General features: G+C 51.2%; 434 protein-coding genes, 6 tRNA genes, 4 rRNA genes and 11 pseudogenes (2 of these 455 cut by a window edge). 288 read left to right on the top strand and 167 right to left on the bottom strand.

Features of this window, described 5'->3' with window-relative positions; all coding sequences use genetic code 11:
* The 3 genes and pseudogenes from HUZ68_RS22275 to HUZ68_RS22265 form a co-directional block, all read left to right on the top strand.
* Positions 1-174, top strand: partial view of an AraC family transcriptional regulator gene (locus tag HUZ68_RS22275; protein WP_033815103.1) — the end only. Its footprint begins 642 nt before the window's first position; only the last 174 of its 816 coding nucleotides appear in the window; its start codon lies beyond the left edge, outside the window; its stop codon occupies positions 172-174.
* 1 nt (position 175) lies between these two features.
* Positions 176-316, top strand: a pseudogene (locus HUZ68_RS22270) (IclR family transcriptional regulator C-terminal domain-containing protein); the annotation flags it as partial.
* 101 nt (positions 317-417) lie between these two features.
* Complete coding sequence (locus tag HUZ68_RS22265; RefSeq protein WP_001296520.1) at positions 418-891, top strand: 4Fe-4S binding protein; 474 nt, start codon at positions 418-420, stop codon at positions 889-891.
* Positions 892-1041: 150 nt separating this feature from the next.
* Here HUZ68_RS22265 and avtA read toward each other — a convergent pair whose 3' ends face one another.
* Both avtA and malS read right to left on the bottom strand, forming a co-directional pair.
* The gene (gene avtA / locus HUZ68_RS22260) at positions 1042-2295 is read right to left on the bottom strand and encodes a valine--pyruvate transaminase (protein WP_000144361.1); all 1254 of its coding nucleotides are present in this window, start codon (positions 2293-2295) and stop codon (positions 1042-1044) included.
* A gap of 177 nt (positions 2296-2472) precedes the next feature.
* Positions 2473-4503 carry an alpha-amylase gene (gene malS / locus HUZ68_RS22255; protein WP_069906567.1) on the bottom strand — a complete coding sequence of 677 codons (2031 nt, stop codon included), beginning with the start codon at positions 4501-4503 and terminating at the stop codon, positions 2473-2475.
* A 319-nt stretch (positions 4504-4822) separates the two neighbouring features.
* Between malS and HUZ68_RS22250 the strand changes: the two genes are divergently transcribed.
* Complete coding sequence (locus HUZ68_RS22250) at positions 4823-5647, top strand: protein bax (RefSeq protein ID WP_001297957.1); 825 nt, start codon at positions 4823-4825, stop codon at positions 5645-5647.
* A gap of 107 nt (positions 5648-5754) precedes the next feature.
* Here HUZ68_RS22250 and xylR read toward each other — a convergent pair whose 3' ends face one another.
* The 4 genes from xylR to xylF form a co-directional block, all read right to left on the bottom strand.
* Positions 5755-6933, bottom strand: coding sequence for a D-xylose utilization transcriptional activator XylR (xylR, locus tag HUZ68_RS22245; protein ID WP_069906568.1), 1179 nt, complete (start codon positions 6931-6933; stop codon positions 5755-5757).
* Positions 6934-7010: 77 nt separating this feature from the next.
* A complete protein-coding gene (xylH, locus tag HUZ68_RS22240; RefSeq protein ID WP_000045991.1) occupies positions 7011-8192 on the bottom strand; it encodes a xylose ABC transporter permease XylH in 1182 nt (393 codons plus the stop codon).
* Positions 8170-9711: a D-xylose ABC transporter ATP-binding protein gene (xylG, locus tag HUZ68_RS22235; protein WP_001146509.1), complete on the bottom strand. Its 1542-nt coding sequence runs from the start codon at positions 9709-9711 to the stop codon at positions 8170-8172. Before xylG ends, xylH begins: the two co-directional genes overlap by 23 nt.
* A 77-nt stretch (positions 9712-9788) precedes the next feature.
* Entirely contained in the window at positions 9789-10781 is a 993-nt protein-coding gene (gene xylF, locus HUZ68_RS22230; protein WP_239593976.1) for a D-xylose ABC transporter substrate-binding protein, read from the bottom strand.
* Positions 10782-11146: 365 nt separating this feature from the next.
* On the opposite strand from xylF, the gene xylA reads away from it, so the two are divergent.
* The 4 genes from xylA (at position 11147) to yiaA (ending at position 14988) form a co-directional block, all read left to right on the top strand.
* Positions 11147-12469 (top strand): xylose isomerase, encoded by a 1323-nt coding sequence (xylA, locus tag HUZ68_RS22225; protein ID WP_001149592.1) that lies wholly within the window; start codon positions 11147-11149, stop codon positions 12467-12469.
* Between the two features lie 71 nt (positions 12470-12540).
* Positions 12541-13995 (top strand): xylulokinase, encoded by a 1455-nt coding sequence (gene xylB / locus HUZ68_RS22220; protein WP_000275381.1) that lies wholly within the window; start codon positions 12541-12543, stop codon positions 13993-13995.
* A 168-nt stretch (positions 13996-14163) separates the two neighbouring features.
* Positions 14164-14505 (top strand): inner membrane protein YiaB, encoded by a 342-nt coding sequence (yiaB, locus tag HUZ68_RS22215; RefSeq protein WP_000858193.1) that lies wholly within the window; start codon positions 14164-14166, stop codon positions 14503-14505.
* A gap of 45 nt (positions 14506-14550) precedes the next feature.
* Positions 14551-14988, top strand: coding sequence for an inner membrane protein YiaA (gene yiaA, locus HUZ68_RS22210; RefSeq protein WP_001296808.1), 438 nt, complete (start codon positions 14551-14553; stop codon positions 14986-14988).
* A gap of 41 nt (positions 14989-15029) precedes the next feature.
* On the opposite strand, the gene wecH is transcribed toward yiaA, so the two are convergent.
* The gene (gene wecH / locus HUZ68_RS22205; RefSeq protein ID WP_001182640.1) at positions 15030-16025 is read right to left on the bottom strand and encodes an O-acetyltransferase WecH; all 996 of its coding nucleotides are present in this window, start codon (positions 16023-16025) and stop codon (positions 15030-15032) included.
* A gap of 174 nt (positions 16026-16199) precedes the next feature.
* On the opposite strand from wecH, the gene HUZ68_RS22200 reads away from it, so the two are divergent.
* From HUZ68_RS22200 to hokA, 4 genes are all read left to right on the top strand, one after another.
* Positions 16200-16499, top strand: coding sequence for a YsaB family lipoprotein (locus HUZ68_RS22200; protein WP_000980111.1), 300 nt, complete (start codon positions 16200-16202; stop codon positions 16497-16499).
* Between the two features lie 94 nt (positions 16500-16593).
* Complete coding sequence (gene glyQ, locus HUZ68_RS22195) at positions 16594-17505, top strand: glycine--tRNA ligase subunit alpha (protein WP_001168544.1); 912 nt, start codon at positions 16594-16596, stop codon at positions 17503-17505.
* 9 nt (positions 17506-17514) lie between these two features.
* On the top strand, positions 17515-19584 hold the full coding sequence (gene glyS, locus HUZ68_RS22190) for a glycine--tRNA ligase subunit beta (protein WP_001291788.1): 2070 nt from the start codon (positions 17515-17517) through the stop codon (positions 19582-19584).
* Positions 19585-19905: 321 nt separating this feature from the next.
* Entirely contained in the window at positions 19906-20058 is a 153-nt protein-coding gene (hokA, locus tag HUZ68_RS22185) for a type I toxin-antitoxin system toxin HokA (RefSeq protein WP_001135738.1), read from the top strand.
* On the opposite strand, the gene HUZ68_RS22180 is transcribed toward hokA, so the two are convergent.
* The 3 genes from HUZ68_RS22180 to HUZ68_RS22170 form a co-directional block, all read right to left on the bottom strand.
* Entirely contained in the window at positions 20035-20106 is a 72-nt protein-coding gene (locus HUZ68_RS22180; protein ID WP_212734940.1) for a hypothetical protein, read from the bottom strand. The two genes, hokA and HUZ68_RS22180, sit on opposite strands and share 24 nt — an antisense overlap.
* 139 nt (positions 20107-20245) lie before the next feature.
* Positions 20246-20458 (bottom strand): transcription antiterminator/RNA stability regulator CspE, encoded by a 213-nt coding sequence (gene cspE, locus HUZ68_RS22175; RefSeq protein WP_000014594.1) that lies wholly within the window; start codon positions 20456-20458, stop codon positions 20246-20248.
* Between the two features lie 280 nt (positions 20459-20738).
* The gene (locus HUZ68_RS22170) at positions 20739-21029 is read right to left on the bottom strand and encodes an HTH-type transcriptional regulator (RefSeq protein ID WP_000455798.1); all 291 of its coding nucleotides are present in this window, start codon (positions 21027-21029) and stop codon (positions 20739-20741) included.
* Between the two features lie 433 nt (positions 21030-21462).
* Between HUZ68_RS22170 and HUZ68_RS22165 the strand changes: the two genes are divergently transcribed.
* On the top strand, positions 21463-22173 hold the full coding sequence (locus HUZ68_RS22165; RefSeq protein ID WP_000190516.1) for a DUF3053 domain-containing protein: 711 nt from the start codon (positions 21463-21465) through the stop codon (positions 22171-22173).
* Positions 22174-22222: 49 nt separating this feature from the next.
* On the opposite strand, the gene ghrB is transcribed toward HUZ68_RS22165, so the two are convergent.
* Entirely contained in the window at positions 22223-23197 is a 975-nt protein-coding gene (gene ghrB, locus HUZ68_RS22160) for a glyoxylate/hydroxypyruvate reductase GhrB (protein ID WP_021557311.1), read from the bottom strand.
* A 103-nt stretch (positions 23198-23300) separates the two neighbouring features.
* Positions 23301-23960: an OmpA family lipoprotein gene (locus HUZ68_RS22155; protein ID WP_000747625.1), complete on the bottom strand. Its 660-nt coding sequence runs from the start codon at positions 23958-23960 to the stop codon at positions 23301-23303.
* Positions 23961-24112: 152 nt separating this feature from the next.
* Here HUZ68_RS22155 and bisC point away from each other — a divergent pair, with 152 nt between their 5' ends.
* A complete protein-coding gene (gene bisC / locus HUZ68_RS22150) occupies positions 24113-26446 on the top strand; it encodes a biotin sulfoxide reductase (RefSeq protein ID WP_000013945.1) in 2334 nt (777 codons plus the stop codon).
* Here bisC and HUZ68_RS22145 read toward each other — a convergent pair.
* Positions 26415-26855 (bottom strand): N-acetyltransferase, encoded by a 441-nt coding sequence (locus HUZ68_RS22145; RefSeq protein WP_000617485.1) that lies wholly within the window; start codon positions 26853-26855, stop codon positions 26415-26417. The two genes, bisC and HUZ68_RS22145, sit on opposite strands and share 32 nt — an antisense overlap.
* Entirely contained in the window at positions 26852-27415 is a 564-nt protein-coding gene (gene tag / locus HUZ68_RS22140) for a DNA-3-methyladenine glycosylase I (protein WP_000438948.1), read from the bottom strand. Before tag ends, HUZ68_RS22145 begins: the two co-directional genes overlap by 4 nt.
* A 157-nt stretch (positions 27416-27572) precedes the next feature.
* On the opposite strand from tag, the gene HUZ68_RS22135 reads away from it, so the two are divergent.
* From HUZ68_RS22135 to dppA, 10 genes are all read left to right on the top strand, one after another.
* The gene (locus HUZ68_RS22135) at positions 27573-28271 is read left to right on the top strand and encodes an autotransporter outer membrane beta-barrel domain-containing protein (protein ID WP_028132045.1); all 699 of its coding nucleotides are present in this window, start codon (positions 27573-27575) and stop codon (positions 28269-28271) included.
* Between the two features lie 228 nt (positions 28272-28499).
* The gene (locus tag HUZ68_RS22130; RefSeq protein ID WP_021578071.1) at positions 28500-29702 is read left to right on the top strand and encodes an L-lactate MFS transporter; all 1203 of its coding nucleotides are present in this window, start codon (positions 28500-28502) and stop codon (positions 29700-29702) included.
* 340 nt (positions 29703-30042) lie between these two features.
* Complete coding sequence (gene lpfA1 / locus HUZ68_RS22125) at positions 30043-30567, top strand: long polar fimbria major subunit LpfA1 (protein WP_000758163.1); 525 nt, start codon at positions 30043-30045, stop codon at positions 30565-30567.
* A 64-nt stretch (positions 30568-30631) separates the two neighbouring features.
* Positions 30632-31318: a long polar fimbrial biogenesis chaperone LpfB gene (lpfB, locus tag HUZ68_RS22120; RefSeq protein ID WP_000836896.1), complete on the top strand. Its 687-nt coding sequence runs from the start codon at positions 30632-30634 to the stop codon at positions 31316-31318.
* A 28-nt stretch (positions 31319-31346) separates the two neighbouring features.
* A complete protein-coding gene (lpfC, locus tag HUZ68_RS22115; protein WP_239593975.1) occupies positions 31347-33920 on the top strand; it encodes an outer membrane usher protein LpfC in 2574 nt (857 codons plus the stop codon).
* A 14-nt stretch (positions 33921-33934) separates the two neighbouring features.
* Positions 33935-34996 carry a fimbrial protein gene (locus HUZ68_RS22110; protein WP_239593974.1) on the top strand — a complete coding sequence of 354 codons (1062 nt, stop codon included), beginning with the start codon at positions 33935-33937 and terminating at the stop codon, positions 34994-34996.
* 4 nt (positions 34997-35000) lie between these two features.
* Complete coding sequence (gene lpfE, locus HUZ68_RS22105; protein WP_115444553.1) at positions 35001-35531, top strand: long polar fimbrial protein LpfE; 531 nt, start codon at positions 35001-35003, stop codon at positions 35529-35531.
* Between the two features lie 254 nt (positions 35532-35785).
* On the top strand, positions 35786-37477 hold the full coding sequence (gene eptB / locus HUZ68_RS22100; RefSeq protein ID WP_001269211.1) for a kdo(2)-lipid A phosphoethanolamine 7''-transferase: 1692 nt from the start codon (positions 35786-35788) through the stop codon (positions 37475-37477).
* Positions 37478-37568: 91 nt separating this feature from the next.
* Positions 37569-37645: transfer RNA gene (locus tag HUZ68_RS22095), tRNA-Pro, on the top strand.
* Between the two features lie 752 nt (positions 37646-38397).
* Positions 38398-40005: a dipeptide ABC transporter substrate-binding protein DppA gene (dppA, locus tag HUZ68_RS22090; protein WP_001222883.1), complete on the top strand. Its 1608-nt coding sequence runs from the start codon at positions 38398-38400 to the stop codon at positions 40003-40005.
* A 62-nt stretch (positions 40006-40067) separates the two neighbouring features.
* On the opposite strand, the gene HUZ68_RS22085 is transcribed toward dppA, so the two are convergent.
* A complete protein-coding gene (locus HUZ68_RS22085) occupies positions 40068-40295 on the bottom strand; it encodes a hypothetical protein (protein ID WP_032153267.1) in 228 nt (75 codons plus the stop codon).
* Between the two features lie 17 nt (positions 40296-40312).
* Between HUZ68_RS22085 and dppB the strand changes: the two genes are divergently transcribed.
* The 4 genes from dppB to dppF are packed head-to-tail and all read left to right on the top strand — an operon-like array spanning position 40313 to position 44239.
* Positions 40313-41332: a dipeptide ABC transporter permease DppB gene (gene dppB, locus HUZ68_RS22080; protein WP_000938853.1), complete on the top strand. Its 1020-nt coding sequence runs from the start codon at positions 40313-40315 to the stop codon at positions 41330-41332.
* A gap of 9 nt (positions 41333-41341) precedes the next feature.
* Complete coding sequence (gene dppC, locus HUZ68_RS22075) at positions 41342-42244, top strand: dipeptide ABC transporter permease DppC (protein ID WP_000084677.1); 903 nt, start codon at positions 41342-41344, stop codon at positions 42242-42244.
* A 10-nt stretch (positions 42245-42254) separates the two neighbouring features.
* Positions 42255-43238, top strand: a complete 984-nt coding sequence (dppD, locus tag HUZ68_RS22070; RefSeq protein WP_001196486.1) for a dipeptide ABC transporter ATP-binding protein — start codon at positions 42255-42257, stop codon at positions 43236-43238.
* The gene (dppF, locus tag HUZ68_RS22065) at positions 43235-44239 is read left to right on the top strand and encodes a dipeptide ABC transporter ATP-binding subunit DppF (protein WP_000107036.1); all 1005 of its coding nucleotides are present in this window, start codon (positions 43235-43237) and stop codon (positions 44237-44239) included. The genes dppD and dppF overlap by 4 nt, the downstream gene beginning before the upstream one ends.
* Positions 44240-44268: 29 nt before the next feature.
* On the opposite strand, the gene HUZ68_RS22060 is transcribed toward dppF, so the two are convergent.
* Positions 44269-45540, bottom strand: a complete 1272-nt coding sequence (locus tag HUZ68_RS22060) for an aromatic amino acid transport family protein (protein ID WP_001626220.1) — start codon at positions 45538-45540, stop codon at positions 44269-44271.
* A gap of 475 nt (positions 45541-46015) precedes the next feature.
* On the opposite strand from HUZ68_RS22060, the gene HUZ68_RS22055 reads away from it, so the two are divergent.
* The 3 genes from HUZ68_RS22055 (at position 46016) to HUZ68_RS22045 (ending at position 47089) form a co-directional block, all read left to right on the top strand.
* A complete protein-coding gene (locus tag HUZ68_RS22055; RefSeq protein ID WP_001295224.1) occupies positions 46016-46123 on the top strand; it encodes a type I toxin-antitoxin system toxin Ldr family protein in 108 nt (35 codons plus the stop codon).
* Between the two features lie 375 nt (positions 46124-46498).
* On the top strand, positions 46499-46606 hold the full coding sequence (locus HUZ68_RS22050) for a type I toxin-antitoxin system toxin Ldr family protein (protein WP_001295224.1): 108 nt from the start codon (positions 46499-46501) through the stop codon (positions 46604-46606).
* Between the two features lie 375 nt (positions 46607-46981).
* Complete coding sequence (locus HUZ68_RS22045) at positions 46982-47089, top strand: type I toxin-antitoxin system toxin Ldr family protein (RefSeq protein ID WP_001295224.1); 108 nt, start codon at positions 46982-46984, stop codon at positions 47087-47089.
* 86 nt (positions 47090-47175) lie between these two features.
* Here the strand turns inward: HUZ68_RS22045 and bcsG are convergent, their stop codons facing one another.
* The 3 genes from bcsG to bcsE are packed head-to-tail and all read right to left on the bottom strand — an operon-like array spanning position 47176 to position 50611.
* Positions 47176-48855, bottom strand: coding sequence for a cellulose biosynthesis protein BcsG (bcsG, locus tag HUZ68_RS22040; RefSeq protein WP_239593973.1), 1680 nt, complete (start codon positions 48853-48855; stop codon positions 47176-47178).
* Positions 48852-49043, bottom strand: a complete 192-nt coding sequence (gene bcsF / locus HUZ68_RS22035) for a cellulose biosynthesis protein BcsF (protein ID WP_000988308.1) — start codon at positions 49041-49043, stop codon at positions 48852-48854. The genes bcsG and bcsF overlap by 4 nt, the downstream gene beginning before the upstream one ends.
* The gene (bcsE, locus tag HUZ68_RS22030) at positions 49040-50611 is read right to left on the bottom strand and encodes a cellulose biosynthesis c-di-GMP-binding protein BcsE (RefSeq protein ID WP_001204906.1); all 1572 of its coding nucleotides are present in this window, start codon (positions 50609-50611) and stop codon (positions 49040-49042) included. Before bcsE ends, bcsF begins: the two co-directional genes overlap by 4 nt.
* 272 nt (positions 50612-50883) lie before the next feature.
* Here bcsE and bcsR point away from each other — a divergent pair, with 272 nt between their 5' ends.
* The 9 genes from bcsR to HUZ68_RS21985 all read left to right on the top strand — a co-directional run bounded on the left by bcsR (position 50884) and on the right by HUZ68_RS21985 (position 66625).
* A complete protein-coding gene (gene bcsR / locus HUZ68_RS22025) occupies positions 50884-51072 on the top strand; it encodes a cellulose biosynthesis protein BcsR (protein ID WP_001063318.1) in 189 nt (62 codons plus the stop codon).
* Between the two features lie 11 nt (positions 51073-51083).
* Positions 51084-51836, top strand: coding sequence for a cellulose biosynthesis protein BcsQ (gene bcsQ / locus HUZ68_RS22020; RefSeq protein ID WP_000279528.1), 753 nt, complete (start codon positions 51084-51086; stop codon positions 51834-51836).
* Positions 51833-54451, top strand: a complete 2619-nt coding sequence (bcsA, locus tag HUZ68_RS22015; RefSeq protein ID WP_000025892.1) for a UDP-forming cellulose synthase catalytic subunit — start codon at positions 51833-51835, stop codon at positions 54449-54451. The genes bcsQ and bcsA overlap by 4 nt, the downstream gene beginning before the upstream one ends.
* A 10-nt stretch (positions 54452-54461) precedes the next feature.
* Positions 54462-56801, top strand: coding sequence for a cellulose biosynthesis cyclic di-GMP-binding regulatory protein BcsB (bcsB, locus tag HUZ68_RS22010; RefSeq protein ID WP_001307454.1), 2340 nt, complete (start codon positions 54462-54464; stop codon positions 56799-56801).
* A 6-nt stretch (positions 56802-56807) separates the two neighbouring features.
* The gene (bcsZ, locus tag HUZ68_RS22005; protein WP_001307453.1) at positions 56808-57914 is read left to right on the top strand and encodes a cellulose synthase complex periplasmic endoglucanase BcsZ; all 1107 of its coding nucleotides are present in this window, start codon (positions 56808-56810) and stop codon (positions 57912-57914) included.
* Complete coding sequence (gene bcsC, locus HUZ68_RS22000; RefSeq protein WP_001225141.1) at positions 57896-61369, top strand: cellulose synthase complex outer membrane protein BcsC; 3474 nt, start codon at positions 57896-57898, stop codon at positions 61367-61369. Before bcsZ ends, bcsC begins: the two co-directional genes overlap by 19 nt.
* 81 nt (positions 61370-61450) lie before the next feature.
* Complete coding sequence (gene hmsP / locus HUZ68_RS21995) at positions 61451-63439, top strand: biofilm formation regulator HmsP (protein WP_001266306.1); 1989 nt, start codon at positions 61451-61453, stop codon at positions 63437-63439.
* Between the two features lie 182 nt (positions 63440-63621).
* Positions 63622-64908 carry a C4-dicarboxylate transporter DctC gene (gene dctA, locus HUZ68_RS21990; protein ID WP_000858214.1) on the top strand — a complete coding sequence of 429 codons (1287 nt, stop codon included), beginning with the start codon at positions 63622-63624 and terminating at the stop codon, positions 64906-64908.
* A 220-nt stretch (positions 64909-65128) separates the two neighbouring features.
* Positions 65129-66625, top strand: a complete 1497-nt coding sequence (locus tag HUZ68_RS21985; RefSeq protein WP_001163135.1) for a M16 family metallopeptidase — start codon at positions 65129-65131, stop codon at positions 66623-66625.
* Positions 66626-66720: 95 nt separating this feature from the next.
* On the opposite strand, the gene kdgK is transcribed toward HUZ68_RS21985, so the two are convergent.
* Positions 66721-67650, bottom strand: coding sequence for a 2-dehydro-3-deoxygluconokinase (gene kdgK / locus HUZ68_RS21980; RefSeq protein WP_032308534.1), 930 nt, complete (start codon positions 67648-67650; stop codon positions 66721-66723).
* Positions 67651-67881: 231 nt separating this feature from the next.
* Between kdgK and pdeH the strand changes: the two genes are divergently transcribed.
* Positions 67882-68649: a cyclic-guanylate-specific phosphodiesterase gene (pdeH, locus tag HUZ68_RS21975; protein WP_001295219.1), complete on the top strand. Its 768-nt coding sequence runs from the start codon at positions 67882-67884 to the stop codon at positions 68647-68649.
* A gap of 69 nt (positions 68650-68718) precedes the next feature.
* Positions 68719-70779 (top strand): AsmA family protein, encoded by a 2061-nt coding sequence (locus HUZ68_RS21970; protein WP_001315896.1) that lies wholly within the window; start codon positions 68719-68721, stop codon positions 70777-70779.
* Between the two features lie 233 nt (positions 70780-71012).
* On the opposite strand, the gene HUZ68_RS21965 is transcribed toward HUZ68_RS21970, so the two are convergent.
* The 3 genes from HUZ68_RS21965 to HUZ68_RS21955 all read right to left on the bottom strand — a co-directional run bounded on the left by HUZ68_RS21965 (position 71013) and on the right by HUZ68_RS21955 (position 74707).
* A complete protein-coding gene (locus HUZ68_RS21965; protein ID WP_001149003.1) occupies positions 71013-72335 on the bottom strand; it encodes an MFS transporter in 1323 nt (440 codons plus the stop codon).
* 410 nt (positions 72336-72745) lie between these two features.
* Entirely contained in the window at positions 72746-73759 is a 1014-nt protein-coding gene (gene yhjD / locus HUZ68_RS21960) for an inner membrane protein YhjD (protein WP_000191257.1), read from the bottom strand.
* A gap of 48 nt (positions 73760-73807) precedes the next feature.
* Positions 73808-74707: a LysR family transcriptional regulator gene (locus tag HUZ68_RS21955; protein ID WP_001307449.1), complete on the bottom strand. Its 900-nt coding sequence runs from the start codon at positions 74705-74707 to the stop codon at positions 73808-73810.
* A gap of 519 nt (positions 74708-75226) precedes the next feature.
* Between HUZ68_RS21955 and HUZ68_RS21950 the strand changes: the two genes are divergently transcribed.
* Positions 75227-75829, top strand: coding sequence for a helix-turn-helix transcriptional regulator (locus HUZ68_RS21950; RefSeq protein ID WP_001167676.1), 603 nt, complete (start codon positions 75227-75229; stop codon positions 75827-75829).
* Between the two features lie 50 nt (positions 75830-75879).
* Here HUZ68_RS21950 and HUZ68_RS21945 read toward each other — a convergent pair whose 3' ends face one another.
* Positions 75880-77529: an alpha,alpha-trehalase gene (locus tag HUZ68_RS21945; protein ID WP_000934218.1), complete on the bottom strand. Its 1650-nt coding sequence runs from the start codon at positions 77527-77529 to the stop codon at positions 75880-75882.
* 404 nt (positions 77530-77933) lie between these two features.
* On the opposite strand from HUZ68_RS21945, the gene ccp reads away from it, so the two are divergent.
* From ccp to gadW, 5 genes are all read left to right on the top strand, one after another.
* Positions 77934-79331 carry a cytochrome c peroxidase gene (gene ccp, locus HUZ68_RS21940; RefSeq protein WP_000784825.1) on the top strand — a complete coding sequence of 466 codons (1398 nt, stop codon included), beginning with the start codon at positions 77934-77936 and terminating at the stop codon, positions 79329-79331.
* A 210-nt stretch (positions 79332-79541) separates the two neighbouring features.
* The gene (gene gad, locus HUZ68_RS21935; RefSeq protein ID WP_000372240.1) at positions 79542-80942 is read left to right on the top strand and encodes a glutamate decarboxylase; all 1401 of its coding nucleotides are present in this window, start codon (positions 79542-79544) and stop codon (positions 80940-80942) included.
* A gap of 72 nt (positions 80943-81014) precedes the next feature.
* A protein-coding gene (locus HUZ68_RS21930; RefSeq protein WP_095033700.1) for an IS1-like element IS1B family transposase occupies positions 81015-81712 on the top strand; the annotation gives its coding sequence in 2 pieces (ribosomal slippage) (positions 81015-81264 and positions 81264-81712; 699 coding nt in all).
* Between the two features lie 376 nt (positions 81713-82088).
* Positions 82089-82913, top strand: coding sequence for an acid resistance transcriptional activator GadX (gene gadX / locus HUZ68_RS21925; protein ID WP_001191068.1), 825 nt, complete (start codon positions 82089-82091; stop codon positions 82911-82913).
* A gap of 367 nt (positions 82914-83280) precedes the next feature.
* Complete coding sequence (gadW, locus tag HUZ68_RS21920) at positions 83281-84009, top strand: acid resistance transcriptional activator GadW (protein WP_000149991.1); 729 nt, start codon at positions 83281-83283, stop codon at positions 84007-84009.
* Positions 84010-84371: 362 nt separating this feature from the next.
* Here the strand turns inward: gadW and mdtF are convergent, their stop codons facing one another.
* Both mdtF and mdtE read right to left on the bottom strand, forming a co-directional pair.
* Positions 84372-87485, bottom strand: coding sequence for a multidrug efflux pump RND permease MdtF (mdtF, locus tag HUZ68_RS21915; protein WP_000024892.1), 3114 nt, complete (start codon positions 87483-87485; stop codon positions 84372-84374).
* A gap of 24 nt (positions 87486-87509) precedes the next feature.
* Positions 87510-88619: a multidrug transporter subunit MdtE gene (mdtE, locus tag HUZ68_RS21910; RefSeq protein WP_306308513.1), complete on the bottom strand. Its 1110-nt coding sequence runs from the start codon at positions 88617-88619 to the stop codon at positions 87510-87512.
* 107 nt (positions 88620-88726) lie between these two features.
* Here mdtE and HUZ68_RS21905 point away from each other — a divergent pair, with 107 nt between their 5' ends.
* A complete protein-coding gene (locus HUZ68_RS21905; RefSeq protein ID WP_001205333.1) occupies positions 88727-89005 on the top strand; it encodes a hypothetical protein in 279 nt (92 codons plus the stop codon).
* Here the strand turns inward: HUZ68_RS21905 and gadE are convergent, their stop codons facing one another.
* Both gadE and hdeD read right to left on the bottom strand, forming a co-directional pair.
* Entirely contained in the window at positions 89006-89533 is a 528-nt protein-coding gene (gadE, locus tag HUZ68_RS21900) for an acid resistance transcriptional activator GadE (protein WP_000576690.1), read from the bottom strand.
* Between the two features lie 798 nt (positions 89534-90331).
* Positions 90332-90904 (bottom strand): acid-resistance protein HdeD, encoded by a 573-nt coding sequence (hdeD, locus tag HUZ68_RS21895; protein WP_000965672.1) that lies wholly within the window; start codon positions 90902-90904, stop codon positions 90332-90334.
* A 254-nt stretch (positions 90905-91158) separates the two neighbouring features.
* Between hdeD and hdeA the strand changes: the two genes are divergently transcribed.
* The 3 genes from hdeA to HUZ68_RS21880 all read left to right on the top strand — a co-directional run bounded on the left by hdeA (position 91159) and on the right by HUZ68_RS21880 (position 92644).
* A complete protein-coding gene (gene hdeA / locus HUZ68_RS21890; protein WP_000756550.1) occupies positions 91159-91491 on the top strand; it encodes an acid-activated periplasmic chaperone HdeA in 333 nt (110 codons plus the stop codon).
* 115 nt (positions 91492-91606) lie between these two features.
* Complete coding sequence (gene hdeB, locus HUZ68_RS21885; RefSeq protein ID WP_001298717.1) at positions 91607-91933, top strand: acid-activated periplasmic chaperone HdeB; 327 nt, start codon at positions 91607-91609, stop codon at positions 91931-91933.
* 63 nt (positions 91934-91996) lie between these two features.
* Positions 91997-92644, top strand: coding sequence for an MgtC/SapB family protein (locus HUZ68_RS21880; protein ID WP_001296814.1), 648 nt, complete (start codon positions 91997-91999; stop codon positions 92642-92644).
* A gap of 41 nt (positions 92645-92685) precedes the next feature.
* On the opposite strand, the gene HUZ68_RS21875 is transcribed toward HUZ68_RS21880, so the two are convergent.
* The 4 genes and pseudogenes from HUZ68_RS21875 to HUZ68_RS21860 form a co-directional block, all read right to left on the bottom strand.
* Positions 92686-93216 (bottom strand): helix-turn-helix transcriptional regulator, encoded by a 531-nt coding sequence (locus tag HUZ68_RS21875; RefSeq protein WP_000478621.1) that lies wholly within the window; start codon positions 93214-93216, stop codon positions 92686-92688.
* Between the two features lie 155 nt (positions 93217-93371).
* A complete protein-coding gene (slp, locus tag HUZ68_RS21870) occupies positions 93372-93938 on the bottom strand; it encodes an outer membrane lipoprotein Slp (protein ID WP_001057453.1) in 567 nt (188 codons plus the stop codon).
* Positions 93939-94291: 353 nt separating this feature from the next.
* Positions 94292-95407 (bottom strand): annotated as a pseudogene (locus tag HUZ68_RS21865) (hypothetical protein).
* 578 nt (positions 95408-95985) lie between these two features.
* On the bottom strand, positions 95986-96987 hold the full coding sequence (locus HUZ68_RS21860) for a permease (RefSeq protein ID WP_000100270.1): 1002 nt from the start codon (positions 96985-96987) through the stop codon (positions 95986-95988).
* A gap of 107 nt (positions 96988-97094) precedes the next feature.
* On the opposite strand from HUZ68_RS21860, the gene HUZ68_RS21855 reads away from it, so the two are divergent.
* The gene (locus HUZ68_RS21855; protein ID WP_001175589.1) at positions 97095-97391 is read left to right on the top strand and encodes an ArsR/SmtB family transcription factor; all 297 of its coding nucleotides are present in this window, start codon (positions 97095-97097) and stop codon (positions 97389-97391) included.
* Positions 97392-97513: 122 nt separating this feature from the next.
* Here HUZ68_RS21855 and arsC read toward each other — a convergent pair whose 3' ends face one another.
* From arsC to arsR, 3 genes are read right to left on the bottom strand one after another with little or no spacing between them, the layout of a single operon-like run.
* On the bottom strand, positions 97514-97939 hold the full coding sequence (arsC, locus tag HUZ68_RS21850) for a glutaredoxin-dependent arsenate reductase (protein WP_000065769.1): 426 nt from the start codon (positions 97937-97939) through the stop codon (positions 97514-97516).
* Between the two features lie 12 nt (positions 97940-97951).
* The gene (gene arsB, locus HUZ68_RS21845) at positions 97952-99241 is read right to left on the bottom strand and encodes an arsenite/antimonite:H(+) antiporter ArsB (protein ID WP_001324556.1); all 1290 of its coding nucleotides are present in this window, start codon (positions 99239-99241) and stop codon (positions 97952-97954) included.
* Between the two features lie 53 nt (positions 99242-99294).
* Positions 99295-99648 carry an As(III)-sensing metalloregulatory transcriptional repressor ArsR gene (arsR, locus tag HUZ68_RS21840; RefSeq protein ID WP_000008957.1) on the bottom strand — a complete coding sequence of 118 codons (354 nt, stop codon included), beginning with the start codon at positions 99646-99648 and terminating at the stop codon, positions 99295-99297.
* A gap of 508 nt (positions 99649-100156) precedes the next feature.
* Here arsR and dinQ point away from each other — a divergent pair.
* Positions 100157-100240, top strand: a complete 84-nt coding sequence (dinQ, locus tag HUZ68_RS21835; RefSeq protein WP_001295215.1) for a damage-inducible type I toxin DinQ — start codon at positions 100157-100159, stop codon at positions 100238-100240.
* 53 nt (positions 100241-100293) lie between these two features.
* Here dinQ and gorA read toward each other — a convergent pair whose 3' ends face one another.
* Both gorA and rlmJ read right to left on the bottom strand, forming a co-directional pair.
* Entirely contained in the window at positions 100294-101646 is a 1353-nt protein-coding gene (gene gorA / locus HUZ68_RS21830) for a glutathione-disulfide reductase (protein ID WP_000160808.1), read from the bottom strand.
* Between the two features lie 71 nt (positions 101647-101717).
* Entirely contained in the window at positions 101718-102560 is an 843-nt protein-coding gene (gene rlmJ / locus HUZ68_RS21825; protein WP_000954225.1) for a 23S rRNA (adenine(2030)-N(6))-methyltransferase, read from the bottom strand.
* 202 nt (positions 102561-102762) lie between these two features.
* Between rlmJ and prlC the strand changes: the two genes are divergently transcribed.
* Together prlC and rsmJ are read left to right on the top strand one after the other, a co-directional pair.
* A complete protein-coding gene (gene prlC, locus HUZ68_RS21820) occupies positions 102763-104805 on the top strand; it encodes an oligopeptidase A (protein ID WP_001295214.1) in 2043 nt (680 codons plus the stop codon).
* A gap of 7 nt (positions 104806-104812) precedes the next feature.
* Positions 104813-105565: a 16S rRNA (guanine(1516)-N(2))-methyltransferase RsmJ gene (gene rsmJ / locus HUZ68_RS21815; RefSeq protein ID WP_000686608.1), complete on the top strand. Its 753-nt coding sequence runs from the start codon at positions 104813-104815 to the stop codon at positions 105563-105565.
* 48 nt (positions 105566-105613) lie between these two features.
* On the opposite strand, the gene dtpB is transcribed toward rsmJ, so the two are convergent.
* Positions 105614-107083 carry a dipeptide/tripeptide permease DtpB gene (dtpB, locus tag HUZ68_RS21810; RefSeq protein WP_001098647.1) on the bottom strand — a complete coding sequence of 490 codons (1470 nt, stop codon included), beginning with the start codon at positions 107081-107083 and terminating at the stop codon, positions 105614-105616.
* Between the two features lie 165 nt (positions 107084-107248).
* Here dtpB and HUZ68_RS21805 point away from each other — a divergent pair, with 165 nt between their 5' ends.
* Positions 107249-107302 (top strand): hypothetical protein, encoded by a 54-nt coding sequence (locus HUZ68_RS21805; protein WP_212591402.1) that lies wholly within the window; start codon positions 107249-107251, stop codon positions 107300-107302.
* 98 nt (positions 107303-107400) lie between these two features.
* Here the strand turns inward: HUZ68_RS21805 and uspA are convergent, their stop codons facing one another.
* Positions 107401-107835 carry a universal stress protein UspA gene (gene uspA, locus HUZ68_RS21800; protein ID WP_000323571.1) on the bottom strand — a complete coding sequence of 145 codons (435 nt, stop codon included), beginning with the start codon at positions 107833-107835 and terminating at the stop codon, positions 107401-107403.
* A 390-nt stretch (positions 107836-108225) separates the two neighbouring features.
* Between uspA and uspB the strand changes: the two genes are divergently transcribed.
* Entirely contained in the window at positions 108226-108561 is a 336-nt protein-coding gene (gene uspB, locus HUZ68_RS21795) for a universal stress protein UspB (RefSeq protein WP_000626187.1), read from the top strand.
* 70 nt (positions 108562-108631) lie between these two features.
* On the opposite strand, the gene pitA is transcribed toward uspB, so the two are convergent.
* The gene (gene pitA, locus HUZ68_RS21790; RefSeq protein WP_000902780.1) at positions 108632-110131 is read right to left on the bottom strand and encodes an inorganic phosphate transporter PitA; all 1500 of its coding nucleotides are present in this window, start codon (positions 110129-110131) and stop codon (positions 108632-108634) included.
* 231 nt (positions 110132-110362) lie between these two features.
* Here pitA and HUZ68_RS21785 point away from each other — a divergent pair, with 231 nt between their 5' ends.
* The 8 genes from HUZ68_RS21785 (at position 110363) to HUZ68_RS21750 (ending at position 121685) form a co-directional block, all read left to right on the top strand.
* Entirely contained in the window at positions 110363-111565 is a 1203-nt protein-coding gene (locus tag HUZ68_RS21785) for a BaiN/RdsA family NAD(P)/FAD-dependent oxidoreductase (protein ID WP_000439182.1), read from the top strand.
* Positions 111566-111707: 142 nt separating this feature from the next.
* Complete coding sequence (locus HUZ68_RS21780; protein WP_000090707.1) at positions 111708-112550, top strand: TnsA endonuclease N-terminal domain-containing protein; 843 nt, start codon at positions 111708-111710, stop codon at positions 112548-112550.
* Positions 112537-114660, top strand: a complete 2124-nt coding sequence (locus HUZ68_RS21775; RefSeq protein WP_166488825.1) for a transposase — start codon at positions 112537-112539, stop codon at positions 114658-114660. Before HUZ68_RS21780 ends, HUZ68_RS21775 begins: the two co-directional genes overlap by 14 nt.
* Positions 114660-116108 carry an ATP-binding protein gene (locus HUZ68_RS21770; protein WP_001049180.1) on the top strand — a complete coding sequence of 483 codons (1449 nt, stop codon included), beginning with the start codon at positions 114660-114662 and terminating at the stop codon, positions 116106-116108. Before HUZ68_RS21775 ends, HUZ68_RS21770 begins: the two co-directional genes overlap by 1 nt.
* Positions 116109-116148: 40 nt before the next feature.
* Positions 116149-117705, top strand: a complete 1557-nt coding sequence (locus HUZ68_RS21765; protein WP_001324699.1) for a TnsD family Tn7-like transposition protein — start codon at positions 116149-116151, stop codon at positions 117703-117705.
* An 11-nt stretch (positions 117706-117716) separates the two neighbouring features.
* Positions 117717-118643 (top strand): hypothetical protein, encoded by a 927-nt coding sequence (locus tag HUZ68_RS21760; RefSeq protein WP_000262423.1) that lies wholly within the window; start codon positions 117717-117719, stop codon positions 118641-118643.
* A gap of 352 nt (positions 118644-118995) precedes the next feature.
* Positions 118996-119295 carry a helix-turn-helix domain-containing protein gene (locus tag HUZ68_RS21755; protein ID WP_001097216.1) on the top strand — a complete coding sequence of 100 codons (300 nt, stop codon included), beginning with the start codon at positions 118996-118998 and terminating at the stop codon, positions 119293-119295.
* A gap of 563 nt (positions 119296-119858) precedes the next feature.
* A complete protein-coding gene (locus HUZ68_RS21750) occupies positions 119859-121685 on the top strand; it encodes an AAA family ATPase (RefSeq protein ID WP_001239419.1) in 1827 nt (608 codons plus the stop codon).
* Between the two features lie 168 nt (positions 121686-121853).
* Here the strand turns inward: HUZ68_RS21750 and copM are convergent, their stop codons facing one another.
* The 4 genes from copM to silR all read right to left on the bottom strand — a co-directional run bounded on the left by copM (position 121854) and on the right by silR (position 125182).
* Complete coding sequence (gene copM / locus HUZ68_RS21745; protein WP_000647571.1) at positions 121854-122204, bottom strand: CopM family metallochaperone; 351 nt, start codon at positions 122202-122204, stop codon at positions 121854-121856.
* Between the two features lie 147 nt (positions 122205-122351).
* Positions 122352-122783, bottom strand: coding sequence for a silver-binding protein SilE (gene silE, locus HUZ68_RS21740; RefSeq protein WP_000790485.1), 432 nt, complete (start codon positions 122781-122783; stop codon positions 122352-122354).
* A 244-nt stretch (positions 122784-123027) separates the two neighbouring features.
* On the bottom strand, positions 123028-124509 hold the full coding sequence (silS, locus tag HUZ68_RS21735; RefSeq protein ID WP_000555736.1) for a copper/silver sensor histidine kinase SilS: 1482 nt from the start codon (positions 124507-124509) through the stop codon (positions 123028-123030).
* The gene (gene silR / locus HUZ68_RS21730; protein ID WP_000697968.1) at positions 124502-125182 is read right to left on the bottom strand and encodes a copper/silver response regulator transcription factor SilR; all 681 of its coding nucleotides are present in this window, start codon (positions 125180-125182) and stop codon (positions 124502-124504) included. The genes silS and silR overlap by 8 nt, the downstream gene beginning before the upstream one ends.
* Before the next feature lie 189 nt (positions 125183-125371).
* Between silR and silC the strand changes: the two genes are divergently transcribed.
* The 7 genes from silC to HUZ68_RS21695 all read left to right on the top strand — a co-directional run bounded on the left by silC (position 125372) and on the right by HUZ68_RS21695 (position 135041).
* Entirely contained in the window at positions 125372-126757 is a 1386-nt protein-coding gene (silC, locus tag HUZ68_RS21725) for a Cu(+)/Ag(+) efflux RND transporter outer membrane channel SilC (RefSeq protein ID WP_000475507.1), read from the top strand.
* A 27-nt stretch (positions 126758-126784) separates the two neighbouring features.
* The gene (gene cusF / locus HUZ68_RS21720) at positions 126785-127138 is read left to right on the top strand and encodes a cation efflux system protein CusF (protein WP_001246155.1); all 354 of its coding nucleotides are present in this window, start codon (positions 126785-126787) and stop codon (positions 127136-127138) included.
* Positions 127139-127251: 113 nt separating this feature from the next.
* Positions 127252-128544 carry a Cu(+)/Ag(+) efflux RND transporter periplasmic adaptor subunit SilB gene (gene silB / locus HUZ68_RS21715; protein WP_001381488.1) on the top strand — a complete coding sequence of 431 codons (1293 nt, stop codon included), beginning with the start codon at positions 127252-127254 and terminating at the stop codon, positions 128542-128544.
* 10 nt (positions 128545-128554) lie between these two features.
* Positions 128555-131701: a Cu(+)/Ag(+) efflux RND transporter permease subunit SilA gene (gene silA / locus HUZ68_RS21710; RefSeq protein WP_020219104.1), complete on the top strand. Its 3147-nt coding sequence runs from the start codon at positions 128555-128557 to the stop codon at positions 131699-131701.
* An 86-nt stretch (positions 131702-131787) separates the two neighbouring features.
* On the top strand, positions 131788-132228 hold the full coding sequence (locus tag HUZ68_RS21705) for a DUF411 domain-containing protein (RefSeq protein WP_000758229.1): 441 nt from the start codon (positions 131788-131790) through the stop codon (positions 132226-132228).
* Positions 132229-132325: 97 nt separating this feature from the next.
* Positions 132326-134803, top strand: coding sequence for an Ag(+)-translocating P-type ATPase SilP (silP, locus tag HUZ68_RS21700; RefSeq protein WP_001398208.1), 2478 nt, complete (start codon positions 132326-132328; stop codon positions 134801-134803).
* A 40-nt stretch (positions 134804-134843) separates the two neighbouring features.
* Positions 134844-135041 (top strand): DUF2933 domain-containing protein, encoded by a 198-nt coding sequence (locus HUZ68_RS21695; protein ID WP_000843494.1) that lies wholly within the window; start codon positions 134844-134846, stop codon positions 135039-135041.
* A gap of 33 nt (positions 135042-135074) precedes the next feature.
* Here HUZ68_RS21695 and HUZ68_RS21690 read toward each other — a convergent pair whose 3' ends face one another.
* Both HUZ68_RS21690 and HUZ68_RS21685 read right to left on the bottom strand, forming a co-directional pair.
* Positions 135075-135812, bottom strand: coding sequence for a peptidoglycan DD-metalloendopeptidase family protein (locus HUZ68_RS21690; protein WP_000287501.1), 738 nt, complete (start codon positions 135810-135812; stop codon positions 135075-135077).
* Between the two features lie 288 nt (positions 135813-136100).
* The gene (locus tag HUZ68_RS21685; protein WP_001023257.1) at positions 136101-136550 is read right to left on the bottom strand and encodes a copper resistance protein; all 450 of its coding nucleotides are present in this window, start codon (positions 136548-136550) and stop codon (positions 136101-136103) included.
* A gap of 234 nt (positions 136551-136784) precedes the next feature.
* Here HUZ68_RS21685 and pcoA point away from each other — a divergent pair, with 234 nt between their 5' ends.
* The 7 genes from pcoA to pcoE all read left to right on the top strand — a co-directional run bounded on the left by pcoA (position 136785) and on the right by pcoE (position 143636).
* Positions 136785-138602 (top strand): multicopper oxidase PcoA, encoded by a 1818-nt coding sequence (pcoA, locus tag HUZ68_RS21680; protein ID WP_000925240.1) that lies wholly within the window; start codon positions 136785-136787, stop codon positions 138600-138602.
* A gap of 5 nt (positions 138603-138607) precedes the next feature.
* On the top strand, positions 138608-139498 hold the full coding sequence (gene pcoB, locus HUZ68_RS21675) for a copper resistance outer membrane transporter PcoB (RefSeq protein ID WP_001378118.1): 891 nt from the start codon (positions 138608-138610) through the stop codon (positions 139496-139498).
* Positions 139499-139537: 39 nt separating this feature from the next.
* On the top strand, positions 139538-139918 hold the full coding sequence (gene pcoC / locus HUZ68_RS21670) for a copper resistance system metallochaperone PcoC (protein WP_020219105.1): 381 nt from the start codon (positions 139538-139540) through the stop codon (positions 139916-139918).
* Positions 139919-139973: 55 nt separating this feature from the next.
* Positions 139974-140852 (top strand): copper resistance inner membrane protein PcoD, encoded by an 879-nt coding sequence (gene pcoD / locus HUZ68_RS21665; RefSeq protein ID WP_229692861.1) that lies wholly within the window; start codon positions 139974-139976, stop codon positions 140850-140852.
* A gap of 54 nt (positions 140853-140906) precedes the next feature.
* The gene (pcoR, locus tag HUZ68_RS21660; RefSeq protein ID WP_001188930.1) at positions 140907-141587 is read left to right on the top strand and encodes a copper response regulator transcription factor PcoR; all 681 of its coding nucleotides are present in this window, start codon (positions 140907-140909) and stop codon (positions 141585-141587) included.
* Positions 141584-142984, top strand: a complete 1401-nt coding sequence (gene pcoS, locus HUZ68_RS21655) for a copper resistance membrane spanning protein PcoS (protein ID WP_001211180.1) — start codon at positions 141584-141586, stop codon at positions 142982-142984. Before pcoR ends, pcoS begins: the two co-directional genes overlap by 4 nt.
* A 217-nt stretch (positions 142985-143201) precedes the next feature.
* On the top strand, positions 143202-143636 hold the full coding sequence (gene pcoE / locus HUZ68_RS21650; protein ID WP_000723069.1) for a copper resistance system metallochaperone PcoE: 435 nt from the start codon (positions 143202-143204) through the stop codon (positions 143634-143636).
* A 659-nt stretch (positions 143637-144295) separates the two neighbouring features.
* Here the strand turns inward: pcoE and HUZ68_RS21645 are convergent.
* Both HUZ68_RS21645 and HUZ68_RS21640 read right to left on the bottom strand, forming a co-directional pair.
* Positions 144296-145081 (bottom strand): annotated as a pseudogene (locus HUZ68_RS21645) (DUF2776 family protein); the annotation flags it as partial.
* A gap of 15 nt (positions 145082-145096) precedes the next feature.
* Positions 145097-145794, bottom strand: a protein-coding gene (locus tag HUZ68_RS21640) for an IS1-like element IS1B family transposase (RefSeq protein ID WP_095033700.1) whose coding sequence is annotated in 2 segments (ribosomal slippage) — positions 145097-145545 and positions 145545-145794 — 699 coding nt in all. Because the reading frame shifts where the segments join, the coding sequence is not laid out codon by codon here.
* Positions 145795-146035: 241 nt separating this feature from the next.
* On the opposite strand from HUZ68_RS21640, the gene yhiY reads away from it, so the two are divergent.
* The 6 genes and pseudogenes from yhiY (at position 146036) to HUZ68_RS21610 (ending at position 151838) form a co-directional block, all read left to right on the top strand.
* Positions 146036-146149: a protein YhiY gene (yhiY, locus tag HUZ68_RS21635; protein WP_001296785.1), complete on the top strand. Its 114-nt coding sequence runs from the start codon at positions 146036-146038 to the stop codon at positions 146147-146149.
* 62 nt (positions 146150-146211) lie between these two features.
* Entirely contained in the window at positions 146212-147279 is a 1068-nt protein-coding gene (locus HUZ68_RS21630; RefSeq protein WP_000361485.1) for an HlyD family secretion protein, read from the top strand.
* The gene (gene rbbA / locus HUZ68_RS21625) at positions 147276-150011 is read left to right on the top strand and encodes a ribosome-associated ATPase/putative transporter RbbA (RefSeq protein ID WP_028132003.1); all 2736 of its coding nucleotides are present in this window, start codon (positions 147276-147278) and stop codon (positions 150009-150011) included. The genes HUZ68_RS21630 and rbbA overlap by 4 nt, the downstream gene beginning before the upstream one ends.
* Positions 150011-151135, top strand: a complete 1125-nt coding sequence (locus HUZ68_RS21620; protein ID WP_053289165.1) for an ABC transporter permease — start codon at positions 150011-150013, stop codon at positions 151133-151135. The genes rbbA and HUZ68_RS21620 overlap by 1 nt, the downstream gene beginning before the upstream one ends.
* Before the next feature lie 72 nt (positions 151136-151207).
* Positions 151208-151482 (top strand): annotated as a pseudogene (locus HUZ68_RS21615) (type II toxin-antitoxin system HicA family toxin).
* Positions 151479-151838, top strand: coding sequence for a type II toxin-antitoxin system HicB family antitoxin (locus HUZ68_RS21610; RefSeq protein WP_000593555.1), 360 nt, complete (start codon positions 151479-151481; stop codon positions 151836-151838). The pseudogene HUZ68_RS21615 and the gene HUZ68_RS21610 overlap by 4 nt, the downstream one beginning before the upstream one ends.
* Before the next feature lie 119 nt (positions 151839-151957).
* Here HUZ68_RS21610 and nikR read toward each other — a convergent pair whose 3' ends face one another.
* The 8 genes from nikR to HUZ68_RS21570 all read right to left on the bottom strand — a co-directional run bounded on the left by nikR (position 151958) and on the right by HUZ68_RS21570 (position 159082).
* Entirely contained in the window at positions 151958-152359 is a 402-nt protein-coding gene (nikR, locus tag HUZ68_RS21605) for a nickel-responsive transcriptional regulator NikR (protein ID WP_001190062.1), read from the bottom strand.
* A 5-nt stretch (positions 152360-152364) separates the two neighbouring features.
* Complete coding sequence (gene nikE, locus HUZ68_RS21600; protein ID WP_000173666.1) at positions 152365-153171, bottom strand: nickel import ATP-binding protein NikE; 807 nt, start codon at positions 153169-153171, stop codon at positions 152365-152367.
* A complete protein-coding gene (gene nikD, locus HUZ68_RS21595; RefSeq protein WP_001136236.1) occupies positions 153168-153932 on the bottom strand; it encodes a nickel import ATP-binding protein NikD in 765 nt (254 codons plus the stop codon). The genes nikE and nikD overlap by 4 nt, the downstream gene beginning before the upstream one ends.
* On the bottom strand, positions 153932-154765 hold the full coding sequence (nikC, locus tag HUZ68_RS21590) for a nickel ABC transporter permease subunit NikC (protein WP_001008963.1): 834 nt from the start codon (positions 154763-154765) through the stop codon (positions 153932-153934). The genes nikD and nikC overlap by 1 nt, the downstream gene beginning before the upstream one ends.
* Positions 154762-155706: a nickel ABC transporter permease subunit NikB gene (gene nikB / locus HUZ68_RS21585; RefSeq protein WP_000947068.1), complete on the bottom strand. Its 945-nt coding sequence runs from the start codon at positions 155704-155706 to the stop codon at positions 154762-154764. Before nikB ends, nikC begins: the two co-directional genes overlap by 4 nt.
* Entirely contained in the window at positions 155706-157280 is a 1575-nt protein-coding gene (gene nikA / locus HUZ68_RS21580; RefSeq protein WP_000953356.1) for a nickel ABC transporter substrate-binding protein, read from the bottom strand. The genes nikB and nikA overlap by 1 nt, the downstream gene beginning before the upstream one ends.
* 110 nt (positions 157281-157390) lie before the next feature.
* On the bottom strand, positions 157391-157978 hold the full coding sequence (gene acpT / locus HUZ68_RS21575) for a 4'-phosphopantetheinyl transferase AcpT (protein ID WP_000285784.1): 588 nt from the start codon (positions 157976-157978) through the stop codon (positions 157391-157393).
* A 54-nt stretch (positions 157979-158032) separates the two neighbouring features.
* Entirely contained in the window at positions 158033-159082 is a 1050-nt protein-coding gene (locus HUZ68_RS21570; RefSeq protein ID WP_001298713.1) for an AI-2E family transporter, read from the bottom strand.
* Between the two features lie 131 nt (positions 159083-159213).
* On the opposite strand from HUZ68_RS21570, the gene HUZ68_RS21565 reads away from it, so the two are divergent.
* Positions 159214-160431: an MFS transporter gene (locus tag HUZ68_RS21565; protein ID WP_001309018.1), complete on the top strand. Its 1218-nt coding sequence runs from the start codon at positions 159214-159216 to the stop codon at positions 160429-160431.
* A 3-nt stretch (positions 160432-160434) separates the two neighbouring features.
* On the opposite strand, the gene dcrB is transcribed toward HUZ68_RS21565, so the two are convergent.
* Together dcrB and HUZ68_RS21555 are read right to left on the bottom strand one after the other, a co-directional pair.
* Positions 160435-160992, bottom strand: a complete 558-nt coding sequence (gene dcrB / locus HUZ68_RS21560) for a phage sensitivity protein DcrB (RefSeq protein WP_001245295.1) — start codon at positions 160990-160992, stop codon at positions 160435-160437.
* 72 nt (positions 160993-161064) lie between these two features.
* Complete coding sequence (locus tag HUZ68_RS21555; RefSeq protein ID WP_001100467.1) at positions 161065-161730, bottom strand: 7-cyano-7-deazaguanine/7-aminomethyl-7-deazaguanine transporter; 666 nt, start codon at positions 161728-161730, stop codon at positions 161065-161067.
* Between the two features lie 220 nt (positions 161731-161950).
* Between HUZ68_RS21555 and tusA the strand changes: the two genes are divergently transcribed.
* Positions 161951-162196 (top strand): sulfurtransferase TusA, encoded by a 246-nt coding sequence (tusA, locus tag HUZ68_RS21550; RefSeq protein ID WP_000130621.1) that lies wholly within the window; start codon positions 161951-161953, stop codon positions 162194-162196.
* Between the two features lie 101 nt (positions 162197-162297).
* On the opposite strand, the gene zntA is transcribed toward tusA, so the two are convergent.
* Both zntA and HUZ68_RS21540 read right to left on the bottom strand, forming a co-directional pair.
* Positions 162298-164496, bottom strand: coding sequence for a Zn(II)/Cd(II)/Pb(II) translocating P-type ATPase ZntA (gene zntA, locus HUZ68_RS21545; RefSeq protein WP_033815666.1), 2199 nt, complete (start codon positions 164494-164496; stop codon positions 162298-162300).
* A gap of 73 nt (positions 164497-164569) precedes the next feature.
* Positions 164570-165196, bottom strand: coding sequence for a lysoplasmalogenase (locus tag HUZ68_RS21540; RefSeq protein WP_000964718.1), 627 nt, complete (start codon positions 165194-165196; stop codon positions 164570-164572).
* Between the two features lie 140 nt (positions 165197-165336).
* On the opposite strand from HUZ68_RS21540, the gene HUZ68_RS21535 reads away from it, so the two are divergent.
* Positions 165337-165696: a DUF2500 domain-containing protein gene (locus tag HUZ68_RS21535; protein ID WP_000042886.1), complete on the top strand. Its 360-nt coding sequence runs from the start codon at positions 165337-165339 to the stop codon at positions 165694-165696.
* A 2-nt stretch (positions 165697-165698) separates the two neighbouring features.
* Here HUZ68_RS21535 and HUZ68_RS21530 read toward each other — a convergent pair whose 3' ends face one another.
* Together HUZ68_RS21530 and rsmD are read right to left on the bottom strand one after the other, a co-directional pair.
* On the bottom strand, positions 165699-165968 hold the full coding sequence (locus tag HUZ68_RS21530; protein WP_001295207.1) for a DUF1145 family protein: 270 nt from the start codon (positions 165966-165968) through the stop codon (positions 165699-165701).
* A complete protein-coding gene (gene rsmD, locus HUZ68_RS21525; RefSeq protein ID WP_000743193.1) occupies positions 165958-166554 on the bottom strand; it encodes a 16S rRNA (guanine(966)-N(2))-methyltransferase in 597 nt (198 codons plus the stop codon). The genes HUZ68_RS21530 and rsmD overlap by 11 nt, the downstream gene beginning before the upstream one ends.
* Positions 166555-166703: 149 nt before the next feature.
* Here rsmD and ftsY point away from each other — a divergent pair, with 149 nt between their 5' ends.
* The 5 genes from ftsY (at position 166704) to livJ (ending at position 172397) form a co-directional block, all read left to right on the top strand.
* On the top strand, positions 166704-168200 hold the full coding sequence (gene ftsY, locus HUZ68_RS21520) for a signal recognition particle-docking protein FtsY (RefSeq protein ID WP_033815667.1): 1497 nt from the start codon (positions 166704-166706) through the stop codon (positions 168198-168200).
* A 2-nt stretch (positions 168201-168202) separates the two neighbouring features.
* On the top strand, positions 168203-168871 hold the full coding sequence (ftsE, locus tag HUZ68_RS21515) for a cell division ATP-binding protein FtsE (protein WP_000617723.1): 669 nt from the start codon (positions 168203-168205) through the stop codon (positions 168869-168871).
* Positions 168864-169922 (top strand): permease-like cell division protein FtsX, encoded by a 1059-nt coding sequence (gene ftsX / locus HUZ68_RS21510; protein ID WP_001042003.1) that lies wholly within the window; start codon positions 168864-168866, stop codon positions 169920-169922. Before ftsE ends, ftsX begins: the two co-directional genes overlap by 8 nt.
* A 244-nt stretch (positions 169923-170166) precedes the next feature.
* Complete coding sequence (gene rpoH / locus HUZ68_RS21505) at positions 170167-171021, top strand: RNA polymerase sigma factor RpoH (protein WP_000130217.1); 855 nt, start codon at positions 170167-170169, stop codon at positions 171019-171021.
* A gap of 272 nt (positions 171022-171293) precedes the next feature.
* Positions 171294-172397, top strand: coding sequence for a branched chain amino acid ABC transporter substrate-binding protein LivJ (gene livJ / locus HUZ68_RS21500; protein ID WP_001021996.1), 1104 nt, complete (start codon positions 171294-171296; stop codon positions 172395-172397).
* A gap of 199 nt (positions 172398-172596) precedes the next feature.
* On the opposite strand, the gene panM is transcribed toward livJ, so the two are convergent.
* Positions 172597-172980: an aspartate 1-decarboxylase autocleavage activator PanM gene (gene panM / locus HUZ68_RS21495; RefSeq protein WP_000778770.1), complete on the bottom strand. Its 384-nt coding sequence runs from the start codon at positions 172978-172980 to the stop codon at positions 172597-172599.
* 423 nt (positions 172981-173403) lie between these two features.
* On the opposite strand from panM, the gene livK reads away from it, so the two are divergent.
* The 11 genes from livK to ugpQ all read left to right on the top strand — a co-directional run bounded on the left by livK (position 173404) and on the right by ugpQ (position 184420).
* Complete coding sequence (livK, locus tag HUZ68_RS21490) at positions 173404-174513, top strand: high-affinity branched-chain amino acid ABC transporter substrate-binding protein LivK (RefSeq protein ID WP_001301528.1); 1110 nt, start codon at positions 173404-173406, stop codon at positions 174511-174513.
* Between the two features lie 47 nt (positions 174514-174560).
* The gene (gene livH / locus HUZ68_RS21485; RefSeq protein WP_001295111.1) at positions 174561-175487 is read left to right on the top strand and encodes a high-affinity branched-chain amino acid ABC transporter permease LivH; all 927 of its coding nucleotides are present in this window, start codon (positions 174561-174563) and stop codon (positions 175485-175487) included.
* Positions 175484-176761: a branched chain amino acid ABC transporter permease LivM gene (gene livM / locus HUZ68_RS21480; protein ID WP_033815668.1), complete on the top strand. Its 1278-nt coding sequence runs from the start codon at positions 175484-175486 to the stop codon at positions 176759-176761. Before livH ends, livM begins: the two co-directional genes overlap by 4 nt.
* Positions 176758-177525 carry a high-affinity branched-chain amino acid ABC transporter ATP-binding protein LivG gene (gene livG / locus HUZ68_RS21475; RefSeq protein ID WP_000082096.1) on the top strand — a complete coding sequence of 256 codons (768 nt, stop codon included), beginning with the start codon at positions 176758-176760 and terminating at the stop codon, positions 177523-177525. Before livM ends, livG begins: the two co-directional genes overlap by 4 nt.
* 1 nt (position 177526) lies before the next feature.
* Positions 177527-178240, top strand: a complete 714-nt coding sequence (livF, locus tag HUZ68_RS21470; protein WP_000416895.1) for a high-affinity branched-chain amino acid ABC transporter ATP-binding protein LivF — start codon at positions 177527-177529, stop codon at positions 178238-178240.
* Between the two features lie 118 nt (positions 178241-178358).
* Complete coding sequence (locus HUZ68_RS21465) at positions 178359-179105, top strand: tetratricopeptide repeat protein (protein WP_000558842.1); 747 nt, start codon at positions 178359-178361, stop codon at positions 179103-179105.
* Positions 179106-179464: 359 nt separating this feature from the next.
* Positions 179465-180781 carry a sn-glycerol-3-phosphate ABC transporter substrate-binding protein UgpB gene (gene ugpB, locus HUZ68_RS21460; RefSeq protein ID WP_000803204.1) on the top strand — a complete coding sequence of 439 codons (1317 nt, stop codon included), beginning with the start codon at positions 179465-179467 and terminating at the stop codon, positions 180779-180781.
* 97 nt (positions 180782-180878) lie between these two features.
* Positions 180879-181766 carry a sn-glycerol-3-phosphate ABC transporter permease UgpA gene (ugpA, locus tag HUZ68_RS21455; RefSeq protein ID WP_000099276.1) on the top strand — a complete coding sequence of 296 codons (888 nt, stop codon included), beginning with the start codon at positions 180879-180881 and terminating at the stop codon, positions 181764-181766.
* Complete coding sequence (ugpE, locus tag HUZ68_RS21450; RefSeq protein ID WP_000572164.1) at positions 181763-182608, top strand: sn-glycerol-3-phosphate ABC transporter permease UgpE; 846 nt, start codon at positions 181763-181765, stop codon at positions 182606-182608. Before ugpA ends, ugpE begins: the two co-directional genes overlap by 4 nt.
* Before the next feature lies 1 nt (position 182609).
* Positions 182610-183680, top strand: a complete 1071-nt coding sequence (gene ugpC / locus HUZ68_RS21445; RefSeq protein ID WP_033815669.1) for a sn-glycerol 3-phosphate ABC transporter ATP binding protein UgpC — start codon at positions 182610-182612, stop codon at positions 183678-183680.
* A complete protein-coding gene (gene ugpQ, locus HUZ68_RS21440; RefSeq protein WP_033815670.1) occupies positions 183677-184420 on the top strand; it encodes a glycerophosphodiester phosphodiesterase in 744 nt (247 codons plus the stop codon). The genes ugpC and ugpQ overlap by 4 nt, the downstream gene beginning before the upstream one ends.
* Here the strand turns inward: ugpQ and HUZ68_RS21435 are convergent.
* The gene (locus tag HUZ68_RS21435; RefSeq protein ID WP_112925139.1) at positions 184407-184847 is read right to left on the bottom strand and encodes a DUF2756 family protein; all 441 of its coding nucleotides are present in this window, start codon (positions 184845-184847) and stop codon (positions 184407-184409) included. The genes ugpQ and HUZ68_RS21435 overlap by 14 nt on opposite strands.
* Before the next feature lie 121 nt (positions 184848-184968).
* Here HUZ68_RS21435 and ggt point away from each other — a divergent pair, with 121 nt between their 5' ends.
* Positions 184969-186714: a gamma-glutamyltransferase gene (ggt, locus tag HUZ68_RS21430; protein WP_033814690.1), complete on the top strand. Its 1746-nt coding sequence runs from the start codon at positions 184969-184971 to the stop codon at positions 186712-186714.
* A gap of 368 nt (positions 186715-187082) precedes the next feature.
* Positions 187083-187499, top strand: coding sequence for a hypothetical protein (locus HUZ68_RS21425; RefSeq protein WP_000645170.1), 417 nt, complete (start codon positions 187083-187085; stop codon positions 187497-187499).
* On the opposite strand, the pseudogene HUZ68_RS21420 reads toward HUZ68_RS21425, so the two are convergent.
* Positions 187448-187844: pseudogene (locus tag HUZ68_RS21420) on the bottom strand (DUF4225 domain-containing protein); the annotation flags it as partial. The gene HUZ68_RS21425 and the pseudogene HUZ68_RS21420 overlap by 52 nt on opposite strands.
* 55 nt (positions 187845-187899) lie before the next feature.
* On the opposite strand from HUZ68_RS21420, the gene HUZ68_RS21415 reads away from it, so the two are divergent.
* Positions 187900-188597 (top strand): IS1-like element IS1B family transposase gene (locus HUZ68_RS21415; RefSeq protein ID WP_095033700.1). Its coding sequence is split into 2 segments (ribosomal slippage): positions 187900-188149 and positions 188149-188597, totalling 699 coding nucleotides; the frame shifts between segments, so codons are not numbered across the junction.
* Between the two features lie 15 nt (positions 188598-188612).
* Here HUZ68_RS21415 and HUZ68_RS21410 read toward each other — a convergent pair.
* Both HUZ68_RS21410 and yhhY read right to left on the bottom strand, forming a co-directional pair.
* Positions 188613-189137: pseudogene (locus HUZ68_RS21410) on the bottom strand (DUF4225 domain-containing protein); the annotation flags it as partial.
* 210 nt (positions 189138-189347) lie between these two features.
* A complete protein-coding gene (gene yhhY / locus HUZ68_RS21405; RefSeq protein WP_024257795.1) occupies positions 189348-189836 on the bottom strand; it encodes an N-acetyltransferase in 489 nt (162 codons plus the stop codon).
* A gap of 334 nt (positions 189837-190170) precedes the next feature.
* On the opposite strand from yhhY, the gene HUZ68_RS21400 reads away from it, so the two are divergent.
* The 7 genes from HUZ68_RS21400 (at position 190171) to HUZ68_RS21370 (ending at position 198693) form a co-directional block, all read left to right on the top strand.
* On the top strand, positions 190171-191208 hold the full coding sequence (locus tag HUZ68_RS21400; protein WP_033814692.1) for an oxidoreductase: 1038 nt from the start codon (positions 190171-190173) through the stop codon (positions 191206-191208).
* A gap of 122 nt (positions 191209-191330) precedes the next feature.
* Positions 191331-192026 (top strand): quercetin 2,3-dioxygenase, encoded by a 696-nt coding sequence (gene yhhW / locus HUZ68_RS21395; RefSeq protein ID WP_000639811.1) that lies wholly within the window; start codon positions 191331-191333, stop codon positions 192024-192026.
* 223 nt (positions 192027-192249) lie between these two features.
* On the top strand, positions 192250-193245 hold the full coding sequence (gene gntR / locus HUZ68_RS21390; RefSeq protein WP_000730247.1) for a gluconate operon transcriptional repressor GntR: 996 nt from the start codon (positions 192250-192252) through the stop codon (positions 193243-193245).
* A 138-nt stretch (positions 193246-193383) separates the two neighbouring features.
* On the top strand, positions 193384-193911 hold the full coding sequence (gene gntK / locus HUZ68_RS21385; protein WP_000108330.1) for a gluconokinase: 528 nt from the start codon (positions 193384-193386) through the stop codon (positions 193909-193911).
* 3 nt (positions 193912-193914) lie between these two features.
* A complete protein-coding gene (gntU, locus tag HUZ68_RS21380; RefSeq protein ID WP_000210111.1) occupies positions 193915-195255 on the top strand; it encodes a gluconate transporter in 1341 nt (446 codons plus the stop codon).
* Positions 195256-195394: 139 nt separating this feature from the next.
* Complete coding sequence (locus tag HUZ68_RS21375; protein WP_000410811.1) at positions 195395-197491, top strand: RecQ family ATP-dependent DNA helicase; 2097 nt, start codon at positions 195395-195397, stop codon at positions 197489-197491.
* The gene (locus HUZ68_RS21370) at positions 197398-198693 is read left to right on the top strand and encodes a DNA-processing protein DprA (protein ID WP_072686275.1); all 1296 of its coding nucleotides are present in this window, start codon (positions 197398-197400) and stop codon (positions 198691-198693) included. The genes HUZ68_RS21375 and HUZ68_RS21370 overlap by 94 nt, the downstream gene beginning before the upstream one ends.
* 45 nt (positions 198694-198738) lie before the next feature.
* Here HUZ68_RS21370 and yhgN read toward each other — a convergent pair whose 3' ends face one another.
* On the bottom strand, positions 198739-199332 hold the full coding sequence (gene yhgN / locus HUZ68_RS21365) for an NAAT family transporter YhgN (RefSeq protein ID WP_001002544.1): 594 nt from the start codon (positions 199330-199332) through the stop codon (positions 198739-198741).
* 191 nt (positions 199333-199523) lie between these two features.
* On the opposite strand from yhgN, the gene asd reads away from it, so the two are divergent.
* The 9 genes and pseudogenes from asd to HUZ68_RS21315 all read left to right on the top strand — a co-directional run.
* Positions 199524-200627: an aspartate-semialdehyde dehydrogenase gene (asd, locus tag HUZ68_RS21360; RefSeq protein WP_000799956.1), complete on the top strand. Its 1104-nt coding sequence runs from the start codon at positions 199524-199526 to the stop codon at positions 200625-200627.
* A 272-nt stretch (positions 200628-200899) separates the two neighbouring features.
* Positions 200900-203086, top strand: coding sequence for a 1,4-alpha-glucan branching enzyme (gene glgB, locus HUZ68_RS21350; protein WP_001283718.1), 2187 nt, complete (start codon positions 200900-200902; stop codon positions 203084-203086).
* Positions 203083-205056, top strand: a complete 1974-nt coding sequence (glgX, locus tag HUZ68_RS21345; protein WP_000192529.1) for a glycogen debranching protein GlgX — start codon at positions 203083-203085, stop codon at positions 205054-205056. Before glgB ends, glgX begins: the two co-directional genes overlap by 4 nt.
* A gap of 17 nt (positions 205057-205073) precedes the next feature.
* Entirely contained in the window at positions 205074-206369 is a 1296-nt protein-coding gene (gene glgC, locus HUZ68_RS21340) for a glucose-1-phosphate adenylyltransferase (RefSeq protein WP_000253975.1), read from the top strand.
* Entirely contained in the window at positions 206369-207802 is a 1434-nt protein-coding gene (gene glgA, locus HUZ68_RS21335; protein WP_001197646.1) for a glycogen synthase GlgA, read from the top strand. Before glgC ends, glgA begins: the two co-directional genes overlap by 1 nt.
* Positions 207803-207820: 18 nt before the next feature.
* Positions 207821-210268: a glycogen phosphorylase gene (glgP, locus tag HUZ68_RS21330; RefSeq protein WP_000993449.1), complete on the top strand. Its 2448-nt coding sequence runs from the start codon at positions 207821-207823 to the stop codon at positions 210266-210268.
* A 125-nt stretch (positions 210269-210393) separates the two neighbouring features.
* Complete coding sequence (locus HUZ68_RS21325; RefSeq protein WP_129468651.1) at positions 210394-211902, top strand: PstS family phosphate ABC transporter substrate-binding protein; 1509 nt, start codon at positions 210394-210396, stop codon at positions 211900-211902.
* 25 nt (positions 211903-211927) lie between these two features.
* Complete coding sequence (locus tag HUZ68_RS21320) at positions 211928-212920, top strand: PstS family phosphate ABC transporter substrate-binding protein (protein WP_239593972.1); 993 nt, start codon at positions 211928-211930, stop codon at positions 212918-212920.
* Positions 212920-213024 (top strand): annotated as a pseudogene (locus HUZ68_RS21315) (hypothetical protein); the annotation flags it as partial. The gene HUZ68_RS21320 and the pseudogene HUZ68_RS21315, both read left to right, overlap by 1 nt.
* 186 nt (positions 213025-213210) lie before the next feature.
* Here HUZ68_RS21315 and glpD read toward each other — a convergent pair.
* Positions 213211-214716, bottom strand: coding sequence for a glycerol-3-phosphate dehydrogenase (gene glpD, locus HUZ68_RS21310; RefSeq protein WP_001613989.1), 1506 nt, complete (start codon positions 214714-214716; stop codon positions 213211-213213).
* A 189-nt stretch (positions 214717-214905) separates the two neighbouring features.
* Between glpD and glpE the strand changes: the two genes are divergently transcribed.
* Genes glpE through HUZ68_RS21295 form a run of 3 tightly spaced genes read left to right on the top strand, consistent with a single transcriptional unit; the run spans position 214906 to position 216882 of the window.
* Entirely contained in the window at positions 214906-215232 is a 327-nt protein-coding gene (gene glpE, locus HUZ68_RS21305) for a thiosulfate sulfurtransferase GlpE (RefSeq protein WP_033814695.1), read from the top strand.
* Between the two features lie 44 nt (positions 215233-215276).
* Positions 215277-216107, top strand: coding sequence for a rhomboid family intramembrane serine protease GlpG (gene glpG / locus HUZ68_RS21300; protein ID WP_000928723.1), 831 nt, complete (start codon positions 215277-215279; stop codon positions 216105-216107).
* Positions 216108-216123: 16 nt separating this feature from the next.
* Positions 216124-216882 (top strand): DeoR/GlpR family transcriptional regulator, encoded by a 759-nt coding sequence (locus HUZ68_RS21295; RefSeq protein WP_000815099.1) that lies wholly within the window; start codon positions 216124-216126, stop codon positions 216880-216882.
* On the opposite strand, the gene rtcR is transcribed toward HUZ68_RS21295, so the two are convergent.
* Entirely contained in the window at positions 216864-218462 is a 1599-nt protein-coding gene (rtcR, locus tag HUZ68_RS21290; RefSeq protein ID WP_033814696.1) for a DNA-binding transcriptional regulator RtcR, read from the bottom strand. The two genes, HUZ68_RS21295 and rtcR, sit on opposite strands and share 19 nt — an antisense overlap.
* Positions 218463-218648: 186 nt before the next feature.
* Here rtcR and rtcB point away from each other — a divergent pair, with 186 nt between their 5' ends.
* Both rtcB and rtcA read left to right on the top strand, forming a co-directional pair.
* Positions 218649-219875, top strand: coding sequence for an RNA-splicing ligase RtcB (gene rtcB, locus HUZ68_RS21285; protein ID WP_239593971.1), 1227 nt, complete (start codon positions 218649-218651; stop codon positions 219873-219875).
* Positions 219876-219878: 3 nt separating this feature from the next.
* Entirely contained in the window at positions 219879-220895 is a 1017-nt protein-coding gene (gene rtcA / locus HUZ68_RS21280; protein WP_033814698.1) for an RNA 3'-terminal phosphate cyclase, read from the top strand.
* 42 nt (positions 220896-220937) lie between these two features.
* Here rtcA and malT read toward each other — a convergent pair whose 3' ends face one another.
* A complete protein-coding gene (malT, locus tag HUZ68_RS21275) occupies positions 220938-223643 on the bottom strand; it encodes an HTH-type transcriptional regulator MalT (RefSeq protein WP_000906970.1) in 2706 nt (901 codons plus the stop codon).
* Between the two features lie 610 nt (positions 223644-224253).
* Here malT and malP point away from each other — a divergent pair.
* Entirely contained in the window at positions 224254-226647 is a 2394-nt protein-coding gene (gene malP / locus HUZ68_RS21270; protein WP_112925135.1) for a maltodextrin phosphorylase, read from the top strand.
* Between the two features lie 9 nt (positions 226648-226656).
* A complete protein-coding gene (gene malQ, locus HUZ68_RS21265; protein WP_033814700.1) occupies positions 226657-228738 on the top strand; it encodes a 4-alpha-glucanotransferase in 2082 nt (693 codons plus the stop codon).
* Positions 228739-228782: 44 nt separating this feature from the next.
* Here malQ and gntT read toward each other — a convergent pair whose 3' ends face one another.
* The 3 genes from gntT to gntX all read right to left on the bottom strand — a co-directional run bounded on the left by gntT (position 228783) and on the right by gntX (position 231777).
* Positions 228783-230099, bottom strand: a complete 1317-nt coding sequence (gene gntT / locus HUZ68_RS21260; protein WP_001131758.1) for a gluconate transporter — start codon at positions 230097-230099, stop codon at positions 228783-228785.
* Between the two features lie 360 nt (positions 230100-230459).
* Positions 230460-231035 carry a Fe-S biogenesis protein NfuA gene (gene nfuA / locus HUZ68_RS21255; RefSeq protein ID WP_000619389.1) on the bottom strand — a complete coding sequence of 192 codons (576 nt, stop codon included), beginning with the start codon at positions 231033-231035 and terminating at the stop codon, positions 230460-230462.
* Positions 231036-231093: 58 nt separating this feature from the next.
* Positions 231094-231777, bottom strand: a complete 684-nt coding sequence (gntX, locus tag HUZ68_RS21250; RefSeq protein ID WP_033814701.1) for a DNA utilization protein GntX — start codon at positions 231775-231777, stop codon at positions 231094-231096.
* A 37-nt stretch (positions 231778-231814) separates the two neighbouring features.
* Here gntX and bioH point away from each other — a divergent pair, with 37 nt between their 5' ends.
* Positions 231815-232585 (top strand): pimeloyl-ACP methyl ester esterase BioH, encoded by a 771-nt coding sequence (gene bioH, locus HUZ68_RS21245; RefSeq protein WP_001060096.1) that lies wholly within the window; start codon positions 231815-231817, stop codon positions 232583-232585.
* Between the two features lie 26 nt (positions 232586-232611).
* On the opposite strand, the gene rpnA is transcribed toward bioH, so the two are convergent.
* From rpnA to greB, 6 genes are all read right to left on the bottom strand, one after another.
* Positions 232612-233490 carry a recombination-promoting nuclease RpnA gene (gene rpnA / locus HUZ68_RS21240; protein WP_033814702.1) on the bottom strand — a complete coding sequence of 293 codons (879 nt, stop codon included), beginning with the start codon at positions 233488-233490 and terminating at the stop codon, positions 232612-232614.
* Between the two features lie 202 nt (positions 233491-233692).
* Positions 233693-233929 carry a [Fe-S]-dependent transcriptional repressor FeoC gene (feoC, locus tag HUZ68_RS21235; RefSeq protein WP_001308098.1) on the bottom strand — a complete coding sequence of 79 codons (237 nt, stop codon included), beginning with the start codon at positions 233927-233929 and terminating at the stop codon, positions 233693-233695.
* Complete coding sequence (gene feoB / locus HUZ68_RS21230; protein WP_000737014.1) at positions 233929-236250, bottom strand: Fe(2+) transporter permease subunit FeoB; 2322 nt, start codon at positions 236248-236250, stop codon at positions 233929-233931. The genes feoC and feoB overlap by 1 nt, the downstream gene beginning before the upstream one ends.
* A 16-nt stretch (positions 236251-236266) precedes the next feature.
* Complete coding sequence (gene feoA, locus HUZ68_RS21225) at positions 236267-236494, bottom strand: ferrous iron transporter A (protein WP_001200455.1); 228 nt, start codon at positions 236492-236494, stop codon at positions 236267-236269.
* Between the two features lie 456 nt (positions 236495-236950).
* Positions 236951-239272, bottom strand: a complete 2322-nt coding sequence (locus HUZ68_RS21220) for a Tex family protein (RefSeq protein ID WP_028132024.1) — start codon at positions 239270-239272, stop codon at positions 236951-236953.
* A 96-nt stretch (positions 239273-239368) separates the two neighbouring features.
* Positions 239369-239845, bottom strand: a complete 477-nt coding sequence (gene greB, locus HUZ68_RS21215; protein WP_000856744.1) for a transcription elongation factor GreB — start codon at positions 239843-239845, stop codon at positions 239369-239371.
* A gap of 227 nt (positions 239846-240072) precedes the next feature.
* Here greB and ompR point away from each other — a divergent pair, with 227 nt between their 5' ends.
* Positions 240073-240792, top strand: coding sequence for an osmolarity response regulator transcription factor OmpR (ompR, locus tag HUZ68_RS21210; RefSeq protein ID WP_001157751.1), 720 nt, complete (start codon positions 240073-240075; stop codon positions 240790-240792).
* Positions 240789-242141, top strand: a complete 1353-nt coding sequence (envZ, locus tag HUZ68_RS21205) for a two-component system sensor histidine kinase EnvZ (RefSeq protein WP_001253696.1) — start codon at positions 240789-240791, stop codon at positions 242139-242141. Before ompR ends, envZ begins: the two co-directional genes overlap by 4 nt.
* Before the next feature lie 76 nt (positions 242142-242217).
* On the opposite strand, the gene pckA is transcribed toward envZ, so the two are convergent.
* Positions 242218-243840: a phosphoenolpyruvate carboxykinase (ATP) gene (gene pckA, locus HUZ68_RS21200; protein ID WP_001298201.1), complete on the bottom strand. Its 1623-nt coding sequence runs from the start codon at positions 243838-243840 to the stop codon at positions 242218-242220.
* Positions 243841-244218: 378 nt separating this feature from the next.
* Here pckA and HUZ68_RS21195 point away from each other — a divergent pair, with 378 nt between their 5' ends.
* On the top strand, positions 244219-245943 hold the full coding sequence (locus HUZ68_RS21195) for a DUF4153 domain-containing protein (protein ID WP_095716634.1): 1725 nt from the start codon (positions 244219-244221) through the stop codon (positions 245941-245943).
* Positions 245944-246005: 62 nt separating this feature from the next.
* Here HUZ68_RS21195 and hslO read toward each other — a convergent pair whose 3' ends face one another.
* The 4 genes from hslO to igaA form a co-directional block, all read right to left on the bottom strand.
* Positions 246006-246884 carry an Hsp33 family molecular chaperone HslO gene (gene hslO, locus HUZ68_RS21190; RefSeq protein ID WP_001135574.1) on the bottom strand — a complete coding sequence of 293 codons (879 nt, stop codon included), beginning with the start codon at positions 246882-246884 and terminating at the stop codon, positions 246006-246008.
* Positions 246885-246908: 24 nt separating this feature from the next.
* Positions 246909-247310 (bottom strand): ribosome-associated heat shock protein Hsp15, encoded by a 402-nt coding sequence (gene hslR, locus HUZ68_RS21185; RefSeq protein ID WP_000660483.1) that lies wholly within the window; start codon positions 247308-247310, stop codon positions 246909-246911.
* Between the two features lie 10 nt (positions 247311-247320).
* Entirely contained in the window at positions 247321-247989 is a 669-nt protein-coding gene (yrfG, locus tag HUZ68_RS21180) for a GMP/IMP nucleotidase (protein WP_001295168.1), read from the bottom strand.
* A gap of 64 nt (positions 247990-248053) precedes the next feature.
* Positions 248054-250189, bottom strand: coding sequence for an intracellular growth attenuator protein IgaA (gene igaA / locus HUZ68_RS21175; protein ID WP_000104522.1), 2136 nt, complete (start codon positions 250187-250189; stop codon positions 248054-248056).
* 319 nt (positions 250190-250508) lie between these two features.
* Between igaA and nudE the strand changes: the two genes are divergently transcribed.
* Positions 250509-251069, top strand: coding sequence for an ADP compounds hydrolase NudE (gene nudE, locus HUZ68_RS21170; RefSeq protein WP_000045739.1), 561 nt, complete (start codon positions 250509-250511; stop codon positions 251067-251069).
* A gap of 164 nt (positions 251070-251233) precedes the next feature.
* Here nudE and mrcA read toward each other — a convergent pair whose 3' ends face one another.
* Positions 251234-253786 (bottom strand): peptidoglycan glycosyltransferase/peptidoglycan DD-transpeptidase MrcA, encoded by a 2553-nt coding sequence (gene mrcA / locus HUZ68_RS21165; RefSeq protein WP_001301905.1) that lies wholly within the window; start codon positions 253784-253786, stop codon positions 251234-251236.
* Between the two features lie 119 nt (positions 253787-253905).
* Between mrcA and hofM the strand changes: the two genes are divergently transcribed.
* The 20 genes from hofM (at position 253906) to HUZ68_RS21065 (ending at position 271701) form a co-directional block, all read left to right on the top strand.
* Positions 253906-254685 carry a DNA utilization protein HofM gene (gene hofM, locus HUZ68_RS21160; protein ID WP_001315880.1) on the top strand — a complete coding sequence of 260 codons (780 nt, stop codon included), beginning with the start codon at positions 253906-253908 and terminating at the stop codon, positions 254683-254685.
* Complete coding sequence (hofN, locus tag HUZ68_RS21155; RefSeq protein ID WP_001069315.1) at positions 254685-255224, top strand: DNA utilization protein HofN; 540 nt, start codon at positions 254685-254687, stop codon at positions 255222-255224. Before hofM ends, hofN begins: the two co-directional genes overlap by 1 nt.
* On the top strand, positions 255208-255648 hold the full coding sequence (gene hofO, locus HUZ68_RS21150; RefSeq protein ID WP_001055763.1) for a DNA utilization protein HofO: 441 nt from the start codon (positions 255208-255210) through the stop codon (positions 255646-255648). Before hofN ends, hofO begins: the two co-directional genes overlap by 17 nt.
* Positions 255638-256042 (top strand): DNA utilization protein HofP, encoded by a 405-nt coding sequence (hofP, locus tag HUZ68_RS21145; RefSeq protein ID WP_001264141.1) that lies wholly within the window; start codon positions 255638-255640, stop codon positions 256040-256042. Before hofO ends, hofP begins: the two co-directional genes overlap by 11 nt.
* Complete coding sequence (gene hofQ / locus HUZ68_RS21140) at positions 255954-257192, top strand: DNA uptake porin HofQ (RefSeq protein ID WP_000815968.1); 1239 nt, start codon at positions 255954-255956, stop codon at positions 257190-257192. The genes hofP and hofQ overlap by 89 nt, the downstream gene beginning before the upstream one ends.
* 400 nt (positions 257193-257592) lie before the next feature.
* Positions 257593-258114: a shikimate kinase AroK gene (gene aroK / locus HUZ68_RS21135; protein ID WP_000818618.1), complete on the top strand. Its 522-nt coding sequence runs from the start codon at positions 257593-257595 to the stop codon at positions 258112-258114.
* A gap of 56 nt (positions 258115-258170) precedes the next feature.
* Positions 258171-259259 carry a 3-dehydroquinate synthase gene (gene aroB / locus HUZ68_RS21130; RefSeq protein WP_239593970.1) on the top strand — a complete coding sequence of 363 codons (1089 nt, stop codon included), beginning with the start codon at positions 258171-258173 and terminating at the stop codon, positions 259257-259259.
* A gap of 91 nt (positions 259260-259350) precedes the next feature.
* Positions 259351-260637, top strand: a complete 1287-nt coding sequence (gene damX / locus HUZ68_RS21125) for a cell division protein DamX (RefSeq protein ID WP_000343195.1) — start codon at positions 259351-259353, stop codon at positions 260635-260637.
* A 106-nt stretch (positions 260638-260743) separates the two neighbouring features.
* Positions 260744-261580 (top strand): adenine-specific DNA-methyltransferase, encoded by an 837-nt coding sequence (gene dam / locus HUZ68_RS21120; RefSeq protein ID WP_000742143.1) that lies wholly within the window; start codon positions 260744-260746, stop codon positions 261578-261580.
* Positions 261581-261597: 17 nt separating this feature from the next.
* Entirely contained in the window at positions 261598-262275 is a 678-nt protein-coding gene (rpe, locus tag HUZ68_RS21115) for a ribulose-phosphate 3-epimerase (RefSeq protein ID WP_000816280.1), read from the top strand.
* On the top strand, positions 262268-263026 hold the full coding sequence (gene gph / locus HUZ68_RS21110; RefSeq protein WP_000032688.1) for a phosphoglycolate phosphatase: 759 nt from the start codon (positions 262268-262270) through the stop codon (positions 263024-263026). Before rpe ends, gph begins: the two co-directional genes overlap by 8 nt.
* Positions 263019-264023, top strand: a complete 1005-nt coding sequence (trpS, locus tag HUZ68_RS21105; RefSeq protein WP_000165553.1) for a tryptophan--tRNA ligase — start codon at positions 263019-263021, stop codon at positions 264021-264023. Before gph ends, trpS begins: the two co-directional genes overlap by 8 nt.
* A gap of 268 nt (positions 264024-264291) precedes the next feature.
* Positions 264292-265197, top strand: coding sequence for a GntR family transcriptional regulator YhfZ (yhfZ, locus tag HUZ68_RS21100; RefSeq protein WP_001254820.1), 906 nt, complete (start codon positions 264292-264294; stop codon positions 265195-265197).
* Positions 265198-265213: 16 nt separating this feature from the next.
* Positions 265214-265576 carry a PRD domain protein gene (locus HUZ68_RS21095; RefSeq protein ID WP_001295165.1) on the top strand — a complete coding sequence of 121 codons (363 nt, stop codon included), beginning with the start codon at positions 265214-265216 and terminating at the stop codon, positions 265574-265576.
* An 83-nt stretch (positions 265577-265659) separates the two neighbouring features.
* Positions 265660-266823: a YhfX family PLP-dependent enzyme gene (locus HUZ68_RS21090; RefSeq protein ID WP_000497341.1), complete on the top strand. Its 1164-nt coding sequence runs from the start codon at positions 265660-265662 to the stop codon at positions 266821-266823.
* Positions 266823-268049 carry a phosphopentomutase gene (locus tag HUZ68_RS21085; protein WP_000090635.1) on the top strand — a complete coding sequence of 409 codons (1227 nt, stop codon included), beginning with the start codon at positions 266823-266825 and terminating at the stop codon, positions 268047-268049. Before HUZ68_RS21090 ends, HUZ68_RS21085 begins: the two co-directional genes overlap by 1 nt.
* A complete protein-coding gene (locus HUZ68_RS21080) occupies positions 268046-268924 on the top strand; it encodes a phosphotriesterase-related protein (protein ID WP_000007010.1) in 879 nt (292 codons plus the stop codon). Before HUZ68_RS21085 ends, HUZ68_RS21080 begins: the two co-directional genes overlap by 4 nt.
* Before the next feature lie 10 nt (positions 268925-268934).
* Positions 268935-269288: a DUF2620 domain-containing protein gene (locus HUZ68_RS21075; RefSeq protein ID WP_001297518.1), complete on the top strand. Its 354-nt coding sequence runs from the start codon at positions 268935-268937 to the stop codon at positions 269286-269288.
* Positions 269289-269299: 11 nt separating this feature from the next.
* Positions 269300-270604, top strand: coding sequence for a YhfT family protein (locus HUZ68_RS21070; protein WP_000366862.1), 1305 nt, complete (start codon positions 269300-269302; stop codon positions 270602-270604).
* Between the two features lie 11 nt (positions 270605-270615).
* Positions 270616-271701 (top strand): aminotransferase class I/II-fold pyridoxal phosphate-dependent enzyme, encoded by a 1086-nt coding sequence (locus tag HUZ68_RS21065; RefSeq protein ID WP_000847144.1) that lies wholly within the window; start codon positions 270616-270618, stop codon positions 271699-271701.
* 151 nt (positions 271702-271852) lie between these two features.
* Here HUZ68_RS21065 and frlR read toward each other — a convergent pair whose 3' ends face one another.
* The 11 genes from frlR to tsgA all read right to left on the bottom strand — a co-directional run bounded on the left by frlR (position 271853) and on the right by tsgA (position 284078).
* On the bottom strand, positions 271853-272584 hold the full coding sequence (gene frlR, locus HUZ68_RS21060; protein WP_001276847.1) for a DNA-binding transcriptional regulator FrlR: 732 nt from the start codon (positions 272582-272584) through the stop codon (positions 271853-271855).
* Positions 272585-272683: 99 nt separating this feature from the next.
* Positions 272684-273469, bottom strand: a complete 786-nt coding sequence (frlD, locus tag HUZ68_RS21055; RefSeq protein ID WP_000853361.1) for a fructoselysine 6-kinase — start codon at positions 273467-273469, stop codon at positions 272684-272686.
* The gene (frlC, locus tag HUZ68_RS21050) at positions 273466-274296 is read right to left on the bottom strand and encodes a fructoselysine 3-epimerase (protein ID WP_000847834.1); all 831 of its coding nucleotides are present in this window, start codon (positions 274294-274296) and stop codon (positions 273466-273468) included. The genes frlD and frlC overlap by 4 nt, the downstream gene beginning before the upstream one ends.
* Before the next feature lie 49 nt (positions 274297-274345).
* Positions 274346-275368, bottom strand: coding sequence for a fructoselysine 6-phosphate deglycase (gene frlB, locus HUZ68_RS21045; RefSeq protein ID WP_001315879.1), 1023 nt, complete (start codon positions 275366-275368; stop codon positions 274346-274348).
* Positions 275369-275388: 20 nt separating this feature from the next.
* Positions 275389-276726, bottom strand: a complete 1338-nt coding sequence (gene frlA, locus HUZ68_RS21040; RefSeq protein WP_000535505.1) for a fructoselysine/psicoselysine transporter — start codon at positions 276724-276726, stop codon at positions 275389-275391.
* Between the two features lie 294 nt (positions 276727-277020).
* A complete protein-coding gene (locus tag HUZ68_RS21035) occupies positions 277021-277188 on the bottom strand; it encodes a YhfL family protein (RefSeq protein ID WP_001031834.1) in 168 nt (55 codons plus the stop codon).
* 254 nt (positions 277189-277442) lie between these two features.
* On the bottom strand, positions 277443-278816 hold the full coding sequence (gene cysG, locus HUZ68_RS21030) for a siroheme synthase CysG (RefSeq protein ID WP_000349855.1): 1374 nt from the start codon (positions 278814-278816) through the stop codon (positions 277443-277445).
* A gap of 18 nt (positions 278817-278834) precedes the next feature.
* Positions 278835-279641 carry a nitrite transporter NirC gene (gene nirC, locus HUZ68_RS21025; RefSeq protein ID WP_000493556.1) on the bottom strand — a complete coding sequence of 269 codons (807 nt, stop codon included), beginning with the start codon at positions 279639-279641 and terminating at the stop codon, positions 278835-278837.
* A 126-nt stretch (positions 279642-279767) separates the two neighbouring features.
* Positions 279768-280094, bottom strand: a complete 327-nt coding sequence (nirD, locus tag HUZ68_RS21020) for a nitrite reductase small subunit NirD (protein WP_000084764.1) — start codon at positions 280092-280094, stop codon at positions 279768-279770.
* Positions 280091-282634, bottom strand: coding sequence for an NADPH-nitrite reductase large subunit (gene nirB, locus HUZ68_RS21015; protein ID WP_000049213.1), 2544 nt, complete (start codon positions 282632-282634; stop codon positions 280091-280093). The genes nirD and nirB overlap by 4 nt, the downstream gene beginning before the upstream one ends.
* Positions 282635-282896: 262 nt before the next feature.
* Entirely contained in the window at positions 282897-284078 is a 1182-nt protein-coding gene (tsgA, locus tag HUZ68_RS21010) for an MFS transporter TsgA (RefSeq protein ID WP_000185243.1), read from the bottom strand.
* Positions 284079-284348: 270 nt separating this feature from the next.
* Between tsgA and ppiA the strand changes: the two genes are divergently transcribed.
* The 5 genes from ppiA (at position 284349) to argD (ending at position 287686) form a co-directional block, all read left to right on the top strand.
* Complete coding sequence (gene ppiA / locus HUZ68_RS21005) at positions 284349-284921, top strand: peptidylprolyl isomerase A (RefSeq protein ID WP_000477225.1); 573 nt, start codon at positions 284349-284351, stop codon at positions 284919-284921.
* Between the two features lie 104 nt (positions 284922-285025).
* Complete coding sequence (locus HUZ68_RS21000; RefSeq protein WP_000736860.1) at positions 285026-285193, top strand: YhfG family protein; 168 nt, start codon at positions 285026-285028, stop codon at positions 285191-285193.
* Positions 285183-285785 carry a putative adenosine monophosphate-protein transferase Fic gene (locus HUZ68_RS20995; RefSeq protein WP_001280641.1) on the top strand — a complete coding sequence of 201 codons (603 nt, stop codon included), beginning with the start codon at positions 285183-285185 and terminating at the stop codon, positions 285783-285785. The genes HUZ68_RS21000 and HUZ68_RS20995 overlap by 11 nt, the downstream gene beginning before the upstream one ends.
* A gap of 31 nt (positions 285786-285816) precedes the next feature.
* A complete protein-coding gene (gene pabA / locus HUZ68_RS20990) occupies positions 285817-286380 on the top strand; it encodes an aminodeoxychorismate synthase component 2 (RefSeq protein ID WP_112925129.1) in 564 nt (187 codons plus the stop codon).
* A gap of 85 nt (positions 286381-286465) precedes the next feature.
* Positions 286466-287686, top strand: a complete 1221-nt coding sequence (gene argD, locus HUZ68_RS20985; protein WP_000963797.1) for a bifunctional acetylornithine/succinyldiaminopimelate transaminase — start codon at positions 286466-286468, stop codon at positions 287684-287686.
* 66 nt (positions 287687-287752) lie between these two features.
* On the opposite strand, the gene HUZ68_RS20980 is transcribed toward argD, so the two are convergent.
* A complete protein-coding gene (locus tag HUZ68_RS20980; RefSeq protein WP_001295162.1) occupies positions 287753-289843 on the bottom strand; it encodes a YccS/YhfK family putative transporter in 2091 nt (696 codons plus the stop codon).
* Positions 289844-289893: 50 nt separating this feature from the next.
* Entirely contained in the window at positions 289894-290526 is a 633-nt protein-coding gene (gene crp, locus HUZ68_RS20975; protein ID WP_000242755.1) for a cAMP-activated global transcriptional regulator CRP, read from the bottom strand.
* A 301-nt stretch (positions 290527-290827) separates the two neighbouring features.
* Here crp and HUZ68_RS20970 point away from each other — a divergent pair, with 301 nt between their 5' ends.
* Positions 290828-291232, top strand: a complete 405-nt coding sequence (locus HUZ68_RS20970; RefSeq protein ID WP_001148908.1) for an OsmC family protein — start codon at positions 290828-290830, stop codon at positions 291230-291232.
* Positions 291233-291286: 54 nt separating this feature from the next.
* Here HUZ68_RS20970 and HUZ68_RS20965 read toward each other — a convergent pair whose 3' ends face one another.
* Genes HUZ68_RS20965 through HUZ68_RS20950 form a run of 4 tightly spaced genes read right to left on the bottom strand, consistent with a single transcriptional unit; the run spans position 291287 to position 295357 of the window.
* Positions 291287-292156, bottom strand: a complete 870-nt coding sequence (locus HUZ68_RS20965; RefSeq protein WP_001274680.1) for a phosphoribulokinase — start codon at positions 292154-292156, stop codon at positions 291287-291289.
* Positions 292157-292209: 53 nt separating this feature from the next.
* Entirely contained in the window at positions 292210-292428 is a 219-nt protein-coding gene (locus HUZ68_RS20960; RefSeq protein WP_000907085.1) for a YheU family protein, read from the bottom strand.
* Positions 292422-293444, bottom strand: a complete 1023-nt coding sequence (locus HUZ68_RS20955) for a hydrolase (protein ID WP_000057379.1) — start codon at positions 293442-293444, stop codon at positions 292422-292424. Before HUZ68_RS20955 ends, HUZ68_RS20960 begins: the two co-directional genes overlap by 7 nt.
* Positions 293444-295357, bottom strand: coding sequence for an ABC transporter ATP-binding protein (locus tag HUZ68_RS20950; protein ID WP_033814714.1), 1914 nt, complete (start codon positions 295355-295357; stop codon positions 293444-293446). The genes HUZ68_RS20955 and HUZ68_RS20950 overlap by 1 nt, the downstream gene beginning before the upstream one ends.
* A gap of 130 nt (positions 295358-295487) precedes the next feature.
* On the opposite strand from HUZ68_RS20950, the gene kefG reads away from it, so the two are divergent.
* From kefG to slyD, 4 genes are all read left to right on the top strand, one after another.
* On the top strand, positions 295488-296039 hold the full coding sequence (gene kefG / locus HUZ68_RS20945; protein WP_001297514.1) for a glutathione-regulated potassium-efflux system ancillary protein KefG: 552 nt from the start codon (positions 295488-295490) through the stop codon (positions 296037-296039).
* The gene (gene kefB / locus HUZ68_RS20940) at positions 296039-297844 is read left to right on the top strand and encodes a glutathione-regulated potassium-efflux system protein KefB (RefSeq protein WP_000399122.1); all 1806 of its coding nucleotides are present in this window, start codon (positions 296039-296041) and stop codon (positions 297842-297844) included. The genes kefG and kefB overlap by 1 nt, the downstream gene beginning before the upstream one ends.
* A gap of 9 nt (positions 297845-297853) precedes the next feature.
* On the top strand, positions 297854-298054 hold the full coding sequence (locus HUZ68_RS20935; protein WP_001007730.1) for a YheV family putative zinc ribbon protein: 201 nt from the start codon (positions 297854-297856) through the stop codon (positions 298052-298054).
* 94 nt (positions 298055-298148) lie between these two features.
* Entirely contained in the window at positions 298149-298739 is a 591-nt protein-coding gene (gene slyD, locus HUZ68_RS20930) for a peptidylprolyl isomerase (RefSeq protein WP_000861334.1), read from the top strand.
* A gap of 48 nt (positions 298740-298787) precedes the next feature.
* Here the strand turns inward: slyD and HUZ68_RS20925 are convergent, their stop codons facing one another.
* Positions 298788-299006: a protein SlyX gene (locus tag HUZ68_RS20925; RefSeq protein WP_001153615.1), complete on the bottom strand. Its 219-nt coding sequence runs from the start codon at positions 299004-299006 to the stop codon at positions 298788-298790.
* 220 nt (positions 299007-299226) lie between these two features.
* On the opposite strand from HUZ68_RS20925, the gene fkpA reads away from it, so the two are divergent.
* From fkpA to bfr, 11 genes are all read left to right on the top strand, one after another.
* Positions 299227-300039: an FKBP-type peptidyl-prolyl cis-trans isomerase gene (gene fkpA / locus HUZ68_RS20920; protein ID WP_000838261.1), complete on the top strand. Its 813-nt coding sequence runs from the start codon at positions 299227-299229 to the stop codon at positions 300037-300039.
* 166 nt (positions 300040-300205) lie between these two features.
* Positions 300206-300928, top strand: coding sequence for a helix-turn-helix transcriptional regulator (locus tag HUZ68_RS20915; protein WP_000091472.1), 723 nt, complete (start codon positions 300206-300208; stop codon positions 300926-300928).
* Positions 300928-301314, top strand: coding sequence for a sulfurtransferase complex subunit TusD (gene tusD / locus HUZ68_RS20910; protein ID WP_001209705.1), 387 nt, complete (start codon positions 300928-300930; stop codon positions 301312-301314). Before HUZ68_RS20915 ends, tusD begins: the two co-directional genes overlap by 1 nt.
* Entirely contained in the window at positions 301314-301673 is a 360-nt protein-coding gene (tusC, locus tag HUZ68_RS20905) for a sulfurtransferase complex subunit TusC (protein ID WP_000820736.1), read from the top strand. Before tusD ends, tusC begins: the two co-directional genes overlap by 1 nt.
* A 7-nt stretch (positions 301674-301680) precedes the next feature.
* Positions 301681-301968: a sulfurtransferase complex subunit TusB gene (tusB, locus tag HUZ68_RS20900; RefSeq protein ID WP_000903377.1), complete on the top strand. Its 288-nt coding sequence runs from the start codon at positions 301681-301683 to the stop codon at positions 301966-301968.
* 125 nt (positions 301969-302093) lie between these two features.
* A complete protein-coding gene (gene rpsL, locus HUZ68_RS20895) occupies positions 302094-302468 on the top strand; it encodes a 30S ribosomal protein S12 (RefSeq protein ID WP_000246815.1) in 375 nt (124 codons plus the stop codon).
* Positions 302469-302564: 96 nt separating this feature from the next.
* Positions 302565-303035, top strand: a complete 471-nt coding sequence (gene rpsG / locus HUZ68_RS20890; RefSeq protein ID WP_001138043.1) for a 30S ribosomal protein S7 — start codon at positions 302565-302567, stop codon at positions 303033-303035.
* Between the two features lie 96 nt (positions 303036-303131).
* The gene (gene fusA / locus HUZ68_RS20885) at positions 303132-305246 is read left to right on the top strand and encodes an elongation factor G (RefSeq protein WP_000124700.1); all 2115 of its coding nucleotides are present in this window, start codon (positions 303132-303134) and stop codon (positions 305244-305246) included.
* Positions 305247-305316: 70 nt separating this feature from the next.
* Positions 305317-306501 carry an elongation factor Tu gene (tuf, locus tag HUZ68_RS20880; protein ID WP_000031783.1) on the top strand — a complete coding sequence of 395 codons (1185 nt, stop codon included), beginning with the start codon at positions 305317-305319 and terminating at the stop codon, positions 306499-306501.
* Between the two features lie 182 nt (positions 306502-306683).
* Positions 306684-306878 carry a bacterioferritin-associated ferredoxin gene (gene bfd / locus HUZ68_RS20875; protein WP_000289090.1) on the top strand — a complete coding sequence of 65 codons (195 nt, stop codon included), beginning with the start codon at positions 306684-306686 and terminating at the stop codon, positions 306876-306878.
* A gap of 72 nt (positions 306879-306950) precedes the next feature.
* Positions 306951-307427, top strand: a complete 477-nt coding sequence (gene bfr / locus HUZ68_RS20870) for a bacterioferritin (RefSeq protein WP_000675515.1) — start codon at positions 306951-306953, stop codon at positions 307425-307427.
* Here the strand turns inward: bfr and HUZ68_RS20865 are convergent.
* Complete coding sequence (locus HUZ68_RS20865) at positions 307424-307891, bottom strand: prepilin peptidase (protein WP_000381746.1); 468 nt, start codon at positions 307889-307891, stop codon at positions 307424-307426. The two genes, bfr and HUZ68_RS20865, sit on opposite strands and share 4 nt — an antisense overlap.
* Positions 307892-308269: 378 nt before the next feature.
* Between HUZ68_RS20865 and rpsJ the strand changes: the two genes are divergently transcribed.
* From rpsJ to arfA, 31 genes are all read left to right on the top strand, one after another.
* Entirely contained in the window at positions 308270-308581 is a 312-nt protein-coding gene (gene rpsJ / locus HUZ68_RS20860) for a 30S ribosomal protein S10 (protein WP_001181004.1), read from the top strand.
* Between the two features lie 32 nt (positions 308582-308613).
* Complete coding sequence (gene rplC, locus HUZ68_RS20855) at positions 308614-309243, top strand: 50S ribosomal protein L3 (RefSeq protein WP_000579833.1); 630 nt, start codon at positions 308614-308616, stop codon at positions 309241-309243.
* Positions 309244-309253: 10 nt separating this feature from the next.
* Positions 309254-309859: a 50S ribosomal protein L4 gene (gene rplD, locus HUZ68_RS20850; protein WP_000424395.1), complete on the top strand. Its 606-nt coding sequence runs from the start codon at positions 309254-309256 to the stop codon at positions 309857-309859.
* Entirely contained in the window at positions 309856-310158 is a 303-nt protein-coding gene (gene rplW / locus HUZ68_RS20845; protein ID WP_000617544.1) for a 50S ribosomal protein L23, read from the top strand. The genes rplD and rplW overlap by 4 nt, the downstream gene beginning before the upstream one ends.
* Before the next feature lie 17 nt (positions 310159-310175).
* Complete coding sequence (gene rplB / locus HUZ68_RS20840) at positions 310176-310997, top strand: 50S ribosomal protein L2 (protein ID WP_000301864.1); 822 nt, start codon at positions 310176-310178, stop codon at positions 310995-310997.
* A 16-nt stretch (positions 310998-311013) separates the two neighbouring features.
* On the top strand, positions 311014-311292 hold the full coding sequence (rpsS, locus tag HUZ68_RS20835) for a 30S ribosomal protein S19 (protein WP_001138117.1): 279 nt from the start codon (positions 311014-311016) through the stop codon (positions 311290-311292).
* 14 nt (positions 311293-311306) lie between these two features.
* Positions 311307-311639, top strand: a complete 333-nt coding sequence (rplV, locus tag HUZ68_RS20830) for a 50S ribosomal protein L22 (RefSeq protein ID WP_000447529.1) — start codon at positions 311307-311309, stop codon at positions 311637-311639.
* A 17-nt stretch (positions 311640-311656) separates the two neighbouring features.
* Positions 311657-312358: a 30S ribosomal protein S3 gene (gene rpsC / locus HUZ68_RS20825; RefSeq protein WP_000529945.1), complete on the top strand. Its 702-nt coding sequence runs from the start codon at positions 311657-311659 to the stop codon at positions 312356-312358.
* 12 nt (positions 312359-312370) lie between these two features.
* Positions 312371-312781: a 50S ribosomal protein L16 gene (gene rplP, locus HUZ68_RS20820; RefSeq protein ID WP_000941212.1), complete on the top strand. Its 411-nt coding sequence runs from the start codon at positions 312371-312373 to the stop codon at positions 312779-312781.
* Positions 312781-312972 carry a 50S ribosomal protein L29 gene (rpmC, locus tag HUZ68_RS20815; RefSeq protein ID WP_000644741.1) on the top strand — a complete coding sequence of 64 codons (192 nt, stop codon included), beginning with the start codon at positions 312781-312783 and terminating at the stop codon, positions 312970-312972. Before rplP ends, rpmC begins: the two co-directional genes overlap by 1 nt.
* Complete coding sequence (rpsQ, locus tag HUZ68_RS20810; RefSeq protein ID WP_000130100.1) at positions 312972-313226, top strand: 30S ribosomal protein S17; 255 nt, start codon at positions 312972-312974, stop codon at positions 313224-313226. The genes rpmC and rpsQ overlap by 1 nt, the downstream gene beginning before the upstream one ends.
* A gap of 164 nt (positions 313227-313390) precedes the next feature.
* Positions 313391-313762 (top strand): 50S ribosomal protein L14, encoded by a 372-nt coding sequence (rplN, locus tag HUZ68_RS20805; protein ID WP_000613955.1) that lies wholly within the window; start codon positions 313391-313393, stop codon positions 313760-313762.
* 10 nt (positions 313763-313772) lie between these two features.
* On the top strand, positions 313773-314087 hold the full coding sequence (gene rplX, locus HUZ68_RS20800) for a 50S ribosomal protein L24 (RefSeq protein WP_000729185.1): 315 nt from the start codon (positions 313773-313775) through the stop codon (positions 314085-314087).
* 14 nt (positions 314088-314101) lie between these two features.
* Positions 314102-314641 carry a 50S ribosomal protein L5 gene (rplE, locus tag HUZ68_RS20795; RefSeq protein ID WP_001096200.1) on the top strand — a complete coding sequence of 180 codons (540 nt, stop codon included), beginning with the start codon at positions 314102-314104 and terminating at the stop codon, positions 314639-314641.
* Between the two features lie 14 nt (positions 314642-314655).
* Complete coding sequence (gene rpsN / locus HUZ68_RS20790) at positions 314656-314961, top strand: 30S ribosomal protein S14 (protein ID WP_001118930.1); 306 nt, start codon at positions 314656-314658, stop codon at positions 314959-314961.
* A gap of 33 nt (positions 314962-314994) precedes the next feature.
* Positions 314995-315387: a 30S ribosomal protein S8 gene (gene rpsH / locus HUZ68_RS20785; protein WP_000062611.1), complete on the top strand. Its 393-nt coding sequence runs from the start codon at positions 314995-314997 to the stop codon at positions 315385-315387.
* A 12-nt stretch (positions 315388-315399) separates the two neighbouring features.
* Positions 315400-315933 carry a 50S ribosomal protein L6 gene (gene rplF, locus HUZ68_RS20780; RefSeq protein WP_000091945.1) on the top strand — a complete coding sequence of 178 codons (534 nt, stop codon included), beginning with the start codon at positions 315400-315402 and terminating at the stop codon, positions 315931-315933.
* 9 nt (positions 315934-315942) lie between these two features.
* The gene (gene rplR, locus HUZ68_RS20775; RefSeq protein WP_000358960.1) at positions 315943-316296 is read left to right on the top strand and encodes a 50S ribosomal protein L18; all 354 of its coding nucleotides are present in this window, start codon (positions 315943-315945) and stop codon (positions 316294-316296) included.
* A 14-nt stretch (positions 316297-316310) separates the two neighbouring features.
* Positions 316311-316814, top strand: a complete 504-nt coding sequence (rpsE, locus tag HUZ68_RS20770) for a 30S ribosomal protein S5 (RefSeq protein WP_000940121.1) — start codon at positions 316311-316313, stop codon at positions 316812-316814.
* Between the two features lie 3 nt (positions 316815-316817).
* Positions 316818-316997, top strand: coding sequence for a 50S ribosomal protein L30 (rpmD, locus tag HUZ68_RS20765; RefSeq protein ID WP_001140433.1), 180 nt, complete (start codon positions 316818-316820; stop codon positions 316995-316997).
* A 3-nt stretch (positions 316998-317000) separates the two neighbouring features.
* Positions 317001-317435, top strand: a complete 435-nt coding sequence (gene rplO / locus HUZ68_RS20760; protein WP_001238917.1) for a 50S ribosomal protein L15 — start codon at positions 317001-317003, stop codon at positions 317433-317435.
* Positions 317436-317442: 7 nt separating this feature from the next.
* Entirely contained in the window at positions 317443-318774 is a 1332-nt protein-coding gene (gene secY, locus HUZ68_RS20755) for a preprotein translocase subunit SecY (RefSeq protein WP_001118861.1), read from the top strand.
* A gap of 31 nt (positions 318775-318805) precedes the next feature.
* A complete protein-coding gene (gene rpmJ / locus HUZ68_RS20750) occupies positions 318806-318922 on the top strand; it encodes a 50S ribosomal protein L36 (RefSeq protein ID WP_000868187.1) in 117 nt (38 codons plus the stop codon).
* A 146-nt stretch (positions 318923-319068) separates the two neighbouring features.
* Positions 319069-319425 (top strand): 30S ribosomal protein S13, encoded by a 357-nt coding sequence (rpsM, locus tag HUZ68_RS20745; protein WP_000090775.1) that lies wholly within the window; start codon positions 319069-319071, stop codon positions 319423-319425.
* 16 nt (positions 319426-319441) lie between these two features.
* Positions 319442-319831 (top strand): 30S ribosomal protein S11, encoded by a 390-nt coding sequence (gene rpsK, locus HUZ68_RS20740; RefSeq protein ID WP_001029684.1) that lies wholly within the window; start codon positions 319442-319444, stop codon positions 319829-319831.
* Positions 319832-319864: 33 nt separating this feature from the next.
* Positions 319865-320485, top strand: coding sequence for a 30S ribosomal protein S4 (gene rpsD, locus HUZ68_RS20735; RefSeq protein ID WP_000135224.1), 621 nt, complete (start codon positions 319865-319867; stop codon positions 320483-320485).
* Between the two features lie 25 nt (positions 320486-320510).
* A complete protein-coding gene (locus HUZ68_RS20730) occupies positions 320511-321500 on the top strand; it encodes a DNA-directed RNA polymerase subunit alpha (RefSeq protein ID WP_001162094.1) in 990 nt (329 codons plus the stop codon).
* A 40-nt stretch (positions 321501-321540) separates the two neighbouring features.
* Positions 321541-321924: a 50S ribosomal protein L17 gene (rplQ, locus tag HUZ68_RS20725; protein ID WP_001216368.1), complete on the top strand. Its 384-nt coding sequence runs from the start codon at positions 321541-321543 to the stop codon at positions 321922-321924.
* Positions 321925-322030: 106 nt separating this feature from the next.
* Complete coding sequence (locus HUZ68_RS20720) at positions 322031-322399, top strand: DnaJ family domain-containing protein (protein ID WP_000266488.1); 369 nt, start codon at positions 322031-322033, stop codon at positions 322397-322399.
* 10 nt (positions 322400-322409) lie between these two features.
* The gene (gene zntR / locus HUZ68_RS20715) at positions 322410-322835 is read left to right on the top strand and encodes a Zn(2+)-responsive transcriptional regulator (protein ID WP_000285607.1); all 426 of its coding nucleotides are present in this window, start codon (positions 322410-322412) and stop codon (positions 322833-322835) included.
* A gap of 55 nt (positions 322836-322890) precedes the next feature.
* On the top strand, positions 322891-323109 hold the full coding sequence (gene arfA / locus HUZ68_RS20710) for an alternative ribosome-rescue factor ArfA (RefSeq protein ID WP_000092699.1): 219 nt from the start codon (positions 322891-322893) through the stop codon (positions 323107-323109).
* Here arfA and mscL read toward each other — a convergent pair.
* The 5 genes from mscL to def all read right to left on the bottom strand — a co-directional run bounded on the left by mscL (position 323106) and on the right by def (position 327850).
* A complete protein-coding gene (gene mscL / locus HUZ68_RS20705) occupies positions 323106-323516 on the bottom strand; it encodes a large-conductance mechanosensitive channel protein MscL (RefSeq protein WP_000022442.1) in 411 nt (136 codons plus the stop codon). The genes arfA and mscL overlap by 4 nt on opposite strands.
* Positions 323517-323645: 129 nt before the next feature.
* On the bottom strand, positions 323646-325022 hold the full coding sequence (trkA, locus tag HUZ68_RS20700) for a Trk system potassium transporter TrkA (protein ID WP_000691382.1): 1377 nt from the start codon (positions 325020-325022) through the stop codon (positions 323646-323648).
* A 21-nt stretch (positions 325023-325043) separates the two neighbouring features.
* Positions 325044-326333 (bottom strand): 16S rRNA (cytosine(967)-C(5))-methyltransferase RsmB, encoded by a 1290-nt coding sequence (gene rsmB / locus HUZ68_RS20695; protein ID WP_000744779.1) that lies wholly within the window; start codon positions 326331-326333, stop codon positions 325044-325046.
* 45 nt (positions 326334-326378) lie between these two features.
* Positions 326379-327326, bottom strand: a complete 948-nt coding sequence (gene fmt / locus HUZ68_RS20690) for a methionyl-tRNA formyltransferase (RefSeq protein ID WP_000004459.1) — start codon at positions 327324-327326, stop codon at positions 326379-326381.
* Between the two features lie 14 nt (positions 327327-327340).
* Entirely contained in the window at positions 327341-327850 is a 510-nt protein-coding gene (gene def, locus HUZ68_RS20685; protein ID WP_000114984.1) for a peptide deformylase, read from the bottom strand.
* A gap of 129 nt (positions 327851-327979) precedes the next feature.
* On the opposite strand from def, the gene dprA reads away from it, so the two are divergent.
* From dprA to HUZ68_RS20655, 6 genes are read left to right on the top strand one after another with little or no spacing between them, the layout of a single operon-like run.
* On the top strand, positions 327980-329104 hold the full coding sequence (gene dprA / locus HUZ68_RS20680; RefSeq protein ID WP_000228567.1) for a DNA-protecting protein DprA: 1125 nt from the start codon (positions 327980-327982) through the stop codon (positions 329102-329104).
* Positions 329076-329549: a DUF494 family protein Smg gene (gene smg / locus HUZ68_RS20675; protein ID WP_000460672.1), complete on the top strand. Its 474-nt coding sequence runs from the start codon at positions 329076-329078 to the stop codon at positions 329547-329549. The genes dprA and smg overlap by 29 nt, the downstream gene beginning before the upstream one ends.
* Positions 329550-329577: 28 nt before the next feature.
* The gene (locus HUZ68_RS20670) at positions 329578-330120 is read left to right on the top strand and encodes a DNA topoisomerase family protein (RefSeq protein WP_001129723.1); all 543 of its coding nucleotides are present in this window, start codon (positions 329578-329580) and stop codon (positions 330118-330120) included.
* A 4-nt stretch (positions 330121-330124) separates the two neighbouring features.
* The gene (tsaC, locus tag HUZ68_RS20665; RefSeq protein WP_033814715.1) at positions 330125-330697 is read left to right on the top strand and encodes an L-threonylcarbamoyladenylate synthase type 1 TsaC; all 573 of its coding nucleotides are present in this window, start codon (positions 330125-330127) and stop codon (positions 330695-330697) included.
* Positions 330698-330701: 4 nt separating this feature from the next.
* On the top strand, positions 330702-331520 hold the full coding sequence (aroE, locus tag HUZ68_RS20660; protein ID WP_033814716.1) for a shikimate dehydrogenase: 819 nt from the start codon (positions 330702-330704) through the stop codon (positions 331518-331520).
* Positions 331517-331774: a DUF1488 family protein gene (locus HUZ68_RS20655; protein ID WP_001070590.1), complete on the top strand. Its 258-nt coding sequence runs from the start codon at positions 331517-331519 to the stop codon at positions 331772-331774. Before aroE ends, HUZ68_RS20655 begins: the two co-directional genes overlap by 4 nt.
* Here the strand turns inward: HUZ68_RS20655 and HUZ68_RS20650 are convergent.
* A complete protein-coding gene (locus HUZ68_RS20650) occupies positions 331750-332304 on the bottom strand; it encodes a gamma carbonic anhydrase family protein (RefSeq protein WP_033814717.1) in 555 nt (184 codons plus the stop codon). The genes HUZ68_RS20655 and HUZ68_RS20650 overlap by 25 nt on opposite strands.
* A 472-nt stretch (positions 332305-332776) precedes the next feature.
* Between HUZ68_RS20650 and HUZ68_RS20645 the strand changes: the two genes are divergently transcribed.
* The 7 genes from HUZ68_RS20645 (at position 332777) to rrf (HUZ68_RS20615) (ending at position 338122) form a co-directional block, all read left to right on the top strand.
* Positions 332777-334318 (top strand): 16S ribosomal RNA (locus HUZ68_RS20645).
* A gap of 68 nt (positions 334319-334386) precedes the next feature.
* Positions 334387-334463 (top strand) — tRNA-Ile (locus HUZ68_RS20640).
* A 42-nt stretch (positions 334464-334505) separates the two neighbouring features.
* Positions 334506-334581 (top strand) — tRNA-Ala (locus HUZ68_RS20635).
* 183 nt (positions 334582-334764) lie between these two features.
* A 23S ribosomal RNA gene (locus HUZ68_RS20630) occupies positions 334765-337667 on the top strand.
* Positions 337668-337761: 94 nt separating this feature from the next.
* Positions 337762-337877, top strand: a 5S ribosomal RNA gene (gene rrf / locus HUZ68_RS20625).
* A 14-nt stretch (positions 337878-337891) separates the two neighbouring features.
* Positions 337892-337967, top strand: a tRNA-Thr gene (locus HUZ68_RS20620).
* Between the two features lie 39 nt (positions 337968-338006).
* Positions 338007-338122, top strand: a 5S ribosomal RNA gene (gene rrf, locus HUZ68_RS20615).
* The 16S, 23S and 5S rRNA genes sit together here with 3 tRNA genes alongside, the layout of an rRNA operon.
* A gap of 62 nt (positions 338123-338184) precedes the next feature.
* Here the strand turns inward: rrf (HUZ68_RS20615) and HUZ68_RS20610 are convergent.
* From HUZ68_RS20610 to HUZ68_RS20570, 9 genes and pseudogenes are all read right to left on the bottom strand, one after another.
* Positions 338185-338943: an amino acid ABC transporter ATP-binding protein gene (locus HUZ68_RS20610; protein ID WP_000078338.1), complete on the bottom strand. Its 759-nt coding sequence runs from the start codon at positions 338941-338943 to the stop codon at positions 338185-338187.
* Between the two features lie 7 nt (positions 338944-338950).
* Positions 338951-340054: an amino acid ABC transporter permease gene (locus tag HUZ68_RS20605; protein ID WP_001301413.1), complete on the bottom strand. Its 1104-nt coding sequence runs from the start codon at positions 340052-340054 to the stop codon at positions 338951-338953.
* Positions 340055-340063: 9 nt separating this feature from the next.
* Positions 340064-341245: an amino acid ABC transporter permease gene (locus tag HUZ68_RS20600; RefSeq protein ID WP_000019655.1), complete on the bottom strand. Its 1182-nt coding sequence runs from the start codon at positions 341243-341245 to the stop codon at positions 340064-340066.
* A gap of 67 nt (positions 341246-341312) precedes the next feature.
* Positions 341313-342338, bottom strand: a complete 1026-nt coding sequence (locus tag HUZ68_RS20595) for an amino acid ABC transporter substrate-binding protein (RefSeq protein WP_000738568.1) — start codon at positions 342336-342338, stop codon at positions 341313-341315.
* 430 nt (positions 342339-342768) lie between these two features.
* A complete protein-coding gene (locus HUZ68_RS20590; protein WP_000825639.1) occupies positions 342769-342990 on the bottom strand; it encodes a putative periplasmic lipoprotein in 222 nt (73 codons plus the stop codon).
* A 252-nt stretch (positions 342991-343242) separates the two neighbouring features.
* Positions 343243-346347, bottom strand: coding sequence for a multidrug efflux RND transporter permease subunit AcrF (gene acrF / locus HUZ68_RS20585; RefSeq protein WP_239593969.1), 3105 nt, complete (start codon positions 346345-346347; stop codon positions 343243-343245).
* 11 nt (positions 346348-346358) lie between these two features.
* Positions 346359-347300, bottom strand: a pseudogene (gene acrE, locus HUZ68_RS20580) (multidrug efflux RND transporter periplasmic adaptor subunit AcrE); the annotation flags it as partial.
* Between the two features lie 17 nt (positions 347301-347317).
* A protein-coding gene (locus HUZ68_RS20575; RefSeq protein WP_095033700.1) for an IS1-like element IS1B family transposase occupies positions 347318-348015 on the bottom strand; the annotation gives its coding sequence in 2 pieces (ribosomal slippage) (positions 347318-347766 and positions 347766-348015; 699 coding nt in all).
* Positions 348016-348071: 56 nt separating this feature from the next.
* A pseudogene (locus HUZ68_RS20570) lies at positions 348072-348293 on the bottom strand (efflux transporter periplasmic adaptor subunit); the annotation flags it as partial.
* 398 nt (positions 348294-348691) lie between these two features.
* Between HUZ68_RS20570 and acrS the strand changes: the two are divergent.
* Positions 348692-349354, top strand: a pseudogene (acrS, locus tag HUZ68_RS20565) (multidrug efflux transporter transcriptional repressor AcrS).
* A gap of 2 nt (positions 349355-349356) precedes the next feature.
* On the opposite strand, the gene HUZ68_RS20560 reads toward acrS, so the two are convergent.
* The 11 genes from HUZ68_RS20560 to acuI form a co-directional block, all read right to left on the bottom strand.
* Positions 349357-349536 (bottom strand): DUF2556 family protein, encoded by a 180-nt coding sequence (locus HUZ68_RS20560; RefSeq protein WP_001295275.1) that lies wholly within the window; start codon positions 349534-349536, stop codon positions 349357-349359.
* An 83-nt stretch (positions 349537-349619) separates the two neighbouring features.
* Positions 349620-350504 carry an adenine-specific DNA-methyltransferase gene (gene yhdJ / locus HUZ68_RS20555; protein ID WP_001258928.1) on the bottom strand — a complete coding sequence of 295 codons (885 nt, stop codon included), beginning with the start codon at positions 350502-350504 and terminating at the stop codon, positions 349620-349622.
* Between the two features lie 85 nt (positions 350505-350589).
* Positions 350590-350886: a DNA-binding transcriptional regulator Fis gene (fis, locus tag HUZ68_RS20550; RefSeq protein ID WP_000462905.1), complete on the bottom strand. Its 297-nt coding sequence runs from the start codon at positions 350884-350886 to the stop codon at positions 350590-350592.
* Positions 350887-350911: 25 nt separating this feature from the next.
* Entirely contained in the window at positions 350912-351877 is a 966-nt protein-coding gene (gene dusB / locus HUZ68_RS20545) for a tRNA dihydrouridine synthase DusB (RefSeq protein WP_001219652.1), read from the bottom strand.
* A 328-nt stretch (positions 351878-352205) separates the two neighbouring features.
* A complete protein-coding gene (gene prmA / locus HUZ68_RS20540) occupies positions 352206-353087 on the bottom strand; it encodes a 50S ribosomal protein L11 methyltransferase (protein ID WP_001145827.1) in 882 nt (293 codons plus the stop codon).
* Positions 353088-353098: 11 nt separating this feature from the next.
* The gene (gene panF, locus HUZ68_RS20535) at positions 353099-354550 is read right to left on the bottom strand and encodes a sodium/pantothenate symporter (protein ID WP_001175728.1); all 1452 of its coding nucleotides are present in this window, start codon (positions 354548-354550) and stop codon (positions 353099-353101) included.
* Positions 354540-354782 (bottom strand): YhdT family protein, encoded by a 243-nt coding sequence (locus tag HUZ68_RS20530; protein WP_033814974.1) that lies wholly within the window; start codon positions 354780-354782, stop codon positions 354540-354542. The genes panF and HUZ68_RS20530 overlap by 11 nt, the downstream gene beginning before the upstream one ends.
* A gap of 108 nt (positions 354783-354890) precedes the next feature.
* Positions 354891-356240, bottom strand: a complete 1350-nt coding sequence (gene accC / locus HUZ68_RS20525) for an acetyl-CoA carboxylase biotin carboxylase subunit (RefSeq protein WP_000884639.1) — start codon at positions 356238-356240, stop codon at positions 354891-354893.
* Between the two features lie 10 nt (positions 356241-356250).
* Positions 356251-356721, bottom strand: a complete 471-nt coding sequence (gene accB / locus HUZ68_RS20520) for an acetyl-CoA carboxylase biotin carboxyl carrier protein (protein ID WP_000354622.1) — start codon at positions 356719-356721, stop codon at positions 356251-356253.
* Between the two features lie 865 nt (positions 356722-357586).
* On the bottom strand, positions 357587-358417 hold the full coding sequence (locus tag HUZ68_RS20515) for a DUF1444 domain-containing protein (RefSeq protein WP_077896681.1): 831 nt from the start codon (positions 358415-358417) through the stop codon (positions 357587-357589).
* Between the two features lie 36 nt (positions 358418-358453).
* Positions 358454-359428 carry an acrylyl-CoA reductase (NADPH) gene (gene acuI, locus HUZ68_RS20510; protein ID WP_033814976.1) on the bottom strand — a complete coding sequence of 325 codons (975 nt, stop codon included), beginning with the start codon at positions 359426-359428 and terminating at the stop codon, positions 358454-358456.
* A 151-nt stretch (positions 359429-359579) separates the two neighbouring features.
* Between acuI and csrD the strand changes: the two genes are divergently transcribed.
* The 8 genes from csrD to tldD all read left to right on the top strand — a co-directional run bounded on the left by csrD (position 359580) and on the right by tldD (position 372238).
* Complete coding sequence (gene csrD / locus HUZ68_RS20505) at positions 359580-361520, top strand: RNase E specificity factor CsrD (protein WP_001241410.1); 1941 nt, start codon at positions 359580-359582, stop codon at positions 361518-361520.
* A gap of 304 nt (positions 361521-361824) precedes the next feature.
* Positions 361825-362868, top strand: coding sequence for a rod shape-determining protein MreB (gene mreB, locus HUZ68_RS20500; RefSeq protein ID WP_000913396.1), 1044 nt, complete (start codon positions 361825-361827; stop codon positions 362866-362868).
* Positions 362869-362933: 65 nt separating this feature from the next.
* Positions 362934-364037 carry a rod shape-determining protein MreC gene (gene mreC / locus HUZ68_RS20495; RefSeq protein ID WP_000802516.1) on the top strand — a complete coding sequence of 368 codons (1104 nt, stop codon included), beginning with the start codon at positions 362934-362936 and terminating at the stop codon, positions 364035-364037.
* Positions 364037-364525 carry a rod shape-determining protein MreD gene (gene mreD / locus HUZ68_RS20490; RefSeq protein ID WP_000179409.1) on the top strand — a complete coding sequence of 163 codons (489 nt, stop codon included), beginning with the start codon at positions 364037-364039 and terminating at the stop codon, positions 364523-364525. Before mreC ends, mreD begins: the two co-directional genes overlap by 1 nt.
* A gap of 8 nt (positions 364526-364533) precedes the next feature.
* The gene (gene yhdE, locus HUZ68_RS20485) at positions 364534-365127 is read left to right on the top strand and encodes a nucleoside triphosphate pyrophosphatase YhdE (protein WP_000203106.1); all 594 of its coding nucleotides are present in this window, start codon (positions 364534-364536) and stop codon (positions 365125-365127) included.
* Positions 365117-366586, top strand: coding sequence for a ribonuclease G (rng, locus tag HUZ68_RS20480; RefSeq protein WP_000123197.1), 1470 nt, complete (start codon positions 365117-365119; stop codon positions 366584-366586). The genes yhdE and rng overlap by 11 nt, the downstream gene beginning before the upstream one ends.
* 67 nt (positions 366587-366653) lie before the next feature.
* Complete coding sequence (gene yhdP, locus HUZ68_RS20475; protein WP_033814977.1) at positions 366654-370454, top strand: AsmA2 domain-containing protein YhdP; 3801 nt, start codon at positions 366654-366656, stop codon at positions 370452-370454.
* A gap of 338 nt (positions 370455-370792) precedes the next feature.
* The gene (gene tldD, locus HUZ68_RS20470) at positions 370793-372238 is read left to right on the top strand and encodes a metalloprotease TldD (RefSeq protein ID WP_000055909.1); all 1446 of its coding nucleotides are present in this window, start codon (positions 370793-370795) and stop codon (positions 372236-372238) included.
* A 127-nt stretch (positions 372239-372365) separates the two neighbouring features.
* On the opposite strand, the gene aaeR is transcribed toward tldD, so the two are convergent.
* Complete coding sequence (gene aaeR, locus HUZ68_RS20465) at positions 372366-373295, bottom strand: HTH-type transcriptional activator AaeR (RefSeq protein WP_000440317.1); 930 nt, start codon at positions 373293-373295, stop codon at positions 372366-372368.
* A gap of 182 nt (positions 373296-373477) precedes the next feature.
* Between aaeR and aaeX the strand changes: the two genes are divergently transcribed.
* The 6 genes and pseudogenes from aaeX to HUZ68_RS20435 all read left to right on the top strand — a co-directional run bounded on the left by aaeX (position 373478) and on the right by HUZ68_RS20435 (position 377735).
* Positions 373478-373651 (top strand): p-hydroxybenzoic acid efflux pump operon protein AaeX, encoded by a 174-nt coding sequence (gene aaeX, locus HUZ68_RS20460; RefSeq protein WP_239593968.1) that lies wholly within the window; start codon positions 373478-373480, stop codon positions 373649-373651.
* A gap of 28 nt (positions 373652-373679) precedes the next feature.
* A protein-coding gene (locus HUZ68_RS20455; RefSeq protein WP_095033700.1) for an IS1-like element IS1B family transposase occupies positions 373680-374377 on the top strand; the annotation gives its coding sequence in 2 pieces (ribosomal slippage) (positions 373680-373929 and positions 373929-374377; 699 coding nt in all).
* Positions 374378-374392: 15 nt separating this feature from the next.
* Positions 374393-374458 (top strand): annotated as a pseudogene (locus tag HUZ68_RS20450) (p-hydroxybenzoic acid efflux pump operon protein AaeX); the annotation flags it as partial.
* Positions 374459-374465: 7 nt separating this feature from the next.
* Positions 374466-375398: a p-hydroxybenzoic acid efflux pump subunit AaeA gene (gene aaeA / locus HUZ68_RS20445; RefSeq protein ID WP_033814978.1), complete on the top strand. Its 933-nt coding sequence runs from the start codon at positions 374466-374468 to the stop codon at positions 375396-375398.
* Positions 375399-375403: 5 nt separating this feature from the next.
* Positions 375404-377371, top strand: a complete 1968-nt coding sequence (aaeB, locus tag HUZ68_RS20440; protein ID WP_000510962.1) for a p-hydroxybenzoic acid efflux pump subunit AaeB — start codon at positions 375404-375406, stop codon at positions 377369-377371.
* 91 nt (positions 377372-377462) lie between these two features.
* Entirely contained in the window at positions 377463-377735 is a 273-nt protein-coding gene (locus tag HUZ68_RS20435) for a barstar family protein (protein ID WP_033814979.1), read from the top strand.
* A 55-nt stretch (positions 377736-377790) separates the two neighbouring features.
* On the opposite strand, the gene yhcN is transcribed toward HUZ68_RS20435, so the two are convergent.
* Entirely contained in the window at positions 377791-378054 is a 264-nt protein-coding gene (gene yhcN, locus HUZ68_RS20430; RefSeq protein ID WP_000695690.1) for a peroxide/acid stress response protein YhcN, read from the bottom strand.
* Positions 378055-378418: 364 nt separating this feature from the next.
* A complete protein-coding gene (argR, locus tag HUZ68_RS20425) occupies positions 378419-378889 on the bottom strand; it encodes a transcriptional regulator ArgR (RefSeq protein ID WP_001257846.1) in 471 nt (156 codons plus the stop codon).
* 434 nt (positions 378890-379323) lie between these two features.
* On the opposite strand from argR, the gene mdh reads away from it, so the two are divergent.
* The gene (gene mdh / locus HUZ68_RS20420) at positions 379324-380262 is read left to right on the top strand and encodes a malate dehydrogenase (RefSeq protein ID WP_001295272.1); all 939 of its coding nucleotides are present in this window, start codon (positions 379324-379326) and stop codon (positions 380260-380262) included.
* Positions 380263-380324: 62 nt separating this feature from the next.
* Here mdh and degS read toward each other — a convergent pair whose 3' ends face one another.
* The 3 genes from degS to zapG form a co-directional block, all read right to left on the bottom strand.
* On the bottom strand, positions 380325-381392 hold the full coding sequence (degS, locus tag HUZ68_RS20415; RefSeq protein ID WP_000497723.1) for an outer membrane-stress sensor serine endopeptidase DegS: 1068 nt from the start codon (positions 381390-381392) through the stop codon (positions 380325-380327).
* A gap of 89 nt (positions 381393-381481) precedes the next feature.
* Complete coding sequence (degQ, locus tag HUZ68_RS20410) at positions 381482-382849, bottom strand: serine endoprotease DegQ (RefSeq protein WP_001295271.1); 1368 nt, start codon at positions 382847-382849, stop codon at positions 381482-381484.
* 153 nt (positions 382850-383002) lie between these two features.
* Entirely contained in the window at positions 383003-383401 is a 399-nt protein-coding gene (gene zapG, locus HUZ68_RS20405; RefSeq protein ID WP_001295270.1) for a Z-ring associated protein ZapG, read from the bottom strand.
* A 193-nt stretch (positions 383402-383594) separates the two neighbouring features.
* Between zapG and zapE the strand changes: the two genes are divergently transcribed.
* From zapE to sspB, 5 genes are all read left to right on the top strand, one after another.
* Positions 383595-384722 (top strand): cell division protein ZapE, encoded by a 1128-nt coding sequence (gene zapE / locus HUZ68_RS20400; RefSeq protein WP_001192332.1) that lies wholly within the window; start codon positions 383595-383597, stop codon positions 384720-384722.
* Positions 384723-384940: 218 nt separating this feature from the next.
* A complete protein-coding gene (rplM, locus tag HUZ68_RS20395) occupies positions 384941-385369 on the top strand; it encodes a 50S ribosomal protein L13 (RefSeq protein WP_000847559.1) in 429 nt (142 codons plus the stop codon).
* A 15-nt stretch (positions 385370-385384) separates the two neighbouring features.
* Positions 385385-385777 carry a 30S ribosomal protein S9 gene (gene rpsI, locus HUZ68_RS20390; protein WP_000829818.1) on the top strand — a complete coding sequence of 131 codons (393 nt, stop codon included), beginning with the start codon at positions 385385-385387 and terminating at the stop codon, positions 385775-385777.
* A gap of 394 nt (positions 385778-386171) precedes the next feature.
* On the top strand, positions 386172-386810 hold the full coding sequence (sspA, locus tag HUZ68_RS20385) for a stringent starvation protein SspA (protein WP_000257293.1): 639 nt from the start codon (positions 386172-386174) through the stop codon (positions 386808-386810).
* A gap of 5 nt (positions 386811-386815) precedes the next feature.
* Positions 386816-387313 (top strand): ClpXP protease specificity-enhancing factor, encoded by a 498-nt coding sequence (sspB, locus tag HUZ68_RS20380; protein WP_000366126.1) that lies wholly within the window; start codon positions 386816-386818, stop codon positions 387311-387313.
* 42 nt (positions 387314-387355) lie between these two features.
* On the opposite strand, the gene dcuC is transcribed toward sspB, so the two are convergent.
* A complete protein-coding gene (gene dcuC / locus HUZ68_RS20375; RefSeq protein WP_000467020.1) occupies positions 387356-388723 on the bottom strand; it encodes an anaerobic C4-dicarboxylate transporter DcuC in 1368 nt (455 codons plus the stop codon).
* Positions 388724-389102: 379 nt separating this feature from the next.
* Between dcuC and nanR the strand changes: the two genes are divergently transcribed.
* From nanR to nanQ, 6 genes are all read left to right on the top strand, one after another.
* The gene (gene nanR / locus HUZ68_RS20370) at positions 389103-389894 is read left to right on the top strand and encodes a transcriptional regulator NanR (RefSeq protein ID WP_000523844.1); all 792 of its coding nucleotides are present in this window, start codon (positions 389103-389105) and stop codon (positions 389892-389894) included.
* 121 nt (positions 389895-390015) lie between these two features.
* Positions 390016-390909, top strand: coding sequence for an N-acetylneuraminate lyase (gene nanA / locus HUZ68_RS20365; protein ID WP_000224714.1), 894 nt, complete (start codon positions 390016-390018; stop codon positions 390907-390909).
* Between the two features lie 108 nt (positions 390910-391017).
* Positions 391018-392508 (top strand): sialic acid transporter NanT, encoded by a 1491-nt coding sequence (gene nanT / locus HUZ68_RS20360; protein ID WP_000108458.1) that lies wholly within the window; start codon positions 391018-391020, stop codon positions 392506-392508.
* A 47-nt stretch (positions 392509-392555) separates the two neighbouring features.
* A complete protein-coding gene (locus HUZ68_RS20355; protein WP_001308081.1) occupies positions 392556-393245 on the top strand; it encodes an N-acetylmannosamine-6-phosphate 2-epimerase in 690 nt (229 codons plus the stop codon).
* The gene (gene nanK, locus HUZ68_RS20350) at positions 393242-394117 is read left to right on the top strand and encodes an N-acetylmannosamine kinase (protein ID WP_000209065.1); all 876 of its coding nucleotides are present in this window, start codon (positions 393242-393244) and stop codon (positions 394115-394117) included. The genes HUZ68_RS20355 and nanK overlap by 4 nt, the downstream gene beginning before the upstream one ends.
* Entirely contained in the window at positions 394114-394578 is a 465-nt protein-coding gene (gene nanQ / locus HUZ68_RS20345) for an N-acetylneuraminate anomerase (protein ID WP_000979870.1), read from the top strand. Before nanK ends, nanQ begins: the two co-directional genes overlap by 4 nt.
* Positions 394579-394637: 59 nt before the next feature.
* On the opposite strand, the gene HUZ68_RS20340 is transcribed toward nanQ, so the two are convergent.
* From HUZ68_RS20340 to gltB, 3 genes are all read right to left on the bottom strand, one after another.
* Positions 394638-395765 carry a PDDEXK nuclease domain-containing protein gene (locus HUZ68_RS20340; RefSeq protein WP_000445143.1) on the bottom strand — a complete coding sequence of 376 codons (1128 nt, stop codon included), beginning with the start codon at positions 395763-395765 and terminating at the stop codon, positions 394638-394640.
* Positions 395766-395948: 183 nt separating this feature from the next.
* Positions 395949-397367, bottom strand: coding sequence for a glutamate synthase subunit GltD (gltD, locus tag HUZ68_RS20335; protein ID WP_000081693.1), 1419 nt, complete (start codon positions 397365-397367; stop codon positions 395949-395951).
* A gap of 12 nt (positions 397368-397379) precedes the next feature.
* Positions 397380-401840 carry a glutamate synthase large subunit gene (gltB, locus tag HUZ68_RS20330; protein ID WP_001388534.1) on the bottom strand — a complete coding sequence of 1487 codons (4461 nt, stop codon included), beginning with the start codon at positions 401838-401840 and terminating at the stop codon, positions 397380-397382.
* A gap of 674 nt (positions 401841-402514) precedes the next feature.
* On the opposite strand from gltB, the gene mnmL reads away from it, so the two are divergent.
* The 4 genes from mnmL (at position 402515) to mtgA (ending at position 407484) form a co-directional block, all read left to right on the top strand.
* Positions 402515-403444: a tRNA modification radical SAM protein MnmL/YtqA gene (gene mnmL / locus HUZ68_RS20325; protein WP_001299745.1), complete on the top strand. Its 930-nt coding sequence runs from the start codon at positions 402515-402517 to the stop codon at positions 403442-403444.
* Positions 403445-403539: 95 nt separating this feature from the next.
* A complete protein-coding gene (arcB, locus tag HUZ68_RS20320) occupies positions 403540-405876 on the top strand; it encodes an aerobic respiration two-component sensor histidine kinase ArcB (RefSeq protein WP_000809774.1) in 2337 nt (778 codons plus the stop codon).
* 229 nt (positions 405877-406105) lie between these two features.
* Positions 406106-406759, top strand: coding sequence for an isoprenoid biosynthesis glyoxalase ElbB (gene elbB / locus HUZ68_RS20315; protein WP_001302019.1), 654 nt, complete (start codon positions 406106-406108; stop codon positions 406757-406759).
* Positions 406756-407484 (top strand): monofunctional biosynthetic peptidoglycan transglycosylase, encoded by a 729-nt coding sequence (gene mtgA, locus HUZ68_RS20310; RefSeq protein WP_000047087.1) that lies wholly within the window; start codon positions 406756-406758, stop codon positions 407482-407484. Before elbB ends, mtgA begins: the two co-directional genes overlap by 4 nt.
* Here the strand turns inward: mtgA and yrbL are convergent.
* From yrbL to HUZ68_RS20250, 12 genes are all read right to left on the bottom strand, one after another.
* Positions 407481-408113 (bottom strand): PhoP regulatory network protein YrbL, encoded by a 633-nt coding sequence (gene yrbL / locus HUZ68_RS20305; protein WP_000620410.1) that lies wholly within the window; start codon positions 408111-408113, stop codon positions 407481-407483. The genes mtgA and yrbL overlap by 4 nt on opposite strands.
* 212 nt (positions 408114-408325) lie before the next feature.
* Complete coding sequence (npr, locus tag HUZ68_RS20300) at positions 408326-408598, bottom strand: PTS phosphocarrier protein NPr (protein WP_000216791.1); 273 nt, start codon at positions 408596-408598, stop codon at positions 408326-408328.
* Positions 408595-409449 (bottom strand): RNase adapter RapZ, encoded by an 855-nt coding sequence (gene rapZ / locus HUZ68_RS20295; RefSeq protein WP_000243741.1) that lies wholly within the window; start codon positions 409447-409449, stop codon positions 408595-408597. The genes npr and rapZ overlap by 4 nt, the downstream gene beginning before the upstream one ends.
* Before the next feature lie 45 nt (positions 409450-409494).
* Positions 409495-409986: a PTS IIA-like nitrogen regulatory protein PtsN gene (gene ptsN / locus HUZ68_RS20290; protein WP_000183676.1), complete on the bottom strand. Its 492-nt coding sequence runs from the start codon at positions 409984-409986 to the stop codon at positions 409495-409497.
* 117 nt (positions 409987-410103) lie between these two features.
* On the bottom strand, positions 410104-410391 hold the full coding sequence (gene hpf / locus HUZ68_RS20285) for a ribosome hibernation promoting factor (protein ID WP_001176599.1): 288 nt from the start codon (positions 410389-410391) through the stop codon (positions 410104-410106).
* A gap of 22 nt (positions 410392-410413) precedes the next feature.
* Complete coding sequence (gene rpoN / locus HUZ68_RS20280; RefSeq protein ID WP_000809051.1) at positions 410414-411847, bottom strand: RNA polymerase factor sigma-54; 1434 nt, start codon at positions 411845-411847, stop codon at positions 410414-410416.
* A 47-nt stretch (positions 411848-411894) separates the two neighbouring features.
* Positions 411895-412620, bottom strand: a complete 726-nt coding sequence (lptB, locus tag HUZ68_RS20275; RefSeq protein WP_000224099.1) for an LPS export ABC transporter ATP-binding protein — start codon at positions 412618-412620, stop codon at positions 411895-411897.
* Positions 412621-412626: 6 nt separating this feature from the next.
* Positions 412627-413184: a lipopolysaccharide ABC transporter substrate-binding protein LptA gene (gene lptA, locus HUZ68_RS20270; protein ID WP_000669785.1), complete on the bottom strand. Its 558-nt coding sequence runs from the start codon at positions 413182-413184 to the stop codon at positions 412627-412629.
* Entirely contained in the window at positions 413153-413728 is a 576-nt protein-coding gene (gene lptC / locus HUZ68_RS20265; RefSeq protein WP_000030537.1) for an LPS export ABC transporter periplasmic protein LptC, read from the bottom strand. The genes lptA and lptC overlap by 32 nt, the downstream gene beginning before the upstream one ends.
* Positions 413725-414291 (bottom strand): 3-deoxy-manno-octulosonate-8-phosphatase KdsC, encoded by a 567-nt coding sequence (gene kdsC, locus HUZ68_RS20260; RefSeq protein ID WP_000030005.1) that lies wholly within the window; start codon positions 414289-414291, stop codon positions 413725-413727. The genes lptC and kdsC overlap by 4 nt, the downstream gene beginning before the upstream one ends.
* A 20-nt stretch (positions 414292-414311) precedes the next feature.
* The gene (kdsD, locus tag HUZ68_RS20255) at positions 414312-415298 is read right to left on the bottom strand and encodes an arabinose-5-phosphate isomerase KdsD (protein WP_001295557.1); all 987 of its coding nucleotides are present in this window, start codon (positions 415296-415298) and stop codon (positions 414312-414314) included.
* A gap of 13 nt (positions 415299-415311) precedes the next feature.
* Positions 415312-416289: a calcium/sodium antiporter gene (locus tag HUZ68_RS20250; RefSeq protein ID WP_239593967.1), complete on the bottom strand. Its 978-nt coding sequence runs from the start codon at positions 416287-416289 to the stop codon at positions 415312-415314.
* A 209-nt stretch (positions 416290-416498) separates the two neighbouring features.
* On the opposite strand from HUZ68_RS20250, the gene mlaF reads away from it, so the two are divergent.
* The 7 genes from mlaF (at position 416499) to murA (ending at position 421329) form a co-directional block, all read left to right on the top strand.
* Positions 416499-417308 carry a phospholipid ABC transporter ATP-binding protein MlaF gene (gene mlaF, locus HUZ68_RS20245; protein ID WP_000438244.1) on the top strand — a complete coding sequence of 270 codons (810 nt, stop codon included), beginning with the start codon at positions 416499-416501 and terminating at the stop codon, positions 417306-417308.
* A 7-nt stretch (positions 417309-417315) separates the two neighbouring features.
* Complete coding sequence (gene mlaE, locus HUZ68_RS20240; protein WP_000925795.1) at positions 417316-418098, top strand: lipid asymmetry maintenance ABC transporter permease subunit MlaE; 783 nt, start codon at positions 417316-417318, stop codon at positions 418096-418098.
* 4 nt (positions 418099-418102) lie between these two features.
* A complete protein-coding gene (gene mlaD, locus HUZ68_RS20235) occupies positions 418103-418654 on the top strand; it encodes an outer membrane lipid asymmetry maintenance protein MlaD (RefSeq protein ID WP_001296448.1) in 552 nt (183 codons plus the stop codon).
* A gap of 18 nt (positions 418655-418672) precedes the next feature.
* On the top strand, positions 418673-419308 hold the full coding sequence (gene mlaC / locus HUZ68_RS20230; RefSeq protein WP_000476484.1) for a phospholipid-binding protein MlaC: 636 nt from the start codon (positions 418673-418675) through the stop codon (positions 419306-419308).
* Positions 419308-419601, top strand: coding sequence for a lipid asymmetry maintenance protein MlaB (gene mlaB, locus HUZ68_RS20225; protein ID WP_001325167.1), 294 nt, complete (start codon positions 419308-419310; stop codon positions 419599-419601). The genes mlaC and mlaB overlap by 1 nt, the downstream gene beginning before the upstream one ends.
* Positions 419602-419760: 159 nt before the next feature.
* The gene (gene ibaG, locus HUZ68_RS20220) at positions 419761-420015 is read left to right on the top strand and encodes a BolA family iron metabolism protein IbaG (protein WP_000429656.1); all 255 of its coding nucleotides are present in this window, start codon (positions 419761-419763) and stop codon (positions 420013-420015) included.
* A gap of 54 nt (positions 420016-420069) precedes the next feature.
* A complete protein-coding gene (gene murA / locus HUZ68_RS20215) occupies positions 420070-421329 on the top strand; it encodes a UDP-N-acetylglucosamine 1-carboxyvinyltransferase (RefSeq protein ID WP_000357259.1) in 1260 nt (419 codons plus the stop codon).
* Between the two features lie 47 nt (positions 421330-421376).
* Here the strand turns inward: murA and sfsB are convergent, their stop codons facing one another.
* Positions 421377-421655 (bottom strand): DNA-binding transcriptional regulator SfsB, encoded by a 279-nt coding sequence (gene sfsB, locus HUZ68_RS20210; RefSeq protein WP_000445413.1) that lies wholly within the window; start codon positions 421653-421655, stop codon positions 421377-421379.
* A 228-nt stretch (positions 421656-421883) separates the two neighbouring features.
* Positions 421884-422855, bottom strand: coding sequence for an octaprenyl diphosphate synthase (ispB, locus tag HUZ68_RS20205; protein ID WP_033814980.1), 972 nt, complete (start codon positions 422853-422855; stop codon positions 421884-421886).
* Positions 422856-423113: 258 nt separating this feature from the next.
* Between ispB and rplU the strand changes: the two genes are divergently transcribed.
* From rplU to cgtA, 4 genes are all read left to right on the top strand, one after another.
* Positions 423114-423425, top strand: a complete 312-nt coding sequence (gene rplU, locus HUZ68_RS20200) for a 50S ribosomal protein L21 (RefSeq protein ID WP_000271401.1) — start codon at positions 423114-423116, stop codon at positions 423423-423425.
* Positions 423426-423445: 20 nt separating this feature from the next.
* Positions 423446-423703, top strand: a complete 258-nt coding sequence (gene rpmA / locus HUZ68_RS20195; protein ID WP_000940595.1) for a 50S ribosomal protein L27 — start codon at positions 423446-423448, stop codon at positions 423701-423703.
* Positions 423704-423829: 126 nt separating this feature from the next.
* The gene (locus tag HUZ68_RS20190) at positions 423830-424795 is read left to right on the top strand and encodes a DMT family transporter (protein WP_000813037.1); all 966 of its coding nucleotides are present in this window, start codon (positions 423830-423832) and stop codon (positions 424793-424795) included.
* 15 nt (positions 424796-424810) lie between these two features.
* The gene (cgtA, locus tag HUZ68_RS20185; protein WP_000673561.1) at positions 424811-425983 is read left to right on the top strand and encodes an Obg family GTPase CgtA; all 1173 of its coding nucleotides are present in this window, start codon (positions 424811-424813) and stop codon (positions 425981-425983) included.
* A 39-nt stretch (positions 425984-426022) separates the two neighbouring features.
* On the opposite strand, the gene dacB is transcribed toward cgtA, so the two are convergent.
* Positions 426023-427456, bottom strand: a complete 1434-nt coding sequence (dacB, locus tag HUZ68_RS20180) for a serine-type D-Ala-D-Ala carboxypeptidase (RefSeq protein ID WP_001212619.1) — start codon at positions 427454-427456, stop codon at positions 426023-426025.
* Positions 427457-427703: 247 nt separating this feature from the next.
* On the opposite strand from dacB, the gene greA reads away from it, so the two are divergent.
* Entirely contained in the window at positions 427704-428180 is a 477-nt protein-coding gene (gene greA / locus HUZ68_RS20175) for a transcription elongation factor GreA (RefSeq protein WP_001148001.1), read from the top strand.
* Positions 428181-428335: 155 nt separating this feature from the next.
* Here the strand turns inward: greA and yhbY are convergent, their stop codons facing one another.
* The gene (yhbY, locus tag HUZ68_RS20170) at positions 428336-428629 is read right to left on the bottom strand and encodes a ribosome assembly RNA-binding protein YhbY (protein ID WP_001054420.1); all 294 of its coding nucleotides are present in this window, start codon (positions 428627-428629) and stop codon (positions 428336-428338) included.
* 125 nt (positions 428630-428754) lie between these two features.
* On the opposite strand from yhbY, the gene rlmE reads away from it, so the two are divergent.
* The 7 genes from rlmE (at position 428755) to HUZ68_RS20135 (ending at position 436431) form a co-directional block, all read left to right on the top strand.
* The gene (rlmE, locus tag HUZ68_RS20165; RefSeq protein ID WP_000145975.1) at positions 428755-429384 is read left to right on the top strand and encodes a 23S rRNA (uridine(2552)-2'-O)-methyltransferase RlmE; all 630 of its coding nucleotides are present in this window, start codon (positions 428755-428757) and stop codon (positions 429382-429384) included.
* A gap of 99 nt (positions 429385-429483) precedes the next feature.
* Positions 429484-431418, top strand: a complete 1935-nt coding sequence (ftsH, locus tag HUZ68_RS20160; protein WP_001107467.1) for an ATP-dependent zinc metalloprotease FtsH — start codon at positions 429484-429486, stop codon at positions 431416-431418.
* 89 nt (positions 431419-431507) lie between these two features.
* Positions 431508-432356 carry a dihydropteroate synthase gene (folP, locus tag HUZ68_RS20155; protein WP_000764731.1) on the top strand — a complete coding sequence of 283 codons (849 nt, stop codon included), beginning with the start codon at positions 431508-431510 and terminating at the stop codon, positions 432354-432356.
* Entirely contained in the window at positions 432349-433686 is a 1338-nt protein-coding gene (glmM, locus tag HUZ68_RS20150; RefSeq protein WP_000071137.1) for a phosphoglucosamine mutase, read from the top strand. The genes folP and glmM overlap by 8 nt, the downstream gene beginning before the upstream one ends.
* A 227-nt stretch (positions 433687-433913) precedes the next feature.
* Positions 433914-434246: a preprotein translocase subunit SecG gene (gene secG / locus HUZ68_RS20145; RefSeq protein WP_001295556.1), complete on the top strand. Its 333-nt coding sequence runs from the start codon at positions 433914-433916 to the stop codon at positions 434244-434246.
* 14 nt (positions 434247-434260) lie between these two features.
* Positions 434261-434347, top strand: a tRNA-Leu gene (locus tag HUZ68_RS20140).
* Positions 434348-434805: 458 nt separating this feature from the next.
* Entirely contained in the window at positions 434806-436431 is a 1626-nt protein-coding gene (locus HUZ68_RS20135) for a phosphoethanolamine transferase family protein (RefSeq protein WP_072686010.1), read from the top strand.
* Positions 436432-436438: 7 nt separating this feature from the next.
* Here the strand turns inward: HUZ68_RS20135 and argG are convergent, their stop codons facing one another.
* Positions 436439-437782 carry an argininosuccinate synthase gene (gene argG, locus HUZ68_RS20130; RefSeq protein ID WP_000207678.1) on the bottom strand — a complete coding sequence of 448 codons (1344 nt, stop codon included), beginning with the start codon at positions 437780-437782 and terminating at the stop codon, positions 436439-436441.
* 347 nt (positions 437783-438129) lie between these two features.
* Between argG and HUZ68_RS20125 the strand changes: the two genes are divergently transcribed.
* The 12 genes from HUZ68_RS20125 (at position 438130) to mtr (ending at position 451847) form a co-directional block, all read left to right on the top strand.
* Positions 438130-438206 (top strand) — tRNA-Met (locus tag HUZ68_RS20125).
* A 206-nt stretch (positions 438207-438412) separates the two neighbouring features.
* Entirely contained in the window at positions 438413-438865 is a 453-nt protein-coding gene (gene rimP, locus HUZ68_RS20120; RefSeq protein ID WP_033815079.1) for a ribosome maturation factor RimP, read from the top strand.
* A gap of 27 nt (positions 438866-438892) precedes the next feature.
* Positions 438893-440380: a transcription termination factor NusA gene (gene nusA, locus HUZ68_RS20115; RefSeq protein ID WP_001031057.1), complete on the top strand. Its 1488-nt coding sequence runs from the start codon at positions 438893-438895 to the stop codon at positions 440378-440380.
* Between the two features lie 24 nt (positions 440381-440404).
* Complete coding sequence (gene infB, locus HUZ68_RS20110; protein WP_000133044.1) at positions 440405-443077, top strand: translation initiation factor IF-2; 2673 nt, start codon at positions 440405-440407, stop codon at positions 443075-443077.
* Positions 443078-443241: 164 nt separating this feature from the next.
* Entirely contained in the window at positions 443242-443643 is a 402-nt protein-coding gene (gene rbfA, locus HUZ68_RS20105; protein ID WP_001040205.1) for a 30S ribosome-binding factor RbfA, read from the top strand.
* The gene (gene truB / locus HUZ68_RS20100) at positions 443643-444587 is read left to right on the top strand and encodes a tRNA pseudouridine(55) synthase TruB (protein ID WP_000089698.1); all 945 of its coding nucleotides are present in this window, start codon (positions 443643-443645) and stop codon (positions 444585-444587) included. The genes rbfA and truB overlap by 1 nt, the downstream gene beginning before the upstream one ends.
* A gap of 148 nt (positions 444588-444735) precedes the next feature.
* The gene (rpsO, locus tag HUZ68_RS20095; RefSeq protein ID WP_000059466.1) at positions 444736-445005 is read left to right on the top strand and encodes a 30S ribosomal protein S15; all 270 of its coding nucleotides are present in this window, start codon (positions 444736-444738) and stop codon (positions 445003-445005) included.
* A gap of 246 nt (positions 445006-445251) precedes the next feature.
* Entirely contained in the window at positions 445252-447387 is a 2136-nt protein-coding gene (gene pnp / locus HUZ68_RS20090; RefSeq protein WP_001298740.1) for a polyribonucleotide nucleotidyltransferase, read from the top strand.
* 108 nt (positions 447388-447495) lie between these two features.
* Positions 447496-448380, top strand: a complete 885-nt coding sequence (gene nlpI, locus HUZ68_RS20085) for a lipoprotein NlpI (protein WP_000802080.1) — start codon at positions 447496-447498, stop codon at positions 448378-448380.
* Between the two features lie 106 nt (positions 448381-448486).
* Positions 448487-448567, top strand: coding sequence for a protein YrbN (gene yrbN / locus HUZ68_RS20080; RefSeq protein WP_010723222.1), 81 nt, complete (start codon positions 448487-448489; stop codon positions 448565-448567).
* Positions 448560-450449, top strand: coding sequence for an ATP-dependent RNA helicase DeaD (deaD, locus tag HUZ68_RS20075; RefSeq protein ID WP_001301504.1), 1890 nt, complete (start codon positions 448560-448562; stop codon positions 450447-450449). The genes yrbN and deaD overlap by 8 nt, the downstream gene beginning before the upstream one ends.
* A gap of 153 nt (positions 450450-450602) precedes the next feature.
* Positions 450603-451847: a tryptophan permease gene (gene mtr, locus HUZ68_RS20070; protein WP_001603847.1), complete on the top strand. Its 1245-nt coding sequence runs from the start codon at positions 450603-450605 to the stop codon at positions 451845-451847.
* Between the two features lie 117 nt (positions 451848-451964).
* Here mtr and HUZ68_RS20065 read toward each other — a convergent pair whose 3' ends face one another.
* The 3 genes from HUZ68_RS20065 to ubiU all read right to left on the bottom strand — a co-directional run bounded on the left by HUZ68_RS20065 (position 451965) and on the right by ubiU (position 454935).
* Positions 451965-452972: a luciferase-like monooxygenase gene (locus HUZ68_RS20065; RefSeq protein ID WP_033814984.1), complete on the bottom strand. Its 1008-nt coding sequence runs from the start codon at positions 452970-452972 to the stop codon at positions 451965-451967.
* 80 nt (positions 452973-453052) lie between these two features.
* Entirely contained in the window at positions 453053-453931 is an 879-nt protein-coding gene (locus tag HUZ68_RS20060) for a U32 family peptidase (protein WP_033814985.1), read from the bottom strand.
* An 8-nt stretch (positions 453932-453939) separates the two neighbouring features.
* Entirely contained in the window at positions 453940-454935 is a 996-nt protein-coding gene (gene ubiU / locus HUZ68_RS20055) for a ubiquinone anaerobic biosynthesis protein UbiU (protein WP_001613907.1), read from the bottom strand.
* Positions 454936-455143: 208 nt separating this feature from the next.
* On the opposite strand from ubiU, the gene ubiT reads away from it, so the two are divergent.
* Positions 455144-455668 carry a ubiquinone anaerobic biosynthesis accessory factor UbiT gene (gene ubiT / locus HUZ68_RS20050; RefSeq protein WP_001295552.1) on the top strand — a complete coding sequence of 175 codons (525 nt, stop codon included), beginning with the start codon at positions 455144-455146 and terminating at the stop codon, positions 455666-455668.
* Positions 455662-456165, top strand: coding sequence for a GNAT family N-acetyltransferase (locus HUZ68_RS20045; RefSeq protein ID WP_000908554.1), 504 nt, complete (start codon positions 455662-455664; stop codon positions 456163-456165). Before ubiT ends, HUZ68_RS20045 begins: the two co-directional genes overlap by 7 nt.
* On the opposite strand, the gene yhbQ is transcribed toward HUZ68_RS20045, so the two are convergent.
* Positions 456152-456454 (bottom strand): DNA damage response exodeoxyribonuclease YhbQ, encoded by a 303-nt coding sequence (gene yhbQ, locus HUZ68_RS20040; protein ID WP_033814986.1) that lies wholly within the window; start codon positions 456452-456454, stop codon positions 456152-456154. The two genes, HUZ68_RS20045 and yhbQ, sit on opposite strands and share 14 nt — an antisense overlap.
* A gap of 50 nt (positions 456455-456504) precedes the next feature.
* Here yhbQ and HUZ68_RS20035 point away from each other — a divergent pair, with 50 nt between their 5' ends.
* A complete protein-coding gene (locus HUZ68_RS20035) occupies positions 456505-456948 on the top strand; it encodes a YhbP family protein (protein WP_000449041.1) in 444 nt (147 codons plus the stop codon).
* Here the strand turns inward: HUZ68_RS20035 and yhbO are convergent.
* Positions 456928-457446 carry a protein/nucleic acid deglycase gene (gene yhbO / locus HUZ68_RS20030; protein ID WP_033814987.1) on the bottom strand — a complete coding sequence of 173 codons (519 nt, stop codon included), beginning with the start codon at positions 457444-457446 and terminating at the stop codon, positions 456928-456930. The genes HUZ68_RS20035 and yhbO overlap by 21 nt on opposite strands.
* A 127-nt stretch (positions 457447-457573) precedes the next feature.
* Between yhbO and HUZ68_RS20025 the strand changes: the two genes are divergently transcribed.
* The gene (locus HUZ68_RS20025) at positions 457574-458209 is read left to right on the top strand and encodes an NAD(P)H-binding protein (protein ID WP_000084526.1); all 636 of its coding nucleotides are present in this window, start codon (positions 457574-457576) and stop codon (positions 458207-458209) included.
* A gap of 72 nt (positions 458210-458281) precedes the next feature.
* Positions 458282-459322, top strand: a complete 1041-nt coding sequence (locus tag HUZ68_RS20020) for a permease (protein WP_000147622.1) — start codon at positions 458282-458284, stop codon at positions 459320-459322.
* A gap of 113 nt (positions 459323-459435) precedes the next feature.
* On the opposite strand, the gene dolP is transcribed toward HUZ68_RS20020, so the two are convergent.
* The 4 genes in view from dolP to lpoA are tightly spaced (at most 19 nt apart) and all read right to left on the bottom strand, a layout consistent with a single transcriptional unit that may run on beyond the window.
* On the bottom strand, positions 459436-460011 hold the full coding sequence (dolP, locus tag HUZ68_RS20015) for a division/outer membrane stress-associated lipid-binding lipoprotein (RefSeq protein WP_033814988.1): 576 nt from the start codon (positions 460009-460011) through the stop codon (positions 459436-459438).
* 9 nt (positions 460012-460020) lie between these two features.
* Positions 460021-460611: a DnaA initiator-associating protein DiaA gene (gene diaA, locus HUZ68_RS20010; RefSeq protein ID WP_001158034.1), complete on the bottom strand. Its 591-nt coding sequence runs from the start codon at positions 460609-460611 to the stop codon at positions 460021-460023.
* A 19-nt stretch (positions 460612-460630) separates the two neighbouring features.
* A complete protein-coding gene (locus tag HUZ68_RS20005; protein ID WP_000246855.1) occupies positions 460631-461026 on the bottom strand; it encodes a YraN family protein in 396 nt (131 codons plus the stop codon).
* On the bottom strand, positions 460984-461373 hold the 3' end of the coding sequence (gene lpoA / locus HUZ68_RS20000) for a penicillin-binding protein activator LpoA (RefSeq protein WP_033814989.1). 1647 nt of this gene lie beyond the right edge of the window; only the last 390 of its 2037 coding nucleotides appear in the window; its start codon lies beyond the right edge, outside the window — the gene reads right to left on this strand; the stop codon is at positions 460984-460986. The genes HUZ68_RS20005 and lpoA overlap by 43 nt, the downstream gene beginning before the upstream one ends.

The raw sequence follows: 461373 nt of genomic DNA, 5'->3' as shown, positions 1-461373 counted from the left end.
CGGGTGCGCGAAGCCGAAAAGCTGTTAATTAGCGAAGCGCGATCGCTCACGGAAGTGGCGGCGTTGTGCGGGTTTAATGACGTTGGCTATTTCCGGCAGATTTTTCGCAAACACACCGGTTTAACGCCAGCAGCGTGGAAGCGGCGTTACAGCAAGGAACATATCAATTCGTAGTGCCGTGTCGATTTCGCTTTCGACATCACGTCTGAAACAGGTGGGAGAGAAAAATCTCCTGAAACCTCTGCGTGAAACCGCGCAGGCTATTTCTAATGAACTAGGGTTTACTGTCAGGGACGACCTGGGCGCGATCACATAACGCTTTGGACAAGTGCCAAAACTTTAACATTTCCTTCGTTGGATCAAAGCAGTAGGGGCGCGTTCTCTGGCACTCTGCTGTTTTAGTGCAAAGGGGTGATCATGAACCGGTTTATTATTGCGGATGCGACGAAATGTATCGGTTGCCGTACCTGTGAAGTGGCTTGCGCAGTGTCGCATCAGGAGAATCAGGATTGCGCTGCGTTGTCACCAGACGAGTTTATTTCCCGTATTCGTGTTATTAAAGACCACAGCTGGACCACGGCAGTAGCCTGTCATCAGTGTGAAGATGCACCGTGCGCGAATGTCTGCCCTGTTGACGCGATAAGCCGCGAACATGGGCATATTTTCGTTGAACAATCACGTTGCATTGGCTGTAAAAGCTGTATGCTGGCTTGCCCGTTTGGTGCGATGGAGGTCGTTTCTTCGCGCAAAAAGGCGAGGGCGATTAAGTGCGATCTGTGCTGGCATCGGGCGACGGGACCGGCCTGTGTTGAAGCCTGCCCGACAAAGGCGTTGCAGTGCATGGATGTCGAGAAAGTGCAGCGGCATCGGCTACGGCAGCAGCCTGTTTGAAACGTTTTCCTGCGTTTCTCAACGCCGGAATAGTGCGCTTTGTTTATGCCAGATGCGGCGTAAACGCCTTATCCGGCCTATAAATTCTTCCAAATTCAATATATTGCAGAAATCATGTAGGCCTGATAAGCGTAGCGCATCAGGCAATTTTTAGTGACTTTCAGCCCAGGCTCTTTCTATCTCTTCCGCCAGAATCTTCACCCCCGCCTCAATTTTCTCCGGCTCTGGTACGTAGTTCATGCGCATACATTGATGCGTATGCGGCCACGGTTTATCCAGCCCTGGGAAGAAGTTGTGCCCCGGCACCATCAGCACGCCGCGTGCTTTCAGGCGCTGGTAGAGCTGCTCGGTCGTAATGGGCAAATCCTTAAACCATAGCCAGAGGAAAATGGCTCCTTCCGGTTTATGAATCAGGCAGCGATTTTCCGGTAAATAGCGGCGAATGATGGCGATAGTTTCCTGAACACGCTGGTAGTAAAACGGTTTGATGACTGTTTCAGACAGGCGCAGCAGATCGTTACGCTTAATCATTTCACACATCATCGCCGGACCAATACCGCCAGGTGCCAGGCTGATAATGCCGTTCATATTGGTGATGGCGGTGATGATTTTTTCATTGGCGATGATAATGCCGCAGCGGGAGCCAGGTAGACCCAGCTTGGAAAGACTCATGCACAGCACGATATTCGGATTCCATAGCGGGCGCGCTTCACTGAAGATGATACCCGGGAACGGGACGCCATAAGCGTTATCAATCACCAGCGGAATGCCGTGTTGATTCGCCAGCGCGTCAAGCTTCAGCAACTCTTCGTCAGTAATCACATTGCCTGTTGGATTCGTCGGCCGGGAGACGCAAATCATCCCGGTTTCTTCGCCAATATGCAGATGCTCAAAATCGACGTGGTATTTAAACTGGCCTTCAGGCAGCAGTTCAATATTCGGACGCGCAGAGACAAACAGATCTTCTTCCAGTCCGGCGTCAGCGTAGCCAATGTATTCCGGTGCCAGCGGGAACAGCACTTTTTTGACCCGACCATCGGCACGGCGTCCGGCAAACAGGTTAAATAAGTAGAAAAACGCGCTCTGGCTGCCGTTTGTTAGTGCAATATTCTGTGGTTCGATATCCCAACCCAACTTCTCGCGCAGCATTCCGGCAAGCAGTGTGAGTAGCTCCGTTTTCCCCTGTGGACCGTCGTAGTTACACAGTGCATCAGTCGCTTTGCCACTTTCCAGCATGTCGGTCAGTAGCGTCTGGAAGTAGTCCTGCATTTCCGGGATCTGCGCCGGATTACCGCCGCCGAGCATAATCGCGCCAGGCGTGCGTAAACCGTCGTTCAGATCTTCCATCAGCAGCGTAATGCCGGAGTGGCGGGTAAATTTGTCACCAAAAAGGGAGAATGTCATAGCGGGATATCTGTCGAACTCTGTAGCAAGGAAGGTAACAATAACGCTACATTTGCTGGGGTGCAAATCAGTCTGTTGAAGAGTGAGCGGTGCTTTATCCTGCAACGCTGATTAGGGGTGACATTTTATCCTGGTTGGCGGCTTCCCGAGGTACTGACGAACGGGAAGCCGGAAAAGTCACTGTTGCCCAGCCCAGATGACCAGCACTTTATCGTCGCCATGCTCACGAACAAAGCCGTAGCCCTGCTTCAGCGAAAGTGTCGTTTGTTTGCCCGCGCCAATTGCGGGATGGCGGGCGCGGAACTGGCTGATTTTCTGCCAGTGCGCGACGCTGGTGGCAGATTTACCGCTAACATCCTGCCAGTTCATATCCGAACGCGTACCTTGCAGCGGATCAGAACCGGTGGGACCGAACGGACGCGAGGATTCATCACCATAAAAGATTTGTACCGCGCCTGGCGCTAATAGTAATAACTCTGCTGCTTTGTCGCCCCCTTCACGGAACAGGCGGGTATCATGCGACGAGAGGTAGCTCAACACGTTGAAACCCTGCAATTTCTCCGCCATTTGCTGCCAGGTCGTATCCATCTGCGCCAGACAATCGACTGCTTTCGCCGCCTGCTCCTGATAATCGAAATTGATCATCGCATCGAAGCCGTGGAGATAGTAGTCACTTTGCATCACGCCGTGGCCCCAGGCTTCACCGGTCATCCAGAAAGGTTTGTCATCTAATGCTTTGTCGGGGTTAGCTTTTTTCCATTCGCGAAGCGCGGCGCTGGCTTCGGTTTTCAGTTGCTGCCAGGCGGGCAACTCAACATGTTTAGCGGTATCGACCCGAAAACCATCAATCCCATAGTCGCGGACCCACTGACTTAACCAGTGGGTTAAGTAATCGCGAGGGGTAAAGCCGTCGATGACTTTAGCGTGGGTATCCGTTTTGTTTTTATAGAACACCGGCAGACCAGAAGCGGTCGTTGATTCGGTTTTGATATCCGGCAAAAAGGCCAGCGACATAGTGAGATCGTCAAATCCAGGATTGTCGTAATCGCCGATATCCGTTCTGATCCAGTTTTTTCCCCACCATTTATCCCAGCCTGTTTTGTCGCTGAAATTAATGTAATCGTTAAAGCTATGCCAGGTTTGCCCGGCGGCAGGTTTCCAGTCACTCCAGCGTTCACCCAGCGTTTTTTTCAGCTCGTCACCAGAAAGATATAACGCGCCAAACTGATACTCCTGCATATCCGCCAGCGTGGCATAGCCAGTGTGGTTCATCACGACATCAAAGAGAATACGAATACCGCGCTGATGCGCGCTATCAACCAGCGTCCGTAGATCGGCTTCGCTGCCCATATTGGCATCAAGATTCGTCCAGTCCTGTGTGTAATAACCGTGGTAGGCATAATGCGGGAAATCACCTTTTGTACCGCCGCCGACCCAGCCGTGAATTTGCTCAAATGGGGCGCTTATCCACAAAGCATTGACGCCCAGCTGCTGGAGATAATCCAGTTTGTTGGTCAGGCCGCGTAAATCGCCGCCGTGAAAAGTACCTATTTCCGCCATACCGTCTTTATGACGTCCGTAACTCTGGTCATTACTGGGATCGCCGTTTTCGAAACGATCTGTCAGCACAAAGTAAACCGTGGCGTTATGCCAGTCGAAAGGGGCAGGGACGTCAGTTTCTGCCCGTTCCAGCAGGAGTAAACCGTTGCTGGTGGCAGCGGGTTGTAACGTTATTTGACCGTTCTTCACTATCGCAATTTGCTGGCTGTAATAATCCCGTACGGCGGCTCCTTCCGGAAAAGTGGCGCTGACATCCAGCGTGAGCGGTAATCCATCCCATTTCGGGCATACACGGACCTGGCTTGCTACCGGTTCGGCGGCGTTCTGGATGGAAATCATCAATGTTGGCGTGCCGGAGCGGGTGTCTATTTGCAGCGTATATTCGCCGTCCCTGAACAATCGCCATTGAGGCGGCGTGTTGCTACAAGGTTGCAGGGAAAGCATCTGATTGAGTTTTATCGCATCCGCAGGCTGCCAGCACTGTTGGTCAAAATTTAGCGTTAGTGGACGCGTACCTTTGGGCAACTGCGCGTGGCTGACAAATGTTCCCGTTCCCTGTTCACTAAAGGCAGGGAACCCCGGAGAAGTCCAGCTGGCGGCAACGGCGAAGCCAGGAAGGAGTGTCAGAAAACAGGCGGCGAGTTTCATGGCGGATGAGTCCTTATTGCTGCGATTTCAGACAGTTTGCCAGCGATAAGCCAAACAAAACTCATCCCTGAGCGGTAAGTCCACAGGATGAGAAGCAAGGTTGAGCGATCTCGCGCAAAAAACGGCTGAATTTTGCGATAAACCCCACATTTTCTGCGATTTAGCGCCAATCTGAATCGTTAACACGTGACATAGTTTCAGATTTGGACTATTCCTTGGGGTGCTCTTGACAGCTATTTTTGATATGATTTGAGATTCAACTCTCAAATTTGTGAAAAATATAAGGTGTTGGAATGATTAAATCCGACCAGGAGACCTGATGATTTTGACTCCCATACGACGATATGGGGCGATGATTCTTATGTTACTCACTCTGGTGTTTTCGAGTGAGGTGTTAGCGAAGACGCACACAACAACAGCGAGTCAAAAGTCCCACTTAACTAAAGCTAGTAATAAACAGGTAAGCAGTAAACAAGAGTATTCTCGCAATAGTGCAAAGAGTAGTTCACTTCCTGATTTGCGAAAATACCCTTCCGGAACACCAAGGAAAAAGGCGTTTCTCCGGACCGTAATGCCTTACATTACCAGCCAAAATGCAGCCATTACTGCAGAACGTAACTGGCTGATTTCAAAACAGTATCAGGGCCAATGGTCACCTGCTGAGCGTGCGCGTCTGAAAGACATCGCCAAACGCTACAAGGTGAAGTGGTCTGGTAATACGCGAAAAATCCCGTGGAATACCTTGCTTGAACGCGTAGACATTATCCCTACCAGTATGGTGGCGACGATGGCTGCAGCAGAAAGCGGTTGGGGAACGTCGAAGCTGGCGCGCAACAACAACAATCTTTTCGGCATGAAATGCATGAAAGGACGTTGTACCAATGCGCCGGGTAAAGTGAAAGGGTACTCACAGTTTAGTTCTGTCAAAGAATCGGTGAGCGCCTATGTCACTAACCTGAATACGCATCCGGCTTACTCTTCGTTCCGTAAATCGCGTGCGCAGCTGCGTAAAGCTGATCAGGAAGTGACTGCCACAGCGATGATTCACAAGCTGAAGGGCTACTCGACCAAAGGGAAGAGTTATAACAACTACCTGTTCGCAATGTACCAGGATAACCAACGGTTAATCGCGGCGCATATGTAATTGTATTTCCTCGAGCCTTATCCGACTTGTCGGTCGGATAAGGCTTTTGATCGCATCAGGTGGTTGTGCTGAGTTACCTGATGCGACGCCGACAATTCTCATCATCGCTACAACATGACCTCGCTATTTACATCGCGATACTCTTTTGGCGTCGTGTCATATGCTTTTTTAAAAACAGAGTAGAAATATTGCAGCGATGGATAACCGCACATTTGCGATATCTCATTGATCGACAAGGTGGTTGAAATCAGCAGACTGCGCGCTTTCTCCAGCTTCTCGGCATGAATCATGGCATGGATGGTTTCACCCACCTCTTCTTTAAAACGCTTCTCAAGATTGGAGCGCGAGATCCCGACCGCATCGAGTACCTGATCCACTTTAATCCCTTTACAGGCGTGATTACGAATGTAATGCATGGCCTGAATAACGGCGGGATCGGTCAGCGAACGGTAATCTGTTGAGCGCCGTTCAATGACGCGAACTGGAGGGACCAAAATCCGCTGTAGCGGCATTTCTTCTTTATCTAATAATCGATGCAACAGTTTTGCCGCCTGATAGCCCATTTGCCGCGCGCCCTGAGCGACCGAAGAAAGGGCGACACGCGACAGATAGCGGGTCAGTTCTTCGTTATCGATGCCAATCACGCATAATTTTTCCGGTACGGGAATGTGTAGATGTTCACATACTTGCAGAATATGCCGCGCCCGGGCGTCAGTAACGGCAATAATCCCGGTTTGCGGTGGCAGCGTTTGTAGCCAGTCTGCCAGCCGATTTTGCGCGTGTTGCCAGTTCTCTGGTGCGGTTTCTAACCCCTGATAAACCACTCCGCGATACTTTTCTTCGGCGACAAGCTGACGAAATGCATATTCGCGTTCAGTGGCCCAACGTTTGCCGCTTGATTCCGGAAGACCATAAAAAGCAAAGCGGTTAACGCCTTTCTCTTTTAAATGCAAAAATGCGCTTTCAACCAGCGCATAGTTATCGGTGGCAATGTAATGAACGGGTGGGTAACTTTCTGCAAGGTGATACGAGCCGCCAACCCCAACAATGGGGACGTCGACATCAACCAGCGCTTGCTCGATTTGTTTGTCGTCGAAGTCGGCAATGACGCCATCTCCTAACCAGTCCTTGATTTTATCAATGCGGGCGCGGAAATCTTCTTCAATGAAAATATCCCATTCCGATTGTGACGCCTGTAAATATTCCCCTACGCCTTCTACTACCTGCCGGTCATAGGCTTTATTGGCATTGAACAGTAATGTGATGCGGTGACGTTTAGTAAACATGGTTCTTTTCCTGCTGAATCATGCAAAAACTCAAAACCGGTAATACATTACCGGCTTTGAGAAAATTTTTATCAAAATCAAGAACGGCGTTTGGTTGCGGAGTCCATCCATACTGCCAGCAACAGAATCGCACCTTTAACGATATACTGCCAGAAGGTCGGTACATCCATCATACTCATACCGTTATCCAGTGAAGCCATGATGAATGCCCCCATTACCGCTCCAGCCACGCTCCCGACGCCGCCTGCCAGACTGGTGCCGCCAATCACGCATGCTGCAATTGCGTCCAGCTCGGCGATATTCCCCGCAGAAGGTGAACCAGCGCCAAGTCGAGAACTGAGGATTAATCCGGCGATGGCTACCATTAATCCGTTAATAGCGAACACGGCAAGTTTGGTGCGTTCAACGTTAATCCCGGAGAGACGTGCTGCTTCCAGATTGCCGCCGATGGCATAAATGCGTCGTCCAAATGCTGTCCGCGTTGCCATAAACATTCCGCCGAGTAACAGCAACGTCAGCAGCAGAACAGGAGTGGGAACGCCACGGTAATCATTCAACAGCCAGATTGCGCCTAATACGATGATAGCGGTTAAAGCCTGGCGACCGACTACTGCGGTAGAGGCCGGAGACTGCAAACCCAAAGCCTGACGGCGCATTCTTCCGCGCCATTGCCAGCCAACAAAAGCCATTAAGCCAAGCGCGCCAATGATGAAGCCGGTGCTGGCGGGGAGATAGCTTTGCCCAATTTGTGACATCGCGGTGCTGGTGGGGGATACAGTCGTGCCGTTGGTGATGCCAATGAGTATGCCGCGAAATGCCAACATGCCCGCGAGAGTGACAATAAATGAAGGGACTTTGCGGTACGCGACCCACCATCCGTTCCAGGCACCGAGAAGCAGTCCCAGAACCAACGTCACAATGATGGTAAGTGGCAAAGGCCAGCCTAGCCAGACGTCACAAATCGCCGCGACGCCACCTAATAGCCCCATCATTGAGCCGACGGAAAGGTCGATTTCAGCAGAAATTATGACGAACACCATTCCTACCGCGAGGATGCCGGTAATCGCGGTCTGGCGTAACAGGTTGGAGACGTTACGGGCGCTTAAGTAGGCACCATCGGTGGTCCAGGTAAAGAACAGCATGATTGCGATGATAGCTGCAATCATCACGAAGACCTGCAAATTCAGTGATTTCAGCCCGGAGAAGCCACCGGATGTCGGTACGGCCAATTTCACTTCAGACGGATTGCTTTTCGACATGATGTTCGCTCCTCAATGCGGCTTCCATCACCTGCTCCTGAGTCAGGTTATGATTTATCAGGTTGGCTTTTAGTTTCCCTTCATGCATCACTAGTACACGATCGCTAAGGCCGAGCACTTCAGGTAATTCAGAAGAGATGACAATAACGGCAATACCCTGCTGGACGAGTTGGTTAATTAATTTGTAGATCTCGTATTTCGCGCCAATATCGATACCCCTGGTGGGTTCATCAAGAATGAGAATGCGCGGGTTAAGTAACAGACAGCGAGCGAGGATCGCTTTTTGCTGATTGCCGCCGCTCAAACGTCCAATAGCAAGGTCGGGGGACGACGTTTTAACTTTGAGTTGCTGGATTGATTCCAGAATACATTTTTGCTCTGCCGCGTCATCAAGCTGGCTAATGCCACCGGTAAATTTATTGAGTGCGGCGAGGGTAATATTTTTACCAACCGCCATTACCGGAACGATGCCGTCGCGCTTTCTGTCTTCGGGGACCATCGCAATCCCCTGGGCGATGGCTTGCTGACAGTTACGAATATCTACCTGTTTGCCATCAATATAAATTTTTCCTTCCCATTGTCCGGGCCACACACCAAACAGGCACTGAATGGTCTCGGTACGTCCGGCACCAACGAGTCCGGCAATACCCAGTATTTCGCCACGTTTCAGGGAAAACGAGACATCATTAACTCGTTTAATATGACGATTAACCGGATGCCATGCCGTCAGATGTTCAATACGTAATATTTCATCTCCGGTGGTATGTGGTTCATTAGGGTAAAGCGCGGTTAACTCTCGCCCGACCATCATGGTGATAATATCGTCTTCACTCATTCCGGCAGCATCACGCGTACCAATGTGCTGTCCGTCGCGAATAACGCAAATCGTATCGGAAATCGCTTTGACTTCGTTGAGTTTGTGCGAAATATAAATACAGGCGATACCGTGCTGTTGTAGATCGCGAATAATATCCAGTAAAACCGACGTTTCCTGCTCAGTTAATGAGGCTGTCGGTTCATCGAGAATTAACAAGCGCACCTGTTTATTAAGTGCCTTGGCAATTTCAACCAGTTGTTGTTGCCCAAGCCCTAAATCGCCAACGCGGGTATCAGGTGAAATGGATAAACTGACCTGTGCGAGCAGCTTCTGACAGCGTAGCGTCATCAGGTCATAATCCATAATGCCATTGTGGGTTATTTCGTTACCCAGGAAGATATTTTCCAGCACGGTCAATTCTTTCACCAGGGCCAATTCCTGGTGAATGATGGCGATACCTTTGCGTTCGGTATCGCGGATGTGACTCGCCTGAATCTCTTCTCCCGCAAAAATAATTTCGCCTTCGTAGGAGCCATGGGGATAAATACCACACAGCACTTTCATCAGCGTTGATTTACCAGACCCATTTTCCCCACAGAGTGAGACGATTTCGCCAGCATTCAACCGCAAGCTGACGTTATCAATCGCCTTCACACTGCCGAAGGTTTTGGTAATGTTCTTCATTTCAAGTAGATAAGGCATAACGACTCCACCTAAGCCAATTCATTCACGCGGCATGGAGAGAAATCACGCCCCCGCTCCGCGCTGGGGCGTAACGCTTACAGCTCGCTCTCTTTGTGGAATCCGTCTTTAATTACCGTATCTTTGATGTTGTTTTTATTCACATCGATCGGTGTCAGGAGGCGGGAGGGCACATCTTTCAGGCCATTATTCAGTGTGGTATCTGCTTTTGGTTCCTGACCATTGCCCAACTCAACGGCAATTTCTGCGGCAGTATTTGCCAGCAACGTAATAGGTTTATACACCGTCATAGTTTGCGTACCGGCAGCAATACGTTTAATACCTGCGAGATCCGCATCCTGGCCGGAAATTGCTACTTTCCCTGATAAACCTTGCGCGCTTAATGCCTGAATTGCCCCACCTGCGGTGGCATCGTTTGAGGCAACTACAGCATCAATTTTGTTATTATTGGCGGTTAGCGCGTTTTCCATAATTTTCAATGCGTTTTCCGGTAACCAGCCATCAACCCATTGGTCACCAACGACTTTAATTTTTCCGGAATCAACGTAAGGTTGTAACACTTTCATTTGTCCGGTGCGGAACAGCTTAGCGTTGTTATCTACCGGCGAGCCGCCCATCAGGAAGTAATTACCTTGCGGAACAATATCGACCAGGGCTTTTGCCTGCAGTTCACCGACTTTTTCGTTATCGAAAGAAATATAAAAATCGATATCCGCATCGTTAATCATACGGTCGTAAGCTAATACTTTAATGCCTTCTTGTTTGGCTTCTTTTACAACGTTACTTAATACCTGACCGTTATACGGAATAATGACAAGAACATCGACACCCCGGTTTATCATGTTTTCAATCTGCGACATTTGTGTTTCTTCATTGCCATTTGCAGACTGTACAAATACTTTCGCGCCGAGAGATTCTGCCTTTTTCACAAAAATATCTCGATCTTTTTGCCAGCGTTCAAGACGGAGATCATCAATCGCCATACCTATTTTGACTTCTTTGGCGTGTGCCGCAACGTTGGTAAGCAGAAGTGAGGTGCAAAGGGTGAGTAGAATGTTCTTTATTTTCATGGTGTAGGGCCTTCTGTAGTTAGAGGACAGCTTTAATAAGTAACAATCACCGCGATAAACGTAACCAATTTTTAGCAACTAAACAGGGGAAAACAATTACAGATTTTTATCTTTCGATTACGATTTTTGGTTTATTTCTTGATTTATGACCGAGATCTTACTTTTGTTGCGCAATTGTACTTATTGCATTTTTCTCTTCGAGGAATTACCCAGTTTCATCATTCCATTTTATTTTGCGAGCGAGCGCACACTTGTGAATTATCTCAATAGCAGTGTGAAATAACATAATTGAGCAACTGAAAGGGAGTGCCCAATATTACGACATCATCCATCACCCGCGGCATTACCTGATTATGGAGTTCAATATGCAAGCCTATTTTGACCAGCTCGATCGCGTTCGTTATGAAGGCTCAAAATCCTCAAACCCGTTAGCATTCCGTCACTACAATCCCGACGAACTGGTGTTGGGCAAGCGTATGGAAGAGCACTTGCGATTTGCCGCCTGCTACTGGCACACCTTCTGCTGGAACGGGGCGGACATGTTTGGTGTGGGGGCGTTTAATCGTCCGTGGCAGCAGCCTGGTGAGGCACTGGCGTTGGCGAAGCGTAAAGCAGATGTCGCATTTGAGTTTTTCCACAAGTTACATGTGCCATTTTATTGCTTCCACGATGTGGATGTTTCTCCTGAGGGCGCGTCGTTAAAAGAGTACATCAATAATTTTGCGCAAATGGTTGATGTTCTGGCAGGCAAGCAAGAAGAGAGCGGCGTGAAGCTGCTGTGGGGAACCGCTAACTGCTTTACAAACCCTCGCTATGGCGCGGGTGCGGCGACGAACCCAGATCCAGAAGTCTTCAGCTGGGCGGCAACGCAAGTTGTTACAGCGATGGAAGCAACCCATAAATTGGGTGGTGAAAACTATGTCCTGTGGGGCGGTCGTGAAGGTTACGAAACGCTGTTAAATACCGATTTGCGTCAGGAGCGTGAACAACTGGGCCGCTTTATGCAAATGGTGGTTGAGCATAAACATAAAATCGGCTTCCAGGGCACGTTGCTTATCGAACCGAAACCGCAAGAACCGACTAAACATCAATATGATTACGATGCTGCGACAGTCTATGGCTTCCTGAAACAGTTTGGTCTGGAAAAAGAGATTAAACTGAACATTGAAGCTAACCACGCGACGCTGGCAGGTCACTCTTTCCATCATGAAATTGCCACCGCCATTGCGCTTGGCCTGTTTGGTTCTGTCGACGCCAACCGTGGCGATGCTCAACTGGGCTGGGACACCGATCAGTTCCCGAACAGTGTGGAAGAGAATGCGCTGGTAATGTATGAAATTCTCAAAGCAGGCGGTTTCACCACCGGCGGTCTGAACTTCGATGCCAAAGTACGTCGTCAAAGTACTGATAAATATGATCTGTTTTACGGTCATATCGGCGCGATGGATACGATGGCACTGGCGCTGAAAATTGCAGCGCGCATGATTGAAGATGGCGAGCTGGATAAACGCATCGCGCAGCGTTATTCCGGCTGGAATAGCGAATTAGGCCAGCAAATCCTGAAAGGCCAAATGTCACTGGCAGATTTAGCCAAATATGCTCAGGAACATAATTTGTCTCCGGTGCATCAGAGTGGTCGCCAGGAGCAACTGGAAAATCTGGTAAATCATTATCTGTTCGACAAATAACGGCTAACTGTGCAGTCCGTTGGCCCGGTTATCGGTAGCGATACCGGGCATTTTTTTAAGGAACGATCGATATGTATATCGGGATAGATCTTGGCACCTCGGGCGTAAAAGTTATTTTGCTTAACGAGCAGGGTGAGGTGGTTGCTTCGCAAACGGAAAAGCTGACCGTTTCGCGCCCGCATCCACTCTGGTCGGAACAAGACCCGGAACAGTGGTGGCAGGCAACTGATCGCGCAATGAAAGCTCTGGGCGATCAGCATTCTCTGCAGGACGTTAAAGCATTGGGTATTGCCGGCCAGATGCACGGAGCAACCTTACTGGATGCTCAACAACGGGTATTGCGCCCTGCCATTTTGTGGAACGACGGGCGCTGTGCGCAAGAGTGCACTTTGCTGGAAGCGAGAGTTCCGCAATCACGAGTGATTACCGGCAACCTGATGATGCCCGGATTTACTGCGCCTAAATTGCTATGGGTTCAGCGGCATGAGCCGGAGATATTCCGTCAAATCGACAAAGTATTATTACCGAAAGATTACTTGCGTCTGCGTATGACGGGGGAGTTTGCCAGCGATATGTCTGACGCAGCTGGCACCATGTGGCTGGATGTCGCAAAGCGTGACTGGAGTGACGTCATGCTGCAGGCTTGCGACTTATCTCGTGACCAGATGCCCGCATTATACGAAGGCAGCGAAATTACTGGTGCTTTGTTACCTGAAGTTGCGAAAGCGTGGGGTATGGCGACGGTGCCAGTTGTCGCAGGCGGTGGCGACAATGCAGCTGGTGCAGTTGGTGTGGGAATGGTTGATGCTAATCAGGCAATGTTATCGCTGGGGACGTCGGGGGTCTATTTTGCTGTCAGCGAAGGGTTCTTAAGCAAGCCAGAAAGCGCCGTACACAGCTTTTGCCATGCGCTACCGCAGCGTTGGCATTTAATGTCTGTAATGCTGAGTGCAGCGTCGTGTCTGGATTGGGCCGCGAAATTAACCGGCCTGAGCAATGTCCCAGCTTTAATCGCTGCAGCTCAACAGGCTGATGAAAGTGCCGAGCCAGTTTGGTTTCTGCCTTATCTTTCCGGCGAGCGTACACCACACAATAATCCCCAGGCGAAAGGGGTTTTCTTTGGTTTGACTCATCAACATGGCCCCAATGAACTGGCGCGAGCAGTGCTGGAAGGCGTGGGTTATGCGCTGGCAGATGGCATGGATGTCGTGCATGCCTGCGGCATTAAACCGCAAAGTGTTACGTTGATTGGTGGCGGGGCGCGTAGTGAGTACTGGCGTCAGATGCTGGCGGATATCAGCGGTCAGCAGCTCGATTACCGTACGGGGGGGGATGTGGGGCCAGCACTGGGCGCAGCAAGGCTGGCGCAGATTGCGGCGAATCCAGAGAAATCGCTCATTGAGTTGTTGCCGCAGCTACCGTTAGAACAGTCGCATCTACCAGATGCGCAGCGTTATGCCGCTTATCAGCCACGACGTGAAACATTCCGTCGCCTCTATCAGCAACTTCTGCCATTAATGGCGTAAACGTTATCCCCTGCCTGACCGGGTGGGGGATAATTCACATCTATATATCTCAGCAATTAATTAATATTTAGTATGAATTTATTCTGAAAATCATTTGTTAATGGCATTTTTCAGTTTTGTCTTTCGTTGGTTACTCGTAATGTATCGCTGGTAGATATGGAGATCGTTATGAAAACCTCAAAAACTGTGGCAAAACTATTATTTGTTGTCGGGGCGCTGGTTTATCTGGTTGGGCTATGGATCTCATGCCCATTGTTGAGTGGAAAAGGCTATTTTCTTGGCGTGTTAATGACAGCAACTTTTGGCAACTATGCATATCTTCGCGCAGAAAAACTCGGGCAACTGGATAATTTTTTTACCCATATTTGCCAGTTAGTTGCGTTAATCACTATCGGTCTCTTGTTTATCGGTGTTTTAAATGCACCTATCAATGCTTATGAAATGGTGATCTACCCCATCGCCTTTTTTGTCTGCTTGTTTGGTCAAATGCGTTTGTTTCGCTCGGTATGAGCAACATAAAGCTCTTACACATTCAGGAATGAAAGGAATACTGTGATGGACAACAAAATATCAACCTATTCACCGGCCTTTAGTATTGTGTCATGGATAGCTCTCGTTGGTGGTATCGTTACCTATCTGTTAGGGCTATGGAATGCAGAGATGCAGTTAAATGAAAAAGGATATTATTTTGCCGTACTGGTATTAGGACTGTTTTCTGCGGCGTCTTATCAAAAGACCGTTCGGGACAAGTATGAAGGCATACCGACCACTTCCATTTATTATATGACCTGCCTGACTGTCTTTATTATCTCTGTTGCATTACTGATGGTAGGTCTGTGGAATGCGACATTATTACTCAGCGAAAAAGGTTTTTATGGACTGGCTTTCTTCTTAAGCTTGTTTGGTGCAGTAGCGGTGCAGAAAAATATTCGTGATGCCGGAATAAACCCACCAAAAGAAACACAGGTTACCCAGGAAGAATACAGCGAATAACTCACGTAAGCCCGGTCAGTCCAATGTGACCGGGCTTTTACTTAACTCACTAATCTGTTTCTGTCGATTCGTTGTACCAGCATAGAAAGTAACAAACTCGCTGCCAACGTCGCGCAAAAAATCCAAATAATATCCAGTATTGGCCAATTTTTAAGCTCAATTCCCCGGGTGCGCAGCGCATGAATAATCAAGGCGTGGAATCCGTATATACCCAACGAATGGCGGGAGATTAAGCCAAGTCCGCGAATGGTACGCGTATCCAGCGTGTTTTTAACCAGAGTCAATAGCGCGATTGCGCAGATAAAAACCATCGGCCCACAGTAAAGATACCAGGTATCGGCAAAATTTCCGCGCCACTGCAATTCATATAATGTCCCGCGAGAGATAATAAAAACTCCCGTCGCAAACAGTGCGGCGCTCACCCACGACAGTGCTTTATGCTGTGTGTCCATCATCCCTATAGCGCGGCCCAACATGCCATACAGAATGTAGTAAAAAGTATCGCCATTGATATATAAGTTAATTGGCAGCCATTCAAAACCGTCGATTTTCTGCGGCACGGTGTTTGGGTTAGCGATGATACCAATCACCACCATTAGCACCAGCAACATTTTTCCGCCGACGTTCTTCACCTGAATCAGCGGTGAAACCAGATAAATCACCGCAATCGCGAAGAAAAACCATAAGTGGTAAAACACTGGCTTTTGCAGCAGGTTTTTCAGCGCTAACTCCACATTAATGGAGGTAAACAGTGCAATGTAGAGCAGCGCGATTGCGCTATAAAAAAACAGACATAAGCCGATACGCAAGAAATGGCGCGGCTGGGCGCTGCGTTCGCCAAAAAAGAGATAGCCGGAAATCATGAAAAATAGCGGCACGCTGACACGAGAGGCAGAGTTCAGAACATTGGCGATATCCCAGGTGACGGGGCTAACACTATGAGCATTGGTCACATACCAGGTAGTGGTGTGAATCATCACCACCATTAAACACGCTATCCCTCGCAGGTTATCAATCCAGTAAATTTTGGGCTGCATCTGTGTCTCTGTATCTGGTTAAAAAAAGTCTGACCGATAAATCATTCAGTTGGCGCACTGGAATAATCTGAGTTTTAACACTACAGCTTATAGAGGCTTAAGGAAATTCGTAAGATATCAGCCACTATACCGATATAAATAATAAGACTCACCTGCAAACCAGACGGTAATTTAATGATGATGAACGCTTTCTTTCCGGCAATGGCGCTTATGGTGCTAGTGGGTTGTTCTACACCGTCACCCGTGCAGAAAGCACAACGGGTAAAGGTTGATCCTCTGCGTTCGTTGAATATGGAAGCGTTATGCAAGGATCAGGCGGCAAAACGTTATAACACCGGCGAGCAAAAAATCGACGTCACCGCCTTCGAACAGTTCCAGGGAAGCTATGAAATGCGCGGTTATACCTTCCGTAAAGAGCAGTTTGTCTGTTCTTTTGACGCAGATGGCCATTTTTTGCATCTTTCCATGCGTTAAGCCCTGCTTTTTCCCGTTTCATACTGTATATCTTCCATCCAGCGGGTATACTGATCCCTTCCTTTAAATCCACACGTATCCAGCACGAAATAATATGCAAAAGTTTGATACCAGGACCTTCCAGGGCTTGATCCTGACCTTACAGGATTACTGGGCTCGCCAGGGCTGCACCATTGTTCAACCATTGGACATGGAAGTCGGCGCGGGAACCTCTCACCCAATGACCTGTCTGCGCGCGCTGGGGCCAGAACCGATGGCGGCTGCTTATGTTCAGCCTTCTCGTCGCCCGACCGATGGTCGCTACGGCGAAAACCCCAACCGTTTACAGCACTACTATCAGTTCCAGGTGGTCATTAAGCCATCGCCGGACAATATTCAGGAGCTGTACCTTGGTTCTCTGAAAGAGCTGGGCATGGACCCGACTATCCACGATATCCGTTTCGTGGAAGATAACTGGGAAAACCCGACGCTGGGTGCCTGGGGACTGGGCTGGGAAGTGTGGCTAAACGGCATGGAAGTGACGCAGTTCACTTACTTCCAGCAGGTTGGTGGTCTGGAGTGTAAACCGGTTACCGGCGAGATCACCTACGGTCTGGAACGTCTGGCCATGTACATTCAGGGCGTAGACAGCGTTTACGACCTGGTCTGGAGCGACGGCCCGCTGGGTAAAACCACCTACGGCGACGTGTTCCATCAGAACGAAGTGGAGCAGTCCACTTACAACTTCGAATACGCGGACGTGGACTTCCTGTTCACCTGCTTCGAGCAGTACGAGAAAGAAGCGCAGCAGCTGCTGGCGCTGGAAAATCCGCTGCCGCTGCCAGCTTACGAGCGTATTCTGAAAGCCGCCCACAGCTTCAACCTGCTGGATGCGCGTAAAGCCATCTCCGTCACCGAGCGTCAGCGCTACATTCTGCGCATTCGCACCCTGACCAAAGCAGTGGCAGAAGCATATTACGCTTCCCGTGAAGCCCTCGGCTTCCCGATGTGCAACAAAGATAAGTAAGAGGCGGCTATGTCTGAGAAAACTTTTCTGGTGGAAATCGGCACTGAAGAGCTGCCACCAAAAGCACTGCGCAGCCTGGCAGAGTCCTTTGCTGCGAACTTTACTGCGGAGCTGGATAACGCAGGCCTCGCACACGGCACCGTTCAATGGTTTGCTGCTCCGCGTCGTCTGGCGCTGAAAGTAGCTAACCTGGCGGAAGCGCAACCGGATCGTGAAATCGAAAAACGCGGCCCGGCGATTGCCCAGGCGTTCGACGCTGAAGGCAAACCGAGCAAAGCGGCAGAAGGTTGGGCGCGTGGTTGCGGTATTACCGTTGACCAGGCTGAGCGTCTGACTACCGATAAAGGCGAATGGCTGCTGTATCGCGCCCATGTGAAGGGCGAAAGCACTGAAGCACTGCTGCCGAATATGGTTGCGACTTCGCTGGCGAAACTGCCGATTCCGAAACTGATGCGCTGGGGTGCAAGCGACGTGCACTTCGTGCGTCCGGTGCACACCGTGACCCTGCTGCTGGGCGACAAAGTCATTCCTGCAACCATTCTGGGCATTCAGTCCGATCGCGTGATTCGCGGCCACCGCTTTATGGGCGAGCCGGAATTCACCATCGATAACGCCGATCAGTATCCGGAAATTCTGCGTGAGCGTGGGAAAGTCATCGCCGATTACGAAGAACGTAAGGCGAAGATTAAAGCCGATGCCGAAGAAGCAGCGCGTAAGATTGGCGGTAACGCTGACTTAAGCGAAAGCCTGCTGGAAGAAGTGGCTTCGCTGGTGGAGTGGCCGGTCGTTCTAACCGCGAAATTTGAAGAGAAATTCCTCGCGGTGCCGTCTGAAGCACTGGTTTACACCATGAAAGGTGACCAGAAGTACTTCCCGGTGTATGCGAACGACGGCAAACTGCTGCCGAACTTTATCTTCGTTGCCAACATCGAATCGAAAGATCCGCAGCAAATTATCTCTGGTAACGAGAAAGTCGTTCGTCCACGTCTGGCTGATGCCGAGTTCTTCTTCAACACCGACCGTAAAAAACGTCTGGAAGATAACCTGCCGCGTCTGCAAACCGTGCTGTTCCAGCAACAGCTGGGTACGCTGCGTGACAAGACTGACCGCATCCAGGCGCTGGCTGGCTGGATCGCCGAACAGATTGGCGCTGACGTTAACCACGCAACCCGTGCGGGCCTGCTGTCTAAGTGTGACCTGATGACCAACATGGTCTTCGAGTTCACCGACACCCAAGGCGTTATGGGGATGCACTATGCGCGTCACGATGGCGAAGCGGAAGACGTAGCCGTGGCGCTGAATGAGCAGTATCAGCCGCGTTTTGCTGGTGATGACCTGCCGTCCAACCCGGTAGCTTGTGCGCTGGCGATTGCTGACAAGATGGATACTCTGGCGGGTATCTTCGGTATCGGTCAGCATCCGAAAGGCGACAAAGACCCGTTTGCGCTGCGTCGTGCCGCGCTTGGCGTGCTGCGTATTATCGTTGAGAAGAACCTCAACCTTGATCTGCAAACGCTGACCGAAGAAGCGGTGCGTCTGTATGGCGATAAGCTGACTAATGCCAACGTAGTTGATGATGTTATCGACTTTATGCTCGGTCGCTTCCGCGCCTGGTATCAGGACGAAGGTTATACCGTTGACACCATCCAGGCGGTACTGGCGCGTCGTCCGACTCGTCCGGCTGATTTCGATGCCCGCATGAAAGCGGTATCGCACTTCCGTACCCTGGAAGCAGCTGCAGCACTGGCGGCGGCGAACAAACGTGTATCTAACATCCTGGCGAAATCTGACGAAGTGCTGAGCGATCGCGTGAATGCCTCTACTCTGAAAGAGCCGGAAGAAATTAAACTGGCGATGCAGGTTGTGGTGCTACGTGACAAGCTGGAGCCGTACTTTGCGGAAGGTCGTTACCAGGATGCGCTGGTCGAACTGGCAGAGCTGCGTGAACCGGTCGATGCCTTCTTCGATAAAGTGATGGTCATGGTTGATGACAAAGAATTGCGTATCAACCGTCTGACCATGCTGGAGAAACTGCGCGAACTGTTCCTGCGCGTTGCGGATATTTCGCTGTTGCAGTAATAACGCCGTTATTAAAAAGCCTGCCATCTGGCAGGCTTTTTTTATCGCTAAATAATACAGCAACCTTTAATAATCTTCTGCTGAATAAAGATTATCTCATATATTAATTTTATGAGATTTTTTAGGATTATATCAAGGAGAAGAAACAAACTTATTAAGCTAGAATAGCCACGGGTGCTTGAGACTGTTTGTCTCAGGTATTCACCGAAAGGCAGACAGAGAAAAGCCCCACCTGACTATAAATCAAAGTGAGGCCCCTCTATGCATAGACACCATAAGGTTAGCCTCTTACTCGTTGGAAATCAACACAGGGGGCTGGGAATGCCGCAGAAATATAGATTGCTTTCTTTAATAGTGATTTGTTTCACGCTTTTATTTTTCACCTGGATGATAAGAGATTCACTGTGTGAATTGCATATTAAACAGGGGAGTTATGAGCTGGCGGCATTTTTAGCCTGCAATTTGAAAGAGTAAGAGTCTTCGGCGGGAAGTTATTCCCGCCTTTCTTACGGCGTTGCGCATTCTCATTGCACCCAAATTTATTTTTCACAAAAATAATACTAGATTTTATTACGCGATCGATTATTTATTTCCTGAAAAACAAATAAAAAAATCCCCGCCAAATGGCAGGGATCTTAGATTCTGTGCTTTTAAGCAGAGATTACAGGCTGGTTACGTTACCAGCTGCCGGGCCTTTAGCGCCGCTTTCGATGGTGAAGGACACTTTCTGACCTTCGTCCAGAGATTTGTAACCATCGTTCTGGATAGCAGAGAAGTGTACGAACACGTCTTTAGAGCCATCGTCAGGAGTGATGAAGCCGAAGCCTTTGTCAGCGTTGAACCATTTTACGATACCAGTCATTTTACCGGACATAGTGTATTACCTTTAATAATTAAGTGTGCCTTTCGGCGATATGGCGTGCTTTACAGATTTTGAAGCGTTAAAGGAATGTGCACTACGAGGGGTATCAACGATAACTCTTGAAGGGACTTGCCTTACTACACTGCTTTAATGGTCTGTACGTCAAACCGTTGATGTGCATTAAGCCACGCATTGGCGGGTGATGCAACAATTATTTTTCATATTTATGATTAATCGGTTGGAAAACGGTCCTGTCATCAGGACCGTAAACCGCAATAAAGTGGATAAAAGTCTATTCCATCAACTGCTTACTTAATGCCGGGTTGGCTTGAATCAAACGCATCAATTTTAGTTCGGCACTTGAAGGCTTCACGCGTCTGGATTCCCATTCCTTTACCATGGCGACTGATACGCCCAAAACCCGGGCGAAATCATCGATTTTTAATCCTGTCCCTTTTCGTAACTGCTCAATTTCGGTACAGGACGTTGTTCTGTGCGTCAGGGTAATTTTCTGCGTTTCATCTTTAAAAACAATCTGTTCCAGGCTGCTCAACAGCTCATGCATTGGATCTTTATATTCCATTGAAAACTCCTCAAATCACACTGCGGGATCGTGAATTGCATCGAAGCTCATTAAGAATAGTCGGGAAAAGCAGACACAGCGGGGTGAAGTCAGGGCATGCTCTGGCTATGATTCGATTCAGCCAGTCATTTAGCGTGACTTATAGCCACCTAACGATCTGATAAATGCCGATATATCTCTTACCACTCCTGGTTTGTAAAGATTTCGAAAATCTAACCTTCTGCGAAGGCGTAAATCTCTGGCTACAAAAAAGGCAACGGCAATATCATTTTTTAACAATGAAACAACAAATTAACCTTGTTTCATTTTCTCCATGATTTTACCAGGAAGATTACGTAGAAAGGGTATCCTGCAAGCCTGTCCTGGACTATTCTTGTCACGTCAGACACGCGTGTGTCGTTGTGCGCTTTTTTTGGGTGAAAGGAGTAAGAAAATGGCGACAGGAAAGTCCTGCTCTCGCTGGTTTGCGCCTCTTGCGGCGTTATTAATGGTAGTTAGCCTGAGTGGGTGTTTTGATAAAGAAGGCGATCAGCGTAAAGCGTTTATCGACTTCCTGCAGAATACAGTGATGCGTAGCGGTGAACGTCTACCAACCCTGACTGCCGATCAGAAAAAACAGTTTGGTCCTTTTGTCTCTGATTACGCGATTCTGTATGGTTATTCTCAGCAGGTGAATCAGGCGATGGATTCCGGTCTGCGCCCGGTTGTAGACAGCGTTAACGCAATTCGCGTACCGCAGGATTACGTTACGCAAAGCGGTCCGCTGCGTGAAATGAATGGTTCGCTGGGTGTGCTGGCGCAACAACTGCAAAATGCGAAGTTGCAGGCCGATGCTGCGCACTCTGCGCTAAAACAGAGTGATGACCTGAAACCGGTCTTTGATCAGGCATTCACCAAAGTGGTAACGACGCCAGCTGATGCATTGCAACCATTGATTCCGGCGGCACAAACTTTCACGCAACAACTGGTGATGGTTGGAGACTACATTGCCCAACAAGGTACTCAGGTGAGCTTTGTAGCAAATGGCATCCAGTTCCCGACTTCACAGCAGGCAAGTGAATATAACAAACTGATTGCGCCATTACCGGCACAGCATCAGGCGTTTAATCAGGCCTGGACTACAGCAGTTACTGCAACCCAATAAAGAGTAAAAGCCCGAGTGATTATCGGGCTTTACTCCACGCAGTCGCGGCTTAGTCCGCGACGTGCGGATTCACACAGTTCTTCTCAACCTTTCCTAGTAACGCATCAATCAAATTATCCACGGCACAGGCGGCCATGCCATAACGCGTCTCATGGGTGGCAGACCCAATATGCGGTACTGCGACGACGTTGGCCATTGAGAGCAACGGCGAATCTACGGAAAGTGGCTCTTGTTCGAAGACATCCAGCCCGGCGGCGTGAATTTCGCCTTTCTGCAATGCAGCAATCAGTGCATTTTCATCAACCACCGGGCCACGTCCGGCATTAATGAATATGGCGGAGGATTTCATTTTGGCGAATTGTTCTGCGCCAAATAGATGATACGTCTCATCAGTTAACGGCAGGATCAGGCAAACGAAATCTGACTCTTGTAACAGTGTATCCAAATCGCAGTAGCGGGCGTTGAAGCGTTCTTCTGCTTCTTTATGGTGGCGGCGCGCGTTATAGAGGATGGGCATGTTGAAGCCAAAGTGCGCACGTTGTGCCAGCGCCATACCGATCCGTCCCATCCCGACAATGCCCAGTGTTTTATGGTGAACGTCAGTGCCGTACCAGTCCGGGCCTATGCTCGCGGTCCATTCGCCTGCTTTTACCCGTTCTGCTACCTCCACAACCCGACGAGCGGTAGACAACATCAGCGCCATCAGCGTATCGGCGACGGTTTCTGTTAATACGGTTGGCGTGTGCATGAGCAGAATTTTTCGGGCGGTAAGCGCATCGACATCAAAATTGTCATAGCCGACGGAGATCGTTGATGTGGCACGCAGTTTCGGCATTTTTTCCAGCAATGCGGCATCTACATTCTCGTTTGAACCCAGTAAACCTTCAGCTTCGGCAAAAATTGCTGCATTTTGATCGACGGTTTGTGGGCTGAGGTTTGCCACCTGGTGAACGGTGAAATGCTCTTGCAGGCGTTGCAGTAAATCATCAGGTAAGGCTTTGTAGAGGATAACGGACGGCTTCATGCTTCTCTCCATTCACTGATAAGGCGATCACCTTAGCCTGAAATATGATGAAGGAAAACTGAAGAATGCCAGGTGATTTCTGCATCACCTGGCATGAAAGGGATTACAGCGGGCTTAAGGTAATTTCTACACGGCGGTTTTGCGCCTTACCTTCTGCGGTGCTGTTGCTGGCGATTGGGTTAGCCGGGCCAAGGCCCTGAGTACGGATGCGGCTGGCGTCCACGCCCTGGGTGATCAACGCGCTGGCAACGGAATCCGCACGCTGTTGGGAGAGACGCATGTTCAGATCGTGACCACCCGTGCTGTCGGTATAACCAATCACGTTAACCGCCGTTTTCGGATACTCTTTCAGCACCATTGCCACGCCGGTCAGGGTGTTAGCGCCCGCAGGTTTCAGGGTCGCGCTGCTGCTGTCGAAGGTCACATTGTTCGGCATATTGAGGATAATGTTATCCCCGCTGCGGGTTACACTAACACCAGTGCCGCGCATTTTGTCACGCAGCTTCGCTTCCTGCACATCCATGTAATAACCCACGCCGCCGCCCAGAGCTGCGCCTGCTGCTGCGCCAATCAGCGCGCCTTTACCGCGATCTTTCTTCGAAGAAGAGAGCGCACCAATACCCGCGCCCACGAGAGAGCCCAGACCTGCGCCGATAGCAGATTTACCTGCTTCGCGTTCGCCGGTGTAAGGGTTAGTTGTGCAGCCAGATACCGCCAGAGCGCCACTCACTACGGCGGCAATAAGATAAACACGTTTCTTCATTGTTAATCCTTAATAACCTTTTTATTCTTTGCCACGGGTTCCGTGGCGGGAGATTATGCCGCGTGAACATGAAGATTATTCCTGGGAATACTCGGAAATTTGTAAGTAATATTTAACTGCTCAATACATCTAACCTTTCAGGAGTCTTCGGTTTGGCCAACTCATCCTCACGATATTCCGTTCTGACTGCCGCCCATTGGGGGCCCATGCTGGTTGAAACCGACGGCGAAACCGTGTTTAGCTCGCGTGGCGCGTTAGCCACAGGAATGGAAAACTCCTTGCAGAGCGCGGTTCGCGACCAGGTTCACAGCAATACGCGGGTACGATTTCCAATGGTGCGCAAAGGCTTTCTCGCGTCACCGGAAAACCCGCAAGGCATTCGTGGGCAGGATGAATTTGTTCGCGTGAGTTGGGATGAGGCGCTGGATCTTATTCACCAACAACATAAACGCATTCGTGAGGCTTATGGTCCGGCATCGATTTTTGCTGGTTCCTACGGCTGGCGTTCAAACGGCGTGCTGCATAAGGCCTCGACATTATTACAACGCTATATGGCGCTGGCAGGCGGTTATACCGGGCATCTGGGGGATTATTCGACCGGCGCGGCACAGGCGATCATGCCGTATGTCGTGGGTGGTAGTGAAGTTTATCAACAGCAGACCAGTTGGCCGCTGGTGCTGGAACATAGCGATGTCGTGGTGCTGTGGAGTGCTAACCCACTCAATACGCTGAAAATTGCGTGGAATGCATCCGATGAGCAGGGGCTTTCTTACTTTTCTGCACTGCGTGACAGCGGGAAAAAGCTGATCTGCATTGATCCAATGCGATCGGAAACCGTCGATTTCTTTGGCGATAAAATGGAGTGGGTGGCACCGCACATGGGCACTGATGTTGCGCTGATGCTGGGGATCGCCCATACGCTGGTGGAAAATGGTTGGCACGACGAAGCGTTTCTGGCGCGTTGCACCACAGGTTATGCCGTCTTCGCCTCTTATTTGCTGGGCGAGAGTGACGGAATAGCGAAAACCGCCGAATGGGCAGCAGAGATTTGTGGTGTTGGCGCAGCGAAAATCCGCGAGCTGGCGGCTATTTTCCACCAAAATACCACCATGCTGATGGCTGGCTGGGGAATGCAGCGCCAACAGTTTGGTGAGCAAAAACACTGGATGATCGTCACGCTGGCAGCAATGTTGGGGCAAATCGGCACACCCGGCGGCGGTTTTGGTCTTTCTTACCATTTTGCCAATGGTGGTAACCCCACGCGGCGCGCTGCGGTACTCTCTTCCATGCAGGGCAGCTTGCCGGGTGGCTGCGATGCGGTAGATAAAATCCCTGTCGCCCGCATTGTTGAAGCACTGGAAAACCCCGGTGGCGCATATCAACACAACGGTATGGACCGACATTTCCCGGATATTCGTTTTATCTGGTGGGCGGGCGGTGCCAACTTTACTCATCATCAGGATACCAATCGCCTGATCCGTGCCTGGCAAAAACCGGAGCTGGTGGTGATCTCTGAATGCTTCTGGACGGCGGCGGCGAAACACGCGGATATCGTTCTGCCTGCGACTACCTCTTTTGAGCGTAATGATCTCACCATGACCGGTGATTATAGTAATCAGCATCTGGTGCCGATGAAGCAAGTGGTGCCGCCACGCTATGAAGCGCGTAATGATTTTGATGTTTTTGCCGAGTTAAGTGAACGCTGGGAGAAGGGCGGTTATGCACGTTTTACGGAAGGAAAAAGTGAGCTGCAATGGCTGGAAACGTTTTATAACGTTGCCCGACAGCGCGGGGCAAGCCAGCAGGTTGAATTGCCGCCATTTGCTGAGTTCTGGCAAGCCAATCAGTTAATTGAGATGCCGGAAAACCCGGACAGCGAGCGGTTTATTCGCTTCGCTGATTTTTGCCGCGATCCGCAGGCGCATCCATTAAAAACCGCCAGCGGTAAGATTGAAATCTTCTCGCAGCGTATTGCCGATTACGCTTATCCGGATTGCCAGGGGCATCCAATGTGGCTGGAGCCGGACGAATGGCAGGGTAATGCCGAACCGGAACAGTTACAGGTACTTTCTGCTCATCCGGCGCATCGTCTGCACAGCCAGCTGAATTACAGTTCTCTGCGCGAATTGTACGCGGTAGCAAACCGTGAGCCTGTGACCATTCATCCTGACGATGCTCAGGCGCGCGGCATACAAGATGGCGATACTGTTCGGCTGTGGAACTCACGCGGGCAAATTCTTGCCGGAGCGGTCATTAGCGAGGGAATTAAACCTGGCGTGATTTGCATTCACGAAGGGGCATGGCCGGATCTGGATTTAACCGCTGACGGTATTTGTAAAAACGGCGCAGTGAACGTGCTGACCAAAGATCTCCCCAGCTCGCGGCTGGGGAATGGCTGTGCGGGTAATACGGCGCTGGCATGGCTAGAAAAATACAACGGTCCGGAACTGACACTTACAGCGTTTGAACCACCGGCCAGCTCATAATCCAGGTGGGTAGTTGGGTTTCATCCTGCCATGCGCAATCGACAATGTGAAAACCCTGCGCCTGGTAAAAATCTATCGCCGGTTGATTTTTTTGATAAACCTCCAGCATCAGATGGGGATGGCGCTGTTGCACATACTGCATCAGCGCCTTACCAATACCGCGCCTGACGGCCTTCGGTGCGACAAACATCGCTGCCAGAAATCGGCCTTCCATAATGCTGACAAAACCAAGAAGCTTACTGTCTTCTTCCCAGACCCAGTTTTGTGCGTTGGCAAGATAGGCATCCCGCACCAGCGGAATGCACTCGCGCCAGTAATTCGCTTTTATAAAGGGATGGCCCCAGGTTGTACTTTCCAGCCACAGTTCGAGGATCGCGGGGAGTTCTGAACGTTGCGCTTCCCTAATCATGGTTTATTTCCCGGATAGCAACAGCAGCCAACCACATGATCATTCACCAGCCCACATGCCTGCATAAAGGAGTAACAGATTGTGGTACCGACAAACTTAAAACCACGTTTTTTCAGTGCCTTAGATAGGGCGTCGGAGGCGGGCGTAGATGTGGGGATTTCGCTCAACGTTGTGGCTTGTGTCACCTGTGGCTGATGATTTACAAACGACCAGACAAAGTCGGCAAACGGTTCGCCGTTCTGTTCCATTTGCAGGTACGCCCGCGCATTACCAATAATTGCCTGAATTTTCCCGCGATGGCGGATAATCCCGGCGTCCTGTACCAGTCTTTCGACATCCTCTTCCTGCATTGCGGCAACCTTCACCGGATCGAACTGATGAAAGCAGGCGCGATAGTTTTCGCGTTTTTTGAGGACGGTGATCCACGATAACCCAGCCTGCTGCCCTTCCAGGCAGATCATTTCGAACAGTTTTTTACTGTCAGTTTCAGGCACGCCCCACTCATTATCATGGTAGGCAATATAAAGCGGGTCCTGACTCACCCAGCCGCAACGTTCCATACTTTCCCTCGCTATGTACCCGATCGTAAAAATTTCAGCCGCTTTTCTTGACGCATCGGTGAAAAAGTCAATATTTAATACAGGGCTACTATGCCCGATATCCTTCATACAATGACAATAATATTGCCGAATTCGGCTCTTCCCTGGAGTCGTGTTAATGATCATAAAAAAAAGCGGTGGTCGCTGGCAGCTAAGCCTGCTGGCGAGTGTGGTAATCAGTGCCTTTTTTCTCAACACAGCTTACGCCTGGCAACAAGAATATATCGTTGATACGCAACCCGGGCATTCCACAGAGCGTTACACCTGGGATAGTGATCATCAACCTGATTACAACGATATTTTGTCGCAACGTATTCAAAGTAGCCAAAGGGTGCTGGGACTGGAAGTCAATCTGGCGGAAGAAACCCCTGTGGATGTGACCAGCAGTATGAGTATGGGCTGGAATTTTCCTTTATATGAACAGGTTACAACTGGCCCGGTCGCGGCATTACATTACGATGGCACAACCACCTCGATGTATAACGAGTTTGGCGACAGTACTACCACGCTGACCGATCCGTTATGGCATGCCAGCGTGAGTACCTTAGGCTGGCGTGTTGACTCCCAGCTTGGCGATCTCCGACCCTGGGCGCAAATCAGCTATAACCAGCAATTTGGCGAGAATATCTGGAAGGCGCAATCAGGCCTGAGCCGGATGACGGCGACAAACCAGAACGGCAACTGGCTGGATGTCACCGTAGGCGCTGATATGTTGCTCAATCAAAATATTGCCGCCTATGCCGCGCTATCTCAGGCAGAAAATACCACTAACAATAGCGATTATCTGTATACGATGGGGGTTAGTGCCAGATTTTAACGTAACAATTACAATTGAAACCATTGAGTAACAATGGTTGTGGCGATAGTGGGTGCTAACTTACCAAATAATAAATTTGGTGAATAATTGTCGCGTCATTCATTCCTGAACTAAGGCATTTCATTCCGTTCTGATGGCATTTCATGCCGTTTTTCCCCAGGCATAAAGTGCACTTCGTTATGGTTGTCGGCAGAGATTTTTCCTTTTTATTACTGCAGGAATACTGCCATGACACCTTCAAATTATCAGCGTACCCGCTGGCTGACACTCATCGGTACTATCATTACCCAGTTTGCGCTGGGGTCGGTTTATACCTGGAGCCTGTTTAACGGCGCGCTTTCCGCCAAGCTGGATGCGCCGGTAAGCCAGGTCGCTTTCTCTTTCGGCTTGTTAAGTCTGGGGCTGGCAATTTCGTCTTCTGTTGCGGGCAAATTGCAGGAACGTTTTGGTGTTAAACGCGTCACCATCGCTTCCGGCATTTTGCTGGGATTAGGGTTCTTCCTGACAGCGCATTCTGACAACCTGATGATGCTGTGGTTAAGCGCCGGTGTGCTGGTCGGTCTGGCGGATGGCGCGGGTTACCTGCTGACGCTCTCTAACTGCGTGAAATGGTTCCCGGAGCGTAAAGGTCTGATCTCCGCGTTCGCTATCGGTTCTTATGGTCTGGGTAGCCTGGGTTTCAAATTTATCGACACGCAGCTGCTGGAAACGGTCGGTCTGGAAAAAACCTTTGTGATTTGGGGAGCGATTGCGCTGGTGATGATTGTTTTCGGCGCAACGTTAATGAAAGACGCACCAAAACAGGAAGTGAAAACCAGCAATGGTGTGGTGGAGAAAGATTACACGCTGGCAGAGTCGATGCGTAAACCGCAGTACTGGATGTTAGCGGTAATGTTCCTGACTGCCTGCATGAGCGGCCTGTACGTGATTGGGGTAGCGAAAGATATCGCCCAAAGTCTGGCACACCTTGATGTGGTTTCTGCAGCCAATGCAGTCACTGTTATTTCCATCGCCAACCTTTCAGGTCGTCTGGTGCTGGGCATTCTGTCTGACAAAATCGCCCGTATCCGTGTTATCACCATTGGTCAGGTGATTTCGCTGGTGGGTATGGCGGCCCTGCTGTTTGCACCATTGAATGCAGTGACGTTCTTTGCAGCGATTGCCTGTGTGGCATTTAACTTTGGCGGCACTATTACCGTCTTTCCGTCACTGGTCAGTGAGTTCTTCGGCCTCAATAACCTGGCGAAAAACTACGGTGTGATTTACCTCGGTTTCGGTATCGGTAGCATTTGTGGTTCGATTATCGCCTCACTGTTTGGCGGCTTCTATGTGACGTTCTACGTCATCTTTGCTCTGCTGATTATTTCCCTGGCACTTTCCACCACCATTCGCCAGCCGCAGCAGAAAGTGTTGCGTGAGGCGCATATTTAATGAGATGGCGTTGGTTATTAACGAAGGGGCGAGAGAGCCCCTTTTTTTCGTTTAAAATAATAAGGAGATTACAAAACTCTATATATTTACAAAGTGAATATATATGGATTGATTAATTGATATTTTGTATTTGTTTTTTCCTAAAAATCATTCCTGATTTTTTATCCCGAAAGGCAACTTAGTGATTTAAATAAAAATTCACACTTTCTTAATTTATTGATATTTTATCCTCTTAATTTTCTTTTCCTTGTTTATTTGTATAATCCCGCCTTCAAAGTTGATGCAATGTTAAAGCATCACTATTTGCTAATTAATGTGATTTAATAAAATGGAGTTTTTCATGAAAAAGGTCGTTTTTGCCTTAACTGCACTGGCGTTAACCTCCGGCTCTGCATTTGCAGCAGAATCTGGTGACGGCACGGTTAAATTTACAGGCGAGATCGTGGATTCACCTTGCGTACTGTCCGTTGACTCTCAGAACCAGGAAGTTGTGTTGGGTCAGGTACAAAAATCTGTATTTGCTGCGGTTGGTGACAAATCCCCGGCAAAACCTTTCGAAATCAAACTGGAAGATTGCGATACCACCACGATGAAAAAAGCCAATGTGAGCTTTAGCGGTGTTGGTGATGCAGATCAATCTGATCTGATTTCTGTTAGTACTGAAGCCGGTGCGGCGAAAGGTGTTGGTATCGGTATTTATGATAACAGCAACACCCTAGTCGCTCTTAACGGTGGTAAAGCAAGTGTTGATCTGAGTAAAGGCCAGACGGTTCTCTACTTTACCGCCAACTACGTTTCAACTCTGGCAACGGTAACGACCGGTTACGGCAATGCGCAGGTCGATTTCAACCTGTCTTACGAGTAATCGTCTGTTTTACCCATGGCGGCGTAATTGCCGCCATTAGTCGTCAAAATTCATGGATCGAATGATGAAAAGTAAATTTGTTGCGTTGGCTCTGTCTCTGTTCCTCTCCCAGTCAGTTCTGGCGGGGGGCGTTGGGCTTAGTGCTACCCGTGTGATTTATGATGGCAGTAAGAAAGAAGCCTCGCTGACCGTACAGAATAAAAGTAAGACGGAAGAGTTTCTGATCCAGTCCTGGGTGGATGATGCCGCGGGCAGCAAAAAAACACCGTTTATAATTACCCCGCCGTTGTTCAGGCTCGATCCTGGAAAAAACAATATATTGCGTATTGTAAATACTACCCCTGGCCTGCCGCAGGATCGCGAATCGGTCTACTGGGTTAATGTGAAAGCCATTCCGTCTAAAAGTGACGACAGCGAAAACAAAAATGTATTACAGATTGCTGTTCGCACCCGCATCAAACTGTTTTATCGCCCGGCAGGGTTACAGGGTGATGTAAAAACCGCGCCAAACGAACTGCGATTTACGCGTAGCGGTAATCAGATCCGTGTCGATAACCCCACCGTTTTTAATATTACCTTTAATCAATTTTTTGCGAATGACAAAGAAATTGAAAAAGCCGGCATGGTACCCGCAAAAGGGTCATTAAATATTACATTACCCGCCGGGGCAGGTAGCGTTTCTAAAATTAAATATAACACTATCAATGACTTTGGATCGTCAGCGGAAATGATGACTAAAAATGTTGATTGATTAATACCTTTTCAGGAGAAATTGCTCAATGTCACGGAAGACCGTTTCACGTACTTTTTCTTCCTTTTCTATCTCTGTGGTGGCGGTTGCTGTTGCCAGCACGTTTTCTGCACATGCCGGAAAGTTTAACCCCAAATTCCTGGAGGACGTTCAGGGTGTGGGCCAGCATGTCGATTTAACGATGTTCGAAAAAGGCCAGGAACAGCAGTTACCCGGCATCTATCGTGTCTCTGTTTACGTCAATGAACAGAGAATGGAAACCCGCACACTGGAATTTAAAGAGGCCACAGAAGCACAGCGCAAAGCGATGGGGGAATCCCTTGTGCCTTGCCTTAGCCGGACGCAACTGGCAGAGATGGGCGTGCGCGTTGAAAGCTTTCCGGCCCTCAATCTGGTGCCTGCCGAAGCCTGCGTGCCGTTTGACGAAATCATTCCCCAGGCCTCAAGCCATTTCGACTTCAGTGAACAAAAGCTGGTATTAAGTTTCCCTCAGGCTGCGATGCACCAGGTGGCGCGCGGCACGGTGCCGGAATCTTTATGGGACGAAGGTATCCCGGCATTATTGCTGGATTACAGTTTTAGCGGGAGCAACAGTGAATATGACTCCTCGGGTTCTTCCAGCAGTTATGTCGATGATAATGGCACCGTTCATCATGATGATGGCAACGATACGCTAAAGAGCGACAGCTACTACCTCAACTTACGCAGCGGCCTGAACCTTGGCGCGTGGCGGTTACGTAATTACAGTACCTGGAGCCATTCCGGCGGCAAAGCGCAGTGGGATAATATCGGTACGTCGCTTAGCCGTGCCATCGTGCCTTTCAAAGCGCAATTAACAATGGGAGATACGGCGACCGCGGGGGATATTTTTGACAGCGTTCAGATGCGTGGCGCGATGTTAGCCTCCGATGAAGAGATGCTGCCCGACAGCCAGCGAGGCTTTGCACCTATCGTTCGTGGGATCGCCAAAAGTAACGCTGAAGTCAGTGTTGAACAAAACGGCTACGTTATTTATCGCACCTATGTGCAGCCTGGTGCCTTTGAAATAAACGATCTTTACCCTACCGCAAACAGCGGTGACCTCACGGTCATTATTAAAGAAGCGGATGGCAGCGAACAACGCTTTATTCAGCCATTCTCATCGGTGCCTATTTTCCAGCGTGAAGGCCATCTCAAATATAGCTTTGCCGCGGGTGAATATCAGGCCGGGAATTATGACAGCGGCTCGCCGCGTTTCGGGCAGCTTGATCTGATTTATGGTTTACCGTGGGGGATGACCGCCTACGGCGGCGCATTAATCTCTAACAATTACAATGCATTTGCGTTAGGAATAGGGAAAAACTTTGGTTATATCGGGGCGATTTCCATCGATGTGACGCAGGCGAAAAGCGAGTTGAATAACGATCGCAATAGCCAGGGACAATCTTATCGTTTCTTATATTCCAAGAGCTTCGAAAGCGGCACCGATTTCCGCCTTGCGGGCTATCGGTACTCTACCAGCGGTTTCTATACCTTCCAGGAAGCCACCGATGTGCGCAGTGACGCTGACAGCGACTATAACCGTTATCACAAGCGCAGCGAAATACAGGGTAACCTGACGCAGCAATTAGGGGCCTATGGCTCTGTTTATTTAAATTTAACGCAGCAGGATTACTGGAACGACGCAGGTAAACAGAACACGGTATCGGCGGGTTACAACGGACGTATTGGCAAGGTCAGTTACAGTATTGCATATAGCTGGAATAAAAGCCCTGAATGGGATGAAAGCGATCGCTTGTGGTCTTTCAATATTTCCGTTCCACTAGGCCGGGCCTGGAGTAACTATCGCGTCACGACCGACCAGGATGGTCGTACCAATCAACAGGTTGGGGTCAGCGGAACGCTGCTTGAGGATCGCAACCTGAGCTACAGTGTCCAGGAAGGCTACGCCAGCAACGGTGTGGGTAACAGCGGTAACGCTAACGTTGGCTATCAGGGTGGGTCCGGTAATGTCAACGTAGGCTATAGCTACGGGAAAGATTACCGGCAGCTCAACTACAGCGTTCGCGGCGGCGTGATAGTTCATAGCGAAGGCGTGACGCTTTCCCAACCGCTAGGCGAAACCATGACGCTCATCTCCGTACCCGGTGCGCGCAATGCCCGCGTGGTGAATAACGGCGGCGTTCAGGTTGACTGGATGGGTAACGCGATCGTGCCTTACGCCATGCCGTATCGTGAAAACGAAATCTCACTGCGTAGCGATTCGTTGGGTGACGATGTTGACGTTGAAAATGCGTTCCAGAAAGTGGTGCCAACGCGTGGAGCGATTGTCAGAGCGCGTTTTGATACCCGCGTTGGTTACCGCATATTAATGACGCTGCTTCGTTCCGCGGGCAGCCCGGTGCCCTTTGGAGCAACGGCAACGCTAATCACCGATAAACAAAACGAGGTGAGCAGTATCGTCGGTGAGGAAGGGCAGCTCTATATTAGCGGGATGCCAGAGGAAGGGCGGGTACTGATTAAATGGGGTAATGAGGCGTCGCAGCAATGCGTGGCTCCATATAAATTATCCCTGGAATTAAAACAGGGCGGAATTGTTCCTGTTTCAGCCAATTGCCAGTAAGCAAGGAGAGCGAAATGAAAGCGGCAATAGCATTATCTTTATTAGGATGCGTATTCGGATTTTCTGGCAAGGCATTGGCCGGAGGTTCCTGGGGGCCATGTACCCCTGTGGATGGCACGACCTATCACTATAACGTCGATGTGGATGTCGGTGTTCCCGATGCAAGTAAAAACGTCGCAGGGACGGTTTTAACGGATGTCCTTAACTGGTCGAATGGACAAAATGTATCGATAATTTGTGAATGTCCTGATAAGGGTGACTATAAAATTGAAAAAGATACGTTGATACAAGGGGTTAGTGGAATAGCGAATATGACCAGGGATATCGGTGGTTTTAAGTATTATTACTTAACCGATGAACTGTCTGTATCCACAAAGATTCAGGTAAGTTCGGGGCAATATGGTTTTGTCCCCTTTAAAGGTCAACAGGCGCTTCAGGTAACGGGCTGTAATGAAGTCATCACTACTCCTTATATGGGCGGAGGAGGATTACTTTCTTTCTTGATTACTAAACCCTTTATCGGCGATTCAGTCATTCCCCCTACATTAATTGCCGAACTGTATGCCTCCAAAACAAATAAAGATTACGGAACAATACCCATATCTTCCGTATCTATTCAGGGCCGCATCACCATAACTCAGGATTGCGAAATAAAGCCCGGCACGGTGCTGGATGTGCCATTTGGTGAATTCCCCTCCTCAGCGTTTAAAAACAGACAAGGGCAAATGCCTGAAGGTGCGACAGAGCAAGAAATTAACCTCGGCTTTGATTGCAACAATATCTCGGATGGTATCAAAGTCTCGTTGCGCCTTGAGGGGGCAACCAATGCTGACGATCCCCGAGCGGTGGATATGGGCAACCCCGATATTGGCGTACTGGTGAAAGATTCCAGCGGCAAAATTTTGGTACCGAATGATGCAAGCAGCACCACGTTATTAAATTTGAGCAGCCTGGATTCTAAAACTCACCGCAATGCCGCGATTCGACTGCTGGCTTTACCGATTAGCACGACGGGTAAAGCGCCTAAAGGCGGGACGTTTGAAGGCGTAACGACCATATATCTTGAAATGGAGTGATGCCATGAAATTCAATCTATTGCTGCATAGCGGCATCGCCAGTTTGAGTCTGTTTGCCTGCGGGGTGAATGCGGCGACGGATCTTGGCCCGGCAGGGGATATTCATTTCTCCATCACTATCACCACTAAAGCTTGCGAGATGGAAAAAAGCGATCTCGAAGTCGATATGGGAACAATGACGCTGCAAAAACCTGCGGCAGTCGGTACGGTGTTGAGCAAGAAAGATTTCACCATTGCACTCAAAGAGTGCGATGGGATATCCAAAGCGACCGTTGAGATGGACAGTCAGTCGGACAGCGATGATGATTCCATGTTTGCCCTTGAGGCTGGTGGCGCAACGGGTGTTGCGTTGAAGATAGAGGACGATAAAGGAACGCAGCAAGTTCCCAAAGGCTCCAGCGGAACGCCGATTGAATGGGCGATTGATGGCGAAACCACGTCGCTTCACTACCAGGCGAGTTATGTGGTCGTCAACACTCAGGCCACTGGTGGCACAGCGAATGCCCTTGTCAATTTTTCCATCACCTATGAGTAAGTTACTGGGCCAGCATCCTGGCCCAACCTATCTCTGAATAGTCGTTAATCCGTTAAAATGGTCTATTCCGGACTTGCACTTTTGTAAATTTGTGCTTCATGCACACTCTTTCCCCACACTTTTTCCCTTTGCTGTGGTCTACTTATTCGCGCGTGTAGATTTTACTTATCTGACTACCTCCGCACTTTTCCCCTGCTGGGCCTGAAAAGCCGCTAAGCAGGGTGTTATCACCTGTTTGTCCAGGGTTTGTTTGCATGAGATACATCAAATCGATTACACAGCAGAAGCTGAGCTTTTTGCTTGCAATCTATATTGGCCTTTTTATGAATGGCGCGGTTTTTTACCGCCGCTTCGGCAGCTATGCGCACGATTTTACCGTCTGGAAAGGCATTTCTGCTGTTGTTGAACTGGCCGCCACCGTACTGGTGACCTTCTTTTTACTACGTCTTCTTTCGCTGTTTGGCCGCCGCAGCTGGCGTATTCTGGCATCGCTGGTTGTGCTCTTTTCCGCAGGTGCCAGCTATTACATGACCTTCCTTAATGTGGTCATTGGTTATGGCATCATCGCTTCCGTCATGACCACCGATATCGACCTGTCAAAAGAAGTTGTTGGTCTGAACTTTATTCTCTGGTTAATCGCCGTTAGCGCATTGCCTCTTATCCTTATCTGGAATAACCGCTGTCGCTACACCTTGCTCCGACAACTGCGAACCCCAGGGCAGCGTATTCGCAGCCTGGCGGTCGTCGTACTGGCGGGAATTATGGTTTGGGCACCGATTCGTTTGCTGGATATCCAGCAGAAGAAAGTGGAGAGGGCGACCGGCGTTGATTTGCCGAGTTATGGCGGTGTCGTAGCGAACTCTTATCTGCCATCAAACTGGCTTTCTGCGTTGGGGCTGTACGCCTGGGCGCGGGTCGATGAATCTTCCGATAATAATTCATTGCTTAACCCGGCGAAGAAATTCACTTATCAGGCACCGCAAAATGTTAATGACACTTATGTCGTGTTTATCATCGGTGAAACTACGCGTTGGGACCATATGGGCATTTTCGGCTATGAGCGTAATACCACGCCGAAGCTGGCCCAGGAGAAAAATCTGGCGGCGTTCCGTGGTTACTCCTGTGATACCGCAACCAAACTCTCTCTGCGTTGCATGTTTGTACGTCAGGGGGGCGCGGAAGATAATCCGCAGCGCACATTAAAAGAACAGAACATTTTCGCGGTACTGAAGCAGTTAGGATTCAGTTCTGACCTCTACGCTATGCAGAGCGAAATGTGGTTCTACAGCAATACGATGGCGGACAATATTGCTTACCGTGAACAGATTGGTGCGGAGCCACGTAACCGTGGCAAGCCGGTAGATGATATGTTGCTGGTAGACGAAATGCAGCAATCGCTGGGGCGCAACCCGGATGGTAAGCATCTAATCATTCTGCATACCAAAGGTTCGCACTTTAACTACACCCAGCGTTACCCGCGCAGCTTTGCGCAGTGGAAGCCGGAATGTATTGGTGTTGATAGCGGATGTACCAAAGCGCAGATGATCAACTCCTATGACAACTCGGTGACCTATGTGGATCACTTTATCTCCAGTGTGATTGATCAGGTTCGCGATAAGAAAGCGATTGTGTTCTACGCAGCTGACCACGGCGAGTCAATTAATGAACGCGAGCACCTGCACGGCACGCCGCGTGAACTGGCACCGCCGGAGCAGTTCCGCGTACCGATGATGGTCTGGATGTCAGATAAATATCTGGAAAATCCGGTCAATGCGCAGGCGTTTGCGCAGCTGAAAAAAGCAGCCGACATGAAAGTGCCACGCCGTCACGTAGAGCTGTACGACACCATCATGGGTTGTCTTGGCTATACTTCACCGGATGGTGGAATTAACGAAAACAACAACTGGTGTCACATCCCGCAGACAAAAGAGGCAGCGGCTAACTAAGAGGCCTGCTGACTTTCTCGCCGATCAAAAGGCATTTTGCTATTAAGGGATTGACGAGGGCGTATCTGCGCAGTAAGATGCGCCCCGCATTCGGTGATTGGCGCAGCCTGGTAGCGCACTTCGTTCGGGACGAAGGGGTCGGAGGTTCGAATCCTCTATCACCGACCAATTTAGAAAAACCAGCCTACGGGCTGGTTTTTTGCTTTCTGCGACCTGAAGAGGATGAGAACCTCCGGGGGCAGGGAGGTTCGACTCGACGTAGGCCTGATAAGACGCGTCAGCGTCGCATCAGGCAACGGCACCGCACTCATTGTCGGATGCAGCGTACCCGTCTTATCCGACCTAAACGGCAGCACACCACACATTTCCCTGCCAAATTTGCGCCCCATATCTCACTATCCATTAACGGATTTGTGACAGAAACCATTGTCTTTTTTTATATTTGCTTAAATCTTTTTTTGCGTTACTTATGGCTGGCGCTGGCATTTTCCGCTGTGCGTTTTAGCGTTCATGGTATTAATCGCTCAGATATCCACCTTTTCCTCAGATTTTTTTCATTAAATGCATAAAACTTAATCACCAAATGTTGCTAAATATTAAGCTGATTGTTCTGGTCATGTTGGAGTAGCACAAATTTCTCTGCTGCAAATAGCTGTTTGAAGTTTTTTTAATCTTTGTTTGTGGATTCTCACCGTTGGTGTAAATCCCGGTTGGCTGTATTGACGTTTTCACATTCTGTTGACAGATTGTAGGTCACGAGGGGCATTTTATGGAGGAACCGCACTGTTACACTGATGTTAATTAGTACGGCATCCCCACCTCATAACGTTGACCCGACCGGGCAAAAAACAAAAAAGGTCAGGCAGCGACAACCCACTGCAAAGGGTTAAAACAACAAACATCACAATTGGAGCAGAATAATGCGTATTTCCTTGAAAAAGTCAGGGATGCTGAAGCTTGGTCTCAGCCTGGTGGCTATGACCGTCGCAGCAAGTGTTCAGGCTAAAACTCTGGTTTATTGCTCAGAAGGATCTCCGGAAGGGTTTAACCCGCAGCTGTTTACCTCCGGCACCACCTATGACGCCTCTTCCGTCCCGCTTTATAACCGTCTGGTTGAATTTAAAATCGGCACCACCGAAGTGATCCCGGGCCTCGCTGAAAAGTGGGAAGTCAGCGAAGACGGTAAAACCTACACCTTCCATCTGCGTAAAGGTGTGAAGTGGCACGACAATAAAGAATTCAAACCGACGCGCGAACTGAACGCCGATGACGTGGTGTTCTCGTTCGATCGTCAGAAAAACGCGCAAAACCCGTACCATAAAGTTTCTGGCGGTAGCTACGAATACTTCGAAGGCATGGGCTTGCCGGAGCTGATCAGCGAAGTGAAAAAGGTGGACGACAACACCGTTCAGTTTGTGCTGACTCGCCCGGAAGCGCCGTTCCTCGCTGACCTGGCAATGGACTTCGCCTCTATTCTGTCAAAAGAATATGCTGATGCGATGATGAAAGCCGGTACACCGGAAAAACTGGACCTCAACCCAATCGGAACCGGTCCGTTCCAGTTACAGCAGTACCAGAAAGATTCCCGTATTCGCTACAAAGCGTTTGATGGCTACTGGGGCACCAAACCGCAGATCGATACGCTGGTTTTCTCTATTACCCCTGACGCTTCCGTGCGTTACGCTAAATTGCAGAAAAATGAATGCCAGGTGATGCCGTACCCGAACCCGGCAGATATCGCCCGCATGAAGCAGGATAAATCTATCAACCTGATGGAAATGCCGGGGCTGAACGTCGGTTATCTCTCGTATAACGTGCAGAAAAAACCACTCGATGACGTGAAAGTTCGCCAGGCTCTGACCTACGCGGTGAACAAAGACGCGATCATCAAAGCGGTTTATCAGGGCGCGGGTGTATCAGCGAAAAACCTGATCCCGCCAACCATGTGGGGCTATAACGACGACGTTCAGGACTACACCTACGATCCTGAAAAAGCGAAAGCCTTGCTGAAAGAAGCGGGTCTGGAAAAAGGTTTCTCCATCGACCTGTGGGCGATGCCGGTACAACGTCCGTATAACCCGAACGCTCGCCGCATGGCGGAGATGATTCAGGCAGACTGGGCGAAAGTCGGCGTGCAGGCCAAAATTGTCACCTACGAATGGGGTGAGTACCTCAAGCGTGCGAAAGATGGCGAGCACCAGACGGTAATGATGGGCTGGACTGGCGATAACGGGGATCCGGATAACTTCTTCGCCACTCTGTTCAGCTGCGCCGCCTCTGAACAAGGCTCCAACTACTCAAAATGGTGCTACAAACCGTTTGAAGATCTGATTCAACCGGCGCGTGCTACCGACGACCATAACAAACGCGTTGAACTGTACAAGCAAGCGCAGGTGGTGATGCACGATCAGGCTCCGGCACTGATCATCGCTCACTCCACCGTGTTTGAACCGGTACGCAAAGAAGTTAAAGGCTATGTGGTTGATCCATTAGGCAAACATCACTTCGAAAACGTCTCTATCGAATAATTAAAAGCCATACAAGACTGATGGCAAAGGCAAAACTGCCTGATGCGCTCCGCTTATCAGGCCTACGAAAATTCTGCAATGTATTGAGTTTGCACGATTTTGTAGGCCGGATAAGGCGTTAACGCCGCATCCGGCATAAACAAAGCGCTCTTTGTCAACAATCTGCATACCCGGTGGTGCTGTGCCTCTGCGTGCAGCGCCATCCGGCAGCAATACTTCATTCCCTGCCCGACCTGGGCGGGAATTGATTTGTGAGCAATACAGACACGCAGTTCCAGGCTGCGGGTCACTACAGAGAATCCGGGTTATGTTGCAGTTTATTCTCCGACGTTTGGGACTCGTCATCCCCACGTTTATCGGTATTACCCTTCTCACATTTGCCTTTGTCCACATGATCCCGGGCGATCCGGTGATGATCATGGCGGGCGAACGTGGGATCTCCCCAGAGCGTCACGCGCAGTTGCTGGCTGAACTCGGCTTAGATAAACCGATGTGGCAGCAGTATCTCCATTACATTTGGGGCGTTATGCATGGCGATCTAGGCATTTCAATGAAAAGCCGCATCCCGGTATGGGAAGAGTTCGTGCCGCGCTTTCAGGCCACGCTGGAACTTGGCGTCTGCGCGATGATTTTTGCTACGGCAGTCGGTATTCCGGTTGGTGTGCTGGCTGCGGTTAAACGCGGTTCCATTTTCGATCACACAGCGGTTGGCCTGGCGCTGACAGGTTATTCAATGCCTATCTTCTGGTGGGGCATGATGCTGATCATGCTGGTTTCGGTGCACTGGAACCTGACACCCGTCTCCGGTCGCGTGAGCGATATGGTGTTCCTCGATGATTCCAATCCGTTAACCGGTTTTATGCTGATCGACACCGCCATCTGGGGTGAAGACGGTAACTTTATCGATGCCGTCGCCCATATGATCTTGCCCGCCATTGTGCTGGGTACTATTCCGCTGGCGGTCATTGTGCGTATGACACGCTCCTCGATGCTGGAAGTGCTGGGTGAAGATTACATCCGCACCGCGCGCGCCAAAGGGTTGACCCGCCTTAGGGTGATTATCGTCCATGCGCTGCGTAACGCGATGCTGCCGGTAGTGACCGTTATCGGCCTCCAGGTGGGAACATTGCTGGCGGGGGCGATTCTGACCGAAACCATCTTCTCGTGGCCCGGTCTGGGGCGCTGGTTGATTGACGCACTGCAACGCCGCGACTATCCGGTAGTGCAGGGCGGCGTATTGCTGGTGGCGACGATGATTATCCTCGTCAATCTGCTGGTCGATCTGCTGTACGGCGTGGTGAACCCGCGTATTCGTCATAAGAAGTAAGGGGACATCATGTCACAGGTTACTGAAAATAAAGTGATTAGCGCACCGGTGCCGATGACCCCATTACAGGAGTTCTGGCACTATTTTAAACGCAACAAAGGCGCGGTCGTCGGGCTGGTTTACGTCGTCATCGTGCTGTTTATCGCGATCTTTGCCAACTGGATTGCTCCCTATAACCCGGCGGAACAGTTCCGCGATGCACTGCTCGCCCCGCCAGCCTGGCAGGAAGGTGGCAGCATGGCGCACTTGCTGGGCACCGATGACGTAGGGCGTGATGTGCTGTCGCGCCTGATGTACGGCGCACGCTTGTCGCTGCTGGTTGGCTGTCTGGTGGTGGTGTTGTCGCTGATTATGGGCGTCATTCTCGGCCTGATCGCCGGTTACTTTGGCGGCCTGGTCGATAACATCATCATGCGCGTGGTCGATATCATGCTGGCGCTGCCAAGTCTGCTGTTGGCACTGGTGCTGGTGGCGATTTTCGGCCCGTCGATTGGTAACGCCGCGCTGGCGCTGACCTTCGTTGCCTTGCCGCACTATGTACGCTTAACCCGCGCCGCAGTGCTGGTGGAGGTGAATCGCGATTACGTTACCGCGTCTCGCGTGGCAGGTGCCGGGGCGATGCGTCAGATGTTTATTAACATCTTCCCGAACTGCCTTGCGCCTCTGATTGTTCAGGCGTCGCTCGGTTTCTCTAACGCCATTCTCGATATGGCTGCTCTTGGTTTCCTCGGCATGGGGGCGCAGCCGCCAACGCCGGAGTGGGGCACCATGCTCTCCGACGTGTTGCAGTTCGCGCAAAGCGCCTGGTGGGTCGTGACCTTCCCGGGTCTGGCGATCCTGCTGACGGTGCTGGCATTTAACCTGATGGGTGACGGTCTGCGTGACGCGCTCGATCCCAAACTGAAGCAGTAAGAGGTTCGAGATGGCGTTATTAAATGTAGATAAATTATCGGTGCATTTCGGCGACGAAAGCGCACCGTTCCGCGCCGTAGACCGCATCAGCTACAGCGTAAAACAGGGCGAAGTGGTCGGGATTGTGGGTGAGTCCGGCTCTGGTAAATCGGTCAGTTCGCTGGCGATTATGGGGCTGATTGATTATCCGGGCCGCGTAATGGCGGAAAAGCTGGAGTTTAACGGTCAGGATTTACAGCGTATCTCAGAAAAAGAGCGCCGCAACCTGGTGGGTGCCGAAGTGGCGATGATCTTCCAGGACCCGATGACCAGCCTTAACCCGTGCTACACAGTGGGTTTCCAGATCATGGAAGCGATTAAGGTGCATCAGGGCGGTAATAAGAGCACTCGTCGTCAGCGGGCGATTGACTTGTTGAATCAGGTCGGTATTCCCGATCCGGCTTCGCGTCTGGATGTTTACCCGCATCAGCTTTCCGGCGGCATGAGCCAGCGCGTGATGATTGCGATGGCCATTGCCTGTCGGCCAAAACTGCTGATTGCCGATGAACCAACCACTGCGCTGGACGTGACCATTCAGGCGCAAATCATTGAACTACTGCTGGAGCTACAGCAGAAAGAGAACATGGCGCTGGTGTTAATTACCCATGACCTGGCGCTGGTGGCGGAAGCGGCACATAAAATCATCGTGATGTATGCCGGTCAGGTGGTGGAAACGGGCGATGCGCACGCCATCTTCCATGCGCCGCGTCACCCGTATACTCAGGCATTGCTGCGTGCGCTGCCGGAATTTGCTCAGGACAAAGAACGTCTGGCATCGTTGCCTGGCGTTGTTCCCGGCAAGTACGACCGCCCGAACGGCTGCCTGCTTAACCCGCGCTGCCCCTATGCCACTGACAGATGTCGCGCTGAAGAACCGGCGCTGAATATGCTCGCTGACGGGCGTCAGTCCAAATGCCATTACCCACTTGATGATGCCGGGAGGCCGACACTATGAGTACGCAAGAGGCCACCTCGCAACAACCGCTGTTGCAGGCTATCGACCTGAAAAAACATTATCCGGTGAAGAAAGGTATGTTCGCTCCGGAACGTCTGGTGAAGGCGCTGGACGGCGTTTCGTTTAACCTTGAACGTGGCAAAACGCTGGCGGTAGTAGGTGAATCTGGCTGCGGTAAATCGACCCTCGGTCGGTTGCTGACGATGATTGAAACGCCCACCGGCGGCGAGCTGTATTACCAGGGGCAGGATCTGCTTAAGCACGATCCGCAGGCGCAGAAGCTGCGTCGGCAGAAAATCCAGATTGTCTTCCAGAACCCTTACGGTTCGCTGAATCCGCGTAAAAAAGTCGGGCAAATTCTTGAAGAGCCGCTGCTGATCAACACCAGCTTAAGCAAAGAACAGCGTCGGGAAAAAGCCCTGTCGATGATGGCGAAAGTCGGCCTGAAAACCGAGCACTATGACCGCTATCCGCATATGTTCTCCGGCGGACAACGTCAGCGTATCGCTATTGCCCGTGGTCTGATGCTCGACCCGGACGTGGTGATTGCCGATGAACCGGTCTCCGCGCTGGACGTCTCGGTGCGTGCACAGGTGCTCAACCTGATGATGGATTTGCAGCAGGAACTGGGGCTTTCTTATGTCTTCATCTCCCACGACCTGTCGGTGGTGGAGCACATTGCTGATGAAGTGATGGTGATGTACCTGGGCCGCTGCGTGGAGAAGGGAACGAAAGACCAAATCTTCAATAACCCGCGTCATCCGTACACTCAGGCGCTACTTTCCGCTACACCACGCCTGAACCCGGACGATCGCCGCGAGCGCATCAAACTCACCGGTGAACTGCCAAGCCCGCTGAATCCACCGCCGGGCTGCGCGTTTAACGCCCGCTGTCGTCGGCGCTTCGGCCCCTGCACCCAGTTGCAGCCGCAGCTAAAAGACTACGGCGGTCAACTGGTAGCTTGTTTTGCTGTTGATCAGGATGAAAATCCGCAGCGTTAACTCACAAAACCGGGGCCATGCGCTCCGGTTTACTCAATCAGCTTCAACAGTGGCGACAAGCATAGCAAAATGCCGTAAAGCAGAATCAGCCAGGCTTTAAATCCGCGAAGTTTTTCCAGTTGTGCGACTTTATAGATCAGGAAAAACGGAATGAGGCACGACACAATGCCATATAACGGGCTTCCCAACTGAAAGAACACCAGCACCGATACACGAAACGAAACCCAAATCGTCAACGTAATGACGATAAAAGTGCAGATCGCCAGAGTCAGCACGCGTGAGTTAATTTTCTTGGTATCAATAATTCGGCTTAACAGATTGAGAATAATGCCTTTAATGGCCTCGTGGAAACCGAGATAAATGCCAAAGAATGCGGTCAGTACGGCAAAGATATTCAGCACCGTAGAGGTGATATGAATGATATGCCCAGGGATCACCTGCGCGGCCAGTGCCAGTGCCGAGATATTTTGTTCAAAGGCAGAAACGGCTTCTTCGTGGCTAATTGAGAAGGTAAACGAAAAGGCAAAAAACAGTATCACCGCGATGAGCGTGATATAACTAATTCGGTGGGTACGCAGCGCGAGCCGGGTTGCCAGTACTTTATCCGCTTCCCGTTTACGATAGGCAATATTCATTGGGTTAAGTACCTGAATAAATACTGCAGAAAAGAAGCAAAATGGAATGGTAAGCAGGACATCGCGGAAAAAGACGGAGGCTTGCGGGAAGGCGGTTATATTGGCGAAATTCCAGTGCGGGATCATCGCAAAACCGAACACGACAATAATCCCTACTTTGACCACCACCATTGGCCCAGAAATCTTAAACAGTAATCGTTCACCACCAGACGCAATCGCTACCAGTACGGCGAAAATAGCGACTTTATAAAGTAGAGATTGTGAAAGATCGGCATCGGTTAAACCGAAGGTTTTCAGGTACGAGGCGCTGTCGAAAACCACGGAGAGAGAGTAGATAAAAATCCCGTGGATAATCATCAAAAAGTAGATAACCCCGAGGAAAATTCCCCAGTTCTTCCCCAGGTAATGACTGATAATATCGGTGTAGTCATTACAGGAATCGCTTTCAGAAAGGGTTTTTAAATAAATGTCCTGCACTACCCAGGTGGCAGGATAAGCAATGATCGCTGCGGTAATAAATACCCAAATTCCCTTCAAGCCAATTTGTACTGGCATCAGCACGGTTCCGGCACCAATCGCCATGCCTATGCATAATAAAACCCAGCCGAAGTCGTAGCGTGTAAACGGCAATTTCTGATCGTGTTTCGGTAGTGTGTTGTGCTGCATAAAGTCCTGTCCAGAAAGAAGTCGGCCTCGCAAAAATGAATAAACCCAGTTTCTCTTGCGCAACAGGTGGAGAAGTCGAATACGCAGTATGTAAAAAATGAGGCAACAGATTCACTGGGGAGGTCGCGAGGAGGCGCAATTCTACAAAATTGCGCATTTCACTACCAGTCTGGAGTCAGCCCGGATATGAACTGCAACTATTGCAAATTAAGAAATTAAGCTGGAAGGCATCACGCAATGAGGAAGATTGCCGAGTGCTGACAGTAAAAAGCAATCGTAAAATTAGCGGCAAGCCGGAAGGGTTCCGGTGAGGCGCAATGTTGCGGGGGCTTAATCCCTGGTGGCATTGGTTGCTGGAGAGAGAAAACCCCCGCACGTTGCAGGTATGCACCTGACAACACCACGGGGGCTAATCTTGAACCTAGACCACTCAAGAATAGCCGCGAAACGTTGTCATTACAACACAGGCGGCTATATGACGCTCGCAGAACTGGGCATGGCCTTCTGGCATGATTTAGCGGCTCCGGTCATTGCTGGCATTCTTGCCAGTATGATCGTGAACTGGCTGAACAAGCGGAAGTAACGTGTCATGCGGGCGTCAGGCTGCCGTAATGGCAATTTGCGCCCGGACCAGGCCGCAGGGGTGAAACTCTGCGGCCTTTTTCGTAAGAAAAATGCAACGATTGCAAGCGGATAATATTCTGCGGAATGCGCAGCACAGAGTGAAGATGAGACGGATTCCGGAACAGAAAAACAGTCGTAGAATCAGCGTCAAGCCGGAAGGATTCCGGTGAGGCGCAATGTTGCGGGGGCTTAATCCCTGGTGGCATTGGTTGCTGGAGAGAGAAAACCCCCGCACGTTGCAGGTATGCACCTGACAACACCACGGGGGCCATTCTTGCATCCAAACAATACAAGAATAGCCGCGAAACGTTGTCATTACAATACAGGCGGCTATATGACGCTCGCAGAACTGGGCATGGCCTTCTGGCATGATTTAGCGGCTCCGGTCATTGCTGGTATTCTTGCCAGTATGATCGTGAACTGGCTGAACAAGCGGAAGTAACGTGCCATGCGGGCGTCAGGCTGCCGTAATGGCAATTTGCGCCCGGATCAGGCCGCAGGGGTGAAACTCTGCGGCCTTTTTCGTAAGAAAAATGCAACGGTTGCAAGCGGATAATATTCTGCGGAATGCGCAGCACAGAGTGAGTAAGTGATGGATTCCGGAACAGAAAAACAGTCGTAGAATCAGCGTCAAGCCGGAAGGGTTCCGGTGAGGCGCAATGTTGCGGGGGCTTTATCCCTGGTGGCATTGGTTGCTGGAGAGAGAAAACCCCCGCACGTTGCAGGTATGCACCTGACAACATCACGGGGGCCATTCTTGAACCTGAACAACTCAAGAATAGCCGCGAAACGTTGTCATTACAACACAGGCGGCTATATGACGCTCGCAGAACTGGGCATGGCCTTCTGGCATGATTTAGCGGCTCCGGTCATTGCTGGCATTCTTGCCAGTATGATCGTGAACTGGCTGAACAAGCGGAAGTAACGTGTCATGCGGGCGTCAGGCTGCCGTAATGGCAATTTGCGCCCGGACCAGGCCGCAGGGGTGAAACTCTGCGGCCTTTTTCGTGCTTACTGCGGGTAAGGCACCCAGTCGCCGCCGTTCAGGCGAACGTACGGTTTATCCTGGTATTGAATAACTACTGCATTTGAGTTCTCGGAGACCGGTGCTGTTTGTGGCAACCCACTGGTGAGTTTTTTCCAGTCAACATTGTCTTCGGTGAAAATCTTGCCATCAAGAACGCGAACCACCAGATCGGAGATAGCCAGGAAGCTGCTCGGTTGGTCAATGACAATCGGTGCCCCCTGATGTGGTGCCTTCATGCCGAAGAATTTCACCCCAACGGGGACGTCTGTGATAGACGGGCTAGGGATATCACGTAGGCCAGATACCTGCATTCTGTCGCCCTTCAGCGCGCCGCCGAGTTCCGGCACCACGACCACCATCACTTTACGACCCGATTTCTCCAGTTCAGTAAAGAAGGCGTCCAGTTCATCAAAGAATTTCTGCGCCCGCGCTTTGTAATCCGCTGTTTTGCTGACCCCCGGATAATGGTTGCCGTCATGCAGTGGAAGCGTGTTGTAGAACGTGGCACTACGGCTATTTTTATCTTTTTCGGTAACGTCCAGCCAGCGGTTAAGCACGGCGGTATCGTCATAAACCGGCGAACCATCAAAGCCCAGCAAAATAACCGGCAGATTTGTTTGATCCATCAATTCAGTCTGCATGCCGCCATTTTCGCGAACTTCTTTCAAAAAACCGCCGAACTGGCCGTTATGCCCCATCATCAGGTGCTGGGTAAAGCCCAGTTTCGAAAGGTTATCAAACAGATAGCAGTCGTTATTTGCCGGTTGATACAGATTAGTGTGCGAAGTCTGCCCGCAGCTGGCGCGCAGTAAACGGATCGCCGCCGGGCCACTGTAGGAGGTGGCGGAGTTAAAGTTCTTGAACTCAATATCGAAATGCGACCACAGTGGATGCGACATCAACCCGGCGGCTTCTATATCCGACCAGGAAAGCGAACAGATGTTAATCACCAGTAGTTCAAATGGCTGAGCATCAGCGGGCAGCGAAGACGGGAAGGTCGATTTACGTTTCGCCTCCGCGTTATAGAAATTATTCAGCCAGGCGTTAAGGTTCGCCGTTGTTGGCGGTGCAGTTTGTGCGGGCATATCACCCACTACCGGTGCGCCACCCGTCGCCGCAACGGTTGCCGCTGCGTTACCACCCGTCGTTGTTACAGTGGTCGTCGGTTGTCCGGCTGGCCACAAGGAGAAACTTGGTCCCGCCAGGGTAAGTACGTTCAGCCATAGCAGTATGGCAACCACAAAAACGGTAATGCGAATCCATTGTGACAGGAATAACCAGGCCACTAATAAAACAAAAATGGCCCCAATCATCTGCCAGTTAATAAAGCGTGTGACAAGGTCGATTAAATAATCGGTACTGAACCCCGCCACCTGCGAACCCTGGCTCATTATGCTTTCCGGGCCAGGCAACCAGGTGTCATGCCAGAACAAAGCAAAGCCGATCGGCAGGGCAATCCAGTGGCGCAAGCGATGCAGGCTGTAGCGCGGAATGGGCATCAGCAGAAACGCGGCAAACACCAAATTGAGGAGCGGATGGAAGTTAAGATATCCCGCCCACAACAGGCCGAACTTAACCAGAAAATAGAAGTTCCAGCCGGAAAGGCCGCGCCAGTATTGCCAGAGGGAAGAAGGCATGGCGGTATTTTGTGTAAATTGAGTCATTTTTTGGTTGCCCTGGCTTTTTCCGTGCGGCGTAACGTCCCGGCCGGTTTAACATAACGAGGTTTAGCAAAGAACAAACGTAAGGTGTCGCGAATGCGTCGCAAAGAGTGCCGCGCCAGATAGCCCAGCGGGAAAAATATCAGTGCGCAAACGACAATAATTTCAATGATATCGCTGATGGTCATCATGATGAGCGCTCCACAGCATCATCTAACAGTCGCATGGGTTCTGGTATTCGTCGCCAGTGGCGACCATCGTGCTCGGCATTGATGACCGGTTTAGAACTTTGCGTTAAAGGCAGCGGCATGCCCCATTGTTCTGGGGCAAGCAAGCGCATCTGCACCAGCTCGGCACTGATTTGATCATCTTCAAACCAGACCATACGGTTTGAGAAAATGTCGCCAGTAGGCAATGGGAAAATATGATTCAACGCGGTATCCAGATCGTTAATCCGACAGAATGAGAGAAACAGCACCAGCCGATTACCGCCAATGGTCATGATATCGCCGGTACGGTTAGGGCGACACAGCGTCAGGGCTTGTTCAACGCGGATACCCGGTACCGGACGTAGGGCAACCAGAACGCCTTTACCGTGGGCAGGCAAGAGAGGGTTATTCATCATGTTGTTGACGGCATTACAGAACACATCCCACTTCTGGAAACCACGCAGTTTGAGCGGCTGGGTCATTGACAGCAAGGTAGTGATATCTTCCGGCACATAGCGACTAAACTTCTGCCCTTGCACGCTTTCGATCATCGTCAGACAACGGGAGAGTGGCGCATTCCACGGAATAACCATATTTGCACCGCAGGCCAATAACAAACGTTCATCGGTGGCGCGCAGGCTAGCGGTATTTTCCCGCACGAGGATTTTCATCGCACTACCGCGCTGGCGACGCAGGGTATGAATGCTGCGGGCCAGTGGCTCGATTTGCGCATTTTGCTGTAAAGAAAAGACCACCGTCGCCGCCTGAGCGGTACGGGCTTCATTGAACAGGACTTCGTTATTGTTGAACAGTTGCCAGTGTTCCGATAGCGGCGGCGCACCTTCCAGTACAGCAACATTACTCAGAATGCGTTTTTCGTCGCTGCGTGGTTGGATCTCCGCCTCTTCGCTTTGAACTAATGTCCAGATACCATTTTGTTGCTGAACGCTAAGCTGCTGACGGGCGCTGACCCCTTTTTCGTTGCACCAGAAGGCAATATCCAGCAAATGTTGGTCACCCTGAAAACGCAAACTGGCAAGACCAAAAAGTGAACGGTATTCCTCAAGCAACAATGAAAATTGTTTATCGTTATTATTTCCGGGATTAATTACCAAAAGCGAACAATGGTTTAACCTGCTCCATTTATTCATTTTATCCAACCATGAGCGAAGCCGCTCGGCAGGAATGTTTTGCCATGCGTTATTTGCGCAAACAAGAATAAAAAGGTAATTATGGGGATCAATAGAACACTGCAAATCACGGGTCAAATAGTATAGACCTTTTTCATGATTTAGCATTGAAAATAATTTTATTTTTTCCGGCCCTTGAGAATCATCTAATTGAAAGATTTTCGCCGGATCGCTGTCCATGCTAATGACCGCGACGTGTGCGGTTGCAGCCTGGGATGCAATTGTTTGATTCGCCAGACTGATAGCATCTTCATGGCGATCGACGTTAAACCACCAGACGCCGCCTGCTGGCATATGTCGCAGCTCATCCCATAATGATGAGATACCGATAGAGAATACAGGGTCCACAATGTCCCTCATGTCACCATTTTGTCTGATTATCAGTTTACTAGCGAAAGCTAAGAAATAAACCTACCATTGAAATTAAAACTTATCAGATTTAGCATGTGAATCAATTTAGAAGGTCACAAGACGTGTGATTTTAGTCTTTTCGTTTTTAACTTTTTCTGTTGCGTAACGGAAAGTCAAAAAGTGAGCAAATTCCCGTCTCGCCGTAAACAATAAACCGGCGAAATGCTCACGGTTAGAATTGTCTCATGAACGGTACGGTTATTTCATAGGGATCAAGCAAAATGAATAACAATGAACCAGATACTCTGCCTGATCCCGCGATAGGCTATATCTTCCAGAATGATATTGTGGCGTTAAAGCAGGCATTTTCACTGCCTGATATTGATTATGCCGATATTTCCCAACGCGAACAGTTGGCCGCGGCATTAAAACGCTGGCCGTTGCTGGCAGAGTTTGCGCAACAAAAGTAGGGGATTGGTGAATGGCCGTACTGGGATTGCAGGGGGTGCGGGGAGGCGTGGGGACAACAACCATCACCGCCGCATTAGCCTGGTCATTACAAATGTTGGGAGAAAATGTTCTGGTGGTCGATGCCTGCCCGGACAACTTGTTGCGCCTGTCATTTAATGTTGATTTTACCCACCGTCAGGGCTGGGCCAGAGCGATGCTGGATGGCCAGGACTGGCGTGACGCTGGGTTGCGCTACACCTCGCAGCTCGATTTGCTGCCTTTTGGTCAGTTATCCATTGAAGAACAAGAAAATCCACAGCACTGGCAAACCCGGCTGAGCGATATTTGCTCCGGCTTACAGCAACTAAAAGCCAGCGGGCGTTACCAGTGGATTTTAATCGACTTACCGCGTGATGCCTCGCAGATAACCCACCAGCTGCTGAGTTTGTGCGATCACTCGCTGGCAATCGTCAATGTGGATGCCAACTGCCATATCCGACTGCATCAGCAAGCGCTGCCGGATGGCGCACATATTTTGATTAATGACTTCCGTATTGGCAGTCAGGTTCAGGACGATATTTACCAGCTTTGGTTGCAAAGCCAGCGCCGATTACTGCCGATGCTCATTCATCGTGATGAAGCGATGGCTGAATGCCTGGCGGCTAAGCAACCAGTAGGTGAATATCGCAGTGATGCGCTGGCGGCTGAAGAGATACTGACGCTGGCGAACTGGTGCCTGTTGAACTACTCCGGGCTGAAAACGCCAGTCGGGAGTGCATCATGAGTATCCTGACCCGGTGGTTGCTTATCCCGCCGGTCAACGCGCGGCTTATCGGGCGTTATCGCGATTATCGTCGTCACGGTGCGTCGGCTTTCAGCGCGACGCTCGGCTGTTTCTGGATGATCCTGGCCTGGATTTTTATTCCGCTGGAGCACCCGCGCTGGCAGCGTATTCGCGCAGAACATAAAAACCTGTATCCGCATATCAACGCCTCGCGTCCGCGTCCGCTGGACCCGGTCCGTTATCTCATTCAAACATGCTGGTTATTGATCGGTGCATCGCGCAAAGAAACGCCGAAACCGCGCAGGCGGGCATTTTCAGGTCTGCAAAATATTCGTGGACGTTACCATCAATGGATGAACGAGCTGCCTGAGCGCGTTAGCCATAAAACACAGCATCTGGATGAGAAAAAAGAGCTCGGTCATTTGAGTGCCGGGGCGCGGCGGTTGATCCTCGGTATCATCGTCACCTTCTCGCTGATTCTGGCGTTAATCTGCGTTACTCAGCCGTTTAACCCGCTGGCGCAGTTTATCTTCCTGATGCTGCTGTGGGGGGTAGCGCTGATCGTACGGCGGATGCCGGGGCGCTTCTCGGCGCTAATGTTGATTGTGCTGTCGCTGACCGTTTCTTGCCGTTATATCTGGTGGCGTTACACCTCTACGCTGAACTGGGACGATCCGGTCAGCCTGGTGTGCGGGCTTATTCTGCTCTTCGCTGAAACGTACGCGTGGATTGTGCTGGTGCTCGGCTACTTCCAGGTAGTATGGCCGCTGAATCGTCAGCCGGTGCCATTGCCGAAAGATATGTCGCTGTGGCCGTCGGTGGATATCTTTGTCCCGACTTACAACGAAGATCTCAACGTGGTGAAAAATACTATTTACGCCTCGCTGGGTATCGACTGGCCGAAAGACAAGCTGAACATCTGGATCCTCGATGACGGCGGTAGGGAAGAGTTTCGCCAGTTTGCGCAAAACGTGGGGGTGAAATATATCGCCCGTACCACTCATGAACATGCGAAAGCGGGCAACATCAACAATGCGCTGAAATATGCCAAAGGCGAGTTCGTGTCGATTTTCGACTGCGACCACGTACCAACGCGATCGTTCCTGCAAATGACCATGGGCTGGTTCCTGAAAGAGAAACAGCTGGCGATGATGCAGACTCCACACCACTTCTTCTCGCCAGACCCGTTTGAACGCAACCTGGGGCGTTTTCGTAAAACACCGAACGAAGGCACGCTGTTCTATGGTCTGGTGCAGGATGGCAACGATATGTGGGACGCCACTTTCTTCTGCGGTTCCTGTGCGGTGATTCGCCGTAAGCCGCTGGATGAAATTGGCGGCATTGCTGTCGAAACTGTGACTGAAGATGCGCATACTTCTCTGCGTTTGCACCGTCGTGGATATACCTCCGCGTATATGCGTATTCCGCAGGCGGCGGGGCTGGCGACCGAAAGTCTGTCGGCGCATATCGGTCAGCGTATTCGCTGGGCGCGCGGGATGGTGCAAATCTTCCGTCTCGATAACCCGCTCACCGGTAAAGGACTGAAGTTTGCTCAGCGGCTGTGCTACGTCAACGCCATGTTCCACTTCTTGTCGGGCATTCCACGGCTGATCTTCCTGACTGCGCCGCTGGCGTTCCTGCTGCTTCATGCCTACATCATCTATGCGCCAGCGTTGATGATCGCCCTATTCGTGCTGCCGCATATGATCCATGCCAGCCTGACCAACTCGAAGATCCAGGGCAAATATCGCCACTCTTTCTGGAGTGAAATCTACGAAACGGTGCTGGCGTGGTATATCGCACCACCGACGCTGGTGGCGCTGATTAACCCGCACAAAGGCAAATTTAACGTCACCGCCAAAGGTGGACTGGTGGAAGAAGAGTACGTCGACTGGGTGATCTCGCGGCCCTACATCTTCCTTGTTCTACTCAACCTGGTGGGCGTTGCGGTAGGCATCTGGCGCTACTTCTATGGCCCGCCAACCGAGATGCTCACCGTGGTCGTCAGTATGGTGTGGGTGTTCTACAACCTGATTGTTCTTGGCGGCGCAGTTGCGGTATCGGTAGAAAGCAAACAGGTACGCCGATCGCACCGCGTGGAGATGACGATGCCCGCGGCAATTGCCCGCGAAGATGGTCACCTCTTCTCGTGTACCGTTCAGGATTTCTCCGACGGTGGTTTGGGGATCAAGATCAACGGTCAGGCGCAGATTCTGGAAGGGCAGAAAGTGAATCTGTTGCTTAAACGCGGTCAGCAGGAATACGTCTTCCCGACCCAGGTGGCGCGCGTGATGGGTAATGAAGTTGGGCTGAAATTAATGCCGCTCACCACCCAGCAACATATCGATTTTGTGCAGTGTACGTTTGCCCGTGCGGATACATGGGCGCTCTGGCAGGACAGCTACCCGGAAGATAAGCCGCTGGAAAGTCTGCTGGATATTCTGAAGCTCGGCTTCCGTGGCTACCGCCATCTGGCGGAGTTTGCGCCTTCTTCGGTGAAGGGCATATTCCGTGTGCTGACTTCTCTGGTTTCCTGGGTTGTATCGTTTATTCCGCGCCGCCCGGAGCGGAGCGAAACGGCACAACCATCGGATCAGGCTTTGGCTCAACAATGATGATAACGCGATGAAAAGAAAACTATTCTGGATTTGTGCAGTGGCTATGGGGATGAGTGCGTTCCCCTCTTTCATGACGCAGGCGACGCCAGCAACGCAACCACTGATCAATGCTGAGCCAGCTGTAGCCGCCCAGACGGAACAAAATCCGCAGGTGGGGCAAGTGATGCCGGGCGTGCAGGGCGCTGATGCGCCAGTCGTGGCGCAGAACGGTCCTTCGCGTGATGTGAAGCTGACCTTTGCGCAAATTGCGCCGCCGCCGGGCAGCATGGTGCTACGTGGCATTAACCCGAACGGCAGCATTGAGTTTGGTATGCGCAGCGATGAAGTGGTGACGAAGGCGATGCTCAACCTCGAATACACGCCATCGCCATCGTTACTGCCTGTCCAGTCGCAGTTAAAGGTTTATCTCAATGATGAGCTGATGGGCGTGCTGCCAGTGACCAAAGAACAGTTGGGTAAAAAAACGCTGGCGCAAATGCCCATTAACCCACTGTTTATTACCGACTTCAACCGTGTGCGGCTGGAGTTTGTCGGCCATTATCAGGACGTGTGCGAAAACCCGGCCAGCACCACGCTTTGGCTGGATGTTGGGCGGAGCAGTGGACTGGATCTGACCTATCAGACCCTGAATGTGAAGAATGACCTGTCACACTTCCCGGTGCCATTCTTTGATCCGCGTGATAACCGCACCAACACCTTGCCGATGGTCTTTGCGGGTGCGCCGGATGTTGGGCTGCAACAAGCCTCTGCCATTGTCGCCTCGTGGTTTGGTTCGCGTTCTGGCTGGCGTGGGCAGAACTTCCCGGTACTCTATAACCAACTGCCGGATCGCAATGCCATTGTCTTTGCAACCAACGACAAACGGCCGGACTTCCTGCGCGATCATCCGGCGGTAAAAGCCCCTGTGATTGAGATGATTAACCATCCGCAGAATCCTTACGTCAAACTGCTGGTGGTGTTTGGTCGTGACGACAAAGACCTGTTGCAGGCAGCGAAAGGTATCGCTCAGGGTAACATTCTGTTCCGTGGTGAAAGCGTGGTAGTGAATGAAGTGAAACCGCTGCTACCGCGTAAGCCGTACGATGCGCCGAACTGGGTACGTACCGATCGTCCGGTCACATTTGGCGAACTGAAAACCTATGAAGAACAGTTACAATCCAGCGGTCTTGAGCCAGCAGCGATTAACGTTTCGCTAAACCTGCCGCCGGATCTCTACCTGATGCGCAGTACCGGCATTGATATGGATATTAATTACCGCTACACCATGCCGCCGGTGAAAGACAGTTCGCGGATGGATATCAGCCTGAATAACCAGTTCCTGCAATCCTTCAACCTGAGCAGCAAACAGGAGGCGAACCGCCTGCTGCTGCGGATTCCGGTATTACAAGGTTTGCTGGATGGCAAAACAGATGTCTCTATTCCGGCGCTGAAACTGGGCGCGACCAACCAGCTGCGCTTCGACTTTGAGTATATGAACCCGATGCCGGGCGGTTCGGTGGATAACTGTATTACCTTCCAGCCGGTGCAGAATCATGTGGTGATTGGTGACGACTCCACCATCGACTTCTCGAAGTATTACCACTTCATCCCGATGCCGGATCTACGCGCCTTTGCTAACGCGGGCTTCCCATTCAGCCGGATGGCGGATCTGTCGCAAACCATCACCGTGATGCCGAAAGCGCCTAACGAAGCACAGATGGAAACGTTGCTGAATACTGTTGGTTTTATCGGCGCACAGACGGGCTTCCCGGCGATTAATCTGACGGTGACCGATGATGGCAGCACCATTCAGGGCAAAGATGCCGACATCATGATCATCGGTGGTATCCCGGACAAACTGAAAGACGATAAGCAGATCGACCTATTGGTGCAGGCGACCGAAAGCTGGGTGAAAACACCGATGCGCCAGACCCCGTTCCCCGGCATTGTGCCGGACGAGAGCGATCGCGCGGCAGAAACCCAGTCAACGCTGACCTCTTCCGGTGCGATGGCGGCGGTGATTGGCTTCCAGTCGCCGTATAACGACCAGCGCAGCGTGATTGCGCTGCTGGCAGATAGCCCACGCGGTTATGAAATGCTTAACGATGCGGTGAACGATAGCGGCAAACGCGCCACCATGTTCGGTTCGGTCGCGGTGATCCGCGAGTCCGGTATCAACAGCCTACGTGTTGGCGACGTTTATTACGTAGGTCATCTGCCGTGGTTCGAGCGCTTGTGGTATGCGCTGGCAAACCATCCGATTCTGCTGGCGGTGCTGGCGGCTATCAGTGTGATATTGCTGGCATGGGTACTGTGGCGTCTGCTGCGAATTATTAGTCGTCGTCGTCTTAACCCGGATAACGAGTAATTGAAGATGAATGTGTTGCGTAGTGGAATCGTGACGATGCTGCTGTTGGCTGCCTTTAGTGTTCAGGCAGCCTGTACCTGGCCTGCCTGGGAGCAGTTTAAAAAGGATTACATCAGTCAGGAAGGGCGCGTCATCGACCCCAGCGACGCGCGCAAAATCACCACCTCCGAAGGGCAAAGTTACGGTATGTTCTTTGCCCTGGCGGCTAACGACCGTGTAGCTTTCGATAATATTCTCGACTGGACGCAGAACAATCTCGCTCAGGGTTCTTTAAAAGAACGTTTGCCCGCCTGGCTGTGGGGCAAGAAAGAGAACAGTAAGTGGGAAGTGCTGGACAGCAATTCGGCCTCCGATGGTGATGTCTGGATGGCCTGGTCGTTGCTGGAGGCGGGGCGTTTGTGGAAAGAGCAGCGTTATACCGACATCGGCAGCGCGTTGCTAAAACGTATCGCGCGGGAGGAAGTGGTGACGGTGCCTGGGCTGGGTTCCATGTTGTTACCGGGCAAAGTGGGTTTTGCTGAGGATAACAGCTGGCGTTTTAACCCCAGCTACCTGCCGCCGACGCTGGCGCAGTATTTCACCCGCTTTGGCGCGCCGTGGACCACGCTGCGCGAAACCAATCAACGTTTATTGCTGGAAACCGCCCCGAAAGGTTTTTCGCCAGACTGGGTGCGCTATGAGAAAGACAAAGGCTGGCAGCTAAAAGCCGAAAAAACATTGATCAGCAGCTACGACGCTATCCGCGTTTACATGTGGGTAGGCATGATGCCTGACAGCGATCCGCAAAAAGCGCGGATGCTCAACCGGTTTAAACCGATGGCGACATTCACTGAGAAAAACGGTTATCCGCCGGAAAAAGTGGATGTGGCTACGGGGAAAGCGCAGGGTAAAGGACCGGTCGGTTTTTCTGCCGCCATGCTGCCCTTTTTACAAAACCGCGATGCGCAGGCCGTTCAGCGCCAGCGCGTGGCCGATAACTTTCCCGGCAGCGATGCCTATTACAACTATGTGCTGACCCTGTTTGGACAAGGCTGGGATCAACACCGTTTCCGCTTCTCGACAAAAGGTGAGTTATTACCTGACTGGGGCCAGGAATGCGCAAATTCACACTAAACATATTCACGCTTTCCCTCGGTCTGGCCGTCATGCCGATGGTCGAGGCAGCACCAACCGCTCAGCAACAGTTGCTGGAGCAAGTTCGGTTAGGCGAAGCGACCCATCGTGAAGATCTGGTGCAACAGTCGTTATATCGGCTGGAACTTATTGATCCGAATAACCCGGACGTCGTTGCCGCCCGTTTCCGTTCTTTGTTACGTCAGGGCGATATTGATGGCGCGCAAAAACAGCTCGATCGGCTGTCGCAGTTAGCGCCGAGTTCGAATGCGTATAAATCGTCGCGGACTACGATGCTACTTTCCACGCCGGATGGTCGTCAGGCACTGCAACAGGCACGATTGCAGGCGACGACCGGTCATGCAGAAGAAGCTGTGGCGAGTTACAACAAACTGTTCAACGGTGCGCCGCCGGAAGGTGACATTGCCGTCGAGTACTGGAGTACGGTGGCGAAAATTCCGGCTCGCCGTGGCGAAGCGATTAATCAGCTAAAACGCATTAATGCGGATACGCCGGGCAATACGGGCCTGCAAAACAATCTGGCGCTATTGCTGTTTAGTAGCGATCGGCGTGACGAAGGTTTTGCCGTCCTGGAACAGATGGCAAAATCGAACGCCGGGCGCGAAGGGGCCTCTAAAATCTGGTACGGGCAGATTAAAGACATGCCCGTCAGTGATGCCAGTGTGTCGGCGCTGAAAAAATATCTCTCGATCTTTAGTGATGGCGATAGCGTGGCGGCTGCGCAATCGCAACTGGCAGAACAGCAAAAACAGCTGGCCGATCCTGCTTTCCGCGCTCGTGCGCAAGGTTTAGCGGCGGTGGACTCTGGTATGGCGGGTAAAGCCATTCCCGAACTACAACAGGCGGTGCGGGCGAACCCGAAAGACAGTGAAGCTCTGGGGGCGCTGGGCCAGGCGTATTCTCAGAAAGGCGATCGCGCCAATGCAGTGGCGAATCTGGAAAAAGCCCTCGCACTGGACCCGCACAGCAGCAACAACGACAAATGGAACAGTCTGCTGAAAGTAAACCGCTACTGGCTGGCGATCCAGCAGGGCGATGCTGCGCTGAAAGCCAATAATCCTGACCGGGCAGAACGCCTGTTCCAGCAGGCGCGTAATGTCGATAACACCGACAGTTATGCAGTGCTGGGGCTGGGCGATGTGGCGATGGCGCGAAAAGATTATCCCGCCGCCGAACGTTATTATCAGCAGACCTTGCGTATGGACAGCGGCAACACTAACGCCGTGCGCGGGCTGGCAAATATTTACCGCCAGCAATCGCCAGAAAAAGCTGAAGCGTTTATCGCCTCGCTCTCTGCCAGTCAGCGGCGTAGCATTGATGATATCGAACGCAGCCTGCAAAACGACCGTCTGGCACAGCAGGCAGAGGCACTGGAAAACCAGGGCAAATGGGCGCAGGCGGCAGCACTTCAGCGGCAACGACTGGCGCTGGACCCCGGCAGCGTATGGATTACTTACCGACTTTCGCAGGATCTCTGGCAGGCCGGACAACGCAGCCAGGCCGATACGTTAATGCGCAATCTGGCGCAGCATAAGCCGAACGACCCGGAGCAGGTTTACGCTTACGGGCTGTACCTCTCTGGTCATGACCAGGACAGAGCGGCGCTGGCGCATATCAACAGCCTGCCGCGCGCGCAGTGGAACAGCAATATTCAGGAGCTGGTTAATCGACTGCAAAGCGATCAGGTGATGGAAACCGCTAATCGCCTGCGAGAAAGCGGCAAAGAAGCTGAAGCGGAAGCGATGCTGCGTCAGCAACCACCTTCCACGCGTATTGACCTCACGCTGGCTGACTGGGCGCAGCAGCGACGTGATTACACCGCCGCCCGCGCTGCATATCAGAATGTCCTGACGCTGGAGCCAACTAACGCCGATGCCATTCTGGGGCTGACGGAAGTGGATATTGCTGCCGGTGACACAGCGGCGGCACGTAGCCAGCTGGCGAAACTGCCCGCTACCGATAACGCCTCGCTGAACACACAGCGGCGCGTGGCGCTGGCGCAGGCGCAGCTTGGAGATACCGCAGCGGCGCAGCAGACGTTTAATAAGTTGATCCCGCAGGCAAAATCTCAGCCACCGTCGATGGAAAGCGCGATGGTGCTGCGCGACGGTGCGAAGTTTGAAGCGCAGGCGGGCGATCCAAAGCAGGCGCTGGAAACCTACAAAGACGCCATGGTCGCATCCGGTGTGACCACGACGCGTCCGCAGGATAACGACACATTCACCCGACTGACCCGTAACGACGAGAAAGATGACTGGCTGAAACGCGGCGTGCGCAGCGATGCGGCGGACCTCTATCGCCAGCAGGATCTTAACGTCACCCTCGAGCACGATTACTGGGGTTCGAGCGGCACCGGTGGTTACTCCGATCTGAAAGCGCACACTACCATGTTGCAGGTGGATGCGCCGTATTCTGACGGGCGGATGTTCTTTCGCAGTGATTTCGTCAATATGAACGTCGGCAGTTTCTCCACTAATGCCGATGGCAAATGGGATGACAACTGGGGCACCTGTACATTACAGGACTGTAGCGGCAACCGCAGCCAGTCGGATTCCGGTGCCAGCGTGGCGGTCGGCTGGCGAAATGACGTCTGGAGCTGGGATATCGGTACCACGCCGATGGGCTTCAACGTGGTGGATGTGGTCGGCGGCATCAGTTACAGCGATGATATCGGGCCGCTGGGTTACACCGTTAACGCCCACCGTCGGCCCATCTCCAGTTCTTTGCTGGCCTTTGGTGGGCAAAAAGACTCCCCGAGCAATACCGGGAAAAAATGGGGTGGCGTACGTGCCGACGGTGTGGGGCTAAGTCTGAGCTACGATAAAGGTGAAGCAAACGGCGTCTGGGCATCGCTTAGTGGCGACCAGTTAACCGGTAAAAATGTCGAAGATAACTGGCGCGTGCGCTGGATGACGGGCTATTACTATAAGGTCATTAACCAGAACAATCGCCGCGTCACAATCGGCCTGAACAACATGATCTGGCATTACGACAAAGATCTGAGTGGCTACTCACTCGGTCAGGGCGGTTACTACAGTCCGCAGGAATACCTGTCGTTTGCCATACCGGTGATGTGGCGGGAGCGCACGGAAAACTGGTCGTGGGAGCTGGGGGCGTCTGGCTCGTGGTCGCATTCACGCACCAAAACCATGCCGCGTTATCCGCTGATGAATCTGATCCCGACCGACTGGCAGGAAGAAGCTGCGCGGCAATCCAACGATGGCGGCAGCAGTCAGGGCTTCGGCTACACGGCGCGGGCATTACTTGAACGACGTGTTACTTCCAACTGGTTTGTTGGCACGGCAATTGATATCCAGCAGGCGAAAGATTACGCACCCAGCCATTTCCTGCTCTACGTACGTTATTCCGCCGCCGGATGGCAGGGTGACATGGATTTACCGCCGCAGCCGCTGATACCTTACGCCGACTGGTAAGTTTTCAGATAGCGCCTCTCTTAATGCCGCTGCGATCGGGTATACTCGGGCGGCAATCTGGGATTTCCGGGGGGAGACAATTTGCGCGTAAGTCGCTCGTTAACAATCAAGCAGATGGCAATGGTGGCAGCCGTTGTCCTGGTGTTCGTTTTTATTTTTTGCACCGTTTTGCTGTTCCATCTGGTCCAGCAGAATCGCTATAACACGGCTACGCAACTGGAAAGCATTGCTCGCTCTGTCCGCGAACCCTTATCTTCAGCTATTTTGAAAGGCGATATTCCCGAAGCGGAAGCTATTCTTGCCAGCATTAAACCGGCAGGCGTGGTCAGCCGTGCCGATGTAGTGCTGCCTAACCAGTTCCAGGCGCTGCGTAAAAGTTTTATTCCAGAGCGCCCGGTGCCGGTAATGGTTACTCGCCTGTTTGAGCTACCGGTTCAAATCTCGCTGGGCGTTTACTCGCTCGAACGTCCGGCAAACCCGCAGCCAATTGCCTATCTGGTACTACAGGCGGATTCCTTCCGTATGTATAAGTTCGTGATGAGCACCCTCTCAACGTTAGTGACCATTTACTTACTTTTGTCGCTTATCCTGACCGTCGCCATCAGCTGGTGCATTAACCGCCTGATTTTGCATCCGTTACGCAATATTGCTCGCGAACTTAACGCCATCCCAGCCCAGGAGCTTGTTGGTCACCAACTGGCATTACCGCGTCTGCATCAGGACGATGAAATCGGTATGTTGGTGCGCAGTTACAACCTCAACCAGCAATTGCTGCAGCGCCATTATGAAGAACAGAACGAAAATGCGATGCGCTTCCCGGTGTCGGATTTGCCGAACAAAGCCTTGCTGATGGAGATGCTGGAGCAGGTTGTCGCGCGTAAACAAACCACCGCGCTGATGATCATCACCTGTGAAACCCTGCGTGATACTGCGGGCGTGCTGAAAGAGGCGCAACGAGAAATTCTGCTGCTGACGCTGGTGGAAAAACTCAAATCGGTACTGTCGCCACGTATGATCCTCGCGCAGATTAGCGGTTATGACTTTGCTGTCATTGCCAACGGTGTACAGGAACCGTGGCACGCAATCACCTTAGGTCAGCAAGTGCTCACTATCATGAGCGAGCGCCTGCCGATTGAACGTATTCAACTCCGTCCGCACTGTAGCATTGGCGTGGCGATGTTCTACGGCGATCTCACCGCCGAACAGCTTTACAGTCGCGCTATTTCTGCGGCATTTACCGCTCGCCATAAAGGCAAGAATCAGATTCAGTTCTTTGATCCGCAGCAGATGGAAGCCGCCCAGAAGCGGTTGACGGAAGAGAGCGATATCCTTAATGCACTGGAAAATCATCAGTTTGCTATTTGGTTACAGCCACAGGTCGAGATGACCAGCGGAAAACTGGTCAGTGCGGAAGTGTTACTGCGTATCCAGCAACCGGATGGCAGTTGGGACCTGCCGGATGGCTTAATCGATCGCATTGAGTGCTGTGGGCTGATGGTTACCGTCGGTCACTGGGTGCTGGAAGAGTCCTGTCGATTGCTTGCAGCCTGGCAAGAGCGCGGCATTATGCTGCCCTTGTCGGTAAACCTCTCTGCGCTGCAACTGATGCACCCAAATATGGTGGCGGATATGCTGGAACTGTTAACCCGCTATCGCATTCAGCCGGGAACACTGATTCTGGAAGTGACAGAAAGCCGACGTATTGACGACCCTCATGCTGCGGTGGCAATCCTCCGTCCGCTGCGCAATGCCGGAGTTCGGGTGGCGCTGGATGATTTCGGCATGGGCTACGCAGGGCTGCGTCAGCTGCAGCATATGAAATCGTTGCCAATCGACGTACTGAAAATCGACAAAATGTTTGTTGAAGGCTTGCCGGAAGATAGCAGCATGATTGCTGCAATTATCATGCTGGCGCAGAGCCTGAACTTACAAATGATTGCCGAAGGCGTGGAGACTGAAGCACAACGCGACTGGCTGGCAAAAGCGGGCGTTGGTATTGCCCAGGGCTTCCTTTTTGCTCGCCCACTCCCTATTGAAATCTTCGAAGAGAGTTACCTGGAAGAAAAGTAGCTACCCCAAACTGATTACAAAACTTTAAAAAGTGCTGGTTTGTGCGAGCCAGCTCAAACTTTTTAACCTTTTTGTTTCAATTATGATCCAGGTACATTTCTGTGATGTTGTCTGGGTGTTATTTTAAGGCCGCAGGTACCCCATAACCTTACAAGACCTGTGGTTTTACTAAAGGACACCCTATGAAAACCTCTCTGTTTAAAAGCCTTTACTTTCAGGTCCTGACAGCGATAGCCATTGGTATTCTCCTTGGCCATTTCTATCCTGAAATAGGCGAGCAAATGAAACCGCTTGGCGACGGCTTCGTTAAGCTCATTAAGATGATCATCGCTCCTGTCATCTTTTGTACCGTCGTAACGGGCATTGCGGGCATGGAAAGCATGAAGGCGGTCGGTCGTACCGGCGCAGTCGCACTGCTTTACTTTGAAATTGTCAGTACCATCGCGCTGATTATTGGTCTTATCATCGTTAACGTCGTGCAGCCTGGTGCCGGAATGAACGTCGATCCGGCAACGCTTGATGCGAAAGCGGTAGCGGTTTACGCCGATCAGGCGAAAGACCAGGGCATTGTCGCCTTCATTATGGATGTCATCCCGGCGAGCGTCATTGGCGCATTTGCCAGCGGTAACATTCTGCAGGTGCTGCTGTTTGCCGTACTGTTTGGTTTTGCGCTCCACCGTCTGGGCAGCAAAGGCCAACTGATTTTTAACGTCATCGAAAGTTTCTCGCAGGTCATCTTCGGCATCATCAATATGATCATGCGTCTGGCACCTATTGGTGCGTTCGGGGCAATGGCGTTTACCATCGGTAAATACGGCGTCGGCACACTGGTGCAACTGGGGCAGCTGATTATCTGTTTCTACATTACCTGTATCCTGTTTGTGGTGCTGGTATTGGGTTCAATCGCTAAAGCGACTGGTTTCAGTATCTTCAAATTTATCCGCTACATCCGTGAAGAACTGCTGATTGTACTGGGGACTTCATCTTCCGAGTCGGCGCTGCCGCGTATGCTCGACAAGATGGAGAAACTCGGCTGCCGTAAATCGGTGGTGGGGCTGGTCATCCCGACAGGCTACTCGTTTAACCTTGATGGCACATCGATATACCTGACAATGGCGGCGGTGTTTATCGCCCAGGCCACTAACAGTCAGATGGATATCGTCCACCAAATCACGCTGTTAATCGTGTTGCTGCTTTCTTCTAAAGGGGCGGCAGGGGTAACGGGTAGTGGCTTTATCGTGCTGGCGGCGACGCTCTCTGCGGTGGGCCATTTGCCGGTAGCGGGTCTGGCGCTGATCCTCGGTATCGACCGCTTTATGTCAGAAGCTCGTGCGCTGACTAACCTGGTCGGTAACGGCGTAGCGACCATTGTCGTTGCTAAGTGGGTGAAAGAACTGGACCACAAAAAACTGGACGATGTGCTGAATAATCGTGCGCCGGATGGCAAAACGCACGAATTATCCTCTTAATCTCATCACTTATGCCCGCACTCCCTTCCCCGAGTGCGGGTGTTTGCGCATAATTGACCCCTGTGCCTGAACTTACCACCTGGGTGAGTTCAGGTTTATTTCACTTCTTCCGTGACATTTTCATGTTCTTGCGGTCTAACACGAAGTGTTTTTAACGTCATTTAGACTGACCGACAACGGGCAGTTTTTTTATTACCAGGATAGTTGATCAGGGGTTCACATGCAGGGCACAAAAATTCGACTTTTAGCGGGCGGTTTGCTGATGATGGCCACTGCTGGCTATGTGCAGGCAGATGCGCTCCAGCCTGATCCAGCATGGCAACAGGGGACGCTTTCCAACGGTTTACAGTGGCAAGTGCTGACCACCCCCCAGCGTCCCAGCGATCGTGTTGAAATTCGCCTGCTGGTTAATACCGGTTCGCTCGCCGAAAGTACACAACAGAGCGGTTACAGTCACGCCATCCCTCGTATTGCGCTAACGCAAAGCGGTGGCCTTGACGCAGCACAGGCGCGTTCATTGTGGCAGCAGGGGATCGACCCTAAACGCCCGATGCCGCCGGTAATTGTCTCTTATGACACCACGCTGTTTAATCTGAGTTTGCCCAATAACCGTAACGATTTGCTGAAAGAAGCGCTCTCTTATCTGGCAAATGCCACTGGCAAATTGACCATCACACCAGAAACCATCAACCACGCGCTGCAAAGTCAGGACATGGTGGCAACCTGGCCAGCCGATACTAAAGAGGGCTGGTGGCGCTATCGTCTGAAAGGGTCAACCTTGTTAGGTCACGATCCTGCCGATCCGCTGAAACAACCCGTTGAAGCGGAAAAAATTAAAGATTTCTATCAGAAATGGTACACCCCGGATGCAATGACGCTACTGGTGGTGGGAAACGTGGATGCGCGCTCGGTTGTCGACCAAATAAACAAAACGTTTGGCGAACTGAAAGGCAAACGTGAAACGCCAGCTCCGGTGCCGACGCTTTCTCCGCTGCGTGCGGAAGCGGTGAGTATTATGACTGACGCGGTGCGTCAGGACCGGTTATCTATCATGTGGGATACGCCGTGGCAGCCGATTCGTGAATCAGCCGCACTGCTGCGCTACTGGCGTGCGGACCTGGCCCGCGAGGCGCTGTTCTGGCATGTTCAGCAAGCGTTAAGCGCCAGTAACAGCAAAGACATCGGTCTTGGATTTGACTGCCGTGTGCTGTATCTGCGTGCGCAGTGTGCCATCAACATCGAATCACCAAACGACAAGCTGAACAGCAACCTTAATCTGGTGGCGCGTGAACTGGCGAAGGTTCGCGATAAAGGTCTGCCGGAAGAAGAGTTCAATGCGTTAGTGGCGCAAAAGAAACTGGAGCTGCAGAAACTGTTTGCCGCCTATGCGCGGGCTGATACCGATATTCTGATGGGTCAGCGGATGCGTTCGTTGCAAAATCAGGTCGTCGATATCGCGCCGGAGCAGTATCAGAAACTGCGGCAGGATTTCCTTAACAGCCTGACGGTGGAGATGTTAAATCAGGATCTGCGTCAGCAGTTGTCGAATGATATGGCGTTAATACTGCTGCAGCCGAAAGGCGAGCCGGAATTTAACATGAAAGCGTTGCAGGCGGCCTGGGATCAAATCATGGCCCCATCGACTGCTGCTGCCGCCACCTCTGTCGCCACGGATGACGTACATCCTGAAGTGACGGATATTCCACCTGCACAGTAATGCCTGATGGTGATGAGTTAGCACAACCATCAGGTATTTATGGATGAGCTGGATAGAGGGGTAACACTTTATCCAGCCTTTTGCATATGCTGCGTTTACGCTGGCATCGCCTCACGCGGGATAATCGCGCCGCGATACTGAATAACGGTACTTGCGGTCAGATGCCCGCGTTTCGCCGCGTTTTCCGCACTGCCGCCCGTCAAACGTACCGCCAGATAACCGGCGCTGAAAGAGTCGCCAGCTGCGGTGGTATCGATCACTTTTTCTTTCGGCAGTTTCACCGCCGGAACATCCACTAACCCTTCGCCAGCAATGGACACCAGGCAAGAATCCGCCCCGCGTTTCACCACCACTTCTTTCACGCCCGCGTTATGGGTGTGCGCAATGACGTCTTCCACCGGCTGTTGACCCCACAGCGCGTCTTCATCGTCCAGCGTCAGGAAGGCGATATCCGTGCATTCCAGCATTTGTTGGTACACCTGCTGTGTCTCTTCTTTGCTGGCCCACAGGCGCGGACGATAGTTATTGTCGAAAATCACTTTTCCGCCGTTGGCGCGGCATTCGCGCAGCAGGGAAAGCAGCTTTTCGCGGCTGGTCGGGCTTAAGATCGCCAGGCTAATCCCGCTCAGGTAGAGATAATCGAAATTCGCCAGCTCTTCGCAAATCGCCGCAGACTGCTCACTCTCCAGCCAGAATTTGGCGGCGGCTTCGTTCCGCCAGTAGTAGAACGTACGCTCGCCGGTGCTGTCGGTTTCAATGTAGTAAAGGCCCGGCAGACGGTTTTCCATCCGTTGGGTCAGGGAAGTATCAACGTTCTCGCCGTGCCAGGCGTCCAGCATTTGCTGGCTAAAACTGTCCGTTCCCAGCGCCGTTACGTAATGAACGGTTAATGCCGCAGGATCGACCTGACGGGCGATATAGACGGAAGTGTTCAGGGTATCGCCGCCGAAACCGCGCTTAACGTCCGCGCCTTTCTCGGAAAGCTCAATCATGCATTCGCCAATCACGGCAATCTTTTTGGACATAGTCGTGAACCTGATCTGTAAAAAATTAGCGTTAGTTTGCGCTGTGGTGGTTTGCTGGTCAACCATATTAAAACAGTGTTCCATTATTTTTTTGAGCTAGAACGTATTCCTGAAAGATTCCGTTGTGGAGTGAGGAAATTTACCCCGGCCAGGCGGTAAAGTTCTGCCCTTGCGCGCCGATAATCTTTGTCGAGTCCGGGCAGCATCACTTTTAAACACAGGACATCTTTGATGATAAGGCAGGTTATCCAGCGAATAAGCAACCCTGAAGCAAGCATCGAGAGCTTGCAGGAACGGCGTTTTTGGTTGCAGTGTGAGCGTGCTTACACCTGGCAGCCGATCTATCAAACATGCGGACGGTTAATGGCCGTGGAGCTATTAACGGTGGTCACGCATCCCTTGAACCCTTCGCAACGCCTGCCGCCGGATCGCTATTTTACTGAAATCACCGTCAGCCATCGGATGGAGGTTGTGAAAGAGCAGATTGATTTGCTGGCGCAAAAAGCCGACTTCTTTATAGAGCACGGCCTGCTGGCATCGGTCAATATTGATGGCCCTACGCTCATCGCCCTGCGTCAGCAACCAAAAATCCTGCGCCAGATTGAGCGTCTTCCCTGGCTGCGTTTCGAACTGGTGGAGCATATCCGTCTGCCGAAAGATTCAACCTTTGCCTCGATGTGTGAATTTGGCCCGCTGTGGCTGGATGATTTTGGTACCGGGATGGCAAATTTCTCTGCACTAAGTGAAGTGCGTTATGACTACATCAAAATCGCGCGAGAACTGTTTGTGATGCTGCGTCAGTCGCCGGAAGGACGCACACTCTTTTCTCAGCTTTTACATCTAATGAATCGCTATTGTCGCGGGGTGATTGTCGAGGGCGTAGAAACGCCGGAAGAGTGGCGTGATGTTCAGAACTCGCCCGCATTCGCCGCACAAGGCTGGTTTCTTTCACGCCCGGCACCGATAGAAACGCTGAATACGGCGGTTCTGGCGCTATAAGCTGCCTCATTTTCCGCCTGGCTGGACTATCTTTAGGACTGGCACAGGAAGAATATGAGGAAGCGAACGATGAGCAAGGCAGGCAAAATAACCGCTGCGATTTCAGTGGCTTTCTTGTTGTTGATTGTCGTGGCGATCATTTTGATTGCAACTTTTGACTGGAATCGACTCAAACCGACCATCAACCAGAAAGTCTCTGCGGAGTTGAATCGTCCGTTCGCTATCCGTGGCGATCTGGGCGTGGTGTGGGAGCGGCAAAAACAAGAAACTGGCTGGCGCAGCTGGGTGCCGTGGCCCCATGTACACGCGGAAGACATCATTCTTGGCAATCCACCGGATATTCCCGAAGTCACGATGGTGCATTTGCCACGCGTAGAGGCAACGCTGGCCCCGCTGGCGCTGCTGACCAAAACGGTCTGGCTGCCGTGGATCAAGCTCGAAAAGCCCGACGCGCGCCTGATTCGCCTCTCCGAAAAGAACAATAACTGGACGTTTAATCTCGCCAACGATGATAACAAAGACGCGAATGCAAAGCCGTCGGCATGGTCGTTTCGGCTGGATAATATTCTTTTCGATCAAGGGCGGATCGCCATTGATGACAAAGTAAGCAAAGCGGATCTGGAGATTTTTGTTGATCCGTTAGGCAAGCCGCTGCCGTTCAGCGAAGTTACTGGATCGAAAGGTAAAGCGGATAAAGAAAAGGTGGGCGATTACGTTTTTGGCCTGAAGGCGCAGGGACGTTATAACGGTGAACCGCTCACGGGTACGGGAAAAATAGGCGGTATGCTGGCGCTGCGTGGCGAAGGGACGCCGTTTCCGGTACAGGCTGATTTCCGCTCTGGTAACACCCGTGTTGCTTTTGATGGCGTCGTGAATGACCCAATGAAGATGGGCGGTGTCGATTTACGGCTTAAATTTTCTGGCGATTCACTGGGTGATCTCTATGAACTGACGGGCGTTCTGCTGCCCGATACCCCGCCATTTGAAACGGATGGTCGGCTGGTAGCGAAAATCGACACTGAAAAATCGTCGGTCTTTGATTATCGCGGTTTTAATGGGCGAATTGGCGATAGCGATATCCACGGTTCTCTGGTCTACACCACCGGAAAGCCACGACCAAAACTGGAAGGTGATGTCGAGTCGCGGCAATTGCGGCTGGCGGACCTGGGACCGTTAATTGGCGTTGACTCCGGGAAAGGGGCAGAAAAGTCGAAACGGTCTGAACAGAAGAAGGGCGAAAAAAGCGTTCAGCCTGCGGGCAAAGTGCTGCCTTATGACCGCTTCGAAACCGATAAATGGGACGTTATGGATGCCGATGTTCGCTTCAAAGGGCGGCGCATTGAGCATGGCAGTAGCCTGCCGATTAGCGATCTTTCTACTCATATCATCCTCAAAAATGCTGACCTGCGCCTGCAACCGCTGAAATTTGGCATGGCGGGCGGCAGCATTGCGGCGAATATTCATCTGGAAGGCGATAAAAAGCCGATGCAGGGGCGGGCAGATATTCAGGCTCGTCGACTGAAACTGAAAGAACTGATGCCCGATGTGGAACTGATGCAGAAGACGCTGGGGGAAATGAACGGTGACGCGGAACTACGCGGTAGCGGTAACTCGGTGGCAGCACTTTTAGGCAACAGTAACGGCAACCTGAAACTGTTGATGAATGACGGGCTGGTGAGCCGCAACCTGATGGAGATTGTTGGGCTGAATGTCGGCAACTACATTGTCGGTGCGATATTTGGTGACGATGAGGTGCGGGTGAACTGCGCGGCGGCGAATCTGAATATTGCCAACGGCGTGGCGCGCCCGCAGATTTTTGCTTTCGATACTGAGAACGCGTTGATTAATGTTACCGGCACGGCAAGTTTTGCTTCGGAACAGCTGGATTTGACTATTGATCCGGAGAGTAAAGGGATTCGGATTATCACACTGCGTTCGCCGCTGTATGTGCGTGGGACGTTTAAAAATCCGCAGGCTGGGGTGAAAGCCGGGCCGTTGATTGCCCGTGGTGCTGTTGCTGCGGCACTGGCAACGCTGGTAACACCGGCGGCGGCGTTACTGGCACTGATCTCACCTTCCGAAGGGGAGGCTAATCAGTGTCGGACGATATTGTCGCAGATGAAGAAGTGATGAGGTTGGATTGTGTTTGCTGGTGAGTTCGGGAGCAGCGTGTTCCCCTCACCCTAACCCTCTCCCCAAAGGGGCGAGGGGACTGTTTTGTGCGTGTTGAAACAACGAGTACCGCTTTTCCGTTCACTTTCTGGGGGAGGGCTGTTATGTTCGCGATATAACATCTCGCTCCGCTTTTCTCCCTCTCCCTTTCAGGGAGAGGGCTGGGGTGAGGGTGGCTGCCCACACGATACTTACAACGACTGATGTCGCGTCTCATGGGTCAGCAGCAGGGCGATTAACGTCAAGCCAGCCATCGCCGCCAGATATAACCCCACCGCACCTAACCCGTAGTTAGTCTGCAACCAGGCTGCGATATACGGCGCAACGGAAGCCCCGAGAATCGACGCTACGTTGTAAGAGAACGATGCTCCGGTGTAACGCACTTCTGTTGGGAACAGCTCTGGTAACAGCGCGCCCATCGGCCCGAAAGTCAGCCCCATCAGACTTAACCCCAGCAGCAGGAAGGCAAAAACCAGAATCGGGTTGCCAGAACCGAGCAGCGGGTTAAAGGCGAACAGCGCGAACAGGATGATCAGCGTGGTGATAATTACCATGCTTTTACGGCGACCAAAGGCATCAGCCAGTAATCCGGCGACTGGCACCATCACGCCAAAACCAATAACTGCCATCATCAGCATCCACAACACTTCGTTACGTGGCAGGCCAAGCCCAACTGGCGCGGCGGCGGTACTGAAGGTCATAGAGTAGACCGTCATGATGTAAAACAGCGTATATGTTGCCAGCATGATGAACGTACCCAGTACGGTTACGCGAACATGTTTGGTCAGCAGCGTACCCAGCGGGATCTTCACCTGTTTTTTCGCTTTAGCGACTTTCTCAAACACCGGCGACTCATGCAGCGACACGCGAACATACAGGCCGATAATGACCAGCACCGCCGAGAAGATAAATGGCACACGCCAGCCCCAGCTCATAAACTGCTCATCGGTCAGTAGCCAGGAAAGCAGCAAGAAAGTGCCGTTGGCAAAGAAGAAGCCAATCGGTGCGCCCAGCTGTGGGAAGGAGCCATACAGTGCACGTTTGCGCGGTGGGGCGTTTTCAGTCGCCAGCAGCGCCGCGCCGCCCCATTCACCGCCTAAGCCCAGACCCTGACCAAATCGAGCCAGCGCCAGCAGCAGCGGGGCGAAAATACCAATCGTGGCATAGCCCGGCAGCAGACCAATCACCACGGTCGAAATCCCCATCGTTAGCAACGAGGCGACCAGCGTCGCTTTACGCCCAACGCGATCGCCAAAATGACCAAAAACGGCAGAGCCAATGGGGCGCGCGACGAAGGCGATGGCGAAGGTGGCGAGCGACTGTAGCGTTGCTGCCGTTGGATCGCCCTGCGGGAAGAAGATATGCGGAAACACAATAACGGCCGCAGTGGCGTAAATGTAAAAGTCGAAGAACTCAATGGCCGTGCCAATGAGAGAGGCGACAAGGACTTTATTACGCGAGTTGATTGGCGTGTATTCTTGCTCGTGGTCGAGTGTTGTGGCTGTTGCTTGCATAATCTTTTCTTATTTTTTGGCTAACGAATAGCCATATTACGCACAGCAAAAGTGATATTTCAATGTGTAACAAATCGCGGAAATGGTCAAAAACCAGGCAAAAAGGGGATAATGTTTAGGCCAGTGATTTTTCTTCTATGAAATGCTTCACATAATTTTATAAATAGTGGATAAAACTGGTTTCAGGTTAAATAAAAGTTACCAACTGGATTTATATGCTGGGGTTATGAGTTGGAATGAAATTGTTTGCTCCCAAATAGATGGCTGAAGAGGCTCTGGGGAAGAGTTTCAAGAGGTTATGTGCGCATTATAGCCGGATGCGATGCTGGCGCATCTTATCCGGCCTACGGGGAGCCAGGCCGAATAAAATCGTATGCCGGATAAGGCGTTTACGCCGCATCCGGCCTATTTTAAGGCTGCGTTTTCCCTGGCATTCGCGGGTCGTCTTTATATTCGGCGGTGGCAATCCACGCCGCGCAAAACAGCGTCAAACGGGCGAAGAAGTAGAAAAATGCCATCAGCCCCAGCACGGAACCAAATGCTGCGCCAGAGGGGGATTTCATCAGCGATGGCAAGGTGTAGGTCATCACGATTTTAATCACTTCAAAACCAATAGCAGCCAGAAATGTTCCGCGAATCAGGGCTTTTTTGCGCGGACGGTGGCGCGGCAACCGCCAGAAGATCCAGAAGAAAAGCAGATAGTTGGCGAAGATGGAAATCGCCAGGCCAATCAACCGCCACGTCGGTTTCAGCCACTCAATGCTGTTCAGGTGCAGGGCGCTAATAATCATTTGCTGCGCCGAACCGGCAACCGAGGTGATCGACAGCGTCACAATCAGCGCAATTAACAAACCAATCAGTGAAATAAAATCACGCAGATATTTTACCCAGAACTTCTCCTGATCTTGCGGCGAGCGTTCCCAGACATCGCGCGACTGGGCGCGAATCGCTTCACGCAGGTTACCCATCCAGTTGATGCCGGAATAAAGCGCCACCGCCAGGCCGACAAGCCCTACAGTCGTACGCTGCTGAACGGCGGTGTTGATGGTGTTTTTCAACGTGGCGGCTAGCGTCGGATCGCTGATGTTTTGCAGAATTTTGTCGAAGATATCCTGTAGCAACATGGGATGGGAGGCCAGCACAAAGCCCCCTGCGGCAAACGACACCATCAAAATCGGGATCATCGACAAAAATGAGAAATAGGTGATAGCCGCACCAAACTGGTTACCCAGCCGATCATTAAAGCGTTCTGTCGCACGAATCAGGTGCGCAATAACCGGTTGGCGTTGGACTTTTTCGGCAGTGGTGGTGACGGTTTCCAGCGCCTGGCTAACTTTGCCGCCTTTCTCGCTATTATCCAACTGCTTAATCGGCTCGTGCTCCAGATCCTGGGTGGGACGTTTGATCTCGTTTTCCTGCGTCATCCGCTCTTTTGTCCTTCTGTCGTGGTCATTCTTAAAAAGTATAGTCGGTCAGTCCAGGTGCTCTTTCATTACGCCAGCCAGCCACTGCATAAACAGGTTTACACGCCGGGAAAGCTCCCGACGCTGCGGGTAAACCAGCGAAAGGGAGAGCGGCTCGGCACGGTAGCCTGGCAACACTTCAATAAGCCGCCCGGCACGCAGGGCTTCGCGCACGGCAATGCGCGGGATCTGAATAATCCCCAGACCGGCAAGACCGGCGGCGAGATAGTTTTCGCTACTGTTTACCGTCAACATGCCGCCAGACTTAAACCACTGGACGCCATTAACGCTGGCAACCTCAAAACCTAACGGATGTACACCCAGGTGCGGTGTATAACGCACTATTGCGTGTGAAGTCAGATCATCGGGGCTTTGCGGATAACCAAAGCGCGTCAGATAGTGCGGACTGGCACAGTTGACCATGGTCAGTTTGCCGAGGGGACGGGCGATAACGCCATCTTCCGGTAACGCGCCAGTGCGTATCACGCAATCAAAACCATCATGAAGAATATCTACCGGACGGTCATGGCTACTCAGTTCCAGCTCAATTCCCGGATGCAGATAGAGAAATTCCGACAGGCGCGGCAGTAACAGGCTTTTCGCGATTCCTGGCGGGATGTCGATGCGTAATTTACCGCTGATACTGGTGGCATCCTGTTGAAACAGACCGTCCAGTTCGCTGAGATTACTCAACACATCTTTTGCTCGTTGATAATAGGTCATGCCTTCTGGCGTGAGTTTGACCCGTCGCGTGGTGCGCTGGAGAAGCTGGGTGCCAAGTTGATGTTCCAGTGCCTGTATCTGGCGCGAAACACTTCCTTTTGGCAAAGCAAAGAAATCCGCCGCGCGGGAAAAACTTTCCAGCTCCGCGACTTTGATGAACAACTGCATTGCGTGAATTTTATCCATTTCTTTGACCGATTGTTGTTCACAGCGAAACAGTAACGCGCATATCGCATTGTTTATTGTTTTTTCTAACATCTAATGCCGGGTTTCACAATGTTGTCATGACGAATGTGGCGATTTCTCAGCAGGAAAAGGGCGGAATAGCTTTCTGAGAAAGGTGAATCCCCCTAAACAGAGCGTATTTTTCAGCGATTCCCTTTAAAGTGAATAGAGGACGTGTTGGCTATTTGTGCTTATTTTTGTCTCATTGCCGTTTGTTATTTTTGCTTGTGGTCGCGGAGTTTCATTTTTAATTGCATGCGTACTAACCACCAATATAAGGAAATCCTCAAAATTGTTTTAAATAGTGCCCTCGACATGTAATTTCAGGCGTTTAGCTGTAACTATTTATATCGGTAACTATTTTCTACGCGTCATCTCTGTAGAATGGCCACCGCCAAATGGCGAATTCTTATTTTTTCTCGCGGGTAATACCCTTCCACTACTTAAGTCTTTTTAACGTATTCAGGTGGAGATTCAGTTATGCAAATAGTCATGTTTGACAGGCAGTCAATATTTATTCATGGAATGAAAATCAGTTTACAGCAGCGTATTCCAGGAGTGAGTATTCAGGGGGCCAGTCAGGCAGACGAGTTATGGCAAAAGCTGGAAAGTTACCCTGAAGCCTTAGTTATGCTCGATGGCGATCAGGATGGTGAGTTTTGCTACTGGTTGCTGCAAAAAACCGTGGTGCAGTTTCCTGAGGTTAAGGTGTTAATCACGGCGACGGATTGCAATAAACGGTGGTTACAGGAAGTTATTCATTTTAATGTGCTGGCCATTGTGCCTCGTGATTCAACCGTCGAGACATTTGCGTTGGCGGTAAATAGTGCGGCGATGGGGATGATGTTTCTGCCTGGAGACTGGCGGACGACGCCGGAAAAGGACATTAAAGATCTCAAATCGTTAAGCGCCCGCCAGCGGGAGATTTTAACCATGTTAGCGGCGGGCGAATCAAATAAGGAGATCGGCAGAGCGCTGAATATCAGTACCGGAACGGTAAAAGCGCATCTGGAATCCCTGTATCGCCGTCTGGAAGTGAAAAATCGCACCCAGGCGGCAATGATGTTAAATATCTCCTCCTGAAGAGGATAATTTTACAGCCAGCAGGAAGTTAGCGGCTGGCTGTAAAAATATTATGGTTCGCCGTACAAACCAATTAAACGGCGTACCACACCGTTAGTCCAGCCAAACCCATCCTGCAACGGATACTCGCCACCGCCGCCTTCGCGGGGAACACCATCGGCAATATGGTATTTCTCGATCATTTTGTGCTGTTCCAGATAGAACTGATTCACCGTTTTCAGCCAGCTGCGCGCGATTTCATCACCCAGAAGGTCATCGCCATACATTTTAAATCCCTGAATTGCCATCCATTGTAACGGTGCCCAGCCATTGGGTTTATCCCACTGTTCACCGGTTTCGTACTCGCTTGCCAGAATCCCGCCAGGTGTCAGTAACCGGCTGCGTACGGCGTTTGCCAGACGATCGGCCTGTTCATGGTTCGCCATGCCGACATAGAGCGGCACAATGGCGGCAGCGGAAAACAGCGCCAGTTGTTCGCGTCGCCAGTCGTAATCGCGGTAGATGCCGTTTTCATCATCCCAGAGGTAACGGTTTACCGCATCGCGACGGGCACTGGCCTTCTGGCGGAACAGCGCTTCTGTCTCTTTCTCGCCTTTCAGCGCCGAGATGTTGGCGATGGCGCTCTCCAGTTTAAACAGGAAGGCATTCAGATCGATGGGGATGAACTGGGTGGTACGAATGCTCGCCAGACGACCAGTATCACGCAGCCAACGGGAAGAGTAATCCCAACCTGAGGCCGCTCCCGCGCGTAAATCGCGGTACACCTCGTTGGGCGGGCGACCAGAATGTTTCGCGGTTTCAACGTCCTCAAGCCAGGATTCGTCACGCGGCGTGTCGCGATCGTCCCAATAACGGTTGAGCAGCGATCCGTCCGGCATCCGCACAACATGGCGATAGGCCTGATTAGGGATCAACGATTCTGCACCGTCCATCCAGAAGGCATATTCCATTTTAAGGTGGTCGAGATAGCGGCGCGCACCGCGTACACCATCTTCTTCAAACAACTCCACCATCAGCGCAAAAACCGGTGGTTGCGATCGGCTCAAATAATAGGTGCGGTTGCCGTTGGGGATGTGACCATAGTTTTCGATCATCCAGGCGAAGTTATCGGCCATGCATTTCAGCAAATCTTCCCGACCACTTTCCGCCAGCCCCAGCATGGTGAAATAGGAATCCCAATAGTAGGTTTCGCTAAAACGGCCGCCCGGGACAATATATGACTGCGGTAGCGCCAGCAGAGAAGACCACGGAATGTGATCCTGTGGTTCGCGGGTTAGCACCGGCCACAGCTGGTCGATATGCTCTTTCAGGGAATTTTGCGGGTCCGATACATACTCGCTGGAGTAGACCTCCGGCAGCCAGAAGTGATTTTCAACAAACTTGCGCAAGTCAAAATCACGATGACGGCGCACTTTACGGTAGCGGATTAAAATATCCAGCGGGTCCATTTTGGGTGCGCAGTCGGGAAAGGTTTTACTGTCGGGGAAAATTTTCGCCGACTGAACATGCTCGAACAGTTCGAGATAGCGATCGGCAGGCGTCAGCGCATCAGAGGCGGGCAGCCCTTCAATCATCTCGGGTTCCGGTTCTGCCTCGATCATCTCATCCAGTTTTAATTCATACGGGTCCAGCTCATAGCAGAGATCGACTTCGATCATCAGTTCGTCTGGATTAGGGTTTTGAATTTTCTGATTGAGCATAAGGATCCAACCTCCGAAATTCGTCGCTAATTATCGGGCTTTTCTTTAAGGGTAGTCATTCGCTCCGCCTGGTGGGCGACAAAGCGTGCGGTGGATCACGTTTATTAACCTGTCAAAAAATATAACGCACTAATATCCATGGAATTTATAAAAATACGGATTTCGTGTTGTTTTTCATTTTCAGAACATTCAATCCTGCTCTCGCCGCAATCATGATATGCCATTCCTGATCTGGGTAATAGGCACAGGCTATCTTATTGATAGTTTATATTCATGTAATTGATTGATTCCTATCAAAAAGCGTATCTCACTGTTTTTTATGATGGCTTTGTCTCGCAGAGACGTTTGCAGCATTCTGGAAAATTTTCTGGGTCACAATAACTCACCACCGTGAGGGAAGAATAATGAAAATGGTCTCACGTATTACCGCGATCGGCCTGGCTGGCGTCGCGATTTGCTATTTAGGGTTATCTGGTTATGTGTGGTACCACGATAATAAACGCAGTAAACAGGCCGATGTTCAGGCATCTGCTGTCAGTGAAAATAATAAGGTTTTAGGCTTTCTCCGCGAAAAAGGATGCGACTATTGCCACACGCCTTCGGCAGAATTACCCGCCTATTATTATATTCCTGGCGCGAAACAGTTGATGGATTACGACATTAAGCTTGGATATAAATCTTTTAACCTCGAGGCCGTGCGTGCGGCACTGCTGGCTGATAAACCCGTTTCGCAAAGCGATCTGAATAAGATTGAATGGGTGATGCAGTATGAAACTATGCCACCAACGCGTTATACCGCGCTACACTGGGCGGGTAAGGTGAGTGATGAAGAGCGGGCGGAAATACTGGCCTGGATTGCAAAACAGCGCGCGGAATATTACGCCAGCAATGATACTGCTCCGGAGCATCGCAATGAACCGGTGCAGCCCATCCCGCAAAAATTGCCTACCGATGCGCAAAAAGTGGCGTTGGGCTTTGCGCTGTATCACGATCCCCGTTTATCGGCTGATAGCACCATTTCATGCGCTCATTGCCATGCGTTGAATGCGGGGGGCGTCGATGGCAGAAAAACATCGATTGGTGTTGGTGGCGCAGTTGGGCCGATTAACGCGCCGACGGTATTTAACTCAGTATTTAACGTTGAGCAGTTCTGGGATGGTCGTGCGGCAACATTGCAGGATCAGGCTGGTGGACCGCCGTTGAACCCGATTGAAATGGCGTCGAAATCCTGGGACGAAATTATTGCTAAGCTGGAAAAAGATCCGCAGCTTAAAGCGCAGTTCCTCGGCGTCTATCCGCAAGGTTTCAGTGGCGAAAATATTACTGATGCCATTGCTGAATTTGAGAAAACATTAATTACGCCGGATTCCCCATTTGATAAATGGTTGCGTGGAGATGAAAATGCGCTGACGGCGCAACAGAAAAAAGGCTATCAATTATTTAAAGATAATAAATGTGCAACTTGTCATGGTGGTATTATTCTCGGTGGACGTTCCTTTGAACCGTTGGGGCTGAAAAAAGACTTTAACTTTGGGGAAATTACGGCGGCGGATATTGGTCGTATGAATGTGACTAAAGAAGAGCGTGATAAATTGCGTCAGAAAGTACCCGGTTTACGTAACGTTGCTTTAACGGCACCGTACTTCCATCGCGGTGACGTGCCGACGCTGGACGGGGCGGTGAAACTGATGCTGCGCTATCAGGTAGGCAAAGAGCTGCCGCAGGAGGATGTGGATGATATCGTAGCTTTCCTGCACAGTCTGAACGGGGTGTACACGCCGTATATGCAGGATAAACAATAATTAATTTGATCGCCCGAACAGGAATGTTTGGGCGATTTTTATTACGATAATAAAGTCTGTTTTTAATATTATCATGTTAAATGTTTATATTATAAAAAGTCGTTTTTCTGCTTAGGATTTTGTTATTTAAATTAAGCCTGTAATGCCTTGCTTCCATTGCGGATAAATCCTACTTTTTTATTGCCTTCAAATAAATTTAAGGAGTTCGAAATGGACCAGAAGCTGTTAACGGATTTCCGCTCAGAACTACTCGATTCACGTTTTGGCGCAAAGGCCATTTCTACTATCGCGGAGTCAAAACGATTTCCGCTGCACGAAATGCGCGATGATGTCGCATTCCAGATTATCAATGATGAATTATATCTTGATGGCAACGCTCGTCAGAACCTGGCCACTTTCTGCCAGACCTGGGACGACGAAAACGTCCATAAATTGATGGATTTGTCGATCAATAAAAACTGGATCGACAAAGAAGAATATCCGCAATCCGCAGCCATCGACCTGCGTTGCGTAAATATGGTTGCCGATCTGTGGCATGCGCCTGCGCCGAAAAATGGTCAGGCCGTTGGCACCAACACCATTGGTTCTTCCGAGGCCTGTATGCTTGGCGGGATGGCGATGAAATGGCGTTGGCGCAAGCGTATGGAAGCTGCAGGCAAACCAACGGATAAACCAAACCTGGTGTGCGGTCCGGTACAAATCTGCTGGCATAAATTCGCCCGCTACTGGGATGTGGAGCTGCGTGAGATCCCTATGCGCCCCGGTCAGTTGTTTATGGACCCGAAACGCATGATTGAAGCCTGTGACGAAAACACCATCGGCGTGGTGCCGACTTTCGGCGTGACCTACACCGGTAACTATGAGTTCCCACAACCGCTGCACGATGCGCTGGATAAATTCCAGGCCGACACTGGTATCGACATCGACATGCACATCGACGCTGCCAGCGGTGGCTTCCTGGCACCGTTCGTCGCCCCGGATATCGTCTGGGACTTCCGCCTGCCGCGTGTGAAATCGATCAGTGCTTCAGGCCATAAATTCGGTCTGGCTCCGCTGGGCTGCGGCTGGGTTATCTGGCGTGACGAAGAAGCGCTGCCGCAGGAACTGGTGTTCAACGTTGACTACCTGGGTGGTCAAATTGGTACTTTTGCCATCAACTTCTCCCGCCCGGCGGGTCAGGTAATTGCACAGTACTATGAATTCCTGCGCCTCGGTCGTGAAGGCTATACCAAAGTACAGAACGCCTCTTACCAGGTTGCCGCTTATCTGGCGGATGAAATCGCCAAACTGGGGCCGTATGAGTTCATCTGTACGGGTCGCCCGGACGAAGGCATCCCGGCGGTTTGCTTCAAACTGAAAGATGGTGAAGATCCGGGATACACCCTGTACGACCTCTCTGAACGTCTGCGTCTGCGCGGCTGGCAGGTTCCGGCCTTCACTCTCGGCGGTGAAGCCACCGACATCGTGGTGATGCGCATTATGTGTCGTCGCGGCTTCGAAATGGACTTTGCTGAACTGTTGCTGGAAGACTACAAAGCCTCCCTGAAATATCTCAGCGATCACCCGAAACTGCAGGGTATTGCCCAGCAGAACAGCTTTAAACACACCTGATAACATAACGTTGTAAAGGTGATGCTGCCAACTTACTGATTTAGTGTATGATGGTGTTTTTGAGGTGCTCCAGTGGCTTCTGTTTCTATCAGCTGTCCCTCCTGTTCAGCTACTGACGGGGTGGTGCGTAACGGCAAAAGCACCGCCGGACATCAGCGCTATCTCTGCTCTCACTGCCGTAAAACATGGCAACTGCAGTTCACTTACACCGCTTCTCAACCCGGTACGCACCAGAAAATCATTGATATGGCCATGAATGGCGTTGGATGCCGGGCAACCGCCCGCATTATGGGCGTTGGCCTCAACACGATTTTCCGCCATTTAAAAAACTCAGGCCGCAGTCGGTAACCTCGCGCATACAGCCGGGCAGTGACGTCATCGTCTGCGCGGAAATGGACGAACAGTGGGGATACGTCGGGGCTAAATCGCGCCAGCGCTGGCTGTTTTACGCGTATGACAGGCTCCGGAAGACGGTTGTTGCGCACGTATTCGGTGAACGCACTATGGCGACGCTGGGGCGTCTTATGAGCCTGCTGTCACCCTTTGACGTGGTGATATGGATGACGGATGGCTGGCCGCTGTATGAATCCCGCCTGAAGGGAAAGCTGCACGTAATCAGCAAGCGATATACGCAGCGAATTGAGCGGCATAACCTGAATCTGAGGCAGCACCTGGCACGGCTGGGACGGAAGTCGCTGTCGTTCTCAAAATCGGTGGAGCTGCATGACAAAGTCATCGGGCATTATCTGAACATAAAACACTATCAATAAGTTGGAGTCATTACCCGTTGTAAAAACCGAATGCCCAGCCTTTAAAAAAACAGCTGGGCATTCGGTTGCTTATTAATCGCAATAATATATTGGCTGTCTATTCATCGTGTTGATAAGATATATGTTATATGAATGTTTATTAAATGTAGCGATTGCCTTTAATGTCACGAAAAGGGATTATTTGCTTGCTATTAATTTCACTGCGTTCTTAAACACGTTTTTGTATTATAAATCCAGTCATCCTGCCCGTAGAACATCACACATTATCATCCTGTTCTCCCGCTTCGTTTAAATTTATTTATCAATCAATTTGACTTAAGAGGGCGGCGTGCTACATTAATTAACAGTAATATGTTTATGTAATATTAAGTCAACTATGCAATCATTACATGGGAATTGTCTAATTGCGTACGCAAGACATAAATATATTCTCACCATGGTTAATGGTGAATATCGCTATTTTAATGGCGGTGACCTGGTTTTTGCGGATGCAAGCCAAATTCGAGTAGATAAGTGTGTTGAAAATTTTGTATTAGTATCAAGGGATACGCTTTCATTATTTCTGCCGATGCTCAAGGAGGAGGCATTAAATCTTCATGCACATAAAAAAATTTCTTCATTACTCGTTCATCACTGTAGCAGAGATATTCCTGTTTTTCAGGAAGTTGCGCAACTATCGCAGAATAAGAATCTTCGCTATGCAGAAATGCTACGTAAAAGAGCATTAATCTTTGCGTTGTTATCTGTTTTTCTTGAGGATGAGCACTTTATACCGCTGCTTTTGAACGTTTTGCAACCGAACATGCGAACACGAGTTTGTACGGTTATCAATAATAATATCGCCCATGAGTGGACACTAGCTCGAATCGCCAGCGAGCTGTTGATGAGTCCAAGCCTGTTAAAGAAAAAATTGCGCGAAGAAGAGACATCATATTCACAGTTGCTTACTGAGTGTAGAATGCAACGTGCTTTGCAACTTATTGTTATACATGGCTTTTCAATTAAGCGAGTCGCAGTGTCCTGTGGATATCACAGCGTGTCGTATTTCATTTACGTCTTTCGAAATTATTATGGGATGACGCCCACAGAGTATCAGGAGCGATCGGCGCAGGGATTGCCGAACCGTGACTCGGCGGCAAGTATTGTTGCGCAAGGAAATTTTTACGGCACTGACCGTTCTGCGGAAGGAATAAGATTATAGAATTTTACTCAGACATAAAAAAAACCCGGCATAGGGGACCGGGAAGAGGATAGTCTGCCGTCTCCAGACTAATAAACCGTTATAACACTCCCTGTTGGCACGGGAAACTTTGTGCTCTCAGTAAGTTAAATATAACTTTTACTGGAAATAAGATCAGCCATTTTTTTATAAACATAAGCTATACGCTGTGCGAAAATATATTCGTGCTGCATTTACTTATTATCAATTAACTGTTATGCAAAACTACTTTGTGGATAAATTTTGGTCCTACCAAATCTGGCAGTTTTTGCGCTAAGAAACAGTCTGGCAACATTTCATTAGTATACTGAAATTGAAATAATCGCAGTATGAAATATAAGGGATAATCATGACTCATGTCTGCTCGGTGATCCTCATTCGTCGTTCATTCGATATTTATCATGAACAGCATAAAATATCGCTGCATAACGAGAGTATCGTGCTGCTGGAGAAAAATTTGGCAGACGATTTTGCGTTTTGTTCACCGGATACGCGACGACTGGATATCGATGAGCTGACAGTTTGCCATTACTTACAAAATATTCGTCAGCTACCACGCAATTTAGGGTTACATAGCAAAGACCGTCTATTAATTAACCAGTCACCCCCCATGCCGCTGGTGACGGCGATTTTTGATAGCTTCAATGAATCCGGGGTAAATTCACCGATACTGAGCAATATGCTCTACCTTTCCTGTTTATCGATGTTTTCTCATAAGAAAGAACTGATCCCCTTACTTTTCAATAGCATCAGCACTGTTTCAGGAAAAGTTGAACGCCTTATTAGCTTTGATATCGCCAAACGTTGGTATCTGCGTGATATCGCGGAAAGAATGTATACCAGCGAGAGTCTCATCAAAAAAAAGTTGCAGGATGAAAATACCTGTTTCAGTAAAATATTACTCGCTTCCAGGATGTCGATGGCCAGACGATTACTCGAGTTACGTCAAATTCCTCTGCATACTATTGCAGAAAAATGTGGCTATAGCAGTACGTCGTACTTTATAAACACATTTCGACAATATTATGGTGTAACGCCACATCAGTTTGCGCAACATTCGCCAGGTACCTTTTCCTGACATATTTTGCATTTGAATATTGGTCAGGATCTCACACCTGCTTCATGTGAAACTCTTCCCTGATGATTTCTGCCGGGCTACCGGCTAGTTCTCTTTCGCAGTTTGCCAGGCGGTATAGGTATTTTCAGGAGGAAAAGACTCGGCATGTTTGGGATTATTAAGCTGACAATTCATACGATTACGGGAATGTGGGTCAGTATTGTGCTGTTCAAATTGATGACGAATGGCTGGAGTGGTTTCTACTTTCAGTGCTGTGTACTAAGCCTGGTATTCCTGACGGTTAGCTGGTTGTTGAGTGGTGAATGGTTAGCAGGAAAGAGTAAGGCTGAACCTTCACGTTCAACCTTACTCTCATTTACACGTTACGCTTTTTTAAAGCGGGCAAAGAGATGTTCCACTACAACGAAAAAGACCGGAACGAAGTAAATTGCCAGCACTGTTGCGGCAAACATCCCGCCCATCACGCCGGTACCTACCGCGTTTTGCGCGCCAGAACCGGCACCATGACTGATAACCAGCGGCAGCACGCCGAGAATAAAGGCCAGAGAGGTCATCAGGATTGGGCGTAAACGCATCCGCGCCGCTTCGATGATTGCCTCTATCGGCGTTTTCCCTTCTTTCTGCATCATCTCAACGGCAAATTCGACAATCAGGATGGCGTTCTTGGCGGAAAGCCCGATGGTGGTCAGCAAACCAACCTGGAAGTAGACGTCATTACTTAAGCCGCGCAGATCGGTGGCCAGTAATGCGCCAACGACGCCTAACGGAACAACCAACATCACCGAGAACGGAATTGACCAGCTCTCATAGAGTGCGGCGAGGGCGAGGAACACCACGACCAGTGAAATGGCATACAGTGCAGGAGCCTGGTTTGAGGATAACGCTTCCTGATACGACAGTCCGGTCCATGAGTAGCCGACGCCTGCCGGAAGTTTAGCGACCAGGTCTGCCATAAATTTCATAGCGTCACCGGTACTTTTCCCGGCCGCCGCTTCACCTAAAATCTCCATTGACGGGATGCCGTTGTAGCGTTCCAATCGCGGTGAACCATAGGTCCATTCGGTAGACGAGTAGGCAGAAAGCGGTGCCATCGTGCCAGAGGCGTTGCGTACATACCATTGGTTGATGTTATCCGGCAACATACGGAACGGCGTGCCTGCCTGGACATACACTTTTTTCACCCGCCCCTGGTTGAGGAAGTCGTTCACGTAGCTGCTGCCGAAGGCGGTGGAAATTGTCTGGTTGATATCAGACAGCGCCACACCCATTGCCTCAGCTTTCGCGGCGTTGACGTTCACTTTGAACATCGGCGTATCTTCCAGGCCGTTCGGGCGTACCCCGGTGACCTGGTCAGGCGATTGCGCTGCCAGTGATAACAGCTCGTTTCGTGCCTGGGTTAGTTTTTCGTGCCCCAGGTTACCGTTGTCCAGCAGTTCCATATCAAAACCTGACGCGGTACCCAGTTCAGCCACCGCGGGTAAGTTGAACGGGAAGACGACGGCTTTATTGATACTGCTTAACGCAATCATTGCCCGCTGAATGATCGCGGTAACCGAGTTTTCCTCACCGACACGTTCAGACCACGGCTTGAGACTGATAAACGCCAGGCCGTTGTTTTGCCCCTGGCCGCTGAAGCCAAAGCCGCCAACGGTAAACACCGACTGAACATTATCTTTCTCTTTTGTAAGATAATAATCCGTCACCTGTTGCAGCACTTTCGTGGTGTTAACCATGGTGGCACCGGAAGGTAACTGCGCGGTGGTCATAAATACCCCCTGATCCTCTTCTGGTAAGAAAGAGGTCGGTGTACGCAGGAACAGCACCGCCATCCCGGCGCAAATCAGCAGGTAGACCACCATGTAGCGACCGGTACAACGCAACAGCGAGCGGGTGCTATCGGTATAGTGCTGAGTTGATTTTTCAAACAGCGTGTTGAAGCGTGCGAACAGGGCGTTAGGTTTGTGACCGCCTTCCGGCGCGGCTTTCAGAATGGTGGCGCACAGGGCAGGGGTCAGGCTCATTGCCACAAATACTGAAAGCAGCATGGAGGAGATCAGCGTGATGGAGAACTGGCGGTAGATCTCCCCGGTTGCGCCGCTCATAAAGGCCATCGGCATAAACACTGCGGAAAGAACAACAGCAATACCGACCAGCGCACGTTGGATCTGCCCCATCGATTTATGCGTCGCTTCCTTCGGTGGTAGCTTATCTTCCGCAATGACACGCTCGACGTTCTCCACCACCACGATGGCGTCATCCACCAGTAGCCCTATCGCCAGCACCATCCCGAACATAGTTAACGTGTTGATGGTGAAACCGACCGCCGACAAGATCGCAAACGTCCCGAGAATAACCACCGGTACGGCAATCGTCGGGATGATTGTGGCACGGAAATTCTGCAAAAACAGATACATGACCAGGAAGACGAGGATGATAGCCTCAACCAGTGTTTTAAAAACTTCCTGAATAGAAATTTCGATAAACGGCGTGGTGTCGTAAGGATAAACCGTCTTCAGACTTGCGGGGAAATAGGCTGATAAGCGGTTCAGCTCCTCTTTGACTGCCCGCGAGGTATCCAGGGCGTTTGCTCCGGTAGCCAGTTTGATGGCGATCCCGGCAGCAGGTTTGCCGTTATAGCGCGCCACGGTGGAATAATCTTCCGCTCCAAGTTCGACGCGGGCGACATCACGCAGCAGCACTTGCGAACCATCTTGCTGAACTTTCAACAGGATTTTGCCAAATTCTTCCGGCGTTTGCAGACGCGTCTGCACAATGATCGAGGCGTTTAGTTGCTGGTCTGCCGCCTGTGGCATGCCACCCAGTTGACCACCGGAAATCTGGTTGTTTTGCACCTTAATCTGGGAAATAACATCGGAAGGTACCAGATTGTATTTATTGAGTTTTTGCGGGTCCAGCCAGATACGCATGGCGTACTCGGAACCAAAGAGCTGTACGCTACCAACGCCCGCGGTACGGCTTAGCGGGTCTTTGATATTAGACGCTACATAGTCCGCGATATCGTACTGGTTGAGGCTGCCGTTATCAGAAATAAACGCCGCTACCATCAGAATATTACTGCTCGACTTATCAACGCTAATCCCCTGCTGCTGCACCGCTTCAGGTAATGAAGGCATAGCGAGTTGCAGTTTATTTTGCACCTGAACCTGTGCGATATCAGGAGATGTCCCAGTCTCGAAGGTCAGAGTGATAGAGGCATTACCCGCCGCATCACTGGTTGAAGACATGTACATCAGGCCATCAAGCCCATTCATATTTTGCTCAATCACCTGAGTGACCGAGTCTTCTACCGTTTGCGCATCGGCACCTGGATAGGTAGCGCTGACGGTAATGGTCGGTGGCGCAATCTGCGGATACTGCGCAACCGGTAAGTTCATGATCGCCAGACCACCTGCAAGCATCATAATAATGGCAAGTACCCAGGCAAAAACCGGGCGATCAATAAAATAGTTAGCCATGAAAGTCCCCTTAAGCCTGCAACGTTATTGTTTCGATTCGGTGCTGGCGTTTTCCTGGCTGGAGGAAATTGCTCGTGCTTTGATACCCGGACGAATGCGTTGCAAACCGGAAACGATCACCCGATCGCCAGCCTGCAAGCCAGAGGTGACAACCCACTGGTCGCCGATGGCTTTGCTGGCTTCAATTTCGCGTAGCTGCACAACATCGTCTTTATCCAGAATGAGCGCCGTTGCTTTACCCTGGGCGTTGTGGGTGACGCCTTCCTGCGGCACCAGTAATACATTCTGGCGGCTACCTTCATCCACTAATGCCGTGACGTACATGCCAGGCAGCAAGTCACCATTTGGGTTGGGGAAAATCGCCCGTAACGTCACGGAGCCCGTGGTTTCATCCACCGTCGGGTCGGAGAATTTCAGCGTGCCGGTCTGGCTGTAGCGTTTACCATTTTCCAGATTGAGCTGTACTGGCGTACTGCCCTGAACCTGTTTGATTTGCCCACTGGCGACCTCTTCTTTCATGCGTAAGAAATCTTGCACCGACTGCGTGAGATCGACATAAATCGGGTCCAGACGTTGTACGGTAACCAGCGAATCTGCCTGATTAGCGGTAACGAGTGCGCCGACGGTCACCGACGATTTCCCGCTGACGCCCGTAATCGGCGAGGTGACATTCGCGTATTGCAGATTGATCGTCGCCTGTTCAACAGCCGCTTTGGCGACGGTGACATTGGCTTCTGCTTCATTCAACTGGGTGCGCGCGGTGTCGTAATCCTGACGGCTAACGTAGTTGGTCTTCAGCAACGATGCCTGGCGGTTAAAGGTGATGCGGGCATTGCTGGCGGTAGAGAGCGCTTTCGCCAGCGAGCCTTTGGCGGAGTTTAGCTCGGCCTGTAAAGGTGCAGGATCAATCTGATACAGCGAATCGCCCTGGTTCACTTTATCGCCTTCGATAAAGTTGCGTTTAATGATAATACCGCCCACCTGGGGACGTATCTCGGCAACTTCATAAGGAACGGTTCTACCGGGCATTTCGCTCAACACATTGACCGAACCGGGGGAGAGTGTGACGACACCGACCTCAGGCGTCATGGCGGCGGCGTTTTCCGCCGATTTGTCATCGCAGGCGGTGAGCATCGCGCCGCAGAATAACAACGGTATTAACAGCTTTCTTCTTCTGTTCATTTTAGTCCCTGAAAATTCTTGAGAAATAACGGTTCTTTAAATTGCGCGCGAGGAGAGATATGAGGGATTTACAGACCAGCGGCATAGTGGGGTTGTCAGCCAGTAAGGTGGGATACAGGTATAGTGATCGACATGGTGAGGTCAACGACAAAAAAAATGTTGCCGTTCTGCCAACAGTTCCTGCCAGCATTCGGGCAACGAAGGGTTCTACTGGTGGATACACATACCAGGGGAATAAAGTCGTTTTAGCCTCTCCTTTAGTAATCACCGGGGGTAATGAAATCAGCATCTGCATCCCTCGTCATGCCAGCCATCAATTTCAGTTGCTTATGTCCTGACTAAAAATAAGATGTGATACCCAGGGTGACGATGTCGCTCATACGTCTTAGTTTCAGCTTGTACATAATGTTGAATTTCTGAATCTTTAATGTTTGTTGCGAAATATTGAGCGTCGACGTGATATTGCTTTCATTTTTATTTTTCAGAATCAGTTGCATAATTTTGAACTGATTATGTGAAAAACATAATTGTGAATTCTTATGGGGCAAGTGTTTACCATAAGTAATCTCAAGAAGATTTTTGATACTTTCTTTGCGGCTAACAAAATAAATAGGCGCTTTAGCTTTTAGTTTACTGATGTGATAAGGTGCCAAAACAATAATTCTCTCGGCATCTAATTTCTCCAGAAATTTAATCGCTTCTTCATCAAGGATATGATTGTGATAGGTATCAATGATAACCTTGAAGGGTTTATTGCCTACTTTTTTGATCTCTGACAGGGAATTGATTTTTATCATTTCGTGATTATCTTTCAACTGCCAAAAGCCCTGTAAAAGAAAAGAATCTTTCGTCATGAGAAAAATCATAACTTGCTCCTTAGCCGTTATCGTTTCGAACATGTCATCCTTTTCATTATTTACATCCTTGTCCGAATCGTTGTTCAATATAGTAAACGCCTATAAGAACTTTGCCCTTCGTGAACTAATACGTCTATTAACACTAATCAATACTTCAGATTTATCCATCACGCACTCCATATATTGATCCTAAGTAAGATTCCTGGTTGTTATCAGTTTGTAAACAGTAAACAAAAAGTTAACGTTTGCGGATTACTGCCCAAGAATAAGTTATCAATAACCAGTTTGTGATCTCTGAAGAATATTACTAAAGTTAAAATGTAATCCGATTTAAATATCGAGTCTCCTTGTTTCGACTTAAGCTGGCAATTGGATTGCCAGCTTTCTTTTAACGCATTGAAATTACCTGAGTAAATAACGCATTCATGTCTTCAGGTTTTTATATAGCGTCTGGAGACACGGATATTTATGCAATGTAATCAATGCCAGTTGCAAAAAAATGAACCCGGATTACTTATTTAACCGCCCATAGCATCAACGCTTACGGAACTCTTTGTTCACTTTCCCACTGCACTTTTAAAACATTAAACCTGACTACGGAAAATATCAGCCATGATAATGTTTGAAATGGCTAATTTGCCATGGAGTGAAAAAAATTAGATGAAATTCAGTAGGTTGAAATAATCACTAGCAGGTAATTATTTCAATGATAGTGCGCAATTGATCTACAACGCTGCGTAGCGGTGAGAGTATTAATCGGATCATAGTCACATCAAGTGACTATGATCCGGGTGACATCCGGGATAATTATTGCTGCTTAACGAACAAACTGGCGAAGCTGAACAGGCTGGCGGCGCTAAATATCAGTTCAATTCCCACCAGTGTGGAAACCAGCGTTACAGACACCATCGGCGTTGCACCAAGGAATATCCAGGCAATGACGATATCCAGCACACCAATAACGAGCTGTAGCCAGCTGCCTTTCATTGAACGCTGACGATACCAACTCATCAGGCGAATAACCCCTGCAACACAGAACAAACCGGCAATAAATGCCGCAATGGCAAAAATGCCCAGCTCCGGTGCGCGGATGAAGAAATAGCCGATCAATAAATAGGCGACTGCGACGAGGAAACCGGATAATACCGGCCAGAAATTATGACTGCGGTTGCTGAATAACCCGACAATAAGCGCAATGCCCGAGCAGATTAATAATGCACCCACTACTGTGCTTAAAATATCGCCAGAGACGAACGGGAAACTGATACACAGCAACCCGACGATAAACAACAGCACGGCAATAAACTGGATTGCTCTGCGATGTTTTTTAAGCATCTCCAGATCAAACTTCAAAATTGTTGCCTTATCTATATATAACATAGAACCACCCTATAAAATTAAGAAGAAAATCCCCTGCTATCAATCTATGCCAAAAACGCGTCTAAGAATGCAGTCGATTTAATAAAAATTTCCTAATTACAGTATCTGATGCATCTGTAACTCATTGTATTGAAATAAAAATATCTGATTTTGATATTTTCTATCAACATGACATATACAGAAAACCAGGTTATAACCTCAGTGTCGAAATTGATTCGTGACGGCTCTTTCACTTTATAGTTGAGGATATTACGATGAAAAAAGTATTAGGCGTTATTCTTGGTGGTCTGCTTCTTCTGCCAGTTGTAAGCAATGCAGCGGATGCGCAAAAAGCAGCTGATAACAAAAAACCGGTCAACTCCTGGACCTGTGAAGATTTCCTGGCTGTGGACGAATCCTTCCAGCCAACTGCAGTTGGTTTTGCTGAAGCGCTGAACAACAAAGATAAACCAGAAGATGCGGTTTTAGATGTTCAGGGTATTGCAACCGTAACCCCAGCTATCGTTCAGGCTTGTACTCAGGATAAACAAGCCAACTTTAAAGATAAAGTTAAAGGCGAATGGGACAAAATTAAGAAAGATATGTAATTCCGGGAATGCGTTACATCGTACTTCCTTGCATATTGAACAGGCCGGAATATCTTCTTTAAAAGCAGCTATTCCTCCTGTTCATATATAATCTCTATATTGAATGGGTTACAAAATGAATATTTCATCTCTCCGTAAAGCGTTTATTTTTATGGGCGCTGTAGCGGCTTTGTCACTGGTGAACGCACAATCTGCGCTGGCAGCCAATGAATCCGCTAAAGATATGACCTGCCAGGAATTTATTGATCTGAATCCAAAAGCAATGACCCCGGTTGCATGGTGGATGCTGCATGAAGAAACAGTATATAAAGGTGGCGATACCGTTACTTTAAATGAAACCGATCTCACTCAAATTCCTAAAGTGATCGAATACTGTAAGAAAAACCCGCAGAAAAATTTGTATACCTTCAAAAATCAAGCATCTAATGACTTGCCGAATTAATGAGGTACAAGTAAAAAGGAGTAGCAAGTTGAGCCATCTTGCTGCTCCTTTTTGCATTTTTATATGACAGCAGAATTTATTATACGTCTTATACTTGCGGCAATTGCCTGTGGCGCTATTGGCATGGAAAGGCAAATGCGCGGCAAAGGAGCAGGGTTACGCACACATGTATTAATTGGCATGGGAAGCGCCCTGTTTATGATTGTTTCGAAATATGGTTTTGCTGACGTGCTGTCTTTAGATCACGTCGGACTCGACCCCAGCCGTATTGCTGCTCAGGTGGTGACGGGCGTCGGGTTTATCGGTGCAGGTAACATTCTCGTTCGTAACCAAAATATTGTAGGTCTGACGACGGCAGCGGATATCTGGGTGACCGCCGCCATAGGTATGGTTATTGGCAGCGGTATGTACGAACTGGGTATTTATGGTTCAGTGATGACCTTGTTGGTGCTGGAAGTCTTCCATCAATTAACCTTCCGCCTGATGAACAAAAATTACCATTTACAGCTGACATTAGTGAACGGTAATACGGTATCAATGCTCGACTGGTTTAAGCAGCAAAAAATAAAAACGGATTTAGTTTCGTTGCAGGAAAATGAAGATCATGAAGTGGTCGCCATTGATATCCAGCTTCATGCCACAACGTCGATAGAAGACCTGTTGCGATTATTAAAAGGTATGGCAGGGGTGAAAGGCGTTTCAATTAGCTAATCTGTGTGGCAGCGTAGCCAGACTCACCGTAAGCCTGAAATTCACACCAGATAATCAATATGCTGATGGCGTACCAGCTCATTGATCCGCTTAAGATTGAGGATCATCATGATATTGTGTTTATGGCAGTAGAACGTTTTTAGCGATATTTTCAGTTTCTCCAGAATATCTTCCGTTGTCATTTGATTCGCAATGCAGCTCAGAACCTGATGTTGCTTGCGCGAAAGTGACACATTCGCTTCAGGCACAGAGCAGTAACTGCCATTGATGAGTGCGACAAAATCAATGATAGTGATAGTCCGCGGAACAAAGGTCACCGGTACTTTCCCCAGACAGCGTTTAATATTAAAGGGGGAGAAAATAATCACATGGACAGGTTTTAATCGTTCAATTTGAGTGAGAAAATTAGAATGAAATACATTATTCATTAATGTATCAATAATGACGAAGGCATTCTGATGCAACATTACGTCGATCTCTTCTTCGTTCTGTATATGAACGACATTACCTTTACTCAGAATGTTTTTCATCGCGGTGAAGAACATCGTATCCCTGGTAATTATAAGAAACATAACCGACTCCTGGTGCGGACATTAACTTTATAATCAGTTTGCCAAAGGTAATTAACAGGACAGGGCTTATAATAATAATAGTTAGCTTACTGTATATTAATTTTATGTAATACATGATGCAGATGCTGAGAAAGCATCTGCATCTTTCGGTGGTGTTATTTGACCAGCTCAGGTGTTACCTGACTCACCGCATTGGTGTAGTAAGGCGCACCCCAGCCCGGTTCCGGCCAGAATGCACCATAGCCGTAATCCCACAGGTTATAGGTGGTATTAACCACTTCTCTCAAATGCCACACCTGGATGCCCTGCATATTCACTTCCAGGAAGTTATACGGGACTTTATTGATAAAGCCTGGTTGTTCACCCTGAATGGTACCGAGGATGGTAACAAAGTGATTACGATAGTTCACTGGATCAAGGAAGCCGCTTTGTCTGGCGAGCAGTCGGCCCTGATAGTTGGCTTCAATATCAGGCTTCGCATAGCTATCCAACGGTAATACAGCGATTTCTAACAACGTATCCGTTTTGCCATTGATAACGTTGATAACCTTCCCACCAAAGCGCGCTTGTTGACCAACATATAACCCCGGCTGGTTATGAACAGCAACAAAACTTTTTTGAATATCAGGTTGGTTATTGCCTTTGATATTTTGCGGAATTGAACTACATGCGGCAAGCAAAAATGAAAGGCTGAGGATGAGTGCACCTTTTGTCATGTTCATGTTACTATCCTTATCAACAAATATTAAAACCATAATAGATATTTCTTTATAGTTTTCATCTGATTCTGAGGTGATATGCCTGATAGTAACGTAAACCTGTCTGATGTTTATATCCCTTCTGTTTAGTTCAATTCCGTTATTTTGGGGCGTGGTATGAGTATCCATCGCCCAATAATATAACCCTTTGTTTTAAAATTACATAAAATCTATTTTTATTCAATAATTATAAAGTGCTAATAATCAATATTATGGTATTATATTCTGATAATGATTTGATAAGCGAATTCTTTTGCCAGATGGTATTTCTATTTCCACCCCATAATTTATATCTTTTTCATTAGGAAGTGGCCTCTTTAAATAAGGCGTGTGTGACATTTTTTTGGGGTTAAGCGTCTCGTATTGAAATACTTCGAACTGATATTCAGACATTTCTGCCCATGTTTGAATTTTATTGTATCGAGAGAGTGTCGCAAAGGCTTTAACTTGCTTATAACATTGTTTTTGGAATTCTTGCTGATATGTTAATATGTCATTGTATGAAAGATTGGTTATCCTAGCCTCTAAAAATTTAATTATTGTCGAAGCAATTTCCGCTTTTGCTCGTAAAAAGTTGTCATTAATGGTTAATAATGTTGAAAATAAACCTTCGATTTGTTTGTCAAGATATTGTCCATCTTTATATAATTTGGGGGTAGGGTGTTCTTTATGTAAAAAATAGTGTCACCTAAATTTGCGTCAGTGAAATTTATATTAAGTAGATCTTCGAAATAAAACCTTGACAAGGTTAGAACGAACCCGGACAGGTTCTGTCCTGTCATATTGAAATCAATAAAGTTGGTTCCGGCAAAGACTTTCATCCTGTTTTTATTTTCACTGTGCTCAATATATAACTTCGTCATTTTTTGATACAGGCTTTGAATATCTTTTATATTAGTTGGTAAGTCAGCTCGTTGTTCAGCAATAAAATTAGTATCTGAAAACATGGTTTGGACACTGAATGTTATGGGTATTCCCTCTTCTACGCTAATTTTAGTTATGATTGCCTTGTCGGGTTTAGGATTAGCGACAACAATGATTCGACATTCAGCACTTTTGTTTTTTTCATATCTAATGTTATTAATCTGATTAAGTATTGATTGTGTCTGTTGCGTAAGTGGTGTCGAACTTATCGTTTCAATGTTATTAATAAGACTTACAAGTTGAACCACAACTTTTGAGTAGTCTGCATTTGTATATGTGGTGTTCGTGTGGCATGCATTAATTTGTTGGAGTTGTTGTTGCGCTAAATCAAATTGTTCAGGGTTGTATCCTTCTCCAGAGAATGTGGAATTAATGGGGTGTTGTTCTTCCCGATTATCACAAGGCCACTTCGGTGTGTCTGGCGTTTTAACATCGTCGGTATTTGTTGTGCGGTTATAAATGTCACCGTTATATGTATTTATTATACCTGGGGTAAAGTCAATTGACATAACATTCCTTATTCATCATCTGTTTATGCTAGGATTTTTAAATTGGATAATTAGAACAGGAATGGATTTTCTTCTACACACAATAAATATAATGCGTCATATCTTCCTGATATAATTACCTTTGACTTCCCTTTTATCTCCACCCGGTAATATTTGTGTATAAAAAAGGGCAGTGATAGTATCGTAAAAGAATACGTTAATAACTATCAAAAAGCGCTCATTTTAAAAAGTTATTATGTTCTCCGATAGTGTGTAAAGTGATATTTTTGTGATGTTTTAGATGTGTAATAATGAACCAGGTTAAAGTGTATTTAAAAATGTGTTGTATTGGCGACTGAAATCTGCCCTTTAAAAGGGGGGATGGTACTGAGACAAAGAGACATTGCTTCTCCAATAAAATGTCAGAGAAGCATGATTACGTGGTTATTGTCTGCTGATGACTTACTGACCGAGCCGTCATCATTCTCAATGCATTAGTTAAAACATTTGTAATTTTTAAGGATTATCCTATCTATGATTTTCTACTTAGAAGGATATGGCACTAACTATGCATCTTATAGTTTACTGCTGGCATCTATTTAAAATAGCAATTGAGTCAAATAGCCCATCAAGATAGCCATACCTAATATAACCGTCAGGAATGCAGCTATCATCGGCATTCTGAACATTGATTTAAGTAATATCACTTCCGTCAGGCTTGCGCCGGCACTGCCGATGATTAATGCCATTAATGCTCCCAGACCCATTCCTTTTGTCATCAGAACAGATGCCAGAGGGATAACCGCCTCAGCCCGGATATACAGCGGAATACCGACAACGGCGCTTAATGGGATGGCGAAGGGATTATCTGCTCCTGCATGAGCGGCAATCCACGCTGAGGGAATAAAGCCATAAATAAAAGAGCCTATTAATACCCCTAACAAAAGATATGGCAGTACATCTTTAAACTGTTGCAACGCATCTTTGGTGGCTAGTTTTATGGGATTAATACTTACTACAGCTTTGGTACTGCAACAGGTAACTACGGGGTTCTCAATGGCTTTAGCCGCTGGACTACAACAACTCACTTTTATGGGCGTATATGTCGTTCCCGGCGAAGTTTTTGCTAGAGCACAACAATTTGCTGATGAGCTTTTACTGGCAATGATATGACGTTCAAACCCCAGAGAATCTAGGATAATACTGGCAAGAACGGAGACGCCGGCGGCGATAATCGCGTACAACAAGGTGACTTTCCAACCAAAGGTCATCCACATTAGTCCGACGATAATGGGATTAAGTAATGGTGAAACAAATAAAAAAGTGAGAGTCGGACCAAACCCGGCTTTCGCTGACAACAATCCACGTAACATGGGTATTGTCGAGCAACTACAGAACGGGGTAACGGCTCCCAACAGAGCAGCCAGGAGATAGCCTCTCCCTTTTCTGGCCCCCATCATCTGCTGGATTTTATGGTCTGGCACCTTTTGTCTTATCAGGCTGACACCGGCACTAATCACTATAAACAGCAACGAAAGCTCGACGGCGAGAAACACAAACATCTCTGCGGCATCTTGCAGCATCGCAAGCCAACTACTCATACGTAACCTCATTGGATAAATCTATATTTCCAGAATAATCGAAATGAAATTCAGATCAAGATATTTCTGGTATTATCGAAATATCAACCAGACAAAGGGGGTGTCATATGCAGTTGGAAGAAGTTGCTAAAGCGCTGAAAGAGCTAGGTCACCCGACCCGTTTGTTCATATTCAAACACCTGGTCAAAGCGGGGGAGCAAGGTTTGCCGGTCGGTGAGTTGCAAAAGCAGCTTGGGATACCCGGCTCTACACTCAGTCACCATATTTCAGCACTGGTATCGGTAGGGCTGGTTAAACAAAACCGTGAGAGTCGGACGCTGATGTGTGTTTCGCAATACGCAATGCTGGAAGCGATAATTGAATTCTTACGCGAGGAGTGCTGCGTAAATAGCAAAATTGCCTGATGCGCTACGCGCTACAGATTTCATGCCATGCACGGTTTTGTAGGTCGGATAAGACGCGTTAGCGTCGCATCCGACATAAACAAAGCGCACTTTACCAACTATGGGCAGTGGATATCGCCGCTTTATTTCAACCGCTTACCCGCTTCATCAACCACTTTCTCGCCATCTTCCTTGGAGAATGCGCCTTTTTGCGCATCTGGCAGAATTTCCAGCACCACTTCTGAAGGGCGGCACAGGCGAGTTCCCAGCGGCGTCACCACAATCGGGCGATTAATCAGAATCGGGTGCTGAAGCATAAAGTCGATTAACCGATCGTCAGTAAATTTATCTTCTGCAAGGCCCAGTTCCTCATACGGCTCGACGTTTTTACGCAACAGCGCGCGTACGGAAATCCCCATATCGGCAATGAGTTTTACCAGTTCATCGCGCGTTGGTGGTGTTTCCAGATAATGGATAATGGTCGGTTCTGTACCGCTGTTGCGGATCATCTCCAGCGTATTACGCGATGTGCCGCAGGCCGGGTTGTGATAAATGGTAATGTTGCTCATATCAGTATCTCATTACAAAGTGAAAGAGAGACGAAGCGCCAGCGCGACGAGTGTCACAAACAGCACAGGCAGGGTCATGATAATCCCTGTACGGAAGTAATATCCCCAGCTGATAGTCATATTCTTCTGCGAAAGTACGTGCAGCCAGAGCAGCGTAGCCAGGCTACCAATTGGGGTAATTTTCGGTCCCAAATCGCAGCCAATCACATTGGCATAAACCATCGCTTCTTTGATAACGCCAGATGCCGTGCTGCCATCAATGGACAACGCGCCAACCAGTACCGTCGGCATATTGTTCATAATAGAAGAGAGGAAGGCGGTGAGGAATCCGGTGCCGAGCGTCGCGGCCCACAGGCCGTTATCCGCCAGCACGTTGAGTACGCCAGAAAGATATTCCGTTAATCCGGCATTGCGCAGGCCATAAACCACCAGATACATGCCGAGCGAGAAGATGACAATCTGCCAGGGGGCACCGCGCAGGACTTTACCCGTATTAATCGCATGACCGCGTTTAGCGACGACAAATAATATCAGCGCGCCCACAGCTGCAATGGCGCTCACCGGAATGCCGAGCGGTTCCAGGACGAAAAATCCCACCAGCAGAAGCAGTAAAACAACCCAGCCAGTTTTGAACGTAGCAGGATCTTTGATCGCTTCTGCGGGAGATTTCAGCAGCGCCATATCGTAGTTCTGCGGAATATCTTTGCGAAAATAGAGATGTAACATCACCAGCGTGGCAACAATCGCGGCGATATCCACCGGCACCATCACCGAGGCGTATTCGCGAAAGCCGAGGCCAAAGAAATCAGCGGAAACGATATTCACCAGGTTGGAGACAATAAGCGGCAGGCTGGCGGTATCGGCAATGAATCCGGCCGCCATCACGAACGCCAGCGTAGTGCCTTTACTGAACCCTAAAGCCAGCAGCATGGCGATGACAATCGGTGTCAAAATAAGCGCCGCGCCATCATTGGCAAACAGGGCGGCAACGGCAGCACCGAGCAGGACAATCCAGGTAAACAGCAAGCGACCACGACCATTACCCCAGCGTGAGACGTGCAGCGCCGCCCATTCAAAAAAGCCGGACTCATCTAGCAGCAGGCTGATGATAATGACGGCGATAAACGCAGCCGTCGCGTTCCAGACGATATTCCACACCACCGGAATATCACCCGGATGGACCACGCCCGTAACTAACGCCAGTACTGCGCCGAGCGTTGCACTCCAGCCGATGCCTAAACCTTTCGGCTGCCAGATAACCAATACGATGGTCAGGACAAAGATAGCGCCTGCCAGTAACATAATGCCTCCCGGATAAAACACATCTGAAAATTCATATGTGTTTAGCTAAATTTTTAACTGCAAATGTTCTTACTGTCCCCGGAACAGTTTTGTCGAGCCAGGTTGCGGACAATCGCCTGAACCTTTTCCTGTTCACATCGCCAGGCCTCATCAATAATTTTCGCCGCCCATGCTGGAATATGCGGTGATAAGCGGTAATGAACCCACTTACCTTGCTTGCGGTCCAGCAATAGCCCGCTTTCACGCAGCAATGCCAGGTGGCGGGAGATCTTGGGCTGCGACTGGTCGAGAGCAGTGCAGAGATCGCAGACGCATAACTCTCCCAGTTCGCTGAGCAGTAAAACGATGCCCAGACGGGTTTCATCAGCAAGAATTTTGAACAATTGGATGGGTAACAGAAATGACATATTGCGCTCCTGATTGTTGCAGGTAGTGTCTCTCTTCGAAGCGGATAAGTCAAAAACATATATGACTTAACGAATGTGTAAGTGCAGAGGAAGGTAATAGGTGTGAATTTTGAGTTGGCTATTCATTTGAAAGGAGGTCTGAATCAGGACGTAAAAAAACCGACTTTGCGTCGGTTTTTTACTTTCCAGCCCTGAGTTGGTGGCACTGGCTGGAGTGAGAATGCCATTATCTAACGCATCAATGCTAATACCATACTGAAACTATTGCAAGGACATGCTGGTTTTATAACCTGAATGTACTGTATGATTATCCAGTTAGCTCTGAGGCATTTTCACTCTGGTAATGCGCATAAACGCTTTCAAAGTCCTGGTCAGAAGTACGGGTGGTGCCGTTAACTGATGCTCTGGCCGGAGTGAGAATGCCATTATCTAACAATAGGGCATGCGCCGTGACAGGCAGTGGATGAGTAAGCGGATGCATTCTCACTCCATCGCATGGAGAAAACGGGTGATTGATAAAGCAATCATCGTTCTTGGGGCGTTAATTGCGCTGCTGGAACTGATCCGCTTTCTGCTTCAGCTTCTGAACTGATAGCGGAAACGTAATTAAGGGCTAAGAGCACACTACTCTTAGCCCTTTAACATTTAACGCATTGTCACGAACTCTTCTGCCGCCGTTGGGTGAATGGCGACGGTATTGTCGAAGTCTTTTTTGGTTGCACCCATCTTCAGCGCCACCGCGAAGCCCTGCAACATTTCGTCCATACCAAAGCCAATGCCGTGAATACCGACAATCTTCTCTTCCGATCCAACGCACACCAGCTTCATGCGGCACGGCTGGCGGTGAGTGGTGACGGCGGTATACATCGCGGTGAAAGAGGATTTATACACTTTCACCTGATCGTCGCCATACTGCTCGCGCGCCTGCGGTTCCGTTAAACCAACAGTACCAATCGGCGGATGGCTGAAGACCACGGTCGGAATGTTGCTGTAATCCAGATGCTCATCCGGCTTGTTATTAAACAGGCGTTCAGAGAGACGGCGACCCGCTGCAACTGCCACCGGTGTCAGCTCCACTGCACCCGTGTTATCGCCCACCGCGTAAATACCTTCAATATTGGTGTTTTGATATTTATCGACGACGATATAGCCTTTTTCGTTAGTTTTAACGCCAGCGGCTTCCAGGTTGATGTTGTCATTGGCAGGCTCGCGACCAATCGCCCAAATCAGGCAATCCACCGTTTCACTGCGACCATCTTCCAGCTCCAGCGTCAGGCTACCATCGGCATTTTTCACTACCGCTTTCGGGATGGCGTTGGTGTGCAGCTGCGGGCCTTCGGCGTTCATCACTTCGACCAGCGTTTCGGAAATCATCGGGTCGAAGCTGCGCAGCGGCGCATGTTTACGCACAAACAGATGCGTTTTCGCGCCGAGGCCGTTAATCACGCCCGCCAGCTCAACGGCGATGTAACCCGCGCCAACAACCGCCACGCGCTCTGGCAAAGCAGGAAGGGCGAAGAAGCCATCAGAATCAATACCGTATTCCACGCCCGGAATATCCGGGTGGCTCGGACGACCGCCTGTGGCGATCAGAATATGATCGGCCGTGATGGTTTCGCCGTTTACCTCCAGCGTTTTGGCATCAACGAAGCGGGCAAAGCCTTTGATTACATCAACGTTATTTTTACCGAGCACGTTTTCATAGGAAGTATGAATACGGTCGATATAGGCGGTACGGCTGGCGATCAACGTTTCCCAGTTGAATTTATTGATAGTGGTATCAAAACCATAATCCGGGCCGTACATATGGATCGCTTCACGGATTTGCGCCGCGTGCCACATCACTTTTTTCGGCACACAGCCAACATTTACGCAGGTGCCGCCCAGCTCTTTGGCTTCAATCAGCGCACATTTCTGGCCGTACATAGCCGCGCGGTTGATGGAGGCGATACCGCCGCTGCCGCCGCCGATGGCGATGTAATCATAGTGTTTAGTCATGACAAAGTGTCCTTATCGTTGATTACCGCGATTGTAGCGCGAGACGTAATAGGTGCCAGCAATGGCTGCAATTACTCCGGCACGATCCAGCTTACGGTGGCGTGCCCGGTGCCTGCCGGAACCAGTTTGCTGTGCAGCCACGGCAGCACGTTATTCATCTGCTGTTCCAGTTTCCACGGCGGGTTAATCACAATCATGCCGGAAGCGGTCATGCCACGGCGATCGCTGTCTGGCAGTACCGCCAGTTCAATTTGCAGAATTTTGCGAATACCGGTCGCTTCCAGATCGTGGATCATGCGCTTAATTTGCTGACGCAGCACCACCGGATACCACAGTGCGTAAGTACCAGTGGCGAAACGTTTGTAACCTTCTGCTATCCCGCTGACCACCGCCTGATAGTCGGTTTTCATTTCATACGGCGGGTCGATAAGGATTAAACCACGGCGGGAAACCGGCGGCAGTTTGGCCTTAAGCTGCTGGAAACCATCGGCTTTTTCGACGCGCGCACGGCTGTCTTTCTGAAATTCAGAACGCAGCAACGGGTAATCGCTCGGGTGCAGTTCGGTCAGTTGCAGGCTGTCTTGTTCGCGCAGTAGCTGGCGAGCAATCAATGGCGAACCGGGGTAGTAACGCAACTGACCGCTACGGTTGAAGTGTTTTACCACATTGATGTACGCCTCCAGTTCTGCGGGCAAATCGTCCTGCTGCCAGATACGGGCGATGCCTTCGAGATATTCGCCGGTACGCTCGGCATGTTCGCTGCCTAACTGATAACGCCCGGCCCCTGCGTGGGTGTCGAGATAGAGAAACGGTTTATCTTTCTCTTTCAGCGACTCGATGATCAGGCTCTGAACGGTATGTTTAAGGACGTCGGCGTGGTTGCCAGCGTGAAAGCTGTGGCGATAACTGAGCATGGGTAAAGGTGTTCCGGTAAGTAAAAATCGGCCCGTATTCGGGGCGCACAAAAGCGTATCAGGACAGTATACCGAAAAGAGGCCGCCGCCGCGAAAGCGTAACGTTTCTCATTGAAATTCACTACACTTAACCCCATGCTACACACATTATGTAAAGCGCCTGTTGAGCGCTTCCTTAACCTCTTTAACCAGGACTGCGCGAATGACGAATCCGTTACTGACTCCCTTTGAATTGCCTCCGTTTTCTAAAATTCTCCCGGAACATGTCGTTCCAGCCGTGACTAAGGCGCTGAACGACTGCCGCGAAAATGTGGAGCGCGTAGTAGCGCAAGGAGCACCGTACACCTGGGAAAATCTCTGCCAGCCGTTGGCGGAAGTGGACGATGTGCTGGGGCGTATCTTCTCCCCGGTCAGCCACCTGAACTCGGTGAAAAATAGCCCGGAACTGCGTGAAGCGTACGAACAAACCCTGCCGCTGCTGTCGGAATACAGCACCTGGGTAGGGCAACATGAAGGGCTGTATAAAGCGTATCGCGACCTGCGCGATGGCGATCATTACGCCACGCTGAACACGGCTCAGAAAAAAGCGGTTGATAACGCACTGCGCGACTTCGAACTCTCTGGCATCGGTCTGCCAATAGAGAAACAACAACGCTACGGTGAGATTGCCACTCGTCTTTCCGAGCTGGGCAACCAGTACAGCAACAACGTCCTCGATGCGACGATGGGCTGGACCAAACTCGTTACCGACGAAGCGGAGCTGGCGGGGATGCCTGAAAGCGCGCTGGCTGCGGCAAAAGCCCAGGCCGAAGCGAAAGAGCTGGAAGGCTACCTGCTGACGCTGGATATCCCAAGCTACCTGCCGGTAATGACCTACTGCGACAACCAGGCCTTGCGTGAAGAGATGTATCGCGCTTACAGCACCCGCGCCTCCGATCAAGGCCCGAACGCCGGTAAATGGGATAACAGCAAGGTGATGGAAGAGATCCTCGCTCTGCGTCACGAACTGGCGCAACTGCTGGGCTTTGAAAACTACGCCTTTAAATCCCTTGCCACTAAAATGGCAGAAAACCCGCAGCAGGTGCTGGATTTCTTAACCGATCTGGCAAAACGCGCGCGTCCGCAAGGCGAAAAAGAGCTGGCACAACTGCGCGCCTTTGCCAAAGCCGAATTTGGCGTCGATGAGTTGCAGCCGTGGGATATCGCGTACTACAGCGAAAAACAAAAACAGCACCTCTACAGCATCAGCGACGAGCAGCTGCGTCCGTACTTCCCAGAAAACAAAGCGGTTAACGGCCTGTTTGAAGTGGTGAAACGTATTTACGGCATCACCGCTAAAGAGCGTAAAGATGTTGATGTCTGGCATCCGGATGTACGTTTCTTCGAACTGTATGACGAAAATAACGAACTGCGCGGCAGCTTCTACCTCGATCTGTATGCCCGTGAAAACAAGCGCGGCGGGGCGTGGATGGATGACTGCGTAGGCCAGATGCGTAAAGCTGATGGTTCGCTGCAAAAACCGGTCGCGTATTTGACTTGTAACTTCAACCGCCCGGTAAATGGTAAACCGGCGCTGTTCACTCACGACGAAGTGATCACCCTGTTCCACGAGTTCGGTCACGGCCTGCACCATATGCTGACCCGCATCGAAACCGCTGGTGTTTCCGGTATCAGCGGTGTGCCGTGGGATGCGGTCGAACTGCCGAGTCAGTTTATGGAAAACTGGTGCTGGGAGCCGGAGGCGCTGGCGTTTATCTCCGGTCACTATGAAACCGGCGAACCGCTGCCGAAAGAGTTGCTGGATAAAATGCTGGCGGCGAAGAACTACCAGGCGGCGCTGTTTATTCTGCGTCAGCTGGAGTTCGGCCTGTTTGATTTCCGCCTTCATGCCGAGTTCCGCCCGGATCAGGGGGCAAAAATCCTCGAAACTCTGGCAGAAATCAAGAAACTGGTTGCCGTGGTGCCATCTCCGTCCTGGGGCCGTTTCCCGCACGCTTTCAGCCATATTTTCGCCGGTGGTTATGCGGCAGGTTACTACAGCTACCTGTGGGCTGACGTACTGGCGGCAGATGCTTTCTCGCGCTTTGAGGAAGAGGGCATTTTCAACCGTGAAACCGGGCAGTCGTTCCTCGACAACATTCTGAGCCGTGGCGGTTCAGAAGAGCCGATGGATCTGTTCAAACGCTTCCGTGGTCGTGAACCGCAGCTGGATGCGATGCTGGAGCATTACGGCATTAAGGGCTGATCATTCAGTGAAAATCTGCTTAATTGATGAAACAGGCGCCGGAGACGGCGCCTTATCTGTTCTGGCGGCCCGCTGGGGGCTGGAGCACGATGAAGACAACCTGATGGCGCTGGTGTTAACGCCGGAACATCTGGAATTGCGCAAGCGTGATGAGCCAAAACTTGGCGGCATCTTTGTTGATTTTGTTGGCGGAGCGATGGCGCACCGACGCAAATTCGGCGGTGGTCGCGGTGAGGCGGTGGCGAAAGCGGTGGGCATTAAAGGCGATTATTTGCCGGATGTGGTGGATGCCACCGCAGGGCTGGGGCGCGATGCCTTTGTGCTGGCTTCAGTCGGCTGCCGCGTGCGGATGCTGGAGCGTAATCCAGTCGTTGCCGCATTGCTCGACGACGGCCTGGCGCGTGGTTATGCGGATGCGGAAATCGGCGGCTGGTTGCAGGAGCGGTTGCAGTTAATTCACGCCTCCAGCCTGACGGCGCTGACTGATATTACCCCGCGCCCGCAGGTGGTTTATCTCGACCCGATGTTCCCGCATAAGCAGAAAAGCGCGCTAGTGAAAAAAGAGATGCGTGTCTTTCAGTCGCTGGTGGGACCGGATCTTGATGCCGATGGATTACTGGAGCCTGCACGCTTGCTGGCGACCAAACGCGTGGTGGTAAAGCGCCCGGACTACGCGCCACCGCTGGCGAATGTCGCCACGCCAAACGCGGTAGTCACTAAAGGGCATAGGTTTGATATTTATGCAGGTACGCCAGTGTAAAAGTAAACCAGGGTAGCGATAACGCTACCCTGCTTTCTGCAAGAATAATTAATGGCTTTCCGGCGTCGCAATCATGCGTTTCAGCCACGGCACCATCAACAGCATCACTACTGCAACGCCCAGTGTGACCAGACCAATCTTACCAAACACGTTGGTATAGACGGGCAACGTCTCAAGCGGATCGGTAATGTTGTCCGGCACCGCGGTAAATGTTGCCACATAGCCGCCCAGCAAGAACGCGGCAGCCTGCGTCAGGAACCACATCCCGAGAATAAAGCCCATCAAATGCTGCGGCACCAGGGCAGCAATCATCGCCAGGCCAAGGGCGCTAATAAACAGTTCACCTAAGCTCTGGAATAAGTACACCAGCACGATAAACCATGGCGATGTCAGCCCCTGGGCATCCGCAAACCACATTCCCGCAGCTGCAGCCGTCAAAAAGCCCAGAGAGCACATAAACATGCCGAGAGTAAATTTCATCGGCATCGAGAGGTCTTTGCCTTTGTTACCCAGATGCGTGTAAATGCCTGCCAGTATTGGGCTGGCGAGTACCACCCAGAACGGGTTAAGCGCCTGGAAGCTGACCGGGTTGATGGAAAAACCGAGAATTTCATGATGCACGTTGTTGATGGCAAAGAAGTTCAGCGATGTTGGCATCTGGGCGTAGAGAATGTAAAACACCACCGCTTCGAGCATCAGGACAAAGGCGACAAACATTTTATTGCGCCCGGTTTTATCCAGCTTGAATGCCTGACGAAAGAAGATGATGGTGACGACGATGGAGAGAACAATCAGCACCAGATTGGCGACTTCTACGTTGTGCATCAGCCATGCACATACGAAGATCATCACCACGCTGCCAAGTAATACGTACAACAGTTTGCTGAAGCTCATCGGCTTGAAGTCGGGTTCAGAACCAATGTCTTTCACCATTCCACGACAGGCGATGTAAACCAGTAATGCGATAATTAACCCCGCCCCGCACAGGTTGTAGGTGACTGAATAACCGAATCTATCAGCGATCACAGGGGCCAGCGATAACGCTATCAACGAGCCGATATTGATCGACATATAGAACAGGGTGAATGCGCCATCAAGCCGCGGATCTTTCGGCGGATAGCACTTCGAAAGCAAGCTGGCTGGGTTAGCTTTAAACAGGCCGTTACCGACAGCGATAGTCCCCAGGGCGATGAAAATCAGGTCAGGCTTAAGTAGCGACATGCCGGTCATGAAGTAGCCAATCGCCAGCACAAGTGCTCCGAGAACAATGGTGCGTTTGGTCCCCAGCAGGTGGTCGCCGACATAGCCGCCAATGGAAATGAGGCCATAGACCAGCGCAGCAAAAGCACCAAAAGTGACAAAAGCCTGCTCTTGCGAGAATCCAAGCTGTTTAACGAAGAAAACCGCCAGTACGCCCTGCACGCCGTAGTAGCCGAATCGCTCCCATAACTCGACAAAAAAGATCATGAAAAATGGGCGAGGTTGCTGCAGCATCCCCATGGGTGTTGTTGTATTCATATTTATTAACCTTCCAATACCATCCTGAAAAGTATGAACGCGTAAGGGATAACGCGCGAAAAAGTTTACATCTGTCAGAGATTCTTAATATTGATGCGGTGAATAGATTAATGCACTATTACAACAGAAAATAACCAGCTGATCACACTAATGATGGAAAATATGATGGTGTTAAATGTTGTATTGGCAGGAGATTTTGATTGCGTACGCAGATCGTAGGCCAGATAAGGGGTTTACGCTGCATCAGGTAACAAGGCGCGCCAAAAAGCAAAACGCCCGCATATGCGGGCGTTCAGGAACACGTCGTGGAGGGATGATTATTCTTCTTCGTCGCGCAGCGGAACAATCAGCATATCAACGTGAACGGTGTTGATCAGCTGACGTGCGGAAGACATCAGTTTGCTCCAGAAGTCCTGGTGGTGACCACAAACCACCAGATCCATATCGTATTTCTTGATTGCATCGACCAGAACCTGGCCCAGGTCGCCGCTGCCGCTCAGGGTTTCAGTGATTGGGTAGCCTGCATTAGTGGAAAGCTCGGTCAGCGCATGATGTGTCTCTTCAGAGATGCGTTTCTGCATATCACCCAGATTCACATCAATAAGCCCGGTGTATAGGTCAGAGTAGTTTACATCTACGTGGATCAGAGAAACTTTCGCATTGTAGGGGCGAGCCATAGAGACTGCTTTCTCTACCAGAACTTTGCTTTCCGGGGAGAGATCGACTGCGATGAGAATGTGTTTATAAGCCATAGTGTTACTCCTTCCATAAAGTTGTCGATGACTGGCCAGCTAGCGTTTCTTGTGCCGTTACGTCACCCGCGTCCTGCGAACTACGTGCGCGGGGCTAACCCAGCCGTAAAGATTCAGTGTTAAGACCATCCTTACCTTATAGCGACCCGGATGATCCGTCAATCCGCCTTGCTTACCCGTTAGATAAACAAATTTTCGACATGAATATATTGATAGTGGTTAACCTTCTGGAAAAAAAACAACCTGATCTCCTACACTATCTATAGAGCCGCTCGGATGTTGGTCACCACAAAAGCGGTTTCTCCAGGACCTGGTGTTAACTGATTGGCAGCGTATCGGGAGCGGTAGCCCCGGGGTGGAACTCCGCGGGCAGGTCGCCGGGGAGGAGGTATGATAAGCACCGTCGCATTATTTTGGGCTTTATGTGTCGTTTGCATTGTTAACATGGCGCGCTATTTCTCATCACTACGCGCGTTGTTAGTGGTACTGCGTAACTGCGATCCATTGCTCTATCAATATGTTGATGGAGGGGGCTTTTTTACCTCACATGGCCAACCCAACAAACAGGTGCGTCTCGTTTGGTATATCTATGCCCAACGTTATCGCGATCATCACGATGATGAGTTTATTCGCCGCTGTGAGCGGGTGCGTCGGCAGTTTATTCTGACCAGCGCATTGTGTGGTCTGGTGGTGGTCAGCCTGATTGCCTTGATGATTTGGCATTAAGCACTTCAGCAATAATAACGCATAAAAAAAGCGGGCCAGTAAACTGACCCGCTCGTTTTGGTGCGTACGATTACAGGAACTGCAAGGAGAGCCAGTACAACCCGCCGGAAAGCAGTACCGCAGCCGGAAGGGTAAACACCCAGGCCATCAGAATACTGGTTACGGTTTTACGCTGTAAGCCGCCGCCATCTACCACCATCGTCCCCGCGACAGAAGAGGAGAGTACGTGAGTAGTGGAAACCGGCATCCCGGTATAACTCGCCAGGCCGATAGACACTGCCGCCGTCATCTGGGCAGACATCCCCTGAGCATAGGTCATGCCTTTCTTACCGATTTTCTCACCGATAGTCGTTGCCACACGACGCCAGCCAATCATCGTACCGATACCTAACGCCAGCGCGACCGCCATGATGATCCACACCGGTGCATACTCGATGGTGCTAAGCATGTCGGACTTCAGTTTCTTCAACAGGCGCTGATCGTCAGCACTCACGCCAGGCATCTTCACCACTTTGTCGATAGTGTCAGAAACGCACAGCATAATGCGACGCATCTGGCTACGTTGATCAAGCGACAGCTTGTCGTAGCTTTCCACATCGGTGGTCAACATGCCTTTCAGGCGGTTGAGCGCGTTAATGGTATTCGACGGATGGCAATGGAACTCCGCAGGTTGCGTTGCGCCAGCTTCCGGAGCCGGTACTAACTGATCAGCACCGGTAGCTTGTTTCAGCAGCGCAGGATGCTGCTCAAAGTAAGCTTCGACGTTGTTGATGGCATCACGGGTACGGGTGATTTCGTAGCCAGTGGCATTCATGTTCACTACGAAGCCTGCTGGTGCGACACCAATCAATACCAACATAACCAGACCAATGCCTTTCTGACCATCGTTTGCGCCGTGCGAAAACGCCACGCCGATAGCGGAAAGGATCAGCGCGATACGCGTCCAGAACGGCGGCTTTTTCTTGCCGTCTTTCTTTTCACGCTCCGCTGGGGTCAGGTGGATACGGGCGCGTTTCTTGGTGCCGCTCCAGTAGCGACGCAGCAAGAAAATCAGACCGCCAGCAAACACCAGGCCGACAATAGGGGAAACGATCAGAGAACCGAAAATACTTAATACTTTCGGGATATTGAGTGCATCCACCACTGACGTCCCGGTCATCAACGCATTGGTTAAACCAATCCCGATGATCGCGCCAATCAGCGTATGAGAGCTGGATGCAGGTAAACCAAAGTACCAGGTACCCAGGTTCCAGATAATCGCCGCCAGCAACATAGAGAACACCATGGCAAGGCCATGAGACGATCCCATATTAAGCAGCAGATCCGTCGGCAGCATATGCACAATGGCATAGGCAACACTCAGACCACCCAGCAAAACACCCAAAAAGTTGAACACCGCCGCCATAACCACGGCGAGCTGAGAACGCATCGCGCGGGTATAGATAACGGTTGCCACGGCGTTGGCTGTGTCATGGAAACCATTGATGGCTTCGTAGAACAGCACAAAAGCCAGTGCAAGCAATAATAACAGCCCGGTATGCAAATCCAGGCCAGCAAACAAATGTAGCATAGGACGTTACGCCATTTTGAGGACATGAACGCGGCGCATTATCAGTGACTTTCGCGGCGCGGGCAAAGTGAAATATAGACTTTTTTTGATTTGCCTCCTGTATGGATTTCACTCAAAAAATAATTATCTTATATAATTCAGGCAAATACTTCCTTTTAGTAATATTGATGCTGGTGCGACCACTGAGGAATCTTTACAATTCACGCCCGTTTTTTCTAAGAGGAGCGCAACGTGGAAAGGTTTGATGCCATTATTATAGGCGCTGGTGCGGCGGGTATGTTCTGTTCTGCGCTGGCAGGTCAGGCAGGACGCCGGGTTCTGCTGATCGATAATGGTAAAAAACCAGGGCGCAAAATCCTTATGTCTGGCGGTGGGCGCTGCAACTTTACCAACCTTTATGTCGAACCAGGCGCTTATCTGAGCCAGAATCCGCATTTTTGTAAGTCTGCACTCGCGCGTTTTACCCAGTGGGATTTCATTGATCTGGTCAATAAACACGGCATCGCCTGGCACGAGAAAACGTTAGGACAACTCTTCTGCGATGACTCCGCGCAGCAGATTGTCGACATGCTGGTGGATGAGTGCGAGAAGGGCAATGTAACCTTCAGATTGCGTAGCGAAGTGCTGAGTGTGGCGAAGGATGAAACAGGCTTCACGCTTGAACTGAACGGCATGACTGTCGGTTGCGAAAAGCTGGTCATCGCGACCGGTGGGCTGTCAATGCCGGGGCTGGGCGCGTCGCCGTTTGGTTATAAGATTGCCGAACAATTTGGCCTCAACGTGCTGCCGACCCGCGCGGGTCTGGTGCCATTCACTCTGCATAAACCGTTGCTCGAAGAGTTACAGGTGCTGGCGGGCGTGGCGGTGCCTTCCGTGATTACCGCTGAAAACGGCATCGTTTTCCGTGAGAACTTACTCTTCACCCATCGCGGCTTGTCTGGACCGGCGGTGTTGCAGATTTCCAGCTACTGGCAACCGGGTGAATTTGTCAGTATCAATCTGCTACCGGATGTGGATCTCGAAACCTTCCTGAATGAGCAGCGTAACGCACATCCGAATCAGAGCCTGAAAAACACACTGGCGGTTCATCTACCGAAGCGGTTGGTTGAACGCTTACAGCAACTCGGGCAAATCCCGGATGTTTCGCTAAAACAGCTCAACGTGCGTGACCAACAGGCACTGATTAGCACATTGACCGACTGGCGCGTACAACCCAACGGCACTGAAGGCTATCGCACTGCCGAAGTGACGCTCGGCGGCGTGGACACCAACGAACTCTCTTCACGGACGATGGAAGCGCGCAAAGTGCCTGGGCTGTACTTCATCGGCGAAGTGATGGACGTTACCGGCTGGCTGGGGGGCTATAACTTCCAGTGGGCGTGGTCGAGTGCGTGGGCTTGTGCGCAGGATTTGATTGCTGTCCGAGGACAATAAAGTTGTACACAAAGCACTAAAGTTGTAACCATTCTCAAAAAACGACGCTAATGTTGTATACTTACTGAATGTGTGGTTATAGGGTTGGAGACTATAAAATGCACATATAGGTACGTATCAATGTCGTTTTTAGGGTACGATCATGGCTAGGGGTAGGCGTCTCAAATCCTATTTGGATTATGAAAATGCGCTAGGTGACGGCATAGGAGTGGGCTATGGCCAAAGTTATCAGCCCTGGCTTAGAGCTCAGGACGTTAAATCCCGTGGAAACCGTTCGATAGTCTTTGGCCTTAAGACGTTTCGAAACCATCATCTCCTTTCTTCTGTCGAAAGTAACTTTTTCTATCTGGCTGAGTTTAATGACTCGGTGATTGATATCCGGGAACAATTCCCACTCTTTCCTCTCCGGCTTACCCAACAAATAGCAAATCATCTACATTTTCAACATCCTATGGTGAGGGGAGTAAGAGGAGTACCTGTCGAAGTTCTGAATGTTATGACAACCGATTTTTTACTGACCTTGAGAACTCCTGAAGGCGGACTTCGATACAAAGCTATAGCAGTAAAACATAACGAGAGCATACCTGAACGCGAAGCCCAAAAACTTGAAATAGAGAGGATGTTTTGGCAGTTGATTGATGTTGAGTTTCAAATTTATGTTGGCTCGGAACTCAATAACGTCGTCGGTAAAAACATTTGCTGGGCTACTTCTGTATTAAGAGATGGTTCTGAATTTTATGATAAATATCCTCTTGATAAAATCCTATGGAAGCTTAAACCAGATGTTTATCCCATAGTAGGACTACGTGCAATGATTTCATCAATCTTTGGGGTAGATGCACAAGAAGCGATGATGTTATTGCAGGCAATGATTGGATTAAAAATGATAAATGTTGATTTATCATATCCAATACTCGAAACCGGTCTGATAAAGATAATTTCCAATGACCACTATATAGGACTGAACGCAAATGGATATTATTAGGAATTCAGTCTGGCTCTCTCAAGGCACTGATTTGCTTGCAGAGGGACTTTACCGTGTTTTGGATTTTGACAGAAAGGTCGATTTGTTAATTTTGTTTAAAATAAAATCAGAAAGAACGGGTAAGCCAATCCCTTTCTCATTTTCAATGTTTAAATATTATATTGAATCAAATAGCATAACTTGTAAAGATTATATATATCCTTCATATATGTTAGTAGATGAGAAAGAATTAACAGATAAAGACAGAGGAAGGCGAGATGAAAATTACAATATCATTAAAGATCTTGTAGATGACAGAATGTTTCTGTTCGACTATGCATTACATAAAAAGTCGCACCTTTTAATGGATTACTCAAGAAATAAAAAAATATCACAATATACTATCAGAACGCTTCTGGCGTTGTATTGGCGACATGGGCAGGATATTTATGCATTGCTACCCGCATTCTCGAACTGTGGCGCCGCTGGGAAAAGTAGAATCAAACATGAAATTAAACTTGGGAATTCCAAAAAAAACAGAGCATTACCTAATGAACGATCACGTGTTTTCATTCTTAATGAAAGAGATATAAATAATATTAGAAAATCTCTCATTACGTATCATTATAAAGTTAACGGAGATACGATAAAGAAAACATTAGAGAGACATATTGATTTGTATTTTAGGGATGAAATTAAAACAGCAAACCTAGAAAATAGAGCTCCATATGTTCCTTCTTTAAAACAATTTTCATACTGGAATAAAAAACTCTTCACTAAAGATTTCTCGATAAATAAGAAGAACACGAAAAAAGAAATAGACCTCAAAATGCGGGCGCTTTTAGGTAGTGTGGCTAATACAACTGTTTTGCCGGGTGATGTTTTCGAAATAGACTCAACTGTCGCTGATGTACATCTTATTTCGAGTTTAAACAGACGAAAAGTCATTGGGCGTCCTACTATTTATACAGTGGTGGATCGTGCAACAAGAATGATTGTTGGCCTTCATGTTTCTTTATACCATGCTTCATGGCGAGCCGCCCGACAAGCGTTAGCAAATTGCTTTATGCCAAAAAAAGAATATTGTAGATTATTTGGAATCTCTATTACTGATGATGATTGGCCTTGTTCTCACATTCCATTAACATTGATGTGTGACAACGGGGAGATGATTGGTCTTAAACCTCAGGAAGAGATGACCCCCCTGACAAAACTTGAGTTTGCGCCAGTCGGTAGAGGCGACAGAAAAAGCATTGTTGAACGCTGTTTCGGCATTCTGAATGATGAGGTTATTCATAGGCTTATTGGAACAACACGAAGGGGAAAGATTGTTAAAGGAGAGCCAACACCGCAATCCAGGGCTTGTTTAACGATTCAGGAGGTCACGTCTTTACTGATTCGGGAGATACTTGCACATAATCAGAGAACGTATGAGGAACTGGCTTATATCAATCCCTTACTGATTGAAAATGATCTCGTAATATCACCAAAAAATAGTTGGATGATAAGCTTAAAGCACGGGAGATTCAGCGCAAGAGCCGTTGGGGCCGACGAAGTGATCGCACGATTGTTAATCCCTGTGAACGCTAACATTACCGCCGGTGGGATTCAGTACAATAATCTTTTTTATGAATGTGATCCTGAAATTGCATCAGGTGTCAGAGTATTTGGAAGAACCACTTGTGAAGCAAGAATAGATGACAATTGCGTAGATTATATATATGTAAGATTTGACAAAAATAGCATTTTCAAAAAACATTACCTACTTAAGAAAAGAGATGTATTTAAAGGGAAAGCTCATCTTGATACAGATGTAATGGCTGATTGGGTAGATACTCAAAAAGAAATTAATTTATTTACTCTGGATTCGCTCAGCAATATCAATAATAAAGATGAATTTAACAGGAAAGGTAACGAAAGATTAAATGAAATATACGAATCTCGCCGGGTACATGGTAAAAATATTAAAAAGAACAGGAAAAATGAACTTGATTCATTAGGGCGAACTCATGTTGCTAATGGAAGATCTGAACCCCTACTTCCTTCATCCAGTAATGTTCTGCTTTTGCCTGGCCGGGAGGAGAAACAAAGATGGTTAAAAGGTAAGAAGAAGACTGAGGACGCAGAATAATGAATCTTATACGGCGCGTTTCAGCGATATATAAAGAACAGGAGTTACCTGAGTATCGTGGCAATCCCTTAATTGAAGCACTTCCTGAAGCGCTTACGGAAGATGAAGTACTTCTGGAAATGAGTTATTTCCCCGAAATTGACGAAAAAATCCGCTGGACTGCCCCGGCGAATGTTAGAGAGCAGTATGTCGAACGTATAAAGAAATTCCGTTGCCCTCAAACCAATCTTATCCAGGCTTATAAGATGATCTTACGGGCACTTAGGGAAAGCTATGCAGCTCGTAATCCTTTAAAAAGCGGAACAATTCAATATCTTCATTACTATGGAAATGAGCGTCCTGATATTGAGCCAGAAAGTGGATATTTTAAATCCCAGGCTGAAACTATTACGATAGTTGGAATGAGTGGTTCTGGAAAAACTACCATGATTGAGCAAGTCATGGATCATTTCCCTCAGATTATAGAACACAGCAGCTATAAAGGAGTTTTTCCCGGCTTCAGTAAGCAAATTGTATGGGTAAAGATTAATTGTCCATACAATTCAAGTGTGAGAGACCTTTGTGAAGAGATTTTACAAAAATTAGATGATGCAATTGGTATTGAACGAACTACACCTGAGATTAGAAATGGTGCTCTGGCTCGCCAGATTGCACAAAGAATTAAATCATCATTTTTGGGTATCCTTGTTATTGATGAAATGCAGAGGCTTAAATTTTCAAGAACCGGGGGTGAGAGTAAGTTGATTGATTTTTTACATGAAATTGTAGATTCCATGGGGGTATCTATGGTTTTTTGTGGAAATCATCCTTTTGACGAGACGCTGACAAAGAAAATGAGAATTGCCAGGCGGGCAGAGTCTGGTGGTTACATGAAAATTAAGAATGTTAGATACGATTCACAAGACTGGCAATCGTTTATTCATTATTTATGGCCATTACAATGGACAAATGTTGAAACTCCATTAAATGATGAGTTAAACGAAAAATTATTCATTTTATCTAAAGGCAATATTGGATTGGCTCAGATGATTTATCGGGGGGCACAATTAAAGGTTATCGGTAGCGGCAATGAAATCATCACTGGCGCAGTCTTGTCGGCCTCTGTACCGGTACTCGTGAGTCATACGGAGGAATATAAGGATACTCCACTCCCGGGGGCCGCGACTGAAGATGAGGAAGCTAAATGGCTCTCTGCATCTAATGAGGGTGATGCTTCGGCTAAAATCATGGCAGAGAAGTCCCTAAAGTCTTTGATCCCTGGGGATATAGACAGGCCACAGCACAAGGAATTCGTAGGAAAAATAGACGAGGTTTTGCGCAATTTCGACGAGAAAATACTGTCTCTTGACCACGATCTTGTTATCAACAGAACAGCTGAAAAGAAAAATACCTACGATGCTCTTCAGCGTTGCGGGCTTATAAATATAGATCCACTTAATAAATTGTAATGAGGTAACAGTTCGTAACGGTCAAAGAGAGGTGTGGGAAATGAGAATGTTGCCTGTTTTGCCTGATGAATCCTTGTTCAGCCGGTTTTGTCGGACAACTACCGTGTACGGTATGTCCCCATCTTCTCTGTTAACGATCATTTTCAACAAACCTGATATGAACGTCCATCCAATTCTCAATTCAGGATTAAAGGCTATTTCTCTTCATACATCCGAAAGTGCAGATCAGCTCTGGCATGAACAGACTTTACTCCCTCTTTTTGCCTGGGCACTACCAATCAGTCGTAATGAAATTATGGATTTCAACACGACCCCTGCCAGGCTTAATCGATTGTGCCGCCTTAGTAATTTTTCACTAGGGCAGCGCACACTATTGAAGTTTTGCCCGGTTTGCGCTCGTGAAGATACTTTTCATTATGGTGTTACTTATTGGCATCTGGCGCATCAGCTTCATGGGGTTACAACCTGCCATCGGCATCCGGTAGCGCTTGAAAGCATCCATGTCCCTTCTTCACCGCACATACGTATTGGACTGATGCCTCCTGTTTCGTATACAGAACAACTTAGCAATGAGATAGACTTCGATTTTGCTAAGTTTTGTTATGAGTCCCTAAATATAATCAGAAGAAAAGATATTACACACCCCAATTACATGGATGTACTTAAAAAGTTGAATTTATTATCATTGGATGGAAATTTAAAGAAAAATGTATTCTACGCACATGTTTATGCTAAGTGCCAGTTATTTGGGGAGGGTTCATCGGGACTTATACCAACATCCCTAACTGATTATCATTACTGGGAGCCTATACTCAAAGACAAATGTTGTCAGCATCCCACAAAGCATCTTTTGCTTTGTTATTGTTTGTTAAATACTTGCTGGCCAACGTATGCAGGAAGTCGTACTAATAAAAAGAAAGAAATCTTTAAAAGTCATAAGAAATACAGTTTTCATATAGTTGAAAATAATACTAGTGTTAGCAACCTTGGGAAGGAATTTAGTCGCAGCAGATGTTACATTAAAACACTTATTTATAAAAAATACCTGAGGGCGTTTAAGCGAAACACAAAAATTAATATATTCACTGAATTGCTTATCAAGTCTATGGCTGTAAGGGGGTTTAGTCTGGCATCCATAGCTGAGAAAAACTCATTATCGGAAGGAGCTGTATCCTCTGTAATTTCATCTTGTTACGGTTTATGCTCATGGCGTAAAAAATGTAAAAAAGATTCTTTAAGACGGCGTCATAAGCAGAAAATATTAAGATTTATACATAATCAATCCGTTTCTATAACACGAAAGTTAGTCAAAGAAAGTTGTTATGCAAGTTTCTATTGGCTAAATAAACATGAATGTGACTGGCTTAATTCCTGTCTTCCTAAAACAATACGATGCTATAAAAATAAAAGAGTAGACTGGAGCGAGAGAGATATTATCTCATCATCATTAATAAATGATGTTTTATCTCAGGGGCAGTACTCGATGTCACTTACAAGTCTAGATGCTTTACTGGGAGGGCATGGCTGGCTTTTGAAATACAGAGATAAACTACCAATGACAATGATACTTCTCAGAAAAATGGAACTAATTAAATAAGAGGGAGTTATATGGTTTACGAAAATGAATTGTGGCACAGTTTTCTTCTGCGTTCACAGATAATGTATAACTTATCCAATTGCAGGAACATAATATCAAAGCATGGCGCACTAAGGTACGATGCCTTTCCTCGTTTCGAACTGATTGATATGTACAAATTGCATAGCTTGCAGGATATATATGACATTCTTGCCACTAGAAATGGTTATATACTAACTTCCAATATAGTGTCGTTATCTTCTGGTGTTTACGGGTATTTTAACGCTGTTGAAGATGCCTGTCGGAAAAATTTTCACATAACTAATTCATATCCATTGGTAAACATCTCAAACATTCGTTACTGTCACAAATGTATTGTTGAAGATATACACTCTAAAGGCATTGGTTATCTGCGTCATAGATGGTTGTTTGAATCTAAATGTGCAGTTCATAGTACCAGTTTATATGAGGTTTGTTTTGATAACTATTTGAATGCAGTGAAAGGACTTAGTGACTTAATTATAAGTGGAATAAATCCTCATGGTTATTGTTCCCTTGTGGTTGACGTTTCAAACCCTTTCAAAAATCCAGTGTATATATTACCATGTGCACGTAATAAAATTTTAAAATGGATTTCGGACAATAAAAATATGCTGATTTACTTTCTCTTTGATCTCTTCAAATGTAAGTCGCATTCAAGTTTATCTAAGGTTATCGAAGTCAAGATAATGCATGATAGATATATTTCTGCGGTGTTCAAGATGTTAAGTGAAGTTAATTTTTGTAATTTCAACTCATTTATTTCTGATATTTTTGAGGACGTAAGTTATGCCTCTATCGGACTTGATGATTATTCTGTTAATGTGCATTTTCTCAGGCTAAGGGCTGCAGATTGTAAATTTTGCCAGTTGAATGGTAAATATTTTTGCTCACTTTACAATGTAAAACTTCTTCGCTAATTTCACTTCATTTATAAAATACTAAGAAAGCTAGTTAGATAAGGTTTTATATTTTGACTGGGGCAGGAATAAATTATCACTCATAGAGTTTCCCTGGGGGTTACCACCTGTGTATGATGCCGGTTAGCAACAACGTCTAAAAGACCTGCGATCACGTGGGTCCCTCTCCAGCAAAGGGGCAAGGGGTGCTATATAACGGTGTACTGCTTACCCAATACGGCCTTGTATTTGAAAGATGCCGCATCTTGGCAGGATTCGTATTACAGCCTATAGTCTGTTAATGAGCATTACAGCCTATATGCTGTAAATCCCTGCGTTATGCTTGTTAACTCGTCGATACGGAAGGTCACTTATGAACACTCAATACGCTTTGAAGACTTTGAATCAGTTACGTCCTGTTTTAATCGGCTTTCGCAAAGCCAATGGACTGACGCAAAAAGATGTTTCTGAACGTTTGGGTATAACACAGCAAACTTATGCCCGACTAGAGGCCAACCCTGCAAGTGCGGGTTTTGAGCGTTTGTTTAGGGTGTTCAGCGTCCTTGGAGTGGAGATCGTACTTTCATCCAGGGAACCATTGTCAGATGCAAAGCCCGAATACGGAGCTATGCACAATTATTCTTCACTTCCAGCCAGGCGGGAGAAATGGTGACGCCTGGCGCTTCCCGGTCTAATTTTTCTTCAACAAGATTAACCCCTTAGCGGCCTGAAGTATCAGGTTGCGATAGAGCCTTTCATTTCTTCTGTTATGTTAAATACACCATTTTGAGCTATTTCGCTCGGCCTTAAATTATCTCTTCATTCTTCAGTGAAAATTTTATGTCGATCACATTATCGATGAATTTAGGAAATAATCCGTAAATGAAAATCTATCTTCTTTTAAATTCATCAGTGTCAGTAGCAAATATTACGCATAAAAGAATGGTTATTATTATCATTTAAATTATAAAGCTCATGAGTCAATTCCAAAAAATATAATAAGCATTGAAATCATTACCCGTGATTCTGGAGTTTTAACTTTGCCATGTAACCAACCACAAGTTAGTTTCCGGTGTTTTGAGGGGCAGTAAAGTTCTGAAAGCGCGACCAGATCATAATCCCGAAATGTCGTTAAGATATTCTGAATAACGGTTATCCCTGCTTGTTGGCAGGCATTTGAAAATATATTTTGTATTCAGGTTGCAGCAAAACGCTTTCTTACACACAGGACTTCATATGCGGCTCAGAAAATTAAAACTGAAAAACTTCAGAGGCTACAGAAACTCTACTGAAATCATTATTGATGAAAGCATGACGGGTATTGTCGGTCGTAATGACTTTGGGAAATCAACGCTTCTGGAAGCGCTGGCTATTTTTTTTGAAACAGAAGGAATGAAGGCTGACAAGAATGACATGAACTGTTTCAGCCTAAGAGAAGGGGACGGCCGTTTTGAAATAGCCTGTGAATTTGATGACCTGCCCGATTTTATCATGATCGACGACAGGGTGCAGACCACGCTCGCCTCAGAACATCTGCTGAATGAGGACGGCAATTTTGAAATCGTCAAAACGTTTAAAGCAACGACCTCAGGAAAACCGGAGCAGACCTGCATCCGCTGCATCCACCCGGATGAGGAGCCCCTGAGAAATTTACTGGGCATGAAAATTTCTGAGCTCAAGGCGGTGGGAAAAGAAGTTGAAAAAAATGTGGCGGATAAACGCACTGCATCGTTATGGCGTCAGGCCATCAGGGAAGCCGCAGCCCCCTATACCTGTTCGGAAATTATGCTGGATGTCGATAAAGAGTTCGGAACCGACACAAAATCATTATGGGGTAAGATCCTCGATTTGCTGCCCACGTATGCGATTTTCAAAGCCGACAGGGAAAGCAGCGACGGGGATTCCGAAGCTAAAAACCCCTTACAGCAGGCCGTAAAAGACGCTCAGGCTGCGCTGCAGGACAAAATTACAGCGCTGGAAAATGAGATTCAGGACAGCGTCCTGGATGTCGCACAGAGAACGCTGGATAAATTACGTGAAATGGCCCCCGAACTCGCCAGTGAACTGACTCCACGATTTAAGGAGAAACCCAAGTGGACCTTCAATTTCACCCTGGACGGGGAAAATGGCATCCCCATCAATAAGCGCGGCAGCGGGATAAGGAGGCTTATCCTGTTGAATTTTTTTCGGGCTGAGGCTGAAAAGAATGTCGCGGGGACGCCCAGAAATGTGATTTATGCCATAGAGGAGCCTGAAACGTCACAGCATCCGAACTATCAGATGATGCTGATGAAAGCGTTACTGGCACTGGCAGGCCAGCCGCACCGTCAGATTATCGTCACCACCCATGTCCCGGCGCTGGCCGGATTAATCCCTGTCGAAGGCGTACGTTATGTTACCCGAAATGAGGCGGGTGAACCCGTAGTAAAAATGCCGGATGACGCAGTGCTGAAGGAAGCCACTGAAAGCCTGGGGGTGCTGCCAGAGACCGGTATGGAAAGGGCGCAGGGGATTGTTCTGGTAGAGGGAAAGTCGGATGTTACTTTCCTGAGGCATGCGGCCAGTTCATTAAAACAGTCAGGTGCGCTGCCAGCCTCTCTGGAGGACGTGAAAATAGTGCCAGTCCTCATAGGAGGGTGTGGTAGCGTCAAACACTGGGTTACATTGAATCTGGCCAAAGATCTGGGGCTTCCCTGGTGCGTATTTCTGGACTCCGATATTGGGGGAGACCCTGCACAGGTTCTGTCCATCCAGAAGCGTAAAAAAGAAGTAGAGGAGGCCGGTAAGGTATTTTTCGCTACGCGCAAACGTGAGATAGAAAACTATCTGTGCCCGGATCTTATCGAGGAAATTACTGGTGTAGCCGTCACGTTTACGGACACCTGTGACGCTAAAAAAATAATCGGCCGGGCTGTGGGAATGAAACCCGATAATGTACTAGATAAATTCTGGCCTCAGATGACATCAGAAAGAATCATCTCAAGATCAACCTATCATGACGGAACGCAGGAGAGAAGCGAGCTGGTTGAGATCCTGAGCGACATTGTATCCATGACGAGATAATGTATTAAATAAGCATCTCAGGTGCATATATTCCGGTCCTCAACAAAGGACCGGAGTACAGAGTAGTAAAAACCCGAAATTAATCGGGTTTGAATTATATAAAGATTAACCGACTCCCGCGCCCAGGAACGATGTAAAATCACGCTTGTCGTGACATTTCTACAATGTTTACTTTTGACTATCAAGCCATTTATTCATCTGCTCAATTTCACCTTTTTGAGCTTTAATGATGTCCTGCGCGAGCTTTCTCATTTTCGGATCTTTTCCGTATTTGAGCTCGGTCTCAGCCATTGCTATTGCCCCTTCATGGTGCGCTACCATGCCTTTCGCAAAAGCCTTGTCGGGATCGGACTCATTTACGGCAGCCATCATTTTGTCATGCATGTCTTTCATGCCAGCCATATATTCCTGTGACGAAGCCGAGGTAGACATATCAGTCATTTTCATTTCTGAATGTTCTGCTGAAATCGCTGGCAGGGATAACATTAATACTGCAAATAAAGTGTTTCTGGCTTTCATAAAAAATATCCTTTTAGCGTTGATGCCCGTTAACTGTAGCAGAATCTGATAAAAATGCCCCCTGTAGGGGGCAAAGATGTTGCCATATATCCGGTTACGGAAAAATCTATCAAGGAAATAAGGACAGCACAGATACTTCCCTCGCCGTCAGCCTGCACTGAGCATGCGACGATGCGCTTCGGCCATGGCCTGATGTGGGCCAGACTGACCGTTATTCATAAATTCATGGGCAACTGCAGCTCTTTCATGCTCATTCATTGCCGCTAATGACTTCGACGGCCCGGTAGGGGAAACGGTCTGACTTCCCATCATCCTCTGATGACTTTCCACCATTTTCTGGTGCGCATCCGCCGACCCGTTCGTCATGGTTTCATGAGCAATAATGGCCTGTTCATGCTGGTCCATACCGGCCATACGAGGTGCAGTCCCCTGGATCCCGACAGGAGCCGCAGCAGACTGCATCTGGTGAGCAGGTGCCTGTGCATTGTTGACCCGCTCATGGATATTCACGGTTTCAGTGGCCCAGGCCGAAGAAATTAAGCCAAAGCCCAGCAAGGATGCTAATACGATATTTTTCATGATAACTCTCCATTTCTTAATTAGTGATGTCCGGGGGAGTACAACCGGTGTTTTCAGTTCCATAACTGAAACAGGTTCGGAAGTGTTTATTTCTCCGGGAGGGGACTGGATATTCATTTCCTGGCGTCCACTGACGCCGGATATTGATAAAGCAATCCAGCCTTCCTGATAAGTTGCACTAATTATATCGAATGGCTTCTGTTTGCTGCATGACAGGCTAATGACATCTTTGTCATTTAAATCTTTATTCCCAGCACTGGGTGTCCGGAATCATTTTCTCCAGTCTGGGCACGGATAAGATAAAACGCGTTGAGTGTACGTCCGATTCCACCTGCACTCTTCCGTGATGTGCTTCCACGATTGACTTCACAATCGCAAGGCCGATGCCGCTGCCTTCTCCTTTTCGTTGTCTGGACGGATCCACCCGATAAAAACGGTCAAACAACCTTGATAAATGCTCTTCAGGGATTGGTTTCCCCGGATTTTCAATCACAAGGTCAAAAAAGCTCTCCTGCTCTCTTATTGAGACGGTGATTGCCTGTCCCTCCGGGGTATAACGCAGGGCATTGGATAACAGATTATTGATCGCCCTTCTGAACATTTGTGGATCTCCCTCAACCAGGCAGGGCATCCCGTTAAATTTGAGCGTGATATTGCGTTCTTCGGCCCAGGCTTCGAAAAACTCGAAGACTTTCATGACTTCCGCTCTGAGGTCAAACATGACCCTGTCAGGTATCAGCTGATTATTATCTGCCTGTGCCAGGAACAGCATATCGCTGACCATTTTGGTCATCCGGTTATACTCTTCAAGACTGGAATAGAGGACATCCTCAAGTTCCCTCTGTGTTCGATCCTGACTCAGTGCGATTTCAGTCTGCGTCACCAGATTGGTGATGGGCGTTCTGATCTCATGCGCGATATCGGCAGAGAAATTGGCCTGGCGGGTAAAGACATCCTCAATCTTTCCAATCATATGATTGAACGAGATAACCAGTTGCTCCAGCTCAATGGGAACGCGTGTCGGTTCCAGTCGCGCATCAAGATTCTCGGAGGTGATGTTTTTAATGGCATTGCTGACATTACGAAGGGGCAGGTGCCCCTGACGGACAGCGATTCGAATGATCAGAACAATCAACAGGCTTATCACGACGGCAATCGCAATCAGGTTCTTTTTCAGCGCATCGAGGTAATGGAGATGGAAATTAATGGATAGGCCAGTCAGCATGACATAGTTCTGCTGTTTGCCCTGAAATATCGCCTGACCAGAGGAGGCGATAATCCTGTATGTTTCCATCTTCATTTCGGACCCGGTATCCATCGGTCCCGCAGGATCCTCCACCGTCCAGAGAAAGACATCCCGTGCGCGGCTGTGCTCGCTAAAATCTGCTGAATTCACTGCCGGGCGTAGTGCCGCCCCCTGAGCTGAGCTAAAGAGCACTTCCCCCCTGGGATTGAGGAGCAAAAGGGCAACGTTGCGGTAGCTGGCAATTGATTCCTTTATTTTGCTTATTTTTTTATCATCCGGATCCACCGGGGACTGCAGTATACGGTTCAGTGTGGTGCTGATTTGTTGAAGATCGCTGACATCCTGCTCGGCAAAATGATTTTCAACAGAATGCAGCATAAACCAGGTGAATGCGATAAAAGCCAGTATCGTGGACAGGCTGATAAAAAAGGTCAGCCGCAGAGCGAGTGAGAAAGGGCGTCTGGAAGGTTTGCTATGCATCCGGGACCTCCAGCATGTAGCCCACGCCCCGGACTGTCTGGATCAGCTTTGTCTCGTAATCGTTGTCTATTTTAGCGCGGAGTCGCTTTACTGCGACATCGATCGCATTAGTGTCGCTGTCAAAATTCATGTCCCAGACCTGAGAGGCAATCAGGGAGCGGGGAAGAACCTCTCCCTGATGGCGAATGAAGAATTCCAGCAGGCTGAACTCTTTACTGGTGAGCACAATGCGGTTTCCGGCGCGACTGACTTTTCTGGATACGAGATCAATCGAGAGGTCAGCCACCTTAAACTGGCTTTCCGTGATCATCGTGTTTCCCCGCCTCAGAAGGGTTCTCACCCGGGCGAGCAGTTCGGCAAACGCAAAGGGTTTAACCAGATAATCGTCCGCACCCAGTTCCAGTCCTTTGACCCTATGTTCGATCGTGCCGAGGGCTGTCAGCAGTAAGACCGGCATACCCTTTCCGGCAGTGCGCAGCATGCGGATGATATCCCAGCCGTTCACATCAGGTAGCATGATATCCAGAATGACTAAATCATACTCGGCTGTCATGGCGAGATGATATCCGGTAAGACCATTATCAGCGTGATCCACTACGAACCCTGCCTCTGTAAGCCCTTTGCTGAGATATTCACCTGTTTTAATTTCGTCTTCGACGATCAATATTTTCATCTTGCTCCCCGGCTGGCTGCTAATGTCATTCTATTGCGCCCACGATCGTTATCAACGGATTACAGCAAAAATGACAACATTGTCATTATCCTGTCACCCGGCAAACAGAGAGCGTTAGGTAAAGTACCCCTATCAATACTCTGGACTTCATTTGAACCATTTACCAGGTCTGCCTGGACGAGAAGCGTTATGTTCAAATTAAAATTACTCAGCATTAGCACGATATTCATCCTGGCAGGCTGCGTGTCGCTTGCGCCTGAATATCAGCGGCCCGCAGCACCGGTACCCCAGCAGTTTTCACTGTCCCATAACAGCCTGACGCCAGCGGTAAATGGCTATCAGGATACGGGCTGGCGTAACTTTTTTGTCGATCCCCAGGTTACCCGGTTGATCGGTGAAGCTCTGACTAATAACCGTGATTTGAGAATGGCTGCCCTGAAGGTTGAAGAGGCCCGAGCCCAGTTCAACGTCACGGATGCAGATCGTTATCCCCAGCTGAATGCCTCATCCGGGATAACATACAGCGGTGGTCTGAAAGGTGACAAGCCGACCACACAGGAGTACGACGCGAGACTGGAGCTCAGCTATGAGCTCGATTTTTTCGGCAAACTTAAGAACATGAGTGATGCTGATCGCCAGAACTACTTTGCCAGCGAAGAAGCCCGTCGGGCCGTACACATCCTGCTGGTATCCAACGTTTCACAAAGCTATTTCAGCCAGCAACTGGCGTACGAACAACTTCGTATTGCGCGGGAAACGCTGAAAAATTATCAACAGTCCTATGCTTTCGTTGAGCAGCAGCTCGTGACCGGGAGTACGAACGTTCTGGCACTTGAACAGGCGCGAGGACAAATCGAAAGTACCCGCGCCGAAATAGCCAAACGAGAAGGCGATCTGGCTCAGGCAAACAATGCCCTGCAACTGGTGCTGGGAACGTACCGCGCACTTCCGTCAGAAAAAGGGATGAAAGGCGGGGAGATAGCCCCAGTAAAATTGCCACCAAATCTGTCTTCACAAATTTTGCTGCAGCGACCGGATATTATGGAAGCGGAATATCAGCTGAAAGCGGCTGATGCCAATATTGGCGCAGCGCGAGCGGCCTTTTTCCCCTCAATTACCCTGACCAGTGGTCTTTCCACAAGCAGTACGGAGCTGTCCAGCCTGTTTACGTCAGGAAGTGGAATGTGGAATTTTATCCCTAAAATTGAAATTCCTATATTTAATGCTGGCAGGAATAAAGCCAATCTGAAGCTGGCTGAAATTCGCCAGCAACAGTCGGTGGTTAATTACGAACAAAAAATTCAGTCAGCCTTTAAGGATGTTTCCGACACGCTTGCGCTGCGCGACAGCCTTAGCCAGCAACTTGAGTCACAGCAGCGTTATCTTGATTCACTTCAGATAACTCTCCAGCGTGCCAGAGGATTGTATGCAAGTGGTGCTGTCAGTTACATCGAAGTGCTGGATGCAGAACGTTCCCTCTTCGCTACCCAGCAAACCATTCTCGATCTTACCTATTCCCGGCAGGTTAACGAAATTAATCTGTTTACCGCGCTGGGTGGCGGTTGGGTAGAGTAAATTTATTTAATTAATCAGGAAATTAAAATGCGTAATTCACTTAAAGCCGTTTTATTTGGTGCCTTCTCTGTCATGTTTTCTGCCGGTCTTCATGCTGAAACACATCAGCATGGCGATATGAATACTGCCAGTGATGCTTCGGTACAGCAAGTTATCAAGGGCACCGGTGTCGTTAAAGACATTGATATGAATACTAAGAAAATCACCATTTCGCATGAAGCAATTCCAGCGGTGGGCTGGCCTGCAATGACCATGCGCTTTACTTTTGTTAATGCAGACGATGCTATTAATGCCCTGAAAACAGGCAACCATGTCGATTTCTCGTTTATTCAGCAGGGCAATATCTCCTTACTCAAAAGCATTAACGTGACGCAGTCCTGATTGGCTGTCCGGAGCGATTACATCCTGTGCGCCTGTACATTCACATAGGTATATGTGTGAGTTAACCGTCAGGCGCATATGCCAGGTGTTTTGATTTTTTAGCGGAAAATTGTATGGCTTCTTTAAAGATAAAATATGCTGCAATAATTATCAGCAGCCTCATAGCAGGGGGGCTGATATCGGTTACTGCCTGGCAGTATGTAAACTCATCACAAAAAACAGTACAAACCGAACAAAAGGCACCGGAGCGAAAGGTACTTTTCTGGTATGACCCGATGAAACCGGATACCAAATTTGATAAACCCGGAAAATCGCCCTTTATGGATATGGACCTGGTGCCAAAATATGCTGATGACAGTGGCGATAAAAGCAGTGGCGGGATCCGTATCGACCCAACCCAGGTTCAGAATCTGGGATTAAAAACGCAAAAAGTCACGCGAGGAATGCTGAATTATTCTCAGACAATCCCGGCTAATGTCAGCTATAACGAGTATCAGTTTGTTATTGTGCAGGCGCGTTCTGACGGGTTTGTCGAAAAAGTCTACCCCATGACGATTGGCGATCATGTGAAGAAGGGGACGCCACTTATCGATATTACCATTCCGGACTGGGTGGAAGCACAGAGTGAATTCCTTCTGTTATCCAGCACCGGTGGTACTTCCACGCAAATTAAAGGCGTTCTGGAACGGCTTCGCCTGGCAGGTATGCCGGAAGAGGATATTCAGAGACTGCGTTCTACCCGGAGCATTCAGACCCGTTTTACCATTAAAGCACCTATTGATGGTGTCATTACTGCATTTGACCTGCGCACCGGCATGAATATTTCGAAAGATAAGGTGGTGGCTCAGATTCAGGGAATGGACCCGGTCTGGATCAGCGCTGCAGTGCCAGAATCTATCGCCTATCTGCTGAAAGATACGTCGCAGTTTGAAATTTCGGTACCGGCTTATCCGGATAAAACATTCCATGTCGAAAAATGGAATATTCTTCCCAGCGTGGATCAGACAACCCGTACGCTTCAGGTCCGTCTCCAGGTTTCTAATAAGGATGAGTTTCTCAAGCCGGGCATGAATGCCTATCTGAAACTGAATACCAGAAGCCAGGAGATGCTGCTGATACCAAGCCAGGCCGTTATCGATACCGGCAAAGAACAGCGCGTGATTACTGTTGATGATGAAGGCAAGTTTGTGCCGAAACAGATCCACGTTCTGCATGAGTCACAGCAACAGTCCGGCATCGGCTCCGGCCTGAATGAAGGCGATACCGTGGTGGTCAGTGGCCTGTTCCTCATTGACTCTGAAGCCAATATTACGGGCGCACTGGAACGTATGCGCCACCCTGAAAAAACAGAAAGCAGTATGCCAGCAATGTCTGACCAGCCTGTAAATATGCATTCAGGGCACTGAGGAGACGACGATGATTGAATGGATTATCCGGCGCTCTGTCGCCAACCGTTTCCTGGTCATGATGGGGGCCCTGTTTCTCAGCATCTGGGGCACATGGACGATTATTAACACGCCTGTCGATGCCTTGCCTGACCTGTCAGATGTGCAGGTCATTATCAAAACCAGCTATCCCGGCCAGGCCCCGCAGATTGTAGAAAACCAGGTCACCTATCCACTTACCACCACCATGCTGTCCGTGCCTGGCGCAAAAACCGTGCGTGGTTTTTCACAGTTCGGTGATTCGTATGTGTATGTCATTTTTGAAGACGGCACCGATCTGTACTGGGCCCGTTCCCGCGTGCTGGAGTACCTGAACCAGGTACAGGGAAAACTGCCCGCCGGTGTGAGTTCTGAAATCGGTCCGGACGCCACGGGGGTGGGCTGGATATTTGAATATGCCCTTGTCGATCGCAGCGGAAAACACGACCTTTCAGAACTGCGTTCTCTGCAGGACTGGTTCCTGAAATTTGAGCTGAAAACCATCCCGAACGTGGCTGAGGTCGCTTCGGTTGGCGGCGTGGTGAAACAGTACCAGATTCAGGTCAATCCGGTAAAATTGTCTCAGTATGGTATCAGCCTGCCCGAAGTGAAACAGGCCCTTGAATCGTCTAACCAGGAGGCCGGTGGCTCATCCGTTGAAATGGCCGAAGCTGAGTATATGGTCCGTGCCAGCGGTTATCTTCAGAGCATTGATGATTTTAATAACATCGTCCTGAAAACAGGCGAGAACGGCGTGCCGGTTTATCTGCGGGATGTTGCCCGCGTGCAGACCGGGCCTGAAATGCGGCGTGGTATTGCCGAGCTGAACGGCCAGGGCGAAGTCGCTGGCGGCGTGGTGATCCTGCGGTCGGGTAAAAATGCACGCGACGTTATCACGGCAGTGAGGGATAAACTTGAGACGCTGAAGGCCAGCCTGCCGGAAGGCGTTGAAATCGTGACCACCTACGATCGCAGCCAGCTCATCGACCGGGCGATTGATAACCTCAGTTCCAAACTTCTGGAAGAGTTTATCGTGGTGGCCATCGTCTGTGCCCTGTTCCTGTGGCACGTACGTTCTGCCCTGGTGGCGATTATCTCTCTGCCGCTTGGTCTGTGTATCGCCTTTATCGTCATGCACTTCCAGGGACTGAACGCCAATATCATGTCGCTGGGAGGGATAGCGATTGCCGTCGGTGCGATGGTGGATGCCGCCATTGTGATGATTGAGAATGCGCATAAGCGGCTTGAGGAGTGGGATCATCAGCATCCGGGTGAGCAGATTGACAACGCCACCCGCTGGAAGGTGATTACCGATGCCTCCGTTGAAGTGGGACCCGCACTGTTTATCAGCCTGCTGATCATCACCCTGTCCTTTATTCCTATCTTTACCCTGGAAGGTCAGGAAGGACGTCTGTTTGGCCCGCTGGCATTCACGAAAACGTACTCCATGGCGGGCGCGGCCGCGCTGGCCATCATCGTCATTCCGATTCTGATGGGATTCTGGATCCGGGGGAAAATTCCTGCAGAGACCAGTAACCCCCTGAACCGGGTACTGATCAAAGCGTATCATCCATTGCTGTTGTGGGTTCTCCACTGGCCAAAAACAACCCTGCTGGTTGCGGCCTTGTCCATTTTCACCGTTATCTGGCCGCTGAGCCAGGTGGGCGGTGAGTTTCTGCCGAAGATTAACGAGGGCGACCTGTTGTATATGCCGTCGACCCTGCCGGGTGTCTCTCCGGCTGAAGCTGCAGCGCTCCTGCAGACGACGGACAAGTTAATCAAAAGCGTTCCTGAAGTGGCCTCTGTATTTGGCAAGACCGGTAAAGCAGAGACCGCCACGGATTCCGCACCGCTCGAAATGGTTGAAACCACGATCCAGCTCAAACCTGAGGATCAGTGGCGTCCAGGCATGACGATTGACAAGATTATTGAAGAACTCGACAGGACCGTCCGTTTACCGGGGCTGGCAAACCTCTGGGTGCCGCCAATCCGTAACCGTATTGATATGCTCTCAACCGGGATCAAAAGCCCGATAGGTATCAAGGTGTCCGGAACGGTTCTGTCCGATATCGATGCAACGGCGCAGAGTATCGAAGCGGTCGCCAAAACCGTACCCGGCGTAGTGTCTGCTCTCGCAGAGCGACTGGAAGGCGGGCGCTACATTGATGTGGATATCAACCGGGAAAAAGCCTCCCGCTACGGAATGACGGTGGGCGATGTGCAGCTGTTCATCTCATCAGCCATCGGCGGCGCGACGGTAGGGGAAACGGTTGAAGGCGTGGCCCGGTACCCGATTAATATCCGCTATCCGCAGGATTACCGGAACAGCCCGCAGGCCCTGAAACAGATGCCGATCCTGACCCCGATGAAGCAGCAGATCACGCTGGGCGATGTTGCGGATATTAAGGTCGTTTCCGGGCCGACTATGCTGAAAACGGAAAATGCCCGTCCAGCCAGCTGGATTTACATTGACGCGCGCGGCAGGGATATGGTGTCGGTGGTTAATGACATTAAAACGGCGATCAGTCAGAAAGTGAAACTGAGACCGGGTACCAGCGTGTCATTCTCCGGACAGTTTGAACTGCTTGAGCATGCCAACAAGAAACTGAAGCTGATGGTGCCGATGACGGTGATGATCATCTTCATCCTGTTGTATCTGGCATTCCGCCGGGTTGATGAAGCCCTGCTGATCCTGATGAGCCTGCCGTTCGCCCTGGTTGGCGGGATATGGTTCCTGTACTGGCAGGGCTTCCATATGTCTGTCGCAACCGGAACGGGGTTTATCGCTCTGGCCGGGGTGGCAGCAGAGTTTGGCGTGGTCATGCTGATGTATCTGCGTCATGCCATTGACGCGCACCCGGAATTGTCCCGTAAAGAGACGTTCACACCGGAAGGCCTTGATGAAGCCCTCTATCATGGTGCCGTACTGCGTGTCCGGCCGAAAGCCATGACCGTGGCGGTGATCATTGCGGGTCTGCTGCCAATACTCTGGGGAACCGGTGCAGGTTCAGAAGTCATGAGCCGTATCGCGGCACCCATGATTGGTGGGATGATCACGGCTCCGCTGCTGTCCCTGTTCATTATTCCTGCCGCCTACAAATTAATCTGGCTGCGCAGACATAAAAAAAGCGTGTCCTGAACCTGAAAGGGCACCCCCTGTGGGTGTCCTTCTTTACTGATTCACCCTGACGTCAGGGTTTATATCGATAATATACAGAGGTGAGTATGAAAAAAGTGGTTCTAATGGCGCTGGCTCTCGGCCTTTCACTACCCGCGATGGCGAGTGAAAAAGTCATTGATATGTACAAATCTGAAAACTGTGGCTGTTGTTCCCTGTGGGGCAAAGCGATGGAAAAAGACGGGTTCGAAGTACGAACTCACGTCATGAATGATCAGGCGCTGTCAGCCCAGAAAGAAAAGCATGCTATTCCTGCAGGACTACGAAGTTGTCATACCGCGGTTGCCGGTAATTTGATCATTGAAGGCCATGTGCCTGCGACAACGATACATAAGGCAATGCAGTCTGGTTCGGGTATATACGGTCTCGCCACCCCCGGTATGCCAGCAGGAAGTCCTGGAATGGAGATGGGAGCCCGAAAAGAGGCTTACGATGTTATCGCATTCTCACCGGATGGAAGTAAAAAAGTCTTCCAGCGAATCGAATAGTCAGCGGAACGGCTGATAACGGGACGCCGGTAGCAGGCACTCCTGTGCCGGCGATATTCGTGGTAATCGCATCCATGACATACCCTGAAGACAGAAAATGCTTCAGATATGCATAAGGAGAGTTACAGTGAAAAATAACAATGCAGTGCAACACAACAACCAGACTGCTTCTGAGCAGACATTATCCCCGGACGAGGGCCACGTATTGCATAAGGTGAGAGATCCCGTGTGCGGGATGGCCATCCTGCCCGACAGGGCGCACAGCAGCATTCGATACCAGGACCATCAACTTTATTTCTGCTCCGCCAGCTGTGAGAGTAAATTTAAAGCCCATCCCGATCGTTATCTTACCGAAGATGCCAGTGAACATTCCCATCACCATCACCACGATCATCACGAAGTCAGCCCTGATCAGATAAAACAGCCTCACCACCAGGCGGAAAAAGAGAATTCTGAAGGTGTGTGGACATGTCCGATGCACCCGGAGATACGCCGCAGTGGTCCCGGAAGCTGTCCTGTCTGTGGAATGGCACTGGAGCCGCTCGTAGCTACGGCATCCACGGGGCCGAGTGATGAACTTCACGACATGACAAGACGCTTCTGGCTGGGGTTGTTGCTGGCGTTTCCGGTTCTGGTACTCGAAATGGGATCTCATCTGTTTCCCGACTTGAGGAATACAGTACCGCCACAGTACAACACATGGCTGCAGTTGCTTCTGGCCTCCCCTGTCGTGTTGTGGTGTGGCTGGCCATTCTTCGCCCGGGCCGGAATGTCGTTACGTAACCGCTCCCTGAATATGTTTACCCTTGTTGCAATGGGGACCGGCGTAGCCTGGGTTTACAGCGTCATTGCAACCGTCTTCCCCTCCTGGTTTCCTGCATCGTTCAGAAACATGGATGGCCTGGTGGCCGTTTATTTTGAAGCCGCAGCAGTTATTACGGTGCTTGTTCTGCTGGGACAGGTTCTTGAGCTGCGGGCACGGGAACAAACCTCAGGCGCCATTACTGCGCTTCTGAACCTTGCCCCCAAAACCGCCAGACGGCTGGATCATGACGGTCATGAAACGGATATTAATGCGGAAGATGTCCTGCCTGGCGATAAGCTCCGCATCAGACCTGGAGAGAGTATTCCGGTCGACGGTATCGTGATCGAAGGCAAAACAACCGTTGATGAATCGATGGTGACCGGGGAGTCTATGCCGGTTACCAAAACGAAGGATGACCCTGTCATTGGGGGGACGATTAATCAGACAGGGAGTCTTATCATCCGTGCAGAGAAAGTCGGTGATGAAACGATGCTCTCACGAATTGTTCAGATGGTCGCTGATGCACAGCGTTCGCGTGCCCCCATCCAGAGAATGGCTGACAGCGTTTCAGGCTGGTTTGTTCCTCTGGTGATACTTATCGCGGTTGTTGCTTTCGTGATCTGGTCTGTCTGGGGGCCCGAGCCCAGGATGGCGCACGGTCTGATTGCGGCTGTGTCGGTCCTGATTATTGCCTGCCCCTGCGCACTGGGGCTGGCCACACCGATGTCGATAATGGTGGGGGTAGGCAAAGGAGCCCAGGCCGGGGTGTTAATCAGGAATGCCGAAGCCCTTGAGCGTCTTGAAAAAGTGGACACGCTGGTTGTCGACAAAACAGGCACGCTCACGGAAGGTTCGCCTACGGTGACAGGGATTATCAGTCTCAATCCGGGTGGGGAAGCATCTCTTTTACGTGTAGCGGCCGCAGTGGAAAAAGGCTCGCAGCATCCGCTGGGTATGGCTGTAGTCCGGGCAGCCCAGCACAGGGGGATCATGATACCCGCAGTCAGTGATTTCAATGCTCCGTCGGGGAAAGGTGTTTCAGGCGATGTTGAAGGTCAACGGGTTGTTATTGGTAATGAACTGGCTATGCAGGAAAACAGTATCGTTATTGATAATCAAAAGGCCGTTGCGGATAAGTTGCGGATGGAAGGCGCTACCGTTATCTATGTGGCCACAGATGGGTACCTTGCAGGCCTGATAGCTATCTCGGATCCCGTGAAAGCAACCACGCCGGATGCGCTTAAAGCTTTGCGTCAGGCGGGGATCCGCATTGTTATGCTCACCGGGGATAACCAGCTTACTGCTGAAGCAGTCGCACGGAAACTGGGAATAGATGAGGTTGAAGCCGGGATTCTGCCGGATGGCAAAAAAGCAGTGATAACCCGACTGAAAGCGTCTGGCCATGTGGTTGCGATGGCCGGAGACGGTGTGAATGATGCCCCGGCGCTGGCAGCGGCTGACGTGGGAATAGCCATGGGAACGGGTACAGATGTGGCAATTGAAAGTGCCGGAGTCACCCTTCTCAAAGGCGACTTGATGATACTGAACAGGGCCCGTCATCTGTCAGAGATCACCATGAAAAATATCCGTCAGAATCTGTTTTTTGCATTTATCTACAACGCACTTGGCGTGCCTGTGGCTGCAGGTCTGCTTTATCCTGTGTATGGAATACTGCTGTCGCCAGTTATTGCGGCGGCGGCCATGGCTCTTTCCTCCGTCAGCGTCATTGTGAATGCGTTGCGTCTGAAAAGTGTCAGGCTCGGGAAATAACACTGAGTGAAGGGTCAGTTACGAACAGAAGGAGTCCAGTATGAAAAGTACCACCTATGCGCTTATTGCTGTCGCCGCGATCGCGGCATTTGCCCTCCTGCGCGAACACTGGTCACATGTGGCAGGTTACTGGCCATATCTGTTATTGCTGGTCTGCCCGCTAATGCATCTTTTCCACGGCCACGGAGGGCATGGAGATCATCAACATCACGGAAGTGAAAACGATAAAAAAAATTAATCCGGCAGACGGGGCCGCGTCGCGGTCCCGTTATCAGTCCAGGTATCGTTCGTAGTCTCTGGCATGCGCAAAGGCATGCTGTTCGAGTTTGTTATCAGCGGGTGCCGCTGCCCGGAACGCCAGAGAGTTAACAGGGTTGTTATTGATGACCAGCTCGTAATGCAGATGAGGACCGGATGAACGTCCGCTGTTACCGGATAACGCAATAGCACCTCCCCGTGTAACCCTGGCCCCTTTAGTAACGAGTATTTTATTGAGGTGGAGATAGCGAGTTTTAACACCGGCTTTTCCCGTTACTTCAACAAAATATCCCATGGTACTGTTGTATTCGGCCCGGGTGATTTTTCCGTCGATGACGCTGACTATTTTCGTGTTCATGGGCATGGAATAATCAATGCCATTATGGGGACTCACTTTTCCCGATACCGGGTTAAGTCTTGCAGGATTGAAAGGCGAACTGAGTCTTGCTGTGGCCGGTAACGGATAATCGAGACTGCCTTTCCCGGAAGTATCGGAAAGGTTATAGAACTTTTTATCTGATATACGATACGCCGTGTAATTAAATGAACCGGACGTAAATTTATAGGCCACGACACGTGATTTTCCCGCTTTCTTTTGCAGTACGAGTTTTAATGATTCATTTTTTTTCAAATGCCGCAGATTAAACCGGGAAGGCAAGGAGCGCTGAAGAGTAGCGATCTCGTTCGATTCCAGCCCCGAGCGGGTGGCTGAAAGGTAGGCATTTTCTTTTACGACATCGGTAGAATACATTTACTGGAATTCGCCGTTAGCATGAACACTGCGGCGTATGCTAGGGGTTTTCAGGAGGCGTGTCATCTGTCAGTTAATCGGGAGCACCGTTGATGGTCGTCATTTTTGTAACATATCTTGTTTCCCGTTTGCTCCTGAAGCTCTGGGAACTGTATGACCAGCCCGACGGTGATGATTAACGGGACTGAAACAGGTTACGGCAGAGCAATATGGGGCTCATGTCCTGCTACGTAACCCGTCAGTAAAGCCCTGCTGCGCACCTGACGCTAAGCACTAACCCGCCTGCAGTTACCTGGTCGAATACAGCCCGCGAAGCTTTCTTGCCTGCGTCTGATGTGCTTCCGCACCGGCATTATTGACCTGCTCATGCACGAGAGCGGCTTTTTCTCCGGCATTCAGTTCGTTAAAAGAAGAAGACGAGGTCTTTGAATTTGCGTCACTGCCGGACAGCATTTTTTTATGTTCCTCAATCATTTTCTGATGCGCATAGGACGCGCTGTTGTTCATAAATGAATGAGCAACAATGGCCCTTTCATGTTCATTCATTTCAGAGAATGAGGGCGTGTTGTTTTTATTAACCCTGTCCGGTAAGTTTTCATGCGTCGAGGAATTCACATGACTGACGGCTGAGGCATTATTAACAAATCGATGTGCTTCATGGGCAATATCACTGGACTGAGCAAAAGCTGCCCCACAAAATAAAGCTGTAAACGCAGTGGTCGTGATTAATATATTCATGTGTAATTACCTTCTGAGGTACATAAAAGATGTCCTTATGATCATATATAAAAATAATCAACCTGTGGGGAAGATGACGTAAATGTAATACAGCTATGTACATTACACGATTGTAATGAATTTGTTTCTTAAGGTGTGCTAGATTCATTTTATTGTAAGTGGATGAACCAGTAATTTAATTTAAATCGGTTCTCGAATTCTGTCAGTAACCATACTTTAAATAAGGGAATACGCATGCTGTTGAAAACGTCTCGACGAACTTTCCTGAAGGGGTTAACCCTCTCTGGCGTAGCCGGAAGTCTTGGCGTATGGAGTTTCAATGCGCGTTCCAGTCTGAGCCTGCCAGTTGCCGCATCCCTGCAGGGTACTCAGTTTGACCTGACCATTGGTGAAACGGCCGTCAATATCACGGGCAGTGAGCGTCAGGCCAAAACAATCAATGGAGGCCTGCCGGGGCCCGTTCTTCGCTGGAAAGAAGGTGACACCATTACCCTGAAGGTCAAAAACCGTCTTAATGAACAGACGTCCATTCACTGGCACGGCATTATTCTTCCGGCCAATATGGATGGTGTTCCGGGGCTGAGTTTTATGGGCATAGAGCCTGATGATACCTACGTTTACACCTTTAAGGTTAAGCAGAACGGGACTTACTGGTACCACAGCCATTCCGGTCTGCAGGAACAGGAGGGGGTATACGGTGCCATTATCATCGATGCCGGGGAGCCAGAACCGTTTACTTACGATCGTGAGCATGTGGTCATGTTGTCTGACTGGACCGATGAAAATCCTCACAGCCTGCTGAAAAAATTAAAAAAACAGTCGGATTACTACAATTTCAATAAACCAACCGTTGGCTCTTTTTTCCGCGACGTGAATACCAGGGGGCTGTCAGCCACCATTGCCGATCGGAAAATGTGGGCTGAAATGAAAATGAATCCGACTGACCTCGCGGATGTCAGTGGCTACACCTACACCTATCTCATGAACGGGCAGGCCCCGCTGAAAAACTGGACCGGACTGTTCCGTCCCGGTGAAAAGATACGCTTACGGTTTATCAACGGCTCGGCAATGACCTATTTCGATATCCGTATCCCCGGGCTGAAAATGACGGTCGTGGCTGCAGATGGCCAGTATGTAAACCCGGTTACCGTTGACGAATTCAGGATTGCCGTTGCCGAAACCTATGATGTCATTGTGGAGCCTCAGGGTGAGGCCTATACCATCTTCGCACAATCCATGGACAGGACCGGTTACGCTCGAGGGACACTGGCCACGAGAGAGGGGTTAAGTGCTGCCGTTCCCCCCCTCGATCCCCGTCCTCTGTTGACCATGGAAGATATGGGTATGGGGGGAATGGGACATGATATGGCAGGAATGGACCACAGCCAGATGGGAGGCATGGATAACAGCGGAGAGATGATGTCTATGGACGGTGCTGACCTTCCGGATAGCGGGACATCCTCCGCGCCCATGGATCACAGCAGCATGGCCGGTATGGATCATTCCCGGATGGCCGGAATGCCGGGTATGCAAAGTCATCCTGCGTCAGAAACGGATAACCCACTGGTTGATATGCAGGCGATGAGCGTCTCTCCGAAATTAAATGATCCGGGTATTGGTCTTCGAAATAACGGAAGAAAGGTTCTCACGTACGCGGATTTGAAAAGCCGCTTTGAGGATCCTGACGGACGTGAACCTGGCCGTACCATAGAACTGCATTTAACCGGCCACATGGAAAAGTTTGCCTGGTCATTTAACGGAATCAAGTTTTCAGATGCCGCACCGGTGCTGCTGAAATACGGTGAGCGGCTCAGGATCACGCTGATCAACGATACCATGATGACTCACCCCATTCACCTGCATGGTATGTGGAGCGATCTGGAAGATGAAAACGGTAATTTCATGGTTCGTAAACACACAATAGATGTTCCCCCTGGTACAAAACGCAGTTACAGAGTGACAGCAGATGCGCTTGGCCGCTGGGCGTATCACTGCCATTTGCTCTATCACATGGAAATGGGAATGTTTCGTGAAGTCCGGGTGGAGGAATGATGCGAATGAAGAGAAATTTGAAGGCCATACCTGTTCTGGTCGCCGGTTTGTTTACCTCACAGCTTTCTATTGCGGCGGGCTCCGTCTCTGCAGATCCCCACGCCGGGCACGACATGTCTGCCATGCAGATGCCAGCAGATGAGAATTTCACTGAGATGACGTCAATGGAGCCCATTGTAACTGAGAGCAGAACGCCAATTCCGCCTGTTACCGATGCCGACCGGAAGGCTGCATTCGGCAATTTACAGGGGCATGCGATTCACGACAGTGCGATTAATTATCTGGTTCTGCTGGATCAACTGGAATGGCAACGGTCGGATAACACCAACAATTTCAGCTGGAGTGTTAACAGCTGGATTGGAGGCGACACAGATCGGATTTGGCTAAAGAGTGAAGGTGAACGAAGCAATGGGGAAACGGAGGCGGCTGAAGCGCAGTTACTCTGGGGACATGCGGTTGGCCCATGGTGGGATTTGGTTGCGGGTGTCAGGCAGGATTTCAGACCTGCTTCTGCCCGGACCTGGGCTGCTGTCGGTTTTCAGGGGCTGGCACTCTATAATTTTGAGTCTGAAATTACGGGTTTTGTCAGTAATGGCGGAAAAGCAGCCCTTCGTCTGGGAGGAGAATACGACGTTTTACTGACTAACCGGCTCATACTCCAGCCATCCTATGAGGTGAATTTCTACAGTCAGGATGATGAATCGCGGGGTCGCGGCAGGGGACTGACTGACACAGAGCTGGGGCTCCGGCTGCGCTATGAAATACGCCGTGAGTTTGCACCCTATATAGGCGTTTCCTGGAATCAACTTTACGGGAAAACATCCGATATGGCGAAAAGAGAAGGTGAGAAAGACCATCAGGTAGTATTCCTGGCGGGAGCCAGAATCTGGTTTTAACGCACTGATATAAAACACTCAACTAAACAGGTAAATAAAATGTCGATTTTAAATAAAGCCATTCTTACAGGTGGCCTCGTTATGGGCGTTGCTTTCTCTGCTATGGCCCATCCGGAATTAAAAAGCTCTGTGCCACAGGCTGATTCAGCCGTAGCGGCCCCGGAAAAGATTCAGCTTAATTTCTCGGAAAATCTGACCGTGAAATTCTCAGGTGCAAAATTAACGATGACGGGTATGAAAGGCATGTCATCACATTCTCCGATGCCGGTCGCGGCAAAAGTGGCGCCAGGCGCTGACCCTAAATCGATGGTCATTATTCCGCGAGAGCCTTTACCCGCTGGCACTTATCGTGTTGACTGGCGCGCGGTTTCTTCAGATACGCACCTTATTACCGGTAATTACACCTTTACAGTGAAGTAATATTATGAACGACCTGATTATGATTGTTATTCGTTTTCTTCTTTATCTGGATTTGATGGTAATATTTGGATTGCCATTTTTTCAGATATATGGAATAAGCGGTGTCAGACATGAAACCTATAACCTGACTAATTTCAGGTCGTTTATAACTTTTGCTGTTGTTACAGGCATCATTCTTACTGGCATTAATATGCTCCTGGTATCTAATGCCATGAGTGGAGTAACTGACCTCAGAGAATTATCCATCCATGTTATCGAGATGGTGATAGAAGAAACTGATGTGGGTATTAGCTGGATTGTCAGGCTCTGTGCCCTGTTTACCACACTCGGTGCTTTGTTCCTTTACACTAATAAGAGAGTATTGTCCTGCCTGCTGATGACGATGAGTGGGGGCGTGGCGCTGGCTACACTTGCCTGGGGAGGACACGCCGTTATGCATGACGGTCTGCATTACTATCTCCATTTACTGAGCGATCTGACCCATCTCGGCGCTGCAGGTGCCTGGACAGGTGCTCTGGTTGCATTTGCTATCCTGCTGATGCGCAGAAACGAGCATAATGCACAGAGCGTCATTGTGATATCTGACTCCCTGGCAAAATTTGCCACGGCAGGAACGGTGATTGTTGTAGCCCTGATCCTGAGTGCGCTGGTCAACTATCTGTATATTGCTGAGGGTAACTTAACTCCCTTATTCAACAGTTCCTGGGGGAGGATATTGCTTGCCAAGACGGCTCTGTTTGTTCTGATGCTTCTTCTGGCTGCAGCAAACCGGTTTCACCTGGGTCCCCGGCTTGAAGTTATGGTCAGGGAAGGGAATTATGATCGCAGCGTTGCCCTGATGCGAAACAGCATCCTGACAGAATTCGTTGTTGCGATTATCATTCTGGGCGCCGTAGCGTGGCTCGGAATGCTTGCTCCGTCTCAGGTCAGCTAGGGGACAGCCAAAGCTCATGCGTGAGATTTTTACTTTCATATCAGCGAGTTGACCATGCAGCGTATTTTAATCGTTGAAGACGAACAAAAAACAGGTCGTTACCTGCAGCAGGGACTGGTTGAGGAAGGCTATCAGGCCGATCTCTTTAATAATGGCCGCGATGGTCTCGGGGCCGCGTCGAAGGGACAGTATGATTTGATAATACTGGACGTGATGCTGCCTTTCCTCGACGGGTGGCAAATCATCAGCGCACTGAGGGAGTCCGGGCACGAAGAACCGGTCCTGTTTTTAACCGCAAAGGACAACGTGCGGGACAAAGTGAAAGGACTGGAGCTTGGCGCAGATGACTACCTGATTAAGCCCTTTGATTTTACGGAGCTGGTTGCACGTGTAAGAACCCTACTGCGCCGGGCACGCTCGCAGGCCGCAACAGTCTGCACCATCGCCGATATGACCGTTGATATGGTGCGCCGGACCGTGATCCGTTCGGGGAAGAAGATCCATCTCACCGGTAAAGAATACGTTCTGCTTGAGTTGCTGCTGCAACGCACCGGAGAAGTGTTACCCAGGAGTCTTATCTCGTCCCTGGTCTGGAACATGAATTTTGACAGTGATACGAATGTGATTGATGTCGCCGTGAGACGTCTGAGAAGTAAAATTGATGATGACTTTGAGCCAAAACTGATCCATACCGTTCGCGGTGCCGGATATGTCCTGGAGATCAGAGAAGAGTGAGGTTCAAAATTTCCCTGACCACACGCCTGAGCCTGATTTTTTCTGCGGTGATGCTTACGGTATGGTGGTTATCAAGTTTTATCCTGATTAGCACCCTTAATGGCTATTTCGATAATCAGGACCGCGATTTTCTGACAGGTAAACTTCAGCTCACCGAAGAGTTTCTTAAAACAGAGACGTTCAGGAACAAAACGGATATTAAGTCATTATCAGAAAAAATAAACGATGCGATGGTGGGGCACAATGGCTTATTCATTTCTATAAAAAACATGGAAAATGAAAAAATTGTTGAACTCTATGCCAAAAATTCTGTTGTTCCAGCGGTCCTGCTTAATAAGTCGGGTGATATTCTCGACTATATGATCCAGACGGAAGAAAATAACACCGTGTACCGCAGTATCTCGCGGCGGGTTGCCGTGACGCCGGAACAGGGTAAAAGCAAACATGTCATCATTACGGTTGCCACGGATACTGGGTATCACACCCTGTTTATGGACAAACTCAGTACCTGGCTGTTCTGGTTCAATATCGGTCTGGTCTTTATTTCTGTTTTTCTGGGCTGGCTGACCACACGTATTGGTCTGAAACCGCTACGGGAAATGACCAGTCTGGCTTCCTCCATGACCGTACACAGCCTGGATCAGCGTCTAAATCCCGATCTGGCTCCGCCGGAAATCTCTGAGACCATGCAGGAGTTCAATAATATGTTTGATCGCCTGGAGGGGGCATTCCGGAAACTGTCAGATTTCTCGTCTGACATCGCGCATGAGCTGCGCACACCAGTCAGTAATCTGATGATGCAGACGCAGTTTGCACTGGCTAAGGAAAGGGATGTTTCGCATTACCGCGAAATTTTATTCGCTAACCTGGAAGAACTGAAAAGGTTGTCACGAATGACCAGTGACATGCTTTTTCTGGCACGTTCAGAGCATGGTCTGCTGCGGCTGGATAAACATGATGTGGATCTGGCAGCCGAACTGAATGAATTACGTGAGTTGTTCGAGCCCCTGGCAGACGAAACAGGAAAGACAATCACGGTTGAAGGAGAGGGCGTTGTTGCCGGAGACAGCGATATGCTCCGACGTGCTTTCAGTAACCTGCTTTCCAATGCAATCAAGTATTCTCCCGATAACACCTGTACAGCGATACACCTTGAGCGTGACAGTGACTGTGTGAACGTGATGATTACGAATACGATGTCCGGCCAGGTTCCCGCTAATCTGGAACGTTTGTTTGACCGGTTCTATCGCGCAGACTCATCAAGGTTCTACAACACGGAAGGCGCGGGGCTGGGATTATCAATTACAAGGTCGATCATTCATGCTCACGGCGGCGAGCTGTCAGCAGAACAGCAGGGGCGTGAAATTGTGTTCAAAGTGCGCCTGTTAATGGATTAATCCCGTTGTTCAGGAGAAACCTGGAAGGTGACAAAATTGTCATCATTCAGTCACGCGATAAACAGAGGCGGTTTTTTATAATTATTCATAAATCAGGAGCAGCGTGATAACACAATCACCTGGTTCCTGGAGTGATGATTAACCCGCCCTGAGATCAACTGCTTTCTCTGTTATAAGCCATTGATTGTTTGGGTATGTAAACACCGGAGACCCAACCATGAAAAAGATTCTCGTATCATTTGTTGCCATTATGGCTGCCGCTTCATCTGCCATGGCTGCAGAGACAATGAACATGCATGACCAGGTAAATAATGCACAGGCACCTGCCCACCAGATGCAGTCATCTGCTGAAAAAAGTGCAATTCAGGGAGACAGCATGACAATGATGGATATGAGCAGTCACGATCAGGCCGCAATGTCCCATGACATGATGCAAAACAGCAATTCTGCTGCCCACCAGGACATGGCTGAAATGCATAAAAAAATGATGAAAGCTAAACCCGGAGCTACCAACGAAACAGCAAAGTCATTTTCTGAAATGAGCGAGCATGAGAAGGCCGCAGCTGTACATGAGAAGGCGAATAATGGTCAGTCTTCCGTTGTTCACCAGCAGCAGGCTGATAAGCATCGCAGTCAGATCACCCAGAATTAACCCGCAGCTCCACTTGTTAGACCCTCATTTGACGCCGAAGTCACTGGCTTACGCTCCCGTCCGGGAGCGTTTTTTTTCCCATATATCAAACTTTAACTCTGAAGAGGTGGAAGTATCTGACCAACACTGTCACGTAACGCCAGATAACTACAAAAACACCTTTTTCCTCCTGTAAATTGCAGTTCCTGCAAGAACATCAAGGCATAATGTTGGAACAGCGTGTGATACACACTTAGCATCATGTTTTGTATGTGTTTTTTTAAAACTTTACAACTTTAAAGTCTTTTTCAGGTTAAAGGATACAACTTTAATGTCTCTACACAATTGCAGCGAAGTCGTCCTGACCTGTTACCTAAAGATGAAAATTATTAGAGCCGCATTAAAAATGAGCTAATTTTGATAGTGGCTATCTTGTGATTATTTTCTAATGAGCCCGTGAACTGAAACCCTCCAGGCTTAATATAAGGTGGAAGGAAAGGTGATTGAAAACTCACCCAGTGGCCAGATCTTTATAAAATATGAACAGGTTGAAAAAAACAGTAACTTTGTTGTTTTTTTATCCTTAACCACTATGCATTAATGCTGCGTTATTTCATGATGCCTAAGAAAAACCAGCGTTACGCAAATGGTCAACGCTGGTTTTATCCGGTACGTTGCAATTATTTTTTAGCAGAACCTGCTTCTAATATTGAAACGATTGAGAACAACGTAAAGCATACCGCTCCTAAACCGACCAAAACCCGCGAAGGAATAAAATATCCCATGTCGGTCTGCGCCATTTCCGCAAGAAACGATGCCAGGAAAAGGCAAAACAGGCAGGTGAAGACGGGAATCATCGGTATTCTGTTGGCTAACGAACAGGTACGTCTCCATACCAGTGCCAGTAGCCAGACTTTTGAGAATATGCTGTAACAGATCATTCCGAGGCAAATAAGAATAATGCCGGGAGCCAGTCGGGCGCTTGCATCGGAACTGACTAAGACGTATATCCCCTGCAGTACCGTGATTGAGCCGAGAAAAATAACCCAATAACACCACAGCCAGTGTTCTTTAGTTGAAAACGTATTACGTGTTTGATGGACAATTGTGGCAACAAGGCCAATTAGACAGGCACAGATTGCGGTTAACCCAAGCAATACGTGACCCGCGACATAATGCGGAGTTATGTCAGCACTACGTAACAGCGTAATAGACCAAATGAAACCGAGCAGGGTGAGTAAAACGGGAACGGCAATGAGGCAATTACCGATTAATGAAGAATAAGCCTGTACCGGCGTTCCATCGCTCTTGCTCCCCGCTGCATTTTTGGGAATGAGCAGAAAGTGACCGGATGACGCTGCCACCGTCGATACACAGGCGGCAATCATACCAACGCCGAAAATAACATGGCCGGCGACAAACTCGTCTGCCATCACATCATTGCCTGCTAACAGTGCCCAACCCCAGGTAATGACTCCAACTTATTGATAGTGTTTTATGTTCAGATAATGCCCGATGACTTTGTCATGCAGCTCCACCGATTTTGAGAACGACAGCGACTTCCGTCCCAGCCGTGCCAGGTGCTGCCTCAGATTCAGGTTATGCCGCTCAATTCGCTGCGTATATCGCTTGCTGATTACGTGCAGCTTTCCCTTCAGGCGGGATTCATACAGCGGCCAGCCATCCGTCATCCATATCACCACGTCAAAGGGTGACAGCAGGCTCATAAGACGCCCCAGCGTCGCCATAGTGCGTTCACCGAATACGTGCGCAACAACCGTCTTCCGGAGCCTGTCATACGCGTAAAACAGCCAGCGCTGGCGCGATTTAGCCCCGACGTATCCCCACTGTTCGTCCATTTCCGCGCAGACGATGACGTCACTGCCCGGCTGTATGCGCGAGGTTACCGACTGCGGCCTGAGTTTTTTAAATGGCGGAAAATCGTGTTGAGGCCAACGCCCATAATGCGGGCGGTTGCCCGGCATCCAACGCCATTCATGGCCATATCAATGATTTTCTGGTGCGTACCGGGTTGAGAAGCGGTGTAAGTGAACTGCAGTTGCCATGTTTTACGGCAGTGAGAGCAGAGATAGCGCTGATGTCCGGCGGTGCTTTTGCCGTTACGCACCACCCCGTCAGTAGCTGAACAGGAGGGACAGCTGATAGAAACAGAAGCCACTGGAGCACCTCAAAAACACCATCATACACTAAATCAGTAAGTTGGCAGCATCACCATAGACAACATGAATATTAATGTTACTATCTGGTTGAGACTGTTGATAAAACGTAAAAAGGAATGCTCTGTTCCTGCAACTGAACAGGCGTGAAACGCTATCCAACAGGATGGATACCGTTTTGTCAGCCAGTTTTATAGATCACACTTATGAGTATGCGTGTTTCATTTACGGCCAGGAATGCTGATGATGACAACATTACTACCCGTTTTCACTAAGCCTTCCCCGTTGGCGCTCAATGCTCTGCGCGCTGGTCGTATTTGCCGTTTCCTTCTTATCCCGGATGGAAGAATCCGCTGAACGTCGTTCGGCGGCAGTTGTAACACGCGTCGTTTGCTTACAGGGATTATGGCGGGTCGATTATGGATAAGAGTAAGCGCCATCTGGCGTGGTGGGTTGTCGGGTTACTGGCGGTGGCGGCTATCGTGGCGTGGTGGCTGTTGCGCCCGGCAGGTGTGCCGGAAGGCTTTGCTGTCAGCAATGGGCGCATTGAAGCGACGGAAGTGGATATCGCCAGCAAAATTGCCGGGCGTATTGACACCATTCTGGTGAAAGAAGGCCAGTTTGTTCGAGAAGGTGAAGTGCTGGCGAAGATGGATACTCGCGTGTTGCAGGAACAGCGACTGGAAGCCATCGCGCAAATCAAAGAAGCACAAAGCGCCGTTGCTGCCGCGCAGGCTTTGCTGGAGCAACGCCAAAGTGAAACTCGCGCCGCTCAGTCGCTGGTTAATCAACGGCAAGCTGAACTGGACTCCGTAGCCAAACGTCATACCCGTTCCCGCTCGCTCGCCCATCGTGGGGCTATTTCTGCGCAACAGTTGGATGACGACCGCGCCGCCGCTGAGAGCGCCCGAGCTGCGCTGGAATCGGCAAAAGCTCAGGTTTCGGCTTCTAAAGCCGCTATAGAAGCGGCACGCACCAATATCATTCAGGCGCAAACTCGCGTCGAAGCCGCACAAGCCACTGAACGGCGCATTGCCGCAGATATCGATGACAGCGAACTGAAAGCCCCGCGTGACGGACGCGTGCAGTATCGGGTTGCCGAGCCAGGCGAAGTGCTGGCGGCAGGCGGTCGGGTGCTGAATATGGTCGATCTCAGCGACGTCTATATGACTTTCTTCCTGCCAACCGAACAGGCGGGCACGCTGAAACTGGGCGGTGAAGCCCGGCTGATCCTCGATGCCGCGCCAGATCTGCGTATTCCTGCAACCATCAGTTTTGTCGCCAGTGTCGCCCAGTTCACGCCAAAAACCGTCGAAACCAGCGATGAACGGCTGAAACTGATGTTCCGCGTCAAAGCGCGTATCCCACCGGAATTACTCCAGCAGCATCTGGAATATGTCAAAACCGGTTTACCGGGCGTAGCGTGGGTGCGGGTGAATGAAGAACTTCCGTGGCCTGACGACCTCGTGGTGAGGTTGCCGCAATGACGCATCTGGAACTGGTTCCCGTCCCGCCTGTCGCGCAACTGGCGGGCGTGAGCCAGCATTATGGAAAAACCGTTGCGCTGAACAATATCACACTCGATATTCCGGCCCGTTGCATGGTCGGGCTGATTGGCCCGGACGGCGTCGGGAAGTCGAGCTTGTTGTCGTTGATTTCCGGTGCCCGCGTCATTGAACAGGGCAATGTGATGGTGCTGGGCGGCGATATGCGCGACCCGAAGCATCGCCGCGACGTCTGCCCGCGCATCGCCTGGATGCCGCAGGGGCTGGGCAAAAATCTCTACCACACCTTATCGGTGTATGAAAATGTCGATTTTTTCGCTCGCTTGTTCGGTCACGATAAAGCGGAGCGGGAAGTCCGAATTAATGAGCTGCTGACCAGCACCGGGTTAGCACCGTTTCGCGATCGTCCGGCAGGTAAACTCTCCGGCGGGATGAAGCAAAAACTGGGGCTGTGCTGCGCGTTAATCCACGACCCGGAACTGTTGATCCTTGATGAGCCAACAACGGGGGTTGACCCGCTCTCCCGCGCCCAGTTCTGGGATCTGATCGACAGTATTCGCCAGCGGCAGAGCAATATGAGCGTGCTGGTCGCCACCGCCTATATGGAAGAGGCCGAACGCTTCGACTGGCTGGTAGCGATGAATGCCGGAGAAGTGCTGGCAACTGGCAGCGCCGAAGAGCTGCGGCAGCAAACGCAAAGCGCCACGCTGGAAGAGGCGTTTATAAATCTGTTACCGCAAGCGCAACGCCAGGCGCATCAGGCGGTAGTGATCCCACCGTATCAACCTGAAAATGCAGAGATTGCCATCGAAGCGCGCGATCTGACCATGCGTTTTGGTTCCTTCGTTGCCGTTGATCACGTCAATTTCCGCATTCCACGCGGGGAGATTTTTGGTTTTCTTGGATCGAACGGCTGCGGTAAATCCACCACCATGAAAATGCTCACCGGACTGCTGCCCGCCAGCGAAGGTGAGGCGTGGCTGTTTGGGCAACCGGTTGATCCAAAAGATATCGATACCCGCCGTCGGGTGGGCTATATGTCGCAGGCGTTTTCGCTCTATAACGAACTCACCGTGCGGCAAAACCTTGAGTTACATGCCCGTTTGTTTCACATCCCGGAAGCGGAAATTCCCGCGCGAGTGGCTGAAATGAGCGAGCGTTTTAAGCTCAACGACGTTGAAGATGTTCTGCCGGAGTCATTGCCGCTCGGCATTCGCCAGCGGCTTTCGCTGGCGGTGGCGGTGATTCATCGCCCGGAGATGTTAATCCTCGATGAACCTACTTCTGGCGTCGATCCGGTGGCGAGGGATATGTTCTGGCAGTTGATGGTCGATCTCTCGCGCCAGGACAAAGTAACCATTTTTATCTCCACCCACTTTATGAACGAAGCGGAACGTTGCGACCGCATCTCACTGATGCACGCCGGAAAAGTGCTTGCCAGCGGTACACCGCAGGAACTGGTTGAGAAACGCGGAGCCGCCAGTCTGGAAGAGGCATTTATCGCCTATTTGCAGGAAGCGGCAGGGCAGAGCAACGAAGCCGAAGCGCCGCCCGTGGTACACGACACCACCCACGCGCCGCGTCAGGGATTTAGCCTGCGCCGTCTGTTTAGCTACAGCCGCCGCGAAGCGCTGGAACTGCGACGCGATCCAGTACGTTCGACGCTGGCGCTGATGGGAACGGTGATCCTGATGCTGATAATGGGTTACGGCATCAGTATGGATGTGGAAAACCTGCGCTTTGCTGTGCTCGACCGCGACCAGACCGTCAGTAGCCAGGCGTGGACGCTCAATCTCTCCGGTTCCCGTTACTTTATCGAACAGCCGCCGCTCACCAGTTATGACGAGCTTGATCGTCGGATGCGTGCGGGCGATATCACGGTGGCGATTGAGATCCCGCCCAATTTCGGGCGCGATATCGCGCGTGGTACGCCTGTGGAACTCGGCGTCTGGATCGACGGAGCGATGCCCAGTCGTGCCGAAACGGTAAAAGGTTACGTGCAGGCAATGCACCAGAGTTGGCTTCAGGATGTGGCGAGCCGACAATCGACACCCGCCAGCCAAAGCGGGCTGATGAACATTGAGACGCGTTATCGCTATAACCCGGACGTAAAAAGCCTGCCAGCGATTGTTCCGGCGGTGATCCCGCTTCTGCTGATGATGATCCCGTCAATGCTAAGCGCCCTTAGCGTGGTGCGGGAAAAAGAGCTAGGGTCGATTATCAACCTTTACGTGACCCCCACCACCCGTAGCGAATTTTTGCTTGGCAAACAGCTGCCGTACATCGCGCTGGGGATGCTGAACTTTTTCCTGCTCTGCGGCCTGTCGGTGTTTGTGTTTGGCGTACCGCATAAAGGCAGTTTCCTGACGCTCACCCTGGCGGCGCTGCTGTATATCATCATTGCCACCGGAATGGGGCTGCTGATCTCCACCTTTATGAAAAGCCAGATTGCCGCCATTTTCGGAACGGCGATTATCACATTGATCCCGGCGACACAGTTTTCCGGGATGATCGATCCGGTAGCTTCGCTGGAAGGGCCTGGACGTTGGATCGGCGAGGTTTACCCGACCAGTCATTTTCTGACTATCGCCCGCGGGACGTTCTCGAAGGCGCTGGATCTGACTGATTTGTGGCAACTTTTTATCCCGTTGCTGATAGCCATCCCGCTGGTGATGGGCTTAAGTATCCTGCTGCTGAAAAAACAGGAGGGATGATGCGCCATTTACGCAATATTTTTAATCTGGGTATCAAAGAGTTGCGCAGTCTGCTCGGTGATAAAGCGATGCTGACGCTGATTGTCTTCTCGTTTACGGTGTCGGTGTATTCGTCAGCGACCGTTACGCCTGGATCGTTGAACCTCGCGCCGATCGCTATTGCCGATATGGATCAATCGCAGTTATCGAACCGGATCGTTAACAGCTTCTATCGCCCGTGGTTTTTGCCACCGGAGATGATCACCGCCGATGAGATGGATGCCGGACTGGACGCCGGACGCTATACCTTCGCGATAAATATTCCGCCTAATTTTCAGCGTGATGTCCTCGCCGGACGCCAGCCGGATATTCAGGTGAACGTCGATGCCACGCGCATGAGCCAGGCATTTACCGGCAATGGGTATATCCAGAATATTATCAACGGTGAAGTGAACAGCTTTGTCGCGCGCTACCGTGATAACAGCGAACCGTTGGTATCGCTGGAAACCCGGATGCGCTTTAACCCGAACCTTGATCCCGCGTGGTTTGGCGGGGTGATGGCAATCATCAACAACATTACCATGCTGGCGATTGTATTGACCGGATCGGCGCTGATCCGCGAGCGTGAACACGGCACGGTGGAACACTTGTTGGTGATGCCGATAACGCCGTTTGAGATCATGATGGCAAAGGTCTGGTCGATGGGGCTGGTGGTGCTGGTGGTGTCGGGATTATCACTGGTGCTGATGGTGAAAGGCGTGCTGGGTGTACCGATTGAAGGCTCGATCCCGCTGTTTATGCTGGGCGTGGCGCTCAGTCTGTTTGCCACCACGTCAATCGGCATTTTTATGGGGACGATAGCGCGTTCAATGCCGCAACTGGGGCTGCTGGTGATTCTGGTGCTGCTGCCGCTGCAAATGCTTTCCGGTGGAGCCACGCCGCGCGAAAGTATGCCGCAGATGGTGCAGGACATTATGCTGACCATGCCGACGACACACTTTGTTAGCCTCGCGCAGGCCATCCTCTACCGGGGTGCCGGATTCGAAATCGTCTGGCCGCAGTTCCTGACGCTGATGGCAATTGGCGGCGCGTTTTTCACCATTGCACTGCTGCGATTCAGGAAGACGATTGGGACAATGGCGTAAGGAAGGGAAACTTGACTTCATAATGTGATGTCATACTATTGATGTCATAAAGTGAAGTCATAAGGACATGCCATGAGAACCAAGGTACAGGCTTTACGGAAGAAACAAAAAAATACATTGGATCAAATATTTAAAACTCCTGTTCCTCAAGGGATCAAGTGGTCTGATATAGAATCTCTGGTTAAAGCGTTAGGCGGAGAAATTAAGGAAGGTAGGGGGGGCGCTGTAAGTTCATACTAAATATGAGCGTTGCGTGTTTCCATCGGCCTCATCCGTCGCCAGATACCGATAAAGGCGCTGTAGAAAGCGTGCGTGACTGGTTACTAAGTATAGGGGTAAAACCATGATCAAACTGAAGACGCCAAACTCTATGGAGATTGCCGGGCAACCTGCAGTTATCACTTACGTGCCAGAACTGAATGCATTTCGTGGCAAATTCCTGGGCTTGTCAGGTTATTGTGATTTTGTCTCTGACAGCATTCAGGGGCTGCAAAAAGAAGGGGAACTTTCCCTGCGAGAGTATCTTGAGGATTGTAAAGCTGCGGGTATTGAGCCGTATGCGCGTACAGAAAAGATTAAGACCTTTACGTTACGCTATCCAGAATCGCTGAGTGAACGCCTTAATAATGCGGCTGCGCAGCAACAAGTCTCTGTTAATACCTATATTATTGAAACACTGAATGAGCGTTTGAATCATTTATAAATTTTAGCGGCGTACATTACGCAGAATATCTGCCTTTACAGGATCTATCTATGCAACTGAACTTAATTTTATAAATTAAGTTCAGTTAATATCTTTTCTTTCCTCGTTTCAGAAATAACTCAATCTTCCTTCGGCAAGCACTGCAAATGCCCGTGCCGCACGCCGCGCTGGGCGATAACGTCATCGGCAAAATGCTGCACGTCGCCCATATCACCTTTCAGCACGGCGATTTCCAGACAGTCGTCGTGATTGATATGCACATGCAGCGTGGCGACGGAGAGATCGTGGTGATGGTGCTGGGTGGAGACAATGCGGCTGGCTAAGTCGCGTTTTTCGTGTTCATACACATAGGAGAGCACCGCGAAACCTTGCGTGCCGTGCTGCTGAGTGGCCTCCTGGGCCAGGGCGCTACGCAGAATATCGCGGATAGCTTCGGAACGGTTGTTATAACCACGACGCTGGCTCAGGCTGTCCAGCGTCTCCAGTAAATCGTCATCAAGCGTGATGGTGACTCGTTGCATTTGCGTTAAACCTTTTCTGTGGTGCGACGGCGCACGGGGAATGCGGGTAATACCGCGTTTTGTAGCACACGTCCGGCGTCAGAGGAAAAGGTTAATTTATCTCCCACCACCTGGGTTTCGACGATTTGTCCGTTGTCCATCACCATCACCCGCTGACAGAAGCGTTCCACCAGGCGTAAGTCGTGGGTGATGAACAGGCAGGCGGTGCCAAACTGTTGTTGTAGCTTTTTCAGCAGGCGAATGACGCCCGCCTGTAACACGAGATCAAGGTTAGAAACGGCTTCATCCAGAATCAGTAGTTTCGGTTCGACCGCCAGCGCGCGAGCCAGGCAGACGCGCTGGAGCTGGCCGCCGCTTAACTGCGGTGGGCGTTTGTCGAGAACGCTGTCATCGAGATCGACCGCCTTCAGCATTTCGCTGGCGCGCGCCAGTTGTTCGGATTTTTTCAGTGATAGCAGGTGGCGCATCGGTTCACGCAGGATCTCGCGCACGGTTTTGCGCGGATTCACGGCGCTGATGGAGTCCTGAAATACCATCTGAATATCGCGGCGGAACGCTTTACGCTGGGCGCGATTGAGTTTCGCCAGCGGTTCGCCGCGCCAGCTAATATTCCCTTGTGAGGGAGACTCTAAGCCTACCAGCAGCCGCGCGAGGGTGCTTTTTCCGCAGCCGCTGCGTCCCAGCAGGGCGACGGTTTCGCCGCTTTTCAGGGTCAGGGAAACGTTATTCAGCACCGCCTGATGTTGATGTTTTCCGCTAAATCCACCGTGGGCATAGTGATGGGAAAGGCCGCAGACGTTAAGTAAGGTCATGATGCCAGCTCCATACCGTAGAGGGCGAGATGAGCGGAAACCAGGCTGCGCGTCACCGTATGTTTGGGGGCGTTAAACAGCGTTTCTACATCGCCCTGTTCGACAATTTTACCTTGTGACATCACCGCCACGTCATCCGCCAGACGCGCCACAACGCCCATATCATGGGTGACCAGCAGCATTCCCGGCGCTTGTTTTTGCATAATGCTTTCCAGCAGATCGAGGATGCGCGCCTGTGCTACCACGTCGAGGTCGGTGGTCGGTTCATCGGCGATGATAAACGGTGATTCACACAGCACCGCCATCGCAATCATCATGCGCTGCAACATGCCGCCGCTCATCTCGAACGGGTACAGCTTCAGCACGCGCGCGGCGTTTTCCAGCCCCACCGCTTCTATGGCAGCGGTAAGCGTAGCGTCATCGGCGGGTTTCCCTAACGCCAGGCAGGTTTCCCGCGCGTGGGTGTGCATGGTGTGCAGTGGATTAAAGGCGCTGCGCGGGTTCTGCATGATGGTGGCAATTTTGATGCCGCGCAGGGCGCAAGGCGAAACCGGTTTGCCATCGGCTAAAATTTCCCCCGCCGTCTGGCGAACGCCAGCGGGCAAAATGCCCAGCGTCGCGGCGCAGGTTAATGATTTCCCGCTGCCGCTACCGCCGACTAACGCCAGCACGCGCCCGCGTTGCAGGGTTAACGATACACCGTGTACCAGCGGCTGCGCGGCCTGTAGCGCGATATTACGTAGTTCAATCTGTTGCGGCATTAGTGTGCGTGCTCCGTCACCAGATGAGGATCCAGATGATCGCGCAGTGCGTCACCCACCAGGTTAAAGGCCATCACGCTGATAAACAGCGCCAGCCCCGGCCAGAACATTTGCAGCGGCTGGGTCCAGATATACTGGCGCGCGTCGTTAATCATCACGCCCCATTCGGCGGTCGGCGCGGTCACACCGAGGCCAAGGAAAGACATCCCCGCGACGTGCAGCATCATATGGCCGATATCCAGCGTTGCCAGCACCAGCAGCGAAGGGATCACCGCGCCTGCCAGATGATCGACAAACACCCGCACATGGCCCGCACCGGAAAGCCGTGACGCCAGCACAAACTCGCGTTGGCGTAGTGAAATCACCAGGCTGCGCACCATGCGTGCATACCACGCCCAGTGCGACAGGGCGATGGCGATAATTACGTTGGTCAGCCCGGTGCCGAGCACGCCAACCATAAAGAACGACAGAATCGAGGTCGGGAAGGTCATAAACATATCGGCGACGCGCATGGTGGCCTGATCAACGCGTCCGCCAATCAGTCCGGCGCTGCCGCCAATCACCAGCCCTAATGTCAGCACCAGCAGCAGGCAGGCCATTACCGAACCGAGCGACACGCGGGTCGCCGCCATCAGCCGCGAGAAAATATCACGCCCTAAGTGATCGGTGCCCAGCCAGTGCTGCGCATCCGGCGAAAGCAGGCGCGACGGCAGATCAATAGCCTGAGGGTCATACGGCAGCCACCACTGGCTGGTAAGCGCAATCAGCGCCAGCAGGGCGATAATGATCAGCGCCAGGCGTACCGACCAGCGGGAAGAGAGGAAAAAGTTCACGCGTGCGCTCCTTCATGACGACGAATGCGCGGGTCCAGCGCGGCGTTGAGCAAATCGACAATCAAATTACAGACCACAAAAACCACCACCATCATCAGCGTAAAGCACTGGATCACCGGATAGTCACGGTTAAAAATCGCCGACACCGCATAGCGCCCGACGCCCGGCCAGGCAAAGATGTTTTCGATAATCATCGTCCCGCCGATCAGTTCGCCGATGTGCATCCCCACGGCGGTGATCATCGGCAGCGAGGCATTGCGCAGGATGTGGCGACGTTCGGTCTGTTTGTCGTTCAGGCCGCGCAGACGCGCCCAGGTGACGTGACGCTGACCGGCGACGTCCAGCATACTGGCGCGCAGTAAACGCGCGTTAATCGCCAGCGACATAAAGGCAATGGAAACCGCAGGCAAAATGATGTGCTGCCAGCCGCCGTAACCCATCGCGGGTAGCCATTGCAGATACACCGAAAACGCCATCACCAGTAAAAACGCCAGCCAGAAGTTAGGCATCGACACGCCAAGAAACGCGATGAAACGTACGGCGAAATCCGGCAGACGGTCGCGGTGGCGCGCCGCCCAGATACCGAGCGGTACGGAAGTGAGCAGAATTAATACCAGCGCCGCACCTGCAAGTTCCAGCGTGGCGGGCAGGAAGTTCAGCATATCGTCCAGTACCGGGCGTTGGCTGGCGAATGAGATACCAAAGTCAAGATGCAGCGCCTTCCACAACCAGGTGCCGTACTGGACGTACAGCGGCTGATCCAGTCCCAGCATGGTGCGGGTAGAGGCCAGCATCTCCGGCGTCGGCGGCAGGTTAGACAGACGCAAATAATCGAGCGCCGGGTCGCCGGTACCGAGGCGCAGCATCAGAAAAATGATCACCGAGGCGGCGAGCACCATCGGGATCAGCAGCAGAAAGCGGCGTAATACGTAACGCAACATTAAGGTTTCACCGGTTTAATCTGTTCGAACGGAATTTCGGTGGCGATCGGCGCGTAGGGGATGTTACCCAGCTCCGGTTTTGATACCACCATCATCGAGATGTAGCTGATAGGCAGATAAACCGCCTCGTCATGCAGACGGGTCAGAATGTCGCGATACAGCGCCTGACGTTGCGTTTCGTCATGGGTCGCCAGCACTTCGCCGATCTCTTTATCAATCAGCGGCTTGTCGGCTAATCCTTGCTGTGCCTGGAAGTCAGCGTGCGACGGTACGCGCATTGAACTCAGGAAGGCGTGTGGATCGTATGGCGCGCCCCAGGTGCGGTGGAAAATCATGCCAAAACGACCGTCGCGCTGACGAGCATAGATACTGCTCTCTTCTTCGCCAATCAGCGAGACATCTGCGCCAATCTGGCGCATATCAGCCTGAATGATTTCCGCCATCGATTTGCTTAACGCATCGGTGCCGATGAACGACAGTTCAATGCGCAGCGGCTGACCATTTTTCTCGCGGATGTCTTTGCCCGCAGGCAGCGTCCAACCGGCTTTTTCCAGCAACTCTTTCGCTTTCTGCGGATCGTACTGGCGCGGTTTCAGGCCGAGATTAGCGTAAGGCACAGAAGGGGCAAACAGGGTGTCGGCGACCTGCTGGGTGCCATATAACGCGTTATCAATCAGCGATTTTTTGTTTACCGCGTAATTAAGAGCTTCACGTACTGCCAGCTCGTTGGTGGGGGCTTTGGCGGTATTGAGCGCCAGCATCACGGTTTCGATCGGCTGTGACAGTTGGGTGTGGTAAGCCGGATTCTGGCTAAAGCGGGCGAAGGTATCGAGCGGTAATAACCCTTCGTTTCCGTACAGCAGGTCGATATCGCCAGTTTCAAACGCCACCGCGCGGGTAGTCGGGTCCGGGATGACGTTAAAGGTGATCTTTTTAATCGCTGGCTTTTCGCCCCAGTAGTTTTCGTTACGGACGAAGACATCGTACTGATTCAGTTTCGATTCCTGCAAAATCCATGGTCCGGTGCCAATCGGCGCTTTAATTCCGTTCATGGTTTCATGGTTTTTAAACTGCGAGGGAGCGATAAAACGGAAAGGACGGGGCAGGGCCAGTTCTTGCAGGAAAGGATAGTAGGCGCTTTTCAGGGTAATTTGCAGCTCTGTTTTACTGAGTGCTTTAACATCAACAATCTGGTTTGCCAGCTCCAGCCAGGCGTGACGTTGACGGTTATCGAGCACTGCGCGGAAGTTTTCTGCCGCCGCCTCGGCATCGAACGGTTCACCGTTGGAGAATTTCACGTCATCACGCAGGGTGAAGGTCCAGGTTTTACCATCTTCTGAATGAGTCCAGCTTTTTGCCAGCCACGGGATCACCGAACCGTCTGCCTGATATTTCACCAATGGTTCATAAACCATGCTCTGGGCGAACATCTGGTTAGGCGTGTAAAGGTGCGGGTTTAGTGGCCCGACATTCACCGGCCAGGCGGTGGTGATTTCATCTGGTGCAGCGGCATGGACGATAAAAGACGCACAAGCCAGCAGCGCAAATAGAGTGCGGCGGAGTGTGGAGAGCATGGTAACCCCAATGGATTAAAATAGATGGCGGAAATAAGTATGACGATTTTAAGTATTCGTCATACTGATTACCTGTTCTGGATCAATAGATGGGCAGTCGGGTGGGCGGATCAGTTAACTGAATCGATCCATTGCACACTGTCGGCGGTGAGCGTAAAGGGAGTAGGGGTGCAGATCGCCAGGCTTAAATTTTCAAGCTGACAATGGCTGACTGACAGCGAGGAGTGATAGGTGCTGTCTACGCTGACGATTTGCCAGGCGCTGCCGCCACGCTGTTTAACGATGGCTTCTTTGCGCGTCCAGATGCGCCAGAACATTTCCAGTTGCTGATCAGGATGCACGGCGTCCATCTCAGCGTGTTCCCCGAGGCTGAATACGGCGTTCGCCAGCCAGCGCCAGTTGGCGCGCGGGCGAATCACTTCGATATCGCAGCCGACTTCGCCTTCATCACTCAACAGCAGGGCGATATCGTCACCGCTATGGCTTAAGTTGAACCATAGCGGCGTTTCCGGCGCAAATGCAGGTTTGCCTTGTTCGCCATAGATGATCTCCGGTAGCGGGGAAAGCGTGTGCGAAAGCAATGCACGCCCCGCCAGCCAGCGTTCGCGTCGTGGACCTTGCGGTGCTTGCTCGCGTAAACCCGGTGGCAGTGGAGCTGCGCTTAAGGTCGAAACTTTCCCCAGAACTATCCGATACATATCAGGGCCAACGTTTAATGGAAAATGAAAGTGCGTATCGTATCACTTGTCGCCTCATCCCGGTAACCGACTTTTCGGTCTGCCTGGCCCCAGTAAAATCGCCAGTTTGCTACCGCCTTTGGTGGTTTCCATCCAGATTTTACACACACTGGTTAATGGCACCGAAAGTAGCATCCCTACCGGGCCGAGCAGCCATCCCCAAATTAACAATGAAAGAAATACCACCATGGTGGACATCCCCAGGCGATGGCCCATCATCCGTGGCTCTAAAATATTGCCGATGACCATATGGACAACTAAAAACAATGCGCCGACCAGAATACATTCGTAAATACCATTAAACAGCAGCACCTGAATCATTGGCGGTACGGCGGAAATTACCGCGCCGATATTGGGCACGTAGTTAAGCAAAAACGCCAGTACTGCCCACATCAGCGCAAACTGTACCCCCATCAGCTCCAGCCCCAGCCAGACGATGACACCTGTCCATAAACTGAGTAGCGTCTTCAATGCAAGATAGTGCGAAACGCCTTTAAGTGCGCGGTGTAATCCCGCGATGTGAATCTGTGGATTATTCAGCGCAAAACGCATTTTGTAAGGGACGTGGCGCACTTCAAACAGCATAAAAACTACGGTCATCACCAGCAAAAGCACGCTCGCCATTGCCCCGGAAAGCCCGGTCATTAGCGCTGTGGTGAAGGTAACCACTTTTTCCGAGTCCATCCGCTGCAGCATTCGCTCCGGCGACATATGCAAATTAAGAAAAGGCAACATCTCCTGCAATTTAAAAAGTTTGCGCGTCAGCTCCTTATTAAACTTCGGCAGCATAGAGATAAATTCGTTAAACGATGCCGCCAGTACGCCGACCAGCGCAGTTAGTGCGATCAGCATCACCACCACCACAATCGTAATGGCAATGGGGCGTTGTACTCCCCGACGAATAAACCAGGTGACGAGCGGGTTGAGGACGATGGCAAAAAACAGCGCCAGTAACAGCTGCACAATGATATCTGCCGCTGCGTGAATGCCCGCGAGGATCACTACCAGCGAGGCCAGCTTGAGCAGAATGTGCATGCCCGTTTTATCGGGTTGAGGGGTTTCCATTGGGGCTTCCTTGTGACTTTTTGTATTAAGTGTAGCGGGAGTCACGCCAGCAATATTCTGATTCTTACTGCTGATTTTCACGTCAGCACGTGGTAAAAATGAAACACTGTTGTAAAAATGTGGTGATCCTCATGCCCGAACCCGTAGCCGAACCCGCGCTAAACGGATTGCGTCTGAATTTGCGCATTGTCTCCATTGTCATGTTTAACTTCGCCAGCTACCTCACCATCGGGTTGCCGCTCGCTGTATTACCGGGCTATGTCCATGATGTGATGGGCTTTAGCGCTTTCTGGGCAGGATTGGTTATCAGCCTGCAATATTTCGCCACCTTGCTGAGCCGTCCTCATGCCGGACGTTACGCCGATTTGCTGGGCCCCAAAAAGATTGTCGTCTTCGGTTTATGCGGCTGCTTTTTGAGCGGTCTGGGATATCTGACGGCAGGATTAACCGCCAGTCTGCCCGTCATCAGCCTGTTATTACTTTGCCTGGGACGCGTGATCCTTGGGATTGGGCAAAGTTTTGCCGGAACGGGATCGACCCTGTGGGGCGTTGGCGTGGTTGGCTCGCTGCATATCGGGCGAGTGATTTCGTGGAACGGCATTGTCACTTACGGGGCGATGGCGATGGGTGCGCCGTTAGGCGTCGTGTTTTATCACTGGGGCGGCTTGCAGGCGTTAGCGTTAATCATTATGGGCGTGGCGCTGGTGGCCATTTTGTTGGCGATCCCGCGTCCGACGGTAAAAGCCAGTAAAGGCAAACCGCTGCCGTTTCGCGCGGTGCTTGGGCGCGTCTGGCTGTACGGTATGGCACTGGCACTGGCTTCCGCCGGATTTGGCGTCATCGCCACCTTTATCACGCTGTTTTATGACGCTAAAGGTTGGGACGGTGCGGCTTTCGCGCTGACGCTGTTTAGCTGTGCGTTTGTCGGTACGCGTTTGTTATTCCCTAACGGCATTAACCGTATCGGCGGCTTAAACGTAGCGATGATTTGCTTTAGCGTTGAGATAATCGGCCTGCTACTGGTTGGCGTGGCGACTATGCCGTGGATGGCGAAAATCGGCGTCTTACTGGCGGGGGCAGGGTTTTCGCTGGTGTTCCCGGCATTGGGTGTAGTGGCGGTAAAAGCGGTTCCGCAGCAAAATCAGGGGGCGGCGCTGGCAACTTACACCGTATTTATGGATTTATCGCTTGGCGTGACTGGACCACTGGCTGGGCTGGTGATGAGCTGGGCGGGCGTACCGGTGATTTATCTGGCGGCGGCGGGACTGGTCGCAATCGCGTTATTACTGACGTGGCGATTAAAAAAACGGCCTCCGGAACACGTCCCTGAGGCCGCCTCATCATCTTAAAACTTACTGAATAACCAGCGTATTAATGATGTTTTCTGCGGTGGTCTGCGCTTTTTGCTGATCGTCAGCGGGCAGCGTAATTTGCATGGTCAGCAGTTGATTACCCACGTTACCCAGAATAACGGAAGAGTACGCCGTCTGGCCTTTCGCGGAGATAATACTGTCTAACTGCTGCATTTTGTGACCTTTCAGCTCAATGGCTTTATTGGTTACCACTTGCAGCTGCGGATCGCGGCTACGTTGCTGATCTTCCAGACGCTTCGCCAGCACCGCCAGATCTTCTTTCGGATCATCGCCCATGATGACGATGACTGCTTTCTGCCCGGTGGCGTCGGACCAGACATGCATGTTATTGGCCTGCGTTCCCAGCTTACCGCTCTGGTCGGTCATATCCGCTGGCAGCGAGAAACTTAACTTGCCATCAAGCAGGTTGACGGGATTCCCGGTAGCGTTACTTTCCGCGACCGAACCCTGCGCCGTAGCGTTAGTGTCTTTATCATCACAGGCCGCAAGCCCCATAACCAGCAGGCCAATTCCGACATATTTAACCAGATTGCGCATTGACTTCTTCCTTTCGATAAACGGCCATAACGGCTCATTCATCCATCTTATCACAACTCTGATAACGAACCTTTAACTCGCCTGCAAAGCGTTGATTTCGGATTTATCTGCCAGTCTTTTCAACAGCATATTGAGTAATACGCCATACATTGGCAGGAAGAAAACGATACTGATTAACACTTTGAAACAGTAATCGACCAGCGCGATTTCCATCCAGTGTTCAGCCATAAAGGCATCCGGGCTACGCCAGAAGGCAATGAAGAAAAAGGCCAGCGTGTCGCTGACGTTACCGAACAGTGTGGACGCTGTCGGTGCCAGCCACCAGCGGCGACTCTGACGCAGGCGGTTAAAAACGTGCACGTCGAGGATCTGCCCCAGCGCGTAGGCCATGAAACTGGCGGTGGCGATACGGGCGACAAACAGGTTGAAGTGGGCGAGTGCGCCGAATCCCTGCCAGGAACCCATATAGAATAGCGACGAGATGACGTAGGAGATCAGCAACGCCGGGATCATCACCGCAAAGATGATACGACGGGCCAGCGGTGCGCCAAAAATACGCACGGTCAGGTCGGTAGCAAGGAAAATAAACGGGAAGCTAAACGCGCCCCAGGTGGTATGGAAACCAAAAATGGAGACGGGAAGCTGAACCAGATAGTTACTGGAGGTGATCACCAGCAGATGAAATAACGATAACCAGAACAACGCCTTATAGCGTTGAGTTTGCGAGAAAACGTTCATATTGTACCTTTTTGATTAACCATTGGGGTGAGGGAACCCAATACGTACGACACGTCTGTTACCTTAACATAATAACGTGCTTACCCTTTTTTCGAGCCGCCGCATGATACTGCTTTACGTTGACAATGCAATGGTTAATTTTCACGCAATCGTTAACCTGGTTTGCTTACGGACTCACAGGGCGTAAACTAGCGCCGTTTTTTTATGTGATGAGAAGAAAATGACCGATCTCTTTTCCAGCCCTGACCACACACTCGACGCACTTGGCCTGCGCTGCCCGGAACCAGTAATGATGGTGCGCAAAACAGTGCGCAATATGCAGCCAGGTGAAACGTTGCTGATTATTGCTGACGATCCGGCGACGACCCGCGATATTCCTGGGTTTTGTACCTTTATGGAACACGAACTGGTTGCTAAAGAGACGGATGGACTGCCTTATCGTTATTTGATTCGTAAAGGCGGTTGATGGGGGCAGATTGGCTTCGATGCCGCCTTTTCCCCTCACCCTAACCCTCTCCCCAGAGGAGAGAGGGGACCGATCGCGCTCAATGTTGCGATCGGTTTGCCTTATCTCCTGCGCAACAATCTTAACGCATTCGCTGTCACCAGCACCGTCGCACCCGTATCTGCCAGCACCGCCAGCCATAGTCCGGTCATTCCTAACAGCGTGGTGACGAGGAAGATCCCTTTCAGCCCCAGCGCAATAGTGATGTTCTGGCGGATATTGGCGTGAGTGGCGCGTGCCAGTTCAATCATTTGCACCAGACCGCGCAGGTGGTTATGGGTTAATGCTGCGTCGGCGGTTTCCAGCGCCACGTCTGTGCCGCTGCCCATTGCAATCCCGATGGCGGCAGCTTTCATCGCTGGCGCGTCGTTAATACCGTCACCGACCATCGCCAGCGGCGCATGTTGATTCAGCTCGGTCACCGCTTTGACTTTATCTTCCGGCAACAGGCCCGCTTTAAACTCCAGCCCCAGCTCCCCGGCAATTGCCGCCGCTGCGCGTGGATTATCGCCGGTGAGGATCACCCCTTTGACGCCCAGCGCGTTCAGTTCACTGATGGCAGTTGCAGCATCGGCGCGCAGGGTATCCTGTAACGCAATGACACCAAGCACGTCATCGTTACGTACTACCAGCACTACCGTTTGCCCGGCGCTTTCCAGTTCGTTAATTAAACCAGCAAATGCATCAGCGGGATGTTTCCCGGCAGCGCAAATCAATACGCGCTCACCGTTAACCTGCGCTTCAATGCCAGACCCGACCAGCGCCCGCTGTGATTCGGCGGCGGGAATGGCGAGTGCAGCAACCTGTGCTTCGCGCACGATGGCCTGCGCCAGTGGATGCGTCGCGCCTTGCTCGACCGCCGCCGCCAGTGTCAGCAGTTCAGATTCACTAATACCCGTTGCCGGATGAATCGCGGTAACGCGCGGTTTACCGACGGTCAGCGTACCGGTTTTATCAAACGCCACCTGGGTAACACGACCTAGCTGCTCCAGCGCCGCACCGCCTTTAATTAACGCCCCACGACGTGCCGCTGCTGCCAGCCCGGAGGTAATCGCCGCGGGCGTGGAGATAACTAACGCACACGGGCAGCCAATCAGCAGCAGCGTCAGCCCTTTATAAATCCACTCCTGCCAGCTTGCGGCAAACAGCAGCGGCGGCACCAGCGTTACCAGCAGGGCGACGGCCATAATCGCTGGCGTATAAATACGGCTGAAACGGTCGATAAACCGCTCAATGGGCGCACGGCGCTCTTCGGCTTCTTCGATCAGTTTCAGAATCCGGTCAATGGCGCTGGCACCCGGTTCTGACAGCACTTCCAGCGTTACCAGACGGTCTACGCTGGTGGCTCCTGCAGGAACTTTATCGCCCGTTGCGCGCTCCACCGGAATGGATTCGCCGGTCAGGGCGCTTTCATCAAAACTGGCAAACGGTGAGAGCAGTTTACCGTCGGCAGGCAAACGTCCACCTGCGGCGACTTCAATCACATCTCCAGGGCGCAGGCTGTTAATCGCCACCTCTTCCCGCTCACCGTTACGCAGGTGCGTGGCGGTTTCTGGTTTCAGCGCCATTAACGCGCTAACGCCCTGACGCGCGCGGCTGGCGGCCCAGCCTTCCAGTCGTTCACCAATCAAAAACAGCAGCAACACCATCGCAGCTTCAGCCGTTGCGCCAATAAACAGCGCACCAATAGCAGCTACGCTCATTAAGGTTTCAATGGCGAAGTAACTGCCTGATTTGATCAGCCGTAATGCCTGACGAGCAATCGGGTACAGCCCAACCAGCGTGGTCGCGATAAACGCCAGTTGCCCGAACGGATGATTGAACTGCTCCAGACCCCAGCTGATTACCATCATCACGATTAGCGTAATCAGCGACAAATTCTCTTTCAGGCGTGATGCTTGCGGTTCTTCGGCGGACTGTTCATCGCGCAGGGAATAGCCCGCTTTTTGCACCGCAGATTCAACTTGTGCACGGATGTCATTGTCGGCATCGACCACCAGTTTTTCGGTGGCGAACAGTACCTGCACCTGATTCACGCCTGCAAGCTGGCGCACGGCATTTTCTACCTTGCGCGCACAGGCGGCGCAGTCCATGCCGCTGACTTTCCAGCTATAGCGGGTGCCGGAGACGTTTTCAGAGAGAGTTGGCGTGCTGGAACATGCGCCGTCGCAGCAACAGTCGTTGGCGTTCTGTACCGTGGTTAGCGGTTTGAACGCAGCAAATTGAGGGGCTTTCTTGCCGTGATTGTCAGGAGTCGACATGGCATCCTCCGGTTAAGTTTTTTCTCATTAACCGAAGGATACACTCTGGAGTCGACTCCAGAGTCAAGTTTTATCAGAGATACAGCGAGCGGACGATGAGGAAGTGACCGGCAAAGTAGCAGGCCGCAGCAATCGCGTTATCCGCACGGAAGCGTCGGCGATAGTGGCTACCCAGCCAGACAAAGTTACTGATAAACAGCAATGAAGCGCCGACAAACGCAGAGAGTGCCGGAGCGGTCGGACGGAAGAACCACAGTTCACCTGCCAGCCACACCATCACCAGCGTCATGCCGATAAACGTGCAGATGGGCCAACGATACTCTTCCAGCCGCGTCCAGATAATCGCCAGTAACAGCGCGCCCAGAACCAGCAACACCAGTGGCAGAGGCCAGAAGAAAGAGAGCGTCATCTGACTGGCGAAATAGATGGTGTACAGCAGGTGCGAGAGGAAAAACGCGCCGATGGCGTACATCAGACGTTGACGTGGCAACAGGGTTAGCGCATCGCCCAGCAGTGAGGCGCACAGCCCCGCCAGCACCAGATAGCTAATGGCGTCGAACATCGGCGCTTGCCAGGCCAGTAACAACAGGAGAAGAAGGGTTAACGGTTTAAACACCCAGCGTTGCCAGGTTGGCCCACGATACGATGCATCCACAGATAGCCATGCGGAAAGACAGACAGCGATAAACGACCAAAGCATCTTAGTTCCTTGAATTCGTTATTTTTTCGTAGGCGGAATGCCTACGGTCTTGCTTCCAGTTTAGTGGCGAGGGTGGACGGATGACAACACCATAACTGGCAGGGTATGCTTAATTCCGCATTTTCCGATGAGGGATAAAGATGAGCAAACCACCTCTTTTCTTTATTGTTATCATTGGCTTAATCATCGTCGCCGCATCGTTTCGTTTTATGCAACAGCGACGGGAAAAAGCTGATAATGATATGGCACCGCTCCAGCAAAAGCTGGTGGTGGTGAGCAACAAGCGGGAAAAACCGATTAACGATCGCCGTTCGCGTCAGCAGGAAGTGACTCCGGCAGGCACCAGTATGCGCTATGAGGCAAGCTTCAAACCGCAAAGCGGAGGAATGGAGCAGACGTTTCGCCTCGACGCCCAGCAGTACCACGCCCTGACAGTGGGCGATAAAGGTACGCTGAGCTATAAAGGAACGCGCTTTGTTAGCTTTGTTGGCGAACAATAAGGTTATTTTTTAACTTTAAATTTCTTCTGCCAGACCAGCAGTTCAAACACGCCGAAAAGGAAAATCCGCACCTTTTCGGCGGTGGTCATCTGCGGGCCATCTTTCGGTAAAGTGGATTTCAATAGCGCCAGCTGCATACCATGCATCAGCACGGTAAAAATCAGCGCCACGTTAACGAAAATATTCAGCGGGCGCGGGAAGGGATGCACCAGGTTGAGGATTAAAAATCCCCAAACGCAGAGCATTAACAAACGTCCAATATTAATCAGCATCACTTTCTCCTTGTGCTTCGCGTTGATACAGCCGATAAGCCACCTGACCCGCCACTTTTTCCCGATGCAATGACCAGTTTGCCGGAACAGTGGGCAGACCGTTTTCGACTTCGCTTTCGACATAAATCAGGGCTTCGTCAGCCAGCCAGCCGTTATCTTCCAGTAAATTTATCGTCTCTTCTAACAAGCCACGGCGGAACGGTGGATCGACAAACACGATATTATGCGGTGTGCCTTTTTGCGCCAGGAATGACATCGCGTTGCTGTTCACCACGCGTGCATTGCCTGCTTTTAGTGTCGCCAGATTCTTAATTAACTGCTGAGAAACTGCACGATCCATCTCAATCAACGTGGCCCCCGCAGCGTAGCGTGATAACGCTTCCAGCCCCAGCGCGCCGCTTCCGGCGAAGCAATCCAGACATTGGGCGTCAACAATGACCGGAGCCAGCCAGTTAAATAACGTTTCGCGTACGCGGTCGGTGGTGGGGCGCAGACCTGGGCTATCAGGAACCGGGAGTTTACGGCCTCGCCACTGCCCGCCAATAATGCGGATTTGGCCGCTGCCGGAATGATTCGGTTTTTTCATGATAAATTGCTCAATCCGCCAGATAACACATACTTGCAGGCGGTGATGTGAATTAAGTTAAGTGATAGACTATTTCATCATTTTTTTAGCTGCTATGTACATAGCGTTAACGCTGTGCCATGAAGCAACAGCGAGGAGTGTAGTCGCAAATGGCGAAAGAAAAAAAACGTGGCTTTTTTTCCTGGCTGGGCTTTGGTCAAAAAGAGCAGACCCCGGAAAAAGAGACAGAAGTTCAGAATGAACAACCGGTTGTAGAAGAAATCGTTCAGGCGCAAGAGCCTGTGAAGGCTTCTGAACAAGCCGTTGAAGAGCAGCCGCAGGCGCATACTGAAGCCGAGGCGGAAACTTTTGCTGCCGAAGTTGTGGAAGTCACTGAACAGGTTGCTGAAAGTGAAAAAGCGCAGCCTGAAGCGGAAGTCGTTGCACAGCCGGAACCGGTCGTAGAAGAAACGCCGGAGCCAGTGGCTATCGAACGTGAAGAGCTGCCGTTGCCGGAAGACGTCAACGCCGAAGAGGTTTCGCCAGAAGAGTGGCAGGCTGAAGCGGAAACCGTAGAGATTGTCGAAGCGGCGGAAGAAGAAGCGGCTAAAGAAGAAATTACCGACGAAGAGCTGGAAACACAGGCGCTGGCTGCCGAAGCGGCAGAAGAGGCGGTGATGGTGGTTCCTCCGGCAGAAGAAGAGCAGCCGGTGGAAGAAATCGCTCAGGAGCAGGAAAAACCGACCAAAGAAGGTTTTTTCGCGCGCCTGAAACGCAGCCTGTTAAAAACCAAAGAAAATCTCGGTTCCGGATTTATCAGCCTGTTCCGCGGTAAAAAAATCGACGATGATCTGTTTGAGGAGCTGGAAGAGCAGCTTTTGATCGCCGATGTGGGTGTGGAAACCACACGTAAAATTATCACCAATCTGACGGAAGGCGCATCCCGCAAGCAGCTTCGTGATGCCGAGGCGCTCTATGGCCTGCTGAAAGAAGAGATGGGCGAGATTCTGGCGAAAGTCGATGAGCCGCTGAATGTTGAAGGTAAAACGCCGTTCGTGATCCTGATGGTGGGCGTCAACGGTGTGGGTAAAACCACGACGATTGGTAAGCTGGCGCGTCAGTTTGAGCAGCAGGGTAAATCGGTGATGCTGGCGGCGGGCGATACTTTCCGTGCAGCAGCGGTTGAACAGCTTCAGGTCTGGGGTCAGCGCAACAATATTCCGGTTATTGCCCAGCATACCGGTGCGGATTCCGCCTCTGTTATCTTCGACGCCATTCAGGCAGCTAAAGCGCGTAATATCGACGTCTTGATTGCCGATACCGCCGGACGCCTGCAGAACAAATCGCACCTGATGGAAGAGTTGAAGAAAATCGTCCGCGTGATGAAGAAACTCGACGTTGAAGCGCCGCATGAAGTTATGCTGACTATCGATGCCAGCACCGGGCAGAACGCGGTAAGCCAGGCCAAACTGTTCCACGAAGCCGTTGGCTTAACCGGCATCACGCTAACGAAACTGGACGGCACGGCGAAAGGCGGGGTAATTTTCTCGGTGGCTGACCAGTTTGGTATCCCTATCCGCTACATTGGTGTCGGCGAACGTATTGAGGATTTGCGTCCGTTTAAGGCGGACGACTTTATAGAGGCACTTTTTGCCCGAGAGGATTAACAATGATTCGCTTTGAACATGTCAGCAAGGCTTATCTCGGTGGGAGACAGGCGCTGCAGGGCGTTACGTTCCATATGCAGCCGGGTGAGATGGCGTTTCTGACCGGTCATTCCGGCGCAGGGAAAAGTACCCTCCTGAAGCTGATCTGTGGGATTGAGCGGCCCAGCGCCGGGAAAATCTGGTTTAGCGGCCATGACATCACGCGTCTGAAAAACCGTGAAGTTCCGTTTCTGCGCCGCCAGATTGGCATGATTTTCCAGGATCACCATCTACTGATGGACCGTACTGTCTACGATAACGTGGCGATCCCGCTGATTATCGCTGGTGCCAGCGGTGACGATATTCGTCGCCGGGTGTCGGCGGCACTGGATAAAGTCGGGCTACTGGACAAAGCGAAGAACTTCCCTATTCAGCTTTCCGGCGGTGAACAACAGCGTGTTGGCATTGCCCGCGCGGTGGTGAACAAGCCTGCGGTACTGCTGGCGGACGAACCGACTGGTAACCTGGACGACGCGTTGTCGGAAGGGATTCTACGTCTGTTTGAAGAGTTTAACCGCGTTGGGGTAACCGTATTGATGGCAACGCACGACATCAACCTGATTTCGCGGCGTTCCTATCGCATGCTCACCCTGAGCGATGGTCACTTGCATGGAGGCGTGGGCCATGAATAAGCGCGATGCAATCAATCATATTCGGCAGTTTGGCGGGCGTCTTGATCGCTTCCGTAAATCGGTCGGCGGCTCAGGCGACGGCGGTCGTAACGCACCGAAACGCGCGAAATCCTCGCCAAAACCGGTAAATCGCAAAACCAACGTTTTCAACGAACAGGTGCGCTATGCCTTCCACGGCGCATTGCAGGATCTGAAAAGCAAACCGTTCGCCACGTTTTTAACGGTGATGGTTATCGCCATCTCCCTGACGCTGCCCAGCGTCTGTTATATGGTGTACAAAAACGTTAACCAGGCGGCGACGCAATATTATCCGTCACCGCAAATCACTGTTTATCTGCAAAAAACGCTGGACGATGACGCTGCTGCGGGCGTGGTGGCACAGTTGCAGGCCGAGCAAGGCGTGGAGAAAGTGAATTATCTTTCTCGTGAAGATGCACTGGGCGAGTTCCGTAACTGGTCTGGTTTTGGTGGTGCGCTGGATATGCTGGAAGAAAACCCGCTTCCGGCAGTGGCGGTGGTGATCCCGAAACTCGACTTTCAGGGGACGGAGTCTCTGAATACGCTGCGTGATCGTATCACGCAGATTAACGGCATTGACGAAGTGCGGATGGATGACAGCTGGTTTGCCCGTCTGGCGGCGTTGACCGGGCTGGTCGGGCGCGTTTCGGCGATGATCGGCGTGTTGATGGTGGCGGCAGTGTTCCTCGTCATCGGTAACAGTGTACGCCTGAGTATCTTTGCTCGTCGTGACTCCATTAACGTGCAGAAACTGATTGGTGCGACGGATGGTTTCATCCTGCGCCCGTTCCTGTACGGTGGCGCACTGCTGGGATTTTCTGGCGCATTGTTGTCACTAATTTTGTCAGAAATTCTGGTACTGCGTTTGTCATCGGCGGTTGCGGAAGTGGCACAGGTTTTCGGAACGAAGTTTGATATCAATGGCTTATCGTTCGATGAATGCCTGCTATTGCTGCTGGTATGCTCGATGATTGGCTGGGTGGCAGCGTGGCTTGCCACGGTACAACATTTACGCCACTTTACGCCTGAATAATAAAAGCGTGTTATACTCTTTCCCTGCAATGGGTTCCGTAGCAGGGAAAGAGACCCCGTTGTCTCTTCCCGGTATTTCATCTCTATGTCACATTTTGTGCGTAATTTATTCACAAGCTTGCATTGAACTTGTGGATAAAATCACGGTCTGATAAAACAGTGAATGATAACCTCGTTGCTCTTAAGCTCTGGCACAGTTGTTGCTACCACTGAAGCGCCAGAAGATATCGATTGAGAGGATTTGAATGACTGACAAAATGCAAAGTTTAGCTTTAGCCCCAGTTGGCAACCTGGATTCCTACATCCGGGCAGCTAACGCGTGGCCGATGTTGTCGGCTGACGAGGAGCGGGCGCTGGCTGAAAAGCTGCATTACCATGGCGATCTGGAAGCAGCTAAAACGCTGATCCTGTCTCACCTGCGGTTTGTTGTTCATATTGCTCGTAATTATGCGGGCTATGGCCTGCCACAGGCGGATTTGATTCAGGAAGGTAACATCGGCCTGATGAAAGCAGTGCGCCGTTTCAACCCGGAAGTGGGTGTGCGCCTGGTCTCCTTCGCCGTTCACTGGATCAAAGCAGAGATCCACGAATACGTTCTGCGTAACTGGCGTATCGTCAAAGTTGCGACCACCAAAGCGCAGCGCAAACTGTTCTTCAACCTGCGTAAAACCAAGCAGCGTTTGGGCTGGTTTAACCAGGATGAAGTCGAAATGGTGGCCCGTGAACTGGGCGTAACCAGCAAAGACGTACGTGAGATGGAATCACGTATGGCGGCACAGGACATGACCTTTGACCTGTCTTCCGACGACGATTCCGACAGCCAGCCGATGGCACCGGTGCTCTATCTGCAGGATAAATCATCTAACTTTGCCGACGGCATTGAAGATGATAACTGGGAAGAGCAGGCGGCAAACCGCCTGACCGACGCGATGCAAGGTCTGGACGAGCGTAGCCAGGACATCATCCGCGCGCGCTGGCTGGACGAAGACAACAAGTCCACGTTGCAGGAACTGGCTGACCGTTACGGTGTTTCCGCTGAGCGTGTGCGCCAGCTGGAAAAGAACGCGATGAAAAAACTTCGCGCCGCCATTGAAGCGTAATTTCCGCTATTAAGCAGAGAACCCTGGATGAGAGTCCGGGGTTTTTGTTTTTTTGGGCCTCTGCAATAATCAATTTCCCCTTCCGGCAAAACGCCAATCCCCACGCAGATTGTTAATAAACTGTCAAAATAGCTATTCCAATATCATAAAAATGGGGTATGTTTTAGCAGAGTATGCTGCTAAAGCACGGGTAGTCATGCATAAAACGAAATAAAGTGCTGAATCACAACACCACAACACACGTAATAACCAGAAGAATGGGGATTCTCAGGATGAATATAAAGGGTAAAGCGTTACTGGCAGGATGTATCGCGCTGGCATTCAGCAATATGGCTCTGGCGGAAGATATTAAAGTTGCGGTCGTGGGCGCAATGTCCGGTCCGGTTGCGCAGTACGGTGACCAGGAGTTTACCGGCGCAGAGCAGGCGGTTGCGGATATCAACGCTAAAGGCGGCATTAAAGGCAACAAACTGCAAATCGTAAAATATGACGATGCCTGTGACCCGAAACAGGCGGTTGCGGTGGCGAACAAAGTCGTTAACGACGGCATTAAATATGTGATTGGTCACCTCTGTTCTTCATCAACGCAGCCTGCGTCTGACATCTACGAAGACGAAGGCATTTTAATGATCACCCCAGCGGCAACCGCGCCGGAGCTGACCGCCCGTGGCTATCAGCTGATCCTGCGCACCACCGGCCTGGACTCCGACCAGGGGCCGACGGCGGCGAAATATATTCTTGAGAAAGTGAAACCGCAGCGTATTGCTATCGTTCACGACAAACAGCAATACGGCGAAGGTCTGGCGCGAGCGGTGCAGGACGGCCTGAAGAAAGGCAATGCTAACGTGGTGTTCTTTGATGGTATCACCGCCGGGGAAAAAGATTTCTCAACGCTGGTGGCGCGTCTGAAAAAAGAGAATATCGACTTCGTTTACTACGGCGGTTATCACCCGGAAATGGGGCAAATCCTGCGTCAGGCACGCGCGGCAGGGTTGAAAACTCAGTTTATGGGGCCGGAAGGCGTGGCTAACGTCTCGCTGTCTAACATTGCGGGCGAATCAGCGGAAGGGCTGCTGGTGACCAAGCCGAAGAACTACGATCAGGTTCCGGCGAACAAACCCATTGTTGATGCGATCAAAGCGAAAAAACAGGACCCAAGCGGCGCATTCGTCTGGACCACCTACGCCGCGCTGCAATCTTTGCAGGCGGGCCTGAATCAGTCTGACGATCCGGCTGAGATCGCCAAATACCTGAAAGCGAACTCGGTTGATACCGTGATGGGTCCGCTGACGTGGGATGAGAAAGGTGACCTGAAAGGCTTTGAGTTCGGTGTATTTGACTGGCACGCCAACGGCACGGCGACCGATGCGAAGTAATCATTAATCGGCAACTTTGGGTTGCCGCCAAATTGCTAATATCGAGTACGTTGCTTCATGCCGGATGCGGCGTAAACGCCTTATCCGGCCTACAAGATCCAAAGAAATCAGTAAATTGCAGCACACATTGTAGGCCTGATAAGCGTAGCGCATCAGGCAATTTCTCGTTGGTCATCACTTTTGAAATCAAACTTGACGATTAACGCTTCTCCCAGCCGCCCTGCTGTGCCGTAAATCCCAGTGCCTGCATAAACGCCGTCATCACACCGCGATCTTCTACGCCTGCATCCGCCATCCACCAGGATGAAACGCTGGCATTATCACTTAACACCTCTTCCAGCAGATATTGCCCCACGCCGCGACGTCGGGTGACTTCCCGCACGCGCAGAGAATCCAGTGCCCCCCCGGTGCCGCTCAAGGTTACGCGTACAGCAGCAAGCAGGCGCTCGTTGAAACGTGCGGCGTAGATGCGGTGGTTATCGTCAACCTGTAAAGAGGAAGGGGAATACTCCGGCCAGATCTTTTGCAGGTCAATCCGGTCCTGGTCGCTAAATTTTTCTAATCGAATGATGGTCAGCTTCATGGGTAACCCGTGTAAATCACAAAAGTGGAACCAGTGTAGCGAAATAATTTAATCGGAGGCTTTCTCTTTTTTATTTCTTTTGGCAGGTGATTAATTTTTTAACAGCAATAATTACAAAGTTAAAACATTAGAGAATGAAAAATACCCAGCATAATCCCCTGAATGGTAGTGAATTATTCCGCCCTTTGTGCCGTTATTTTATGCTGACAAAGGCACTTTTTTCTGTTTATCTATCAATAAATTCAGAATATTATCTGTTCTTAATCGACTGAAAAATAGGGACTTTAATCGCTATTATCACAAAATACTGCGCTAAACCCTTAATCAGACAGGCAAAAACAGTGCAGTATAAAAAAAGAACAGTCTGATTTGTTAACACATAAAAACAAAGCAACACAACATCACGAATGGGGATTTTTGACTATGAAACGGAATGCGAAAACTATCATCGCAGGGATGATTGCACTGGCAATTTCACACACCGCTTTAGCCGACGATATTAAAGTTGCCGTTGTCGGCGCGATGTCCGGCCCGATTGCCCAGTGGGGCGATATGGAATTTAACGGCGCGCGTCAGGCGATTAAAGACATTAATGCCAAAGGGGGAATTAAAGGCGATAAGCTGGTTGGCGTGGAATATGACGACGCCTGCGACCCGAAACAAGCCGTTGCGGTCGCCAACAAAATCGTTAATGACGGCATTAAATACGTTATTGGTCATCTGTGTTCTTCTTCTACCCAGCCTGCGTCAGATATCTATGAAGACGAAGGTATTCTGATGATCTCGCCGGGAGCGACCAACCCGGAGCTGACCCAACGCGGTTATCAACACATTATGCGTACTGCCGGGCTGGACTCTTCCCAGGGGCCAACGGCGGCAAAATACATTCTTGAGACGGTGAAGCCTCAGCGCATCGCCATCATTCACGACAAACAACAGTATGGCGAAGGGCTGGCGCGTTCGGTGCAGGACGGGCTGAAAGCGGCTAACGCCAACGTCGTCTTCTTCGACGGTATTACCGCCGGGGAGAAAGATTTCTCCGCGCTGATCGCCCGCCTGAAAAAAGAAAACATCGACTTCGTTTACTACGGCGGTTACTACCCGGAAATGGGGCAGATGCTGCGCCAGGCCCGTTCCGTTGGCCTGAAAACCCAGTTTATGGGGCCGGAAGGTGTGGGTAATGCGTCGTTGTCGAACATTGCCGGTGATGCCGCCGAAGGCATGTTGGTCACTATGCCAAAACGCTATGACCAGGATCCGGCAAACCAGGGCATCGTTGATGCGCTGAAAGCAGACAAGAAAGATCCGTCCGGGCCTTATGTCTGGATCACCTACGCGGCGGTGCAATCTCTGGCAACTGCCCTTGAGCGTACCGGCAGCGATGAGCCGCTGGCGCTGGTGAAAGATTTAAAAGCTAACGGTGCAAACACCGTGATTGGGCCGCTGAACTGGGATGAAAAAGGCGATCTTAAGGGATTTGATTTTGGTGTCTTCCAGTGGCACGCCGACGGTTCATCCACGGCAGCCAAGTGAAAATCCCACCGCCCGTGAAATGCGGGCGGGTTTAGAAAGGTTACCTTATGTCTGAGCAGTTTTTGTATTTCTTGCAGCAGATGTTTAACGGCGTCACGCTGGGCAGTACTTACGCGCTGATTGCCATCGGCTACACCATGGTTTACGGCATTATCGGCATGATCAACTTCGCCCACGGCGAGGTTTACATGATCGGCAGCTACGTCTCATTTATGATCATCGCCGCACTGATGATGATGGGCATTGATACCGGCTGGCTGCTGGTAGCGGCGGGATTCGTCGGCGCAATCGTCATTGCCAGCGCCTACGGCTGGAGTATCGAACGGGTGGCTTACCGCCCGGTGCGTAACTCTAAGCGCCTGATTGCACTCATCTCGGCAATCGGTATGTCCATCTTCCTGCAAAACTACGTCAGCCTGACTGAAGGTTCGCGCGACGTGGCGCTGCCCAGCTTGTTTAATGGTCAGTGGGTAGTGGGTCATAGCGAAAACTTCTCTGCCTCTATTACCACCATGCAGGCGGTGATCTGGATTGTCACCTTCCTCGCCATGCTGGCGCTGACGATTTTCATTCGCTATTCCCGCATGGGGCGCGCCTGTCGTGCCTGCGCGGAAGATCTGAAAATGGCGAGCCTGCTTGGCATTAACACTGACCGGGTGATTGCGCTGACCTTTGTGATTGGCGCGGCGATGGCAGCGGTGGCGGGCGTACTGCTCGGTCAGTTCTACGGCGTCATTAACCCCTATATCGGCTTTATGGCCGGGATGAAAGCCTTTACCGCTGCGGTGCTTGGTGGGATTGGCAGCATTCCGGGAGCGATGATTGGCGGGCTGATTCTGGGGATTGCGGAGGCGCTCTCTTCTGCCTATCTGAGTACGGAATATAAAGATGTGGTCTCATTCGCCCTGCTGATTCTGGTGCTGCTGGTGATGCCGACCGGTATTCTGGGTCGCCCGGAGGTAGAGAAAGTATGAAACCGATGCATATTGCAATGGCGTTGCTCTCTGCCGCCATGTTTTTTGTGCTGGCGGGCGTCTTTATGGGCGTACAACTGGAGCTGGATGGCACCAAACTGGTGGTCGACACGGCTTCAGATGTCCGTTGGCAGTGGGTGTTTATCGGCACGGCGGTGGTCTTTTTCTTCCAGCTTTTGCGCCCGGCTTTCCAGAAAGGGTTGAAAAGCGTTTCCGGACCGAAGTTTATTCTGCCCGCGATTGATGGCTCCACGGTGAGGCAAAAGCTGTTTCTCGTGGCGCTGCTGGTGCTTGCGGTGGCGTGGCCGTTTATGGTTTCACGCGGGACGGTGGATATCGCCACCTTGACCATGATCTACATTATCCTCGGCCTCGGGCTGAACGTGGTGGTAGGGCTTTCTGGCCTGCTGGTGCTGGGTTACGGCGGCTTTTACGCCATCGGCGCTTACACCTTTGCGCTGCTCAATCACTATTACGGCCTGGGCTTCTGGACCTGTCTGCCGATTGCCGGGTTAATGGCAGCGGCGGCGGGCTTCCTGCTCGGTTTTCCGGTGCTGCGCCTGCGCGGCGACTATCTGGCGATCGTTACCCTCGGTTTCGGCGAAATTGTGCGCATATTGCTGCTCAATAACACCGAAATTACCGGCGGCCCGAATGGTATCAGTCAGATCCCGAAACCGACTTTCTTCGGCCTCGAGTTCAGCCGTACCGCCCGTGAAGGCGGCTGGGACACGTTCAGTAATTTCTTTGGCCTGAAATACGATCCCTCCGATCGCGTTATCTTCCTCTACCTGGTGGCGTTGCTGCTGGTGGTATTAAGCCTGTTTGTCATTAACCGCCTGCTGCGGATGCCGCTGGGTCGCGCCTGGGAAGCGTTGCGTGAAGACGAAATCGCCTGCCGTTCGCTGGGCTTAAGCCCGCGTCGTATCAAGCTGACCGCCTTTACCATCAGCGCCGCGTTTGCGGGTTTTGCCGGAACGCTGTTTGCGGCGCGTCAGGGCTTTGTCAGCCCGGAATCCTTCACCTTTGCTGAATCAGCCTTTGTACTGGCGATAGTGGTGCTCGGCGGTATGGGCTCGCAATTTGCGGTGATTCTGGCGGCAATTTTGCTGGTGGTGTCGCGCGAGTTGATGCGTGATTTCAACGAATACAGCATGTTAATGCTCGGTGGTTTGATGGTGCTGATGATGATCTGGCGTCCGCAGGGCTTGCTGCCCATGACGCGCCCGCAACTCAAGCTGAAAAACGGCGCAGCGAAAGGAGAGCAGGCATGAGTCAGCCATTATTATCTGTTAACGGCCTGATGATGCGCTTCGGCGGCCTGCTGGCAGTGAACAACGTCAATCTTGAACTGTACCCGCAGGAGATCGTCTCGTTAATCGGTCCTAACGGTGCCGGAAAAACCACGGTCTTTAACTGCCTGACCGGATTCTACAAACCCACCGGCGGCACTATTTTACTGCGCGATCAGCATCTGGAGGGTTTGCCGGGGCAGCAAATCGCCCGCATGGGCGTGGTGCGCACCTTCCAGCATGTGCGTCTGTTCCGTGAAATGACGGTAATTGAAAACCTGCTGGTGGCGCAGCATCAGCAACTGAAAACCGGGCTGTTCTCTGGCCTGTTGAAAACGCCTTCTTTCCGTCGCGCCCAGAGCGAAGCGCTCGACCGCGCCGCCATCTGGCTTGAGCGCATTGGTTTGCTGGAACACGCCAACCGCCAGGCGAGCAACCTGGCCTACGGTGACCAGCGCCGTCTGGAGATCGCCCGCTGCATGGTGACGCAGCCGGAGATTTTAATGCTCGACGAACCTGCGGCAGGTCTTAACCCGAAAGAAACGAAAGAGCTGGATGAGCTGATTGCCGAACTGCGCAATCATCACAACACCACTATCTTGTTGATTGAACACGATATGAAGCTGGTGATGGGAATTTCGGACCGAATTTACGTGGTCAATCAGGGGACGCCGCTGGCAAACGGTACGCCGGAGCAAATCCGTAATAACCCGGACGTGATCCGTGCCTATTTAGGTGAGGCATAAGATGGAAAAAGTCATGTTGTCCTTTGACAAAGTCAGCGCCCACTACGGCAAAATCCAGGCGCTGCATGAGGTGAGCCTGCATATCAATCAGGGCGAGATTGTCACCCTCATTGGCGCGAACGGGGCGGGGAAAACCACCTTGCTTGGCACATTATGCGGCGATCCACGCGCCACCAGCGGGCGAATTGTGTTTGATGATAAAGACATTACCGACTGGCAGACGGCGAAAATCATGCGCGAAGCGGTAGCGATTGTCCCGGAAGGGCGTCGCGTCTTCTCGCGGATGACGGTGGAAGAGAACCTGGCGATGGGCGGCTTCTTTGCCGAACGCGACCAGTTCCAGGAGCGCATAAAGTGGGTGTATGAACTGTTCCCGCGTCTGCATGAGCGCCGTGTTCAGCGGGCAGGCACCATGTCCGGCGGTGAACAGCAGATGCTGGCGATTGGTCGCGCGCTGATGAGCAACCCGCGTTTGTTGTTGCTTGATGAGCCATCGCTCGGTCTTGCGCCGATTATCATCCAGCAAATTTTCGACACCATCGAGCAGCTGCGCGAGCAGGGGATGACTATCTTCCTCGTCGAGCAGAACGCTAACCAGGCGCTGAAGCTCGCTGATCGCGGCTACGTGCTGGAAAACGGCCATGTAGTGCTCTCCGATACTGGTGATGCGCTACTGGCGAACGAAGCAGTGAGAAGTGCGTATTTAGGCGGGTAAATTATCAATAACCCGGCAGCTAAGTTCTGCCGGGTTATTCGTCCGTATACAGACTTGTTTCAACTGACCGGGAGGATTAAAACCAGACCACTTATTTGCCACGGAAAGGTTCCCTCCCATGCATTATGCCGTTGTTGTCATGCTTGAACTGCTTTGCTGTATTCACGCTTACCGTACCGGACAAGAGCGGTACTGGATTTTTATCATTTTCTGTTTTCCGGTGATTGGCTGCGTGGCGTATTTCGTCATAGTGATGCTGCCTGAAACGGGCGCTGACCGTCACGGGCATACTTTGCTGATGCGCCTGCAGGACAAACTAAACCCTGAGCGCCACCTGCGCAAATTAACCGAAGAACTGGCGATTGCCGAGACGAATCAAAACCATTATGCGTTGGCTAATGAACTGGCGCGTCTGGGGCGTTATCACGAAGCTGTTCCCCATTATCAGCAGGCGTTAAGCGGGATATTCGCCCATGAAGCGGCAATGATGCTAAGCCTGGCGCAGGCACAGTTTGCTATTCAGGAGTTCGCCGCCTGTCAGCAGACGCTGGAAGATGTGATGCGTTATAACCCTGATTTTCAGTCGGCAGACGGGCATTTGTTATTTGCCAGAACGTTAGCCGCACAAGAAAAATACGCTGATGCGGAAAGCGAGTTTGAAGTATTGATTTCTTATTACCCCGGCCCGCAGGCGCGTATTTACTATGCGGAAATGTTGGCGAAAATGAGTCGGTTACGTGAAGCCAACGAGCAGTATGTTGCCGTGGTTGATACGGCTAAACGCTCAAGACCTCATTATAGAAAACACCACCGGGAATGGATTAAGACCGCCAATGAGCGGCTGAAGCAGAGTGTGGTGCAATGAAAATCTTCTTTGCCGTTAGACCAGTGTCGCGGCAATCTTTTGTTAAAATTGAAAAATGTAGCTCTCATCGGGCAGCAAAACTGGACGCAGAATTTGCTGCCATTTTTGCTCTTCATGGTAAGGAGTTCTGGCGATTAGCTGGCCGTTAATCGCCTCTTTTCAGTGCATTCTCGGGATATCCGTGCCCCATCTCCCATTTTCCCTTACCCGTACCGTCACCGCCTTGTCATCTTTCTGACACCTTACTATCTTACAAATGTAACAAAAAAGTTATTTTTCTGTAATTCGAGCATGTCATGTTACCCCGCGAGCATAAAACGCGTGAATTCGCGCATTCGGTACAACAAGAGAGATAAACGATGAAACCGTTACATTATACAGCTTCAGCACTGGCGCTCGGACTGGCGTTAATGGGGAATGCACAGGCAGTGACAACCATTCCGTTCTGGCATTCTATGGAAGGGGAACTGGGTAAAGAGGTGGATTCTCTGGCCCAACGTTTTAACGCCGAAAACCCGGATTACAAAATTGTACCGACCTATAAAGGCAACTACGAACAGAATTTAAGCGCGGGGATTGCCGCATTTCGTACCGGCAACGCTCCGGCTATTTTGCAGGTTTATGAAGTTGGCACCGCCACCATGATGGCGTCGAAAGCCATTAAACCGGTGTATGACGTGTTTAAAGAGGCGGGGATTCAATTCGATGAGTCGCAGTTTGTGCCGACGGTTTCAGGTTACTATTCCGACAGCAAAACCGGCCACTTACTCTCCCAGCCGTTCAACAGCTCGACCCCCGTTCTCTATTACAACAAAGACGCCTTCAAGAAAGCAGGATTAGACCCGGAACAGCCGCCGAAAACCTGGCAGGATCTGGCGGACTATTCTGCAAAACTGAAAGCCTCCGGCATGAAGTGCGGCTACGCCAGCGGCTGGCAGGGCTGGATCCAACTGGAAAACTTTAGCGCCTGGAACGGTCTGCCGTTTGCCAGCAAAAACAACGGCTTTGACGGCACGGATGCGGTGCTGGAGTTCAACAAGCCGGAGCAGGTGAAACACATCGCCATGCTCGAAGAGATGAACAAGAAGGGCGATTTCAGCTACGTCGGGCGTAAGGATGAATCCACCGAGAAGTTCTATAACGGTGATTGCGCGATGACCACCGCCTCTTCCGGTTCTCTCGCTAATATTCGCGAGTACGCCAAATTCAACTATGGCGTAGGCATGATGCCTTACGACGCCGATGCGAAAGATGCACCGCAAAACGCCATTATCGGCGGGGCCAGCCTGTGGGTGATGCAGGGCAAAGATAAAGAAACTTATACCGGCGTGGCGAAGTTCCTCGACTTCCTCGCTAAGCCAGAAAATGCTGCCGAGTGGCATCAGAAAACTGGTTATCTGCCAATCACCAAAGCGGCGTATGACTTGACTCGTGAGCAGGGCTTTTATGAGAAAAACCCAGGGGCGGATACCGCGACGCGTCAGATGCTGAATAAGCCGCCGTTGCCGTTCACCAAAGGGCTGCGTCTGGGCAACATGCCGCAGATCCGCGTGATTGTGGATGAAGAGCTCGAGAGCGTGTGGACCGGTAAGAAGACACCACAGCAGGCACTGGATACCGCCGTTGAGCGTGGAAATCAGTTGCTGCGCCGCTTTGAGAAATCGACGAAGTCTTAATCAGTGTAATGTCGGATGCGTTTCGCTTATCTGACCTGGCATCGCGTGTAGGCCGGATAAGCGAAGCGCATCCGGCACAGTTCAGGAATTAACCGTAATGTCATCATCCCGTCCGGTGTTCCGCTCGCGCTGGCTGCCTTATCTGCTGGTCGCGCCGCAGCTCATCATCACCGTTATCTTTTTTATCTGGCCTGCGGGCGAAGCGTTGTGGTACTCGCTGCAAAGCGTCGATCCGTTTGGTTTCTCCAGCCAGTTTGTCGGCCTGGATAACTTCGTCGCGCTGTTTCATGACAGCTACTATCTCGACTCCTTCTGGACGACGATAAAATTCAGCACCTTTGTCACCGTCAGCGGTTTGCTGGTATCGCTGTTCTTTGCGGCGCTGGTGGAGTACATCGTGCGCGGCAGTCGTTTCTATCAAACCTTGATGCTGCTGCCGTATGCCGTGGCTCCCGCCGTTGCCGCCGTATTGTGGATCTTCCTGTTTAACCCCGGTCGCGGGCTGATCACCCATTTTCTCGCTGAGTTCGGCTACGACTGGAACCACGCGCAAAACAGCGGTCAGGCAATGTTTCTGGTGGTGTTTGCCTCAGTATGGAAGCAAATCAGCTACAACTTCCTGTTCTTCTATGCCGCGCTGCAATCCATTCCCCGTTCGTTGATCGAAGCCGCAGCCATCGACGGTGCAGGGCCGATTCGCCGCTTCTTTAAGATTGCGCTGCCGCTTATCGCCCCGGTGAGTTTCTTCCTGCTGGTAGTGAACCTGGTGTATGCCTTCTTCGACACCTTCCCGGTGATCGACGCCGCCACGTCCGGCGGGCCGGTTCAGGCCACCACGACGCTGATTTATAAGATCTACCGCGAAGGCTTTACTGGACTGGATCTGGCTTCGTCTGCCGCACAGTCGGTGGTGTTGATGTTCCTCGTCATCGTGCTGACGGTGGTGCAGTTCCGCTATGTTGAAAGCAAGGTGCGTTACCAATGATTGAGAACCGTCCGTGGCTGACGATATTCAGCCATACCATGCTGATCCTCGGGATCGCGGTGATCCTCTTCCCGCTGTACGTGGCGTTTGTCGCGGCGACGCTGGATAAACAGGCCGTCTACGCCGCGCCGATGACGCTCATCCCCGGCACGCATCTGCTGGAAAACATCCACAACATCTGGGTAAACGGGGTAGGCACAAATAGTGCGCCGTTCTGGCGGATGTTGCTTAACAGCTTCGTGATGGCGTTCAGCATTACGCTCGGCAAAATTACCGTCTCGATGCTCTCGGCATTCGCCATTGTCTGGTTTCGTTTTCCGCTGCGTAACCTCTTTTTCTGGATGATTTTTATCACCCTGATGTTGCCGGTTGAAGTACGTATCTTCCCGACGGTGGAAGTCATCGCCAACCTGAAGATGCTCGACAGCTACGCCGGTTTAACGCTGCCGCTGATGGCCTCGGCGACCGCGACGTTTCTTTTCCGCCAGTTCTTTATGACCCTACCGGATGAACTGGTGGAAGCCGCGCGGATCGACGGCGCGTCGCCAATGCGCTTCTTTTGCGACATCGTTTTTCCGTTGTCCAAAACTAATCTGGCGGCGTTGTTTGTGATCACCTTTATTTACGGCTGGAACCAGTATTTGTGGCCGTTGTTAATTATTACCGACGTGGATCTCGGCACCACCGTGGCAGGGATCAAAGGGATGATCGCCACTGGCGAAGGCACCACAGAATGGAACTCAGTGATGGCGGCGATGTTGTTAACGCTTATCCCTCCGGTGGTGATTGTTTTAGTGATGCAGCGTGCCTTTGTGCGCGGCCTGGTCGATAGTGAGAAATAAGATGGCAGGACTGAAATTACAGGCAGTAACCAAAAGCTGGGATGGCAAAACCCAGGTGATTAAACCGCTGACCCTTGATGTGGCGGATGGCGAATTTATCGTGATGGTCGGGCCGTCTGGCTGCGGGAAATCGACGCTGCTGCGTATGGTTGCCGGGCTGGAGCGGGTGACGGAAGGCGATATCTGGATCAACAATCAGCGGGTGACCGAAATGGAGCCGAAAGATCGCGGGATTGCGATGGTGTTCCAGAACTACGCGCTTTATCCGCATATGAGCGTCGAAGAAAACATGGCGTGGGGGCTGAAAATTCGCGGCATGGGCAAGCAGCAAATTGCCGAGCGCGTTAAAGAAGCAGCGCGCATTCTGGAACTGGACGGTCTGCTTAAGCGCCGCCCGCGCGAGCTTTCCGGCGGTCAGCGTCAGCGTGTGGCGATGGGCCGCGCGATTGTGCGCGATCCGGCGGTGTTCCTGTTTGATGAGCCACTCTCTAACCTCGATGCCAAGCTGCGCGTACAGATGCGTCTTGAACTGCAACAGCTGCACCGTCGCCTGAAAACGACATCACTCTACGTTACTCACGATCAGGTTGAGGCGATGACCCTCGCCCAGCGAGTAATGGTGATGAACGGCGGCGTTGCCGAACAGATTGGCACACCAGTAGAAGTCTACGAAAAGCCCGCCAGCCTGTTTGTGGCGAGTTTTATTGGCAGCCCGGCGATGAATCTGCTGACAGGCCGCGTGAATAACGAAGGCACGCATTTCGAACTGGACGGCGGTATTGAGCTGCCGCTAAACGGTGGCTACCGTCAGTATGCCGGGCGTAAAATGACCCTCGGCATTCGCCCGGAACATATTGCGCTAAGCTCGCAGGCAGAAGGTGGCGTACCGCTGGTGATGTATACGCTGGAGATCCTCGGCGCAGATAACCTGGCGCACGGACGCTGGGGCGAACAGAAGCTGGTGGTACGGCTGGCGCATCAGGAGCGCCCGACGGCAGGCAGCACGCTGTGGCTGCATCTGCCGGAAAATCAGCTACATCTTTTTGATGGTGAAACAGGACAACGAGTATGAGTAACTGGCCTTATCCCCGCATCGTCGCCCACCGTGGCGGCGGTAAACTGGCCCCGGAAAACACCCTGGCGGCAATCGACGTCGGGGCAAGATACGGTCATAAGATGATCGAATTTGACGCGAAGTTATCGAAAGATGGCGAGATCTTCCTGCTTCATGACGACAATCTCGAACGTACCAGTAACGGTTGGGGCGTCGCGGGTGAACTGAACTGGCAGGATTTACTGCGCGTGGATGCAGGCAGTTGGTACAGCAAAGCGTTTAAAGGTGAGCCGCTGCCGTTGCTTTCGCAGGTGGCGGAACGCTGTCGCGAACACGGGATGATGGCGAATATCGAAATCAAACCCACCACTGGCACCGGGTCGTTGACGGGCAAAATGGTGGCGCTGGCGGCACGCGAACTGTGGGCCGGTATGACGCCACCGCTGCTGTCATCGTTTGAGATTGATGCTTTAGAAGCTGCACAACGGGCGGCACCGGAATTGCCGCGCGGTTTGTTGCTGGATGAATGGCGCGACGACTGGCGCGAACTGACCGCGCGGCTGGGCTGCGTCTCTATTCATCTCAATCATAAGTTACTCGATAAAGCGCGAGTGATGCAGTTGAAAGACGCCGGATTACGGATTCTGGTTTATACCGTCAATAAACCCCAGCGCGCGGCAGAGTTGCTGCGCTGGGGCGTGGATTGCATCTGTACTGATGCGATTGATGTTATTGGTCCGAACTTTACGGCCCAATAGTTTTCAGCGGAATGTCAGGCTGCGGCGTGCTGGGTGGATTCAGCATGTCGCCGTTTTTCCTCTGTTGCAGCATATGCTGCTGATTTAGCGAACTATCCGGATTATGGTTGTTGTTTAACATCCCGCCGTTGGTGTTGGGCAGCATTTGCTGCCGGGCGGGGTTTAGCTCCCCCGGCTGCGACTGCAATACCCGCTGAGAGTTGCTATTAATCTGATTTTCTAAATGCTGCTGTTGTAATTGCGTCTGCGTTTTCAGTTGCTGATTCAGCATCCCTTTTTGCTGGATTTGCTGAGTCTGCATCTGGGTTTGCATCCGCTGCTGGCTGGGGATCTGATATCCCGGCTGGTTGGGGTTATTCAGAGTATTAATGGGCTGTGCAAAGCCGACAAACGGCAGGAGTGCCGTCAAAAGCAGAAGTCGTTTCATCGCGTATCCTCCTCTGAAGATATCCTTTAAGTTTACTCTGTTCCCGGCGAAACGATGATTATTTCAGAGTTATACACCAGGCTTAAGTGGGGAAGGCCCCTCACATAACTGGAGAATAACGATGATAAAACCGACGTTTTTACGCCGGGCGGCGATTGCTACTTTGCTTTCAGGATGCTGTTTTAGTGCCGCCGCCGCGCCACCTGCGCCGCCGCCCGTTTCGTATGGCGTGGAGGAAGATGTCTTCCATCCGGTACGCGCGAAGCAGGGAATGGTAGCGTCTGTGGACGCCACTGCCACCCAGGTGGGGGTAGATATTCTAAAGGAGGGCGGGAATGCCGTTGATGCCGCTGTGGCAGTGGGGTATGCGCTGGCGGTAACACATCCGCAGGCAGGGAATCTGGGCGGCGGTGGTTTTATGCTGATCCGATCGAAAAATGGCAATACCACCGCTATCGATTTCCGCGAAATGGCGCCCGCCAAAGCAACACGCGATATGTTCCTCGATGACCAGGGCAACCCGGACAGCAAAAAATCACTCACTTCGCATCTGGCTTCCGGCACACCGGGTACGGTCGCGGGCTTCTCGTTGGCGCTGGAGAAGTACGGCACCATGCCGTTGAATAAAGTGGTGCAACCGGCGTTTAAACTGGCACGCGATGGTTTTATCGTTAACGATGCGCTGGCCGACGATCTCAAAACCTACGGTAGCGAAGTGTTGCCGAATCACGAAAACAGCAAAGCTATCTTCTGGAAAGAGGGGGAACCGCTGAAAAAGGGTGACAAGCTGGTGCAGGCGAACCTCGCAAAGAGCCTGGAGATGATTGCCGAAAACGGCCCGGACGAATTCTACAAAGGCACGATTGCGGAACAGATCGCCCAGGAGATGCAGAAAAACGGTGGCTTGATCACTAAAGAAGATTTAGCGGCCTATAAAGCGGTCGAACGTACACCGATTAGCGGCGATTATCGCGGGTATCAGGTTTACTCCATGCCACCGCCATCTTCCGGCGGGATCCATATCGTGCAGATCCTCAATATTCTGGAAAACTTCGATATGCAGAAATACGGCTTTGGCAGTGCCGATGCGATGCAAATCATGGCAGAGGCTGAGAAATACGCCTACGCCGACCGCTCGGAATATCTTGGCGATCCGGATTTTGTCAAAGTCCCGTGGCAGGCGCTGACCAATAAAGCCTATGCCAAATCTATTGCCGATCAAATCGATATCAATAAAGCGAAGCCATCCAGCGAAATTCGCCCTGGCAAGCTTGCGCCTTATGAGAGTAATCAAACTACCCATTACTCAGTGGTGGATAAAGACGGTAACGCGGTAGCGGTGACCTATACGCTGAACACCACCTTCGGTACGGGGATTGTCGCGGGCGAGAGCGGTATTTTGCTCAATAACCAAATGGATGATTTCTCCGCCAAACCGGGCGTACCGAACGTTTACGGGCTGGTGGGCGGTGATGCCAACGCCGTCGGGCCGAACAAACGCCCGCTGTCGTCGATGTCACCGACCATTGTGGTGAAAGACGGTAAAACCTGGCTGGTGACTGGCAGCCCAGGCGGGAGCCGGATTATCACCACCGTGCTGCAAATGGTGGTGAATAGCATCGATTATGGCATGAACGTCGCCGAAGCGACTAATGCGCCGCGTTTCCATCACCAGTGGTTGCCGGACGAGCTGCGTGTCGAGAAAGGATTTAGCCCGGATACGCTCAAGCTGCTGGAAGCAAAAGGTCAGAAAGTGGCGCTGAAAGAGGCGATGGGCAGTACACAAAGCATTATGGTTGGGCCGGACGGTGAGTTGTACGGCGCATCCGACCCGCGCTCGGTGGATGATTTAACTGCGGGGTATTAAGGTTAGCGGCCCTCTTCGTGGGAAGAGGGCTGTTTTCTTGAACAAGATAAATTAGTGTCTGGATTGCTTTTACTATTGCTCCGTAATATATAATCATAATTATCCTGAATGCTTTTAAGGGGCTTAGGTTATGCTTTCTTTTCAAGAGTATGCAGAATAGTTTTTCATTTACCGTGAAAATAGGACGTGTGATAATTACTTCCTGATATTCAGGAAAGGAATTAACTATGCTATTAAATAAACTGTAGTTATAGTTCATTTTAGAGTGTAATTTATTGATTTAAATATCACGATTTGTGTTGTTTATGTGCATAATGGCATTCATCATGACTTTGATCGATTTTGTAAAGTGTTTTTAAGGGGGCATAATGAAAGCAAAATACGTGATTCTCTCTGTGCTTAATAAACAAGAACTCTTCTATTTAAAATCAAGATACAAAGAAATGAAGAAACTTGCTAATAAGCATGAAGTCTCTCTCGTAGAACAAAATTTCATTGATGCTATTATTTCAATGGTGGGTTATTGCTCTTTGGGGTTTGGGTTGGTAAGTATAGTTAATGGGATATTGCTTGTATTCTCATTTTTTCAGGATAACATGTTGAAAAGTTTTTTTCTGTCTTCAATCGTTAGTATTGCCATGTTCGCTATTCTTATCATACACAGAAAACTGGATACTAAATTCTCTTACCAATTATGCCTCAAAATGTTTTATCTTAAAATTAAGTTATTCTGTTATTGTATTCCTGCACCAGTTGTAGTTCCTGATATATTCATTAATAATTGATGTGGCATATGATTATTGAGGCCATGTTTTATCCTCAAATTTGTATTTTTCATCATAAAATGTAACCTTGAATTTTTTTACAGTAGAACTAATTTGTATGATTTTTAAAGGGGTAGGTTTTAATGAGAATTTATTTTTAAAATCAACTGATGTGTAATGAAATAATCGTCCTGTACCAGGTCTATTTCCTAATGAAGGACGAATCAATCTATTATACTTAGGTACGATTTTCATGCCTGAATATCCACCATATGCAGTAATCGAAAAGTCCACGATGCTGTATGCATAATCAGCAGAATTAATATCACCTCCCATTTTTTTTGCTATTACTCTGTAGAGTTCACGGGTGATGCTGCCAACTTACTGATTTAGTGTATGATGGTGTTTTTGAGGTGCTCCAGTGGCTTCTGTTTCTATCAGCTGTCCCTCCTGTTCAGCTACTGACGGGGTGGTGCGTAACGGCAAAAGCACCGCCGGACATCAGCGCTATCTCTGCTCTCACTGCCGTAAAACATGGCAACTGCAGTTCACTTACACCGCTTCTCAACCCGGTACGCACCAGAAAATCATTGATATGGCCATGAATGGCGTTGGATGCCGGGCAACCGCCCGCATTATGGGCGTTGGCCTCAACACGATTTTCCGCCATTTAAAAAACTCAGGCCGCAGTCGGTAACCTCGCGCATACAGCCGGGCAGTGACGTCATCGTCTGCGCGGAAATGGACGAACAGTGGGGATACGTCGGGGCTAAATCGCGCCAGCGCTGGCTGTTTTACGCGTATGACAGGCTCCGGAAGACGGTTGTTGCGCACGTATTCGGTGAACGCACTATGGCGACGCTGGGGCGTCTTATGAGCCTGCTGTCACCCTTTGACGTGGTGATATGGATGACGGATGGCTGGCCGCTGTATGAATCCCGCCTGAAGGGAAAGCTGCACGTAATCAGCAAGCGATATACGCAGCGAATTGAGCGGCATAACCTGAATCTGAGGCAGCACCTGGCACGGCTGGGACGGAAGTCGCTGTCGTTCTCAAAATCGGTGGAGCTGCATGACAAAGTCATCGGGCATTATCTGAACATAAAACACTATCAATAAGTTGGAGTCATTACCGAGTTCACGTATTGGACCTGAATCATACTCGTTAAAAAATAAAGGTGATAAGCTTTCATAAAAATTATTCGCCCCATGAGCAACTAATGTGACGCCTATACCTTTTATTCGGTTTGAATGCACTACCTTACCAAATTTCAACGCGCCAACCCCGCCTACGACCTGTCCTACAGATGCAACAATATCGAAACTTAAGTTCACATATTTTATCAAACCATGTTCTTCGAAAATATCAGTAGTGATATATTTATCATAATTTTCTTGTCTGAAAAGTTGATATTCTTTTCTTGCTGTTTCTGACTCCATTTTTAATTCATTGATAAGTCGTGTTTTTTCATTGATGTCATATGAAGAATTGAATCTGTGAGTAATATCATTAATAGTATTTTCTATTTCTTGCAGATACTCGAATCTAACTAATGGGGACTCAATAAAAAATGTTGAAGCAAGTGTTGCGGTTTTGCGTAAAGAAAGGGCATATTTGTTAAGATCATATCGTAAATGACTTATAGCTGCTGTACCCATTAAGTAGACTCTCTATCCATAAACAAACAGTAATAACTATTGCTTGCGAAAATATGTTCTCTTTAATAAGAAATATTAACGAGTAATGATTCAAAAGTCTCTTGATGTTACAAATTATTTCAAAATGATGGTGGTAATATAAGGAAAAACTCAAATTAGATGAACAAAACTAATTATTCACATTGGTAACAGGCAATTTGAGAATATTCTTTACTTCACCCGCGCCATATAATACGCATCGACATATTCACCATTACGCAATGCGTACTTCTTACCAGTCCCTTCAATTTCAAAGCCGTATTTTTTATAGACCTTAATTGCCGGGGCGTTATCGACAAACACGGTTAGTTCAATGCGATCTACCCGCAACCAGTTGTCGCACATTTCAATCATCTCTCGCATAAGGGCGCTGGCGACGCCGCGATTCTTCCAACGGGAGTCGACACAGATACCAAAATCGGCAACATGACTGCGGCGTGGGCGCTGTTGCACGTCAATGGTGAGATGGCCCACGACGTCTCCATCAATACAGGCGACGAGTTGCTTGATGCCGGGACGATCGGCGAGTCGCTCCTGCCACATATGATCGGAAGGATGAGGCACCTGTAGTGTGTTGTAATACACCTCCGGCTGGGCGTGAATCTGCCTGATGGCCTCGTAATCGCGCGTTTCAGCATGGCGTATCACTATCTCACTCATTCCTTTGTCCTCTTTGGGGTAAATGTCCCTTTCAACATCATTGACTTTCGAATGCGAGTCAAATGCATTTTTTTGCAAAAAGTGTTGGACAAGTGCGAATGAGAATGATTATTATTGTCTCGCGATCAGGAAGACCCTCGCGGAGAACCTGAAAGCACGACATTGCTCACATTGCTTCCAGTATTACTTAGCCAGCCGGGTGCTGGCTTTTTTTTTTGATCTTTCGTTCTCAATTTATCCTCGGGAAGTGCTTGTGTTCGTTATGCGCACTCCAGTAGGAACCACGTCCGCTTTGCGCTAAGGTGTAAATAACCACCTTAAAAAGGACGAAATCATGGTCATCAACTGCGCCTTTATTGGCTTCGGCAAAAGCACCACCCGTTACCATCTGCCGTATGTACTTAACCGCAAGGATAGCTGGCATGTCGCGCATATTTTTCGCCGCCATGCAAAGCCGGAAGAACAAGCTCCCATTTACTCTCATATCCATTTCACCAGCGATCTCAACGAAGTGCTAAACGATCCCGATGTTAAGCTGGTTGTTGTCTGCACCCATGCGGACAGCCACTTCGAGTACGCGAAGCGCGCGCTGGAAGCGGGGAAAAATGTGCTGGTCGAAAAACCGTTCACTCCGACACTTGCGCAGGCGAAAGAGCTGTTTGCACTGGCGAAAAGCAAAGGGCTGACCGTCACGCCATATCAGAATCGTCGCTTTGATTCCTGCTTCCTGACGGCGAAAAAAGCGATTGAAAGCGGCAAGCTGGGAGAGATTGTCGAAGTGGAAAGCCATTTTGACTATTACCGCCCGGTGGTAGAAACCAAACCTGGACTGCCGCAGGATGGCGCGTTCTATGGCCTTGGTGTGCATACGATGGACCAGATTATTTCTCTGTTCGGTCGCCCTGATCACGTCGCTTATGACATCCGCAGCCTGCGTAATAAAGCCAACCCGGACGACACCTTTGAAGCGCAGTTGTTTTATGGCGATCTAAAAGCCATCGTCAAAACCAGCCATCTGGTGAAAATCGATTATCCGAAATTTATCGTTCACGGTAAGAAAGGTTCGTTTATTAAATACGGTATCGACCAGCAGGAAACCAGCCTGAAGGCTAATATTATGCCGGGCGAACCGGGATTCGCAGCGGATGATTCGGTCGGTGTGCTGGAGTATGTCAATGACGAGGGCGTGACGGTCAGAGAAGAGATGAAGCCGGAGATGGGCGATTACGGGTGCGTTTATGATGCGTTGTATCAAACCATCACCCACGGTGCGCCAAATTACGTCAAGGAATCTGAAGTTCTTACCAATCTGGAAATCCTTGAACGCGGATTTGAGCAAGCCTCTCCCTCCACCGTGACTCTCGCGAAGTAAGTTTGATGGCCCCTCGAATAGTTCAATTTTTTTGAACAGAGGGGTCAATTTTCACCCTCTATCATCCCAGGCAGATCGGGTCCACACTAAGCCCATCGAAATCATTCAGGGGGCGAATACAAATGATCTACTTACGCAAAGCAAATGAACGTGGTCATGCAAATCATGGCTGGCTGGACTCCTGGCATACTTTCTCTTTTGCCAACTATTACGATCCGAACTTTATGGGCTTCTCCGCGCTGCGCGTGATTAACGACGACGTGATTGAAGCAGGGCAGGGCTTCGGCACTCACCCGCATAAAGATATGGAAATTTTGACCTACGTGCTGGAAGGTACTGTTGAGCACCAGGACAGCATGGGCAATAAAGAGCAGGTTCCGGCGGGCGAGTTCCAGATTATGAGTGCGGGTACGGGTATTCGTCACTCAGAGTACAACCCAAGCAGCACCGAGCGTCTGCACCTGTATCAGATCTGGATCATGCCGGAAGAAAACGGCATTACGCCGCGTTATGAACAGCGTCGCTTCGATGCAGTGCAGGGCAAACAACTGGTGCTTTCGCCAGATGCGCGTGATGGTTCATTGAAAGTGCATCAGGATATGGAACTGTACCGCTGGGCGTTGCTGAAAGATGAGCAGTCGGTGCATCAGATTGCCGCTGAACGCCGCGTCTGGATCCAGGTGGTGAAAGGCAATGTCACCATTAACGGCGTGAAAGCCTCGACCAGCGATGGTCTGGCAATCTGGGATGAGCAGGCAATCTCCATCCATGCGGATAGCGACAGCGAAGTGTTACTGTTCGATCTGCCGCCGGTTTAAAACTCAACGGCATCTTTGAAGCCTGCCTTTTTGCAGGCTTCCTCGCTCGCTCCGGTCGCGTGCTGATGTACGCTTCCGGGGTTTTGCCGCGTCGTTAGCACAATGCGATGCAATTGATTTAGTGTATATCTAATAATTGTAAACAAGCACTGTTTTCCCCGGGAAGGTTCTGATGCGTCCGTGTTAAACTAAGAGAATCTATCTCTTTTGTACCTTCAGGACGATGAAAAAGAAAAGACCCGTACTTCAGGATGTGGCTGACCGTGTAGGCGTGACCAAAATGACGGTCAGCCGTTTTTTACGCAACCCGGAGCAGGTTTCCGTCGCTCTACGCGGCAAGATTGCCGCGGCTCTTGATGAACTGGGCTATATTCCCAATCGTGCGCCCGATATCCTCTCTAACGCCACCAGCCGGGCGATTGGCGTCCTGTTACCTTCTCTCACCAACCAGGTTTTCGCGGAAGTATTACGCGGAATCGAAAGCGTCACCGACGCGCACGGTTATCAGACCATGCTGGCCCACTACGGTTATAAACCGGAAATGGAGCAAGAACGTCTCGAATCAATGCTCTCATGGAATATCGACGGACTTATCCTCACCGAACGTACCCACACGCCGCGCACCTTAAAGATGATTGAAGTGGCGGGGATTCCCGTGGTGGAACTGATGGACAGCAAGTCGCCATGCCTCGATATTGCCGTCGGTTTTGATAACTTTGAAGCGGCACGCCAGATGACCGCCGCCATTATTGCTCGCGGGCATCGCCATATTGCCTATCTCGGCGCACGTCTCGACGAACGTACTATCATCAAACAGAAGGGATACGAACAGGCGATGCGGGATGCAGGCCTGGTGCCGTATAGCGTGATGGTTGAGCAATCTTCTTCTTACTCTTCCGGTATTGAACTGATTCGCCAGGCGCGGCGGGAATATCCGCAGCTGGATGGCGTGTTCTGTACTAATGATGATCTGGCGGTCGGCGCGGCGTTTGAATGTCAGCGTCTGGGGTTAAAAGTTCCTGACGATATGGCGATTGCCGGTTTCCACGGTCATGACATTGGTCAGGTGATGGAGCCACGACTTGCGAGCGTGCTGACGCCGCGTGAGCGGATGGGCAGTATTGGCGCTGAACGCCTTCTGGCGCGTATTCGTGGCGAATCTGTGACACCGAAAATGTTAGATTTAGGTTTCACCTTGTCACCGGGCGGATCTATTTAAGCCCACAAATTTGAAGTAGCTCACACTTATACACTTAAGGCACGGATGGATATTGCTTCTGATATTGTCCGGCCGGAGAATGTTACCGATAACAGTTACCCGTAACATTTTTAATTCTTGTATTGTGGGGGCACCACTTTGAGCACGACTAACCATGATCACCACATTTACGTCTTGATGGGCGTATCGGGCAGCGGCAAATCTGCGGTCGCAAGTGAAGTGGCGCATCAACTTCATGCCGCGTTTCTTGATGGCGATTTCCTCCATCCACGGCGCAATATCGAAAAAATGGCGTCTGGCGAACCGCTGAATGACGACGATCGCAAACCGTGGTTGCAGGCGCTGAACGACGCCGCGTTTGCTATGCAGCGCACTAATAAAGTGTCGCTGATCGTCTGTTCTGCATTGAAAAAACACTATCGCGACTTGCTGCGTGAAGGTAATCCGAATCTCTCTTTCATCTACCTGAAAGGCGATTTTGATGTGATTGAAAGCCGCCTGAAAGCGCGCAAAGGCCATTTCTTTAAAACCCAAATGTTGGTGACGCAGTTTGAAACGCTGCAGGAGCCGGGTGCGGACGAAACCGATGTACTGGTGGTGGATATCGATCAACCGCTGGAAGGTGTTGTGGCAAGCACCATTGAGGTTATTAAAAAAGGCAAATAAGTAGTGACTACATTAACGCTTGTTTTAACAGCAGTAGGGTCTGTTTTACTGCTGCTGTTTTTAGTCATGAAGGCGCGTATGCACGCTTTCCTGGCTTTAATGGTGGTGTCCATGGGGGCTGGCCTTTTTTCCGGTATGCCGCTCGATAAAATCGCAGCGACGATGGAAAAAGGGATGGGAGGCACCCTCGGCTTCCTGGCGGTGGTTGTCGCCCTGGGAGCTATGTTTGGCAAGATCTTACATGAAACCGGCGCAGTCGATCAGATTGCCGTCAAAATGCTTAAATCCTTCGGTCACAGCCGCGCGCATTATGCCATCGGCCTTGCGGGGCTGGTCTGTGCGCTACCGCTGTTCTTTGAAGTGGCGATTGTTCTGCTGATTAGCGTTGCTTTCTCAATGGCGCGCCACACCGGTACGAACCTGGTGAAGCTGGTAATCCCATTATTCGCAGGCGTGGCGGCAGCGGCGGCGTTCCTGGTGCCAGGGCCAGCGCCAATGCTGCTGGCATCGCAGATGAACGCCGATTTTGGCTGGATGATCCTGATTGGCCTGTGTGCGGCAATTCCGGGAATGATTATTGCCGGGCCGCTGTGGGGTAACTTCATCAGCCGTTACGTTGAGCTGCATATTCCTGACGACATCAGCGAGCCGCATCTCGGCGAAGGCAAAATGCCGTCCTTCGGATTCAGCCTGTCGCTGATCCTGCTGCCGCTGGTGCTGGTGGGGCTGAAAACCATTGCCGCGCGTTTTGTGCCGGAAGGCTCTACCGCTTACGAATGGTTCGAGTTTATTGGTCATCCGTTTACCGCGATTCTGGTTGCTTGTCTGGTAGCGATTTATGGCCTGGCAATGCGTCAGGGCATGCCAAAAGACAAAGTGATGGAGATTTGCGGTCACGCGCTGCAACCGGCGGGGATCATTCTGCTGGTGATTGGTGCGGGCGGCGTGTTCAAACAGGTGCTGGTTGACTCTGGCGTAGGTCCGGCACTGGGCGAAGCGTTAACCGGCATGGGCCTGCCGATTGCCATCACCTGCTTCGTGCTGGCCGCTGCAGTGCGCATCATTCAGGGTTCTGCAACCGTTGCCTGTTTAACGGCGGTGGGACTGGTGATGCCGGTTATTGAACAACTGAACTACTCCGGTGCGCAAATGGCGGCGCTGTCGATTTGTATCGCCGGTGGTTCGATTGTTGTCAGCCACGTTAACGACGCTGGTTTCTGGTTGTTCGGTAAATTTACCGGCGCGACCGAAGCCGAAACGCTGAAAACCTGGACCATGATGGAAACCATCCTCGGCACTGTCGGTGCCATCGTTGGGATGATTGCGTTCCAGCTGTTGAGTTAATTACTGCGACAAATTACTGCGAGCTTGCTCGCAGTAATTCATTTCTCTTTTCTCCTCTCTTCATCTTTTTGATCTCTCTCGCAAATTTACCTGCAAATAATCCGTTCTAATCACTGCCTAAAGATCGCAGGAGATAAAGATGGAAAAGCACGCAGCTGAATTGCTTTTACAGCGGATGTTAGGAAATACCACCGCTACTTTCAGGGAAGGGCAATGGGAAGCCATAGACGCGGTGGTGAACCAACGGCGAAAACTGCTGGTTGTCCAACGCACTGGCTGGGGGAAAAGTGCTGTGTACTTCATCGCCAGTAAAATCTTCCGCGATCGCGGCGCTGGCCCGACAATTATCATCTCTCCTTTGCTTGCCCTGATGCGTAACCAGGTTGCCGCCGCTGAACGGTTAGGTATTACGGCTGAAACGTTGAATTCTACAAACAGAGAAGAATGGCAGCGCATTAGCGATAAGTTGCTGCAAGGTGAGGTCGATTGCTTGCTGGTTTCCCCGGAACGTTTGGCAAACCAGGACTTTATCGAAACGGTTTTATATCCTATAGCCGATCGTATTGGCTTGCTTGTGGTCGACGAGGCGCACTGCATCTCTGATTGGGGCCACGATTTTCGCCCGGATTACCGACGTATATTAGATATTTTGCGCCAACTACCTGCGAATACCCCTGTTCTGGGTACAACCGCGACAGCGAATAACCGTGTCGTTGAGGATATCCGTCAGCAATTGGGTGACATTGTGATTCAGCGTGGAACGCTGGCTCGCGAAAGTTTGGCGCTTGATGCCTTAGTCTTAGGTGAACAGTCATCCCGTCTGGCATGGTTAGCAACGGTTATCCCTCAGTTTTCCAAATCGGGAATTGTTTATACCCTGACTACTCGCGATGCCGAACTTGTCGCCGAGTGGTTAAGGAAAAATGGTATCAGTGCATTTGCTTACTACAGCGGCGTGACTTGTGAAGGCGCGGAAGATTCTAATACTGCCAGGGAATATCTGGAGCAGGCGTTGCTGGCAAATAAAATTAAAGTGCTGGTTGCGACAACGGCGCTGGGAATGGGCTTTGACAAACCGGATTTGGGGTTTGTTATTCATTACCAGATGCCAGGTTCGATAGTTGGTTACTACCAACAGGTGGGGCGTGCCGGTCGCGGTATCGATTCTGCTGTTGGCATACTGCTTTGCGGCAGTGAAGACCGTGCTATTCATAAATTCTTCCGTGAAAGCGCCTTTCCTGCGGAGGCGCAAATTCATGAAATACTCAACGTACTTAGCGTGAATGACGGTCTTACCTTACGAGGCATTGAACAACGGACGAATCTCCGTTATGGGCAAATAGAAAAAGCACTGAAATTATTGGTAGCTGAAAATCCATCGCCTGTGGTGTATACCGAGAAATTATGGCGCAGAACAATTGTCAGTTTTTCTCCTGACCATGAACGAATTAACCATTTGATGAATCAGAGAAAAAGTGAGCTGGCAGACGTTGAAAGCTATATCACGACCAAGGAGTGCAAAATGCAATTTCTGCGCCGCGCACTCGATGAGCCAGGTGCCGAACATTGTGGTAAATGTAGCAGTTGTCTTCAGCATCCGTTGTTGTCGCCCGACATTGATAGCGGCTTACTCCATGCGGCAAACTTATTTATTAAACACGCTGACCTGCCATTAAATCTCAATAAACAGGTGGCAGCTGGGGCTTTTACGCAATACGGATTTAAAGGGAACTTGCCTGCGAGTTTACAAGGATCTACGGGGCGAATCCTTTCTCGTTGGGGAGATTCCGGGTGGGGAAAGCAGGTAGCACAGGAGAAAAAAACGGGGCGATTCAGTGATGAACTGGTGGAGGCATGTGCGGAAATGGTTCGCCAACGCTGGAATCCGCATCCTGAACCAACCTGGGTATGCTGCGTTCCTTCATTAAAGCACCTCGACCTGGTTCCTGATTTTGCCCGGCGACTGGCGGCGAAACTTGGCTTACCTTTTATTGATGCCATTGAAAAAGTCGTGGACAATCCACCGCAGAAAATGCAGCAAAACCGTTTCCACCAGTGTCAAAATCTCGACGGGGCGTTTGTTATTACCCCTCCTTTGATGCCTGGTCCGGCGTTGCTGGTTGACGATATCGTGGATTCTGCATGGACGCTGACAGTTCTGACAGCACTGTTACGCCAGGCAGGTTGCCCGACGGTTTATCCTCTTGCCCTTGCTTCTACCTCGGTAAAAAATTGATGAATCTTTCAGCCAATGCACAAGCAACTCTCCTGCTAACCAGCGATTTTTCTCGCGCGGCGGCGAGTGAGTATAAACCTCTTAGTAATAGTGAATGGGGGAAGTTTGCATTATGGCTGAAGCACCAACGTATCAGTCCCGCCGAGCTTCTGGTGCCGCAACCGCAAGAGAAACTTACAGGCTGGAGCGATCCGCGTATTTCTCAGGAGCGTATTCTTGGCTTGCTGGCGCGTGGTCATAGTCTGGCGTTGGCGGTAGATAAGTGGCAACGCGCCGGTTTATGGATCTTAACCCGCGGAGATGCTGATTATCCCGTTCGCTTGAAAAACCGATTGCGAACGGATGCACCTCCCGTTTTATTTGGCTGCGGGAATAAAGCATTACTGCAAGCGGAAGGTATGGCGATTGTTGGCTCGCGAGATGCTCCGACTGACGATTTGCGCTATACCCAACAACTGGCCGCGAAACTGGCCCAACAGGGGATTTGCGTTATCTCTGGTGGTGCGCGAGGTATTGATGAATGTGCAATGGCGTCGGCACTGGAGGCCGGGGGAACTGCCGTTGGCGTATTAGCTGATAGCTTGTTAAAAACGAGTACGTTAGTGAAATGGCGTGAAGGGCTTATAGCAGGCAACCTGGTGTTGATTTCGCCGTTTTACCCAGAGGTACGTTTCACCGTCGGCAATGCGATGGCGCGAAATAAATATATTTATTGCCTTGCTGAAAGCGCAATGGTTGTACGTGCGGGAATGACCGGTGGAACGATAACCGGGGCGATGGAGGCATTAAAACATCAGTGGCTGCCTGTGCAGGTTAAACCAAATCAGGATAAGCAATCAGCCAATTCACAATTAGTAGAAAATGGGGCGTCATGGAGTGCTGAACAGGCTGAGAATGTGACGATCAGACTGCCAGACGTTCCTGGGCTGATGTATGACAGAGCACTCCGTAACGCTCAACCAGAACTGTTTTCGCTACATGAAGATGACGCAAATTACGCAGTAATGCCCGCGTATACGCCTGTCGATTTTTATCAACTCTTTGTGGCGGAACTGGCGATCCTTGCAAAGGAATCGATAAGTATTGAAAGGCTGGCGTCTTGTACTGGTTTAACCATCGAACAAATTAGTGTGTGGCTGAACCGCGCAGAAGAAGAGGGAAGGGTTATCCGATTGGGCGAAGGTCATTATCAGTTCAGGTAATAAAACAGGTGCCGCGTCTGGTTGTGTGCGGCACCTGTTTGAACCTTACCCCTTCATCCACATTCGAATGCCGTCGAGGAACATCTGGGTTGCCATCATCACCAGAATCAATCCCATCAGGCGTTCAAGTGCGTTCACCCCTTTCTCGCCCAGCAGACGTAAAAATAGCGAAGACTGTAGCAGGATGACAAAGGTGCCGCCCCAGGCCAGCAGCAGAGCAATCACCAGATGTCCCATCTGATTCGGGTACTGATGAGACAACAACATCAGCGTGGCGAGAATAGTTGGCCCGGCGACCAGCGGAATTGCCAGCGGCACGATAAATGGCTCTTCACCTGCCGGAAGCCCGCTGCTATTTCCTGAAGCGCTGGGGAAAATCATCTTAATGGCAATTAGAAACAGAATGATGCCGCCAGAAATGGAGACGGTTTCTGCTCGCAGGCTGAGAAATGCCAGAATTTTCTCACCCGCAAACAGGAACACCAGCATCACCAGGAGAGCAATAAGCAACTCTCGCACCATGATTGCCCGCCGTCTTTTCGGTTCAGTATGTTTCAGTACGGACATGAAAATAGGTAGGTTTCCGAGCGGATCCATAATCAGGATCAATAAAACTGCTGCAGAAATGATTTCATTCATAACTCAAATTCCCTGATAATTGCCGCGGACTTTCTGCGTGCTAACAAAGCAGGATAAGTCGCATTACTGATGGCTTCGCTATCATTGATTAATTTCACTTGCGACTTTGGCTGCTTTTTGTATGGTGAAAGATGTGCCAAGAGGAGACCGGCACATTTATACAGCACACATCTTTGCAGGAAAAAACGCTTATGAAAAATGTTGGTTTTATCGGCTGGCGCGGTATGGTCGGCTCCGTTCTCATGCAACGCATGGTTGAAGAGCGCGACTTCGACGCCATTCGCCCTGTCTTCTTTTCTACTTCTCAGCTTGGTCAGGCTGCGCCGTCTTTTGGCGGAACCACTGGCACACTTCAGGATGCCTTTGATCTGGAGGCGCTAAAGGCCCTCGATATCATTGTGACCTGTCAGGGCGGCGATTATACCAACGAAATCTATCCAAAGCTTCGTGAAAGCGGATGGCAGGGTTACTGGATTGACGCAGCATCGTCTCTGCGCATGAAAGATGACGCCATCATTATTCTTGACCCCGTCAATCAGGACGTCATTACCGACGGATTAAATAATGGCATCAGGACTTTTGTTGGCGGTAACTGTACCGTAAGCCTGATGTTGATGTCGTTGGGTGGTTTATTCGCCAATGATCTTGTTGATTGGGTGTCCGTTGCAACCTACCAGGCCGCTTCCGGCGGTGGTGCGCGACATATGCGTGAGTTATTAACCCAGATGGGCCATCTGTATGGCCATGTAGCAGATGAACTCGCGACCCCGTCCTCTGCTATTCTCGATATCGAACGCAAAGTCACAACCTTAACCCGTAGCGGTGAGCTGCCGGTGGATAACTTTGGCGTGCCGCTGGCGGGTAGCCTGATTCCGTGGATCGACAAACAGCTCGATAACGGTCAGAGCCGCGAAGAGTGGAAAGGGCAGGCGGAAACCAACAAGATCCTCAACACATCTTCCGTAATTCCGGTAGATGGTTTATGTGTGCGTGTCGGGGCATTGCGCTGCCACAGCCAGGCATTCACTATTAAATTGAAAAAAGATGTGTCGATTCCGACCGTGGAAGAATTGCTGGCTGCGCACAATCCGTGGGCGAAAGTCGTTCCGAACGATCGGGAAATCACTATGCGTGAGCTAACCCCAGCTGCCGTTACCGGCACGCTGACCACGCCGGTAGGCCGCCTGCGTAAGCTGAATATGGGACCAGAGTTCCTGTCAGCCTTTACCGTGGGCGACCAGCTGCTGTGGGGGGCCGCGGAGCCGCTGCGTCGGATGCTTCGTCAACTGGCGTAATCTTTATTCATTAAATCTGGGGCGCGATGCCGCCCCTGTTAGTGCGTAATACAGGAGTAAGCGCAGATGTTTCATGATTTACCGGGAGTTAAATAGAGCATTGGCTATTCTTTAAGGGTGGCTGAATACATGAGTATTCACAGCCTTACCTGAAGTGAGGACGACGCAGAGAGGATGCACAGAGTGCTGCGCCGTTCAGGTCAAAAAAATGTCACAACCAGAAGTCAAAAATCCAATTGGATGGGGTGACACAATAAAACAGGAAGACAAGCATGTCCGATCGTATCGATAGAGACGTGATTAACGCGCTAATTGCAGGCCATTTTGCGGATCCTTTTTCCGTACTGGGAATGCATAAAACCACCGCGGGACTGGAAGTCCGTGCCCTTTTACCCGACGCTACCGATGTGTGGGTGATTGAACCGAAAACCGGGCGCAAACTCGCAAAACTGGAGTGTCTCGACTCACGGGGATTCTTTAGTGGCGTCATTCCGCGACGTAAGAATTTTTTCCGCTATCAGTTGGCTGTTGTCTGGCATGGTCAGCAAAACCTGATTGATGATCCTTACCGTTTTGGTCCGCTAATCCAGGAAATGGATGCCTGGCTATTATCTGAAGGTACTCACCTGCGCCCGTATGAAACCTTAGGCGCGCATGCAGATACTATGGATGGCGTCACAGGTACGCGTTTCTCTGTCTGGGCTCCAAACGCCCGTCGGGTCTCGGTGGTTGGGCAATTCAACTACTGGGACGGTCGCCGTCACCCGATGCGCCTGCGTAAAGAGAGCGGCATCTGGGAACTGTTTATCCCTGGGGCGCATAACGGTCAGCTCTATAAATACGAGATGATTGATGCCAATGGCAACTTGCGTCTGAAGTCCGACCCTTATGCCTTCGAAGCGCAAATGCGCCCGGAAACCGCGTCTCTTATTTGCGGGCTGCCGGAAAAGGTTGTACAGACTGAAGAGCGCAAAAAAGCGAATCAGTTTGATGCGCCAATCTCTATATATGAAGTTCACCTGGGCTCCTGGCGTCGCCACACCGACAACAATTTCTGGTTGAGCTACCGCGAGCTGGCCGATCAACTGGTGCCTTATGCTAAATGGATGGGCTTTACCCACCTCGAACTACTGCCCATTAACGAGCATCCCTTCGATGGCAGTTGGGGTTATCAGCCAACCGGCCTGTATGCACCGACCCGCCGTTTTGGTACTCGCGACGACTTCCGTTATTTCATTGATGCCGCACACGCAGCTGGTCTGAACGTGATTCTCGACTGGGTGCCAGGCCACTTCCCGACTGATGACTTTGCGCTTGCCGAATTTGATGGCACGAACTTGTATGAACACAGCGATCCGCGTGAAGGCTATCATCAGGACTGGAACACGCTGATCTACAACTATGGTCGCCGTGAAGTCAGTAACTTCCTTGTCGGTAACGCGCTTTACTGGATTGAACGTTTTGGTATTGATGCGCTGCGCGTCGATGCGGTGGCGTCAATGATTTATCGCGACTACAGCCGTAAAGAGGGGGAGTGGATCCCGAACGAATTTGGCGGGCGCGAGAATCTTGAAGCGATTGAATTCTTGCGTAATACCAACCGTATTCTTGGTGAGCAGGTTTCCGGTGCGGTGACAATGGCTGAGGAGTCTACCGATTTCCCTGGCGTTTCTCGTCCGCAGGATATGGGCGGTCTGGGCTTCTGGTACAAGTGGAACCTCGGCTGGATGCATGACACCCTGGACTACATGAAGCTCGACCCGATTTATCGTCAGTATCATCACGATAAACTGACCTTCGGGATGCTCTACAACTACACTGAAAACTTCGTCCTGCCGTTGTCGCATGATGAAGTGGTCCACGGTAAAAAATCGATTCTCGACCGGATGCCGGGCGACGCATGGCAGAAATTCGCTAACCTGCGCGCTTACTATGGCTGGATGTGGGCATTTCCGGGCAAGAAACTGCTGTTCATGGGGAACGAATTTGCCCAGGGCCGCGAGTGGAACCATGACGCCAGCCTCGACTGGCATCTGTTGGAAGGCGGCGATAACTGGCACCACGGTGTCCAGCGTCTGGTGCGCGATCTGAACCTCACCTACCGCCACCATAAAGCAATGCATGAACTGGATTTTGACCCGTACGGCTTTGAATGGCTGGTGGTGGATGACAAAGAACGCTCGGTGCTGATCTTTGTGCGTCGCGATAAAGAGGGTAACGAAATCATCGTTGCCAGTAACTTTACGCCGGTGCCGCGTCATGATTATCGCTTCGGCATTAATCAGCCAGGCAAATGGCGTGAGATCCTCAATACCGATTCCATGCACTATCACGGCAGTAATGCAGGCAATGGCGGCACGGTACACAGCGATGAGATTGCCAGCCACGGTCGTCAGCATTCACTAAGCCTGACGCTACCACCGCTGGCCACTATCTGGCTGGTTCGGGAGGCAGAATGACACAACTCGCCATTGGCAAGCCCGCTCCCCTCGGCGCGCATTACGACGGTCAGGGCGTCAACTTCACACTTTTCTCCGCTCATGCCGAGCGGGTAGAGCTGTGTGTCTTTGACGCCAATGGCCAGGAACATCGCTATGACTTGCCAGGGCACAGTGGCGACATTTGGCACGGTTATCTGCCGGATGCGCGCCCGGGTTTGCGTTATGGTTATCGCGTTCATGGCCCCTGGCAACCCGCCGAGGGGCATCGCTTTAACCCGGCGAAGTTGTTGATTGATCCTTGCGCGCGGCAAATTGACGGGGAGTTTAAAGATAACCCGCTGCTGCACGCCGGTCATAATGAACCTGACTATCGCGACAACGCCGCCATTGCGCCGAAATGCGTAGTGGTGGTTGATCACTATGACTGGGAAGATGATGCCCCGCCGCGCACGCCGTGGGGCAGCACCATCATTTATGAAGCCCATGTCAAAGGATTAACGTACCTGCACCCGGAGATCCCGGTCGAGATCCGTGGCACTTATAAAGCCCTCGGGCATCCGGTGATGATCAACTATTTGAAACAGTTGGGCATTACCGCGCTGGAACTGCTGCCGGTGGCGCAGTTTGCCAGTGAACCACGTCTGCAACGCATGGGACTAAGTAACTACTGGGGTTACAACCCGGTGGCGATGTTTGCGCTGCATCCGGCGTATGCCTGCTCGCCAGAAACGGCGCTGGATGAGTTTCGCGATGCAATCAAAGCACTGCATAAAGCGGGTATCGAAGTCATTCTTGATATCGTGCTCAACCATAGTGCGGAACTGGACCTCGACGGCCCGTTATTCTCGCTGCGTGGGATCGACAACCGTAGCTATTATTGGATAAGAGAAGACGGCGATTATCACAACTGGACCGGTTGTGGCAACACGCTCAATTTGAGTCACCCGGCGGTGGTGGATTATGCCAGCGCCTGCCTGCGTTATTGGGTAGAAACCTGCCACGTCGATGGTTTCCGCTTTGATCTGGCGGCAGTCATGGGCCGTACGCCAGAGTTCCGTCAGGATGCGCCGTTGTTTACCGCTATCCAGAACTGCCCGGTGCTCTCGCAGGTGAAGTTAATTGCTGAACCGTGGGATATCGCTCCTGGTGGTTATCAGGTGGGAAATTTCCCGCCGCTTTTTGCCGAGTGGAACGATCATTTCCGCGATGCTGCCCGTCGTTTCTGGCTGCATTATGATTTGCCTCTGGGGGCGTTTGCCGGGCGTTTTGCTGCCTCCAGCGATGTTTTTAAACGTAATGGTCGTCTGCCGAGTGCCGCGATTAATCTCGTCACCGCACATGACGGTTTTACGCTTCGCGACTGCGTTTGCTTCAACCATAAACACAATGAAGCAAACGGAGAAGAAAATCGCGACGGGACCAACAACAATTACAGTAACAATCATGGTAAAGAAGGGTTAGGCGGTACTCTTGATCTGGTTGAACGGCGGCGCGACAGCATTCATGCCCTGTTAACAACGTTGTTGCTCTCCCAGGGCACGCCGATGTTACTGGCCGGTGACGAACATGGTCACAGCCAGCATGGCAATAACAATGCCTACTGTCAGGATAACCAATTAACCTGGTTGGACTGGTCGCAGGCAAGCAGTGGTTTAACCGCATTTACCGCCGCGTTAATCCATCTGCGCAAGCGTATTCCCGCTTTGGTGGAGAATCGCTGGTGGGAAGAAGGCGACGGCAATGTCCGTTGGCTAAATCGATATGCTCAACCTTTAAGCACGGATGAGTGGCAAAACGGGCCGAAACAGCTGCAAATTCTGCTCTCGGATCGCTTTTTGATCGCAATTAACGCCACGCTTGAGGTAACAGAGATTGTTTTACCTGCTGGGGAGTGGCACGCCATTCCCCCATTCGCTGGAGAGGATAACCCAGTGATTACGGCTGTCTGGCAGGGACCTGCACACGGATTGTGTGTGTTCCAGAGATGATAAAAAAGGAGTTAGTCATGGTTAGTTTAGAGAAGAACGATCACTTAATGTTGGCGCGCCAGCTGCCATTGAAATCTGTTGCCCTGATACTGGCGGGAGGACGTGGTACCCGCCTGAAGGATTTAACCAATAAGCGAGCAAAACCGGCCGTACACTTCGGCGGTAAGTTCCGCATTATCGACTTTGCGCTGTCTAACTGCATCAACTCCGGGATCCGTCGTATGGGCGTGATCACCCAGTACCAGTCCCACACTCTGGTGCAGCACATTCAGCGCGGCTGGTCATTCTTCAATGAAGAAATGAACGAGTTTGTCGATCTGCTGCCAGCACAGCAGAGAATGAAAGGGGAAAACTGGTATCGCGGCACCGCAGATGCGGTCACCCAAAACCTCGACATTATCCGCCGTTATAAAGCGGAATACGTGGTGATCCTGGCGGGCGACCATATCTACAAGCAAGACTACTCGCGTATGCTTATCGATCACGTCGAAAAAGGCGCACGTTGCACCGTTGCTTGTATGCCAGTACCGATTGAAGAAGCCTCCGCATTTGGCGTTATGGCGGTTGATGAGAACGATAAAATTATCGAATTCGTTGAAAAACCTGCTAACCCGCCGTCAATGCCGAACGATCCGAGCAAATCTCTGGCGAGTATGGGTATCTACGTCTTTGACGCCGACTATCTGTATGAACTGCTGGAAGAAGACGATCGCGATGAGAACTCCAGCCACGACTTTGGCAAAGATTTGATTCCCAAGATCACCGAAGCCGGTCTGGCCTATGCGCACCCGTTCCCGCTCTCTTGCGTACAATCCGACCCGGATGCCGAGCCGTACTGGCGCGATGTGGGTACGCTGGAAGCTTACTGGAAAGCGAACCTCGATCTGGCCTCTGTGGTGCCGGAGCTGGATATGTACGATCGCAATTGGCCAATTCGCACCTACAATGAATCATTACCGCCAGCGAAATTCGTGCAGGATCGCTCCGGTAGCCACGGGATGACCCTTAACTCACTGGTTTCCGGCGGTTGTGTGATCTCCGGTTCGGTGGTGGTGCAGTCCGTTCTGTTCTCGCGCGTTCGCGTGAATTCATTCTGCAACATTGATTCCGCCGTATTGTTACCGGAAGTATGGGTAGGTCGCTCGTGCCGTCTGCGCCGCTGCGTCATTGATCGTGCTTGTGTTATTCCGGAAGGCATGGTGATTGGTGAAAACGCAGAGGAAGATGCACGTCGTTTCTATCGTTCAGAAGAAGGCATCGTGCTGGTAACGCGCGAAATGCTACGGAAGTTAGGGCATAAACAGGAGCGATAATGCAGGTTTTACATGTATGTTCAGAGATGTTCCCGCTGCTTAAAACCGGCGGTCTGGCTGATGTTATTGGGGCATTACCCGCAGCACAAATCGCAGACGGCGTTGACGCTCGCGTACTGTTGCCTGCATTTCCCGATATTCGCCGTGGCGTGACCGATGCGCAGGTAGTATCCCGTCGTGATACCTTCGCCGGGCATATCACGCTGTTGTTCGGTCATTACAACGGGGTTGGCATATACCTGATTGACGCGCCGCATCTCTATGATCGTCCGGGAAGCCCGTATCACGATACCAACTTATTTGCCTATACCGACAACGTATTGCGTTTTGCGCTGCTGGGGTGGGTTGGGGCAGAAATGGCCAGCGGGCTTGACCCATTCTGGCGTCCTGATGTGGTGCATGCGCACGACTGGCATGCAGGCCTTGCGCCTGCGTATCTGGCGGCGCGCGGGCGTCCGGCGAAGTCGGTGTTTACTGTGCACAACCTGGCCTATCAAGGCATGTTTTATGCACATCACATGAATGACATCCAATTGCCATGGTCATTCTTTAATATTCATGGGCTGGAATTCAACGGACAAATCTCTTTCCTGAAGGCCGGTCTGTACTATGCCGATCACATTACGGCGGTCAGTCCAACCTACGCTCGCGAGATCACCGAACCGCAGTTTGCCTACGGTATGGAAGGTCTGTTGCAACAGCGTCACCGTGAAGGGCGTCTTTCCGGCGTACTGAACGGCGTGGACGAGAAAATCTGGAGTCCAGAGACGGACTTACTGTTGGCCTCGCGTTACACCCGCGATACGTTGGAAGATAAAGCGGAAAATAAGCGCCAGTTACAAATCGCAATGGGGCTTAAGGTTGACGATAAAGTGCCGCTTTTTGCAGTGGTGAGCCGTCTGACCAGCCAGAAAGGTCTCGACCTGGTGCTGGAAGCCTTACCGGGCCTTCTGGAGCAGGGCGGGCAGCTGGCGCTACTCGGCGCGGGCGATCCGGTGCTGCAGGAAGGTTTCCTTGCGGCGGCAGCGGAATACCCCGGCCAGGTGGGCGTTCAGATTGGCTATCACGAAGCATTTTCGCATCGCATTATGGGCGGCGCGGACGTCATTCTGGTGCCCAGCCGTTTTGAACCGTGCGGCTTAACGCAACTTTATGGATTGAAGTACGGTACGCTGCCGTTAGTGCGGCGCACCGGTGGGCTTGCTGATACGGTTTCTGACTGTTCTCTTGAGAACCTTGCAGATGGCGTCGCCAGTGGGTTTGTCTTTGAAGATAGTAATGCCTGGTCGCTGTTACGGGCTATTCGACGTGCTTTTGTACTGTGGTCCCGTCCTTCACTGTGGCGGTTTGTGCAACGTCAGGCTATGGCAATGGATTTTAGCTGGCAGGTCGCGGCGAAGTCGTACCGTGAGCTTTACTATCGCTTGAAATAGTTTTCAGGAAACGCCTATATGAATGCTCCGTTTACATATTCATCGCCCACGCTTAGCGTAGAAGCTCTTAAGCACTCTATCGCTTACAAGCTGATGTTTACGATTGGAAAGGACCCGGTCGTCGCCAATAAACATGAATGGCTGAACGCAACGTTATTTGCTGTGCGCGATCGTCTCGTGGAGCGCTGGTTACGTTCAAACCGTGCCCAGTTGTCGCAAGAAACTCGTCAGGTTTACTACCTGTCGATGGAGTTTTTGATTGGCCGTACGCTCTCCAACGCCATGTTGTCGCTAGGAATTTACGAAGATGTACAGGGCGCACTGGAAGCGATGGGGTTAAATCTCGAAGAGCTGATTGATGAAGAAAATGACCCGGGCCTCGGTAACGGTGGCCTGGGACGTCTGGCGGCTTGCTTCCTCGATTCTCTGGCGACGTTAGGGTTGCCGGGACGCGGTTACGGCATCCGCTATGACTACGGTATGTTCAAGCAGAACATCGTTAACGGTAGCCAGAAAGAGTCGCCTGATTACTGGCTAGAATACGGTAACCCGTGGGAATTCAAACGCCACAACACGCGCTATAAAGTCCGTTTTGGTGGTCGCATTCAGCAGGAAGGTAAAAAAACGCGCTGGATTGAAACCGAAGAGATTCTGGGAGTCGCTTACGATCAGATAATCCCGGGTTACGACACCGACGCGACCAACACGCTGCGTTTGTGGAGTGCGCAAGCCAGTAGCGAAATTAACCTCGGTAAATTCAACCAGGGTGACTACTTCGCGGCAGTGGAAGATAAAAACCACTCCGAGAACGTATCTCGCGTACTGTATCCGGATGACTCCACCTACTCCGGGCGTGAGCTGCGCCTGCGTCAGGAATACTTCCTGGTTTCCTCGACCATTCAGGACATTTTAAGCCGCCATTATCAGTTGCATAAAACCTACGATAACCTGGCGGATAAAATCGCGATTCATCTCAACGATACCCATCCGGTACTGTCGATTCCTGAGATGATGCGTCTGCTGATCGATGAGCACCAATTTAGCTGGGACGACGCGTTTGAGGTGTGTTGTCAGGTCTTCTCCTACACTAACCACACGCTGATGAGCGAGGCGCTGGAAACCTGGCCGGTTGATATGCTGGGTAAAATTCTGCCGCGTCACCTGCAGATCATCTTTGAAATCAACGACTATTTCCTGAAAACCTTGCAGGAACAGTATCCGAACGATACCGACCTGCTGGGACGGGCGTCGATCATTGATGAATCCAACGGTCGTCGTGTGCGTATGGCCTGGCTGGCGGTTGTTGTGAGCCACAAAGTTAACGGTGTATCGGAACTGCACTCTAATCTGATGGTGCAATCGTTGTTTGCCGACTTTGCGAAAATCTTCCCGGGTCGTTTCACCAACGTCACCAACGGTGTGACGCCGCGTCGCTGGCTGGCGGTAGCGAACCCATCGCTTTCAGCCGTGCTGGACGAACACCTGGGCCGTAACTGGCGCACCGACCTTAGCCTGCTTAATGAGCTGCAACAACACTGTGATTTCCCAATGGTTAATCACGCTGTGCATCAGGCGAAGCTGGAGAACAAAAAGCGTCTGGCAGAGTATATCGCCCAGCAGCTGAATGTGGTGGTGAATCCAAAGGCGTTGTTCGATGTACAAATCAAACGTATTCACGAATACAAACGTCAATTGATGAATGTGTTGCATGTGATTACCCGCTATAACCGCATCAAGGCCGACCCGGATGCGAAGTGGGTACCGCGCGTGAATATTTTTGGCGGTAAGGCGGCTTCGGCCTATTACATGGCGAAGCATATTATCCATTTGATCAATGACGTAGCGAAAGTGATCAACAACGATCCGCAGATTGGCGATAAGCTGAAAGTCGTGTTCATCCCGAACTACAGCGTTAGCCTGGCGCAGTTGATCATTCCGGCGGCAGATCTGTCTGAACAGATTTCGCTGGCAGGGACGGAAGCTTCCGGCACCAGTAACATGAAGTTTGCGCTTAACGGTGCGCTGACTATCGGTACGTTGGACGGTGCGAATGTCGAGATGCTGGATCATGTCGGTGCTGACAATATCTTTATTTTTGGTAACACAGCGGAAGAAGTGGAAGAACTGCGTCGTCAGGGCTACAAACCGCGTGAATACTACGAGAAAGATGAGGAGCTGCATCAGGTGCTGACGCAAATCGGCAGCGGTGTATTCAGTCCGGAAGATCCGGGTCGCTATCGCGATCTGGTTGATTCGCTGATCAACTTCGGCGATCACTACCAGGTACTGGCGGATTATCGCAGCTATGTCGATTGTCAGGATAAAGTCGATGAACTCTACGAGCTTCAGGAAGAGTGGACCGCAAAAGCGATGCTGAACATTGCCAATATGGGCTACTTCTCTTCTGACCGTACTATCAAAGAGTACGCTGATCATATCTGGCATATCGATCCGGTGAGATTGTAAGTTCGCTAAAAAACAGAACGGGGCCACAAGGTCCCGTTTTTTTTCGCCTTTATTTCGGAAAAGTGTCCAGAGGGGGCGAGGGTTCTCGGGGAGTATAATTCCGTCATTCAGGAAGAATGGACAGAATGATGCCAAATAGAAAATGGATTTTGACCTCGCTGATAATGACTTTTTTCGGCATCCCCATACTGGCGCAATTTTTGGCAGCGGTTGTTGCTATGCTGGGTGTCGGACTTGCCGGTATTATTGAAGTTTGTAATATCCTTATCACGCCAACAATTTACCTTCTACTCAACGTCTTTATGCTGACGCTGGGGGCGATAATAATATTTTTCTCTGGTCGCGTGTGGGCCGGTGATAGCGCGCCAGAAAACAGAGAAATAGCCGTCTGGCGGCAATGCTTTTTTCTCTTACCCGCGCTATTAACCCTGGTTGGCTGGATAATCGCGCTGCATCTGGCAGATTATCAATTTCACCAGATGGGATCGGGTTGGTTGGCTGATCTTATGCTCCCCTGGCTGGGCGTTTTGTTAGTCTCAGTAGTCGGAGGTGAGTACTGGTGGATGGTCATTATTCCCGTTGGGGCGCATATCAGTTTTTCGCTGGGATACGCCTGGCCGACCAGATATCCTTTATCCGGCACGTCCGGACTACGTTGCCGTAACTTACTCCTGTTTCTACTTCTCTTACTTGGTATTGTCGCCGGGTATCAGGCCCATTTATATAAGCAGCAAAATCCTGGTGTCGGTGTACGCGAAAATATTGATATCTGGGCCTGGCGACCCGATAAACTCAATAATCGACTGACGCCGCTGCGTGGCAAACCGCAAATTCAGTTTAGGCAAAACTGGCCGCGAATCGATGGCGCCACGGCTGCGTACCCAATTTATGCTTCTGCATTTTATGCATTAAGTGTAATACCAGAGGATTTTCACGTTTGGGATTATCTGGAAAACTCTCGTACGCCAGAAGCATATAACAAAATCGTTAAGGGCGATGCTGATATTATTTTCGTGGCGCAACCTTCCGGTGGGCAAAAAAAACGTGCAAAGGAATCTGGTGTCACTTTGCTGTACACCCCCTTTGCCCGTGAAGCATTCGTTTTCATCGTCAATGCGGATAATCCGGTTAATTCCCTGACTGAACAACAGGTGCGTGACATTTTCAGTGGTGCAATTACCAACTGGCATACTGTTGGCGGTAACGATCAGGAGATCCAGACCTGGCAACGCCCGGAAGACTCTGGCAGCCAGACGGTGATGCAATCGCAGGTCATGAAAAATGTCCGTATGATCTCGCCGCAGGAAACCGAAGTGGCAAGCGTAATGAAGGGAATGATTAAAGTCGTTGCCGAATATCGTAATACAAACAACGCAATAGGTTACACCTTCCGTTATTACGCAACACAAATGAACGCCGATAAAAATATAAAACTGCTAGCGATTAACGGTATTACATCGACGGCGGAAAATATTCGCAACGGCAAATATCCCTATATCGTCGATGCCTTTATGGTAACGCGGGAAAATACGACGTCAGAGACACAAAAATTGGTGGAATGGTTTTTAACGCCGCAGGGGCAGAGTCTGGTGGAAGATGTGGGATATGTGCCGCTGTATCCAACAATGGAATAACGCTCGAGAGAAAGGAATCAGCGAGATGAATAAATTCACCGGTGTTTTACTATTAGGCACGGCGTTACTGGCGGGATGTGTCGACCGGGAAGGGTACTATAACAGCGTCAGGGAAGAAGAGAGCCATGGACTGACGTCTCTGCGGGGGCAACCTGCATTACGTTACAGCGATGATTGGTCAAGATGGCCGAGAGTGTACGGCGCTACAGCCTTATACCCGCTGTATGCCTCCGCGTATTATAAATTAGTACCCAAGCCAAAAGATAAGGATCGAACCTCGCTGGCCTGGCAGGCGTATGGTTTGCAGCAAATCCGAACAGCTGAAGCCTACGATAGTCTGATTAAAGGTTCCGCGACGGTTATTTTTGTTGCACAACCGTCGGAAGGACAGAAAAAACGTGCAAAAGAAGCGGGTGTTAAACTGAAATATACCGCTTTCGCCCGCGAAGCCTTTGTCTTTATCGTTGATATTAATAACCCGGTAAATTCTCTCTCTGAGCACCAGGTTAAAGATATTTTTAGCGGCAAAACTAGCCGCTGGAATAAAGTAGGTGGTAGTGACGAACATATAAAAGTCTGGCAGCGCCCTGAAGATTCTGGAAGCCAAACGATTATGAAGGGGTTGGTTATGCAAGACACCCCAATGCTGCCAGCTAAAAAATCCACTGTGATTGATCTTATGGGCGGTTTAATTACTGAAGTTGCCGACTATCAAAACACGCCATCTTCCATTGGGTACACCTTCCACTATTACGTCACTCGTATGAATGACAATATGCTCAAAATGCGCAAGCAGATTAAACTTTTGGCTATAAATGGCGTTGCGCCTACCGAGGAAAATATCCGCAACGGCACTTATCCATACATTGTGGATGCCTATATGGTGACGCGTGAAAATCCCACGCCGGAAACGCAGAAATTTGTTGACTGGTTTTTAAGTCCGCAGGGGCAACAGTTGGTAGAGGATGTGGGGTATGTGCCGCTGTATGAAGCATCCCCCGAATCATCAGGACAATAATGATGAATATAATCAGACTTTATATTTATCCGTTATTTCTTGGCTTTGTTATTGTGCCGTTGTTGGTGTGGCCGACGGTGGTTGCGCTGGCTGCTTGTATTATCGTTGACAAAGTGCACTTTGTTCATGCCTGATGCGGCGTGAACGCCTTATCAGGCCTACAAAATCATGCAAATTCAATATATTGTATAAACAACGTAGGCCAGATAAGCGTAGCGCATCTGGCAGTTTTTTGGTTTGTCATCAGTCTCAGGTCAGATTGAAATCTGACCTGGCCACCTTACATTAAATCACGACGCCAGTGACAGCTTCTGCTGCGTATACTCCACCAACCACTGACTCACACGAGATTGTTGTTCCGCACTTAGCCACATACCTTGTTTTGTGCGACGCCACAGGGCATCGTCGGCGCGGCGGACCCACTCGTGGTCGACCAGATATTTCAGCTCCGTTTCGTAGAACTCATGACCGAAATCTTCCCCAAGATCGCTTACCGCTCCCGCATTGCCGAGCAGCAGCTCGCTGTTGCTGCCATAAGTACGCGCGTAATGACGTGCCAGCGATTCGGTCAGGAACGGATAACGGCGGCGTAAGCGAGCGGCATAATCGTCGCGGTCGCCCTCGATGGCGCCACCCGGTAGCACGCTCTCTTTCGTCCATGCCGGGCCAATACCCTGATAATACGGCGTTAGTTTTTCCAGCGCATGTTCCGCCAGTTTTCGGTAGGTGGTCAGCTTACCGCCGAATACCGACAGCAGCGGTGCTTTGCCATTTTCATCATGAATATCAAGGGTGTAATCACGGGTAATAGCCTGCGGCGAGTCGGACTCATCATCACATAGTGGTCGCACACCGGAGTAGGTCCAGACGATATCGTCACGGCTTAACTGCTTTTTAAAGTGCGCGTTATACACATTCAGCAGGTAATTGATTTCACTCTCTTCAATCTTCACCGCTTTCGGATCGCCTTTGTATTCCACATCGGTGGTGCCGATGATGGAAAACTCGTCCATCCACGGGATCACGAACACAATACGTTTATCTTCGTTTTGCAGAATGTAGGCCTGCTTTTGGGTATGCACGCGCGGCACCACAATATGGCTGCCTTTGATCAGGCGAATGCCATAAGGCGAAGGCAGATGCATCCCCTCGTCGAAGAACTGTTTCACCCACGGGCCGGTGGCGTTAACCAGGCCGCGCGCTTGCCAGCTATATTTTTTGCCGGTATCGATATCTTCCGCTTCCACAATCCACAGGCCGTTTTCGCGACGAGCAGAAGTAGCACGAGTACGAGTAAGCACTTCGCCGCCTTTACGCACTACCATCTGGGCGTTGGCGAGCACCAGACGGGCATCGTCTACCCAACAGTCGGAATATTCGAATCCGCGCTTAATTTCCGGTTTTAACACTGAATTTGCGCCAAAACGCAAACCAGTTGATCCCGGCAGGCTGGTGCGTTTACCCAGATGATCGTACATAAACAGACCAATGCGAATCATCCACGCCGGGCGCAGATGCGGACGATGTGGCAGGCGAAAACGCATCGGGAAGGCGATATGCGGGGCCATTTTCAGCAGCACTTCACGTTCAGCCAGCGCCTCGCTGACCAGGCGGAATTCATAGTGCTCAAGGTAGCGCAGGCCACCGTGAATGAGTTTTGAACTGGCGGAAGAGGTCGCGCAAGCGAGATCCTGCGCCTCCAGCATCAGCACGGATAAACCGCGTCCAGCGGCGTCTGCCGCGATACCAGCACCATTGATGCCGCCACCTATCACAATCAGATCTTTGGTTTCCATGCTGCCCTCATTCACTTTCGTTAAAGCTCATAAATGTTCGTTATCGAACATATTAGCAAAGAATCGCGCTTTAGGTAACATTGAAAAAACATTTTAGAGTGATATGTATAACATTATGGCGTTTATCTGCCGCTTCGACGTAAACTGTGCGGTAAATTTGCCCACTTGTTTGTAAAGAAAGAGAGACGCATGGATCAGTTCGAATGTATTAACGTTGCCGACGCGCACCAGAAGTTGCAGGAAAAAGAGGTGGTGCTGGTCGATATTCGCGATCCACAGAGTTTCGCAATGGGGCATGCGGTGCAGGCTTTCCATTTAACCAACGACACACTGGGCGCGTTTATGCGTGATAACGACTTTGACACACCGGTGATGGTGATGTGTTACCACGGTAATAGCAGCAAAGGCGCGGCGCAGTATCTGCTGCAACAGGGCTACGATGTGGTCTATAGCATTGATGGCGGCTTTGAAGCCTGGCAACGTCAGTTTCCCGCAGAGGTGGCGTACGGCGCGTAACGCTTTATACTGTCCCCTTTTGTGTGGAATAAGCGACAGCAACGATGTTGATGATTACCTCTTTTGCTAACCCCCGCGTGGCGCAGGCGTTTGTTGATTACATGGCGACGCAGGGTGTTATCCTCACGATTCAACAACATAACCAAAGCGATGTCTGGCTGGCGGATGAGTCCCAGGCCGAGCGCGTACGGGCGGAGCTGGCGCGTTTTCTCGAAAATCCGGCAGATCCGCGTTATCTGGCGGCGAGCTGGCAGGCAGGCCATACCGGCAGTGGCCTGCATTATCGCCGTTATCCTTTCTTTGCCGCCTTGCGTGAACGCGCAGGTCCGGTAACCTGGGTGATGATGATCGCCTGCGTGGTGGTGTTTATTGCCATGCAAATTCTCGGCGATCAGGAAGTGATGTTATGGCTGGCCTGGCCATTCGATCCAACACTGAAATTTGAGTTCTGGCGTTACTTCACCCACGCGTTAATGCACTTCTCGCTGATGCATATCCTCTTTAACCTGCTCTGGTGGTGGTATCTCGGCGGTGCGGTGGAAAAACGCCTCGGTAGCGGTAAGCTAATTGTCATTACGCTTATCAGCGCCCTGTTAAGCGGCTATGTGCAGCAAAAATTCAGCGGGCCGTGGTTTGGCGGGCTTTCTGGCGTGGTGTATGCGCTGATGGGCTACGTCTGGCTACGTGGCGAACGCGATCCGCAAAGTGGCATTTACCTGCAACGTGGGTTAATTATCTTTGCGCTGATCTGGATTGTCGCCGGATGGTTTGATTTGTTTGGGATGTCGATGGCGAACGGAGCACACATCGCCGGGTTAGCCGTGGGTTTAGCGATGGCTTTTGTTGATTCGCTCAATGCGCGAAAACGAAAATAATTCCAGGGATTTAGAAATGAAACAAACACAACGTCACAACGGTATTATCGAACTGGTTAAACAGCAGGGTTATGTCAGTACCGAAGAGCTAGTAGAGCATTTCTCCGTCAGCCCGCAGACTATTCGCCGCGACCTCAATGAGCTGGCGGAGCAAAACCTGATCCTGCGCCATCACGGCGGTGCGGCGCTGCCTTCCAGTTCGGTTAACACGCCGTGGCACGATCGCAAGGCCACCCAGACCGAAGAAAAAGAGCGCATCGCCCGTAAAGTGGCGGAGCAAATCCCCAACGGCTCGACGCTGTTTATCGATATTGGCACCACGCCGGAAGCGGTGGCGCACGCGCTGCTTAATCACAGCAATTTGCGTATTGTCACCAACAATCTCAATGTTGCTAACACGTTGATGGTAAAAGAAGATTTCCGCATTATTCTCGCCGGTGGCGAATTACGCAGCCGCGATGGCGGGATCATTGGCGAAGCGACGCTCGATTTTATCTCCCAGTTCCGCCTTGATTTCGGCATTCTGGGGATAAGCGGCATCGATAGCGACGGCTCGCTGCTGGAGTTCGATTACCACGAAGTTCGCACCAAACGCGCCATTATTGAGAACTCGCGCCACGTTATGCTGGTTGTCGATCACTCGAAATTTGGCCGTAACGCGATGGTCAATATGGGCAGCATCAGCATGGTAGATGCCGTCTACACCGATGCCCCGCCGCCAGTAAGCGTGATGCAGGTGCTGACGGACCACCATATTCAACTGGAGCTGTGCTGATCCTGCAATGCTTCCCACGTCAGACCAAAACGCGCCAGGTATTTGCGTAGCCGATCCGCGTCGTTGACGCTGGCTTTGCCCTGGCGCGAAACATCAAAAAGCTGTCGTCCGGCTGCAGAAAGCGACTTTGCCTGGCGGCAGATAGCGATAACGTGTTCCAGTTGCATACGGTCGAAGAGATCGATGTTTTCTGCCTCTGCGCCCAGTAGCTGCGTAAGCGCGGAGGGGCGACTCTCCTGCCAGTTATAGCGCAGACGGTTTATCTCATCTTCCACCACTTCCAGAGTGATGCGTCCGCTAGTGGCAAAGGTAGCCATCCGCGTGACGCTGGCAGAAAGCTCGCGAAAGTTACCGCGCCATGTTGCCTGGGGAGATGTCGCAAAGGCCAGCCAGGCACGCCGCGCTTCGGTGTTAAAACGCACGCTGTCGCCAGTGAGTGAGGCGTGGCGCTCCACTTCATAATCCAGGTTCGGTTCAATATCTTCCTGACGCTGGCGCAGCCCCGGCAGGGTGAAGGTCCAGAGATTGATCCGCGCGTATAGATCTTCGCGGAATTTGCCTTCTGCAACCAGCTGGCGTAAATCGCGCACCGTTCCGGCGATGAGCTGAAAATTACTGCTCACCTGGCGATCGCTGCCAAACGGATAAAAGGTTTTTTCTTCAATGGCTTTAAGCAGCATTGCCTGTTCGTCTGCGCCCAGTTCGCCAATCTCATCAAGAAACAACATTCCGCCGTTGGCGCTGCGTAATAATCCTTCACGAGATTCCCGCGCCCCGGTAAACGCGCCTTTCACATGACCAAACAGCGTCGACATGGCGGTATCGCCGCGCAGGGTTGCGCAGTTCACTTCCACAAACGCGCCGCTAAACTGATGCCGCGCCTGTTTTAATTCAAATATACGTCGCGCCAGAAATGACTTGCCCGCACCGGTTGGGCCGTTTAGCAGGATCGGTGCGCGGGATTTAATCGCCACTTTTTCGATCTGTTCAATCATGCGGTTGAAGTGCGGGTTACGCGTGGCAATGCCGGACTTAAGAAAATCAAGCGTTTGCTGGCGTTCCTCGGCAAAGCGGCTGGCGATGGCGTTATAACGGCTTAAATCGAGATCGATAATCGTCACTTCACCTGGGCCGCGCGGCTGTTCTTTTTTGCGCGGAGGTGAAGATTGTATCAACCGGGCGGGCAGGTAACGCGCTTCCGCCAGCAGAAACCAGCAAATCTGCGCGACGTGGGTGCCGGTGGTGATGTGAATTAAATAGTCTTCTTTTTCTGGCTGAAACTCGTAACCACGGGCGAAATCATGCAGGCAGGCGTAAACCTCTTCGAAATCCCACGGGTTATGCAGTTCAATCTCAACGCTCACCACTTCTGTTTCTGGCGAAACGCTGGCGATATCGCGTTTAAGCGTTTCAAATAGCGAGCGCGAGCGGGCGTCATGCAATAATTCCAGTCGATCGATGACCAACGATTCTTGCTGGCATAAACAAAGCGTCGGACGCCATTTCGACCAGCGCTGACTGCCGCGCCCGGCATAATCCAGCACCGTTCCGACAAAGCCAAAAGCCACTGTTTTACGCATCTTAGATATCCTTATAAAAGACGATATTTCATTATCGGTAAATCGGCTTTGCGGGAAATCTCCGGTTACGGACGTAAAGATATAATCTTTTTTAAAACAATGAATTAAAAAATTAATCTGCTTATTTAATTTTCTGGCACGACGGTTGCAATTATCAGGACATACCAACGAAAAGAGAAAAACAAAATGAATTACGAATTACTGACCACTGAAAATGCCCCGGTAAAAATGTGGACCAAAGGCGTGCCGGTAGAAGCCGATGCGCGTCAGCAACTTATTAATACGGCGAAGATGCCGTTTATTTTCAAACATATTGCGGTAATGCCTGATGTACACCTGGGTAAAGGTTCCACCATTGGTAGCGTGATCCCGACCAAAGGGGCGATTATTCCGGCGGCGGTGGGCGTGGATATTGGCTGTGGAATGAACGCGCTGCGTACCGCGTTAACGGCGGCAGATCTGCCTGAAAACCTGGCGGAGCTGCGTCAGGCGATTGAAACTGCGGTGCCGCACGGGCGTACCACTGGCCGTTGTAAACGTGATAAAGGCGCATGGGAAAACCCGCCTGTTAACGTCGATGCGAAATGGGCTGAGCTGGAGGCCGGTTATCAGTGGTTAACGCAAAAATATCCGCGTTTCCTTAACACTAACAACTATAAACACCTGGGAACGCTGGGAACGGGTAACCACTTTATTGAAATCTGCCTTGATGAGTCGGAGCAGGTGTGGATTATGCTGCACTCCGGTTCACGCGGAATTGGTAACGCCATCGGGACTTACTTTATCGATCTGGCGCAAAAAGAGATGCAGGACCAACTTGAGACGTTGCCGTCACGTGATCTGGCGTACTTTATGGAAGGTACGGAATACTTTGATGATTACCTGAAAGCCGTGGCCTGGGTGCAGCTTTTTGCCAGCCTTAACCGCGATGCGATGATGGAAAACGTGGTAACAGCGTTGCAGAGCATTACGCAGAAAACGGTCAGACAGCCACAAACGCTGGCGATGGAAGAGATCAACTGTCACCACAACTATGTGCAAAAAGAACAGCACTTTGGTGAAGAGATCTACGTGACGCGTAAAGGCGCGGTGTCTGCGCGTGCTGGTCAATATGGAATTATTCCCGGTTCGATGGGGGCAAAAAGCTTTATCGTTCGTGGACTGGGAAATGAAGAGTCGTTCTGTTCGTGCAGCCACGGTGCCGGGCGGGTAATGAGCCGTACTAAAGCGAAAAAACTGTTCAGCGTGGAAGATCAAATTCGTGCCACCGCGCATGTAGAATGCCGTAAAGATGCCGAAGTGATCGACGAAATCCCGATGGCGTATAAAGATATTGATGCGGTGATGGCGGCACAAAGCGATCTGGTGGAAGTTATCTATGCCCTGCGTCAGGTGGTGTGTGTAAAAGGATAAATGATGAAAAGGATGATTGCGCTGGATGGCGCACAGGGCGAAGGCGGCGGGCAGATCCTGCGCTCGGCGCTGAGTCTGTCGATGATAACCGGCCAGCCATTTACCATCACCGGCATTCGTGCCGGGCGGGCAAAACCGGGACTGTTGCGCCAGCATCTGACGGCGGTAAAGGCGGCGACGGAAATTTGCGGGGCGACGGTGGAAGGCGCGGAGCTGGGGTCGCAGCGTCTGGTCTTCCGGCCCGGTACCGTGCGCGGTGGCGATTACCGCTTTGCTATCGGTAGCGCCGGAAGCTGTATGCTGGTGCTGCAAACGGTGCTGCCCGCGTTGTGGTTTGCCGATGGGCCATCGCGTGTTGAAGTGAGCGGCGGCACCGATAACCCGTCGGCGCCGCCTGCGGATTTTATCCGCCGGGTGCTGGAGCCGCTGCTGGCGAAAATGGGAATCCATCAGCAAACCACGTTATTACGCCACGGTTTTTACCCTGCCGGAGGCGGCGTGGTAGCAACGGAAGTCTCGCCCGTGACATCGTTTAACACCTTGCAACTTGGCGAGCGCGGGAACATTGTGCGGATGCGTGGTGAGGTGTTACTGGCTGGCGTGCCGCGGCATGTCGCTGAGCGTGAAATCGCTACGCTGGCGGCAAGTTTTTCCCTGCATGAGCAGAATATTCATAACCTGCCGCGCGACCAGGGGCCGGGTAATACCGTCTCGCTTGAAGTCGAAAGTGAAAATATCACCGAACGCTTTTTTGTCGTCGGTGAAAAGCGCGTCAGTGCCGAGGTGGTCGCGGCACAGTTGGTGAAAGAGGTGAAACGCTACCTGGCAAGCCCGGCGGCAGTGGGGGAATATCTCGCCGACCAGCTGGTGCTACCGATGGCGCTGGCGGGCGCGGGAGAATTTACGGTCGCCCATCCTTCATGCCATCTGCTGACCAATATCGCCGTGGTGGAGCGTTTCTTGCCGGTACGGTTTGGTTTGATAGAAACAGATGGCGTAACGCGGGTGAGTATTGAATGATATAAAGATGTAAGCCGGATCCAATGCATTATCCGGCTAAACTCACACCCCATAACCCATCATCTTCAGCAGTTTCTGCGCGTGCTGCACGGCAGCCTGACGGTGGGCGACGCCGAGTTTTTGGTACAGATTGCGGATATGCGTCTTGATGGTGGTCGCCGCCACTTCCAGTTCACCCGCAATTTGTTCGTTGCTGTAACCGGAGTAAATCAGCCCCAGGACCTGCCATTCACGTTGGGTCAATGGGCTGGTGCGGATCAGTTCTGGCACTTCTGGATGATTTAGCAGACGTTCAACGAAATTCTCATCGAAATGGGCGAATTTATGCCGATGATGTTGATTGATTTCTCGCAGAATACGCTGTGCGCGATGCTGTTCCAGTTCCGGCAGCGTATTGAGTTGAATCAGCTGGCGCAGTTGTTGCGCCATCGCTTCGCCTTCGATGACAAAATGACTGATAAATCCGGTGCGATTCGCCAGTTTTAATGCGTCCAGCAACACGCGCTGGGCGTCACTTTTACGTCCGGCCTGCCAGTACAGTTGATTTAGCAGCAACAGGTTACGATTGAGATCGCTCATCAACCGCAGACTGCGGGCATTTTCATTGAGTTCTTCGAGAACAATTTCTGCCGGTTCAAACTCGCCCAGCAAGATTTGTGCACGGGCAATGTTGCGCCATTGACCTTGCAGGAAGTGGTTGTTCGCAAACTCCGGTTTAGCCGTATGACGCAACCAGTTGGCAGCGGCGGCTTTATCGCCGGTCATTTGCCAGTAAATCACCCGGACTTTGTTGGCGTTAGAGATCCAGTCGCTGTGATATTTGCCATTCCCCAGCAGGTTTTCCAGACGGTTCAACTGGCTACGGGCGTTATCTAAATCACCACGGGCCAGCGAGCATTGAATCAACATTGCCAGGCACTGAAGCTGTTGCTGTGGCTGATAAGACGACAAGACTTCAATCCCGCTACGCGCCGACGCTTCGGCTTCATCCAGCCGTGCCCAGGCCCATAACAGTTGTGCTCGGATGCGCACCAGAAACTCATGCATCGGCAACTGTTCCAGATGCTGCTCGTTGATCAGCTGGAACGCTTTTTCCTGCGTTTCCCACGCGGTTTGCAGGAACCCTTGGGCAAACAGAATTTCACTTTGCTGAATTAAACTCCATAAGGCGTAGTGCCAGACGTCGTGCTGGCGTGCCATCTGTTCGGTTTGCTGCATTAGCGCCAGTGAGCGGGTCAATTCGCCTTTGCAGTGCAGCACTTCACCCAGCACCGAGGTTGCCACAATGCGGCTATAGAACCAGCCCGGCGGCAGCTCTTCCAGTGCCAGTTTTGCCAGCCGTTCCGCTTCATCCGGATTACCATCGTTAATCGCCACCTGGGCGCGCAGAGCGTTAAATTCTGCGTGCATGGTGCCTTCTCTGATGTCCTTGATTTCATGTTCAGCACGGGCTAGCAGGGTGTTAACTTCGCCGTAGCGATGTTGGCTTTGCATCAGCCACGCCTGCAATAACACCAACTGCGGATTTTCCAGCAAGCTGTCCCACGGCAGGGCCTTAAGCGACTCTTCCAGCAGCGACAGTTCGCTATGGTTGAACAGACTCCAGGCGTGATTAAGCAGAATATCGCGCAGCATCAGCGCATCGCCTGCCGCCAGCGCATGATGAATCGCTTCGCTGGGAAATCCCTGGGCCATCCAGCTTTCTGCGGCGGCACGGTGGATTTCCGGCAGCTCCGCCGCCAGTTCCCACTGGCAGCGCTGGCGCAGGAAGTTGCCAAACAGCGGGTGATAGCAGAACCACTCGCCGGTATCATCCATCCGCTGTAAAAACAGCCCCTGACGCTCAATCTCTTCGAGGCGCATTTGCCCGTTTTCTTCGCCGGTCACACGGGTGATGAGTGCATCGTTCATTGAGCGCAAAATGGCGCTTTTCAACAGAAAATGGCGCGTTGCGAGATCGACGTTATCCAGAACCTCATCGACCAGATAATCCGAAAGATGGCTGGCATTGATTCCCGCCAGGCGGCGTGCCGACTTATGGGCTGAGTGGGTATTCTGCCGGGCGGAGAGGGCGATTAGCTGTAGTGCCGTCGCCCAACCGGAAACGTCATCGCAAATCCGACTGCTTTCTGCGGCTTCAATCGGCGATGACAGACGGCAATCAAAAAACTGCTTCGCTTCCTGATGGGTAAATGCCAGTTGCTGACTGCCAATTTCCAGCAGTTGATCACGAACACGCAGATTGGCAATGCCCAGTTGCGGAAGGTTGCGTGACAACACCACCAGGGTGAGATTTTCTGGTTGATGGCGAATAAAGAAGCGCATTGACTCGTGGATCACTGGATTAGTGATCAGATGATAGTCATCGATGACCAGATAAAGTGGGCTATGCCATTCCGCCAGCTCAATGAAAAGCTGGGCGAAGAGTGACGTCAGGCTGGCATATTGCCGTTTTTGCGCCATCGTCTCACATATCGCACAGTGACCGTTGGTTGCCTGTTGCACGGCGGCAATGAGATAGCTGGCGAAACGCTCTTGCTGGTTATCACCTTCGTCCAGCGAGTACCAGCCGATATCGTTTTTGCCTGCCGCCCACTGGGAAATGAGCGTGGTCTTACCGTAGCCCGCAGGACTTGTGATCAGCGCCAGCCGGAAGTTGTTCGCGCCGGAAAGTTTAGCCAGCAGGCGCTCACGAACCACGGTATGGTCGAGTCGAACCGGACGACTTAATTTTGACGGAATCAGCATAGTTAATCACTTCACTGTGGAAAATGAGGAAATATTATTTTTTTGCGCTTCGTAATTAATGGTTATAAGGTCGGCCAGAAACCTTTCTAATGCAAGCGATGACGTTTTTTTATGTGTCTGAATTTGCACTGTGTCACAATTCCAAATCTTTATTAACAACTCACCTAAAACGACGCTGATCCAGCGTGAATACTGGTTTCCCTTATGTTCATCAGATTCATTTAAGCAAGGGTTTCTTCTTCATTCCTGATGAAAGTGCTATCTAAAAAGATGATCTTAATAAATCTATTAAGAATGAGATGGAGCACACTGGATATTTTACTTGTGAAACTGTTTCACTCCTTTACTTAATTTATAGAGTTACCTTCCGCTTTTTGAAAATACGCAACGGCCATTTTTTGCACTTAGATACAGATTTTCTGCGCTGTATGGCATTGATTTGCTGCTAATCCTGTGGTTTGCACTAGCTTTAAGTGGTTGAGATCACATTTCCTTGCTCATCCCCGCAACTCCTCCCTGCCTAATCCCCCGCAGGATGAGGAAGGTCAACATCGAGCCTGGCAAACTAGCGATAACGTTGTGTTGAAAATCTAAGAAAAGTGGAACTCCTATGTCACAACCTATTTTTAACGATAAGCAATTTCAGGAAGCGCTTTCACGTCAGTGGCAGCGTTATGGCTTAAATTCTGCGGCTGAAATGACTCCTCGCCAGTGGTGGCTGGCAGTGAGTGAAGCACTGGCCGAAATGCTGCGTGCTCAGCCATTCACCAAACCGGTGGCGAATCAGCGACATGTTAACTACATCTCAATGGAGTTTTTGATTGGTCGTCTGACGGGCAACAACCTGTTGAATCTCGGCTGGTATCAGGATGTACAGGATTCGTTGAAGGCTTATGACATCAATCTGACTGACCTGCTGGAAGAAGAGATCGACCCTGCGCTGGGTAACGGTGGTCTGGGACGTCTGGCGGCGTGCTTCCTCGATTCAATGGCAACTGTCGGTCAGTCTGCGACGGGTTACGGTCTGAACTATCAATATGGTTTGTTCCGCCAGTCTTTTGTGGATGGCAAACAGGTTGAAGCGCCGGATGACTGGCATCGCAGTAACTACCCGTGGTTCCGCCACAACGAAGCACTGGATGTGCAGGTAGGGATTGGCGGTAAAGTGACGAAAGACGGACGCTGGGAGCCGGAGTTTACCATTACCGGTCAAGCGTGGGATCTCCCCGTTGTCGGCTATCGTAATGGCGTGGCGCAGCCGCTGCGTCTGTGGCAGGCGACGCACGCGCATCCGTTTGATCTGACTAAATTTAACGACGGTGATTTCCTGCGTGCCGAACAGCAGGGCATCAATGCGGAAAAACTGACCAAAGTTCTCTATCCAAACGACAACCATACTGCCGGTAAAAAGCTGCGCTTGATGCAGCAGTACTTCCAGTGTGCCTGTTCGGTAGCGGATATTTTGCGTCGCCATCATCAGGCGGGGCGTAAACTGCACGAACTGGCGGATTACGAAGTTATTCAGCTGAACGATACCCACCCAACTATCGCGATTCCAGAACTGCTGCGCGTGCTGATCGATGAGCACCAGATGAGCTGGGATGACGCCTGGGCCATTACCAGCAAAACTTTCGCTTACACCAACCATACCCTGATGCCAGAAGCGCTGGAACGCTGGGATGTGAAACTGGTGAAAGGCTTACTGCCGCGCCACATGCAGATTATTAACGAAATTAATACTCGCTTTAAAACGCTGGTGGAGAAAACCTGGCCGGGCGATGAAAAAGTGTGGGCCAAACTGGCGGTGGTGCACGACAAACAAGTGCATATGGCGAACCTGTGTGTGGTTGGCGGTTTCGCGGTGAACGGTGTTGCGGCGCTGCACTCGGATCTGGTGGTGAAAGATCTGTTCCCGGAATATCACCAGCTATGGCCGAACAAATTCCATAACGTCACCAACGGTATTACCCCACGTCGCTGGATCAAACAGTGCAACCCGGCACTGGCGGCTCTGTTGGATAAATCACTGAAAAAAGAGTGGGCTAACGATCTCGATCAGCTGATCAATCTTGAAAAATTCGCTGATGATGCGAAATTCCGTCAGCAATATCGCGAGATCAAGCAGGCGAATAAAGTCCGTCTGGCGGAGTTTGTGAAAGTTCGTACCGGTATTGAGATCAATCCACAGGCGATTTTCGATATTCAGATCAAACGTCTGCATGAGTACAAACGCCAGCACCTGAATCTGCTGCATATTCTGGCGTTGTACAAAGAAATTCGTGAAAACCCGCAGGCTGATCGCGTACCGCGCGTCTTCCTCTTCGGCGCGAAAGCGGCACCGGGCTACTACCTGGCGAAGAATATTATCTTTGCGATCAACAAAGTGGCTGACGTGATCAACAACGATCCGCTGGTTGGCGATAAGTTGAAGGTGGTGTTCCTGCCGGATTATTGCGTTTCGGCGGCGGAAAAACTGATCCCGGCGGCGGATATCTCCGAACAAATTTCGACTGCAGGTAAAGAAGCTTCCGGTACCGGCAATATGAAACTGGCGCTCAATGGTGCGCTTACTGTCGGTACGCTGGATGGGGCGAACGTTGAAATCGCCGAGAAAGTCGGTGAAGAAAATATCTTTATTTTTGGTCATACCGTGGAACAAGTGAAGGCAATTCTGGCCAAAGTCTACGACCCGGTGAAATGGCGGAAGAAAGATAAGGTGCTGGACGCAGTATTGAAAGAGCTGGAAAGCGGTAAATACAGCGACGGCGATAAGCATGCCTTCGACCAGATGCTGCACAGTATCGGCAAACAGGGCGGCGATCCGTATCTGGTGATGGCGGATTTCGCAGCCTATGTAGAGGCACAAAAGCAGGTGGATGTGCTGTACCGCGACCAGGAGGCCTGGACTCGCGCGGCGATCCTCAATACCGCCCGCTGCGGTATGTTTAGCTCGGATCGCTCTATTCGCGATTATCAGGCTCGTATCTGGCAGGCAAAACGCTAAGGAAGCTCGATGGAAAGCAAACGTCTGGATAATGCCGCGCTGGCGGCGGGGATTAGCCCCAATTACATCAATGCCCACGGTAAACCGCAGTCGATTAGCGCCGAAACCAAACGGCGTTTGCTTGACGCGATGCATCAACGTACCGCCACGAAAGTGGCGGTAACGCCAGTCCCGAATGTCATGGTTTATACCAGCGGCAAAAAAATGCCGATGGTGGTGGAGGGCAGCGGCGAATATAGCTGGCTGCTGACCACCGAAGAAGGAACGCAGTACAAAGGCCATATAACGGGGGGCAAAGCGTTCAATCTACCGACGAAGCTGCCGGAAGGTTATCACACGCTGACGCTTACCCAGGAAGACCAGCGCGCGCATTGCAGGGTGATTGTCGCCCCGAAACGCTGTTACGAACCGCAGGCGTTGCTGAATAAACAAAAGCTGTGGGGTGCCTGCGTCCAGCTTTATACGCTGCGATCGGAAAAAAACTGGGGTATTGGGGATTTTGGCGATCTCAAAGCGATGCTGGTGGATGTGGCAAAACGTGGCGGGTCGTTCATCGGCCTGAACCCGATTCATGCGCTCTATCCGGCAAATCCGGAGAGCGCCAGCCCATACAGCCCGTCTTCTCGCCGCTGGCTGAATGTGATTTATATCGACGTTAACGCCGTCGAAGATTTCCATCTTAGCGAAGAGGCTCAGGCCTGGTGGCAGTTGCCGACCACGCAACAGACGCTGCAACAGGCGCGGGATGCCGACTGGGTCGATTACTCCACGGTTACCGCCCTAAAAATGACAGCATTACGAATGGCGTGGAAAGGTTTCGCGCAACGTGATGATGAGCAGATGGCCGCGTTTCGCCAGTTTGTTGCAGATCAAGGCGACAGCCTGTTCTGGCAGGCAGCCTTTGATGCGCTACATGCCCAGCAAGTGAAAGAGGACGAAATGCGCTGGGGCTGGCCTGCATGGCCAGAGATGTATCAGAACGTGGATTCACCAGAAGTGCGTCAGTTCTGCGAAGAACATCGCGATGACGTTGATTTTTATCTCTGGCTGCAGTGGCTGGCTTACAGCCAGTTTGCCGCCTGCTGGGAGATAAGCCAGGGCTATGAAATGCCGATTGGCTTGTATCGTGATCTGGCGGTTGGCGTAGCGGAAGGTGGGGCGGAAACCTGGTGTGACCGTGAACTGTATTGCCTGAAAGCGTCGGTTGGCGCGCCGCCGGATATCCTCGGCCCGTTGGGGCAGAACTGGGGATTACCGCCAATGGACCCGCATATCATCACCGCGCGTGCCTATGAACCGTTTATCGAGCTGTTGCGTGCCAATATGCAAAACTGCGGCGCATTACGAATTGACCATGTGATGTCGATGCTGCGTTTGTGGTGGATACCTTATGGCGAGACGGCGGATCAGGGGGCATACGTACACTATCCGGTGGATGATCTGCTCTCAATTCTGGCACTCGAAAGTAAGCGTCATCGCTGCATGGTGATTGGTGAAGATCTCGGTACCGTACCGGTAGAGATTGTCGGCAAGCTGCGCAGCAGCGGTGTTTACTCCTACAAAGTGCTCTATTTCGAAAACGACCACGAGAAGACGTTCCGTTCACCGAAAGCGTACCCGGAGCAGTCGATGGCGGTTGCGGCGACACACGACCTGCCAACGCTGCGTGGTTACTGGGAGAGCGGGGATCTAACTCTGGGCAAAACCCTGGGGCTGTATCCGGATGAAGTGGTACTGCGCGGTCTGTATCAGGATCGCGAACTGGCGAAGCAAGGGCTGCTGGATGCACTGCATAAATATGGTTGTCTGCCAAAACGTGCCGGGCATAAGGCATCGTTGATGTCGATGACGCCGACGCTGAACCGTGGTTTGCAGCGCTACATTGCCGACAGTAACAGTGCTCTGTTAGGACTACAGCCGGAAGACTGGCTGGATATGGCCGAACCGGTGAATATTCCTGGCACCAGTTACCAGTATAAAAACTGGCGACGCAAGCTTTCCGCAACGCTTGAGACGATGTTTGCCGATGATGGCGTGAACAAGTTGCTGAAGGATTTGGACAGACGGCGCAAAGCGGCAGCGAAGAAGTAGAGTGCGGTTGATGCCGGATGCGATGCATCCGGCAGTCAGTGTTATCAAATCACCATATTCAGCAGCAGACAGCCTACCAGACCGCACACCGAGATAATGGTTTCCAGCATCGACCAGGATTTGATGGTCTCGCCGATAGTCAGGTTAAAGTACTCTTTGAACAGCCAGAAGCCCGGATCGTTCACATGAGAGAAAATCACACTACCGGAACCCACCGCAATAACCATCAGCTCCGGGCTAACACCCGTCGTTGCAATCAGCGGTGCCGCGATACCACCCGCAGTGATTGCCGCAACGGTTGCGGAACCCAGCGCGATACGCAGTACGGCAGCAATCGACCAGGCCATCAGCAGCGGAGAAATGTTGGTTTCGTGCATCATGGAAGCAATGTATTTGTCCACGCCGCTGTCTACCAGCACCTGCTTGAACGCACCGCCACCACCGATGATCAACAGCATCATCGCAATGATTTTGATGGAAGAAACCAGCGTGTCGTTAATCTGATCCATTGAACGACCACGGTTTAGACCAAAGGTGAACATCGCAATCAGCACGGCAATCAGCGTAGCCATTACCGGGTCACCGAGGAACTCCGCTACCGGCAGGAAAGCGTGACCTTTCGGCAGGATCATTTCGGCAATCGCACGCATCGCCATCAGTACTACCGGCACCAGAGAGGTCCAGACGCTGACGCCAAAGCTCGGCATCTCTTCTTCGCTGAAGGTTTTCGCGCTGTAGAGACCTTCCGGAATTGGCTTATCGATACCTTTCAACACGCGAGCGTAAACCGGACCGGCGAGAATCACGGTCGGGATTGCCAGAATAGTACCGTACAGCAGGGTTTTACCCATGTCGGCATTGAAAATGGTGGCAATCGCAGTCGGGCCCGGATGCGGTGGCAGGAAGCCGTGGGTCACAGACAGTGCAGCTGCCATTGGTACACCAACATACAGCAGTGGAATATTCGCAGAAGCCGCGATGGTAAACACCAGCGGCAGCATCAGCACAAAGCCCACTTCATAGAACAGGGCAAAACCAACGGTAAAACCGGTCAGTACCACCGCCCACTGGATGTGTTTTTTACCAAATTTGGCAATCAGCGTGGTGGCGATACGTTGTGCGCCACCGCAGTCTGCCAGCATTTTGCCCAGCATTGCGCCAAAACCCATGATCAGGGCAAGGCTACCGAGCGTCCCGCCGACACCGGCTTTGATGGAGCCAATAACTTTATCCAGCGGCATTCCTTGCATTAATCCAACAGCAAGCGCCACGAGGACGAGAGCGATGAAGCCGTTCATTTTGAAGCGGATCATCAGGAGCAACAACAAGATTACACCGATAGCAACAATGACTAATGGCATGATTTACCTGGCCTTTCATTTGTTATGGGTAACGTCAATTTTCTGACGACAAACTCTAATTATCCCAATCGGGAACAGAGATATTGCGGCACCACGACTGATACCCACTAAAACTAATTATTGTAGTCAGATGTCAGGAGTATGTTTGGTACCCATGTGAATGATACGGGTAACATCTGGCGTTTGAGAATCACCAGAGCGGGGTAAATTTAAATTATGAGAGGTTGGTCATATTATCGCGGGGAAACGAAGGGAGGGATTTGCCAAAGCAATGCTGCGCCAACGTCTGGCACATGTTCAACGTAGGCCCGAAATGACGCTTTAGCGTCGCATCGGGCAATCTACAAAAGAGGGGATAACTTAGTAGTAGGAGTGTTCGCCGCGCTGGTGTTCGGTGAGATCGCGCACACCTTTCAGCTCCGGGAATTCGTTTAGCAGCTGCTTCTCGATCCCTTCTTTCAGCGTCACATCGACCATGGAACAACCGTTACAGCCGCCGCCAAATTGCAGAATGGCGTAACCGTCTTCGGTGATTTCCATCAGTGAAACGCGACCACCGTGACCAGCAAGCTGTGGGTTGATCTGCGACTGCAGCATATACTCCACGCGCTCCATCAGCGGTGCATCGTCTGCCACTTTACGCATTTTGGCGTTAGGCGCTTTCAGTGTTAGCTGAGAACCCAACTGGTCGGTAACAAAATCGATCTCTGCATCTTCCAGGTATGGTGCGCTTAACTCATCAACATACGCGGTCAGCAGGTCAAATTTCAGGGCAGTGTCGGTGGCTTCCACGGCATCCGGCGGACAATAAGAAACACCACATTCAGCGTTAGGCGTGCCAGGGTTAATCACAAATACGCGGATTTGTGTCCCTTCTTCCTGGTTTGCCAGCAGTTTGGCAAAGTGCGCTTGTGCAGCATCGGAAATACGGATCATAGTAATGGCCTAATAGTTGACTATTTTAGTTGGTTATAATACGCCCATCATCGAGGCTCTACAAGGTTCGACAAAGGCACCAGACCTGGACAGTCGCCGCACCATTGCGTAAAAGCAACTGCGCAATCTCTGCGACGGTACTTCCGGTGGTAACGACATCATCCACAATCACCATATGGCGACCTTGCACGGGCAATTCAAGACGAAAGGCATTTTTCAGGTTGCGCTTGCGTAGCCGGGCACTGAGAAAATGCTGGGTCGCAGTGGCCCGTGTTCGTGTGACGGCTTCGCTATCCCATCGGCAGTGCAACCAGCGTGATAACGGCTGACACAGCAAATCGCTCTGATTAAATCCCCGACGCCAGTGACGCCGCTGCCATAACGGAACGCTGATGATGCGATCCGGCAATTGCAACCCGGTGGTGCGACGAGCGTATAAGACCTCCAATAGTAACAGACGTGACAGGGCGCTGGCGATTTCGCTGCGCCGGGAAAACTTAAGCTGGTGGATTAGCGGGCTTAACGGCGGCGCATAGTCGGCAACCGTGACCAGTCTTTGCCAGGGCGGTGGTTTTTGCAGGCAGCGACCGCAGGGAAGATGTGAGTGTGTGGCGGGTAATCCACATTGTGGGCATAACGTTTTATCTGTACGGGCGGCGCGTGAGCAGACCGAACAAATCCCCCAATGACCTAACGCCAGCGGCATTCGGCATAGCCAGCATAATCCTGGTACTGTTAGCATATGTTCATCCTTGTAAGTCAAAAGAGAACAATAGCGGATGAATAACATCTGGTGGCAGACCAAAGGTCAGGGGAATGTTCATCTTGTGCTGCTGCACGGATGGGGACTGAATGCCGAAGTGTGGCGTTGCATTGACGAGGAACTGAGCTCGCATTTTACGCTGCACCTTGTTGACCTGCCCGGCTTCGGGCGTAGCCGGGGATTTGGTGCGATGTCACTTGCTGATATGGCCGAAGCCGTGCTGCGACAGGCACCTGATAAAGCCATTTGGTTAGGCTGGAGTCTGGGCGGGCTGGTGGCAAGCCAGATTGCGTTAACCCATCCCGAGCGTGTTCAGGCGCTGGTCACCGTGGCGTCGTCACCTTGTTTTAGTGCTCGTGACGAGTGGCCGGGGATAAAACCGGACGTGCTGGCGGGATTTCAGCAGCAACTCAGTGATGATTTTCAGCGTACGGTGGAACGGTTCCTTGCGTTACAAACCATGGGTACTGAAACGGCGCGTCAGGATGCGCGGGCGTTGAAGAAAACCGTTCTGGCATTACCGATGCCGGAGGTTGACGTGCTCAATGGTGGGCTGGAAATCCTGAAAACGGTCGATCTCCGCCAGCCGCTGCAAAACGTACCCATGCCGTTTTTGCGACTGTATGGTTATCTCGACGGTCTGGTGCCGCGCAAAGTGGTGCCGATGCTGGATAAACTCTGGCCGCACAGCGAGTCGTATATCTTCGCCAAAGCGGCCCATGCGCCGTTTATTTCGCATCCGGTCGAGTTTTGTCACCTGCTGGTGGCGTTGAAGCAGAGGGTGTAGGCACTTTTGAATGGCGAGACAGAACTTTACTGACTCGCCGCAGCCAACTCTTCCTCTGACAGCCCGGTAAATCGCAGAACGTCCTCAAGAGGGACTCCGGATTCAAGCATTATTTTGGCTATATGCAGGGCTTTGGATTGTTCCCCCTCCTGCCGCAATCTTTCCGCAATAGTCATTAAACTCTCCTTGTGTTTCGGTGATCGTTCGGCAACGCCGTCGATAAAATCGTTAAAACGTACCGCATCGCCGGTTTGCAGTATGTAATTAAACAGCCCTTTGATTTGTCTGTCATTAGCGTATCCACTACTTAATAAGCAGGCCATTTGCTCTACCAGCCCCATCAGGTCGCGTTGACGAATATGTTTTTGAATTAACTCCAGCAGCGCCATGCGTCGGTGCTGCATGATTTCATCATCAGGCATGACGGTGATATCAATCAGCGGAAATGCGGAGGCATAAAGCTGCCTTGCCAGTTTGGGATCGGCGAAACAATCCAGCCAACACAGCGAATAGGGATAGGGGCTTTCAATACCGTGGTAAAACAACAATGGCACCACCATCGGCAACGTTTTGTATCCGGCATCAAGGTGATTTTGCATTGCGGCAATAGCGTAACGCATCATGCGAAATGCGATCAGTTTGTTTGAGGTGCTTTGATGTTCAATCAGACAATAGATGTATCCTGGTCCTTGTTCTGTTTTCACCGACCACAGCACATCGGAATAGCTTTCACGCAGATCGTCATCAATAAAGCTGCTCGACTCCAGCTTGAGGGTTTTCATATCACAGAGCGCGTGAATGGGTGCCGGTAAATGAAACGCAAGAAAATCGCGTGCCGTCTCCGGTTGGCGTAAAAAGAGTTTGAACAGCGCATCGTGTGGGGTGGAACTCTGCTTTTTGCTCATGGCGTTCCTTCACCTGTTGTTTGAATGCCGCGACTCTACGCGCCACTCCACACCTGTGCATTAGCCAGTTTTCATCCCTGCGAGACGCTTTCAGAGGAACTTACGTCGCGCTGCAAGAATTGCATTTTTATGGAAAGCCGCACGCAAAAAAGCCCGGATGCAAACGCATACCGGGCTTTTCAAAACAGGCGATGGAGTATGGTTAACGCAGCGCCCACCACTCGCGCAGACAGGCTTTTCCTTCCGGGCAGCTTTTACAACTGCCGGAGAGGCAGCCGTCAGGTTCTTCCTGAATCCGCACGGCTTTGCCCATACTTTCCAGTTGTTGCAGCATGGCGTTAATCATTGGCTGTGGAGTGTTCAATGTCTTGCTTATCTGGGCCGCTTCCATACGGCCCCGTAACGCCAACAAATCACGCACCTGAATAAGTGAAGCCATTAATGGCAATCACCGGTGGTGCTGGCTGCGCAGCAACTACTTACCGACTTGCGGGTTGCCAGCAGTTCGATATCCACCCGGCTACGCGCGCGGCGCAGCAGACCGATAACCACGATGTTAAACAGGATAACCGCCAGAATGCACACCAGGCTGTAAGTTGGATGCTGGCTGTAGCTGGCGACTTGATAGAACAATGTTGCCAGCGAGTAAGCGATATTCAGCCCCCACAGGATGGAGAAGCCCATCCAGCCACGGCTTGATTCACGGGCGATGGCTCCCATCACCGAGATGCACGGTACATACAGCAGGACGAAAATCAGGTAGCTGTATGCGGCAGCTGCGCTACCGAATTTCTGATCCATCACACCCATCGCCCCGGTACCCATTTCGCCGTCGCCTTTGCTAGCTTCAATGGGGTTCATCAGTACGCTAAGGCTGAAGGTGTCTTTCAGGCTCTGCCAGGTTTCATCTACCGCGCTGAACAACTCTTCACCGAGGTTAAATTCCGCCGGATTGAACTCTTCGTCCTGAATATTTTCTGCGGTGTAGAGGGTGTTGAGCGTACCCACCACCACTTCTTTCGCCATTGCACCCGTAAACAGGCCAACTGTTGCCTGCCAGTTATCTTCATGCACGCCAATCGGCTTGAAGACCGGGGTGATCACCCGGCTGACGGAAGCCAGCGCCGAGTCGTTGATGTTATCGACGATTTTCCCGCTCAACGAGAAGCTGTTGAAAGCGCTCAGGAAAATGCTGACGATGATAATCACTTTACCAGCACGCAGAACGAAGCCTTTCAGACGCTGCCAGGTCTGGATAATCAGGCTTTTAACGTGTGGTACATGGTAGACCGGCAGCTCCATGACAAACGGCGTCGCTTCACCGCGCATGATGGTGTACTTGAGCATCAGGCCAGTCAGCACCGCCATCACGATACCGAGCATATACAGCGAGAAGACCGCCAGCGCACCGTTCTGCCCGAAGAAGGCAGCCGCGAATACTGCGAAGATAGCCAGACGCGCGCCGCAGGACATAAACGGTGCCATCATGATGGTCATCAGACGTTCACGCGGTGCATCAAGTGTACGTGCACCCATTACCGACGGTACGTTACAACCGAAACCGACGATCAGCGGCACAAAGGATTTCCCCGGCAAGCCCAGCGCCTGCATCAGGCGGTCCATCACAAACGCTGCACGCGCCATATAGCCGGAGTCCTCAAGGAAGGAGAGGAACAGGTACATCATGCCGATCTGCGGCACCAGTGGCAGCACGGTGTTAATACCGCCACCCAGGCCCTGGGCGAGGAAGATAGTCAGCCAGTCCGGGAAGTGGAGCGTGTAGCCAATCCATTGAATACCATGCACAAATAGCGCCACGGAGCCGACGTCAAACAGCGGCTGTAACGCCCCGCCGATGTTGATAGCCAGCAGGAACATCAGGTACATCACAAAGAGGAAAATCGGCAGACCGAGGAAACGGTTGAGCACGATTTTATCTACCGCAGTGGTGAAACGGCTGGGTTCTGCCGTCAGGGTGTTGCTTACCACATCACAGATGGCAGCAATGCACTGGTAACGCGCATCGGCAATGTGCAGCGCCGGATCGTCCATCTCATTACGCAGACGGGCGAGGGCGGCATCAAGATGCTGCGACGCTTCACCGGCGTAGGCGCGGCTGTAGATATCGCCTTCCAGCATTTGCAGGCCCAGCCAGCGACGTTGTTTCAGCGGGATGTCGGAAGGCATCACTTTTGCCAGTGAATCTGCTTCGTTGAGCAGCGGCTGTGCGTAATGCACCAGTTCCACATTCTCGTTAGCTTTATAGCGATCAATCGCCAGCTTGAGCGCTTCAATACCGCGACCACGGGTTGAAACCAGCGGGATCACTGGGCAGCCAAGACGCGCCGACAGAGCATCAATTTCAATACGAATATTTTGCTTCTCGGCAATGTCGAGCATGTTCAGTGCCACGATGCAGGGAATGCCGAGTTCCAGCAGTTGTAGCGTCAGGTACAGGTTACGCTCAAGGTTAGACGCATCCACCACGTTAATCAGCAGGTCGGCGTCGCCACTCAAAATGTAGTGACAGGCGATTTGCTCATCGAGCGAGGTCTGCGATGAGATGGTGGTCAGAGAATAGGTGCCGGGCAGGTCCACCAGCGTGACCTGATGATCGGTGGTGGAGAATTGCCCTTCTTTACGTTCGACGGTAACGCCAGCCCAGTTACCTACACGCTGACGTGCGCCAGTGAGCTGGTTAAATAAGGTTGTCTTGCCAGAATTTGGATTACCAATTAAGCCTATGGTTAATTTTTTCATTGTTGTTATCACCGTATTAACAGGAAACCGCTTCCACTTCTAATAAGGCCAGATCTTTTTTGCGTAATACCAGGCTCACACGACGGGTTTCGATATGAATGGGGTCGCCGAGTGGAGCGACGCGCACCACATTAAAAGAGGAGCCAGGTAACATGCCAAGAGAAAGCAGTTTTTGGCGATATGCCGGGCTGATTTCACGGGAAAAGCCAGTGATTTTCCACGCAGTATCTGGAGTGTATTGCATAGGTGCCTACTTGTTTCTCATTAACTGGATAACTACCTCATGGGGCGTTTGACAGCGACATGAGACCAGATGATTTGCCAACGAAGGAGAGATTAAATAATCAACAGTACAATGATAATGAGAATGGTTTCTATCAGCAATACTTAAAATGTGTGCGAATGTTGGTTTGAATAATAATCTGACTCAATGTTGATGTGGCTCAAGGTTATATCGCAGCGAAAATATAATTCGAATAGCGAATTACCAGGACTGGCTAATGTTTAATTAAGGTTTCAGTTGTTAATGAAGTGATAAATATTAACGAAATATATTGTGAGTTTGGCTGTGGAATAAATATGCCGGAGATACTCTCCGGCACTTTTATGTCAGGCAAGGCGTTCGTTGCCAGATGCGGCGTGAACGCCTTATCTGCCCTACGATTTCGTGCAAATTCGAACCGTAGGCCAGTCCGGGCGTTTAACGTTTTTTACCCATCGCTGCCGCCAGCGCGTCCATCATCGCGCTATTACCGGCAGGCTGCGCTTCACGACCGCGTGGTTTGGCTGCCGGGCGGTTGTTTTGCGGGCGATCGTTACCGCCGCCGCGACGAGAGTTGGTTTCGCCAGGCTGCTCGTCCAGACGCATAGTCAGGGCGATACGTTTACGCTGAAGATCCACTTCCAGCACTTTCACCTTCACAATGTCGCCCGCTTTCACCACGGTATGCGGATCTTCCACAAACTTGTTCGACAATGAAGAGATGTGAACCAGGCCGTCCTGATGCACGCCGATATCGACAAACGCGCCAAAGTTGGTGACGTTGGTGACAGCGCCTTCGAGGATCATACCCGGTTGCAGGTCGTTCATTGTCTCGACGCCATCGGCAAACTGAGCGGTTTTAAATTCCGGACGCGGATCGCGACCCGGTTTTTCCAGCTCTTTAATGATGTCAGTTACTGTCGGCACACCGAATTTTTCATCAGTAAAGTCAGACGCTTTCAGGTTACGCAGTTCGCTGCTGTTACCCATCAGATCTTTCAGTGCCTGCTGTGTTGCTGCCAGAATGCGTTCCACCACCGGATAGGCTTCCGGGTGAACGGTAGACGCGTCCAGCGGGTTATCACCGTGGTTAATGCGCAAGAAGCCCGCGCACTGCTCGAAGGCTTTCGGCCCCAGACGGCTCACTTTTAACAGTTGCTGACGGTTCTGGAACTGGCCGTTCTCATCGCGCCAGGCTACGATGTTTTGCGCCATCATGCGCGTCAGGCCCGCCACGCGGGTTAACAGCGGAACAGAAGCAGTGTTGAGATCGACGCCAACGGCGTTTACGCAGTCTTCTACTACTGCGTCCAGTTTGCGGGCCAGTTGCGTCTGGCTAACGTCATGCTGATACTGACCTACGCCGATAGATTTCGGATCGATTTTCACCAGCTCCGCCAGCGGATCCTGCAAACGGCGGGCGATAGAAACCGCGCCACGCAGCGAAACGTCGAGATCCGGGAACTCCTGCGCTGCCAGCTCGGAAGCCGAGTAAACCGACGCGCCAGCTTCGCTGACGATCACTTTCTGTGCGGTCACTTTCGGGAACTGCTTCTGCACGTCGAGATAGAAACGTTCGGTTTCGCGGGAAGCTGTACCGTTGCCGATCGCCACCAGTTCAACGTTATGCTTTTCACACAGCGCAGCAACAGTCATCGCTGCTTTTGCGGCTTGTCCGGTGTGCGGGTAAATGGTATCGGTCGCTACCAGTTTGCCAGTGGCATCGACCACCGCCACTTTTACCCCAGTACGCAGACCCGGATCGAGGCCCATCGTTGCACGCAGTCCGGCAGGGGCCGCCATCAGCAGATCGTGCAGGTTACGGGCAAAGACGTTGATTGCTTCATCTTCCGCGCGTTCGCGCACGGTGCCCATCAGTTCGGTTTCCAGATGCATCAGCACCTTGATGCGCCAGGTCCAGCTCACCACGCCTTTGCGCCAGCTATCCGCCGGAGCATTGTTCAGGCGCAGGCCGAGATGATCCATGATGATTTGCTCGCAATAGCTCTCTTTTGGCGGCTCATCGAACTGCGGATCGGCATTCAGCGAAAGCTGGAGTACGCCTTCGTTACGCCCACGGAACATCGCCAGCGCGCGGTGAGAAGGCACCGTTGACAGCGGTTCGTGATGATCGAAATAGTCGCGGAATTTCGCCCCTTCCTCTTCTTTACCGCTCACCACCGTAGAAACCAAATGCGCGTTCTTCCACAGATAATCACGCACTTTCGCCAGCAGCGCGGCATCTTCGGCAAACCGTTCCATCAGGATATAGCGCGCGCCGTCCAGCGCGGCTTTGGTATCTGCCACGCCTTTATCTGCATCAATATATTGCGCAGCGGCGACTTCTGGCGTGTGTGACGGATCGCTCCACAGCAGGTCAGCCAACGGCTCAAGCCCTGCTTCAATGGCGATTTGCCCGCGGGTGCGGCGTTTAGGTTTGTAGGGCAGGTAGAGATCTTCGAGTTCGGTTTTGCTTAAGGTGGCGTTGATGGCCTTCGCCAGATCATCGGTGAGTTTGCCTTGCTCGGAAATGGACTTGAGGATCGCCTGACGTCTCTCTTCCAGCTCGCGCAGATAGCTCAGACGCGTTTCCAGATTACGCAGCTGCGTGTCATCCAGACCGCCGGTGATTTCCTTACGATAACGTGCAATAAAAGGCACGGTATTCCCTTCGTCAAGCAGGCGAACGGCAGCGTCAACCTGTTCCGGGCGCGCCTGAATTTCACCCGCAATAATGCGGCAGAACGAATCATTCATCATGGTTTGAGTTCATCTTTTCGGATCAAAAATCAGGGGATAGTTATACGGACTGGCTGGCAAAAATGCCAGCCATCGGCAGGAGGTTAAGACTCTTCCTTACGGTTTCACGTACTCGATAGCATTAACATACCAGCTCGCTTCCCCGGCAGGAGTATTCACCACAGCCAGATCGCCGACTTCTTTTTTCAGCAATGCGCGGGCCATCGGGGAATCGATAGAGATGTAATCTTTACGGCCAAAAATTTCATCGTAGCCGACAATACGGAAACGGTGAGTCACGCCATCGTCGTTTTCAATCTCCACCCACGCGCCAAAAAAGACTTTGCCTTCCTGCTGAGGGGAGTAATCGACGATTTTGAGATTTTCCATGCATTTAGTGAGATAGCGCACGCGACGGTCGATTTCACGCAGACGCTTTTTATTATACTGATAGTCAGCATTTTCGCTGCGGTCGCCCAGACTTGCGGCCCAGGTCACCTTTTTTGTGACCTCCGGGCGTTCTTCACGCCAGAGATAATTAAGCTCTTGTTTGAGTTTTTCATACCCTTCCCGGGTAACCAGGGGCGTTTTCATCTCGTTGATTCCCTTTGTCTGTTTGATAATGCGCACATTGGGTATAACGTGATCATATCAACAGAATCAATAATGTTTCGCCGAATAAATTGTATACTTAAGCTGCTGTTTAATATGCTTTGTAACAATTTAGGCTGAAATTCATACCAGATTTAGCTGGTGACGAACGTGAGCTTTTTTAAGAATACACGCTTACAAATTGTTGCGAACCTTTGGGAGTACAAACAATGCAAGAGAACTACAAGATTCTGGTGGTCGATGACGACATGCGCCTGCGCGCGCTGCTGGAGCGTTATCTCACCGAACAAGGCTTCCAGGTTCGAAGCGTCGCTAATGCAGAACAGATGGATCGCCTGCTGACTCGTGAATCTTTCCATCTTATGGTACTGGATTTGATGTTACCTGGTGAAGATGGCTTGTCGATTTGCCGACGTCTTCGTAGTCAGAGCAACCCGATGCCGATCATTATGGTGACGGCGAAAGGGGAAGAAGTGGACCGTATCGTTGGCCTGGAGATTGGCGCTGACGATTACATTCCAAAACCGTTTAACCCGCGTGAACTGCTGGCCCGTATCCGTGCGGTGCTGCGTCGTCAGGCGAACGAGCTACCAGGCGCACCGTCACAGGAAGAGGCGGTAATTGCTTTCGGTAAGTTCAAACTTAACCTCGGTACGCGCGAAATGTTCCGCGAAGACGAGCCGATGCCGCTCACCAGCGGTGAGTTTGCGGTACTGAAGGCACTGGTCAGCCATCCGCGTGAGCCGCTCTCCCGCGATAAGCTGATGAACCTTGCCCGTGGTCGTGAATATTCCGCAATGGAACGCTCCATCGACGTGCAGATTTCGCGTCTGCGCCGCATGGTGGAAGAAGATCCAGCGCATCCGCGTTACATTCAGACCGTTTGGGGCCTGGGCTACGTCTTTGTACCGGACGGCTCTAAAGCATGAGGCGATTGCGCTTCTCGCCACGAAGTTCATTTGCCCGTACGTTATTGCTCATCGTCACCTTGCTGTTCGCCAGCCTGGTGACGACTTATCTGGTGGTGCTGAACTTCGCGATTTTGCCGAGCCTCCAGCAGTTTAATAAAGTCCTCGCGTACGAAGTGCGTATGTTGATGACCGACAAACTGCAACTGGAGGACGGCACGCAGTTGGTTGTGCCTCCCGCTTTCCGTCGGGAGATCTACCGTGAGCTGGGGATCTCTCTCTACTCCAACGAGGCTGCCGAAGAGGCAGGTCTGCGTTGGGCGCAACACTATGAATTCTTAAGCCATCAGATGGCGCAGCAACTGGGCGGCCCGACGGAAGTGCGCGTTGAGGTCAACAAAAGTTCGCCTGTCGTCTGGCTGAAAACCTGGCTGTCGCCCAATATCTGGGTACGCGTGCCGCTGACCGAAATTCATCAGGGCGACTTTTCTCCGTTATTCCGCTATACGCTGGCGATAATGCTGTTGGCGATAGGCGGGGCGTGGCTGTTTATTCGTATTCAGAACCGCCCGCTGGTCGATCTCGAACATGCTGCTTTGCAGGTCGGTAAAGGGATTATTCCGCCGCCGCTGCGTGAGTATGGCGCGTCCGAGGTGCGTTCCGTTACCCGCGCCTTTAACCATATGGCGGCTGGTGTTAAGCAACTGGCGGATGACCGCACGCTGCTGATGGCGGGGGTAAGTCACGACTTGCGTACACCGCTGACGCGTATTCGCCTGGCGACCGAGATGATGAGCGAGCAGGATGGCTACCTGGCAGAATCGATCAATAAAGATATCGAGGAGTGCAATGCCATCATTGAGCAGTTTATCGACTACCTGCGCACCGGACAGGAGATGCCGATGGAAATGGCGGATCTCAACGCAGTACTCGGTGAGGTTATTGCTGCCGAAAGTGGCTATGAGCGGGAAATTGAAACCGCGCTTTACCCCGGCAGCATTGAAGTGAAAATGCACCCGCTGTCGATCAAACGCGCGGTGGCGAATATGGTGGTCAACGCCGCCCGTTACGGCAATGGCTGGATCAAAGTCAGCAGCGGGACGGAGCCGAATCGCGCCTGGTTCCAGGTGGAAGATGACGGTCCGGGAATTGCGCCGGAACAACGTAAGCACCTTTTCCAGCCGTTTGTTCGCGGCGACAGTGCACGCACCATTAGCGGCACGGGATTAGGGCTGGCGATTGTGCAGCGTATCGTGGATAACCATAACGGGATGCTGGAGCTTGGCACCAGCGAGCGGGGCGGGCTTTCCATTCGCGCCTGGCTGCCTGTGCCGGTAACGCGGGCGCAGGGCACGACAAAAGAAGGGTAAATAAAACGGGAGGCGAAGGTGCCTCCCGTTTTGCTTTCTATAAGATACTGGATAGATATTCTCCAGCTTCAAATCATTACAGTTTCGGACCAGCCGCTACCAGCGCGGCACCCGCTGGGGTGTCAGTGTATTTATCGAAGTTGTCGATAAACAGTTTCGCCAGGGTTTCGGCTTTTTCCTGCCACTGTTCCGGGGAAGCGTAGGTGTTACGCGGATCGAGAATCTTCGTGTCTACGCCCGGCAGTTCGGTTGGGATCGCCAGGTTAAACATCGGCAGAGTGAAAGTTTCTGCGTTATCCAGCGAACCGTTGAGGATGGCGTCGATAATAGCGCGGGTATCTTTAATCGAGATACGTTTGCCAGTGCCGTTCCAGCCAGTGTTAACCAGATAAGCCTGCGCGCCCGCCGCCTGCATACGTTTCACCAGCACTTCTGCGTACTGAGTCGGGTGCAGCGACAGGAATGCCGCGCCGAAGCAAGCGGAGAAGGTTGGCGTCGGTTCGGTGATGCCACGCTCAGTACCGGCCAGTTTGGCGGTGAAGCCAGAGAGGAAGTGGTACTGGGTTTGATCGGCAGTCAGACGAGAAACCGGCGGCAGCACACCAAAGGCGTCTGCGGTCAGGAAGATAACTTTCGTTGCGTGGCCCGCTTTGGAAACCGGCTTAACGATGTTATCGATGTGATAGATCGGATAAGAAACGCGGGTGTTCTCGGTTTTTGAACCATCATCAAAGTCGATAGTGCCATCTTCACGCACGGTGACGTTTTCCAGCAGCGCATCGCGACGGATAGCGTTGTAGATTTCAGGTTCCGCTTCTTTCGACAGCTTGATGGTTTTCGCGTAGCAGCCGCCTTCGAAGTTAAACACACCGTCATCGTCCCAGCCGTGTTCGTCATCGCCAATCAGGCGACGTTTCGGGTCGGTGGAAAGGGTGGTTTTACCAGTGCCGGAAAGGCCGAAGAACACCGCAACATCGCCTTTCTCGCCAACGTTGGCGGAGCAGTGCATAGAAGCGATACCTTTCAGCGGCAGCAGGTAGTTCATCATCGAGAACATCCCTTTCTTCATTTCGCCGCCATACCAGGTGCCGCCAATCAGCTGCATGCGCTCGGTCAGGTTAAAAGCCACGAAGTTTTCGGAATTCAGACCCTGTTCTTTCCACTGCGGGTTAGTGCACTTCGCGCCGTTCATAACGATAAAGTCTGGTTTGAAACCTGCCAGCTCTTCATCGCTCGGGCGAATAAACATGTTTTTGACAAAATGCGCCTGCCAGGCCACTTCGGTGATGAAACGGACGGAAAGACGAGTATCCGGGTTCGCACCACAGAAGGCGTCGACAACGAACAGACGTTTGCCGGAAAGCTGTTTGGTCACCAGGCCTTTCAGATGCTGCCAGGTTTCCGGAGAGAGAGGTTTGTTATCGTTCTTACCTTTGCCTTTGTCTGCCCACCAGAAAGTATCGCGAGTGGTATCGTCACGGACGATATACTTATCTTTTGGTGAACGACCGGTGAAGATCCCGGTATCGACGGCAACGGCACCCAGATTAGTTAACACCCCGCGCTCATAACCTGTCAGGCTCGGATCGAGCTCTTCCTGATACAGCAGGTCGTAGCTTGGGTTGTAAACGATATCATGTACGTCACTGATACCATAAGCCTCGAGTTCTTGCGGGGTCAAACCATTGTTAACGCGCATTTCACTGCTCCTTAGCCAATATGTATTGCCTGAATAGTAAAGTCTTTTTGGGGGTGTTAACCGCGACAAGGCTCATAGATTTACGTATCTGGAGAAATTCATATTTGACAAAAAACTCCGTGATTCCTGTCACGAAACGGTTGCTATTATCGCAGAAATAGCATTTTAGGTGTGGAAAATGTTCTCAAAAGGTTAAATCTTGGTTTATATGGCGGGAATATTGTGAGTGGAATCGCATTCCTGAATGAAATTGATGCAAATTCAACCGGTAAAGTATCGATTCACCACGCTAACTTTTTTTGATTATTTTCTGAAAAAAGCAAAATACTACTTCCCGGATGCGATAATTAACCCACCTTTTGATTCTGGATAACCAACATGGATAACGTTGAACTTTCACCCGCAACACGCTGGGGGATGATTGCTACCGGATTACTTCAGGGGCTGGTTTGCTACCTGCTGATCGCCTGGTTTGCCGGAAAAAATCACAGTTGGATTGTTTATGGCGTGCCTGCGACCGTCGCGTTTTCATCCGTTTTACTCTTCTCCGTGATCTCTTTTAAACAGAAGCGCCTTTGGGGATGGCTGGCGCTGGTGTTTATTGCCACGCTGGGGATGAGCGGTTGGCTGAAGTGGCAAACTGATGGCATGAACCCCTGGAGAGCTGAAAAGGCGCTTTGGGATTTTGGCTGCTATCTGCTGCTGATGGCAATATTGTTGCTACCGTGGATACAACAAAGCCTTCGTATCCGCAATGACAGTAGCCGCTATCGCTATTTTTACCAGTCAGTATGGCATAACGTACTTATATTACAGGTTATTTTTCTCGCCAATGGCCTGACGTGGCTGGTGCTTTTACTGTGGGGTGAGTTGTTTAAACTTGTTGGCATCACGTTTTTCAATACGCTCTTTTTTGCAACCGACTGGTTTATGTATCTTACATTAGGTCTGGTTACCGCGCTGGCGGTGATCCTCGCGCGAACACAGTCACGTTTAATCGACTCTATTCAAAAGTTGTTCACGTTAATCGCCACGGGGTTGCTGCCGTTAGTATCATTGCTAACCCTGATGTTTATCATCACCCTGCCGTTTACAGGCCTGAGTGCGATTTCTCGCCACATCTCCGCCGCTGGGTTGCTGTTAACGCTGGCCTTTTTGCAATTGATCTTAATGGCTATTGTCCGCGATCCGCAAAAAGCGTCTCTTCCCTGGACGGGGCCGTTGCGTTGCCTGATTAAAACCGCTTTGCTGGTTGCTCCGCTGTATGTGTTCGTCGCCGCCTGGGCGTTATGGCTGCGGGTCACTCAGTACGGCTGGACTGTCGACCGCTTGCAGGGCGCGCTGGCGGTGCTGGTGTTACTGGTATGGTCGCTGGGGTATTTTGTCAGTATCGTCTGGCGGAAAGGGCAAAATCCCCTTGTTCTTCAGGGCAAAGTGAACCTTGCGGTTTCGTTATTCGTGTTGGTAATACTGGTGCTTCTTAATTCGCCGGTGCTGGACAGTATGCGCATTAGCGTGAACAGTCATATGGCGCGTTATCAGAGTGGCAAAAACACGCCAGACCAGGTAACTATCTACATGCTCGAACACAACGGTCGCTATGGACGTGCGGCGCTTGAGTCGCTGAAAAGCGATGCCGAGTATATGAAAGACCCGAAACGCGCGCGGGATCTGCTGATGGCGTTAGATGGAGAGCAACAACTTCATGAACAGGTATCGGAAAAAGTATTAGCCGATAATGTGTTAATTGCCCCTGGTTCTGGTAAACCGGATGCGACATTCTGGTCGGCTTTAATCCAGGATCGCTATAACGTGATGACCTGCATTGAAAAAGACGCCTGCGTACTGGTCGAGCAAGATCTGAATAGTGATGGCAGGGCAGAGCGGATCCTCTTTGCCTTTGATGATGAAAGATACATTGTCTATGGCTTTGATCCTGACAAGAAAGAATGGCAAGAGCTTACGATGAGTTTACTTCCGCGTGATATAACGAAAGAAAAATTACTCACAGCTGCGAAGGATGGAAAACTGGGAACGAAGCCTAAAGCGTGGCGCGATCTTGTAGTGGATGGTGAAAGGCTGGATGTGAATCTGAATGAGTGACAAAGCGCATCAGGTGTATTAGTCGTAAAATCCGGCAGAGCCCTCTCAGCCGGACATACTCATTAATGAACTTGCGGATCTGCCGGAGACGCGTTGTTGCGGATTTCAGCAATATCCATCGCATTGAACAGATAGTGGTTACCGCAGTAATCACAATGCATGTCAATTTCGCCATCTTCCGCCAGGATGCTATCAACTTCTTCATCAGGCAGCGTTTTCAGCGCATCGGCGCAACGTTCACGCGAGCAGGTGCATTTGAACTCCACATCCTGCGGATCGTAAACCGTCACCTCTTCTTCGTGATACAAACGCCACAACACTTCGTTTGCCGGTAAGGTCAGCAGTTCTTCGGTTTTGATGGTTTCGGTTAGCGTCGCCAGGTGGTCGAAGTCGTCCTGCTGGGCATTTTGCGCAGGCATTACCTGCAACAACATACCGCCCGCAGCCGGTTTGCCGTCTACGTCGCCGGTGCGAATAAACAGGCGCGTCGGCAGCTGTTCAGAACGCATAAAGTAATCTTCCAGGCAGGCCGCCAGGGTATCTCCTTCCAGACCCACCACGCCCTGATAGCGCTCACCTTCGCTCGGGGTAATGGTGATCACCACGTAACCATTGCCGACCAGCGTTTTCAGGTCGGCATTTTCTGGAATTTCGCCCTGCACGCGCGCCACACCGCGCATCTGCTGGTTGTTGTTACCGTTAATAACCGCCAGATTCATCGGACCGTCGCCTTGCAGCTGTACGGTGATATCACCATCAAACTTCAGCGTAGCGGTTAACAGGCTGGTCGCAACCAGCAGTTCTGCCAGCACGTTTTTAACGGGCTGCGGATAATCGTGGTTCTCAAGGATCTGTTGCAGGGTTTCCGAAACGGTTACCAGTTCGCCGCGAACGGCAAAATTTTCAAACAGATAGCGATGTAATTGGTCATGTTGCGGCATAATCATCTCTCTTGCAGGTAACAGTTATTCACTGTCGCCGTGTTTAAATCGTAACAGGTCGCGGCGCTCTTTTTTGTCCGGGCGTCGGTCCGGGTGCGGCATGGTTAAGGCATTAAGTTTACGTGCCAGCGCCATTTTTTCGCGTTTCTCTACACTTTCCGCAGTCTCTTCATACAGCAAGGCTGCCTCGCTGGCGGGGCGACGCTGTTCAGTAATCGCCTTTACAATCACCGTGCGTTCGTCATTTCCCTGGCGCAGAGTGAGCGTGGCATTCAGCTCGACGATTTTGCTCGGCTTGCTGCGCTGCCCGTTGTAATGCACCTTACCGCCTTCAATCATTTCACGGGCCAGCGCGCGGGTTTTATAAAAACGGGCAGCCCATAGCCATTTATCCAGTCGAACCTCAACAGCAGGTTTTTCTTTCATGGCGTCTCCTTCACATTAGCGAGGGGATCAGGCGGCGGTAGTCATTCAGTGACGGATGGCGTTGATACTGTTTCTCGGCAATCCCTGAGTCAGGATTAGTCACGCCGAGGCAGTAACGAATACCAAATTGCGCGGCAGCATCGAGAATCGCTTCGCTGTCATCAATAAACAGCGTTCTTTCAGCTTTCAGACCCGTAGCTTCGGCCACCGCATGCCATAACCGCTGATCCTCTTTCGGATAACCAAATGTGTGGGTGGAAAGTAATAAATCAAGGTGTGCGTCCAGACCGGTATGCTCAAGTTTTACCGCCAGGTTGTGCGGATGCGCATTGGTGAGCAAAATTCGCTGCTTACCGCTGGCTTTCAGTGCCTCAAGAAACGGAATGGTATCTTCACGCAGTACGGCACGCGGTCCCATCTCGGTGGTCATCGCACAGATATCCAGACCCAGTTGCTCACTCCAGTAATCAAGACAGTACCAGTTTAGCGTATGCTGTACGTCGTGATATTGCTGGCGCATATATTCCATCGCTTCCTGTGGCGTAACCCCGTTTTTCGCGCCCCATGTTTCAGGCACCAGCTTTTGCCAGAAATAGTTATCGAAGGCGAGGTCGAGCAACGTGCCGTCCATATCCAGCAGAACGGTATCTACGTCCTGCCAGGCAATGTTGATATGCATGAGGGAAATCTCCAGAGTGAAGCAATTTGCGCGACAGGGTAGCATAACCTGCCGCGCAAACGTGTTATTCGATAAGGCTTTCTGAAGGGGTGATCAGTTGCGGGTTCAGGCAGCTTTCATAATAGGCCTGAATCTTCATCATGCGAGTGCGATGACGCTGGTAACGCCGCCAGGCCTGTACGCCATTATAAATGGCGCTACCCAGCATCGTCAGTAGCAGCAGTGTGGTGCTGAGATAGCGCCACAGGCCGGAACGATCCGGGATCGGATGAAGGCCTATATGCTGCGTACCATTGGCGTCAGTGAAGATTTTTGTGACGATACCCTCGGCGTTAAACGGCGTATGCATCAGCATTTGTGCCAGTTTCTGGAAAGCGTTCCACTGTTCTTGCGGCGGGTAGTCGTAAAGTGATGCCGAAGGCCAGGGCTGATCAACAAAATCGCTGCCTTCGTCGCTGACAATCAGGAATCCACCGGGGGCCGGACTGTTTAGTGATTGTGCCGCTCGCGCCGTTTCATGCGTGATAAACGGCGCGGTGGAGGTTGCCACCAGGTTATCCAGCGATTCCGCACTCACCGGGCGTAATAACACATTCACGCCATCGAGCTTCCCAGCGTTGGCGCGTTTTACCAGCGCGTCCCAGTCTTTACTGTTGCCGAGATTGACCAGCGCATTTTTCAGTCGCACACAGTCATCTTTGGCAGAACATAAATCCGCTGTCTTCAGTACAATGTCGCCAAAATCATCAAGCAATACCATGCCGGATTTTTGAATCGCTGAACGTAATGAGGCACTGACGCGAGATTCATCTTCCGGTTTAGGGTGCAGCTGGCGATTAACTGCTTCAGTCAATGCCGTCGCTTTGTTGACCAGCTCAGATTCTGGTAATGGTAATGAGCGGGCGTCATTCCAGATGATCTGCGAGCAGTCAAACGGTAAAAAAGGTGAATTGGTTTTCGCGCTCCAGGTTCCGGAAGTGCGAATATTACACATTCCCGTACCGCTAATACGCAATGTATCGCCTACCCGCACGCCAGCGTCAGCCAGTTGTTTTACGCTGGTGGCTTCAATGGTCTGCGCGCCTTTCATCCATGAGAGAGTGAATTTCAGCGGCATATCCAGCGGGATCCAGAATAACAGCATAAACAGCACCAGCAGCGAGCCCGCAGCGATAATCGTACTGCGCAGCCAGTGCTGTAACGGAAAGTTTTTTACTTCATCATGCAGCGAAAGATATCGTCCCTGACGCACTACGTGGCGGTCGAGATAGATATCAATATCGGTTTGTTGACCGAGATCCTGAGCAATGTATGGCTGCCAGTGTGCGGGATAGACCAGGTCGATAATACCGAGTGAAATATTGTTGATCTGTTCCTGATCGTTTTCGCCAAACAATCCCCAACGACGGGGTGTACCGCGCAGACAATGAATTTCCCGCAGGGAGGATTTTGCCGGGGGGGCGAATAGCCCCCACAGACCAGCGCCCAGCAGCAGTAACGCGCCGCCTGCCAGCCACGGAACAAATACATCCGGGGTGATCAGGCAGAAAAAGAACATCAGGAAGGAGGCGACAATCAGCAACGCTTCGCGCAGCCCGCGCGGACGACTCAGCGCATACTCTTCGTGCGTTTCTTTGCGAATATTGAGTAGCTCGATTTGCTCACTCTCTTCCCCGCGAATCGACGCCTGCGTGGACGGAACAGGTTGCAAGGCATAGCCGCGCGTTTCCTGCATGTACTCCTGCAGCGTATGACCGTTGAGTGAAATAACCAGTGGCAGCGAATCGGTATGAATCAATTCAACGGTATTCTCATCATTGATGTACTGCTCCCAGAAAGGGGGCAGGTGCACTTCTACCGAATCGAGGTAGTAACGCCATTTATTCGGATCGTCGGTAGAGATGCCGTAACGCGTGATAGCGTGTGTCAGCATCATGACGTTGTTGCTTTCGGCATTCAGCGCCAGAGAGATCGGTGCCGCGCTGGCTCCCGTTGGGCCAGGCACCTGTAATACCTGCGTCAGGCTCTCAAGATAATTTTCAACGGCGCTACGTTCTTCAGGTGTGAGTTTACGCGTTTGCGCATCCGCGAAGGCGTTGGTCCAGGGCAGCTGACGCCGTCTGGATCGCACTTTTATCAGCCATCCCGCAAGTAGTGAGCAGGCCAGCAAAGCAGCTAAAAAAATCACAATGGTGCTCATGCTTTCCCCATCTTACTTAGTCTGTCAGGCGTGGTCAGTCGCACCGGACACAATACATGATTCTGCGGTTGGCTATCGGCAAGCGTGGAGTTTAACTTGAGCATCATTAAGCACATCACAGTAACCGCTGATCATAGCAAACCCTCTGAAGGCGGAATATCAGCAAATTCCTGGAGTTATTTCAACCTATTGACTTTTAATTTGATTTGAGGACGATTATTTATTAAGTTACATAAATGTAAATAACATGCAATTCACATTGCCGAAAGCGTGTCCGATATCGCACAATAACCGCTGATTTCACAGCATAGATCCCACGATGAGCAAATCATTACAAAAACCCACCATTCTGAATGTTGAAACTGTAGCCCGTTCCCGACTGTTTACCGTCGAGAGCGTGGATCTGGAGTTCAGCAATGGCGTGCGGCGTGTTTATGAACGAATGCGTCCAACCAACCGGGAAGCAGTGATGATTGTGCCGATTGTGGACGATCACCTGATCCTGATCCGCGAATATGCAGTGGGAACTGAATCCTACGAATTAGGTTTTTCGAAAGGATTAATTGATCCGGGTGAAAGCGTCTTCGAAGCCGCTAACCGCGAGCTAAAAGAAGAGGTTGGATTTGGTGCGAACGATCTGACTTTTTTGAAGAAGCTCAGCATGGCACCGTCTTACTTTTCCAGCAAAATGAATATCGTGGTAGCGCAAGATCTCTACCCGGAATCGCTGGAAGGCGATGAGCCAGAGCCGCTACCACAGGTGCGCTGGCCGCTGGCGCATATGATGGATTTGCTGGAAGACCCTGACTTCAACGAAGCGCGTAATGTCAGCGCGCTGTTCCTCGTGCGCGAATGGTTGAAAGGGCAGGGGCGAGTGTAAATGCGTGAAGTTTGCCTGATGCACAACGCTTATCAGGCTTATGGGGTTCCTGCAATATATTGAGTTTTCACGATTTTGTTAGCCGGATAACGCGTTCACCCGTATCCGGCATAAACAAGTGCACTTTGTCAGCAAACTGAAAAGGCGCCGAAGCGCCTTTTTAATCAGAACAATTCCTGTGCCTCGCCATTATCGATAATGGTCGTTCCCACCTCGTGCACCGCTTGTTGTGTCGGCTGCGTACCTTCGATGAAATACTCTTCGCGGCTGTTGCCACCATTAGCTAACTGCCCGGTGCTGCGATCGATATTCACCGTCACAATACCCGGCGGCGGCGTCAGCGGCTGCTCCGGCACACCTTCAAGAACGGCTTTCATATAAGCGTCCCATGCAGGCTGGGCACTCTTGGCACCGCCTTCGTAACCTGAGATCTGATCTTTAATCGCTCCGGAAGCCGTTGTATGACCGAGATTACGACGGTGATCATCAAAGCCAATCCAGACCGAGGTCACAACGCCCGGACCGTAACCCGAGAACCACGCATCTTTCGAACTGTTAGTGGTACCGGTTTTCCCGCCGATATCGCGACGCTGCAAATCACGACCTGCACGCCAGCCGGTACCCTGCCAGCCTGGCTCACCAAAGATATTGGTGTTCAAAGCACTCTTAATCAGGAATGCCAGCGGAGTGTTGATGACGTGCGGTGCGTACTCCTGCGCGCCAGTCTTTGCAACTAACGCCTGATTTGCCTGCTCCAGCTGCGGCATTGGTACAGAAACATTCTGCTGCTCGCGGGAGATAGCGACATCTTCAACATCGTTATTTTCCAGCACGTTCGATTTCTGCGTATCACCGTAAATCACCGGAATATCACATTCCGGGCAAGCTACTTTCGGTTTCGCTTCGAAAATCACGCCGCCCTGATCGTTTTCAATTTTGCTGATAAACCACGGGTCCACCAGGAAGCCGCCGTTCGCCATGACCGCGTAGCCACGCGCCACCTGCATTGGGGTGAAGGACGCTGAACCCAGCGCCAGCGATTCGGTGTGGACAATGTTTTGCGCCGGGAAGCCGAAGCGTTGCAGATATTCTGCAGCGTAGTCGACGCCCATCGCCCGCATTGCGCGTACCATCACCACGTTTTTCGACTGACCCAGCCCCTGACGTAAGCGAATTGGACCGGCATACTGCGGTGGTGAGTTCTTCGGCTGCCAGTCAGAACCGGCACCTGCATCCCAGCGAGAAATTGGCACATCGTTCAACATACTTGCCAGCGTCAGACCTTTATCCATCGCCGCGGTGTAGAGGAACGGTTTGATGTTGGAACCTACCTGACGCAGTGCCTGGGTGGCGCGGTTAAACTTGCTCTGATTGAAATCAAAGCCACCGACCAACGCCATAACGGCACCGTTTTGCGGATTGATCGACACCAGTGCCGAGTTCACTTCCGGCACTTGTGCCAGCCACCATGCATCGCCAACCTGACGAACCCAGATTTGCTGACCCGTTTGCAGAACATCAGTCACTTTACGCGGCGTCGGTCCCTGCTGAGTATCCGAACGGTAAGGACGCGCCCAGCGAACGCCTTCCATACTCAATGCGACGGTCGACCCGTCCGCCAGCATTGCCGTCGCTTCCTGAGGATTGGCGCTGGTGACTGCGGCAGGCAGCAGCGGACCATAGGTCGGCAGCGCCTTCAGCGTATCGGTAATCTTGTTGTTATCCCACGCCGACTCGCCCACTTTCCACAGCACATTTGCCGGGCCGCGATAGCCGTGGCGCATGTCGTAGTCCAGCACGTTATTACGTACCGCCTGCTGCGCGGCCTGCTGCACTTTGCGGGTGATGGTGGTGTAAATGCGATAACCGTCTTCATAGGCACTTTCGCCATAACGGTTATACATCTCCTGGCGCACCATTTCGCTCAGGTACGGCGCAGAGAAAGCAATCTCCGGCGCGTGATAGTTAGCGTTAATCGCCTCAGTGCGTGTCTGATCGAACTGTTGTTGGGTGATATACCCTTCATCCAGCATCCGCGACAGTACGACGTTACGCCGCGCGACGGCACGATCCATTGAGTAGAGCGGATTAAAGGTGGAAGGCGCTTTCGGCAGCCCGGCGATCACAGCCATTTCGTTCAGCGTCAGTTGGTCGACCGTTTTACCGAAATAGACTTGTGCCGCAGCACCGACACCATAGGCGCGGTAACCGAGGTAAATCTTGTTCAGATAAAGCTCGAGGATCTCGTCTTTCGTCAGCAACTGTTCAATGCGAATCGCGAGGAAGACTTCCTTAATCTTACGCATCAGCGTGCGTTCTGGACTGAGGAAGAAATTTCTCGCCAGCTGCTGGGTAATGGTACTCGCCCCTTGTGACGCGTGGCCGGAGAACAGCGCCACACTTGCCGCACGGAAGATCCCCACTGGGTCAACGCCGTGATGCTCGTAGAAGCGGCTGTCTTCCGTCGCGATAAAGGCTTTCACCATCTCCGGTGGGATTTGATCCAACGTAACCGGAATACGACGTTTCTCACCGTATTGAGCAATCAGCTCGCCATCGGCGCTGTAAATCTGCATCGGAATTTGCAGGCGAACATCTTTTAATGTCGCCACATCCGGCAGTTGTGGCTCGATGTAGCGGTATAGGCCATAAATCGAGCCTGCTCCCAGCAGAATGCAACAGACTGCAAGGATCAAAAAATACTTTACGAACTTCACTGGAAATTTCCCATTTAGTTTCATTTGGGCAGTTTATAAACAAACGCGCGGTAGTATAAAGGCAAGCCAGACGCATTGATATACCCGTCAGAGTGACGGGTGATAAGGAGATCATCACAATGGCATTTAAGATCTGGCAAATTGGTTTGCATTTACAACAGCAAGAAGCGGTAGCGGTTGCGATCGTGCGGGGAGCAAAAGAATGCTTTTTGCAACGCTGGTGGCGGTTGCCGCTGGAGAACGACATTATCAAAGATGGGCGGATTGTTGATGCGCAGCAGCTGGCTAAAACGTTGTTACCGTGGAGTCGCGAACTGCCGCAGCGTCATCACATTATGTTGGCGTTTCCCGCCAGTCGCACATTACAGCGGTCATTTCCGCGCCCGTCGATGTCCCTTGGTGAGCGGGAGCAAACGGCCTGGCTGTCAGGGACGATGGCCCGCGAGCTGGATATGGATCCGGACTCCCTGCGCTTCGATTACAGCGAAGACTCACTCAGCCCCGCCTATAACGTGACTGCCGCGCAAAGCAAAGAGCTGGCAACGCTACTTACTCTGGCAGAAAGGTTGCGTGTTCATGTGAGCGCGATCACCCCGGATGCCAGTGCATTACAGCAATTCCTGCCTTTTTTACCTTCTCATCAGCAATGTCTGGCCTGGCGTGATAACGAACAGTGGCTGTGGGCGACACGCTGTCGCTGGGGGCGCAAACTGGCGGTGGGGATGACTAGCGCGAAGGAGCTGGCGGCAGCGTTATCCGTTGATCCCGAAAGCGTCGCGATATGTGGCGAAGGCGGATTTGATCCCTGGGAGGCCGTTTCTGTTCGTCAGCCGCCGCTACCGCCGCCAGGTGGAGACTTTGCCATCGCGCTGGGGCTGGCGCTTGGGAAGGCGTACTGATGAACCCGCCAATTAATTTTTTGCCCTGGCGACAGCAACGCCGGACCGCTTTTCTGCGTTTCTGGTTGCTGATGTTCGTTGCGCCTCTGCTGCTGGCCGTCGGGATAACGCTAATACTGCGTCTGACAGGCAGCGCCGAAGCGCGCATAGACGCAGTTTTGCTTCAGGCGGAACAACAACTCGCCCGCAGCTTACAGATAACGAAGCCACGTTTGCTGGAGCAACAGCAGTTACGCGAACAGCGTTCGCAACGGCAGCGCCAGCGACAATTTACCCGCGACTGGCAATCTGCGCTGGAAGCACTGGCGGCGCTTTTACCCGAGCACGCCTGGCTGACAACGATAAGCTGGCAGCAGGGAACGCTGGAGATCAAGGGGCTGACAACAAGCATTACCGCGTTAAACGCACTAGAAACGTCACTCCGCCAGGATGCGTCTTTTCATCTCAATCAGCGGGGAGCCACGCAGCAGGATGCGCAGGGACGCTGGCAATTTGAGTATCAGTTAACAAGGAAGGTTAGCGATGAACATGTTCTTTGACTGGTGGTTCGCCACATCACCCCGCCTCCGCCAGCTTTGCTGGGCAGTCTGGTTGCTGATGTTAGTTACGCTCATTTTTCTATCATCGACACACCATGAAGAGCGCGACGCATTAATTCGACTACGGGCAAGTCATCACCAGCAGTGGGCCGCACTGTATCGCCTGGTAGACACCACTCCCTTCAGCGAGGAAAAAACGCTGCCCTTTTCGCCACTGGATTTTCAGTTATCCGGCGCGCAACTGGTTTCCTGGCATCCATCCGCGCAGGGAGGCGAGTTGGCGTTGAAAACGCTGTGGGAAGCAGTGCCGTCGGCATTTACACGGCTGGCAGAGCGCAACGTCAGCGTGAGCCGTTTTTCGTTAAGCGTGGAAGGTGATGATCTTTTGTTCACGCTACAACTGGAGACGCCGCATGAGGGTTAAACGCTGGTTGTTGGCAGGTATTGCATTGTGCCTTTTAACCGGTATGCGTGACCCTTTTAAACCGCCGGAAGATCTATGCCGGATTAGCGAACTTAGCCAGTGGCGCTATCAGGGGATGGTAGGGCGAGGCGAGCGCATCATCGGTGTAATAAAAGACGGGCAAAAGAAATGGCGACGGGTGCAGCAAAACGATGTGCTGGAAAACGGCTGGACAATTTTACAGCTGACGCCAGACGTACTAACGCTGGGTACCGGGACAAACTGCGAACCGCCACAATGGTTGTGGCAACGGCAAGGAGATACAAATGAAGCAATGGATAGCCGCACTACTGTTGATGCTGATACCCGGCGTACAGGCGGCAAAGCCGCAAAAAGTGACGCTGATGGTGGATGACGTTCCGGTAGCTCAGGTGTTGCAGGCGCTGGCTGAACAGGAGAAGTTGAACCTGGTCGTGTCGCCAGACGTCAGCGGTACGGTGTCGTTACATCTAACAGATGTTCCCTGGAAGCAGGCACTACAAACTGTAGTGAAAAGCGCCGGACTGATAACGCGGCAGGAAGACAACATTCTCTCAGTGCATTCCATTGCCTGGCAGAATAACAATATCGCCCGCCAGGAGGCGGAGCAGGCGCGGGCGCAGGCAAATCTGCCGCTGGAAAATCGCAGTATAACCCTGCAATACGCCGACGCGGGAGAACTGGCGAAAGCGGGGGAGAAGCTACTGAGTGCCAAAGGGAGTATGACCGTCGATAAACGCACCAATCGCCTTTTGCTACGAGATAACAAAACGGCGTTAAGCGCGCTTGAACAGTGGGTAGCGCAAATGGATCTGCCGGTCGGGCAGGTTGAGCTGTCGGCGCATATTGTCACCATTAATGAAAAAAGTTTGCGTGAGTTAGGCGTGAAATGGACGCTGGCCGATGCGCAACACGCTGGTGGCGTTGGGCAAGTCACCACGCTTGGTAGCGACCTCTCCGTAGCGACGGCGACAACGCATGTCGGTTTTAACATTGGGCGCATCAACGGACGCTTGCTGGATCTTGAGCTTTCTGCGCTCGAACAAAAACAGCAGCTGGATATTATCGCCAGTCCGCGTCTGCTGGCCTCACATCTTCAGCCTGCCAGCATTAAACAGGGGAGCGAAATTCCATATCAGGTTTCCAGCGGGGAAAGTGGCGCGACGTCGGTGGAATTTAAAGAGGCCGTCCTGGGGATGGAGGTCACGCCCACGGTGTTACAAAAAGGTCGCATCCGGCTGAAATTACACATCAGCCAGAACGTTCCGGGGCAGGTGCTACAGCAGGCCGATGGCGAAGTGCTGGCGATTGATAAGCAGGAGATCGAAACGCAGGTCGAGGTCAAAAGCGGAGAAACGTTGGCGCTGGGCGGCATTTTTACCCGTAAAAATAAATCGGGTCAGGATAGCGTACCGTTGCTTGGCGACATTCCCTGGTTCGGGCAATTATTTCGTCATGACGGAAAAGAAGATGAACGACGCGAGTTAGTGGTGTTTATCACGCCACGACTGGTTTCCAGTGAGTAAACAGCCGTAAAAGCGGTAATGTTTTTATGCTGAACGTGTTTCATCTATTTGACGCGCGCAGGTATTTAGCATACAAGGAGTACCGATTTGAGAGTTGGTGCTCTTCGCTGCCTGCGTTCCATGATGATGATTTATCATTCAGGCGGCATTTTGCTGTCTTTTTTACGCTAATCTTACCCGGTGATTTATCGCCAGAGCGGTGGTAGCAAGGCAGCGCGCTTGCAGCGACCAGATATGCAGAGGGATGGGTGATTTATTCAGTTGCCAAACCCGCTGGAGTATTGAGATAATTTTCAGTCTGACTCTCGCAATATCTTATGAGGTTTCAGTTCATGTCCTGCGGCGCTCTCTGAGCGAAGCGGGTTTATCATTAACGAATAGTCTTAGTAGTACCGAAAAAATGGCAGAGAAACGCAATATCTTTCTGGTTGGGCCTATGGGTGCCGGAAAAAGCACTATTGGGCGCCAGTTAGCTCAACAACTCAATATGGAATTTTACGATTCCGATCAAGAGATTGAGAAACGAACCGGAGCTGATGTGGGCTGGGTTTTCGATTTAGAAGGCGAAGAAGGCTTCCGCGATCGCGAAGAAAAGGTCATCAATGAGTTGACCGAGAAACAGGGTATTGTGCTGGCTACTGGCGGCGGCTCTGTGAAATCCCGTGAAACGCGTAACCGTCTTTCCGCTCGTGGCGTTGTCGTTTATCTTGAAACGACCATCGAAAAGCAACTTGCACGCACGCAGCGTGATAAAAAACGCCCGTTGCTGCACGTTGAAACACCGCCGCGTGAAGTTCTGGAAGCGTTGGCCAATGAACGCAATCCGCTGTATGAAGAGATTGCCGACGTGACCATTCGTACTGATGATCAAAGCGCTAAAGTGGTTGCAAACCAGATTATTCACATGCTGGAAAGCAACTAATTCTGGCTTTATATACACTCGTCTGCGGGTACAGTAATTAAGGTGGATGTCGCGTTATGGAGAGGATTGTCGTTACTCTCGGGGAACGTAGTTACCCAATTACCATCGCATCTGGTTTGTTTAATGAACCAGCTTCATTCTTACCGCTGAAATCGGGCGAGCAGGTCATGTTGGTCACCAACGAAACCCTGGCTCCTCTGTATCTCGATAAGGTCCGCGGCGTACTTGAACAGGCGGGTGTTAACGTCGATAGCGTTATCCTCCCTGACGGCGAGCAGTATAAAAGCCTGGCTGTACTCGATACCGTCTTTACGGCGTTGTTACAAAAGCCGCATGGTCGCGATACTACGCTGGTGGCGCTTGGCGGCGGCGTAGTGGGCGATCTGACCGGCTTCGCGGCGGCGAGTTATCAGCGCGGTGTTCGTTTCATTCAAGTCCCGACGACGTTACTGTCGCAGGTCGATTCCTCCGTTGGCGGCAAAACTGCGGTCAACCATCCCCTCGGTAAAAACATGATTGGCGCGTTCTACCAGTCTGCTTCAGTGGTGGTGGATCTCGACTGTCTGAAAACGCTTCCCCCGCGTGAGTTAGCGTCGGGGCTGGCAGAAGTCATCAAATACGGCATTATTCTTGACGGTGCGTTTTTTAACTGGCTGGAAGAGAATCTGGATGCGTTGTTGCGTCTGGACGGTCCGGCAATGGCGTACTGTATTCGCCGTTGTTGTGAACTGAAGGCAGAAGTTGTCGCCGCCGACGAGCGCGAAACCGGGTTACGTGCTTTACTGAATCTGGGACACACCTTTGGTCATGCCATTGAAGCTGAAATGGGGTATGGCAATTGGTTACATGGTGAAGCGGTCGCTGCGGGTATGGTGATGGCGGCGCGGACGTCGGAACGTCTCGGGCAGTTTAGTTCTGCCGAAACGCAGCGTATTATAACCCTGCTCAAGCGGGCTGGGTTACCGGTCAATGGGCCGCGCGAAATGTCCGCGCAGGCGTATTTACCGCATATGCTGCGTGACAAGAAAGTCCTTGCGGGAGAGATACGCTTAATTCTTCCGTTGGCAATTGGTAAGAGTGAAGTTCGCAGCGGCGTTTCGCACGAGCTTGTTCTTAACGCCATTGCCGATTGTCAATCAGCGTAACAACAAGAAAGGTCAGGCCGCTTATCAAGCGGTCTATTAGCTTCAGGTTAATTGCAACGTGGTAAGCATTAACCTTTTAGTGGGGTGTTAAATGGATGAATTCAAACCAGAAGACGAGCTGAAACCCGATCCCAGCGATCGTCGTACTGGTCGTTCTCGTCAATCTTCTGAACGTTCTGAGCGTACTGAACGTGGCGAACCGCAGATCAATTTTGATGATATTGAACTTGATGACACTGACGATCGCCGTCCGACTCGTGCGCAAAAAGAGCGCAATGAGGAACCGGAAATCGAAGAAGAAATTGACGAATCCGAAGATGAAACCGTGGATGAAGAGCGCGTAGAGCGTCGTCCGCGTAAGCGCAAAAAAGCAGCCAGTAAACCCGCTTCTCGTCAGTATATGATGATGGGCGTCGGCATTTTGGTTCTACTGCTGTTGATCATCGGTATCGGTTCTGCGCTAAAAGCCCCCTCGACCTCTTCCAGCGATCAAACCGCGTCTGGCGAGAAGAGTATTGATCTTGCAGGCAATGCGACCGATCAGGCGAATGGGGTGCAGCCAGCGCCGGGAACCACGTCTGCGGAAAATACTCAGCAGGATGTTTCTCTGCCACCGATCTCTTCTACGCCGACTCAAGGGCAAACCCCGGCGGCAACGGATGGTCAACAACGTGTTGAAGTGCAGGGTGACCTGAACAATGCGCTGACCCAGCCACAAAATCAGCAACAGTTGAACAATGTGGCGGTCAATTCTACATTGCCGACTGAACCAGCAACTGTCGCGCCAGTACGCAATGGCAATGCATCGCGTGACACGGCGAAAACGCAAACTGCTGAACGTCCGGCCACTACGCGTCCAGCTCGTCAGCAGGCGGTGATTGAACCGAAAAAACCGCAAGCAACCGTGAAAACGGAACCGAAGCCGGTAGCACAGACGCCGAAGCGTACTGAACCAGCTGCTCCTGTGGCGAGCACGAAGGCACCGGCTGCGACTTCTACGCCAGCACCAAAAGAGACGGCGACTACGGCTCCAGTACAGACGGCATCCCCGGCGCAAACCACGGCAACACCAGCCGCTGGAGGGAAGACCGCAGGTAATGTGGGTTCGTTGAAATCGGCACCGTCCAGCCATTACACTCTGCAGCTGAGCAGTTCCTCTAACTACGACAACCTGAACGGTTGGGCGAAGAAAGAGAATCTGAAAAACTACGTTGTCTATGAAACGACGCGTAATGGTCAGCCGTGGTATGTCCTGGTTTCTGGCGTGTACGCTTCGAAAGAAGAGGCGAAAAAAGCGGTATCTACATTGCCAGCAGATGTCCAGGCCAAAAACCCGTGGGCGAAACCGCTGCGTCAGGTACAGGCCGATCTGAAGTAATCAAGGTTATCTCCCGCAATGGTTTATCGTTGCGGGAGTTGCCTGAAGCGCTGGATGCTGTCGGAGCTTTCTCCACAGCCGGAGAAGGTGTAATTAGTTAGTCAGCATGAAGAAAAATCGCGCTTTTTTGAAGTGGGCAGGGGGCAAGTATCCCCTGCTTGATGATATTAAACGGCATTTGCCCAAGGGCGAATGTCTGGTTGAGCCTTTTGTAGGTGCCGGGTCGGTGTTTCTCAACACCGACTTTTCTCGTTATATCCTTGCCGATATCAATAGCGACCTGATCAGTCTCTATAACATTGTGAAGATGCGTACTGATGAGTACGTACAGGCCGCACGCGAGCTGTTTGTTCCCGAAACAAATTGCGCCGAGGTTTACTATCAGTTCCGCGAAGAGTTCAACAAAAGCCAGGATCCGTTCCGTCGGGCGGTACTGTTTTTATATTTGAACCGCTACGGTTACAACGGCCTGTGTCGTTACAATCTGCGCGGTGAGTTTAATGTGCCGTTTGGCCGCTACAAAAAACCCTATTTCCCGGAAGCAGAGTTGTATCACTTCGCTGAAAAAGCGCAGAATGCCTTTTTCTATTGTGAGTCTTACGCCGATAGCATGGCGCGCGCAGATGATGCATCCGTCGTCTATTGCGATCCGCCTTATGCACCGCTGTCTGCGACCGCCAACTTTACGGCGTATCACACAAACAGTTTTACGCTTGAACAACAAGCGCATCTGGCGGAGATCGCCGAAGGTCTGGTTGAGCGCCATATTCCAGTGCTGATCTCCAATCACGATACGATGTTAACGCGTGAGTGGTATCAGCGCGCAAAATTGCATGTCGTCAAAGTTCGACGCAGTATAAGCAGCAACGGCGGCACACGTAAAAAGGTGGACGAACTGCTGGCTTTGTACAAACCAGGAGTCGTTTCACCCGCGAAAAAATAATTCTCAAGGAGAAGCGGATGAAACAGTATTTGATTGCCCCCTCAATTCTGTCGGCTGATTTTGCCCGCCTGGGTGAAGATACCGCAAAAGCCCTGGCAGCTGGCGCTGATGTCGTGCATTTTGACGTCATGGATAACCACTATGTTCCCAATCTGACGATTGGGCCAATGGTGCTGAAATCCTTGCGTAACTATGGCATTACCGCCCCTATCGACGTACATCTGATGGTGAAACCCGTCGATCGCATTGTGCCTGATTTCGCTGCCGCTGGTGCCAGCATCATTACCTTTCATCCAGAAGCCTCCGAGCATGTTGACCGCACGCTGCAACTGATTAAAGAAAATGGCTGTAAAGCGGGTCTGGTATTTAACCCGGCGACACCTCTGAGCTATCTGGATTACGTGATGGATAAGCTGGATGTGATCCTGCTGATGTCCGTCAATCCTGGTTTCGGCGGTCAGTCTTTCATTCCTCAAACACTGGATAAACTGCGCGAAGTACGTCGCCGTATCGACGAGTCTGGCTTTGACATTCGTCTGGAAGTGGACGGTGGCGTGAAGGTGAACAACATTGGCGAAATCGCTGCGGCGGGCGCGGATATGTTCGTCGCCGGTTCGGCAATCTTCGACCAGCCAGACTATAAAAAAGTCATTGATGAAATGCGCAGTGAACTGGCAAAGGTAAGTCATGAGTAAGTTTGAAGATATTCGCGGCGTCGCTTTTGATCTCGACGGTACGCTGGTGGACAGTGCTCCCGGTCTTGCTGCTGCGGTAGATATGGCGCTGTATGCGTTGGAGTTACCCGTCGCAGGTGAAGAACGCGTTATTACCTGGATTGGTAACGGCGCAGATGTTCTGATGGAGCGTGCATTGGCCTGGGCGCGTCAGGAACGTGCGACTCTGCGTAAAACAATGGGTAAACCGCCCGTTGATGACGACATTCCGGCAGAAGAACAGGTACGTATTCTGCGTAAACTGTTCGATCGCTACTATAGCGAGGTTGCCGAAGAGGGGACGTTTTTGTTCCCGCACGTTGCCGATACGTTGGGCGCGTTGCAGGCTAAAGGCCTGCCGCTAGGCCTGGTCACCAACAAACCGACGCCGTTCGTCGCGCCGCTGCTCGAAGCCTTAGATATTGCCAAATACTTTAGCGTGGTTATCGGCGGCGATGATGTGCAAAACAAAAAACCGCATCCGGACCCGCTGTTACTGGTGGCTGAGCGGATGGGAATTGCCCCACAAGAGATGCTGTTTGTCGGCGACTCACGCAATGATATTCAGGCGGCAAAAGCGGCAGGTTGCCCATCAGTTGGCTTAACCTACGGATATAACTACGGCGAGGCTATCGATCTCAGCCAGCCTGATGTAATTTATCAGTCTATAAATGACCTTCTGCCCGCATTAGGGCTTCCGCATAGCGAAAATCAGGAATCGAAAAATGACTAAGCCCATCGTTTTTAGTGGCGCACAGCCCTCAGGTGAATTGACCATTGGTAACTACATGGGTGCGCTGCGTCAGTGGGTAAACATGCAGGATGACTACCATTGCATTTACTGTATCGTTGACCAACACGCGATCACCGTGCGCCAGGATGCACAGAAGCTGCGTAAAGCGACGCTGGATACGCTGGCCTTGTATCTGGCTTGTGGTATCGATCCTGAGAAAAGCACCATTTTTGTTCAGTCCCACGTACCAGAACATGCGCAGTTAGGCTGGGCACTGAACTGCTATACCTACTTCGGCGAACTGAGCCGCATGACCCAGTTTAAAGATAAATCTGCGCGTTATGCCGAGAACATCAACGCTGGTCTGTTTGACTATCCGGTGCTGATGGCTGCGGACATCCTGCTGTATCAAACTAATCTGGTACCGGTGGGTGAAGACCAGAAACAGCACCTGGAACTGAGTCGCGATATCGCCCAGCGTTTCAACGCGCTGTATGGCGAGATCTTTAAGGTGCCGGAGCCGTTTATTCCGAAATCTGGCGCGCGCGTAATGTCGCTGCTGGAGCCGACCAAGAAGATGTCCAAGTCTGACGATAACCGCAATAACGTTATCGGCCTGCTGGAAGATCCGAAATCGGTAGTGAAGAAAATCAAACGCGCGGTCACTGACTCCGACGAGCCGCCGGTAGTTCGCTACGATGTGCAGAACAAAGCGGGCGTTTCCAACCTGCTGGATATCCTTTCTGCGGTAACGGGCCAGAGCATCCCAGAACTGGAAAAACAGTTCGAAGGCAAGATGTATGGTCATCTGAAAGGTGAAGTGGCTGATGCCGTTTCCGGTATGCTGACTGAATTGCAGGAACGCTATCATCGTTTCCGCAACGATGAAGCCTTCCTGCAACAGGTGATGAAAGACGGCGCAGAAAAAGCCAGTGTACACGCTTCCCGTACGCTGAAAGCGGTGTACGAAGCGATTGGTTTTGTGGCGAAGCCGTAATATCAAAACGCTCGGACGGTCCCCTCGCCCCTTTGGGGAGAGGGTTAGGGTGAGGGGAGCAGGCAAGCGCCAGTGGGAATTACCCTTTGCTCGCATTGTCGAATAAATCACTTCGTCATCACTCTGAAACCGGGGAAACCCGGTTTTTTTATCCTCATTTGCAATAATCCGAAAAAATGTGAAGCGCCTCGCCGTTTCCACATCTCACAGTTGCCACTTATCTTCATTTTAATGAAGATATAAACATTCATTTTATTGAAAATATATTATGCGTCGAACGTTTATCAAAAAAGAAGGCGTCGTTATCACGACGCTGGCCCGTTATTTGTTGGGTGAAAAATGCGGTAATAGGTTGAAAACCATAGATGAGCTGGCAACTGAATGCCGTTCATCGGTTGGCCTGACGCAGGCCGCGTTGAAAACGCTGGAATCAAGCGGAGCGATACGGATTGAACGCCGTGGGCGCAATGGCAGTTATCTGGTCGAGATGGATAACAAAGCATTGCTGAGTCATGTGGATATCAACAACGTGGTATGTGCGATGCCTTTGCCCTATACCCGCTTGTACGAAGGTTTAGCGAGCGGGCTGAAAGCTCAGTTTGATGGCATTCCTTTTTACTATGCGCATATGCGCGGCGCGGATATTCGCGTGGAGTGTTTACTTAACGGCGTGTATGACATGGCGGTGGTTTCCCGACTGGCGGCGGAAAGTTATCTCACGCAAAAAGGGTTATGCCTCGCGCTGGAGTTGGGGCCGCACACCTACGTTGGCGAGCACCAGTTGATTTGCCGTAAAGGCGAGTCCGCAAACGTGAAGCGCGTGGGGCTGGATAACCGTTCGGCGGATCAGAAAATCATGACCGATGTTTTTTTTGGCGGTAGTGATGTGGAACGAGTCGATCTCTCTTATCACGAGAGTTTACAACGCATTGTTAAAGGCGATGTCGATGCGGTGATCTGGAACGTGGTGGCGGAAAACGAACTGACCATGCTGGGATTAGAGGCGACGCCGCTCACAGACGATCCGCGATTTTTACAGGCCACCGAAGCCGTGGTCCTGACGCGAGTCGATGATTACCCAATGCAACAACTGCTGCGTGCCGTTGTAGATAAACACGCCCTGCTCGCCCATCAACAACGGGTAGTGAGTGGGGAACAGGAACCGAGTTATTAAACGAAAGGCATCTGATATGGAAACCAGACTCAACCTGCTTTGCGAGGCAGGCGTTATTGATAAGGACATCTGCAAAGGCATGATGCAGGTCGTCAACGTACTGGAAACAGAGTGCCATCTGCCGGTGCGCAGTGAGCAAGGAACGATGGCGATGACACATATGGCGAGTGCACTGATGCGCAGTCGCCGTGGTGAAGAAATAGAGCCGCTGGATAACGAATTGCTGGCAGAGCTGGCGCAATCCAGCCACTGGCAAGCCGTTGTGCAATTGCATCAGGTGTTGTTGAAGGAATTCGCACTGGAAGTTAACCCGTGTGAAGAAGGCTATTTGCTGGCCAACCTTTATGGATTATGGATGGCTGCTAACGAAGAGGTTTGAAGCTCCTGACAAATCCACGTCGCACAACCTAAATATTCAAAAAAATGAATATTTAATTCAAGGAACAGAAACGAGGCAACAAGATGTTTGTAGAAGCATTGAAACGCCAGAACCCGGCGCTGATTTCCGCCGCACTAAGTTTGTGGCAGCAGGGCAAAATCGCCCCGGACAGCTGGGTGATCGACGTGGATCAGATACTGGAAAACGGTAAGCGGCTGATTGAGACGGCGCGGCTTTACGGCATTGAACTGTATCTGATGACCAAACAATTCGGTCGTAACCCATGGCTGGCGGAAAAACTGCTGGCGTTGGGCTACAGCGGCATTGTGGCGGTGGATTACAAAGAGGCGCGAGTCATGCGCCGCGCTGGTTTGCCGGTGGCGCATCAGGGGCATCTGGTACAAATCCCTTGTCATCAGGTTGCTGACGCCGTTGAACAGGGCACCGACGTCATCACCGTGTTTACTCTCGACAAAGCGCGGGAAGTTTCTGCGGCGGCGGTGAAGGCCGGGCGAATCCAGTCTGTGCTGCTCAAAGTTTATAGCGACGATGATTTTCTTTATCCGGGGCAGGAGAGCGGTTTTGTACAGCATTCGCTGCACGAGGTGGTTGCTGAAATTAAGAAACTGCCGGGGCTGCATTTGGCGGGACTAACCCATTTCCCTTGCCTGCTTTGGGATGAGGCTGCCGGGAAAGTTTTGCCGACACCGAATCTTCACACGCTGGTACAAGCACGGGATCAACTGGCGAAATCTGGTATTGCGATTGAGCAACTGAACGCGCCTTCAGCGACCAGCTGCACTTCGCTGCCATTGCTGGCGCAATACGGTGTGACTCATGCCGAACCCGGTCATGCGCTGACGGGCACTATTCCGGCAAACCAGCAGGGCGATCAGCCTGAACGTATCGCGATGCTCTGGTTAAGTGAAATCTCCCATTTTTTCCGTGGCGACAGCTACTGCTACGGCGGCGGTTACTACCGTCGTGGTCACGCGCAACATGCGCTGGTGTTTACGCCAGAAAATCAAAAGATTACTGAAACCAATCTCAAAACTGTGGATGACAGCAGTATCGACTACACCCTGCCGCTGGCAGGCGAGTTTCCGGTAAGCAGTGCAGTAGTGCTCTGTTTTCGCACGCAGATTTTTGTCACCCGCAGTGATGTGGTGCTGGTGTCTGGTATTCATCGTGGCGAACCGGAAATCGTCGGTCGTTATGACAGTCTTGGAAACTCTCTGGGGGCGTAATGGCGCGATTTGTGGTGTTAGTGATTGATAGCTTTGGCGTAGGGGCAATGAAAGATGTCACGCTGGTGCGCCCGCAGGATGCCGGGGCGAATACCTGTGGTCACATCCTGAGCCAGTTGCCGCATTTGCAGCTACCAACGCTGGAGAAGCTGGGGCTAATCAACACATTGGGTTATGCGCCAGGCGATATGCAGCCGTCAGACTCCGCAACCTGGGGCGTGGCAGAGCTGCAACATGAAGGTGGCGATACCTTTATGGGGCATCAGGAAATTTTAGGCACGCGCCCGTTACCGCCGCTGCGGATGCCTTTTCGCGATGTGATTGACCGTGTTGAGCAGGCATTAGTATCCGCCGGTTGGCAGGTGGAGCGCCGTGGCGATGATCTGCAATTTCTGTGGGTCAATCAGGCGGTTGCGATTGGCGATAATCTCGAGGCGGATTTAGGCCAGGTCTATAACATCACCGCCAATCTCTCTGTGATCTCTTTTGACGACGCAATCAAAATTGGTCGTATCGTGCGTGAGCAGGTACAGGTCGGTCGGGTCATTACATTTGGCGGCCTGTTAACCAACAGTCAGCGTATTCTCGATGCCGCAGAAAGCAAAGAAGGGCGCTTTATTGGTATTAATGCGCCGCGTTCTGGCGCTTATGACAACGGTTTCCAGGTCGTGCATATGGGCTACGGTGTTGATGAAAAAGTGCAGGTGCCGCAAAAACTGTATGAGGCGGGCGTGCCAACCGTGCTGGTGGGTAAGGTGGCAGATATCGTCAGCAATCCTTATGGCGTGAGCTGGCAAAACCTGGTGGATAGCCAGCGGATTATGGATATCACCCTCGACGAATTTAACACGCATCCGACGGCGTTTATTTGCACCAATATCCAGGAAACCGACCTCGCTGGTCATGCAGAAGACGTCGCACGTTATGCCGAACGTTTGCAGGTCGTTGACCGTAACCTTGCCCGGCTTGTTGAGGCGATGCAGCCAGATGACTGCCTGATCGTCATGGCGGATCACGGTAACGATCCGACCATTGGTCACAGCCACCATACCCGCGAAGTGGTGCCAGTGCTGGTTTATCAGCAAGGCCTGGCTGCTACTCAGCTAGGTGTTCGCACCACGCTTTCTGATGTGGGGGCTACCGTGTGTGAATTTTTCCGTGCGCCACCGCCACAAAATGGTCGCTCTTTTCTTTCCTCCCTCCGGTTTGCAGGAGACACCCTATGAGTTTTGATCCGACGGGTTACACCCTCGCCCATGAGCATCTGCATATTGATCTCTCCGGCTTTAAAAACAACGTGGACTGCCGCCTTGATCAGTATGCGTTCATTTGCCAGGAGATGAACGACCTGATGACCCGGGGCGTGCGTAATGTGATTGAGATGACCAACCGTTACATGGGGCGCAATGCGCAATTTATGCTTGATGTAATGCGCGAGACGGGGATCAACGTGGTGGCCTGTACCGGTTATTACCAGGACGCGTTTTTCCCGGAACATGTGGCGACCCGCAGCGTGCAGGAACTGGCGCAGGAGATGGTCGATGAAATTGAACAGGGTATCGATGGCACGGAGCTGAAAGCCGGGATCATCGCGGAGATCGGCACCAGCGAAGGAAAGATTACGCCGCTGGAAGAGAAGGTATTTATTGCCGCTGCGCTGGCGCATAACCAGACCGGACGCCCGATCTCCACGCATACTTCGTTCAGCACCATGGGGCTGGAACAACTGGCTCTGTTGCAAGCCCACGGAGTTGATCTTTCGCGCGTCACCGTTGGTCACTGCGATCTGAAAGACAATCTCGACAACATTTTGAAGATGATCGATCTCGGCGCGTACGTGCAGTTCGACACCATTGGTAAGAACAGTTACTACCCGGACGAAAAGCGCATTGCGATGCTCCACGCGCTACGTGACCGTGGGTTGCTGAACCGCGTCATGCTGTCGATGGATATTACGCGCCGCTCCCATTTAAAAGCCAATGGTGGTTATGGCTATGACTATTTATTGACCACCTTTATTCCGCAATTGCGCCAGTCAGGATTCAGTCAGGCCGATGTGGATGTGATGTTACGTGAAAATCCCTCTCAATTTTTCCAATAAGGACAGACTCATGAAAAAGATTGGCGTTGCAGGCTTACAGCGTGAGCAGATTAAAAAAACCATTGAAGCGACGGCTCCTGGCAGTTTTGAAGTTTTCATTCACAACGACATGGAAGCGGCAATGAAAGTGAAATCCGGGCAACTGGATTACTACATCGGTGCGTGTAATACCGGTGCGGGCGCGGCATTGTCGATTGCCATCGCGGTGATTGGCTATAACAAAAGTTGCACCATTGCCAAACCAGGCATTAAAGCGAAAGACGAGCATATCGCCAAAATGATCGCTGAAGGGAAAGTGGCGTTTGGCCTTTCCGTTGAGCACGTCGAACACGCGATTCCGATGCTGATTAACCATCTGAAATAAAAGGCACGACTATGGATCTGTATATTCAGATTATCGTGGTGGCGTGCCTGACGGGTATGACATCGCTTCTGGCGCATCGCTCGGCGGCTGTTTTTCATGACGGCATCCGCCCGATCCTGCCGCAACTGATTGAAGGCTATATGAATCGTCGCGAGGCGGGGAGTATCGCTTTTGGTCTGAGCATTGGTTTTGTGGCCTCGGTGGGGATCTCTTTTACCCTGAAAACCGGGCTGCTCAACGCATGGTTACTCTTTCTTCCTACCGATATCCTCGGCGTACTGGCGATAAACAGCCTGATGGCGTTTGGTCTTGGCGCTATCTGGGGCGTGTTGATCCTTACTTGCCTGTTGCCAGTAAACCAGCTGCTGACCGCGCTGCCGGTGGATGTATTAGGTAGCCTGGGGGAATTAAGCTCGCCGGTGGTTTCAGCTTTTGCACTGTTCCCGCTGGTGGCGATTTTCTACCAGTTTGGCTGGAAGCAAAGTCTGATCGCCGCCGTGGTGGTACTGATGACCCGTGTGGTAGTCGTGCGCTATTTCCCACATCTTAACCCTGAATCCATCGAAATCTTTATTGGCATGGTGATGCTGCTGGGGATCGCGATAACTCACGACCTGCGTCATCGTGATGAAAATGACATTGATGCCAGCGGGCTTTCGGTGTTTGAAGAACGCACGTCACGGATTATCAAAAACTTACCCTATATCGCCATCGTGGGAGCATTGATTGCCGCCGTTGCCAGCATGAAGATTTTTGCTGGCAGTGAAGTGTCGATCTTCACACTGGAGAAAGCATATTCCGCAGGCGTAACGCCGGAACAATCGCAAACGCTGATTAATCAGGCGGCTCTGGCAGAATTTATGCGCGGACTGGGGTTTGTGCCGTTGATTGCCACCACCGCGTTAGCAACGGGTGTGTATGCAGTTGCGGGCTTTACCTTTGTTTATGCGGTGGGCTATCTCTCGCCGAATCCGATGGTTGCAGCGGTATTAGGTGCAGTGGTTATTTCGGCAGAAGTTTTATTGCTTCGTTCGATCGGCAAATGGCTGGGGCGCTATCCGTCGGTGCGTAATGCGTCGGATAACATCCGTAACGCCATGAATATGCTGATGGAAGTGGCGCTGCTGGTCGGTTCGATTTTCGCAGCAATTAAGATGGCGGGTTATACCGGATTCTCTATCGCGGTTGCCATTTACTTCCTCAACGAATCCCTGGGCCGTCCGGTACAGAAAATGGCGGCACCGGTCGTGGCAGTAATGATCACCGGTATTCTGCTGAATGTTCTTTACTGGCTTGGCCTGTTCGTTCCGGCTTAAGGAAGGCACCTATGAAGACGTTTCCTCTGCAAAGCCTGACGATTATTGAGGCGCAGCAAAAGCAGTTTGCGCTGGTGGATAGCATTTGTCGCCATTTCCCCGGCAGCGAGTTTCTTACTGGCGGTGATTTAGGCTTAACGCCAGGACTGAATCAACCGCGCGTTACCCAGCGTGTGGAACAGGTGCTGGCTGATGCATTTCACGCACAGGCTGCGGCGCTGGTGCAGGGCGCGGGGACTGGCGCGATTCGCGCCGGGCTGGCGGCTTTGCTCAAACCGGGGCAGCGTCTTCTGGTGCATGACGCGCCTGTTTACCCGACGACACGGGTTATTATTGAGCAGATGGGGCTGACGCTTATTACTGTTGATTTCAATGACCTGTCGGCACTGAAGCAGGTCGTCGACGAGCAACAACCGGATGCGGCGCTGGTGCAGCATACGCGCCAGCAGCCGCAGGACAGCTACGTGCTGGCAGATGTGCTGGCAACGTTGCGCGCGGCAGGTGTTCCAGCGTTAACCGATGACAACTATGCGGTGATGAAGGTGGCGCGAATCGGCTGTGAATGCGGCGCGAATGTCTCGACATTTTCCTGCTTCAAGCTATTTGGGCCAGAGGGTGTTGGTGCAGTGGTCGGCGATGCTGATGTTATCAACCGTATTCGCGCCACGCTTTACTCCGGCGGTAGCCAGATCCAGGGCGCACAGGCGCTGGAAGTATTGCGTGGTCTGGTGTTTGCGCCAGTGATGCACGCGGTGCAGGCAGGGGTATCTGAACGGTTGCTGGCTTTGCTTAACGGTGGTGCGGTGCCGGAAGTGAAAAGCGCGGTGATTGCTAATGCGCAGTCGAAGGTGTTGATTGTCGAGTTTCATCAGCCGATTGCCGCCAGAGTGCTGGAAGAGGCGCAAAAGCGCGGTGCCTTGCCTTACCCGGTGGGTGCAGAGTCGAAATATGAAATCCCGCCGCTCTTTTATCGCCTTTCCGGAACGTTTCGCCAGGCGAATCCACAATCAGAACATTGTGCGATTCGCATTAACCCGAATCGCAGCGGTGAAGAGACGGTGCTGCGGATTTTGCGTGAGAGTATTGCCAGTATTTAATGCTGGATAGCACCGTCAAGCTAAATTCCGTACTGAACGGTCCCCTCGCCCCTTTGGGGAGAGGGTTAGGGTGAGGGGAACGTACGGGATGTAAAATTCAACGCGCCAGCATCGCCGGATGCGATGCTGGCGCATCTTATCCGGCCTACGGTTAATGTCTTTTATTATCAATCGTTAAGGTGATGCGATTGGCGCGGCAGAAGAGTTCGGAGACGTGCACCGGTTTGTCATTCTGATCAAAGGCGATTTTGCTGATGCGAAACAACGGTTCGCCCAGTTCGCATTTCAGCCATTTTGCCTGCGGGCGGGTGGCGGCAAAGATATCGATGGTCTTTTTGTCGCTGACCACTCGCGTGTCGAAACGCTCCTGAAATAACTGATAAGTGGAGCTTCCTTCAACGTAAATCTCATCAAAGTCAGGATAACGCGACAGTGGGATCCAGGAACTATCAATAAACAGCGGCTCTTTATCGAGATACATCACCCGGCAAAGATGGAACACTTCGCTGTTGCCAGGGATGTTCAGCTTTTCGCAAAACGGCGCGGCGCTGACTCGTTCCTGCTCGATCACTTTCTCTTTCGTCGCCTTGCCTTGTGAGACGCCAAAATCGGTAAAACCACTGACGGTCAGCAGGGCGTTTTCGACCTTCTGGCTTTGTACAAAGGTGCCTTTGCCCTGCCAGCGGATCAGTACGCCGTCTGCCACTAAGTCGCTGATAGCTTTGCGAATAGTAATGCGGCTGACGTTATATTGCGTACAAAGCTCGTTTTCGGTAGGGATCTGTTGCCCGGCCTGGTAAACCCCCTGCGCGATATCATCCAGCAGTCGCTGGCGGACGGTAGCGTAGAGGAGTTGATGAGAGTAGCGGTCCGTAGCTGACATAATCGACCCTGAAATAAAGAATGAATTACTCGGATTATAGGGTCGTTTTCCGGCAAGTAACAGCACGTTGGCGTGAAGATGCTCACGCCAACGTTATACCTACCAGGCACCGTGGTACTGAATGGTTTTCGCCGCGCACGCCGTTCCCTGCGCCATCGCCTGCGGTAATGTCATCCCCGCAGACCAGCCGCAAAGGAATCCGGCAATGAACGAATCTCCGGCACCCATGGTGTCGATAACCGTCACCGGTTCAGGAGCCTGACGCCAGAACTGCGCGCCATCCCAGGCAATGCTGCCGTTTTCACCCAGCGTGACAATCACCACGCCTGCGCCACGGGCAACAATCGCTTTCATCTTCAGACGCAGCGCTTCGTCTTCTTGCGGTGCGGAGGCAAAGGCAAAATCGAGATGCGGCACCAGTGTCTGCCAGAGCGAGCTGTCCCACTTGTCGGAGAAGTCGAAAGCGGTAAGTTTGCCCGCAGCGTGCAGCTGTGGGAATGCGTCTTCCGCATGTCCCCAGATTGCCGCGTGCACAATGTCATACTGCGCCAGCCAGGCGTAATCCTCTTCACTCAGGGCAAAGTCGGCCATCACGCCTTCGGTGTAGTCGCCAAAAACGCGATCATTGTCGTGCAGTTCCACCTGAGTTTGTGCGGTAACGCCGTGTTTCGTATGGACATGGCTGATATCGACGCCCATGCGGGCGAGATCCTGCTTCAGCTTTGTGCCGTAGTCATCGTCACCCACCCAGGTAATGCATCCCGGCTGTATGCCGTAGCGAGTGCAGTACACCGCCACATTGACCGCATTACCGCCAGAAAACGCTTTATTCAGTTGCGGGTAGATATCGACGCAGTTATCGCCGATTGTCGCCAGGGTTTTCATCTCTCATCCTCCGGCAGCAGCGCGCGAAAGCGTTCCAGCGCCTGGCGGGCATAGAGTCTGGGCTCGTTCATATACATCGTCACCAGCTCCACCGTACAGTAACCCTCATAGCCCCGGTCGATAATATCGCGCATCAGTTCCCTCAGCGGCATTTTGCCTTCTCCAGGAATGTAATGCGTGTCGCTGGCCCCGTCGCTGTCGACAATATGCAGATGACGTAATTTATCGCCCAGTTTGTCGAAATAACTCATCACCGGTTCCGCCTGGACATACGGCGCGCAAATGTCGACCATGCTGAACAGGCGCGGCGAAGGCACCAGCGCCAGCGCATGAAGCACATCATTAGCATTACACACGACGTTCGATTCATACGGCGTTAACGGTTCGAGGATTAGATCCATGCCGATGTTTTCCGCGTACTCACACAGTTCGCTTAGGTTCTCTGCCAGCCGTCCCCAGATAACATTAGGTGGCGTGAGATAGCCCGCGTGGGCCGCGGAAATCAGCGTATAACCCGCGTTCATCTCTTTTGCCATATCCATCGCCAGCTTGATCATGTCGAGGCTTTCGCGACGCATATGTTCATCGCCCAGCATCATGTTATACGGATAGCCGTTGGTTTCTGGCGTATAGCCGATAATCGGCATCTGATACGTCTGCGCCAGCGCCTTGATTTGTTTGATGCCGCCCGCTTTTAAGTCCGGCGCGAACGCGTGCGGGCGACCGCCCCAAATTTCGATGCCGTCGTAACCCAGCTCGCTTGCATCACGAAATGCGTGTTCAATAGGCAGCCGCTGGTGGCCGCAGGTAAACATACCTGTTTTCATCGGGTAACTCCTTGCGTAAATTCGGCCCGTTGCCGGGCCGGGAGAGGGATTAATATTCCACCAGACCACCGTAATAGCGGCGTTCATCCGGGTTGTGATCTTTGTAAATAGACAGGTAGTAGCAGAGCCACTCCATTGGCACGAACATCAGGAACGGTGCCAGCCACGGGTGCAGCCCTTGCGAAATTTCGGCGTAATCGATGACGATCACGTTGTCAGTACGCTGTTTAACAAAGTTAATGGCGCGTTCGGTGGTGTGGCGACTTTCATCATTGCCGAGCAGGAACAGGAACGGAACGCCCGGTTCGACAATCTCCAGCGGGCCATGGCGGAACTCTCCGCTCTCAATCACGCAGCCGTGCGTCCAGGTAAATTCCATCAGCGTTACAATGCCTTCTTTGTAACCCAGCGGACGCAGCGGACCCGCAGCAACGGTATAAATCATCGGCCACTGGCTGGCCAGTTCACCAAGCTGGCGGCCTTTTTCTTCCCAGGTGCGTACCAGATGACCGAGCGCATTCGGCAATTGCTTGAGATCGTTTTTGATCTTGCCGATTTCCGCGTTCGGCGCGAGGCGGGTGATCATCTCCAGCACCACGCTGTAGCAGAGCAGCAGGTGAATTTCCCAGATACAGTCGGCCTGATAATCAATGCTAAATTCCGCCGCCGAGGTAATCGGGCTGTCCGCGCGTTTGGTGAACGCCGCAGTGAGTGCGCCGCAGGCCCGGCCCAGCTCCAGCGCTTTGATTACCTCTTCCGTTTTACCGTAGTCAGAAACGCCAATCACCGCGCAACGATCGTCGAGGCGATACGGGGTGTTATCGCAGAACTCCCAGCCGGAAATGGCGTAGACCTGAAGATCGGAAAAGCGATCCGCCAGATGTTTCGCCGTTTGCGCCGCGTTGAGTGGCGATCCGCAGGCAACGAAATAAATACGATCAATGTCGCGCTTCACCATCTCTTCCACGATGGTGTGCACCAGCGGAACGTCATGGCTGAGAACTTTTTCCACTTCCTGAACCATATTTTCGGTGACCAGAAAGTCCACGGTGCTTTTATCAATATCCAACATTTTATTTTCTCCAGATAACATTACGACAAAGCGTTGAGCTGGCGGCTACGCTTCGCCCAGAAGGCGTAAGCAGGCAGACCAGTAGCAATAACGATGACGGCGCAGATAAGGCCGGGAATCGGTGCCCAGACAAAGGTTGAGGCGACCAGAATGAGGCTTGACGCAATGGCGAGGGTGGTCATCAGCCCGAAAGCCGGAGTACGCCACAGCGGTTTGTAATCGTCGCGTTTACGACACCAGATGATGGAGCCGAAGGTGAGGGTATTTTTGAAACACATCACCAGGGTGAAATAACCCAGCAGGCTGGTGAGATCGGAAACGAAGATGAAGAAGATCCCCAGCGCCCCTTGCAGGATGATGGAGACATCCGGCGTGTTGTATTTCGGATGCACATGGCCGAAGCATTTAAAGAACAGGTTGTCTTTCGCCATCGCGTATTCCAGCCGCGGCTGGTACATCACGCAGCTGGAAAGCGAACCAAGAATGACGATCATCGCCGTGATGGCAACAAAGATCCCAGCGGTGCTGCCGAGTGCGGGGATCCAGGTCAGGGCGTCGGAAATCGGCGTTTCAGAATTGGCGAGTTTGTCGAAGGGCATCAGGCCGGAAATCACCAGCGCCAGCAGGGTGTAGAGCACCAGAACCAGCAGACAGGAACCAATCAGCGCTCGTGGCATGGTTTTTCCGGGGTTTTTAATTTCGCCGGTCATATAACAGATAGAGGCCATGCCGGTATACGACCAACTGGTGGCAGAGATCCCCGCCAGCAGCGCCATAAAGCTGCCCGTTGCGCCAATCGCAGTGGTGGTAGGGGCGGCAAAATTCTCCGCTTTAAACCAGAAGATCCCAAGGCCAATGACGATAGTGAACGGGATAATTTTGGCGATGGTAATTAGCGTCTGAAACGCTGCGCCGCCTTCAACGGAGCGCAGGTGTAGCAACATAAAGGCGATAATTAATCCGGCGGCGATAAATTTACCGAGCAACGGATCGATAGGCGTTAAAAAGCCAAGATTGCTGACAATCGCCAGCGCCATAATCGACAATGACGGCGCATCGTTGGCCCAGAAGCTGGCCCAGCCGGAGAGGAAAGCCAGCGGTCGGCTTCCGGCATTTTTCAGATAAACATAATCTGCGCCATTTTCCGGATAAGCGGTGGATAGTTCCGCATAGACGCACATTTGCGGGATCACAATTAACCCGCCAATGACAAACGCGAGCACCGTAAGCCACGGCGTGCCCGCTGCTTTTGCCACTTCACCCACAGATACAAAAATACCGGAGCCGACGGTTGTCCCGACGGCGATTGCAAGAACGGCCCAAAATCCGAGCTTGCGTTGGAGTTCCTGGCTTCCCATAGCGATACCTTTTTCTTGTCCAATACGTTGTAGGGGAGAGTTTGCAGTCATTTAAAAGGTAACATGACAATGCATGATGAATATAACAACATATGATGTTATGTAATGTGGAGGAAGATCACAAAATTTCGCACAGGATCGCGCTGTGGCTAATGGATGTATTTATCAAATTGAATTTAAAGTGAAAATATTTTTACGGGCGGGGGCAAGAAGGACATAGAAACAAATACGCCCTCGGAAAATCCAGAGGGCGTCGGGCAATTAAACCGGTGTTAGCCGATTTCTGTCAGAGACTTACTGTGCAGTAGGACCGCAACCGCCAATGATTTTAGAAATAGAAATTGCCGGGTGCAGCAGGTAGTCGTAAGAGCAGTTCTTATCACGGTTTTCAATATGACCAGTACATGCAGTTAACGTAGCCAGTACCGCACCTACCAGTGCAACTTTAATAAATTTGTTCATTTACATTCCCTATGTATTATATATTGATTAATATTCATTGATTATATGAATATAAGTAGACTGCTCATTAAGAACGATACAGGAATATTTAATCGGCGTCAGTGAGTGAATGACTTAATTTTGTAAGTCGCTGTAACGGTGAATATAACGGGGCAAAAACAAATGATTTTTGTTAATGAGTTATATTTTTATCTGCTGAATATATAAAGAGAGTTGTAAACGAAAAAGGCCAGAATTCTCTGGCCCTGATTAAATTAATGGTTGGAGAACCAGTTCAGTTTATCGCGCAGGCCAACAACCCGACCAATAATAATTAGCGATGGACTGTTCATTTGCTGCGCCAGTTCGCCCAGTTGTGTGAGCGTACCGTCAATCACGCGCTGCGTGACTGCTGTTCCGTTTTCGACAATTGCTACCGGCATTTCGCCAGGCATACCGTGTTCAATCAGCTTTTGCTGAATAGTCGCAGCCTGATTCAGCCCCATATAGAACACCAGCGTCTGTTTTTCTGCCGCCAGGTTTTCCCAGTCCAGCTCGCCACCGGTTTTTAAGTGTCCGGTAATTAAGCGCACGCTCTGGGCATAATCGCGATGCGTGAGCGGAATACCCGAATAGGCAGAGCAACCAGAAGCTGCGGTAATACCCGGAACCACCGAGAACGGAATACCCGCGTTGCACAGTGTTTCCAGCTCTTCGCCACCACGGCCAAAAATAAACGGATCGCCACCTTTCAGCCGCACCACGCGTTTGCCTTTTTGCGCTTCCCGCAGCAGGATCTGGTTAATCTCTTCCTGCGGTACACAGTGGTATCCCGCGCGTTTGCCGACGAAAACGCGATCAGCATCGCGGCGTACCAGATTCATAATATCGTCAGAAACCAGACGGTCGTAGACCACCACATCTGCCTGCTGAATTTGTTGCAGTCCTTTCAGCGTCAGCAGCCCGGCATCGCCCGGACCTGCACCAACCAGCACCACTTCACCGCGATGGTCGAGCGGTTCGTTGATTAACTGTTCGGTGGTTTCAGTAATGGCTTTCTGATCGTTGTTCGCCAGCGACTGCGCCAGACGGTCGTTAACGAACAGTTTTTCCCAGAAGCGGCGGCGTTCACCCATCGTGGCGAACTGTTGTTTTACCCGACCGCGTAACTGCCCGGCGTATTTCGCTACCTGGCCCAGATGCAGCGGCAGCAGTGATTCGAGTTTTTCGCGCAACAGGCGCGCCAGAACCGGAGAAGTACCGCCAGAGGAAACCGCCACCATCAGCGGTGAGCGGTCAATAATCGACGGCATAATGAAGCTGGCAGCTTTCGGCGCATCGACCACGTTACAGAAGATGCGACGAGCTTCAGCGGCTTCGCTGACGCGCTGGTTAAGCGCGTCATCATCCGTCGCTGCAATCGCCAGCCAGCAGGTGTCGAGAAGGCTTTCATCAAATGGCCCTTCGACGAGGGTTAACATGCCTGCATCTGCCCATGCGGTGAACTGTGGAATAAACGCTAATGCATTCACCGTTAAGCGAGCGCCTGCGTCTAACAGCAACCTTGCTTTGCGTTCCGCGACATCACCACCGCCGACAATCAGACAGTCGCGATCGCGTAATTGGCAAAATATAGGCAAATGATCCACGTAAAAACCCCTTAGTAATTAACCGGCAGCCGTTTCAGTTTGATTAAATTTGTCCGCAACCGGACGATTCGCTTTCGGCGTAGCATACCAATAACCCAATCCCATGAATACGGCACCTGATAAAGTATTACCCAGCGTCACCCACAGCAGGTTATGACCAATACCCGCCAGCGTGTAGGCTTCGCTGTGGTTGCCGAACCAGGAGAGCGCGAACAGCGTCATGTTAGCGATGGAGTGCTCGTAGCCGGACGCGATAAATGCCAGCAGACACCACCAGATAGCGATAAATTTCGCCGCCCCTTCAGTGCGCAGCGCCATCCAGATAGCCAGGCAAACCAGCCAGTTACACAATGCACCTTTGAAGAACAGTACCATTGCCGGTGCAGTGGTTTTAGCCAGCGCGACGGAGTGAACGATGCTGGTATCTACCGGCAGCAGGCTACCGCCACCCCAGCTATAGAGCATGGCAACGAAGACGGAACCGACCAGGTTACCCAGCCAGGTTTGCGGCAGGATTGCCCACATTTGCCCGTGGCTGATGCTGCCCGCTTTTACCCCAAAGGTGAGGAACATGGTGTGTCCGGTGAACAGTTCAGAACCGGCGATAATCACCAGCGTTAAGGCGATACCAAAGGTCGCGCCCATCACCAGCGGACGTACGGACGGGTCGAGCAAATTACCGAGCGTGAAAATCAAGATGATCCCAAGACCCACATACGCGCCCGCCATGGCGGAGCTGACCCAAAAGCCGAGCGGGTTATTTGCCGACAGGCGTGCAATGCGCGCAGCGTTAGCCGCACACTTATTAATAGTGTCTGTAAACATTTGATTATCCTTTAAAAAATAAAAACAAAAAAATAAAACAAAAAGTTTAAAAAATGTCCTGCAATATACCGAAGGTCATTACAGGACCATGCAAAAAGGGGAGGCATTGCGCCTCCCGTTAAAACATTAACCGCGCAGCTGCACCACGCCGTCTTTCACTCGCGCTTCGTAATGTTTGACGGAAAACTGTTCGTCTTCCATGCACAAGCCATCACTTAAGCGAAAACGCTGTTTTTTCAGCGGGCTGGCGACCCACAGCTCGCCCTGGTGCTCCGCAATCAGCCCGCGTGACAGCACGCTGGACTCGAAGAACGGGTCGATGTTGCTGATCGCAAACACCTGATCGCTGTGATACGGGCGGAAAATCGCGACCTGCTCGTCACCTAACAGCGCGCAGACGCCGGTTTCAGGCAGGATGTCATCGATTTTGCAGATGTCTTTCCACTGGCTCATGCGTTGTCCTCCACCAGAGTTACTGGGATACGTTCATACGGCGTTGCCGGACGGTGCTGTTCGCGCTCTGGCACCATCTGCACGTTCGGGTCACGCTTGTCGCTGTTGATGAAGTGTTTGAAGCGAGTCTGCGCAGACGGCGTATTGACCGTTTCAGTCCACTCACACACTACCGCTTCACGCAGGCGCGCCATCTCTTCTTCCAGATGTGCGTTCAGCCCCAGTTTGTCGTCAATGATCACCGCTTTCAGGTAATCGATGCCGCCTTCGAGGTTTTCTAACCACGGCGCGGTACGAGTCAGTTTGTCGGCAGTACGGATGTAGAACATCATGAAGCGGTCGAGATATTTGATCAGCGTTTCGCGATCGATATCCGCCGCCAGCAGATCCGCATGACGCGGTTTCATGCCGCCGTTACCGCAAACATACAGGTTCCAGCCTTTTTCGGTGGCGATAATACCCACGTCTTTACCCTGAGCTTCTGAACATTCACGGGTACAGCCGGAGACACCGAACTTCATTTTGTGCGGCGTACGGATGCCTTTGTAGCGGTTTTCCAGTTCCACGCCGAGGCCGACGCTGTCGCCAACGCCGTAGCGGCACCAGGTGCTACCCACGCAGGTTTTCGCCATACGCAGTGCTTTCGCATATGCATGACCGGTTTCGAAACCGGCTTCAATCAGCTGACGCCAGATTTCCGGCAGATCGTCTTTCTGTGCGCCAAACATCGCCAGGCGCTGGGAGCCGGTGATTTTGGTGTAGAGATTAAATTCACGCGCGATACGACCCACTGCCATCAGCCCTTCCGGGGTGATTTCACCGCCCGGAGAGCGCGGGATCACCGAGTAGGTGCCGTCTTTCTGGATGTTAGCGAGGAAGTTATCGTTAGAATCCTGCAGCGGAGTATGTTCCGGCTTCAGAATGTATTCGTTCCAGCAGGAGGCCAGCAGCGAACCGACGGTCGGTTTACAAACTTCACAACCGTAGCCTTTGCCGTGTTTCGCCAGCAGTTCTTCGAAGGTTTTAATGCCTTCAACGCGGATCAAATGGAACAGTTCCTGACGCGAATAAGCAAAGTGTTCGCACAGGTTGTTGTTAACTTCGATGCCCTGTTTCGCCAGTTCCGCGTTCAGTACCTGAGTAACCAGCGGGATACAGCCACCGCAGCCAGTACCCGCTTTGGTTTCAGCTTTCAGCGCCGCAACGGTGTGGCAGCCTTTGTTGATGGCAGCAATCAGATCACCTTTGGTGACGTCGAAGCAGGAGCAGATTTGCGCGCTGTCCGGCAGTTTATCAACACCGATAGACGGCTTACCGCTACCCGAGTGCGCCGGCAGAATCAGAGAATCCGGGTTTTCCGGCAGCTCGATAGCATTCAGCACCAGTTGCAGCAGGTTGCCGTAGTCGCTGGTATCGCCCACCAGTACCGCACCGAGCAGGGTTTTGTTGTCTTCGCTGACAATAAGGCGTTTGTAGATCTCTTTGCTTTCGTCGAGGTAAACGTAGCTACGTGCGCCTGGTGTGCGACCGTGCGCATCACCAATACCGCCTACGTCTACGCCCAGCAGTTTCAGCTTGGCGCTAAGGTCAGCACCTTCAAAGGCGTTTTCGCTACCGAGAATATGGTCAACGGCGACCTGCGCCATTTTGTAGCCTGGTGCTACCAGACCAAATACACGGTTGTTCCAGCTTGCACATTCACCGATGGCGTAGATATCCGGATCGGAAGTCTGGCAGGAATCATTAATGACAATACCCCCACGCGGAGCAACGTCCAGACCACACTGGGTTGCCAGCTTATCGCGCGGACGGATACCGGTAGAGAAGACGATAAAGTCGACTTCCAGTTCGCTGCCGTCGGCAAAACGCATGGTTTTACGCGCTTCGACACCTTCCTGCACAATCTCAAGGGTGTTTTTGCTGGTGTGAACGCGCACGCCCATACTTTCGATTTTGCGACGCAGCTGCTCGCCACCCATCTGATCAAGCTGTTCCGCCATCAGCATAGGGGCAAATTCGATAACGTGGGTTTCAATACCTAAGTTTTTCAGCGCGCCAGCGGCTTCCAGACCTAACAGGCCGCCACCAACAACGGCACCGCGTTTGCTGCGACGGGCGCAGGATTCAATGGCGTTGAGGTCTTCAATAGTGCGATAGACAAAGCAGTCCTGAGTATCAGAACCTTTGATTGGCGGGATCCACGGGTAGGAACCGGTCGCCATGATCAGCTTGTCATAAAAAACGGTGCGCCCGGCGCTGGAGTGAATCACCTTCTCCTGACGGTTGATGGTGATAGCGCGTTCGCCGACCAGAACTTTGATGCCGTGTTTCTCGTAGAAGCCTTCGCGCACCAGCGACAGCTCTTCGGCGGTGTGGTGAGAGAAGTAAGACGAGAGGTGTACGCGGTCATAAGCGATGCGCGGTTCTTCACAGAAAACGGTAATATCAAAGTTGGCCGCATCAGATTTATCAAGAAGATCTTCGATAAAGCGATGGCCGACCATACCGTTACCGATAATTGCGAGTCTGACTTTGCTCATTTTTGCCTCGATTTCTTTTCTATTACCGCCTACCTTAACGATTCAGCAACCCCGCTTATTGATGTAAATCAAATTCACCTTTATATACTCCTTAAGGGGTATATTGCTGATTTGTATAAATTTTCTTAAGTCACGGAATTGTCTGACATTTCATGTTTGTGCAAAAAATAGACAAAATGAACGGGTTTATAGAAATAGATGCACGTAGCGGGGGTAAGAGAGGAAAAGGCAGGACGACGATAGTGCCGTCCGGCATGAGCAATTAATGAGAGGTCAGGGTGTTATGCTGACGGTGACGGCTGACGAAACCTAACAGGAAGCACATCACAAAGACGACAGCGTACAGACCGTTTGCTGTAAGCAGTGCCGCCTGCGGACCGCTATGTTCAACAATCGGGCCGGTAACTACGAAGGTCAACATAGTACCGATGGTCCCGCAGGTCAGGACAAAGTTAACCAGTTTTGGCGACGGTACTTTGGTCTGCTGTGAACCCAGGGTGATGATGGTGGTATAGATCGCGCTGGAGAAGAAGCCCAGGGCGAGAATTGACCACGCCATATGTGCCGGTGTTCCGGTGTTAAAGACGTACATCAGAATCGCAGCCAGACCAGCCAGTACGGTCAGGATACGTTGCAAATCAAAGAAGCGAAGAATAAAGCTGAACGCCCACATGCCGACCATGTATGACATCCAGAAGTTACTCACCAGTGTGCCCGCGTCGTTCAGGCTCATGCCCAGGCCTTTGGCATACTCAGGCACCCAGGAGATAAAACCTAACTGACCGAGGATGTAGCACAGCGCCGCAACAGAGAGAAACAGTACGCCGATCCCCCACTTTTCTTTCGCTACCGGAGCATCCGTTTTTGGCGCATGTTTGCCCAGCGCCGGGAACTCACAGCCGAAAGTCAGAATAAAAATAGCGACATACACCAGCCCGATGCAGGCATAAACCCAGTACCACTCAATGCTGCGCGCCAGTAGAAACGCGGCGATCATTGGGAAAATCATCCCAGCCATACTGAAGAAGGAGTCGGTAAATAACAGGCGGGAACCGCGCTGACGCCCTTCATACATTTGTGTTACCAGGAATGTACCAATCGACATGGTGATGCCGCTGACCACCCCGAGAATGAACATCGCCGCCGAGAACAGCGCCAGGCTGTGGCTGAACATCAAACCGGCAACCGCCAGCACCATCAGGAGAAAGCCAAAACGTAACTGCGTTTTCAACGGGACGATTTCCATCAGCCAGGCATTGAGGAAGATAGAGATTAAAATGCCGGCGTTGAGGAAGGTGAAGGTGTTACTCATACTGGAAACAGGCAGATTGAAATAATCGGCGATATTTCCCATCACCATCCCGGTGACAATAACCAACGCACCAGTCAGTGCGTAGGAGAGAAAGCTAATCCATGTGAGCTTGATGCGATTGCTGTTAGTCATGATTGGCCTGCGTTCAAAAATAAAATGGCATAGCGGGATATGCCGCGAGCGGGCGATTTTAGGTGATTTTGTGATCTGTTTAAATGTTTTATTGCAATCGGTTGCTAAATTGCATTTTAAGAGGTGATTTTTATCACGGAATAAAAAGTGATCGTCAGGTTACATATATTTCAGATACGTAAAATTAGGTAAAGGGATGGCCTTGTTCTTGAAGGCTATTTAGAATCTCTTCACTTGCTTTTTTTCTGCTCTGTTTGTTAAGGAAATCTCATGTTCAAATCGACCCTGGCGGCGATGGCTGCTGTTTTCGCTCTTTCTGCTCTTTCTCCCGCAGCAATGGCAGCGAAAGGGGACCCGCACGTATTGTTGACAACCTCAGCTGGTAACATCGAACTGGAGCTGGATAAACAAAAAGCGCCAGTGTCTGTGCAGAACTTTGTCGATTATGTGAACAGCGGTTTTTATAACAACACTACCTTTCACCGCGTCATTCCTGGCTTTATGATTCAGGGCGGTGGTTTCACCGAGCAGATGCAGCAGAAAAAACCAAACCCGCCAATCAAAAATGAAGCCGATAACGGCCTACGCAACACGCGTGGCACCATCGCGATGGCGCGTACCGCTGACAAAGACAGCGCCACCAGCCAGTTCTTTATCAACGTTGCCGATAACGCCTTCCTTGACCATGGTCAGCGTGATTTCGGTTACGCGGTATTTGGTAAAGTGGTGAAAGGCATGGACGTTGCCGATAAGATTTCCCAGGTGCCGACTCATGACGTTGGTCCGTACCAGAATGTGCCGTCAAAACCGGTAGTTATCCTTTCCGCTAAAGTCCTGCCGTAATGATTTCTCGCGCGGGCAATCTTGCCCGCGCTTCTGCTCTCCCGGCGTAACCCGGATTTGCCGCTTATACTTGTGGCAAATGGACACGTTCAGGGAGGCATCAAGTGAAGAAACTCACCGATAAGCAAAAGTCCCGTCTCTGGGAGCTTCAGCGTAATCGTAATTTTCAGGCCAGTCGCCGTCTTGAAGGCGTCGAGATGCCTTTAGTCACTCTTACTGCCGCAGAGGCTTTAGCGCGCCTTGAAGAGCTGAGGAGGCACTATGAGCGATAAATTCGGCGAAGGGCGCGATCCGTATCTTTATCCAGGCCTTGATATCATGCGTAACCGGCTGAACATCCGCCAGCAGCAGCGGCTGGAACAGGCCGCTTACGAAATGACGGCGCTGCGTGCTGCGACCATTGAGCTTGGTCCGCTGGTGCGCGGTTTACCGCATTTGCGCACTATCCATCGCCAGCTGTATCAGGATATTTTCGACTGGGCAGGGCAACTGCGTGAAGTTGATATTTATCAGGGCGATACGCCGTTCTGCCACTTTGCTTATATCGAAAAAGAGGGCAATGCCCTGATGCAGGATCTGGAGGAAGAAGGTTATCTGGTTGGCCTGGAGAAAGCGAAGTTCGTCGAGCGGCTGGCGCATTACTATTGTGAAATCAACGTGCTGCATCCCTTCCGGGTGGGAAGTGGTCTGGCACAGCGGATCTTCTTCGAGCAACTGGCGATTCATGCCGGATATCAACTGAGCTGGCAGGGTATCGAAAAAGAGGCCTGGAATCAGGCAAATCAGAGTGGGGCAATGGGGGATCTCACCGCACTGCAGATGATATTTAGCAAAGTGGTAAGCGAAGCCGGGGAATCTGAGTAAAATAGCGCGGTTCTTTCGTACCGGAGCCGCCATGATCCTGCTTGTTGATAACTACGATTCTTTTACCTGGAACCTCTACCAGTACTTTTGTGAACTGGGGGCGGATGTGCTGGTTAAGCGCAACGATGCGTTGACGCTGGCGGATATCGACGCCCTGAAACCGCAAAAAATTGTCATCTCACCCGGCCCCTGTACGCCAGATGAAGCCGGGATCTCCCTTGACGTTATTCGTCACTATGCCGGGCGCTTGCCGATTCTTGGCGTCTGCCTCGGTCATCAGGCAATGGCGCAGGCATTTGGCGGCAAAGTTGTGCGCGCCGCAAAGGTCATGCACGGCAAAACCTCGCCGATTACACATAACGGTGAGGGCGTATTTCGGGGGCTGGCAAATCCACTTACCGTGACACGCTATCATTCGCTGGTGGTGGAACCTGGCTCATTACCAGCATGCTTTGACGTGACGGCCTGGAGCGAAACCCGCGAGATTATGGGGATTCGCCATCGCCAGTGGGATCTGGAAGGTGTGCAGTTCCATCCAGAAAGTATTCTTAGCGAACAAGGACATCAACTGCTGGCTAATTTCCTGCATCGCTGATTTCTGATTGCCATTCAATGATTTTTTATGCATATTTTGTGATTATAATTTCACATTTATTTATGCGTAACAGGGTGATCATGAGATGGCAATTGAACAAACAGCAATTACACGCGCGACTTTCGATGAAGTGATCCTGCCGATTTATGCTCCGGCAGAGTTCATTCCGGTAAAAGGTCAGGGCAGCCGAATCTGGGATCAGCAAGGCAAGGAGTATGTCGATTTCGCGGGTGGCATTGCAGTTACGGCGTTGGGCCATTGCCATCCTGCGCTGGTGAACGCGTTAAAAACCCAGGGCGAAACTCTGTGGCATATCAGTAACGTTTTCACCAATGAACCGGCGCTGCGTCTTGGGCGCAAACTGATTGAGGCGACGTTTGCCGAACGCGTGGTGTTTATGAACTCCGGCACGGAAGCTAACGAAACCGCCTTTAAACTGGCACGCCATTACGCCTGTGTGCGTCATAGTCCGTTCAAAACCAAAATTATTGCCTTCCATAACGCTTTTCATGGTCGCTCGCTGTTTACCGTCTCGGTGGGCGGGCAGCCAAAATATTCCGACGGCTTTGGGCCAAAACCGGCAGACATCATCCACGTTCCTTTTAACGATCTCCACGCAGTGAAAGCGGTGATGGATGATCACACCTGTGCGGTGGTGGTTGAGCCGATCCAGGGCGAGGGCGGTGTGACGGCAGCGACGCCAGAGTTTTTGCAGGGCTTGCGCGAGCTGTGCGATCAACATCAGGCATTATTGGTGTTTGATGAAGTACAGTGCGGGATGGGGCGGACCGGCGATTTGTTTGCTTACATGCACTACGGCGTGACGCCGGATATTCTGACCTCTGCGAAAGCGTTAGGCGGCGGCTTCCCGATTAGCGCCATGCTGACCACGGCAGAAATTGCTTCTGCATTTCATCCTGGTTCTCACGGTTCCACCTACGGCGGTAATCCTCTGTCCTGTGCAGTAGCGGGCGCGGCGTTTGATATCATCAATACCCCTGAAGTGCTGGAAGGCATTCAGGCGAAACGCCAGCGTTTTGTTGACCATCTGCAGAAGATCGATCAGCAGTACGATGTGTTTAGCGATATTCGCGGTATGGGGCTGTTGATTGGCGCGGAGCTTAAGCCACAGTTCAAAGGTCGGGCGCGTGATTTCCTGTATGCGGGCGCAGGGGCTGGCGTAATGGTGCTGAATGCCGGACCGGATGTGATGCGTTTTGCACCGTCGCTGGTGGTGGAAGATGCGGATATCGATGAAGGGATGCAACGTTTCGCCCACGCGGTGGCGAAGGTGGTTGGGGCGTAAATACGAAGCATCAGGCAAAAGATGTCGGATGCGGCGTGAATGCCTTATCCGATGGTTTAGCCTGCATTACGCCTTCGAATCCCGCAACTTGCGACTCAGCCAAATCCCGTGATGCGGTCGCTGACGCCATGCCATCGACGAAATGGTGTGCATGGTGTTCAGATGACCAATAACCCGCTGTAAATGCTGCTCCAGCGTACCTGCCGCGCCTTCGTGCGGCTGCATCTCCGGCGCATCCATGATATTGGCATCGCCAGAACTACCCGGTTCGTCATACTCCAGTCGCTGCTGACAACGCTGAATGGCGATTTCACAAGACTGTAAATACTCTTGTGCCAGTTCAGGTGGCAATGCCCGGTGTTCCCGCGCCAGCGTGGTCATGGCATTAATATGCTCAACAATAAACTGGCTGTGCGTTACCCACAGTTTCATATCTGCCAGATAATGGCTGTTGAACGCTGGTTCCTGCATCGCCTGATTCAATGAGTTATACAGAGTGTTATGTGCCTGATTTACCCGCATTCGCTGCCAGGCCAGTGGCGTAGGTTGCGGATCCTCGCTCAGAATCAAGCGAATCGCTTCCTGATAGGCTTCTAAAGCGTCATGGGCGTTTTTACGCAATAACCCGCTCTGCCACTGCGGCCACAGCCAGACGGTACCACCGAAAGCAATTAAACAACCAATAATGGTATCGATAAGACGCGGAAGGATGTACTGCTCACCGTTCAGCCACAACAGTTGCAGGGTATACACTGCGGTAATAGTAAAACCGACCGTCGCCCAGCCGTAGTTTTTGCGCAATATCAGGTAGCTGGCAAGGGTGGTAATCAGCATCAAGGTCAGGGTGTAACCTTCGGGAATTTTAAAGTGCAGCGCCACGCCCGCAATGATTAACCCGACCACGGTTCCCACGGAGCGATTCACAATCCTCAGACGGGTTGCACCATAGCCATTTTGCGTCACCAGCAATACCGTCATCAGGATCCAGTACGACTTCGGCAGATGCAGCGCGGTGCCCATCAGGCTGGCAACGCTTAACATCACACTGAGTCGTCCGGCATTGCGTAGCGCCGGAGACTTTAGTGACAGATAACTTTTCAGCGCCGGAAGTAACGGCATTCGCCGCTGTTTATCGGCCAGTAAGTCACGGGCATAGAGCGGTTTTTGGGTGCGCAGCACGCGGGCGATGCGGCTGAAATGCCAGTAGCAGAATTGCCCAACCGGATTATCCGGATGCTGGCGGGCGATTTTTTCCAGTGCGCCAATTTGCTTTTCCATCGTAAAACGCGTTGGCAGGCGATGGTAAAGAATGTCATCAGCCAGCACGCGCAGGCGAGCGGCGACGGTTTGCGCATTCCAGCGGATAACTTCTTCCGCATGGCTACGCTCGACCAGCTTTTGCACCTCTTCCGGCTGATGCAAACTGACCGAAATATGTTCCTGTAAATCCAGCGCCTCCTGGAAAATACGCAGCATCCGCTTGTAATCAGTATTATTTTGCGCGGAAAGCATATGCATTTGCTGATAGCACTGGGTAATTAGATCGACCGCTTTTTGCTGGCGCACCAGCAGCGGCGGCAGCGCTTTTTCAGGGTCGGTGTGCTGGGTAAGCAGGCTGTATTTGGCTTCACAATAATCTGCCAGTTCACGGTACAGCAGACTTAGTGACTCGCGCAGCGGTTGTTCGCGCCAGATCCAGAACCAAAACCAGTTAAACAATCCGTACCAGAGAGTGCCCAACGCATAGATGAGCAACGGTTCCCAGACCGGCATGTATCCCGCCAGACTGAGGGTAAAAATGGCTGCCAGCAGCGATGCGGGAAGCAATTTTGCGTGCAATGGCCCCAACTCAGCAGTGACGCCAAGTACCAGCGTTAATCCGGTCAGCAAAAAGGGCAGGGGAACATCTTTTGCCAGTAGCAGCTGTGTCAGTAAGCTACAGGTGGCAAACAGCGACGCACCAATGATTAAGCGTTTGAAAAAACGTTTATGAGGCGTATCAAGGCCCGCAATATTGCAACAGGCAGGAACGAGAGAGAAGAGCAGACCGAATCGTAATTCGCCAAGCATTAACCCAACGGCCACGGGCAAACATAGCACCAGCGTTTGTCGAAGTGCATAGTTGATATCGGGGTGATAAATCAGTCTGCGCCACATCGGGGGAAACAAAATGGCGCGCTACCAGGTAACGCGCCACTCCGACGGGATTAACGAGTGCCGTATACGACGATGGTTTTACCGTGTGCGGAGATCAGGTTCTGATCTTCAAGCATCTTCAGAATGCGTCCCACGGTTTCACGAGAACAGCCGACAATCTGACCGATTTCCTGACGGGTAATTTTGATTTGCATACCGTCCGGGTGAGTCATAGCGTCTGGTTGTTTTGCCAGATTCAGCAGAGTCTGTGCAATGCGGCCCGTCACGTCGAGGAACGCCAGGTTGCCTACTTTCTCTGAAGTGACTTGCAGACGACGCGCCATCTGTGCAGACAGACGCATCAGAATGTCCGGGTTTACCTGAATCAATTGGCGAAATTTTTTGTACGAAATTTCAGCCACTTCACAGGCGGTTTTCGCACGTACCCATGCGCTACGTTCCTGGCCCTCTTCAAACAGGCCCAGTTCGCCAATAAAATCACCCTGATTCAGATAGGAGAGGATCATTTCTTTACCCTCTTCGTCTTTGATCAGCACTGCCACAGAGCCTTTAACGATGTAGTACAGCGTTTCCGCTTTTTCACCCTGGTGAATAAGCGTGCTCTTGGATGGGTACTTATGAATGTGGCAATGAGACAAGAACCATTCGAGAGTCGGGTCTGTTTGCGGTTTGCCAAGCACCATGCGCGGTTATCCTCTGTTATAAGCTTTCTCCAGAGCCAGATAACGCCGCTGTCTCTGGATTGCCGAAATATGCTTCCCGCTACCTGGGAAGGGGCTATCAACTGTACTGCACGGTAATGTGACGTCCTTTGCATACATGCAGTACATCAATGTATTACTGTAGCATCCTGACTGTTTTAGCATAGCTTTCGCTTTGTGTCTCCTGGTGTCTCGCTTCAGCATGACCCAGGTCGCCTTCCGTTGCGCGATTTGGTTAGTACGCGTACTCTGTCAGGAAAATTGACGCAGTGGAGTAGCAAAAATGCAAGCGCGAGTGAAGTGGGTCGAAGGGTTAACTTTTCTGGGCGAATCCGCCTCTGGTCATCAGATTTTAATGGACGGCAACTCAGGCGATAAAGCACCAAGTCCGATGGAAATGGTGTTGATGGCGGCGGGTGGTTGCAGTGCCATCGATGTGGTTTCGATCCTGCAAAAAGGGCGTCAGGATGTGGTCGATTGTGAAGTAAAATTGACCTCTGAACGCCGCGAAGAGGCACCACGCCTGTTTACGCACATTAATCTACATTTTATCGTCACCGGTCGCGACCTGAAAGACGCAGCGGTTGCGCGTGCGGTTGATCTCTCTGCCGAGAAATATTGTTCAGTGGCGTTGATGCTGGAAAAAGCGGTGAATATTACTCACTCGTATGAAGTGGTTGCCGCGTGATTTAACTATCCCGTTGTGAAGCCGGATAGTATTTTATCCGGCGTAATAGCAGAGTTACTCGATTTTCTTTCCTTCCATCAATCGTTGCACCAGCGGCAGCATAATTAATTCCATTGCCAGACCCATTTTGCCGCCGGGCACCACTAACGTATTGATGTGGGAAATGAATGAGCCTTGCAACATCGCCAGCAGCCAGGGGAAATCGATCCCTTCCAGATTACGAAAATGGATCACCACAAAGCTTTCATCCAGCGACGGGATACCTTTTGCCGCGAACGGGTTTGAAGTGTCGACGGTGGGAACGCGCTGGAAGTTAAGATGGGTGCGGGAAAACTGCGGTGTGATGTAGTTGATATAGTCTTCCATTGAACGCACTACTGAGTCCATCACTGCTTCTCGTGAGTGCCCGCGCTCGCTGGTGTCGCGGATCAGTTTTTGAATCCACTCAAGGTTAACGATAGGCACCACGCCGACCAGTAAGTCCACATGCTGCGCAACGTTATGCTGTGGCGTGACTACGCCGCCGTGTAAACCTTCATAAAACAGTACATCAGTGGGTTCTGGTAAAGGTTGCCAGGGGGTGAATGTTCCCGGTACCTGATTCCAGGGTACGGCTTCATCGTAGGTATGCAGATATTTGCGAGATTTCCCTTTGCCGCTCTGACCGTATTCAATGAAGGTTTGTTCCAGCAGGCCGAAGTCGTTCGCTTCGGGGCCGAAGTAGCTGATATGCCGCCCGGCGTCGCGCGCTTTGCGGATCGCCATGTCCATTTCCGGGCGGGTGTAACGGTGAAAACTGTCGCCTTCCACCTCGGCTGCATGCAGATTTAACTGGGCGAATATTTTACGAAACGCGAGGCTGGTGGTGGTGGTCCCCGCGCCGCTGGATCCTGTTACCGCAATGACCGGATGTTTGGCAGACATAGTAACTCCATGACTTAGCTATCATTATTATCTCGTCCGCCGACGGTTGCAGGTTATTCGCGAAACTGACTGCGCGGCATGATATTGACCGTTTCGTGCAGCTCTGACCATACCAGCACCGCTTCTCCGCACTGTAGCTGGCGTTTGACGTCGGCGACTTTCTGTTCAAGTGTACGCTCATGTTCACCATAATCGGTGCCTTCACGTAACACAAAGCTTTCAATTAAATTTTCCAGCGTTTCGGGGGAGAGGTCTTGCCACGGAATCAACATGATTTCGCCTCCAGATACGTTGTTAACCAGTCAGGAATGCGTGACTCCAGCCACATTTGCGGATGAAGTAATGTACCGCCAATAAAGCCAACATGACCGCCATGTTCAGTCAGTTGATACTCCACCTGCGGGGGGAGACTTTCCGGTTTCGGGATCACCTGATGATCCATAAACGGATCGTCTTTAGCGTGAATAATCAGCGTCGGTTTGGCGATCCGGTTCAGCATCGGCATGGCGCTACACTGACGATAATAGTCGATAGCGTCAGCGTAGCCGTGAATCCTGGCGGTGATGAGATCGTCAAATTCACGGATGCGACGTACCGATTTTAATTGCGCGAGATTTATCGGCAGCGTTCCGGGGTAGGCAGCCAGCTTGCGTGCGGCATTGGCTTTTAACAGGTTCAGCAAGTAACGCTGATAAACGCGGGAAAAGCCCTTTTCCATATGATAGCTACAGGCTTCCAGCATAAACGGCGCAGAGACAATCACCGCCGCATCAACCGGGAGATCATTGCCTTCCTTTGCCAGCAAACAGGCCAGCATATTACCGCCGAGCGAATAGCCGACGGCAGCCGTTGGCGCATGACCAAATTCGCGTTGCAGCCAGCGTAAAAACCAACTGGCGTCTTCGGTTTCGCCCGAATGGTAAATGCGGTGCATACGGTTTGGTTCACCGCTGCATCCGCGAAAATGCATCACCACGCCCAGCCAGCCGCGCTTTTGCGCCGCCTCAACCAGACCGTGGGCGTAAGGGCTATTGAGACTGCCTTCCAGCCCGTGAAATACCACTAAACGCGGTTTATGCCGTGCCTGTGCAGGGGCTTCACTCCACGCGAGATCGACAAAATCGCCGTCGGGCAACTCCAGCCGCTGCCAGTACGGGGTGAATTTCACCTTGCGACGAAACAGACGCGGCAGCATGGTTTGCAGATGACAATTGCTAAAGCCGCGCATAGGGGTGAATTCAGCACTGCTGCTGAATTCATTGGCATCGGTCGTCGTTATCTGCGCCATCAGTTGCTTTGGCCTTCCAGCAACATCTGCTCAAGCTGCTCCTGGGCTTCCAGCCATGCCATTTCGCACTCTTCCAGGCCGGATTTGGCGCTGGCTTGCTGTTGCAGGCAGGCGGTCAACTCCGCTTTACGGCTCTGGTCATACAGTTCGCTGTCGCCGAGTTTCTCTTCTGCCTGCGCCAGTTGCGCGTTCAGCTTCTCCATCTCTTTTTCCAGACGGGCAATCTCTTTACGCAGTGGCTGGGTTTGCGCACGCAACTCCGCTTCCCGACGCTTCTGATCTTTACGTGCCTGGGCGCTGTTCGCGTTCTCTTTTGGCGCGTCGTCGGTCTGGTTTTCCTGCTTTTGTACGTCGCTCAACCACTGTTGATAATCTTCCAGATCGCCGTCGAACGGCTCGACTTTACGATCGTGAACCAGGTAGAGGTCGTCAGTGGTGGAACGCAGCAAATGACGGTCGTGCGAAACGACAACCAGCGCGCCTTCAAACTCGATTAATGCTTCGGTGAGTGCCTGACGCATGTCGAGGTCAAGGTGGTTAGTCGGTTCGTCGAGCAGCAGCAGATTCGGCCGCTGCCAGACAATTAATGCCAGCACCAGGCGGGCTTTTTCCCCACCGGAGAAGCGGCGCGTTTCTTCGGTTACTTTATCGCCCTGGAAACCAAAGCCGCCGAGGTAGTCACGCAGTTTTTGCTCCAGTTCCTGCGGCGCTAAACGTGCCAGATGTTGAATAGGCGATTCGTCGGCGCGCAGGTATTCAAGTTGATGCTGGGCGAAGTAGCCGAGCTTGATCCCTTTTGCCAGGCCTATTTCACCACTGACTGGCGCAAGTTCACCGGCTAACAGTTTGATTAATGTCGATTTACCCGCGCCGTTGCGGCCTAACAGACCAATGCGCGAACCGGGGACCAGATTCAGTTTAATCGAGTCGAGAATAATGCGATCGCCATAGCCTGCGCTGACCTTTTCCATCTTCAGTAACGGATTTGGCAGGCTTTCCGGCGCGCGGAAGCTAAAGCGGAACGGGTTGTCGACGTGCGCGGGGGCAATCAGCTCCATACGCTCGAGCATCTTAATGCGGCTCTGGGCCTGCTTCGCTTTGGTGGCTTTGGCACGGAAACGGTCGATATAACTTTGCAGATGCGCTACGCGTTCCTGCTGGCTTTCGTACATCGCTTGTTGCTGCGCCAGACGGGTGGCGCGCTGTACTTCAAACGAACTGTAGTTGCCGGTGTACTCGAACATGCTTTGTTGTTCGATATGAATAATTTTATCGACGATCGGATCGAGGAAGTCGCGGTCGTGAGAGATCAGGATCAGCGTGCCCTGATAGCTCTTCAGCCATTTTTCCAGCCAGATAACGGCATCGAGATCGAGGTGGTTAGTCGGTTCGTCGAGCAGCAGCAAGTCTGAACGGCAAATCAGCGCCTGGGCAAGGTTAAGACGCATACGCCAGCCACCAGAGAAATCACTTACCGGGCGCTCCAGTTGTTCATTGCTGAAACCGAGGCCGTGCAGCAGGCTGGCGGCACGGGAGCGAATACTCCATGCGTTAATAGCATCCAGCTTGCCATGAATGGTCGCAATGGCGTGCCCGTCGTTACGTTCGTTGGCGTCGTGCAGCTGCGCTTCCAGTTGACGATATTCACGGTCGCCGTCAATGACATATTCCAGCGCCGCTTGCGGTAACGCCGGCGTTTCCTGATTCACCCACGCCAGTTGCCAGCTTCCCGGAAAGGTGTAGCTGCCGCCGTCGGCGCTGATTTCATTTTTCAGCAATGCCAGCAGGGTAGATTTACCACAGCCGTTTTTACCCACCAGGCCGACTTTCTGCCCGGGGTTGATGGTGGCGGTGGCATTATCCAGCAGGACGCGCACGCCGCGACGAATTTGTAACGAGGAGAAAACAATCATAAGGTGCCGTATGTTCAGACTATGTTAACTTATCATTATGATAATGTAATGTATGGGCGAGCTGCCGCACCGGGCGCAATGGTAGCCCAAAACAGCGACTATACACAAAAACCATACCGGGAGGGGGATGATGTCTCAGCCAGCGAAAGTTTTGCTGCTGTATGCCCATCCGGAATCTCAGGACTCGGTGGCAAACCGGGTACTGCTTAAACCGGCCACGCAGCTCAGCAATGTTACCGTGCACGACCTTTACGCGCACTATCCCGATTTTTTTATTGATATCCCCCGTGAGCAGGCATTACTGCGCGAGCACGAGGTGATTGTCTTTCAGCATCCTCTTTATACCTATAGCTGCCCGGCGCTACTGAAAGAGTGGCTGGACCGGGTATTAAGCCGTGGTTTTGCCAGCGGGCCGGGAGGAAACCAACTGGCGGGAAAGTACTGGCGTAGTGTGATTACCACCGGCGAGCCGGAAAGTGCTTACCGTTATGACGCGTTGAATCGCTACCCGATGAGCGATGTCCTGCGCCCCTTTGAACTGGCGGCGGGCATGTGCCGGATGCATTGGTTAAGTCCCATCATTATTTACTGGGCGAGACGGCAAAGCGCACAGGAGCTGGCGAGCCATGCCAGAGCCTACGGTGACTGGCTGGCAAATCCGCTGTCTCCAGGAGGCCGCTGATGGAAGGTTCCGATTTTTTACTTGCAGGAGTGCTGTTTCTCTTCGCGGCGGTGGCTGCGGTGCCGTTGGCATCGCGGCTGGGTATTGGCGCTGTGTTGGGATATTTGCTGGCAGGGATTGCAATTGGCCCGTGGGGGCTGGGGTTTATTAGCGACGTCGATGAGATCCTCCACTTTTCGGAACTCGGCGTGGTGTTCCTGATGTTTATCATCGGCCTTGAGTTGAATCCCTCCAAGCTTTGGCAACTGCGGCGTTCGATTTTTGGCGTAGGCGCGGCACAGGTGCTGTTAAGCGCAGCGTTGCTGGCGGGATTATTGATGCTGACGGATTTCGCCTGGCAGGCGGCGGTGGTCGGTGGCATTGGCCTTGCGATGTCTTCAACTGCAATGGCGTTGCAATTGATGCGTGAGAAAGGGATGAATCGCAGCGAATCCGGCCAGTTAGGTTTCTCGGTACTGCTGTTTCAGGATCTGGCGGTGATCCCGGCACTGGCGTTAGTGCCGTTGTTGGCGGGTTCGGCAGACGAACATTTCGACTGGATGAAGATCGGCATGAAGGTGCTGGCGTTTGTCGGCATGCTGATTGGCGGGCGCTATTTATTGCGTCCGGTATTCCGTTTTATTGCAGCTTCTGGCGTGCGGGAAGTGTTCACCGCCGCGACGCTGCTGCTGGTATTGGGTTCCGCATTGTTTATGGACGCGCTGGGGCTGTCGATGGCGCTCGGTACGTTTATTGCGGGCGTGCTGCTGGCGGAAAGTGAATATCGCCATGAACTGGAAACGGCTATCGATCCCTTCAAAGGCTTGCTGCTCGGTTTGTTCTTTATCTCTGTCGGCATGTCGCTCAACCTCGGGGTGCTTTATACCCATCTGTTGTGGGTAGTGATAAGCGTGGTTGTGCTGGTGGCGGTGAAAATTCTCGTGCTGTATCTGCTGGCGCGATTGTATGGCGTGCGTAGCTCAGAGCGGATGCAGTTTGCTGGCGTGTTGAGTCAGGGCGGTGAGTTTGCCTTTGTCCTCTTTTCTACCGCTTCTTCACAACGCTTATTCCAGGGCGACCAGATGGCGCTGTTGCTGGTGACGGTGACGCTTTCCATGATGACCACGCCGCTGCTGATGAAGCTGGTAGATAAATGGCTATCCCGCCAGTTTAACGGACCGGAGGAAGAAGACGAAAAACCATGGGTCAACGATGATAAACCGCAGGTGATTGTGGTCGGTTTCGGGCGTTTTGGGCAGGTGATTGGTCGTTTGCTGATGGCAAATAAAATGCGCATTACCGTGCTGGAGCGGGATATCAGCGCCGTTAACCTGATGCGCAAATATGGCTACAAAGTTTATTACGGTGATGCCACGCAGGTCGATCTTTTACGTTCTGCGGGTGCAGAGGCCGCTGAGTCTATCGTCATTACCTGTAACGAGCCGGAAGACACCATGAAGCTGGTGGAAATATGCCAGCAGCACTTTCCGCATTTGCATATTCTTGCGCGAGCGCGCGGACGTGTGGAAGCGCATGAGTTATTACAGGCAGGGGTGACGCAGTTTTCCCGTGAAACATTCTCCAGTGCGTTAGAGCTGGGGCGCAAGACGCTGGTCACGCTTGGCATGCATCCGCATCAGGCACAGCGGGCGCAACTGCATTTTCGCCGCCTGGATATGCGGATGCTGCGAGAGCTCATCCCAATGCATGCCGATACCGTACAAATTTCTCGCGCCAGGGAAGCCCGACGCGAACTGGAAGAGATTTTCCAGCGTGAAATGCAACAAGAACGACGCCAGCTGGACGGCTGGGATGAATTTGAGTAGAGGGTAAAGATGGCAATCCGAAAACGTTTTATTGCGGGCGCAAAATGCCCGGCCTGTCAGGCGCAGGATTCAATGGCGATGTGGCGCGAAAATAATATTGATATTGTTGAATGCGTTAAGTGCGGACATCAGATGCGAGAAGCAGACAAAGAAGCCCGCGATCACGTTCGCAAAGATGAGCAAGTGATCGGGATTTTTCATCCGGACTAGCGATATGCGCCGAGTTTTTTTAAGCTAGTGAGTACACGGCTGCAGAATTCCGCTACAATCTGCGCCACTATTCTTCCCATGCTCAGGAGATATCATGAAAGTAGCAAAAGACCTGGTGGTCAGCCTGGCCTATCAGGTACGTACAGAAGACGGTGTGTTGGTTGATGAGTCTCCGGTGAGTGCGCCGCTGGACTACCTGCATGGTCACGGTTCCCTGATCTCTGGCCTGGAAACGGCGCTGGAAGGTCATGAAGTTGGCGACAAATTTGATGTCGCTGTTGGCGCGAACGACGCTTACGGTCAGTACGACGAAAACCTGGTGCAACGTGTTCCTAAAGACGTATTTATGGGCGTTGATGAACTGCAGGTAGGTATGCGTTTCCTGGCTGAAACCGACCAGGGTCCGGTACCGGTTGAAATCACTGCGGTTGAAGACGATCACGTCGTGGTTGATGGTAACCACATGCTGGCCGGTCAGAACCTGAAATTCAACGTTGAAGTTGTGGCGATTCGCGAAGCGACCGAAGAAGAACTGGCTCATGGCCACGTTCACGGCGCGCACGATCATCACCACGATCACGACCACGACGGTTGCTGCGGCGGTCATGGCCACGATCACGGTCATGAACACGGTGGCGAAGGCTGCTGTGGCGGTAAAGGCAACGGCGGTTGCGGTTGCCACTAATACCGAAAAGGTGACAAAAAAGCGGGGAATCCCCGCTTTTTTTACGCCTCAATAATGTGGCGGTGGCGTTTCTTCAGCCTGCGACGCGATGTTCGACGGCTGGCTGGCTTTTAACTTCTCGGTCAGCAGACGCAGATGATCGCGCAGTTTCGCCATCTCCATTTCATGAGCGGTCACCGTGACGTTCAGTTCTTCAATGGTGATTTCCTGAAAAGCCAGTCGGCTCTCCAGCTCTGCCAGGCGTGCTTCCAATGATAAATCCTGCATGATTCACCTCTTTTGTCGAATGGTCGCCGCGGATTCTACTTAACTTTGCTGCCCGAGACAGCACTCATTTCGCGGTCATCGAAACTAATTTAAACAAAAAGAGTCTGAAAATAGATGATAATAGGGCGTGTCTGTATGTAGATTTGTTCGACAACGCTTTATAGTACCCTTCTGATAATAGTTAACCCTGGGGTGAGATGCCCCGATCCTGGAGATATGGATGAAATCACTGTTTAAAGTAACGCTGCTGGCGACCACAATGGCCGTTGCCTTGCATGCACCAATCACTTTTGCTGCTGAAGCTGCAAAACCTGCTACAACTGCTGACAGCAAAGCAGCGTTCAAAAATGACGATCAGAAATCAGCTTATGCACTGGGTGCCTCGCTGGGTCGTTACATGGAAAACTCTCTAAAAGAACAAGAAAAACTGGGCATCAAACTGGATAAAGATCAGCTGATCGCTGGTGTTCAGGATGCATTTGCTGATAAGAGCAAACTCTCCGACCAAGAGATCGAACAGACTCTGCAAGCATTCGAAGCTCGCGTGAAGTCTTCTGCTCAGGCGAAGATGGAAAAAGACGCGGCTGATAACGAAGCAAAAGGTAAAGAGTACCGCGAGAAATTTGCCAAAGAGAAAGGTGTGAAAACCTCTTCCACTGGTCTGGTTTATCAGGTAGTAGAAGCCGGTAAAGGCGAAGCACCGAAAGACAGCGATACTGTTGTCGTGAACTACAAAGGTACGCTGATCGACGGTAAAGAGTTCGACAACTCTTACACCCGTGGTGAACCGCTCTCTTTCCGTCTGGACGGTGTTATCCCGGGTTGGACAGAAGGTCTGAAGAACATCAAGAAAGGCGGTAAGATCAAACTGGTTATTCCACCAGAACTGGCTTACGGCAAAGCGGGTGTTCCGGGGATCCCACCGAATTCTACCCTGGTGTTTGACGTAGAGCTGCTGGATGTGAAACCAGCGCCGAAGGCTGATGCAAAGCCGGAAGCTGATGCGAAAGCCGCAGATTCTGCTAAAAAATAAGCATTAAGAACCGCCGCCTGACCAGGCGGCGGTTTTTTTATTACAGGCCGGATATAATTAGTGCTGGAAAGCGGAACCTCCGCTGTATTAATTTAGTTACCCGCATCATTAATGAGCCTGCCCTGAAAAGTTAACGACAGGCTCCTGAAAAGGAGTGTTTTTTTTCATGTCCAGGTCGCTTTTAACCAACGAAACCAGTGAGTTGGATTTACTGGATCAACGTCCTTTCGAGCAGACCGATTTTGATATTCTGAAATCCTACGAAGCGGTGGTGGACGGGTTAGCGATGCTTATTGGCTCCCACTGTGAAATCGTTTTGCACTCTTTGCAGGATCTAAAATGTTCAGCCATTCGCATTGCTAACGGTGAACATACAGGCCGGAAGATTGGTTCGCCAATTACTGACCTGGCGCTACGTATGCTGCACGATATGACGGGAGCGGATAGCAGCGTTTCTAAATGCTACTTTACTCGCGCCAAAAGCGGCGTATTAATGAAGTCCCTGACTATCGCGATTCGTAACCGCGAACAGCGTGTAATTGGTCTGCTGTGCATCAATATGAATCTTGATGTTCCCTTCTCGCAGATTATGAGCACCTTTGTGCCGCCAGAAACCCCGGATGTCGGTTCAAGCGTCAACTTTGCCTCTTCTGTTGAAGATCTGGTTACCCAAACGCTGGAGTTCACCATCGAAGAAGTGAATGCCGATCGCAATGTTTCTAATAACGCCAAAAATCGTCAGATCGTGCTGAATCTCTACGAGAAAGGGATCTTCGATATTAAAGATGCGATCAACCAGGTTGCTGACCGCCTGAACATCTCCAAACACACTGTCTATCTCTACATCCGCCAGTTCAAGAGCGGTGATTTCCAGGGGCAAGATAAGTAATGCGTTTTGCCATCGTGGTGACCGGGCCAGCATACGGTACGCAACAGGCGAGTAGTGCTTTTCAGTTTGCGCAGGCGCTGATAGCAGAAGGCCATAAGTTAAGCAGCGTCTTTTTCTATCGGGAAGGGGTCTATAACGCTAACCACTTGACCTCACCGGCAAGCGACGAATTTGACCTTGTGCGCGGCTGGCAACAGTTGAATGCGCAACATGGTGTGGCGCTGAATATCTGCGTAGCGGCAGCATTACGCCGTGGCGTTGTTGATGAAACGGAGGCCGGAAGACTGGGGCTGGCTTCGTCAAACCTTCAGCAGGGATTTACCTTAAGCGGACTTGGCGCGCTGGCGGAAGCCTCGCTGACCTGTGACAGGGTGGTACAGTTCTGATGAAACGAATTGCGTTTGTTTTTTCTACTGTGCCTCATGGTACCGCTGCCGGGCGGGAAGGTTTAGATGCTTTACTGGCAACTTCCGCGTTAACTGACGAGCTGGCCGTCTTCTTTATTGCTGATGGCGTTTTTCAGCTACTGCCAGGACAAAAGCCCGATGCAGTGCTGGCGCGTGATTACATTGCCACTTTTAAATTGTTGGGTCTGTACGACATTGAACAGTGCTGGGTTTGTGCGGCTTCACTGCGCGAACGCGGGTTAGATCCGCAGACCCCCTTTGTTGTCGAAGCCACGCCGCTCGAAGCAGATGCCTTACGCCGCGAACTCGCCAACTACGATGTTATTTTGAGGTTTTGAGGCGTTTATGCTGCACACGTTACATCGTTCACCCTGGCTGACGGATTTTGCTGCGCTGCTGCGTCTGCTCAGTGAAGGCGACGAACTGCTATTATTGCAAGATGGCGTAACTGCCGCAGTTGACGGTAACCGCTACCTTGAAAGTCTGCGTAATGCCCCCATTAAGGTCTATGCCCTGAACGAAGACCTTATTGCCCGCGGTTTGACTGGTCAAATTTCGAACGACATCATTCCCATTGACTATACTGATTTCGTCAGACTTACGGTTAAGCACTCCAGCCAGATGGCCTGGTGATGGCGGGATCGTTGTATATTTCTTGACACCTTTTCGGCATCGCCCTAAAATTCGGCGTCCTCATATTGTGTGAGGACGTTTTATTACGTGTTTACGAAGCAAAAGCTAAAACCAGGAGCTATTTAATGGCAACAGTTAACCAGCTGGTACGCAAACCACGTGCTCGCAAAGTTGCGAAAAGCAACGTGCCTGCGCTGGAAGCATGCCCGCAAAAACGTGGCGTATGTACTCGTGTATATACTACCACTCCTAAAAAACCGAACTCCGCGCTGCGTAAAGTATGCCGTGTTCGTCTGACTAACGGTTTCGAAGTGACTTCCTACATCGGTGGTGAAGGTCACAACCTGCAGGAGCACTCCGTGATCCTGATCCGTGGCGGTCGTGTTAAAGACCTCCCGGGTGTTCGTTACCACACCGTACGTGGTGCGCTTGACTGCTCCGGCGTTAAAGACCGTAAGCAGGCTCGTTCCAAGTATGGCGTGAAGCGTCCTAAGGCTTAATGGTTCTCCGTTAAGTAAGGCCAAACGTTTTAACTTAAATGTCAAACTAAACTCGTAGAGTTTTGGACAATCCTGAATTAACAACGGAGTATTTCCATGCCACGTCGTCGCGTCATTGGTCAGCGTAAAATTCTGCCGGATCCGAAGTTCGGATCAGAACTGCTGGCTAAATTTGTAAATATCCTGATGGTAGATGGTAAAAAATCTACTGCTGAATCTATCGTATACAGCGCGCTGGAGACCCTGGCTCAGCGCTCTGGTAAATCTGAACTGGAAGCATTCGAAGTAGCTCTCGAAAACGTGCGCCCGACTGTAGAAGTTAAGTCTCGCCGCGTTGGTGGTTCTACTTATCAGGTACCAGTTGAAGTCCGTCCGGTTCGTCGTAATGCTCTGGCAATGCGTTGGATCGTTGAAGCTGCTCGTAAACGCGGTGATAAATCCATGGCTCTGCGCCTGGCGAACGAACTTTCTGATGCTGCAGAAAACAAAGGTACTGCAGTTAAGAAACGTGAAGACGTTCACCGTATGGCCGAAGCCAACAAGGCGTTCGCACACTACCGTTGGTAATCCCTTCGGAGTTTTAGTCACCAGGCGGGCGCTTCCAGTAAGCAGCCCGCTTTGGGCTACTTAAATTGAACGCCTAAAAGATAAACGAGGAAACAAATGGCTCGTACAACACCCATCGCACGCTACCGTAACATCGGTATCAGTGCGCACATCGACGCCGGTAAAACCACTACTACCGAACGTATTCTGTTCTACACCGGTGTAAACCATAAAATCGGTGAAGTTCATGACGGCGCTGCAACCATGGACTGGATGGAGCAGGAGCAGGAACGTGGTATTACCATCACTTCCGCTGCGACTACTGCATTCTGGTCTGGTATGGCTAAGCAGTATGAGCCGCATCGCATCAACATCATCGACACCCCGGGGCACGTTGACTTCACAATCGAAGTAGAACGTTCCATGCGTGTGCTCGATGGTGCGGTAATGGTTTACTGCGCAGTTGGTGGTGTTCAGCCGCAGTCTGAAACCGTATGGCGTCAGGCAAACAAATATAAAGTTCCGCGCATTGCGTTCGTTAACAAAATGGACCGTATGGGTGCGAACTTCCTGAAAGTTGTTAACCAGATCAAAACCCGTCTGGGCGCGAACCCGGTTCCGCTGCAGCTGGCGATTGGTGCTGAAGAACATTTCACCGGTGTTGTTGACCTGGTGAAAATGAAAGCTATCAACTGGAACGACGCTGACCAGGGCGTAACCTTCGAATACGAAGATATCCCGGCAGACATGGTTGAACTGGCTAACGAATGGCACCAGAACCTGATCGAATCCGCAGCTGAAGCTTCTGAAGAGCTGATGGAAAAATACCTGGGTGGTGAAGAACTGACTGAAGCAGAAATCAAAGGTGCTCTGCGTCAGCGCGTTCTGAACAACGAAATCATCCTGGTAACCTGTGGTTCTGCGTTCAAGAACAAAGGTGTTCAGGCGATGCTGGATGCGGTAATTGATTACCTGCCATCCCCGGTTGACGTACCTGCGATCAACGGTATCCTGGACGACGGTAAAGACACTCCGGCTGAACGTCACGCAAGTGATGACGAGCCGTTCTCTGCACTGGCGTTCAAAATCGCTACCGACCCGTTTGTTGGTAACCTGACCTTCTTCCGTGTTTACTCCGGTGTGGTTAACTCTGGTGATACCGTACTGAACTCCGTGAAAGCTGCACGTGAGCGTTTCGGTCGTATCGTTCAGATGCACGCTAACAAACGTGAAGAGATCAAAGAAGTTCGCGCGGGCGACATCGCTGCTGCTATCGGTCTGAAAGACGTAACCACTGGTGACACCCTGTGTGACCCGGATGCGCCGATCATTCTGGAACGTATGGAATTCCCTGAGCCGGTAATCTCCATCGCAGTTGAACCGAAAACCAAAGCTGACCAGGAAAAAATGGGTCTGGCTCTGGGCCGTCTGGCTAAAGAAGACCCGTCTTTCCGTGTATGGACTGACGAAGAATCTAACCAGACCATCATTGCGGGTATGGGCGAACTGCACCTCGACATCATCGTTGACCGTATGAAGCGTGAATTCAACGTTGAAGCGAACGTAGGTAAACCGCAGGTTGCTTACCGTGAAACTATCCGCCAGAAAGTTACCGATGTTGAAGGTAAACACGCGAAACAGTCTGGTGGTCGTGGTCAGTATGGTCATGTTGTTATCGACATGTACCCGCTGGAGCCGGGTTCAAACCCGAAAGGCTACGAGTTCATCAACGACATTAAAGGTGGTGTAATCCCTGGCGAATACATCCCGGCCGTTGATAAAGGTATCCAGGAACAGCTGAAAGCAGGTCCGCTGGCAGGCTACCCGGTAGTAGACATGGGTATTCGTCTGCACTTCGGTTCTTACCATGACGTTGACTCCTCTGAACTGGCGTTTAAACTGGCTGCTTCTATCGCCTTTAAAGAAGGCTTTAAGAAAGCGAAACCAGTTCTGCTTGAGCCGATCATGAAGGTTGAAGTAGAAACTCCGGAAGAGAACACCGGTGACGTTATCGGTGACTTGAGCCGTCGTCGTGGTATGCTCAAAGGTCAGGAATCTGAAGTTACTGGCGTTAAGATCCACGCTGAAGTACCGCTGTCTGAAATGTTCGGATACGCAACTCAGCTGCGTTCTCTGACCAAAGGTCGTGCATCATACACTATGGAATTCCTGAAGTATGATGAAGCGCCGAGTAACGTTGCTCAGGCCGTAATTGAAGCCCGTGGTAAATAAGCCTAAGGGTTAATACCAAAGTCCCGTGCTCTCTCCTGAAGGGGAGAGCACTATAGTAAGGAATATAGCCGTGTCTAAAGAAAAATTTGAACGTACAAAACCGCACGTTAACGTTGGTACTATCGGCCACGTTGACCACGGTAAAACTACTCTGACCGCTGCAATCACCACCGTACTGGCTAAAACCTACGGCGGTGCTGCTCGTGCATTCGACCAGATCGATAACGCGCCGGAAGAAAAAGCTCGTGGTATCACCATCAACACTTCTCACGTTGAATATGACACCCCGACCCGTCACTACGCACACGTAGACTGCCCGGGGCACGCCGACTATGTTAAAAACATGATCACCGGTGCTGCTCAGATGGACGGCGCGATCCTGGTAGTTGCTGCGACTGACGGCCCGATGCCGCAGACTCGTGAGCACATCCTGCTGGGTCGTCAGGTAGGCGTTCCGTACATCATCGTGTTCCTGAACAAATGCGACATGGTTGATGACGAAGAGCTGCTGGAACTGGTTGAAATGGAAGTTCGTGAACTTCTGTCTCAGTACGACTTCCCGGGCGACGACACTCCGATCGTTCGTGGTTCTGCTCTGAAAGCGCTGGAAGGCGACGCAGAGTGGGAAGCGAAAATCCTGGAACTGGCTGGCTTCCTGGATTCTTATATCCCGGAACCAGAGCGTGCGATTGACAAGCCGTTCCTGCTGCCGATCGAAGACGTATTCTCCATCTCCGGTCGTGGTACCGTTGTTACCGGTCGTGTAGAACGCGGTATCATCAAAGTTGGTGAAGAAGTTGAAATCGTTGGTATCAAAGAGACTCAGAAGTCTACCTGTACTGGCGTTGAAATGTTCCGCAAACTGCTGGACGAAGGCCGTGCTGGTGAGAACGTAGGTGTTCTGCTGCGTGGTATCAAACGTGAAGAAATCGAACGTGGTCAGGTACTGGCTAAGCCGGGCACCATCAAGCCGCACACCAAGTTCGAATCTGAAGTGTACATTCTGTCCAAAGATGAAGGCGGCCGTCATACTCCGTTCTTCAAAGGCTACCGTCCGCAGTTCTACTTCCGTACTACTGACGTGACTGGTACCATCGAACTGCCGGAAGGCGTAGAGATGGTAATGCCGGGCGACAACATCAAAATGGTTGTTACCCTGATCCACCCGATCGCGATGGACGACGGTCTGCGTTTCGCAATCCGTGAAGGCGGCCGTACCGTTGGCGCGGGCGTTGTAGCTAAAGTTCTGGGCTAATTACACGTTAATTAGTTTTGAATTGAAAAGGGCGCTTCGGCGCCCTTTTTGCTGCCCGTAATTTGAGCTCGAAATATTTAGTCGTAATTTTGCTCGCTGAACTATGGAGCAAATAAAACTGTGCTATTGTAATCATAACTATTCTCATTTACACTTTGCGCAGAATTTGAACGGGAGCAATCATGTACGTTTGTTTGTGTAATGGTGTAAGTGACAAAAAAATTCGCCAGGCAGTCCGTCAGTTTCATCCGCAATCTTTCCAACAATTGCGTAAGTTTATTCCTGTGGGAAATCAATGTGGTAAGTGCATTCGCGCCGCGCGCGAAGTGATGCAGGACGAGTTGATGCAGATGCCAGAATTTAAAGAGATTGCCTGAAGCCCACGCTTATTTTTTGACATCCCGCTAGCCCCATCTACGCTCTAATAGTGGAAGCGGAGGGACTATAAAATGAAAGGTGATGTTAAAATCATAAATTATCTCAATAAACTATTGGGAAATGAGCTTGTCGCAATCAATCAGTATTTTCTCCATGCCCGGATGTTTAAAAACTGGGGACTGATGCGTCTTAATGACGTCGAATACCATGAATCCATCGATGAGATGAAACACGCTGATAAATATATCGAGCGTATTTTGTTTTTAGAAGGAATCCCCAACTTACAGGATTTAGGTAAGCTAGGGATCGGTGAAGATGTCGAAGAGATGCTGCAATCCGACCTGCGATTAGAGCTGGAAGGTGCGAAGGATCTGCGTGAGGCTATCGCGTATGCCGACAGCGTTCATGACTATGTTAGCCGCGATATGATGATCGAGATCCTTGCCGATGAAGAAGGTCATATTGACTGGCTCGAAACAGAGTTAGATCTCATTGGCAAAATTGGCCTGCAAAATTACCTGCAATCACAAATTAAAGTTAAAGATTAACGGCCTATCAGCAAACTATCCCAGCCTATAACGAAACCCGCAGCCGCCAGAAATGGCCCAAAAGGCAGCGGGTTTTTTAATGATTCTTTTCCTCTCATGAGCAGACCAATAACTACGGCTCCGCAAGCGAATGAGGCAGCAAGGAAAACCAGTCGTGGTAAGAAGGCCCATGAATGCCAGGCGCCAAGGGCGGCGAGAAACTTCACATCACCATAGCCTAATCCTTCTTTATGGCGCAGTATGCGATACCCCCAGTAAATGACAGCGAATGTGCCGTAACCAATAATTGCCCCCCATAACGCATCGGCTAAACCATCAGGATGACAAACTTGATAGAACAAAAGACCTGACCAGAGTAACGGGCACGTAAATCTGTCAGGTAACAAGCCATGCTTTGCATCCCAGAAAAAAAGTAGGGCTGATAAACAAGCGTACAAAATTAGAAAGGGAAGGGTAGTGTCCATAAAACATCCTCTGTAATTGGAGTATCACCATCGAATAACTCCGGATGCTCAGCAACAGAGAGAGCGCTGATTTGTTAACCTGATTCCGGTGAAAAACGCTATCTTCACAACCTTACAAATTTCGTGGAATGCAGCTCGCAATCTGCGCGTTGCGATTAATTTCTACCCGATGCTTGCGTCAGGCTCAGATTTGCGTATAATGCGCGGGCTTGTCGTAGTTGACAGCAGGTTCAATCTGAACCTCAGTTAGCCGAATTTGGCTACCTAACAATGCTCCCAATCGGGGAGCTACGTAAGAACGGTTACACTCTCCCATCAATCGTAATGGGTCTGAGGAGTAATCATTTTCGTTTATAAAATAATTGGAGCTCTGGTCTCATGCAGAACCAAAGAATCCGTATCCGCCTGAAAGCGTTTGATCATCGTCTGATCGATCAAGCAACCGCGGAAATCGTCGAGACTGCCAAGCGCACTGGTGCGCAGGTCCGTGGTCCGATCCCGCTGCCGACACGCAAAGAGCGCTTCACTGTTCTGATCTCCCCGCACGTCAACAAAGACGCGCGCGATCAGTACGAAATCCGTACTCACTTGCGTCTGGTTGACATCGTTGAGCCAACCGAGAAAACCGTTGATGCTCTGATGCGTCTGGATCTGGCTGCCGGTGTAGACGTGCAGATCAGCCTGGGTTAATCAGGTCATTGAGCGATTGAGAGGTTGAAACAATGATTGGTTTAGTCGGTAAAAAAGTGGGTATGACCCGTATCTTCACAGAAGACGGCGTTTCTATCCCAGTAACCGTAATCGAAGTTGAAGCAAACCGCGTTACTCAGGTTAAAGACCTGGCTAACGATGGCTACCGTGCTATTCAGGTGACCACCGGTGCTAAAAAAGCTAACCGTGTGACCAAGCCTGAAGCTGGCCACTTCGCTAAAGCTGGCGTAGAAGCTGGCCGTGGTCTGTGGGAATTCCGCCTGGCTGAAGGCGAAGAGTTCACTGTAGGTCAGAGCATTAGCGTTGAACTGTTTGCTGACGTTAAAAAAGTTGACGTAACTGGCACCTCTAAAGGTAAAGGTTTCGCAGGTACCGTTAAGCGCTGGAACTTCCGTACCCAGGACGCTACTCACGGTAACTCCTTGTCTCACCGCGTTCCGGGTTCTATCGGTCAGAACCAGACTCCGGGCAAAGTGTTCAAAGGCAAGAAAATGGCAGGTCAGATGGGTAACGAACGTGTAACCGTTCAGAGCCTTGACGTAGTACGCGTTGACGCTGAGCGCAACCTGCTGCTGGTTAAAGGTGCTGTCCCGGGTGCAACCGGTAGCGACCTGATCGTTAAACCAGCTGTGAAGGCGTAAGGAGATAGCAATGGAATTAGTATTGAAAGACGCGCAGAGCGCGCTGACTGTTTCCGAAACTACCTTCGGTCGTGATTTCAACGAAGCGCTGGTTCACCAGGTTGTTGTTGCTTATGCAGCTGGTGCTCGTCAGGGTACTCGTGCTCAGAAGACTCGTGCTGAAGTAACTGGTTCCGGTAAAAAACCGTGGCGCCAGAAAGGCACCGGCCGTGCGCGTTCTGGTTCTATCAAGAGCCCGATCTGGCGTTCTGGTGGCGTGACCTTTGCTGCTCGTCCGCAGGACCACAGTCAAAAAGTTAACAAGAAGATGTACCGCGGCGCGCTGAAAAGCATCCTGTCCGAACTGGTACGTCAGGATCGTCTGATCGTTGTCGAGAAGTTCTCTGTAGAAGCGCCGAAAACTAAGCTGCTGGCACAGAAACTGAAAGACATGGCTCTGGAAGATGTGCTGATCATCACCGGTGAGCTGGACGAAAACCTGTTCCTGGCTGCGCGCAACCTGCACAAGGTTGACGTACGCGATGCAACTGGTATCGACCCGGTTAGCCTGATCGCCTTCGACAAAGTCGTAATGACTGCTGATGCTGTTAAGCAAGTTGAGGAGATGCTGGCATGATTCGTGAAGAACGTCTGCTGAAGGTGCTGCGTGCACCGCACGTTTCTGAAAAAGCGTCTACTGCGATGGAAAAATCCAACACCATCGTACTCAAAGTTGCTAAAGACGCGACCAAAGCAGAAATCAAAGCTGCTGTGCAGAAACTGTTTGAAGTCGAAGTCGAAGTCGTTAACACCCTGGTAGTTAAAGGGAAAGTTAAACGTCACGGACAGCGTATCGGTCGTCGTAGCGACTGGAAAAAAGCTTACGTCACCCTGAAAGAAGGCCAGAATCTGGACTTCGTTGGCGGCGCTGAGTAAGTCGGAGGAGTAATACAATGGCAGTTGTTAAATGTAAACCGACATCTCCGGGTCGTCGCCACGTAGTTAAAGTGGTTAACCCTGAGCTGCACAAGGGCAAACCTTTTGCTCCGTTGCTGGAAAAAAACAGCAAATCCGGTGGTCGTAACAACAATGGCCGTATCACCACTCGTCATATCGGTGGTGGCCACAAGCAGGCTTACCGTATTGTTGACTTCAAACGCAACAAAGACGGTATCCCGGCAGTTGTTGAACGTCTTGAGTACGATCCGAACCGTTCCGCGAACATCGCGCTGGTTCTGTACAAAGACGGTGAACGCCGTTACATCCTGGCCCCTAAAGGCCTGAAAGCTGGCGACCAGATTCAGTCTGGCGTTGATGCTGCAATCAAACCAGGTAACACCCTGCCGATGCGCAACATCCCGGTTGGTTCTACTGTTCATAACGTAGAAATGAAACCAGGTAAAGGCGGTCAGCTGGCACGTTCCGCTGGTACTTACGTTCAGATCGTTGCTCGTGATGGTGCTTATGTCACCCTGCGTCTGCGTTCTGGTGAAATGCGTAAAGTAGAAGCAGACTGCCGTGCAACTCTGGGCGAAGTTGGCAATGCTGAGCATATGCTGCGCGTTCTGGGTAAAGCAGGTGCTGCACGCTGGCGTGGTGTTCGTCCGACCGTTCGCGGTACCGCGATGAACCCGGTAGACCACCCACATGGTGGTGGTGAAGGTCGTAACTTTGGTAAGCACCCGGTAACTCCGTGGGGCGTTCAGACCAAAGGTAAGAAGACCCGCAGCAACAAGCGTACTGATAAATTCATCGTACGTCGCCGTAGCAAATAATTTTAGAGGATAAGCCATGCCACGTTCTCTCAAGAAAGGTCCTTTTATTGACCTGCACTTGCTGAAGAAGGTAGAGAAAGCGGTGGAAAGCGGAGACAAGAAGCCCCTGCGCACTTGGTCCCGTCGTTCAACGATCTTTCCTAACATGATCGGTTTGACCATCGCTGTCCATAATGGTCGTCAGCACGTTCCGGTATTTGTAACCGACGAAATGGTCGGTCACAAACTGGGTGAATTCGCACCGACTCGTACTTATCGCGGCCACGCTGCTGATAAAAAAGCGAAGAAGAAATAAGGTAGGAGGAAGAGATGGAAACTATCGCTAAACATCGCCATGCTCGTTCTTCTGCTCAGAAGGTTCGCCTTGTTGCTGACCTGATTCGCGGTAAGAAAGTGTCGCAGGCTCTGGATATTCTGACCTACACCAACAAGAAAGCGGCTGTACTGGTCAAGAAGGTTCTGGAATCTGCCATTGCTAACGCTGAACACAACGATGGCGCTGACATTGACGATCTGAAAGTTACGAAAATTTTCGTAGACGAAGGCCCGAGCATGAAGCGCATTATGCCGCGTGCAAAAGGTCGTGCAGATCGCATCCTGAAGCGCACCAGCCACATCACTGTGGTTGTGTCCGATCGCTGAGACTCTGGAGACTAGCAATGGGTCAGAAAGTACATCCTAATGGTATTCGCCTGGGTATTGTAAAACCATGGAACTCTACCTGGTTTGCGAACACCAAAGAATTCGCTGACAACCTGGACAGCGATTTTAAAGTACGTCAGTACCTGACTAAGGAACTGGCTAAAGCGTCCGTATCTCGTATCGTTATCGAGCGTCCGGCTAAGAGCATCCGTGTAACCATTCACACTGCTCGCCCGGGTATAGTTATCGGTAAAAAAGGTGAAGACGTAGAAAAACTGCGTAAGGTCGTAGCGGACATCGCTGGCGTTCCTGCACAGATCAACATCGCCGAAGTTCGTAAGCCTGAACTGGACGCAAAACTGGTTGCTGACAGCATCACTTCTCAGCTGGAACGTCGCGTTATGTTCCGTCGTGCTATGAAGCGTGCTGTACAGAACGCAATGCGTCTGGGCGCTAAAGGTATTAAAGTTGAAGTTAGCGGCCGTCTGGGCGGCGCGGAAATCGCACGTACCGAATGGTACCGCGAAGGTCGCGTACCGCTGCACACTCTGCGTGCTGACATCGACTACAACACCTCTGAAGCGCACACCACTTACGGTGTAATCGGCGTTAAAGTGTGGATCTTCAAAGGCGAGATCCTGGGTGGTATGGCTGCTGTTGAACAACCGGAAAAACCGGCTGCTCAGCCTAAAAAGCAGCAGCGTAAAGGCCGTAAATAAGGAGCGTCGCTGATGTTACAACCAAAGCGTACAAAATTCCGTAAAATGCACAAAGGCCGTAACCGCGGTCTGGCGCAGGGTACGGATGTTAGCTTCGGCAGCTTCGGTCTGAAAGCTGTTGGCCGTGGTCGTCTGACTGCCCGTCAGATCGAAGCAGCACGTCGTGCTATGACCCGTGCAGTTAAGCGTCAAGGTAAGATCTGGATCCGTGTGTTCCCGGACAAACCGATCACTGAAAAGCCGCTGGCAGTGCGTATGGGTAAAGGTAAAGGTAACGTGGAGTACTGGGTTGCCTTGATTCAGCCGGGTAAAGTCCTGTATGAAATGGACGGTGTTCCGGAAGAGCTGGCCCGTGAAGCATTCAAGCTGGCAGCAGCGAAACTGCCGATTAAAACCACCTTTGTAACTAAGACGGTGATGTAATGAAAGCAAAAGAGCTGCGTGAGAAGAGCGTTGAAGAGCTGAACACCGAGCTGCTGAACCTGCTGCGTGAGCAGTTCAACCTGCGTATGCAGGCTGCAAGTGGCCAGCTGCAACAGTCTCACCTGTTGAAGCAAGTGCGTCGCGATGTCGCACGCGTTAAGACTTTACTGAACGAGAAGGCGGGTGCGTAATGACCGATAAAATCCGTACTCTGCAAGGTCGCGTTGTTAGCGACAAAATGGAGAAATCCATTGTTGTTGCTATCGAACGTTTTGTGAAACACCCGATCTACGGTAAATTCATCAAGCGTACGACCAAACTGCACGTACATGACGAGAACAACGAATGCGGTATCGGTGACGTGGTTGAAATCCGCGAATGCCGTCCGCTGTCCAAGACTAAATCCTGGACGCTGGTTCGCGTTGTAGAGAAAGCGGTTCTGTAATACAGTACACTCTCTCGATACGAATAAACGGCTCAGAAATGAGCCGTTTATTTTTTCTACCCATATCCTTGAAGCGGTGTTATAATGCCGCGCCCTCGATATGGGGATTTTTAACGACCTGATTTTCGGGTCTCAGTAGTAGTTGACATTAGCGGAGCACTAAAATGATCCAAGAACAGACTATGCTGAACGTCGCCGACAACTCCGGTGCACGTCGCGTAATGTGTATCAAGGTTCTGGGTGGCTCGCACCGTCGCTACGCAGGCGTAGGCGACATCATCAAGATCACCATCAAAGAAGCAATTCCGCGTGGTAAGGTCAAAAAAGGTGATGTGCTGAAGGCGGTAGTGGTGCGCACCAAGAAGGGTGTTCGTCGCCCGGACGGTTCTGTCATTCGCTTCGATGGTAATGCTTGTGTTCTTCTGAACAACAACAGCGAGCAGCCTATCGGTACGCGTATTTTTGGGCCGGTAACTCGTGAGCTTCGTAGTGAGAAGTTCATGAAAATTATCTCTCTGGCACCAGAAGTACTCTAAGGAGCGAATCATGGCAGCGAAAATCCGTCGTGATGACGAAGTTATCGTGTTAACCGGTAAAGATAAAGGTAAACGCGGTAAAGTTAAGAATGTCCTGTCTTCCGGCAAGGTCATTGTTGAAGGTATCAACCTGGTTAAGAAACATCAGAAGCCGGTTCCGGCCCTGAACCAACCGGGTGGCATCGTTGAAAAAGAAGCCGCTATTCAGGTTTCCAACGTAGCAATCTTCAATGCGGCAACCGGCAAGGCTGACCGTGTAGGCTTTAGATTCGAAGACGGCAAAAAAGTCCGTTTCTTCAAGTCTAACAGCGAAACTATCAAGTAATTTGGAGTAGTACGATGGCGAAACTGCATGATTACTACAAAGACGAAGTAGTTAAAAAACTCATGACTGAGTTTAACTACAATTCTGTCATGCAAGTCCCTCGGGTCGAGAAGATCACCCTGAACATGGGTGTTGGTGAAGCGATCGCTGACAAAAAACTGCTGGATAACGCAGCAGCAGACCTGGCAGCAATCTCCGGTCAAAAACCGCTGATCACCAAAGCACGCAAATCTGTTGCAGGCTTCAAAATCCGTCAGGGCTATCCGATCGGCTGTAAAGTAACTCTGCGTGGCGAACGCATGTGGGAGTTCTTTGAGCGCCTGATCACTATTGCTGTACCTCGTATCCGTGACTTCCGTGGCCTGTCCGCTAAGTCTTTCGACGGTCGTGGTAACTACAGCATGGGTGTCCGTGAGCAGATCATCTTCCCAGAAATCGACTACGATAAAGTCGACCGCGTTCGTGGTTTGGATATTACCATTACCACTACTGCGAAATCTGACGAAGAAGGCCGCGCTCTGCTGGCTGCCTTTGACTTCCCGTTCCGCAAGTAAGGTAGGGTTACTAAATGGCTAAGCAATCAATGAAAGCACGCGAAGTAAAACGCGTAGCTTTAGCTGATAAATACTTCGCGAAACGCGCTGAACTGAAAGCGATCATCTCTGATGTGAACGCTTCCGACGAAGATCGTTGGAACGCTGTTCTCAAGCTGCAGACTCTGCCGCGTGATTCCAGCCCGTCTCGTCAGCGTAACCGCTGCCGTCAAACAGGTCGTCCGCATGGTTTCCTGCGGAAGTTCGGGTTGAGCCGTATTAAGGTCCGTGAAGCCGCTATGCGCGGTGAAATCCCGGGTCTGAAAAAGGCTAGCTGGTAATTGTCACCAATTGAATCACGGGAGTAAAGACAGATGAGCATGCAAGATCCGATCGCGGATATGCTGACCCGTATCCGTAACGGTCAGGCCGCGAACAAAGCTGCGGTCACCATGCCTTCCTCCAAGCTGAAAGTGGCAATCGCCAACGTGCTGAAGGAAGAAGGTTTTATTGAAGATTTTAAAGTTGAAGGCGACACCAAGCCTGAACTGGAACTTACTCTGAAGTATTTCCAGGGCAAAGCTGTTGTAGAAAGCATTCAGCGTGTCAGCCGCCCAGGTCTGCGCATCTATAAACGTAAAGATGAGCTGCCGAAAGTTATGGCGGGTCTGGGTATCGCAGTTGTTTCTACCTCTAAAGGTGTTATGACTGATCGTGCAGCGCGCCAGGCTGGTCTTGGTGGCGAAATTATCTGCTACGTAGCCTAATCGGAGGAAAAAATGTCTCGTGTTGCTAAAGCACCGGTCGTTGTTCCTGCCGGCGTTGACGTAAAAATCAACGGTCAGGTTATTACGATCAAAGGTAAAAACGGCGAGCTGACTCGTACTCTCAACGATGCTGTTGAAGTTAAACATGCAGATAATACCCTGACCTTCGGTCCGCGTGATGGTTACGCAGACGGTTGGGCACAGGCTGGTACCGCGCGTGCCCTGCTGAACTCAATGGTTATCGGTGTTACCGAAGGCTTCACTAAGAAGCTGCAGCTGGTTGGTGTAGGTTACCGTGCAGCGGTTAAAGGCAATGTGATTAACCTGTCTCTGGGTTTCTCTCATCCTGTTGACCATCAGCTGCCTGCGGGTATCACTGCTGAATGTCCGACTCAGACTGAAATCGTGCTGAAAGGCGCTGATAAGCAGGTGATCGGCCAGGTTGCAGCGGATCTGCGCGCCTACCGTCGTCCTGAGCCTTATAAAGGCAAGGGTGTTCGTTACGCCGACGAAGTCGTGCGTACCAAAGAGGCTAAGAAGAAGTAAGGTAACACTATGGATAAGAAATCTGCTCGTATCCGTCGTGCGACCCGCGCACGCCGCAAGCTCCAGGAGCTGGGCGCAACTCGCCTGGTGGTACATCGTACCCCGCGTCACATTTACGCACAGGTAATTGCACCGAACGGTTCTGAAGTTCTGGTAGCTGCTTCTACTGTAGAAAAAGCTATCGCTGAACAACTGAAGTACACCGGTAACAAAGACGCGGCTGCAGCTGTGGGTAAAGCTGTCGCTGAACGCGCTCTGGAAAAAGGCATCAAAGATGTATCCTTTGACCGTTCCGGGTTCCAATATCATGGTCGTGTCCAGGCACTGGCAGATGCTGCCCGTGAAGCTGGCCTTCAGTTCTAAGGTAGAGGTGTAAGATGGCTCACATCGAAAAACAAGCTGGCGAACTGCAGGAAAAGCTGATCGCGGTAAACCGCGTATCTAAAACCGTTAAAGGTGGTCGTATTTTCTCCTTCACAGCTCTGACTGTAGTTGGCGATGGTAACGGTCGCGTTGGTTTTGGTTACGGTAAAGCGCGTGAAGTTCCAGCAGCGATCCAGAAAGCGATGGAAAAAGCCCGTCGCAATATGATTAACGTCGCGCTGAATAACGGCACTCTGCAACACCCTGTTAAAGGTGTTCACACGGGTTCTCGCGTATTCATGCAGCCGGCTTCCGAAGGTACCGGTATCATCGCCGGTGGTGCAATGCGCGCCGTTCTGGAAGTCGCTGGGGTTCATAACGTTCTGGCTAAAGCATATGGTTCCACCAACCCGATCAACGTGGTTCGTGCAACTATTGATGGCCTGGAAAATATGAATTCTCCAGAAATGGTCGCTGCCAAGCGTGGTAAATCCGTTGAAGAAATTCTGGGGAAATAAACCATGGCAAAGACTATTAAAATTACTCAAACCCGCAGTGCAATCGGTCGTCTGCCGAAACACAAGGCAACGCTGCTTGGCCTGGGTCTGCGTCGTATTGGTCACACCGTAGAGCGCGAGGATACTCCTGCTATTCGCGGTATGATCAACGCGGTTTCCTTCATGGTTAAAGTTGAGGAGTAAGAGATGCGTTTAAATACTCTGTCTCCGGCCGAAGGCTCCAAAAAGGCGGGTAAACGCCTGGGTCGTGGTATCGGTTCTGGCCTCGGTAAAACCGGTGGTCGTGGTCACAAAGGTCAGAAGTCTCGTTCTGGCGGTGGCGTACGTCGCGGTTTCGAGGGTGGTCAGATGCCTCTGTACCGTCGTCTGCCGAAATTCGGCTTCACTTCTCGTAAAGCAGCGATTACAGCCGAAGTTCGTCTGTCTGACCTGGCTAAAGTAGAAGGCGGTGTAGTAGACCTGAACACGCTGAAAGCGGCTAACATTATCGGTATCCAGATCGAGTTCGCGAAAGTGATCCTGGCTGGCGAAGTAACGACTCCGGTAACTGTTCGTGGCCTGCGTGTTACTAAAGGCGCTCGTGCTGCTATCGAAGCTGCTGGCGGTAAAATCGAGGAATAAGTAGCAGATGGCTAAACAACCGGGATTAGATTTTCAAAGTGCCAAAGGTGGCTTAGGCGAGCTGAAACGCAGACTGCTGTTTGTTATCGGTGCGCTGATTGTGTTCCGTATTGGCTCTTTTATTCCGATCCCTGGTATTGATGCCGCTGTACTTGCCAAACTGCTTGAGCAACAGCGAGGCACCATCATTGAGATGTTTAACATGTTCTCTGGTGGTGCTCTCAGCCGTGCTTCTATCTTTGCTCTGGGGATCATGCCGTATATTTCGGCGTCGATCATTATCCAGCTGCTGACGGTGGTTCACCCAACGTTGGCAGAAATTAAGAAAGAAGGGGAGTCTGGTCGTCGTAAGATCAGCCAGTACACCCGCTACGGTACTCTGGTGCTGGCAATATTCCAGTCGATCGGTATTGCTACCGGTCTGCCGAATATGCCTGGTATGCAAGGCCTGGTGATTAACCCGGGCTTTGCATTCTACTTCACCGCTGTTGTAAGTCTGGTCACAGGAACGATGTTCCTGATGTGGTTGGGCGAACAGATCACTGAACGAGGTATCGGCAACGGTATTTCAATCATTATCTTCGCCGGTATTGTCGCGGGACTCCCGCCAGCCATTGCCCATACTATCGAGCAAGCGCGTCAAGGCGACCTGCACTTCCTCGTGTTGCTGTTGGTTGCAGTATTAGTATTTGCAGTGACGTTCTTTGTTGTATTTGTTGAGCGTGGTCAACGCCGCATTGTGGTAAACTACGCGAAACGTCAGCAAGGTCGTCGTGTCTATGCTGCACAGAGCACACATTTACCGCTGAAAGTGAATATGGCGGGGGTAATCCCGGCAATCTTCGCTTCCAGTATTATTCTGTTCCCGGCGACCATCGCGTCATGGTTCGGGGGCGGTACTGGTTGGAACTGGCTGACAACAATTTCGCTGTATTTGCAGCCTGGGCAACCGCTTTATGTGTTACTCTATGCGTCTGCAATCATCTTCTTCTGTTTCTTCTACACGGCGTTGGTTTTCAACCCGCGTGAAACAGCAGATAACCTGAAGAAGTCCGGTGCATTTGTACCAGGAATTCGTCCGGGAGAGCAAACGGCGAAGTATATCGATAAAGTAATGACCCGCCTGACCCTGGTTGGTGCGCTGTATATTACCTTTATCTGCCTGATCCCGGAGTTCATGCGTGATGCAATGAAAGTACCGTTCTACTTCGGTGGGACCTCACTGCTTATCGTTGTTGTCGTGATTATGGACTTTATGGCTCAAGTGCAAACTCTGATGATGTCCAGTCAGTATGAGTCTGCATTGAAGAAGGCGAACCTGAAAGGCTACGGCCGATAATTGGTCGCCCGAGAAGTTACGGAGAGTAAAAATGAAAGTTCGTGCTTCCGTCAAGAAATTATGCCGTAACTGCAAAATCGTTAAGCGTGATGGTGTCATCCGTGTGATTTGCAGTGCCGAGCCGAAGCATAAACAGCGCCAAGGCTGATTTTTTCGCATATTTTTCTTGCAAAGTTGGGTTGAGCTGGCTAGATTAGCCAGCCAATCTTTTGTATGTCTGTGCGTTTCCATTTGAGTATCCTGAAAACGGGCTTTTCAGCATGGAACGTACATATTAAATAGTAGGAGTGCATAGTGGCCCGTATAGCAGGCATTAACATTCCTGATCATAAGCATGCCGTAATCGCATTAACTTCGATTTATGGCGTCGGCAAGACCCGTTCTAAAGCCATCCTGGCTGCAGCGGGTATCGCTGAAGATGTTAAGATCAGTGAGCTGTCTGAAGGACAAATCGACACGCTGCGTGACGAAGTTGCCAAATTTGTCGTTGAAGGTGATCTGCGCCGTGAAATCAGCATGAGCATCAAGCGCCTGATGGATCTTGGTTGCTATCGCGGTTTGCGTCATCGTCGTGGTCTCCCGGTTCGCGGTCAGCGTACCAAGACCAACGCACGTACCCGTAAGGGTCCGCGCAAACCGATCAAGAAATAATCGGGGTGATTGAATAATGGCAAAGGCACCAATTCGTGCACGTAAACGTGTAAGAAAACAAGTCTCTGACGGCGTGGCTCATATCCATGCTTCTTTCAACAACACCATCGTGACTATCACTGATCGTCAGGGTAACGCGTTGGGTTGGGCAACAGCCGGTGGTTCCGGTTTCCGTGGTTCTCGCAAATCCACTCCGTTTGCAGCTCAGGTTGCAGCAGAGCGTTGCGCTGACGCCGTGAAAGAATACGGCATCAAGAATCTGGAAGTTATGGTTAAAGGTCCGGGTCCAGGCCGCGAATCTACTATTCGTGCTCTGAACGCCGCAGGTTTCCGCATCACTAACATTACTGATGTGACTCCGATCCCTCATAACGGTTGTCGTCCGCCGAAAAAACGTCGCGTATAACGCCTCGTTTTCCAGGTTTGTTGGAGAAAGAAAATGGCAAGATATTTGGGTCCTAAGCTCAAGCTGAGCCGTCGTGAGGGCACCGACTTATTCCTTAAGTCTGGCGTTCGCGCGATCGATACCAAGTGTAAAATTGAACAAGCTCCTGGCCAGCACGGTGCGCGTAAACCGCGTCTGTCTGACTATGGTGTGCAGTTGCGTGAAAAGCAAAAAGTTCGCCGTATCTATGGTGTGCTGGAGCGTCAGTTCCGTAACTACTACAAAGAAGCAGCACGTCTGAAAGGCAACACCGGTGAAAACCTGTTGGCTCTGCTGGAAGGTCGTCTGGACAACGTTGTATACCGTATGGGCTTCGGTGCCACTCGTGCAGAAGCACGTCAGCTGGTTAGCCATAAAGCAATTATGGTAAACGGTCGTGTTGTTAACATCGCTTCTTATCAGGTTAGTCCGAATGACGTTGTAAGCATTCGTGAGAAAGCGAAGAAGCAGTCTCGCGTGAAAGCCGCTCTGGAGCTGGCTGAGCAGCGTGAAAAGCCAACCTGGCTGGAAGTTGATGCTGGCAAGATGGAAGGTACGTTTAAGCGTAAGCCGGAGCGTTCTGATCTGTCTGCGGACATTAACGAACACCTGATCGTCGAGCTTTACTCCAAGTAAAGCTTAGTACCAAAGAGAGGACACAATGCAGGGTTCTGTGACAGAGTTTCTAAAACCGCGCCTGGTTGATATCGAGCAAGTGAGTTCGACGCACGCCAAGGTGACCCTTGAGCCTTTAGAGCGTGGCTTTGGCCATACTCTGGGTAACGCACTGCGCCGTATTCTGCTCTCATCGATGCCGGGTTGCGCGGTGACCGAGGTTGAGATTGATGGTGTACTACATGAGTACAGCACCAAAGAAGGCGTTCAGGAAGATATCCTGGAAATCCTGCTCAACCTGAAAGGGCTGGCGGTGAGAGTTCAGGGCAAAGATGAAGTTATTCTTACCTTGAATAAATCTGGCATTGGCCCTGTGACTGCAGCCGATATCACCCACGACGGTGATGTCGAAATCGTCAAGCCGCAGCACGTGATCTGCCACCTGACCGATGAGAACGCGTCTATTAGCATGCGTATCAAAGTTCAGCGCGGTCGTGGTTATGTGCCGGCTTCTACCCGAATTCATTCGGAAGAAGATGAGCGCCCAATCGGCCGTCTGCTGGTCGACGCATGCTACAGCCCTGTGGAGCGTATTGCCTACAATGTTGAAGCAGCGCGTGTAGAACAGCGTACCGACCTGGACAAGCTGGTCATCGAAATGGAAACCAACGGCACAATCGATCCTGAAGAGGCGATTCGTCGTGCGGCAACCATTCTGGCTGAACAACTGGAAGCTTTCGTTGACTTACGTGATGTACGTCAGCCTGAAGTGAAAGAAGAGAAACCAGAGTTCGATCCGATCCTGCTGCGCCCTGTTGACGATCTGGAATTGACTGTCCGCTCTGCTAACTGCCTTAAAGCAGAAGCTATCCACTATATCGGTGATCTGGTACAGCGTACCGAGGTTGAGCTCCTTAAAACGCCTAACCTTGGTAAAAAATCTCTTACTGAGATTAAAGACGTGCTGGCTTCCCGTGGACTGTCTCTGGGCATGCGCCTGGAAAACTGGCCACCGGCAAGCATCGCTGACGAGTAACCGGATCACAGGTTAAGGTTTTACTGAGAAGGATAAGGTCATGCGCCATCGTAAGAGTGGTCGTCAACTGAACCGCAACAGCAGCCATCGCCAGGCTATGTTCCGCAATATGGCAGGTTCACTGGTTCGTCATGAAATCATCAAGACGACTCTGCCTAAAGCGAAAGAGCTGCGCCGCGTAGTTGAGCCGCTGATTACTCTTGCCAAGACTGATAGCGTTGCTAATCGTCGTCTGGCATTCGCCCGTACTCGTGATAACGAGATCGTGGCAAAACTGTTTAACGAACTGGGCCCGCGTTTCGCGAGCCGTGCCGGTGGTTACACTCGTATTCTGAAGTGTGGCTTCCGTGCAGGCGACAACGCGCCGATGGCTTACATCGAGCTGGTTGATCGTTCAGAGAAAGCAGAAGCTGCTGCAGAGTAATCTGAAGCAACGTAAAAAAACCCGCCCCGGCGGGTTTTTTTATACCCGTAGCATCCCCACTTATCTACAATAGCTGTACTCTTTTTGTTCATCCCCTGGAGTATTTATGTGGTTACTTGACCAGTGGGCAGAGCGCCATATAGCAGAAGCGCAAGCGAAAGGTGAGTTTGATAACCTGGCAGGTAGCGGCGAACCATTGATACTGGATGATGATTCTCATGTGCCACCGGAATTACGTGCGGGGTATCGCTTGCTGAAGAATGCCGGTTGCTTACCTCCAGAACTTGAGCAACGGAGGGAAGCAATTCAGCTTCTGGATATCCTCAAAGGTATCCGTCACGATGATCCGCAATATCAAGAGGTTAGCCGTCGATTGTCATTACTGGAATTGAAGCTGCGACAAGCTGGATTGAGTACCGATTTTTTACGCGGCGATTATGCTGACAAGTTGTTGAATAAAATCAACGATAACTAGTGGAGTATGTATGTATCGCATTGGTGAGCTGGCAAAAATGGCGGAAGTAACACCCGACACGATTCGTTATTACGAAAAGCAGCAGATGATGGAGCATGAAGTGCGTACTGAAGGTGGGTTTCGCCTGTATACCGAAAGCGATCTCCAGCGATTGAAATTTATCCGCCATGCCAGACAACTAGGTTTCAGTCTGGAGTCGATCCGCGAGTTGCTGTCGATCCGTATCGATCCTGAACACCATACCTGTCAGGAGTCAAAAGGCATTGTGCAGGAAAGATTGCAGGAAGTCGAAGCACGGATAGCCGAGTTGCAGAGTATGCAGCGTTCCTTGCAACGCCTTAACGATGCCTGTTGTGGGACCGCCCATAGCAGTGTTTATTGCTCGATTCTTGAAGCTCTTGAACAAGGGGCGAGTGGCGTTAAGAGTGGCTGTTGATTTTTTGCACTGGCAGGATTACACTCGCGCCGTTAAATAACCAACTGGAGTTTTTATGAGCCGATATCAGCATACTAAAGGGCAGATAAAGGATAATGCGATAGAAGCATTACTACATGATCCCTTATTCCGACAGCGAGTAGAGAAAAATAAGAAAGGGAAAGGCAGTTACATGCGAAAAGGAAAACATGGCAATCGGGGGAACTGGGAGGCTAGTGGCAAGAAAGTAAATCACTTTTTTACCACTGGCCTTCTGCTTTCAGGTGTTTGTTAAGAGCGGTTATTCTGCTCTTTCAGCAAATCACGAATTTCTGTCAGTAATACTTCTTCTTTAGTTGGTGCTGGTGCGGCTGCTGGTTCTTCTTTTTTCCGATTCAGTTTGTTGATTAGCTTAATCGCCATAAAGATGGCAAAGGCTACAATCAGAAAATCAAAGACGTTTTGAATGAAGACACCGTAATGCATCACAACAGCAGGGATATCCCCCTGCGCATCGCGTAGCGTGACAGCAAACTGTTTAAAGTCGATCCCGCCAATTAATAAGCCCAGTGGTGGCATGATGATATCGGCAACCAGTGAAGATACAATCTTCCCGAATGCCGCACCGATAATGACACCCACCGCCAAATCCACCACGTTCCCGCGCATCGCAAATTCGCGAAATTCTTTAATAATGCTCATGTTATTCTCCCTATGAATCCGACAACCATAAGTCTAACAAATGTTAAGCCATTTTCCTGCCAGGAATGAATTTAATTAATCCTTGATAATCAAAGGGAAATAATAAGGCGTCATTAGACGCCTTATTAATTACAAGAAGAAAGGGCTTGGCTGGAAGAGTCTTTCGACGTCGGTAATAAACTTTTTATCTGTGAGGAACATAATTACGTGATCGCCTTGCTCAATGCGCAGATTGTCATTGGCAATCATCACGTCGTTTCCACGTACCACCGCTCCAATAATCGTTCCTGGCGGTAGCTTGATTTCGTCAATGACTCTGCCGACAACGCGTGAGGTGCTTTCATCACCGTGAGCAACGGCTTCAATAGCTTCTGCTACGCCGCGGCGCAATGAGGAAACACCAACAATATCTGCTTTTCGCACATGGCTAAGCAACGCAGAAATAGTTGCTTGTTGTGGTGAAATCGCAATATCGATCACGCTCCCCTGAACCAGATCCACATAAGCGCGACGCTGGATCAATACCATCACCTTTTTCGCACCCATACGTTTGGCAAGCATGGCGGACATGATATTGGCCTCGTCATCGTTGGTGACGGCAATAAACAGATCAACTTGATCGATATGTTCTTCAGCCAGCAGTTCTTGATCCGACGCATCACCAAAAAAGACGATCGTATTCTGCAACTTTTCCGCCAGTTCGGCAGCGCGCTGCTGATTACGTTCGATGAGTTTAACGCTGTAATCTTTTTCCAGACGACGCGCCAGCCCTGCACCGATATTACCGCCACCAACCAGCATGATCCGCTTATACGGTTTTTCCAGTCGCTGTAATTCACTCATCACCGCGCGGATATGCTGTGAAGCGGCAATAAAGAACACTTCATCACCAGCCTCAACAATGGTCGAACCTTGCGGACGAATGGGGCGATCGTGGCGGAAAATTGCTGCCACACGAGTATCGATATGGGGCATATGTTCGCGCATGGTCGAAAGTGCATTACCAATCAGCGGGCCGCCATAATAGGCTTTAACCACAGCCAGGCTGACTTTACCCTCAGCGAAGTTCACCACCTGCAATGCGCCGGGATACTCAATCAGTCGGTAAATATTATCGATAACCAACTGCTCTGGTGCGATCAGATGATCAATCGGCACAGCATCTGAATGAAATAGCTTATCGGCATCGCGCACGTAGTCTGGTGAGCGGATACGAGCGATGCGATTAGGGGTGTTGAAAAGTGAGTAGGCTACCTGGCAGGCAACCATATTGGTTTCATCTGAACTGGTTACAGCAACCAGCATATCGGCGTCGTCGGCACCTGCCTCCCGCAATACGCGTGGATGAGAGCCATGCCCCTGCACGACCCGCAGGTCAAATTTATCCTGTAAGGTCCGCAGACGCTCACCGTTGGTATCGACAACAGTAATATCGTTGTTCTCGCCAACCAGGTTTTCCGCCAGTGTGCCGCCAACCTGGCCGGCACCCAGAATGATAATTTTCATCAGTCGCGACCCGTTATCTCATCACTTTTTGATTAGCTTAGCGTAAAAGAAGCCGTCGCCCTCTTCGGCACCAGGCAGATTTTGTTTACCCGGTTGCTCTGGTGTTCCTGTTTCGCAAAGTTCGGCATCAGCGGTACGTTGCAAAAAGGCTTTAATCTGCAGGCTATTCTCTTCCGGTAACACCGAACAGGTGGCATAGACCAGGGTTCCACCGGATTTTAAATGCGGCCAAATGGCGTCGAGAATTTCAGACTGCAATTGCGCGAGTTCTGGGATATCGCGATCGCGACGTAACCATTTAATATCCGGATGGCGACGAATCACACCGGTTGCTGAACAAGGCGCATCTAATAAAATGCGATCAAACTGTTGCTCGCCACACCATTGAGAAGGGTAACGGCCATCACCTTGTTTCACGGTCGCCTTCATACCAAGGCGTTTTAAATTGTCGTAAACCCGAGAGAGGCGCTGTTCGTCGATATCAACCGCAACAACCTGCGCTTCTGGTGCCACCTCAAGGATATGCGTTGTTTTACCGCCGGGGGCGGCACAAAGATCCAAAATGTGTTCACCGTTTTGTGGCGCAAGCCAGGTCATGCAACCTTGTGCTGATGCATCCTGAACGGTAACCCATCCGTCTTCAAAACCAGGTAGCGCATGAACAGGTGCAGGTGTTTCCAGACGTACAGCATCAGGGTAATCCGCATGCGGGAAACCTTTCATTCCTGCTTCATCCAGCAATGCAAGCCAGCTGTCGCGGGAATGATGCGTACGATTAACGCGCAGCCACATTGGCGGACGCTGGTTATTGGCTTCGACGATGGATTGCCACTGCTCTGGATACGCTTTTTGCAGACGCTTCAGCAACCAGGAAGGATGCAGATAACGTGCATCACTGGCATTAAACTCGGCTAATAACTCTTCTTGCTGACGCTGGAACTGGCGTAATACACCGTTTATCAACCCTTTAAGTTGCGGACGCTTAATTGCGATAGCGCCTTCAACCGTTTCAGCCAGCGCAGCATGAGGTGGAATGCGGGTATAAAGCAGTTGATACAAACCAACCATAATCAGGTAATGCACGGTCCGCTGTTTGCCGGTCATCGGACGGGCCATTAACTTATTAATCAGCCAGTCTAACTGCGAAAGCGTACGCAGTACGCCAAAGCACAACTCTTGAAGAAGTGCTTTGTCTTTATCGGAAACTTTTTGCTGGAGCGGTGGCAGAATGTTGCTTAATGATTGCCCTTGCTCGACGACTTGTTCAACGGCCTGGGCCGCCATGCTACGTAAATTACGTTGTTTTTTCATAAGTATAAAAATGCCCGGCAAGACCGGGCTTAGAAGAGTGGACTATCAGACCAGACGGTTGCCCGGAACAAACCATTCCCGACGAGAGTTCAGGAGGTCTTGCGCGCTCATCGCTTTCTTACCCGCAGGTTGTAACGAGAGCAGGTTCAGGATGCCATCACCCGTCGCAACCTGAATGCCTTGTTTGTTGGCTTCAAGGATCGTTCCTGGTGCAGCGTTGGTTGCCGTATCAATGACCGATGCTTTCCAGACTTTAACCGGCTGTCCTTCAATTTCTACCCAGCTCATTGGCCATGGATTGAAAGCGCGAATGCAGCGTTCAAGCTGTGCTGCCGAAAGTGACCAGTCAATACGCGCTTCTTCTTTACTCAACTTCTCGGCGTAAGTGACAAGAGTTTCGTCCTGAACTTCTGGTTTCGCCGTGCCGTCTGCCAATTGTTTCAACGTGGTGATAAGCCCTTGTGGGCCAAGCTCTGCCAGCTTGTCGTACAGCGTACCACTGGTATCTTCTGCAGTAATCGGGCAGGAGAGCTTATAGAGCATGTCACCGGTGTCTAAACCAACATCCATTTGCATAATGGTCACACCAGTTTCTGCATCACCCGCCCATAGTGAGCGTTGGATTGGTGCAGCACCGCGCCAGCGTGGCAGCAGTGAACCATGAACGTTGATACAGCCAAGACGCGGCATCTCCAGCACTGCTTTAGGCAGAATTAAGCCATAGGCGACGACAACCATAACATCAGCCTGTAGATCGGCGACCAGTTGCTGGTTTTCTTGTGGACGCAGGGAAACAGGTTGAAAAACGGGCAGACCTTTTTCCTCAGCCAGAACTTTAACCGGGCTGGGCATCAGTTTTTTACCGCGTCCTGCCGGTCGGTCTGGCTGGGTGAACACGCCAACGACGTTATGACCAGAAGACAACAGCGCGTCGAGATGACGCGCTGCAAAGTCAGGTGTACCCGCAAAAATAATACGTAGTGATTCTGACACGTTAGTTCTTATCCTTAAGCCCGGGCTTTCAGACGATCCAGTTTTTCAACTTTCTGACGAATACGTTGTTGTTTCAGCGGTGACAGATAATCCATAAACAGTTTGCCGACCAGGTGATCCATCTCATGCTGAATACAGATGGCTAACAGACCATCTGCTTCCAGTTCAAATGGTTTACCGTCGCGGTCCAGGGCGCGAATTTTAACTTTCTCTGCGCGTGGCACTAAAGCACGTTGTTCAGGGATCGACAGGCATCCTTCTTCAATGCCTGTTTCGCCGCTTTTTTCTAAAAGCTCCGGATTGATTAACACCAGCCGTTCGTCACGGTTTTCCGAAACATCAATAACAATGATACGTTGATGGATATCAACCTGGGTTGCCGCCAGGCCAATACCTTCTTCTGCGTACATCGTCTCGAACATATCATCGACGATACGCTGAATTTCTGCATTCACTTCTTCTACCGGTTTAGCAACTTTGCGAAGCCGCTCGTCCGGAATATGTAACACTTGCAAAACTGACATAAATCTCCAGAGATGTGTTCAGGAGTTAGAAAGATTATTTCTTCTATTCTAGACAAATCCCCCTCTGATTGACAGCATCACTGACCAATCGCAAAGATTGCTAAGGCTGCTTATGGCAGGGAGATAAGGATGGTCGATACAGAAATTTGGCTGCGTTTAATGAGCGTCAGCAGCTTGTACGGCGATGATATGGTCCGTATCGCTCACTGGCTGGCAAAACAGTCGCATATTGATGCGGTTGTATTGCAGCAAACAGGGCTTACATTGCGGCAGGCACAACGCTTTCTTTCATTTCCACGAAAGAGTATCGAAAGCTCACTTTGTTGGTTGGAGCAACCCAACCATCATTTAATCCCTGCGGACAGCGAATTTTATCCTCCTCAACTTCTGGCGACGACAGATTACCCCGGCGCACTGTTTGTTGAAGGAGAACTGCACGCGCTGCATTCATTTCAGCTTGCCGTAGTGGGGAGTCGGGCGCATTCATGGTATGGCGAGCGATGGGGACGATTATTTTGCGAAACTCTGGCGAAGCGTGGAGTGACAATTACGAGTGGACTGGCGCGTGGAATCGATGGTGTGGCGCATAAAGCGGCCTTACAGGTAAATGGCGTCAGCATTGCTGTATTGGGGAATGGACTTAATACCATTCATCCGCGTCGCCATGCCCGACTGGCTACCAGTTTGCTTGAACATGGTGGGGCACTTGTCTCGGAATTTCCCCTCGATGTTCCACCCCTTGCTTACAATTTCCCACGAAGAAATCGCATTATCAGTGGTCTAAGTAAAGGTGTACTGGTGGTGGAAGCGGCTTTGCGCAGTGGTTCGCTGGTGACAGCACGTTGTGCGCTTGAGCAGGGGCGTGAAGTTTTTGCCCTGCCAGGTCCATTAGGGAATCCGGGAAGCGAAGGGCCTCACTGGTTAATAAAACAAGGTGCGATTCTTGTGACGGAACCGGAAGAAATTCTGGAAAACTTGCAATTTGGATTGCACTGGTTGCCAGACGCCCCTGAAAATTCATTTTATTCACCAGATCAGGAAGACGTGGCATTGCCATTTCCTGAGCTCCTGGCTAACGTAGGAGATGAGGTAACACCTGTTGACGTCGTCGCTGAACGTGCCGGCCAACCTGTGCCAGAGGTAGTTACTCAACTACTCGAACTGGAGTTAGCAGGATGGATCGCAGCTGTACCCGGCGGCTATGTCCGATTGAGGAGGGCATGCCATGTTCGACGTACTAATGTATTTGTTTGAAACCTATATTCACACAGAAGCTGAGTTGCGTGTGGATCAAGACAAACTTGAACAGGATCTTACCGACGCAGGATTTGATCGAGAAGATATCTACAATGCCCTGCTTTGGCTGGAAAAGCTTGCGGATTATCAGGAAGGACTGGCAGAACCGATGCAACTGGCCTCTGATCCACTCTCCATGCGTATTTATACCCCTGAGGAGTGTGAAAGACTGGATGCCAGCTGTCGTGGTTTTCTGCTTTTCCTTGAGCAAATTCAGGTGCTTAACCTTGAAACCCGTGAAATGGTGATAGAGCGAGTGCTCGCGCTGGATACCGCAGAGTTCGACCTGGAAGACCTGAAATGGGTAATCCTGATGGTGTTGTTCAATATTCCGGGCTGCGAAAATGCGTACCAGCAAATGGAAGAATTACTCTTTGAAGTGAATGAAGGTATGCTGCATTAATCATTTCTTTAATTCAGCATAAGTTGTTATGGCGAAATCAGCACTGTTCACGGTGCGTAATAATGAGTCCTGCCCAAAGTGCGGGGCTGAACTGGTTATTCGATCCGGGAAACACGGTCCGTTTCTTGGATGCTCACAGTATCCGGCGTGTGACTACGTCCGTCCTCTGAAATCTTCAGCGGATGGACATATCGTCAAAGTTCTGGAGGGGCAGGTTTGCCCTGCATGTGGCGCAAATCTGGTATTACGCCAGGGACGCTTTGGTATGTTTATTGGTTGCAGTAACTACCCTGAATGCGAACATACCGAACTTATCGATAAACCGGACGAAACAGCAATTACATGTCCCCAATGCCGGACGGGCCATCTGGTCCAGCGCCGCTCCCGTTATGGCAAAACATTTCACTCCTGTGATCGCTACCCGGAGTGTCAATTTGCCATTAACTTCAAACCCATAGCTGGAGAATGCCCTGAGTGTCATTATCCGCTACTCATCGAAAAGAAAACCGCGCAGGGTGTAAAACACTTTTGTGCCAGTAAACAATGTGGAAAGCCGGTTTCGGCGGAATAATAACGTGAATAATAACCTGCAAGGAGACGCTATCGCAGCTGCGATAGATGTCCTCAATGAAGAACGTGTCATCGCCTATCCAACGGAAGCCGTTTTCGGTGTTGGGTGCGATCCTGATAGCGAAACAGCAGTGATGCGACTGTTGGAGTTAAAACAGCGTCCGGTTGATAAGGGGCTGATTTTAATCGCAGCAAATTACGAGCAGCTTAAACCCTATATTGATGACACCATGTTGACTGACGTGCAGCGTGAAACCATTTTTTCCCGCTGGCCAGGTCCTGTCACCTTTGTCTTTCCCGCGCCTGCGACAACACCGCGCTGGTTGACGGGCCGCTTTGATTCGCTTGCTATACGAGTCACCGACCATCCGTTGGTGGTTGCTTTGTGCCAGGCTTATGGTAAACCGCTGGTTTCTACCAGTGCCAACTTGAGTGGATTGCCACCTTGTCGAACAGTAGACGAAGTTCGCGCACAATTTGGCGCGGCGTTCCCGGTTGTGCCTGGTGAAACGGGGGGGCGTTTAAATCCTTCAGAAATCCGCGATGCCCTGACGGGTGAACTGTTTCGACAGGGGTAACATAATGGAAACCTATGCTGTTTTTGGTAATCCGATAGCCCACAGCAAATCGCCATTCATTCATCAGCAATTTGCTCAGCAACTGAATATTGAACATCCCTATGGGCGCGTGTTGGCACCCATCAATGATTTCGTCAACACACTGAACGCTTTCTTTAGTGCTGGTGGTAAAGGTGCGAATGTGACGGTGCCTTTTAAAGAAGAGGCTTTTGCCAGAGCGGATGAGCTTACTGAACGGGCAGCGTTGGCTGGAGCAGTTAATACCCTCAAGCGTTTAGAAGATGGACGCCTGCTGGGGGACAATACCGATGGTATAGGCTTGTTAAGCGATCTGGAACGTCTGTCTTTTATCCGTCCTGGTTTACGTATTCTGCTCATCGGCGCTGGTGGAGCATCTCGCGGCGTACTACTGCCACTTCTTTCCCTGGACTGTGCGGTGACAATCACCAATCGAACGGTATCCCGCGCGGAAGAGTTGGCTAAATTGTTTGCGCACACTGGCAGTATTCAGACGTTGAGTATGGGCGAACTGGAAGGTCATGAGTTTGATCTCATTATTAATGCCACATCCAGTGGCATCAGTGGTGATATTCCGGCGATCCCGTCATCGCTCATTCATCCAGGCATTTATTGCTATGACATGTTCTATCAGAAAGGAAAAACTCCTTTTCTGGCATGGTGTGAGCAGCGAGGCTCAAAGCGTAATGCTGATGGTTTAGGAATGCTGGTGGCACAGGCGGCTCATGCCTTCCTTCTTTGGCATGGCGTTCTGCCTGATGTAGAACCAGTTATAAAGCAATTGCAGGAGGAATTGTCCGCGTGAATCAGGCCATCCAGTTTCCGGACAGAGAAGAGTGGGTCGAGAATAAAAAATGTGTATGTTTTCCCGCTCTCGTGAATGGCATGCAACTGACATGTGCGATCTCTGGCGATAGCCTGGCGTATCGCTTTACTGGAGATACGCCAGAGCAGTGGTTAGCGAGTTTTCGTCAGCATCGCTGGGACCTGGAAGAAGAAGCGGAAAACTTAATTCAGGAACAAAGTGAAGATGATCAAGGTTGGGTCTGGTTACCCTGATCCAGGTATTCGTCTTTCCATTTCACGTAATTATTCGCGGAATAACGTAACCCAGCCTTCTCTTCATCACTTAACGGGCGGATCTGTTTGACGGGACTACCGAGATACAGATATCCGCTCTCCAGCCGTTTATTTTGTGGGACCAGGCTACCCGCACCAATCATCACATCATCTTCTACTATTGCGCCATCAAGTAAAATTGAGCCCATCCCAACCAAAACTCGATTGCCAATGGTGCAGCCGTGGAGCATCACCTTGTGACCAACAGTGACATCTTCGCCAATGGTTAATGGGTTGCCATCTGGGTTGTACGAGGATTTATGAGTGACATGCAACATACTGCCATCCTGGATATTGGTGCGTGCTCCGATCTGTACATAATGTACATCTCCACGAATCACAACGAGCGGCCAGATCCCCACATCATCAGCCAGACGAACGTCACCAATCACGACACTGCTACCGTCGATCATTACGCGCTGACCGATTTGTGGAAAAAGATCGCGGTATGGGCGTAAAATATCAGACATACTTACCTCAACAATAAATGATTTACTAATGACTTTGGGTACATTATTGGCCTTGTGCAAGTCTTTTAGTATGCAAAAAAGCACCGTTTTGTGTGCGAATGCAGCAAAAAGGGTGAAAAAACAACAAACAGAAAAAAAGATCAAAAAAGTACTTGTGCAAAAAATTGGGATCCCTATAATGCGCCTCCGTTGAGACGACAACGTGAAACACTTCACAAGATGGTCGTAACAACGAAGAGAAAAAATTCTGAAATTCAGGGTTGACTCTGAAAGAGGAAAGCGTAATATACGCCACCTCGCGACAGTGAGCTGAAAGCCGCGTCGCAACTGCTCTTTAACAATTTATCAGACAATCTGTGTGGGCACTCGAAGATGCGGATTCTTAACGTCGCAAGACGAAAAATGAATACCAAGTCTCAAGAGTGAACACGTAATTCATTACGAAGTTTAATTCTTTGAGCATCAAACTTTTAAATTGAAGAGTTTGATCATGGCTCAGATTGAACGCTGGCGGCAGGCCTAACACATGCAAGTCGAACGGTAACAGGAAACAGCTTGCTGTTTCGCTGACGAGTGGCGGACGGGTGAGTAATGTCTGGGAAACTGCCTGATGGAGGGGGATAACTACTGGAAACGGTAGCTAATACCGCATAACGTCGCAAGACCAAAGAGGGGGACCTTCGGGCCTCTTGCCATCGGATGTGCCCAGATGGGATTAGCTAGTAGGTGGGGTAACGGCTCACCTAGGCGACGATCCCTAGCTGGTCTGAGAGGATGACCAGCCACACTGGAACTGAGACACGGTCCAGACTCCTACGGGAGGCAGCAGTGGGGAATATTGCACAATGGGCGCAAGCCTGATGCAGCCATGCCGCGTGTATGAAGAAGGCCTTCGGGTTGTAAAGTACTTTCAGCGGGGAGGAAGGGAGTAAAGTTAATACCTTTGCTCATTGACGTTACCCGCAGAAGAAGCACCGGCTAACTCCGTGCCAGCAGCCGCGGTAATACGGAGGGTGCAAGCGTTAATCGGAATTACTGGGCGTAAAGCGCACGCAGGCGGTTTGTTAAGTCAGATGTGAAATCCCCGGGCTCAACCTGGGAACTGCATCTGATACTGGCAAGCTTGAGTCTCGTAGAGGGGGGTAGAATTCCAGGTGTAGCGGTGAAATGCGTAGAGATCTGGAGGAATACCGGTGGCGAAGGCGGCCCCCTGGACGAAGACTGACGCTCAGGTGCGAAAGCGTGGGGAGCAAACAGGATTAGATACCCTGGTAGTCCACGCCGTAAACGATGTCGACTTGGAGGTTGTGCCCTTGAGGCGTGGCTTCCGGAGCTAACGCGTTAAGTCGACCGCCTGGGGAGTACGGCCGCAAGGTTAAAACTCAAATGAATTGACGGGGGCCCGCACAAGCGGTGGAGCATGTGGTTTAATTCGATGCAACGCGAAGAACCTTACCTGGTCTTGACATCCACAGAACTTTCCAGAGATGGATTGGTGCCTTCGGGAACTGTGAGACAGGTGCTGCATGGCTGTCGTCAGCTCGTGTTGTGAAATGTTGGGTTAAGTCCCGCAACGAGCGCAACCCTTATCCTTTGTTGCCAGCGGTCCGGCCGGGAACTCAAAGGAGACTGCCAGTGATAAACTGGAGGAAGGTGGGGATGACGTCAAGTCATCATGGCCCTTACGACCAGGGCTACACACGTGCTACAATGGCGCATACAAAGAGAAGCGACCTCGCGAGAGCAAGCGGACCTCATAAAGTGCGTCGTAGTCCGGATTGGAGTCTGCAACTCGACTCCATGAAGTCGGAATCGCTAGTAATCGTGGATCAGAATGCCACGGTGAATACGTTCCCGGGCCTTGTACACACCGCCCGTCACACCATGGGAGTGGGTTGCAAAAGAAGTAGGTAGCTTAACCTTCGGGAGGGCGCTTACCACTTTGTGATTCATGACTGGGGTGAAGTCGTAACAAGGTAACCGTAGGGGAACCTGCGGTTGGATCACCTCCTTACCTTAAAGAAGCGTACTTTGCAGTGCTCACACAGATTGTCTGATGAAAATGAGCAGTAAAACCTCTACAGGCTTGTAGCTCAGGTGGTTAGAGCGCACCCCTGATAAGGGTGAGGTCGGTGGTTCAAGTCCACTCAGGCCTACCAAATTTGCACGGCAAATTTGAAGAGGTTTTAACTACATGTTATGGGGCTATAGCTCAGCTGGGAGAGCGCCTGCTTTGCACGCAGGAGGTCTGCGGTTCGATCCCGCATAGCTCCACCATCTCTGTAGTGATTAAATAAAAAATACTTCAGAGTGTACCTGCAAAGGTTCACTGCGAAGTTTTGCTCTTTAAAAATCTGGATCAAGCTGAAAATTGAAACACTGAACAACGAGAGTTGTTCGTGAGTCTCTCAAATTTTCGCAACACGATGATGAATCGAAAGAAACATCTTCGGGTTGTGAGGTTAAGCGACTAAGCGTACACGGTGGATGCCCTGGCAGTCAGAGGCGATGAAGGACGTGCTAATCTGCGATAAGCGTCGGTAAGGTGATATGAACCGTTATAACCGGCGATTTCCGAATGGGGAAACCCAGTGTGTTTCGACACACTATCATTAACTGAATCCATAGGTTAATGAGGCGAACCGGGGGAACTGAAACATCTAAGTACCCCGAGGAAAAGAAATCAACCGAGATTCCCCCAGTAGCGGCGAGCGAACGGGGAGGAGCCCAGAGCCTGAATCAGTGTGTGTGTTAGTGGAAGCGTCTGGAAAGGCGCGCGATACAGGGTGACAGCCCCGTACACAAAAATGCACATACTGTGAGCTCGATGAGTAGGGCGGGACACGTGGTATCCTGTCTGAATATGGGGGGACCATCCTCCAAGGCTAAATACTCCTGACTGACCGATAGTGAACCAGTACCGTGAGGGAAAGGCGAAAAGAACCCCGGCGAGGGGAGTGAAAAAGAACCTGAAACCGTGTACGTACAAGCAGTGGGAGCCTCTTTTATGGGGTGACTGCGTACCTTTTGTATAATGGGTCAGCGACTTATATTCTGTAGCAAGGTTAACCGAATAGGGGAGCCGAAGGGAAACCGAGTCTTAACTGGGCGTTAAGTTGCAGGGTATAGACCCGAAACCCGGTGATCTAGCCATGGGCAGGTTGAAGGTTGGGTAACACTAACTGGAGGACCGAACCGACTAATGTTGAAAAATTAGCGGATGACTTGTGGCTGGGGGTGAAAGGCCAATCAAACCGGGAGATAGCTGGTTCTCCCCGAAAGCTATTTAGGTAGCGCCTCGTGAATTCATCTCCGGGGGTAGAGCACTGTTTCGGCAAGGGGGTCATCCCGACTTACCAACCCGATGCAAACTGCGAATACCGGAGAATGTTATCACGGGAGACACACGGCGGGTGCTAACGTCCGTCGTGAAGAGGGAAACAACCCAGACCGCCAGCTAAGGTCCCAAAGTCATGGTTAAGTGGGAAACGATGTGGGAAGGCCCAGACAGCCAGGATGTTGGCTTAGAAGCAGCCATCATTTAAAGAAAGCGTAATAGCTCACTGGTCGAGTCGGCCTGCGCGGAAGATGTAACGGGGCTAAACCATGCACCGAAGCTGCGGCAGCGACACTATGTGTTGTTGGGTAGGGGAGCGTTCTGTAAGCCTGTGAAGGTGTACTGTGAGGTATGCTGGAGGTATCAGAAGTGCGAATGCTGACATAAGTAACGATAAAGCGGGTGAAAAGCCCGCTCGCCGGAAGACCAAGGGTTCCTGTCCAACGTTAATCGGGGCAGGGTGAGTCGACCCCTAAGGCGAGGCCGAAAGGCGTAGTCGATGGGAAACAGGTTAATATTCCTGTACTTGGTGTTACTGCGAAGGGGGGACGGAGAAGGCTATGTTGGCCGGGCGACGGTTGTCCCGGTTTAAGCGTGTAGGCTGGTTTTCCAGGCAAATCCGGAAAATCAAGGCTGAGGCGTGATGACGAGGCACTACGGTGCTGAAGCAACAAATGCCCTGCTTCCAGGAAAAGCCTCTAAGCATCAGGTAACATCAAATCGTACCCCAAACCGACACAGGTGGTCAGGTAGAGAATACCAAGGCGCTTGAGAGAACTCGGGTGAAGGAACTAGGCAAAATGGTGCCGTAACTTCGGGAGAAGGCACGCTGATATGTAGGTGAAGTCCCTCGCGGATGGAGCTGAAATCAGTCGAAGATACCAGCTGGCTGCAACTGTTTATTAAAAACACAGCACTGTGCAAACACGAAAGTGGACGTATACGGTGTGACGCCTGCCCGGTGCCGGAAGGTTAATTGATGGGGTCAGCGCAAGCGAAGCTCTTGATCGAAGCCCCGGTAAACGGCGGCCGTAACTATAACGGTCCTAAGGTAGCGAAATTCCTTGTCGGGTAAGTTCCGACCTGCACGAATGGCGTAATGATGGCCAGGCTGTCTCCACCCGAGACTCAGTGAAATTGAACTCGCTGTGAAGATGCAGTGTACCCGCGGCAAGACGGAAAGACCCCGTGAACCTTTACTATAGCTTGACACTGAACATTGAGCCTTGATGTGTAGGATAGGTGGGAGGCTTAGAAGTGTGGACGCCAGTCTGCATGGAGCCGACCTTGAAATACCACCCTTTAATGTTTGATGTTCTAACGTTGACCCGTGATCCGGGTTGCGGACAGTGTCTGGTGGGTAGTTTGACTGGGGCGGTCTCCTCCTAAAGAGTAACGGAGGAGCACGAAGGTTGGCTAATCCTGGTCGGACATCAGGAGGTTAGTGCAATGGCATAAGCCAGCTTGACTGCGAGCGTGACGGCGCGAGCAGGTGCGAAAGCAGGTCATAGTGATCCGGTGGTTCTGAATGGAAGGGCCATCGCTCAACGGATAAAAGGTACTCCGGGGATAACAGGCTGATACCGCCCAAGAGTTCATATCGACGGCGGTGTTTGGCACCTCGATGTCGGCTCATCACATCCTGGGGCTGAAGTAGGTCCCAAGGGTATGGCTGTTCGCCATTTAAAGTGGTACGCGAGCTGGGTTTAGAACGTCGTGAGACAGTTCGGTCCCTATCTGCCGTGGGCGCTGGAGAACTGAGGGGGGCTGCTCCTAGTACGAGAGGACCGGAGTGGACGCATCACTGGTGTTCGGGTTGTCATGCCAATGGCACTGCCCGGTAGCTAAATGCGGAAGAGATAAGTGCTGAAAGCATCTAAGCACGAAACTTGCCCCGAGATGAGTTCTCCCTGACCCTTTAAGGGTCCTGAAGGAACGTTGAAGACGACGACGTTGATAGGCCGGGTGTGTAAGCGCAGCGATGCGTTGAGCTAACCGGTACTAATGAACCGTGAGGCTTAACCTTACAACGCCGAAGCTGTTTTGGCGGATGAGAGAAGATTTTCAGCCTGATACAGATTAAATCAGAACGCAGAAGCGGTCTGATAAAACAGAATTTGCCTGGCGGCCTTAGCGCGGTGGTCCCACCTGACCCCATGCCGAACTCAGAAGTGAAACGCCGTAGCGCCGATGGTAGTGTGGGGTCTCCCCATGCGAGAGTAGGGAACTGCCAGGCATCAAATTTAGCGTGCTGATATGGCTCAGTTGGTAGAGCGCACCCTTGGTAAGGGTGAGGTCCCCAGTTCGACTCTGGGTATCAGCACCACTTTTTAGGTTAAAGTTCGGCAGATTAGAAAAGAATTTGTCTGGCGGCAGTAGCGCGGTGGTCCCACCTGACCCCATGCCGAACTCAGAAGTGAAACGCCGTAGCGCCGATGGTAGTGTGGGGACTCCCCATGCGAGAGTAGGGAACTGCCAGACATCAAATCAAGCGAAAGGCCATCCGAAAGGATGGCCTTTATGCTTTTCGAACTAACATTCAATTAATGGATTACCTGCGATAAAAATGCCCTCGTACGCTCTGACTTAGGATGCGCAAAAAACTCATCCGGTGCAGCTTGCTCCACTATTTCGCCACGATCCATAAAAATCACCCGGTCAGCGACGGTTCGCGCAAACCCCATCTCATGCGTTACACACAACATTGTCATACCCGATTGCGCCAGCCCAATCATCGTATCCAGCACCTCTTTCACCATCTCCGGATCGAGCGCCGATGTGGGCTCATCAAACAACATAATTTTCGGCTTCATACACAGCGAGCGCGCAATGGCAACGCGTTGCTGCTGACCACCTGAAATCTGTCCGGGAAACTTATGCGCATGTTCGGCAATTCTCACCCGCTCAAGGTAATGCATCGCCAGAGCTTCAGCCTCTTTCTTTGGCATCTTGCGTACCCAAATCGGTGCCAGGGTACAGTTCTGTAGAACGGTCAGATGAGGGAAGAGATTGAAATGCTGAAAGACCATTCCCACTTCCTGCCTGACGCGCTCAATATTGCGGATATCTTCATTAAGTTCGATGCCATCTACCACGATCCGTCCCTGTTGATGTTCTTCCAGATGATTAATACAACGAATGGTTGTCGATTTACCGGAACCTGAAGGGCCACACAGAACGATCCGTTCTCCCGGTTGCACGGTTAAATTTATATTTTTCAAAACATGGAATTGTCCATACCATTTATTGACGTTTTCCAGCGTAATCATCGCGTTAGCAGGTTGCAGTAAAATTTGGCTCATAGTGTCCTCAATGCGGTGTACGCCCGGTGTTAAAACGTTTTTCCAGATGCTGGCTATAGCGCGACATGCTGAAACAGAAGATCCAGTAGATCAGCGCGGCGAAAACATACCCTTCCGTCGACATACCCAACCAGGCGGGATCAACGGTTGCCTGCTGAACGCTACTGAAAAGATCGAACAAGCCGATGATGATCACCAGGCTGGTATCTTTGAAGAGTGCGATGATGGTATTTACCAGCCCAGGAATTACCAGCTTCAACGCCTGTGGCAGAATAACCAGCCCCTGAGTTTTCCAGTAACCCAACGCCAGCGACTCTGCCGCTTCATATTGCCCTTTAGGCAGCGCCTGTAATCCGCCTCGCACGACTTCCGCAACATATGCTGACTGAAACAGGATCACGCCAACCAGCGCGCGGATCAGTTTGTCGATACTGGTGCCTTCTGCCATAAACAACGGCAGCATGACCGAAGACATAAACAATACGGTAATCAGCGGTACGCCGCGCCAGAACTCGATAAAAATGACCGATAAGATACGCACAATCGGCATATGGGAGCGGCGACCTAACGCCAGTAAGATCCCCCACGGTAGCGCCCCCGCAATCCCAACTGATGCAATAATTAAAGTTAGCGTCAGCCCGCCCCATTGCCGGGTTTCAACCCGCTCAAGAGCAAAAAAACCGCCATACATCAGCCACCAGACAATCAGTGGGTAAATCACCGCCCAGGCCGCAATATAGCGACCGCGATGCGGGAGTATTTTCCAGAACATTGGTGCGATCGACACAAGCCCAATCAGTAATGCGAGGTTAATTCGCCAGCGTTGGTCGTGTGGGTAAAGCCCATACATAAACTGACCAAATCGTTCGTGGATGAAGACCCAACAGGCACCGGCTTTTGTGCAGTCGGCACGCGTTGAGCCAACCCAGTTAGCCTGCAAAAATGCCCAGTTCAGCAACGGTGGGATCAGTTCCCACATCAACCATATGCAGCCAATAGTCAGCAGGCTATTGCTCCAGCTGGAGAACAGATTTTTTCGCACCCACACCATCGCGCGGTTTGAGTTATGGCTCGCCGGGCGCGGGGGATGAGACAGCAATACTTTTGTCATCATGACTCCTTAGCGTTCAACGATCGCGATGCGGCGGTTATAGATATTCATCAGCAGCGAGATAGTCAGGCTGATAATCAGATAGACCGACATGGTCATGGCTATCGTCTCGATGGCTTGCCCCGTCTGATTCAGCACGGTGCCGGCAAACAGCGAAACCATATCGGGATAGCCAATAGCGGCGGCAAGAGAGGAGTTTTTGACGATGTTGAGATACTGGCTGGTTAACGGTGGAATAATCACCCGCAATGCTTGGGGAATAATGACCTGGCGTAGCGTAACCGGGTTGGGTAATCCCAGTGACCGAGCCGCTTCATGTTGACCATAAGGCACTGCCTGGATCCCAGCGCGGATAATCTCGGCGATAAATGCAGATGTATAAACCGAAAGTGCCAGCGTTAAGGCTGCCAGTTCAGGAATTAAAACCATCCCGCCGCGGAAGTTAAAGCCTCGTAGGGCTGGGACATCCCAGTGTAGTGCTGCGCCAAAAAGCCATTGCGCCAGTAAAGGCAAACCAATGATCAACACTGCGGCGATCGGCCAGGTGCGGCGCAGTTGTCCGGTCTTTATCTGGTATGTTTTATTAAAGCGGAATAGCCCAACAGAAAGGACTATAGCCATAACAACAGCCAGGATAAACGCAATAAATCCGTCTCCCAGCTGCGGTGACGGAATATAAAGCCCACGATTGCTCAAAAAGGCCAGATCAAACGCGCTCACAGCCTGGCGTGGTCCGGGCAAATTGCGCAACACGGCAAAGTACCAGAAGAAGATTTGCAGCAGCGGGGGAATATTACGGAAGATCTCAATATAAATTGTGGAAAGCTTTCGTAGCAGCCAGTTATCCGAAAGTCTCGCCAGACCGATAAAGAAGCCCAAAACAGAAGCGAACACAATACACAATGCAGAAACCAGTAGCGTATTGAGTAAGCCGACAATAAAAACGCGTCCGTAGGTGTCGCCCTGCTGGTAATCGATCAAATGCTGGACAATACCGAAGCCAGCGCCGCGATCCAGAAAGGCAAAACCTGAAGTAATGCCACGATTATTGAGATTCGTTACAGTGTTGTGAAATAACCAACCAACAATGCCGACAACAGCAACAACGGCAAGGATCTGGAATAACCAGGCACGAACCGTAGGGTTGGCAAAGGAGAGTGAGCCTTTAACGGTTGAGCGGCGATGAGACATAGAAACCTCGGAAAGCATAACGCTGAAGAGAGCGCCGCCGTAGCGACGCTCGTTACCTCACACCGACTTAACGCACGGGCGGCGCGTACTGAATACCGCCGTTATTCCAGAGATTATTTTGCCCACGTTTAATTTTCAGCGGGCTTTCTGAACCTACGTTACGCTCAAAAATTTCCGAGTAGTTACCCACCTGTTTGATGATGTTATAGGCCCATTTATTATCCAACTTCAGATCCTTGCCGTAATCGCCTTCTTTACCCAGCAGATGTGCCATATCAGGCGTTGCTGGATTAGCCGCTTTTTCATCGACGTTCTGGGAATTGATGCCCATCTCTTCAGCATTTAGCATGGCGAAAAGCGTCCAGCGTACAATCGAGAACCATTCATCATCGCCACGACGAACTACCGGCCCAAGCGGTTCTTTAGAGATAACCTCCGGTAAGACAATCCATTCAGCCGGGTTGCTTAATTTGATGCGCAGGGCATACAGTTGGGATTGATCCGAAGCCAGCGTATCGCAGCGACCAGATTCCAGTGCCTTCGCTGATTCGTCAGAGCGATCGAAAGTCACTGGTGTGTACTTCATATTGTTTGCCTTGAAATAGTCGGCGACGTTGAGTTCGGTATCAGTACCCGCCTGAATACAGACGGTAGCGCCATCCAGTTCTTTCGCGCTTTTTAGCCCCGCTTTATCGTGCGTCAGGAAGCCAATGCCGTCGTAATAAGTGACGCCAGTAAATGCCATTCCCATCCCGGCATCGCGAGATGAAGTCCAGGTCGTATTACGGGAGAGCAAATCCACCTCCCCTGACTGTAAAGCGGTGAAGCGTTCTTTTGCAGTGAGCGGGGTATATTTCACTTTCGTGTCGTCACCAAATACAGCAGCGGCAACACCACGACAAATATCAACATCAATACCTGAAAATTTACCGTCAGCATCGGCATAAGAGAACCCAGGTAATCCATCACTGATCCCGCATTGCACAAAACCTTTTTTCTGTACGGCATCAAGCGTCGCGCCAGCATGCGCCTGATTAGCAACGGCAAGCAGCACGCTGGCGGCAGCCAGTGTGGCTATCATCATCTTTTTCATAATGCTTCCTGTGAGGCGAAAATTATCGTTATAGGACGTTTGGGAAACGTCTTTTACCTGTCTGTGGCCATCCTCTTATAAGCAAAAGTAGTGCCAGCTTTTGCGCACGATTTCGCGTCGCAATAAGCTGAGTGTAGACAGGAAATAATAAAAACAGCGCCCCGCAATGGTGCGAAAATGAAACATGCGCCACATTTTGGCGCAAAATATTTACGCGTGTTTTACTAAGCAGAATAATGATTGTTAGCGTGAGTATATTTCTGGTGGGAAGTGCGAAAGTTAAATTGATGCGTTATTTCGAAAGCAGCGAAATAACGCGATATAACATGCTAAATCAGCAGAGAATTAGCCAGCAGAATATAGCAATATTTTATCTTATGTAAAGATACTGTATCGTTAAACAGAGCGCGAAACTCCGCGCCCTGTTCAGTTATTTCGACAGAGCGATGATCCCCATCGTCAGGCCAGCAACAGCTGCTGCTCCGCCAGCAATAGCCCCAGCCGTTTCCCAGTTATCCTGAGTTGTGCCTTTCATACAGGTATTGGTGTGAACCAGACGCCCCTGATCGTCATAAACCGGAACGCAGGGCGAATCGTGAGCACAGCCCGCCAGCAATGCGGTGAGCAATGCCACAGGAATTAATCTTTTCATGGTGTTACCTCAGTAATAAACGCTAACGCTTAATAAGTTAACTCTCTTATTAACGAGCTGAATGCCATTTTATCACCGGAGGTTATAAATCTTACGGAATGAATAATGACAAATTATGTGAATTGTAAAAATAGTGAAGGGAGCGGGAACTATAGAAAGCTTTTAAAGAGTGAGCAAAAGAATATCTTATTAATTTTTATGGGTTTCACTGAAAATAATAAAGGCACCCGAAAGCGCCTTTATGTTTCAGATTTATCCTTTAAAGCAACGGCGGATCACCACAAAGAACACTGGTACGAAGAAGATTGCCAGCAACGTTGCAGAGACCATTCCGCCCATTACCCCGATACCCACTGCGTTCTGCGCGCCACTGCCGGCACCGTTACTGATAGCCAGCGGTAATACGCCGAGAATAAAAGCGAGAGAGGTCATCAGGATAGGACGCAGACGCATACGTACTGCCATTAGTGTCGCTTCAACAACACCTTTACCCTCTTTCTCCATGAGATCTTTAGCGAACTCAACAATCAAAATAGCGTTTTTGGCCGACAAGCCAATTGTCGTTAGCAAGCCCACCATAAAGTAGACGTCATTTTTTTGATTAAAGAGTGTCGCCGCCAGCAGCACGCCGACAATCCCTAACGGCACGACCAACATAACCGAGACAGGAATTGACCAGCTTTCATAGAGTGCAGCAAGGCACAGGAAAACAACCACAAAGGAAATTGCTACCAGAGCGGGAGCCTGGTTTCCCGATAAGCGTTCCTGATACGACATACCCGTCCAGTCATAACCAATGCCCGCAGGTAATTTTGACGCTAGGTTTTCCATCAACGCCATGGCATCGCCGGAACTGGTTCCTGGCGCGGCTTCCCCCTGAATCTCCATTGACGGCAGACCGTTGTAGCGTTCCAGTCGCGGAGAGCCATACACCCAATGTGAAGTGGTAAAGGCAGAGAATGGCACCATTTCGCCGTTGGCGCTGCGGACATAAAGTTTATCGACATCTTCTGGCAGCATACGGAATTTGGCATCCGCCTGAACATACACCTTTTTCACGCGACCACGGTCGATGAAGTCGTTAACGTAAGTCCCACCCAGCGCCGTTGAAATGGTCTGATTGATGTCAGAAAGTGAAACACCTAATGCCTGCGCCTTTTCCTGGTCAACTTCCAGTTTAAACTGCGCGGTGTCTTCCAGGCCATTAGGACGCACGCTGACTAAGCTGGCAGGATGTTGCGCCGCCATACCAAGCAACTGGTTACGGGCCTGGGTTAGGGCATCGTGACCCAGCCCAGCCTGATCAATTAACTCAAAGTCGAAACCCGTTGCCGTGCCCAGTTCAACAATGGCTGGCATATTGAATGGAATGACAAAACCGTCGCGGATCTTGCCCAACTCCATTTTGGCACGATGGATTACCGCTTCCGCACTGTTTTCGTCACCACTACGCTCTTCCCACGGTTTCAGACTGACGAAGGCCATACCGGCGTTTTGTGCCTGGCCGCTGAAGCTAAAGCCGTTAACCGTAAAGACACTTTCAACGTTTGCTTTCTCGTTCTTCAGATAGTAATCCGTCACTTGATCCAACACTTTTTGCGTCCGCTCTTGCGTCGCGCCAGCGGGTAACTGAATCATGGTCAGAAAGACACCCTGATCCTCTTCAGGTAAGAAGGAAGACGGAAGACGTAAAAACAACACCACCATTCCTGCAACAATCAGCGCATAGATCAGTAAATATCGTCCTGTGGAACCGAGGATTTTGCCGACGCTGTTGGTGTAGTGGTTAACGCTATGATCGAAGGTGGTATTAAACCAGCCGAAGAAACCACCCTTATTTTCGTGATGCTCAGCTGAGGTGGGTTTGAGCAGTGTTGCACATAACGCAGGGGTAAGAATCAATGCCACCAGAACAGAAAGCGCCATTGCCGAAACGATGGTGATAGAGAACTGACGATAAATTGCCCCAGTAGAACCGCCGAAGAATGCCATCGGAATAAATACCGCTGACAGCACCATCGCGATACCCACCAGTGCGCCCTGTATTTGCGACATTGATTTTTCCGTCGCTTCTTTTGGCGGGAGCTTATCCTCCATCATCACGCGCTCGACGTTCTCCACCACCACTATCGCATCATCGACGAGCAGCCCGATGGCAAGCACCATCCCGAACATCGTTAGTGTGTTGATGGAGTAACCAAAAGCGGCGAGGATGGCAAACGTCCCTAACAACACCACGGGTACCGCAATGGTGGGGATCAGCGTTGCTCGCATATTCTGCAAGAACAGATACATCACCAGGAACACCAGCATAATAGCTTCGAACAGTGTTTTTACCACTTCGTGAATAGAAAGCTGGACGAATGGCGTGGTGTCATAAGGGTAGAGAACCTTCATTCCCTGCGGGAAGAATGGCTGTAACTCCGCCAGTTTTGCCTTAATGGCTTTCGCGGTATCGAGAGCGTTCGCACCGGTTGCCAGCTTAATACCCAGGCCCGCCGCCGGTTTTCCGTTGATGCGAGCGATAACGTTATAGTTTTCACCGCCAAGTTCAACCCGTGCGACATCTTTCAGACGCACCACCGAGCCGTCACTGTTTACGCGCAGGGTCACTTTGCCGAATTCTTCCGGATTTTTTAACCGCGTCTGAGCAATAATCGAGGCATTCAACTGTTGCCCTGGTAACGCTGGCGTTCCGCCCAACTGTCCGGCAGCGATCTGATCGTTCTGTACCTTCAACTGGTTAATCACATCAACCGGTGTCAGTTTATATTTGTTTAGCAGATCGGCGTCCAGCCAGATACGCATCGCATACTGTGCGCCGAAAAGCTGTACGTCACCGACGCCATTCAGACGGCTAAGCGTATCTTTAACGTTAGAGGCCACATAGTCCGAGATATCGTCCTGTGTGGTGTCTGGGTTATCAGAGACAAAGCCCGCCACCATCAAATAGCTGCTACTGGACTTTTCAATACTGATCCCCTGCTGCTGAACCTCCTGCGGCAGCAACGGCGTGGCGAGCTGGAGTTTGTTCTGCACCTGCACTTGCGCGATATCAGGATCGGTCCCGGACTGGAAGGTAAGGGTAATTGTCACGCTACCGGCGGAATCGCTGGTGGAGGACATATACATCAGGTTATCGATACCATTCATATTCTGTTCGATAACCTGCGTCACCGTATCCTGCACGGTCTGCGCATCAGCACCCGGATAGTTTGCTGAAACAGAAACCGCAGGCGGTGCAATGGTTGGATACTGAGCGACGGGCAATTGTAGGATCGCCAGTGCGCCCGCCATCATCAGAATAATGGCCAGCACCCATGCAAATATCGGTCGTCGAATAAAAAAGTTTGCCATGTCAGATTACCTTACTTCGATGCAGTATCTGCGGGGGTATCGGTAGTGGCTTTAACCTGCTCTCCCGGACGCGCTTTTTGCAGGCCGCTGACAATGACTTGATCGCCAGATTTCAGACCTTCGCTAATCAACCATTTATCGCCAATCGCCTGACTGGCAACGACAGGGCGCGCTTCAACCTGACTTTTATCGTTAACAATCAGCACGGTTGCATCACCACGCGGTGTGCGGCTAACGCCTTGTTGCGGGATAAGAATGGCGTCAGGTTGGACGCCTTCATCAATCCGTGCACGCACAAACATACCCGGCAAAAGCGTATGTTGCGGGTTAGGGAAGACAGCACGTAGGGTTATGGAGCCGGTGCTTTCATCAACGGTCACATCGGAGAATTGCAGCGTACCTTTCAGGGGATAGGTTTGACCGTTTTCCATGACCAACTCTACGTTGCTGGTGGCGTTTTCCTTATGCAAATTTCCTTGCTCTACTGATTGCTTCAGCCTCATAAAATCGTTGCTGGATTGGGTCACATCAACGTAGATAGGATCGAGCTGCTGGACAGTCGCCAGTTCAGTCGTTTGCCCATTAGTGACAAGAGCGCCTTCGGTCACAGTCGATTTGCCGATACGTCCGCTAATTGGCGCAGTCACTTTGGTATAAGCAAGATTGATGCGAGCGCTTTCGACTGTGGCTTTTGCGGCAATCACGGCGGCATCGGCCTGGCGAGCATCAGCAATGGCCTGGTCGTACTCCTGCTGGCTGATGTATTTCGTACCCACGAGCGGAACGTAACGTTTTACCGTCAAATGCGCGATGGCGGCGGCGGCTTCACTTTTCGCCAGTTCGCCTTTCGCGCTGTCATAATTTGCCTGATAGGTCGCGGGATCGATCTGGTACAGGGACTGGCCTGCTTGCACATCGCTGCCTTCAGTGAAATTGCGATTCAGTACGATCCCGCGGTAATGACTCCAACTTATTGATAGTGTTTTATGTTCAGATAATGCCCGATGACTTTGTCATGCAGCTCCACCGATTTTGAGAACGACAGCGACTTCCGTCCCAGCCGTGCCAGGTGCTGCCTCAGATTCAGGTTATGCCGCTCAATTCGCTGCGTATATCGCTTGCTGATTACGTGCAGCTTTCCCTTCAGGCGGGATTCATACAGCGGCCAGCCATCCGTCATCCATATCACCACGTCAAAGGGTGACAGCAGGCTCATAAGACGCCCCAGCGTCGCCATAGTGCGTTCACCGAATACGTGCGCAACAACCGTCTTCCGGAGCCTGTCATACGCGTAAAACAGCCAGCGCTGGCGCGATTTAGCCCCGACGTATCCCCACTGTTCGTCCATTTCCGCGCAGACGATGACGTCACTGCCCGGCTGTATGCGCGAGGTTACCGACTGCGGCCTGAGTTTTTTAAATGGCGGAAAATCGTGTTGAGGCCAACGCCCATAATGCGGGCGGTTGCCCGGCATCCAACGCCATTCATGGCCATATCAATGATTTTCTGGTGCGTACCGGGTTGAGAAGCGGTGTAAGTGAACTGCAGTTGCCATGTTTTACGGCAGTGAGAGCAGAGATAGCGCTGATGTCCGGCGGTGCTTTTGCCGTTACGCACCACCCCGTCAGTAGCTGAACAGGAGGGACAGCTGATAGAAACAGAAGCCACTGGAGCACCTCAAAAACACCATCATACACTAAATCAGTAAGTTGGCAGCATCACCCGATCCCGCTAACCTGTGGGCGAACTTCGGCTATACGATAAGCATTGGTGCGGCCTGGTAATTCAGTCTTAACTTCTAACGGGGCCGTTTTTACAATATGAACGGTAACCTGCGGTTCACCGACGTGAGCTTTCTCTTCTCCCTTATCGTTACAACCGGCGATTAAAGCCGCGGAGATCAGAATAAAGGAGGGCAGGAGGAAAAACCTGGCATGTTTCGTCATTACTATTCCTCAAAAAACCAAAAGCGCGTTATTTACCCAAAAAGGCAACGCGTTAACTCGCAGAAAGAAAAATACAGTTCGCTATCCTACAAATTATCATTCGTCGATGTAAGGAATAGTTATGAATACAGGCGTCTCAAGGCACATAAACACAAAAAAAGATTAATATTCTACTGTTTTATTTTGACGCGGGTTGAAAGAGGCAGAATTAAAACCTCGTAAATTGAAATATATATTGATGTAGTGAATGTATCTTAGGTAAATAATATATATTATTTATTTAACGATCTATAGCAACTCAATATTAGCCTCTCGTATAAATACACATTAGGTGATAGATTAACCTTCGCTATTTTCTCACTCTGTGTCGAATATATTTATTTCCTGAATAATTAATCATGGCAAAAAGAACCAAAGCCGAAGCTCTGAAGACCCGGCAAGAACTGATTGAAACTGCCATCGCCCAGTTTGCGCAGCATGGCGTAAGCAAGACGACGCTCAACGACATTGCCGACGCCGCTAACGTTACGCGTGGCGCTATCTACTGGCACTTCGAAAACAAGACTCAACTGTTTAATGAGATGTGGTTGCAACAGCCTTCATTGCGGGAGTTAATCCAGGAACACTTGACGGCTGGATTAGAGCATGACCCGTTTCAACAATTGCGTGAAAAATTGATTGTCGGCTTGCAATATATTGCCAAAATTCCCCGCCAGCAGGCGTTGCTGAAAATCTTATATCACAAATGTGAATTTAATGATGAGATGCTGGCCGAGGGAGTGATACGCGAAAAGATGGGCTTTAATCCGCAGACTCTCCGCGAAGTATTGTAGGCATGTCAGCAACAAGGTTGTATAGCAAATAATCTCGATTTAGATGTTGTGATGATTATTATTGATGGTGCCTTCAGCGGAATTGTTCAAAACTGGTTAATGAATATGGCGGGTTATGATCTTTATAAACAAGCACCCGCACTGGTCGATAACGTATTAAGAATGTTCATGCCAGATGAAAACATAACGAAATTAATTCATCAAACGAATGAATTAAGTGTCATGTAAATTCACATTCTGTCCTGAAAATTCAGTTCGTCACAGTTAACCAGTTTTAGTGGATTAACTGAGTTCATATTGCGGCATTTGTCTGTTTCTGTTGCCAGCAGTTCAATCCACTGCATCAGTAAAGTATCAAACAGAAAAACGAAGACAGCGAAAACGACGAGCCACCAATACTTGCGAATCATTACCTGAGCCTGTGCATGTTTAACCAAGTCTGGCAGGAAATATACACGAAATGAATAATCTGAAAACCAGGCTTACACTTCCTTTACTTTGCAATGAGATCGGGGTCAACTTCGCTTAACCGACTTCGTTTTGACAGGTTGCCGGTCTTTCTTTTTTTCACTTTCGCCAGTTCTTCCGCAGAGTAATGCGACGCGACATCCAGCCGTCGAAGCCCCATTTTGATGTACTCGCTGTTGATCTCAATACCAATGAATTTTCGCCCGCTGGAGACGGCTACGGCACCGGTAGTAAAGCTACCGGCAAACGGGTCGAGAACGATATCGCCTGGGTTGGAAGAGGCGAGAATAATGCGTTTCAGTAAGGCTTCCGGTTTTTGCGTCGGGTGGTTCTCATATTCATCCATCAAATAACGCACGCGCGGAAAATCCCAGACGTTACCCGGTACTTTTTGATGATTGTAAGGCTGTGGAGGATTTTTGCGATAATCGATCAACGCGCGCTGCGATCCGGTTTTGGCTTCTACCAGAATAGCATCACCGTTGAATGTGTAGTTCTTTGCGTCTTTCACCATCATCAGGATGGGTTCGTACATGGAGCCGTAGTGTTTTTTCGCCTGCACTCCAGAACTGTCATATGACCAGACGATGCGACTTTTGATGGTAAAAAGCTTGCGGCACTGGAGATCGATAAAGGGCATGTTTTCCGTACTGTTCATGATGTACATGCTGCCCTGCTTTTTCAGAACGCGGTGGCACTCTGCAATCACTTCTAACAGCCAGTCGATAAACAGATCTTCTTTCCAGGCTTCGATCAGACCATCAAAATTTTTACCGATGTTATACGGTGGGTCGGCAAAGATCAGATCGACGCTTTCAGTAGGTAGCTTTTTAAGTTCGGCAAGGGCATCACCGTGAATAATGGTCTTAGCTTCATTACCAAACCGGGTCGGTTCACATCCTGTTCTCATGGTCACTCCCTTTGTGACACCTATAAAAAAGGCGCTTCCCCATGCCGAGTAGCGCCTTTTTAATCAAGCATTTAGCTAACCTGAATTAGTTCATGCCGTATTTTTTCAATTTTTTACGCAGCGTACCACGGTTGATGCCCATCATCAGCGCAGCACGGGTCTGGTTACCACGGGTGTATTGCATCACCATGTCCAACAGGGGCTGTTCTACTTCAGCCAGTACCAGCTCATAGAGGTCATTCACATCCTGACCATTCAGTTGAGCAAAATAGTTCTTCAGTGCCTGTTTAACCGAGTCACGCAGGGGTTTTTGGGTTACCTGATCCTGAGAGTTAACGGTAGAAACGGTCAGTACGTCAGAATTTACGCGTTGTTCGAACATAGTTCTGTCAGCTCTTTATTTCTGTTTACGCAAAATTTTCGAAGTATGCCTCCAACGCCTCCAGCTGTTCGCTGGCATCCTCAATGGCGTTGAATGTGCGCCGAAACTGGTCATTTGGAGCGTGTTCCTGGAGATACCAGGAAACGTGTTTACGTGCAATTCGGTACCCTTTTGCCGGACCATAAAAGTCATGCAGTTCCCGAACGTGCGCGCAAAGCAAGCGCTTAACCTCTGCCAAAGGCAGCGGGGGCAGCAACTCCCCAGTGTCCAGATAATGCTGGATTTCCCGAAAGATCCAGGGTCTTCCCTGAGCTGCGCGGCCTATCATCAGGGCATCCGCCCCTGTATAGTCGAGCACAGCTCTGGCTTTAAGCGGGTCAGTAATGTCGCCATTCGCGATAACCGGAATGGAAACTTTCTGCTTAACTGCCCGAATACTGTCGTACTCAGCTTCTCCATTGAACAAACAGGCGCGTGTACGGCCATGAATGGTCAGAGCCTGAATGCCACAGTCTTCAGCCAGTTGGGCAATCTCTTCGCAGTTACGGTGTTCCGGTGCCCAGCCGGTGCGAATCTTCAGGGTAACAGGAACGTCCACTGCATTGACGACCTCGGTAAGGATCGATTTAACGACATCCGGGTACTGCAAGAGGGCTGAACCTGCGAGCTTGCGATTCACTTTTTTAGCCGGGCAACCCATATTGATATCAATAATCTGGGCACCGCTTTCCACGTTAATACGTGCTGCATCTGCCATTTCTTTCGGATCGCTACCAGCAATTTGCACGGTGCGAATACCGGGTTCATCAATGTGCACCATCCGTAAACGAGATTTGTCGCTTTCCCAAACCTGTGGGTTAGAAGACATCATCTCGGATACTGTCAATCCGGCTCCCATCTCGTAGCACAACGTCCGAAAAGGTCTGTCTGTAATGCCAGCCATGGGCGCTGCGATCAGGCGATTTCTGAGCTGATATTGTCCGATGCGCATGAGTTAAGAAATGACCATACTGTGACTGCAAGGCGGCGTATATTACGCATTTTTTGCACGAGATGAAAGGCCAAACTTTGACCAATCCTCTGAGATGGATCAAAGAATTGCATTTAAAATGAGCGTGGTGCGATAATTACTCATAAAAATCATCATATTAGAAAATAGTGACTAAAATTTACACTCAAAGAAATTTGAGTAAGTTCTCAATTTTTCTTTATGAATGAAAATTTTGGCACGCAAATTTGCGTAAATAATCGGCAAATTTACGTGCCTTTTGTGAGCTTGCTCGCACTTCGCCCCGCGTCACCCTACGGCGATGCGAAGGTTAATTCTTACGACCGGTAATACGGCACCACTCTTCTTTTTCCACGACCGGGTCCAGTGCGAAGCTGTCGGCATAAGCTTCACAAACGCTCTCTGCCTGGCTTGCCAGAATACCGGAAAGGCCCAGCAAACCGCCTGAAACCGGCAGGACGCTGATTAACGGTGCCAGTTCACGTAATGGGCCTGCAAGGATGTTAGCGACCACCACGTCGGCTTTCATTTCTTCTGGCTGATCTTTCGGTAAGTAGAGTTCCAGACGGTCAGAAACGCCATTACGTTCGGCGTTATCGCGGCTGGCCTGAATCGCCTGCGGATCGATATCAATACCAATGGCTTTTGCTGCACCCAGTTTCAGCGCCGCGATCGCCAGAATGCCGGAACCACAGCCAAAGTCGATGACTGTTTTACCGGTTAAATCGAGGCTGTCGAGCCATTGCAGGCACAGAGAGGTGGTTGGATGGGTACCCGTACCAAACGCCAGCCCTGGATCTAACATCACGTTGACGGCGTTTTCGTCCGGCACATCACGCCAGCTAGGGCAGATCCACAGTCGTTCACCAAAGCGCATCGGGTGGAAATTATCCATCCATTCGCGCTCCCAGTCTTTATCTTCTAGTTGTTCGATTTTATGCGCGAAGCCTGCGCCGAGCAGCGGATGGTTTTCCAGAATCGCCACCACGTCGTTCATATCGGTTTCAGCGTCGAACAGACCAATCACATCGGTGTCGCCCCACAGGCGCGTTTCGCCCGGCAGCGGCTCAAATACTGGCGTATCGTGGGTATCCTGAAAAGTGATAGAAACGGCACCCGCTTCCATCAGCGCATCGCTAAGATCTTCCGCGTTCGCGCCGGTGGTGTTCAGTTTCAGTTGGATCCAAGGCATGGCAAAACTCTTTATTTATCAGTAGTCAAAACGGTAGCTTGCGGGACGGATGTACCGAAACGGTTTCCGACCAGGAAAGCCAGCAAACTTAGTAGTAACGAGGGCACGATAGGGTGGAAGCCCAGGTACTGAATATTCAGCGTCGCGAGTACGGCATACAGCACGCCGCCAACGATCATCGCACTTAGCGCGCCTTTGGCGTTGGCGCGTTCCCAGTAAAGACCCAGCACCAGCGGCCACAGGAAAACGGCTTCCAGCCCACCGAAGGCCAACAAATTCAGCCAGATGATCATTTCTGGCGGCTTCCAGGCGGCAAGCAGCAGCAACGCGCCGAGAACTAACGTAATTACCGCCGACATCCGCTTCAGACGCGTCTCGTTTTGCATTTGATCCGGACGGATATTCAGATAGAGATCTTTAATGATCGTAGCGGAACTTTGTAGCAATTGGGCGTTAATTGTCGACATGATCGCAGCCATAGGTGCAGCCAGAAAGATCCCGGCAGCAAACGGTGGCAGCACTTTTACCATTAACGTCGGGATCACCAGATCCGGTACGGTGAGATCGGGGATCACTGCACGACCTAACGCTCCGGCCAGGTGCATACCGAACATCAGGATTGCGACTACAATCGTACCGATGATGATCCCCCGGTGTACTGCTTTGCTGTCTTTATAAGAGATACAGCGCACCGCAGTATGCGGCAGGCCTATAACGCCAAAGCACACCAGTACCCAGAACGACGTCATAAAGGCAGGCGACAGAATATCGTCAGCGCCTTGTGGCGTAACCAGTTGCGGATCGATGGTTTGCAAGGTCTGTACTGCGTTGCTTAAGCCGCCAGCGGCATGTACCACGCCAATAAGCAGCACAACGGTGCCAATCAGCATCACAAGCCCTTGCATGGTGTCGTTCAGCACGCTGGCGCGAAAGCCACCAAAGGCGGTATATAACGCAATGCTGATACCAAAAATCAGCAGCCCGGTTTCATAAGGAATACCCGCCGCGGTTTCCAGCAGGCGCGCACCGCCGATAAACTGCACGGTCATCGCACCAACGAACGCAACCAGCAAACTCAAACTCGCCAGCCACACCAGAAGACGACTCTGGTAGCGGGCAAACAGCATATCGTTCAGCGTCACTGCATTGTAGCGGCGCGCAAGAATCGCAAACTTCTTGCCGAGAATACCGAGTGAAAGCCAGACTGCAGGAAGCTGAATCATCGCCAGCAATACCCAGCCAAGGCCGTATTTGTAAGCAGCTCCAGGCCCGCCGATAAACGAACTGGCACTGATATAAGTCGCGGTGAGCGTCATCGCCAGCACAATACCGCCCATAGAGCGGCTGCCGAGGAAATACTCATTAAGGAAGGTGCCGGTGCTCCGTTTACGCATCGCATAAACCGAGATACCGAACACCACCACCAGATAGGCGACCAGCGGTAGAATTACTTCAAGCTGCATCGTCATCCTCCAGTGGGATATCGCGATAGATAAATTTCACCATCGCACAGCACAGTCCAATAAACAGCAGCGGCGTCAGGATGCAGGCCATCTCAAACCAGCGCGGAAAGCCGGTAAAACCGGGGGCAACGCCAGGTAAGTAAGCGGCTACTAACCAAACTGCCAGATACAAAAGGGTCAGCCCCAGCGCCCAGCGCGCCTCTTTATGGGCCTGAACAAAACGAGTGTCCATTTTTTGTCCCTGATGGGTGAAGAAAGCGAGGATTGTACCTTATGGGGGTTGTCGATCCCCAGTAATAAAAAAGGCCGGAAAATCCGGCCTTTTGACGCTTTTGCAGTCTTATTTTTCCTGAAGACCGAGTTTTTTCTCCAGATAGTGGATGTTAGTGCCACCATGCTGGAAGTTCTCGTCATTCATGATGCGGATCTGCAGATCAACGTTAGTTTTGATACCGTCGATGATCAGCTCCTGCAGCGCATTTTTCATGCGAGCAATCGCCACGTCACGGTTTTCACCGTAGCAAATCAGCTTACCGATCATTGAGTCATAGTACGGCGGTACGGTGTAGCCCGCGTAGATATGAGACTCCCAACGTACGCCAAAACCGCCAGGTGCGTGGAAACGGGTGATTTTGCCCGGGCTTGGCAGGAAGGTGTTCGGATCTTCGGCGTTGATACGGCATTCCACCGCATGGCCGCGAACGTGAACTTCTTCTTGCTTGATCGACAGCGGTTGACCGGCAGCGATACGCAGCTGTTCTTTGATCAGGTCAACGCCGGTGATCATTTCTGTAACCGGGTGTTCTACCTGAATACGGGTGTTCATTTCGATGAAATAGAACTCGCCGTTTTCGAACAGGAACTCGAAAGTACCTGCACCGCGATAGCCGATATCAACACACGCTTTAGCGCAACGTTCGCCGATGTAGCGACGCAGTTCCGGGGTAATGCCCGGTGCTGGTGCTTCTTCGACCACTTTCTGGTGGCGGCGCTGCATGGAGCAGTCACGTTCCGCCAGATAGATAGCGTTGCCCTGACCGTCAGCCAGTACCTGAATCTCGACGTGGCGAGGATTTTCCAGGTATTTCTCCATGTAAACCATATCGTTGCTGAAAGCAGCTTTCGCTTCCGCACGGGTCATGGAGATGGATTGTGCCAGTTCAGCGTCGCCGCGCACTACGCGCATACCGCGACCACCGCCGCCGCCGGAGGCTTTGATAATCACCGGATAACCAATGCGTTTAGCAATGGCACGGTTTTTATCCATATCGTCGCCCAGCGGGCCGTCAGAACCTGGTACACAAGGGACGCCCGCTTTTTTCATCGCCGCGATTGCGGATACTTTGTCGCCCATCAGGCGAATGGTTTCTGCTTTCGGGCCAATGAAGATAAAGCCGGAGCGTTCAACCTGCTCGGCAAAGTTGGCGTTCTCGGAGAGGAAGCCGTAACCCGGATGGATTGCTACTGCGCCGGTGATTTCAGCGGCGCTGATGATTGCCGGGATGTTCAGATAACTTTTTACTGACGGAGCAGGGCCAATACAGACCGTTTCATCTGCCAGTAATACGTGTTTTAGATCGCGATCCGCGCTGGAGTGCACAGCGACAGTCTTGATGCCCAGTTCTTTACAGGCACGAAGAATACGCAATGCAATCTCGCCGCGGTTGGCAATAACAATTTTATCCAGCATGTTCGCCTCGTTACTCGATGACGACCAGCGGCTCGTCAAATTCTACCGGTTGTCCACTTTCGACCAGAATTGCTTTCACGGTACCGGATTTGTCCGCTTCGATCTGGTTCATCATTTTCATGGCTTCAACGATGCACAGGGTATCGCCCACGTTGACTTTCTGACCCACTTCGATGAACGCTTTTGCGTCCGGGCTTGGGGTGCGGTAGAAAGTACCAACCATCGGGGAACGTACGATGTGACCACTGATTTCCGCTGCTGCTGGCGCTTCCATGGAAGGAACGGTCGCCGGAGCGGCTGCGTTAGATTGAGCTGGCTGCTGCATCATTGGTGCAGCGTAAGCTTGTTGCATCACAGGGAAACTTGCGGCAGGAGCTGCACGGCTAATGCGTACTGACTCTTCGCCTTCAGAAATTTCCAGTTCGGAGATGCCTGATTCTTCAACCAGCTCGATCAGTTTTTTAATCTTACGAATATCCATGAGTGGGTTCCGTACTCTTTGTTTAGTGTGATTGTGACAGGCGTTTCACCGCCGTCTGTAAAGCGTATGCCCCGACAGCTGTATGCATAGCGATAAATTCCAGCAGGCCGGGACGCCGGTCTATTTTGCCCCAGAGTGTCAATGTTAGACTTGACGGACATTGTGCAGCGATCTGCTGCTATCCTCCGGCAAAAAACAAAATATACCTTCGTTGCGCCAATGTCACCTTTTCCGCAGCGCAAAAACTGCGTCAGGGAGGACGAGGTCGCACATTATAACGATTTCGTAGCAATTGGCAGCTAAATACTGGTCTTATCAGGGAAGATAATCAACAGCTAACATGTAAATAACCTTCAACACCGTGTAATTTGCAACAAGCCGCACAATTCACGAAATTAGCGCCATCATCGACGGAACTTCTTATAACGTAAGGTGAAAAGCTGTAAAGCCAGCCCTGCGAAGATGAGGGGCTGCAATGAGATAATCTTCACAGACCACAAATAATGTAGGGATGCCAGGATCGCGACAAGATAGACGACATTACGCAGCGGTTGCTGGGGATTACCCAATTTTCACTGCATCGTCTGGATAGATGTGAATGCTAAAGCACGCAAAATCAACCGACTGACAATGCTCAGCATTAAATACGTTCGAGTGGTTAATTTGTAGGCAAATAAAATCAGATTATTCCCCCCATTTTGCAGAAGGTAAACTGTTTTGTCAGGTGGCAGTACTGCTATCTGATGCATTTAGAATTTGCCGCGAGACAATAAAAAAGCCGATTATGTAGCAAAATCGGCTTCGGTGAGTTTGCAGTTTTCATCACACACTCCGACAAGCTTTTTCAAGCATGACGGAGGTTGCGTTAATGCAAGGTTTCTACCCAGGGATAAAAGTGACCGTTACGGCGGATGAATATCTGTGTTGTCAGAGGATGGTCATCCTCACGGAAGCATTGTTCTGTTAACTGTCGTAATGCGCTGAGATTTGCTGGCTGATCATTGTGGGTGAAAAACAGTTTTCCTCGGGAGGGAACAGTCACTAACAGGTCGCCGCATTCAGGATCGGGTGATTGCACCCAAAGATCGTCAATGAGCATCAGACTGGGCTCATAAGTACCCCCAGCAGAGATAACGGCAACTTTTCCATCGTTTGCGCCTGTATCAACGATTTCAGCCGAAACTTCCGGCAATATTTGCTTCAAATTATTGATGGCTTGTTCGCGGTCAATGGTCACTTCGTAGCGCATCAGATAGCGCATGGTTTCGCTACCATCTTCAGCAAACAAGATAATTAACTCATCGTTAAAGTCTTCCCAGGCAAAATCCAGCGAGGCGTTGAGGACCTCTGGATCAGACTCATACTGGCTAAGCTGTTGGCGAACGGTATCCAGCCAGGCTTTTTCTTTAATCACCGGAACAATACAGCGCCCGGTCGGCAGCATTTCTGCAAGCTGTTTCAGCATATCTGCAGCCACTTCTTCCAGCGGGTCTGGTGCGGCTTGATAACGTTTGTAGGCATCATCAAGGGTGATTTCCACCGTTTGGTGACCCGTATCAATGCGCATCAATTTATGGTCAGTCGAAATCATGACTTTCCAGTTTGGATGATGTTGTACAACTTCATGACCAAGATGTTCGACGAAAGCTGTCCGGCTAACCGCTTTTCCCGTTAATCGATTGAATAATGATTTCAAAATGAGTTCCCTCTCTTATTAATCCTTGCTAAATGGTTAGTTAACCTTCACCAGCGTGCGACCCTGGATCTGGTTATTAATGATGGCCTCGGCAAAGTTCGGTGCCTCTGACAGAGATATCTCTTTTGCCGCCTGGGTATAGAATGATTCCGGTAAATCGGCGACCAGTCGCTGCCAGGCTTGTGCGCGGCGTTCTGGTGGCGTCATTACTGAATCCACCCCTTGCAAACGGACATTACGCAGAATAAATGGCATGACCGTGGTTGGCAGAGTAAAACCACCCGCCAGACCACAGGCCGCCACGCAGCCGCCGTAATTCATTTGCGCCAGCACTTTTGCCAGCACTTTGTCGCCAACAGTGTCAATTGCCCCAGCCCAGACTTGTTTTTCCAGAGGACGGGATTCGGCAAACTCATCACGAGGGAGAATACGGCTGGCACCTAAACTTTTCAGATATTCATGGGTACTTTCGCGACCGGAAACGGCAACGACCTGATAACCCAACTTATGCAGCAGCGCCACGGCGGTACTGCCGACGCCACCACTGGCACCCGTCACGACAATCTCCCCGTCCTGCGGGCGAACACCGGCATCTTCCAGCGCCATCACACACAGCATGGCGGTAAAACCGGCAGTACCGATAATCATTGCTTTACGCGCGTCCAGCCCTTGCGGCATGGCAACCAGCCAGTCACCTTTCACTCGCGCCTGCTCCGCCAGCCCACCCCAGTGGTTTTCACCAACGCCCCAGCCAGTGAGTAACACCTCCTGACCGGCATGAAAACGCGGATCTTCGCTGGTGCATACAGTTCCGGCAAAATCGATCCCAGGAATCATCGGAAAATTACGGATGATTTTTCCCTTACCGGTAATCGCCAGCGCATCTTTATAGTTCAGGCTCGACCAGTGAACATCGACCGTGACATCGCCCTCCGGCAGGCGACTTTCGTCCAGAGTCTGTACTGATGCGAGAGTTTTGCCGTCCTGCTGTTCTAAAAGTAACGCCTGCATAAGTGGTCCTCATGTGCATGATGGATTGGAAAATAATTTCTGAAGACTATACTCGCTAATGGAAAAGCAAAGCCGATGAAGCGCAATAAATTGCGAGATAAATCTGATTTGCTAGTATGCCCGCTTCCTCACTATCGGAGTTAACACAAGGATGAGATTAACGACGAAATTTTCGGCCTTTGTTACGCTGCTCACCGGGTTAACAATTTTTGTGACTTTGCTGGGCTGTTCGCTAAGTTTCTACAACGCCATTCAGTATAAGTTTAGTCATCGCGTTCAGGCGGTGGCGACGGCGATTGATACCCACCTTGTGTCGAATGACTTCAGCGCATTAAGGCCACAAATTACCGAATTAATGATGTCGGCAGATATCGTTCGTGTAGACCTGCTCCATGGTGATAAGCAGGTTTATACCCTGGCCAGAAATGGTAGTTATCGTCCGGTTGGCACCAGCGATCTGTTTCGTGAACTGAGCGTTCCGTTGATAAAGCATCCGGGGATGTCGTTGCGTCTGGTTTATCAGGATCCGATGGGCAACTATTTCCATTCGTTGATGACCACCGCGCCGCTCACAGGGGCGATTGGCTTTATCATTCTTATGCTCTTTCTGGCGGTACGCTGGTTACAACGGCAACTTGCCGGGCAAGAATTGCTGGAAACCCGGGCTACTCGTATCTTAAACGGTGAGCGTGGCTCTAATGTGTTGGGAACCATCTATGAATGGCCGCCCAGAACCAGCAGTGCGCTGGATACGCTGCTTCGTGAAATTCAGAACGCACGCGAACAACACAGCCGTCTTGATACGCTGATCCGCTCTTATGCCGCCCAGGACGTGAAAACCGGCCTCAATAACCGACTCTTTTTCGATAATCAGTTAGCAACGTTACTGGAAGATCAGGAGAAAGTAGGTACCCACGGGATCGTGATGATGATTCGTCTGCCGGATTTCAATATGTTGAGCGATACCTGGGGGCACAGCCAAGTTGAAGAACAGTTCTTCACTCTAACGAATCTGCTGTCGACATTTATGATGCGCTACCCTGGCGCACTGCTGGCGCGTTACCACCGCAGTGATTTTGCTGCGCTGTTACCGCACCGGACGTTAAAAGAGGCAGAGAGCATCGCCGGTCAGTTAATCAAAGCCGTCGATACCTTGCCGAACAATAAAATGCTCGATCGCGACGATATGATCCACATTGGTATCTGCGCCTGGCGTAGTGGTCAGGATACCGAGCAGGTAATGGAACATGCAGAGTCTGCCACGCGTAATGCGGGATTGCAGGGCGGCAATAGCTGGGCTATTTACGATGACTCGTTGCCTGAAAAAGGACGCGGTAATGTTCGCTGGCGTACGCTTATCGAGCAAATGCTCAGTCGCGGCGGCCCGCGCCTTTATCAAAAACCGGCGGTTACTCGCGAAGGTCAGGTTCATCATCGCGAACTCATGTGCCGCATCTTCGATGGTAATGAAGAGGTTAGCTCGGCGGAGTATATGCCGATGGTCTTGCAGTTTGGCTTATCGGAAGAGTATGACCGTCTGCAAATCAGCCGTCTTATTCCACTATTGCGTTACTGGCCAGAGGAAAATCTGGCGATTCAGGTTACCGTTGAGTCGCTGATTCGCCCGCGTTTTCAGCGTTGGCTGCGCGATACGTTAATGCAATGTGAAAAATCACAACGAAAACGCATAATTATTGAACTTGCAGAGGCCGATGTAGGTCAACATATCAGTCGTTTACAACCTGTTATTCGTTTAGTGAATGCTTTAGGGGTACGGGTAGCCGTCAACCAGGCTGGTTTGACGCTGGTAAGCACCAGTTGGATCAAAGAACTTAATGTTGAGTTACTCAAGCTCCATCCGGGGCTGGTCAGAAACATTGAGAAGCGAACGGAGAACCAGCTGCTGGTTCAAAGCCTGGTGGAAGCCTGCTCAGGGACCAGCACCCAGGTTTACGCCACCGGTGTGCGTTCGCGAAGCGAGTGGCAGACCCTGATTCAGCGCGGTGTTACAGGCGGGCAAGGGGATTTTTTCGCGTCCTCACAGCCACTTGATACTAACGTGAAAAAATATTCACAAAGATACTCGGTTTAACCTGCCGTTTAATCCGTTTTCACGTAGAATAACGCGCGCTGCGTCTCATGGGAGTGTGCTTGTCTGCTCGCCAGATTGTTGCAGCACATATGCAGATGAATGACCTTACGCGGTTGCAAACAGGCGAGGAATGCTGCTGATGCATTAAGCCTTTCTGGACTCAGGCAGAGATTTGTAACAAAGGAAACGAACTGCACTAATTTTCACCGTAGCAGATGATTTTTGCGCCTTGTCGCTGCTGCGTGTGGTTGGTAAAGTAAGCGGATTTTCTTTTCCGCCCCAGCTTTCAGGATTATCCCTTAGTATGTTGAAAAAATTTCGTGGCATGTTTTCCAATGACTTGTCCATTGACCTGGGTACTGCGAATACCCTCATTTATGTAAAAGGACAAGGCATCGTATTGAATGAGCCTTCCGTGGTGGCCATTCGTCAGGATCGTGCCGGTTCACCGAAAAGCGTAGCTGCAGTAGGTCATGACGCGAAGCAGATGCTGGGCCGTACGCCGGGCAATATTGCTGCCATTCGCCCAATGAAAGACGGCGTTATCGCCGACTTCTTCGTGACTGAAAAAATGCTCCAGCACTTCATCAAACAAGTGCACAGCAACAGCTTTATGCGTCCAAGCCCGCGCGTTCTGGTTTGTGTACCGGTTGGCGCGACCCAGGTTGAACGCCGCGCAATTCGTGAATCCGCGCAGGGCGCTGGTGCCCGTGAAGTCTTCCTGATTGAAGAACCGATGGCTGCCGCAATTGGTGCTGGCCTGCCGGTTTCTGAAGCGACCGGTTCTATGGTGGTTGATATCGGTGGTGGTACCACTGAAGTTGCTGTTATCTCCTTGAACGGCGTGGTTTACTCCTCTTCCGTGCGCATTGGTGGTGATCGTTTCGACGAAGCTATCATCAACTATGTGCGTCGTAATTACGGTTCTCTGATCGGTGAAGCCACCGCAGAACGTATCAAGCACGAAATCGGTTCGGCTTACCCGGGCGATGAAGTCCGTGAAATCGAAGTTCGTGGCCGTAACCTGGCAGAAGGTGTTCCACGCGGTTTTACCCTGAACTCCAACGAAATCCTCGAAGCACTGCAGGAACCGCTGACCGGTATTGTGAGCGCGGTAATGGTTGCACTGGAACAGTGCCCGCCGGAACTGGCTTCCGACATCTCCGAGCGCGGCATGGTACTCACCGGTGGTGGCGCACTGCTGCGTAACCTTGACCGTTTGTTAATGGAAGAAACCGGCATTCCAGTCGTTGTTGCTGAAGACCCGCTGACCTGTGTGGCGCGCGGTGGCGGCAAAGCGCTGGAAATGATCGACATGCACGGCGGCGACCTGTTCAGCGAAGAGTAATCGGATGCAGGCAGGGGAAGCGTCTGTTTACCCTGCCTGGTCTGATACGAGAATACGCATAACTTATGAAGCCAATTTTTAGCCGTGGCCCGTCGCTACAGATTCGCCTTATTCTGGCGGTGCTGGTGGCGCTCGGCATTATTATTGCCGACAGCCGCCTGGGGACGTTCAGTCAAATCCGTACTTATATGGATACCGCCGTCAGTCCTTTCTACTTTGTTTCCAATGCTCCTCGTGAATTGCTGGATGGCGTATCGCAGACGCTGGCCTCGCGTGACCAACTAGAACTTGAAAATCGGGCGTTACGTCAGGAACTGTTGCTGAAAAACAGTGAACTGCTGATGCTTGGACAATACAAACAGGAGAACGCGCGTCTGCGCGAGCTGCTGGGTTCCCCGCTGCGTCAGGATGAGCAGAAAATGGTGACTCAGGTTATCTCCACGGTTAACGATCCTTATAGCGATCAAGTTGTTATCGATAAAGGTAGCGTTAATGGCGTTTATGAAGGCCAGCCGGTCATCAGCGACAAAGGTGTTGTTGGTCAGGTGGTGGCCGTCGCTAAACTGACCAGTCGCGTGCTGCTAATTTGTGATGCGACCCACGCGCTGCCAATCCAGGTGCTGCGCAACGATATCCGCGTAATTGCAGCCGGTAACGGTTGTACGGATGATTTGCAGCTTGAGCATCTGCCAGCGAATACGGATATTCGTGTTGGTGATGTGCTGGTGACCTCCGGTCTGGGCGGTCGTTTCCCGGAAGGCTATCCGGTCGCGGTTGTCTCTTCCGTAAAACTCGATACCCAGCGCGCTTATACTGTGATTCAGGCGCGTCCGACGGCAGGGCTGCAACGTTTGCGTTATCTGCTGCTGCTGTGGGGGGCAGATCGTAACGGCGCTAACCCGATGACGCCGGAAGAGGTGCATCGTGTTGCTAATGAACGTCTGATGCAGATGATGCCGCAGGTATTGCCTTCGCCAGACGCGATGGGGCCAAAGTTACCTGAACCGGCAACGGGGATCGCTCAGCCGACTCCGCAGCAACCCACGACAGGAAATGCAGCTACTGCGCCTGCTGCGCCGACACAGCCCGCTGCTAATCGCTCTCCACAAAGGGCTACGCCGCCGCAAAGTGGTGCTCAACCGCCTGCGCGTGCGCCGGGAGGGCAATAGTGGCGAGCTATCGTAGCCAGGGACGCTGGGTAATCTGGCTCTCTTTCCTCATTGCGCTTTTGCTGCAAATCATGCCCTGGCCGGATAACCTGATTGTTTTCCGGCCAAACTGGGTGTTACTCATCTTGTTGTATTGGATCCTGGCCTTGCCCCATCGCGTAAATGTGGGCACAGGTTTTGTGATGGGTGCCATACTGGATCTGATCAGCGGCTCGACGCTTGGCGTACGCGTATTGGCGATGAGCATCATTGCTTACCTGGTGGCGCTGAAATACCAGCTTTTCCGTAACCTCGCATTATGGCAGCAGGCGCTGGTCGTCATGTTGCTTTCGCTGGTGGTGGATATTATTGTTTTCTGGGCAGAGTTTTTAGTGATTAACGTCTCTTTCAGACCGGAAGTGTTCTGGAGTAGTGTAGTCAATGGGGTGCTCTGGCCGTGGATTTTCTTGCTGATGCGTAAAGTCCGTCAGCAGTTTGCAGTGCAATAAAGGTTTCTATGACTTCTCTGTATTTAGCTTCCGGTTCTCCGCGTCGTCAGGAGTTACTTGCGCAACTTGGTGTGACCTTTGAACGTATTGTTACGGGCATTGAGGAACAGCGTCAGCCGCAGGAGAGCGCGCAGCAGTATGTTGTGCGTCTGGCGCGCGAGAAAGCACGGGCAGGTGTCGCGCAAACGGCGAAGGATCTCCCGGTGCTGGGTGCGGATACTATCGTTATCCTGAACGGAGAAGTGCTGGAGAAACCGCGCGACGCAGAGCATGCGGCGCAGATGTTGCGCAAATTATCGGGTCAGACCCATCAGGTGATGACGGCAGTGGCGTTGGCCGACAGCCAGCACATTCTCGATTGCCTGGTGGTCACCGATGTGACTTTCAGAACGTTAACAGACGAAGACATCGCGGGCTATGTCGCCAGCGGTGAACCGTTAGATAAAGCAGGTGCATACGGTATTCAGGGGCTGGGTGGCTGTTTTGTCAGGAAGATAAATGGCAGCTATCACGCCGTAGTCGGCTTACCGCTGGTTGAAACGTATGAATTATTAAGTAATTTTAACGCACTGCGTGAGAAAAGGGATAAACATGACGGCTGAATTGTTAGTAAACGTAACGCCTTCGGAAACGCGAGTGGCGTATATTGATGGCGGTATTCTGCAGGAAATTCATATTGAACGTGAGGCGCGACGCGGAATAGTAGGCAATATCTACAAGGGTCGTGTAAGTCGTGTACTTCCGGGTATGCAGGCGGCTTTTGTAGATATTGGGCTGGATAAAGCCGCGTTTCTTCATGCATCTGACATCATGCCGCACACCGAATGTGTGGCGGGTGAAGAACAAAAGCAATTCACGGTGCGCGACATCTCGGAACTGGTTCGTCAGGGGCAAGATCTGATGGTGCAGGTGGTGAAAGATCCGCTTGGCACTAAGGGGGCGCGCCTGACCACCGATATCACGCTGCCTTCTCGCTATCTGGTCTTTATGCCAGGGGCTTCTCACGTTGGGGTTTCCCAACGAATTGAAAGCGAATCAGAACGTGAACGCCTGAAAAAAGTGGTCGCAGAGTATTGCGACGAGCAGGGCGGGTTTATCATCCGTACCGCAGCGGAAGGTGTTGGCGAGGCTGAACTGGCCTCCGATGCCGCTTATCTGAAACGCGTCTGGACCAAAGTTATGGAGCGTAAAAAACGCCCGCAGACCCGTTATCAGCTGTACGGCGAACTGGCGCTGGCGCAGCGTGTTCTGCGTGATTTCGCCGATGCCGAACTGGACCGCATTCGCGTTGACTCACGCCTGACTTACGAAGCATTACTTGAGTTCACCTCGGAGTACATTCCCGAGATGACCAGCAAGCTGGAGCATTACACCGGACGTCAGCCGATTTTCGATCTCTTTGATGTCGAAAACGAAATCCAGCGAGCGCTGGAACGCAAAGTAGAACTGAAATCTGGTGGCTATCTGATTATCGACCAGACCGAAGCGATGACCACCGTGGACATCAATACCGGGGCGTTTGTCGGTCATCGCAATCTTGACGACACCATTTTCAATACCAATATTGAAGCGACGCAGGCTATCGCTCGCCAGTTACGGTTACGCAATCTGGGCGGGATTATCATTATTGATTTCATCGATATGAATAATGAAGATCACCGCCGCCGAGTGCTGCACTCGCTGGAGCAGGCGTTGAGCAAAGACCGGGTGAAAACCAGCGTTAATGGTTTTTCGGCGCTGGGGCTGGTGGAGATGACGCGTAAACGCACCCGCGAAAGCATTGAGCACGTACTGTGTAACGAATGCCCAACCTGCCACGGTCGCGGAACGGTGAAAACCGTGGAAACGGTATGCTATGAAATCATGCGCGAGATTGTTCGTGTCCACCATGCTTACGACTCCGACCGTTTCCTGGTCTATGCTTCTCCGGCAGTAGCTGAAGCCTTGAAAGGCGAAGAGTCACACTCGCTGGCGGAAGTGGAAATTTTCGTTGGTAAACAGGTTAAAGTACAAATTGAACCGCTCTATAACCAGGAGCAGTTTGACGTCGTAATGATGTAAACAGATGCTGGGCCGCCATCCGGCAAAGGGTTTTTGAGTCACATATTTAGCAGACAAGGAGTGACGGGTGAGGCGATTGCCGGGGATTTTACTGCTTACTGGAGCCGCGCTCGTTGTGATCGCTGCCCTGCTGGTTAGCGGCCTGCGTATTGCTTTACCGCATCTTGACGCCTGGCGTCCGGAAATCCTCAACAAAATAGAATCCGCGACTGGCATGCCGGTAGAAGCCAGTCAGCTCTCAGCCAGCTGGCAGAATTTTGGCCCGACGCTTGAAGCACACGACATCCGTGTAGAACTAAAAGATGGCGGCGAATTTTCGGTTAAACGCGTTACTCTGGCGCTGGATGTCTGGCAGAGCCTGTTACATATGCGCTGGCAGTTTCGCGATCTCACTTTCTGGCAGCTGCGCTTTCGCACCAACACTCCTATCACCAGCGGTGGTAGCGATGACAGTCTGGAAGCCAGTCACATCAGCGATCTGTTTCTTCGTCAATTTGACCATTTCGATCTCCGCGACAGTGAAGTCAGTTTCCTGACGCCATCCGGTCAGCGCGCCGAGCTGGCGATCCCACAACTCACCTGGCTGAACGATCCTCGTCGACACCGTGCGGAAGGCCAGGTAAGCCTCTCCAGCCTTACCGGACAGCACGGCGTAATGCAGGTGCGCATGGATTTGCGCGATGATGAGGGGTTGTTAAGCAATGGTCGCGTCTGGCTCCAGGCGGATGACATCGACCTGAAGCCGTGGCTCGGTAAATGGATGCAGGACAATATTGCGCTGGAAACGGCGCAGTTCTCCCTTGAAGGCTGGATGACGATCGATAAAGGCGATGTAACCGGTGGCGACGTCTGGCTGAAACAGGGCGGTGCCAGCTGGTTGGGCGAGAAGGAAACGCATACGCTGTCGGTGGATAATCTGACCGCGCATATTACGCGTGAAAATCCGGGATGGCAGTTCTCTGTTCCCGATACACGGATCACGATGGACGGCAAACCCTGGCCGAGCGGAGCATTGACGCTGGCCTGGATACCGGAACAGGACGTTGGCGGCAAAGACAATAAACGCAGTGACGAACTCCGGATTCGCGCCAGTAATCTGGAGCTGGCAGGCCTGGAGGGCATACGCCCGCTGGCCGCGAAACTTTCACCTGCACTGGGTGATGTTTGGCGCTCCACACAACCGAGCGGCAAGATTAACACGCTGGCGCTGGATATCCCGCTTCAGGCGGCAGACAAGACCCGTTTTCAGGCATCGTGGAGCGATCTGGCCTGGAAGCAATGGAAATTATTACCGGGTGCGGAACACTTCTCCGGGACGCTTTCCGGCAGCGTTGAAAATGGTTTGCTTACCGCGTCGATGAAGCAGGCAAAGATGCCTTACGAAACGGTATTCCGTGCGCCACTGGAAATCGCCGACGGCCAGGCAACTATAAGCTGGCTGAACAATGACAAAGGTTTCCAGCTGGATGGGCGTAATATTGACGTTAAAGCCAAAGCCGTCCATGCGCGCGGCGGTTTTCGTTACCTGCAACCTGCTAACGATGAACCCTGGCTGGGTATTCTGGCTGGCATCAGTACCGATGATGGTTCACAAGCCTGGCGCTATTTCCCGGAAAACTTGATGGGTAAAGACCTGGTTGATTACTTAAGTGGCGCGATTCAGGGCGGTGAAGCGGATAACGCGACGCTGGTTTATGGTGGCAATCCGCAACTCTTCCCCTATAAACACAACGAAGGTCAGTTTGAAGTGCTGGTGCCGCTGCGCAACGCGAAGTTTGCCTTCCAGCCGGACTGGCCTGCATTAACTAACCTTGATATTGAACTGGACTTTATTAACGACGGTTTATGGATGAAAACCGATGGCGTTAATCTGGGCGGCGTGCGCGCGAGTAATCTCACCGCAGTGATCCCTGACTACTCGAAAGAAAAACTGCTGATTGACGCTGACATTAAAGGTCCGGGTAAAGCCGTTGGCCCTTACTTTGATGAGACACCGCTGAAAGATTCTCTGGGTGCGACCCTGCAAGAACTCCAGCTCGACGGCGATGTGAATGCTCGCTTACATCTTGATATCCCGCTGAACGGCGAACTGGTAACCGCGAAAGGTGATGTGACGCTGCGTAATAACAGTCTGTTTATCAAACCACTCGACAGCACCCTGAAAAATTTGAGCGGTAAATTCAGCTTTATCAATGGCGATCTGCAAAGTGAACCACTGACAGCAAGCTGGTTTAATCAGCCGTTGAACGTGGATTTTTCCACCAAAGAAGGGGCAAAAGCCTACCAGGTCGCGGTGAATCTCAACGGTAACTGGCAACCAGCGAAAACCGGCGTTCTGCCTGCAGCGGTGAACGAAGCATTGAGTGGCAGCGTGGCGTGGGATGGTAAAGTGGGCATTGATCTGCCTTATCATGCTGGCGCGACCTATAACGTAGAGCTGAACGGCGATCTGAAGAATGTGAGCAGTCACTTACCTTCACCGTTAGCCAAACCTGCGGGTGAACCACTAGCGGTAAACGTTAAGGTTGATGGCAATCTCAACAGCTTTGAATTAACCGGACAGGCTGGTGCGGATAACCATTTCAATAGCCGCTGGTTGCTCGGTCAAAAGCTGACGCTCGATCGTGCTATTTGGGCGGCAGACAGTAAAACGCTCCCGCCGTTGCCGGAACAAAGTGGTGTTGAACTCAATATGCCGCCGATGAATGGTGCCGAGTGGCTGGCCCTGTTTCAGAAAGGTGCGGCGGAGAGTGTCGGTGGTGCAGCGAGTTTCCCACAACACATAACGTTACGTACGCCTATGTTGTCGCTGGGAAATCAGCAATGGAATAACCTGAGTATTGTTTCGCAACCGACGGCAAATGGCACCCAGGTTGAGGCGCAAGGGCGTGAAATCAACGCCACGCTGGCGATGCGTAATAACGCGCCGTGGCTGGCGAATATCAAATATCTTTATTACAACCCGAGCGTGGCGAAAACTCGTGGTGATTCAACACAGTCATCACCTTTCCCGACAACGGAACGCATTAACTTCCGTGGCTGGCCGGACGCCCAAATACGATGCGCAGAGTGCTGGTTCTGGGGGCAAAAATTCGGGCGCATTGACAGTGATATCACCATTTCTGGCAATACATTAACGCTTACTAATGGACTGATTGATACTGGTTTTTCGCGGCTCACTGCCGATGGTGAATGGATTAACAATCCGGGGAATGAACGTACCTCGCTGAAAGGAAAACTGCGCGGGCAGAAAATTGATGCCGCCGCAGAATTTTTTGGTGTCACGACGCCCATACGGCAGTCGTCATTTAATGTGGATTACGATTTACACTGGCGTAAAGCACCGTGGCAGCCAGATGAGGCGACGTTGAATGGCATCATTCATACTCAACTGGGTAAAGGCGAAATTACCGAAATCAATACCGGACATGCCGGGCAATTGCTGCGCTTATTGAGCGTAGATGCCCTGATGCGTAAGCTGCGTTTTGATTTCAGAGACACTTTTGGCGAAGGGTTCTATTTTGACTCCATTCGCAGCACCGCGTGGATTAAAGACGGCGTTATGCACACCGACGACACGCTGGTGGATGGCCTGGAGGCGGATATCGCCATGAAAGGGTCGGTAAATCTGGTACGTCGCGACCTGAATATGGAAGCGGTTGTCGCACCAGAGATTTCTGCGACGGTGGGCGTGGCTGCGGCTTTTGCGGTTAACCCCATTGTTGGCGCGGCAGTGTTTGCCGCCAGTAAAGTGCTGGGGCCGCTGTGGAGCAAAGTCTCCATTTTGCGCTATCACATTTCGGGTCCGCTGGACGATCCGCAAATCAACGAAGTGTTGCGCCAACCGCGTAAAGAAAAAGCGCAATGATTTGACGAGGGCGCGTAATTGCCCCAATCTCATAAGATAATCGTTGCCAAAGGCCAACGAGCCAGAACATAACCGTAGGCCGGATAGGGCGTTTACGCCGCATCCGGCAGCCGTTGCCTGATGCGACGCTGTGCGTCTTATCAGGCCTACAAACGGAACATAACCGTAGGTCGGATAAGGCGTTTACGCCGCATCCGACAGCCGTTGCCTGATGCGACGCTGTGCGTCTTATCAGGCCTACAAACCGGAACATAATCGTAGGCCGGATAAGGCGTTTACGCCGCATCCGGCAGCCGTAAAAAATCCTCTACTGCAGTAACTAACGAGTAGCAAAAACGATGAGTCTGAACCTGGTAAGTGAACAATTGCTAGCGGCGAACGGCCTGAAACATCAGGACTTGTTCGCGATCCTCGGTCAACTGGCCGAACGTCGCCTTGATTATGGCGATCTCTATTTTCAGTCGAGCTATCACGAATCCTGGGTTTTAGAAGACCGTATTATTAAAGATGGTTCTTACAACATCGATCAGGGCGTTGGCGTGCGTGCAATCAGCGGTGAAAAAACCGGATTTGCTTACGCTGACCAAATCAGCCTGCTGGCGCTGGAACAGAGTGCGCAAGCGGCGCGCACCATCGTCCGTGATAGTGGTGATGGCAAAGTACAGACGCTGGGCGCGGTAGAGCATAGCCCGTTGTATACCTCGGTAGATCCGCTGCAAAGCATGAGCCGTGAAGAGAAGCTGGATATCCTACGTCGCGTCGATAAGGTTGCCCGCGAAGCGGACAAGCGCGTACAGGAAGTGACTGCCAGCCTCAGTGGTGTCTATGAATTAATTCTGGTTGCGGCCACCGACGGCACGCTAGCGGCGGATGTCCGTCCGCTGGTGCGTCTTTCCGTGAGCGTTCTGGTCGAAGAAGATGGCAAACGCGAACGCGGTGCCAGTGGCGGCGGCGGTCGTTTTGGTTATGAGTTCTTCCTTGCCGATCTTGACGGCGAAGTCCGTGCGGATGCATGGGCAAAAGAAGCAGTGCGTATGGCGCTGGTCAATCTTTCTGCCGTTGCTGCACCAGCGGGCACCATGCCGGTAGTACTTGGCGCAGGTTGGCCGGGCGTGCTGTTGCATGAAGCGGTAGGTCACGGTCTGGAAGGCGACTTCAACCGCCGTGGCACTTCAGTATTTAGTGGACAGGTCGGGGAGCTGGTGGCTTCAGAACTGTGTACCGTGGTTGATGATGGCACGATGGTCGATCGCCGAGGTTCGGTGGCGATTGATGACGAAGGTACGCCAGGCCAGTACAACGTGCTGATTGAGAACGGCATTCTGAAAGGCTACATGCAGGATAAACTCAACGCGCGTTTGATGGGGATGACGCCGACTGGCAACGGTCGCCGTGAATCCTACGCCCATCTGCCCATGCCGCGTATGACCAACACCTATATGCTGCCGGGTAAATCGACCCCGCAGGAAATTATTGAATCCGTTGAGTACGGTATCTATGCACCGAACTTTGGTGGCGGTCAGGTGGATATCACCTCCGGCAAATTCGTTTTCTCCACTTCAGAAGCATATCTGATTGAAAACGGTAAAGTAACGAAGCCGGTGAAAGGCGCAACGTTGATTGGTTCCGGTATCGAAACCATGCAGCAGATTTCGATGGTTGGCAACGACCTGAAACTGGATAACGGCGTGGGTGTCTGCGGTAAAGAAGGGCAAAGTTTGCCGGTTGGTGTGGGCCAGCCGACGTTGAAAGTCGATAACCTGACTGTTGGCGGTACTGCGTAATAATTTCATTATTTTCAGAAGGATAATTAATCTTTCTACGTGCACGAACGGTCCCCTCGCTCCTCTGGGGTTAGGGTGAGGGGAACCCGTTGGCACAGGTTTGTACAACGTAACAGTACAATATGAATTACTTCTCTTTCCCGCGCCCGTGCATCTCCTGAAACAATTTACCGACCTCAACAAAATAATCCGTCAGCGAGTTGATCACGACCTGTACCTTCAGCGGCAGCTTATCTTTTTCGGTATATAACGCATAAACCGGGCGTGGATCTGACTGATAACGCGGCAGCAGGATCTCCAGCTCCCCACGATTGATCTCGTTGATCACCCACATCAGCGGCACGTAGGCGATCCCGGCCCCCGCCGTTAGCCAGCGCACCAGCGTCATCGGATCATTAGTCACAAATCTCCCTTGCGGGATCAGGCGAGTCGAGATCCCTTCCGGTGCAATCAGTTCAAATTCATTGTCGGGCCGCACGCTGTATTCAAGCCATGAATGGCTACTTAAATCGGCGGGTTTTTCCGGTATGCCGTATTGTGTGAGATAGCTTTTCGCGGCGCACACCACCATTGGCATCGCGCCAAGACGGCGGGAAAACAGGCTGGAATCCTGCAACGCGCCGACGCGGATCACCACATCCAGACCGTCGGCAATCAGGTCGGGGGCTGGAATTCCGGTAACCAGATTGACGCTCAAACCTGGGTATTCTTTCAGCATTTTGGCTGTCAGCCCGGCGAGAACATTTTGTGCCATAGTTGAAGAACAGCCAATGCGTAGCGTCCCGATGGGGGTGTTATTGAAGGCATACAGTTGCTCATGAACATCCTGCACTTCATGAAGCATACGACGGCAGCCCTGGTAGTAAATTCTACCGGCTTCGGTCAGGCCAATGCTGCGTGTGCTACGGTTTAACAGCTTTACCTGCAACTCATCTTCCAGTTTTGACACCGTCTGACTGATGGACGAAACGCTCATCTGTAGCTGTCTGGCGGCGGCGGTAAAAGAGCCAAATTCAACTACTTTGGCAAACACCGACATGCGTTTTAGTCGTTCCATTATTCACTCTGACTTAAAAGTGATTTAGATCACATAATATAGATAACAGCATAACAGTTACGCTAATATATTAAATATCAATCTACAGCAATGTTGCTCTCGCCCGGCTTTCCATGCCCTTCTCTGCGGCGACAGATGCTGAAAATAATAACGCCTGCTCTCTCTATACAACCAAGGTCAACATGAGTCTGTTTCCCGTTATCGTGGTGTTTGGGCTGTCCTTCCCACCGATATTTTTTGAATTGCTTTTATCACTGGCGATTTTCTGGCTGGTGCGCCGGGTACTTGTGCCAACAGGTATCTACGACTTTGTCTGGCATCCGGCGTTGGGTGATGCTGCCAACTTACTGATTTAGTGTATGATGGTGTTTTTGAGGTGCTCCAGTGGCTTCTGTTTCTATCAGCTGTCCCTCCTGTTCAGCTACTGACGGGGTGGTGCGTAACGGCAAAAGCACCGCCGGACATCAGCGCTATCTCTGCTCTCACTGCCGTAAAACATGGCAACTGCAGTTCACTTACACCGCTTCTCAACCCGGTACGCACCAGAAAATCATTGATATGGCCATGAATGGCGTTGGATGCCGGGCAACCGCCCGCATTATGGGCGTTGGCCTCAACACGATTTTCCGCCATTTAAAAAACTCAGGCCGCAGTCGGTAACCTCGCGCATACAGCCGGGCAGTGACGTCATCGTCTGCGCGGAAATGGACGAACAGTGGGGATACGTCGGGGCTAAATCGCGCCAGCGCTGGCTGTTTTACGCGTATGACAGGCTCCGGAAGACGGTTGTTGCGCACGTATTCGGTGAACGCACTATGGCGACGCTGGGGCGTCTTATGAGCCTGCTGTCACCCTTTGACGTGGTGATATGGATGACGGATGGCTGGCCGCTGTATGAATCCCGCCTGAAGGGAAAGCTGCACGTAATCAGCAAGCGATATACGCAGCGAATTGAGCGGCATAACCTGAATCTGAGGCAGCACCTGGCACGGCTGGGACGGAAGTCGCTGTCGTTCTCAAAATCGGTGGAGCTGCATGACAAAGTCATCGGGCATTATCTGAACATAAAACACTATCAATAAGTTGGAGTCATTACCCCGGCGTTGTTCAACACCGCGCTCTATTGCTGCTTGTTTTATTTGATATCGCGACTGTTCGTTTGAGGTTGAAGTGAAAACACTAATAAGAAAATTCTCCCGTACGGCCATCACGGTCGTATTAGTCATTCTGGCCTTCATCGCAATTTTTAATGCCTGGGTCTATTACACCGAATCCCCCTGGACGCGTGACGCGCGCTTTAGCGCTGACGTCGTTGCGATCGCGCCGGACGTTTCTGGACTCATTACCCAGGTGAATGTTAATGATAACCAGCTGGTGAAAAAAGGACAGGTTCTGTTCACCATCGACCAGCCGCGCTATCAAAAGGCGCTTGAGGAAGCGCAAGCCGATGTTGCTTATTATCAGGTACTGGCACAGGAGAAACGCCAGGAGGCCGGACGTCGTAACCGTCTCGGTGTGCAGGCGATGTCTCGCGAAGAGATCGACCAGGCCAACAACGTACTACAAACGGTTCTGCATCAGTTAGCGAAAGCGCAGGCGACCCGCGATCTGGCAAAACTGGATCTTGAACGCACGGTGATCCGCGCGCCAGCAGATGGCTGGGTGACCAACCTCAACGTCTATACCGGTGAGTTTATTACTCGTGGATCAACGGCGGTTGCGCTGGTGAAACAGAACTCTTTCTATGTACTGGCCTATATGGAAGAAACTAAGCTGGAAGGGGTGCGCCCTGGGTATCGTGCAGAGATCACGCCGCTTGGCAGTAACAAAGTGCTGAAAGGGACTGTTGATAGTGTTGCCGCTGGGGTCACCAACGCCAGCAGCACGCGTGACGACAAAGGGATGGCGACCATCGACTCTAACCTTGAATGGGTGCGTTTGGCGCAACGTGTTCCGGTTCGTATTCGTCTCGACAACCAGCAAGAGAACATCTGGCCTGCGGGCACCACTGCTACAGTGGTGGTCACTGGCAAACAAGATCGCGACGAAAGCCAGGATTCGTTCTTCCGTAAAATGGCCCATCGCCTGCGTGAGTTTGGTTAATCACGATGGGTATTTTCTCCATTGCTAACCAACATATTCGCTTTGCGGTAAAACTGGCGACCGCCATTGTACTGGCGCTGTTTGTTGGCTTTCACTTCCAGCTGGAAACGCCACGCTGGGCGGTACTGACAGCGGCGATTGTTGCCGCCGGTCCGGCCTTTGCTGCGGGAGGTGAACCGTATTCTGGCGCTATTCGCTATCGTGGCTTTTTGCGCATCATCGGCACATTTATTGGCTGTATTGCCGGACTGGTGATCATCATTGCGATGATCCGCGCACCATTATTGATGATTCTGGTGTGCTGTATCTGGGCCGGTTTTTGTACCTGGATATCCTCGCTGGTACGAATAGAAAACTCGTATGCGTGGGGGCTGGCCGGTTATACCGCGCTGATCATTGTGATCACCATTCAGCCGGAACCATTGCTTACGCCGCAGTTTGCCGTCGAACGTTGTAGCGAGATCGTTATCGGTATTGTGTGTGCGATTATGGCGGATTTGCTCTTTTCTCCGCGATCGATCAAACAAGAAGTGGATCGAGAGCTGGAAAGTTTGCTGGTCGCGCAATATCAATTAATGCAACTCTGTATCAAGCATGGCGATGGTGAGGTTGTCGATAAAGCCTGGGGCGACCTGGTGCGACGCACCACGGCGCTACAAGGCATGCGCAGCAACCTGAATATGGAATCTTCCCGCTGGGCGCGGGCCAATCGACGTTTAAAAGCGATCAATACGCTATCGCTGACGCTGATTACCCAATCCTGCGAAACTTATCTTATTCAGAATACGCGCCCGGAATTGATCACTGATACTTTCCGCGAATTTTTTGACACGCCGGTAGAAACCGCGCAGGACGTCCACAAGCAGCTCAAACGCCTGCGAAGAGTTATCGCCTGGACCGGGGAACGGGAAACGCCTGTCACCATTTATAGCTGGGTCGCGGCGGCAACGCGTTATCAGCTTCTCAAGCGCGGCGTTATCAGTAACACAAAAATCAACGCCACCGAAGAAGAGATCCTGCAAGGCGAACCGGAAGTAAAAGTAGAGTCAGCCGAACGTCATCATGCAATGGTTAACTTCTGGCGAACCACACTTTCCTGCATTCTGGGAACGCTTTTCTGGCTGTGGACGGGCTGGACTTCCGGCAGTGGTGCAATGGTGATGATTGCGGTAGTGACGTCACTGGCAATGCGTTTGCCGAATCCACGCATGGTGGCGATCGACTTTATCTACGGGACGCTGGCCGCGCTGCCGTTAGGGCTGCTCTACTTTTTGGTGATTATCCCTAATACCCAACAGAGCATGTTGCTGCTGTGTATTAGCCTGGCAGTGCTGGGATTCTTCCTCGGAATAGAAGTACAGAAACGGCGACTGGGCTCGATGGGGGCGCTGGCCAGCACCATAAATATTATCGTGCTGGATAACCCGATGACTTTCCATTTCAGTCAGTTTCTCGACAGCGCATTAGGGCAAATCGTCGGCTGTGTGCTCGCGTTCACCGTTATTTTGCTGGTGCGGGATAAATCGCGCGACAGGACTGGACGTGTACTGCTTAATCAGTTTGTTTCTGCCGCTGTTTCCGCGATGACTACCAATGTGGCACGTCGTAAAGAGAACCACCTCCCGGCACTTTATCAGCAGCTGTTTTTGCTGATGAATAAGTTCCCAGGGGATTTGCCGAAATTTCGCCTGGCGCTGACGATGATTATCGCGCACCAGCGCCTGCGTGATGCGCCGATCCCGGTTAACGAGGATTTATCGGCGTTTCACCGACAAATGCGCCGCACAGCAGACCATGTGATATCTGCCCGTAGCGATGATAAACGTCGCCGGTACTTTGGCCAGTTGCTGGAAGAACTTGAAATCTACCAGGAAAAGCTACGCATCTGGCAAGCGCCACCGCAGGTGACGGAACCGGTACATCGGCTGGCGGGGATGCTCCATAAGTATCAACATGCGTTGACTGATAGTTAAGTCAAAACCGACGCCAAAAGCGTCGGTTTTTTCATGGCTATACTTAGCGATGCACGGCAGAACTCGCCGCGAAACGTGACGGTGGCAACAGATGAATATTTATACCTTTGATTTTGATGAGATTGAGAGTCAGGAGGATTTTTATCGTGACTTTAGCCAAATCTTTGGTCTGGCGAAAGATAAGGTACGCGATCTCGACTCACTATGGGATGTGTTAATGAACGATGTCCTGCCGCTACCACTTGAGATTGAATTTGTTCATCTGGGAGAGAAAACGCGTCGCCGTTTTGGCGCGTTAATATTGCTGTTTGATGAGGCAGAGGAAGAGCTGGAAGGGCATTTGCGTTTTAATGTTCGTCATTAGCGCAAAAAAAAGCCCCCGAACCGGGGGCAATATCGTCGGACAAGACGATGAGGGTTTATTTGTACAGTTCAGCCGTAGCGTGCCAGGTGTCACCGCTACGAGCTTCAGTAATCTGGTAGGCCGTTGCGCCTTTCTCTTCCGCTTTTTTGTTCAGCATTTCACGCATATCCATTGGCGAAGACGCCACACCACTTACGGATACGGTCCCGATTGCTTCACGATTTTGTGCTTGTGCAGCATCAATGGAGTCGGCAGCGAATGCACCGAAAGAGAGAACAGAAAGTACGCTTAATGCAGCAACAGTGGTTTTGATTTTCATGATATTTACCTCAACATAATCTTTTTGCTGGGTCTTTGTTTCGTGACCCTTATCACAAAATCAAGTATACACTAATTATTGGACTAATTAATACCACGCTAACTGTTTCTGTTGATACTAAGTGTTAAAAATGTGAATTTTAATAACAAAAAAGAATTGAAAATACGGTTATTTATCATTAATTCTAGTATTTTCAATTAGATAATGAATTTTGCATAATGTGCTTTTTTTACCGTATGTATTCATTGTGTGAATGACATGTCGCAGTAAAACGCACTATTCGTTAAATTAATCGCAGGGGAAAGCAGGGGGTTGAGAGGGATAAGCAACATTTTCCCCGCCGCCAGAAGCGACGGGGCAGAGATTAAAGCTCCTGGTCGAACAGCTCTAAAATCGCTTCGTACAGGTCTTTGACAGTGAAACCGTTAGCAGGGGTGGTAAAGATGGTGTCATCGCCAGCGATGGTGCCCAGAATACCTTCTGCTTTGCCCAGTGAGTCCAGCAGGCGAGCAATTAACTGCGCCGCGCCAGGGCTGGTATGAATCACGACAACTGCATCGTTGTAGTCGATATCCAGCACCAGATTCTTCAATGGACTGGAGGTGGTTGGTACACCCAGTTCAGCTGGCAGGCAGTAAACCATTTCCATTTTGGCATTGCGTGTACGTACAGCACCAAACTTGGTCAACATCCGCGAGACTTTAGACTGATTAATATTGTCAAAGCCTTGCTCCTGCAACGCGGCGACGATTTCGCCCTGGGAGCTAAATTTCTCTTCTTTAAGTAATGCTTTAAATGCTTTAACTAGTTCTTCTTGCTTAGCCGAGCTTCGCATAAGTCACCCGATATGGTGGTTGATACAACATTATTGTGCATACAGATGAATTTTTATGCAAACAGTCAGCCCTGAAGAAGGCTGAAATAATGTTATGAAAGAGCGGGATTTTATCAAATTTCGTTATTGAGAAACATGCCTGCGTCACGGCATGCAAATTCTGCTTAAAAGTAAATTAATTGTTATCAAATTGATGTTGTTTTGGCTGAACGGTAGGGTATATTGTCACCACCTGTTGGAATGTTGCGCTAATGCATAAGCGACTGTTAATTACGTAAGTTAGGTTCCTGATTACGGCAATTAAATGCATAAACGCTAAACTTGCGTGACTACACATTCTTGAGATGTGGTCATTGTAAACGGCAATTTTGTGGATTAAGGTCGCGGCAGCGGAGCAACATATCTTAGTTTATCAATATAATAAGGAGTTTAGGATGAAAGTCGCAGTCCTCGGCGCTGCTGGCGGTATTGGCCAGGCGCTTGCACTACTGTTAAAAACCCAACTGCCTTCAGGTTCAGAACTCTCTCTGTATGATATCGCTCCAGTGACTCCCGGTGTGGCCGTCGATCTGAGCCATATCCCTACTGCTGTGAAAATCAAAGGTTTTTCTGGTGAAGATGCGACTCCGGCGCTGGAAGGCGCAGATGTCGTTCTTATCTCTGCAGGTGTAGCGCGTAAACCGGGTATGGATCGTTCCGACCTGTTTAACGTTAACGCCGGCATCGTGAAAAACCTGGTACAGCAAGTTGCGAAAACCTGCCCGAAAGCGTGCATTGGTATTATCACTAACCCGGTTAACACCACAGTTGCAATTGCTGCTGAAGTGCTGAAAAAAGCCGGTGTTTATGACAAAAACAAACTGTTCGGCGTTACCACGCTGGATATCATTCGTTCCAACACCTTTGTTGCGGAACTGAAAGGCAAACAGCCAGGCGAAGTTGAAGTGCCGGTTATTGGCGGTCACTCTGGTGTTACCATTCTGCCGCTGCTGTCACAGGTTCCTGGCGTTAGTTTTACCGAGCAGGAAGTGGCTGATCTGACCAAACGTATCCAGAACGCGGGTACTGAGGTGGTTGAAGCGAAAGCCGGTGGCGGGTCTGCAACCCTGTCTATGGGCCAGGCAGCTGCACGTTTTGGTCTGTCTCTGGTTCGTGCACTGCAGGGCGAACAAGGCGTTGTCGAATGTGCCTACGTTGAAGGCGACGGTCAGTACGCCCGTTTCTTCTCTCAACCGCTGCTGCTGGGTAAAAACGGCGTGGAAGAGCGTAAATCTATCGGTACCCTGAGCGCATTTGAACAGAACGCGCTGGAAGGTATGCTTGATACGCTCAAGAAAGATATCGCCCTGGGCGAAGAGTTCGTTAATAAGTAATTGATTAGCGGATAATAAAAAACCGGAGCACAGACTCCGGTTTTTTGTTTTGAGCGCACGACTCAATTGGTTGCCGGATATTCCTGAATGGTGACCTGCAGCGTTAACTGCTTATCATCACGCATCACTACAACCGGGATCACCGAACCAGGGCGAATTTCTGCCACCTGATCCATCGTCTCCAGAGCAGAGATGGCCGGTTTGTTATCCACCGAAATAATCAGATCGTTGACCTGAATACCCGCATTCGCCGCCGGGCCGTCAGGTGACACTTCATTAACCACGATCCCTTGCAGTTGATCTATACCACCGCCCTGCGCGTGCAGTGGTGCGATCTCGCGTCCGCCGATACCAATGTAGCCGCGGATCACGCGACCATCGCGGATCAGCTTATCCATAATTTTGGTTGCTAACTGGAAAGGAATCGCAAAGCCGATACCTTCCGGCGTTTCGCCATCGTTACTCTTATCAAACGACAGCGTGTTAATGCCCATCAGTTCACCCAGCGAGTTCACCAGCGCGCCGCCAGAGTTACCGTGGTTAATGGAAGCATCGGTTTGTAGGAAGTTTTGCCGCCCGGTCGGGTTCAGACCGATTCGACCCGTGGCACTAATAATCCCCTGGGTAATGGTCTGCCCGAGGTTGTACGGGTTACCGATCGCCAGTACCACGTCGCCAATGTGCGGTACGCGACGTGCATTGATCGGAATGGTAGGTAAACCGCCAGTGGCATTAATTTTAAGTACCGCCAGATCGGTTAGAGAGTCAGATCCCACCAGCAATGCTTCAAATACACGTCCATCCTGTAAGGCGACGATGATCTGATCGGCGTCGTTGATGACGTGTTTATTGGTGATGATATAACCGCGTTGATCCATGATTACACCGGATCCCAGGGTGCGGATCTCAAGCTGGTTGTGAGAGTTGGTGTTCAAACCACGGTTGTAAACGTTAACCACCGCTGGCGCGGCGCGGCGAACCGCCAGATTATAACTGGCAGGCGTCTCATCGGTACTGTCAAATTGCGGAGTGGAAAGCGGGTTAAGGCTGCGCAGCGAAGGCATGGCAACCAGCAGAATAGCGCCGACAATTAATCCAATCGCAACGGAACGTAAGAGCTTCACAAACATGATGGAGGCGTCATTAAAAAAGGGAACGGCAGCAGCATACCACGAGTTAACCGGACATCACACGTCAGCCTGATGCCCGGTTTACGACATTAACGCATCAGCAGATAGATGCTTTCATTGCCGCGTACAATTTGCAGGGCGATGATGGCCGGTTTTGCCGCCAGCACTTTACGCATTTCAGCAATCGAGTTCACCCGATCGCGGTTGACGCCAATGATCACATCGTCTTTTTGCAAGCCAGCCTGAGCAGCTGGGCTTCCTTTGACAACTTCATCGATTTTAATACCTTTGCCGCCATCTTTTAGCTGACCATCGCTCAACGTTGCACCTTCCAGCGCTGGCGTGATCATTTCAGCGCTGGCCGACGAAGAGGTGCTGGTATCGAGCGTCACTTCTACTTCCAGTGGTTTGCCGTTACGCAGCAGGCCAAGCTTCACTTTCGTGCCCGGCTCGGTGGTCGCGATACGAGAGCGCAACTCAGCAAAGCTATTCAGCGGTTTGCCGTTGAGGCTGGTAATAATATCGCCCGCTTTGACGCCCGCTTTCGCCGAGCCAGAACCTGGCAACACTTCGCTGACAAACGCGCCACGCTGCACGTCAAGGTTGAAGGCTTTGGCGATATCGGCACTCATCTCGGTGCCTTTGATGCCTAACAAACCGCGTTTGATTTCACCAAAGTCGATAAGCTGCTGCGCCAGTGTTCGCGCCATATTACTGGGGATGGCAAATCCAATTCCGACGCTCCCGCCGCCAGGCGCAAGGATTGCAGTGTTGATGCCAATTAACTCACCGTTAAGGTTTAACAGTGCACCGCCGGAGTTACCGCGGTTAATGGAAGCATCTGTCTGGATAAAGTTTTCCAGACCTTCAAGATTCAACCCGCTGCGTCCTAATGCGGAAACAATGCCAGAGGTGGCGGTTTGCCCAAGGCCAAATGGGTTACCGACCGCCACGGCAAAATCACCGACGCGCAATTTATCGGAGTCGGCAATAGCGATTTGCGTTAATTTGCTCGGGTTTTGAATTTGCAACAGGGCGATATCGCTCTGGTCATCGCTACCAATCAGTTTTGCATCAAACTCGCGCCCATCATTGAGCTGAATACTGATTTTCTGTGCCTGATTAATCACATGGTTGTTGGTCAGCACATAGCCTTTACTGGCGTTGATGATGACACCGGAGCCTAAACCTTCGAAGGGTTGTGCAGGTTGATCCGGTAAATCATCACCAAAAAACTTTTTGAATTCTTCCGGGATTTTCTGTCCCTGACTGGCCGTTCCTTCCACCCGTACGCTCACCACTGCCGGAAGCACTTTTTCCAGCATTGGAGCCAGACTGGGGAGGGGGGCCTGATCGGCAACCTGGCCTGGAATCGACGCGACGGCCTGAAATGACGCCGAGAGAGTTAACCCGACACTTAACGCTAATGCACTCAACAGCTGGGTTTGTTTTTTCATTATTCCTGCTCTCGTACCTGAATGATAAGAAAAGAGATTCAAAACAGTTTGATGTTATTGAATTTTCAGACGGCTAACAATGAGACACCAGATTAAATGATAGTCGGGGAGGGAGAGAAGAGGAGGGCGCAATGGCTGCGCCCGAAAAATAAATTAGTCGCGCTTCGCGCCAGTACGCAGCAGGCCGGATGCGCCTTCAGAATAGTCGCGAGGCATCTGCACCGGTGCCTGATCGTTGCTGGCTTCAGACTCTGCCAGACGATTACGGAACGGGTTTGCTTCAGCAGACAGTTCCGGCAGCAGGCTGCTGGAGCTTTTCGCCATGTGCTGATACAGCTGGCGATAGTCGTGCGCCATGGTATCCAGTAATTCCGCGCTGCGGGCAAAGTGGCTAACCAGCTCTTCGCGATACTCGTCCAGTTCAGCTTTATTCTTTTCCAGTTCGTACTGCAACGCCTGTTGCTGGCGTAGTTTACGATTACCAAAACGCATGGCCACAGCACCAATAATGATGCCGACGACTAACCCAATTAGCGCATATTCCCAGGTCATGAACATCTCCCGTTGTCTTTTGTTTCCGTAGGGTGTTGGCTTCAGGCTCCATGCCTGCGGCTGATTATGCCACTATAACCGTTAATTCCACAGAAGTGGAATCCCGACTGCATATCGCGTAGTGTAGAACGGCCTTTTTTTCGTCAACCGTGAACAACGGCGCACCGATTATTCAAGGAATAACAATAAGATCATGCAAAGCGTTACCCCAACATCGCAATACCTGAAGGCGCTCAATGAAGGCAGCCATCAACCCGACGACGTTCAAAAAGAGGCCGTCAGCCGCCTGGAAATTATTTATCAGGAACTCATCAATAGCACGCCACCAGCCCCCAGGACGAGTGGGCTAATGGCGCGGGTCGGTAAGCTGTGGGGTAAACGCGAAGACACAAAGCATACGCCAGTGCGTGGCTTATATATGTGGGGCGGTGTAGGACGCGGGAAAACCTGGCTGATGGACCTTTTCTATCAAAGCCTGCCGGGAGAGCGGAAACAGCGCCTGCACTTTCACCGTTTTATGCTGCGGGTGCACGAAGAGCTAACTGCCTTACAGGGGCAGACCGATCCGCTGGAAATTATTGCCGATCGCTTTAAAGCCGAAACTGACGTGCTCTGTTTTGACGAATTTTTTGTTTCTGATATTACCGACGCCATGCTACTTGGCGGTCTGATGAAAGCCCTGTTCGCCCGCGGTATTACCCTGGTAGCGACGTCAAATATTCCGCCGGATGAACTTTATCGAAATGGCCTGCAACGTGCGCGTTTTCTGCCTGCAATCGATGCCATTAAACAGCATTGTGATGTAATGAACGTGGACGCTGGTGTTGATTATCGACTGCGTACACTCACTCAGGCGCATCTGTGGCTTTCGCCACTCCACGATGAAACCCGGGCGCAAATGGATAAACTATGGTTGGCGCTGGCGGGGGGGAAACGAGAAAATTCACCGACGTTAGAAATCAACCATCGGCCATTAGCGACAATGGGCGTCGAGAACCAGACGCTGGCGGTCTCTTTTACTACGCTGTGCGTCGACGCCCGCAGTCAGCATGACTATATTGCGCTCTCACGTCTCTTTCATACGGTCATGTTGTTTGATGTACCAGTTATGACGCGGTTGATGGAGAGTGAAGCGCGGCGCTTTATTGCGCTGGTGGATGAGTTTTACGAGCGCCATGTCAAATTAGTGGTGAGTGCAGAAGTGCCGTTGTATGAAATTTATCAGGGCGATCGGCTGAAGTTTGAGTTCCAGCGTTGCCTGTCACGTCTGCAAGAGATGCAAAGCGAAGAGTATCTGAAGCGCGAGCATTTGGCGGGTTAAAACCTGTCACAAATCACAAAAAGGGGTCGATCTTTGACCCCGACTTCTCTATAATCCTGCGACCCCACGTTACAAGAAAGTTTTTTTCCCAAAACTTTTTGTGTGCTGGCATAGGCTATTCGAAGGGGTAGGTTTGCCGGACTTTGTCGTGTGAACCTCAACAATTGAAGACGTTTGGGTGTTCACCAACGTGTAACTATTTATTGGGTAAGCTTTTAATGAAAACTTTTACAGCTAAACCAGAAACCGTAAAACGCGACTGGTATGTTGTTGACGCGACCGGTAAAACTCTGGGCCGTCTGGCTACTGAACTGGCTCGTCGCCTGCGCGGTAAGCACAAAGCGGAATACACTCCGCACGTAGATACCGGTGATTACATCATCGTTCTGAACGCTGACAAAGTTGCTGTAACCGGCAACAAGCGTACTGACAAAGTGTACTATCACCACACCGGCCACATCGGTGGTATCAAACAAGCGACCTTTGAAGAGATGATTGCTCGCCGTCCTGAGCGTGTGATTGAAATCGCGGTTAAAGGCATGTTGCCAAAAGGCCCGCTGGGTCGTGCTATGTTCCGTAAACTGAAAGTTTACGCGGGTAACGAGCACAACCACGCGGCACAGCAACCGCAAGTTCTTGACATCTAATCGGGATTATAGGCAATGGCTGAAAATCAATACTACGGCACTGGTCGCCGCAAAAGTTCCGCAGCTCGCGTTTTCATCAAACCGGGCAACGGTAAAATCGTAATCAACCAACGTTCTCTGGAACAGTACTTCGGTCGTGAAACTGCTCGCATGGTAGTTCGTCAGCCGCTGGAACTGGTCGACATGGTTGAGAAACTGGACCTGTACATCACCGTTAAAGGTGGTGGTATCTCTGGTCAGGCTGGTGCGATCCGTCACGGTATCACCCGCGCTCTGATGGAATACGACGAGTCCCTGCGTTCTGAACTGCGTAAAGCTGGCTTCGTTACTCGTGACGCTCGTCAGGTTGAACGTAAGAAAGTCGGTCTGCGTAAAGCACGTCGTCGTCCGCAGTTCTCCAAACGTTAATTGGCTTCTGCTCCGGCAGAAAACAATTTGCGAAAAAACCCGCTTCGGCGGGTTTTTTTATGGCTAAAATCTGAATCAGCGTAAAAAATGGAAAGTTGCTTTTTGCTGCCGTCTGACAGACAGGCAAAACAAAAACCACATCGCCAATAAGGGACTAAGTCAACTATTTCAGACTAAAGCGCATCTCTTTTTCCCCATTTCCGGCATCGACTCACCACAAAGGTCGCAAAATCTGGTAAACTATCATCCAATTTTCTGCCCAAATGTCGGGTATTGCTCATTTTTTGTTTGATTTTCGAACAAAGAGAGTCGTTCCTTACTGGGTAACACAACTTCTGACTGGCCACCTGGTGGCTGGTAGCAGTAAAAATTCTGACTATACCTGGAGGTTTTCATGGCTGTCGCTGCCAACAAACGTTCGGTAATGACGCTGTTTTCCGGTCCTACTGACATCTATAGCCATCAGGTCCGCATTGTGCTGGCTGAGAAAGGTGTAAGTTTCGAGATCGAACACGTGGAAAAGGACAATCCGCCTCAGGATCTGATTGACCTCAACCCGAATCAGAGCGTTCCGACCCTGGTGGATCGTGAGCTGACCCTGTGGGAATCTCGCATCATTATGGAATATCTGGATGAGCGTTTCCCGCATCCGCCACTGATGCCTGTTTACCCGGTAGCTCGCGGTGAAAGCCGTCTGTACATGCATCGCATCGAAAAAGACTGGTACACGCTGATGAACACCATCATCAACGGTTCTGCTTCTGAAGCAGATGCCGCACGTAAGCAACTGCGCGAAGAACTGCTGGCGATTGCGCCGGTCTTCGGTCAGAAGCCGTACTTCCTGAGCGATGAGTTCAGCCTGGTCGATTGCTACCTTGCTCCGCTGCTGTGGCGTCTGCCGCAACTGGGTATCGAGTTCAGCGGCCCGGGTGCGAAAGAGCTGAAAGGCTATATGACCCGCGTCTTTGAGCGTGACTCTTTCCTTGCTTCTTTAACTGAAGCAGAACGTGAAATGCGTCTGGGCCGGAGTTAATCTGTATGGATTTGTCACAGCTAACACCACGTCGTCCCTATCTGCTGCGTGCATTCTATGAGTGGTTGCTGGATAACCAGCTCACGCCGCACCTGGTGGTGGATGTGACGCTCCCTGGCGTGCAGGTTCCTATGGAATATGCGCGTGACGGGCAAATCGTACTCAACATTGCGCCGCGTGCTGTCGGCAATCTGGAACTGGCGAATGATGAGGTGCGCTTTAACGCGCGCTTTGGTGGCATTCCGCGTCAGGTTTCTGTGCCGCTGGCTGCCGTGCTGGCTATCTACGCCCGTGAAAATGGCGCTGGCACGATGTTTGAGCCTGAAGCTGCCTACGATGAAGATGCCAGCATCATGAATGATGAAGAGGCATCGGCAGACAACGAAACCGTTATGTCGGTTATTGATGGCGATAAGCCAGATCACGATGATGACACTCATCCTGACGATGAACCACCGCAGCCACCACGCGGTGGTCGACCGGCATTACGCGTTGTGAAGTAATACAAAAACAGGCCCTGGCGGCCTGTTTTGTCTTTTAATGACTTAATAAAATAGCGTGATTGTGGCAATCATATTCACCACGAAACCGACTGCCATGGGGATCGCTGTCCGCTTCACCACCGCAAAAGGCGAAACGCCTGCAATTCCTGACGTAACGACTACCACCGCAGTAATCGGCGAAACCGCGCGCGCTAGCGTCGTGGCAAAATGCATCGGCATAATCATTACAACCGCTGGTACATGTAGTCCGGCTGCGATATTCGGAATAAGACTGGCAAATGACATAAACGGCGCATTGCCAGAGCCCATCACAATGGCACAAATGGCAATGACCAGCGCCATAATAATCATCACGCCAATACCGCCCAGACCAGAATGCTCCGCACCCCTGATAACCGCATCGACAGTGCCAATCGTCGTTAAGCCTTTCGCAAATATTTCACCCGCGACCACCAGCGTTACCACGTTGGCAAACTGCGTACCCATGCCGTCAAAAAACGCCTGCACATCGTCCATTGTTTCGCGTAATTTATGCTTGCGGAAGAACTCAACAAACATCGTCACCGTCAAACTCAGTAACATCACCACCACCAGATGCAGTTCTGACTGCATCAGCCCGATGTGGGCAAGGAATAGCGAGCCGAGCATCAGGATTAACGGCATCACAGGTAAAATGGCGTAATAGAGCGGCGGGACATTATCGAGAGTTTTTTGCTCTGCCTGTTCGTGATTGATATTTTTATCTTTTTTGTCAAAAGCGCGTTGCACGAAAAAGTGGGAGATCGCCACCGAGATAATGACGCAAGAGGCGACCGGAAGCTGGTAGTGGAAGAAGTAAGTGGCAATTTTCATTCCCGCGACCTGGGCTGCAAAAATGGAGTTCGTTTCCAGAATCCCCCACTCAATGGACATCGTGGTTGCGATAACCGCCACCGCAGAGAGGCGACTTACTCCCAGACTCACCAGCGTCGGAAATAAGGTGACCATCAGCAACATACCCAGACCGGAGGCGCTGGTAATAAACTGCGCCATGATTTGGCCGATGACGTAAGTTGCCGACAGAATAATATACGGCGAGCGAATGAGTTTTAACGGGCGGCTTAACAAGCTCACCATCGCGCGACTGGCCCCTATGCGCTCCATGTAGCGGGCATAACCGCCCACCGCCATAATCGACAGCCCCAATCCGGCAATGCGGTTGGACAGCATGCGCAGGATTTCATTATAAATATCGACGATCAAGTAGCCGCTGCTTTTGGTGGGATCGAGTACACCACCGAACCCTAACCAGACACCGCACATCATCAGGAAGATACCTGCGGCAGCCAGCACCACCTGAGGTTTGTAGTTTTTCAGGATCAAATAGCCCATCGTAATTAATACGATGACAGATATAATTATGCCGAACATTGTTGAACTCCGTGTCAAAAGAAAACGGTCAATCCCATAAATGGCAGATTGAAAACAATGATGTTATATTTTTTGCAAGTCTATTTATGGTGCTGATGTCGTGTTTTTAATTGTAGGTGAGGTGATTTTTCATTAAAAAATATGCGATTATGATTATTTTGTAAGAACACATTCATAATATTCATAATGCTCGTGAATAGTCTTGTAAATAATTCAATCGGGATGTTTTTATCTGCGTTACATTAATTTTTCGCAATAGTTAATTATTCCGTTAATTATGGTAATGATGAGGCACAAAGAGAAAACCCTGCCATTTTCCCCTACTTTCAATCCTGTGATAGGATGTCACTGATGATGTTAATCACACTGACCTTACAGAATGGGCCTTATGAACGCATTTGATTCGCAAACCGAAGATTCTTCACCTGCAATTGGTCGCAACTTGCGTAGCCGCCCGCTGGCGCGTAAAAAACTCTCCGAAATGGTGGAAGAAGAGCTGGAACAGATGATCCGCCGTCGTGAATTTGGCGAAGGTGAACAATTACCGTCTGAACGCGAACTGATGGCGTTCTTTAACGTCGGGCGTCCTTCGGTGCGTGAAGCGCTGGCAGCGTTAAAACGCAAAGGTCTGGTGCAAATAAACAACGGCGAACGCGCTCGCGTCTCGCGTCCTTCTGCGGACACCATCATCGGTGAGCTTTCCGGCATGGCGAAAGATTTCCTTTCTCATCCTGGTGGGATTGCCCATTTCGAACAATTACGTCTGTTCTTTGAATCCAGCCTGGTGCGCTATGCGGCTGAACACGCCACCGATGAGCAAATCGATTTGCTGGCAAAAGCACTGGAAATCAACAGTCAGTCGCTGGATAACAACGCGGCATTCATTCGCTCAGACGTTGATTTCCACCGCGTGCTGGCGGAGATCCCAGGTAACCCAATCTTCATGGCGATCCACGTTGCCCTGCTCGACTGGCTGATCGCCGCACGTCCAACCGTGGCTGATCAGGCTCTGCACGAGCATAACAACGTTAGCTATCAACAGCATATTGCGATCGTTGACGCGATCCGGCGTCATGATCCTGACGAAGCCGATCGTGCGTTGCAATCGCATCTCAACAGCGTCTCTGCTACCTGGCACGCCTTCGGTCAGACCACCAACAAAAAGAAATAATGCCACTTTAGTGAAGCAGATCGCATTATAAGCTTTCTGTATGGGGTGTTGCTTAATTGATCTGGTATAACAGGTATAAAGGTATATCGTTTATCAGACAAGCATCACTTCAGAGGTATTTATGGCAACGAATTTACGTGGCGTAATGGCTGCACTCCTGACTCCTTTTGATCAACAACAAGCACTGGATAAAGCGAGTCTGCGCCGCCTGGTTCAGTTCAATATTCAGCAGGGCATTGACGGTTTATACGTGGGTGGTTCGACCGGCGAAGCCTTTGTACAAAGCCTTTCCGAGCGTGAACAGGTACTGGAAATCGTCGCCGAAGAGGCGAAAGGTAAGATTAAACTCATCGCCCACGTCGGTTGCGTCAGCACCGCCGAAAGCCAACAACTTGCGGCATCGGCTAAACGTTATGGCTTCGATGCCGTCTCCGCCGTCACGCCGTTCTACTATCCTTTCAGCTTTGAAGAACACTGCGATCACTATCGGGCAATTATTGATTCAGCGGATGGGTTGCCGATGGTGGTGTACAACATTCCAGCCCTGAGTGGGGTAAAACTGACCCTGGATCAGATCAACACACTTGTTACGTTGCCTGGCGTCGGTGCGCTGAAACAGACTTCTGGCGATCTCTATCAGATGGAACAGATCCGTCGTGAACATCCTGATCTGGTGCTCTATAACGGTTACGACGAAATCTTCGCTTCCGGCTTGCTGGCAGGCGCTGATGGTGGTATCGGCAGTACTTACAACATCATGGGCTGGCGCTATCAGGGGATCGTGAAGGCGCTGAAAGAAGGCGATATCCAGACCGCGCAGAAACTGCAAACTGAGTGCAATAAAGTCATTGATTTACTGATCAAAACGGGCGTATTCCGCGGCCTGAAAACTGTTCTGCATTATATGGATGTCGTGTCTGTGCCGCTGTGCCGCAAACCGTTTGGTCCGGTAGATGAAAAATATCTGCCAGAACTGAAGGCGCTGGCCCAGCAGTTGATGCAAGAGCGCGGGTGAGTTGTTTCCCCTCGCTCGCCCCTACCGGGTGAGGGGAAATAAACGCATCTGTACCCTACAATTTTCATACCAAAGCGTGTGGGCATCGCCCACCGCGGGAGACTCACAATGAGTACTACAACCCAGAATATCCCGTGGTATCGCCATCTCAATCGTGCACAATGGCGGGCATTTTCCGCTGCCTGGTTGGGATATCTGCTTGACGGTTTTGATTTCGTTTTAATCGCCCTGGTACTCACCGAAGTACAAGGTGAATTCGGGCTGACGACGGTGCAGGCGGCAAGTCTGATCTCCGCAGCCTTTATCTCTCGCTGGTTCGGCGGCCTGATGCTCGGCGCTATGGGTGACCGCTACGGGCGTCGTCTGGCAATGGTCACCAGCATCGTTCTCTTCTCGGCCGGGACGCTGGCCTGCGGCTTTGCGCCAGGCTACATCACCATGTTTATCGCTCGTCTGGTCATCGGCATGGGGATGGCGGGTGAATACGGTTCCAGCGCCACCTATGTCATTGAAAGCTGGCCAAAACATCTGCGTAACAAAGCCAGTGGCTTTCTGATTTCAGGCTTCTCTGTGGGGGCCGTCGTTGCCGCTCAGGTCTACAGCCTGGTGGTTCCGGTCTGGGGCTGGCGTGCGCTGTTCTTTATCGGCATTTTGCCAATTATCTTTGCTCTCTGGCTGCGTAAAAACATCCCGGAAGCGGAAGACTGGAAAGAGAAACACGCAGGTAAAGCACCAGTACGCACAATGGTGGATATTCTCTACCGTGGTGAACATCGCATTGCCAATATCGTAATGACACTGGCGGCGGCTACTGCGCTGTGGTTCTGCTTCGCCGGTAACCTGCAAAATGCCGCGATCGTCGCTGTTCTTGGGCTGTTATGCGCCGCAATCTTTATCAGCTTTATGGTGCAGAGTACGGGCAAACGCTGGCCAACTGGCGTAATGCTGATGGTGGTCGTGTTGTTTGCTTTCCTCTACTCATGGCCGATTCAGGCGCTGCTGCCAACGTATCTGAAAACCGATCTGGCTTATAACCCGCATACTGTCGCCAATGTGCTGTTCTTTAGTGGCTTTGGCGCGGCGGTGGGGTGCTGCGTCGGTGGCTTCCTCGGTGACTGGCTGGGAACCCGCAAAGCGTACGTTTGTAGTCTGTTGGCCTCGCAGCTGCTGATTATTCCGGTATTTGCGATTGGCGGCGCAAACGTCTGGGTGCTCGGTCTGTTACTGTTCTTCCAGCAAATGCTTGGACAAGGGATCGCCGGGATCTTACCGAAACTGATTGGCGGTTATTTCGATACCGACCAGCGTGCAGCGGGCCTGGGCTTTACCTATAACGTTGGCGCATTGGGTGGCGCACTGGCCCCAATCATCGGCGCGTTGATCGCTCAACGTCTGGATCTGGGTACTGCGCTGGCATCGCTCTCGTTCAGTCTGACATTTGTGGTGATCCTGCTGATTGGTCTGGATATGCCTTCCCGTGTTCAGCGTTGGCTGCGCCCGGAAGCATTGCGTACTCATGACGCTATCGACGGCAAACCATTTAGCGGTGCCGTGCCATTTGGCCGCGCCAAAAACGATTTAGTCAAAACCAAAAGTTAATCCTGTTGCCCGGTCTCTGTACCGGGCCTTTCGCTAAGGGAAGATGTATGTCGTTACTTGCACAACTGGATCAAAAAATCGCTGCTAACGGTGGCCTGATTGTCTCCTGCCAGCCGGTTCCGGACAGCCCGCTCGATAAACCCGACATTGTCGCTGCCATGGCATTAGCGGCAGAGCAGGCGGGCGCTGTTGCCATTCGCATCGAAGGTGTGGCAAATCTGCAAGCCACGCGTGCGGTGGTGAGCGTGCCGATTATCGGGATTGTGAAACGCGATCTGGAGGATTCTCCGGTACGCATCACGGCCTATATTGAAGATGTCGATGCGCTGGCGCAGGCGGGCGCTGACATTATCGCCATTGACGGCACTGACCGACCGCGTCCGGTGCCTGTTGAAACGCTGCTGGCACGTATTCATCATCACGGTTTACTGGCGATGACCGACTGCTCAACGCCGGAAGACGGCCTGGCATGCCAAAAGCTGGGAGCCGAAATTATTGGCACTACGCTTTCTGGCTATACCACGCCTGAAACGCCAGAAGAGCCGGATCTGACGCTGGTGAAAAGGTTGAGTGACGCCGGATGTCGAGTGATTGCCGAAGGGCGTTACAACACGCCTGCTCAGGCGGCTGATGCGATGCGCCACGGCGCGTGGGCGGTGACGGTCGGTTCTGCCATTACGCGTCTTGAACACATTTGTCAGTGGTACAACACAGCGATGAAAAAGGCGGTGCTATGACCACGCTGGCGATTGATATCGGCGGTACTAAACTTGCCGCCGCGCTGATTGGCGCTGACGGGCAGATCCGCGATCGCCGAGAACTTCCTACGCCTGCCAGCCAGACTCCGCAGGCACTGCGTGATGCCTTATCCGCATTAGTCTCTCCGTTGCAAGCTCATGCGCAGCGGGTTGCCATCGCTTCAACCGGGATTATTCGCGACGGCAGCTTGCTGGCGCTGAATCCGCATAATCTTGGTGGATTGTTACACTTTCCGTTAGTCAAAACGCTGGAACAACTTACCAATTTGCCGACCATTGCCATTAACGACGCGCAGGCCGCAGCATGGGCAGAGTATCAGGCGCTGGAAGGCGATGTAACCGAGATGGTGTTTATCACCGTTTCCACTGGCGTCGGCGGCGGTGTAGTGAGCGGCGGCAAACTGCTTACCGGCCCTGGCGGTCTGGCGGGGCACATCGGGCATACGCTAGCCGATCCACACGGCCCAGTCTGCGGCTGTGGACGCACAGGTTGCGTGGAAGCGATTGCTTCTGGTCGCGGTATTGCAGCGGCAGCGCAGGGGGAGTTGGCTGGCGCGGATGCGAAAACTATTTTCATGCGCGCCGGGCAGGGCGACGAGCAGGCGCAGCAGCTGATTCACCGCTCCGCACATGTGCTGGCAAGGCTGATCGCTGATATTAAAGCCACAACTGATTGTCAGTGCGTGGTGGTCGGTGGCAGCGTTGGTCTGGCAGAAGGGTATCTGGCGCTGGTGGAAACGTATCTGGCGCAGGAGCCAGCGGCATTTCATGTTGATTTACTGGCGGCGCACTACCGCCATGATGCAGGTTTACTTGGGGCTGCGCTGTTGGCCCAGGGAGAAAAATTATGATGATGGGTGAAGTACAGTCATTACCGTCTGCTGGGTTACATCCTGCGTTACAGGACGCGTTAACGCTGGCATTAGCTGCCAGACCGCAAGAAAAAGCGCCGGGTCGTTACGAATTACAGGGCGACAATATTTTTATGAATGTCATGACGTTTAACACTCAATCGCCCGTCGAGAAAAAAGCGGAATTGCACGAGCAATACATTGATATCCAGCTGTTATTAAAAGGTGAGGAACGGATTCTGTTTGGCACGGCAGGCACTGCGCGCCAGTGTGAAGAGTTCCACCATGAAGATGATTACCAGCTTTGCAGCGCCATTGAAAACGAGCAAACCATCAACTTAAAACCGGGAATGTTCGCCGTGTTTATGCCGGGAGAACCGCATAAACCAGGATGCGTTGTCGGCGAACCTGGTGAGATTAAAAAGGTTGTGGTGAAGGTTAAGGCTGATTTAATGGCTTAAAACTTAGTTCGTTTTAAAGATTCTGCAGACAGTGTCTGCAGAATTCGAAACCGCTGAAATTAACGGAGTCTATAGCCTTCTTCTAGCACCGCCTGTGTTCGAACGAGTTCATCCGCGAGTCGTTTTTCATCAGGTAGTTGCATCTTATATTCACTCGCCAGAACGGTGTTAGGCAAACCAGCCAGTGCATAATGCGCTTCTCCGACTCCTTTCTCTGCACAGAGAACCAGACCGATGGGCGGATTTTCATCCGGTAGCGTCCAGTGCTCTTTGGCGTAGTTGAGATACATATTCATCTGTCCGGCATCGCTATAGCTGAATTTGCCCACTTTTAGATCGACGATTAGCAGGCAGCGTAAACGGCGGTGGAAAAACAGCAGATCGACACGAAACCAGTTGTCATCAATGCGTAACCTTCGCTGCCGACCAACAAAGGCAAAATCATCCCCAAGTTCCAGCATGAAATCCATCAGGTGGTTGATCAGCGCCTCCTCAAAATCGGATTCTGAGTATTCATCTTTCAATTCCAGAAATTCGAGCACAAAGGGATCGCGTATCGCCTGTTGCGGAAGAATATGCGTCTCGGCAGGAGCGTGTTGTTGCAGCATGGCTGATTTGTCATGTGACAGCAGTGTTCGCTCATAAAATTGGGTCGCAATTTGCCGTTCTAGCTGGCGAACAGACCAGCCACAGCGGAGCGTCTCTTTTTCATAAAAGCTGCGGGCGTCAGCGTTTTTAACGGAAAGTAAACGGACGTAGGTGGACCAGGGCAGGGGGAAAGATTTGGCAGACAGCGTCTGCCAAATCTTTGCCGATGGGAATTCTGCAGATGGTGTCTGCGGAATTCCCAATGGTGTTAATTCGCCAGACACTGTCTGGCGAATTTCAACATGTTGAAAAAAGAGGTAAAAAAGCCTCATTTGGCGTAAGTTTTTTGCAGAGAACCCACGCTTATACCTTAGACTTAAATCCTTTGATAGTCGCTTGATTAGCTGCGCACCATACGCAGCCCTGGCCTCGCCACCTTGTTCAAATTCGACAATTCGTCGGCCAATTTCCCAGTACGTCGCGGTCATTAACGCGTTAACGCTACGTACCGTTTCCGTTCGGGCGCTATCGACCAGATGAATAATGCCGTCGTGGATTTGCTGGTAGCCTGTTGAGGTTCTCTCTGAGAGCGATTCCATTATCTGTCCCTTTATATGGCGCTGCGTTGAATAATGGAATCAGCTATACGCCGGGCATCTGCCGGTAACAATCCAGATGTGCGTATTACATTGGTTTTCTTCAGATTATGCGAGGCGCTTTCCAGAACGAAAGGAGAATTTCAGCGCCGACTCTTTTCTGAGGAGGCGGCGCTGGGACAGAGCTTAAACTTCCAGCCAGTTCATAATGCCGTCTGCCGCTTTACGACCTTCGGCAATAGCGGTCACCACCAGATCGGAACCACGGACGATATCGCCGCCAGCAAAGATTTTCGGGTTGCTGGTCTGGAAAGCGTTGTCGTTGCCTTCCGGAGCGATGATACGGCCTTGCGAATCCAGCTCGACGCTGTGTTTTGCCAGCCATTCCATGCTGTGTGGGCGGAAACCAAACGCCATGATCACCGCATCTGCCGGAACGATATGTTCGGAACCTGCAACGATCTCCGCGCGGCGACGGCCTTTGGCGTCCGGTTCGCCCATTTCGGTACGCACCATTTTTACGCCGCTGACTTTGCCGTTACCGTTCACTTCAATCCCCAGCGGTTGGACGTTGAATTTGAACTCAACACCTTCTTCCCGCGCGTTTTTCACTTCGCGGCGGGAACCCGGCATGTTCTCTTCATCACGACGATAGGCACAGGTTACGTGCTTCGCTCCCTGGCGTACAGACGTGCGCACGCAGTCCATCGCAGTGTCGCCACCGCCAAGTACTACCACGCGTTTACCTTCCATGCTGACGAACGGTTCGTCGTTGGTTTCACCAAAGCCCATTAACTGTTTGGTGTTGGCGATGAGGAACGGCAGCGCTGCGTACACGCCATCGGCGTCTTCGTTTTCCAGCCCGCCGCGCATTGACTGATAAGTCCCGACGCCAAGGAACACGGCATCGTAATCACTCAGCAGATCGTCCAGCTGCACGTCGCGGCCCACTTCGGTATTGAGTTTGAATTCAATACCCATGCCGGTGAAGATTTCACGGCGGCGCGTCATTACCTCTTTTTCCAGTTTGAAAGCCGGAATACCGAAGGTCAGCAAGCCGCCAATTTCCGGGTGACGGTCGAAGACGACCGCTTGTACGCCGTTGCGCGTCAGGACATCTGCACACGCCAGACCTGCCGGACCTGCGCCGATAATCGCCACTTTTTTACCGGTCTGTTTCACGCCGGACATATCCGGACGCCAGCCCATTTCGAACGCTTTATCATTGATATAACGCTCAATGTTGCCGATGGTCACCGCGCCAAACTCATCGTTCAGGGTGCAGGAACCTTCGCACAGACGGTCTTGCGGGCAGACACGTCCGCATACTTCCGGCAGAGTGTTGGTCTGATGCGACAGTTCTGCCGCTTCAAAAATACGCCCCTCGTTGGCGAGCTTAAGCCAGTTCGGGATGTAGTTGTGTACCGGGCATTTCCACTCGCAGTATGGGTTGCCGCACGACAGGCAGCGGTCAGCCTGCGCTTTGGCCTGGCCTTCGGAAAACGGCTCGTAAATTTCAACAAACTCAATTTTGCGGATCTTCAGCGGTTTCTTTGGCGGATCAACGCGCTGCAGGTCGATAAATTGATAAACATTCTGACTCATTGTTGCTACCCCTTACTGCGCCTGCACGCGCAACTCTGCTGCGCTACGACTACGATGACCCAGCAGTGCTTTGACATCACTGGACTTCGGTTTAACCAGCGCAAATTTAGTGGCGAAGGTTGACCAGTTCGCCAGAATCTCTTCACCACGCTGAGAACCGGTATGCTGAACATGCTCGGTGATAAGACCACGCAGATGCTCTTCATGGATCGCCAGATCGTCAACGCTTAAGACCTCGACCAGTTCCGGGTTAACGCGTTTGCGGAAATCGCCGCTTTCATCGAGAACGTAAGCGAAGCCGCCGGTCATGCCCGCACCGAAGTTAACGCCGGTTTTACCCAGAATGCAGACGATACCACCCGTCATATATTCACAACCGTTGTCGCCAATGCCTTCTACCACGGTGATAGCACCGGAGTTACGCACGCCGAAACGTTCACCCGCGCGGCCTGCGGCATACAGACGACCACCGGTCGCGCCATACAGGCAGGTGTTGCCGATAATACTTGCTTCATGGCTGCGGAAGGCGGAACCAACCGGAGGACGAATGGCGATTAAGCCGCCCGCCATGCCTTTACCGACATAGTCGTTGGCATCACCGGTCAGGTACAGTTCCACGCCGCCCGCGTTCCACACGCCGAAGCTCTGGCCTGCAGTGCCGTTGAAGTACGCTTTAATCGGATCGGCTGCCAGCCCCTGATCGCCATGCGTCTGGGCGATATAGCCTGAAAGCGACGCGCCGACAGAGCGGTCGGTGTTGCGGATATCGAACCAGAAGGTTTTGCTCTGGCGCTCATCGACAAACGGTTTCGCCTGTTGCAGCAACTGCGCGTTCAGCAGGCCGTTATCAAACGGCGGGTTGTTTTCGGTGCAGTAGAGTGCCTTACCTGGATGCGGTTCGGCGGTCTCCAGCAGCTTTGACAGCGCCAGTTTCTGCTGTTTGGCGGTGAACCCGTCCAGCTCTTTCAGCAGGTCGGTGCGACCAATCAGATCCACCAGACGTGTTACGCCAAGCTGTGCCATCAGCTCGCGTGTTTCACGGGCGATAAACTCAAAGTAATTCGTCACCTTGAATGGCAGGCCGTGATAGTGATTCTTACGCAGTTTGTCATCCTGAGTTGCAACACCCGTCGCGCAGTTGTTCAGATGGCAAATACGCAGATATTTACAGCCGAGCGCGACCATTGGGCCAGTGCCGAAGCCGAAGCTTTCTGCGCCGAGAATCGCCGCTTTGATGATATCAACGCCGGTTTTCAGGCCGCCATCAACCTGCAAACGGATCTTATGACGCAGACCATTGGCAACCAGCGCCTGTTGGGTTTCAACAAGCCCCAGCTCCCACGGACAGCCTGCGTATTTCACCGATGAAAGCGGACTTGCGCCGGTGCCGCCGTCATAGCCTGCGATGGTGATTAAATCGGCATAAGCTTTCGCCACACCGGTGGCGATGGTGCCAACGCCCGGTTCGGAAACCAGCTTCACGGAGATCATCGCTTTCGGGTTAACCTGCTTGAGGTCGAAAATGAGCTGCGCTAAGTCCTCGATAGAGTAGATATCGTGGTGCGGCGGCGGGGAGATCAGCGTCACGCCCGGCACCGAATAGCGCAGTTTGGCAATGTAAGGAGTGACTTTATCACCCGGCAACTGACCGCCTTCGCCCGGCTTCGCGCCCTGGGCGACTTTAATCTGAATGACGTCAGCATTGACCAGGTACGCCGGAGTAACACCGAAGCGACCGGACGCCACCTGCTTGATGCGCGACACTTTGTTGGTGCCGTAGCGCGCCGGATCTTCACCACCTTCACCGGAGTTAGAGTTACCGCCGATGCTGTTCATCGCTTCCGCCAGCGCCTCGTGAGCTTCCGGGCTTAACGCGCCGATAGACATCGCCGCGGTATCGAAGCGTTTAAACAGTTCGCTTGCCGGTTCAACATCGGCAATGTTGACCGCGTTTTCACCCGGCGTAATTGCCAGCAGATCGCGCAGCGTGGTTGCCGGACGCTCATTAACCAGCTTCGCGTATTCCTGATAGTCGCTATACTCGCCGCTCTGTACCGCCTGTTGCAGCGTGCGCACCACGTCCGGGTTGTAGGCGTGGTATTCGCCGCCGTGGACGTATTTCAGCAGGCCGCCCTGGCTGATGGGCTTGCGCGCCAGCCAGGCACGTTTCGACAGATTCAGCAGATCCTGCTGGAAGTCTTCAAAGCTCGCCCCCCCAATGCGGCTGACCGCCCCCTGGAAGCACAGGCCCACTACATCATCGTGCAGACCGACCGCTTCAAACAGTTTCGAGCAGCGGTAAGAGGCGATGGTGGAGATGCCCATTTTGGACATGATTTTGTACAAGCCTTTGTTGATGCCGTTACGGTAGTTGAGCATCACGGTACGATAATCTTTAGCAATCGCGTGGGTGTCTACCAGGCGGCCCAGCGTTTCATAGGCAAGGTACGGATAAATAGCCGTCGCACCGAAGCCCAGCAACACGGCGAAATGGTGCGGATCGCGGGCGCTGGCGGTTTCGACGATGATGTTGGCATCGCAACGCAGGCTTTGATCGACCAGACGGGTCTGGATCGCGCCAACCGCCATCGGAGCCGGAACCGGCAGGCGATCTTTCGCGATATTCCGGTCGGAGAGCACCAGCAGCACGGTGCCGCTACGTACCATTTTTTCGGCTTTGTCGCACAGCTCTTTGACCGTCGCTTCGAGCGTGGTTTTGGTGACGTCAAAGGTGATATCCAGCGTATCTGCGCGGTAGTGCTCCTCTTTCATCGTCGTGAGCTGTTTGAAATCGGAGTAGAGCAGAATCGGCGATTTAAAGCTTAAACGGTGCGCCTGGCCCTCTGCTTCGCAAAAGACGTTCATTTCACGACCGATACTGGTGGCGAGCGACATAACATGCGCTTCACGCAGCGGGTCGATTGGCGGGTTAGTCACCTGGGCAAACTGCTGGCGGAAGTAGTCGTAAATAATGCGCGGCTGACTGGAGAGCACGGCGAATGGGGTGTCGTCGCCCATCGAACCGACCGCTTCCTGACCGTTTTCGCCCAGTACGCGAATTACGGAGTCCAGCTCTTCCGCGCTGTAGTTAAACTGTTTCTGGTAGCTGGCAAGTGTGTCGTCGTCCAGTTCGCGGCTACCCACTTCTTCATCGGGCAGATCTTCAAACGGTACCAGTCGGCGGACGTTTTTCTCCATCCACTCTTTATATGGATGGCGGCTTTTCAGATCGTCATCGGTTTCTGCCGAGTGCAGAATACGCCCACTGCGGGTGTCGATAACCATCAGTTCGCCTGGCCCGACGCGGCCTTTTTCGACCACTTCGTCAGGCTGATAATCCCAGATACCGACTTCAGAGGCGCAGGTGATGAGCTTATCTTTGGTGATGACGTAGCGCGCCGGACGCAGACCGTTACGGTCGAGGTTACAGGCGGCAAAACGACCGTCAGACATCACGATGCCCGCCGGGCCATCCCACGGCTCCATATGCATGGAGTTAAAGTCAAAGAAGGCACGCAGTTCCGGGTCCATATCCGGGTTGTTCTGCCAGGCGGGCGGCACTAACAGACGCATAGCGCGGATGATATCCATCCCGCCTGCCAGCAGCAGTTCCAGCATGTTATCCATCGAACTGGAGTCAGAGCCGGTTTCGTTGACGAACGGTGCGGCGTCGTGCAGGTCAGGGATAAGCGGCGTCTGGAATTTATAGGTACGCGCACGCGCCCACTGACGGTTACCGGTAATGGTGTTGATTTCACCGTTATGCGCCAGATAGCGGAACGGCTGCGCCAGCGGCCAGCGCGGTACGGTGTTAGTGGAGAAGCGCTGGTGGAACAGGCAAATGGCCGATTCCAGACGCAGGTCCGCAAGATCCAGATAAAAGCGCGGCAGATCCGCCGGCATACACAGACCTTTATAGATGTTCACCAGATTCGACAGGCTACAGACGTAGAAGTCTTTGTCGGCTTCGAGACGCTTTTCAATGCGGCGGCGGGCGATAAACAGACGGCGCTCCATATCGCGTGGACGCCAGCCTGCCGGGGCGTTCACAAAAATTTGCTCAATGCGTGGCAGAGAGGAGAGGGCGATTTCACCCAGCACGCCTTCGTTAGTGGGGACATCACGCCAGCCCACAATCGACAAGGTTTCGCGTTGCAGTTCTTCTTCAACGATGCGGCGTGCGGCAGCGGCGAGTTCAGGATCTTTATTCAGGAATAGCATCCCGACGGCGTAGTTTTTCGCTAAACGCCAGCCGCGCTCCTGCGCAACGATGCGAAAAAAGCGATCCGGTTTTTGTAACAGCAAGCCGCAACCGTCACCGGTTTTACCATCGGCGAGAATCGCGCCACGGTGCTGCATGCGGGCCAGTGCGTGTATTGCAGTACGCACTACCTTGTGGCTAGGTTCGCCTTCTATGTGGGCGATCAGGCCGAAACCACAGTTATCCCTCTCAAGGGATTTATCGTACAACATATCGTGAACCTCCCCCAGGCTCTGCGGGAACCCCACTTCCGAACCGCTGCGCACGGGCACAGAAAGAGCGTGGCGACGGGGTTTGCGTGTCATACGCGCGCCTCGCATTCGCCCCCTTGTTGTCCTTTTCGCATCGGTTAATACGGTGAAGAGGGGATCTCAATTACTGCATAAATATGATGAGCAGGCTGCTCATCCAGAAAGCTTCCAGCGGATTTCCAACTTATCGGGAAAGCTGATACAGGTCAAATGGCAAGCTTATTGGTACAGAAATGTGCTTTAGCGCAAAATTCTTTATTAATTGACTGAAATTAAAATAGATTTTCTAATTAAGGCTAAAAGGAGCGTCGTTAGAGAAACAGCCAATTCCTGACTGTCATAAAGGCGTGTTAACCCTTATCCTGCCTTGAACTGACGAGAAAACCAGCATTTTATACTGCCTTAATTGGTAATGGCGTTTCATGCTACTGTTTTTGCCTAAAATCCATAAGGAGATAAAAAAATCTGACACAAGATAAGCAAAAGTGATTTATGTGATTATGCATGAAATTTCGGTAATTTTGATTGATTATGCAGTTGATAAAAGCAGGCCGGGACGATTGATCCAGGTCATCGCCGAATTGAGCTAAAAATGGCAGGCTTTGGCCTCTTTTCAAGGCGCGGTCTATCAGATTATGCAGTTACAGAAATTAGTCAATATGTTTGGTGGTGATCTCACCCGTCGTTATGGGCAAAAGGTGCATAAGCTGACGCTGCACGGCGGTTTTAGCTGCCCTAACCGTGACGGTACCATCGGGCGTGGTGGCTGCACATTCTGTAATGTGGCCTCGTTTGCCGATGAAGCGCAGCAGCATCGTTCCATTGCCGAGCAACTGGCGCACCAGGCGAATTTAGTTAACCGCGCTAAACGCTATCTGGCCTACTTTCAGGCGTATACCAGCACCTTTGCGGAAGTTCAGGTGCTGCGTTCTATGTATCAGCAGGCGGTGAGCCAGGCCAATATTGTCGGTTTGTGTGTTGGTACCCGCCCGGACTGCGTGCCGGATGCGGTGCTGGATCTGCTTTGCGAATATAAGGACCAGGGTTACGAAGTGTGGCTGGAGCTGGGGCTACAAACCGCCCACGACAAAACACTGCATCGCATCAACCGCGGCCATGATTTTGCCTGTTATCAGCGTACAACCCAGCTGGCACGTCAGCGCGGGCTGAAGGTGTGTTCCCACTTAATTGTCGGCCTGCCTGGCGAAGGGCAGGCTGAATGTTTGCAAACGCTGGAGCGCGTGGTTGAAACCGGCGTGGACGGCATAAAGCTGCATCCGCTGCATATTGTGAAAGGCAGCATTATGGCGAAAGCCTGGGAAGCGGGGCGTTTGAACGGTATTGAACTGGAGGATTACACACTCACTGCCGGAGAAATGATTCGCCATACGCCACCGGAAGTGATCTACCACCGCATTTCCGCCAGCGCCCGTCGCCCGACGCTGCTTGCTCCGCTGTGGTGCGAAAATCGATGGACGGGAATGGTCGAGCTGGATCGCTATCTGAATGAACATGGCGTACAGGGATCGGCGCTGGGACGTCCGTGGCTACCTCCTACGGAGTAGGTCATTGAGGGGAATTCCGCATTTCTCACACAATTTATAACGTAACTGTCAGAATTGGGTATTATTGGGGCAGGTTGTCGTGAAGGAATTCCCTAATGAAGCAAATTCGTCTGCTGGCGCAGTATTATGTTGACCTGATGATGAAGTTAGGTCTGGTGCGCTTCTCAATGTTGCTGGCGCTGGCCCTCGTCGTTCTTGCCATTGTGGTACAAATGGCGGTAACCATGGTGCTGCATGGTCAGGTCGAAAGCATTGATGTTATTCGTTCTATCTTCTTTGGTTTGCTGATTACGCCGTGGGCGGTCTACTTTCTATCGGTGGTCGTCGAGCAACTGGAGGAGTCACGACAACGTCTGTCACGGCTGGTGCAAAAACTGGAGGAGATGCGCGAGCGCGATTTGAGCCTCAACGTTCAGTTAAAAGATAATATTGCCCAGCTAAATCAGGAAATTGCCGTTCGTGAAAAAGCGGAAGCAGAACTGCAGGAAACCTTCGGCCAACTGAAAATTGAAATCAAAGAGCGCGAAGAGACACAAATTCAGCTCGAGCAGCAATCCTCATTCTTACGTTCCTTCCTTGATGCTTCACCCGACCTGGTTTTTTATCGTAACGAAGATAAAGAGTTTTCCGGCTGTAACCGCGCGATGGAGCTGCTGACCGGAAAAAGCGAAAAACAACTGGTTCATCTGAAACCTGCTGATGTTTACTCACCGGAAGCCGCTGCGAAAGTCATTGAAACCGATGAAAAAGTGTTCCGTCATAATGTGTCACTGACCTATGAGCAGTGGCTGGATTATCCCGACGGACGCAAAGCCTGCTTTGAAATTCGTAAAGTGCCGTACTACGACCGCGTGGGTAAACGTCACGGTTTGATGGGCTTTGGTCGCGACATTACCGAGCGTAAGCGGTATCAGGATGCGCTTGAACGCGCCAGCCGCGACAAAACGACGTTTATTTCCACCATCAGTCACGAATTGCGTACACCGCTGAACGGTATCGTCGGCCTGAGCCGCATCCTACTGGATACCGAACTCACCGCCGAGCAGGAAAAATATCTCAAAACTATCCATGTTTCGGCCGTCACGCTGGGGAATATCTTCAACGATATTATCGACATGGATAAGATGGAACGGCGCAAGGTCCAGCTTGATAATCAGCCGGTTGATTTCACCAGCTTCCTTGCCGATCTGGAAAATCTCTCCGCCTTGCAGGCGCAACAAAAAGGATTGCGCTTTAATCTGGAGCCGACGCTGCCATTACCGCATCAGGTCATTACCGACGGGACGCGTTTACGGCAGATCCTGTGGAACCTCATCAGTAACGCCGTCAAATTCACCCAGCAAGGCCAGGTTACCGTGCGCGTGCGCTACGATGAAGGCGATATGCTGCATTTTGAAGTGGAAGATTCTGGTATCGGCATTCCGCAGGATGAGCTGGATAAAATCTTCGCCATGTATTATCAGGTGAAAGACAGTCATGGCGGTAAACCTGCCACCGGCACCGGTATTGGTCTGGCCGTTTCTCGTCGTCTGGCGAAAAATATGGGCGGCGATATTACGGTTACCAGCGAACAGGGTAAAGGTTCAACCTTTACGTTGACGATCCACGCGCCGTCGGTAGCAGAAGAGGTCGATGATGCGTTTGATGAAGACGATATGCCTTTACCGGCGCTGAATGTGCTGCTGGTGGAAGACATTGAACTGAACGTGATTGTCGCGCGTTCTGTGCTGGAAAAATTAGGTAACAGCGTTGATGTCGCCATGACCGGCAAGGCGGCGCTGGAGATGTTTAAACCGGGCGAATACGACCTGGTGTTGCTGGATATTCAGTTGCCAGATATGACCGGGCTGGATATCTCTCGTGAACTGACGAAGCGTTATCCGCGCGAGGATTTACCGCCGCTGGTGGCCTTAACCGCTAACGTGTTGAAAGACAAACAAGAGTACCTCAATGCTGGAATGGATGATGTGCTGAGTAAGCCGCTTTCTGTTCCGGCGCTAACCGCGATGATCAAGAAATTCTGGGATACCCAGGATGATGAGGAGAGTACGGTGACGACAGAAGAGAACAGTAAATCAGAAGCATTGCTCGATATTCCCATGCTGGAACAGTATCTCGAACTTGTAGGACCGAAGCTGATCACCGACGGGTTAGCGGTGTTTGAGAAGATGATGCCGGGCTATGTCAGCGTGCTGGAGTCGAATCTGACGGCGCAGGATAAAAAAGGCATTGTTGAGGAAGGACATAAAATTAAAGGTGCGGCGGGGTCAGTGGGGTTACGCCATCTGCAACAGCTGGGTCAGCAAATTCAGTCTCCTGACCTTCCTGCCTGGGAAGATAACGTCGGTGAATGGATTGAAGAGATGAAAGAAGAGTGGCGTCACGACGTAGAAGTGCTGAAAGCGTGGGTGGCAAAAGCCACTAAAAAATGACCCCGGCTAGACCGGGGTGCGCGAATACTGCGCCAACACCAGGGAAATCTTGGCTGCGCCGTAAATTATTATGATGAGTTACAAGGGCACAGCACTGTTTTTCAGGCCGCACGCAGTTAAGATAGCAAAACTTAAATGATTTGTTACATGAATCAGTTAAATGTGTGATGCGTACCATTTTTATTAAAAAAATTAATGTGTTTCAGTCAATTGCGAAAGGATGATCACAATGAAGAAAATTGGCGTAATTCTGAGCGGATGCGGCGTCTATGACGGTTCTGAAATTCATGAAGCGGTGTTGACGTTGTTAGCTATTTCACGCAGCGGTGCGCAGGCGGTCTGCTTTGCACCGGATAAGCAGCAGGTTGATGTTATCAATCATTTAACTGGCGAAGCGATGACGGAAACGCGCAATGTGCTGATTGAAGCGGCACGAATAACGCGCGGTGAAATCCGTCCTCTGGCCCAGGCCGATGCCGCTGAACTGGATGCGTTGATTGTGCCGGGGGGGTTTGGCGCGGCAAAGAATTTAAGCAATTTTGCCAGTCTTGGTCGCGAATGCACCGTTGACCGTGAATTAAAGGCGCTGGCACAAGCGATGCATCAGGCCGGAAAACCGCTTGGTTTTATGTGTATTGCCCCGGCGATGCTGCCGAAAATTTTCGATTTCCCGCTGCGTTTGACCATCGGTACTGATATCGATACCGCAGAAGTGCTGGAAGAGATGGGCGCGGAGCATGTGCCGTGTCCTGTCGATGATATCGTGGTTGATGAAGACAATAAGATTGTCACCACCCCGGCATATATGCTGGCGCAGAACATTGCAGAAGCGGCGAGCGGCATTGATAAGCTGGTTTCCCGCGTGCTGGTTCTGGCTGAATGAGTAAAAGCCGCTTAACGGTGTTTAGTTTCGTTCGCCGTTTTCTTCTGCGGTTAATGGTTGTCCTCGCCGTTTTCTGGGGCGGGGGCATCGCGTTGTTTAGCGTTGCGCCTGTTCCTTTCTCAGCGGTAATGGTCGAGCGACAGGTCAGCGCCTGGCTGCATGGCAATTTTCGTTACGTGGCACATTCTGACTGGGTCAGTATGGATCAAATCTCGCCGTGGATGGGACTGGCGGTGATTGCCGCAGAAGATCAGAAATTTCCTGAGCACTGGGGCTTTGATGTTGCTTCCATTGAGAAAGCCCTGGCGCACAACGAGCGCAATGAAAACCGTATTCGCGGTGCTTCAACGATTTCTCAGCAGACGGCCAAAAATCTCTTTTTATGGGATGGGCGTAGCTGGGTTCGAAAAGGGCTGGAAGCCGGATTAACGCTGGGGATAGAAACAGTCTGGAGCAAAAAGCGTATCCTGACGGTTTACCTGAATATCGCCGAATTTGGCGACGGTGTGTTTGGCGTCGAAGCTGCGGCACAACGCTATTTCCACAAACCCGCGAGCAAACTTACCCGATCGGAAGCTGCCTTACTGGCAGCTGTATTACCTAATCCACTTCGTTTCAAAGTCTCCGCACCATCGGGCTACGTGCGCAGCCGTCAGGCGTGGATTTTACGGCAGATGTATCAGTTAGGCGGTGAGCCGTTTATGCAACAACACCAGCTGGATTAAGCTTCGCGCGAAGTGAGGGCCAGCGTTTTGCTCTCACGAGGTTGCAGATCTTTCTGCAGGGCAATAGCCAGCGCCGGTTGGGCGATAAATCGTTTCCATAACCGCTCTTGCTTACGCAGACAACACCACTTCGACCAGGTCGCCAGTGGAATCAATGTGCTTTCACCAATGTTGTCGCAGACGACGGGGATAACCTCTGACTCACTGATGCGATGACAGAGAATATTCTGCGGCTTCAGCGACATCGTCACGATACGGTTATCCTGCAAATAACGCTTCAGCTGTTTCAGTAATTGGCGCAGTTGTGCAACGTCTTCTTCGTAACGGCATTGTTCAGCAAATTCGGTCAGCGTAATGGAGGGCTTGCCGTCAAAATCGGCAATCACATCATAAACATAACCGGTTCCGCAATCCGTCTCGACGGTACCGTGATAGCGCGGTATTCCACTCCAGTCTTTTAACCGGCGACCAAGATGCGCGTAGTACTTTAACTCACGACGGATCTCTTTATCGCCACCATCGCCACGATGGTAGACAATCTTGATACAGCGTTGGGCATCTTCCGGATGCGCATAACATTTCCGATGTCTTCCGGTGCCCAGGGGACTTTGTTCAGATAAGCGAATCATGCCATCTCCTGGAAATATTTTCTGACGATCTCCAGTATGGTCGATTAACTTAAACAAAACCTAAACAATGCCTCTTAAGGTTTTCTTAAGGTTCTTCTGAAAGTGAAAAGCGCACAAAATGTACAATTGACGTTGATTGAGAACGATTTCAGTACGCGCTTTTCTTATTGCCGGGGGAGCTTGAAGGGATTTGAATGTCAAAGTGATGAAGATTAATCTTCATCAAAACCAGAGTTAAAGAGGGCGATAACGGCGGCCAGTGCTTCCTCTTCCTGTGGACCGGTCGCTTCAACTTCAATCTGCCGTCCTTTGGCAGAATCCAACATCAGCAGCGCAATAACGCTGTTGGCTTCAGCCTCGGTGCCTTCGTCATTACGTAACAGCACTTCAGCGTCAAAACCCTGCATTAATTCAAACAGCTTCATTGCAGGCCGGGCATGCATGCCCAGCTTGTTTGTGATTTCAACAGTTTGCTTGACGGTCATGGTTTACGTTTTTCCAGCGTACGATGGCGTGACTGGACGTTTTTACCGCGCGAGCGGAAGTAGTCAGCCAGTTGCTCTGCAATATACACCGAACGGTGCTTCCCGCCGGTACAACCAATGGCGACCGTCAGGTAGCTACGGTTGTTGGTTTCCAGCATAGGTAACCATAGCTCAAGATAGCTTCGCGTCTGGTAGATAAAATTGTGTACTTCTGTGTGGCGGTCGAGGAACGCGGCGACAGGCTTATCAAGACCTGTCATTGGACGCAGTTTCGGATCCCAGTGCGGGTTCGGCAAGAAGCGCACGTCAAAGACGTAATCTGCATCGATAGGGATACCGTGTTTGAAGCCGAAAGACTCAAAGACCATTGTCAGTTCGCGTTCACGTTTACCCAGCAGACGGGTACGCAGCATTTCTGCCAGCTCGTGAACGGACATTTCTGAGGTATCGACAATCAGATCCGCTCGCGAACGCAGAGGCTCCAGCAGATCGCTTTCTTTGTCGATAGCACTTTCCAGCGACAGGTTTTTGCTGGAAAGCGGATGCAGTCGGCGCGTGTCACTGTAACGACGAATTAAGGTATTACGGTCGGCATCCAGGAACAGGAGTTGCGGTGAGAAAGCGTCAGGCAGGTTACTCATCGCCTGTTCGAATATTTCTGGTGACTCCGGCATATTACGAACATCAATGCTGACGGCGGCAGAAATCTCGCGATCGGCCAGGGTTCGAGCCAGATCGGGTAACAACACTACGGGAAGGTTATCCACGCAGTAAAAACCCATATCTTCCAGCGCACGCAGGGCGACAGATTTACCTGAACCTGAACGTCCGCTGACGATCATCAGTACCATGTACTGTTTCTCCTCACAACGTCTAAAAGAGACATTACCGAATAACTACGCTTCATCCGGAGTACCTTCGGTATCCGTAATGATTTGATACAGCTCTTCATCGCTCTGGGCTGCGCGTAAACGGCGGCAGATGGTTTTGTCCGCCAGACGTTTCGCCACCAGCGACAGAGTATGCAGGTGCGTTTTAGTTTGGTCTGCCGGCACCAGCAGGGCAAAAAGTAAGTCCACCGGTTGGTTGTCGATGGCATCGAAAGCTATAGGCGTTTCGAGCTGAACGAAAACGCCAACGGCACGCAGAGTATCTTCTTCCAGTTTGCCATGCGGAATGGCAATACCATTGCCGATACCGGTACTGCCCATTTTTTCCCGCGTCAGGATAGCTTCAAAAACCACCTGAGGCGGCAGGCTAAGTTGTTTCGCCGCCAGCTCGCTGATGATTTCCAGGGCGCGTTTTTTGCTCTGACAGTGGACGCGGCTTCGCGTACATTCCCTGTTAAGAACACTGCTAAGCTGTAGAGTTGTATCATTATTTGTCATAATTTCACCTAAGAACCTGCCCACTCAAACAGTGGAACAGGCTCGGAGCATTAACCGTACAAATGGCCCGTTGTGCCGCACAACAGGCCGCCATGCACATGCTAATTGCCCGGACAATTAGTGTTGTTTCAGTTTATCTTTATGTTTGGTCAACTGGCGTGCCAGCTTATCAATTAAGCCATCAATGGCAGCGTACATGTCCTGACCTTCCGCGCTGGCATGAATTTCACCACCGTTTACATGCAGTGTTGCATCTGAGGTGTGGGTGACTTTTTCCACTTTCAGAACAACATAGACCTGGTTGATTCGGTCAAAATATTGCTCAAGTTTGGCAAATTTGGCTGTAACAAATTCGCGCAGTGCCTCGGTGATCTCGACGTTATTTCCGGTAATGTTGAGCTGCATAGTGTCTTCCTTATCGGTTGGGTCAAACGAGCTGTTTACGCTGGTTTGACGGCGGAATGGATAAAGACTCTCGGTACTTCGCAACAGTGCGGCGTGCCACCATGATACCTTGTTCCGACAGCAAAGAGGTTAACTTGCTGTCGCTCAACGGTTTCGCTGGGTTTTCCGCCGCGATTAATTTCTTCACCAGCGCACGAATCGCCGTAGAGGAAGCTTCGCCGCCGCCCTCGGTATTGACGTGACTGGAAAAGAAATACTTCAGTTCAAAAATGCCTCGTGGACTATGCAGGTATTTTTGCGTGGTCACGCGAGATATCGTCGATTCATGCATTTCGACAGCCTGGGCGATATCGGCCAGTACCATCGGTTTCATATATTCTTCGCCTTGCTCAAAGAAGGCTTGCTGCTGTTCAACGATACAGCGACTCACGCGCAGTAGCGTATCGTTACGGCTTTCCAGACTCTTGATCAACCATTTGGCATCCTGCAGATTGCTGCGGATAAACTGGCTGTCACCATCGTTGCGCGCGTTATTGCACATCGAGGCGTAGTGCTGGTTGATTTGCAGACGCGGAATGCTGTCACTGTTGAGTTCTACCGTCCAGTGACCGTTATGCTTACGCACCAGCACATCTGGAATGACATACTCAGGTTCGCCAGTCTGGATCGACTGCCCGGGGCGCGGATCGAGCGACTGGATCAGATTGACGGCTTCTTTCAGCACATCTTCTTTCAGACGCGTGACGCGCATTAAAGTGCGGAAGTCGTGATTGGCTAACAGATCGAGATGATCGCTAATGATCAGTCTGGCCTCTTCCAGCCACGGCGTGGTTTTATCGAATTGGGAGAGTTGGATCAGCAGGCAGTCACGCAGATCTTTTGCCGCCACACCGACCGGATCAAACCGTTGGATCCGCTTAAGGACGGCTTCAACTTCGTCGATGTCGATCTCTTCATCGCCCATACTTTCGAGAATATCTTCCAGCGGGACAGTCAGATAACCGGTGTCATCAACGGCATCGACGATAGAGGTAGCAATAGCGCGGTCAGTGTCGGAAAACGGTGTCAGCTCGACCTGCCACATCAGGTAATCCTGCAAGGTCTGCGTCGTTTCGCCCTGATAGACCGGTAGCTCGTCGTCAATGTAGTCACCGCTGGTGCCGGATGGTGTACCAGCGGTGTAAATGGTGTCCCAACTGGCATCGAGCGGCAACTCTTCCGGCATCTCTTTTTGTTCGAGCGCGTCGGCGGTGTCCAGCGTTTCACTGTCTTGCGTTTCGCGGGTGTCGATTTCTTCATGAGTGTCGATTTGCTCAAGCAGCGGATTACTCTCCAGCGCCTGCTGTAGCTCCTGCTGAAGTTCCAGCGTCGACAACTGCAACAGACGAATTGCCTGTTGGAGCTGTGGCGTCATCGCCAGTTGTTGGCTAAGCCTGAGTTGCAAACCTTGCTTCATGTTCAGAATCGTACTCTCCTGCTAAAACGTCGCAAACTTCTACCCTATCAGAGTCTGAAGTCTTCCCCAAGGTATACACGCTTAACGTGTTCGTCTTGTAAGATTTCTGTAGGCGTGCCGTGGGCGATCAAATGCCCCTGACTGACGATATAAGCGCGTTCACAAACCGCCAGTGTTTCACGCACGTTGTGGTCAGTGATCAGCACGCCCAGGCCGCTGTCGCGCAGGTGCTCAATGATGCGTTTAATGTCGATAACCGAGATCGGGTCAACCCCGGCAAACGGTTCGTCGAGCAGAATAAATTTCGGATTCGCAGCCAGTGCGCGGGCAATTTCTACACGGCGACGTTCACCCCCGGAGAGTGACTGCCCCATGCTGTCACGCAGGTGCTCAATGTGAAACTCTTCCATCAGCTCGTTCGCGCGGTCTTCACGTTGTTCAGCAGACAAGTCGTCACGAATTTGCAGTACCGCCATCAGGTTATCGTAAACGCTGAGGCGACGGAAAATGGAGGCTTCCTGTGGCAGATAGCCGATACCGCGGCGCGCGCGTGCATGCAGAGGCAGCAGACTGATATCGTCATCATCAATAATGATGTTGCCCGCATCGCGCGGCACAATGCCAACAACCATATAGAAAGTGGTGGTCTTACCGGCACCGTTTGGCCCCAGCAGACCGACAATTTCCCCGGAGTTGACGGTCAGGCTGACGTCTTCTACCACGCGACGGCCTTTATAGGCTTTTGCAAGGTTCTTTGCAGTTAATGTTGCCATAACGAATTAATTACCCTTCTTCTGTGCCGGGGTCTGGCCTTTGTTGTTTTTGTCCTGCAGCTGCGACGGCACCAGAACGGTGGTTACACGCTTGCCTTTGTCGCTGAAAGCCTGCATTTTCTGCTCTTTCACCAGGTAAGTGATCTTATCGCCCTTAATGTTGCTATCGACCTGCTGCAGATAAGCATTACCCGTCAGAACGACAAAATCTTTTGCCAGTTCGTAGTGCATCTGGGAAGCGTGACCTTCAACGGGTTTACCGTTGTCCTGCATCTGGTAGAACGTTGCCGGTTTACCGTAGCCGTCAATCACTTCTTTACCTTGTTCGCCGCCCGGACGGGTAACGACCACTTTGTCGGCATTAATTTTGATGGTGCCCTGGGTGACGATGACATTACCGGTAAAGGTAACCACGTTGCCTTGCATATCAAGAGATTGCTGGTCCGATTCAATGTGGATCGGCTGATCAGTGTCTCCGGTTACGGCAAATGCCGGAATGCTGGCGGCCAGAAGTGAGCTGGCAAGCACAAGATTAAGGCTGAGTTTGTTTGTTTTGAATTTCATAGGATGTTCTAACCTTTTCAATCAGCTCGGCGTTCTTGCTGCGTAAGTTGCCGCGCATTTTCAGACCGCTGGAGTTAAATGTTGTTCCGTATAACGTGACGAGGTCTTCAGAGGTAACATCCTGCGTCACCAGATTGATCTGCGCGTTATCCGTCGTGATTCTGCGAAGTTGAGAGTCCGGCACGAGTGCGTTGACTTCAACGTGTCCATATAAATAGAGCATCCGGTCATTGGTCAGCTTGGCTTTATCTGCTTTTACGGACCATGTCGGGATTTTATCCTTATCAAACGTGGTAAGTACCGGCTGCGTAAACCACGAAACGGCCTGATCGGAATAATATTCAACGTGTTGAGCAATCAATCGATAGCTTAGCGCCCCTTCTGGGTTATAGACGAGCGTGTCCGTATGCTCGCTTTTATAGGTGGGATCATTGTTGTTGACGACCACCTGGGCGGTATCGTCTTTTTCGGCCATATTAATGCCGATCATCACCAGAACCGCCAGTGATAGCACAATGATAACCCAACGTCTGGCTTTACTCATATCGATTGCCCTTTGGCTTCATCCAGTTTGCCCTGCGCCAGGAGTAATAAGTCGCAAACTTCGCGCACTGCGCCACGACCGCCAGCAATGCGCGTCACGTAATCGGCGCGCGGGATCAACAGTGGATGCGCATCGGCCACGGCGACGCTTAAACCTACTTTTTCCATTACCGGCCAGTCGATGAGATCATCGCCGACATAAGCCACATTTTCCGGGGCAATCGCCAATTTTTCCAGCAGATCGCTAAAGGCGATCAGTTTGTTTGACTGCCCCTGATACAAGTGAGTGATCCCCAATGTGGCACAACGATCTTCTACCAGTTTAGCCTTTCGCCCGGTAATGATAGCGACTTCAATATCAGAGGTGAGCGCACAACGAATGCCATAACCGTCACGAACATTGAACGCTTTCAGCTCTTCGCCGTTATTGCCCATATAAATCAGGCCATCTGACAGTACGCCATCAACGTCGAGGATTAGCAGACGAATGTTCTCTGCTTTTGCTATAACGTCGGCGCTGACAGGGCCGTAACAGGTCGCAAGCGACGCACCTGCTTTGCTCATTGTTGTTTATCCTTGAATCTTTACACTACGCCTGCACGCAGTAAATCATGCATATGTAACACACCGAGTAAATGGTCGCCATCGGCAACCATCACGGAGGTGATATGGCGGGACTGCATTAAGTTCAGTGCCTCAACGGCCAGAATGCCAGGGCGCACGCGTATTCCCCCCGGCGTCATCACATCGGCAATACTTAACTGACGAACATCCACGCCCATATCGAAGACACGGCGTAAATCACCGTCGGTAAAGATGCCTTCAATCATCATATTGTCATCGCAAATGACAGTCATACCAAGATTTTTGCGGGTAACTTCCAGTAACGCGTCACGCAGACTGGCCGTTTTCTTAACATGCGGGATCTCATCGCCCGTATGCATAATATCGTTTACGCGCAGCAGAAGTTTACGACCCAGTGCGCCGCCTGGGTGTGAGAGCGCAAAATCTTCAGCAGTAAAGCCGCGTGCTTTTAACAGCGCGACAGCGAGGGCATCGCCCATAACCAGCGTGGCGGTGGTGCTGCTGGTCGGTGCCAGCCCTAACGGACAGGCTTCTTTCGCTACTTTAACACACAGATGCACATCTGCGGCGCGCGCCATGCTGCTCTCCGGGCGACCGGTGATGCAGATTAACGGTACGTGAAGACGCTTAAGCACTGGAATTAAGGCAGTGATTTCGCTGGATTCACCTGAGTTAGAGATAGCAATCACCACATCCTGTGGGGTGACCATGCCTAAATCACCATGCGCGGCTTCACCAGGATGGACGAAAAATGAAGGTGTACCGGTGCTGGCAAACGTTGCGGCCATTTTGCGCCCGATGTGCCCCGATTTCCCCATCCCCATGACGACAACTTTCCCTTTACACCAGAACATCTTTTCACAGGCAAGCGTGAAATTCTGATTGATGTATTGATCAAGCTCCGCCAGGCATTCACGTTCAATCGCCAGGACTTCTTTACCTGCTTGCTGAAAGTCAAAACCCGGTTGTAACTCTACGTGCGACATAATGCGTTTCCAGTTATTCAACGAGTATTGGCGATAACCAGTACAACATCGCCAGCCATACGATAAATCCGCCAGTTAATAATACCCCTACACCACGGCCCGGTTGCGGGGAGCGCCGCCAGCACAGCAACGCAAAAATAATGCTCACCAGCAACATCACGCTGTAGTCACGACTGTACGCCAGTGGATCAATCTCTCCTGGCGTTATCAGCGCGGGTAAACCCAACACGATGACAATATTAAAAATGTTTGCGCCAATGATATTTCCGACAGCAATGTCGTTTTCACCTTTGCGAACCCCCGCTATTGCGGTTGCCAGTTCCGGCAGGCTGGTTCCGATAGCAATTGCCGTCAGACCCATCGTCAACTTGCTGATGGCAAAGTAATTCGCCAGCACCGTGGCGTTATCAACCACCATCCGCGTGGCCACTGGCATGATGATAAGCGCAATGCCGAGCCATAAAAACGCGACGGGCAATCCGCCGTCACGCGGCAGCTCTGCAAGCTGCTCTCTGGTCAGGCTGTCAGTCCCCTGACGTTCAGCCTGACGTGCAAGTTTAACAATGAACAGCAGCCATAGCACAGCCAGAAAGAGGAGAAAGATACCATCGCTGCGACTAAGTTGTCCGTCATAGAGTACGGAACCGGCCACCACGCTGACCAACAACATTAAGGGTAATTCACGGCGTAGAACATCAGAATGGACGGTAAAAGGACGAACCAGCGCAGCCAGACCGAGGATCAGCAATATATTGATAATGTTTGAGCCGAGGGCTGTACCAACGGCTAAATCGCGTTGTTCGTGCAGAGACGCGGCAAGCGAGACGATGATTTCTGGTAACGATGTACCAATACTGACCACCGTCATGCCGATGATCAGCGGCGGGATGCCAAAGGTTCGGCAAAGAATAGACGCGGCAAAAACCAGGCGATCGGCACTGTAAACGACCAAAAGTAAACCAACAATTAACAGTGCCGTAGCTAAAAGCATCTAACGTCCTTTCTTCAGGTATACTCGCCGGTCCGCTGAAGATTTTCAGAAAGCCGTAACGGATTCTTAATTTTGACTTTATGCGGCTAAAAAGTAAAACAAATGCCAGCTTTCGCTAACCACGGCGGGTAATATTCTGTAAATATGTTGGGTTCAAGGTTAAATTGAGCGCCATGCTTAGAAAATCAACGCAAGACGAAGGGTGAATTATGGAGCAGTCTGTGGCGAATTTAGTCGATATGCGCGATGTCAGTTTTACGCGTGGCAATCGCTGCATCTTCGATAATATTTCCCTGACCGTGCCGCGAGGGAAGATCACGGCGATCATGGGGCCATCGGGCATCGGTAAAACGACGCTACTCCGTCTGATTGGCGGGCAAATCGCACCAGATCATGGTGAGATCCTTTTCGATGGTGAGAATATTCCGGCGATGTCTCGTTCGCGCCTGTATACAGTGCGCAAACGGATGAGCATGTTATTTCAGTCCGGGGCGTTGTTCACTGATATGAACGTATTTGACAACGTCGCCTATCCACTGCGCGAACATACCCAACTTCCCGCGCCATTGTTACATAGTACGGTGATGATGAAGCTGGAGGCCGTGGGGCTGCGTGGAGCGGCTAAACTAATGCCTTCTGAACTTTCCGGTGGGATGGCGCGGCGTGCAGCGCTGGCGCGTGCGATTGCGCTGGAGCCGGATCTCATCATGTTTGATGAGCCCTTTGTTGGGCAAGATCCCATTACCATGGGCGTACTGGTGAAGCTGATTTCTGAGCTGAACAGCGCGCTGGGCGTGACTTGTGTGGTGGTTTCTCACGATGTGCCGGAAGTGTTAAGTATTGCGGATCACGCCTGGATCCTGGCGGACAAAAAAATTGTCGCTCATGGCAGTGCCAAGGCGTTGCAGGCGAATCCTGATCCGCGCGTACGTCAGTTTCTGGACGGGATAGCTGACGGGCCTGTTCCGTTCCGCTATCCTGCCGGCGATTATCACGCTGATCTTTTACCAGGGAGTTAAGCCACTCATGCTGTTAAATGCGCTGGCGTCGCTCGGACATAAAGGGATTAAAACCCTGAGAACGTTCGGGCGGGCCGGGTTAATGTTATTCAATGCGCTGGTCGGCAAACCGGAATTTCGCAAACATGCGCCGCTGCTGGTGCGCCAGCTCTATAATGTCGGCGTCCTGTCGATGCTGATTATTGTAGTTTCTGGCGTGTTCATCGGAATGGTGTTGGGGCTGCAAGGTTATCTGGTTCTGACCACTTATAGTGCGGAAACCAGTCTGGGTATGCTGGTGGCGTTATCGCTACTGCGTGAACTGGGGCCGGTGGTTGCCGCGTTGTTGTTTGCCGGGCGTGCTGGTTCGGCGCTAACCGCAGAAATCGGCCTGATGCGCGCTACAGAGCAACTCTCCAGTATGGAGATGATGGCGGTGGATCCGCTGCGTCGGGTTATTTCTCCCCGTTTCTGGGCTGGGGTTATTTCATTACCACTGTTGACGGTTATTTTCGTCGCCGTGGGGATCTGGGGCGGATCGCTGGTCGGCGTCAGTTGGAAAGGCATTGATAGCGGGTTCTTCTGGTCGGCAATGCAAAATGCCGTCGACTGGCGTATGGATCTGGTCAACTGTCTGATTAAGAGCGTGGTGTTCGCCATCACGGTGACGTGGATTTCGTTGTTTAACGGCTACGATGCCATCCCGACGTCTGCCGGGATTAGCCGGGCAACCACTCGCACCGTTGTCCACTCGTCTCTGGCTGTTCTGGGGCTGGATTTTGTGCTGACCGCATTGATGTTTGGGAATTGAGTTCATGCAAACGAAAAAAAATGAAATTTGGGTGGGTATCTTTTTATTAGCAGCACTGCTGGCGGCGCTGTTTGTTTGCCTGAAGGCGGCGAACGTGACGTCAATACGTACTGAACCGACCTACACGCTTTATGCGACGTTCGATAACATTGGCGGCCTGAAAGCGCGCTCTCCGGTCAGCATTGGTGGTGTTGTTGTGGGCCGGGTGGCGGATATTACGCTGGACCCGAAAACCTATCTGCCACGCGTAACGCTGGAAATTGAACAACGTTATAACCACATTCCTGATACCAGTTCGCTGAGCATTCGTACTTCCGGCCTGCTGGGAGAACAATATCTGGCATTAAACGTCGGTTTTGAAGACCCGGAACTGGGGACTGCTATCCTGAAGGATGGCGATACAATTCAGGACACCAAGTCTGCGATGGTGCTGGAAGATCTCATTGGTCAGTTCCTTTACGGTAGTAAAGGCGATGACAATAAGAATAGTGGCGATGCGCCAGCTGCTGCGCCAGGTAATAATGAAACCACTGAACCTGTGGGTACAACGAAATAATTTCAGGAGAACCGACGCATGTTTAAACGTTTAATGATGGTCGCTTTGCTGGTGATTGCACCGCTGAGTGCGGCAACCGCGGCAGACCAGACCAATCCGTATAAGCTGATGGACGAGGCGGCGCAGAAAACGTTCGATCGCCTGAAGAATGAGCAACCGCAAATTCGGGCCAACCCGGATTATCTGCGTACCATTGTTGATCAGGAACTGCTGCCATACGTACAGGTGAAATACGCCGGTGCGCTGGTGCTGGGCCAGTATTACAAGAGTGCGACTCCCGCCCAGCGTGATGCTTACTTTGCCGCTTTCCGTGAGTACCTGAAGCAGGCTTACGGTCAGGCGCTGGCGATGTATCACGGTCAAACCTATCAGATTGCGCCAGAACAGCCGCTGGGTGATAAAACCATTGTGCCTATTCGCGTTACCATTATTGACCCGAATGGCCGCCCGCCGGTGCGTCTGGACTTCCAGTGGCGTAAAAACTCCCAGACGGGCAACTGGCAGGCTTACGACATGATTGCTGAAGGCGTCAGTATGATCACCACCAAACAAAACGAGTGGGGAACGCTGCTGCGTACCAAAGGTATCGACGGCCTGACTGCGCAACTGAAATCGATTTCTCAACAGAAAATCACTCTGGAAGAGAAAAAATAATGAGCGAGTCACTGAGCTGGATGCAGACGGGTGACACGCTGGCGTTATCCGGAGAGCTGGATCAGGACGTTCTGCTACCGCTTTGGGAAATGCGTGAGGAAGCGGTGAAGGGGGTTACCTGCATCGATCTTAGCCGTGTGTCCCGCGTGGATACGGGGGGACTGGCACTGCTGCTCCATCTTATCGATCTGGCGAAAAAGCAGGGCAACAATGTGACGCTTCAGGGGGTAAACGACAAAGTGTATACCCTGGCGAAATTGTATAATTTGCCTGCTGATGTGCTGCCTCGTTAAATTTTTTCAGGCCGGATATGGCGTTAACCGCCTGTCCGGCAAACCTGCCTGCAAGTCGAGCCTTGTCTGATTTATCAGCGAGGCTTTTTGCTTATTTATGCCAGCGCAACTTTGCTCTAAGATGTTTCGCTGGTTTATTAACTGATGATTGAAGATCCCATGGAAAATAATGAAATTCAGAGCGTGTTGATGAACGCTCTCTCCCTCCAGGAAGTCCACGTTTCCGGCGATGGCAGCCACTTTCAGGTTATTGCCGTGGGTGAGTTGTTTGACGGCATGAGTCGGGTTAAAAAACAGCAGACGGTCTATGGTCCGCTGATGGAATATATTGCGGATAACCGCATTCATGCTGTGTCGATCAAAGCGTATACCCCTGCGGAGTGGGCGCGCGATCGCAAACTGAACGGCTTTTGAGCTATGGGCGATTCGCCGGTAGCGGATATGAATTGTTAACTGAGAACAAACTAAATGGATAAATTTCGTGTTCAGGGGCCAACGAAGCTCCAGGGCGAAGTCACAATTTCCGGCGCTAAAAATGCTGCTCTGCCTATCCTTTTTGCCGCTCTACTGGCGGAAGAACCGGTAGAGATCCAGAACGTCCCGAAACTGAAAGACGTCGATACATCAATGAAGCTGCTAAGCCAGCTGGGTGCGAAAGTAGAACGTAATGGTTCTGTGCATATTGATGCCCGCGACGTTAATGTATTCTGCGCACCTTACGATCTGGTTAAAACCATGCGTGCTTCTATCTGGGCACTGGGGCCGCTGGTAGCGCGCTTTGGTCAGGGGCAAGTTTCACTACCTGGCGGTTGTACGATCGGTGCGCGTCCGGTTGATCTACACATTTCTGGCCTCGAACAATTAGGCGCGACCATCAAACTGGAAGAAGGTTACGTTAAAGCTTCCGTCGATGGTCGTCTGAAAGGCGCACATATCGTGATGGATAAAGTCAGCGTTGGCGCAACGGTGACCATCATGTGTGCTGCAACCCTGGCGGAAGGCACCACGATTATTGAAAACGCAGCGCGTGAACCGGAAATCGTCGATACCGCGAACTTCCTGATTACGCTGGGTGCGAAAATTAGCGGTCAGGGCACCGATCGTATCGTCATCGAAGGTGTGGAACGTTTAGGCGGCGGTGTCTATCGCGTGCTACCGGATCGTATCGAAACCGGTACTTTCCTGGTGGCGGCGGCGATTTCTCGCGGCAAAATTATCTGCCGTAACGCGCAGCCAGATACTCTCGACGCCGTGCTGGCGAAACTGCGTGATGCTGGAGCGGACATCGAAGTCGGCGAAGACTGGATTAGCCTGGATATGCATGGCAAACGTCCGAAGGCTGTTAACGTACGTACCGCGCCGCATCCGGCATTCCCGACCGATATGCAGGCCCAGTTCACGCTGTTGAACCTGGTGGCTGAAGGGACCGGATTCATCACCGAAACGGTCTTTGAAAACCGCTTTATGCATGTGCCAGAGCTGAGCCGTATGGGCGCACACGCCGAAATCGAAAGCAATACCGTTATTTGTCACGGTGTTGAAAAACTTTCTGGCGCACAGGTTATGGCAACCGATCTGCGTGCATCAGCAAGCCTGGTGCTGGCTGGCTGTATTGCGGAAGGGACGACGGTGGTTGATCGTATTTATCACATCGATCGTGGCTACGAACGCATTGAAGACAAACTGCGCGCTTTAGGTGCAAATATTGAGCGTGTGAAAGGCGAGTAATCGTCTGAAAGCTGGCAGCCCCGTTCGCGGGGCTACCGCCAGACCACTCATTTTTTCGGTTTAGTGTAGCTACGCATCAACTGCGTTCTGTCGATAAACTCATGGGTCTGCGGATCATGGTAGCGTGATGGCCAGATAACCCAGGGGTCAGTTCCCAGGGCCTTCGCAATAATCATCTCTCCTTTCGGCCATGGGCGCGATAATGCGTTCGCCAGCGTTGAGGAACTCAAACCATTTCTGCGAGACTCCGCCGCCATTGACGTTCCCTTCTTGCGCAAACCCGCAATGATGTCAGCGGGATGCCAGTCAATGAAATTACTTTCCATCTTTCCTCACTCCTTAAGTTAGTCGCTTTCATTCAGAACACTTCTTCTGTCGAGCATCACTATACTCCTGATGGCCGATTGCTCTAAAAAGTTCCTGTAAAGAGTGTGAATATTCAGAATATATAAAGATGTATACACTGGTTTTTCAGTGCATTATTACGCTGAATAGGTATTCTTATGGAGTTTACTGGAATCATCCCGCGCACTGCGCGGGATGAGGGGAGGGGATTAACGATCGCGTTGAACAGCGATGTGCGCGAGGCCGATGAGTGCTTCTCGCCAAGGGGTGTCCGGGAGCACCTGTAACGCTGCGATGGCTTTGTCTGCTTCTTCCTCGGCGCGCTGACGCGTCCATTCAAGAGATCCACAAGCGTTCATTGCTTCCAGAACCGGTTCCAGAAGATGGCGACCGTTACCCTGTTCGATGGCGGTACGGATCATCTGTGCCTGTTCTGGTGTGCCATGATGCATCGCATGCAGCAGCGGCAGCGTCGGTTTACCTTCGTTCAGATCGTCGCCGACGTTTTTACCTAACTGTTCGCCATCGGCATTGTAATCGAGTAAATCGTCGATCAACTGGAAAGCAGTGCCGAGATAGCGCCCATAATCCTGCAGGCCTTTCTCCTCCTCCGGCGTACAGCCAGCCAGAATCCCGGAACACTGCGCGGCAGCCTCAAACAGACGCGCGGTTTTGCTATAGATAACGCGCATGTAGTTATCTTCAGTGATGTCCGGATCGTTAACGTTCATCAGTTGCAGAACTTCACCTTCTGCGATGACGTTTACGGCTTCTGACATGACTTCCAGCACTTTGAGCGAACCGAGGCTGGTCATCATCTGGAAAGCGCGGGTATAAATAAAATCGCCTACCAGCACGCTGGCGGCATTGCCAAATGCGGCGTTGGCGGTAGCTTTACCCCTGCGCATATCTGATTCATCCACAACGTCGTCATGTAGCAGAGTCGCCGTGTGGATAAACTCGATCAGGGCAGCAATGGTGACATGCGCATTTCCCTCATAGCCAACAGCTCGTGCAGCCAGTACAGCAATCATCGGACGAATACGTTTACCGCCGCCGCTGACGATGTAATAGCCTAACTGATTGATCAGTTGGACGTCGGAATTAAGCTGCTCAAGGATTGCCGCATTAACACCCGCCATATCTTGCGCGGTTAACTCATTGATTTTTTCTAAATTCATCGCAAAAGCCGGGCTTTTCGCCCCGATTACCTTACTGTGAACAAAGGCAACTTAGGGTTTATGGTTAGGAATATAGGGTGATTGTACTGAAAAAATGGCACAGATAAACGTTACCGTACAAGTTGTGTTTTTTTTCTTCGTGTATTGACTGTAGCACTTGTCAAAGGCGTGCGTTTTGCGTAATATTCGCGCCCTATTGTGAATATTTATAGCGCACTCTGAATCATTGAAAAGGTGTGCGCGGAAGCGGAGTTTTATATGTACGCGGTTTTCCAAAGTGGTGGTAAACAACACCGAGTAAGCGAAGGTCAGACCGTTCGCCTGGAAAAGCTGGACATCGCAACTGGCGAAACTGTTGAGTTCGCTGAAGTGCTGATGATCGCAAACGGTGAAGAAGTCAAAATCGGCGTTCCTTTCGTTGATGGCGGCGTAATCAAAGCTGAAGTTGTTGCTCACGGTCGTGGCGAGAAAGTTAAAATCGTTAAGTTTCGTCGTCGTAAACACTATCGTAAGCAGCAGGGCCATCGTCAGTGGTTCACTGATGTGAAAATTACTGGCATCAGCGCCTAAGACCTGAGGAGAGATTTCAAATGGCACATAAAAAGGCTGGCGGCTCCACACGTAACGGTCGCGATTCAGAAGCTAAACGCCTGGGCGTTAAGCGTTTCGGTGGCGAATCCGTTCTGGCGGGTAGCATCATCGTTCGTCAACGTGGTACCAAATTCCACGCTGGCGCTAACGTAGGTTGCGGTCGTGACCACACTCTGTTTGCTAAAGCAGACGGTAAAGTGAAATTCGAAGTTAAAGGCCCGAAAAACCGTAAATTTATCAGCATCGAAGCTGAATAAGTTTTTCGCGTCCCGGTAACGGATGAAAGCCCCGCAACACGTTGCGGGGCTTTTTACATTCGATAACCGGTAAAAATGCGCATGGTGCGACGTTAATCCGCAAATGCGCTTTGCAGGGAATACGGTATGAAGCAGCAGGCAGGCATTGGCATTCTTTTGGCGCTCACCACAGCAATTTGCTGGGGGGCGTTGCCAATTGCAATGAAGCAGGTGCTGGAGGTGATGGAACCTCCGACAATCGTGTTTTACCGTTTCTTGATGGCGAGTATTGGCCTGGGTGCCATTCTTGCGGTGAAGAAGAGGTTGCCGCCATTACGCGTGTTTCGTAAGCCACGCTGGTTGATTTTGTTGGCAGTGGCGACCGCCGGGCTGTTTGGGAACTTCATCCTGTTCAGCTCATCCTTGCAATACCTGAGTCCGACCGCTTCGCAGGTGATTGGGCAACTCTCGCCAGTTGGCATGATGGTTGCCAGCGTATTTATCCTGAAAGAGAAAATGCGCAGCACTCAGGTTGTAGGGGCATTGATGCTCCTGAGCGGCCTGGTGATGTTTTTTAACACCAGTCTGGTCGAGATATTTACAAAGCTCACCGATTACACCTGGGGAGTTATCTTTGGGGTCGGTGCGGCGACGGTTTGGGTGAGTTATGGCGTGGCGCAAAAGGTTTTATTGCGTCGGCTGGCCTCACCGCAGATCCTGTTTTTACTGTACACTTTATGTACAATCGCGCTCTTCCCTCTGGCAAAGCCTGGAGTGATAGCGCAGCTTAGCCACTGGCAGCTCGCATGTTTAATTTTTTGCGGACTGAATACCTTGGTAGGATATGGCGCCCTGGCGGAAGCGATGGCTCGCTGGCAGGCAGCGCAGGTGAGCGCGATCATCACGCTCACCCCACTGTTTACGCTGTTTTTTTCAGATCTTTTATCACTGGCCTGGCCCGATTTCTTCGCCAGACCGATGTTAAACCTTTTAGGTTATCTCGGTGCGTTTGTCGTGGTTGCGGGCGCGATGTATTCCGCCATTGGTCATCGTATTTGGGGCGGATTACGTAAGCATACAACGGTGGTATCGCAACCCCGCGCAGGCGAATGATTTACGGAGAATAAAATGAAGTTTGTTGATGAAGCATCGATTCTGGTCGTTGCAGGTGATGGCGGTAATGGTTGCGTGAGCTTCCGCCGCGAAAAGTATATTCCGAAAGGCGGCCCGGATGGCGGCGATGGCGGTGATGGTGGTGACGTATGGATGGAAGCCGACGAGAACCTGAACACGCTTATCGATTATCGTTTTGAAAAATCTTTCCGTGCAGAGCGCGGTCAGAATGGCGCAAGCCGCGACTGTACCGGTAAGCGCGGTAAAGACGTCACAATTAAAGTGCCGGTAGGTACGCGTGTTATCGACCAGGGTACTGGTGAAACCATGGGCGATATGACCAAACACGGTCAGCGTCTGCTGGTTGCTAAGGGCGGCTGGCACGGTCTGGGCAATACCCGTTTCAAATCGTCAGTTAACCGTACACCACGGCAGAAAACTAACGGTACGCCGGGCGATAAGCGTGAGCTGCTGCTGGAGCTGATGCTGCTGGCTGACGTCGGTATGTTGGGGATGCCAAACGCGGGTAAATCGACCTTTATTCGTGCGGTATCGGCGGCTAAACCGAAAGTGGCGGATTATCCGTTTACCACTCTGGTGCCAAGTCTGGGTGTGGTACGAATGGACAACGAAAAGAGCTTCGTTGTTGCCGATATTCCAGGACTGATTGAAGGCGCTGCGGAAGGCGCAGGTCTGGGCATTCGCTTCCTGAAGCACCTGGAACGTTGCCGCGTCCTGTTGCACCTCATCGATATCGATCCGATTGACGGCACCGATCCGGTTGAAAACGCGCGTATTATTATCAGCGAGCTGGAAAAATACAGCCAGGATCTGGCGGCGAAACCGCGTTGGTTAGTGTTCAATAAGATCGATCTGCTGGATAAGGCAGAAGCCGAAGAGAAAGCGAAAGCGATCGCTGAAGCGCTGGGCTGGGAAGATAAATATTATCTGATCTCTGCGGCGAGTGGACTGGGCGTGAAAGATCTCTGCTGGGATGTGATGACCTTTATCATTGAAAACCCGGTCGTGCAGGCTGAAGAAGCGAAACAGCCAGAGAAAGTCGAATTCATGTGGGATGATTATCATCGCCAGCAGCTTGAAGAGATTGCTGAAGAGGATGATGAGGACTGGGATGACGACTGGGACGAAGACGACGAAGAAGGCGTTGAGTTCATTTACAAGCGTTAATCAGCAAAACCCCGGCCATGTGCCGGGGTTTCTTTTTGACTAATTGTTCTGATAAATATCTTTATACAAACGGCTTTCAAAACGCACTAACGGAATACGGCGATTACGCTGATCCGCCGGTTCTACTGCATAGCCAGAAAGATATTGTACAAACGCCATTCGTTGCCCGCTCGCTGTGGTAATGAATCCCGCCAGGTTATATACCCCCTGCAACGAACCGGTTTTCGCTGAGACTTTTCCATCCACGCCCGCCTGATGCAGACCTGCACGGTACTGCAAAGAGCCGTCATAGCCCGCTAGCGGCAGCATGGAGATAAAGTTAAGTTCATTGTCGTGTTGGGCAATGTATTGCAGCACCTGCATCATGGTGGCGGGGGCAATCAGGTTATGCCGCGAAAGCCCTGAACCATCGGCAATAATGGTGTTTCCAATATCGACACCGGCTTGCTGGCGCAGGATCTGACGCACGGCGTCCGACCCAGCCCGCCATGTTCCAGGCACATTGAAGCGCGCATGGCCGATCATGCGGAAAACCGTATCGGCGATCATGTTGTCCGACTTTTTCAGCATAATCTTAAGCAGATCGTGCAGCGGGGCCGACTGTTTACTGGCAACTACCGTTCCAGGTTCGTTAACCTGAGTCTGGCGCAGCAGTGTTCCGCTCCAGGTGATACCTGCCTGTTTTAACTCATCTTTCAGAATTGCCCCGGCATAGCTGGCTCCATCCTGCACGGCAAAAGCCAACGGGAGCGGCTCAGAACGTTGCGGCAGGCATCCCGTTAGCGTAAAGCGGTTCAGGTCGCCTGGTACGACATCCAGTTCGCAGTATTGCGCTTCGGCAGAACCACGGGGGAGGGTGCGTACCTGGCTGAACATCGTAACGGGGTAATAAGATGCCACGCGTATAAAAGCCATATCACCAGGTTTTGGGGCACTGTAGAGCGAGACGGAGAAACAGTTGCGGTCAACTATGGCGGCGGCAGGCGGAGCGCTAAAGCATTGTGTCATGTCATTCCATGGCCAGCCGGGGGCTTTATCGTGGCTGGCGAAAATGGAGGTATCTATCAACACATTGCCATCGATTTGGTTGACGCCAGATTTTTTCAAAGTCGCGACCATATTGCGAATATCCTGACGTTTTAACGTCGGATCGGCACCAAATCGCGCCACTAAGTCACCCTTAAGTACGCCGTTTTCCACATTGCCTTTGGTTTCAAGCGTCGTGGTGAAACGAAAATCGGGGCCGAGTTGAATCAACGCCGCCAGCGCAGTAATCACTTTCTGGGTACTGGCGGGCAGCGCCATCTGCTGACTGTGGTAATCAATAGCGGGGGCCGACGCGCCGACTTTTTGCACCATCAGGGCAAGGTTGGCACCAGCGGGGAGTTGAGTAATGTACTCATCAACATTTGCGGCCTGAACACTGAACGCTATACAGCTGGTCAATCCGATGATAAATCTGGAAAATCGCATAATCTCGCGCTAACAACCTGGAATCGAGCCGTCATACTACGGCGCAACGCCCTATAAAGTAAACGATGACCCTTCGGGAACTTCAGGGTAAAATGACTATCAAAATGTGAATTGTAGCTGACCTGGGACTTGTACCCGGGTCGGTATTTTTTTGCTTCTGGTCCCGGTGAGGAGTTATGCCGGGCAGGCCGAACAGCCGGGGTGGGTGAAAACTTGCCCCATCAGGAATATTCAAGAGGTATAACAAATGCAAGCTATTCCGATGACCTTACGCGGCGCTGAAAAATTACGCGAAGAGCTGGATTTTCTGAAATCTGTGCGCCGTCCTGAAATCATTGCTGCTATCGCGGAAGCGCGTGAGCATGGCGACCTGAAAGAAAACGCCGAATACCACGCAGCTCGTGAACAGCAGGGTTTCTGCGAAGGCCGTATTAAAGACATCGAAGCCAAGCTGTCGAACGCGCAGGTGATTGATGTCACCAAAATGCCCAACAATGGGCGCGTTATTTTTGGTGCCACCGTAACGGTGCTGAATCTGGATTCTGACGAAGAACAGACTTATCGCATCGTTGGCGATGACGAAGCTGACTTTAAACAAAACCTGATTTCTGTAAACTCGCCTATTGCTCGTGGCCTGATCGGCAAAGAAGAAGATGATGTTGTGGTCATCAAAACGCCGGGCGGCGAAGTAGAATTTGAAGTAATTAAGGTGGAATACCTGTAAGAATTACCCAATACTCAAGATGTTGATGTATTGTAAAGAAAGGAAAAAGGCCGCTATGCGGCCTTTTATCAACGAACAGAGCGTGGCATTTTGCTCTCCTGCCTGCGGAAAACCCCTCGTTTTACACAGCAAATGTGTGTAACTTTAGGATAATCTTAGCGTGGCAGCGAGATTTTACGTTCTTTAGTTGGGCGATAAAGCACCAGCGTTTTACCGATGACCTGTACATTACAGGCGCCGGTTTCGCGCACGATAGCTTCCACGATCAAGGTTTTAGTTTCGCGATCTTCGGTGGCGATTTTCACCTTGATGAGTTCATGGTGCTCTAACGCTTGTTCAATCTCGGCCAGCACCCCTTCGGTCAAACCATTACTGCCAAGCAGAACAACTGGCTTGAGCGGATGTGCCAGACCTTTCAGGTGCTGTTTTTGTTTAGTACTCAGATTCATCGTATTTTTTGCTTACGTTGGGATTGAAAACGGGTCATTCTACCGCCATCTCCCATATATCACCAAATAGGCGCGTAAAAATTTACGCAATTGGTTACGATGAGTTATCCCCATGGGAAAGTTAAATGACAGGTAAGAAGCGTTCTGCCAGCTCCAGCCGCTGGCTTCAGGAACACTTTAGCGATAAATATGTTCAACAGGCACAGAAAAAGGGGTTACGTTCCCGTGCCTGGTTTAAACTTGATGAAATACAGCAAAGTGACAAACTCTTTAAACCGGGAATGACGGTTGTCGACCTTGGTGCTGCTCCGGGTGGTTGGTCACAATATGTGGTCACCCAAATTGGCGGCAAAGGCCGCATCATCGCTTGCGATCTTTTACCTATGGATCCTATCGTTGGTGTGGACTTTCTTCAGGGCGATTTTCGTGATGAACTGGTGATGAAAGCACTGCTGGAGCGCGTTGGCGACAGCAAAGTCCAGGTTGTCATGTCCGATATGGCACCAAACATGAGCGGAACACCGGCGGTGGATATCCCCCGTGCCATGTATCTGGTGGAACTGGCGCTAGAAATGTGTCGTGATGTATTAGCGCCAGGTGGCAGTTTTGTAGTGAAGGTGTTCCAGGGCGAAGGTTTCGATGAGTATCTAAGGGAAATTCGCTCCCTGTTTACGAAGGTCAAAGTTCGTAAGCCGGACTCTTCTCGTGCACGTTCGCGGGAAGTGTATATTGTAGCGACCGGGCGTAAACCCTAACCGGGAGATTTCAGACGAAAGTTTGAAAGATGCTGGATATAGAGTATCCTGACGCTGTTTTTAACACAGTTGTAATAAGAGGTTAATCCCTTGAGTGACATGGCGAAAAACCTAATACTCTGGCTGGTCATTGCCGTTGTGCTGATGTCAGTATTCCAGAGCTTTGGGCCCAGCGAGTCTAATGGCCGTAAGGTGGATTACTCTACCTTCCTACAAGAGGTCAATAACGACCAGGTTCGTGAAGCGCGTATCAACGGACGTGAAATCAACGTTACCAAGAAAGATAGTAACCGTTATACCACTTACATTCCGGTTCAGGATCCGAAACTACTGGATAACCTGTTGACCAAGAACGTCAAGGTTGTCGGTGAACCGCCTGAAGAACCAAGCCTGCTGGCTTCTATCTTCATCTCCTGGTTCCCGATGCTGTTGCTGATTGGTGTCTGGATCTTCTTCATGCGTCAAATGCAGGGCGGCGGTGGCAAAGGTGCCATGTCGTTTGGTAAGAGCAAAGCGCGCATGCTGACGGAAGATCAGATCAAAACGACCTTTGCTGACGTTGCGGGCTGCGACGAAGCAAAAGAAGAAGTTGCTGAACTGGTTGAGTATCTGCGCGAGCCGAGCCGCTTCCAGAAACTCGGCGGTAAGATCCCGAAAGGCGTCCTGATGGTCGGTCCTCCGGGTACCGGTAAAACGCTGCTGGCGAAAGCGATTGCAGGCGAAGCGAAAGTTCCGTTCTTTACTATCTCCGGTTCTGACTTCGTAGAAATGTTCGTCGGTGTGGGTGCATCCCGTGTTCGTGACATGTTCGAACAGGCGAAGAAAGCGGCACCGTGCATCATCTTTATCGATGAAATCGACGCCGTAGGCCGCCAGCGTGGCGCTGGTCTGGGCGGTGGTCACGATGAACGTGAACAGACTCTGAACCAGATGCTGGTTGAGATGGATGGCTTCGAAGGTAACGAAGGTATCATCGTTATCGCCGCGACTAACCGTCCGGACGTTCTCGACCCAGCGCTGCTGCGTCCTGGCCGTTTCGACCGTCAGGTTGTGGTTGGCTTGCCAGATGTTCGCGGTCGTGAGCAGATCCTGAAGGTTCACATGCGTCGCGTACCATTGGCACCCGATATCGACGCGGCAATCATTGCCCGTGGTACTCCTGGTTTCTCCGGTGCTGACCTGGCGAACCTGGTGAACGAAGCGGCACTGTTCGCTGCTCGTGGCAACAAACGCGTTGTGTCGATGGTTGAGTTCGAGAAAGCGAAAGACAAAATCATGATGGGTGCGGAACGTCGCTCCATGGTGATGACGGAAGCGCAGAAAGAATCGACGGCTTACCACGAAGCGGGTCATGCGATTATCGGTCGCCTGGTGCCGGAGCACGATCCGGTGCACAAAGTGACGATTATCCCACGCGGTCGTGCGTTGGGTGTGACTTTCTTCCTGCCTGAGGGCGACGCAATCAGCGCCAGCCGTCAGAAACTGGAAAGCCAGATTTCTACGCTGTACGGCGGCCGTCTGGCAGAAGAGATCATCTACGGGCCGGAACATGTTTCTACCGGTGCGTCCAACGATATTAAAGTTGCGACCAACCTGGCACGTAACATGGTGACTCAGTGGGGCTTCTCTGAGAAATTGGGTCCACTGCTGTACGCGGAAGAAGAAGGTGAAGTGTTCCTCGGCCGTAGCGTAGCGAAAGCGAAACATATGTCCGATGAAACTGCACGTATCATCGACCAGGAAGTGAAAGCACTGATTGAACGTAACTATAATCGTGCGCGTCAGCTTCTGACCGACAATATGGATATTCTGCATGCGATGAAAGATGCTCTCATGAAATATGAGACTATCGACGCACCGCAGATTGATGACCTGATGGCACGTCGCGATGTACGTCCGCCAGCGGGCTGGGAAGAACCAGGCGCTTCTAACAATTCTGGCGACAATGGTAGTCCAAAGGCTCCACGTCCGGTTGATGAACCGCGTACGCCGAACCCGGGTAACACCATGTCAGAGCAGTTAGGCGACAAGTAAGTTCCCGCATCAGATGACTGTATTTGTACCGAAAACCCCGGGGCGTGCTCCGGGGTTTTTTCTTATCAATTCATACCAGGGATAACATCATGAAACTCTTTGCCCAGGGTACTTCACTGGACCTTAGCCATCCTCACGTAATGGGGATCCTCAACGTCACGCCTGATTCCTTTTCGGATGGTGGCACGCATAACTCGCTGATAGATGCGGTGAAACATGCGAATCTGATGATCAACGCTGGCGCGACGATCATTGACGTTGGTGGCGAGTCCACGCGGCCAGGGGCGGCGGAAGTTAGCGTTGAAGAAGAGTTGCAACGTGTTATTCCTGTGGTTGAGGCAATTGCTCAACGCTTCGAAGTCTGGATCTCGGTCGATACATCCAAACCAGAAGTCATCCGTGAGTCAGCGAAAGTTGGCGCTCACATTATTAACGATATCCGCTCCCTTTCCGAACCTGGCGCTCTGGAGGCGGCTGCAGAAACCGGTTTACCGGTTTGTCTGATGCATATGCAGGGAAATCCAAAAACCATGCAGGAAGCCCCGAAGTATGACGATGTCTTTGCAGAAGTGAATCGCTACTTTATTGAGCAAATAGCACGTTGCGAGCAGGCGGGTATCGCAAAAGAGAAATTGTTGCTCGACCCCGGATTCGGTTTCGGTAAAAATCTCTCCCATAACTATTCATTACTGGCGCGCCTGGCTGAATTTCACCATTTCAACCTGCCGCTGTTGGTGGGTATGTCACGAAAATCGATGATTGGGCAGCTGCTGAACGTGGGGCCGTCCGAGCGCCTGAGCGGTAGTCTGGCCTGTGCGGTCATTGCCGCAATGCAAGGCGCGCACATTATTCGTGTTCATGACGTCAAAGAAACCGTAGAAGCGATGCGAGTGGTGGAAGCTACTCTGTCTGCAAAGGAAAACAAACGCTATGAGTAATCGTAAATATTTCGGTACCGATGGGATTCGTGGTCGTGTAGGGGATGCGCCGATCACACCTGATTTTGTGCTTAAGCTGGGTTGGGCCGCGGGTAAAGTGCTGGCGCGCCACGGCTCCCGTAAGATTATTATTGGTAAAGACACGCGTATTTCTGGCTATATGCTGGAGTCAGCACTGGAAGCGGGGCTGGCGGCTGCGGGCCTTTCCGCACTCTTCACTGGCCCGATGCCAACACCGGCCGTGGCTTATCTGACGCGTACCTTCCGCGCAGAGGCCGGAATTGTGATATCTGCATCGCATAACCCGTTCTACGATAATGGCATTAAATTCTTTTCTATTGACGGTACTAAGCTGCCGGATGCAGTTGAAGAAGCCATCGAAGCGGAAATGGAAAAAGAGATCAGCTGTGTTGATTCGGCAGAACTGGGTAAAGCCAGCCGTATCGTTGATGCTGCGGGTCGCTATATCGAGTTTTGCAAAGCCACGTTCCCGAACGAACTTAGCCTCAGTGAACTGAAGATTGTGGTGGATTGCGCAAACGGTGCGACTTATCACATCGCGCCGAACGTGCTGCGCGAACTGGGAGCGAATGTTATCGCTATCGGTTGTGAGCCAAACGGTGTAAACATCAATGCCGAAGTGGGGGCTACCGACGTTCGCGCGCTCCAGGCTCGTGTGCTGGCTGAAAAAGCGGATCTCGGTATTGCCTTCGACGGCGACGGCGATCGCGTGATTATGGTTGACCATGAAGGCAATAAAGTCGATGGCGATCAGATCATGTATATCATCGCGCGTGAAGGTCTTCGTCAGGGCCAGCTGCGTGGTGGCGCTGTGGGTACATTGATGAGCAACATGGGGCTTGAACTGGCGCTGAAACAGTTAGGAATTCCATTTGCGCGCGCGAAAGTGGGTGACCGCTACGTACTGGAAAAAATGCAGGAGAAAGGCTGGCGTATCGGTGCAGAGAATTCCGGTCATGTGATCCTGCTGGATAAAACCACTACCGGTGACGGCATCGTTGCTGGTTTGCAGGTGCTGGCGGCGATGGCGCGTAACCATATGAGCCTGCACGACCTTTGCAGCGGCATGAAAATGTTCCCGCAAATCCTGGTAAACGTGCGTTACACCGCAGGTAGCGGCGATCCGCTGGAGCATGAATCAGTCAAAGCGGTGACCGCAGAAGTTGAAGCGGCGCTGGGTAGCCGTGGACGTGTGCTGTTGCGTAAATCCGGCACCGAACCGTTAATTCGCGTGATGGTGGAAGGCGAAGACGAAGCGCAGGTGACTGAATTTGCACACCGCATCGCCGATGCAGTAAAAGCCGTTTAAAGCGTTAGATAACTGGCTAAAAAGGCGGCGATTGTCGCCTTTTTTCTCGGCGAACACATCGGTTTTGCTGTTTTTTTCCGCAGTTGATACAATGCGATAAAATTGCCCTTGCGAAGGTCATTCGCTTTGGTTAGTATTCACACCCGCTTCAGTGGGAAAGATTATAAACTCCCGCTTTATTGGTTGAAGCATTGGTACGCGGCAACTCCGCAAGGAACAGGTTGATTATGTACGAAGCTCTTTTGGTAGTTTTCCTTATTGTGGCAATTGGCCTTGTTGGTCTAATCATGCTGCAGCAAGGTAAAGGCGCTGATATGGGAGCCTCCTTCGGAGCAGGCGCTTCCGCTACGCTGTTTGGTTCAAGTGGTTCTGGTAACTTCATGACCCGCATGACGGCGCTGCTGGCAACGTTATTCTTCATCATCAGTCTGGTGCTGGGTAACATCAATAGCAACAAAACCAATAAAGGTAGCGAATGGGAAAACCTGAGTGCGCCGGCGAAAACCGAACAAACTCAGCCAGCTGCTCCGGCTAAGCCGACCAGCGATATCCCGAACTAAAAAGTAGTTTCCGTGCCGAGGTGGTGGAATTGGTAGACACGCTACCTTGAGGTGGTAGTGCCCAATAGGGCTTACGGGTTCAAGTCCCGTCCTCGGTACCAAATTCCAGAAAAGAGACGCTGAAAAGCGTCTTTTTTCGTTTTGGTCCTGGTCTGAGGAATGGTTGTCAGGTATCTGTATCTCGTCCAGTTGCTTTACTCGTAGCTGGCACCTTGAAACGATGGTGCCGGTACGCCTTCGTTATAAACTTTTCCCTACTGCTGACATAATTGGTACTTTATTGTGTCAACTCCAGTTCCGGTACGAATACGGATATGTTTACTTCTCGATAAACCATCCTGCTCCTGTCAGTATAACTACTGATGGCTACGTTCTGCGTAATGTTTAGAGACGCATTGATAATGTTATTTAATTACTGAGAACGCAATGGCCGCATCATTTAAAAAGAAAAAACTAACAGTGTTTCGTTCTGATATGGATCAGAGTTGAAAAACATGTCTGATATAAAATTGCACATTGTTGATAATTGTTTATATTGGTTGTGAACTTGGATTTCTGGATGACAGTATTCAACAAATTTGCTAGAAGTTTTAAATCTCATTGGTTGTTGTATCTTAGTGTTATTGTTTTTGGTATTACGAACTTAGTCGCCTCTTCCGGAGCGCATATGGTTCAGCGATTGCTGTTCTTCGTTCTGACCATCCTGGTTGTTAAACGTATATCATCCCTTCCGCTTCGCCTGCTTGTTGCCGCACCATTTGTGTTACTGACTGCGGCAGACATGAGTATTAGCCTCTATTCATGGTGTACCTTTGGTACAACTTTCAATGATGGATTTGCGATTAGTGTGCTGCAGAGTGATCCGGATGAAGTTGTCAAAATGCTGGGAATGTATAGCCCTTATCTATGTGCTTTTGCCTTTTTATCCCTTCTTTTTTTGGCTGTAATAATAAAATATGATGTTTCCTTGCCGACAAAAAAAGTGACAGGAATATTATTGCTGATTGTCATTTCGGGAAGTTTATTTTCCGCTTGTCAATTTGCTTATAAAGATGCAAAAAATAAAAAAGCGTTCAGTCCATATATACTAGCGTCGCGATTTGCTACCTATACGCCGTTTTTCAATCTCAATTATTTTGCTTTAGCAGCGAAAGAGCATCAAAGATTACTCTCAATTGCAAACACAGTGCCGTATTTTCAATTATCAGTCAGGGATACAGGTATTGATACCTACGTGTTGATTGTGGGGGAGTCTGTACGTGTCGACAATATGTCTTTGTATGGATATACACGCTCTACGACACCGCAAGTCGAAGCACAAAGAAAACAGATCAAGCTGTTTAATCAAGCAATAAGCGGTGCACCTTACACTGCGCTGTCGGTTCCCCTTTCTTTAACTGCTGATTCTGTTTTGAGCCATGACATTCATAATTACCCCGACAACATTATTAATATGGCTAATCAAGCAGGATTTCAGACTTTCTGGCTAAGCTCGCAATCCGCTTTTCGGCAGAATGGTACAGCAGTTACCAGTATCGCCATGCGTGCCATGGAAACAGTTTATGTCAGAGGATTTGATGAATTGTTGTTGCCGCATTTATCGCAAGCATTACAGCAAAATACGCAGCAAAAGAAACTGATTGTTCTTCATTTAAATGGAAGCCATGAACCGGCTTGTAGCGCCTATCCGCAATCCAGCGCCGTGTTTCAACCGCAGGACGATCAGGATGCCTGCTATGACAACTCCATTCATTACACAGATAGTTTGCTAGGTCAGGTTTTTGAATTATTAAAAGATCGCCGCGCCTCGGTCATGTATTTTGCCGACCACGGCCTGGAACGTGACCCTACGAAGAAGAACGTCTATTTTCATGGAGGCAGGGAGGCCAGCCAGCAGGCATATCATGTCCCGATGTTTATCTGGTATAGCCCCGTTCTTGGGGATGGTGTGGATCGCACAACGGAAAACAACATCTTTTCGACAGCTTACAATAATTACCTTATTAATGCGTGGATGGGGGTAACAAAGCCGGAACAGCCGCAAACGCTTGAGGAAGTGATTGCACACTATAAAGGAGACTCACGGGTTGTGGATGCAAACCATGATGTTTTCGATTATGTGATGCTCAGAAAGGAGTTTACAGAGGATAAGCAAGGTAACCCCACCCCTGAAGGGCAGGGTTGATGTCGAATTACTGGCCTTTGTTTTCCAGATTCTCCATCTGCGGCACGCCTGAAGCGGCAGAGGAGGAAAGCAGGCCAGTTTTGGCATAACCGAAAAGTTTCTCGCGGGTATCGGTGATATCCAGGTTGCGCATGGTCAGTTGACCGATACGATCATCTGGCGAGAACACCGAGTCGCCTTTTTCCATCGTCAGACGCTCTGGCTTGTAGGTCAGGTTCTCTGAGACGGTATTCAGGATTGAATAATCGTTCCCACGGCGCAGCTCCAGGGTAACTTCACCAGTGATCTGGCTGGCAACCCAGCGTTGCAGAGAGTCACGCAGCATCAGCGCCTGGGAGTCAAACCAACGCCCCTGGTACAGCAGACGGCCCAACTGACGACCATGCGCGTGATACTGCTCAATGGTGTCTTCGTTGTGAATACCGGTCAACAGGCGTTCATACGCAATGTGCAGCAGTGCCATCCCCGGAGCTTCGTAAATACCACGGCTTTTCGCTTCGATGATACGGTTTTCAATCTGGTCGCTCATGCCCAGGCCGTGACGACCGCCGATGCGGTTAGCTTCCAGCATCATTTCTACATCGTCGCTAAAGGTTTTACCGTTCAACGCCACCGGATGACCTTGCTCAAAGCGTACTGTGACTTCTTCTGCCGGGATCTTCACGCTCTCATCCCAGAATTTCACGCCCATAATCGGGTTGACGATTTTGACGCTGGAGTTGAGGTATTCCAGATCCTTCGCTTCATGCGTTGCACCAAGCATGTTGGAGTCCGTGGAGTAAGCTTTTTCGACAGACATTTTGTAGTCGAAACCGCAGGCAATCATAAATTCAGACATTTCATGACGACCGCCCAGTTCATCAATAAAGTCAGTATCAAGCCACGGTTTGTAAATCTGCAGTTCAGCATTGGTCAGCAGACCGTAACGATAGAAACGTTCGATATCGTTTCCTTTATAGGTGCTGCCGTCACCCCAGATATTCACGCCATCTTCTTTCATCGCAGCAACCAGCATGGTACCAGTCACGGCGCGGCCCAGCGGCGTCGTGTTGAAATAGGTCAGGCCACCGGTGGTGTTATGAAATGCGCCACACTGAATAGCGGCAATACCTTCGGCAACCAGTTGTTTGCGGCAGTCGATCAGACGTGCGTTCTCCGCGCCGTATTCCATGGCACGACGAGGGATCGCATCATAATCCTCTTCGTCTGGCTGGCCCAGGTTTGCAGTATATGCATAAGGAACCGCTCCCTTTTGTCGCATCCACAGCAGTGCGGCACTGGTGTCCAGACCGCCGGAAAAAGCGATACCAATACGTTGACCTACCGGGAGATGCTTGAGAATCGTCGTCATAAAATAACACCCTGCTTAATTAACTGATGATGAGCCTGGATTTCCGCTCTCACTGAATTTTTATGCAAAATAAATGAGTTTTCATTTAATCATCTTTTATCAGAGACAGGAAGAGTTTAGTGTGTTTTTTGTAAAATAATGCGCTTAAGGGGGATCAGGAGAAGGCAAAAGTATTCAACAAATGAAAGTGAACTGGATATTCATTCACGTGATTAGCAATAAACGTTGACAAAATGTGGCATGGATCACTATAATGCCTGCAGATTTTACGTCCCGTCTCGGTACACCAAATCCCAGCAGTATTTGCATTTTTTACCCAAAACGAGTAGAATTTGCCACGTTTCAGGCGCGGGGTGGAGCAGCCTGGTAGCTCGTCGGGCTCATAACCCGAAGGTCGTCGGTTCAAATCCGGCCCCCGCAACCACTTTCCCTTAGAGTCCTTTTTCAAATATACTGTGAAGACTTCGGCCTTCGTAGTGGGATTTGAAAAAATCCTTCTGGAAAGTGCTCCAGACCGCAGTTGCGGTTATAGGGTTCAGTTATATAAAGCCCCGATTTATCGGGGTTTTTTGTTATCTGACTACAGAATAACTGGGCTTTAGGCCCTTTTTTTATGTCTTGGGGGTGGGCTTGTCCACATTAGAGCAAAAATTAACAGAGATGATTACTGCGCCAGTTGAGGCCCTGGGTTTTGAACTGGTTGGCATCGAATTTATTCGCGGTCGCACATCCACACTGCGCATCTATATTGATAGTGAAGATGGCATCAATGTTGATGATTGTGCTGATGTGAGCCACCAGGTAAGTGCTGTGCTGGATGTTGAAGATCCCATCACCGTTGCTTATAACCTGGAAGTCTCCTCACCGGGTCTCGATCGCCCACTGTTCACGGCTGAACACTACGCCCGTTTTGTCGGAGAAGAGGTGACTCTGCTTCTCCGTATGGCGGTACAAAACCGTCGTAAATGGCAGGGTGTTATCAAAGCGGTAGACGGTGAAATGATCACAGTTACCGTCGAAGGTAAAGATGAAGTGTTCGCGCTGAGTAATATCCAGAAGGCGAACCTGGTTCCCCACTTTTAATAGTCTGGATGAGGTGAAAAGCCCGCGATGAACAAAGAAATTTTGGCTGTAGTTGAAGCCGTATCCAATGAAAAGGCGCTACCTCGCGAGAAGATTTTCGAAGCATTGGAAAGCGCGCTGGCGACAGCAACAAAGAAAAAATATGAACAAGAGATCGACGTTCGCGTACAGATCGATCGCAAAAGCGGTGATTTTGACACCTTCCGTCGCTGGTTAGTTGTTGATGAAGTCACCCAGCCGACCAAGGAAATCACCCTTGAAGCCGCACGTTATGAAGATGAAAGCCTGAACCTGGGCGATTACGTTGAAGATCAGATTGAGTCTGTTACCTTTGACCGTATCACCACCCAGACGGCAAAACAGGTTATCGTGCAGAAAGTGCGTGAAGCCGAACGTGCGATGGTGGTTGATCAGTTCCGTGAACACGAAGGTGAAATCATCACCGGCGTGGTGAAAAAAGTAAACCGCGACAACATCTCTCTGGATCTGGGCAACAACGCTGAAGCCGTGATCCTGCGCGAAGATATGCTGCCGCGTGAAAACTTCCGCCCTGGCGACCGCGTTCGTGGCGTGCTCTATTCCGTTCGCCCGGAAGCGCGTGGCGCGCAGCTGTTCGTCACTCGTTCCAAGCCGGAAATGCTGATCGAACTGTTCCGTATTGAAGTGCCAGAAATCGGCGAAGAAGTGATTGAAATTAAAGCAGCGGCTCGCGACCCGGGTTCTCGTGCGAAAATCGCGGTGAAAACCAACGATAAACGTATCGATCCGGTAGGTGCTTGCGTAGGTATGCGTGGCGCGCGTGTTCAGGCGGTTTCTACTGAACTGGGCGGCGAGCGTATCGATATCGTCCTGTGGGATGATAACCCGGCGCAGTTCGTGATTAACGCAATGGCACCGGCAGACGTTGCTTCTATCGTGGTGGATGAAGATAAACACACCATGGATATCGCCGTTGAAGCCGGTAACCTGGCACAGGCGATTGGCCGTAACGGTCAGAACGTGCGTCTGGCTTCGCAGCTGAGCGGTTGGGAACTCAACGTAATGACCGTTGACGACCTGCAGGCTAAGCATCAGGCGGAAGCGCACGCAGCGATCGACACCTTCACCAAATATCTCGACATCGACGAAGACTTCGCGACTGTTCTGGTAGAAGAAGGTTTCTCGACGCTGGAAGAACTGGCCTATGTGCCGATGAAAGAGCTGTTGGAAATCGAAGGCCTTGATGAGCCGACCGTTGAAGCACTGCGCGAGCGTGCTAAAAATGCACTGGCCACCATTGCACAGGCCCAGGAAGAAAGCCTCGGTGATAACAAACCGGCTGACGATCTGCTGAACCTTGAAGGGGTAGATCGTGATTTGGCATTCAAACTGGCCGCCCGTGGCGTTTGTACGCTGGAAGATCTCGCCGAACAGGGCATTGATGATCTGGCTGATATCGAAGGGTTGACCGACGAAAAAGCCGGAGCACTGATTATGGCTGCCCGTAATATTTGCTGGTTCGGTGACGAAGCGTAATAAACTGTAGCAGGAAGGAACAGCATGACAGATGTAACGATTAAAACGCTGGCCGCAGAGCGACAGACCTCCGTGGAACGCCTGGTACAGCAATTTGCTGATGCAGGTATCCGGAAGTCTGCTGACGACTCTGTGTCTGCACAAGAGAAACAGACTTTGATTGACCACCTGAATCAGAAAAATTCAGGCCCGGACAAATTGACGCTGCAACGTAAAACACGCAGCACCCTTAACATTCCTGGTACCGGTGGAAAAAGCAAATCGGTACAAATCGAAGTCCGCAAGAAACGCACCTTTGTGAAACGCGATCCGCAAGAGGCTGAACGCCTTGCAGCGGAAGAGCAAGCGCAGCGTGAAGCGGAAGAGCAAGCCCGTCGTGAGGCAGAAGAATCGGCTAAACGCGAGGCGCAACAAAAAGCTGAACGTGAGGCCGCAGAACAAGCTAAGCGTGAAGCTGCTGAACAAGCGAAACGTGAAGCTGCGGAAAAAGACAAAGTGAGCAATCAACAAGACGATATGACTAAAAACGCCCAGGCTGAAAAAGCCCGCCGTGAGCAGGAAGCTGCAGAGCTCAAGCGTAAAGCCGAAGAAGAAGCGCGTCGTAAACTCGAAGAAGAAGCACGTCGCGTTGCTGAAGAAGCACGTCGTATGGCGGAAGAAAACAAATGGACTGATAACGCGGAACCGACTGAGGATTCCAGCGATTATCACGTCACTACTTCTCAACATGCTCGCCAGGCAGAAGACGAAAGCGATCGTGAAGTCGAAGGCGGCCGTGGCCGTGGTCGTAACGCGAAAGCAGCGCGTCCGAAGAAAGGCAACAAACACGCTGAATCAAAAGCTGATCGTGAAGAAGCACGCGCAGCAGTACGTGGCGGTAAGGGCGGAAAACGTAAAGGTTCTTCGCTGCAGCAAGGCTTCCAGAAGCCTGCTCAGGCCGTTAACCGTGACGTTGTGATCGGCGAAACTATCACCGTTGGCGAACTGGCGAACAAGATGGCGGTTAAAGGCTCTCAGGTCATCAAAGCGATGATGAAACTGGGCGCAATGGCAACCATCAACCAGGTTATCGATCAGGAAACCGCACAGCTGGTTGCTGAAGAGATGGGCCACAAAGTTATCCTGCGTCGTGAAAACGAGCTGGAAGAGGCGGTAATGAGCGACCGTGACACGGGGGCTGCGGCTGAACCGCGCGCTCCGGTTGTGACCATCATGGGTCACGTTGACCACGGTAAAACCTCTCTGCTGGACTACATTCGTTCAACGAAAGTGGCCTCTGGCGAAGCGGGCGGCATTACCCAGCACATTGGTGCATACCACGTTGAAACTGAAAACGGCATGATCACCTTCCTGGACACCCCGGGGCACGCCGCGTTTACTTCAATGCGTGCACGTGGTGCGCAGGCAACGGACATCGTAGTCCTGGTTGTTGCTGCCGACGACGGCGTAATGCCGCAGACCATCGAAGCAATCCAGCACGCGAAAGCGGCGCAGGTACCGGTGGTGGTTGCAGTGAACAAGATCGATAAACCAGAAGCCGATCCGGATCGCGTTAAGAATGAACTCTCCCAGTACGGCATCCTGCCGGAAGAGTGGGGCGGTGAAAGCCAGTTCGTACACGTATCTGCGAAAGCGGGTACCGGTATCGATGAACTGCTGGACGCTATCCTGCTGCAGGCGGAAGTTCTGGAGCTGAAAGCGGTACGTAAAGGTATGGCGAGCGGTGCGGTTATCGAATCCTTCCTCGATAAAGGTCGTGGTCCGGTTGCTACCGTTCTGGTACGTGAAGGTACTCTGCACAAGGGCGATATCGTTCTGTGTGGCTTCGAATACGGTCGTGTTCGTGCGATGCGTAACGAACTGGGTCAGGAAGTGCTGGAAGCGGGTCCGTCCATTCCGGTGGAAATCCTCGGCTTGTCCGGTGTTCCGGCTGCGGGTGATGAAGTTACCGTTGTGCGTGACGAGAAGAAAGCGCGTGAAGTTGCACTCTATCGTCAGGGTAAATTCCGCGAAGTTAAACTGGCGCGTCAGCAGAAATCTAAACTCGAGAACATGTTCGCCAACATGACCGAAGGCGAAGTTCACGAAGTGAATATAGTCCTCAAGGCAGACGTACAGGGTTCTGTAGAAGCGATCTCCGACTCCTTACTGAAACTGTCTACTGACGAAGTTAAAGTGAAGATCATCGGTTCTGGCGTAGGTGGTATCACCGAAACCGACGCCACCCTGGCGGCAGCATCCAACGCTATTCTGGTTGGCTTTAACGTTCGTGCCGATGCATCTGCGCGTAAAGTGATTGAGGCTGAAAGCCTGGATCTGCGTTACTACTCCGTCATCTATAACCTGATTGACGAAGTGAAAGCGGCGATGAGCGGTATGCTGTCTCCGGAACTGAAACAGCAGATTATCGGTCTGGCGGAAGTTCGTGACGTGTTCAAATCACCGAAATTTGGTGCCATCGCAGGCTGTATGGTTACCGAAGGTGTGGTTAAACGTCACAACCCGATCCGCGTTCTGCGTGACAACGTGGTTATCTATGAAGGCGAGCTGGAGTCCCTGCGCCGCTTCAAAGATGACGTTAACGAAGTCCGTAACGGTATGGAATGTGGTATCGGCGTTAAGAACTACAACGACGTCCGCACTGGCGATGTGATCGAAGTATTCGAAATCATCGAGATCCAACGTACCATCGCTTAAGGTTTTTAGGGTTCCATGCGGGATAAGGCGTTTACGCCGCATCCGGCATGGATTGCCTGATGCGACGCTGGCGCGTCTTATCAGGCCAACGTGAACAGCCCTTCCACCTGAAATTAATTTTTAAAAAGGGGCTAACAGCCCCTTTTTTGTCAGGAGAATTTATTATGGCGAAAGAATTTGGTCGCCCGCAGCGCGTAGCGCAGGAAATGCAAAAAGAGATCGCTCTCATCCTGCAGCGTGAAATTAAAGATCCTCGTCTGGGCATGATGACCACCGTTTCCGGTGTCGAAATGTCTCGCGACCTGGCGTATGCCAAAGTATATGTGACGTTCCTCAACGACAAAGATGAAGACGCGGTTAAAGCGGGCATCAAAGCGTTGCAAGAAGCTTCTGGTTTCATCCGCAGCCTGCTGGGGAAAGCGATGCGCCTGCGTATCGTGCCGGAACTGACCTTCTTCTACGACAACTCTCTGGTTGAAGGGATGCGCATGTCAAACCTGGTGACCAGCGTGGTCAAACATGACGAAGAACGTCGTGTTAACCCGGACGACAGCAAGGAGGACTAATGAGTCGTCCTCGTCGTCGCGGTCGCGACATTAACGGCGTTTTGTTGCTGGATAAACCTCAGGGTATGTCCAGCAACGATGCGCTGCAAAAAGTGAAACGGATTTATAACGCCAACCGTGCCGGGCATACCGGTGCGCTGGACCCGCTGGCGACCGGCATGTTGCCGATTTGCCTCGGGGAAGCGACGAAGTTTTCCCAGTATCTGCTGGACTCCGACAAACGCTATCGGGTCATTGCGCGTCTTGGACAGCGTACCGATACTTCTGACGCCGACGGACAAATCGTTGAAGAGCGTCCGGTAACCTTTAGTGCAGAACAACTGGCGGCGGCACTGGATACTTTCCGTGGCGATATCGAACAGATCCCATCGATGTATTCAGCACTGAAATACCAGGGCAAAAAACTGTACGAATATGCGCGTCAGGGCATTGAAGTTCCGCGTGAAGCGCGTCCGATTACCGTTTATGAATTGCTGTTTATTCGCCATGAAGGCAATGAGCTGGAGCTGGAAATTCACTGCTCAAAAGGCACTTATATCCGCACCATCATTGATGACCTGGGTGAAAAACTCGGTTGTGGCGCGCATGTTATTTACCTGCGTCGTCTGGCGGTAAGTAAATATCCGGTTGAACGGATGGTGACCCTGGAGCACCTGCGTGAACTTGTTGAGCAAGCTGAACAGCAGGATATTCCGGCTGCGGAGTTACTTGATCCATTACTGATGCCAATGGACAGTCCAGCTTCGGACTATCCGGTGGTGAATCTTCCGTTAACGTCTTCTGTTTACTTCAAAAATGGTAACCCGGTTCGTACATCTGGTGCACCGCTGGAAGGACTGGTTCGCGTCACGGAAGGTGAGAACGGCAAATTTATCGGTATGGGCGAAATTGACGATGAAGGCCGCGTTGCGCCTCGTCGCCTGGTGGTTGAATACCCGGCGTAATGTTAACCGTCTTGCGATAACAGGTCGCTACGAGTAGAATACTGCCGCTTAACGTCGCGTAAATTGTTTAACACTTTGCGTAACGTACACTGGGATCGCTGAATTAGAGATCGGCGTCCTTTCATTCTATATACTTTGGAGTTTTAAAATGTCTCTAAGTACTGAAGCAACAGCTAAAATCGTTTCTGAGTTTGGTCGTGACGCAAACGACACCGGTTCTACCGAAGTTCAGGTAGCACTGCTGACTGCACAGATCAATCACCTGCAGGGCCACTTTGCAGAGCACAAAAAAGATCACCACAGCCGTCGTGGTCTGCTGCGCATGGTTTCTCAGCGTCGTAAACTGCTCGACTACCTGAAACGTAAAGACGTAGCACGTTACACCCAGCTCATCGAGCGCCTGGGTCTGCGTCGCTAATTCTTGCGAGTTTCAGAAAAGGGGGCCTGAGTGGCCCCTTTTTTCAAGCTGACGGCAGCAATTCACTGGAAACTAATGTATTGTTGCTATGAATGATCTTCCGTTGCAGAGGTTCGCGCGGCTAATGAGAGGCTTTACCCACATTGGGCTGGGTTAGGGTTGTCATTAGTCGCGAGGATGCGCAGAAGATCGGGTATTAACACCAGTGCCGTAAGGTACTGTCTAAGAAAGAGAAAGGATATTACATTGCTTAATCCGATCGTTCGTAAATTCCAGTACGGCCAACACACCGTGACTCTGGAAACCGGCATGATGGCTCGTCAGGCTACTGCCGCTGTTATGGTTAGCATGGATGACACCGCGGTATTCGTTACCGTTGTTGGCCAGAAAAAAGCCAAACCAGGTCAGGACTTCTTCCCACTGACCGTTAACTATCAGGAGCGTACCTACGCTGCTGGTCGTATCCCGGGTAGCTTCTTCCGTCGTGAAGGCCGCCCAAGCGAAGGCGAAACGCTGATCGCGCGTCTGATTGACCGCCCGATTCGCCCGCTGTTCCCGGAAGGTTTCGTCAACGAAGTTCAGGTTATCGCCACCGTGGTTTCTGTTAACCCGCAGGTTAACCCGGATATCGTCGCGATGATTGGTGCTTCCGCAGCACTGTCTCTGTCTGGTATTCCGTTCAATGGTCCGATTGGTGCTGCCCGCGTAGGTTACATCAATGACCAGTACGTACTGAACCCGACTCAGGACGAGCTGAAAGAGAGCAAGCTGGACCTGGTGGTTGCCGGTACTGAAGCTGCCGTGCTGATGGTTGAATCTGAAGCTGAACTGTTGAGCGAAGACCAGATGCTGGGCGCAGTGGTGTTCGGTCATGAACAACAGCAGGTTGTTATTCAGAACATCAATGAACTGGTGAAAGAAGCCGGTAAACCGCGTTGGGACTGGCAGCCGGAGCCGGTAAACGAAGCGCTGAACGCGCGCGTTGCTGCACTGGCTGAAGCTCGTCTGAGCGATGCTTACCGCATCACCGACAAACAAGAGCGTTATGCGCAGGTTGATGTCATCAAATCTGAAACCATCGCAACGCTGCTTGCTGAAGACGAAACCCTGGACGAAAACGAACTGGGTGAAATTCTGCACGCGATCGAGAAAAACGTTGTTCGTAGCCGCGTACTGGCAGGCGAACCGCGTATCGATGGTCGTGAAAAAGATATGATCCGTGGTCTGGATGTGCGTACTGGCGTGCTGCCGCGTACTCACGGTTCTGCGCTGTTCACCCGTGGTGAAACGCAGGCGCTGGTTACCGCAACGCTGGGTACTGCTCGTGACGCGCAGGTTCTTGATGAACTGATGGGCGAACGTACCGATACCTTCCTGTTCCACTACAACTTCCCTCCGTACTCCGTAGGCGAAACCGGCATGGTCGGTTCTCCGAAGCGTCGTGAAATTGGTCACGGTCGTCTGGCGAAGCGCGGCGTGCTGGCAGTCATGCCGGATATGGACAAATTCCCGTACACCGTACGTGTAGTGTCTGAAATCACCGAATCCAACGGTTCTTCTTCTATGGCTTCCGTGTGCGGCGCGTCTCTGGCGCTGATGGACGCAGGTGTGCCAATCAAAGCTGCCGTTGCGGGTATCGCAATGGGTCTGGTGAAAGAAGGCGACAACTACGTTGTGCTGTCTGACATTTTGGGCGACGAAGATCACCTGGGCGATATGGACTTCAAAGTTGCGGGTTCCCGCGACGGTATCTCTGCATTGCAGATGGATATCAAAATTGAAGGTATCACCAAAGAGATCATGCAGGTTGCGCTGAACCAGGCTAAAGGTGCGCGTCTGCATATCCTGGGCGTAATGGAACAGGCGATCAACGCGCCGCGTGGCGATATCTCTGAGTTCGCACCGCGTATCCATACCATCAAGATCAACCCGGACAAGATCAAAGACGTTATCGGTAAAGGCGGCTCTGTGATCCGTGCCCTGACCGAAGAAACTGGCACCACCATCGAAATCGAAGATGACGGTACTGTGAAGATCGCAGCGACCGACGGCGAGAAAGCGAAACACGCTATTCGTCGTATCGAAGAGATCACTGCAGAAATCGAAGTGGGCCGCGTCTACACTGGTAAAGTGACCCGTATCGTTGACTTCGGCGCATTTGTTGCCATCGGCGGCGGTAAAGAAGGTCTGGTACACATCTCTCAAATCGCTGACAAACGCGTTGAGAAAGTGACCGATTACCTGCAGATGGGTCAGGAAGTACCGGTGAAAGTTCTGGAAGTTGATCGCCAGGGCCGTATCCGTCTGAGCATTAAAGAAGCGACTGAGCAGTCTCAACCTGCTGCAGCACCGGAAGCTCCGGCTGCTGAACAGGGCGAGTAAGGTTGCCATTTGCCCTCCGCTGCGGCGGGGGGCTTTTAACCGGGCAGGACGCCTTGTTAGCAACCGGGAACAGGACGTTCATTCAACCGTGGTCTTCGGGAGTGGGAAATGAAGCCTTTTTTGCGCTGGTGTTTCGTTGCGACAGCACTTACGCTTGCAGGATGCAGTAATACTTCCTGGCGTAAAAGTGAAGTCCTCGCGGTACCATTGCAACCGACTTTACAGCAGGAAGTGATTCTGGCACGTATGGAACAAATCCTTGCCAGTCGGGCTTTAACCGATGACGAACGCGCACAGCTTTTATATGAGCGCGGAGTGTTGTATGATAGTCTCGGTCTGAGGGCATTAGCGCGTAACGATTTTTCGCAAGCGCTGGCAATCCGACCGGATATGCCTGAAGTATTCAATTACTTAGGCATATATTTAACGCAGGCAGGCAATTTTGATGCTGCCTATGAAGCGTTTGATTCTGTACTTGAGCTTGATCCAACTTACAACTACGCGCACTTGAATCGCGGGATCGCATTATATTACGGCGGTCGTGACAAGTTAGCGCAAGATGATCTGCTGGCGTTTTATCAAGACGATCCCAATGATCCTTTCCGTAGTCTGTGGCTTTATCTCGCCGAGCAGAAGCTCGATGAGAAGCAGGCTAAAGAAGTGTTGAAACAGCACTTCGAAAAATCGGATAAGGAACAGTGGGGATGGAACATTGTCGAGTTCTACCTGGGCAACATTAGCGAACAAACGTTAATGGAAAGGCTCAAGGCGGACGCAACGGATAACACCTCGCTCGCTGAGCATCTCAGTGAAACCAACTTCTATTTAGGTAAGTACTACCTAAGTCTGGGGGATTTGGACAGCGCCACGGCACTGTTCAAACTGGCGGTTGCCAACAACGTTCATAACTTTGTTGAGCACCGATACGCATTGTTGGAATTATCGCTCCTGGGCCAGGACCAAGATGACCTGGCAGAATCGGACCAGCAATAGCTGACGTACACATCAGCCCGTAATCTTTTTTGATTGCCATCACCTTAACGGGTGAGGGCGTTGTTGTTCGTTAATACACCTACTTTGAGCCGGTTCACACTTTTCAATGAAAATTGCTGATCAATTTCATGATGAGTTATGTAGACTGGCCGCCATTAATTTTGAGGCACACGTACTACATGGCTGAATTCGAAACCACTTTTGCAGATCTGGGCCTGAAGGCTCCTATCCTTGAAGCCCTTAACGATCTGGGTTACGAAAAACCATCTCCAATTCAGGCAGAGTGTATTCCACATTTGCTGAATGGCCGCGACGTTCTGGGTATGGCCCAGACGGGGAGCGGAAAAACTGCAGCATTCTCTTTACCTCTGCTGCAGAATCTTGATCCTGAGCTGAAAGCACCACAGATTCTGGTGCTGGCACCGACCCGCGAACTGGCGGTACAGGTTGCTGAAGCAATGACGGATTTCTCTAAACACATGCGCGGCGTAAATGTGGTTGCCCTGTACGGCGGCCAGCGTTATGACGTGCAATTACGCGCCCTGCGTCAGGGGCCGCAGATCGTTGTCGGTACTCCGGGCCGTCTGCTGGACCACCTGAAACGTGGCACTCTGGACCTCTCTAAACTGAGCGGTCTGGTTCTGGATGAAGCTGACGAAATGCTGCGCATGGGCTTCATCGAAGACGTTGAAACCATTATGGCGCAGATCCCGGAAGGTCATCAGACCGCTCTGTTCTCTGCAACCATGCCGGAAGCGATTCGTCGCATTACCCGCCGCTTTATGAAAGAGCCGCAGGAAGTGCGCATTCAGTCCAGCGTGACTACCCGTCCTGACATCAGCCAGAGCTACTGGACTGTCTGGGGTATGCGTAAAAACGAAGCACTGGTACGTTTCCTGGAAGCGGAAGATTTTGATGCGGCGATTATCTTCGTTCGTACCAAAAATGCGACTCTGGAAGTGGCTGAAGCTCTTGAGCGTAACGGCTACAACAGCGCCGCGCTGAACGGTGACATGAACCAGGCGCTGCGTGAGCAGACACTGGAACGCCTGAAAGATGGTCGTCTGGACATCCTGATTGCGACCGACGTTGCGGCCCGTGGCCTGGACGTTGAGCGTATCAGCCTGGTGGTTAACTACGATATCCCGATGGATTCTGAGTCTTACGTTCACCGTATCGGTCGTACCGGTCGTGCGGGTCGTGCTGGCCGCGCGCTGCTGTTCGTTGAGAACCGCGAGCGTCGTCTGCTGCGCAACATTGAACGTACTATGAAGCTGACTATTCCGGAAGTAGAACTGCCGAACGCAGAACTGCTGGGCAAACGCCGTCTGGAAAAATTCGCCGCTAAAGTACAGCAGCAGCTGGAAAGCAGCGATCTGGATCAATACCGCGCACTGCTGAGCAAAATTCAGCCGACTGCAGAAGGTGAAGAGCTGGATCTCGAAACTCTGGCCGCCGCACTGCTGAAAATGGCACAGGGTGAACGTACTCTGATTGTTCCGCCAGATGCGCCGATGCGTCCGAAACGTGAATTCCGTGACCGTGATGACCGTGGTCCGCGCGATCGTAACGACCGTGGCCCGCGTGGCGACCGTGAAGATCGTCCGCGTCGTGAACGTCGTGATGTTGGTGACATGCAGTTGTACCGTATTGAAGTGGGCCGCGATGATGGTGTTGAAGTTCGTCATATCGTTGGTGCGATTGCTAACGAAGGCGACATCAGCAGCCGTTACATCGGTAACATTAAGCTGTTTGCTTCTCACTCCACCATCGAACTGCCGAAAGGTATGCCGGGTGAAGTGCTGCAACACTTTACACGTACTCGCATTCTGAACAAGCCGATGAATATGCAATTACTGGGCGATGCACAGCCGCATACTGGCGGAGAGCGTCGTGGCGGTGGTCGTGGTTTCAGTGGCGAGCGTCGTGAAGGTGGTCGTAACTTCAGCGGTGAACGCCGTGAAGGTGGTCGTGGTGATGGTCGTCGTTTTAGCGGCGAACGTCGTGAAGGCCGCGCTCCGCGTCGTGATGACTCTACCGGTCGTCGTCGTTTCGGTGGTGATGCGTAATCATCGCTGAACAGCGAACACAGTCTGTAAAATAATATATACAGCCCCGATTTGAACCATCGGGGCTTTTTTTCTGTCTTTTGTACTCGTGTACTGGTACAGTGCAATACATAACAACGCAGTCGCACTATTTTTCACTGGAGAGAGGCCCTCATGGCAACACTAACCACCACCCAAACGTCACCGTCGCTGCTTGGCGGCGTGGTGATTATCGGCGGCACCATTATTGGCGCAGGGATGTTTTCTCTGCCAGTGGTCATGTCCGGGGCGTGGTTTTTCTGGTCAATGGCGGCGCTGATCTTTACCTGGTTCTGTATGCTGCATTCCGGCTTGATGATTCTGGAAGCTAACCTGAATTACAGAATCGGTTCGAGTTTTGACACCATCACCAAAGATTTGCTGGGCAAAGGCTGGAACGTGGTCAACGGCATTTCCATTGCCTTTGTGCTCTATATCCTGACCTATGCCTATATTTCTGCCAGTGGTTCGATTCTGCATCACACCTTCGCAGAGATGTCACTAAACGTCCCGGCACGGGCGGCGGGTTTTGGTTTTGCATTGCTGGTAGCGTTTGTGGTGTGGTTGAGCACTAAAGCCGTCAGTCGCATGACAGCGATTGTGCTGGGGGCGAAAGTCATTACCTTCTTCCTCACCTTTGGTAGCCTGCTGGGGCATGTGCAGCCTGCGACATTGTTCAACGTCGCCGAAAGCAATGCGTCTTATGCACCGTATCTGTTGATGACCCTGCCGTTCTGTCTGGCATCGTTTGGTTATCACGGTAACGTGCCAAGCCTGATGAAGTATTACGGCAAAGATCCGAAAACCATCGTGAAATGCCTGGTGTACGGTACGCTGATGGCACTGGCGCTGTATACCATCTGGTTGCTGGCGACAATGGGCAACATCCCTCGTCCGGAGTTTATCGGCATCGCCGAGAAGGGCGGTAACATTGATGTGCTGGTGCAAGCATTAAGCGGCGTGCTGAACAGCCGTAGCCTGGACCTTCTGCTGGTCGTGTTCTCAAACTTTGCGGTAGCGAGTTCGTTCCTTGGCGTAACACTGGGTTTGTTTGACTATCTGGCAGATCTGTTTGGTTTCGATGACTCAGCCCTGGGGCGCTTGAAAACGGCATTGCTGACCTTTGCCCCGCCAGTTGTGGGGGGGCTGTTGTTCCCGAACGGATTCCTGTACGCCATTGGTTATGCTGGTTTAGCGGCTACCATCTGGGCGGCAATTGTTCCGGCGCTGTTAGCCCGTGCATCGCGTAAACGCTTTGGCAGCCCGAAATTCCGCGTCTGGGGTGGCAAGCCGATGATTGCGCTGATTCTGGTGTTTGGCGTCGGCAACGCACTGGTGCATATTTTATCGAGCTTTAATTTACTGCCGGTGTATCAGTAATCAGCGATGCCTTATCCGACATTTCTGCTGCCTACACAATGCCTGATGCGCTTCGCTTATCAGGTCTATGTAGGACAGCGTTGCCAGCTCGGATAAGGCTTCCCGCGTTAAGACACACTATCCCAACAACTCTTCCTTAACATCCATCGCCAGCTCAAACGAATGCAGGCGCGCCTGGTGGTCGAAAATCTGCCCGTTAACCATAATCTCATCGGCGTCGGTTTCGCGCAGGATCGACTGCAAACCATGACGCACTTTCGCTTTATCGCCCACCAGCGACATACTCAGCGCCTGTTGCACGCCATACTGCTCAGACGGTGACCAGAACTGATCCATATTTTGAATCGGCGGCGGCAGTTGCCCGGTTTCGCCACGGCGCAGCTTCACAAAGGCTTGCTGCATTGAGGTAAACAGAAATTCAGCGTCGCGGTTGCTGTCGGCAGCGATAATATTGATGCACACCATCGCGTATGGTTTTTCCAGTCGTGCCGACGGTTTGAAGTTGCTGCGATAAAGATGCAGCGCCTGGAACAACATATCCGGCGCGAAGTGTGAGGCAAACGCAAACGGCAGACCAAGCTGCGCCGCCAGTTGCGCGCTGTAAAGGCTGGAGCCTAACAACCACACCGGGATTTTCTCGCCATAGCCCGGAACCGGGCGCACATGCGGATTGGGATCGCGGGCGTCAAACCAGTCCACCAGCTCCGCGACATCGCGAGGGAAATTATCAACATCGCCGCTCATATGACGACGTAGCGCCATCATTGTCCGCTGATCGCTACCTGGAGCACGTCCCAGCCCTAAATCGATTCGCCCCGGATAGAGCGTATTAAGCGTGCCGAACTGCTCGGCAATCACCAATGGCGAATGGTTCGGTAACATCACGCCGCCAGAACCCAGATGCAGCGTGGTGGTATTTGCCGCCAGATAGCCAATCAATACCGATGTTGCAGCACTGGCAATGCCGGTCATATTGTGGTGTTCCGCCAGCCAGTAGCGATGATAGCCGCGCTTTTCAGCCAGACGGGCGATATCGAGAGAGTGGGAGAATGCTTCTCGTGCTGAAGAACCTTCGGGGATGGGGGCCAGATCGAGTAGCGAAAACGCAATGGTTTTATCAGTCATAACAGCTCACTTTGTTACCGATTAATCTTTAATACTGCATTAAAGAGTAGTTAAAGTTGTTAACAAAGTGAGCTATTTACTTAGGCTTGCAGCTCCAGTCCTGCCAGCCGCCGCCAGTAGCCGTTACAGTCGCTGTTCGCCGTCAACGGCAGTGGTGCAGCGCCATTTTCATTAGCGCGGAAGGCGTCGAGCATCGCGAAAGTGTCAGTACCCTGCGGTGACAGGCGGACCAGATCGACCAGCCCCTGCATGGATGCCAGCTCGTTACCGAGGTTGTAAACGTAGCCGCTCATGGTCTGAATGCCATTGAGTACAAACACTTGTTGGTTTTCCTGCGACAGCACGTTGCGCCCGTTCGGATACTTAATGCAGCAGGTTTCACACTCATCTTTCGGGCGGTCTTCCGAACGCGCGGTAAAGCAGCGGGCGGAGTAGGCCAGCGGTAGATGACCGTAGCTCAGGACTTCCACTTCAAACTGGTTGCGAATGCCCAGCTCATCGCACTGATTAAGCAGATTCACCAGCCAGTCGCGGGAAAGCTCCACCGGCATACACCAGCGCATCATGCCCTGTTTGAGCAATATTTTCAGCGTCACCGCGTTATAGCAGTTCAGCGCGTGTCCGGCGACGAACGGCAGTTTGCGTTCAGCGCACATATTCACCACGCCGAGATCGCTGGCTTCAATCAGAAACTCACCGTTCTCAACATAGCGTTTCAGTTCGCCCAGTTCAGATGATGCCTGCACCAGCGCCAGCGTGGAGAGCACTATCTGCTTACCACTTCCGGCGAGCGATTTTGCCATCTCCAGCCAGTCGCCAACTTTGGTTGCCCGGCGCTTGCTGCATACCGCTTCGCCAAGATAAATCACGTCGGCGCTGCTGGTGGCGGCCTGCTGATAAAAATCTTCCAGCGTCTCTTTTGGCCAGTACCACAGCACTGGCCCTAAGGAATATTTCATTGCTCTTCTCATTGCCATTTACGGTGATACGCGCCAAGGGTGGTTTGCGTGCCTTCGGACATCGACCCGAGCGTCTCCATCCACGCGCTTTGCGGTACGAAGTTTTGCGGATCGGCCTTACAACGGTCGATAGCCTGACGCCAGACTTTCGCCACCTGGCTGACATACGCCGGGCTACGCTGGCGGCCTTCAATTTTCACCGAAGCGATATTCGACGCCATTAACTCCGGCAGCAGTTCCAGGGTATTGAGACTGGTTGGTTCTTCCAGCGCGTGATAGCGCTCGCCGTCCACCAGATAACGCCCTTTACACAACGTCGGATAACCTGCGTTTTCGCCGTCCTGATAACGGTCGATCAGCACTTCGTTCAGGCGGGATTCCAGCCCCTGCGGCGTTTGTTGCCAGCGCACGAAACGGGCCGGAGAACACGCGCCTACGGTGTTGGGCGACTCACCCGTCAGATACGACGACAGATAGCAACGGCCTTCCGACATAATGCACAGGCTGCCAAAAGCAAAGACTTCCAGTGGTACAGGTGTGACCCGTGCCAGTTGTTTCACCTGATGAATCGACAACACGCGCGGCAGCACCACGCGAGCAACGTCAAAATGGCGATGATAAAAGTTAATCGCCTCTTCATTGGTCGCCGAAGCCTGCACTGACACATGACGCTCAATATGCGGGTAACGCTCGGCGGCGTACTCTAGCATGGCGAGGTCGGCGAGGATCAGCGCGTCGGCACCCAGCTGCGCCGCCATATCCACGGCACGCTGCCAACGGGCGTAACCGTCCGGATGCGCAAAAGTGTTAATCGCGATGTGAAGTTTGCGGCGATGTTGATGGACAAAACTCACCGCTTCCTGCAATTTTTTCTCGGTAAAGTTAAGGCCGGCGAAGTGACGGGCATTGGTATCATCTTTTAGCCCGATATAAACAGCATCTGCGCCGTTTTCGATGGCCGCCTTAAGCGCCGGGAGATTTCCGGCAGGGCAGAGCAGCTCCATAATTTTTCCTGAAGGTTGCGCTATCAAAACGCAAAAATGTTAACGAACTGGGATTTTAGTTAACCTTGCTGCGACAATTTTTGATTTAAGGCAGTTAAAGTTGTATTGGTGGTAGCAGCAATTTCATATGGAATTGTTGATTTATACCGCTATGTTATTTTTCTGATATGGCAAAATAGGATGATTGTTGAAACAGGGAGTAAAACTCGTGTTGGATAAACTGCGTTCCCGTATTGTGCATTTGGGGCCATCTCTGTTGAGTGTACCGGTAAAACTGACGCCATTTGCGCTAAAACGCCAGGTTCTTGAGCAGGTCTTAAGCTGGCAATTCCGTCAGGCGCTGGATGATGGCGAGCTGGAGTTTCTTGAAGGCCGCTGGTTAAGTATTCATGTGCGTGATATTGACCTGCAATGGTTTACCTCGGTGGTGAATGGCAAACTGGTGGTCAGCCAGAACGCGCAAGCTGATGTGAGTTTTAGTGCCGACGCCAGCGATCTGCTGATGATTGCGGCGCGTAAACAGGATCCGGATACGCTCTTCTTCCAGCGTCGGCTGGTGATTGAAGGCGATACGGAGCTGGGGCTGTATGTGAAAAACCTGATGGACGCCATTGAACTGGAGCAAATGCCGAAAGCCTTACGCATGATGCTGCTGCAACTGGCGGATTTTGTTGAGGCGGGAATGAAAACCGCGCCTGAAACCAAACAGACATCGGTAGGTGAACCATGCTAATTCGAGTAGAAATTCCCATTGATGCGCCGGGTATTGATGCCCTGCTGCGTCGTTCATTCGAAAGTGATGCGGAAGCGAAGCTGGTTCACGATCTGCGTGAAGATGGCTTTCTGACGCTGGGGCTGGTGGCGACAGATGACGAAGGTCAGGTCATTGGCTATGTGGCATTTAGCCCGGTTGATGTGCAGGGCGAAGACCTGCAATGGGTCGGCATGGCACCGCTGGCGGTAGATGAAAAATACCGTGGACAGGGGCTGGCACGCCAACTGGTCTATGAAGGACTCGATTCGCTTAATGAGTTCGGCTATGCCGCAGTGGTGACGCTGGGCGATCCGGCGCTGTACAGTCGTTTCGGCTTTGAACTGGCGGCGCATCACGATCTGCGTTGCCGCTGGCCGGGCACTGAAAGCGCCTTCCAGGTACATCGTTTAGCGGATGACGCGCTGAATGGCGTAACCGGTCTGGTTGAGTATCACGAGCATTTCAATCGCTTTTAATCTCCGGGGTTTGCAGACTGCTTAACAGCTCTGCAAACCCTGCGCCTTCCGCTACCAGATGCTCTTTTTGCCGTTTGGTCAGTTGCTTAACGCGATATTCCGCCCGTAACGCCAGCGAACGATCGCCCACTGGCGCGGAAAATGCCAGCGTCAGTTCACCTTTCCCGCGCAGTGCTTTCGCCCCTTTGCCGCTTTGGTGCTGCTGATAGCGGCGTTCGACATCCGTGGTGATCCCGGTATAAAGCTTATTGTCGGCGGTACGGATCAAGTAAAGAAACCAGGGTGTCATCGTCTGCGTCGCATGTTAAGGTCAGGCCCACAGTATAAAAGAGAACAGCAATGGAAACACTCATCACCATCAGCCGTTGGTTGGCAAAACAACATGTTGTCACCTGGTGTGTGCAGCAGGAAGGGGAACTCTGGTGCGCTAATGCTTTTTATCTGTTTGATGCGCAGAAAGTCGCCTTCTACATTTTGACGGAAGAAAAAACGCGCCACGCGCAGATGAGTGGGCCGCAGGCTGCGGTTGCCGGAACGGTAAACGGTCAGCCGAAAACGGTAGCGTTAATTCGCGGCGTGCAGTTTAAAGGTGAGATCCGCAGGCTGGAAGGTGAGGAAAGCGACCTCGCGCGCAAGGCGTACAATCGTCGCTTTCCGGTTGCCAGAATGCTGTCGGCCCCGGTGTGGGAAATCCGGCTCGATGAAATCAAATTCACCGACAACACGCTGGGCTTTGGTAAAAAAATGATTTGGCTACGCGGCTCAGGCACCGAGCAGGCGTAACGCCTCGCGGTTAAACGCTGGCAGATCGTCCGGCGTCCGGCTGGTAACCAGCTGATCTTTATCGACCACGACTTCCTGATCGTAAAATTCCGCGCCCGCATTTTTAACATCAATAATGATCGGTTTAACTGCGGTCAGTTTGCGCCCCCGAATCACATCGGCGCTGATCAGCAGCTGCGGACCGTGACAGATGGCGAAAACAGGTTTGCCGCTATTCACAAAATCACGGGTAAAGATGACAAAACGGTTGTCGCCACGCAGATAATCCGGTGAATAACCGCCCGGTAGCAACAGGGCATCAAACTCCGCTGGCGTCACTTCATCGATGGATTTATCGATGGTCACGCTGGCTTCTCCTTTTTTGCCTTTCACCGTTTTACCCGCTTGTTTTTCAATGGTAATCACTTCGTGTCCGGCTTTACGGAACTCGTCTGCGGGTGAAGTAAATTCTGAATCTTCAAATTCATCAGTGATTAAAACGGCAATTTTCTTACTCATGCTTCCTCCGCGTTGTTGCATTGGATGAGGCGAATTTCCCACAATCGGGGATAATTACCTCATGGTCTATTAAGCCTGGTGCATGAGCCGTGGAGCGCAAGGTAGACAATTCTGTAAAGGAGCGAAGATGAGTCAGGTACTGATTACAGGCGCAACGGGGCTGGTGGGCGGTCACCTGCTGCGGATGTTGATTAACGAACCGAAAGTTAACGCCATAGCCGCGCCGACGCGACGTCCGTTGGGAGATATGCCAGGAGTGTTTAATCCCCATGATCCGCAACTGACTGACGCGCTGGCGCAGGTCACCGATCCCATCGACATTGTGTTTTGTTGTCTCGGCACCACGCGGCGAGAAGCGGGGAGCAAAGAGGCGTTTATTCATGCCGATTACACGCTGGTAGTGGATACCGCATTAACCGGGCGGCGACTGGGCGCGCAGCATATGCTGGTGGTCAGTGCTATGGGTGCCAATGCCCACTCGCCGTTTTTCTATAACCGCGTCAAAGGGGAGATGGAAGAAGCATTAATCGCCCAGAACTGGCCGAAATTGACCATTGCTCGCCCGTCGATGTTACTGGGCGATCGTAGCAAACAGCGGATGAACGAAACGCTTTTTGCGCCGCTGTTCCGTTTGTTACCCGGTAACTGGAAATCCATTGATGCGAGAGACGTGGCGCGGGTCATGCTGGCAGAGGCGATGCGGCCTGAGCATGAAGGCGTGACGATTTTAAGCTCTTCAGAATTACGCAAAAGAGCTGAATAATTATTCCCAAGGATTGATAGTGAGCGTAATATTCACGCGCTCAATTATCATAACTTATTCCTGGGGAATGCTATGACTGGTCAGTCTTCATCTCAGGCGGCAACGCCCATTCAGTGGTGGAAACCCGCGCTTTTCTTTCTCGTTGTCATTGCCGGTCTCTGGTATGTGAAATGGCAACCTTACTACGGCAAAGCGTTTACTGCTGCCGAAACCCACAGTATCGGTAAATCTATCCTTGCGCAGGCGGATGCTAATCCGTGGCAGGCGGCGTTGGATTACGCGATGATCTATTTCCTCGCGGTATGGAAAGCGGCAGTGCTGGGGGTGATCCTCGGTTCGTTGATTCAGGTGCTGATCCCGCGTGACTGGTTGTTGCGTACGCTTGGGCAATCGCGCTTTCGCGGCACGCTGCTGGGAACGCTGTTTTCGCTGCCGGGCATGATGTGTACCTGCTGTGCGGCTCCGGTCGCGGCGGGAATGCGTCGCCAACAGGTGTCGATGGGCGGTGCGCTGGCATTCTGGATGGGCAATCCGGTGTTAAACCCGGCGACGCTGGTGTTTATGGGGTTTGTCCTCGGCTGGGGTTTTGCGGCGATTCGTCTGGTGGCCGGGCTGGTGATGGTGTTGCTGATTGCGACGCTGGTGCAAAAATGGGTGCGTGAAACACCGCAAACGCAGGCACCGGTCGAAATTGACATACCGGAAGCACAGGGCGGTTTTTTTAGCCGCTGGGGCAGGGCGCTATGGACGCTTTTCTGGAGTACGATCCCGGTTTACATCCTTGCAGTACTGGTGTTGGGTGCCGCTCGCGTCTGGTTATTCCCCCATGCCGATGGTGCTGTCGATAACAGCCTGATGTGGGTGGTGGCGATGGCGGTGGCAGGATGCTTGTTTGTCATTCCCACGGCAGCAGAAATTCCGATTGTACAAACGATGATGCTGGCAGGTATGGGAACTGCTCCGGCGCTGGCATTGTTGATGACGCTCCCGGCGGTGAGTTTGCCGTCACTGATTATGCTGCGCAAAGCGTTCCCGGCGAAAGCCTTATGGCTGACGGGGGCGATGGTGGCAGTGTCAGGCGTGATTGTCGGCGGGCTGGCGCTGTTATTCTGATTTGAGGGAAAACATGTCGGATGCGGCGTAAACGCCTTATCCGACCTACGGTTTGCATCGTTGTAGGCCTGATAAGACGCGGCAAGCGTCGCATCAGGCATTACAAGGGGCTGCTATTTAATAAACGTAAACGCCGTAGTTACCCGCTTCACGCCGCTCACCCGGCTGGCAATATCTGCCGCCGCTTTCGCTTCACGTTCAGTCACCAGCCCCATCAGGAACACTTCACCGTTTTCGGTGGTCACTTTCACGTTGGACGATTTCACCAGGTCGCTGGTTAAGAGCTGCGAACGCACTTTGGTGGTGATCCACGTATCGTTAGACGCTTCGCCCAGACCAATCGGCTGGCCCTGACGAATCTCGTTATACACTTCGTTGGCACCGTCTACGCCCATAGCAATTTGTTTGGCGCGAGCCGAAAGTTCAGCGTTTGGTGACTGCCCAACCAGCAGCACTTTGCCCTGATAGGCCGTTACATTAATGTGCGCTTCTTTCTTAATCTGTTCGTCTTTCGACAATGCGCTGTTCACGCGCACTTCCAGGGTACCATCGTCCACCTGGGTGCCGACACTGCGTGGGTCAGTTGCGGCTTTGGTACCCACAGCAGCAGTACCCACTACGGCAGCGGCAACACAACCTTGCAACAGCAGCGCGGAAATAAGGACTGCGATTGGCGATAATGCCTTCATGTATTCTCCTTAATCATCCTGGTGAGGGAAAAGCGTGTTATCGATCAGATCGCACAGGCAATTTACCGTCAGCATATGCATTTCCTGAATGCGAGCACTGCGATGCGAAGGGATGCGGATCTCCACATCCTGTGGCCCTAACAAACCTGCAAGTTCACCGCCGTCATAGCCGGTCAATGCCACAATGGTCATATCACGCGTAACGGCAGCTTCTACCGCTTTTACAATATCGCGGCTGTTGCCACGGGTGGAAATGGCTAACAATACATCTCCCGCATGACCCAGCGCCCGCACCTGTTTTGCATACACTTCATCATGTAAGCGATCGTTGGCAATCGCCGTTAAGACAACATTATCAGTATTTAGTGCAATGGCAGGTAAGCTGGGCCGCTCCGTTTCGAAACGGTTGATCATGCTGGCAGCAAAATGCTGTGCATTGGCAGCGGAAGTTCCATTACCACAACAGAGGATTTTGTTGCCATTGAGCAGAGACTGAACCAGCGTCATGGCCGCACGGGAGATGGCATCCGGAAGCGCCTCTGCCGCCGCAATTTGAGTTTGAATGCTTTCAGTGAAGCAAGCTTTAATTCTTTCTTGCACGCTAATCCTTAAACCTTAATTATGAGTGGTCATTAAAGGCATCCTTAATCCACTCAACCTCATTCCCGGTGAAGGCTACCACATCGAACCGGCAATCCACAGTATCAAAACTCCCATTATGACGCGCGAGCCACAAGCGGGCAGTCTGTAATAATTTGTGTTGTTTGCTGCGGGTCACACTGGCTGCCGCGCCGCCATAAAGCGCAGAACGGCGGTAACGCACCTCGACAAAAACGGTGGTCCGGCCTTCACGCATTATCAGATCGATCTCGCCGCCACGCTCGTTCACGTTAGCGGCGACAAATCGCAGTCCTTTGCCTTCCAGCCAGCGACGCGCTTGTACTTCCCACGCATCGCCGGTCTGTTTGGTGGTTAACTGGCGGGGACTACCTGACCTTGTTGGTACTGTAGCCATGATAACTTCCTGTTAATCACGCAATCCGGGTTAGCCGTCAGGCTTCCGGTATTACCGTTGATTTCAAAACCCTGAACCTGGCGCATTTGTGAGAAATGATTTGCCAGCGACCAGGCATCGACGCCCATCGCATACATGCGAGCCAGTGAATAATCGTTATTCACCGCGCTGAGTGCCTGCTGCATTAACGGTAGATTACCGCCTGCCAGCATCGGGATTTCGCTGTACTGCAAGCCTTCCATCTCCAGTCGGAAATCCGGGCCAGCGGTCCCTTGCGCACTGCGGGAGCTGGCGTACAGCGTTGCACCGCTCTGGCTACCGTTACGCATGGCGATCATCGGTTTGAT

The organism is Shigella dysenteriae (assembly GCF_022354085.1).
GTDB classification, from domain to species: domain Bacteria; phylum Pseudomonadota; class Gammaproteobacteria; order Enterobacterales; family Enterobacteriaceae; genus Escherichia; species Escherichia coli.
This window is presented reverse-complemented; position numbering and strand designations above follow the sequence as displayed.

What these genes read in the sequence shown, in the direction of transcription:
- HUZ68_RS22265 (WP_001296520.1), top strand. Translation starts at nt 418, where the DNA reads ATGAACCGGTTTATTATTGCGGATGCGACGAAATGTATCGGTTGCCGT.
- avtA (WP_000144361.1), bottom strand. Translation starts at nt 2,295, where the DNA reads ATGACATTCTCCCTTTTTGGTGACAAATTTACCCGCCACTCCGGCATT.
- malS (WP_069906567.1), bottom strand. Translation starts at nt 4,503, where the DNA reads ATGAAACTCGCCGCCTGTTTTCTGACACTCCTTCCTGGCTTCGCCGTT.
- HUZ68_RS22250 (WP_001297957.1), top strand. Translation starts at nt 4,823, where the DNA reads ATGATTTTGACTCCCATACGACGATATGGGGCGATGATTCTTATGTTA.
- xylR (WP_069906568.1), bottom strand. Translation starts at nt 6,933, where the DNA reads ATGTTTACTAAACGTCACCGCATCACATTACTGTTCAATGCCAATAAA.
- xylH (WP_000045991.1), bottom strand. Translation starts at nt 8,192, where the DNA reads ATGTCGAAAAGCAATCCGTCTGAAGTGAAATTGGCCGTACCGACATCC.
- xylG (WP_001146509.1), bottom strand. Translation starts at nt 9,711, where the DNA reads ATGCCTTATCTACTTGAAATGAAGAACATTACCAAAACCTTCGGCAGT.
- xylF (WP_239593976.1), bottom strand. Translation starts at nt 10,781, where the DNA reads ATGAAAATAAAGAACATTCTACTCACCCTTTGCACCTCACTTCTGCTT.
- xylA (WP_001149592.1), top strand. Translation starts at nt 11,147, where the DNA reads ATGCAAGCCTATTTTGACCAGCTCGATCGCGTTCGTTATGAAGGCTCA.
- xylB (WP_000275381.1), top strand. Translation starts at nt 12,541, where the DNA reads ATGTATATCGGGATAGATCTTGGCACCTCGGGCGTAAAAGTTATTTTG.
- yiaB (WP_000858193.1), top strand. Translation starts at nt 14,164, where the DNA reads ATGAAAACCTCAAAAACTGTGGCAAAACTATTATTTGTTGTCGGGGCG.
- yiaA (WP_001296808.1), top strand. Translation starts at nt 14,551, where the DNA reads ATGGACAACAAAATATCAACCTATTCACCGGCCTTTAGTATTGTGTCA.
- wecH (WP_001182640.1), bottom strand. Translation starts at nt 16,025, where the DNA reads ATGCAGCCCAAAATTTACTGGATTGATAACCTGCGAGGGATAGCGTGT.
- HUZ68_RS22200 (WP_000980111.1), top strand. Translation starts at nt 16,200, where the DNA reads ATGATGATGAACGCTTTCTTTCCGGCAATGGCGCTTATGGTGCTAGTG.
- glyQ (WP_001168544.1), top strand. Translation starts at nt 16,594, where the DNA reads ATGCAAAAGTTTGATACCAGGACCTTCCAGGGCTTGATCCTGACCTTA.
- glyS (WP_001291788.1), top strand. Translation starts at nt 17,515, where the DNA reads ATGTCTGAGAAAACTTTTCTGGTGGAAATCGGCACTGAAGAGCTGCCA.
- hokA (WP_001135738.1), top strand. Translation starts at nt 19,906, where the DNA reads ATGCCGCAGAAATATAGATTGCTTTCTTTAATAGTGATTTGTTTCACG.
- cspE (WP_000014594.1), bottom strand. Translation starts at nt 20,458, where the DNA reads ATGTCCGGTAAAATGACTGGTATCGTAAAATGGTTCAACGCTGACAAA.
- HUZ68_RS22170 (WP_000455798.1), bottom strand. Translation starts at nt 21,029, where the DNA reads ATGGAATATAAAGATCCAATGCATGAGCTGTTGAGCAGCCTGGAACAG.
- HUZ68_RS22165 (WP_000190516.1), top strand. Translation starts at nt 21,463, where the DNA reads ATGGCGACAGGAAAGTCCTGCTCTCGCTGGTTTGCGCCTCTTGCGGCG.
- ghrB (WP_021557311.1), bottom strand. Translation starts at nt 23,197, where the DNA reads ATGAAGCCGTCCGTTATCCTCTACAAAGCCTTACCTGATGATTTACTG.
- HUZ68_RS22155 (WP_000747625.1), bottom strand. Translation starts at nt 23,960, where the DNA reads ATGAAGAAACGTGTTTATCTTATTGCCGCCGTAGTGAGTGGCGCTCTG.
- HUZ68_RS22145 (WP_000617485.1), bottom strand. Translation starts at nt 26,855, where the DNA reads ATGATTAGGGAAGCGCAACGTTCAGAACTCCCCGCGATCCTCGAACTG.
- tag (WP_000438948.1), bottom strand. Translation starts at nt 27,415, where the DNA reads ATGGAACGTTGCGGCTGGGTGAGTCAGGACCCGCTTTATATTGCCTAC.
- HUZ68_RS22135 (WP_028132045.1), top strand. Translation starts at nt 27,573, where the DNA reads ATGATCATAAAAAAAAGCGGTGGTCGCTGGCAGCTAAGCCTGCTGGCG.
- HUZ68_RS22130 (WP_021578071.1), top strand. Translation starts at nt 28,500, where the DNA reads ATGACACCTTCAAATTATCAGCGTACCCGCTGGCTGACACTCATCGGT.
- lpfA1 (WP_000758163.1), top strand. Translation starts at nt 30,043, where the DNA reads ATGAAAAAGGTCGTTTTTGCCTTAACTGCACTGGCGTTAACCTCCGGC.
- lpfB (WP_000836896.1), top strand. Translation starts at nt 30,632, where the DNA reads ATGAAAAGTAAATTTGTTGCGTTGGCTCTGTCTCTGTTCCTCTCCCAG.
- lpfC (WP_239593975.1), top strand. Translation starts at nt 31,347, where the DNA reads ATGTCACGGAAGACCGTTTCACGTACTTTTTCTTCCTTTTCTATCTCT.
- HUZ68_RS22110 (WP_239593974.1), top strand. Translation starts at nt 33,935, where the DNA reads ATGAAAGCGGCAATAGCATTATCTTTATTAGGATGCGTATTCGGATTT.
- lpfE (WP_115444553.1), top strand. Translation starts at nt 35,001, where the DNA reads ATGAAATTCAATCTATTGCTGCATAGCGGCATCGCCAGTTTGAGTCTG.
- eptB (WP_001269211.1), top strand. Translation starts at nt 35,786, where the DNA reads ATGAGATACATCAAATCGATTACACAGCAGAAGCTGAGCTTTTTGCTT.
- dppA (WP_001222883.1), top strand. Translation starts at nt 38,398, where the DNA reads ATGCGTATTTCCTTGAAAAAGTCAGGGATGCTGAAGCTTGGTCTCAGC.
- dppB (WP_000938853.1), top strand. Translation starts at nt 40,313, where the DNA reads ATGTTGCAGTTTATTCTCCGACGTTTGGGACTCGTCATCCCCACGTTT.
- dppC (WP_000084677.1), top strand. Translation starts at nt 41,342, where the DNA reads ATGTCACAGGTTACTGAAAATAAAGTGATTAGCGCACCGGTGCCGATG.
- dppD (WP_001196486.1), top strand. Translation starts at nt 42,255, where the DNA reads ATGGCGTTATTAAATGTAGATAAATTATCGGTGCATTTCGGCGACGAA.
- dppF (WP_000107036.1), top strand. Translation starts at nt 43,235, where the DNA reads ATGAGTACGCAAGAGGCCACCTCGCAACAACCGCTGTTGCAGGCTATC.
- HUZ68_RS22060 (WP_001626220.1), bottom strand. Translation starts at nt 45,540, where the DNA reads ATGCAGCACAACACACTACCGAAACACGATCAGAAATTGCCGTTTACA.
- HUZ68_RS22055 (WP_001295224.1), top strand. Translation starts at nt 46,016, where the DNA reads ATGACGCTCGCAGAACTGGGCATGGCCTTCTGGCATGATTTAGCGGCT.
- HUZ68_RS22050 (WP_001295224.1), top strand. Translation starts at nt 46,499, where the DNA reads ATGACGCTCGCAGAACTGGGCATGGCCTTCTGGCATGATTTAGCGGCT.
- HUZ68_RS22045 (WP_001295224.1), top strand. Translation starts at nt 46,982, where the DNA reads ATGACGCTCGCAGAACTGGGCATGGCCTTCTGGCATGATTTAGCGGCT.
- bcsG (WP_239593973.1), bottom strand. Translation starts at nt 48,855, where the DNA reads ATGACTCAATTTACACAAAATACCGCCATGCCTTCTTCCCTCTGGCAA.
- bcsF (WP_000988308.1), bottom strand. Translation starts at nt 49,043, where the DNA reads ATGATGACCATCAGCGATATCATTGAAATTATTGTCGTTTGCGCACTG.
- bcsE (WP_001204906.1), bottom strand. Translation starts at nt 50,611, where the DNA reads ATGAGGGACATTGTGGACCCTGTATTCTCTATCGGTATCTCATCATTA.
- bcsR (WP_001063318.1), top strand. Translation starts at nt 50,884, where the DNA reads ATGAATAACAATGAACCAGATACTCTGCCTGATCCCGCGATAGGCTAT.
- bcsQ (WP_000279528.1), top strand. Translation starts at nt 51,084, where the DNA reads ATGGCCGTACTGGGATTGCAGGGGGTGCGGGGAGGCGTGGGGACAACA.
- bcsA (WP_000025892.1), top strand. Translation starts at nt 51,833, where the DNA reads ATGAGTATCCTGACCCGGTGGTTGCTTATCCCGCCGGTCAACGCGCGG.
- bcsB (WP_001307454.1), top strand. Translation starts at nt 54,462, where the DNA reads ATGAAAAGAAAACTATTCTGGATTTGTGCAGTGGCTATGGGGATGAGT.
- bcsZ (WP_001307453.1), top strand. Translation starts at nt 56,808, where the DNA reads ATGAATGTGTTGCGTAGTGGAATCGTGACGATGCTGCTGTTGGCTGCC.
- bcsC (WP_001225141.1), top strand. Translation starts at nt 57,896, where the DNA reads ATGCGCAAATTCACACTAAACATATTCACGCTTTCCCTCGGTCTGGCC.
- dctA (WP_000858214.1), top strand. Translation starts at nt 63,622, where the DNA reads ATGAAAACCTCTCTGTTTAAAAGCCTTTACTTTCAGGTCCTGACAGCG.
- HUZ68_RS21985 (WP_001163135.1), top strand. Translation starts at nt 65,129, where the DNA reads ATGCAGGGCACAAAAATTCGACTTTTAGCGGGCGGTTTGCTGATGATG.
- kdgK (WP_032308534.1), bottom strand. Translation starts at nt 67,650, where the DNA reads ATGTCCAAAAAGATTGCCGTGATTGGCGAATGCATGATTGAGCTTTCC.
- pdeH (WP_001295219.1), top strand. Translation starts at nt 67,882, where the DNA reads ATGATAAGGCAGGTTATCCAGCGAATAAGCAACCCTGAAGCAAGCATC.
- HUZ68_RS21970 (WP_001315896.1), top strand. Translation starts at nt 68,719, where the DNA reads ATGAGCAAGGCAGGCAAAATAACCGCTGCGATTTCAGTGGCTTTCTTG.
- HUZ68_RS21965 (WP_001149003.1), bottom strand. Translation starts at nt 72,335, where the DNA reads ATGCAAGCAACAGCCACAACACTCGACCACGAGCAAGAATACACGCCA.
- yhjD (WP_000191257.1), bottom strand. Translation starts at nt 73,759, where the DNA reads ATGACGCAGGAAAACGAGATCAAACGTCCCACCCAGGATCTGGAGCAC.
- HUZ68_RS21955 (WP_001307449.1), bottom strand. Translation starts at nt 74,707, where the DNA reads ATGGATAAAATTCACGCAATGCAGTTGTTCATCAAAGTCGCGGAGCTG.
- HUZ68_RS21950 (WP_001167676.1), top strand. Translation starts at nt 75,227, where the DNA reads ATGCAAATAGTCATGTTTGACAGGCAGTCAATATTTATTCATGGAATG.
- HUZ68_RS21945 (WP_000934218.1), bottom strand. Translation starts at nt 77,529, where the DNA reads ATGCTCAATCAGAAAATTCAAAACCCTAATCCAGACGAACTGATGATC.
- ccp (WP_000784825.1), top strand. Translation starts at nt 77,934, where the DNA reads ATGAAAATGGTCTCACGTATTACCGCGATCGGCCTGGCTGGCGTCGCG.
- gad (WP_000372240.1), top strand. Translation starts at nt 79,542, where the DNA reads ATGGACCAGAAGCTGTTAACGGATTTCCGCTCAGAACTACTCGATTCA.
- gadX (WP_001191068.1), top strand. Translation starts at nt 82,089, where the DNA reads ATGCAATCATTACATGGGAATTGTCTAATTGCGTACGCAAGACATAAA.
- gadW (WP_000149991.1), top strand. Translation starts at nt 83,281, where the DNA reads ATGACTCATGTCTGCTCGGTGATCCTCATTCGTCGTTCATTCGATATT.
- mdtF (WP_000024892.1), bottom strand. Translation starts at nt 87,485, where the DNA reads ATGGCTAACTATTTTATTGATCGCCCGGTTTTTGCCTGGGTACTTGCC.
- mdtE (WP_306308513.1), bottom strand. Translation starts at nt 88,619, where the DNA reads ATGCTCACCGCCTGCGATGACAAATCGGCGGAAAACGCCGCCGCCATG.
- HUZ68_RS21905 (WP_001205333.1), top strand. Translation starts at nt 88,727, where the DNA reads ATGAGGGATTTACAGACCAGCGGCATAGTGGGGTTGTCAGCCAGTAAG.
- gadE (WP_000576690.1), bottom strand. Translation starts at nt 89,533, where the DNA reads ATGATTTTTCTCATGACGAAAGATTCTTTTCTTTTACAGGGCTTTTGG.
- hdeD (WP_000965672.1), bottom strand. Translation starts at nt 90,904, where the DNA reads ATGTTATATATAGATAAGGCAACAATTTTGAAGTTTGATCTGGAGATG.
- hdeA (WP_000756550.1), top strand. Translation starts at nt 91,159, where the DNA reads ATGAAAAAAGTATTAGGCGTTATTCTTGGTGGTCTGCTTCTTCTGCCA.
- hdeB (WP_001298717.1), top strand. Translation starts at nt 91,607, where the DNA reads ATGAATATTTCATCTCTCCGTAAAGCGTTTATTTTTATGGGCGCTGTA.
- HUZ68_RS21880 (WP_001296814.1), top strand. Translation starts at nt 91,997, where the DNA reads ATGACAGCAGAATTTATTATACGTCTTATACTTGCGGCAATTGCCTGT.
- HUZ68_RS21875 (WP_000478621.1), bottom strand. Translation starts at nt 93,216, where the DNA reads ATGTTTCTTATAATTACCAGGGATACGATGTTCTTCACCGCGATGAAA.
- slp (WP_001057453.1), bottom strand. Translation starts at nt 93,938, where the DNA reads ATGAACATGACAAAAGGTGCACTCATCCTCAGCCTTTCATTTTTGCTT.
- HUZ68_RS21860 (WP_000100270.1), bottom strand. Translation starts at nt 96,987, where the DNA reads ATGAGTAGTTGGCTTGCGATGCTGCAAGATGCCGCAGAGATGTTTGTG.
- HUZ68_RS21855 (WP_001175589.1), top strand. Translation starts at nt 97,095, where the DNA reads ATGCAGTTGGAAGAAGTTGCTAAAGCGCTGAAAGAGCTAGGTCACCCG.
- arsC (WP_000065769.1), bottom strand. Translation starts at nt 97,939, where the DNA reads ATGAGCAACATTACCATTTATCACAACCCGGCCTGCGGCACATCGCGT.
- arsB (WP_001324556.1), bottom strand. Translation starts at nt 99,241, where the DNA reads ATGTTACTGGCAGGCGCTATCTTTGTCCTGACCATCGTATTGGTTATC.
- arsR (WP_000008957.1), bottom strand. Translation starts at nt 99,648, where the DNA reads ATGTCATTTCTGTTACCCATCCAATTGTTCAAAATTCTTGCTGATGAA.
- gorA (WP_000160808.1), bottom strand. Translation starts at nt 101,646, where the DNA reads ATGACTAAACACTATGATTACATCGCCATCGGCGGCGGCAGCGGCGGT.
- rlmJ (WP_000954225.1), bottom strand. Translation starts at nt 102,560, where the DNA reads ATGCTCAGTTATCGCCACAGCTTTCACGCTGGCAACCACGCCGACGTC.
- prlC (WP_001295214.1), top strand. Translation starts at nt 102,763, where the DNA reads ATGACGAATCCGTTACTGACTCCCTTTGAATTGCCTCCGTTTTCTAAA.
- dtpB (WP_001098647.1), bottom strand. Translation starts at nt 107,083, where the DNA reads ATGAATACAACAACACCCATGGGGATGCTGCAGCAACCTCGCCCATTT.
- uspA (WP_000323571.1), bottom strand. Translation starts at nt 107,835, where the DNA reads ATGGCTTATAAACACATTCTCATCGCAGTCGATCTCTCCCCGGAAAGC.
- uspB (WP_000626187.1), top strand. Translation starts at nt 108,226, where the DNA reads ATGATAAGCACCGTCGCATTATTTTGGGCTTTATGTGTCGTTTGCATT.
- pitA (WP_000902780.1), bottom strand. Translation starts at nt 110,131, where the DNA reads ATGCTACATTTGTTTGCTGGCCTGGATTTGCATACCGGGCTGTTATTA.
- HUZ68_RS21780 (WP_000090707.1), top strand. Translation starts at nt 111,708, where the DNA reads ATGGCTAGGGGTAGGCGTCTCAAATCCTATTTGGATTATGAAAATGCG.
- HUZ68_RS21775 (WP_166488825.1), top strand. Translation starts at nt 112,537, where the DNA reads ATGGATATTATTAGGAATTCAGTCTGGCTCTCTCAAGGCACTGATTTG.
- HUZ68_RS21770 (WP_001049180.1), top strand. Translation starts at nt 114,660, where the DNA reads ATGAATCTTATACGGCGCGTTTCAGCGATATATAAAGAACAGGAGTTA.
- HUZ68_RS21765 (WP_001324699.1), top strand. Translation starts at nt 116,149, where the DNA reads ATGAGAATGTTGCCTGTTTTGCCTGATGAATCCTTGTTCAGCCGGTTT.
- HUZ68_RS21760 (WP_000262423.1), top strand. Translation starts at nt 117,717, where the DNA reads ATGGTTTACGAAAATGAATTGTGGCACAGTTTTCTTCTGCGTTCACAG.
- HUZ68_RS21755 (WP_001097216.1), top strand. Translation starts at nt 118,996, where the DNA reads ATGAACACTCAATACGCTTTGAAGACTTTGAATCAGTTACGTCCTGTT.
- HUZ68_RS21750 (WP_001239419.1), top strand. Translation starts at nt 119,859, where the DNA reads ATGCGGCTCAGAAAATTAAAACTGAAAAACTTCAGAGGCTACAGAAAC.
- copM (WP_000647571.1), bottom strand. Translation starts at nt 122,204, where the DNA reads ATGAAAGCCAGAAACACTTTATTTGCAGTATTAATGTTATCCCTGCCA.
- silE (WP_000790485.1), bottom strand. Translation starts at nt 122,783, where the DNA reads ATGAAAAATATCGTATTAGCATCCTTGCTGGGCTTTGGCTTAATTTCT.
- silS (WP_000555736.1), bottom strand. Translation starts at nt 124,509, where the DNA reads ATGCATAGCAAACCTTCCAGACGCCCTTTCTCACTCGCTCTGCGGCTG.
- silR (WP_000697968.1), bottom strand. Translation starts at nt 125,182, where the DNA reads ATGAAAATATTGATCGTCGAAGACGAAATTAAAACAGGTGAATATCTC.
- silC (WP_000475507.1), top strand. Translation starts at nt 125,372, where the DNA reads ATGTTCAAATTAAAATTACTCAGCATTAGCACGATATTCATCCTGGCA.
- cusF (WP_001246155.1), top strand. Translation starts at nt 126,785, where the DNA reads ATGCGTAATTCACTTAAAGCCGTTTTATTTGGTGCCTTCTCTGTCATG.
- silB (WP_001381488.1), top strand. Translation starts at nt 127,252, where the DNA reads ATGGCTTCTTTAAAGATAAAATATGCTGCAATAATTATCAGCAGCCTC.
- silA (WP_020219104.1), top strand. Translation starts at nt 128,555, where the DNA reads ATGATTGAATGGATTATCCGGCGCTCTGTCGCCAACCGTTTCCTGGTC.
- HUZ68_RS21705 (WP_000758229.1), top strand. Translation starts at nt 131,788, where the DNA reads ATGAAAAAAGTGGTTCTAATGGCGCTGGCTCTCGGCCTTTCACTACCC.
- silP (WP_001398208.1), top strand. Translation starts at nt 132,326, where the DNA reads ATGCTTCAGATATGCATAAGGAGAGTTACAGTGAAAAATAACAATGCA.
- HUZ68_RS21695 (WP_000843494.1), top strand. Translation starts at nt 134,844, where the DNA reads ATGAAAAGTACCACCTATGCGCTTATTGCTGTCGCCGCGATCGCGGCA.
- HUZ68_RS21690 (WP_000287501.1), bottom strand. Translation starts at nt 135,812, where the DNA reads ATGTATTCTACCGATGTCGTAAAAGAAAATGCCTACCTTTCAGCCACC.
- HUZ68_RS21685 (WP_001023257.1), bottom strand. Translation starts at nt 136,550, where the DNA reads ATGAATATATTAATCACGACCACTGCGTTTACAGCTTTATTTTGTGGG.
- pcoA (WP_000925240.1), top strand. Translation starts at nt 136,785, where the DNA reads ATGCTGTTGAAAACGTCTCGACGAACTTTCCTGAAGGGGTTAACCCTC.
- pcoB (WP_001378118.1), top strand. Translation starts at nt 138,608, where the DNA reads ATGAAGAGAAATTTGAAGGCCATACCTGTTCTGGTCGCCGGTTTGTTT.
- pcoC (WP_020219105.1), top strand. Translation starts at nt 139,538, where the DNA reads ATGTCGATTTTAAATAAAGCCATTCTTACAGGTGGCCTCGTTATGGGC.
- pcoD (WP_229692861.1), top strand. Translation starts at nt 139,974, where the DNA reads ATGGTAATATTTGGATTGCCATTTTTTCAGATATATGGAATAAGCGGT.
- pcoR (WP_001188930.1), top strand. Translation starts at nt 140,907, where the DNA reads ATGCAGCGTATTTTAATCGTTGAAGACGAACAAAAAACAGGTCGTTAC.
- pcoE (WP_000723069.1), top strand. Translation starts at nt 143,202, where the DNA reads ATGAAAAAGATTCTCGTATCATTTGTTGCCATTATGGCTGCCGCTTCA.
- yhiY (WP_001296785.1), top strand. Translation starts at nt 146,036, where the DNA reads ATGATGACAACATTACTACCCGTTTTCACTAAGCCTTCCCCGTTGGCG.
- HUZ68_RS21630 (WP_000361485.1), top strand. Translation starts at nt 146,212, where the DNA reads ATGGATAAGAGTAAGCGCCATCTGGCGTGGTGGGTTGTCGGGTTACTG.
- rbbA (WP_028132003.1), top strand. Translation starts at nt 147,276, where the DNA reads ATGACGCATCTGGAACTGGTTCCCGTCCCGCCTGTCGCGCAACTGGCG.
- HUZ68_RS21620 (WP_053289165.1), top strand. Translation starts at nt 150,011, where the DNA reads ATGCGCCATTTACGCAATATTTTTAATCTGGGTATCAAAGAGTTGCGC.
- HUZ68_RS21610 (WP_000593555.1), top strand. Translation starts at nt 151,479, where the DNA reads ATGATCAAACTGAAGACGCCAAACTCTATGGAGATTGCCGGGCAACCT.
- nikR (WP_001190062.1), bottom strand. Translation starts at nt 152,359, where the DNA reads ATGCAACGAGTCACCATCACGCTTGATGACGATTTACTGGAGACGCTG.
- nikE (WP_000173666.1), bottom strand. Translation starts at nt 153,171, where the DNA reads ATGACCTTACTTAACGTCTGCGGCCTTTCCCATCACTATGCCCACGGT.
- nikD (WP_001136236.1), bottom strand. Translation starts at nt 153,932, where the DNA reads ATGCCGCAACAGATTGAACTACGTAATATCGCGCTACAGGCCGCGCAG.
- nikB (WP_000947068.1), bottom strand. Translation starts at nt 155,706, where the DNA reads ATGTTGCGTTACGTATTACGCCGCTTTCTGCTGCTGATCCCGATGGTG.
- nikA (WP_000953356.1), bottom strand. Translation starts at nt 157,280, where the DNA reads ATGCTCTCCACACTCCGCCGCACTCTATTTGCGCTGCTGGCTTGTGCG.
- acpT (WP_000285784.1), bottom strand. Translation starts at nt 157,978, where the DNA reads ATGTATCGGATAGTTCTGGGGAAAGTTTCGACCTTAAGCGCAGCTCCA.
- HUZ68_RS21570 (WP_001298713.1), bottom strand. Translation starts at nt 159,082, where the DNA reads ATGGAAACCCCTCAACCCGATAAAACGGGCATGCACATTCTGCTCAAG.
- HUZ68_RS21565 (WP_001309018.1), top strand. Translation starts at nt 159,214, where the DNA reads ATGCCCGAACCCGTAGCCGAACCCGCGCTAAACGGATTGCGTCTGAAT.
- dcrB (WP_001245295.1), bottom strand. Translation starts at nt 160,992, where the DNA reads ATGCGCAATCTGGTTAAATATGTCGGAATTGGCCTGCTGGTTATGGGG.
- HUZ68_RS21555 (WP_001100467.1), bottom strand. Translation starts at nt 161,730, where the DNA reads ATGAACGTTTTCTCGCAAACTCAACGCTATAAGGCGTTGTTCTGGTTA.
- tusA (WP_000130621.1), top strand. Translation starts at nt 161,951, where the DNA reads ATGACCGATCTCTTTTCCAGCCCTGACCACACACTCGACGCACTTGGC.
- zntA (WP_033815666.1), bottom strand. Translation starts at nt 164,496, where the DNA reads ATGTCGACTCCTGACAATCACGGCAAGAAAGCCCCTCAATTTGCTGCG.
- HUZ68_RS21540 (WP_000964718.1), bottom strand. Translation starts at nt 165,196, where the DNA reads ATGCTTTGGTCGTTTATCGCTGTCTGTCTTTCCGCATGGCTATCTGTG.
- HUZ68_RS21535 (WP_000042886.1), top strand. Translation starts at nt 165,337, where the DNA reads ATGAGCAAACCACCTCTTTTCTTTATTGTTATCATTGGCTTAATCATC.
- HUZ68_RS21530 (WP_001295207.1), bottom strand. Translation starts at nt 165,968, where the DNA reads ATGCTGATTAATATTGGACGTTTGTTAATGCTCTGCGTTTGGGGATTT.
- rsmD (WP_000743193.1), bottom strand. Translation starts at nt 166,554, where the DNA reads ATGAAAAAACCGAATCATTCCGGCAGCGGCCAAATCCGCATTATTGGC.
- ftsY (WP_033815667.1), top strand. Translation starts at nt 166,704, where the DNA reads ATGGCGAAAGAAAAAAAACGTGGCTTTTTTTCCTGGCTGGGCTTTGGT.
- ftsE (WP_000617723.1), top strand. Translation starts at nt 168,203, where the DNA reads ATGATTCGCTTTGAACATGTCAGCAAGGCTTATCTCGGTGGGAGACAG.
- ftsX (WP_001042003.1), top strand. Translation starts at nt 168,864, where the DNA reads ATGAATAAGCGCGATGCAATCAATCATATTCGGCAGTTTGGCGGGCGT.
- rpoH (WP_000130217.1), top strand. Translation starts at nt 170,167, where the DNA reads ATGACTGACAAAATGCAAAGTTTAGCTTTAGCCCCAGTTGGCAACCTG.
- livJ (WP_001021996.1), top strand. Translation starts at nt 171,294, where the DNA reads ATGAATATAAAGGGTAAAGCGTTACTGGCAGGATGTATCGCGCTGGCA.
- panM (WP_000778770.1), bottom strand. Translation starts at nt 172,980, where the DNA reads ATGAAGCTGACCATCATTCGATTAGAAAAATTTAGCGACCAGGACCGG.
- livK (WP_001301528.1), top strand. Translation starts at nt 173,404, where the DNA reads ATGAAACGGAATGCGAAAACTATCATCGCAGGGATGATTGCACTGGCA.
- livH (WP_001295111.1), top strand. Translation starts at nt 174,561, where the DNA reads ATGTCTGAGCAGTTTTTGTATTTCTTGCAGCAGATGTTTAACGGCGTC.
- livM (WP_033815668.1), top strand. Translation starts at nt 175,484, where the DNA reads ATGAAACCGATGCATATTGCAATGGCGTTGCTCTCTGCCGCCATGTTT.
- livG (WP_000082096.1), top strand. Translation starts at nt 176,758, where the DNA reads ATGAGTCAGCCATTATTATCTGTTAACGGCCTGATGATGCGCTTCGGC.
- livF (WP_000416895.1), top strand. Translation starts at nt 177,527, where the DNA reads ATGGAAAAAGTCATGTTGTCCTTTGACAAAGTCAGCGCCCACTACGGC.
- HUZ68_RS21465 (WP_000558842.1), top strand. Translation starts at nt 178,359, where the DNA reads ATGCATTATGCCGTTGTTGTCATGCTTGAACTGCTTTGCTGTATTCAC.
- ugpB (WP_000803204.1), top strand. Translation starts at nt 179,465, where the DNA reads ATGAAACCGTTACATTATACAGCTTCAGCACTGGCGCTCGGACTGGCG.
- ugpA (WP_000099276.1), top strand. Translation starts at nt 180,879, where the DNA reads ATGTCATCATCCCGTCCGGTGTTCCGCTCGCGCTGGCTGCCTTATCTG.
- ugpE (WP_000572164.1), top strand. Translation starts at nt 181,763, where the DNA reads ATGATTGAGAACCGTCCGTGGCTGACGATATTCAGCCATACCATGCTG.
- ugpC (WP_033815669.1), top strand. Translation starts at nt 182,610, where the DNA reads ATGGCAGGACTGAAATTACAGGCAGTAACCAAAAGCTGGGATGGCAAA.
- ugpQ (WP_033815670.1), top strand. Translation starts at nt 183,677, where the DNA reads ATGAGTAACTGGCCTTATCCCCGCATCGTCGCCCACCGTGGCGGCGGT.
- HUZ68_RS21435 (WP_112925139.1), bottom strand. Translation starts at nt 184,847, where the DNA reads ATGAAACGACTTCTGCTTTTGACGGCACTCCTGCCGTTTGTCGGCTTT.
- ggt (WP_033814690.1), top strand. Translation starts at nt 184,969, where the DNA reads ATGATAAAACCGACGTTTTTACGCCGGGCGGCGATTGCTACTTTGCTT.
- HUZ68_RS21425 (WP_000645170.1), top strand. Translation starts at nt 187,083, where the DNA reads ATGAAAGCAAAATACGTGATTCTCTCTGTGCTTAATAAACAAGAACTC.
- yhhY (WP_024257795.1), bottom strand. Translation starts at nt 189,836, where the DNA reads ATGAGTGAGATAGTGATACGCCATGCTGAAACGCGCGATTACGAGGCC.
- HUZ68_RS21400 (WP_033814692.1), top strand. Translation starts at nt 190,171, where the DNA reads ATGGTCATCAACTGCGCCTTTATTGGCTTCGGCAAAAGCACCACCCGT.
- yhhW (WP_000639811.1), top strand. Translation starts at nt 191,331, where the DNA reads ATGATCTACTTACGCAAAGCAAATGAACGTGGTCATGCAAATCATGGC.
- gntR (WP_000730247.1), top strand. Translation starts at nt 192,250, where the DNA reads ATGAAAAAGAAAAGACCCGTACTTCAGGATGTGGCTGACCGTGTAGGC.
- HUZ68_RS21375 (WP_000410811.1), top strand. Translation starts at nt 195,395, where the DNA reads ATGGAAAAGCACGCAGCTGAATTGCTTTTACAGCGGATGTTAGGAAAT.
- HUZ68_RS21370 (WP_072686275.1), top strand. Translation starts at nt 197,398, where the DNA reads ATGGACGCTGACAGTTCTGACAGCACTGTTACGCCAGGCAGGTTGCCC.
- yhgN (WP_001002544.1), bottom strand. Translation starts at nt 199,332, where the DNA reads ATGAATGAAATCATTTCTGCAGCAGTTTTATTGATCCTGATTATGGAT.
- asd (WP_000799956.1), top strand. Translation starts at nt 199,524, where the DNA reads ATGAAAAATGTTGGTTTTATCGGCTGGCGCGGTATGGTCGGCTCCGTT.
- glgB (WP_001283718.1), top strand. Translation starts at nt 200,900, where the DNA reads ATGTCCGATCGTATCGATAGAGACGTGATTAACGCGCTAATTGCAGGC.
- glgX (WP_000192529.1), top strand. Translation starts at nt 203,083, where the DNA reads ATGACACAACTCGCCATTGGCAAGCCCGCTCCCCTCGGCGCGCATTAC.
- glgC (WP_000253975.1), top strand. Translation starts at nt 205,074, where the DNA reads ATGGTTAGTTTAGAGAAGAACGATCACTTAATGTTGGCGCGCCAGCTG.
- glgA (WP_001197646.1), top strand. Translation starts at nt 206,369, where the DNA reads ATGCAGGTTTTACATGTATGTTCAGAGATGTTCCCGCTGCTTAAAACC.
- glgP (WP_000993449.1), top strand. Translation starts at nt 207,821, where the DNA reads ATGAATGCTCCGTTTACATATTCATCGCCCACGCTTAGCGTAGAAGCT.
- HUZ68_RS21325 (WP_129468651.1), top strand. Translation starts at nt 210,394, where the DNA reads ATGATGCCAAATAGAAAATGGATTTTGACCTCGCTGATAATGACTTTT.
- HUZ68_RS21320 (WP_239593972.1), top strand. Translation starts at nt 211,928, where the DNA reads ATGAATAAATTCACCGGTGTTTTACTATTAGGCACGGCGTTACTGGCG.
- glpD (WP_001613989.1), bottom strand. Translation starts at nt 214,716, where the DNA reads ATGGAAACCAAAGATCTGATTGTGATAGGTGGCGGCATCAATGGTGCT.
- glpE (WP_033814695.1), top strand. Translation starts at nt 214,906, where the DNA reads ATGGATCAGTTCGAATGTATTAACGTTGCCGACGCGCACCAGAAGTTG.
- glpG (WP_000928723.1), top strand. Translation starts at nt 215,277, where the DNA reads ATGTTGATGATTACCTCTTTTGCTAACCCCCGCGTGGCGCAGGCGTTT.
- HUZ68_RS21295 (WP_000815099.1), top strand. Translation starts at nt 216,124, where the DNA reads ATGAAACAAACACAACGTCACAACGGTATTATCGAACTGGTTAAACAG.
- rtcR (WP_033814696.1), bottom strand. Translation starts at nt 218,462, where the DNA reads ATGCGTAAAACAGTGGCTTTTGGCTTTGTCGGAACGGTGCTGGATTAT.
- rtcB (WP_239593971.1), top strand. Translation starts at nt 218,649, where the DNA reads ATGAATTACGAATTACTGACCACTGAAAATGCCCCGGTAAAAATGTGG.
- rtcA (WP_033814698.1), top strand. Translation starts at nt 219,879, where the DNA reads ATGAAAAGGATGATTGCGCTGGATGGCGCACAGGGCGAAGGCGGCGGG.
- malT (WP_000906970.1), bottom strand. Translation starts at nt 223,643, where the DNA reads ATGCTGATTCCGTCAAAATTAAGTCGTCCGGTTCGACTCGACCATACC.
- malP (WP_112925135.1), top strand. Translation starts at nt 224,254, where the DNA reads ATGTCACAACCTATTTTTAACGATAAGCAATTTCAGGAAGCGCTTTCA.
- malQ (WP_033814700.1), top strand. Translation starts at nt 226,657, where the DNA reads ATGGAAAGCAAACGTCTGGATAATGCCGCGCTGGCGGCGGGGATTAGC.
- gntT (WP_001131758.1), bottom strand. Translation starts at nt 230,099, where the DNA reads ATGCCATTAGTCATTGTTGCTATCGGTGTAATCTTGTTGTTGCTCCTG.
- nfuA (WP_000619389.1), bottom strand. Translation starts at nt 231,035, where the DNA reads ATGATCCGTATTTCCGATGCTGCACAAGCGCACTTTGCCAAACTGCTG.
- gntX (WP_033814701.1), bottom strand. Translation starts at nt 231,777, where the DNA reads ATGCTAACAGTACCAGGATTATGCTGGCTATGCCGAATGCCGCTGGCG.
- bioH (WP_001060096.1), top strand. Translation starts at nt 231,815, where the DNA reads ATGAATAACATCTGGTGGCAGACCAAAGGTCAGGGGAATGTTCATCTT.
- rpnA (WP_033814702.1), bottom strand. Translation starts at nt 233,490, where the DNA reads ATGAGCAAAAAGCAGAGTTCCACCCCACACGATGCGCTGTTCAAACTC.
- feoC (WP_001308098.1), bottom strand. Translation starts at nt 233,929, where the DNA reads ATGGCTTCACTTATTCAGGTGCGTGATTTGTTGGCGTTACGGGGCCGT.
- feoB (WP_000737014.1), bottom strand. Translation starts at nt 236,250, where the DNA reads ATGAAAAAATTAACCATAGGCTTAATTGGTAATCCAAATTCTGGCAAG.
- feoA (WP_001200455.1), bottom strand. Translation starts at nt 236,494, where the DNA reads ATGCAATACACTCCAGATACTGCGTGGAAAATCACTGGCTTTTCCCGT.
- HUZ68_RS21220 (WP_028132024.1), bottom strand. Translation starts at nt 239,272, where the DNA reads ATGATGAATGATTCGTTCTGCCGCATTATTGCGGGTGAAATTCAGGCG.
- greB (WP_000856744.1), bottom strand. Translation starts at nt 239,845, where the DNA reads ATGAAAACGCCCCTGGTTACCCGGGAAGGGTATGAAAAACTCAAACAA.
- ompR (WP_001157751.1), top strand. Translation starts at nt 240,073, where the DNA reads ATGCAAGAGAACTACAAGATTCTGGTGGTCGATGACGACATGCGCCTG.
- envZ (WP_001253696.1), top strand. Translation starts at nt 240,789, where the DNA reads ATGAGGCGATTGCGCTTCTCGCCACGAAGTTCATTTGCCCGTACGTTA.
- pckA (WP_001298201.1), bottom strand. Translation starts at nt 243,840, where the DNA reads ATGCGCGTTAACAATGGTTTGACCCCGCAAGAACTCGAGGCTTATGGT.
- HUZ68_RS21195 (WP_095716634.1), top strand. Translation starts at nt 244,219, where the DNA reads ATGGATAACGTTGAACTTTCACCCGCAACACGCTGGGGGATGATTGCT.
- hslO (WP_001135574.1), bottom strand. Translation starts at nt 246,884, where the DNA reads ATGCCGCAACATGACCAATTACATCGCTATCTGTTTGAAAATTTTGCC.
- hslR (WP_000660483.1), bottom strand. Translation starts at nt 247,310, where the DNA reads ATGAAAGAAAAACCTGCTGTTGAGGTTCGACTGGATAAATGGCTATGG.
- yrfG (WP_001295168.1), bottom strand. Translation starts at nt 247,989, where the DNA reads ATGCATATCAACATTGCCTGGCAGGACGTAGATACCGTTCTGCTGGAT.
- igaA (WP_000104522.1), bottom strand. Translation starts at nt 250,189, where the DNA reads ATGAGCACCATTGTGATTTTTTTAGCTGCTTTGCTGGCCTGCTCACTA.
- nudE (WP_000045739.1), top strand. Translation starts at nt 250,509, where the DNA reads ATGAGCAAATCATTACAAAAACCCACCATTCTGAATGTTGAAACTGTA.
- hofM (WP_001315880.1), top strand. Translation starts at nt 253,906, where the DNA reads ATGGCATTTAAGATCTGGCAAATTGGTTTGCATTTACAACAGCAAGAA.
- hofN (WP_001069315.1), top strand. Translation starts at nt 254,685, where the DNA reads ATGAACCCGCCAATTAATTTTTTGCCCTGGCGACAGCAACGCCGGACC.
- hofO (WP_001055763.1), top strand. Translation starts at nt 255,208, where the DNA reads ATGAACATGTTCTTTGACTGGTGGTTCGCCACATCACCCCGCCTCCGC.
- hofP (WP_001264141.1), top strand. Translation starts at nt 255,638, where the DNA reads ATGAGGGTTAAACGCTGGTTGTTGGCAGGTATTGCATTGTGCCTTTTA.
- hofQ (WP_000815968.1), top strand. Translation starts at nt 255,954, where the DNA reads ATGAAGCAATGGATAGCCGCACTACTGTTGATGCTGATACCCGGCGTA.
- aroK (WP_000818618.1), top strand. Translation starts at nt 257,593, where the DNA reads ATGGCAGAGAAACGCAATATCTTTCTGGTTGGGCCTATGGGTGCCGGA.
- aroB (WP_239593970.1), top strand. Translation starts at nt 258,171, where the DNA reads ATGGAGAGGATTGTCGTTACTCTCGGGGAACGTAGTTACCCAATTACC.
- damX (WP_000343195.1), top strand. Translation starts at nt 259,351, where the DNA reads ATGGATGAATTCAAACCAGAAGACGAGCTGAAACCCGATCCCAGCGAT.
- dam (WP_000742143.1), top strand. Translation starts at nt 260,744, where the DNA reads ATGAAGAAAAATCGCGCTTTTTTGAAGTGGGCAGGGGGCAAGTATCCC.
- rpe (WP_000816280.1), top strand. Translation starts at nt 261,598, where the DNA reads ATGAAACAGTATTTGATTGCCCCCTCAATTCTGTCGGCTGATTTTGCC.
- gph (WP_000032688.1), top strand. Translation starts at nt 262,268, where the DNA reads ATGAGTAAGTTTGAAGATATTCGCGGCGTCGCTTTTGATCTCGACGGT.
- trpS (WP_000165553.1), top strand. Translation starts at nt 263,019, where the DNA reads ATGACTAAGCCCATCGTTTTTAGTGGCGCACAGCCCTCAGGTGAATTG.
- yhfZ (WP_001254820.1), top strand. Translation starts at nt 264,292, where the DNA reads ATGCGTCGAACGTTTATCAAAAAAGAAGGCGTCGTTATCACGACGCTG.
- HUZ68_RS21095 (WP_001295165.1), top strand. Translation starts at nt 265,214, where the DNA reads ATGGAAACCAGACTCAACCTGCTTTGCGAGGCAGGCGTTATTGATAAG.
- HUZ68_RS21090 (WP_000497341.1), top strand. Translation starts at nt 265,660, where the DNA reads ATGTTTGTAGAAGCATTGAAACGCCAGAACCCGGCGCTGATTTCCGCC.
- HUZ68_RS21085 (WP_000090635.1), top strand. Translation starts at nt 266,823, where the DNA reads ATGGCGCGATTTGTGGTGTTAGTGATTGATAGCTTTGGCGTAGGGGCA.
- HUZ68_RS21080 (WP_000007010.1), top strand. Translation starts at nt 268,046, where the DNA reads ATGAGTTTTGATCCGACGGGTTACACCCTCGCCCATGAGCATCTGCAT.
- HUZ68_RS21075 (WP_001297518.1), top strand. Translation starts at nt 268,935, where the DNA reads ATGAAAAAGATTGGCGTTGCAGGCTTACAGCGTGAGCAGATTAAAAAA.
- HUZ68_RS21070 (WP_000366862.1), top strand. Translation starts at nt 269,300, where the DNA reads ATGGATCTGTATATTCAGATTATCGTGGTGGCGTGCCTGACGGGTATG.
- HUZ68_RS21065 (WP_000847144.1), top strand. Translation starts at nt 270,616, where the DNA reads ATGAAGACGTTTCCTCTGCAAAGCCTGACGATTATTGAGGCGCAGCAA.
- frlR (WP_001276847.1), bottom strand. Translation starts at nt 272,584, where the DNA reads ATGTCAGCTACGGACCGCTACTCTCATCAACTCCTCTACGCTACCGTC.
- frlD (WP_000853361.1), bottom strand. Translation starts at nt 273,469, where the DNA reads ATGAAAACCCTGGCGACAATCGGCGATAACTGCGTCGATATCTACCCG.
- frlC (WP_000847834.1), bottom strand. Translation starts at nt 274,296, where the DNA reads ATGAAAACAGGTATGTTTACCTGCGGCCACCAGCGGCTGCCTATTGAA.
- frlB (WP_001315879.1), bottom strand. Translation starts at nt 275,368, where the DNA reads ATGTTGGATATTGATAAAAGCACCGTGGACTTTCTGGTCACCGAAAAT.
- frlA (WP_000535505.1), bottom strand. Translation starts at nt 276,726, where the DNA reads ATGGGAAGCCAGGAACTCCAACGCAAGCTCGGATTTTGGGCCGTTCTT.
- HUZ68_RS21035 (WP_001031834.1), bottom strand. Translation starts at nt 277,188, where the DNA reads ATGAACAAATTTATTAAAGTTGCACTGGTAGGTGCGGTACTGGCTACG.
- nirC (WP_000493556.1), bottom strand. Translation starts at nt 279,641, where the DNA reads ATGTTTACAGACACTATTAATAAGTGTGCGGCTAACGCTGCGCGCATT.
- nirD (WP_000084764.1), bottom strand. Translation starts at nt 280,094, where the DNA reads ATGAGCCAGTGGAAAGACATCTGCAAAATCGATGACATCCTGCCTGAA.
- nirB (WP_000049213.1), bottom strand. Translation starts at nt 282,634, where the DNA reads ATGAGCAAAGTCAGACTCGCAATTATCGGTAACGGTATGGTCGGCCAT.
- tsgA (WP_000185243.1), bottom strand. Translation starts at nt 284,078, where the DNA reads ATGACTAACAGCAATCGCATCAAGCTCACATGGATTAGCTTTCTCTCC.
- ppiA (WP_000477225.1), top strand. Translation starts at nt 284,349, where the DNA reads ATGTTCAAATCGACCCTGGCGGCGATGGCTGCTGTTTTCGCTCTTTCT.
- HUZ68_RS20995 (WP_001280641.1), top strand. Translation starts at nt 285,183, where the DNA reads ATGAGCGATAAATTCGGCGAAGGGCGCGATCCGTATCTTTATCCAGGC.
- pabA (WP_112925129.1), top strand. Translation starts at nt 285,817, where the DNA reads ATGATCCTGCTTGTTGATAACTACGATTCTTTTACCTGGAACCTCTAC.
- argD (WP_000963797.1), top strand. Translation starts at nt 286,466, where the DNA reads ATGGCAATTGAACAAACAGCAATTACACGCGCGACTTTCGATGAAGTG.
- HUZ68_RS20980 (WP_001295162.1), bottom strand. Translation starts at nt 289,843, where the DNA reads ATGTGGCGCAGACTGATTTATCACCCCGATATCAACTATGCACTTCGA.
- crp (WP_000242755.1), bottom strand. Translation starts at nt 290,526, where the DNA reads ATGGTGCTTGGCAAACCGCAAACAGACCCGACTCTCGAATGGTTCTTG.
- HUZ68_RS20970 (WP_001148908.1), top strand. Translation starts at nt 290,828, where the DNA reads ATGCAAGCGCGAGTGAAGTGGGTCGAAGGGTTAACTTTTCTGGGCGAA.
- HUZ68_RS20965 (WP_001274680.1), bottom strand. Translation starts at nt 292,156, where the DNA reads ATGTCTGCCAAACATCCGGTCATTGCGGTAACAGGATCCAGCGGCGCG.
- HUZ68_RS20960 (WP_000907085.1), bottom strand. Translation starts at nt 292,428, where the DNA reads ATGTTGATTCCGTGGCAAGACCTCTCCCCCGAAACGCTGGAAAATTTA.
- HUZ68_RS20955 (WP_000057379.1), bottom strand. Translation starts at nt 293,444, where the DNA reads ATGGCGCAGATAACGACGACCGATGCCAATGAATTCAGCAGCAGTGCT.
- HUZ68_RS20950 (WP_033814714.1), bottom strand. Translation starts at nt 295,357, where the DNA reads ATGATTGTTTTCTCCTCGTTACAAATTCGTCGCGGCGTGCGCGTCCTG.
- kefG (WP_001297514.1), top strand. Translation starts at nt 295,488, where the DNA reads ATGTCTCAGCCAGCGAAAGTTTTGCTGCTGTATGCCCATCCGGAATCT.
- kefB (WP_000399122.1), top strand. Translation starts at nt 296,039, where the DNA reads ATGGAAGGTTCCGATTTTTTACTTGCAGGAGTGCTGTTTCTCTTCGCG.
- HUZ68_RS20935 (WP_001007730.1), top strand. Translation starts at nt 297,854, where the DNA reads ATGGCAATCCGAAAACGTTTTATTGCGGGCGCAAAATGCCCGGCCTGT.
- slyD (WP_000861334.1), top strand. Translation starts at nt 298,149, where the DNA reads ATGAAAGTAGCAAAAGACCTGGTGGTCAGCCTGGCCTATCAGGTACGT.
- HUZ68_RS20925 (WP_001153615.1), bottom strand. Translation starts at nt 299,006, where the DNA reads ATGCAGGATTTATCATTGGAAGCACGCCTGGCAGAGCTGGAGAGCCGA.
- fkpA (WP_000838261.1), top strand. Translation starts at nt 299,227, where the DNA reads ATGAAATCACTGTTTAAAGTAACGCTGCTGGCGACCACAATGGCCGTT.
- HUZ68_RS20915 (WP_000091472.1), top strand. Translation starts at nt 300,206, where the DNA reads ATGTCCAGGTCGCTTTTAACCAACGAAACCAGTGAGTTGGATTTACTG.
- tusD (WP_001209705.1), top strand. Translation starts at nt 300,928, where the DNA reads ATGCGTTTTGCCATCGTGGTGACCGGGCCAGCATACGGTACGCAACAG.
- tusC (WP_000820736.1), top strand. Translation starts at nt 301,314, where the DNA reads ATGAAACGAATTGCGTTTGTTTTTTCTACTGTGCCTCATGGTACCGCT.
- tusB (WP_000903377.1), top strand. Translation starts at nt 301,681, where the DNA reads ATGCTGCACACGTTACATCGTTCACCCTGGCTGACGGATTTTGCTGCG.
- rpsL (WP_000246815.1), top strand. Translation starts at nt 302,094, where the DNA reads ATGGCAACAGTTAACCAGCTGGTACGCAAACCACGTGCTCGCAAAGTT.
- rpsG (WP_001138043.1), top strand. Translation starts at nt 302,565, where the DNA reads ATGCCACGTCGTCGCGTCATTGGTCAGCGTAAAATTCTGCCGGATCCG.
- fusA (WP_000124700.1), top strand. Translation starts at nt 303,132, where the DNA reads ATGGCTCGTACAACACCCATCGCACGCTACCGTAACATCGGTATCAGT.
- bfd (WP_000289090.1), top strand. Translation starts at nt 306,684, where the DNA reads ATGTACGTTTGTTTGTGTAATGGTGTAAGTGACAAAAAAATTCGCCAG.
- bfr (WP_000675515.1), top strand. Translation starts at nt 306,951, where the DNA reads ATGAAAGGTGATGTTAAAATCATAAATTATCTCAATAAACTATTGGGA.
- HUZ68_RS20865 (WP_000381746.1), bottom strand. Translation starts at nt 307,891, where the DNA reads ATGGACACTACCCTTCCCTTTCTAATTTTGTACGCTTGTTTATCAGCC.
- rpsJ (WP_001181004.1), top strand. Translation starts at nt 308,270, where the DNA reads ATGCAGAACCAAAGAATCCGTATCCGCCTGAAAGCGTTTGATCATCGT.
- rplC (WP_000579833.1), top strand. Translation starts at nt 308,614, where the DNA reads ATGATTGGTTTAGTCGGTAAAAAAGTGGGTATGACCCGTATCTTCACA.
- rplD (WP_000424395.1), top strand. Translation starts at nt 309,254, where the DNA reads ATGGAATTAGTATTGAAAGACGCGCAGAGCGCGCTGACTGTTTCCGAA.
- rplW (WP_000617544.1), top strand. Translation starts at nt 309,856, where the DNA reads ATGATTCGTGAAGAACGTCTGCTGAAGGTGCTGCGTGCACCGCACGTT.
- rplB (WP_000301864.1), top strand. Translation starts at nt 310,176, where the DNA reads ATGGCAGTTGTTAAATGTAAACCGACATCTCCGGGTCGTCGCCACGTA.
- rpsS (WP_001138117.1), top strand. Translation starts at nt 311,014, where the DNA reads ATGCCACGTTCTCTCAAGAAAGGTCCTTTTATTGACCTGCACTTGCTG.
- rplV (WP_000447529.1), top strand. Translation starts at nt 311,307, where the DNA reads ATGGAAACTATCGCTAAACATCGCCATGCTCGTTCTTCTGCTCAGAAG.
- rpsC (WP_000529945.1), top strand. Translation starts at nt 311,657, where the DNA reads ATGGGTCAGAAAGTACATCCTAATGGTATTCGCCTGGGTATTGTAAAA.
- rplP (WP_000941212.1), top strand. Translation starts at nt 312,371, where the DNA reads ATGTTACAACCAAAGCGTACAAAATTCCGTAAAATGCACAAAGGCCGT.
- rpmC (WP_000644741.1), top strand. Translation starts at nt 312,781, where the DNA reads ATGAAAGCAAAAGAGCTGCGTGAGAAGAGCGTTGAAGAGCTGAACACC.
- rpsQ (WP_000130100.1), top strand. Translation starts at nt 312,972, where the DNA reads ATGACCGATAAAATCCGTACTCTGCAAGGTCGCGTTGTTAGCGACAAA.
- rplN (WP_000613955.1), top strand. Translation starts at nt 313,391, where the DNA reads ATGATCCAAGAACAGACTATGCTGAACGTCGCCGACAACTCCGGTGCA.
- rplX (WP_000729185.1), top strand. Translation starts at nt 313,773, where the DNA reads ATGGCAGCGAAAATCCGTCGTGATGACGAAGTTATCGTGTTAACCGGT.
- rplE (WP_001096200.1), top strand. Translation starts at nt 314,102, where the DNA reads ATGGCGAAACTGCATGATTACTACAAAGACGAAGTAGTTAAAAAACTC.
- rpsN (WP_001118930.1), top strand. Translation starts at nt 314,656, where the DNA reads ATGGCTAAGCAATCAATGAAAGCACGCGAAGTAAAACGCGTAGCTTTA.
- rpsH (WP_000062611.1), top strand. Translation starts at nt 314,995, where the DNA reads ATGAGCATGCAAGATCCGATCGCGGATATGCTGACCCGTATCCGTAAC.
- rplF (WP_000091945.1), top strand. Translation starts at nt 315,400, where the DNA reads ATGTCTCGTGTTGCTAAAGCACCGGTCGTTGTTCCTGCCGGCGTTGAC.
- rplR (WP_000358960.1), top strand. Translation starts at nt 315,943, where the DNA reads ATGGATAAGAAATCTGCTCGTATCCGTCGTGCGACCCGCGCACGCCGC.
- rpsE (WP_000940121.1), top strand. Translation starts at nt 316,311, where the DNA reads ATGGCTCACATCGAAAAACAAGCTGGCGAACTGCAGGAAAAGCTGATC.
- rpmD (WP_001140433.1), top strand. Translation starts at nt 316,818, where the DNA reads ATGGCAAAGACTATTAAAATTACTCAAACCCGCAGTGCAATCGGTCGT.
- rplO (WP_001238917.1), top strand. Translation starts at nt 317,001, where the DNA reads ATGCGTTTAAATACTCTGTCTCCGGCCGAAGGCTCCAAAAAGGCGGGT.
- secY (WP_001118861.1), top strand. Translation starts at nt 317,443, where the DNA reads ATGGCTAAACAACCGGGATTAGATTTTCAAAGTGCCAAAGGTGGCTTA.
- rpmJ (WP_000868187.1), top strand. Translation starts at nt 318,806, where the DNA reads ATGAAAGTTCGTGCTTCCGTCAAGAAATTATGCCGTAACTGCAAAATC.
- rpsK (WP_001029684.1), top strand. Translation starts at nt 319,442, where the DNA reads ATGGCAAAGGCACCAATTCGTGCACGTAAACGTGTAAGAAAACAAGTC.
- rpsD (WP_000135224.1), top strand. Translation starts at nt 319,865, where the DNA reads ATGGCAAGATATTTGGGTCCTAAGCTCAAGCTGAGCCGTCGTGAGGGC.
- HUZ68_RS20730 (WP_001162094.1), top strand. Translation starts at nt 320,511, where the DNA reads ATGCAGGGTTCTGTGACAGAGTTTCTAAAACCGCGCCTGGTTGATATC.
- rplQ (WP_001216368.1), top strand. Translation starts at nt 321,541, where the DNA reads ATGCGCCATCGTAAGAGTGGTCGTCAACTGAACCGCAACAGCAGCCAT.
- HUZ68_RS20720 (WP_000266488.1), top strand. Translation starts at nt 322,031, where the DNA reads ATGTGGTTACTTGACCAGTGGGCAGAGCGCCATATAGCAGAAGCGCAA.
- zntR (WP_000285607.1), top strand. Translation starts at nt 322,410, where the DNA reads ATGTATCGCATTGGTGAGCTGGCAAAAATGGCGGAAGTAACACCCGAC.
- arfA (WP_000092699.1), top strand. Translation starts at nt 322,891, where the DNA reads ATGAGCCGATATCAGCATACTAAAGGGCAGATAAAGGATAATGCGATA.
- mscL (WP_000022442.1), bottom strand. Translation starts at nt 323,516, where the DNA reads ATGAGCATTATTAAAGAATTTCGCGAATTTGCGATGCGCGGGAACGTG.
- trkA (WP_000691382.1), bottom strand. Translation starts at nt 325,022, where the DNA reads ATGAAAATTATCATTCTGGGTGCCGGCCAGGTTGGCGGCACACTGGCG.
- rsmB (WP_000744779.1), bottom strand. Translation starts at nt 326,333, where the DNA reads ATGAAAAAACAACGTAATTTACGTAGCATGGCGGCCCAGGCCGTTGAA.
- def (WP_000114984.1), bottom strand. Translation starts at nt 327,850, where the DNA reads ATGTCAGTTTTGCAAGTGTTACATATTCCGGACGAGCGGCTTCGCAAA.
- dprA (WP_000228567.1), top strand. Translation starts at nt 327,980, where the DNA reads ATGGTCGATACAGAAATTTGGCTGCGTTTAATGAGCGTCAGCAGCTTG.
- smg (WP_000460672.1), top strand. Translation starts at nt 329,076, where the DNA reads ATGTTCGACGTACTAATGTATTTGTTTGAAACCTATATTCACACAGAA.
- HUZ68_RS20670 (WP_001129723.1), top strand. Translation starts at nt 329,578, where the DNA reads ATGGCGAAATCAGCACTGTTCACGGTGCGTAATAATGAGTCCTGCCCA.
- aroE (WP_033814716.1), top strand. Translation starts at nt 330,702, where the DNA reads ATGGAAACCTATGCTGTTTTTGGTAATCCGATAGCCCACAGCAAATCG.
- HUZ68_RS20650 (WP_033814717.1), bottom strand. Translation starts at nt 332,304, where the DNA reads ATGTCTGATATTTTACGCCCATACCGCGATCTTTTTCCACAAATCGGT.
- HUZ68_RS20610 (WP_000078338.1), bottom strand. Translation starts at nt 338,943, where the DNA reads ATGAGCCAAATTTTACTGCAACCTGCTAACGCGATGATTACGCTGGAA.
- HUZ68_RS20605 (WP_001301413.1), bottom strand. Translation starts at nt 340,054, where the DNA reads ATGACAAAAGTATTGCTGTCTCATCCCCCGCGCCCGGCGAGCCATAAC.
- HUZ68_RS20600 (WP_000019655.1), bottom strand. Translation starts at nt 341,245, where the DNA reads ATGTCTCATCGCCGCTCAACCGTTAAAGGCTCACTCTCCTTTGCCAAC.
- HUZ68_RS20595 (WP_000738568.1), bottom strand. Translation starts at nt 342,338, where the DNA reads ATGAAAAAGATGATGATAGCCACACTGGCTGCCGCCAGCGTGCTGCTT.
- HUZ68_RS20590 (WP_000825639.1), bottom strand. Translation starts at nt 342,990, where the DNA reads ATGAAAAGATTAATTCCTGTGGCATTGCTCACCGCATTGCTGGCGGGC.
- acrF (WP_239593969.1), bottom strand. Translation starts at nt 346,347, where the DNA reads ATGGCAAACTTTTTTATTCGACGACCGATATTTGCATGGGTGCTGGCC.
- HUZ68_RS20560 (WP_001295275.1), bottom strand. Translation starts at nt 349,536, where the DNA reads ATGATTCGCAAGTATTGGTGGCTCGTCGTTTTCGCTGTCTTCGTTTTT.
- yhdJ (WP_001258928.1), bottom strand. Translation starts at nt 350,504, where the DNA reads ATGAGAACAGGATGTGAACCGACCCGGTTTGGTAATGAAGCTAAGACC.
- fis (WP_000462905.1), bottom strand. Translation starts at nt 350,886, where the DNA reads ATGTTCGAACAACGCGTAAATTCTGACGTACTGACCGTTTCTACCGTT.
- dusB (WP_001219652.1), bottom strand. Translation starts at nt 351,877, where the DNA reads ATGCGCATCGGACAATATCAGCTCAGAAATCGCCTGATCGCAGCGCCC.
- prmA (WP_001145827.1), bottom strand. Translation starts at nt 353,087, where the DNA reads ATGCCTTGGATCCAACTGAAACTGAACACCACCGGCGCGAACGCGGAA.
- panF (WP_001175728.1), bottom strand. Translation starts at nt 354,550, where the DNA reads ATGCAGCTTGAAGTAATTCTACCGCTGGTCGCCTATCTGGTGGTGGTG.
- HUZ68_RS20530 (WP_033814974.1), bottom strand. Translation starts at nt 354,782, where the DNA reads ATGGACACTCGTTTTGTTCAGGCCCATAAAGAGGCGCGCTGGGCGCTG.
- accC (WP_000884639.1), bottom strand. Translation starts at nt 356,240, where the DNA reads ATGCTGGATAAAATTGTTATTGCCAACCGCGGCGAGATTGCATTGCGT.
- accB (WP_000354622.1), bottom strand. Translation starts at nt 356,721, where the DNA reads ATGGATATTCGTAAGATTAAAAAACTGATCGAGCTGGTTGAAGAATCA.
- acuI (WP_033814976.1), bottom strand. Translation starts at nt 359,428, where the DNA reads ATGCAGGCGTTACTTTTAGAACAGCAGGACGGCAAAACTCTCGCATCA.
- csrD (WP_001241410.1), top strand. Translation starts at nt 359,580, where the DNA reads ATGAGATTAACGACGAAATTTTCGGCCTTTGTTACGCTGCTCACCGGG.
- mreB (WP_000913396.1), top strand. Translation starts at nt 361,825, where the DNA reads ATGTTGAAAAAATTTCGTGGCATGTTTTCCAATGACTTGTCCATTGAC.
- mreC (WP_000802516.1), top strand. Translation starts at nt 362,934, where the DNA reads ATGAAGCCAATTTTTAGCCGTGGCCCGTCGCTACAGATTCGCCTTATT.
- yhdE (WP_000203106.1), top strand. Translation starts at nt 364,534, where the DNA reads ATGACTTCTCTGTATTTAGCTTCCGGTTCTCCGCGTCGTCAGGAGTTA.
- rng (WP_000123197.1), top strand. Translation starts at nt 365,117, where the DNA reads ATGACGGCTGAATTGTTAGTAAACGTAACGCCTTCGGAAACGCGAGTG.
- tldD (WP_000055909.1), top strand. Translation starts at nt 370,793, where the DNA reads ATGAGTCTGAACCTGGTAAGTGAACAATTGCTAGCGGCGAACGGCCTG.
- aaeR (WP_000440317.1), bottom strand. Translation starts at nt 373,295, where the DNA reads ATGGAACGACTAAAACGCATGTCGGTGTTTGCCAAAGTAGTTGAATTT.
- aaeX (WP_239593968.1), top strand. Translation starts at nt 373,478, where the DNA reads ATGAGTCTGTTTCCCGTTATCGTGGTGTTTGGGCTGTCCTTCCCACCG.
- aaeB (WP_000510962.1), top strand. Translation starts at nt 375,404, where the DNA reads ATGGGTATTTTCTCCATTGCTAACCAACATATTCGCTTTGCGGTAAAA.
- HUZ68_RS20435 (WP_033814979.1), top strand. Translation starts at nt 377,463, where the DNA reads ATGAATATTTATACCTTTGATTTTGATGAGATTGAGAGTCAGGAGGAT.
- yhcN (WP_000695690.1), bottom strand. Translation starts at nt 378,054, where the DNA reads ATGAAAATCAAAACCACTGTTGCTGCATTAAGCGTACTTTCTGTTCTC.
- argR (WP_001257846.1), bottom strand. Translation starts at nt 378,889, where the DNA reads ATGCGAAGCTCGGCTAAGCAAGAAGAACTAGTTAAAGCATTTAAAGCA.
- mdh (WP_001295272.1), top strand. Translation starts at nt 379,324, where the DNA reads ATGAAAGTCGCAGTCCTCGGCGCTGCTGGCGGTATTGGCCAGGCGCTT.
- degS (WP_000497723.1), bottom strand. Translation starts at nt 381,392, where the DNA reads ATGTTTGTGAAGCTCTTACGTTCCGTTGCGATTGGATTAATTGTCGGC.
- degQ (WP_001295271.1), bottom strand. Translation starts at nt 382,849, where the DNA reads ATGAAAAAACAAACCCAGCTGTTGAGTGCATTAGCGTTAAGTGTCGGG.
- zapG (WP_001295270.1), bottom strand. Translation starts at nt 383,401, where the DNA reads ATGACCTGGGAATATGCGCTAATTGGGTTAGTCGTCGGCATCATTATT.
- zapE (WP_001192332.1), top strand. Translation starts at nt 383,595, where the DNA reads ATGCAAAGCGTTACCCCAACATCGCAATACCTGAAGGCGCTCAATGAA.
- rplM (WP_000847559.1), top strand. Translation starts at nt 384,941, where the DNA reads ATGAAAACTTTTACAGCTAAACCAGAAACCGTAAAACGCGACTGGTAT.
- rpsI (WP_000829818.1), top strand. Translation starts at nt 385,385, where the DNA reads ATGGCTGAAAATCAATACTACGGCACTGGTCGCCGCAAAAGTTCCGCA.
- sspA (WP_000257293.1), top strand. Translation starts at nt 386,172, where the DNA reads ATGGCTGTCGCTGCCAACAAACGTTCGGTAATGACGCTGTTTTCCGGT.
- sspB (WP_000366126.1), top strand. Translation starts at nt 386,816, where the DNA reads ATGGATTTGTCACAGCTAACACCACGTCGTCCCTATCTGCTGCGTGCA.
- dcuC (WP_000467020.1), bottom strand. Translation starts at nt 388,723, where the DNA reads ATGTTCGGCATAATTATATCTGTCATCGTATTAATTACGATGGGCTAT.
- nanR (WP_000523844.1), top strand. Translation starts at nt 389,103, where the DNA reads ATGGGCCTTATGAACGCATTTGATTCGCAAACCGAAGATTCTTCACCT.
- nanA (WP_000224714.1), top strand. Translation starts at nt 390,016, where the DNA reads ATGGCAACGAATTTACGTGGCGTAATGGCTGCACTCCTGACTCCTTTT.
- nanT (WP_000108458.1), top strand. Translation starts at nt 391,018, where the DNA reads ATGAGTACTACAACCCAGAATATCCCGTGGTATCGCCATCTCAATCGT.
- HUZ68_RS20355 (WP_001308081.1), top strand. Translation starts at nt 392,556, where the DNA reads ATGTCGTTACTTGCACAACTGGATCAAAAAATCGCTGCTAACGGTGGC.
- nanK (WP_000209065.1), top strand. Translation starts at nt 393,242, where the DNA reads ATGACCACGCTGGCGATTGATATCGGCGGTACTAAACTTGCCGCCGCG.
- nanQ (WP_000979870.1), top strand. Translation starts at nt 394,114, where the DNA reads ATGATGATGGGTGAAGTACAGTCATTACCGTCTGCTGGGTTACATCCT.
- HUZ68_RS20340 (WP_000445143.1), bottom strand. Translation starts at nt 395,765, where the DNA reads ATGGAATCGCTCTCAGAGAGAACCTCAACAGGCTACCAGCAAATCCAC.
- gltD (WP_000081693.1), bottom strand. Translation starts at nt 397,367, where the DNA reads ATGAGTCAGAATGTTTATCAATTTATCGACCTGCAGCGCGTTGATCCG.
- gltB (WP_001388534.1), bottom strand. Translation starts at nt 401,840, where the DNA reads ATGTTGTACGATAAATCCCTTGAGAGGGATAACTGTGGTTTCGGCCTG.
- mnmL (WP_001299745.1), top strand. Translation starts at nt 402,515, where the DNA reads ATGCAGTTACAGAAATTAGTCAATATGTTTGGTGGTGATCTCACCCGT.
- arcB (WP_000809774.1), top strand. Translation starts at nt 403,540, where the DNA reads ATGAAGCAAATTCGTCTGCTGGCGCAGTATTATGTTGACCTGATGATG.
- elbB (WP_001302019.1), top strand. Translation starts at nt 406,106, where the DNA reads ATGAAGAAAATTGGCGTAATTCTGAGCGGATGCGGCGTCTATGACGGT.
- mtgA (WP_000047087.1), top strand. Translation starts at nt 406,756, where the DNA reads ATGAGTAAAAGCCGCTTAACGGTGTTTAGTTTCGTTCGCCGTTTTCTT.
- yrbL (WP_000620410.1), bottom strand. Translation starts at nt 408,113, where the DNA reads ATGATTCGCTTATCTGAACAAAGTCCCCTGGGCACCGGAAGACATCGG.
- npr (WP_000216791.1), bottom strand. Translation starts at nt 408,598, where the DNA reads ATGACCGTCAAGCAAACTGTTGAAATCACAAACAAGCTGGGCATGCAT.
- rapZ (WP_000243741.1), bottom strand. Translation starts at nt 409,449, where the DNA reads ATGGTACTGATGATCGTCAGCGGACGTTCAGGTTCAGGTAAATCTGTC.
- ptsN (WP_000183676.1), bottom strand. Translation starts at nt 409,986, where the DNA reads ATGACAAATAATGATACAACTCTACAGCTTAGCAGTGTTCTTAACAGG.
- hpf (WP_001176599.1), bottom strand. Translation starts at nt 410,391, where the DNA reads ATGCAGCTCAACATTACCGGAAATAACGTCGAGATCACCGAGGCACTG.
- rpoN (WP_000809051.1), bottom strand. Translation starts at nt 411,847, where the DNA reads ATGAAGCAAGGTTTGCAACTCAGGCTTAGCCAACAACTGGCGATGACG.
- lptB (WP_000224099.1), bottom strand. Translation starts at nt 412,620, where the DNA reads ATGGCAACATTAACTGCAAAGAACCTTGCAAAAGCCTATAAAGGCCGT.
- lptA (WP_000669785.1), bottom strand. Translation starts at nt 413,184, where the DNA reads ATGAAATTCAAAACAAACAAACTCAGCCTTAATCTTGTGCTTGCCAGC.
- lptC (WP_000030537.1), bottom strand. Translation starts at nt 413,728, where the DNA reads ATGAGTAAAGCCAGACGTTGGGTTATCATTGTGCTATCACTGGCGGTT.
- kdsC (WP_000030005.1), bottom strand. Translation starts at nt 414,291, where the DNA reads ATGAGCAAAGCAGGTGCGTCGCTTGCGACCTGTTACGGCCCTGTCAGC.
- kdsD (WP_001295557.1), bottom strand. Translation starts at nt 415,298, where the DNA reads ATGTCGCACGTAGAGTTACAACCGGGTTTTGACTTTCAGCAAGCAGGT.
- HUZ68_RS20250 (WP_239593967.1), bottom strand. Translation starts at nt 416,289, where the DNA reads ATGCTTTTAGCTACGGCACTGTTAATTGTTGGTTTACTTTTGGTCGTT.
- mlaF (WP_000438244.1), top strand. Translation starts at nt 416,499, where the DNA reads ATGGAGCAGTCTGTGGCGAATTTAGTCGATATGCGCGATGTCAGTTTT.
- mlaE (WP_000925795.1), top strand. Translation starts at nt 417,316, where the DNA reads ATGCTGTTAAATGCGCTGGCGTCGCTCGGACATAAAGGGATTAAAACC.
- mlaD (WP_001296448.1), top strand. Translation starts at nt 418,103, where the DNA reads ATGCAAACGAAAAAAAATGAAATTTGGGTGGGTATCTTTTTATTAGCA.
- mlaC (WP_000476484.1), top strand. Translation starts at nt 418,673, where the DNA reads ATGTTTAAACGTTTAATGATGGTCGCTTTGCTGGTGATTGCACCGCTG.
- mlaB (WP_001325167.1), top strand. Translation starts at nt 419,308, where the DNA reads ATGAGCGAGTCACTGAGCTGGATGCAGACGGGTGACACGCTGGCGTTA.
- ibaG (WP_000429656.1), top strand. Translation starts at nt 419,761, where the DNA reads ATGGAAAATAATGAAATTCAGAGCGTGTTGATGAACGCTCTCTCCCTC.
- murA (WP_000357259.1), top strand. Translation starts at nt 420,070, where the DNA reads ATGGATAAATTTCGTGTTCAGGGGCCAACGAAGCTCCAGGGCGAAGTC.
- sfsB (WP_000445413.1), bottom strand. Translation starts at nt 421,655, where the DNA reads ATGGAAAGTAATTTCATTGACTGGCATCCCGCTGACATCATTGCGGGT.
- ispB (WP_033814980.1), bottom strand. Translation starts at nt 422,855, where the DNA reads ATGAATTTAGAAAAAATCAATGAGTTAACCGCGCAAGATATGGCGGGT.
- rplU (WP_000271401.1), top strand. Translation starts at nt 423,114, where the DNA reads ATGTACGCGGTTTTCCAAAGTGGTGGTAAACAACACCGAGTAAGCGAA.
- rpmA (WP_000940595.1), top strand. Translation starts at nt 423,446, where the DNA reads ATGGCACATAAAAAGGCTGGCGGCTCCACACGTAACGGTCGCGATTCA.
- HUZ68_RS20190 (WP_000813037.1), top strand. Translation starts at nt 423,830, where the DNA reads ATGAAGCAGCAGGCAGGCATTGGCATTCTTTTGGCGCTCACCACAGCA.
- cgtA (WP_000673561.1), top strand. Translation starts at nt 424,811, where the DNA reads ATGAAGTTTGTTGATGAAGCATCGATTCTGGTCGTTGCAGGTGATGGC.
- dacB (WP_001212619.1), bottom strand. Translation starts at nt 427,456, where the DNA reads ATGCGATTTTCCAGATTTATCATCGGATTGACCAGCTGTATAGCGTTC.
- greA (WP_001148001.1), top strand. Translation starts at nt 427,704, where the DNA reads ATGCAAGCTATTCCGATGACCTTACGCGGCGCTGAAAAATTACGCGAA.
- yhbY (WP_001054420.1), bottom strand. Translation starts at nt 428,629, where the DNA reads ATGAATCTGAGTACTAAACAAAAACAGCACCTGAAAGGTCTGGCACAT.
- rlmE (WP_000145975.1), top strand. Translation starts at nt 428,755, where the DNA reads ATGACAGGTAAGAAGCGTTCTGCCAGCTCCAGCCGCTGGCTTCAGGAA.
- ftsH (WP_001107467.1), top strand. Translation starts at nt 429,484, where the DNA reads ATGGCGAAAAACCTAATACTCTGGCTGGTCATTGCCGTTGTGCTGATG.
- folP (WP_000764731.1), top strand. Translation starts at nt 431,508, where the DNA reads ATGAAACTCTTTGCCCAGGGTACTTCACTGGACCTTAGCCATCCTCAC.
- glmM (WP_000071137.1), top strand. Translation starts at nt 432,349, where the DNA reads ATGAGTAATCGTAAATATTTCGGTACCGATGGGATTCGTGGTCGTGTA.
- secG (WP_001295556.1), top strand. Translation starts at nt 433,914, where the DNA reads ATGTACGAAGCTCTTTTGGTAGTTTTCCTTATTGTGGCAATTGGCCTT.
- HUZ68_RS20135 (WP_072686010.1), top strand. Translation starts at nt 434,806, where the DNA reads ATGACAGTATTCAACAAATTTGCTAGAAGTTTTAAATCTCATTGGTTG.
- argG (WP_000207678.1), bottom strand. Translation starts at nt 437,782, where the DNA reads ATGACGACGATTCTCAAGCATCTCCCGGTAGGTCAACGTATTGGTATC.
- nusA (WP_001031057.1), top strand. Translation starts at nt 438,893, where the DNA reads ATGAACAAAGAAATTTTGGCTGTAGTTGAAGCCGTATCCAATGAAAAG.
- infB (WP_000133044.1), top strand. Translation starts at nt 440,405, where the DNA reads ATGACAGATGTAACGATTAAAACGCTGGCCGCAGAGCGACAGACCTCC.
- rbfA (WP_001040205.1), top strand. Translation starts at nt 443,242, where the DNA reads ATGGCGAAAGAATTTGGTCGCCCGCAGCGCGTAGCGCAGGAAATGCAA.
- truB (WP_000089698.1), top strand. Translation starts at nt 443,643, where the DNA reads ATGAGTCGTCCTCGTCGTCGCGGTCGCGACATTAACGGCGTTTTGTTG.
- rpsO (WP_000059466.1), top strand. Translation starts at nt 444,736, where the DNA reads ATGTCTCTAAGTACTGAAGCAACAGCTAAAATCGTTTCTGAGTTTGGT.
- nlpI (WP_000802080.1), top strand. Translation starts at nt 447,496, where the DNA reads ATGAAGCCTTTTTTGCGCTGGTGTTTCGTTGCGACAGCACTTACGCTT.
- yrbN (WP_010723222.1), top strand. Translation starts at nt 448,487, where the DNA reads ATGAAAATTGCTGATCAATTTCATGATGAGTTATGTAGACTGGCCGCC.
- deaD (WP_001301504.1), top strand. Translation starts at nt 448,560, where the DNA reads ATGGCTGAATTCGAAACCACTTTTGCAGATCTGGGCCTGAAGGCTCCT.
- mtr (WP_001603847.1), top strand. Translation starts at nt 450,603, where the DNA reads ATGGCAACACTAACCACCACCCAAACGTCACCGTCGCTGCTTGGCGGC.
- HUZ68_RS20065 (WP_033814984.1), bottom strand. Translation starts at nt 452,972, where the DNA reads ATGACTGATAAAACCATTGCGTTTTCGCTACTCGATCTGGCCCCCATC.
- HUZ68_RS20060 (WP_033814985.1), bottom strand. Translation starts at nt 453,931, where the DNA reads ATGAAATATTCCTTAGGGCCAGTGCTGTGGTACTGGCCAAAAGAGACG.
- ubiU (WP_001613907.1), bottom strand. Translation starts at nt 454,935, where the DNA reads ATGGAGCTGCTCTGCCCTGCCGGAAATCTCCCGGCGCTTAAGGCGGCC.
- HUZ68_RS20045 (WP_000908554.1), top strand. Translation starts at nt 455,662, where the DNA reads ATGCTAATTCGAGTAGAAATTCCCATTGATGCGCCGGGTATTGATGCC.
- yhbQ (WP_033814986.1), bottom strand. Translation starts at nt 456,454, where the DNA reads ATGACACCCTGGTTTCTTTACTTGATCCGTACCGCCGACAATAAGCTT.
- HUZ68_RS20035 (WP_000449041.1), top strand. Translation starts at nt 456,505, where the DNA reads ATGGAAACACTCATCACCATCAGCCGTTGGTTGGCAAAACAACATGTT.
- yhbO (WP_033814987.1), bottom strand. Translation starts at nt 457,446, where the DNA reads ATGAGTAAGAAAATTGCCGTTTTAATCACTGATGAATTTGAAGATTCA.
- HUZ68_RS20025 (WP_000084526.1), top strand. Translation starts at nt 457,574, where the DNA reads ATGAGTCAGGTACTGATTACAGGCGCAACGGGGCTGGTGGGCGGTCAC.
- HUZ68_RS20020 (WP_000147622.1), top strand. Translation starts at nt 458,282, where the DNA reads ATGACTGGTCAGTCTTCATCTCAGGCGGCAACGCCCATTCAGTGGTGG.
- dolP (WP_033814988.1), bottom strand. Translation starts at nt 460,011, where the DNA reads ATGAAGGCATTATCGCCAATCGCAGTCCTTATTTCCGCGCTGCTGTTG.
- HUZ68_RS20005 (WP_000246855.1), bottom strand. Translation starts at nt 461,026, where the DNA reads ATGGCTACAGTACCAACAAGGTCAGGTAGTCCCCGCCAGTTAACCACC.